Genomic DNA, 461373 nt, shown 5'->3' with positions numbered 1-461373 from the left:
GGTCATGAAGATCATGCTGATGAGCTTTGTCATCATGATGGTGATACGCACGCGGCGCGACATCGTGCGCCTGATCTGGGTGCTGGTGGGCTCGCTCGGCTATTACGGCGTGAAAGGCGGCATTTTCACCATCCGCAGCGGCGGCACGGAGCGGGTCTGGGGCCCGGAAGATACCTTTATTGGGGACAACAATGCATTGGCGCTGGCACTGATCATCACCATCCCCCTCATGTATTATTTGCAGCAAAACACGGACAAACGCTGGGTGCGTCACGGCTTGTCCGCAGCGATGCTGCTGTCGGCGCTGGCCGCGCTGGGCTCGTACTCGCGCGGCGGCCTGCTGGCCATCGCCGCCATGGGCCTGTTCATGTGGCTGAAAAGCGACCGCAAGCTGGTGCTGGGCGCGCTGCTCGGCGCCGTCGCGCCCCTGCTGCTGGCCTTCATGCCCGAACGCTGGGCCGAACGCATGGACACCATCAATACCTACCAGGACGATGAATCGGCCATGGGCCGCCTGAATGCCTGGCGCATGGCATGGAACCTGGCGCGCGACCGCTTTCCCGGCGGCGGCTTCGACGTCTCCGACGCCGGCATCTTTGCCCGCTATGCACCGAATCCCATGGACGTGCACGCGGCGCACAGCATCTACTTCCAGGTGCTGGGCGAACACGGCTTCGTCGGCTTGCTGATTTACCTGGCGCTGGGCATCGCCACCTGGCGCACGGCGGGCGCCATCATCCGCCGCACGCGGGGCCAGCCGGAACTGCGCTGGGCGCACGGCCTGGCCACCATGAGCCAGGCCAGCCTGATCGGCTTTGCCGTGGGCGGGACCTTCCTCAGCCTGCTGTACTTCGACATGCCGTACTACCTGATGGCCGCCCTGATCGCCACGCGCATCATCGTCGAGCGGCAGGCACCAGCCCCGACGGCGCGCCAGGCCCGGGCCAAGGCCAGAGCCGCCATCGCGGAGCAGCCATGAGCGCCACCTTGTCGATTCTGATCTACCACCGCGTGCTGGCGCGGCCCGACCCGCTGTTTCCCGGCGAAGTCGATGCACAGCTGTTCGAGCGCCAGCTGCGCCTGGTGAAACGCTTTTATGCGCCGCTGCCGCTCGCCGAGGCCGTGCAGCGGCTGCAAGATGGCAGCCTGCCCGCGCGCGCCGCCTGCATCACGTTTGACGACGGCTATGCCGACAATGCGCAAGTGGCCTTGCCCTTGCTGCAGCGCCACGGCTTGCACGCCACGTTTTTTATCGCCACGGGCTACCTGGACGGCGGACAGATGTGGAACGACACGGTGATCGAAGCCGTGCGCCAGGCGCCAGGTCCCGTGCTCGACTTGCGCGCACTCGGGCTGGACTGCCTGCCCGTCGCCGATCTGCCGCAGCGGCAAGCGGCCATCGCCACCTTGCTGGGCCAGCTCAAGTACCTGCCATTCGCCCGGCGCCAGCAGTTGGCCATGTTCATCCACCGCCAGGCCGGCGCCACGACCGGAGCGCCAGCCATGCTGAGCACGGCGCAACTGCGTCAATTACAGGCGGCCGGCATGGAACTGGGTGCGCACACGCTGAGCCACCCGATATTGTCCACCTTGCCGGACCACGCCGCGCGGCTCGACATCGCCAACGGCAAGCATCGGCTGGAAGCATTGATACAGGCGCCCGTCACCGTGTTTGCGTATCCGAACGGCAAGGCCGGGCGCGATTACGGCGCATCCCACGTGGCAATGGTCCACAGCCTGGGTTTCAAGGCGGCCGTGGCGACGGACTGGGGCGTGGCGCGCCCCGGCGCGGGGCTGGACTTGCTGCAGCTGCCCCGCTTTACGCCGTGGGATCGAGGACGGCTGGCGTTTCTGTGGCGCTTGCGGCAAAACCGCCGGCAAGCGCACCGAGCGCGCCCGGATGCTGGCTGAGCCACTGTTCCAGCATCAGCAGCAGCCACACCATGGTGCCGTGATAGGCCGGGTGTTCCGCCAGCAAGCGCCCTTGTAAATCGTCGATGAAGGCGGGCCGCACGATGCCGCGCCCGCGCAGTTGCGTCAGGTTATCGAACGCAAACTCGCGCAGCGGCGCATGGCTGTGCAGCCACTGGCCAAAAGGCAAGCCGAAGCCGTGCTTTTTCTTGCGCACGATGGCCGGCGGCAGGATTTCCGCCAGCGCCCGCTTGAAGAAGGGCCGCAGCTGCCTGCCGTCGAGCTTGTCGCGCGGCGCCAGGCGCGCCGCAAACGCCACCATCGCATCGTGCAGGAAGGGAAACGCCGCTTCCACGCCCGCCAGCTCGCACGCCTTGCGCACCTTGAACAGGTCGTTGTCGGCCAGGGTAAAGCGCATGTCCAGCGCCAGCAACTCATTGATCTGGCTCAAACCCTGACCCTGCCGCTCCCAATACGCGCCATTCACGCAGCCGGGCGCCATGCCCGGATCGATGGTATCGATAAAGCCCGCTTCCAGCACCGTGCGATGACCATGGCGCAGCAGCAGGTTGTAGCCGTCGAGGCGGGCCGGCAGCGGCAGGCTCGCCTGCTCGATGTAGCGGCGCGCCTTGTCGCCCAGCCGCCACGGCTTGCCCCTTTGTTGGCGAAAGAGCAGCGGCTCGATGATGGCCTGGCGCAGCATGACGGGCAAGCGTTCATATTGCGACAGCAAGGCCTGGTGCGCATAGCGCTCATTGCCTCCAAACAATTCATCGCCGCCATCGCCACCGAGCAAGCGGGTTACTCCATCCTCGTGCGCCATCTGCGCGCAATAGTAGGCGGGGATGGCCGAGGCATTGCCGAAAGGCTGGTCGAAGATGGCCGCCATGGCGGGAATCGCGGCCAGCACGTCTTCTGGAGTCACGTAGCGCTCGTGGTGGATGCTGCCCGCGTGGCTGGCGGCCAGGCGCGCATACGCCATTTCGTCATAGCCGGGCGCGTCAAAGCCGATGGAATACGTGCGTGCGGGCCGGCCCGTCACCTGCCCCATGATGGCAGCCAGGGTGGAACTGTCGGTGCCGCCGCTGAGAAACGCCCCCGTGCTGGCGCTGTCGTTGCCCAGGCTGCTTTCCACGGCCTGGCGCAGCAGGCGCAGGAATTCCTGCTTGTTGGCGGCAAAGCTGGCTCGCGGGCGTGCAGCGCCTGGCTCCTGGAAGGCCAGCTGCCAGTAGCTGCCCTTGCATTGCCTGCCGCCGCGCACATGCAGGTATTCGCCGGGCAGCAAGCGCTGCTGGCCCAGGTAAGCCGTGCCCGGGCCGGGCACCATGTGGAAATACAGGTAGTGATACAGCGCTTGCGGATCGAGCGCGCCCCGCACGGACGGATGCGCCAGCAAGGCGTCCATCGACGAGGCAAAGAACAGGCCTTGCGCATTGCTTGCATAGCTGAGGGGGTGGATGCCGGCACGGTCCACGGCCAGCAGGGCCGAGCCGGAAAAAGCGTCGAGGATGGCCAAACAGAAAGGCCCGGACAGGCTGGCGCAGGCGGCCACGCCCCGGCTCAGCCACAGGGACGCGAGGCGGCTCGCCACGTCGTCGGCCGAACCATCGAGCACGGGCCGGCCCCAGATGGCCACTTGCAAGCCATCTTGCTGATATACATGGCGACTGCCGTCGATGGCGGCCACGGCCACACCGCCCACTTCGCTCAGGCTGGCGGCGCCGGGCGCGCCATCGAAGCGCGACAGCGGTGCGGCCATGCCCGCCAGCACGGCCAGCGCCGCGCCATCGGCTGGCGCAACACTCTGCGCCGCCAGCCAACCGCACAGGCCGCTCATACGAGCACCTCGGCCGGCAAAGGATGGCCGAGAAAGGCCGTCGGGCTGGCCGTCAAGCCATAGGCGCCCGACTGGAACACCACCACCAGATCGCCCTCCTCGGCGCGCGCCATTTCCATCTGGTCGGCCAGCAAGTCCAGCGGCGTGCACAACGGCCCCACGACGGACGCCACTTCGCGCACCCCGCCCTGCAGCCGGTTGCCGATGGCGACCGGGTAATTCTTGCGGATCAGCTGGCCAAAATTGCCGGAAGCGGCCAGGTGGTGGTGCAAGCCGCCATCCGTGACGAGAAACACTTGCCCATGCGATAGCTTGCGCTCAATCACCTTGCACACATAGATACCGGCCTCGGCCACCAGATAGCGGCCCAGTTCCAGGTTCAGGCGCGCGCCCGGCGCCGCCTGCGCCAGCAGATCGAGCTGCCGCTGCAAGCCTGCGGCCACGGGCGCCAGGTCCAGCGCCTGGTCGCCGGGAAAATACGGTACGCCGAAGCCGCCGCCAATATTCAAGGTGCGCAAGGGCGATGGCGCGCTGTCGGACAGCTGCAGGGCCAGTTGCACGCTCAGCGCTTGCGCTTCCACCAGGGCCGCCGCCGACAGGCTTTGCGAACCAGCATACAGGTGAAAGCCGTGGAAATCCAGGCCCAGCTGGCCGATGCGCCCCAGCAGCGCCGGCACCAGGGCCACATCGACGCCAAACGGCTGCGCGCCACCGCCCATGCGCATGCCCGTGCGGCGCAAGGCGAAGTCGGGATTCACGCGCACGGCCACCCTGGCCGTCACGCCCAGCCGTTCACTGGCCAGCGCCAGCCTTTCCAGCTGCGCGCCCGATTCCACGTTGATCAAGACGCCCGCCGCCACCGCCCGCGCCAGTTCGCCATCGCGCTTGCCCGGCCCCGCAAAACTGATGTGTTCGGCCGCCATGGGCGTATCGAGCGCGGTGGCCAGTTCACCACCCGAAGCCACGTCGATGCCATCGACCAGGCCCGCCAGCCACTGCACCACGGCCGGCATGGGATTGGCCTTCATGGCGTAGTGCAGGTGCACTCCGGCCGGCAAGGCGGCGCGCAGTTCGGCCACGCGGCGCGTGATATGCGCGCGTTCATAGACATAGAACGGCGTGCTGCCCACCCTCTGAGCCAGCCGCTGCAAGGCTACGCCGCCGACCTGCAGCATGTCGTTGTCCACGGCAAACTGCTGGCCCAGGGAAGAGTGCAAAGGCAATTGCGTGCTATTCGAGCGTATCAAATCCTTCATGCCACCTCTCCTGATTGGACCGCATATGCACGCGCCAGTTCCCTGGCCAGCAAGGGACGGTCGATCTTGCCATTCGGATTGCGCGGCAGCACGCCGTCGCGGATCTCTACCCACAGCGGCACCATATAGCTGGGCAAGCGGGCGCGGCAGGCGGCCAGCACCTTGTCGCGTTGCAATTCGACACCGGGCGCGGGTGTGACGAGCAAGGCGATGGCCTGGCCCAGCACGGCATGGGGCAGCCCCAGCGCGACCGCCTCGCCCACCAGCCCGCTTGCATACGCGACTTCCTCGATCTCGGCCGGGCTGACCCGGTAACCGGACGTCTTGATCATGTCATCGCTGCGCCCCACGAAATACAGATAGCCATCCGCATCGCGGCGCACGGTGTCGCCCGACCAGACGGCCAGTTCCGGCAGCACCAGGCCGCTCGCCTGCGGCGGCAGCGGCTTGAAGCGCTCGGCCGTGCGCGCCGCATCGTTCCAGTAGCCAAGCGCCACCAGCGCGCCACGGTGCACGAGTTCGCCCGGCTCATCGGCGTCGCACACGCTGCCGTCGGGGCGCAGCACCAGCACTTCCGCATTCGGGATCGCTTGCCCGATGGAATCGGGGCGCCGCTCCAGCTGTTCCGGCGCCAGATAGGTGGAACGGAACGCTTCCGTCAAGCCATACATCAGGTAGACCTGCGTGCGCGGCAGCGATTCGCGCAGCTTGTCCAGGGTGGAGCGCTGCATCACGCCGCCCGAATTGGTGATGTAGCGCAAAGGCGTGGACAGGGGCCAGCTCAGCTGCGACAGCTGCACCCACAGGGGTGGCACGGCGGCCAGACCCGTGATGGCTTCCTGCTCCACGGCTTCGACGATGTCGCGCAGCAGCAGATAGTTCATCAGCACGGCGCAGGCGCCACTGGCAAACGCCGTCGTCAGCTGGCTCAGGCCATAATCAAAGCTGAGCGGCAGGACGCACAGGATGCGGTCCTGCGGCGTATTGCGCAGGTAGGACGACACGCTGAGCGCGCCGGCCAGCATGTTGCGGTGCGACAGCACCACGCCTTTCGGCCGCCCCGTACTGCCCGAGGTATATAAAATGGCGGCCATGTCCGTGTCGATCACCGTATGCCACAGCAGTGGGAGTGCGGGCGCGGGCGCGGTGGACAGGCCATGCCACGGCAGCACGCGGACCTTGCCCAGCATCGATTCCGCATCGCCTTCGCCCGTCAGCAGCACCGTCTGCAAGTCCGGGCAGGCGGCCAGCGCGGGGCCCAGCTGCGCCAGGCGTTCGCGCGAGGTGACGAGGATGGCCACGTTGCAATCGGCCAGGATATACGCCACCTGGTCCGGCTTGAGCAGCGGATTGACGGGCACGAACACGCCGCCTGCCGCTGCCGCGCCAAACATGGCGCTGACGTTTTCAGGGCGCTTTTCCAGGTACACGGCCACGCGCGCGCCACGCCGCAAGCCCAGGGTCAGCAAGGTGCCAGCCACTTCGCGCACGGATTGTGCCAGCACGCCATAGCTGATTTCTTCGCCCTGCCAGGACAGGGCCGGCGCCTGGGCCGCGCGCTGCGCCGTCTCGAAGATCAGATCGTGTATCAGTGTCGCCATCGTGTCGCCCCCGGGTTGCCATGATTGCCATGCATTCCCCTATGATTCAGACAAACGGCCACAGCGGTCTTGATTTTGATCAATTAACAGTTTCAGCAACACAGCTTGAGCCGGCGCAAGACCGCCGTTGGCCGCTGCGCTCTAATGGACAGCGTTGGCTGCATAGCCGCCTCATCCCTTACCGCCATGGCCCTGTTTCCACAATTTCCAATGCTGCAACGGCTGAGCGCCAGCCTCAATGAGCTGGGCTGGCGCGACAGCGCCTGGCTGGCCGTGGCGCGCTTGCTGGAAAGCGTGCCGGGCGGGCGCTGCGCGCTGCACCGCTACCAGTTCGTCGCGCAGGCCGTGGCGCCCGGTTCGCTGTGCCGCGGGCGCGGCCAGGCCATCACCGTCACGCCCTGCCTGGAAGAAGCGGACTTGCCGCCCGGCCCCGAGCGCCGGCCCGGCGCGCTGCGCGAACGCTACCGGCAAGGCGCGCAATGCCTGCTGGCGCGCAGTTCGCACGACGCTGGCAAAGACACGGGCAAGGCCAGCATGGCTGGCTGGATCTGGCTGCTGCGCCACGGCTGCCAGGAAGACGAGGTGCGCGCCCGCTATGCGCTGGCCTCAAACCAGTCGTCGTGGGACCTGGACGTGTGGGTGCATCCCGCGCAGCGCGGCGGCCTGGTCTTCGCCCGCCTGTGGGAAGAAGCCAACGCCGTGCTGTATGCGCAGGGCGTGCGCTGGTCGTGCAGCCGCATTTCGCGCTTCAACCGCGCCTCGCTGGGCGCCCATGCGCGCCTGGGCACGCACGCGCTGGGCACGGCCACCTTTATCCGCTGCGGGCGCTGGCAATGGATGGCCGCCAGTCTGCCGCCGTATGTCCACCTGTCGCGCCACCCGGACGACATCCCCTGCCTGGCCTTCGATACCAGCCGCCTGCCGCACTACCCTTCCCTGGAGCTGACATGCCGCATCTTGAAGCAGTAAAACGCATCCTCGACACCACGCTGGGCTTGAACGGGCGCGCGCTGGAAGAGCACACGCCGCTCTTGGGCAGCGTGCCGGAACTCGACTCGATGGCCGTGATCGGCGTGATCGCCGCGCTGGAAGACCATTTCGGCATCACTGTCGCCGATGACGACATCCACGCGCGCCACTTCGCCACCGTGGGCACCCTGCACGACTTCGTGTTTGCACAGCTGCGGCCATGAACAGCGCCGCCGTCGACGCGCTGCCGCTGCTGCCCTTTTTCCTGCCCGCCAGCGGCGGCCAGCGCTACTGCCTGCTGCACCTGCCGCCGCCTGGCCGCAGCGCGCGCGGCGGCATTCTCTACGTGCCTCCGTTCGCGGAAGAACTCAATAAAAGCCGCCACGTGGCCGCCGCGCAGGCGCGCGCCTTTGCCGCCCTGGGTTACAGCGTGCTGCAGATCGACCTGTTTGGCTGCGGCGACAGCAGCGGCGACTTTGGCGAAGCGCGCTGGGACATCTGGCACAACGACCTGCACCTGGCTTGCGCGTGGCTGGCGCAGCGCGTCGACGGCCCCTTGAGCGTGTGGGGCTTGCGCCTGGGCGCCCTGCTGGCCCTCGATTTCGCCAGCCGCGCGCCGCTGCCGCTGGCGCGTTTGCTGCTATGGCAGCCGGAAACCGATGGACGGCGCAGCATCGACCGCTTCCTGCGCCTGCGCCTGGCGACCAGCATGCTGGCCGGCGGCACGCAGGAAGCACCGGGCCATGCGCGCGCCGCACTGGCACAGGGTGAATCTGTGGAAGTGGCCGGCTACCTGCTGGCGCCCGAGCTGGCGCTGGCCATCGATGGCGTCAGCGCAGCGGCGCTGCTGCCCTCGGTGCCAATCTACTGGCTCGATTACCAGGCACCGGAGCAAGCCGGCGCACCGTTGCCGCCGCTGGCGAGAACATGGCGCGAACAGGGCGCCGCCGTGCACGTGGCCAGCTTCGGCGACGGCCCGTTCTGGCACAGCGGCGAGCTGCTGGCGTGTCCGCAACTGCTGGCCGCCACGCGAATACTGTGCCGCGACTGGCTCGACGAGGAAAGGACGCCGCCATGAAGCGCGACAGCAATCAGCAGCACCTCGCAGGGCACAGCGTGCGCGAGCTGCCCCTGCGCTTTCGCAGCGCGGCCGAAGACGGTGAAGCGCAGGCGCGCATGGTCGGCATCCTCAGCCTGCCCGCCGCACCGGGCCCGCGCGGCATATTGATCGTCACGGGCGGCCCGCAGTACCGGGGCGGCAGCCATCGCCAGTTCGTCCTGCTGGCCCGCGCCCTGGCCGCGCAAGGCTGGCCCGTGCTGCGTTTCGACTTGCGCGGCATGGGCGACAGCGAGGGTAGCGCGCGCGATTACCGCGCCGCCGGTCCCGACATCGCCGGCGCGCTGGCGCAATTCTTCGACGCCGTGCCGACCTTGCGCGAAGTGGCGCTGTGGGGCTTGTGCGACGGCGCCACGGCGGCCGCCTGCCATGCGCCACGCGATGCGCGCGTCTATGCCCTGATCCTGCTCAATCCGTGGGTACGCAGCAGCGCCGGCCTGGCGCGCGCCACCTTGCGCCATTACTATTTGCCACGCCTGCTGCAAGGCGCGTTCTGGCGCAAGCTGGCCAGCGGCGGCGTACGCATGGGCGCCAGCCTGGCGTCGCTGCGGCAGGTGGTGGCCGCCACGCAGGCGCAGACGCAGGAAGCGCAGGAAGACGATGCGCCCGCGCCGGCCCTGCTGCGGGCGCTGAGGCAATTTCAGGGCAAGGTGCTGCTGATCCTCAGCGGCGACGACCTCGGTGCGCGCGAGTGGCAAACCCTGCTCCATGGCGACGGGGCCTGGCGCGCCGTGGCCGCCCGCGCGCAATGGACACAGGCGCAGATCGACGGCGCCAACCACACCTTCGCCAGCGCCGCCTGGCGCGGCGAAGTCGAACAGCTGTGCATACAGTGGCTGCAGTCATGGTAAGGACAACGCCAAAACGCGTGCTGATGGTCGCCTACCATTTTCCACCGTTCGCTGGCGGCAGCGGCATCCTGCGCACCCTGGGCTTCGCGCGCCATCTGCCCGACTGCGGCTGGCAGCCGCTGGTGCTCAGTCCCGCGCCGCTCGCGTATGCGCAGTGCGGTGATGCGCAACTGGCGCAGCTCGGTGCGCAAGCCACCGTGCGGCGCACCCTGGCGCTGGACGCGGCACGCCATTTCTCCATCGGCGGGCGCTATCCGCGCTGCCTGGCGCTGCCCGACCGCTGGAGCTCCTGGTGGCTGAGCGCCGTGCCGGCCGGCCTGCGCATGATCCGCGAATACCGCCCCGACGCCATCTGGTCGACGTACCCGATCGCCACGGCACACCTGATCGCGCTGACCCTGCAAAAACTCAGCGGCCTGCCGTGGATCGCCGACCAGCGCGACCCCATGCTCGATGACAGCGATCCGCTGGCGCCGTATCCGTCCGAAGTGCGTTTGCACCGCATGCATGCGTGGATAGAACAGCGCATCGCGGCGCGCAGCGCGGCCATCGTCTGCACCACGCCGGGCGCCATCGATGCGCACCGGCATCGCCTGGCGCAGGTGGGGCGCGAGCGCTTCCACCTGATCGAGAACGGCTACGACGAAGACGGCCATGACGGCAACCCTGCGCACACGGGCCACCGCAGCCGCTTCCTGCTGCTGCACAGCGGCGTGATCTACCCGTCCGAGCGCGATCCACAAGCGCTGTTCGAGGCGCTGGCCAAGCTGCGCCACGACGGCGTGCTGCATGCGCACAATTTCCAGCTGGTGCTGCGCGCCACGGGCCACGACGCATGGCTGGCCTGCCTGCTGGCGAAATACGGCATCCTCGATCTGGTGCGCCTGGAACCGCTGCAGCCGCACGGCGCGGCGCTGCAGGAAATGCTGGCCGCCGACGGCTTGCTGCTGCTGCAGGCGGCCAACTGCAATGCACAGATTCCCGCCAAGCTGTATGAATACCTGCGCTGCCGCCGGCCCATCCTGGCGCTGACCGACCTGGCGGGCGACAGCGCGGCCAAGCTGCGCCACTGCGGCATCGACACCATCGGCCAGCTGGCGTCCAGCGCCGACTGCGCGCGCGCGCTGCTGCGCTTCCTGGAACTGGCGCGCCAGGGCCGCGCGCCGCTGGCCAGTCCCACCGCCATCGCCCTGCAATCGCGGCAAGCCCGCAGCAACGCCCTGGCCGACTTGCTGGACCAGGTCAGCCACAGGAGAACAGCATGAAACACCTGATACTTGCCTGCGCCCTGGCCGCCTGCTGCGCCAGCGCCGATGCCGCCGCCTGCCCGCCCTACGTCAAGGGCAGCACGGGCGGCGACTACACGAGCGCGGACGACCGCAAGGGCCTGTCCGTGGTCGAACAATTCCATTTTTCGCGCGCCGTGGAAACACTCACGCAAGGCATGACGGGCAGCCTGGGCGGCGACATCAGCTACACCCTGGAACACTTCCCGAACCACCACCGGGCGCTTGCCTCGATGGCGAAACTGGGCTTGCGCCTGAAAAGCGCGCAACCGGTCGGCGCCCGCTACACGGTCAGCTGCTACTTCGAACGGGCGATCGCCTTCGCGCCGCACGACGTGACGGCGCGCATGGTGTATGGCAGCTACCTGCTGGCCACGGGCCAGGACGCCATGGCGCTGGAACAGCTGGACTCTGCCAGCCGCCTGGCGCCCGAGCAGGCCACCATCCAGTACAACCTGGGCTTGATGTATGTGAAAAAGAAGGAGTACGAGAAGGCCAGCGCGCACGCGCAAAAAGCCTATGCGCTGGGTTTTCCCCTGCCGGGGCTGAAGAACAAGCTGAAGGCGGCGGGCAAGTGGAAAGAACCGCCGCCCGCGCCGATTAGTGAAGATACACAACCGTCAGAACCGATACCCGTCCCGCCTTCAAAGTAAACTGTTAAAAATCCTAGTTTCAATTAAGCCAGTAACATTAATAACGTCTATCAAAATCAATTCCTAAAGAATCAATATCCTCGAAATCAGAAGATGAATCAGAAAGCTCCCGAAAATTATCATTCAACGCATCCATTCGTTGATGTTCCGATATTAAACCTTTTAGATATCGCTGCTCATTCCTCCCCCTGGTTGCAATAATGGCAAGCAGTGTATCTTTATATTTATCTACAGTATGTTCTTTCCCAATAACCTCATTAATTATAAAGTCAACTTTACCACCCAATCTACAAAACAATACGATAACGGGGCGCCACCATGAGGAAGTAAGCAAAGGAAGTATGTCGATACTACGATTATTATGAAGTTCTTTTGCGCTCAAAAATTCCTGATAACGTAAATGTCCAAATCCAAAAGCGCCCTCATCAGTCATTGGAACCAATATGTTACATGGATCAATTAATTCATTCACGGCTTTCCTTATTGCCTCACAACTTACCTTTGGCACTACGGAATCGAGCCCACGGATTGCAAATGTTTCTAATGATTCAACTGAAGCTGATCGTATATTTTGTATATGCAGTTGAAAAGCAATTTGGCGTGCAGTTGTCTCGAGCAAAGAATGATGACTATGAAGTCTTCTTGTTTTTTTGTGTATATCATAATGTCCGAGTAATAGCTTCATTCTTTCCTCGTACATGGCTAGTTCGCCACTCGGCAAAGGAACTTTATTTTCTGCCAACACACACAGAACTGTTGCAAGTAAAGGATTCCGAACTATTTCAGCAACACTATGTACTTTTGCAAGATGTTTGACTACATCACAAGCCATCTCAACATCTTCTTTGAACCATCCATTTACAAAGCTTGAAACCTGTGCGTCATTGAACGGCAAGAGCGTAAGGCCTAAGAAATTCCTAAGTTCTGGATAACTTCCAGTTGATCGAGCAGAAACAATAACTTGGCAATTATTATATTTTACGCATACTTCTTGTATCGCCGAAATAATCCATGGTGATCGCCTTATTACCTCGTCTATCCCATCAAATATAAATACGGCACGCTTTTTAGATTTTATCAGTGGAATTACTTCATTTTCATGAATGGCTGCTCCGCCACCAAAAAACTTCGATATGGCACGCTCCAATTTACTTATCCCAGAAATCTCATCATTATCATAGGATTCATCTCGGTGTAGGATACGTGTTAATGGAATCCAAAGAGTTATCTCGTCGGCTTTATCACTTGATGCCGCAGAGCTAGCATATCGGTGTAAAGTTGTTGATTTTCCTGCACCAGCTTCACCGTATACAGCACAGTGTATGCCCGTTGCAAAAACATCTTTTAGCGGCAAATGAATCCGCTGCCCGGCCGCTACTATTGCAAATTTTTGTGTATCATCCACACCCGCGGCATCGGCAAACAGTTTCTCGGATAGCACCAATTCCACAAGTTCAAAAATTTCTTGACACCTCAAGAAATACAACCTGACCTTTTCTCGCTGTTCGCCACCTACCGCTAATCTATCGGCCCCTTCAGTCACCCATTTTCTATACTCAATTAAAGCACCAGCAACTACGCCACCGTCAATTGTAAAATTAAAGGTTGGCTCCGAAACTTTCGAAGCTGCGGTAATTTCAAGACGGCTAAATAAATCATTAAGCTGTACAACATTTTTCAGAAGTGTTGTTAGCCGAGTGGTTGTAATTGCATTTAGAACAACGCTCTCATCACGCAATGCTTCAATATGTAACTCGGCTGCGGTAATTATTTCGCCTATTTTCTGTATTTTCTCTGAATTTATTTCGGTATTTGCAAACCAATTTGCATGTTGTCCTTCAAGACTATTCCGAACCAAACGTAACTGTAACAATCGAGAATACTCATCATCTGTAAGATCTCGAATTTTTTTTGTTGAAAACACAGCATTAGGACTATTTAACAAAAAAACTGTCTCAACAATATCTGCAGCTTCATCAATAATAAACTTAAGAAGATTTTCAATTTCATCGACAGTTACCCAAATACTTCTCAATAACTCTTGATTCTCCGGAGACTCCCAAATTTTCCAATTTTTCTCAAATTCAGTTTCAATATCAGCAATTGATGGCTCAATTAATTCTCGACCAGTCGCCTTAGTAAATATTTTGAATTTCTCACACAAAGATCCCCATCGAATCCTTGTTATACTTTGCTGAATTTTTTGCGGTGCAAAATTAAGGGCGAAAAACAACTTACTAGTTACTCTGCCAACACTAAAATCAAGATCACAGTAAAAGTCAGATATTTCTTTTTCATTTGCATAATTTAGAGCACTTAACAAATCGGAATTTGATAACCCGGCCAATGCTCCAGACTTAATAACAAACTCATCACCGCAGATAGTATCAGCCAAATGGGGTAACTGCCTTTGAAGCGAATCGACAATTAATGGCCCATCAAGAACTCTCACATTTTTTAATGAGAGAGCTGTTAGTGCTGCAAAGCGTGACTCTAACGCACGCACATCTATTTCAAAAGGAGTAATAAAATACACCTTATTGGGCTTTTGATAAATCCCTGATATCAATGGCACGTTTTCTTCCGAAGCTTGCTGAAGCTGGGTGATAATTTCAGATAAACTTCTACTATCAGAGGCGACAGCATTAGGTCGAGTTTTCTTCACTTGAACTACGGTTAATTCTACACTTCCAAATTCCCCGTCTTTTTTGCAAATGAGATCTTTCCCACGTTCGCTTGCCCCGCCATTATAATTGACTGTATATCCCAAAGAAGTAAACAGCGGCATTAGGATTTTTTTTGTAAAATCTAACTCCGACATATCCTGAATTTTTTTATAAGTAATTCTTTGCGCTGCGCAAGCATTACCGCCCCCTAGGAAAGTATTTTTCAATCACGAATAAAGTCGCGCAAGAATTCCGAAACCATCACTTCGACGCGCCATCAAAATAGGAAATTATTTTTAAATATCAAATAAATGGAATTGATCTAAAAATACCCACATTATTCGATAAGCATTGCATTAAAACCGCATTAATTATGCAGCTACGAAAATTCTTAAAATGAAAACATTTATAAATACTTAACTCTTCACGTAAAAGCAGTGCATTACTCCATCATTGGAAATATTTCCATCCACTAAATAAAATAAGATATTTTTGCGAAATGAAAGATTTTATGCTCAGGAGAAAATATGTGAAATTTAAAAATCACTATACCACTTTCAAATAGCATTCTTGAAAACTTTTTAAAATTTGAAACGACTATGATGTTTTTTCGGTGAGCTTGGAATGTAAACAATTCCCTGCGCCCCTATCTGGCGGATGAATTGAATTGATGTATATTATTTCTGCAGTTAAACCAACTTTAAGTGAAAATTACACTATGCCGCGCGGCCACGCTCCAATGCCCGGTCGGCGAGGCGGCCAGCGCGGCGGCCAGGTCGCGCCGCGACTGCGCCTTGTCGGCGGCCGCGCTGATGTGCACCAGTTCGGCCGGCTGCAGCACGGTGGCGGTCAGCAGCATCACCTCGCCATATGGCGTGTCGAAAGACGGGGGAAGCGTGGCTGTGCCTTGGACCAGCAGCACGCCCACCTGTTCGTTTTCGTCTTCGAGGCCTGCTGGCGCATCCTGCACGTCCAGCACCATCGACACGCTGCCGTGGCGCTGCAGCAGCAAGTCGATGGAACCGTGGTCGGCCACGTTCTGGCTGACTTGATAAATCACGTCGAACAGCCACGTTGCCTGCACGGGAGCGCCGTCGAAGGCGGCCAGCGGCGCTTCGATGCACACTTCCAGCAGGTGGCCGCGCGGCACAAACACATCGTCGTCATCTTCAAACGGGTCGCTCAAGCCGTCGCTGGCGATGATGATGGAATCGGCACGGCGAATCACCCTCCAGGCCTGGCGCAGCGATGGCCAGCGCGGGCCTCCCATGAAGGCGGGATTGAGCAGCGGCGCCAGCACGTCGGCGTCCATGGCGCCCAGGCTGGCATAAAAAGCGTCGCGCGCGGCGCAGGCCGTGGCCAGCATCTGCGCGCCCGCTTCCTTGCCGACGACGGCGTCGTCAGGTTGCGGTACTTGGGGGATATCGTTGTCGGGCATGAGATTGGCCTTTGAATTAGTCGGAGGGAGGAAAATCTTCGTAGGAACGGGGCAGATAACCCCAGATGCGCGCGACCTGGTCCCTCACCTCGAAATCGAAGCCGATGCGTTCCAGTTCCGGCACGATCCATACGCCATGGTCGATGATTTTCTTTGGCAGCAGCATGGCCACGTGTTCTTCCGAGGTCAGGCCGATGTCGAACCATTCCACGCCCATGAACGGGAACGGCGGGTGGTAATCCCATTCCGTGTCCCAGCGCGAGACGTAGCCGGACACGGAACCGTAGCGGTACGACGGCACCCAGTCGGTCCGCCCGCGCATGAAGGCCAGCAGCTCGTTCCACTTGCAGTCGTTGGCGGAACCGGCCAGGTTGCGCCGCGCGATGTGGCCGCGCAGCTTGCGCTTGATGTCGTCGCCGCCGGCGTCGGCCAGCGGCAGGCCCGCCATTACTTCGCCACCGGCTTGACTTTCGACGCGGCCAGCACGGCGCGCGCGCGGGCCGTGTCGATATCGTCGGCCGTGGCCAGCGCCACACCCATGCGGCGGCGGGCGAACGATTCCGGCTTGCCGAACAGGCGCAAGTCCGCGCCCGGCACGCTCAAGGCGTCGGCCACGCCGTCGAAGGCGATGCCTTTCGCTTCCAGCTGACCGTAGATGACGGCCGAGGCGCCGGGCGAACGCAGCGCCACGTTGACGGGCAAACCGAGGATGGCTTTCGCGTGCAGCTCGAATTCGCTCTGCACCTGGCTGGCCATGGTGACCATGCCCGTGTCGTGCGGACGCGGGCTCACTTCCGAGAACCACACCATGTCGCCCTTGACGAACAGCTCCACGCCGAACAGGCCCAGGCCGCCCAGGTTATCCGTCACCTTGCGCGCGATCTCGCGCGAACGCTCGAGGGCCAGCGGAGCCATGCGGGCCGGCTGCCACGATTCCACGTAGTCGCCGTGCACCTGCAAGTGGCCGATCGGCTCGCAAAACTGCGTTTCGATCTGTCCCGACGCGCCGACGGCACGCACCGTCAGCAAGGTGATTTCATAATCGAAGTCGATGAAGCCTTCGACGATCACGCGGCCCGTATCGACCCGGCTGCCGCTGGCCGCATACGCCCACGCCGCGTCCACGTCAGCGGCGCCATCGAGCTTGGACTGGCCCTTGCCCGACGAGGACATCACGGGTTTTACCACGCACGGAAAGCCGATTTCCTGGCATGCCAGCTGCAACTCTTGCAAGCTGCTGGCGAAGCGGTATGGCGAGGTCGCCACGCCCAGCGTTTCGGCCGCCAGCGTGCGGATGCCTTCGCGGTTCATCGTCAGCACGGCCGCGCGCGCGTTCGGGATGCAGGTGATTTGCCCGGCCGCTTCCAGTGCCGCCAGGGTCTCCGTGGCGATGGCTTCGATTTCCGGCACGATCAGATCCGGCTTTTCCAGGTCGATCAGCGCGGCCAGGGCCACGCCGTCGCTCATGTCGATCACGTGCGAGCGGTGCGCCACGGGGTGGCCCGGTGCGTTCGGATAGCGGTCGACGGCGATCACTTCCACGCCCAGGCGCTGCAGCGACATGATCACTTCCTTGCCCAGTTCGCCGGAGCCCAGCAGCATGACTTTGATGGCGGTGGAAGACAGCGGTGTGCCGAAGGTGCGGGGCGCGATGGTGCTGCTGGTGATGGTGCTAGTGGTCATGGCAGGATCTGTGGGCGGGTGGAAAGATGGCTGGGACTATAGCAAATGCCGGCCCTCTTGGACAGGGCGCGCCAACGGTGCAGCCGCTGGCGGCGGCACTTGCCAGCGCAGGCAGTCGATGCAATAATTGAGAATGATTCTCAGTTAACCATCATCCCTCATCGTCCTTGCCGCCATGAACCCTGCCGCACCGCCCGACCTTGCCACCCTGTACCGCGCCCACCACGGCTGGCTGCAGGGCTGGCTGCGGCATAAACTGGGCTGCGGCGCCGATGCGGCCGACGTGGCGCACGACACCTTCATGCGCCTGCTGCAGCGGCGCGAACGGCCGCAGCCCGCCCTGCGCGAACCGCGCGCCTACCTGACGCGCATCGCGCAAGGCCTGGTGATCGACCATTACCGGCGCCGCGACGTGGAATACGCCTACCTGCAGGCGCTGGCCGCCTTGCCCGAACAGACGGCGCCGTCGCCCGAAACGCAGCTGCTGATCATCGACACCCTGGTGCGCCTCGATACGGCGCTCGACGCCCTCAAACCGCGCGCCAGACTAGCCTTTTTGCTGGCCCAGCTGGACGGCTTGACGGGTCCCGCCATCGCCGCCAGGCTCGATGTCTCGCTGGCTACCGTCGAGCGCGACCTGGCCAGCGCCTGGCGCGCCTGCTACCGCGTATATTTCCAATGACCTTACCAGTGACGCCCGCAGCCTTGCCGGATGACCCCGTGGAGCAAGCCATCGCCTGGGCCGTGCGCTTGCAGATGCATGGCGCCACGCCGGATGCGCTGCATTCGCTGCAGCGCTGGCGCGATGCCGACCCCGACCACGAACAGGCGTGGCAGCGTATCGCCAGCATCGGCACTCAATTGTCCGGCCTGGCGCCGGAAGCGAGCCGCGCCACGCTCGACGCCAGCCTGGCGCGCCGCCGCCAGCGCCGCCAGGCCCTGAAAGTACTGGCCGGCATCGGCTTTGCCGGCACGGCCACCTGGTTCGCCATCGACGTGCGCGCCGACTACCGCACGGGCACGGGGCAGCGCCTGGCCGTGCGCCTGCCGGACGGCAGCCTGCTGCACCTGAATGCGGGCACGGCCGTCAGACTGCGCTTTGACGGCGCGCAACGGCTGCTGACCTTGCTGCATGGCGAAATTGCCATTACCACGCAAGCCGATCCGCAGCGCCGGCCGTTTCTCGTCGACACGGGCGAAGCGCGCATGCTGGCGCTGGGCACGCGCTTCACGGTGCGCCGCCTGGCTGGTGCCGACGGCGCCGATGGCACCGATGCCACGCTGACGCGCCTGGCCGTGCAGGAACACGCGGTGCAGCTGCAGGCAGCCGCAAGCGCTGTGCGGCCCGTGCTGGTGCAGGCCGGCGACAGCGTGCTGACGGATGGCGCGCGCATCTGGCGCGAGCCGGCGCATGACGATCCGGCCGCCTGGCTCGATGGCGTGATTGCCGCGCGCGACATGCCCCTGGGCCAGCTGGTGGCCGAACTGGCGCGCCACCGGCATGGTTTGCTGCTGTGCGATGCCGATATCGCCCGCTTGCCCGTTTCCGGCGTCTTCCAGCTGGACGATCCCGAGCGGGCCCTGCGCGTACTGCTGCAGACGCAGCCCATCGTGGCCGTGTACCGCACGCGTTTCTGGGTCACGCTGAAAAAAGCGTAAAAAAGATGAGGGGATCGGGCTGGCCGCACGGCATACAGCTTGATACCACTCAAATGATACCGATATATGACCCAAGCTTATCTCCCCCGCTCCCGCCTGGCCGGCGCCGTCACTGGCGCCCTGCTGCTGCTCGGCACCGCGCCCGTCCTGGCCCAGCACAACCAGCCGCTGGCCGGCAACGCCAGCGCCGTCCATTCCCTGCAGATCGCCGCCGGCCCGCTCGATGCGGCGCTGGAACAGCTGGCGCGCCAGGCGGGCCTGACGCTCACCTACCAAGCGAGCGAGCTGCGCGGCCTGCGCACGGCCGGCCTGACCGGCAACTACAGTGCCGCGGCCGGCCTCGAGGCGCTGCTGGCCGGCAGCGGCCTGGCGGCGCAGCAGCTGGCCCCCAACGATTTCGTCCTGCGCCCGCTGCCCAGGCCGGCGAATGCGGCGGATGGCGCGCAGCAACTGGCCGAAATCACGGTCACGGCTGGCGGTGTACCCGCGCTGGAAACGGAAGGCAGCGGCGCGTATGCGGCGGCATTGGCCGGCACGGCCACGCGTTTTACCCTGTCGCCACGCGAAACGCCGCAATCGCTGACCGTCATCACGCGCCAGCAGATGGATGACCAGGGCGTCCTCAGCCTGGCCGACGTGCTGCAGCAGACGCCGGGCGTGACCGTCTCGCACGACGATTCGGAGCGCTACAACTACTATGCGCGTGGCTTCAGCCTGAACAGTTTCCAGTACGACGGCGTGCCCACCTTCGATTTCAGCACCAATTCGAACGGCCTGGGCATCCGCGACATGGCCATCTACGACCGGGTGGAGGTGGTGCGCGGCGCGAATGGCCTGATGAGCGGCGCCGGCAGTCCGGCCGGCGCCGTCAACCTGGTGCGCAAGAAACCCACGCGCCAGTTCCAGGCGTATGCGCAGGCGGGCATCGGCAGCTGGGACCGCTACCGGGCGGAAGCCGACGTCTCCGGCCCCCTGAATGCGGACGGCTCCGTGCGCGCGCGCCTCGTGGCCGCGCACCAGGATCACGGCTCCTACATCGACTATTACCAGCAGGACAAGAGCGTGGTCTACGGCGTCATCGAGGCCGATCTGACGCCGCGCACGCGCGTGCTGGCCGGCATCGACTACCAGAAAATCGATTCCAAGGGTTCGTCCTTCGGCCAGAATCCCCTGTTCTACACGGATGGCAGCCGCACGCGCTTCGAGCGCGCCTTCAACCCCGCCGCGCGCTGGACGCACGCGGACAGCACCAGCACGCGCCTCTTCGCCGCCGCCGAGCACCTGTTCGACAATGGCTGGCAGGTGAAGGCGGAAGCGAGCCACTGGAAAGGTGATACGGACCAGTTGCAAGCGAACATCATCAGCTGGGGCCCCTATCCGGACCCGGCCACGGGCCTGGCCACGGTGCAGCGGGGCGCAAAAACTTATGGCATCGACAGCAATTCGCTCGATGCCTACGCCACGGGACCGTTCCAGTGGCTGGGCCGCCAGCATGAACTGGTACTGGGCGTCAACGCCAGCCACCGCAAGTCCGACTACGTGGCTTATCGCGGCGGCAATGTGGCAATCGATTACCGTCACTGGAACAACAACGTGCCCCTGCCGTCGAGCATGGCCGTCAGCCAGACGCAACAATACAGCTTCAAGGAATATGCAGCGTATGGCGCGGCGCGCTTCAAGCCGGCCGATGGCTTGTCGCTGATCGTCGGCAGCCGCCTGAACAGCTATGAACGCACGGGCGAGCTGATCTACGGCTCGGGCGACACGGGCCGCGACGACGCGAAGGAAAAACACCGGCTGGTGCCGTATGCGGGCGCCGTCTACGACTTGAACGGCACGTATTCCGCCTACCTCAGCTATGCCAGCATCTTCGAGCCGCAATCGGTCAGCGACGCCAATGCCAGGGCGCTGCCGCCCACCACGGGCAAGTCCTGGGAAAGCGGCATCAAGGGCGAGTTTTTCGAGCGCAAGCTGAACGCCAGCGTGGCTATTTTTCACATCCAGCAAGACAACCTGGCCGATTACGTGGGCACGGACGCCAACGAACGCGAAGTCTACCGGCCCATCGACGGCACCACCACGCGCGGCGTGGAACTGGAAGTGGCCGGCCAATTGCTACCTGGCTGGCAGGTGCAGGCGGGAGCGACGTTCAGCCGCCCGCGCGACAAGGATGGCCAGCGCATCGATACGACGCGCCCCGAACGCAGCTTCAAGCTGGCGACCAGCTACCGCCTGGGCGGCGACTGGCACCGCCTGAGCGTGGGCGGCAATCTCAACTGGCAAGGCCGGACGTATTACCACACGGTCCTGGCAGACGATGTGCCGGCGCGCGCCGACGAAGGCAGCTTTGGCGTGGCGGGACTGATGGCGCGCTACGAGTTCAGCAAGCGGCTCAGCGCCGTGCTGAATATCAATAATGTCTTCGACAAGCGCTATTACAGCGGCTACGGCCTGTACGGCAGCGGCCACTATGGCGATCCGCGCAACGCGCAGCTGACCTTGCGGGCCAGCTTCTAGCCCGCGTACGCCCGCTTGATCTCGTCAATGTCGATTTTCTTCATGCCCATCATGGCTTTCATCACCCGCCCGGCCTTGACGGGATCGGGGTCCGTCAGCAGGCGGATCATGAGGGTGGGCACGATTTGCCAGGACACGCCGAACTGGTCCTTGAGCCAGCCGCATTGCTGCGCTTCCGGCGGCCCGCCCTGAGACAGCTGCTTCCAGTAGTGGTCGACCTCGTCCTGGGTTTCGCAATTGACCTGGAACGAGATCGCCTCGGAAAACTGGAACAAAGGGCCGCCGTTCAAACCCGTAAACGTCTGGCCATCGAGTTCGAACGCCACCGTCAGCACGCTGCCCGGCGCCTGGCCGTGGATTTCCCTGCCTTCCTCGCCATAGCGCAGGATCTGGCCGATCTTCGAATTGGGAAATATTTCCGTATACAACCGGGCCGCCGCCTCGGCGTTGCCGTTGAACCATAAACATGGGGTAATCTTTTGTACGCTGTGCATGATGTCTCCCTGGTCCGGTGTGTGGATTTGCACCTCTAATATAGTCACTATGGCGCCGCCATGGCGCGCAATGTGGCCAAGGCGCAGGCATCAGCCTCCAAAATGTCGATCCTGTAACTGCTGCACCAGGAAATCAATAAACACGCGCAAGCGCGGCGGCAGGTGGCGGCTGGCCGGCCACAGCAGCCAGAATGCCGTATGCGCCTGCGTATGCTCGTCCAGCAGCGAGACCAGTTGCCCGGCCGCCAGCTCGCGCTGCACGGCAAAAGCAGGCAAATAGGCGATGCCCTGCCCCTGCATGGCCAGGAAGACGCGCATTTCCACGCTGTTGCAGACCATGCCGGGCGCCGGCTGGACAGCCTCGTCCGACAGCGGCCACTGTTCCAGGCGGCCCGTGGCGGGAAAACGGTAGTCCAGGCGCGCGTGGCGCAGCAGCGCGGCACCGTCGGCGGGCCAGCCATGGCGCGCCAGATAGGCGGGCGAGGCCACCAGCAGGCGGCGAAACGTGCATAGTTTGCGCCGCATCAAGCTTGAATCGGCCAAGTCGCCCGTGCGTACGGCGGCGTCAAAGCCGTCGCTGACGATATTGACCATGGCGTCGGAGAAATCGAGGTCGAGTTCGATGGCTGGATACGCTTGCATGAAGGCGCCGATGGCCGGCTCGAACAGGCCGCTGTAGCGTGGCAGGCTGATGCGCAGGCGGCCGCTCGGTGCGCCGCCCGACTCGCCCAGCTCGCGCTCTGCCGCTTCCACCTCGGCCAGGATGCGCTTGCAGCGCTGCAGGAATTTTTCCCCTTCCGCCGTCAGCGCCAAATGCCGCGTGCTGCGCTGGAACAGGCGCGCGCCCAGCCGCGCCTCCATGCGCGCCACGCTCTTGCCAACGGCCGACGACGACAATCCCAGCAGCCGGCCCGTGGCCGAAAAACTGCCGCTGTCGGCCACCTGCACGAACATGGCGATGCCACCCAAGCTATCCATTTGCGCTCCATTGAAGACATTTTTGTCCGATATGTTCGTCAGTTTAGCCCATTTTTCTTCAATGCCGGGCGCGCCATACTCGCCGCTTCTTCTTTCCGAGCCGACACCCATGCCCTACTCTTCACTTCTTTCACTCCCCCTGCAAGTGCTGGCCGCCTGCCTGACGGGCTTGCTGATTCCCCTGTGCTTCACGGGCCCGGCCGTGGCACTGCCCGCGCTCGGCGCCGAATTGCACGGCAGCGCCGCCGCGCTGAACTGGGTCATCAATGCGTATATTCTCAGCTATGGCAGCGCCATGATGGTGGCCGGCAGCCTGACGGACGTGCTGGGACGGCGCCGCGTCTGGCTGGCGGGGCTGGCGCTGTTTTGCGTGGCGACCCTGGCCATCGCCCACGCGCCCTCCGTGGCATGGATCGCCGCGCTGCGCTTCGTGCAGGGCCTCGGTGGCGCGGCCGCGTTCGCCGCCGCCATGTCGTCGCTGGCGCCGCTGTTCCACGGCGCGGCGCGCAGCCGCGTGATGAGCGTGCTGGGCACGACGTTCGGCCTGGGCCTGGCCTTCGGTCCGCTGGCGGCCGGCGCCATGCTGGCGCTGGCCCGCTGGCCCGCCATCTTTTACGCCACGGCCGTGCTGGGCGCCATCGGCATGCTGCTGGTATGGGGCAGCGTGCCGGCCGATCCGCCGCGCGGCAGGGGCCGGCTGGACTGGCCTGGCGCCCTCAGCTTCAGCGCCGCGCTGGGCCTGTTGACCCTGGGCATGCTGCTGGTGCCCGAACACGGCTGGCGCAGCGGGGCCGTGCTGCTGCCCGTCGCCGCGTCCATGCTGCTGTTCCTCGCCTTTGGCGCCATCGAACGCCGGACGGCGCAACCCCTGCTCGATTTAACGCTGTTCCGCCAGCGCCGCTTTATCGCCGTGCAAGTGCTGGCCGCCTCGCCCGCCTTCCTGTTCATCGTGCTGATCGTCATGCTGCCGGGGCGCTTCATCGGCATCGATGCTATGTCCGCGCTGGCGGCGGGCCGTTTGATGATCGCCCTGGCCGCGCCGCTGCTGCTCGTGCCCATGCTGGCGGCGCTGCTGTCGCGCTGGATCACGGCCAGCAGCGTGTGTGCAGCGGGATTGCTGCTGGCGGCGGCGGGCCTGGCCTGGCTGGCGCAGGTGCTCGGTGGCGGTGACGCTGGCACATTGGCCGGCCCCCTGCTGCTGATCGGCGTGGGTATCGGCTTGCCGTGGGGCTTGATGGATGGCATGGCCCTGAACGTGGTGGAGACGGAGCGGGCCGGCATGGCGACGGGCATCTTCAATACCGTACGCGTCAGCGCCGATGGCGTGGCGCTGGCCCTGGCGGGCGCCATGCTGGCCGGCCTGATCGGTGCAGCCCTGGCGCAGCAACTGCCGGCAGACCTGCCCGTGATGGCGGCCGCCAGCCGCGCAGCGCTCGGCGATATCGCGCAAGCAACACAACTGCTGGGCGGCCACGAAGCGCTGCTGCGCGCCAGTTATGACGCCGCCTTCCGCCAGCTATTGCTCGGCCTGGCGGGGCTGGCCGTGGCGCTGGCGGCGCTGGTGCCGTATTTGCTCAGGAAGGATGGGACTCAGGCGTCGAGGCCATAAAATACGGCGATGAGGATGGCGATATTGTTGCAGGCGCGCGAGAATGTCGTTGTCGCATAGGCAACAGCCACGCCGGGAGCACGGTAGCGCAGGTAGACAAAGCTGAACATGGCGCCCGAGCCCAGCGCGACGATGGCGTGCAGCAAGCCGCCGCTGATGAAATGCACGATGGCCCACAGGAGGGCGCCGATGACAATGCTCAGCTGGCGGCTGGCGCCCAGGCGCTTGAGGATTTCCAGCGGCAGCAGCTGGCCGAGGAAGGTTTCCAGGATGGGAGAATAGATGACGACCCAGAACACCAGCAGGGGCAGCGACATTTCGTGCTTGAACTTGGCCAGGCCCGTGTGCGCGCCCCAGTAGGCGGGCGGCAACAGCCATTTGGTGAGGAACAGGATGGCAAAGCACAGCATGCAGGTGAGTAAACCCCAGCCCAGTCCGGCAAGGGCCAGCTGCAGCACGGGCGGCGCCGCTTGGTCGTCGTCCGGGCTGGATAGATCGTGGCTGCTGCGCACTTGCATGAGAAGTCCTGGCGGTGATCCAGCTCTCATTGTAGCGCGTAATACGGCGGTTGGCGCGCGGCACATGGCGCGCCGCGCTGCTGCGCTATTGGCCTCAGGCCGCCAGGCGCAAAGGACCGTTGGCCGGCTGGGCCAGTTTGAAAATGCCCACTTCCTGTTCCAGCTGCGCCGCCTGCTGTTGCAGTTCGTGCGCGGCGGCGGCCGCCTGTTCCACCAGGGCCGCGTTTTGCTGGGTGACGCGGTCCATGTCGACGATGGCGCGGTTGACTTGCTCGATGCCGGCGCCCTGCTCCTGCGTGGCGTGGCTGATATCGGCCATGATGCCCGTCACCCTGCCAATGCCGGCCACCACCTCATGCATGGTGGCGCCCGCCTGCTCGACGAGCACCGTGCCCGTACCCACCTTGCTGACGGAATCGTCGATCAGGGTCTTGATTTCGCGCGCGGCGGCGGCGGAACGCTGTGCCAGGCTGCGCACCTCGGTGGCGACGACGGCAAAGCCGCGCCCCTGCTCACCGGCGCGCGCCGCCTCCACGGCCGCGTTCAAGGCCAGGATGTTGGTCTGGAAGGCGATGCTGTCGATCACGCCGATGATGTCGACGATCTTGTTCGACGAGGCATTGATCAGGCCCATGGTATGCACCACTTCGGCTACGGCCTTGCCGCCCTGCTCCGACACCTTCGACGCTTCACGCGCCAAATGATTCGCCTGCTGCGCGTTGTCCGCATTCTGGCGCACGGTGGAGATCAGTTCTTCCATCGACGAGGCCACTTCTTCCAGCGAACCGGCCTGCTGCTCCGTGCGTTGCGACAGGTCGCGGTTGCCCGAAGCGATCTCGGTAGAGGCCGTGGCGATGCTTTCCGTACCGAGGCGCACCTTGCCGACGATGGCAGCCAGGTTATCGCGCATGGTTTTGATGGCGAACAATAAACTGCTGTCGTCGCCATCGCGCGTGTGCACGTCGATGGCCAGTTCACCGAGCGCGATACGGCCGGCAATCGAGGCCGCATACGCGGGTTCGCCGCCCAGCTGGCGCAGCAATCCCCGCGTGATGACGGTGGCGACCGCAATGCAAATGAGCACGCTGAGCGCGGCCAGCACACCGATCCAGCGCAGCGACTGGCCATAGATGGCGCGCGCGGCCACACTGGCTTGCTCCGATTCGCGCTGCACGCTTTTCAGCACCGTGTCGATGTCGGCGACGATCTGGCGCCGCAACGGGCTGCACTCCTCGACGAGGAAGGTGCCGTACTGCTCCATCTGCCCCGTGGCGCGGAACTGGCGCGGACGCTGCAATTCCTGCGCCATGGTTTTCAGGCCCGCGCTGACTTTCTCGAACTGGGCATCGCCGGCAAACTTTGGCGCCAGCCGGGCCAGCGCTTCCAGGTACAGCGCCTTCTGACTGTCGAGGATGGCCAGCTCTTTTTCAGCGGCGGCCTGGTCGTGGAAGATATACGCGTTGCGGGCGGCCATGCCGGTCTGGTCGAGCGCTTCGCGCGCCACGTACAGGGGGTCGAGTTTTTCCAGTTGCACTTTTTCTTGCGCATCCATGGCACCGGAGATGGCGCCGATGCGCAGCAGCGCGAAGGCGGCCAGCACCAGCATGAGTACCACCAGCAGCCCGAAGCCTGCGCTCAGGCGCGCGCCTATCGTCAAACGATTGAATGACATCATTGTTGTTATTGCCCTGTAATAAAGTTGATTTTTGCCGGTTCCGCTAGAACCGGGCGATCTGCTCGCCGTCGTGTTGCCTTTCCCGCATGACGCAGGATGGGTTTCTAACTGGCGTTTTTTGGGCAGTCAGCTTCTAATGTCGGGCAATGCAGGCGTGCGGGAGACACCCCACGCCATACAACAGCACACTGAATTATAAGCGAACAGCGTTATGGATGATTCCACGCGCTCACTTTTAATGCTTTGATGCAAGTCAAGGAGCGTCGATGACGGCCATGGTGATGCGCGAGATGCAGCACAGTTTGCCGTCCTCGTCGACGATGCGGATTTCCCAGACCTGGCTGGTTCGGCCCCGGTGGATCGGCGTGGCGCGCCCCGTCACGTGGCCGCCGCGCACGCCGCGCACGTGGTTGGCGTTGATTTCCTGCCCCACGCTGACATGGCGGCGATTATCCAGGCAGGCATTCGCGGCCATGCTGCCCAGGGTTTCGGCCAGCAAGACGGAAGCGCCGCCATGCAGCAGTTTGAATGGCTGCATGGTGCGGTGGTCGACGGGCATGCTCGCCTCGATCCAGTCGGGGCCGACGGCCGTGAAGACGATGCCCAGGTGGCGCATGGCCGTGCCCTCGCTGGCGGCGTTGAGCGTGGCCAGGTCGAGCGGTGCGTGCCAGATTTCCATGATTACCTTGGATAAGTGTAGAGAAAAAACCATTGTAGGGCAGCCGGCGCGCACGCGCTGCTTCATCCTTCCTTCACCGTGGCACGGGGTGGCACGGACATTAACTGGTTATAATTGCCCCATTCTTAAAAAACGAGGTTGTGTATGAAGTGGGCCTTGCTGGGCATTTTTGTGTTTTCTGTTTTACATATTCATTTTCGTGGCAAGGTACGCCTGCCGTTTCGCCGCCAGATCTTCGATCACTCCTCGTTCATGGCGCCGCTGAACCTGTTCATGCACACCTTTTCCAAGGTGCCGGCCACGCCATATCTTTCCGTCGATCAATTTCCGGAACTGGCGCCGCTGCAGCAGAACTGGCAAATCATCCGCGATGAAGCGCTGCGCATGCAGGAAATGAAAAAGATCAAGGCGGCTGAAAAGAACAATGACGTGGGTTTCAACTCCTTCTTCAAATATGGCTGGAAGCGTTTCTACCTGAAATGGTATGACGCGAATCACCCGTCGGCACAGCAAATGTGTCCGCAAACCTATGCGTTGCTGCAATCGATTCCCTCGATCAAGGCAGCCATGTTCGCGGAACTGCCGCAAGGCGGCAAGCTCAACCCGCACCGCGACCCGTTCGCCGGTTCCCTGCGCTACCACCTGGGCTTGCAGACGCCGAACGACGACCGCTGCTTCATCGACGTCGATGGCGAACGCCACAGCTGGCGCGACGGCCAGGCCGTGATGTTCGATGAAACGTATATCCACTGGGCCCGCAACGATGCCGACAGCGACCGCATCATCCTGTTCTGCGACATCGAACGCCCGATGCGCTACCGCTGGGCGCAAGGCCTGAACCGCTGGCTGGGCCGCACCCTGATGACGGCCGCCGCCTCGCCCAACGAACTGGGCGACCAGGTGGGCGGCGTGAGCAAACTGTTCCAGATTTCCTGGACCATGGGCCAGTACCGCCGCCGCTTCAAGGCGTGGAACAAGACGGCCTACCAGGTCACCCGCGTGGCCCTCGTCGTGGGCGTCATCGCGCTGATCTACTTCATCTAGCAACAGTCCTTGCCTGTTTGATCAAACCGCCTTCGGGCGGTTTTTTTGTCATGCGATGCCACTGACCAGGAAAATTTTAGAAAATGACCGAACGCGACCGCCAGTATGATATCCAGATCGGCGACGATGCATGGATCGAATTCATCAGTCTTGACGGCCGCTATGACCAGGCCACCGACATTGATGCCCTGCTCGATGGGCTATGGCCGCTGATCTGCCGCCTGGAAACGCATTGCGACGCCGGCTGTTGCGGCATGGATGCCTACGATTTCACGCGCGAGGGTGTCGCTACGGCGCTGCTGGAACTCGATTGCGCGCACCTGCATGCGGCCTGCGCAGCGGCCAGGATCGCCGTGGCGGCAACCGCCAGCGATGTATTGCTGAGTAACACGATGAATCACTACGCCGATAAACGCGTGTTCCTGCAATTGCTCGCGCATCTGGACGAGTGCATCACCGCGCAGGATTGCGCAGGGGCTTGACCTTGCCAAGGCGGGAAGGTCCAAGGTAACGGTATTCAAGGAACTCAAGGAGAATCCCGCATGCCAAAAATCACCGTCCTGCCCCATCCCGAGCTGGCCCCCGACGGCGCCGTGTTCGACGCGCCAGAGAAAATGAGTATTTGCGACGCGTTGCAGCGCAATAAAATAGATATAGAACATGCCTGCGGCCAGGTGGGCGCCTGTTCCACCTGCCACGTGGTCGTGCTGCAGGGTTTCGACTCGCTCAATGAACTGGGCGACAATGAAGAAGACATGCTCGACCAGGCCTGGGGCTTGCAGCGCCACTCGCGCCTGTCGTGCCAGGCGCGCCTGGCACAGGAAGACCTGACGGTCGAACTGCCCAGGTACACCCTCAACCACGCCAAGGAATAGTCCCCGGCGCGCTTGCCTGCTTACCTGACCATGCTTACCACATGATCACGCGCTGCTCGGGCGGCAGATACATCGGGTCGCCCGGCTTGATGCCGAACGCTTCGTAAAAGCCGGGCTGGTTTTTCACGGTTCCCTTGGCGCGGAATTCGCCCGGCGAATGCGGGTCGCTCTTGATCTGCGCAATCGCCGCTTCCGGACGCAGTTTGGCGCGCCACTTCTGCGCAAAGCCGATGTACAGCCGCTGTTCGCCCGTCAAACCATCGATGACTGGCGACGGCTTGCCGTGCAAGGAACGCTGATACGCCTTGTAGGTGATCGACAGACCGGAATTGTCGCCGATGTTTTCACCCAGGGTCAGTTCGCCATTGATATGGTAGCCAGGCACGGGGCTGTAGGCGCCGTATTGCTTGACGAGGCCGGCGGCCAGCGCCTTGAAGGCAGTGCGGTCCTCGGCCGTCCACCAGTTGCGCAAACGGCCCTTGGCATCGTACTGGCTGCCGGAATCGTCGAAGGCATGGCTGATTTCATGGCCGAAAGTGATGCCCAGCAAGCCATAATTGACGGCATCTTCCGCTTTCACGTTGAAAAATGGCGGCTGCAAAATCGCGGCCGGGATCGTGATGGCATTCAGGGCCGGGCTGTAGCTGGCGTTGACGGTTTGCGGCGTCATCGACCATTCGTCGCGGTCCACCGGTTTGCCCAGCTTGCCCAGGTTTTGCTGGCGGCTCCAGGCGCGCGCGGCGCGCACGTTGGCGATCAGGTCGTTCGGCCGCGTCTGCATGCTGCTGTAGTCGCGCCATTTGTCCGGGTAGGCGATCTTCGGCTTCAAGGCTGCCAGCTTGAGCTGGGCTTCCTTCTTGGTTTCCGGGCCCATCCAGTCGAGCTGCTCGATGCCATCCTTGAACGAGGCGACGAAATTGTCGAACATGGCCATCACGCGTGGCTTCGTTTCCGGCGGCAGATACATTTGCACGTAGCGCTTGCCGACGGCGTCGCTGATGGCGCCATCCGTGAAGCGCAGCGCCAGTTGCCACTGCGGTTCGCTTTGCGGCACGCCGCGCAGCACCGTGCCGTCGAAGGCGAAGCGCTCCTTGACTGTGGCGCTGTCCAGGTTAGATGCATAGCTTTCGATGATGCGCCAGTTCAGATAGCTCTTCCACGATGCCAGCGGCACGGCGGCCACGGTCTCGGAAAACCCTGTCATGAAGCTGGGCTGGCGCACCACGGCCGACGAGGCTTTCGGCGCCAGGCCGGCGGCGGCAAAATAGGCGTTCCAGTCGAAGGCCGGCGCCAGTGCCGTAAATTTGTCGAAATCGACGCGGTTGTACGATTTGACGGGGTCGCGCATCTGCACGCGCGTCCACTGCACTGCCGCCAAACGCGTTTCGATGTCGAGGATCTGCGCCGCGTGCTCGGCAGCGGCTTTGTCACCGCTCATGGCCAGCATGGTTTCGATATGCTTGAGGTATTTGGCGCGCACGGCTTGCAGCTTGGCGTCGTCCTCCTTCAGGTAGTAATCGCGGTCAGGTAAGCCCAGGCCGGACTGGCTGATGTTGACCGTGTACTGCTCCGGGTCTTGCGCATCGGGCGCCACATAGGCGGAAAACGGCGTGGCGACGCCATTGCCCTGCAGGTAGGCGAACAGCGCCGGCAAGTCTTTCTTGTCCTTCACGGCGGCGACGCGGGTCAGTTCGGCGTGCAGCGGCTTGAAGCCGGCCGCATTGCGCGCCTTGTCATTCATGAAGCTCGTGTACAGGTCGGCGATCTTGTGCGCCTCGCTGCCGGGCTTGCCGGGGTTCTTGACGGTAGCATCGATCAGGCCGCGCAACTGGCCCTGGGCGATTTCGCGCAATTCGATATATGTGCCCCAGACGGATTTGTCGGCCGGGATATCCGTATTGCGGGTCCAGACGCCGTTGACGTAACCGTAGAAATCATCCCGGGGGCTGACCGCAGGGTCCAGGGTTTTCAGGTCGATGCCGGAGACGGGCGCGGTAGCATTGGTGGCTTGGGCGTACAGCGACGGCGACGAAAAGGCGAGCAAGGCGCAGCAGGCCGCGCTGATGAGTGAACGTTTCACGAAGATTCCTTTAATTGTTTTAACTTCATGTTGGAGAACATGCTGTGTCCAGGCATGGAAGGCCGGATTATAGTCGGCCTGCCAGCGGGCAACAATGACAGTTGAACAATTCCAAGGATTAGCGGATCAGCAGATCGAACAGATCCAGGCCTTTTTTATCCTGCTTTTTCAGCAGATCCGCAAGCGAACCCGGCGTTGGCCCGCCATCGCCGGCCGCGTGGTTGAAATAATTAAAATCGAGCTTGATCTTGCCTTCCAGGTCGCTCGCATAATCAGCGGGATATTGCGACTGTTCCAGCTGCGGCAATGTATTGAAATGCCCCAGCACCGACTTGAAGAAATTGGTCATCTTGCCGGTGGTATTGTATTCCTGCATGGCTTGCGCCACGACCTGGATGCGCCAGGCTTCTTCTTCCTGATACGCCTGCGTAAAGGCGGCGCGCCGCTCGTTGATGGTGAATGTGCCGCTGTCATCGTTCGAAATGGTGGACAATTGTTCGCGCGACAAGCCCGCAAACGGATTGGGGCCCTTCCTGTCGACAAACGCCGTCGCTGCAGCAGCCGACTTTGCCGCTGCCGCGTCATTCGGTTGCGGCACCTGTTTGGCGGCCGCCGCCTTGTGTTCGGTGTCCAGCGGATACAGGATGTCGGTGGTATTGTCATTCACCCACGCACCCAGCGTGGCGTGGTCGTAGCCCCGGATGGTGGCGCTGGTAGCCGTCGACGCCGCCGACAAACGCCCGGCCAGGGTCGAGATCACGACCTCGTCGGCCACGGTGCCGACGCTGGCTGGCGCCTGGGTTGTCTGGGCCTTGTCCGATGCTGCCTTGTCAGATGACACCTTGCCGCCTGCCGCGGCAGACAGTGCCCCGGGCTGGATTCCCGCCGTGCTGATATTCACCATCGCCCGCCCCCTGGATCAGTAAATGTTACTATATAAGTAAATATTACTATAGCACAATATATACTCAAGACTGAGCAAGGTAATGGAGCAGCTTGATGCAGGAATGCAGATTCAATATTTTCGGCACGTTGATTGCCGTCCGGGGAAATCCGGGAGCATGGCGCGCATTCTATCTCGGTGCGGAAGGCAAGCGCCGCCCCGCCGATTTCATTATTCCGGACGATATTGAAGCCGATGCGCTGTGCGAATACCTGGCGGACCTGTTCCATGAAGAGGCGACGCCGCGCAATAACACGGCCACGCAAATCAGCTCGCCCGCGTTCCAGGCCTAGGCTACTTCACCGGCTCGAACGTCACCGTCAGCCCGTTGCCCGTGGTCCTGATCTGCGTCGGCACGAATTGCACGCCCGCATAACGCAATTCGTCGGGCTTGAAGGTGTAGATCGGCGTTTCATGCATGAGCTGGTCGGCCACCAGGCTGGCCACCTTGGCAAACTGGCGCTGCTGCGACTCGTCCATGCCCTCGATGCTGACCTTGTCCACGCTCGCTTCGCTCAGGTAAACGGCGTTGCGCCGGGCGTCGAGCACCAGCCGGCCCGACATGGCCAGGCTGCCGCGCCAGCTCTGGCGTATGAACGGCGGCAAGACGCTGGCATCGACGCTGAGGGCGACTCTTTCGCGCTCGGGCTGCAGCGACAACTGCGGATGCGTCAGCTTGACGTCCAGCACGGACAGCACACGCTTGTCGATGGGAAAGCGGCGCTCCAAGCCTTGCTGCATCTTGCTCAGCGACACATTCACGTCGCGCGGGCCGATCAGGGTGGAACACGAGGCCAGCATGGTGCACGCAAAAGCAGCGATGGCGGCGGTTTTCAGCAAGGGACGGATGGCGGTCACATTCATGGATAGTCTCGGTGGAAAGATGGCGCCATCTTACACATGCGCCTGCTTCAACACAAACGGCGCCCGGCTTGCGGCGGGCGCCGTTTTTTTACGTCAACGTCTTATTAATGCACGAACAGGGCGATCAGTATGACGATGGGCAATGGAATGCCCAGAAGCAGCAAGAGGATGGAACGCATGGCAGTCTCCTAAATTGAATGGGGGATTTAAATGGTCACGTGGCGCAGCACGCGCTCATGGTCGCGCTGGCGGCCGCCGAACGTTGCCGCCAGGCTGGCGACGAACGCACCGAGCAGCAAGGCGACGAACATCCACAACGCCGTATGGGCACCGGCCTTGCGGGCCGCGTCGGCCGCCTGCTGTGCTTTCGCCTTGGCATCGGCGGCGGCCTTGGCGGCGCGGGCGTAGACGGCGTCGACCCGCGCTTCCGCTTCAGCCTGCGTCAAGCCCGTGCGGCTGGCCACGACCTGGCCCAGGTAGCTGCGGTCATCGGCGGCCAGGCTGCCCGTGGACAGACCCGTGGCAAAGATCTTGCCGATTTCCACGCGCTGGTCGGCGACCGTACCGCCCGCCGAGCCCGTGCCAGCCGCTGGTGCGGCGCGCAACAGCATGTCCGAGAAATAATCGAGCGGATTGGTGCTGCCCTCGCCCGCCTTGGCGCCAGCCGCTGCGGCCGGGGATACTGCCGCCGCCACGCCGCTGCCCGCATCGATGGCACCGCTGAGCACGGCGCGCGTGCCGCCGGCCAGCACGGCCACGGTGATCAGGGTGGCCACGGCCCAGGCCAGCAAGCCGTGCGCCGTATCGCGGAAATGCACCTCATCCGTGTGGATGGAACTCCATTTCACGCGCAGCCGGCCCGCCATGTAGCCGCCGATGCCGGACGCGGCCAGCTGCATGAAGGCCAGCCAGGCGATGGTCGACACGCCGATGGCCGTCGCATTGAACGACCACGGCGACACGGACGACAGGCCCAGGCCCACGCCGAGGATCAGCAGGATGAAAGACAAGGCGGCGGCCGCGGCGGCGCCCGCCAGCACGGCGCCCCAGGACACGCCAGGATTGTTCAGGTCCGACGCGGACAGTTGTGTAGCTTGCATGGAATTCTCCCTGTTGACTTGATTAAGTTGCTGAGGGAAGCATGCCGCGCCGGCGCCGCCGCGTATGTGCGACGCCATACACAATATTGATTTTTAATACACGCACAGCTGCCTACTTGATGCCGTGATGCCCCATCAGGTCGTACAGGGTGGGCCGGCTCACGCCCAGCAGTTCGGCCGCCTTGGCGATATTGCCGTCGGCCCGCGCCAGTGCGCGCACCATCACCTTGTATTCGGCCGCTTCGCGGGCCTGGCGCAGGTTGATGGCCTCGTCCACGGGCGTCGCCTGGGCGCTGGCGGGCAAACCCAGGTCGTCGGCGGCGATTTGCGGCCCGTCGCTCATGATGACGGCGCGCCTGATGCAGTTTTCCACCTCGCGCACATTGCCGGGCCAGCCATGGCTTTCGATCAGTTGCAGCGCGCCGGCGCTGAAATGCAGGTTGCTGCGTCCTTCGCTGGCGCAGAACTTGTTCTTGAAATGGTGGGCCAGCAAGGCCGCATCGCCGGCCCGCTCGCGCAGCGGCGGAATGCGCAAGACGATTTCGCTGAGCCGGTAAAACAGGTCTTCGCGGAAACGTCCCTGTTCCGCCAGCACCTTCAAATCCTGGTGCGTGGCGCAGACGATGCGCACGTCGACGGCGATCTCGGTGCGCCCGCCCACCCTTTCGATGACCCGTTCCTGCAAGAAGCGCAGCAGTTTCGCCTGCAAGGCCATCGGCATGTCGCCGACCTCGTCGAGAAAGAAAGTGCCGCCGTGGGCCAGCTCGATCTTGCCCAGGGTTTGCCGCGCCGCGCCCGTAAATGCCCCCCGTTCATAGCCGAAGAGCTCGCTTTCCAGCAGGTTTTCGGGAATCGCCGCGCAGTTGATGGCGACGAAACGCTGTGCATGACGACTCGATAGCGCATGCAAGCCCCGCGCAATGAGCTCCTTGCCGCTGCCCGAGTCGCCCAGCAGCATCACGCTGGCTGACGAGGGCGCCACTTTTTCCACGCTGCGGCACAGTTTCAGCATGCCGGGGTCGCGGCTGACGATACCCGCCAAGGGCGAGTCCGCCTGCGTCTGCAGCATGCGGCGGTTTTCCTGCTGCATCGCGTGCAAATAAAACGCGCGGGCGATGACCAGGCCCAGCATGTCGGCGTCAAACGGTTTCTGATGGAAATCATAGGCGCCCAGGGCAATCGCTTTCAAGGCATGCGCGCGTTCCTGGTTGCCCGAGAGGATGATGACTTTCGTGTCCGGCGCCAGCGCGAGGATCTGCTGCAGGGTGGCCAGGCCTTCCGTGGCGCCGTCCGGGTCGGGCGGCAAGCCCAGGTCCATCGTCACCACGGCCGGCTGGTGGCGCCGCACCAGCGCCAGCGCCGTTTCGCGCTCGCCCGCCAGCAAGACGTCATAGCCGTCAAAACTCCAGTGCAGCTGCTTTTGCAGGCCGGGATCGTCTTCGATGACCAGCAATTTCTGTTTGCCCATGGCACTCCTTTGCTAGGCCGCATGCAGCGGCAGGATCACGCGAAACGTCGTGCCCACTTGCGGCTCGCTGCGCACTTCCAGGCTGCCGCCCACTTCGCGCAGGTATTCGCGGCTTTCGAACACGCCGATGCCCATGCCCGCCGTCTTCGTCGTGTCAAACGGCTTGAACAGGCGCTCGCGGATGAATTGCTCGCTCATGCCCTGCCCCGTATCGTCGAGTTCGACCACGGCCGTATGCTGTACGCGCCGCAGCCGCACGTCCACCGTGCCATCACTGGCCGTCGCCTCGATGGCGTTCTGGATCAAATGACCGAGCACTCTTTCCAGGCGCGCGCGGTTGGCCAGCACCGTCAGCTCGCCATCGACGATTTCCAGCCTGGGCGCCGGCGCCAGGCTGGCCTTGGCGGCCACGGCCTGGCGCAGCAAGCCGTCGAGCTGCAGCGGCGCTGGCGCTTCCGGCGCCTCGCCGCGCGCCAGCTTTTGCAGCAAGGTCTTCATTTTCTGCACGGAATGCTCTAACGTACCCAGCATGTCTTCCTGGAAGGCGGGATTGGCGCGGTGCTTTTCCGCATTGCTTAATAGCAAGGACAGCTGGAACACCAGGTTTTTGAGGTCGTGCACGATAAAGGTGGACATGCGGTTGAACGAGTCGAACTGGCGCGCCACCGTCAGGGTATCGAGCGATTCGCGGTGCGCCAGGTAGCTGGCGGCCTGGCTGCCGGCAATTTTCAGCACGTCGCGGATTTCCCAGTTCAGGCCGATACGCGTGCGGGGCCGCGCCAGTGCGACAAAGGCGAACAGCTGGCCATGCAGCATCAGGGGCACCAGCAGCCACACGTCGGGCAGCGCCAGCAGTGCCGGCGGCAACTGCAAACCACCGTACTGGAGCGGGTTTTGCTGGCAGTCGGGCACGTCGATCACCCATAGTCTTGCCTCCAGGAATTGGCACAGGGCGCCGGACGCCGGCTCGCTCCACGTGCTCGGTGGCCAGTTCCAGCTGGCGGCCGGGGCAAACTGCCCCTGCTCGCGCAAGATCCACAGCGCGCCGGCACGGCTTTCCACCAGCTGCGCCATGGCCTGTATCGTGCGTTCGCCCAGGGCCGGTCCATCTTCGGACAAGGCGCGGGTAAATCTCAGCCATTCTTCGCGGTAATCGAAGATGGCATTGTAAAAATGTTTATTGATAGTGACCTTGAGCTTGGCGCGCAAGCTGCCGGAAAACAGCACGCCCGCCAGCAACAGGGCCGCCCCGCCCAGGTAAGCCATCTGCATCAAGGAGCCCCAGGTGCCGCCGAAATAGCGCAAATAATAGGCGCTGGCCGCCATGGCCAGCAGGTAGATGGCCGAACCCAGCAAGGCGGCCGAGCGGTACAGCATCTGGCGCGAGACGGACAGGCCCAGCGCCCAGCCGGGATTGCGCGCCGCCGACACGGCCAGCAGCGGCGCGCACAGGGCGTCGACGATGCCGCGCGCGGCCCAGATGTCGTCGTTGATCGCGCGAAACAGCAAGGCATCGCTGTACAGATAAAAATCGTAGGCAAACAAGCCGCCCACGCCCAGGCAGGCGAACTTGATGCCCCAGCGTTTCAGGGGCGGCGTGTTGCGGTACCACTGTTCCACCAGCAACATGCCCAGCACGGCCAGCAGCAAACGGCTGACGCTGGCGATGATGCGCGCCGGCAAAGGCAACTCCAGCCACGACGAGGCCAGCGCGGACAATGCGGGCGCCAGCGCCGTGAGGACGATGCCCGCCAGCACCAGGCGCAAGCGCGGACGCGACGGTTCGATCAGCAGCAGCAAAAACACCAGCCAGGCCAGGGTGCGCAGCAGTTCCAGCGCATCGCCGGCCAGCGCGATGCGCTGCCCCAGCAGCACCAGCACCACCGTGCCCGTGGCCCAGCCACCCGTCGCCAGGCACGCGACCAGCAAGGCGCGCACATTTTGCCGCGCACGCCAGTTGCTGATGAGCAGCAGTGCCAGCACGAAGAAGGCCAGCGACGCCAGGCCATGGCTGAGCGCCGCCGCGTCGGCCGCCGCCAGCCAGTCTGACTGCGACCGCATCATCGGCTGCCCTTGCCAAACAGCACCACCTGCACCGTATCGAGCAGGATCAGCAAGTCGAGGAACAGGCTGTTATTTTTTACATAATACAAATCATATTGCAGCTTCTTGACGGCATCGTCGACGGAGGCGCCATACTGGTAGCGCACCTGCGCCAGGCCCGTGATACCCGGCTTGATGCTGTGACGGATGTTGTAGTACGGCACCTGCTGCTTGAGTTGCTCGACAAAATAGGCGCGCTCGGGGCGTGGCCCCACAAAACTCATTTCGCCACGAAACACATTGAGCATCTGCGGCAACTCGTCGATGCGCAGCTTGCGAATGACGTTACCCACGCGCGTGATGCGCGCATCGTTGGTCTGCGCCCAGATGGGCTTGCCGTCGCGCTCCGCATCGCAGCGCATGCTGCGAAATTTCAGCACATTGAAGGGCAAGCCGTCGCGCCCCACCCTTTCTTGCTGGTAAAACACGGGGCCGCCGTCTTCCAGGCGGATGCACAGGGCCGTCACCAGCATCACGGGCAGCGCCGCCAGGCAGATGACCCAGCTGGCAGCCAGGTCGAACATCCGCTTCGAGCTAGCGCGGAAAAAACTCTGGTCGAAGCCGCCGCCATAGATCAGATAGCTCGGTTGCAAGGAATCGATGCGGATCTGGCACGCTTCGCGCTCGAAAAACGTGGCCGCATCGATGACCTTGACGCCGCCCAGCGCGCATTCCAGTAGTTGCTTGGCAGGAAACGCGCCATTGCGCCGGTCGCTGACGGAGACAACGATCTCATGCGCGGCATGGCGCTGGGCCATGGCCAGCAGCGACGGTTCGGCCGGCAGCAAGGCCGAGGCCGGCACGCAGCATTGTTCTCCCGCCACATCGATGCAGCCGACGACGGTAAACTGGTGGAAACCGATCTTGCTCGCAGCCAAGTCCATGCACTCGCGCGCCAGCGCCCCGCCACCCACCAGGATCAGCCGGCCTTCCATCAGCGCCGACTGCGCGGATTTGAACACCACCAGGCGCGCCAGCAGCACGCCGATGGCGCCCAGGCCGAAGATCAGCACGCTGCCGCGCCCGAAATGCAGGGATGGGACGAAACGGATCAAGACGCTGAGCACGGCAAAGCCCAGCGCGAACGACGGCAGGATGCGCAATAGCGTGTTGCGGATGTCTTCGCGCGAGCGGTGCTGGTACATACCCAGCGCGCTCATGCTCAGCACGATGACCAGCGCAAAGATCGTCGACGACAGGTAAATCTCGCCCACGCGCAGCACGCGGCTGCCGTCCGCCAGCCACAGCATTGAGGTCAGGGTGGCCGACAGCAGCAGGATCAGGATTTCCAGCAACAGCAATATAAACGCTGTTTTCGAGACATAATGGCTGAAGATGCGGATCATGGAGGCCTCCTGCGGCAAAGGCAGCGCGCCGCGCACAAGGCGGTCTGCCACCGGTCTTGCCATGATGGCGAACTGTTCCGCGAAGACATTGATGCGCCACAAGCTACGGCCCCAGCTATCTTTCGCTTGCATAATTTATCTCAACACATTACCGAATGAGGGGAAATGGCATATAGTATGCTTCCCCTAAAAGAGATGAATGTCATGAAATTTGATGTAGCGATTGTCGGCAGTGGCCTGGCGGGTTTATCGGTTGCACTGCATTTAGCTGAGACGCGCACTGTCGCGATCATTTCCAAACGCGCGCTGCTCGATGGCGCCAGCAACTGGGCGCAGGGCGGGATCGCGGCCGTGCTGGACTCGGGCGACAGCCACCAGCAGCACATCGAAGACACCCTGATCGCCGGCGGCGGCCTGTGCGACGAGAGCGCCACGCGCTACATCGTCGAGCACGGCCGCGAAGCCATCGAGTGGCTGATCGAGCAAGGCGTGCCATTTACGCGCGACGCTACGGCCGAGCTCGGTTTTCATTTGACCCGCGAAGGCGGCCACAGCCAGCGCCGCATCATCCACGCGGCCGACGCCACCGGGCACGCCGTGCAAGTGACCCTGGAAGAAAAGGTGCGCGCCCACCCGAACATCAGCCTGTTCGAACACCATTGCGCCATCGACCTGATCACCTCGGACAAGCTGGGCATGAAGCCGACCCAGCGCAACGCGCAACCGCATTGCCACGGCCTGTACGTGCAAGATGAGCAAACCGGTAAAGTACTGACCTTTGCCGCCGAGCACACCGTGCTGGCCACGGGCGGCGCCGGCAAGGTGTATTTATATACCACCAACCCGGACACGGCCAGCGGCGACGGCATCGCCATGGCCTGGCGCGCCGGCTGCCGCGTGTCGAACATGGAATTCATCCAGTTCCACCCGACTTGCCTGTACCACCCGTATGCCAAGTCCTTCCTGATCACCGAAGCCATCCGTGGCGAAGGTGGCTTGCTGAAACTGCCGCCTGAAGCGGGCGCGGCAGCCGGCACGCGCTTCATGCTGGCCCACGATGAGCGGGCCGAACTGGCGCCGCGCGACGTAGTGGCGCGCGCCATCGACTTCGAGATCAAGAAGCGGGGCCTCGACTACGTGCACCTGGACATCAGCCACAAGCCGGCCGCATTCCTCATCGAGCACTTCCCCACCATCTACGCGCGCTGTCTGGAACTGGGCATCGACATCACCAAGCAGCCTATCCCCATCGTGCCGGCCGCCCACTACACGTGCGGCGGCGTCGTGACGGACTTGGCGGGCCGCGCCGACTTGCCTGGCCTGTATGCGGTGGGCGAAACGGCGTGCACGGGTCTGCATGGCGCGAACCGCCTGGCGAGCAATTCCTTGCTGGAATGCATCGTCATCGGCCGCGCCTGCGCGCAGGACATCGAAAGCAAGGAAAAGCTGGGCACGCCGTACCTGCCCGACTGGGATGAAAGCCGCGTCACCGATGCGGATGAAGAGGTGGTGATTTCCCACAACTGGGACGAGCTGCGCCGCTTCATGTGGAATTACGTGGGCATCGTGCGCACCACCAAGCGCCTGGAACGGGCCCAGCACCGCATTGCCCTCTTGAAGGAAGAAATCGACGAGTACTACCGCAACTTCCGCATCACGCACGACTTGCTGGAACTGCGCAACCTGGTCGACGTGGCCTCGATGATCGTCAACAGCGCCTTGTCCCGCCGCGAAAGCCGCGGCCTGCACTTCAGCCGCGACTATCCGGAAACGTTGCCAAAGGCCATCGCCAGCGTGTTGACGCCACCGCACCGGTAAACTTATTCGTGATCGGGGAGATGCCTCACTGGCATACTCCCCGGCAACTCGTCAGAACACCCTTTTATTTTTGCGTGCCCCATATAGATGGCTGTGGCGGTGGCTGCGTTGGTTGAAACGATGGCAGAGGTTGTAGTGGTTGAATTTCCTGGCGTGGAGCTGGCTTTGCCTGAGGCTGATATCCGTACGAACTATCTGCTTGATTCGGAACAGTTCCAGCCTTCCCGGTGTAGGGATTGACATTGCCCTGTGTGCTGTAGTTATTCGAAATGGTACTGTCAGGTGCCGTTCTTTGGTGCGGCGCCACGTACGTTCCATCTTTCTTCGTATACCCATTTACATGCACTTGGGCATTAGCAATGCTGGTGAAGAGCACCATTGATATCGCTAAGTATTTGATCATTTACTTCTTTCAAGTTCCGGCATAGTGGCGTGTCGTTGCGCCCGCAAAAAAGATTGCCGTTTCCTTGAGGCTATATTTTTTGGTACGATGACTATAGCCCTATTCCAATAGGCAAGAGATAAAGCCTTTCTTTCCACTACAAATAGAGCCAATTGACTGAACTTATGTAGTAAATATGCAACCACTTAGATAAATACCGTCATTCTCAAACTGCTCTAGCGCTGTTGAAATACACTTTATACGTTCAAAGCTCCGGCATCTCAAACTCAATCCCATCTTCCGTGTACGACATCCTGCCAGACGCCCCGGTACATTCCCCCTGCGCCACATCGGCCACATAGCGGCATTCGCTCTCCAGCCCGCCATCCGCGCGCCAGTGCCGCGTCCAGCCCTGACGTTCGCCATCGACATATTCGATCAGCTGCCTCGGCTTGCCATCGGCATACCAGGAACGCAATGCGCCCTCCTCGCGCCCGCCTGCGTTCCACTGTTTGTGCACGATCAATACGCCGGCCCGGCTGAAGCGCTGTTCGCTGCGCAATACAAAGTGGCCGCTGTGTGTGCGCTTGCTGGCGACCTTGCCGTCAGGATAATATTCGACGCTGTCGCCCGCAGGCTTGCCGTCAACGTAGTTGGCAGTGCGCTGCACCTTGCCATCCGGGAAATAGCCGGTGCTGGGGCCAGTCTGGATGCCGTTCACATACAGGCTGCGGCTTTCCACGGTGCCGTCGGGATAAAACAGCAGCAGTTCGCCCTCCGGCTGGCCCTTGACCTGGGTCATGCGCGTGCGCAGCTTGCCATCCTGGTCGAAGGTTTCCACCAGGCCATCGGCGGGGGCGCCGTTGCGGTAGGTGCGCGACTCGATCAGCTTGCCATTCTGGTGGTAGGTCTTTTCTTCCCCGTCCTGCACGCCATTGCGCCACGTGTTGCGCATGGAAACCTTGCCGTCCGGGTGATATAGGGTCTGCACTCCCTCCTGCAAGCTGCGTCCCTCGCGCGCCACCTGCATCTCGACTTGTCCATGCGGGTAATACATGCTGTAGTTGCCCACCAGCTTGCCGCGCAGGTAATCGGGATCGTTGACCTGGCCGATCAGCCGCTTCGGCTCGCCTTCGCGCACGTGATAGATCTCGACTTGCCAGGTGCCCGGCGTCTTGCCTGGCGGCAGCGGCAGGAGCAGCGCATAGCGCGCCTGTTCCTTGATTTCGCCGCGCGTCAGATTGTGATTCAGGTACAGGCGCGCCTTGCCGTCGGCACAGGCTTGCGGCTCGCATCCGCCCAGCTTGCCAACTTCGGGCATGCTGAACGCGCCAGCACCGCCTGGCGCGGGACAGGATTGGATACGCATCAGCAAGGGCGTCTTGTCGCGGATCAAGGGAGCCAATTGCTGCTTCATGGCAACATACTGATCTTCATCCAGGCGTACGGAAACGGCATTCATCAGCACCTGCCTGCCGCCGCAGCCGCTGTCGCTGGCGAGGGTCAGCACATCGCCGTCGGGCGTCGCCTTGATCGCGGTGACTATTTGCCGCTGCTCAATCTCGGCGTGGGCCAGCGCCGGCAACAGCAGCATGGCGCCAAACAAATGTTTCAAAGTGCGCGCCATGCCTGCTCCTTGCGCTGCAGTTCCGGCGCTGGCGGCGCTTCGCCGCAGTCACCCTGTGCCTTGCCGGCAACATACCGGCATTCATTCTTCAGGCTGCCATCCTCGCGCCAGCTGCGGCTCCAGCCGTCGCGCCGGTCGTTCACATAGTCGATGGCTTGCTCGGGCTTGCCGCTTTCGTACCACGAGCGCGACGTGCCCTGCTCGCGCAATTGCGCATCCCAGCGTCGTTCCAGCACCAGCACGCCCTGCGGGCTGTAGCGCTGGATACTCAGCAGCCCACCTTTGTCGCCATACTGCTGGCGGCTTTGCACCTTGCCGTCCGGATAGAACTCCAGCGCTTCACCGACCGGCAGGTCGTTGACCAGCGTCATGCTGGCGCGCACGGCGCCATCGGGATAGTACTCCGCGCTGCTGCCATTGAACTTGCCCTTGCTCACTTGCGTGCGGCCCGCTACTTTTCCATCCGAGAAATACGTGAGCAATTCGCCTTCCATGCGTCCCTCGCGCAGCACAAAACTGGTACTCAGCTTGCCATTCGCGTCAAACGTCTGCACGGGACCATCCACGCGCTTGCCCTCGCGGTACACGCTGGCCTCGCGCAGCTTGCCCGTGGCGTGATATTGCTGGTGCGTGCCTTCCGGCAAGCCGTGACGCCAGTTGCCACGCGATTCCAGGCTGCCATCGGCACGATACAGACTGGTGACGCCATCCTGCCGGCCCTGCCCATCCTGCGCCACCTGTTTCTCGACCTTGCCGTCCGGGTAATACGAGACATAGCCGCCCACCAGTTCCCCGGAGGCATAATCGGCCTTGTTGACGTGGCCGGACAGGCGCAGCTTGTGGCCTGCCACGCTGTAAACGTCCACCTTCCATGTGCCTGGCAGCTTGCCTTTCGGCAAGGGCAACAGCAGCACATTCGGTGCTTTTTCTTGCTCGATGGGGAAGAAACGTTCGTGCAGGTACAGCCGCGCCCGGCCATCGGCGCAGGCCGCTGGCGTGCAGGCGGCGATCTGGCGCACGATGGGCACGCTCACATCGTCCGGGCATTTTTTCAGGGTGACGAGCATCGGCGTCTTGTTGCGAATGTGCCGGGCCAGATCGGCTTTCAGCGCGTCGTACGGCGCCTCGTCCAGGTTCACCGAGCGGGCATCCATGCGTATCTGCTTGCCGCCGCAGGCCGTCGTGCCCGCAATACTGAACACATCACCGCCTTCGCTATCTGGTTCGGCCGCCATGGCTGTCACTACCAGGCGCTGCACGATGTCCGCCTGCGCCATGCCTGGGCACAGCAAGCAGGCGCCCAACACGGCGCATATCGTCTTGATTTTCATGCTATTCCTTTAATTTTCCGCCGTGACGGCCACGCCGCCCGGCACGAAGCTGACCCGGCCATCGCGGTAGCGCACCAGCACCACCACCTCGGCATCCCGCAATTGACCGTGCTGCACGGCCGGCAAGTAGGTCCAGCGCTTGACGCTATCGAGCAGCACCTTGTTGAGCATCGGCTCCATCGGCAACTCGGCCGCCGCATAGGTCAGGCTGCCGTCGGCCGCGATGGTCAGGGTCAGGCGGTTTTCACCCCTTGCGTGCTTTTCGTCCAGCACGCCATACGCAACCGTCGTCATCGTCTCGCGCTGTACACTGCCGACCTGGTCCCGCAAGGGCGGCAAGGCCTTCAGCCTGGTTGCCAGCAGCGCGCCATCGGCCAGCACCTTGTCCCAGCGTTTCTGGTAAGCGCCCGGCTGCGCCAGACGCAGCACCTTGGCGTTCAGATCCATGCGCTGCGTCATGCGCGCGACGCCATTGTCAGCCGGTTGCCCCGGCTCGGCCGGCAAGGCATGCTCCACGGCGTAGCGGTAAGCCGTCAGTTGCGCCAGCGCCACCAGATTGACGGCATCGCCCTCGTCGCCGCCGCGCAGCTGCGCCGCGGCCGCGATGCCGAGCCAGGCCGTGCCATCCGTCGGGTGCGCCCACACGGCTTGCTCGAAGTACTGGCGCGCCGCCTGCGGTTCGTTCAGGCTCAGATGCATGCGGCCCATCGCCGCCGCCACCAGATGGTCGCGCGGGTTCGCTTGCAGCAGGTCAAGATAGGTCGCGACCAGCCCCGGCTCATAGCCGGGCACCCAGCCCAGGCCCTCCAGCAACGAGGCGCGCAGCTGCGCCTGCGTGCGGTCGACGCCGTAGTCGGACGGCTTTTCCTGGCCGGAACGGTACAACAGTTGCAAGCCGCGCGTGACGGCGTCATCGTCGCCCTTGCTGATCGCTTGCGACAGGCTGCGCACGGCCTTGCGCGCATCGGACGGCTGGAAACCGGCCGCCTTGCGCGTGCGCCAGCGAAATACTTCCAGGCCAGCCGCCTGCTCGGCCTGCGCCTGCAAGCTGGCCTTGGCCTTGGCTTCATCGGGCGACGAGGTCCAGGCCGTAAAGCCGATCAGGAACAGCACGATCAGCAGCACCACCACGGCCCAGCCCTTGCCCGTGATGCCGCCGCCAGTGTTGCCCGCCACTGGATTGGCGGCGGGCGCCTGCCCCGGCGCAGTATGATGCGCACCGTGCGCGCCGCGCGGGCTGCGCTGCGGCGGCAACGATTGCTGTTGCAACTGCATCTGCTGCGCCTGCATGGACGCTTGCCCGGCCGCGACGATGACCTTGTCGCGCGCGCAGGCGGCGCAACCCTGGCCGGCAAAATGCTGGTGTTCGGGATTCACGGCGCAAACGACCAGCTTGCCGCCGCTGCGCTGTGCAAAGCCACGCAACAGCTGTGCCCAGTCGGCCGCCGATGGCCGCTGGGGCTTCGGCGACGGCGAAAACGCGCGGTCGAACATGGCGCGCAGCTCGGGCGGCATCAGTGCGTGGCCGCTGGTGGCGTTTGGTGCCAGCTGCTTGTGGCGTTTGACGCCATACGCATAGCAGCCGTCGCGGATGCGCCCGGGAATATCGGTCGCCACTTGCGCATTGCCGGGCCGCCCGCTGTACGGGTGGATGCCGAAGTTCAGTAACTGGAAGATGACGACGGCCAGCGCGAAGCGGTCTTGCGCCATTTCCGTGCCCGCCGGCATGCCCTTGCGCTGGAATTCCGGCGCCAGGTAGTCGGCTGTGAATTGCTCGGCAGGAAAGCGCTCCGCATGGCCCTGGATGCTGAAGCCATCGCAGTCGAGCATGGCGATGTACAGCGAATCGCGGTAAAAGCGCAGGTTCACGGGTTTCAGATCGACCACGTAATGCTGCTGCTGGTGCAGCGCATCGATGACGGCGGCCAGGTTGGCGGCCAGGGTCAGCTTGGGACCGAGCCCCGTGGGCAGGCCGGCCGCGCGCGCTTGCCGCTCCTGCATGATCTGTTCCAGCTCGGCCGTCTGCGCCATGTCCAGCAGAGGCATGACGAAGCCGGCAAAGCCGCCCTGGCCGTCGAACACGGCCGCCTGCGGCCATGCGATCTGCACGTAGCGCTTGCCGTTTTCCACTTGATCGGGCAACTCGGGCGACAATTCCAGCATCGCTTCGAGCTTGCGCCGGTTGGCGGCCCGGTCCAGGTGCGGGTGGTACAGCTTGGCGACCCGCGCAGGCGCGCCGGGCAACAGATACACGCTGCCCGCGCCGCCGCTCTTGACGAGTTTGCCCAGCACCAGCGTACGGACTTTATCCAGCCAGATCTTGCCGCCCGGACTCAGGCCCGGTGTCCCGCCCTGCTTCTGGCTCATGCGCGCAAGGCCAGCAGCAGGGTCTTGTCATCGCCCGTGATCTGGTGCGTGCGCGGGTCGGCCAGGGTGGATGCCAATGCTTCGTTGCCCAGCTCGACGCTGTCGACCGTGCGCAGATAGCCTTGCACGGCATCCATGAACGGCGCGTACAAGGCTGCATTGTTCTTGCTCATGGCAAAGGGCATGCAGCCGTCCGACATCAGCACCACGCCGCGCACGGACTGGGGAATGGGCAACAGGCGCAACTGTTCGCGCCAGCGCTCCCCCGACAGAAAATAGGTTTCGTTGGCGTATTCGCCATTCGCGGGCAGCGAGATCAGCTCCTTACCGTCGGCCAACTGTGCCACACCGAGGCCATCGCCCAGGTGGAAGAAGAAGCCGGCATCTTGCCCCATGACCACGCCCACGACAGTAGAGGCGTAGTCGTCCAGGGTGGCGTTGGCGGCGCGGGCGATGTCGTCCAGCGCGGCGCGGATTTGCGCCAGCGTGCCCGCCAGCGCGCCGTCGTGCAAATCCTGCACCGTGGCGCCCTGCTCCAGCCGTCCGGCCAGCGCCTGCACGGTGTGCGCGGCCACAAACTGCGCGCCCTGTTCGCTGAGCCGGGCCGAACCGGCACCATCGCAGACGATGGCCACCAGCACATCGCCCACGATGGCGTGCGCATGCGCATCCTGGCAAGGGATGGCTTTATCCAGGTGCGCCTTGCCCGTGACGGACGCGCCGAACACGCGCCAGGTATTCTGTACTGCGGCCATGGATCAGGTGCTTACGACGGACCAGCCGTCCGTCGAAGCCAGCTGCGCCTGCGCGCCGGGACGCGACTGCGACACCACCTGCATGCTGGCGCTCAGCCACAGGAACAGTTCGCGGAACTGCAAGCCTTTCAGCTGCTTCACGCCGCGCTCGCCACGGCTGGAAAACTGCCCCAGGGTATCGATATTCGCGTGGTCGCCCACGGCGATGGGGAAGATCGCCACTTTATTCGCCTGCTCGGCCGCGCGCGCCTGTTCGGCGCCATGCTGCCATTGGTCCGTCGGCTCGCCGTCCGACATCAAAAACAGCCATGGCCGCGTGTACGCCACGCCAGCGGCGCGGAAGCGCTGCTTTTCCTGCTCGATTTCGGCCAGCGCCAGTTCCACGGCCGCGCCGGTCGGCGTGGTGCCGTTCGCCTCAAGGCGGGGCGCCGTGAAATCCATGGCGTCGCACCAGTTGCTGGCCACCACCGCTTCATCGTGGGCGCCATATTGAATCACCAGGATGCGCACGCGCTTAGCGGCGATCACGTCGGACTTGAGTTCCTGTTCCAGCAAGGCCAGGCCTTCGTTGAGCAGCGAGACGGGTTCGCCATCCATGCTGCCGGAACAGTCCAGCACCAGCACCAGCGGCGTGCGTTGTTCGGTATTGTCGACCAGGGCGACGTCGGGAATCATTATTGAACTCATGGGCAATCGGAAAATGTGAAATCGGACATAGTGCGAATCTTACATCATGGCCGCATTTTTGCCGCGCGAGTTTCCTACAGAACACTATCCAGGCAGATTTGCGCAAACCATTGCAGCACCGATATCTTTGTACTATCTTGATAGCTGCCCAGGACAGATGACAGCGACCAGACCTTCCTCACAAAGGTGGGGCCGATCGCTGCGCAACACCGCCCTTACCCAGCTCCGCACTTGCACGCCTGCGGCACGCTGATGTCATCAGGAAATGGGGGCAAGCATGGGTACAGCTACCGTAACGGATGTGGGCAAACTGATCGGCGCCCTGTACGACTCGGCCTGCGGCACAGGCGACTGGCCACTGCTTGACAGCGCTGGCCTGAGCGGCCAGCAATGGCAGGAGCTCCTGCCGCATCTGCAACGCGCGCTGTGCCTGCAGCAGCGCCTGCGCGAGGCGCAACTGGCCAGCCACTGCGCGCTGGCGGCGCTCGACGCTATGGGTGCCGCTGTGCTGGTGCTCGATGCCAACCTCGGCCTGCGCTTCGCCACCCCCGCCGGCCACGCCCTGCATGCGGCGCAACTGGAACACACCGCCCCGCCCGCCCTGGTGCGCGCCGTGCGCCTGGTGATCGCCAGCGCCGGTGGCGCGGCGCAATGTCAGTCGCTGCGCCTGGCGCGCAAGCAGCAAGCGCCGCTGGCCCTGACTCTCACCCCGCTTGCCGCTTGCCAGCCCGCCTGTGCGCTGCTGATCGCGCGCGACCCCGCACAAGCGGGCACGTCAGTCCCTGCCTTGCGCCAGCTGTTTGACCTGACGCAAGCCGAAGCGCAGGTCGGCAAGGCGCTGGCGCAAGGGGCCACCATCGAGGAAATCGCCGCCCGAAGCGGCATCAGCGTCAACACCGTCAAGACGCATTTGCACCACACCTATTTAAAGACGGATACACGGCGCCAGGGCGAGCTGATCGCCCTGATCCACGGCGCAACGGCGCACCTGGCCGTACTCGATGCATGAGGCCGTGTCATCCGATCGGATGATGCGCGGTGCAACTTGCCTGCCTACACTGGCAAGACCGGTAGGCCGCACCTTGCCAGTGTGACCACAGCGTGTGCGGACCAGCCGGTTCGGTTTCCCTGGCACCCACATCAACATCGCCGCGCCGGCAGCGGACGGCACCAATTTCAAGGATGGGCTGGAAAATGAAAACATGGATCCTGGCCGGCACCCTGGGCGTCTGCGCCCTGCTGGCAAATGCGCAATCACTACCCGACAGCCAGACCGTCACCATTCCAGGCGGGCGCCTGCACACGATCGAACTGCCGGCCCACAGGCACTTCATGAGTGCGGAAATGTTTGCCCCGTTCCGCGGCGGCTATGAGCTGTCGAATGGCCAGGTGCTCCACCTGCGCAATGCGGGCAGCATCGGCGCCATCATGTATGCGCGCATCGATGAGCAGGACGAACACCGCATCCTCGCCAGCAGCAGCAACAGCTTCGTGGCGCTCGACCGACAACTGGCCATGCGCATCGACTTGCGCGACGATGGTAGCGTGGGTGGCGAAGTGCTGATGCGGGTGCCGGCCGAAAAACTGGCCAGCGGCGCCATCGTGCCAGCCCACGTGCAAAGCATGAGCCTGGCATCGCGCTAAGGCGGCAAGTTGCATTCCACATGGGTGACAGCCATGAGCAAACAGTACTCTGTCCAACAGCAAAACGCGCAGACTCAGGCCACCATCAAGCAGACGGCGGCCTGGTGGCGCGCGCGCCCCTTGCCCGACGCCTTGCGCCAGTGCGCCGCCAGCCATGGCGTGGCGCTGGGCACGGCCCTCATGCTCGACCTGCAGCTGGCCTGGCCCGGCATGCCCGCCGTGTACGGCAAGCTGCTGAGCGCTGACGGCCACTTCATCCACTTCGAGATGGACCTGGACGACGCCCTGCGCCCCTTGCCTGGCAGCGTGGCGTGGAACGACATCAGCGCCGGCTACGACCTGGCCGCACACAAACGCGGCACGGGCGTGGGTTATGGCGTGCTGTGCAAGCAGGTGCTGCAGGAATTGAATCACGGCGCGTCCTAGCGGAACGGCTGCCTTCGCATGCTATGATCGCCGTCCAGTTCATGAGACAAATGGCAACGGCACATGCAGCATCCATCCGGCGGTAAATCCCCATCCATGCTGCGCCGCACCCTGCGCCTGCTGGCCTGGCCCCTGCTGGCCCTGGTCAGCGCCGCCTGCACCAGCACCACGCGCCACCCGGCCAGCGAGCCCACGCCAGTCACCCTGCGCTTTACCTATGACGACGGCAAGCCGATGCGGCATGACGATTACCTGGCCAATGCGCGCCAGCAAACGTATATCAAGCACTGCAGCAAGATCGGCAGCACCACTGTCTGCGACGTCGGCTCGGATCCACTCTTCATGGGCGGCGACGCCCCGCTGGACGCCAACGGCGAAGTGCGCGTCACCCTGCACTCGACCGGTCCCATCGGCAACAATCCGACCAGTCTTTGCATCAAGGGCAAAGGCTACGTCTTTGATTCCGGCGACTGGAGACGCGGTCCCTTCAGCCCAGGCCAGGTGATCGAGATCCGCTACAGGATACGCGAAGTGGAAATGGCGTGCCCCTGGTCGTCGGGCACGCCGCCGTGGTGGGACAAGAATTAGGCTAGCCAGCCGGGGCCGGCTGGCTTGGCGATTTACTGCAGCTCGAACTCTCCAGGATTCAAGCCCAGCTCGCGCGCGATCTTGCTGGCCACGCGCTGCTCGTTGGCATCGAAATTGCCGTCCGACGAAGCGACGGCGATAATCATGCGCACCAGCAAGCGCGACGCCTCCACATTCGACTTCATCTTGCCCAGCGCCTGATACGCCTTGGCTTCGCCGATATCCTTGTCGAACTCCAGCTGGCTGACATAGTCCTGGAAAGCCTTGATCACGTCCGTGGTGGTAAACACCGACAGCGCATCATTGCTTTCAATGAATTTGACCATCTTCTGCTTCTCTTCCGCACTGACGCTGCCGTCGGCCATGGCGATCAAGGCCGAGCCCGCCATCGCGGCATTCAGGAAATCCTTGTTCTTGTACTTCAGGGCTTCCGTTTTCAGTTCACTTGCTTTGGTCTTCAGTTTGGACAGAAAGGAATCGAAACTCATGGTGGTTCTCCTGGTTGGTTCGGATGAGGCAGCGCTACAGGCTACCATTACCACCCAGATGAGGGCGCAGGGGTGGAATGCAAGCAAGGAACTACTATATTGGCAACACCATTGTGGCTATCGCGCCAGTGGCGGCATGGTTCACCCCACAGGCAAAGAGCCGGGGTCAGTCACTTCGTGATCGTAATGCCCCCCATTGAGGGACATTACCCCTGTTGGGTCTGACCCCAGTTTCTGCCTTGGGTGGAAATTCAGCCAACGCCACACTAACGCGCATAAAACACCACAAAAGCTAGATCACGTGATAATTATCTTCTTTGCAGTTGAAAAATAAGTAACTCCATGGCAGCATGGAATGACATTTTCTTTACTGCAAGGTTGTGATGGACAAGCAATTGCTGTTGATTTGCGCACTGACGTTCATCATCCACCTCATCGGCACCCTCGCCTACTCCGTGCGCATCGCCGGCATCCGCACGCGGCGCATCGCCGTATCGCTGGCCCTGTGCAGCATTCTGATGCTGCTGTCGCGCACTTCGAACTCATTCCTGGGACCATTCCTGGCCAAGCGCGTGGAAACGGGCATAGACCAGCACGTCGCCGCCAGCACCTTATTAGTCGACTTCCGCTGGCTGCTATTCTCCGCCAGCCTGGCGACGATACTGGGCGCAATCCTTATCCCCACCTTCCAGCGCGCCTTCTGCCGCGCAGTGGAGCACTTCCAGGTACACAGGTCGGTACCGAAACTGCTGCTGCACGCCGTCCTCAAGGGCAGCTTGTCCTACCTCAAGACCTCCGCCAGCCTGCCCAAGCCCGCCAACGTCACGGGCCTGCGCCAAAAATCGGGCGTCTCCGTCTCCATGACGGCCATGAACATCATCGCCACGGCCCTGTGGACGGTGGGCGCATCGTTGTCCAACTTACACCGCGGCGTTGTACGCAGGAGTGCTCGACCCCAGCGTGCGCGTCACCTCCAGTACCCTGTCCTCGATCATCAACGGCGGCGCCACCATCATGATGGCCGTCTTCATCGGCACGTGGTGTCGGGCATGACGGATGACGTCATCGAGGGCAAGATCGAAGAGTCGCAGTTTAGACGGGCGGTGGTGTGGCTGGTGGGAAGCAGATTGGCGGGAACGCTGATTGCACAGTTTTTACTGGTGCCGTCGGCGGTTGATTGTCGAAGGGGTAATTAAAATTACTTAGAATATATTTTAAAAAAAATATTAAACCAATAAAGAATAGTGACAAATAAAAATTATGAAGAAAATAAAATCAAAAAATTTGGAAAATGGAATTTCACCATTTCTACTACTTAATACAGCAATAGCATCACAAACAATGAGTGAAGAGAAATACCGCAAGCAAGCAGCCACATTTCTTGCCCATGAAACCGATTCAAAATTTGAAGAACGATTCGAGAAACTATTAACAACTAAAAGATTTAAAAATTTAATAACCTCCAACGCATTAACAATAGAAAACTTCGGATCCAATGCTTTCCTTGCAGGACCGTTAACAAACAATAGAATGTGGTCAATATATCTTCACCTAATATCAAAAAATGGAAAAAAGATTTCAGATTTTTCTGAATACAGAGACAAAATAGAAAGAGAAATAATTATTGGAAATTTTTCAAACGCCAATAATTTAATTGAAGAATTTAAAGATATTTTCGGTGAATCAGTTTGGTATGTAAGAACAAAAATGTTAATTCTGATTTCAGAAGAAAAAACAGAAGAACTAGAAGAATTCTGCAATAACAGTAAAGACAGGGCGGGAGAGTCATTGGCAAGGTTCATATTTCATTGCTGCCAATTAATCATAGGGTCTGATGACCCATCATTGCATTTAAAAACTTTAATATCTAGAAGTGCAATAGAGTTTAAAGAGGCAAAATTATTAGAAACTGCTAGTTTTCTTGAACTTGTTTTTACACCTTTTCCCATAAAGGGGAATTACGACTATTCAAATAGTTTAAGTAGACTACAGGGCTTTCCAGTAATTGATCAATACTGTTTCATTTTATCAATATTACGTCTATCACTTGCTGAATTTAAAGCAACGAATATAAAAACAATTCCAAATATTGATGCTATCTTCAAAACATTAAATGACAACATTACTGACCCAACACTTAAGCAAATGTTCAATAACTACTTTGACATTTCTGAAAAAAATACTTGCTCGCTAGGCTTAATATTAATTGATAACTACACCTCTGGGCATTATGATAAAACCATAAAAATTTATTTTGACAATGTCGAGAAAATAAAAAATCCGCTTGCCTACATAAATTTAATCGCAAAAAGTTATGCTTATCTTGGAGAAATACCAGATTTTCCAATATCCAAAGGAATACTTAAAAAAACGATTATACAACTTGCTTTAATTTATAAAATAGATCCCCTTTGGACGCAAGCTGAAGAACAAATAATAACAACAGCGATAAAATACCACTCACTGACTTATGGATCTCATATTCAACTAGCTCTATATAAAGCATTGCCAAACAAATATGAGGAAAACAACCCAAAACTCGCAGCCTATATTTCTATAGCAACTGATCCAAACGTCACACCTTTAACATATACAATGGCGGACAAAAAAAGCAATAAAATGTCATTAAATATGAATGAAAAAATAGAAGACATTCCAAAATATAGAATAATAAAAGAAAAAATAGCAGAATTTGACATCAATACTGATTGTGAATATTTTTTTGAATCTTTTAAAAATTCAACTCCACTCATAAAGGATTACATTGAGCTAATATCAGAAAAATATTTATCCATTGGAAAAGAGGAAGAACTTATTTTACTAGCAGCACCTTTGCTTGTATCAGATCCGAATAGGCACGTATGCTTTCCTCTTTTTAAAATGATCAATATAATTGAGGATAGGTCAATATGTAGCATTAGTGCCGTGATAGTCGCTTTTTTTTATAATCGCTATACATCACCTCATAAAGATTATGTTTTAAACGAATCATTTGAGGGTTTCCTGCATAGTATGAAGATAAAAAAACCGAGTGATTTACTATCAACAATAAAAAAACTTAACGATCTTGAAGTATTGTTTTTCAAAGATATTTGTGTATCAGAAATCATGGATTTTCTTAGCTGCTTCAAAAATACAAGAGAACTACATGCAGAAAGAATAAGAATATTAGATTTACTATTGGAAAAACAGGCTTTGAATTCAGAGACTCGTATGATTGAAGTGGAGGAAATTATTCAAAGAGTTATTGTAGAGGCTGGCGCTAGTGACTTTAATGGATCGAAAATATATGTCGACGGGACAGCTATAAAAAAGAAACATTCTGATGAAATGATTTCACTTTCTACGCTTTATAGACAAGCAAAAGATTCGGGAGAGGAGAGATTTACGATTATCAGTGATGAATTTAATTCTGTAGGTATGGTGCAAGCATATGCATCTGGAAACAAAAATACAACCATCGTAAAGATGTTTAATTTACTTTGCGATGCTTTTAAGTTTGATGAAAAATATGGGCTAGACAAAAATTTAAGTGCGGAAATAAGGCATGGATTTTTCTCCAATTTAATGCACGCTCGACTTGAAGAGAGGAAATTAGTAACAGAAGTAGATGACAATGGAAAATATAAACAAAATTCCTATTGGAGAGAAGCAAACTCTTTAGTAAGAGATGAAATCTGGACAATGATAGAGGCTGATCTACAAAAGTTCACATCGTCATTCAATAAGCTTATTGCAGATGCAGAAGAATGGATGAAAATTGCGATCTCTTCTGACCAACCGAACCGTGCATTTAGTTATGTTTTCCAGAAAACTGAATTTGACCAGCTTAAGAATTTTGTTGACATAACAACTGACCATGAAAAAATTTCGGATTATATTCTTAAAATAATTTGGGTGATAACAGAAGAATCTCTTAAGAAAATACGCGATAGTTTGAATGGCCCCTTCCGAGATAATGTTGATAAACTTTTTGAAAAACTTGAATCAGATATAAAAATAACAAAAAAAACACTTGCATTAAAAGAATTGATGGCGGAAATTGGATATGCTAGAAATGAAATAAAAGAAGATATAACCATTGCTGCGGAATGGTTTAAAAGAACTGAAATAACGGAAGTAAAAGCGGGAACATTAGATAATGTACTTTCCATTGCCATAAGTTCTTTTGAGCAAGTCAAAGGTGGCGCCTTTGCTATTGAGAAAAAGGCACCGTTCAATCTCCCGCTACTATTCATTCAAAGCAATGCAGTAAAGCCATTTATAATTTCAATTATAAACATTCTCGACAACTGTTACCGACATAGTGGGTTAGGACACGCAACCCGCGTTGAGATAAGCGGAATCCCTCATTATAATGGCGCAAAAATAATAATTAAAAATAACTTGAGTCAAGAGAAGTTTAATTTACTTACACCTGACTTTTTATCCGGAATAAAGGAAAAAATACTTAATGCCGACTCCGGAAACTTAATCACAACAGAAGGTGGATCTGGATTAGTCAAAGCGCACAATGCAATTTCATCATTTGGCTCAAGTTCAACAGTGACAATTTCTTTAGATAATTTACAATTTTGCGCGGAGATTACATATGAGCCTTGAAATACTTTTCATTGAAGATAACCCGCACAAAAGACTCAGGACAGCGGAATTTGTTACTTCATTAAATTCAAAAATAAATATAACAGAGGCCTGCTCGTTCACCAGTGGAATTCAAGCTCTCGAAAACAAAAATTTCCCATTAATTTTACTAGACATTAGCTTGCCAACTTATGACAAAATCGCATCGGAGGCTGGAGGACGTTTTCGAACATTGGCAGGAAGAGAGATTGCACGTAAAATAATGCGTGAGAAAATAAATAGCAAAATAATCTTTATAACTCAATATGCCACATTCAGTGATAAAGGTGCATCATATACCTTTGAAGAATTAAAAATTGAACTTTCTAAAGAATGTGGTCCACAGTTTGCGGGAATGGTTTTCTACGATAGCTCGCAATCTGCCTGGAAGGAAACAATAATGAAAGTCATAAAGGCAATGATGGAATGAAAATATTAATTACAGACGACGACCCCAAACGGCGTCAAAGCATTTTTGATCATTTTATCGAAAAGGGAATTTCAATAGCGTCTGATATATATCAAGCAGATTGTACAGATCAAGCAAAAAATCTCCTTGAGAATTTTATTTTTGATGTTCTTATTTTAGACATTGTATTGCCAAAACGAAGTAATGAAAATCCTCAGTATCATCATGGATTAGCATTACTAGGTCAAATAACAAGGTCAAATCATCTTAATAAGCCTGATAGGATAATAGGAATAACGGCTCATCTGGAAGACATTAAGTCATATCAGGATGAGTTTTCAAAATTTTGCCTAATAGTTATCGAAGCAAATAAATCATCTATAGGATGGAAAACTAAAGTTTCCAATGCGCTCACTTATGTATCAGAATCAAAAACAACAAGACACATAAAGAGTGTATCACTTAACGCGATAACGGTACATGGGATTAGAACATTTGGATCTTGGCAAAATAGACTTAAAATTTTAACTCACTCAAATTTATGCGTTATTCCTTTTCATAACTATAGCTATGGATATTTTTCTGCATTTTCTTTTCTCATTCCAATGCTTAGAATGAGAGAAATTGATAAGTTAGAGAGACATTTTCTAAATTTATTTCAAACAAATAAGAATTGTGAATTTATAATTTTTTGCCACAGCTTTGGGACATACTTGGTTGCAAATTCACTAAGAAGAATAATCAAAGAGAATAAAATTCCAATTAAGACCATCGTTATGTGTGGGAGTGTTTTAAAGCGCGATTTTGATTGGAAAATCTTTAGAGACAACGAAATAAAAATCATCAATGATTGCGCTGATAAAGACTATGTCTTATGGCTCAGTGAAGGTCTAATTCTAGGAACTGGAATGGCGGGAAAAACAGGATTTCATGGATTTCAGGATAGTTTTTTTACAAATAGATTTTTCAATGGCGGTCACAGTTCCTATTTTAGCGATCATTTTATGAAAAAATATTGGCTTCCTCTTTTTTTTACAAGTCAAGAAGTAGCTTGTAGTCAAGAAAGAGAGTCATCAGTAATAAAACATGAGATACTCGAAAAAGTAGTATTACTATTTGGAAAAATAAAGCCACTCATCTATATGGCAGCAGTAATTTTACTGGTAATATATTTATCATTGTGGTCAAGTATATTTTAATAATTAGCTAAAATAATAATTAGCTAAAATGAATTGTGTTTCCATATAAAAAGCCGCTGTCTCCCGACAGCGGCTTTTTCATCCCTACCCCAGCAGCAGCACCTTGATCCAAGGCACAGCGCTGAAAATAGATTACCCCACAAACTTCCGCGCATTCCTGAACATGCGCATCCAAGGCGAATCCTCGCCCCATGCTTCAGGGTGATACGACTGTTGCACGCTGCGGAACACGCGCTCCGCGTGCGGCATCAGCACGGTGAAGCGGCCGTCTGGCGTGGTGACGGAGGTGATGCCTTCCGGCGAGCCGTTCGGGTTGTACGGGTACGCTTCGGTGGCGGCACCCTTGTTGTCGACGAAGCGCATGGCTTTGCTGACTTGGGTGATGTCGCCCGTTTGCGAGAAGTCGGCGTAGCCTTCGCCGTGGGCGATAGCGATGCCGGCTTGCGTGCCGGCCATGCCGTTGAAGAAGATCGATGGGGAGTCCATCACTTCGACCATGGCAAAGCGGCCTTCGAATTTCTCCGACTTGTTGCGCGTGAACTTGGGCCAGGCGTGGGCGCCGGGGATGATGGATTTCAAATTGCTCATCATCTGGCAGCCGTTGCAAATACCCAGGCCGAAGCTGTCCGTGCGGTTGAAGAAGCGCGCGAACTGTTCCGCCAGGCTGGCGTTGAACAGGATGGTTTTCGCCCAGCCTTCGCCCGCGCCCAGCACGTCGCCGTACGAGAAGCCACCCACGGCGATGACGCCCTGGAAGTCGTCCAGTTTCACGCGGCCGGCAATCAGGTCGCTCATGTGCACGTCGACAGCCGTAAAACCTGCCTGGTGCATCACGTAGGCCGTTTCGATATGCGAGTTGACGCCCTGCTCGCGCAGGATGGCGACGCGCGGACGCACGCCGGTGGCGATGAATGGCGCGGCGATGTTCTCGTTCTGGTCAAACGTGACGATAGCCTTCATGCCCGGATCTTGCACGTCCAGCAGGCGGTCGTATTCGGCGTCGGCGCAAGCCGGATTGTCGCGCAGGCGGGCGATGCGCCAGCTCGTTTCGCTCCACAGGCGGTGCAGGTCAGCGCGCGGCTGGGTGTAAATCAGCTTGGCGTCGCGCGTGAATTCGATGACGTCGCGGTCGTTCAATTTGCCGATGATATGGCTGCAGGCGCCCAAATTAAACGTGCGCAGCACGTCCATGACGAGCGATTTTTCTTCCGCGCGCACCTGGATGACGGCGCCCAGCTCTTCGCTGAACAAGGCGCGCAGGGTCAGTTCGTTGCGGCGTTCCGCTACCTGGCCCGTCCAGTTCTTGGCGTCGCCCCAGTCGCTGGAATGCTCGCCTTCCATGGTCAGCATGTCCAGGTTGACGGACATGCCCGTGTGGCCGGCGAAGGCCATTTCCGTCAGGGTGGCGTACAGGCCACCGTCCGAACGGTCATGGTAGGCCAGCAGCTTGTCGTCGCTGTTCAATTTCTGGATGGCGGCGAAGAAGCCTTTCAGGTCTTCCGCACTGTCCACGTCCGGCGTTTCATTGCCCAACTGCCCCATGACTTGCGCCAGGGCGGATGCACCCAGGCGGTTTTTGCCGCGACCCAGGTCGATCAGGATCAATGACGTGTCGCCCTTGTCCGTTTTCAGCTGCGGCGTGAGCGACTTGCGCACGTCGGTGACTGGTGCGAACGAGGAAACGATCAGCGACACTGGCGACGTGACGGATTTCGCCGCGCCCGTGCTCTCGTCTTTCCACGTCGTGCGCATCGACAGCGAATCCTTGCCGACGGGGATGCTGATACCCAGCGCGGGGCACAGGTCCATGCCGACGGCTTTGACCGTGTCGTACAGGGCTGCATCCTGGCCAGGCTGGCCGCAGGCCGCCATCCAGTTGGCGGACAGCTTGATGTCGGAAATGTCGGCAATCGCCGCGGCGGCGATGTTGGTGACGGCTTCGCCCACGGCCATGCGGCCCGAGGCGGCGGCGTCGATGACGGCCAGCGGCGTGCGTTCGCCCATGGCCATCGCTTCACCCAGGTAGCCTTCAAAACTCATGGTGGTGACGGCGCAATCGGCCACCGGCACTTGCCATGGCCCCACCATCTGGTCGCGCACGGTCATGCCGCCCACGCTGCGGTCGCCGATGGTGATGAGGAAGGATTTGTCGGCCACGGTCGGCAGCAGCAGCACTTTTTGCGCCACATCCTTCAAGTCCATGCCCGTCAAGTCAATCGCCGGGAAATCGTTGGCCACGTGGACCACGTCGCGCTGCATCTTTGGCGGCTTGCCCAGCAAGACATCCATCGGCATGTCGACCGGCTCGTTGCCCAGTTCCGGGTCGATCAATTTCAGTTGACGCTCTTCGGTGGCCACGCCAACGGCGGCGAACAGACAGCGTTCGCGTTCGCACATGGCTTTGAACAGTGGCAGGCTTTCCGGCGCGATGGCGAGAACGTAGCGTTCCTGCGATTCATTGCTCCAGATTTCCTTCGGCGCCATGCCCGATTCTTCCAGCGGGATCTTGCGCAGGTCGAAAATCGCGCCGCGCTTGGCGTCGTTGGTGATTTCCGGGAAAGCGTTCGACAAGCCGCCCGCACCCACGTCGTGGATCGAGATGATCGGATTGTCTGCGCCCATTTGCCAGCAGGCGTTGATGACTTCCTGGGCGCGGCGTTCCATTTCCGGATTGCCGCGCTGGACGGAATCGAAGTCCAGGTCGGCCGTGTTGCTGCCGGTGGTCATCGACGAGGCGGCGCTGCCGCCCATGCCGATGCGCATGCCCGGGCCACCCAGTTGCACCAGCAGGCTGCCGACGGGGATGTCGTTCTTGTGCGTGTGCTGCGCCGAGATATTGCCGATGCCGCCCGCGATCATGATCGGCTTGTGGTAGCCGAACACCGCATCGCTGTCGACGCCGACGTTCTGTTCATACGTGCGGAAGTAGCCGCCCAATACAGGACGGCCGAATTCGTTCGAGAATGCGGCGCCGCCCAGCGGGCCGTCGATCATGATTTGCAGTGGCGAAGCGATGCGCTCAGGCTTGCCATATTGGTCAGCCTCGGAGCGCGATGCCAGCGGCGCCGTCACGGAAGCGGCCGTTTCCCAGCTGCGCACGGCATCCGGCAGCGACAGGTTCGAGACGGTGAAACCCGTCAAACCGGCTTTTGGCTTGGCGCCGCGGCCCGTCGCGCCTTCGTCGCGGATCTCGCCGCCCGCGCCCGTGGAGGCGCCTGGGAATGGGGAGATGGCCGTCGGGTGGTTGTGCGTTTCCACCTTCATCAGGGTGTGCGTCAGTTCGGTCGACGCCGCGTATTCGTGACTGTCACCGCGCGGGTAGAAGCGCGACACGGTAGCGCCTTCCATGATGGACGAGTTGTCGCTGTAGGCGACGACGGTGCCCTTCGGCTGCAGTTCGTGCGTGTTCTTGATCATGCCGAACAGCGACTTGGGCTGCGCCACGCCGTCGATGGTCCAGTCGGCGTTGAAGATCTTGTGGCGGCAATGTTCGCTGTTCGCCTGCGCGAACATCATCAGTTCCACGTCCGTCGGGTTGCGGCCGGCCTTGGTGAAGGCGGCGTCCAGGTAGTCGATTTCGTCGTCCGACATCGCCAGGCCCAGTTCCGTGTTCGCCGTTTCCAGCGCGCGCTTGCCCTGCCCCAGCAAGTCGATCGATTCGAGCGGACGCGCTTCCAGGGTGCGGAACAAGTCCTTGGCGTCGTCTGCGCTGCGCAGCACGGATTCCGTCATGCGGTCGTGCAGCAGGTCGGCCACAGCGTTCAACTGCGCCTCAGTCAATTTGCCGGCGCCAATGGCGCTGCCCAGGATGCCCGATTTCAGGTTGATGCGGAAAGCGATGCCGCGTTCGACGCGCTTGATGTGCGCCATGCCGCAGTTGTGCGCGATGTCGGTGGCTTTCGAGGCCCACGGCGAGATCGTGCCGAAACGGGGGATGACGAAGAATTCTTCGGCAGCGCCTTCCGTATTGTCAGCCTGGGCCGGCTCGCCGTACGTCAGCAAGGCGCCAAGGCGCGTGCTGTCGTCGTCGGTGAGAGGCGCGCTGGCATCGATGAAATGGACATAGCGTGCTTGTACGGCAACAATCGCAGGCGAGACGACTTGCAGTTGGCTTAACAGACGGTGGCTACGGAAATGGGACAGGGCATTGGAACCCGGCAGTATCAACATGATTGGAAGGTGGTTGATGCAGCGTGGCTGCGGGTTAAAGGTAGGTATGACAATATCTTTCGTACGGCAAATTTCCTTTGCGCGCATTATACCCGTTTTACCCCTGCTTTATGACCGGAACTTATGGCTTTCCGGCCATTTCCGCCCTGAAAACGGCAGTTTTTGCCAACTTGCAACAACCAGCCCGTGCGACCGTCAGGCGATCACATAGCGGTTCTTGCCTTGCCGCTTGGCCAGGTACAGCGCCTCGTCGGCCAGCCGGTAGCTGTGGCCCAGTTCCTTGCCCCGGTCCAGTTCGGCCACGCCCACGCTGATCGACACGAACTGTGTCGCATGGAAAGCCTGGCTGACTGCCTCGACCAGACCGCCGGCAAAGGCGCCCGCTTCTTCGCGGCTGCCCGCATACACGATGCCGAACTCTTCGCCGCCCAGGCGCCCGCACAGATGGCCTTGCGCCTTGTCGGCGATGATGGCGGCCGTGCGCACCAGCACCTCGTCGCCTGCATCGTGCCCCTGCTGGTCGTTGATGATCTTGAAATCGTCAATATCGATCATCAGGAAATGCAGCATGCCGCCATGGGCCGCGCCATGCATCTGCTGGGCGCGCTGCGTGAACATGCGGCGGTTGTTCAAGCCCGTCAGGCTGTCCTGGAAGGCCAGCCGCGTCAATTCCACCTTGGAGTGATAATTACGCAAACGCAATAAACTGAAGCTGACATTCAGCGCCAGGCCGAACAGCACGCTGACGGCGATCATCAATGGCACCCAGGATTGGTCGGGCAAGCCCGCGTTGACGGGGTACAGGCCGTGGCCCACGTTCCACCAGATGCCGGCCACCACGGCAAGGTAGCTGAGGCCGCCATTGAAGATGGAGGCGATGGCCAGGGTCAGGAAGACGCCCACGGGCAAGACCCAGAAGCTGGCGTGCTGGACGGCGTCGGCCATGGTGCGCAGGCCAAAAGTCAGGGCCAGCACGGCGCAGGCGCCGGAAATGGTCAGCACGGGCAAGGTGGTGCAGCGGTAGCGCGCCACCAGGCTGGCCAGCATGCCCAGCAGCGCCAGCACGGCGTGCAGCAGGTTCGGATGATAGGGATCGGGCATCATCAGCCAGGTCAGGCTGTAGGCAATGATGCCCATCACTTGCGTGACGAGGCCGACGCGGTGCAACTCCGCAAAATAGGTATGCTGCTGTTCGCTGTTGCCGCCAAATGCAAGGGGAACGGCAACGCGCCGCAAGGTAGACAGATCAGGAATGCGCATGACGGGTATCGACACCAGAGAGGGATAAAGCGCCCGGTAAAGCCTTGCGCATGCCTGGCCGCGACTTGGCGCGGCATGCAACAAGTGTTGCATTTTTAAAATACTATCATGCTAGTCAAGGAATGGATGGAAAAACAGGCACCGGTGTGTCATGAAATACCACGCCGGACGGCGCCGGGCATCCCTGCCCTCGCGCGGCGCGCCCGATTGCATGCATTTTGCTGGCAGTGTCTCCCGGCTTTGCAGTATGCTGATAAAAAGTAATACTGCCACGCAGATACCTATAAGAAGAGTTCCCGCAAATGACCGAACAGATGAACGAGAGCTGAACCATGCCAGAAACTAGCGACTTATCTGTCCTGATCGTCGACCCGAACCCCAGCATGCGGGGAAATCTGCACAATATGCTGAACCAGGCGGCCATCAGCAAGGTGGAATATGCCGTCAATTCCGGCACGGCCATCCGCTTGCTGATGAAGAAACCGTTCGACATCATCCTGTGCGAATACGATCTTGGTAGTGGCACGGACGGCCAGGATGGCCAGCAATTGCTGGAAGACTTGCGCCACCACAAGCTGATCGGCCTGTGGACGATCTTCATCATGCTGACCTCCGAAGCCATTCACAGCAAGGTGATCAGCGCGGCCGAACTGACCCCGTCCGACTACATATTGAAACCGTTTACCGTCGATGTGCTGAGCGGACGCATCGCGCGCGCCATCGAACGGCGCGCCATTTTCCTGCCTACCTATCAGCTGATCGACAAGGGCGACTTGCGCGAAGCCGTGAAAAGCTGCCGCGCGGCCGAACTGCAGCACCCGCGCCTGGCGGCCGATTTCACCCGCCTGCGCGCCGAGCTGCACATTGCCCTCGATGAATGGAAGGAAGCGGAACAGCTGTACGCCGACATGCTGGCCACGCGCCCCATGGCCTGGGCACACCTGGGACTGGCGCGCACCCTGTTCGAACAGCAGCGCCATGAAGAGGCGCAGGAGGCGCTGCTGCAACTGGTGGAGACTTATCCCCGCTTCATGGCCGCCTACGATTTGCTGGCGCAAAACCATGAAGCCATGGGCCAGCAGATACAGGCGAAGAAAGTCCTCGAAGACGCGGTGGCCATCTCGCCGCACATGGTGGGCCGTCTGCGCCACCTGGGCGGCATCGCCTACGACACGGGCGATATCGGCGCGGCCGAACGGGCCTACAAGCAGGTGGTCACCAAAGCCAAATATTCGGAGTTCCGCGACCCGGAAGACCACGTCAACCTGGTGAAAACGCTGGTCAAGAAAGGCGATGCGCCGCAAGCGAGCGGCGTGCTGCGCGACATGGAGCGCTCTCTGCGGGGCAGCGCCAACGTGGAAGCCTGCCGCGCCATCTCGGCCGCCATGCTGCATGAATTGTCCGGCAACGACATCGCCGCCGCCGCCGAACTGCACCTGGCCGCCGCCGCCCTGGACACGGCGCGCGGCCTGTCGACGCAGCTGAAGGTAGGCCTGGTGCAAAGCTGCCTGAAAAACAACCTGGAGCAGGCCGCCTCCGAGGTCATGATGAAACTCGTCAACGAAGCCGACAGCGACGTGACGATGGAAGAGGCCGTCGACGTGTTTGAAAAAGCGGGCCGGCATGACCTGGCGCAAGGCATGGGCCAGCAGATCACGCACCAGGTACAGGAATTGATGCAGGATGCGGCCAGCAAGTCGGAAAGCGGCGAGCTCAAAGGAGCCGTCTTCGTGCTGCGCCAGGCCCTGCGCAAGACGCCAGGCAACCTGCCCGTGCTGTTCGCCTCCGTCGACGCCATCTTGCGCCAGCTCAACATGCTGGGCTGGGAAGCCCCGCTGGCCGAACAGGCGCAGCACCAGATGCAGGTGATCCGCAAGATCGACCCCAGGCATCCGCAACTGGAATCGCTCAAGCAGCAATACGAAGCGACGCAGCACAAATACGGTATCGCGACCTGATCTGATTGACGATTTTCGTCGTTCCACCTGTTAAGAACCTGCCTGGCGGAATGACGGTTGTTTTTCCGCGTCTCGGCAAGACCAGCTTCATCGACAGTCCCGATGCCATGTGTGAACGTAATGGGGGTGCGTGCGATCTACGCATAGGCGCATTTTCACGAAACCGATTTTCTGTGAAGTCTGCTTCGGCGCGACCACTCCCGGCGACGGCAGCCGGCCGGGAGCATGTAAGTTAGTATCGATTTTCCATCTGCATGCAGGTTTCTTGGGATAATGCCGTTTCCTGGCTTATTTTGAAAGTGCGATAGTGGCTATAACGGATGTATCGACCCTGTTCTTTGGCATGACACTCAACATGTCGATCATGGCCGTGGCGCTCCCCTACTTCATGGGGCGTGTGAACCGTGCCGCGCGGTATGCACAAGCCGGCATCATACTGCAAACGTTGGGGTGGATTTTCCTGCTGTGCTCAAACTCCTTTGAACGGGGCAGCTGGGCCGATCACCTGCTGTCGACGATGGCAATGGGCAGCGTCTCGGGCGGCATGGTATTCAACGCCATGGCCTTTCAATTGTGGTACGGGCGCAAGGCGAGTGCTCGCGCTCCAGCCGCCATCGCCATACTGATGACAGTCGGTTACAGCATCGGTTTTTCCGACTATCCATTCAGGGTAGGCTGGGCGAATGGCCTGCTGGCGTTACAGATTGCAACCATCATAGTTCCCCTGTGCCGTACGCCACAGTTGGCAGTCGGACGCTGGCGCTGGCTATTAATCATCTGCCTGACAGTTCAAATGCTGGTACTTGCCGGCCGCGCCGTGCTGGGCGCGTTCTACACCGCCGAGTTTCCGAATTTTTTTGGACCGTATCTGATCAACCGAGTGTTTGCCTTGTCATCGAACTCGATGATGATGATGTCGGTGGTGGCCATTCTTCTGGCACACCGCGACGAGGCAGCCCGGGAACTGGAACGGCTGGCGACGCTGGACGGTCTGACCGGCGCGTTGAACCGCCGCGCCTGGGTACTGAAGTCCGAGATCGACCTGGCCAGCAGCTTGCGATACAAGCAGCCGCTCGGCGTGTTGATGCTTGACCTGGACTATTTCAAGCAAATCAACGACCAGCACGGCCATGCCGGTGGCGACAGGGCGCTGCAAGTTTTCGTCGCTGGCTTACGGGCCGTCAGCCGTGTCGGCGATCTCTTCTGCCGCTACGGCGGCGAGGAATTCTGTGTGCTCCTCAACCGTGCCGACTTTGCGTCGATCATGGCTTACGACGAACGCCTGCGGCAGTGGCTGGCGCGGCATTCGCTCAAGGAGCTGGGGTTCGAACTCTCTTACAGCGGAGGCATCGCCATGCGCATGCACAATACCGACACCATGGAGAATATGCTTGAACGTGCCGACGTCGCGCTCTACAAAGCCAAGTCGCAGGGGCGTGGCTGCACGCTTGCCAGCTCGGAAATGCTCTGCGCATAAACCGGAAGCTTTGTATGTCTGCACAGTTTGCTGAGCTGCAGTGACGTACGTTGAAAGTTTGCCAGCCGCTCCTGGGGCTTAATCCGCCCTGCGCGCCACCGTCGCCACCACCCGTTCAATCAACGCCGCAATCATCGGCCGGCAAGGCGGCAGCACACACGCCAACCTGGCAGCGGCGCGTGCTGCGTCGAGTGCATGCCCGGCGCGAAGGCAAGCCGCGCAGCTTCGATTAACGCTCGCCCCTGAGCGTGTAGTCACGTAGGTCGGATTAGCGTAGCGTAATCCGACACCATTGTTGGCGCCGTAGCGTCGGATTACGCGGCGTGTCGCCGCTAATCCGACCTACGCTTCACCCGCGCCAACACTACTAAGTAGGTCGTGGGAAATTATTGTGAAGTTATGACGAACAGAACCGGATGCTCTGCAAGGCGCCCGCTGCGACGCAGTGCGAGCACTGCTAGCAGCGGGCAACACCGCAGAGCGCCGGTTATGGAAGTCAGAAATCACAATAATTTATTGGGGGTTACTTAGTTGTATTGCGAATTTCCGACAATGACGGCGTAGACTTGAATGGTGTCAAACTACGCTCAACAAGTGAGGTCGCGGAAGCTCTTGAGAAAATCGGTGCCGACAACCCGGACATGACCGTTTCTGTCGAGGCCACCGATTCCAAATGGTATGAGTCTATCGGCAAGGCCATTTACGGTAGCCACCGGGCGGGGTTTTCAGGTGAGCGATTTCGCGTACTCATCGACGGCAAGCCTCTGGAAGCCTGACCTAAACCGCCTGCTGCCGGCCAGGAGCAGCCATAGCATCTGACTTCGCCAACAAAATTTCTTATATCAAATGTCAACAATATTGTACTCGGCAGTTAATGCGCCAACTTCCTATGGAAGTTTCCTGTTCACGGTGCCACATCTTCTAATCGGGATGGCATTGCTATGGGCAAGCTGGCGCCGGAAGTGCTGGGTTAAAGGTATGAGTGGTCTTGCGGGCCTTATTGTCCAGACTTTTTTCGGAGGAATTTTCTTTTTCGTAACTGCCTATTCCATGACTGAAGGTTGGCTCGATACTTTAACCTGTCGTACTGCGCTTCGAGAAGGCAATGTATCAATAGTGACGGGGACGCTAAAAGTCAATAAAACGTTTAACAAACCTGGTTACGGATATATTGATTTCGATATTGACGGACATTCTTATACTACGCAGACTGAAGGGCCAGGGTGTGACTGTGGGTATATTCAATCGGTTGGGCGACATGTTCTACGCGCTAAGAATACTCAGGTGAAGGCACAATTACTGAATGGAAATATTCTGAGTCTAGAGTCAATTCATTGACCGAACTTCTGCTTTGGGGCCAAAGCAGACGTACACGACGGCCAGGGATAAGATGGCGCAGGTTTTCCTGGCAAGACTAATGCCACGGCTAAAGCAATGCTGCCGATGGCTTCAGCTGCTTACCTTTCAGCACAGTCGGATTACGGACCTACCGGGCCTAATCCGCCCTGCGCGCCACCCTCGCCACCACCAGTTCAATCAACTCCGCAATCAACGGCCGGAACGTGGCTGCATCGCCGCCCTGCCCCAGCATGACGGTGCGCGTGGTCAGGTGCGAGAAGACGGCGTCGAACAAAATCTGCGGCAGGTTGGAAAACGAGGTATCGGGCGCGATGCGGCCTTGGGCGCGCTGCTGCTCCAGCAGGCGCAAGATCAATGCATGCCACACTTGCGGGCCGTGCTCGTACCAGGTCTGGCCCACGGCCGGCACGGCAGCCGCGCCCGTGACGACCAGTCGGTAGAAATCCACGTGGCGGGGGCTGGTGACGACGGCTACCAGTTCATCGAGGATCAGCTGCAAGCCCTGTTCCAGGCCGGCTTGCGAGGTATCGAGCTGGCGCAGGGCGATGATGAAGTCGGCGCACAGATATTCGACCACCGCCACCAGCAGCTCCTGCTTGCTGCCGAAGTAGCGGTAGGCGGTGGCTTTCGAGCCGCCCGCCTCGGCCACGATGGCATCCATGCTGACGCCGTCGTAGCCGGAGGCGAGGAAGAGGTCCGCCGCCGCCACCAACAGCTTGCGGCGCCGCTCCTCGCTTCGGGTACTCGGGGAAGCTGGAACGGTGCGCAACTGGGGCATGAAGCAAACTCTTACTGTGTCTTGGGAAGCGCGTATGCTATCACGTAATCTCCCCGGTCCGGACTCTGGCGGGCGCCGCCCGCCACCACCACGACGTACTGGCGGCCCGACCTTGGCGACACATACGTCATCGGCGTGCCTTGCGAACCGACCGGCATGCGCGCCTTCCACACTTCACGGCCCGTGGCGATATCCATGGCGCGCAGATAGTAATCCTGCGTGCCCGCATAAAACACCAGGCCTGACGCCGTGCTCATGCCGCCGCCCAGGGTCGGCATGCCCAGCGGGATGGGCAGCCTCGCCTTGACGCCATTGACCACCGCATCCTGCACCGTGCCGGCCGGACGCTCCCACACTTTTTTCTTCGTCTTGAGGTCGATGGCGGCAAACACGCCCCAGGGCGGGCTTTGGCAGGGTATGCCCAGCGGCGAATTGAAGGCCTTGTGGTCGATGACGAACGGCGTGCCATCCATCGGATAGGTGCTGCCCACGCCGTGGCCAGCCGTCAGCTTGGCCACGTCCACCGTTTCGCGCGGCACCAGCTTGACCACTTGCGGCATGCGGATGTCGTTGACGAACATATAGCCATTGCTTTCATCGACGGCCGCGCCGCCCCAGTTGAAGCCCCCGTAGTAGCCCGGATAAATCAGCGTTTCGCGGGTGCTGGGCGCCGTGAACTCGCCCTGGTAATTGAGCTTGCGGAAGCTGATGCGGCACGCCAGCTGGTCGAAGAAGGTGGCGCCCCACATGTCGCGCTCCGTCAGCGTATCAGCACCGAGGGCCGGCATGCCGGTGGAGTATGGCTGCGTTTTTGACACCCAGTCGCCGGCCGCGTGCTCCTGCGGCACGGCTTTTTCGATGACTTCGGCGATGGGCTTGCCCGTGCGGCGATCCAGCATGAAGATCTGGCCACGCTTGGTCAGCTGCACCAGCGCGGGGATTTTGCCGCCCTTGCCGTCCGGGACATCGTACAGGGCCGGCTGCGCGGCCACGTCGTAATCCCAGATATCGTGGTGGACGGTTTGATACGTCCAGCGCTCGCGGCCCGTGGCCATGTCGAGGGCGACGATGGCCGACGCATATTTTTCCGTCAGCGGCGGACGCTTGCCGCCCCAGAAGTCGGGCTGCTCATTCCCCGTCGGCAGGTACACCAGGCCCAGTGCATCATCAAAAGCGGGCGCCGACCACATGTTCGGCGTGCTGCGCGTGTAGGTCTGCCCTTCCGGCGGCAGCTTGGTAATGGCCGGATTGCCCAGATCCCAGGCCCACACCAGTTCCCCCGTGTCGGCGCTGTAGGCGCGCACGACGCCCGATGGTTCATCGGTGGAGCGACCGTCAAAGACCCAGCCGCCGAGGATGATCAGGTTGCGCGCCACCGTGGGTGCCGACGTGTAGGCGTAGTACGGCACGTTCATTTTCACTTTGCCCAGGCCGACGGTCAGGTCGACGGAGCCCTTGTCGCCGAAGCCTTCGCACTGCTTGCCCGTCTGCGCGTCGATCTGAATCAGACGCGCATCCATGGTCACTTGCACGATGCGCTTCGCGCAGGCGCCCGCCACCGGCGCGCTGGCCGCCTGCATGCCGTCAAAACGGAACGGATTCGTCACTTTCGCCGGCTCGTAGTAGCCGACGCCGCGGCAGCGGTTCCATGTTTTGATGTTGGCCGGCTTCGGGTCGAAGGTCCAGCGCTGCTTGCCCGTGTCCGCGTCGAGCGCGATCACCTTGCTGGTCGGCGTACACGTATAGATGGTGTCGCCGATCTGCAGCGGCGTATTCTGCGCTTCGGAAGCGCCTTCGGCCACCTCGCCCGTGCGGTAGCTCCACGCCACTTGCAACTGGTCGACATTGGCCTTGTCGATCTGCGTGTACGGCGCGAAGCGCGTGCCCGTCGGCCCATAGCCGTAATGCGCCCAGTTGGCGCTGCCGTCATTGATGGCCGTCACGGCATCCTGCTGCGGCTGCGCGGTGGCATCCAGCACGCCATGCGGCTTGAACATGGCAGCGAAACCGGCTGCCAGCACGACGGCAAACAGCGCGGCGAAACCGCGCGACTGGCCAGCGTGTGCACGACCGGCCAGCCAAGGATGCAGCAAGGCGGCGACCAGGCCGATAACGAGGAACGGTGCCAGGCGCGGCACCATGGGCCAGAAGGCGAAGCCGATTTCCCACACGGCCCACAGCAAGGTGGCCAGCACCAGCACGCCGACAACGCCACTGGCGAAGGGCTTGCGGCGCACATACAGCACGCCGGCCAGGATCAGGCCGAGACCGGCCAGCAGGTAATACCAGGAACCGCCAAGGGTGATGAGTTCGATGCCGCCCGCCGCCAGGGCCAGGCCGGAAAGTCCGAGGAAAATACCAAAAACCGCCAGCGCTATGCGCTTGCCCCTGGAGACCGCCGGGATCGCCGCCGCTCCGTTCTTTGTTGAAGTGTCCATTTTTTATCCATGACGCCTCCCCTGCCCAGGCAAACACGCCGAGGGATGGCTGATTTTTTAAATCTACGTAGTGAAACTGTACTGTACGGTTTCATTTTATGCCGATTTTTGACGCAAGGAAAGAAAAATTGATGTGGGAGCTTGATTTTTGGCGGGGATGAGGGCGTTGGGGGATTGTCGGATTACGCGCTTTCGCGCTAATCCGACCTACCCGACCTACCGGACTTGGCCGGGTTTAATGCGTAGGTTGGATTAGCGCAAAGCGCGTAATCCAACAAACACAGGCGCGCCGGTTGTTACAGCGATGCCATGTCGATCACAAAACGATATCTGACGTCGCTCTTCACTACTCGCTCAAACGCCTCATTGATATCCTGGATGCGGATGATCTCGATATCCGACACAATATTGTGCTTGCCGCAGAAATCCAGCATTTCCTGGGTTTCCTTGATCGAGCCGATCATGGAACCGGACAGGCTGCGGCGCGCGCCGACCAGGCCGAAGGCGTTCACGGGCGGCACGGCGCCGTCGGGGATGCCGACGATGACCATGTTGCCATCGACTTTCAGCAGGTTGATGTACTGGTTCCAGTCGATGGAGGCGCCCACGGTGCAGATGATCAAATCAAACGTGCCGGCCAGCTTTGTAAACGTTTCCGCATCGTTGGTGGCGTAGTAATGGTCCGCGCCCAGGCGCAGGCCGTCTTCGCGCTTCGACAGGGTCTGGCTCAGCACCGTCACTTCGGCGCCCATGGCGTGGGCGATTTTCACACCCATGTGGCCCAGGCCACCCATGCCCAGGATGGCGACTTGCTTGCCAGGGCCGGCCTTCCAGTGGTTCAGCGGCGAATACAGCGTGATGCCGGCGCACAGCAGCGGCGCGGCGGCGTCCAGCGGCAGGTTGTCGGGAATCGACAGCACATAGCCTTCCTTGACGACGATGCTGTCCGAGTAGCCACCCTGCGTGGCCGTCTTGCCATCGGCTTCGACACCGTTGTAGGTCTGAATCAGGCCTGGCATGTACTGTTCCAGGTCCACGTTGCGCGTCTTGCAGGTGGTGCAGGAATCGACGAAGCAGCCCACGCCCACGTGGTCGCCCACCTTGAACTTGCTGACATTGGCGCCGACGGCCGTGACGACGCCGGCGATTTCATGGCCGGGCACCATCGGGAAGGCTGCGCCGCCCCATTCGTCGCGCGCCTGGTGGATGTCGGAATGGCATACGCCACAGTATTTGATAGAGATGGCCACGTCGTCTTCGCGCGGGGCGCGGCGCTCGAACGTGAACGGTTGCAGTGCGGAAGTCGGGCCCAGTGCGGCGTAGCCTTTGGCGATGGTGGTCATGAAAACTCCTGTATCTATATGTGTGTGACGAAGGGGACGCGTGCCTTGCATGCGATTGCACAAGTGTGCCCGAGAAGCCCGCGAGCCGTTACCGCGATCCTGCAAGACCTTTGCACGATCCTCCAAATCTGCGTAAGATCACGCCCTGCCCTTCCCTACCTGACGCATACTGGCCCACATGTCCACCCTGTCCACACAGATCCCCCCGCAAGATGAAATCGCCGCCCTGATCAGCCGCCACGCGCCGCGCAACGGCGACTACGCCACGGCCATCGGCAACCTCACGTTTCACCGCCAGTCTTCGGTCACCGAGTCGCTGTTCCATGCGGCGCGCCCCAGCGTGGCGATCATCGCGCAGGGGGCGAAAGACGTCACCTTGGGCACGGAAACCTTCCATTACAGCCGCATGCAGTATCTGCTGACCTCCGTCGACCTGCCAGTGCAGGTGCGCGTGGCGCAAGCGAGCGAAGAACAGCCGCATTTATGCGTGGTGCTGGGCATCGACATCGCCGACGTGGCGGCGCTGCTCGACAGCGAAAGCACCAGTGGCGCAGCTGGCAGCGCGCAGCAGAAAATCCTGCCCGCCACGCGCGGCATTTCCGTCAGCGACGTCTCGCCCGAGCTGCTCGACGCCATGCTGCGCCTCGTGCGCCTGCTCGACAAACCGGGGGAAATCGCCGCGCTGGCGCCATTGATCCGTCGCGAGCTGACGTACCGCCTGCTCAATGGCCCCGTCGGCGCGCGCCTGCGCCACATGGCGCTGGCCAGCAGCCAGTCGCACCAGGTGGGGCAAGCCATCGACTGGATCAAGCACCATTACGCGCAGCCGCTGCGCATCGAGCACCTGGCCGGCATGGCGAACATGAGCATGTCGTCGCTGCACCACCATTTCAAGGCGATTACGGCGATGACGCCGATGCAGTACCAGAAGCTGCTGCGGCTGCAGGAAGCGCGACGCTTGATGCTGGTCGAGCAGATCGACGCCGGCACGGCCGGCTACCGCGTCGGCTACGCCAGCGAATCGCAGTTCAGCCGCGAATACAGCCGCCAGTTCGGCCGCGCGCCCATGCGCGACGTGGGCCAGGTGCGCGCGCAACTGAGCGGCGCCAATGCCAGTGCTGACAGGGCCTATTCCGGCTTGCCGTAACCGCCGCCGCCCGGCGTTTCGATGACAAAGACGTCGCCTGCTTGCATGTCGGTCTTTCCGATATGCGCCAGATGCTCCACCGTGCCGTCCACCCGCTCGACGTAATTGCGTCCCAGCGCGCCCGGCGCGCCGCCAGCCATGCCGAAAGGCGGATGGATACGGTTGTTAGACAGGATCGCCGCCGTCATCGGTTCAAGAAAGCGCACCCGGCGCACGCCGCCATTGCCGCCGTGCCAGCGCCCCGCCCCGCCGGAGCCGGCGCGGATGCTGTAGCTGTCCAGCCGCACGGGGAAGCGCCATTCCAGAATTTCCGGGTCCGTCAGGCGCGAATTGGTCATGTTCGTCTGCACCACGTCCGTGCCGTCGAAGCCGGGACCGGCACCCGAACCGCCCGATATCGTCTCGTAATACTGGTACTTTTCGCTGCCGAACGTGAAATTGTTCATCGTCCCCTGCGAGGCGGCCATCGCCCCCAGCGCGCCATACAGGGCGTTGGTGATGCAGGTCGAGGTTTCCACATTGCCCGAGACGACGGAGGCCGGGTACTGCGGATTGAGCATCGAGCCGGGCGGGATGATCACGGTCAAAGGCTTCAGGCAGCCCGCGTTCAGGGGGATGTCGTCGTCGACCAGGGTGCGGAACACGTACAGCACGGCCGCCATGCAGACGGCGGATGGCGCGTTGAAATTGTTCGGCAGCTGGCTTGAGGTCCCCGTGAAGTCGATGACGGCGCTGCGTGCCGCCACGTCAACCCTGATCGCCACCTTGATCTGCGCGCCGTTATCCAGCGCCAAAGCGTAGCTGCCATCTTTCAGGGTCGTGATGACCCGGCGCACGGCTTCCTCGGCGTTGTCCTGCACATGGCCCATGTAGGCTTGCACGACCGGCAAACCGAAATGCGCGACCATGTTATGCAGTTCCTCGGCCCCCTTCTGGTTGGCCGCCACCTGGGCGCGCAGGTCGGCCACATTCTGCTGCGGCTTGCGCGCCGGCCAGCTGGCGCCCGCCAGCAGGGCCAGGGTTGCCTCTTCGCGCATCACGCCCGTGGCGCCGTCGACCAGCTTGAAATTGTCGATCAACACGCCCTCTTGCTCGATGCGCGTGGAGTCGGGCGGCATCGAGCCGGGCGTGGTGCCGCCGATGTCCGCATGGTGGCCGCGCGAACCCACGTAGAACAGGATGGCCTCGCCCGCTGCATCGAAGACGGGGGAAATGACCGTCACGTCAGGCAAGTGCGTGCCGCCGTGATAGGGGTCGTTCAGCATGAAGACGTCGCCCGGCCGCATGGCGCCCGCGTTGCGCGTCATGACGGTGCGGATGCTCTCGCCCATGGAACCCAGATGCACGGGCATATGCGGCGCATTCGCGATCAAATGACCTTGTGCGTCAAAGATGGCGCAGCTGAAATCGAGCCGCTCCTTGATGTTGACGGAATGGGCCGTATTTTGCAGGCGCAGGCCCATTTGCTCGGCAATCGACATGAAGAGGTTATTGAAAATTTCCAGCATCACGGGGTCGGCGCCCGTCGCTGTTGGCAAACCCTTGGCGTGCCGCTCGGGCAAGGCGGCGACTCTGCGCAAGATCAAATGGCCGTGCGCCGTCACGTCCGCGCGCCAGCCCGGTTCGATCACGGTGGTGGCGTTGGCATCGCTGACGATGGCCGGGCCATCGATGGCGTCGCCAGGACGCAGGCTGTCTGCCCCATACAGGCCGCTGTCGCGCCAGGCGCCGGCGCAGTACATGGCCACCGTCGCCAATGGCGCCAGCGCGCCGGCGCGCGGCGCATGGACCGGCGTGGCCACTGCCGGCGCATCGGACGCGCCGATGGCTTCCACGGAAATGGCTTCGACGATCAAGGCGCGCGCCGGCATCAAAAAGGAAAAGCGCTTTTTGTACGCCGCTTCGAACTGCGCCTGCATGCCCGTCAGCGTATCGAACAGCACGACGAGGGCCGTATCCGTGCCTTCATAGCGCAAATGCACGCGCGACACCAGCGCGATGCGGTCTAGCTCCACGCCCTGGCGCAGCAAGTCGCCCCGCGCCAGCTCGCCCAGTTGCATAAAATCGGCGGCCAGGTCCACGCCCAATGCCGCCTCGATGGCCTGTTCGCGCATGGCGCTCTGGTCGGCCAGGCCCATGCCGTAGGCCGACATCACGCCCGCCAGGCTGTGGATGAAGACCGTGCGCATGCCCAGCGCGTCGGCCACCAGGCAGGCGTGCTGGCCACCCGCACCGCCAAAGCTGGTGAGCGTGTATTCGGTAACGTCGTGACCGCGCTGCACGGAAATCTGCTTGATGGCGTTGGCCATGTTCCCCACGGCGATGGCGACATAGCCTTCGGCCACCTGTTCCGGCGTCGCGTTCACCGTGCGCGCCAGCGCTGCGAACTGGGCGCGCACGGTGGCCGCGTCCAGCGCTTCATCGGCGTCGGGGCCGAAGACGCGGGGAAAGAAGGCCGGCTGCAGCTTGCCCAGCATGACGTTGCAGTCGGTGACGGCCAGCGGGCCGCCGCGCCGGTAGCTGGCGGGGCCGGGGTTGGCGCCCGCGCTGTCCGGCCCCACCTTGTAGCGGGCGCCGTCGAAGTGCAAGATGGAGCCGCCGCCGGCGGCCACCGTGTGAATGCTCATCATGGGCGCGCGCATGCGCACGCCGGCGATCTGCGTCTCGAACACGCGTTCGAATTCGCCCGCGTAATGCGACACGTCCGTCGAAGTGCCGCCCATGTCGAAGCCGATGACCTTATCGAAACCGGCCAGCGCGCTGGCGCGCACCATGCCGACGATGCCGCCCGCGGGGCCGGACAAGATGCTGTCCTTGCCCTGGAAGGCGCGCGCATCCGTCAAGCCGCCGTTCGACTGCATGAATTGCAGGTGCACGCCGGGCAGCTCCATCGCCAGCTGGTCGACATAGCGGCGCAGAATCGGCGACAGATAGGCGTCGACCACCGTGGTGTCACCGCGCGCCACCAGCTTCATCATGGGGCTGACCTCGTGCGACACGGACACTTGCGTAAAACCGGCTTCGCGCGCCAGCTGCGCCACCCGCGCCTCGTGCGCGTGGTAGCGATAGCCGTGCATCAGCACGACGGCGATGGCGCGCACGCCGCGCGCATAAGCCTGTTCCAGGGCGGCGCATGCGGCTACTTCATCGAGCGGCGTGACCACCTCGCCGTGGGCGCCCAGGCGTTCATCGATTTCGATCACGTCGCCATATAGCAGTTCCGGCAAGATGATCTGGCGCGCGAACAGCTGCGGGCGGTTCTGGTAGGCGATGCGCAAGGCGTCGCGAAAACCGCGCGTGATGGCCAGCACGGTCGGTTCGCCCTTGCGTTCGAGCAGCGCATTGGTCGCCACGGTGGTGCCCATCTTGATGGCGCCCACCCGCTCCACGGGCAGGGGCGCGTCAAGCGCCAGGCCCATCAGCCGGCGCATGCCGGCCAGCGCCGCGTCGCGGTACTGGCCCGGGTTCTCCGACAGCAGTTTATGCGTGGCCAGGCTGCCGTCGGGACGGCGCGCCACGATGTCCGTAAAGGTGCCGCCCCGGTCGATCCAGAATTGCCAATCCATCGTCCTGCCCCCCGTACTTATGTGAGATGGCTATTGTAGCCGCCAAACAGGGGGGCGTTTCAGGCGTGTGCGCCTTGCCTTTCACCCGGTTCGGCCTTATGTTGAAGGCATGCTGACTAACGGAACACGCTCCATGCCCCTGATCGACTCTGCAACACCGCTGTATTCCATCGCCGAACTGCGCGCCATCGAACAAGCGGCCATGCGCGACCTGCCGCAAGGCCTGCTGATGCAGCGCGCGGGCCAGGCCGCCGCCAGTGCCGCCCTGAAGCTGCTGCACGCCCAGGAAGATGGCGGCGACGACGGCCACCGGCGCGTACTGGTGCTGGCCGGCCCCGGCGACAACGGCGGCGATGCGCTGGAAGCGGCCGCGCACCTGGCCGGCAGCGGCACCGAGGTGCTGATATGGCTGGCGCCCGAGGCACAAGCCACCTCGCCCGAGCGCGAACAGGCCCTGAGCCGCGCCCGCAACAGCGCCGCGCGCCTGATGGAAGCGGCAACGTCCACGGCGTCGGCCGCGATGGGCGCCGCGCCCTGGCACCTGGTCATCGACGGTCTGTTCGGCATCGGCGCGTCGCGCCCCTTGGACGGCGAATGCCGCGACATGGCGCAACTGGTCAACAATCTGGCATGCCCCGTGCTGGCACTCGACGTGCCCAGCGGCCTGCACGCGGACACGGGCGCCATCGACGGCGTGGCCATCCGCGCCACACAGACGCTCACCTTCATCGGCGACAAACCGGGCCTGCACACGGCGAATGGCCGCGACTATGCGGGCGAAGTGGAAGTGGCCGCGCTGGCCATCGATCCCTCCCAGCTGCCTGCGGCGAAGGCACAGCTGGGCGGCCTGCACCTGTTCGCCCGCCAGCTGCAGCCACGACGCCAGAACACGCACAAGGGCAGCTATGGCAGCGTGGCCATCATCGGCGGCGCGCACGGCATGGCAGGCGCGCCCATCCTGGCGGCCCGCACGGCCCTGCATGCGGGCGCGGGACGAGTGTATATCGCCTTTCCCGACACGCCGCCCGCGTTTGACAGCGGCCAGCCGGAGCTGATGTGCCGCCGCGCCCAGGACGTGGATTTCTCAGGCCTGCACTTTGCCGCCCTGGTGGCGGGGCCAGGCCTGGGCGACGACGGCGATACGGTGGAGCTGCTGCAGCGCACGTTCGAGAGCGACAGCCCGCTGCTGCTCGACGCCGATGCGCTGAACCTGATGGCGGCCGAGCCGGAACTGCAATCGGCGCTGGCCGTGCGCACGGGCGCGGGCGCGACGATCTTGACGCCACACCCGCTGGAAGCGGCACGCCTGCTCGACATGACGGTGGCCGAGGTGCAAGCCGACCGCCTGGGCGCGGCGCGCCAGCTGGCGGCGCAGCTGGGCGTCATCGTCGTATTGAAAGGGTCGGGCACGGTGATCGCCGCGCAGGATGGCAGCGTGGTGGTCAACAACACGGGCGGCCCCGCGCTGGCGACGGCCGGCACGGGCGACGTGCTGTCCGGCCTGTGCGGCAGCCTGCTGGCGCAGGGCTGGCCCGAATGGGAAGCGGCGCTCGGCGCCGTCTGGCTGCATGGGGCAGCCGCCGATGCGCTGGTGGCGGCAGGCAGCGGCCCCATCGGCCTGACGGCCGGGGAACTGATCCCGGCCATCCGCAAGCTGATCAATGCGTTGTCGGCATAAGCGTATGGCGTGGGTGTGTTGGATTACACTGCGCTAATCCAACCTACACCTCGGAGGTCTGGTAGGTCGGGTAGGTCGGATTAGCGCGCAGCGCGTAATCCGACAAACACCAGCAGCAATCACACCAGCCTGCCCGCCGCAATCGTGATGGTGCGGCCGCAACGGGCCGCAATGGAACTGTCATGCGTGACGAGCACCAGGGTCGAGCCCCGTTCGCGGTTCAGCTCGAACATCAGCTGGATCACGGCCTCGCCCGTGGCGGCGTCCAGGCTGCCCGTCGGCTCGTCGGCGAACAGCAGCGGCGGTTGCGTGACAAAGGCGCGCGCCAGGGCCACGCGCTGCTGCTCGCCGCCGGACAGGTATTTGGGATGGTGCTTCAGGCGGCTACCCAGGTTCACTCTGCCCAGCATGGCTTGCGCCTTTTCCTTTGCGTCCGGGTCGCCGCGCAATTCCAGCGGCAGCATGACGTTTTCCAGCGCCGTCAAGTGCGCCAGCAACTGGAACGACTGGAAGACGAAACCCAGCTTTTCCTTGCGGAAACCGGCGCGGCCGTCTTCGTCGAGGGCGAAGATATCGGTGCCGTCGAGCATGACCTTGCCCTCGCTGGGCGTGTCCAGGCCGGCCAGCAAGCCCAGCAAGGTGGACTTGCCGGAACCGGAGGCGCCGACGATGGCCAACGTCTCGGCCGTTTGCACGGTAAAATCGACTCGATGCAGGATGGTCAGCTCACCATCGGCATCGGGTACGCGCTTGGCCAGCTGGACCACTTCGATGGCCGGCCGGGCATTTTGGCTGTTTTGACTGTTGAGTGCGGCGGGCCGCTGGGCGGCTGCGTCTGATGGGAGAAAACTGGTGGAAGTCGCTTTAGGGAATTCGGGCATGCTGATCTATCTTAAAAAAATTCGTGAACAAATGAGTGTCAAGGACAGCAGCCGCATGCGGCGGCGCACGCTGTCCCTGCTTCCTGCGGCAGCCCTGCTGCTGGTGTCAGGCATGACGAACGCCTATTCTGCACCAAAAACGCTGCTGGTGCTCGGTGATAGTCTCTCGGCCGAATATGGCCTAGCGCGGGGCACGGGCTGGGTGGCGCTGCTGGAACAGCGGCTGGCCGCGCAAAAGAACGACACGCGCATCGTCAACGCCAGCATCAGCGGCGAGACCACCAGCGGCGGCCGCGCGCGCCTGCCCGCCCTGCTGACGAAGCACCAGCCCGACGTCGTGCTGATCGAACTGGGCGCCAACGACGGCTTGCGCGGCTTGCCCGTGGCAGCCGCCGAAGCGAATCTGCGCGCCATGGGTGAGGCCGCCAAAAAATCGGGCGCGCAGGTGGTGCTGGTGGGCATGCGCATGCCACCGAACTATGGCCGCGCCTATGGCGAGCAGTTTTACGGCGTGTACGGCAAGCTGGCGAAGGAATGGAAGGCGCCGCTGGTGCCCTTCATGTTCGAAGGCATCGCCGACCAGCCGCAGCTGTTCCAGGCCGACCGCATGCACCCGAATGCGCAGGCGCATCCGACGATTTTGAAAAATATCTGGCCGCAACTGGCGCCGTTGCTGAAAGCCAAGTAAGCCAGCCAATGTGGCAGACAAAAAAATAGCCGCTCAAAAGCGGCTATTTTTATGGGCTAAAACTAATTACGGTGCTTCTGGCGCTGCGGCGGCCGGGGCGGTGACCGGCTTGACGATCTTCACCTTGGCCTTGGCTTTCAGGTACTCGACGTAATCGAACATTTCCTGTTGTGCCAGGATGCCGCTGATCTGGTCTTTCTCTTGCTGGCGGCGCGCTGCATCCACTTGCGCCGGCTGTTGCACCTTGGCGATGCGGTAGATGCCGTAGCCCAGGGCTGGCAAGTCCACGCCCACATACGCTGGCAGCTTGCTCGTGTCAGCTTTCATGACTTGCGCGATGGCGGCGCGGTTGATGCCGTCGAGCTTGCTGCGCGACACCCATTGTGCGGCGCCGAAACCGGTCGCATCACCGGAAGCCTTCAAGGCGGCCAGCTTGGTTTCGCCGGCTTTCTTCGCCAGCTTTTCCGCTTCTTCCATCGTCACGCGCTGACGGATCATCGCTTCGACTTCAGCCAGCGGACGCTTGCTGGCTGGCTTGAATTCCACTACGCGGCCAGCGATCAGCACGTTCGGTGCAACGGTAACGGCTTCCGTGTTGCGCTTGTCTTTCAGCGAATCGTTCGAGAAGATGGCGGTCAGGAACTTGGCGTTGTTGAACGGCGCCTTGCCCAGTGCTGGCGACGGCGTGCGCGACAGGTTGGCGACGCTTTCCACTTTCAGTTTCAGCTTGTCGGCCACCGGTTTCAGGCTGTCCGATTGGTCATACACAGTCTCGGTAAAGACGGTAGCCATTTCCGAATACTTCTTGGCGGCAAATTGCTTGCGCAAGTCGGCCGTGATTTCGCCACGTACTTCATCGAGTGCCTTGACGTGCTGTGGCTTGAGCGAGGTGACGGTCAGAATGTGGTAGCCGAAATCGGAAGCGACGACATCGCTGATTTCGCCTTGCTTGAGTTTGCTTACCGCGCTCAGCAGTGGTGCCGGCAAGCCATCCTTGCCAATCACGCCCAGGTCGCCGCCCTGTTCGGCGGAGGCCGGGTCTTCCGACTTGGCCTTGGCCACGGCAGCAAAGCTGGCAGGCGTTTTGCGCACGTCAGCCAGGATGGCTTCAGCCTTGGCCTTGGCGGCTGCCTTGTCGGCGGCCGAGGCGTCTTTCTTGACGGCTACGAGGATGTGGCTCGCCTGGCGCGCTTCTGGCGTCGTATAGGCTTTCTGGTTCTTCGCGTAGTAGCCGGTGACGTCGGCTTCGGTGACGTCGACTTGTTCGCCGGCAGCGCTGTCGTCCAGCACGACGTATTCGATTTTGGCTTGTTCCGGAATTTCGAAGAACTTGCTGTTCTTGTCATAGAAAGCCTTGATCATGGCGTCCGTCACTTTGACTTCCGACACGTACTGGGCGATCGGCAGCAGCAGTTCCTGCACTTCACGCTCTTCCGAGGTGATGTCGGACAGGCGCTTGGAGACAGTGCTCGGCGCGAAGGCGGTGCCTTGCACGGCGCCAGCCAGTTGCTGCAGGGCCATATCGCTGCGACGGCGCGCATCGTACATTTGCGGCGTCATGCCTTGCGCGGCCAGCATGGCCTTGTAGCGTTCCAGGTCGAATTTACCGTCCGGCAAGGTCAGGCCTGGGATTTCCAGCACTTCCTTTTGCAGTACGGCATCGCTGATGACCAGGTGGCTGCGGCCCACTTCGGCAGCCACGGCGCGCTCGGCGATCAGGTTGTCGAGGATGCTCTGGCGCGCTTCCGGCGTGTCGAACATTTTCTGGTCGAACTGCTCGCCCATCATCTGGCGGTAGCGGTCGATCTGCTGGCGTTGCGCTTCTTCATATTGCTGCTGCGTAACGACCTGGTCGCCGACCTTGGCGATGGTGTTCGCTTCATCGCCGAAGCTTTGGTAGCCGCTGATACCGACCAGTGCAAAAGACGGGACGATGACCAGCATCAAGAGAAACTGCATCAAGCGTCGATGGGTACGAATAAATTCAAACATGGTCAGCCAATTCGGGATGAGTGGATCACTATAAAAAAAGGCGAACATGCGTTCGCCTTGATTTCTTCGGCGGAATGGACGGGACAGATGTCCACTTCCCCTTTAGATTCAACAACTTGGCGCTGGAACTAAAGCAGGATTCTGACGCCCAAGCCATTATCTCCTGATTCTACAATGCCCATAGCGCTATAGCAAGAGTAAATCAGGGCGCGCGCCCTGCCCTGGCGCCGCGCAGACGGCAAGGCGCCGGGCTCGTGCATTTAACCGGACGCAGCTTAAGGCGGATTTAAACGCAGGTGTTTTTATTCAAAACGGCAGGACGGGATTTTAAAAGCAGGCGCGCCGAGATAATCTGGCGCTGGAAAAGAAAAACCCGCGCTACTTATTCAGCAGCGCGGGCTTCTATATTCTGGCGGAGCGGACGGGACTCGAACCCGCGACCCCCGACGTGACAGGCCGGTATTCTAACCAACTGAACTACCACTCCTTAAGAGCGTATTTTTTTGGCGGAGCGGACGGGACTCGAACCCGCGACCTCCGACGTGACAGGCCGGCATTCTAACCAACTGAACTACCACTCCGAAAAATACACAGTACTACTTTCATTTGCATCCAGGCTTGACGTTCGAAGAACTTCAACCCTGAAATCGCGGCACCCGAAAGCGCCGCCAAATGTTTCCGGTGATTGTCACCTCACCGAAGTCCGTTAGTTTACAGCATCCTTCAAAGCTTTACCAGCTTTAAATTTTGGAACTTTTGCTGCTTCGATCGTGATCGCTTCTTTCGTACGCGGATTGCGGCCGGTACGCTCAGCGCGTTCGCTGACCGAGAAAGTGCCAAAACCAACCAGCGTTACGCTGTCGTTGTTTTTCAAAGTTTCCGTCACGCCGCCGATAACAGCGTCGAGTGCGCGCGCAGCGGCGGCTTTGGAAATGTCAGCTTTTTCAGCAATGTGGTCGATCAATTCAGTCTTGTTCACTAGCATCCCCAATTACAAAGGTATAAAACGATTACCGTATCGTTGCGGCACTTTTGGCACCACAGCTGTCCGGCGAAAAAAATGTGCAGGCGTATTAAACAAGCCACACTGTATATGTGTCAAGCGCTTTGGGGGCGCAATTCACGTTTCAATATAAAACAAGCGCTCTAAAAGCGCTTGTTTGGGGAAAACAGGGGTAAAACGTTAGTGTTTTACCACCTCGCCAGCCGCGTCAGGCTTGGCCGCAGCGGCCGTGACAGCCTCCACTGCAGCGACTTCGACCAAGGGTTCCGGCATGCGCTCGAGGGCGATTTCCAGCACTTTATCGATCCAGCGCACGGGCACGATCTCCAACTTGTTCTTGACGTTGTCCGGAATTTCGGCCAGGTCTTTCACATTCTGCTCTGGAATCAGGACCGTCTTGATGCCGCCGCGATGGGCCGCCAGCAGTTTTTCTTTCAGGCCGCCGATCGGCAACACTTCGCCGCGCAAGGTGATCTCGCCCGTCATCGCCACGTCGGCACGCACGGGGATGCCCGTGTAGACCGATACCATCGCCACCGTCATGGCCGCGCCAGCCGAAGGACCGTCCTTCGGTGTCGCGCCTTCCGGCACGTGGATGTGGATGTCGCTCTTCTCGAACACGTCCGCCTTGATGCCCAAGCGCTGTGCCCGGCTGCGCACCACCGTGCGGGCGGCCTCGATCGACTCTTTCATGACGTCGCCCAAGGTACCGGTGCGGATGATGCCGCCTTTGCCCGGCATCGACACGGCTTCGATGGTCAGCAGATCGCCGCCCACTTCCGTCCATGCCAGACCGACCACCTGGCCTACCTGGTTTTCTTTCTCTGCGACACCGAAATCATAGCGGCGCACACCGAGGAATTTATCCAGGTTCTTCGAGTTGACGATGACTTTCTTGTCGGATTTCTTCAGCAGCAGCATCTTCACTACCTTGCGGCAGATCTTCGACACTTCACGCTCGAGCGAACGCACACCGGCTTCCCGCGTGTAGTAGCGGATGATGTCGCGTAGGGCCGACTCAGCCACCGAGATTTCCTCTTCCTTCAAGCCATTGTTCTTGATCTGCTTCGGCAGCAGATAGCGCTGCGCGATGCTGGTCTTTTCATCTTCCGTGTAACCGGACAGACGGATCACTTCCATGCGGTCAAGCAAGGCTGGCGGAATATTGTACGAGTTCGACGTGGCCACGAACATCACGTCGGACAAGTCGAAATCGACTTCGATGTAATGGTCGGAGAACGTGTGGTTCTGTTCCGGATCGAGCACTTCCAGCAGGGCCGACGAAGGATCGCCACGGAAATCGGCGCCCATCTTGTCGACTTCATCGAGCAGGAACAGAGGATTGCGCACGCCGACTTTCGACAGCGATTGCAGAATCTTGCCCGGCATCGAGCCGATGTAGGTGCGGCGGTGGCCGCGGATCTCGGCTTCGTCGCGCACGCCGCCCAGGGCCATGCGCACGAACTTGCGGTTCGTGGCGCGGGCGATGGACTGGCCCAGCGAGGTCTTGCCGACGCCAGGAGGACCGACGAAGCACAGGATAGGCGCTTTGAGCTTGTCGACGCGCTGTTGCACCGCGAGGTATTCCAGGATGCGTTCCTTGACCTTGTCGAGGCCGTAGTGGTCGCCCTCGAGCACTTTTTCCGCATTCGCCAGGTCGTTATTGACCTTGGATTTCTTTTTCCAAGGCAAGTTGACCAGGGTGTCGATGTAGTTGCGCACGACGGTGGCTTCGGCCGACATCGGCGACATCAGCTTGAGCTTTTTCAGCTCGTTGGTAGCCTTGTCGAGCGCTTCCTTCGGCATTTTGGCCGAAGCGACTTTTTTCTCCAGCTCGTCGAGGTCGGCACCATCTTCGCCCTCGCCCAGCTCTTTCTGAATCGCCTTGACTTGCTCGTTCAGGTAGTACTCGCGCTGCGATTTTTCCATCTGGCGCTTGACGCGACCACGGATGCGTTTTTCCACCTGCAAGATGTCGAGCTCGCCTTCGAGTTGACCCAGCAGGTGTTCGAGGCGCTTGGCCACGCTGAAAATTTCCAGGATGACTTGTTTTTGCTCCAACTTCAGGGGCAAATGCGCAGCCACCGTGTCGGCCAGGCGGCCGGCGTCGTCGATGCCCGACAGGGACGCGAGGATTTCCGGTGGAATCTTTTTGTTCAGTTTGACGTACTGGTCGAACTGCTGCACGATCGCGCGGCGCATGGCTTCGACTTCCGACTCGTCGCCCGGCTCGGACTCGAGCGGCGTCAGGTCGGCGATGAAGTGCGTCGGTGCATCGCTGATGTGGTTGATACGGGCACGCTGCGCGCCTTCGACCAGCACCTTGACGGTGCCATCGGGCAGCTTCAGCATTTGCAGAATATTGGCGACACAGCCAATTTCATAGATATCCGAAGGGGACGGCTCGTCCTTCGCGGCTGCCTTTTGAGCGGCAAGCATGATGCTCTTGCCGTTCTCCATCGCAGCTTCCAGCGCCTTGATCGACTTTGGACGGCCAACGAACAGCGGTATCACCATATGCGGGAAAACGACGACATCCCGCAACGGCAATAACGGCAGTTGAGTTTGCTCAGTTAATTTGGAAGTTGTCATGGCGTACCTTATAGAAAGCGTGTTTACGATGTTGGCGCTCGCTGCCAAAACACAAGACCGGCGAGAATAAATAATTCTGTGAAACAAACATAGAGTCTATTTCGCAAAACACACCCGCATGACTGTAACAAATGCAGTTTTCACAGTAAAAAAGCCACACGCAGCTAAGCGCCGCGAGTGGCTTTACGATTGAAGCCTGCACTCATTGATTTAAATTGTACTGCCATGCATTAAGGAATCAAAACCCTTTTTATGCATTTGTCTCGGCAGTAATCAATTTTCTCCGGAGGCCTTGGCAGTCTCTTGATAAATCAACAAAGGTTTGGCGCCACTGGTGATGGTATTTTCGTCGATGACGACCTTCACCACATTTTGTTCGCTCGGCAGTTCGTACATGACGTCCAGCAAAGCATGTTCCAGGATGGAACGCAGGCCACGGGCACCGGTCTTGCGCGCCAGCGCCTTCTTGGCGATCGCATGCAGGGCGGCCGGACGAATCTCCAGTTCCGCGCCTTCCATCTCGAGCAGCTTCGAATACTGCTTGATCAGCGCATTCTTTGGCTCGACCAGGATCTGGATCAGCGCCTCTTCCGTCAATTCCGCCAGGGTGGCGATGACGGGCAGACGGCCCACCAGTTCCGGGATCAGGCCGAACTTGACCAGATCTTCCGGTTCCGCTTGCAACATCAGTTCGCTGGCCGAGCTTTGCGACTTGCTGCGCACCGTGGCCGAGAAGCCGATGCCGCTCTTTTCGGAACGGTTGGCGATCACTTTCGACAGGCCGTCAAAGGCGCCGCCGCAGATGAACATGATGTTGGTCGTGTCGATCTGCACGAAATCCTGGTTCGGATGCTTGCGGCCGCCTTGTGGCGGCACGGAAGCCATCGTGCCTTCGATGAGTTTCAACAAGGCTTGCTGCACGCCCTCGCCCGACACGTCGCGCGTGATGGACGGATTGTCGGACTTGCGCGAAATCTTGTCGATTTCATCGATGTAGACGATGCCGCGCTGGGCTTTCTCGACGTCATAGTTGCAGCTTTGCAGCAGCTTCTGAATGATGTTTTCCACGTCTTCACCCACGTAACCGGCTTCGGTCAGGGTGGTGGCGTCGGCGATCACGAACGGCACGTTGAGCATGCGCGCCAGGGTCTGTGCCAGCAGGGTCTTGCCCGAGCCGGTAGGACCGACCAGCAAGATGTTGCTCTTGGCCAGTTCGATGTCGTCTTTCTTGCCCAGGTGCTTGAGGCGCTTGTAATGGTTGTACACCGCCACCGACAGGATGCGCTTGGCAGTCTGCTGGCCGATCACGTACTGATCGAGCAAGGCGGCAATTTCTTGCGGCGTCGGCAGGTCGGATTTGGTACCGGTCACCGTCTCGATGCTCGACGTTTCATCACGGATGATGTCGTTGCACAGGTCGATGCACTCGTCGCAAATGAACACGGACGGGCCGGCGATGAGTTTCTTCACCTCGTGCTGGCTTTTGCCGCAGAACGAGCAATACAGTAATTTTTCGCCGCTAGAGGATTTTTTGTCTGACATAAGGCATTTTGGTTGGAACTGCATTAACAATATTGCAAAATCGCAAGCCGGAGTGCGGTAGTTGCCCGCAAAGGCAGCCACCCATGGCGCAAGTCAACAACCTGCACAAGCTCCATGCTACCCGAAATAAAAGCGAAACGCCCGAACGTTTGATCGCCCGGGCGTTAACTTACGTACTTAGCAATACCGGTAGGGGCTCATCAAGCGCGGCTGGTCAACACTTTGTCGATCAAACCATACTCAACGGCCTCGTCGGCGGACATGAAACGGTCGCGGTCGGTGTCCTTGGCGATCTGTTCGATCGACTGGCCCGTGCGCTCGGCCATGATGCCGTTCAAGCGGGTGCGCAGGTAAAGGATTTCCCTTGCCTGGATCTCGATGTCGGACGCCATGCCTTGCGAACCACCGGACGGCTGGTGAATCATGATGCGCGAGTTCGGCAGCGAGAAACGCTTGCCCTTGGCGCCAGCGGCCAGCAGGAAAGCGCCCATCGAAGCGGCCATGCCCGTGCACAGGGTCGAGACGTCCGGCTTGATGAACTGCATGGTGTCGTAAATGGCCATGCCGGCCGAGACCGAACCACCTGGCGAGTTGATGTAGAGCGAGATTTCCTTTTCCGGATTTTCGCTTTCCAGGAACAGCAGCTGGGCGACAACCAGGTTGGCCATCTGATCATTGACCGGGCCGACCATGAAAATCAAGCGCTCCTTCAGCAGGCGCGAGTAAATATCATACGAGCGCTCGCCGCGACCGCTTTGTTCCACCACCATCGGCACCAGGCCGAGCATCTCTGTGTCCAGCGCCGGATTACGGTTCATACCTGTCATTTCATTTCCTTGTGAAGCAGTTAGAGGGTGCTACCAACACCTTGGAACACCAAACAAAACCTACTGCGCGTCGCGATTTGCGGCCTCCGATGCTCACTGTGCATTCGCACAGCTCCGCTTCTCAGCCACAACTCCCATCCGCTCGCTACGGTTTTTGTTTGGTGTCAAAGGCAATAATGGCATCCGGATACCAACTGGTTTACGCTTGTGCGTTGCTTCCCATCAGTTCGTCGAAAGCAACTGCTTTCGTCGTGACTTTCGACAGGCCCAACACGTAAGTGACGACGTTTTCTTCCAATACAAGGGCTTCGATCTCACCCAGACGACGACGGTCGCTGTAGTAGTACTTCAGCACTTCGCGTGGATCTTCGTAGCTTTGGGCGAAATCTTCGATTTGCGCCTTGACTTGCTCAGGCGTCGCCTGCAGGTTGTTGTCGCCTACCAGTTGCGACAGGATCAGGCCCAGGCGTACGCGACGCTCGGCTTTTTCTGCGAACAGCTCTGCTGGGAAAGGCACGTCCTTGACGTTCATGCCGCGCTGCGCCATGTCTTGACGGGTCATTTCGGCCAGGCGCTCGGAATCTTGAGCGATCAGCGTTTTGGGCACGTCCAGCTCAGCAACTTTGATCAGCGCGTCCATGACGGCTTCCTTGTTGCGTGCTTTTACGCGGCCAGCGACTTCACGCTGCAGGTTGACTTTGATGTCTTCGCGCATTTTGGCCAGGTCGCCATCGGCAACGCCCAAGGACTTTGCGAATTCGGCATCGACTTCCGGCAGGTGCGCCCATTCCAGCTTTTGCAGGGTGATGGTGAACGAGGCGGTTTTGCCGGCCACGTCCTTGCCATGGTAGTCCTCAGGGAACGACAATGGGAAAGTCTTGGACTCGCCCACTTTCAGGCCCAGGGTCGCGGCTTCGAATTCTGGCAGCATGCGGCCTTCGCCCAGCACGAAAGCGTAGCCTTCAGCTTTGCCGCCTGGGAATTCAACGCCGTCGATCGAGCCGACGAAGTCGACGGTCACGCGGTCGCCGTTGGCAGCGATCGGCTCACCGCCGTCGCCGTGTTCGCCAGCTTCGCCCTTGGTGTGGAAGTGCACGCGCTGCTTGCGCAGGATATCGATGGTCTTGTCGATTTCGGCTTCCGACACTTCGGCTTGCACGGTTTCGATTTCAACGGCCGTCAGGTCGCCGATGGCGACTTCCGGATACACTTCGAAGGTTGCATCGAAAGCCAGCTGGCCTTCGGCTGCTTCTTCTTTCGGCACGATGTTCGGGAAACCGGCCACGCGCAGATTGTTTTCGTTGGCGGCGTCGTTGAACGCGCGGCCGACTTTATCGTTCAGCACTTCGGATTCAATTTGGTAGCCGTATTGTGCTGCGACCATTTTCAACGGCACTTTGCCCGGACGGAAGCCCGGTGCCTTAGCCGTACGGGCTTGCACTTTCAGGCGCTTCTCAACTTCCGTGCGGACGTCCGTCAGCGGGAAGGAGATCGTGATACGACGTTCGAGTTTGCCCAAGGTTTCGACTGCAGTTGCCATGTAAAAAATCGTCCAAAAAATAAACACTGTTGGTGCGAGAAAAGAAGACCCGACCCCTTGCGCCATCACTGGCGGCAAGACATGGGTCCAGCTTCACTCGCTCGCATATTCATCTGTAAAAGTACTGAAAACAGGACGATGGACCTGGTCTACCCGGCTGAGGGAAAAACCCGCACCAGGCACCAAACAATCCGCCGCTTCCAGTACTGCGACAGGGCTCCGAGCGTCCAGCCTTGCTTCCAAGTAAATGCAAGGCCGGCCATCATTCGGTAAAGCGTGGCATTATAACAAAGGACTTCGGGAAAGTGGCTGGCTTTGCAGCCCGGCCACAGAGGATGCCAGCGGCGGCGAATGAATCGCCACAGCCTGGGTTGCCCTGTCTTTACTCTTGCCCCGGCTTTTCTTACTTCGCCAGAGACAGGCTTTCCAGCCTGCTTCGTTCATTAGTATATGCGAACTGTCGCTCCGTCCGAAACAAAGAAATGCGCTCTTGACGAAGATTTCAGTCAAAAAACCTTTGATTTACCTCAATTTGGCCATTTTTCAGGCAAACCTAAGCCGCCGCTCCGCACTCCAAGTGAATTTAGTGGAGAAAATATCATGAGCGATAGCGCACCCGGCGGTTCCAGCAACGCCAAAGCCAAGCTGCAAATGGTTCTCAGCCGCCTGCTCGACGGCGTAAGCGATGACGACCTGCAAAAAATCCAGACGGAAGTCGATGAAATGGAATTGCGCATGCAGGGAGACGGCCATCACGACCACGACCACCCCACCGCCGCCTGATCCGGCAGTGGCTGCGCTTGCCGTGCGTGCCGCAGCACCGGATGCGGACGTGCTGACCGCCGTGGAAACGGCGCTGGCCAGCCACCGCGCCTTTGGCGACAGCAACTATATCCGCGACCAGCTGGCCGTCGCCTACCGGCGGCGCCTGCACAAGCTCGGTGGCGCCCTGCCCGAGGCGGACAGCCTGGCCACGCTGCTCGATGCGGCGCCACCCGTGCGCCGGCGCCAGTTGCTGGGCGACACGGTGCTGCGCTGCGCCGTGCAACACGCCATGCGCCAGTTGCATCTGGGCGACGAGTACGGATTGCCTTTGCCGCAATGCGCGGCGCTGTTCCAGGAGGCCCACGCGCATCTGCAGGCGGGCTTTCCCGGCGGCCCGCTGGTGGCCCATTTGCCGCCCATGGCGCGCCTGCACGAAGAGGGTAGCGGTAGCCCGCAAAACGAAGACACCTATCTATGGCATGCCTGGCAGCAAGGCACGCCGTATGCGCGCGCCTTCCTTGCCGTGATGGAAGATAACTACGGCGCGCCGCTGTCCACGCCCACGCCGCAGGAACGGGTCCTGCTGCACCGCGGCCTGCGGCTACTGGAAACCCTGCTGCCCCGCCTGACGGCCAGCGCGCTCTCTCATGTGCAATTGATCGCCTTGTTTCCCAAGCTGGGCACGTGGCGCGGCAAGGCCTCCAGCTCGCAATTTCGCGTCAATGGCAGCGTGTTCCTGAACCAGGAACTGATCGGCAACCCCTGGTGGCTGGCCGAACACTTGCTGCACGAATCCCTGCACCAGAAACTGTACGACTTCCGCCACGGCCATAGCCTGCTGGCGCCCGATTATGCGCGCGAGGATGGCGCCAAGGTCTGTTCGCTGTGGAATGCGCCCGATGATGACGGCAATCACTATTGGGATGCCCACCGCGCCCTGGCTGCCTTTCATGTGTATGTCCACCTGGCCTTGCTGTGCCTGCAGGCCGAGCGACAGGAAGCGGCGCTAGCGCCACAGTACGGCCCCATCGGCCAGCACATGAGCGGCAGCCGGCGCGCCATCGACCGCGCCCGCTACCTGGGCGAGCAATTGCAAAGCACTACCTGGCCGGAGCTGGGACTGGCGGGGCGGCACATGACGCACTGGCTGCTGGATGTGCTCGACGCGCTCGACACGCAACGGCGTCCCAGCGGCGCTACCCTGCATCTGCTGCTCGACCTGTACGAGCGCCAGAGCCGCAAGCTCGATACTTATCTGGCGCAACAGCCGCCGCCCCGAAGCGACACGTTGGGCCTGCAGGCGCAGCAAGAGCTGGCGATGACGGAGCAGGCGCTGCACCTGCTGAACAGGCAACTACCAACGTCCACGTGGTCGCAAGAGCAACACTGGCCGCAGGCGCGGCAACACGTGTTGCAGGCACTTTGGCCGCTGACTGAAGATGATAAATTGATGGAAAGAAGGGGCTACCCGCATGCGCAGACGCTGATTACGCAGATGGTGCAACTATCGAGCCGGCAACTGGCCGCGCTCGGCGCACTCGGTTGATGACTGCCTTGGAGCATATCTTGATGGTGCTGCACTTCCGGGCTGGAACAACCCGGATTGGTGCGGATGGGGAGACTCGAACTCCCAAGCCGAAGCACTGGCTTCTAAGACCAGCGTGTCTACCAATTCCACCACATCCGCATTTTGTACTACTTGGTACTACTTGCTTCCCTGATTTTAACAACTCGGGAACGATCTGGCTACCGTGGACTGATAGTGCAAGCCCTCGGCAAAGCAAAGGCGGCATTCTACTGGATTTCCCAGAGGAATGCCGCCTTTTTTTGCTGCGCCTCAGAGAGCGCCACCGGTCAGTGTGGCGGCATCTTTACCCCAAAAGCAAGCACTGGGGTCGTACCCTGAGGGTACGACCCCGGCATTTTCGCCGTTTGGGTGAATTACACAGCTGGCGTACTCGCTTCTCTTGCCGACGGCTCCGGCTTCTTGACCCGGAACCAGGCCGCATACAGAGCCGGCAGGAACAGTAAAGTCAAGGCCGTCGCCAGGATCAGGCCGCCCATGATGGCCACCGCCATCGGGCCCCAGAAGACGGAGCGCGACAAGGGAATCATGGCCAGCGCGGCGGCGGCGGCCGTCAGTACGATGGGGCGGCAGCGGCGCACGGCCGAGTCGATGATGGCATCCCAAGGCGCCGAGCCATCGTTGATGTCTTGCTCGATTTGGTCGACCAGGATCACCGAATTGCGGATGATCATGCCGAACAGCGCGATGATGCCCAGGTTGGCCACAAAACCAAGTGGCCGGCCCAGCGCCAGCAAGGCAAAGGCAGCGCCCGCCACGCCCAGCGGCCCCGTCAGAAACACCAGCAAGGAACGCGAAAAACTGTGCAACTGCAGCATCAGCAAGGTGAAGATGATGAAGATGGCCAGCGGCAGATTGGTCGCAATCGACGCTTCCGCCTCGCCGCTGTCGGCCGCCACGCCTTTCACGGTGATGCGGTAGCCGTCCGGCATCTTGGCCCGCAAAGCGTCGAGCTGCGGCGCCAGCTGCGTCGAGACTGTCGCGCCCTGGATGCCGTCGACCACGTCCGACTGCACGGTAATGGCCCATTCGCGCTTGTCGCGCCAGACCACGCCCGGCTCCCACACGAAATGCACGCGGGCCAGCTGCGAGATGGGCACGGACTTGCCTGTTGCCGTCGGAATATTCGTGTCATTCAGCACGGAAATCGTCGCCCGCTCGGCCAAAGGCTGGCGCACCTGGATATCGATCAGCTTGTTGTCTTCGCGGAACTGCCCGATGACGGTGCCCGAGAGTATCGTATTGGCCGCCTGCATCACGGTTTTCGAGGTGACGCCCAGCGCGCGCATCTTGTCCTGGTCCAGGTCCAGGCGCAGCACTTTCACCGATTCATTCCAGTTGTCATTGACGCCCAGAGTGTTCGGATTGGCGCGCATGATGTCCTTGACCTGGTCGGCGATGGCGCGCACACCCGCCACTTCCGGCCCCGTGACACGGAATTGCACGGGATACGGCACCGGTGGTCCGTTCGGCAACAGCTTTACCCTGCCCCGCACTTCCGGGAAATCCTTCTTGAAGACATCGATGATCTTCTGGCGCAGCTGCTCGCGATCCGCCAGGCTCTTCGGCAGGATCACCACTTGCGACACATTGGTCTGCGGGAAGATCTGGTCCAGCGGCAGGTAGAAACGGGGGCTGCCCGTGCCCACATAGCTGGTGACGCTGTCCACGCCGTCGAGTTTGCCCACAAATGCTTCGAATTTCTTCACTTGCTTTTCATTCGCGGCAAAGGTCGTGCCTTCGGGCGACCACAGTTCCACCATCAGTTCAGGACGGCTGGAATCGGGGAAGAATTGCTTTTCGATAAAACTGAAACCATAGATGCCCAGCGCAAAGATGGCCAGGGTGGCCGCTATCGTCGTCTTGCGCCATTCCACGCACCAGGTGACGGCGCGGCGGAAGCGGCGGAAATTCGGCGTATCGAACAATTCATGGTCGTTATGCGCGTGCGGTTTCACTTTCAGCAAGACGTAGCCGATGTAGGGCGTGAAGACGACGGCCACCACCCAGGAAATGATCAGGGCCAGCGCATTCACGGAGAACAGGGAGAACGTGTATTCGCCGGCGGCCGACTTGGCCAGGCCGATCGGCAAAAAGCCCGCCACCGTAATCAATGTCCCCGTCAGCATGGGCATGGCCGTCGAGGTGTAGGCGAACGTGGCCGCGTCGAAACGCGACATGCCCTCTTCCATCTTGCGCACCATCATTTCGACGGCAATGATGGCGTCATCGACCAGCAAGCCCAGCGCGATGATCAGGGCGCCCAGCGAGATCTTGTGCAAGTCGATGTCGAGCAGGCGCATGAACAGAAAGGTGACGGCCAGCACCAGGGGGATGGTCAGCGCCACCACCAGGCCCGGGCGCACGTCGATGCGCAGCGGTTTTGTATGCAAACCCAGCGCGACAAAGCTGACGGCCAGCACGATCAGAATGGCTTCGACCAGGGTATGCACGAACTCGCCCACCGAAGCGGACACGGCTTCCGGCTGGTTCGACACGCGCTGCAGCTCTATGCCGACCGGCAACTCGCTCTTCATGCGCGTCACCGTCGCTTGCAAGGCCTTGCCCATGTCGATGATGTTGCCGCCCTTTTCCATCGACACGCCCAGGCCGATCACTTCCTTGCCATTGAAACGCATCTTGTCCTTCGGTGGATCGACGAATTCGCGTTTCACGGTGGCAAAGTCGCCGAGGCGGAAGGTGGTGCCGTTGGCGCGCAGCTCCAGGTTTTCCAGGTCCTTGACGGTCAGCATGGCGCCCGTCACGCGCACTTGCAGATTATCCGTCGGCGTCACCAGCACGCCCGTGGCATTGATGCTGTTTTGCGCGGACAATTGCTGCACGATGGCGTCAAAAGGAATGCCCAATTGAGCAAATTTCTTGTGCGAAAAGATGATATTGATCTTTTCATCCTGCACGCCGAACAGTTCCACCTTCGATACCTGCCCCACGGCCAGCAGTTCCTGGCGCACCTTGTCCGCGTAATCCTTCATTTCCGCGTAGGTAAAACCGTCGCCGGACAGGGCAAAGATGGAGCCATACGTGTCGCCGAACTCGTCATTGAAGAACGGGCCCACGACGCCGGCCGGCAAGGTACCCTGGATGTCGCCGATCTTCTTGCGCACCTGATACCAGGCGGCCGCCGTTTCCTTGGGCGGCGCCGATTCGCGCAACTCCAGCAAGATCAAGGTTTCGCCGGGCTTCGAATAGCTGGTGATCTCGTCGATATACGGCGTTTCCTGCAGTTTCTTTTCCAGCTTGTCCGTTACCTGCTCGGCCATCTGCAGCGCCGTGGCACCGGGCCAGTACGCTTGCAAGACCATGGCGCGGAAGGTAAACGGGGGATCTTCATCCTGGCCCAGGCTGGCATAGCTGAGCATGCCGCCGATCAGCAGCACGGCCATCAGGTAGCGCGTCAGCGGGATGTGTTCGAGGGCCCAGCGCGACAGATTGAAGCCGCCCTTCATTTGGCCGCACCCACGCTGACGGGGGCCGCGGCCACATCAGGCTTGCTGGCCAGTTCGGCGCCCAGAATCGAGACTTTCTGCCCGGGCTTGAGCAGGTTGACGCCGGCCGTGACCACCGTCTGGCCCGCTTTCACGCCCGAGGTCAGCAGCAATTCATTGCCCGCCACGCCACCCACCGTCACCGGCACCAGCTTCACGGCGCCGTTTTCCACCACCCAGACGGAGCTTTGCGACTTTTCATTGAACAGCGCCGTCAGCGGCACCTTGATCTGCGGCGTGGCCGTCTGCGAAGCGAACTGCACCACGGCCGTCATGCCCAGGCGCGCTTGCGGCGCGTCCGGGATGCTGACCTTGGCCAGATAGGTGCGCGTGGCGGCATCGGCCACGGGCGACACGACACGTATCTTGCCGGGCAAGCCTTGCTTCGGGTCGGCCCACAGGCGCACCACCACATCCTTGACGCCGCGCAAGGTGTCAACCTTGTCTTCGGGAATGCCGATCACGACTTCCTTCTCGCCGCTCTTGGCCACTTGCACCACGGGAGCACCGGGCGCCACCACCTGCCCCACTTCGGCCTCGATGCGCGTGACGACGCCATCGACGTCGGCCAGCAAGCTGGCATAGCCGGACTGGTTGGCCTGGCCACGATACAGGGCTTGCGCCGCTTCCACGTTCGCCTGCGCCGCCTTGTAGGTGGCATTTTTGCCATCGAGCACGGCCTGGCTGACGAAATTTTTCTCGCGCAAATCCTGGTAGCGCTTCAATTCCGCGCGAGCCAGGTCGCGGCTCGTTTCCGCGCTGACCAGCGACGCCTTGGCCTGGGCCTGCGACAGCTGCAAGTCGACGGGATCGAGCTGCATCAGCACTTGCCCCTTTTTCACGCTGGCGCCCACCTCGACCTGGCGCGCGACGATCTTGCCGCCCACGCGGAAACCCAGCTGCGACACCACGCGGGGCACGACCTCGCCCGCCAGTTCGGCACTCACATCAACATTACTGCTAGACAACACGATCGCGCGCACGGGGCGCACGTCTTCCACTTTGACGGCGGGCTTGGAACAGGCCGCCAGGGTCAGCGCCAGGGCGGCGGCGGCGATCAGCCGCAGGGCGGGCAGCGCGGGTGCACCGGTCTCGCGGCGCAGGGTTTTCAGGGCAAACAAGGTATTTTCCTTTACTATGCGGGCTGTAATATTTTTATGCGGAGAAACTTTTTGCTTGCCGATGGGGATAAGCCAAATTTTTTCGCACGCGATATCCTTAAATTTGTGACAATATCAGCTTGATCATGACAGGGAGTGACTCCCTCTAATGACTTTCTGGTTATTAATTATAATCGTGCGTAAAAGTTTTTAGTGACTTTTGCGTCATTAATCTTGAGCCGTACAACGTCCGCCACACTCCAGCGTTTGGGGAGTGCCGGACAAACGCAAGACTAGAGAAGCGTGTTCATGCCTGTAGACCATTACGAAAATTTTCCTGTTGCATCATTTTTACTGCCGCGCCGCCTGGTGCCCGCCGTCGAAGCCATCTATGCCTTCGCCCGCAGCGCCGACGACCTGGCCGATGAAGGCGACGCTGCGCCGGCCGAACGCCTGGCCGCGCTGCACGCCTACGAAGAGGCGCTGGGCCGTATCGAGCGCCACGAAGGCCATGCGGGCGAGAACGCCGCCATGTTCGAACGCCTGGCCGCCGTCATCGCCAAACACCAGCTGCCGCTGAAGCCGTTTTATGACTTATTGTCGGCCTTCAAGCAGGATGTGCAAACGACGCGCTACGCCAGCTACGACGACGTGCTCGACTACTGCGCCCGCTCCGCCAACCCCGTGGGACTGCTGATGCTGCACCTGTACGGCGCGGCCGATGAACAGAATGTACGCGATTCCGATGCCATATGTTCAGCTTTGCAACTAATTAATTTCCTGCAAGACGTCGCCATCGACCAGCAAAAAGAGCGCATCTACCTGCCGATGGAAGACCTGAGCCGCTTTGCCGTCTCCGCCGCCGCCTTCGAGCGGCCCGAGGCGCACGGCAAGTGGAGCGCCCTGATGCGCTTCGAAGTGGCCCGCACGCGCGCCCTGATGCTGTCCGGCGCGCCCTTGGCCCTGCGCTTGCGCGGGCGCATCGGCTGGGAACTGCGTCTCGTAGTGCAAGGGGGCTTGCGCATCCTCGAAGCCATCGAAGCGGTCAATTACGACGTGTTCCGGCGCCGCCCGAAACTGGAAAAGCGCGACTGGCTGATCATTTTCTGGCGCGCCCTGCGCATGTCGCGCAAAAGCCTGCATCAAGAGACGCAAGTAAAAACGGCTTTTCCCCCGTCGCCCACTCTGTAAGACGATAGAATAGCGGCTTCGATCTGTAACCCTTGCTCTTTTGACTATGTCTCCCGACGAATACTGCCAACAAAAGGCCGCCCAGAGCGGCTCCAGCTTCTACTACAGCTTCCTGTTCCTGCCGGCCGAACGCCGCAAGGCCATCACGGCCCTGTACGCGTTCTGCCGCGAAGTCGATGACACGGTCGATGACTGCACGGACGAAGCCGTGGCACGCACCAAGCTGGTCTGGTGGCGCAAGGAAGTCAAGGCCATGTACGAGGGCAATCCCACGCATCCCGTGATGCGCGCGCTGCAGCCGCACCTGGCCATCTATACACTGGAAGAAAAGCATTTGCAGGCCATCATCGACGGCATGGAAATGGACTTGAACCAGACCCGCTACCTCGATTACCAGGCCATGAGCCGCTATTGCTGGCATGTGGCCAGCGTGGTGGGTATCTTGTCGGCCAGCATCTTCGGCGCGACCCGCCCGGAAACGCTGCTGTACGCGGAAAAACTGGGCCATGCCTTCCAGCTGACCAACATCATCCGCGACGTGGGCGAAGATGCGCGCAAGGGGCGCATCTACCTGCCGATCAGCGAATTGCAGCAGTTCAATGTGACGGCGGCCGACCTGCTGAACGCGCGCCACAGCGAAGCCTTTGAAAACCTCATGCGTTTCCAGGTGGCGCGCGCGCAAAAGGCGTATGACGAAGCGTTCGCCCTGCTGCCGGCGGAAGACCGCCGCGCCCAGCGCCCGGGCCTGATCATGGCCGCCATCTACCGCACGGTGCTCAATGAAGTCGAACGCGACGGTTATCACGTGTTGAAACAGCGCATCTCGCTCACGCCGATCCGCAAACTGTGGCTGGCCTGGAAGACCTGGGTTCGTGGCTGAGAGTAGCGTGAAGCAACGCTACGCCGTCATCGGCGCCGGCTGGGCCGGCTGCGCGGCGGCCATGGAACTGGCGCGCGCCGGCCATTCGGTGAGCGTGTTCGAGGCGGCGCGCACCCTGGGCGGCCGCGCGCGCCGCGTCGAACGGGAAAAGACCGTGCTCGACAACGGCCAGCACATCTTGCTGGGCGCGTACACGGAAACCTTGCGCCTGATCAAGCTCGCGGGCCAAGACCCGGCAGAGCTGATCCTCACCCTGCCCCTGCAGATGCGCTATCCTGCGAACTCCGGTGGCATGGATTTTCTGACGCCGCGCCTGCCCGCGCCGCTGCACCTGGCGTGGGCCCTGCTGCGCGCCAAAGGCTTGCAGCGCGCCGACAAGCTGGCCCTGATGCGCTTTTCCACCGCCATGCGGACGATGGGCTGGCAGTTGTACAACGATTGCTCGGTGACCGAGTTGCTGCAGCGCTTCGACCAGACGGATCGTTTGAACCGGCTGATGTGGCACCCGCTGTGCCTGGCGGCGCTGAATACCCCGCCCGAGCGGGCCTCGGCCCGCGTCTTCCTCAACGTGCTGCGCGACAGCCTGGGGGCGAGCCGCCGGCGCGCCTCCGACATGCTGATCCCGAAAGCGAACCTGAGTGCCCTGTTGCCCGAGGCGGCCGCCCGCTATGTGGAACAGCATGGCGGCGCAGTGCGCACGGGCGCCAAGGTGGCCGCCTTGCACGCCTTGCCCGATGGCCGTTGGAGACTCGATGACGGCGTCGATGACGGGGAAAGCTTTGATGGCGTGATCGTCGCCACCTCATCCGTGCAGGCTGCCAGCCTGCTGCAAGACTTGCACGACGCACGCCTGGCCGACGTCATCAATCGTATGCAGGCGTTCACGCCGGAAGCCATCAGCACCTGCTACCTGCAATACGACGCCAGCGTGCGCCTGGACTTGCCGTTTTACGCGCTCGTCGATGCGCCAGAACAACAGCACTGGGGCCAGTTCGTCTTCGACCGGGGCCAGCTTGACGCCAGCCAGGCGGGCTTGCTGGCCGTCGTCATCAGCGCCTCCGGTCCTGCCGCCGAGCGAGGCCACGCGCCGCTGGCGCAAGCCATCGCGGCGCAACTGGCGCAAGTATTGCAGCGTCCGGAACTGGCGCAGCCAATCTGGACCCAGCTGATCACGGAAAAGCGCGCCACCTTTGCCTGCACGCCCGATTTATTGCGTCCCGACAACGCCAGCGGCATGCCGGGCTTGCTGCTGGCGGGCGACTACACGGCCAATGCTGACCGGAAGCAAGACTATCCTGCCACCATCGAGGCGGCCGTGCGCAGCGGCGTGGCGGCCGCCAGGGGCGTCACCACGGGCAAGGCGTCAAAACAGACTTGACGCTGCATCCTGCCCTGGTGTCGCTCGCCCCCGCGAAATTGCATTCTGTCGCACCGCGCTGGTGCGCCAGGCCGCGCTTGGGTACAGTCTGATCATCGACAACGGCCATGCCACGGGGAATACCATGCACACCACCTTGCACTTGAAAAACAGCTTGAAAGCCCTGGCGCTGCTCGCGTGTGTGGCACTGGCCACCCTGACCATCATTCACGGACAGCAAACGCCACAAGCACCATTGATGCTGAGCCAGGCAAGCATGCTGCTGCCGGCCATGGGCTGAAGCGGCAAAGCGGACGCACAGGAAGAATATGATGAACAAGCAAGATTATCTCGACTCTCTGCGGCGCGCGCTGGCAGGCTTGCCACCGGACCTGGTGGCGAAGACGCTCGATTATTACGAACAGACCTTCATCGAAGGCGCTGCGGCCGGCCGCAGCGAGCATGAGATCGCCGACGACCTGGGCGAGCCGAAAAAAATCGCCCTCACCTTGCGCAGCAGCACGCACCGCCAGGCCTTCGAACAGAAGAAAACCCCCGTCAACCTGCTGCGCCTGCTCGTCTCGCTGGTGGGCCTGGCCATCTTCAACCTGTTCATGGTCGTGCCTGCCGCCGTCTACGCGGCCCTGCTGGCCACCCTGTATGCGGTCGGCCTGAGTTTTTACCTGGCCGGCATCGCCATCACGGCCAGCGGCTTGTCCGGCGCCAACGAACTGGTGCTCGATGGCCCCTTGCGCCACGTCTTCATCCATGACGATGACGGCGGCGAAGGCGGCGAGCGGCGTGAAACGCGCATCACCATCGGCGACACGGGCATCGAAATCGACCACGTGCCCGGCCCCTTGCAGCGTGAACCGGCCGAGTCCCAGGGGCCGGGCGTTTCATCGCGCATGATGGAGCGGGCCGAAGCGCTGGCCGGCGGCGGCATCCGCATCTCCACCGACATGGACCGCGATGCGCGCACCACGCAAACCATCTTCGGCGTGGGCATGCTGCTCGGCGGTATCGCCATCTTCCTGCTCAGTCTGGTGGTCACGCGCTATACCTTGATCGGTATCAAGCGCTACATCGCCATGAATGTCTCCCTGCTCAAAGGTCACTAGAAAGGCTGCCATGAAACGCTTGCTCAAAGTTGGCCTGTCCATGTTCTTGCTGGCCATGGTCCTGATCGCCATGTCGTATGCGGCGCTGCGCGCCAAAGGGATCAGCAATCCCAGCAGCGCTGCCGGCCGCGCCGTGCGCAGCGAAACGCGCCCCATTTCCGCCAACATCAACAGCATCGACCTGGCCGGGCCCATCGACCTGGTGCTGCGCCGCGGCGCCACGCCATCGATGAAGGTCAGCGGCGAACAGCGTCTGCTGTCGAATGTCGACACCACGGCCGATGGCACCACCCTGCATATCGGCCCGAAAGGCATGCTGTTCCACCATCGCCAGCCGCTGCAGGTGGAACTGGTACTGCCATCGCTCACGCGCGTGGAAGTGCACGGCAATGGCGACAGCAAGATCGCGGGATTTTCCGGCGACAGTTTCATCCTGGAATTGACGGGTTCGGGCGACGTCAGCTTCACGGGACGCTACAAGCAGGTACAAGCCACCGTCAACGGCAGTGGCGACCTCGACATCAATGGCGGCAACAGCGACAGCGTGGTGCTGGAAATGGTGGGCTCCGGGCGCATCGCCGCCAGCGGCAACACGAAATTCCTGCGCGCCGACCTGAGCGGCTCAGGCGATATCGATGCCGAGCACCTGGCGGCCGACAAGGCCAGCGTCAGCCTGCAAGGCTCCGGCACGAGCACCGTCTTCGTGCGCGACGCCACCAACCTGACCTTGCGCGGCAGCGGCGACATCCACATCCACGGCAACCCGCGCCAGCGCGATGCGCAGAAAAGCGGGTCAGGCGATATTATCTGGCATTGACTTTCTCTTCCAGCCACGCCACCGCCTGCTCGCCGGCCGCCTTGCCTTGCGCCAGGCAGGCCGTCAGCAGGTAGCCGCCCGTGGGCGCTTCCCAGTCCAGCATTTCACCGGCGACAAACACGCCCGGCATGGCGCGCAGCATGCTGCCGTCGACGCCGCCGAAGTCCACCCCGCCGGCGCTGCTGATGGCTTCATCGATGGGACGCGGGCGCTGCAAGGTGACGGGCAGCAGCTTGATGGCGGCAGCCAGTTTGACTTCGTCGGCAAAGTCGGCCGAGCCCAGGCATTCGCGCAGCAAGCCCGATTTCACGCCTTTTATCCCCAGCCGGCTTTGCAGGTGGCTGGACATGGAGCGGGCGCCACGCGGGCGCGTGACTTCCTCGAACACGCGCTGATGACTGTGGTCAGGCGCCAGGTCGAGCCAGATGGTGGTGCGGCCGTCACGCGCGATCTGCTCGCGCAGCGCGGCCGATAGCGCATAAATCAGGCCGCCTTCGATGCCGCCCGCCGTGATGACGCACTGTCCCTGGCGCTTGACCGTCAAGCCATCGAGGTCATGCGCGGTGATGGCCAGCGTGGCCAGGTGCTCGCCCGCGTAACGCATGCTGAAATGCTCGCTCCAGTCCACGTCGAAGCCGCAATTGGCCGGCGCCAGTGCTGCCACGGCCACGCCCTGCCCTTGCAGCAACGGCACCCAGGCGCCGTCCGATCCCAGGCGCGCCCAGCTGCCGCCACCCAGCGCCAGGATCACGGCGTCAAAGGTGAAACGGCGTTCGCCGTCCGGCGTGGCGAACGCCAGCTGGCCGTCGTGCCAGCCCGTCCAGCGGTGGCGCATGTGAAATTGCACGCCCGCTTCGCGCAAGCGGTGCAGCCAGGCGCGCAGCAAAGGCGCGGCCTTCATATCGGTCGGGAAAACGCGGTTCGAAGAACCGACGAAGGTCTCCACGCCCAGGCCGTGCACCCAGTCGCGCACCTTTTGCGGGCCGAACTGGTCCAGCGCCGGTTTCACCCGGTGCGCTTGCCTGGCGTAGCGCGTGACGAAGGCCTGGTAGCCTTCCGCGTGCGTGATATTCATGCCGCCGCGCCCTGCCAGCAGGAATTTGCGGCCGACAGACGGCATGGCGTCGAACAATTCCACCTGCGCCCCCTGGTCGGCAGCCGCCTGGGCGGCCATCAGGCCGGCGGGGCCGCCGCCGATGACGGCGATGTGAAACGAAGGGGAACTGAAATGGGTCATGGCAAGCTGGAAAGACGGTGAAAACCCCGGCATTTTAGTCGAGATAAGGTCCGGGGATGGCAAGAATGCCGAAAAATGATGCATACTGCGCGGACATGCTGCAGCGATCAGTACTTTGACTTCACCAGACAACGCGACGACAAGAGGAGAAACACATGGGTGCAGGATTCTGGATTTCCCGTTATTTGCTGGCCAGTTCGATCTTATTCATCATCCTGACGGTGGTCGAATACAGCAAGGGCACCACCAGCAACGCCGACATCCTCAGCGCGCTGGCCTGGTCGCTGGTGGCGTCGGCCATCTTCATCGGCTCGAAATACTGGCGCTACAAGAAAGCCATCGCCTGCGCCACGTGCAGCGGGGACAAACCAACAACCAAGTCGTCATAAGAAAATGGCCGCTTCAGCGGCCATTTTCTTGAGTGGACATTTTCAGCCGCCCGTCACGGGCGGGAAGAATGCCACCTCGTCGCCTTGCGCAATCACGGTATCGGCATGGCACATCACCTGGTTATGCGCCATGCGCAGCGCACGCCCCTGCGCCAGCGCATATTCCCAGTTGCCGCCACGGGCGATCAGCAGGGTTCTCACCTCGCCCACCGTCAGCGGCGCAGCCACTTCCAGCACTTCCTGGCCCGTGCCCACCAGCTCGCGCACGCTGGCGAAAAATCGCAGATTGATCTTCATCGATACTTCCTTAGTACAGCAATTCGTTAAACGGGATAAAACGCAGCATGTCGCCGCGCGCAATCGACAGCCCAGGCGGGCAATCGATCAAGCCGTCGCCCCACACGGTGGAGGTCAGCACGCCCGAACTCTGGTTGGCGAACAGTTCCAGCTCGCCGTCGTCATTGATCTTGGCGCGCAAGAACTCGTTGCGCCTGTCCGCCTTCAGGCGCTCAAACGCGGCCGGCAGCTGGTAGCTGCGCGGCGCCAGATTGCCCGCCACGCCTTGCAGGCGCAAAATGAACGGACGCACGAACAGCAGGAAGGTGACAAAGCTGGAGACGGGATTGCCGGGCAAGCCGACAAAGAAGGCCTCCTGCACTTCGCCGAACGCCAGCGGTTTGCCCGGTTTGACGGCGATCTGCCACATGTTCAAGCGCCCTTCCGCTTCCACAGCCGGCTTGATATGGTCTTCCTCGCCCACGGACACGCCACCCGAGGTGATGATCAGATCATTGCCCTGGGCCGCCTGGCGCAGCACGGCTTTTGTCGCTTCCAGGCTGTCGGGCACGATGCCCAGGTCCGTGATCTCGCAACCCAAATTTTCCAGCAGTCCCCGCAGGGTAAACCGGTTCGAGTTGTAGACGGCGCCCGGCGCCAATGGCTGCCCCGGCATGGCCAGCTCGTCGCCCGTGAAAAACACGGCCACGCGCAGCTTGCGCAGCACGGGTACTTGCGCCAGGCCCACCGAGGCGGCCAGGCCCATTTCCTGGCTGCGCAAACGCCTGCCCGCACCGAGGATGACGCCGCCGGCGCGGATATCCTCGCCCTGGCGGCGCACCCATTCGCCCGCATGCGGCACGTGGTTCACCGTCACCACGCCGTCCGCCAAGGTGCACTGCTCCTGCATCACCACGCAATCGGCGCCGTCCGGCAACAGCGCGCCGGTAAAGATGCGCGCCGCCGTGCCCGGCTGCAATGGCTGGCCCACGTGGCCGGCCGCAATGCGCTGCGACACGGGCAAGCTGGCCGCGCCGCTGGCGCAGTCAATCGCGCGCACGCAATAGCCATCCATCTGCGTGTTGTCGCGCTCGGGCACGTTCAAGGTCGACGTCTGCGCCGTGGCCAGCACGCGGCCGTTGGCGCGCATGGTGTCGACCAGCTCGACTTCGGCCACCGGACGCGCCGCGCCCAGCATGAAGGCTTGCGCCTCGGCCACCGACAACATCGGTTTACGGGGTGCAGCCGGATCGCTCATCACAGGCCCGCTCATCACAAGCCCGTGTTGGCGGCGATGTACGCCTTCATTTTCTCGACGTCGGCATCCATCACGACAAACTTTTGCGGCAAGTCTTCGATGTTGTCGAAGCCGGCCGGGCGCTCGGCGTCCACGCCCAGCGCTTCGAGGATGGTTTCGTTGAACTTGGCCGCCAGCGCCGTTTCCAGCACGATCATCGGCACGTTCGGCTCCAGGTGCTCGCGCGCCACCTTGATGCCGTCGGCCGTGTGCGTGTCGATGGTGATGCCATAGTCGTCGGCCACGTCGCGGATGGTATCGAGGCGGTCCTGGTGCGTGGACTTGCCCGACTTGAAGCCGTATTTGGCCACCAGCTTGAACTCGTCACCGTCGCTGCCAGGCTTGCCGGACAAATCAAAGCCGCCGTGCGTTTCCACTTTCGTGAACAGTGCGCGCACGCGCTCGCTGTCGCGGCCCACCAGGTCGTACACGAAGCGCTCGAAGTTCGACGCTTTCGAAATATCCATCGACGGGCTGCTCGTATGATAGGTCTCGGCGGACTTGCGCACGCGGTAGACGCCCGTGCGGAAGAATTCGTCGAGCACGTCGTTTTCATTCGTGGCCGCCACCAGTTTCGAGATCGGCAAGCCCATCATGCGGGCGATATGGCCGGCGCAGATATTGCCAAAGTTGCCAGACGGCACCGTGAACGACACTTTTTGCTCATTGCTGGTGGTCGCCGCCAGATAGCCGCGGAAGTAGTACACGACCTGCGCCACGACGCGCGCCCAGTTGATGGAATTGACGGTGCCGATCTTCTGTTTCGCCTTGAACGGCAAGTCGTTCGACACTGCCTTGACCATATCCTGGCAATCGTCGAACACGCCTTCGACGGCGATGTTAACAATGTTCGGGTCTTGCAGGCTGAACATCTGCGCCGTCTGGAAGGCGCTCATTTTCTTGTGCGGCGACAGCATGAAGACGCGGATGCCCTTCTTGCCGCGCATCGCGTATTCGGCCGCGCTGCCCGTGTCGCCGGACGTGGCGCCAAAGATATTGAGTTCGGCGCCCGTCTTGGCCAGGGTGTATTCGAACAGGTTGCCCAGCAGCTGCATGGCCATGTCCTTGAAGGCCAGGGTCGGGCCGTTCGACAGCGCTTGCAGCATCAGGGTGGTCGATCCGCCCTTGACGAGGTTTTCTTCGAGCACGCGCAGCGGCGTGATGTCGGCCGCGTTTTCGCTGGCGCGAGCGTTCTTGTAGACTGCCTTGGTATAGGTTTTCGCCGTCAATGCCTTCAGGTCCGCGGCCGGGATATCGGTGGCGAACTTCTTCAGGATTTCGAATGCCAGGTCGGCATACGACAATGTGCGCCAGGCGTTGAGCTCGGCACCAGTGACTTGCGGGTAGTGTTCTGGGAGATACAGTCCGCCATCGGGGGCCAGGCCGCCCAGGAGGATGTCGGAGAATTGCTGCAGATTCGATGGCGCTTTATCAGCGCGGGTAGACACGTAGTGCATAAATTTGAAGAGTCCAGTTGAGCTGAGTGCGGTTGATCATGAATGGCAGCGGATATTATAGTGCCAGCCGCTCCCCAAGGCGAATCCGTCGCGTTTGCCCGGGCAGCACCCGGCAGGCGCAGGGCGCGTCTGTTGTCAAACGACACACCTTGTCGCACGGCAACTGTATCATGGCCGCTTTACAGACTAGCCGGGCACGCCAGCCGGCCCACGACGACCATGCCACAGCTCATCGACCATATCGACGCCATCGCACGCCAGCGCCAGCGTGCCGTGTTGTATCTGGAGTTCCACCCAAAAAGCTACGAAGAGTCGCGCCTCTACCGCCATGACGACGATGCCGTGCGCAGCAGCATGCTCGACTGGTTTGACGCGCAGGCGATCGCCTGGCAGCCTTGCGGTCCCTACGCCGAACTGTCGGGCTTTTCGTCGTGGCGCGGCCAGATCTGCTTCGAGCTGCCGTATGACGAAACGCTGCCCGCGTATTGCCAGCTGCGCGATTACCTCGAGCATGCGGACGGCAGCATGCGCCACGCGGGCGTGCGCTTTTACCTGCTCACCCTCGATCTCGCCATGCAGAACGCGGCCCACGACGAACCCGGCTTCTGGGACCGCTGGGCGCAAGATCTGTAGACCCCCTCCGTTTTTCCTCCACTTTTTCAACACAGCAATTAACAGGAATGCCACATGAAGCGTGACGACTTTCTCAAGCAGGACGATGTACGGGGCTTTATCGACTGGCTGGCGGCCGAACTGCCAGCCCGGCCCTTTCAGCTGAAGATGGCGCGCAGCCGCTTCGTGCCGGGCGGCCTGGACGTGCAGGCGACGGGCCTTGAAGCGGTGCTGGGCCACTATATGTGGAGCACGCGCTGGACCGATGCGCAAGGCAAGCCTGTCGTCTCGGGTAACTGGCACGAGACGCGCGCCTCGCTGGCCATGCTGCGCGGCTGGCTGAAAGACGCCATCGCGCGGCAGGATGAAGACCAGGCGCTGGCAGCCTGCCTGGCCATCCTCGAATGGGGCGGCGTGCGCGGCGCCATCGTCTTCCTCAAGCGCCTGCACGCACAAGGCCGCCTGGTCGCCTACTTCACGCGCCTGGCGCCATTGATGTCGCTCGACTCGGACGCTTCGCTCGATGCGCTCGATACGGATAGCGTGGAACGCTTCGACGCGGGCCTGACCAAGATCCACGCCCTGTTTGATGACAGCGGCTCGCCCATCTACGACAGCCGCGTGGGCGCCGCAATGGCCATGCTGTACGCGCAATACCGCAGCCAGGCGGGCAAGAAGCTGGCAAAAAAACGCTGGCTGGCCTTCCCCTCGGGCGCCGCGCGCGGCAAGCAAATCCGTAATCCCAAGGGGATCGACGTCGGCTTTGCCAGCGCACCGCAATTCTTTGGCAAGGCCGTGTCGTGCCAGGACTGGGCGCAATGGCAGGTCAAGCTGGGCTGGATCCTGCGCGCCGTGCTGGAACAGTGCGACTGGTTCAAGGCGGACGGCGCCGACATGGCCGCCCGCTGCCATGCCTTCGAAGCGTGTTTGTTCATGCTGGGGTATGACTTGCGGTGTTTTGCTGCGACACGCGTCCCGGAAGCGGTGGCCATCGCAGCGCCGGTCGAGGAAGACGAAGTGCCGCAATTCGGCTGGGTGCCGACTGGCTGTGCATTCGCCGATACCCTTCCTCGCTATGGAGCATTCCGCGCTGGCCTAAAAAGTGGCGAAAAAGATGATGCCGCCAGCTTTGCCAGTTGGTTGGCCGCACGCTATCAACTCGGAGACAGCACGGCCCGCGCCTATTGTTTCTCTTTGCGCGACGATGAATTCAAGCTATTTGGCCGAGAGCAGGCGGCGCTCGATCTGATTCTGGCAGGCGGAAAGGACGGCTTGTATGCCGCGCAGGGAAGCCGCGAAAGCTATCTGGAAACCGATACCCGCGAACAGGTGTGCCTGGTCGACGCCCTGCTGGTCGGACGCATGGCAGGCATGCGGCCCGCCGACAGCACTGCCTGGCTGCTGGCGCAAGGTCATGCAGGTACGCCAGGTACGGCAGGTTTGATCAGGACCACCGGCGGCCAGGTCGGCCGTCATTTCGGCCTGCTCGACAAGAAAAATCGCCCCACAGCCTTCTACCACGAGTACTTCGGCGATTGCATGCGCGAGCTTTAAGTCAAAAAATCAGGCGCCCGTGCTGGCGCATGCGCCTGATTTGCGCCACACTGGTGTTTGTCGGCCCGCTTCCGGGCCATTCATGGAACCGGCCATGTCGCTGAGTAAAAAACCGTATCTGCAAAGCGCCACGCTGCGCCACGACACCGTCGTCGACCTCGATCACTATCCGTTCACCATCCCCGCCATTCGCGACTTCGTGCACATGGATTTCCACCGCGATGTGACGTTTTTCGTGGGCGAGAATGGCAGCGGCAAGTCGACCATGCTCGAAGCGCTGGCTGTGGGGCTGGGCTTCGGCAAGGATGGCGGCACGCGCAATGTGCGCATCGCCCTGCCATCGGACGAGGAATCGGGTTTGCATGCGCATCTGCGCCTGAGCAAAAGCTACAAGAAGCCCGATGACAGCTATTTTTTGCGCGCCGAAAGCTTTTTCAATGTCGCCACCTACATGGACGACATGCCCGAGTACCTGGGCAGCTACGGCGGCAAGTCGCTGCACGCGCAATCGCACGGCGAAGCGTTCATGGCGACCCTGATCAACAAGCTGCGGGGCAAGGGACTGTATCTGCTGGACGAGCCCGAGGCGGCCCTGTCGCCCAGCCGCCAGATGGCTGCATTATCGGTGATCCACCAGCTGGTGCAGGACGACTCGCAGCTGATCATCGCCACGCATTCGCCCATCCTGCTGGCCTACCCGAACGCGAAAATCCTCAGCTTTACGGGCGGCGGCATCCACGAAGTGGCGTATGAAGACACGGAACACTATGCCGTCACGCGCGATTTTTTGAACAATTACCCGAGAAGGCTGGAGCAGTTGTTTGAGGAGGAGTGAGTTGGTGGCTGCTGCTTTGGTGATGTCGGCTTACTGCCTTGGTGATGTCGGCTTACGCCCTGCGGGCTAAGCCGACCTACGCCGACCGTGGCATAGCGTAGGTCGGATTAGCGCTGCGCGCGTAATCCGACGCCACCGCCAGCGCATCAGCAAGCGGCGTGGTTCACCGTAATCACGTGAACTGCCAGCCCGCCCAGCGAGGTTTCCTTGTACTTGTCCTGCATGTCCGCGCCCGTCTGGCGCATGGTTTCGATGACTTCGTCGAGGCTGACGAAGTGCGTGCCGTCGCCCTTCAGCGCCAGCGAGGCGGCCGTGATGGCTTTCACGGCGCCCATGCCATTGCGCTCGATGCAGGGAATCTGCACCAGGCCGCCGATGGGGTCGCAGGTCATGCCCAGGTGGTGCTCGATGCCGATTTCGGCCGCGTTTTCGATCTGCTCGTTCGTACCGCCCAGGGCCGCCACCAGGCCGGCCGCCGCCATGGCGCAGGCCACGCCGACTTCGCCCTGGCAACCCACTTCGGCGCCCGAGATCGAGGCATTGCGTTTGCACAGCATGCCGATGGCCGCTGCCGTCAGCATGAAGCGGCGCACGCCGCCGACCGGGTCGCTGGGGCGGCAATCCTGCGCGTAGTAGCGCAGCACGGCCGGGATGATGCCGGCGGCGCCGTTGGTCGGGGCAGTGACCACGCGGCCGCCGGCCGCGTTTTCTTCGTTGACGGCCATCGCGTACAGGCTGACAAGATGCACTGCGTCGTGCGGCAAGTCGTTGGCGCGGTTGTCCGACGCCTTCGCCTCCTGCGCCAAGCGCCATAATTTGGCGGCGCGGCGCTTCACGTTCAAGCCGCCCGGCAGGTTGCCCGTCGTTTCCAGTCCATGCGCGATGCAGTCGCGCATGACCTGCCAGATGCGGTCCAGACCTTCATTGAGTTCCATCTCGCTGCGCTTGACGCACTCGTTCGCGCGCAGCATTTCCGGGATCGACAGGCCGCTTTCCACCCCGTGCGCCAGCAACTGCTCCATGGTATCAAAAGGGAAGACGACGCGGGCGCTTGCCGCCGACTCCACCGCCGCTTCCGCCTGTGCCTCGCCTGCCTCGTGGATAAAACCGCCGCCGATCGAGTAATACACCTTGTCGGCCCGGCTGCCATCAAGCAGTTTCAGGGTGAAGCGCATGCCGTTCGGATGCTCGGGCAAGGATTCGCTCTTGTGCCAGATCAGGCCCGTGGCCGCCGTAAACGGCACCACGTGCATGCCCAGCAAGGCGATCTCGCCGGCCGCCTCGATGGCGGCCAGCTTGCTGTCGACCGCATCGGGCGCCACGTCTTGCGGCGTTTCGCCCATCAAGCCCAGAATGACGGCCTTGTCCGTGGCATGGCCCACGCCCGTCAGCGCCAGCGAGCCATACAGGGCCGCCTCAACGCCCACTACCTGGTCCAGCGGACCGTATTCGACCAGAAAACGCCGCGCCGCCACCATCGGCCCCACCGTGTGGGAACTCGACGGCCCGATGCCGATCTTGAACAGGTCAAATACGCTCATATCCATGTAGTGTCTCTTTATATTAGTATGTTTTTATGAATGCTTGTGTGGTACTCAGGCTGCCTTGGCGGCATGGCCCACGTCGACATTGGCCAGCATGTCGGTGACCATTTGCTCGACGCCGATCTGCGCCTTCCAGCCCCAGTCCGCGCTGGCCTTGCAGTCGTCCAGGCTTTGCGGCCAGCTGTCGGCGATGGCCTGGCGGCTGTCCGGCTTGTAGCTGATCTTGAAGTCGGGGATCATGTGCACGATGGCTTTCGCCAGCTGCTCGGGGTTGAACGACACGCCGGCCACATTGTAGGACGAACGGATCTTGATCTGCGACACAGGAGCATCCATCAGTTCGATGGTGGCGCGGATGGCGTCGGGCATGTAAATCATCGGCAAGGTGGTCGTCGCATCGAGGAAGCAATCATAACGCTCGCCGCGCAAGGCCGCATGGAAGATGGCGATCGCGTAATCGGTGGTGCCGCCGCCCGGAGGCGATTTGTAGCTGATGATGCCCGGGTAGCGGATGCTGCGCACGTCCACGCCATACTTGTTGAAGTAGTACTCGCACAGGCGCTCGCCGGCCAGCTTGCTGATGCCGTACATCGACGTCGGGTCCATCACCGTCATTTGCGGGGTGTTTACTTGCGGCGTGTTCGGGCCGAAGGCGGCAATCGACGACGGCCAGAAGATGCGCAGCGGTTTGCCCGCCTCGCCCCGCTCGCGCGCCAGTTCCAGGATATTGAGCAAGCCATCCATGTTCAGGCTCCACGCTTTCAATGGCGCCGCTTCGCCCGTGGCCGACAGCATGGCCGCCAGCTGGTACACCTGGGTGATGCCTTCGTCGGCGATGAGCTTCGCCAGGCCGTCCTTGTCCAGCACATTCAATTGCGCGTAGCGCCTGGCCTGGTACAGATTATTCGTGCCGATGTCGCTGGCGATGACGTTGTCCGCGCCGTGCTGCTGCGCCAGTGCGCCCACCAATTCACTACCGATTTGGCCGTTTGCGCCAATGACTAAGATGCGTTCCATGCTATTTTCCTGAATTCTTGTTAGTTAGTGGTGGTAGTGGTCAGCAAACCGAGTTCCTTGCCTGCCTGCTCGAAGGCGGCCAGCACTTGCACCAGCTGTTCGCGGGTGTGCGCGGCCGACAGCTGCACGCGCACACGCGCCTGGCCCATCGGCACGACCGGGTAGAAGAAGCCCGTCACCAGCACGCCCAGTTCATACAGGCGGGCGGCAAACTTCTGCGCCACGGGGGCGTCAAACAGCATCACGGGCACCACCGGATGCGTGCCAGGCTTGATGGTGAAACCGATGCGCTCGATCTCGCTGCGGAAGAACGCCGTGTTGTCATGCAGCCGGTCACGCAGCTCCGTCGACTTGGCCAGGCGCTCGAGTACCGACAGCGAAGCGCCGGCGATCGATGGCGCCAGGGTGTTCGAGAACAGATAAGGGCGCGATTTCTGGCGCAGCGTGTCGATGACTTCCTTGCGCGCCGACGTGAAGCCGCCCATGGCGCCGCCCAGGGCCTTGCCCAGGGTGCCCGTGATGATATCGATGCGGCCCATCACATTGTGGTGCTCGTGCGTGCCGCGGCCCGTCGCGCCCATGAAGCCGGAAGCGTGGCATTCGTCGATCATCACCAGCGCGCCGTATTGGTCGGCCAGGTCGCAGATCTTGTCGAGTTGCGCTATCGTGCCATCCATCGAGAACACGCCATCCGTGACGATGACTTTATGGCGCTTGCCGGCGGCGACCGCCGCTTGCAGCTGCACTTCCAGGTCTGCCATGTCGTTATGCAGGTAGCGGTAGCGGCCCGCCTTGCACAGGCGGATGCCGTCGATGATGGACGCGTGGTTCAGCGCGTCCGAGATGATGGCGTCGTTTTCATCGAACAGGGGCTCGAACACGCCGCCGTTGGCGTCGAAAGCGGCCGCGTAGAGTATGGTGTCTGCGGTGCCCAGAAAAGCGGAAATCGCCTGTTCCAGTTCCTTGTGCACGGTTTGCGTGCCGCAGATGAAGCGCACGGACGACAGGCCGTAGCCGTATTTTTGCGTAGCGGCAATCGACGCTTCCTGCGTCTGCAGATCGCCGGACAGGCCCAGGTAGTTGTTCGCACACATATTGATCAGGGTACGGCCATCGTCGCACACCACTTCAGCGCCCTGGCGCGAGGCGATCACGCGCTCGGACTTGTACAAGCCCTGTTGGCGCAGTTGATCGAGATTCTGTTGCAGACCGCTGAAAAAGGTGTTCTTCGCTTGCTCGCTCATGATGATCCTTGTGTGTCCCTGTTGTATGCCTGTTGGCTGCATGGGCCGCCGCTTGACCGGCGCGCGCCATATGCTGTACCGTGAAGCGCTGTTTGAAGTCTGCACGTTTCCGTGTTTTTCCTCAAAATCCACTATTTCGAACTGAAATTCAATATAGTGGATATTACCCAAGCCTATTGAACTTTGCAAGCCACCTGCCGATGAAAACCAGCGTTTCGACCAATTCTCCCCCTGAAGTGGGTGCCACCCTGCAACGGCTGCGCCTGGCGCGCGGCCTGACACTCGAGGATTTGTCGCGCATCGCGGGCGTCTCGAAGTCCATGCTGTCGCAAATCGAGCGCGAAAAAGCCAATCCCACCATCGCCATCACCTGGCGCCTTGCCAACGCCCTGGGCGTGCAGATCGGCGAATTGCTGTCCAGCGCGGAAAAAGCCGTGGAAACCATCCGCATCACGGACGCCCACGAAACCCCCACCCTGCCCGGCGACCACGCGGGCTACGTGCTGCGCATCCTGGGGCCGATGGAACTGGCCGGCAAATACGAATGGTATGAAGTGACCCTGGCGCCCGGCGGCGAACTGGCGTCGCAGCCGCACGATCCCGGCACCACCGAGCATTTGACGGTGATCCACGGCAACCTGGAGCTGGAAGTGGGGACGGCGAAGAAAAAGGTCAAGAATGGCGGCACGGCGCGCTATCCGGCCGACCAGCCGCATACGATACGCAATCTGGGCAAGACGGAAGGCAAGGCATTGTTGGTGGTCATCCATAGATAGTTGCTTTTCAGCGGTGTGCAATAAGCTCTTTCGCCCATGCTAAGATTTTGGATTAGACAAGATTTTCACTGTCTTTCATGGAGCCTTAGCAATGACGATTTCCGAAAGCACCACCCTCTTCCACAAAAAAAAGGTCGTCCAGTACGATCCTGATATTGCGCTGCAATCCGGGCAGGATATCGTCTACCGCCTCTCGCTCGAGTATGACGACAAGCGCAAGATGCCGGACCTGATCGCCGGCTTCCTGGAAAAAACCGACAAGAATGCGCTTGAAGCGCTGATCATCGGCATGTGGGGCGACCCGTACGAATCGGGCGCCGACGAAGTGATCGCCGCGCTGGCCAGCCACGCGCCGCAACTGCCCAACTTGCGCGCCCTGTTCATTGGCGACATGACGTACGAGGAATGCGAAATCTCGTGGATCGTGCAAGGCAGTTACAAGCCGCTGCTGGACGCGTTCCCGCAGCTGGAAGAGCTGCGCATCCGCGGCGGCAATGAGCTCGTCATCGAGCCGTTTGCGCACCAGCACCTGCGTCGCTTCACCATCGAAGCGGGCGGCCTCGATCAAAAGATCGCCGAGGCGCTGGCGCAATCGAGCATGCCGCAGCTGGAACACCTGGAACTGTGGCTGGGCACGGACGACTATGGTTTCTCGGGCGACGTGGACCTGTACCGCAAGGTGCTGGCGCAGCTGACCGTGCCGACCCTGCGCTACCTGGGCTTGCGCGACGCGGAAATCGCCGACGACCTGGCCGTCTGGCTGGCCGAGGAACCGCTGGTGGCGCAGCTCGACACCCTCGACCTGTCGCTGGGCACCATCGGCGACCTGGGCGCCGTGGCCATACTCAATCACACGCAACTGGGCAAGTTGAAGCGCCTGGACCTGTCGCACCATTACATCTCGGAAGAAAACCAGGCCAAGCTGAAGGCGCTGCCCTTCGAAGTAGTACTGGACGACCCGCAGGAAGCCGATGAAGACGATGGCGAAAGCTACCGTTATGTCGCCGTCGGCGAATAAAACCTGATGCTTTTGCTAGCCACCGCCGGCAGCAAGCGCGCGCGCCTGATGCAGGCGGCGCGCGCGCAACTGCGCCTGCCGCCCGCGCAGGTGCTGGAATGGCGCGACTGGCTGCGTCAGCCCGCCTTGCTCGATGCAGCCTTGGCGCACCCCGGCCTGTTGAAAATCGAACCGCCCGGCGACGATCCTGCCGCCCACCTGCTGTTGCTGCAGGCAGGCTGCCGGCTGCTGGATCGTCCGCTGGTCGATGCGCCCGCACATGGCGAACTGCTGGCCATGGATGCGTGGTTTGCAGGTTTCAACGCCGCCATGCAGGCACTGGAGACACAACTGGTCGACTTGCCGCAAGCGCACGTGCTCAATGCGCCGGCCGACATCACCCTCATGACGGACAAGCTGGCGTGCCAGCGCCACCTGGCCGCGCACGGCGTGCCCGTACCTGCCTTGCTCGGCCCCGTGCACGGCTACGAGCATCTGCAGTCGCTGCTGCACGAACACCAGCTTGACCGCGTGTACCTGAAACCGCGCTACGGCTCGTCCGCGTCGGGCGTCGTCGCCTACCGCCGGAACAAGGCCGAGCGCCAGCAAGCCACCACCTCGGCCGCCTTGTACCGCACGGAGGGCATAACGCGCCTGATGAACAGCAAGCGCATGGCGCGCTACGAATCCGAACACGACATCGCCGCCCTCGTCGACGCGCTGGCCGCGCAGGAACTATACGCGGAAGCGTGGCTGAACAAGCCGCGCTGCGGCGACAGCCACTACGACCTGCGCGTCGTGACCCTGGCCGGCCGGCCCGCGCACCGGGTGGGGCGCATCGGCAAGCAGATGATGACGAATCTGCACCTCGACAACCGGCGCGGCGACGCAGCCGGCCTTTTGAACGCAGCTGACCTGGCCGCGCTGGAAGCGACCAGCGCCCAGGCCGCGCGCGCCTTCCCCCACAGCCACGTCACGGGCTACGACCTGGTGGTGCGCCAGGGCCAGGCCCATGTGCTGGAGGCGAATGCCTTCGGCGACCTGCTGCCCGGCCTTCTGTGGCAAGGCATCGATACCTACACGGCGCAACTGGCCCATGCATAAAGAAACACCGCCCATCCCCGACATGCACGCCATCGTCGGCAGCCACGACATCGTCTTCATCACGCTCGACACCCTGCGCTACGACGTGGCGCAAGCGCTGTACGAGGCGGGCGAACTGCCCGTGCTGGGACGTTTTTTACCACCGGGCGGCTGGGAACGGCGCCACTCGCCCGCCACGTTCACCTACGCGGCGCACCATGCCTTCTTCGCGGGATTTCTGCCCACGCCGGCCACACCGGGCCGCCACCCGCGCCTGTTCGCCAGCGCTTTTGCGGGCAGCGAAACCACCTCGCCGCACACCTGCACTTTCGAGGAAGCGGACCTGCCCGCCGCACTGGCCGCGCGCGGCTATCGCACCGTCTGCATCGGCGGCGTGGGCTTTTTCAATAAACAGACCGCGCTGGGCACGGTGCTGCCGTCGCTGTTCCAGGAAAGCCACTGGAGCGCCGGCATGGGCGTGGCCAGCCGCCACTCGACGCAAAAACAGGTGACGCTGGCAATCGAACGCCTGGCGGACGGCGACCAGCGCAACTTTTTGTTCATCAACGTGGCCGCCCTGCACACGCCGAACCGCGCCTACCTGCCCGGCTGCCGTGCCGATAACCTTGACAGCCATGCGGCGGCCCTGCGCTATGTGGATGGCGCGCTGGCGCCATTGTTTGCCGCCTGCGCCGCGCGCGCACCCACGTTTGCCATCGTCTGCTCGGATCACGGCAGCGCGTATGGCGAAGACGGCTACCGGGGCCATAGAGTGGCCCATGACAGCGTGTGGAACGTGCCGTACGCGCACTTCTTCATCGCCCCCGATACATCTCCCAAGGAATCCCCACCGTGAACCCATCCGAACAGCCTGGCACCCTGGCGCAGCGCATGCGCCACACGCCCTACCAGGCGTATTCCTATTCGTATCCGCACAAGGCGGCTTACCGCGCCTTGCCGCAGGCAGCGCCGCTGGCGCCCCTGTGGGCGCAGCAAGACCGCTCCGCCCTGTTCGCGTATATCCATATTCCGTTTTGCGAAATGCGCTGCGGCTTTTGCAACCTGTTCGCCATGGCGCGCCCCAGCGCCGACATGGTCGAGCGCTACGTGCAGCAAGTGCTGGTGCAGATGCGCGCCCTGGCCGGCGCGCTGGGCGAACGGCGCTTCGCCCGCTTCGCGCTGGGCGGCGGCACGCCCACCTATTTGTCACCGGCGCAGCTCGATACCCTTCTGTGCGGCGCACGCGACATCCTCGGCATCGACTTGCAAACCACGCCGGCCGGCATCGAGGCGTCGCCCGAAACCATCACGGCAGAACGCCTTGCCGTCTGCCGCGCGCATGGCATCGACCGCGTCAGCCTGGGCATCCAGAGCTTTGCCGCCGGCGAAATGCGCGCGCTGGCCCGTCCCCAGCAAAACGCCACCGTGCATCACGCCATCGGCCTGATACGCGCAGCCGGCTTTCCCACCCTGAACCTGGACCTGATCTACGGCATCGCGGGGCAAACCATCGCCAGCCTGCTGGCGTCCATCGACAGCGCGCTGACGTTTGCGCCCGAGGAGATCTATCTGTATCCGCTGTACGTGCGCGAGCAGACGGGTCTCGGCAAGATCGCGCGTCGCAAAGGCGCCGAGACGCTGAACCCCATCATGCTGGCGCAGGACGGCGACAGCCGCCTGGCCCTGTACGCGGCCGCGCGCGACCATTTGCGCGCCCAAGGCTATGAGCAGGTCTCGATGCGCATGTTCCGCGCCCCGCATGCGCCGGAACAGAACGGGCCCTCGTACTGCTGCCAGAATGACGGCATGCTGGGCCTGGGCGCGGGCGCCCGCTCCTACACGGCCAGCCTGCATTACTCGAGCGAGTATGCGGTGGCGCGCACGGACACCATCAACATCATCGACGGGTATCTGGCACTCGATGAAGCGCGTTTCGCGCAGGCCGAACACGGTTACCAGCTCGATGACGCAGAACAGCGCCGCCGCTACGTGATCCAGTCGCTGCTGACCGAACCGGGCCTGGACCGCGACGCCTACGCGGCGCGCTTCGGCAGCCGCTGCGAAGCAGACTTGCCCCAGCTGGCCGAATTGCACGCGCTGGAATTGGTGGAAGAAAATGGCCCGCTTCTGCGCCTGAACGAGCGGGGCTACAGCTACGCCGACACCATCGGCCCGTGGCTGGCCTCCGATACGGTGCGCGCGCTGATGGCCGAAGGCGGCCAGGCGTGCTGACAGCGCAAGCGCAAACGCTGTCCCTGCTGTACCGCGGCACCCTGGCCAGTTGCAATTACGCCTGCGGCTACTGCCCATTCGCCAAGAAGCGCGACAGCCGTACCGCGCTGGCCCGCGACGCGCGCGAAGTGGCGCGTTTTACGGATTGGGTGGCGGCGCAAGACCGGAACATCAGTATCCTGTTTACGCCCTGGGGCGAAGCGCTGGTGCGGCGCCACTACCGCGCGGCCATGCAAACCCTGGCAGCCTTGCCGCACGTGCGCCAGGTGGCGCTGCAAACGAACCTGTCCGGCCCCTTGGGCTGGCTGGAGAACATGGAAGGGCTGGACAAGATCGGCCTGTGGTGCACCTACCACCCGGACCAGACGACCCTGGCGCGCTTTCTCGCACGCTGCGCGCGCCTGGACGCCATGGGCGTGCGCTATTCCGTCGGCGTCGTGGCGATGAACGAACATCTGGAGGCCATCCGCGCCCTGCGCGCGGCCCTGCCGGCCCACGTCTACCTGTGGCTGAACGCGTATGACCGGCGCGGCCCTGGCTACTACAGCGAACAGGATCTGGCCTGGTTTGATACCGTCGACCCGTGGTTCGCGCAAAACCGCCGCCCATCGCCCTCGCGCAATAAACCGTGCCTGGCGGGCGAAGCGTCGCTGTCCGTCGATGGCGACGGCGAACTGGCGCGCTGCCATTTCGTGCCGGAGCGGCTGGGGAATCTGTACGTGGATACACTGGCGGACCTGCTGCAGGAACGCGCCTGCCCGCGCTTCAAGTGCGACTGCTATATCGGCTATGCGCAGCGCAAGGATTTGCCGTTTCAGGCAGTGTTTGGGGAGGGGGTGCTGGCGAGGATTACGCCGTTAAATGCTGGGGTCAGGAGTAGGTCGGATTAGCGGCGGCACGCCGCGTAATCCGACACATTGTTGGCGCTGGCAGTGTCGGATTACGCACGGCGATGCCGCGCTAATCCGACCTACCGTGTTTTACTGCGCCGCTACCTTGGCCGGCTCAGTCGCTGTCACCGGCGTCATCTTCAGCGAACGGCTGAGGAAGCCCCAGCGGTCGGCCACTTCTTCGATCTGCTTGGTCGTCGGCTTGCCGGCGCCATGGCCCGCCTTGCTGTCGATGCGGATCAGCACGGGTGCCGGGCCGCCTTGCGCTGCCTGGGCGGCGGCGGCGAACTTGAAGCTGTGGGCGGGCACGACGCGGTCGTCATGGTCGGCCGTCGTGATCATGGTGGCCGGATAGCAGCCGCCCGCTTTCAGGTTGTGCAGCGGCGAGTATTTCACCAGCGCCTTGAACTGCTCGGCGTCGTCCGACGAACCATAGTCAGGCACCCAGCCCCAGCCCACGGTGAACTTGTGGAAACGCAACATGTCGAGCACGCCCACTTGCGGGATGGCTGCCGCAAACAGGTCGGGACGCTGCGTCATGGCTGCGCCCACCAGCAGGCCGCCATTGCTGCCGCCGCCGATCGCCAGCTTGGATGGCGATGTGACTTTGTTGTCCACCAGCCATTGCGCCGCGCCGATAAAATCGTCGAACACGTTTTGCTTGTTCAGCTTGGTGCCAGCCTGATGCCAGGCTTCGCCGTATTCACCGCCGCCGCGCAGGTTGGCCATCACGTAGACGCCGCCCATTTCCACCCAAGCCAAGTTGGCCACGGAGAAGCTCGGCGTCAGCGAAATATTGAAGCCGCCATAGCCATACAGATAGGTGGGATTACTACCGTCGAGCTTCATGCCTTTTTTCGAGACGATGAACATCGGCACCTTGGTGCCGTCGCGGCTGGTGAAGAATTGCTGGCGCGTTTCAAAGGCGTTCGGGTCGAAATCGACCTTCGGCTGGCGGTACACGCTGCTCTTGCCCGATTTCATGTCGTAACGGTAGATGGTCGCCGGCGTCGTGAAGCTGGTAAACGAGTAGAACGTTTCCGTGTCGCCACGCTTTCCCGCAAAGCCGCCGGCCGAACCGATGCCCGGCAGCGCCACTTCACGCACCAGCTTGCCTTTCAGGTCGACGATCTTGATTTGCGTTTGCGCATCCTTGAGGTAATCGAGCACCAGCTGGTTGTTGATCAGGTTGACGGCGACCAGGGTTTCCGCCGCTTGCGGCACGATTTCCTTCCAGTCGGCGGGCGCAGGTTTGCGCGTGTCGATGGCGATCACGCGCGATTTTGGCGCCTTGTTATCCGTCTTGAAGAAAAACACGGGGCCGTCGTTGTCGATGAACGAGTAGGACGCGTCAAACGCTTCCAGCAAGCCCACGACCTTGGCGTTCTTCTGGCGCAAATCCTTGTAGAAGACGCGGTTCTTGCGTTCCGTGCCCTGCGTGGCCGTGATGATCAAATAATTGCCGTCGTCGCTGACGGTGCTGCCGCCAAACGCCCATTCCTTCTGGTCGGGACGGTCGAAGACCAGCACGTCGTCGCTTTGCTGCGTGCCGATCTTGTGGAAATACAATTTCTGGAAGTAATTGATATCGGCCAGCTTGGTCGCTTCGTTCGGCGCGTCATAGCGGCTGTAGAAGAAACCGCTGTTGTCCTTGCTCCACGAGGCGCCCGAGAACTTGGCCCACTTGATGTGGTCCGTCAAATCCTTGCCCGATTCGATATCGCGCACTTTCCACTCGTTCCAGTCGGAACCGGAAGCGGACGTGGCATACGCCAGGTACTTGCCGTTCGGGCTGATCGAAGTGCCGGCCAGCGCCACCGTGCCATCCGTGGACAGGGTATTCGGGTCGAGCAGCAGACGCGGCTCGTCCGTCAGTTTTTTCACCGTGTACAGCACGGCCTGGTTCTGCAAGCCATCGTTGCGGCTGTAAAAGTAACGGCCGCCCTGCTTCGTTGGCGTAGAGAAACGCTCATAATTCCACAGCTTGGTCAGGCGCTGCTTGATCGCGGCGCGCTCGGGGATGGTGCCCAGGTACGACTGCGTCAGCTTGTTTTGCGCCGCCACCCAGTCGCCCGTCTCGGCGCTGTTGGCGTCTTCCAGCCAGCGGTAGGGGTCGGCAATGGTGGTGCCGAAATAGCTGTCTTGCTGGTCAACTTTTTTGCTGACCGGATACGTCACGGAGGCGCCATCGCCGGCCGGGCAAGATTGCGCCATGGCATTGCCACCGAAAGCGGCCAGCAAGCTGAATATGAGGGTTGCACTACGTAATTGCATGGGTTGGTGTCTCATTGTTGGATGTCGAAGAAAGCAGGCCGTTCACACTCACGCTGCGGCTGCCCATGTTGACTTTCGCCAAGAGAAATCATAGCGCGGATTGGCACTTTTAAAGCACAGTTATCTGATGAATTTGCCGTCTTTTGTTTGGGCAATTTGCATGAATCACCGTGATAAATCGCGTTTTTGACGAGAATCGGCAAACTGACGGGCAGGCAAGAAACATTATCAAAAGTTAATACGTTTCATCAAGCTGTCATAAATCTTCTTTACTATAGGCAACATGTTCATGGCCCGTCCAGAGGCCGTGCCGCCACATCCTCCTATGCACACTCTCGCCCTCCCTTCCACCACCGCCGCGCCGCCCGGCGCGATGCCATCGAATGTGGCTTACCTGAAGCCACCGTCTGCCCCCATGTCCATCGAAGGAACGGATGCCTTGCACGAGATCCTGGCGGGCCGCAAGCTCAGCGCCCTGTTCCAGCCCATCATCCACATGCACAGCGGCGACATCATCGGCTACGAAGGCTTGATACGGGGGCCTTCCGACAGCCCCCTGCACGCGCCGATGAATCTGTTCAAGGTGGCGCGCGCGCATGACCTGACCCTGGAAGTGGAACACCTGTGCCGGCAAGTGGTGCTCGAACGCTTTGCCGAACTGCAGTTGCCCGGAAAACTGTTCCTCAACGTCAGCCCTGAATGCCTGCTGCTGCGCAATGCCCGCCATGGCGAGACCCTGGAATACATCGAACACATCGGCATCAATCCGGACCGTGTCATCATCGAGCTGACGGAAAACCAGCCCACCTACGATTACGAGCTGATGCGCGAAGCGGTGCTGCATTACCGCAACATGGGTTTCCAGATCGCCATCGACGACCTGGGTGAAGGCTTTTCCAGCCTGCGCCTGTGGTCGGAATTACGCCCGGAATACGTGAAAATCGACATGCATTTCATCCAGGGCATCAATCATGACCCCGTGAAACTGCAGTTCGTGCGCTCGATCCAGGAAATCGCGGAAAAATCGGGCACGCTGGTGATCGCCGAAGGCATCGAGGCGCAAACGGAATTGCTGGTCTTGCGCGACCTGGGCGTGGCGTTTGGACAAGGCTATCACCTGGGCCGGCCCAATGCCGTGCCGGCGCGCGCCCTGCCGGCCGAAGTGGTGCAGGCGCTGGGACGCAACGGCGTGGCCGTGTATCCGCAGCGCAGCAGCCTGGAAAAGAACGGCGCCAGCATTCGCAAGCTGCTGAACAAGGTGGCGGCCGTTTCGCCGCAACTCAATAACAACGAGGTGTACGATATCTTCCTGAAGGAACCGAAGCTGATGATCATCCCCGTCGTCGATGACGGCGTGCCGCTGGGCCTGATCAGCCGCTTCGAGATGATCGACCACTTCGCCCGCCCCTACCAGCGCGAACTGTATGGCAAGAAATCGTGCAGCCTGTTCATGGATGCCACGCCCCTGATCGCCGACCACGAGACGAGCTTGCAGGAACTCAGCTACACCATGGTGCAGTCCGACGCCCACCATCTGTTCAACGGCTTCATCATCACCGAACAGGGCCGCTACCTGGGCATGGGCACGGGACACGACCTGATGCGCGAAATCACGCAGATGCAGATCAATGCGGCCCGCTATGCCAACCCGTTGACACAACTGCCTGGCAACGTGCCCATCAACGAGCATATCGACCGTTTATTACACAGCGGCAGCCGCTTCTGGGTCTGCTATTGCGACCTCGACCATTTCAAGCCCTTCAACGACGTGTACGGCTATCGCAAGGGTGACGACGTGATCCAGCTAACGGGAGAAATCCTCAGCAGCCATTGCGACCCGAACCGCGACTTCATCGGCCACATCGGCGGCGACGATTTCATGATCCTGTTCCAGAGCGAAGACTGGGAAACGCGCTGCCAGGCCATACTGGAGCGCTTTGCCGCCGCCATCCTCGCCTATTACAGCACGGGCGACTGCGAACGGGGCGGCTACATCAGCGAAGACCGGCAAGGCAAGAAAGTGTTCTATTCGCTGATCAGCCTGTCGCTGGGCGTCATCAAGGTCGAGGCGCACCAGTACTACACGCACCATCAGATTGCCACGCAGGCGGCCGAAGCGAAGAAGCAGGCGAAGAAAATCCATGGCAACAGCCTGTTCCTGGACCGGCGGCAAGGCACGGGCGTGGTACGCATGGATGCCTAGCCAGCGTCAATAGCAAGAGAATGAATGGGGATCAAATACGCACGAGGTCGCCAAACGCATTGCTGCTACGCGCATCGGGCACGAACGCCAGGCTGATGCGCGCGCCTTCGCGACGCGCCTGCACGCAGTAGCTGCCCGCGGGCACGTCCACGAACAGGCCGCCACAGGCCGTGTCCGGTTCCAGGCCGCCACCCGTCACATCTTCTCCGGCGCCGATGAAGACGCGGCCCGAGACGACGGCCAGATGCACGCTCGCGTGCGGCTCGGCAAGTTCCGCGTACAACGCGATGTCATATGCGCCGTCGCCACCCACGTTGAAAAACGCCACTTGCCCCGCATTCACGGCCGCCAGTTCCGCACTGGGGATGCTCCACCAGTCGCAGTCATCATCGAGTTTGTGGCGCGCCAGCGCCGGGTCGAACACGCACACGGTGGCCGTGCCGGTCACAATGGTGACGAGCTTGCCTGCCGTCATGCCGCTAGCGGCGCAGGCCCCAGCAGGGGCTGACTCTCCACGTACTGCGCACTGGCTTGCGCCTGCCAAGGGAAATGGCCATCGCGCGACGGCCAGACGATCTGGTACAGCATAAAATCATCGCCCTGATAATACCAGCGCGCATAGCCGACATAGTTGCGGTATTGCTCGACGGGCACGCGCACGAAGGCGCACTGATGACCTTCCAGCAAGGCGTCCGTGGTGGCCGTGAAATCCGTGATGGCGCCGCTGCGCGCGGCGTCCAGCGCCACGTCGAGTATCTGGTGGGCCATGGCGCGCGGCAAGCCCATGATGAGAAATTCAGGCTGGCCGAAACTGTGGCAGGCGCCTATCGTGAAGGCATAGCCGGGACCGACTTCATCAGCACTGATATGCACGCCATGCCAGCCATGCGTGGCGATGTCGTCGATGACTTTTTGCTCGGATGCATCCTCGCCTGCCTGCCTTACCATGCTTCACCTTTCACTGTGCCTGAAACCCGCGCCGCCTTCGCGACATGCTCTTCGGCAATTATCGCATGCAGTGCGCGTCCGTGCGCGCACGCTGCCGGCGCTTCAGTCTGGCGGCGGCAGCGGCGGCTGCGGCGGAAAGCGCCCCTGGTGCCATTGCCGCATGCGCTGCTGCGCCTCTTGCAACTGTGCCGGCTCCAGCCTGGCCGCCGCCGCTTCCCTGGCCTTGGCCGCCCCGCGATCGCCGCCCTCGGCCGCCAGCGCCAGCCACATGTAGCCGCACAGCACATCTTTCTCCACGCCGCGCCCGCTGTTATACATGCCGCCCAGGTTGTACTGGGCCAGCGCATGACCCTGGCCGGCCGCACGCGCATACCATTGCACGGCCAGTCCGTGGTCTTGCGGCACACCATGGCCGTTCGCATACATGACGCCCAAATTGTTTTGCGCGCTGGCATCGCCCTGCTCGGCGGCCGTACGGTACCAGCGCACGGCGCAGACATCGTCGCGTTCCACGCCCTGGCCATTGGCATACATCACGCCCAGGTTGAACTGCGCATTCGACGCGCCCTGGGCCGCCGCCCTGGCATACCAGTCCAGCGCCTGACGCAAGCCGCGGGCGATGCCGCGCCCGCCCGCATACATGCCGCCCAGATTGTATTGCGCCATGCAATGGCCCTGCAGCGCGGCGCGCCGGTACCAGGCCACGGCGCGCGCCTCGTCCTTGTCCACGCCCTGGCCGCGCGCCAGCATCAGGCCCAGGTTGAACTGGGCGTCGGCATCGTCCTGCTCGGCCGCCCGCTGCAGCCAGGCATAGGCGCGCAGCTGGTCGGGCGCCACGCCCAGGCCTTCCGCATACGCCACGCCGAGTTGCCGCTGCGCCACCGCCAAGCCCTGGGCGGCGGCCTGGCGGAACCAGGCCAGCGCCTGCGCATCGCTTTGCGCCACGCCCTGCCCCCGCTTGTAGACGAGTCCCAGGTTCAGCTGCGCCTGCGCATCGCCCTGCAAGGCTGCCTTGCGGAACCAGGCCAGGGCCAGCGCATCGTTCTTTTTCGCGCCCAGCCCCTGGGCATACGCTACACCCAGCATGGATTGCGCGCTGGCCACGCCCTGTTCGGAGGCGCGGTAAAACCACGCCAGGGCCAGCTCGTCGCTCTGCAGCACGCCCCGTCCCTTGCGGTACATCTGCCCCAGGTTTTGCTGGGCCGAGGCATCGCCTTGGGCGGCGGCGCGGCGAAACCACAGTACGGCGTCTTCGTCGCTCTGCGCCACGCCGCGGCCGTGGTAATACAAGGCGCCCAGGTGGTTCTGCGCGAACGCCAGCCCTTGCAGCGCGGCCAGGCGCAGCCAAACAAAGGCGCGTGCATCGTCCTGCGCCACGCCTTCACCCTTCTTGTACATCAAGCCCAGGTTGAACTGGGCATAGGCATTGCCCTGTTCGGCAGCCGTGCGGAACCAGATATACGCCTGGTGGCTATCTCTGGCAGTATGGTGCTTGTCCATGTGCGCCCCCATCCACATTGCGCTTGCCGGCAGCACGCGCAAAACGGCGGCCCAGGGCGGCGAAATCGTGTGTGTTGCCTAAATTTTAAATTCGATGTGGGGGAAGGACTTGAGCAGGCTCAAACGAAATAACAAAATTATATCGTTTTGATGAGCCCGCTTAGAGGCGATGCGAAGATCAGCGGCGTGATGGATGCTTTTGCAGGAATTGCGGCACTTTCGCGGCCGCCAGCTTGTTCAGCGACACCAGCAGGTCGGCGTCGATATCGGCGATCCCATAGCTGCTGCGCAAATGGCGGCCGATATGGATCAGCACTTGCGCCGCCACTTCCGCATCGGACTCGGCCCTGTGGGCGGCGCTCTTGAAGGCGATGCCCAGCTGGCTCGACAGCAAGCCCAGCTTGTAGCTGGACAGGCCGGGAAACACGCGGCGCGACAGTTTCAAGGAACACACGAGCGACTGGTGCGCGGGTGTCAGGTTCAGCCTGGCGCTTTCCGCGCGCAGGAATTTTTCATCGAAGCTGGCATTGTGCGCCGACAAGGCATCGCTGCCGATGAAATCGAGCAACTGCGGCACCACCTCGGCCACGGGCGGCGCCTTGTCCACCATCGCCTGCGTGATGCCCGTCAAGCCCGTGATGAACGAGGGAATGCGCGCATTGCAGTTGATCAGGGTCACATAGCGTTCCGTGATCCGCCCGCCCTCGATGCGCAAGGCCGCCACTTCCGTGATGCGGTCGCCCATGTCGGGTGACAGTCCGGTCGTCTCGAAGTCGATCATGACGATCGGTTTGTCAAACACATTCATGAAGTCAGGCTCTTTCTGCGATGCTACGGTGGGCCAGCTTAGCCGAACTTGCGCACGGCGTCCAGCGCGAGTCCCGCACCGATACTACCGAACAGGTCGCCTTCGACCTTGCGCGCGGCCGGTACCAGGGCCGCGATCTTTTCACGCAGCAAGCGCACGCCGCTCGATCCGCCCGTGAAGAACACGGTGTCGACGGCTTCCGGCGCCACGCCCGCGTCGCGCAGCAGCCGCAGCACGGTTTCTTCCACGGAACCGCACAAATGGCCGATGGCGTCGTTGAATTGCGTGCGTTTGAGCAACAGGCTCTGCGCGGGCGACAAACGCTCCAGCTCCAGCTGCACTTCGGCCGCGTCGGACAGGGCAATCTTGCCCTCTTCGACTTTCATGGCCAGCCAGTGGCCGGCGCGCTCGTCGATCAGCTTTTGCAAGCGCCCCATCTTGTCTTGCTCACGCGCATCGCGGCACACGTCGGCCAGCTGGACCCAGATCTTCTTGGTGTACGCCAGGTTGATCGTGTGCCAGGTCGCCAGGTTGAAATAATAGCTGGACGGCACTTCGCTATTGTTATGCAGCCGGCTGCCATAGCCGAGCAAAGGCATGACCGAAGACAGGCTCAGGTATTTATCGAAATCCGTGCCGCCGATGTGCACGCCGCCCGTGGCGAGGATGTCGTCGCGCCGCTCAGCCTTTTTCGCCCGCGCGGACGACAACCGCACCAGCGAAAAGTCGGAAGTACCGCCGCCGATGTCGGCGATCAGCACCAGCTCTTCGCGGTCGATCTGCGACTCGTAGTCGAAGGCGGCGGCAATCGGCTCGAACTGGAAGGCGACGTCCTTGAAGCCCACGGAACGGGCCACGTCGGCCAGCGTGTCTTGCGCCAGCTGGTCGGCCTGCGCATTGTCGTCGATAAAGAAGACGGGACGGCCAAACACGGCGGACGAGAATTCGCGGCCGGCCGATTGCTCGGCGCGGCGTTTCACTTCACCAATGAATTGTGCCAGCAACATGCGAAATGGCAAGGCGCGGCCGCCCACTTCCGTCTGGCCATCGATGAGACTGGTACCCAGCAAGCTTTTCAGCGAGCGCATCAAACGCCCCTCGTAACCGGCCAGATAACCGGCCAGCGCCGCGCGGCCAAAACTGACTTCCTCGTCTTCCGCATTGAAGAAGACAACGGACGGTAAGGTCGTCTTGCCATCTTCCAGGCCGAGCATGGTGCTCTGCCCGGGACGTGCCCAGCCTACCGTGGAATTTGACGTGCCGAAATCGACGCCGCAAGCATTGGCCATGTCGACCCTTCCCTGAATAAAGGGGCGTTATCTTATCAGAAGGCACGCCATTGCACCAGAAAAATACTTCCGGCACGGCCAAGACAACAAGCTTGCTTTGCATCAAGTAGCGAAGGTGTGCACAAGCTACTCTTGGGATTGACGCCGAGCAACTCGGCAAGCTCCCGGAGACCCATCGTGCCCCATGCCCCCCTGCGCCACCTGCCCGCTGCTTTGCTGACTGCCATCCTCGTTTCTCTCGTCGGCTGCGGCGGCGGGGGCAGTACCGATAGCCAGGCTGGCGCCGGCTGCTCGCTGCACAGCACGGCAGGCTGCGGCGGCAGCCCGCCGCCACCCATCAATCCGCCCGTCACGCCGCCTGTCACTCCACCCGTGATTCCACCCGTCACGCCACCCGAGCCGGCCAGCCTGGCCAGCGCCGTCAACCTGGTGTTTTCCAGCACGGAACTGGCCTCGGCGGGCCTGCCCGGCAGTGAAGTGGCCGTCACGGCCCTCGTCAAGGATGGCGCCAACCTGGCCTTGCCAAACGCAACAATTTCCTTTGCTGCCGATTCCGGCATCCTCGGCAGCGTCGACGCCGTGACAGACAAGAACGGCCAGGCGCGCGCCCTGCTGGGCACCGGTGGCGCCAACAGCAACCGCAGCATCACCGTGACGGCCAATGTGGGCGCGCGCAGCGGCAAGGGCACGGTGGCGGTCACGGGCAGCAGCGTAGAGTTGCTGGGGCCGGCCGCCTTGATGCTGGGCCAGGGCGCCGACCTCACCGTCACCGTGCGCGACTCGGCAAAGCGGCCCGTGGCCGGCGCCGCCATCGCCTACAGCACGGGCGCCGGCAACGGCCTGCGCGTCAAGGATGGCGGCGCGGCGCTCAGCAATGCGCAAGGCCAGCTGCTGCTGCGCCTGACGGCAGGCAGCCTGGGCAAGGATGCCGTCTCCGTCAGCGCGCTGGGCGCTGCCGCCACGCAAGCATATGCCGTGGCCGGCAGCGAACTGCGCCTGAGTCCGGCCGTGGGCCAGGACGCCAGCGGCGCGGACGTGCTGCCGGAAGTGGCGACCCTGGCGTGCCAGCCCATCGACGTGCGCTACGACAAGGCTGGCGTGGCGCAAACGGGCAGCGCCAGCCTGTCGACCTCGCGCGGCAGCCTGTTTGCGGACAGCGCCTGCAGCCAGGCCGTGCCCGCAAGCCTGATCTTTAACAATGGTAACTTGCCGCGCAGCTATGTGCAGTCGGCCAACGCGGGCGTGGCCACCGTCACGGCGGCCGTGGCGGGCGGGCCCTCGGCACAGACGCGGCTGGAATTCGTCGCTCCCCTGAGCGGTGCCAGCAAGCTGGCCGTGCAGGCGGAGCCGGCCGTCCTGCGCGCCAGCACTGCCACATCGGCCGACAGCGCCAGTATCAGCACAATCAGCGCCGTGGTGCGCGATGGCGCGGCGAGCAACCTGGTCAAGAATGCGCCCGTGCTGTTCAGCATCTTGAGCGACCCCAGCGGTGGCTACCTGCGACAGGCGGGACGGGTGCTGACGGGCAGCGACGGCCTGGCGCGCGCCGTGTATGTGGCGGGGCCGGCCGATAGCGGGCGCGACGGCGTGCTGATCCAGGCCCGCATCGAGGGCGCAGCGCAAGCGGCGGCCACGGCCCTCGTGCGCCTGACGGTGGCGCGGCAAGCGCTGTCGATCAAGCTGGGCACGGGCAGCCTGCTGCGCGAGTATTCGACCAGCGTGCTGCAAAAGGACTTTACCGTATTCGTTTCCGACAGCGCAGGCAACGCCGTGTCCGGCGTCGCCATCACGGCTGCCGCCTGGCCCAGCCGCTATGCCAAGGGATATTTTGTGTGGGAGGCGGACAAGCCCGAATTCCCCGACACGGGCGTCTGGCGCCTGGCCCTGCCCCGCTACAGCTGCGCCAATGAAGATGTCTTGCGCAACGGCATTTTTGACGCCGCCTACGACCGCAACGGCAATGGCGTGCTCGATCCGGGCATCCCCCTGACCGTCAGCGCCAGCGGCCTGAGCGACGCGCTGGGCATGGCCACCGTCACCCTCAGTTATCCGCGCAACCATGGTTCCTGGGTGCACGTCGCCCTGACGGTGCGCGGCACGGTCAGCGGCACGGAAGCGAGCGCCACGACGGATTTTCCATTACCCACGCTGGCCAGCGACTTCAGCGTGCGCCGCGTGGATCCGCCAGGACGCATCAGCCCCTATGGCAGCGGCCCCTGCGACAGCCCCGACTGAGGGGCAAGCATACCACTTGCCATTCAATCAAATTATTTGCAACATGGACAAGAAAACAGTCTTGCCACATGGAAATATTTTCGCTATGCTCATTTTTCCCGCCCACGCCGCCACAAGCGGCCGGGCCTGCAGGAATACTTTGAGACAGATTGCTTGCCAGACCAATATGCGAAAAAAGAATACTGTAGCCTGGACACCCGGCACCACCGCCCGCCCCGTACCCGGCGCCGGACGGCGCGTGACCTCGTATGACGTGGCCCTGCTGGCCGGCGTGTCACAATCGGCCGTGTCGCGCTGCTTCAAGCCGGGCGCCAGCATCTCGCCCGCCACCCAGGCCAAGGTCATGCAGGCGGCCATCAGTCTCGACTACATCCCCAACGCGGCCGCGCGCAGCCTGATCACGCGGCGCTCGAACCTGGTGGCCGTCATCATTTCCAACCTGGCCAACCTGTACTATCCGCAAGTGCTGTCCGACCTGAGCCAGCAGATCGCCCGCCAGGGCAAGCGTTTATTATTGTTTACCCTGGAGCGCGAAGCCGATATCGGCAAAGTCTTGAGCGATGTGTGGCAATACCAGGTCGATGGCGCCGTCGTGGCCGCCGGCCTGTCGGACGAGCAAATGCTTGAGTTTGGCCGGCGCGACGTGCCGCTGGTGCTGTTCAACCGCAGCCCCCGCGAGCACGCCGTGCATGCCGTGCTGTGCGATCAGGGGGAAGCGGCGCGCCTGCTCGTGTCGCGCCTGGCCGAGGCGGGTCACCGCCAGTTCGCCGTCATCGACGGCCCCGGCGACTCGGCCGTGGCGCAGGAACGCAAGGCCGGCGTGCTGGACCGGCTGTTCACGCTGGGCTTGCCCGCGCCCATCGTCGTCAGCGGCAACTACGATTACGCCAGCGGCGGACGGGGCCTGCGCAAAGTCATCGACCGCCTGGGCCGCGTGCCGGACGCCGTCATTTGCGGCAACGACATCATGGCCATCGGCTGCCTGGACACGGCGCGCCACCAGATGGGTATCCAGGTGCCGCTGCAAATGTCGGTGGCCGGTTTCGACGCGCTGGAAGCGTCGGGCTGGCTCAGCTACGACATCACCACCCTGCGCCAGCCCGTGCAAAAGATGGCCACCGACGCCGTCGCCATGCTGGGAGAACTAATGGAACGGCGCGGCGGCAATGCCGAACGGCGCCGCTATTGTTCCTATCTGGTGGAGGGGAGCACGGCGAGGCTGAGCAGCGAACCGGCGTATATGGCACAGCGTCTCGGCATGATGGCCGCTGCCTGAAAAACACCCGTGGCGTTGTTGCCGGCCCCTCGCCGTACTTGCGTACTGTCTTCGGGGCGGCGCCTAGCCACAGGCGTTTTTCAGACGTTCAAAGTTCGCACACAAAACCTTGCACATAAAAAACCTCGCATCGCTGCGAGGTTTTTTTTGTTGTGGCTTCGGCTGCTCAACCGAAGATCTTGCCCTTGAGCATATTCAAGCCCTGGCTGACGAGGTCATTGCCTTCTGGCACTTGACCGTTCGGCGTCAGCTTGTCGATCAGCTGGGGCAGCAAGGCTGCCAGGCCGCCCGAGGCCGCGTCCGGTGCGACGCCCGCTTTTTCAGCGATCTGCGTGATCGTGTCGGCACCCAGCGCATCCTTGATCTGTTCGCCGGAGACGGGCGCATTGGCGCCGGTGCCGATCCAGCTGGCCACCTGGTCGCCCAGGCCGCTTTCCTGGAATTTCTGCAGCAGGCCCGGCAAGCCGCCATGCTGGTTGACCAGCTCCATCACGCTGGCCATCAGCCCCGATGACGCTTCCCCATCCGCGCCCTTGTTGCCCAAAGCGCTCATCGCCTGTCCTGCAAGTTGATCTAGCAAACTCATCGTATTCTCCTGAACGCTGTCGATTCATGCCGCGTGACTGCGGCGTCGGGCATGGCGCAGCCTATTCTCCGCCATGGAAATCATTATACTATGAATAATAACAGTGCCATAATTGCAATTTCAAGATGAACACACAGATAGGCTCAATGCCGAGCCGCCCACCTCTATCATATTTAGTTCAGCACAACATGCAAGCGTAAATTGACGCTTCGCAGAAACGTGTAACATTAATTTGCCTGCTTACGGAGGAGTATCAATTTCCGGGTGCTTAGCGGCTGGCATCACGCAATGCTCCTGAAGGTGCGCCCGCCCACAGTCGGCCTGGTCGCTTGTGCGTAGACTGGCCCCACCACCACCACCACCACCACCACCACCACGAGGACGGCCCCATGCCACACGCGCAACACCAGGATGAAGATGGCCAGCCCGGCGACGAAGGCGACTTGTCCGACCTGCTCAGCGAATTGCGCATCCTGCTGCCGGGCGCGCAGATGCTGACGGCCTTCCTCATCATCCTGCCCTTCAACGGCGGCTTCGCGAAGATCGTGCAGGCGGAAAAAGTCGTCTTCCTGCTGACGTTTTTCCTGTCCATGACCAGCCTGGTGCTGCTCAGCGCGCCAGCCATCCAGCACCGCGTGATGCGCCCCTTGCAAGACCGCGAACGCTTCAAGCGCGTGGCCGACCGCATCATGATGTGCGGCGCCTTTTCGCTGGCGTTGGCGTTCATCCTCGGCACCAATCTGGTGATGTCGGAAGTGTTCGGCCACATCGCCGGCATCGTCGCCTGCGTACTGATGGGTGCGCTCATCATTTGCATGTGGTGGTGGCTGCCCCTGCACTTGAAGCACGCCAGGAAAATCTAGTCGGCGAGGCCCGCCTGCTTCAGCAAGGTCACGAGGAAGATCCGCAACAGCGGATGCATTCCGTGTTATCGTTAACAACAAGAGCAAACACGGGTGTGTGCAGTGCAGCAGATTTTAGCCGTCGCCCTGCAGAGCTTGCCCGAATCTTTTACAATGTTGTCCTTGGGCAGTTGTTATAGCCCGAAAATACCGGCCATCCGTCGACTCTGGTGGCGCATTGCCACTTCCGGCCGGGCCACAGCACGCCTCTCCACCCTGTCATTCTTTACCCAACTAACAAGCACATGCACGCCTCCGTAGATCCCCTGATTCCGCGCGTCACTGCGCCTTTTGGCGCTGGCTATGCCGACCTGGCCCTGGCCCTCGGCGGCCTGGCCATCGGCACGGGCGAATTTGCCTCCATGAGCATCCTGCCCGTGGTCGCCGACGACCTGGGCACGACCTTGCCGCAGATGAGCCACATGATCAGCGCCTACGCGCTGGGCGTGGTCGTCGGCGCGCCCCTGATCACGATCTTCCTGGCGCGCATGCCGCGCCGGCTGATGCTGATCTGCCTGATGCTGATGTTCGCGGGCGGCAACTTGCTCAGCGCCATCGCTCCCAATTATGGCTTGCTGGTGGTAGCCCGCTTCGTGGCCGGCATCCCGCATGGCGCCTACTTTGGCGTGGCAGCGCTGGTGGCGGCCGCCCTGGCCGAACCGGACAAACGGGGACAAGCCGTGGCCCGTGTCCTGATGGGCTTGACCGTGGCAAATATCTTCGGCGTGCCGCTGGCCACGTATATCGGCCAGACCCTGGGCTGGCGCTCGGCCTTTTTGCTGGTCGCCGCGCTGGGCTTGCTGACCATGCTGATGGTGCGCATCTTCGTGCCCATGGTGGCCGCCGGCGATTCCAGCCCGCGCCGCGAGCTGGGCGTGTTCCGCCGCCTGCAAGTGTGGCTGACCCTGCTGATGGTGGCGATCGGCTTCGGCGGCATGTTCGCCGTCTACACCTTCATCACGCCCACCTTGCTGGAAATCACGAAAGTGTCGCCCCTGGTCATTTCCATCTTGCTGGCCATCATCGGTGTCGGCATGACCTTGGGTAATCTGATCGGCGGCTGGCTGGCCGACCGCTCGCGCCTGTGGACCATCTTCGGCGTGCTGCTGTGGAACGTGGCCGCGCTGGCCGCGTTTACTTATACCAGCAGCAATGTCTGGCTGACGGCGATCAACCTGTTTGCCATCGGCGCCGGCATCGCCGTCGCCCCGGCCGTGCAGACGCGGCTGATGGACGTGGCCGGCGACGCGCAAACGGTGGCCGCCGCCCTCAACCATTCCGCCTTCAACATCGCCAACGCGCTGGGCGCCTGGGCCGGCGGCATCGCCATCGCGATGGGCATGGGCTTGCGCTCGACCGGCTGGGTGGGCGCCATGCTGGCCTGCGGCGGCATCGTCGTGCTGGGCATTTCCGTGCTGGTGGAAAACCGCAGCCGCAATGTGGGCGGCGCGCAGCCGGCCTGATGCAGGCGCATAGGAATGCTAATTCTATTTGTATCGTTATCATTTCCTATATCATGAATAGGGAGCGGATTTCACAATTCCTGCGTATCCGACCCTTTATATGATGAAGCGTGCAAACCATGAACAAAGCAATCATCGCCAGGTACAAATCTGAAAGCTGTCGTCTGTGAATGCAGCAACCATCTTCATTGACGAAGTCCTCGGGCGGGCGCAGCAAGGCATAACAGAACCATTTATTTGCCGCGGCGACGACGGAGCAATTTACTTTATCAAAGGCAAGGGGGCTGGTCGACGCAGCCAGATTTGTGAGTGGGTCTCGGCGCAACTGGCGACAGAATTTGGCCTTCCCATCGCAGAATATGCATTGGCAGAAGTGGCTGAGGAACTCATTGAGGCGAATGCATTTCCCAACATCAGTCAACTAGGTAGCGGGATAGTCTTTGCCTCGAGAGAACTTCCACATCCTCAAGAGCTGACAGCGATCACACGAGACCTTGTTCCGGATCAACTGGCAAACGATGTTCTGGTTTTCGACTGGTGGCTGCATAACGAAGATCGTCATTTAACCGAGCGTGGCGGCAACCCTAACTTGCTTTGGGACATGCAGAACTCAGAATTGGTCGTGATTGACCATAACCAGGCCTTTGATCGCCACTTTAACCCGAGCAACTTCCTGTAAACGCATGTGTTTGCGAGCAGGTGGAACGTCATTTTTAGCGACCATCTTCAACGCGAGCACTACGCAAGCAAGTTAGAGGCAATTTTGCCAAGATTGGCAGGCATCCGTGCTAACATACCCGACTCTTGGTGGTATGTTGATGATGGCGTACCAGCAGACGTGACGTGGGATGAAATCGAGACCTGCCTGCAGCGTTGCCGCCAAGAAGATTTTTGGAATACCCCATGAAAAAGTTCGCCTGCCAATATGCTCTTTTGCGATTTCGCCCGTTTGTGGAAACCGGAGAGTTCGCCAACGTCGGTATTGCGCTGATCGCGCCCGAAGCGCGCTTCTTCGGCTTCCGTATACTGAAGCGGTATGGCCGTATCACGCAATTCTTTCATCAGCTTGACCGTCAAATCTACTTGGATGGCCGCCAACTTTTTAAAGAAGAGATGGATCGCTTCGCTCTTGAGCTTCGTCGGCTGGCATTGGATGGACGAAAAACGCAGCCCGATATAGTACTCGCAAGAAATCTGTTTGCTGAAGTGGTTCGTCCCCGGGAAGCGATGTTGCAGTTTGCCGATCAACGCGTCGTCCTGGCGGAGGATCCAAAGGCCAAACTTCTGCAGCTATTTGATCATTATGTCGAACGCAACTTTGTAACCAAGGAGTATCAAGAGCGTTTATTGGAAAACAATGTTCGCAAACTCCTCTTCAACGCGCAAGTCGGAGCTCGATATCAACGTGAAAAGGTTGGTACGGAAGATTTCGCCGTAAACTTTCCATTTGTCGACATGGTGGAAGGCAAAGCTGAACGAGTGATCAAACCGCTGTACCTTGCCCAAGGCGATAGCACCAAAATCCTCACACATGGCGGTCAATGGGTCGATAAAGTACGGCGCTTACGCAAACGCAATGCACTGCCGCCAAAAGTACTGTTCCCGGTCACTCAACCGGCAGCCAACACCAAGCCTTATTATGCATTCCAAGAGATCAGGCAAGACTTGCTTGCTGAAAATGTACAGGTAGTAGCTGCAGACGATGAGCGTCAGATTCTCAAGTTCGCTACTGATAGAGGCTGACTATAAGACAGGTATCCTGCTCCTCAAGGGCAAACGCCACCGCCGCCACACAGTGAATGGCCGTGGTATTAAAGAGCGGCAGAGACACACGCAGGCAGCATGGTAATAACGGTGCGCCGGTTACCTTAGTGGTCCATGCAGTTCGCGCCAAAGCATGCACGCCATTGCTTGTAGCCGGCTCCGGCATTGGACACCTCGGTCAGCAGGCGCTCCACCTCATGAAAGCCGAACAGGCTGGCGCAGGTACGCAGCGCAACGTCATCCACATCATCCTCGCAGGCATCGAGAAACAGCTCCGCCAGCAAGCCTTGCAGCGAAGCGTAGCTGCACCACACCTCGTCAACATTCTCCAGGCTGCAGCGCTCGAAGCGGCCGTTGGCGGGATTGAAGTAATCGAGCACCATGCCACATTCCCACAGGGGCACGATGCCGCGCCCGGCAATGGGAGAGGCACGCCATGCGTGTGCCTCCTGGCAACGGTAGTCGAATGGCGAAGCAACGCTGTCACCATCGAGATGGCACAGCATGGCTTCGGTGAGTCCAAGCGCGCGCAGCACCTTGTTGTCAATCATTCGCACTTTACTTAATGTCATGCACATTGGAAGTTTGTCGGCTGTATGCACGCTCGAACGCGGCCAGATTCGCCGCCTGCGCCCACAGGCTGGCGATATAGTGGAATTCATCCTCGAACGGCTGCTCGAAATCGGGTACGTCGATCGCATACTCGCAATTGCGGCTCAGCATCGTCAGCCAGTCGGGATAAGCTAGCACCGGGTACAAGCGGGTAAAGATGGCATCGAGCGAAGATACGCTTTCCCGGCCCGCCAGGTAAGCTGCGCGCAGTTCGACGATGTATTTGCCGGCCAGGAACTGCTCGTCAAGCCGCTGCGCGCCCCGGTAGCGCGCGATGATCACGTCGGCCAGCGGCAGCACCTCGTCGCGGCCACGGGCGCTGGCCAGCAGCACGACCTCGAGGTCGTCACCTTCCTGGTCCAGGCGCAAACGCTCCACGGCCCAGTCCACGCAGCGGTCCGCCGGGCCAAAACCCATGCGCAGCTGAAAAACGGCGTTTTCAAGTTCTGTCAATTGTTCCATATCTTTCCATCCAATGCCGCTGACGGCCATGTCGTCCCCGAGCGTGCTTCAGCATCATCGCGCACCCAGGTTTCAAGCCTTTGTTTCCCGCCTGCCACTGCCACGCAAGGCTGACAGCCAGCGCGGCCACCAACCGTGCAAGCGGCCCTTGTCCACAGCTTCGCGCCAGCAGTCGTCATAGGGGAACAGATCATCGTGCGCTGTCGTGCTACTGACCAGGCATCGCTGCGTCAGCAACTCAATTCTTTGCGCCAGGGTCAGTACCGGAAACAGGCCGTCATCTGCCGTCTCGGCCGCCTGCTCCGCCAGATCATACTTGCCATCCACATTGTAAAATCGCGTATCGTCCACGACATAGTCGCGGCGGAAAGACGTGCGCCATTGCGAATTACTACCCCACCCATGCGACAGGTCGTTGACAGGGCGTCCCTTGCGGCGGTCAGCCCAGTACAGCGTCGATGCGTCGGCGATACCGGGCTTGAAAATTGTCTTGCCAGCGCAGACATCGACGCCACCACGCGCAAACAGCATGTTGCCGAGCATCACGCACGGCCATCGCCAGGCCATGATCGCGGCACGCGCATGCGCAGACCCAGCGGGCTGCAGCCCGACTATCTCGTGATAAAAAGGCGAAAACTCTGCCGGCCGCAGCACCGTCATGCCCAGCGCCTCGACGAAAGCCTCATACTCGGTGAGCGACAGCGGCGGTCCGGCCCAGCCTTCGCCATTGCCATTGCCGCGCCCCTGTTGCAAGGGCAAGACCAGCACCTGGCCTATGCGGCTGAACGCGTGGAGTACCCACAATTCCTCTTTGCTTGCTGGCGGAACAGGATTTCCTTGCCTTTGCGCAAATGAGCGCAGCCAGGCCAGCGCAGGCGGATTCGCGCGCAACCAGGGAAGGAGCAGGTCGGCATACACGCCATCGCCTTCGTAATCGAGCAAGGCATCGTGAAGCGCGCGGGCGCCATCCAGCAAATCACACAGATCCCATTCTTCCTGGATCACGCTGTGGGACGATTGTGGTTGACACGGCATGTATCGTTCACCCTGCCTGCAGCATCTTCTGCAGCACCGCATCGAGCTCATAAAAATCCACAGGCTTGGTCAGATGCAAATCAAAACCCGCGTCGGACGCCATCTGGCGGTCCTTGTCCTGGCCCCAGCCCGTCACGGCGACCAGGATGGCATGTTGGCCGCACGGCTGGGAACGCAGCTGGCGCGCCACGTCATAGCCATTCATGTGCGGCAAGCCGATGTCGAGCAATATCACGCGCGGCATAAAGGCTTGCGCGGCCGCCATGCCGGCCACGCCATCGTAGGCCGTGCGCACGTCGTAGCCGAGGATGTCGAGCGCCAGCGCCAGGCTTTCGGCCGCGTCGACGCTGTCGTCGATGACCAGCACCTTGCCTTCGCGCGTGCCGGCAAGCAGGCGGCGGTTGGCGGGCGCAGGCGCCGGCAAAGGCACGGCCGGCAGCGGCAGGCGCAATGTGAAGGTACTGCCCTGCCCCACGCCATCGCTGTGCGCGCTGATGCTGCCGCCATGCAATTCGGCCAGCCCCCGCACCAGCGACAGACCGATGCCCAGGCCACCCTGGGCCAGCGACAGGGCCGGCGGCAACTGCGAAAACAGGTCGAAGACGGTGTCCAGATGCTCGTGCGCGATGCCGATGCCCGAATCGCGCACGCTGATGCGCACCTCGTGTTCCGTGCATGCCACGTCCAGCCAGATGACGCCGTTGGCGGGCGTGTACTTGACGGCGTTGGTCAGCAGGTTGGCGATCATCTGCGCCAGGCGCGTGGCGTCGGCGTCGAGCCAGATGGGCCGCGGCCATTGCTCCACGTGCACCTTGTGGCCGGACTGCGCCGCCAGCTCGGCGACGCTGTCCAGGGCCGCGTCCACCACGGGCGCCAGTTCCACGCTGGCGCGGCGCAACTCCAGGCGGCCCCGCGTGATGCGCGACACTTCCGTCAAGTCGTCGACCAGGTGCGTCATGTGGCTCACTTGCCGGCCCAGCACGTCCCGTGCCCAGCACAGCTGCGGATCGTCCAGCTGCGCCAGGCGCAGCACTTCCAGCACATTGCGCATCGGCGCCAGCGGGTTGCGCAGCTCGTGCGCCAGGGTGGCCAGGAATTCGTCCTTGCGCCGGTCGGCGGCCGCCAGCTGCTCATTGAGCTCGCCGGCCTCCTTGCGCGCCAGTTGCAGTTGCTGCTCGTATTTGCGCCGGTCGCTGGCGACAAAGACGGCGACCTCGTCATAACGCACGCCCTCGTGCACGCGCCGCACGGCGTTGAACAGCATGGGGATCGATAGCCCCTGGCGCTGGCGCATATCGAGCAGGATTTCCGATACGCTGCCCTGCACCTGCATCAGCGGCAGCCAGTGCGTCTGGTGGAACACGCGCCCGCCGATGGTCAGCAAGTCCTGCAGTTTCTTTTTCCCAAACAATTCCCTGGCGCCATAGCCGAGCCAGCCACAAAAGGTGGCGTTCGCCTGCACGATGGTGCCGTCGGCCGTGCACAGCAGCAAGCCGCAGGCCGCATGCTGGAACAAGGTATTGGCGTCAGGCAAGGAAGGCAGCGTGTCGCGCATTACAGGTGCAAGCCGTCGAGAAAGTGGCGGATGGCGCGGTAGCTGGCATCGGGCGCGCTCATGTGCGGGCAATGGCCCACGTTTTCGACCACGTGCAGGCTGCTGTGCGGCAGCATGTCGCGCAAATACTCGCCCACGGGCGGTGGCGCGATGAAGTCGTCGCTGCATTGCACGATCAGGGCCGGCGTGCGGTTGTGCGGCAAGATGGCACGGTGGTCGGACAAGAAGGTGACTTGCGCGAAATGCCGGGCGATGGCGGGGTCCGTGCGGCAAAAGCTGCTGGCCAGGTCGTCGCCCAGCGCCGGTTGCCCGGGCGCGCCCATGATGGCCGGCGCCATGCTGGCGGACCAGCCCAGGTAATTGCTGTCCATGGCACCGAGCAAGTCGTCGATGTCGGCACGGCTGAAGCCGCCCCGGTAGCCGGACGCCGCGTCATCGATATAGCACGGTGACGGCGCCAGCATGACTTGCGCGGCGAACAAGTCCGGCTCGGCGATGCTGGCCAGCAAGGCGCTCATGGCGCTGACGGAATGGCCCACGCAAATGACGGGGCCGCCGCCGACGGCATGGATGACTTGCCGCAAATCGGCGCCATGTGCATCCAGGCGCGCATAGCGATCGACATCATAGGCGTCCAGGTCGGATGCGCCGCTGCCGACCAGATCGAACAGCACCGTGCGGTAGCGGGGACGAAACAGCGGCTCCAGGTAGCGCCACATGGTCTGGTCGCAGCCAAAGCCATGCATGAACACCATGGTGGTTGCCGCGCCCCCCTGCGGCGCAGCGCTGCATTCGCACACGTGGATATTGTTCCGATCTTCTATGCGCATGCCTTGAGTATTTCTATGTGGAATGTAAATTAACTTCTTGCTAGCATCTTAGCATGCGCAATTTGACCCTAGGCAATACCATCGTCGCTGGACAAATTCTGCGCCACGGCGGATAATGAGAACGATTCCCATTATCAAAATACCAGGCCCGTGCCTGGCGTTCCCTGTGCGCCGCCATGGCGCCTGCTGGCGGCAACAAGCCGGTTTCATGTTGAAGGTTTGTACCGCATGCGCGCTTTCTGGACTGTCATACACCGCTGGGCCGGTCTCGCCATCGCCCTCTTCCTCATCGTTGCAGGCCTCACGGGCGCCGTCACCTCATGGGACCATGAACTCGACGAGTGGCTCAACGCCGACATCATGGACACGCCGGGCCGTGGCCCCCTGCAGCAACCATTTGCGCTGGCGCAAAAGGTCGCCGCCGCCGACCCGCGCGTGGCAGTCAATTACATGACCCTGGGCCTGGAGGAAGGCCATGCGGCCGCCTTCATGGTGCGCCCGCTCACCGATCCGGTGACCAACAAGCCGTTCGTGCTCGACTACAACACCGTCTACATCGACCCCGTCACCGCGCACATCACGGGCACGCGCGATTCGACGGCGATTTCCCTGTCGCGCCGCAGCCTGATGCCGTTCCTGCGCCACTTGCACTACAGCCTGCACGTGCCCGCTTTCTGGGGCACGGACCGCTGGGGCTACTGGCTGATGGGCACGGTCGCCCTGATCTGGCTGCTCGACAGCATGGTGGCGTTGTATCTGACCACGCCACGCCGCCTTCGCCCACGCGCCCCGGACGAGACGCCGCGCCACCGCGACGCCGCCAGCTGGTGGCAGCGCTGGAAACCGTCGTGGGTGGTGCGCTGGGCGGCGGGCGGCTACAAGCTCAATTTCGATTTGCACCGCGCGGGAGGCCTGTGGGTGTGGGCCATCATCATCGTCGTCGCGTTCACCTCGTTCTCGCTGAACCTGTACCGCGAAGTGTTTTATCCCGTCATGTCGCTGGTGTCCACCACCACGCCGGGACCGTACGAAACGCAGACGCCGGCGCCCTACGGCACGTATATTACGCCCGTGATCGGCTTCGAGCAGGCCGTGGATATTGCAAAAAGACAAGCCGTGCAGCGCGGCATCACGGCGCCCATCGGCGGCATTTATTATGGCGGCAATTATTCGTTCTACAACGTCTCCTTCTTCGACCCGGCCGACGAATTCGGCGCGGCCGGCATGGGCCTGTCGAATCTGTACGTCGACGGCATGGACGGCAGCATCATCGGCCAGCACAAGCCATGGGAAGGCACGGCCGCCGACGTCTTCGTGCAACTGCAATTCCCTTTGCACTCGGGCCGCATCCTCGGCTTGCCGGGACGCATCTTGATGTCCCTCATGGGCATCATGGTCGCCATGCTGTCCGTGACAGGCATCGTCATCTGGGAAAGAAAGCGCCGTGCGCGCCGGCTGCAGGCGAAGAGCCATTGAAATTGACCTGAACGCGCGACTTCACAACGCATAGCCGCCATCGCACTTCCACACTTTGCTACCCAATAGCCGGCACATGCCGGCTGTCTGCGCTGCGCGCTTTCCGTGCGCCAGCCCGGCCAATGTCATCAAATGCAGTTTACTTGCATTAGCATTCCGCGCGAGCTATTATTGCAACTCGATTGCATCTATGCCGTCGCGCTGTGCCCGCGTCCAGCGCCAGCACCCCATTCCGCCTTTTTAGAGAGTCCCATGCGCCATCACGTATTCGCAGCTGCCATGCTGTCCACTACCCCGCTCGCTTACGCGGCAGACGACATCACCCTGCAGACCATCAACATCCGCGCAGACAGACCGTCGGGCATTGACAGCGTCGTTGTCGTTGAAAATACGCAAGCCCAGAACAGGACGCTGGGCGGCATGCTCGAACATGTCTCGGGCGTGCAAAGCAGCGCCTTCGGGCCGAATGCCGGCGCACCGGTGATACGCAGCCTGAGCGGCAGCCGCGTGCAGATCCTCGAAGATGGCCAGTCCATCCTCGGCATGAATGCGCTCAGCGGCGACATCAACATCCCGTTCGATCCGCTGTTTGCGCGCAGCGTCAGCGTGAACAAATCGTCCGATAGCGTGCGCTTCGGCGGCAATGCCATCGGCGGCAGCGTCGACGTCGATTCCGGCCTCATTTCCAGGAAGATGGAGGACAAGCCGAAAGACCTGGAACTGGTTCTGCGCAAGGGTTTCAATGATGCCGATGCACAAGGCTTGCGCCTGAATTTCAACGACGGGCAGCGCTTTTCGACGAATCTGCAGCTGTCATTCCAGAAGATCGGGCACTACACAATTCCGGGCAACAGCAAGGCCGGCGTGTGCAACAGCCAGCTGTTCCCTTCGAGCGGCGGCGTGAATACCTTTCTGGCTGACAGTTGCCAGAAAGAAGCGAGAATCCAGCAGGTCTACAACAAGGCATCGCAACCGTTTATCGACCAGTTCATGACGGAAAGTCCGGACTGGGCGGACGGCGATTTTTCCTTCTACACCAATCATCCGACCTCCGTCTGGCAGCGCAAGACCTACGTCAATCCGGCCAACCCCGCATACGTGCCCGGTACGCCAAAGACGGTGCAGAACAAGATCAACAAGGACGTCACCCCCGATTATCACGGCACCCTGGGCAACAGCTATGCCAGCAATTCCCACTTTGCCGTCGGCAGCACCTACTTTTTCGACCGTGGCTACGTGGCCGTCAGCCTCGACACCAAGAATAGCGAATATGGCGTGCCGGGCTTTTCCATGGAGAACAAAGCTTTCGGGGCGAATTATGACGCGGGGCTGCCCGTCGGCGTGGTGATACAGCAGGATAAATATGCGCTGGAAGCCCATCTGCGCGATCCCGTCGCGTACATTGAAAGCGCGCAACTGCGCGTGTCCCGCCTGAACAATGCGTCGGGAGAACGCCTCGGTGCGACCAAGGCGAATGACTACCGGTTCAACACCAATCAGGCCGAGCTGCTGCTGGCGCACCGGCGCGCCGGTCCATTGAGCGGCATGCTAGGCCTGAGCCATCAGTCCAGGGATATCGCCGGCAGCGGCCCGCAGCTCTACCTTCCCGATGCCAGCACGCTCAGCCGCGCGCTGTTCATCAAGGAAAGCCTCGACGTCGACTGGGCCACCTTCGATGCGGGCTTGCGCCATGAAATAGTGGAGCACGACATCCGCCAGAGCGGCTTCAAGACGTCGAGGAATGCGAGCAATTCCAAACTCGAAGACAAATCGTTCAGTCTGAACAGCTATAGCCTGGGGGCCTCGGCCAAGCTGGGCCAGCTTTTCGGTGCAAAGCTGCGCTATGCCTCCTCGGAAAGAGCGCCCGACGTCAATGAGTTGTATGCGAGCAACCGCCACTATTCGATCATGACCCAGGAAGAAGGCAACCAGAACCTGAAGGCCGAGCGCGCCAGGAGTACCGAACTCACCGCCCTGTTCGGCCATCGCGGCTTCAACCTGTCCGCAACCGGCTACGTCATGCAGTACGAGAACTATCTCTACCTTGGCCATTCTGGAGCCCAGATGGCCAATCGCCTGCCATTAAAATACTGGAAGCAGACCGATACGACGGTCAGAGGATTCGAGATCGACGCTACGCAGCTCATTCAGCTGGGCAGCTATGGCAAGGTGAATCTCTCCGCATTTGCCGACCTGGTCAAGAACAAGGCGGACCATCCCGACAAGCTGCGCGCGCACAACGACGGCGCCTACCTGCCCAACATGCCCACCAACCGCTACGGCGCGAATGTGCAGTGGGAAAACCAGGGCTGGAAGGCCAGGGTGTCGAGCACCTGGTACGCCAAGCAGAAGTACCTGGGCAAGAGTGTCAGCGAAGAAGTGCCGCTCGACGGCTACACCATGGTGAATTTCCAGCTGAGCCGCGCACTGCAGGTGCCAAATTCGCCGTTTGCAGGCATCGATGTATTTATTAACGGCAGCAACCTGCTCGATGACGATGCCAGGCCGCACAATTCTCCACTGAAATACATTGCGCCCTTGCCAGGCCGTGGTTTCCAGATCGGCTTGAGCGCCCGGCTTTAAGGCACGTCGTGATACACAAGTCCGGACAGTCGAGCACCTGGCCGAAAAAGCCTTTTACATTCAAACGATGTGCCACGACTGGTCGCTCGGCTGGGGGGATTCCTCGGCCGGAAAAGCGACGGCGAACCCGGCGTCAAGACCATCTGGCTTGGCATGAAAGAGGTCTACGTCGCAGCGGAAACAATGGAGAAATTACGAGACTGGGCCAACGCCAAGAATTATGTATAACGGCGTGGAGTAAACCTGAAATGCGGCCAGTTTACAAGGGCTGCGGTAAGTCATTGATTGTTAAAAGTTTTTCGCAGCTGCGCTTGGCCGGATCGGACTTGTGTATAACTCGGTGCCTTATCAGGGCATCCCATCGTCGGCAGTCTCGAGCAACGAGGAAATGCCAAGCGATTTCAGCCTGTCGCTTTCAATCGCCAGTTGGAGCAGGCCAGCACTGCTTGAATGCACATTCTGGTTTGAAAATGTCGTTTTTAACTCGGCCATGTTTAGACTGAACATTCTTTTTGCCTCGGAACTGCCGATGATGGGATACCGGCAGTAGTCTGGATCATCGATGACAATCAAAAAAGACAGCTCATGGCGCAATACGGTCAAATCGGTGATGATGCCTAGAAAATCCATGCTCGCTTTGTTATCACCTATAAGTGTGATGAGCTGTGAAATATGGGGTTCCGCCAGAATGCTGCCGGAATCTCTTCCGTCACTGCGAAAGCTGAGCTCCTCGACGTTATATAATTCTTCCGCATACTCTCTGAATAGCGCGGCACGAACATCAAAGCCTTGCCTGAGCTGTATGTCAAGATCATCATCCTCGTGCCCATACACTTCGAAGCCGCCGGCCGGCTGGATTTGCCACAGCTCCGGCTTGATCGCCACATTCTTGCCGCGTTGCGCAACGATCGCCTTCCACATTACGCTGTTGGGATCCTTGTAGTCCTTGTAGATCACCAGTGCTTGAACGCTGATTAACGGGAAAGCGTCGCATGGCTTTAACACGGCTTGAAGTGGTGGTTGGCCTCCGTGATATGCCGAACGTAACTTCAATTCCGAGAGGATGTCGTCGGTGATTTCTGCATTTTTTTTGTAACGCTTGAAAAGCTCCCATTCCAGAACGTGCGCCGTAACAAGATTCTGCTGATAGTTTGTTGCCTGAGCATGCACGGCGACGATCTTTCCGTGTTCGTCCAGCAGAATTTCCTTGGTGGCGAATCCCTTCATCTTTGGTCGTTTTACCGAATCGCCGAGGAAGCGCAGATAATCCTTTTGTAATCGACTCAAGCGCAAGGGCTTGATATCCGTGGATGCTAAATGACACAGCTCACTGAACGGATAAAGAAATTTTTTACTCGGTCTGAGAATAATTGCAGGATATTTTTTTCCATACAGCGAAACAAGCTCCCGGCCTGCATAAATTTTTGATATGACGCGCTGCATCCATTCCAGATAAGATGCACTGTTCATTTTAGTATTGGTAACAGCCCTCCTCTTCTGGCGCCGCCGGCTCATCATTGCTCTGATTTTGCCTATTGCTGGCAACATGATCACGGCGACTGCCAGAAAATTGGCAAGCCATCCCAGATCATTCCAGAATTTTATCAATTCGCTGACATAATGTGAGAAGTTTGGCATGGTCGCGCGCTTAGCTAATAATATGACGAGCGATAATAACAGAGATGCCTCTAACATATGCAGCGTTGGCACTAGCGATGAGCGAGATTCCGACCGTGCCCGAACCCATGGCGTTATACCCATCTTTTTCTGATGTTCGCTCATTTGCCGCGAATCGGCATTTTGCGCAGTTTTTTACCTAAAAATTAGGCGAAAATCCGCTGGCCTGACTTGAAATGTTTACCGTGTAGTTATCAGCGCACGCCTTGAAAACAGATGCAGGGAAGCGTCAAGCCATTGATTTTATTGGTGAAGAAAATATGTATAACGATATGGCTTTCAGGCGCGGCGAATAGATGGCAATCCCTGGCAACGCAGCCAGGGATAACGCTCAGGCCCGCGATCCCGGCCCGCTCTTAAACAGCGCTATCCCACGGCGCCGACAAGCGCACGGCGCAGTTGATCAAGCCCACCATCGAATAAGTCTGCGGGAAATTGCCCCACATTTCGCCCGTGACGGGGTGCGTGTCTTCCGACAGCAAGCCCAGGTGGTTGCGCGCCATTAACATCGTCTCGAAGATTTTGCGCGCTTCGTCCTTCCTGCCGATGCGCGCCAGCGCGTCGATGCGCCAGAAGGTGCAGATGTTGAAGGCTGTTTCCGGTTTGCCGAAGTCGTCGGGCGCTTCGTAGCGGCGCATGTAGGGGCCGTCGCACAGCGATGCTTCCAGCGCGTCGACTGTCGCGATAAAACGCGGGTCCATGGGGTCGATGAAGTTGACTTCCGCCATCAGCAGCACGGACGCATCGAGGTCGCGCCCACCCAGGCTTTCCGCGAAGGCCTGGCGCTCTTCGCTCCACGCTTCACGCAGCAGGCGCTCACGGATCAGCACGGCGCGGCTGTTCCAGTGGTCGGCGCGGTCCGGCAAGCCCAGCTTATGCGCGACCTTGGCCAGGCGGTCGCAGGCGGCCCAGCTCATCAGCATGGACGAGGTATGGACGCGCGCCCGCGTGCGCAGCTCCCACATGCCCGCGTCCGGCTCCGCATGCAGGCGGAAGGCCTGGTCGCCCACGGCTTCCAGCGCGGCAAACTCGGCCTTGCCGGCCCGGTGGAACAGCCGGTGGTCGAGGAAAGCCTGCGCCGCGCCTAAAACAATGTTGCCGTACACATCGTGCTGGAAGTGTTCCTGCGCCTGGTTGCCCACGCGCACGGGACCATTGCCCCGGTAGCCGGGCAAGTGGTCCAGCGTCGATTCGGGCAATTGCTCTTCCAGGCCGATGCCGTAAAGGGGCTGGATGTGGCCGCCCTTCGAGCGGGCGACGATATTCGTCAGCCAGCGCAGATACTCTTCCATCGTGCCCACTTCCGACAGGCTGTTCAGGGCGCGCACGACGAAGAAGGCGTCGCGCAGCCAGCAATAGCGGTAATCCCAGTTGCGGCTGCTGCCGGGCGCTTCGGGAATGCTGGTGGTCATGGCGGCGATGATGGCGCCCGTGTCTTCATATAAAGACAGCTTTAACGTGATGGCCGCGCGAATGACCACGTCCTGCCATTCCAGCGGTACGGCCAGGCGGCGCGTGTAGGTGCGCCAATAGTTGATGGTGTCCTTTTCGAAGATGCGCGCCGTCTCGTCGATGCCGCCGGCCAGGGTTTCATCGGGGCCCAGCAGGAAGTTGGCCGTGCCGCCCAGCACGAAATAGGTTTCGCTCAATACATAGTTGAGTGACACATCGGTGTTCAGGCGCAAGGTCTGTTCCGGTCCCACGTAGCGGATGTGGTGGCTGCCCTGCGTGATCTGCGGCGCCAGCCTGCCCCAGTCGTAGCGGGGGCGCAGGCGCACGCGGATGCGCACGGCGTGGTCGAGCGGGCGCACGCGGCGGATCAGCATCAGCGGGCGGAACATGCGGTCGCGGCTGAGGAATCGGGGCGCGAAATCCGTGATTTCCACGCCGCGCCCTTCGGTGTCGTACAGGCGCGTGCGCAGTACGGCCGTGTTCGGCTCGTAGAATTGCTCGCTGCGGGCAAAGTTTTCAATGTCGATGCCCCACACGCTGCCGTTTTCCGTCGCGTCCAGCAGGCCGTTGAAGACGGGATCGCCATCGAAACGGGGCAGGCAGGACCAGACCACTTGCCCGGCCTGGTCGATCAGGGCGCTGAAGGCACAATTGCCCACCACGCCGCAGTTCAGGGACGCTTGCGCGGGCGGCTTGCTGCCAACGGGCGCGCCGCCGGGGGTGTCATAGGATGTCGTCATGGTCTATTCCTTCGAGGTCGGGGATACGGAGGCGGCCAGCAGCGCGGTGCGCAAGGCGCCGGGGCTGGCCAGGCGCAGGGTGGCGGCGCTGGGGCCGAGGCCCACTTTCACGCCCTGCCCGCCAACTTGTTGTACAAAGGCAAAGCCTGCCTCGTCGGTGGTGTCGTCGCCCGCGAACACGGGCCGGCGGCCGGCAAACGGGGTTTCGCGCAGGAAGGCGGCGATGGCGCCGCCCTTGTCGGTGGCGGCCGGCTTGGCTTCCAGGACCATTTTGCCATGCAACAGCAACACCCCCGGGCACGCTTGCACGGCCGCTGTCATTTCCTGTAAGCACAAATGTTCGAGTTCGGGCGCCAGCCGGTAATGCAGGGCCACGGCACCGCGCTTCTGTTCCACCAGCAAGCCGGGTTGGACAGCGGCCAGCGCCTGGGCACGGGCCAGCACGGGAGAGACATCGGGTGTGGCAGCCACATGCAGCGTTCCATCGACGCCGCGCCGCTCCACGCCATGCACACCGGCCACCGGCAGGATCAAGGGCGCCAGCATGGCATCGATCTGCGCCACCGGACGCCCGGAAATGAGGGCCAGCGCCCCGCCATGGCGCTCGGCCAGCAGCGCCAGCGCTTCCACCACGCCCGGCTCCAGGCGCACGCCATCGGGCGTGGGCGCCAAGTCGACCAGGGTGCCGTCGAAGTCGAGGAAGACGGCTGTTCCGGGTGCACTCAACAGTTGCAACAGGGTCGCGCTATCGTCAGGCATCTCCGTCATCAAAGCCCCTTGCGCCGCTTGATGCGGCTGTGGGCGTCGATCTTGGTCATGACCTTGTCGCGCTGGCGCAAGCGGGCCGCGTCCAGCAGCATGCGCCCCGCCCAGCGGTAGACATTGAAATGTTTCACACGTGCCCGCATGCTTTTCATGCGTTCGCGCTGTTCCACGGGCGGCATCACCAGGCCACGATACAGGGCATCGGCGCCCTGCTCGATGTGGTACGGGTTGATGATCAGCGCTTCATGCAGCTCGCGCGCGGCGCCCGTGAATTGCGACAGCACCAGCACGCCCAGCTCGTCGTCGCGCGCGGCGATGAATTCCTTGGCCACCAAATTCATGCCGTCATGCAAGCTTGTGACCATGCACACCTCGGAAGCGCGGAAATAGCGCTGCAAGTCGTCCTGGCCATGATGCTCCGCTTTCAGCAGGATGGGTACATAGCTGCCGCTGCCGAAGCGGCGGTTGATGCGCTCGACCATCTTGCGCACCCTGGCATCAAAACTTTGATATTCATCGAGCGAAGCGCGGCTGGGGGCGGCAATTTGCACGAAAGTGAAATTGCCGACCATGCCGGGCTGCTGTTCCAGCATGCGCTCGACGGCCTGGAAGCGCTCGACGATGCCTTTGGTGTAATCGAGGCGATCGACGCCAATGCCCAGCAAGTGGTCGGGCGCCACGCCCAGTTCGGCGCGGATTTGCGCGCGGCAGGTGGCCACGTCGGGCTGCGCCGGATTATCCTCGGGCCAGGCAATGGAGATAGGGTAATCCTCGACCTGCGTCATCTCGCCGCCGTAGGAAATCGTGGATGCCTCCGGTTCGATGCGGGTTTCCAGGTAGCGATCCACCGTTTCGAGGAAATTCTTGCGGTGAAACGGCGTGTGGAAACCGAGGATGGTGCTGCCCAGCAAGCCGTCGAGAATTTCCTCGCGCCATGGGCAAATGCCGAACGATTCCGAGTTCGGCCAGGGGATATGCCAGAAAGTGATGATGGTCGCCTTCGGCAAGGCTTCACGCACCATGCGGGGCAGCAAGGCAAAGTGGTAATCCTGCACCAGCACGACGGGGTTGTCCGTCTTCGCCTCGGCAATCACGGCGTCGGCGAAGCGGCGGTTGACCTTCACATACTGCTCCCAGTCGGACGAGCGGAACACGGGGCGCACGTGGGCGATATGGCACAGCGGCCACATGCCTTCATTAGCAAAACCATAATAGTAGCCCTGCTCTTCCTCGTCCGTCAGCCACACGCGGCGCAAGGTATAGCTGGGGTTATCGGGCGGCACGGGCACGTGGTCGAGCTTATCGACCGTCTCGCGGTCGGCGGAACCGGCGCCATGCGCGATCCACGTGCCGGAACAGGCCCGCATCACCGCTTCCACGGCCGTCACCAGGCCGCTGGCCGGACGCTGCACGGTAATGCCGGCATCTGTTTTGGTGTGGATATACGGTTCGCGGTTCGACACCACCAGCACCTGGTCGCCCTGCAAGTCCGCTTCCAGCAGCGCGCGCAGCTTGTCCGGCGTCCAGTCGGATGACCAGCCGCTGTCGCCCTGGCGTTCCAGATGGTATTCCTGCAGCAGTTCGCGCAAGTCGCCGATCAGCGGCTGCATTTCCGGCGGCGGCGCGGGCGCGGTGGCGGGCGCCGTGGCGGTGGCCACTGCGCCATTACTTTTCGGCAGCAATTCGCCCCGTAAAATATCCTTGACGGCGGACAGCCAGCCGCGCCAGCTCAGGTGGGCGACGAACACGGTCATCAGGGAAATCAGCACGGCCAGCACGGCCAGGAAGGCAAAAATGAAGCGTTTGGTGTCGGTATTGCGGCGCTCGACAAAGCTCATGTCCTGCACCAGCACCAGGCGGCCCAGCTGGGATGCATCGTGCATGACGGGCGTTTCGCTGAGGTGGACTTGCCCTTGCGGCAATTGCGCCAGGGATTTGTACAAGCCGCCCGTGGGAGGCGTGCTCCAGCAGCCGATGGAGGCCGGGTATTGCGCGGATTGGTACAGCAAGTGGCCCGCATTGTCGCAAAAGCCGATGGCGATCAGGCGTTCGTCGCGCGTGGCGCCCTGGAACAGTTCACCGATGCGCGTGGCATCTTGTGCGGGCAGGTAGTCGGTGAGTGAGGGGCGGAGGGTTCCAGCGAGCAATTCCGCCCGGCTGTCGAGGTCGCGCACATACCAGCGCAAGGTAATATTATCGAGCAGGGGTACCACAATATAAGCAAACAATCCCAGCACCAGGGCCAGCGGCAGGATGAAGCGCAAGGACATTCGGAGTGATCGTACTATCATCGTTTTCCTTTGCAGACATGAACAACCATTGCAAGTATGGCTATATTTCCAATACGGCGGCGCGCGTTTGCTTTGCGTATTGAAACGTCAACGTGGCATGGCGCAGCGCAGCAATTACTTGCAGTATCCACGTTGATGCAAGTCTTATCCGTACGGCAACGCACGCCCCCGTGACGCCATCTGCCCGTAAAATACCCGCTTCCGACATCCATTTCACCAATAACGAAGGAGTTTTCGCCTATGGATCTCAGCACGTTTCACTCGCTGATGGGAGGCCCGCTGCGTTCGGCGCTGACCGTGCTCGTTTCCGCCCTGCTCGTCACCCTGGTCGCCATCGTCGTGCACCGGGCCGGCATCGGTTTGCTGAAAAAACTCGCCAATGGCCACGCGCTGGCCAGCAACGTCGCGCGCGTGGCCTTCCGCGCCAGCCAGCTGTGCCTGATCGTCTTCGGCCTGCGCATGGTGCTGGCCAGCGCGCCCGACGACACGCCGGGCCTGGTCGCCATGTCGCATGTCACCAGCGTGGCGCTGATCATCGCGCTGACCTGGCTGGCCATGCAATGCATCGAGTCGCTTTCCATCACAATTTCCCAGATCAACCCCGTCGACGCGGCCGACAACCTGCGCGCGCGGCGCCGGATCACCCAGGCCCGCGTGCTGACGCGCAGCGCGCACGCCATCGTGGTCCTGCTGGGCCTGTCTTTCGTGCTGCTGACCTTGCCCGGCGCGCGGCAGATCGGCGCCAGCCTGCTCGCTTCGGCCGGCGTGGCGGGCCTGGTGGCCGGTATCGCCGCCCGCCCCGTGCTCGGCAATTTCATTGCAGGGCTGCAAATTGCGTTCTCTCAACCCATCCGCATCGACGACGTGCTGATCGTCAATGGCGAATGGGGCACGGTCGAGGAAATCAAGGGCACCTACGTGGTCGTGCGCGTGTGGGATGAACGGCGTTTGATCGTGCCGCTGCAGTGGTTCATCGAAAATCCGTTCGAGAACTGGACGCATACCTCCTCGGACATCCTGGGCACGGTGTTCCTGTGGCTCGATTTCAGCGTCCCGATCGAACCGCTGCGCGCGGAACTGACGCGCATCTGCGAAGGGGCCAAGCAATGGGATGGGCGCGTCTGCACCGTGCAGGCGACGGATTCGAACGAGCGGGCCGTGCGCGTGCGCTTTCTGATCAGTGCAGTCGATTCCGGCACGGCATTTGAATTACGCTGCCTCGTGCGCGAGCAGATGCTGGCCTTTATCACGAGCAATTATCCGCACAGCCTGCCCCGCTTGCGCTCCACGCACGACCCCATCGAGGTACATGGCATGCAGGCGCAGAACGACAGCGTGTCGCCGTACAAGGCTGAGAATAAGGCGTAAAAAACCCTGCGGCGCGCTGCCCTTGCCCATGCGCCGCTAAAATAAGGCGCATGAGCACCACCGCCTGGTTCATCCTGATCGGCTGCCTGATGCTGGCGCGTGGCCTGGGCGCCGACCGCATCGCGCGCCTGCCCTTGACTTCGGCCATGGCTTACCTGGGCGTGGGCCTGCTGCTGGGGCCCATGTTCCTCGGCCTGTTTGCGTTCGACCTGCTGCAGCAGGCGCCCCTGCTGGCAACCCTGACGGAAATCGCCGTCCTCATCTCCCTGTTTTCCGCCGGTGTCAAGATGCCCGTGCCCTTCAGCCTGGCGCGCTGGCTGCCCTCGCTGCGTCTGGCCTGGCTGTCGATGGCCATTTCCGTGGCCCTGGTGGCCGCCTTTGCGTACCTGGTGCTGGGCTTGCCGCTGGGCGCGGGCGTGCTGCTGGGCGCCATCCTCGCGCCCACCGACCCCGTGCTGGCCACCGACGTGCAGCTGCGCCATGCGGGCGACAGCGAGCAATTGCGCTTCATCCTGACCAGCGAAGCGGGCATGAACGATGGCAGCGGCTTTCCTTTCGTCATGCTGGGACTGGGCTTGCTGGGCCTGCATGAACTGGGGCCGCATGGCGCCACCTGGCTGTGGCGCGATTTGGTCTGGGCCAGCGGCGCCGCCATCGCCCTGGGCGCGGCCGGCGGCGCGCTGCTGGCCTGGCTGGGCTGGCAGGTGCGCGCCAAGGAGCCGAAACACGCGATGCTGGACGACCTGGCGGCGCTGGGTTTGATTGCCCTCGTGTATGGCGTGGCCACCTGGCTGCACGCGTGGGGTTTCCTGGCCGTGTTCTTTGCCGGCGTGGCCTTGCGCCAGACGGAACTGCGACTGGCCGGCGCGCCCAAAGACCGGCAAGGCTTGCTGCAAGCCGAGGCAACCCATGCCGTGTCCGCCATTAAACCGCACGCCAGCGAGGTGCCGCTGACCGTCAGCGGCGAATCGCTCGTCTTCAAGGAGCACCTGGAACGTCTGTCCGAACTGACCCTGGTGCTGTTGCTCGGTGGCACCGTCACGGCGGCGGCCTGGAGCTGGCAGGCCTGGAGCGTGGCGCTGTTCCTGCTGCTGGTGGCGCGCCCGGCCAGCGTGATGCTCGGTTTATTAGCGTCGGGCACCAGCGTGCGCCTGCGCGGCCTGGCCGCGTGGTTCGGCGTGCGCGGCATCGGCTCGCTGTATTACCTCAGCTATGCCATCGCGCATGGCTTGCCGCGCCCCCTGGCGCGCGAACTGGCCGACATCACCGTGGTCGTCGTCATCGTCTCCATCGTCGCGCACGGCCTGACCGTCAAACCCCTGCTGGAACGCTACTGGCGCAAATAACTGGTGCAAATAAGCGCTGGCCGGCCCCTTTGTCATTGCTGCAGAGCAATGATTTGTCAATTGCCCCTATGGCGGGCGAAAATATTGTTAAGATAATTAAAATTGGCAAAAGAGAGAATCAATGAAACGAAGAAGCGTGCTGGGACTCGGCGTCTCACTGGCCCTGCTGCAAACGGGCTGCGCCACCGATCCGGCCCGGTTGGCGTGGGAAACGGAATTTGACGGCTTCATGCGCGATGGCCTGGCCCGCACGGAAACGCCGGGCATGAGCGTGGCGGTGGTGCGCGGCGAGCAAACCATCTTTGCGCGCGGTTATGGCTGGGCCGACATCCAGGCCGGCAAGAAGGCCGATGCCAATACGGTGTTCCATGTCGCCTCCGTCAGCAAGCTCGTCACGGCCACGGCCGTCATGATGCTGCTGGAACAAGGTGCCTTCCAGCTCGACGACAAGGTGGCGGCCTATCTGGACTTCCCGCTCATGCATCCGAAGTTTCCCGACGTGCCCATCACCTTTCGCCATTTGCTCAATCACACCTCGGGCATTTCCGATGCCGTGTACGAAAAGACGACGGCGTTTGCCGTGCAGGGCGACCCGCGCTTACCGCTGCGCGACTTCGTCAAGGGCTATCTGTCGCGCGGCGGCGCCTGGTACGACGCGGATGTGTCGTTTGCCTCCCGGCCCGGCACGGAATGGCGTTACAGCAATGTGGGTATCGCCCTGCTCGGCTATCTGGTAGGCCGGCTTAACCCCGACGGCCTCGACGCCTTTGCGCAGGAGCACCTGTTCGAACCGCTGGGCATGGACAGCACGGCCTGGAACCTGGCCGGCTTGCCGCGGCGCGCCGTCGTGGCCCAGCCGTATGCACACAAGGAGCCGGGCCTGCAAGTGCTGCCGCCCGTCGGCTATCCGGACTGGCCGGCCGGCCTGCTGCGCAGCTCGGCGCATGACTTTGCCCGTTTCCTGGCCATTTTCAGCAATGGCGGCCGGGTCGATGGCCACCGCTATCTGCAAGATGCCACCCTGCAATTGTTTTTTGCCCCGCAAACGGCCCCCGTCGTGCCTGCCGACTCGTCCGTGCGGCAAGCTTTGGTGTGGCTGCTGCGCGATGTCGACGGCAAACCGCTGGCCACGCACAGCGGCGGCGACCCGGGCGCCGCGTCCGTCGTCTGCGTCGACCGCGCCAGCAGGACAGCCGTGCTGGCCTTCGCCAACGTCAGCGCCGACAAGGAGTTTCGTTCATTCCAGAAAGAAGTCGTGCTGCGCCTGCTCGCGCATGGGGGCAGCGGCGTGCCAGTTGTCAGGAAAAGCTAGGCGCCGAACCAGCCGCGCAGCTTGTCGGCGGCGCGCTCCTTGACCTCGGCCGTGATGTAGGTGGCGACCGTGGCGACGGCAGCCGCCAGCACGGCCAGGTCGTCCGCATAGCCGACCACGGGCGTGATGTCGGGAATCGCATCGATGGGCGAAATGAAATAGCCGAGCGCGCCATAGATGGCCGTCTTGGCCCACAGCGGGGTATTCGGCTGCTGCGCCGCGTAGTACAGCCACAGGGCTTTCTCGATGACTTCGCGTCCCGCCGTCTTGGCGAACTTGACGACCTTGTCCCAGAAGCTGTCTTCCGTGTATTTCTTTTCATACTGCTTGTCGGCCTGGGGGGCGTGGTCTTGTTCCAGATTCTTTTTTCTGCCAAACATCTGCTGCTCCTGTCTGCCGCGCACGGCGTTACGAATGCGCACCTTAGCATAACGGCGCGCCGGGTGCGCGGCGTGCAAGGTAAGCTATCGTCATGGAAATATCTGCCACCGCCACGGCCCGCGCCGCCGGCCTGCGCTACACGGGCGACCATCAGAGCGGCATCGCCCGCCTGGGCCAGGCCGGCAAATTCCGCTACCGCGACGCGGATGGCCAGCTCCTGCGCGATGCCGCCACCTTGACGCGCATCAAGGCACTGGCCATTCCGCCGGCCTGGACGCACGTGTGGATCTGCCCGCACGCGAATGGCCACCTGCAGGCGACGGGGCGCGACGCGCGCGGCCGCAAGCAATACCGCTACCATGCGCGCTGGTGCAAGGTGCGCGACGAAGTGAAATATGCGCGCATGCTCAGCTTTGGCCGCGCCCTGCCCGCCATCCGCGCCGCCGTCGCGCGCGGCATGCAGTTGCCCGGTTTGCCCCGTGAAAAAGTGCTGGCCACCATCGTGCATTTGCTGGAATTGACGATGATGCGCATCGGCAACGAAGAATATGCGCGCACGAACAAATCGTTCGGCCTGACGACCCTGCGCACGCGCCACGTGCAAGTCGACGGCAGCGCCGTGGCCTTCCACTTCAAGGGCAAGAGCGGCGTGCGCCACGCTATCCGCCTGAGCGACCGGCGCCTGGCCAGGGTGCTGCAGCGCATGCGCGAGCTGCCGGGACAGGAACTGTTTCAATATGTCGATGAGGATGGTGCGCGCCACGGCGTCGATTCGGGCGACGTCAACGATTACCTGCGCGAGGTGACGGGCGAAGACTACACGGCCAAGGATTTCCGCACCTGGTCCGGTACCTTGCTGGCCGCGCTGGCCCTGCAGGCGTTCGAGCAGGTCGATTCCGATGCGCAAGCGAAGAAAAACATCGTGCAGGCGATCGAATCGGTGGCAAAGAAGCTGGGCAACACGCCGACGATCTGCCGCAAGTGCTATGTGCACCCGGCCGTGCTGGAGGCGTATCTGGATGGCAGTTTGTTGGAAGGCCTGCGCGCGCGGGCGCGGCAGCAATTGCAGGACGATTTACCGGCGCTGGCGCCGGAAGAAGCGGCGGTGCTGGCCTTGCTGCAGCAGCGCTTGCAGGCTGGTGTCAAGCCTGGCGGCCAGGCTGGCAGTGTGCCGACAGTGTGAGGGCATCGCTGCTGCAGACTGGCAAGGCGCCGTGGCCCACGTCGCGCGCCACGGGCGCCGGCGCGGCATCGGTCGTCTGCGCCTCGCCCGTATTCATCCAGGTGGCCGCCAGGGTCGACAAGGTGAACAGGCAGATCACCAGGAACGGCTTGTTCAAATGATTGGGCTTGGCTGGCTTGGACATCGCATACTCCGTCGAAATGGTTGGCTGTTGCAGCATGGACACGATCATCGTGTGTTTCCGCAAGGCATACAATCAGACAGTTTCGACAAGATGGGTAGGACAGCGCTGACATGCTCAGCCGTATGGGCCAGTGTCGGCAGATTTGACACCGGCGCCAGCCTCCTCCAGCCAAGCCCTTGTTTTTACAGCACAATGTGTACGGGAACGCTTCCTGCTTGACCTCTTGCCTGGGCACGCTTGGCGCCAGTCAACGGGGGGAACGATCATGAGCTTTATCAAATGGGCGCTGCTGGCACTGCTGCTGTGCGCCATGTCCGCCGCGCATGCCACCAGCATCGGCTACACGGCAACAGCGCTGGGCGGCACGCAGTGGCGCTACGACTATACCGTCAGCAATACCACGCTGGCCGTGCCCATCGCCGAATTTACCCTGTTCTTCAGCGTGGGGCAGTACGCCAATCTGCACGACATTTCCACGGCACCGGGCTGGGACGTGCTGCTGGTGCAGCCCGACCCCGCCATTCCCGCCAGCGGCTACTTCGATGCGCTGGCACTGGCCGGCGGTGTCAATCCCGGCGCCACGGCCACGGGCTTTTCCGTCACCTTCGATTATCTGGGCGCGGGCAGCCCCGGCGTCCAGCCGTTTTCCATCCTCGACCCCGTTTCCTTCATCGAGCTCGATACGGGCCTCACGCAGGCGGCCGCCGTCGCCCTGCCGTCCACGCCATGGCTGCTGCTGGCCGGCGTGCTGGCCATGGCCTACCTGTGCCGCCGGCAGCTGGCGGGCGCCGCGCTGGCCCCCTTGCTGGCCGTGGGCCTGTGCGCCTGTGGCGGCTCGAATGACCCGACGCAGCCGCCCGCGCCGAAAGTCATGCTGGCCGCCGCAGCGGCTACCAGCTCCACCGCCCAGGCCGCCGGGGACTTCGAAGTGACCTTGCTGGAAAAAGTGGGCGAGCAGCGCGTCAGCCGCACGGTCTGGGACTATACCTATCGCGTGCACATCCGCAACAACAGCAGCGCGGCGGCCAGCAATGTGCAAGCCGTGCTGGCCAGCGCGCCCGCAGGCAGCATCATCCTCGATGGCGAGGTGCTGGCCGGCAACATCGACGCAGGCGCCAGCGTCACGCCCGCTGACACCATCACCCTGCGCATCGAGCGCAGCATCGCCTTCCAGAGCACTGGCCTGACGTGGACCTTCAGCGCCAACGCCAGCTTAGCCCTCGATCCCGTGCGGCCCGCGCAAGTGGTGACGCTGTCGCTGGCCGAGCTGGGCTTTACGGACGGCGCCGACAGCGTCAAGGTCAGCGGCGCCGTCACGGACGTGCTGCTGCAGGACGGCAGCCTGCGCTTTTCCACGCCCGGCGACACGGGCGTGGACCAGCATGCGAAATTTTCCCTCAGCAAGGGCAACAAGGTCACCACCCTGGACCTGCTGATCCAGACGGAACTGCCCACGGCCGTGGAAACCTATGTGGAGCCAGACGACGACGGCAACTTGCCGGCCACCGCGCCCGTGCTGGCCATCACAGGACTGGGGCCGAACAACCGCCTGCAGCCGGGCGCCCTGGCGTTCCGCCTGGTGGGCGCGCCGCCGCTGGCCCTGCAGGACGACAGCGACGGCTTGCTGTCGACCCCGAATGGCCTGGCCATCAGCCTCAAGACCTACTGGACGTTCGATGCGGCCAGCGGCACCTTCAGCATCAGCGCCACGGCGATGCAGCAATTGCTGGCGTCCTTGCCCAACGGCAGCTATGACCTGAACCTCAATGTCGTCTCGCAGGATGGCGAATTCACGGCCAGCTATGCCTTGATCGTCGTCAAGTCATCTACCTCGCTGCAAGGCCAGCTGCGCACACCGGCAGGTGGCAATGCCACTGGGCTGGCCGGCAAGAAGATGTTATTGGCTGGCTACAACAACCACCAGCGCCAGGTAGCCGTGGTTGACGCCACGGGCGCCTTCCACTTCGATGGCGTGCTGCCCGACACTTACCAGCTGACCTTGAACGACCTGGTCCACCCGAACGTGGTCAGCGTCAGCGCCGTCGTCTTCGGCAACAGCAGCACCGTCAGCGTCGGCATCGTGTATCCCTACGCGCCCGGCCTGGCCCAGCGCACCGCCACGGCGCAAAGCTATGTGGCGGGCACGGTCACGCAGGATGGCGCCGCGCCGCCCGCGCGCGCGGTGCCGGCCAGCCCCCGTGCAGGCGACTTCACGCCGCAGGATGACGAAGGCAGCAAGACGTTTACGGCCACGGCGGCCGCGCAAAACCAGACCATCACCTCGCCCGTCGCCTTCACGGTGCCCAAGGGCACGAAAAACGTGGGCGTGAAAATCACCGTCAGCACGGCCGAATACCCCGTCTACACGACGGCGCAAAGCCAGTATAACGATACCTGGTCGTACGCCGTGACGGGGCTGCCAGGGGTCAACCTGGCCGCCACGGGCGCCGTCAACCAGACGCATTACACGCAGGGCAGCATCGTCAGGACGGAATGCGTCGATGTCAGCAAGCAAACCCAGGCTGGCGCTTTGAGCCTGGGCGGCAACGTCAGCGCCACGAATATCGGCGACAGCGCCCTGGCCACCGTGACGACGGTGGAACTGAGTCTCGTGTGCAAGGGTTTGAAGGTGACGCAGGCGAAGTTCAGCTCGCCGAACCAGGCCGCCCGTCCCGTGCTGCAGCCGATCAAGCTGACCGGCAATCTGCCGGGGCCGTATGTATCCGTGTCGCAAGGCGCGGCTACCGGCACGCACACCTTGCCGCTGGAATTGCACTACACGCCGGCGGCGGCGACGATTACGGAAGTCAATATCGGCATCTCGTCCGGCGGCGGCGATCCCGCCTTCAGCACGGAGAATTTATTGTCCCAGGCCAATACCAAGAGCGCGGGCAAGGTGACATTCCCCAGCCTGGTGCTACCCGCCTTTGCCGGCGCAAAACTCGACAAGAAGGCCGTCGTCACCTTGCGCCTGAAGGGCAAAGTCGACAATACGGACGCCAGCTCCGATCCGGCCGAAGGGGGGCAAGTGGAATTCAAGGGCGACACGGCCTACATCCCCCTGTACCTGGCCAACAACGAGGCGGCGCTGGCGGCGCGGCGCTACGGCACGCGCGATGCGGGTGGCGATTCGTGGGCCACGCGCCTGGCCATCGCCTGGCTGGCGGGCAAGGCCTACCGTTTCGACGACATCAGCGGCCAGCATGTGACGCAGACGGCGGCGGGCGATTCCATCCTCGGCCACCGCGGCCACAGCGACGGCCAGCAGATCGATTTGCGCTACGCGGACGGCGCGGGCGGCTACTCGGATGCGCTGGGCGGGCAGAACAATGGCGCCGCCATTCACCAGCTGATCCTCGACGCGAAGGCGGAAGTGGCGGCCAACCCCGCGCAAAAGCCGAAACTGGCGGCCCTGCTGGCGTGGATCGCGGCGAACCGCGCCATGCTGGCCCAGGAAGCGGCGCCGGCCAGCACGCGCGTCATCTACATCGGCCCCAGCTTCGTCAAGCTGGCGCTCGTCGACGGGCGTTTTTCCGCCGCACCGGCCGACAAGATTCCCGGCGCGGGGAGCTGGATCAAGCCGATCAAAGTGCATATCGAAGCGGGACACCTGAGCCACTGGCACATCAGCCTGACGGCCCATCCGTGACGCCGCGACAGATTCAGGCGGGCAAGTCGGACAGTTCCAGCTCCGAAAACCCGGCCCGGCGCCGCGCTTCCAGGTTGAACGGGCCGCGCAAGGTGGGCGCTTCGTAGCGCAGCGCCAGTTCGGCATACGTGGCGCGCAACTCCAGGCCGCGCTGGTCGCACAGGTAGCCATACCAGCGGTTGCCGATTTCCACGTGCCCCACTTCATCGCGCAGGATGATGTCGAGGATGGCGGCGGCGGCCAAATCTCCCGCCTGGGCCAGCTTGGCGCGCAGCGGTGGAATCGCATCGAGGCCCCGCGCTTCCAGGGTGCGCGGCACCAGCGCCATGCGCGCCAGTACGTCGCCGCGCGTCTTGTCGACCATTTCCCACAGGCTGTCGTGGCCGGGGAAATCGCCATACGTGTGGCCCAGCACCTGCAGATGCGCCTGCAGCATGGCAAAGTGCGTCGCTTCTTCCTTGGCCACGCGCAGCCAGTCCGTGTAGTACTCGGTAGGTAAATCCGGAAAGCGCCACAGGGCGTCCAGCGCCAGGTTCATGGCATTGAACTCGATATGCGCGAGCGCATGCACCAGCATGGCGCGCCCTTCCGGCGTGATCATCGAACGCCGCCCCACCAGGCGCGGCGGCACCAGTTCCGGACGCTCGGGCCGGCCCGGCACGGGGCCGGTGGGCGCCAGCGGCGCCTGCGCATCGAGCGAAAGCTGCGCCTCGGCCATGGCCGCCACCATCGCCACCTTGGTGGCCGGGTCCGGTTCGAGCAGGCAGGCGAGCGCATAGGTGCGCAATTCCTGCGGCGCGGTGAAGGTCAGTGGGGATGTTGCGTGCATGGTGCTTCCTTCGTGCGCGTTCTTGAACAAGGGGCGCAGTGTATCAAATAGCCTGCCCCATCAGCCATTCCAGCAGCGCCTGCACGCGCGCCGGCAGTGGCCGGGCGGCATGCACGAGGTAATACGCCTGCGGGCTGGCCAAGGCAAACCCGCCGAACGGCAAGACCAGCTGGCCGCTATCTAACCACGGCTGCACCAGCTGGCGCCGGCCCATGGCCACGCCCGCGTGGTGGATGGCCGCCTGCGCGCACAGGTCGGCGCGGTCGAAACGCAGGCTGCGCGCGGGCAAGTTCACCTCGGGCGCCTGCCCGTCCAGCCACAAGCGCCATTCGGCATCGGGCGCGCAGGCGGGCCAGGCCAGGGTGTCGTGCAGTGCCGTCGCGCCGGACAGGTGTTGCGGCGCATCTTGCAAGCCGTGCTCGCGTGCATATTGCGGGCTGCAGACGGGCGCCAGCCACTCATCCATCAGCTTGCGCGAGGCCAGGCCGGGAAAGTGGCCATCGCCATAGTGCAGCGCCAGGTCGACCTGGCCGGCGCGAAAGTCCACGCTATCATTGCCCACGCGCAAGTCGATCGACATATCCGGATATTGCGCAGCGAAGCTTGCCAGGTGCGGCACCAGCCAGCATTGGGCCACCGAAGGGCGCGCATGCATGCTGACGCTGCCAGTGAGTGCATCGCCGCCGGCCAGCGCCGCCTGCAAGCCATCCCAGCCAATTTGCAGGGCGGCGAAGATGCGTTCGCCATCGGCCGTCAGTTTGACTTGCCGCGTCAGCCGTTCGAACAGGCGCAGGTTCAGACTGCTTTCCAGCCGCGCGATGCGGTGGCTGACGGCGCTGGGCGTGAGCGCCAGTTCCTGCGCGGCCAGCGCGAAACTGGCATGGCGCGCCGCCACGAGAAACGTATGCAGGTTGGCGAACTGGCTGGCCGTCAGCGTACCTGTGAGCGCCACGCCGGCCGGCATCAAACGGCTCCGGCCGCCAGCAGCGCGCGGCCACGCGCCACGTAAGCGGCCATTTCTTGCTCCGGCACCATGCTGCCGCCCGTGCCCCACACCAGGTGCGTGGTGGTATCGAGGTGCTGCTGATATTGCGGCGCGGCCAGCACGTGCTGGATGCCCGCAAAACCGGCCACGGCGGACGGTTCCAGGCGCAAGCCTTGCGTTTGCTCCAGCGTCGCCAGCAAGCGGTACAGTTCTTCATCCGTGACGGTGGCGTAGCCGTCGATCAGCCGCTGCATGGCGCGTCCGACAAAGCCGGACGGGCGGCCCACGGCAAGGCCATCGGCCGCCGTGAGGTTATCGATGCCGATTTCTTGCACGCTGATACCCTCGTGCAAGCCCGTGTGCACGCCCAGCAGCATGCATGGCGAATGCGTCGGCTCGACGAAGACGCAGTGGACGGCATCGCCAAAGGCCAGCTTCAAGCCGAAGGCCACGCCGCCGGGGCCGCCGCCGACGCCGCACGGCAGGTAGACGAACAGCGGGTGCTGCGCATCGACCGCGACGCCGGCAGCGTCAAACTGGGCTTGCAGGCGCTGGCCCGCCACCGCGTAGCCGAGAAACAGATCGTGCGAGTTTTCATCGTCGACGAAGTGGCAAGTCGGATCATTCTCCGCCTGCCTGCGCCCCGCTTCCACGGCCACGCTGTAGTCGGTCGCGTACTCGACGACGGTGACGCCGTGGCTGCGCAATGTATCCTTCTTCCATTGCCGCGCGTCGGCCGACATGTGCACGGTGGCGCGAAAGCCCAGGCGCGCACTCATGATGCCGATCGACAAGCCCAGATTGCCCGTGGAGCCGACGGCGATCGCATACTGGCCAAAGAAGGCGCGCACGGCGTCGCTGGCCAGCAGGCTGTAATCGTCGCCCTGCTTCAGCAAGCCGGCGTCCAGCGCCAGCATTTCCGCATGTTTCAGCACTTCATAGATGCCGCCACGCGCCTTGATCGAGCCGGAAATGGGCAGATGGCTATCCTGCTTGAGCCACAGCTGACCGCTCGTCATGCCCAACGTTGCCTGCATGGCCGGCAGCGGCACGACGGGCGACTCGATGACGCCGCCGCTGGCCTGCGTTTCCGGAAACGCCCTGGCCAGATAGGGCGCGAAGCGGGCCAGGCGCGCGCTGGCCTGCGCCACGTCGTCTGCCGTCAAGCCCACGTCCTTCAAGGCCTCGGCCGCTGGCGCGATGCGGGGATTGAACCAGCTCAAGGGCTGCAAGGCCATCAATTCTGTAATCAGGGGAAATTTTTCGCACAGCGCGGCGATGGCGGGAGTGGGTAGCATGGCAACCTCGTCAAGGAACAAGCCATGATTAGACCGCATCCGGGCGCCGCTGGCAAAGGATGGTTGATCAGGCAATGGATGACGGGAAATCATCTGTCATGATGACCCGCTGCTCCCCTATTTCAATTTAATGTACAGATGCATGGCGGGATTCTTTTCGCTTTGAACTTCTTTGACTTCAACGAAAGGAAGGCGACGCACCAGTTCACTCAATTTCTGGCAGCCGTAGTGGCGCGGGTCGAAGGCTGGATTGTTCTTCAAGATCAGACTGCCGACGCCACTCAAGGAGGCAAAACCATCATCACGCGCTGCGGCGATGATGGCCTTGCGCAGCACTTCCCGCGTATCTGCATCGAGGGAGACAGGCGCCAGCGCCTGTAACGGTTTTTGCTGCTTTTCTGCCAAAGGAAGAGGTGCTACCGGCCGCAAAATCTCCGTATACACAAACTTGTCGCAGGCGGCGACGAAAGCTGGCGGCGTCTTTCTTTCACCAAAACCATACACGGCCAGTCCTGATTCGCGAATCCGTGTTGCAAGGCGCGTGAAATCACTGTCGGACGATACCAGACAAAAGCCGTCCAGCTTTTCTGAGTGCAGCAAATCCATGGCGTCGATGATCAACGATGAATCCGTCGAATTTTTACCCGTCGTATAGCTGAATTGCTGGATCGGCTGAATGGCCATCAAATGCAGGATTTCTTTCCAGCCTTTCAAATTGGGCGTAGTCCAGTCTCCATAGGCACGCTTCACCGATGCGGTACCAAAGGTGGATACCTCCGTCAGCAATTCCTTGATGATCGACGCCTGGGCATTATCCGCATCGATCAAGACGGCCAGTTTGGCATTACTTGTCATAATATTTGGACCTCATCAGCTAAGCGCCGTTTGATTGCAGTTCCCACTATGCCGCCAAATGTTCCGTCAGGCAATACCAGAACCGGCAGCCCTATCCCTGACGATAGCTAAATTCAATTCCTGAATGCACTATCGAGTAAAGAAAAATTTCCACAACATCACAAAAATAAGTTATCTTAAAGGCAAATAAAAGGAGACATTTTTTCTCTTTTCTAGCGAGGCAAAAATGCGCTCCAAGAATGACAAAGTCACTGCTACGAATATGGACATCATCGACTGCGCAAGGCAGGACGATTTGACGGCCCAAAAGGTCGAGGTCGGCATTATCTTCCAGGAAATGCTCGATACCGCCACGGCCGCCGCCTACCTTGCCAGGAACGAGGTGCCGATTGCCACCGCGCTGCGCGTGCTGACGGGGTCACGGCGAAAAAAGAGCGGAGGCGGAAATTGATGGCTTTGTGCCGGATTACCTGGGGAGGCGCTGAATAGTCGACGCCGGGCACACCCGCGCTCCAGATTTTCCAGCCGTTCATTTGCCAATACCAGCGATCTGTCGATGCCATCGGAAAGAGGACTACCCGACGTAGGCCTGTGCAAAAAATGCCGGAGCCAGGATGCCATCGAGAATACCAAATGATCGAAAAGAAACATGCACACATTGTCACAAACATGGCGCTCGCTGCTGCGGCGATACCGGCGGGCGCCTTCCCGCAGCGGCAGCAGGAAGGCGCCAACACCAATTGCCAGCCTTAGAACTTCAGCTGCAGCCCCAGATCAATCGACCTGCCCTCGGCCGGCAAGGCTTGCAGCGCCCCGCCATTCGCTTTCAGCCCCGACAAATACACGCCACCGAGCGGGTCCGCATACGCGCGGTTGAACACGTTGCTCACGCCCGCGCTCAGGCTGGCCATCTTGCTCAATGCCACGCTGCTACGCAGGTTGACGAGCGCGTAGCCGCCCGTTTCCGGTTCGAAGCGGCGCGCATCGACCTTGTCCTTGCGCGCAACGATCTTGGTTTCGATGCGGCTGCTCCAGGCGCCCAACTTGTGCTCGACGGCCAGCAAGGCGTTGAACGGCATCATGCGGTACAGGTCGCCGCCATCGCTGCGCTTGCCCCGCGTGTAAGCCGCATTGCCACTGGCGATCAAGCTGCCCCATTGGCTGCTGCGCGCCAGCGGCAGCTGCCATGCCAGATTCACGCCATACAGCTTGGCGTCGTGGTTGGCAAAGCGCAGCAAGTTGCCATTCGCGCCCATTTTCATGTACGGGTGGAAAGACGCCAGCACGTCGACGTCGATGTAATTGTCGACCTTGCTGTAGTAGGGGTTGACGCGCAGGAACCAGCCCTCCTCGCCGCCGCCATGCCAGTCGGCCGTGAGCGCGGCCGTGTAAGCCGTTTCGGGCTTGAGGTTGATATCGCCCACATAGCCGTTACCATCGCCAAACCAGTTGGTCATGGTCATGGCCATCGAGCCGCGGCCCCACGAGTAGCGCTCGTACAGATTCGGCGAACGCACCTTGCGCGCCAGCGCGAATTCGTAGCTGCTGGCCGTGTCCGGCGTGAAGGTGGTTTGCGCCGAGGCATCGATATTCGTGTCGCGCTGGCTGCGGCTGCGCGCATTGAAGGCCCTGGCGGCCATCACGTCCGGCATGTTCATCATGTTGGTGCCGTACGATTGCACATCGCCCGCATCCATGCGCACGGATTCGCCGCGCACGCCCAGCACGCTCGTCCAGCGCGCATCGTGCCGCGTTTCCAGCTCGCCGAACAGCACGGTGCGGTCGCGCTTGCCATCGTTGATGTTCAAATAGGTGCGCGGCCCCATCATCATGGAACCGGGCACGGCAGGCCAATAGTCGTCGAGGCGGAAACCGTGCCACTCCTGGCCCAGGCGCAACTCGCCCGCAGCCATCGGCAGGCTGGCCATCAGCGCATAGCCCGTGTTGCGTCCATGCGTAATCATCGGCATCGTGCCCGTGCGCTCGGGCGAGAAAAAGCCCATTTCATGGTCCGTCTGTTGCCAGTAGGCGCGCGCATCCAGCACGCCCCAGCCGAACTCGCCTTTATAAGCGAGATTGGCGAACTGGCCGTGGTTGTCCGTCATGTCCATGTACTGGTTCGGAAAACCCTGGTACGGAATGTGCTGCACGCCGGCGCGCAGGGTCAGTTGCTGTCCCTGGCCTTTCGCCGCCAGCACGATGGACTGGTTGATGCTTTCATACATGCTGGCCAGCACCTTGTTGCCGTGACCATCGTCATAGCTGTGGCCGCGCGTATAGGCCCCGCTGTAGCCGATGCTCAAGCTGTCGCTGGCGACCGACGCGTTCACGCTGGTCGCCACGCTGTTGTTGACGCTGCGTCCCGAGACGGCAAAGCTGCCTTGTGTCAGCAGCGCCGCGCCAGGCTGGGCGAACACGGGCGCGTTCGATTGCACTTCGATGGTGCCGGCGATGCTGTCGCCACCCGCGCTGACGGGCGTCACGCCCGCGATCAGGCGGATGCGCTGCACTTGTTGCGGATCGATGTAGGACAGCGGCGCATTCATATGATTGGCGCAGGCGGAGGTCAATTCCATGCCGTCGATGCGAATCTTGATGCGGTCATCGGCAAAGCCATTCACCACAGGCAAGCCGGATACTCCGCCGCCGGCCGCCACGCTGTAGCCGGGCGTGCTGCTGAGCATCAGGGCCGTGTCGGCGGCGGGACGGTAGCCTTCCTTCAGGCCCGTGACGATGACTTTCATCTCGGGCAAAACATCTTCAGTGCGCGATTGGGCCACGGCGGGCATGGCGATGGCGAGGGAAATCAATAACGGTAAATGTTTCATGGTGCTGCTTTCAGATTCTGTAGAGGTAAGACGAACGGACGCAAGCGCGCGGCGCAAGGCAGTTCAGGGAAAGGACAGATCAGAAAGCGGCGGGCGGCCCACGGGGCTGGACGGGCGTCCAGGCGAACAGCGGCGCGGCGGATTGGTAGAACAGCTCGGGCAGCAAGCCCGTGATCAGTTCGCCGGAAGCGAGCACGAGGGAGGTAGGCGGCACCGACAAGGTGTCAGCATGCATGCTGCAGCACGGGCAATCGCCCATGCGCATGCTGCCCTTGGAAGTATCGGGCGTGTCCGTGGAGAGTGTTGCCGGCAGCATATTCATGCCGCCCGCCACCGAACAGATTTCCAGGCTGGGCACGGCCAGGCCGCTGGCGACCGTCAGCGCGCGCGACACCGTAGGGGCGAGCGTGGCCAGGAAGATGGCGATACACGCGATCCACAGGACGATGCCGGCCTTGCTTTTGCTGATGAACATGGCAACATTGTATCAGCGCCGATCACCCGTGGACAGCGCGCAAGTCAAGCCTTACAGATCCAGCTTCATCGACAGCTTGATGGCGCGCGGGGCACCGGATGCCAAACGCGTACCGGCGCCGGCCCAGTAACGCTTGTCGGCAAGGTTTTCCACGTTCAGCTGCCACACGACGGCCTTGTTCATTACCGTGCTGGCATAGCGGGCGCCCGCGCTGAAAAGTGTCACCCCGCCGAGGAAAGCCTGGTTCAGGTCGTTCACGGGACGGGCGCTGTAGTAATACGCGCCGCCGTTGACGGACAAGCCCGAAACGCCATCGAAGGCATAGGCGAGAAAGGCGCTGGCCGTGCGCTTCGACGCGTTTTCCGGCGCCTTGCCATTGTAGTCGGCGTTGATATGGGCAAACTCGGGGGCGAGCAACTGCGCCGACGTCTGCCACGACAACTGGCGCGTCAGCTTGCCTTGCGTCGACAGTTCCAGACCACGGTAGCGCTGTTCACCGTCCGACGTGAACACATTGCTGGCATTCGTGTAATAGCCGGGGCGCGTGATGTCGAACAAGGCGGCGGAGACCAGGCTGCCGCCCGGCGTCAGCCAGCGCGCACCCAGCTCTTGCTGTTGGCTCACGCCAGGTGCCATCTTGACGCCCTGGTTGACGGTGCCCGTCGGGCCCGTCTCACCCTCTTCCAGCCCGCGCGCCGTGGACGCGTAAAACGACAACTGGGGCGTGGCCTTGTAGATCACTGACGCCATCGGCGTCGTCTTGCTGACGTCATAGTGGCTGGCGCCCTGGTCGCTTTGATAGCTGCTGCGGCGTACGCCGATGACGCTTTGCCATTGCGGGCTGAAGACCATGCGGTCAAGCGCGTACAAGCCCGTGTCACGGGTGTCGAGCGCGGCCGTCGTGGGCGAAGCCGGCTTGGGACCGAACACGACACTCGTCACTGGCACGGGGTTGTACAGGTTTTGCGACGCAATCGTGTAATTAATCTGGTAAATAGGATCTTGCGACTTGTCCGTGCGCGAAGCGCCCAGGGTCAGCTCGTGGGCAATAAAACCCGTATGGAAATTGCCGGCCAGTTCAAAGCGCAACAAGTCCGACGCCGTCACGCTGTGCTGGATATTGCCCGTGATACGGCCTGCGCCCGTGGCCAGTGCTGCCGCATTATTCAGGCGGAAGATTGCCAGGCGGCGGTCGCGCGCCGTTTCCGAGTGGCCCGCCTCCACCGTCAGGGCCCAGCCATCCGTGATGGCATAGTCGGCGCGCAATTGCGCGTTTTTCGTTTGCGCTTCGAAAGCCGACCAGTCGGGGCCGATCAACTGGCGCGGATCGACGGCGCGCGGCAGGCTGATCACGCCTTTCACGGCCGTGGGCAAGGCCACGCCCGCCTGCTCCGTCACCTTGCGGCGCTCGTATTCGAGATCTGCCTTCAGCAGCAGTTTATTGCTCACGCGCCAGTCCAGCGCCGTGGAAATGAAGCGGCGGTTGCCGTTGCCGACATGGTCCAGCCAGGAGCCCAGGGTGCCGCCGGCCGCGTTCACGCGCACGCCGAACTCCTGCTGCGCGCCAAAACGACGGCCCACGTCGACATTCGCCATGGCACTGCCACGGTCGTCGAGACTCAGGCCCATGCTGGTGACGGGCTGGCTACCCGCCCGCTTGGTGACGAAGTTGACGACGCCGGCCGGCGAGGTAAAGCCGTAGTACAGGGCCGAGGCGCCCTTCAGCACTTCCACGCGCTCCTTGTTTTCCATGGGCACTTGCGAGAAGTTCATGATGGGCATGGAACCGTTGAGGCGGTAATTCGTGCGATTTTCCACGGCGATGCCGCGTATCACCAATTGATCCCACGTTTCGCCGCCGTTTTGCTGGCGCGTCACGCCCGCCGTATTGCGCACGGCGTCGTACAGGCCCGAGACGGCTTGCTGTTCCAGCAATGCGCGCGTGATCACGTTGACGGTCGATGGCACGTCCATGATGCTGGCACCACGGAAACTGCCCGCCTCCGTGGTGAGCGGCACCAGGCCTTGGGCGCGGGCGCCCGTCACCTGCACGGCTTGCATGACTTTCTCATCGCCAGCCGTCAAGTCGTCCTGGCCACTGCCCCCATTGACGGCGCCGGCCGCGTGGGAAGCGAAGGCCAGCGACAGGGCGGCGGCGACGGGAAGCAAGCGGGTGCGGGGAGAGACGACAGGCATGACATCGGGCTTTCAATGAAAAAATATATACAAATGGAAACTAACGGTTAGCCGCCATGATACCGGTAATGAGAATCATTATCAAGAAAGAGTGAGTTTGTGTGAGTTTTACAGAAGAAACAAGCCGCCTCTGGCGCCTGTTATCACTTGAACACGTTTGGATTTTGCAGACGAGGCCGCAAAGAGGCATACTGACAGTCACGGCGTGCAAGATGTGCCGCCTAACAAGATCAAAAGGTAAGTTCGTGAACACAATCGACAACAAAAGCGTGCAGACGAAAACATTTCGCTGGAAACGCTGGCAGCGCTGGGCCGTTGGCACAGGCTGCGCCCTGGCCGCCTACAGCGCGGCCGGCTTCTGGCTGGTGCCCTACGTCATCAAAAATCAGCTACCCAAATTTGCAGAAAAAGAACTCGCGCGCCAGGCCAGCATCGCCGACGTGCGCTTCAACCCGTTTACCTTGCGCCTGGAAGCGGACCAGATCGCCTTTACCGAAGCGGCCAGCGCGGATGGCACGAGCGGCACGAGCGGCGCGCCGCTGCTGTCCATCGGCGCCCTGGCCGTACAGCTGGAATGGAAATCCATCGTGCGCCGCGCCTGGAGCCTGGCGGAAATCCGCATCACGGCGCCGCAAGCCCAGCTGACGATCACGCCGGATGGCAAGTTCAACCTGGCTGAAGTGCTGGCCACCTGGCAACGCAACCATCCTGAAAAAAGCGAAGGCGGCATGCCGCGCCTCGTCATCGGCCATCTTGCGCTGGAACACGGCAAAGTGGACTGGCATGACCAGAAGGCGGGCTACGCGGACAACTTCACGCCAATCAACTTTACGCTCGACAATATTTCCACCCTGCCCGACGCCAACGGCAGCTACAGCCTCAGCGCCGATGCGGCGCGCGGCGGCAAGCTGCACTGGCGCGGCACGGCCTCGCTCAGCCCCATCCGCGGCGAAGGCGAACTGATACTGAACGACGCCTCCCTGCCCGGTCTGGCCGCGTATTTGAAAGCCTATACGCGCGCCACGGTGACGAGCGGCAAGTTGTCGGCGCGCCTGCCCTACGCCTTTTCCTATGCCGACGGCACGCTGCAAGCGACCGTCAAAGGTGCGGGCCTGGCCTTGCGCGACCTGGCGCTGGTGCAAAGTGGCAAGGGCGCGCCGTTTACCTCGCTGAGCACCCTGGGCATCGCCGGCGTGAACGCCGACCTGGCGCGCCAAAGCGTCACCGTGGATAAAATCAATCTGTACGGCGGCAAGGTGGCCGTGCGCCGCAATGCCAAGGGCGAGATCGACGTGGCGAACCTGATGCTGCCTGGCAACCCGGCACCGGCAGCCTCCGCCGCGCCAGCCAAGCCGGGCAAGTGGAAAGTGGACTTGAAGCAAGTGGCCCTGGCCAACGTGGACGTCTCCGTCATCGATGAAACCGTCTCGCCTGCCCTGCAATTGAGCGCGAAACAGTTGCAACTGCAGCTGCAACTGGGCTTGCAACAGGGGCAGGCGGGAAACAGCATCATTGTCGATGGCGCCAGTTTTGCGCTGGCCGACCTTACCATGCAGCGGGGCGCGCAAACGCCGTTCAAACTGGCCCAATTGGGTTTTACGGATGGCAATATCGACCTGGCCGCGCATACCGTGCACCTGGGCGCCGTGACGGCCAGCGGCGCGCAGATCGACCTGGCGCGCAACCGCCAGGGCGAGTTTGCGATTGCGCAACAGCTACCCGTGTTTGCCTCCGGCAAAGCCAACGCAGGCAAGGAAACGCCGTCCGCGCCCTGGTCCACCAAGGTAGACAAGGTAGAACTGAGCAAGTTCGGCGCCCGTTTCGATGATGCGGGTACTGGCATCAAGGGCATGCTGCAGGATGCGCGGCTCTCCTTGCACAACGTCAGCAACGACATGAAACAGGCGCTGCCGTTCGAACTGGGCGTGGGCTTGCGCGAAGGCGGCTTGCTCACCGCCAATGGCAAGTTCGTGCCGGGCACGGGCGCCGTCGATGCGCAGCTGAATCTGCAACGACTGACCCTGGCGCCCGTGCAACCGTTGCTGGCGCAGCATGTAAAACTGAAGCTGGCAGGCGGCACCCTCTCCGGCAGCGGCCGCCTGACGACGGGCGGCGGCGCGCCGAAAGCGCCCAAGGTCCGTTATGAGGGCGGCGTGGATATCGCCGGCCTGGTGCTCAATGAAACGGATGGCAAGCGTTTTGCCTCGTGGAAAAGCGTGCGCGCCGACAAGCTGACGGCCAGCGTGGGCCCCGATTTTGTCGACATCCCCGAACTGCGCGTGGTGGAACCGAACGCCCAGCTGATCATCGAAAACGACCGCAGCCTCAATGCCCAGCGTTTGCTGGTGAAGGCGCCGGAGCCAGTTGCGGCGCCAGCGACCACGGCGACGCCAACAGCAGCCGACGCCGCCTTCCCCGTGCGCGTGCGCCGCGTGCGCCTGCAAAACGCCAAGCTGGACTTTGCCGACCTGAGCTTGCGGCCCCAGTTCGCCGCCAAGATTTATGAACTCAATGGCGTCATCACGGGTCTGTCGACCAAGCGCGATGCACGCAGCCAGATCGAACTGGACGGCCGCATCGATGAATTCGGCCTGGCCCGCGTGCGTGGTCAACTAAATCCGTTCGCGCCGACCGACAACACGGACTTGAACGTGGTCTTCAAGAACGTCGACATGGTCTCCGCCTCGCCGTACACGATGAAGTTCGCCGGCTACAAGGTGGCTGAAGGCAAGATTTCGCTGGACTTGCAATACAAGGTGCGCAACCGCCAGCTCGACGGCACCAACCAGGTCGTGCTCGACAAACTGACTCTGGGCGAGCGCATCGACAGTCCGGACGCCTTGAAACTGCCTTTGGAACTGGCGCTGGCCATCCTCAAGGATAGCGACGGGCGCATCGACCTCGGTTTGCCCGTGTCGGGCGACATGAACGACCCGCAATTCAGCTATGGCGCCCTGATCTGGAAAGCCGTGGGCAATGTGCTGACAAAAATCGTCACGGCGCCGTTCCGCGCGCTGGGCAACTTGCTGGGCATCAGCGCCGACAAGCTCGAATCCATCGATTTTGACCCGGGCAGCGCCGTACTGCTGCCGCCCGAGCGGGAAAAGCTCAAGCAGGTGGCGCAAATCCTCGCCAAGCGCGAACAGCTGAAGCTGGCCGTGCCGGGCCAGTACAGCGACACGGACGCGGCCGCCCTGCGTGCCCTGGCCGTGCGCCGCGCCGTTGCCGCCAAGGCTGGCATCAAGCTCGAAGCGGGCGAAGAACCGGGACCATTGAACCTGGGCGAACGCAAGATACGGGGCGCCCTGCGCGAGCTGTACGGCGAACGCTTCGGCAAGGCCGAACTGGACAAGCAGAAAAAGGCGGCGGAGTCGGCCGTACCAGCCACAGCAGCGTCGGTCTCGGCCAGCGCCTCCACTGCGGCTGCGGCAAAAATCCCCGTCCTGCAGCGCCTGGGCAAGCTGATCGAAGGCGAACCGCAAGTGGCCGACACGGGCGCCTTCTATAACGGTTTGCGCGAGCAGCTGGAAGCCAAACAACCCCTGCCTGCCGATGCCTTGAATAAACTGGGCGCCCAGCGCAGCGCTGCCATCCTGGCGGCCCTGCAGCAGGACGGCACGCCGGCGGCCAGGGTCAGCGCGGGTGCGCCGGAAAAAACCGAGGCCGCTCCGGGCAAGCTGGTGGGCTTGAAGCTGGGATTGGCAGCGAAATAAGGAAAGGGCTGGTACCATCACACGGCGCCCTATGCAGAGTGACACCAGGGTGACGCGAACGAAACTGCGACGCGCTGGTGTGAATTGCGGCTGATCTCCGGTGGCGCCTCGGCAGTGCATTTCGATCTGCGGGCCAGCCATTTCAAGTGCGCTACGCTAGCCGATCAGATCCTGTTCGGCCTGTTCTTGCCAATGCCTGAGCTAATGTTCTCCGCGGCCACAACCTCCACGAATTGTGCAAGTGCCAGTTCCTTGATTCCCACTCTTTTGCTTGGTGTAAGGATCGGCAGAAAACTCGGCAAGCTGCTGACGGCAATAGCCGACTTAACTTCTGGTCGATCCTATCGCGGTCGTGAAAATCTATCAAAACCACGAAACCCAAGTTGAAGCCGTACCAGGCAATGAATCAGAAAAATTGCTGATATATCTTAACTTGGGTAACGGGTAAAATCAGGGAATGAAAGTTGGCCGCGGCACATCACCATTGGAACCGTCGTCTTGCATGAGGACAGAACGTCCTCCACCAGACCGGAGTGGTTGCTGCCCGGAATACGGTAACCAATCGCCACCGCCGCAACTGGTCAATGCACTATTTTCACATCCGCCTGAAACCAAATCCAATTGCTCGAAATTCAATTCAATCATTGTTGCTCCTGAAATTTTATAAATAACCATATTTATTATGGTCTCTGACGTAAGAGACAGCCAGATATTGCCAGGCATGTCGTTACAAAAATAGCGCCAGCAATCTTTCGGTAAAAATTACTTGGGCACTTCATCCAAAAATACTAATAACACCATTCACATCAAGAGTGACGGTCTGCCTTGCATATAAATTGCCAGGCAGTTAAATTTATCACAATTGCGCGCACTGTCAAGCCAATTCAGAAAAAAACAAATAGTATCAAGGCCTTATCGATTTAAAATCACAGCAACAATGGCCAATATCTTCGCCATGAATGATTTATATCTTCGGTTTTTAACTTTTCACCCACCGCATTCATGCAGGTGACGATATGTTGATAGTGCCTGCGGCCATCTTTTGCGCTTGAAAGGCCGTCCGATGTGAGGACTGTGCCGCACCAGATTGACTTACTTCGCTTTCCCCGGCTCCCTCACCGCCTCATGCGGCAAGGCAAACGCCACCAGGCTATCGCCCATCTTCGTGCCCAGCGAACCGTGGCCGCCGGCCATCACCACCACATACTGCTTGCCCGTCTTGTCGGAGATGTAACTCATCGGCGTGGCCTGGCCGCCGGCCGGCAGGCGAGCTTTCCACACGGTCTTGCCGTTGCGCACGTCGTAGCCGCGGATGGTGTAGTCGAGCGTGCTGCTGAGGAAGGCCACGCCGCCGCCCGTGGTGCTGATGCCGCCCAGGCTGGGTACGCCCAGCGGCAAGGCGATGGGAACGGGGGCGCTGTCGCGCGTAGTGCCGTTCTTGTGCATCCACACTTTTTTCATGGTACGCAAGTCGACGGCGGCGATATAGCCCCAGGGCGGCGCCTGGCAGGGGAAGCCCAGCGGAGAAAGAAAAGGCTTGATTTCCACGGCAAACGGCACGCCCGTTTGCGGTTGCAAACCCATTTCCGATCCCGTGCCACCTTTCGCATTGGCTTGCGCGCGCGGTACCAGGCGTTCCAGGAAGCCCATGTAGTCGGGATTCACCAGCAGCAACTGACGCACGGGATCGACGGCCGCCCCGCCCCATTCGAAGATGCCCAGCGGGCCCGGCGAGATGATGGCGCCCTTGATCTTGCCTTCGGCCACCGTTTGCGGCGTAAACGGCCCTTCGTAGCGGTGCTGGCGGAAGATGATGCGGCAGGCGAGCTGGTCGAATGGCGTCGTGCCCCACATATCCGTTTCGCTGATATGTTTTTCAGGCAGGAAAGTGAGGGCCGAGAACGGTTGCGTGGGCGACAGCTTGTCGCCAGGCGCGGCGTTGGCCGTCGGCACGGGTTTTTCCGGCGCCGGCACGACCAGGCTGCCATCGCGCCGGTCGATCACATAGATGTCGCCCCGCTTGGTGGTGGCCACGACCGATGGAACTTTACCTTTCGGCGTGTCGATGTCGACCAGGGTGGGCTGGCCGCCGATATCCATGTCCCAGATATCGTGGTGCACGGTCTGGTACACCCAGCGTACTTTCCCGGTGACAAGATCAAGCGCGACGATGGCGCTATTGTATTTCTCGCCATGGGGATTGCGGTTGCCGCCCCAGGTATCGGGCGTTTCGTTGCCCATCGGGATGTACACCATGCCCAGTTTTTCATCCACGCTGGACACGCCCCAGGAATTCGGTGAATTGTTGGTGTAGGTTTTTCCCTCGGCAATCGGCGCCGTGTCGTCCGGGTTCGAGGCATCCCAGTTCCACATCAGTTTGCCAGTGACGGGATCGTAGCCGCGGATCACGCCCGACGGTTCTTCCGTGGAAAAATTATCGGTGACGCTGGCGGCCATCACCACCACGTTTTGCGCCACGGCCGGCGGCGAGGTGGGCATCAGAAAGCCCCGCTTCTTCATGCCCATGCCGTGGTACAGGCCGATCACGCCATTGTCGCCGAAGCTTTTGCACGCTGCGCCCGTATCGGCATTGATGGCGATCAGGGTGGCATCCATGGTGGGCGCGAAGATGCGGCGCGGGCACTCCATGCCGGCCGCCTCGGGCGCCGGGTCGTCCTTGGCGCGGCCCGCATTGACGTCCCAGTACGCCACGCCACGGCAAATCATGTGCTGGTAGCTGGACGCATCGCGGTTGATCTTCGGATCGTGGCGCCACAGCTCCTTGCCCGTGTCCGGGTCCAGCGCGATGACGATGCTGTGCGGCGTGCACAGGTACAGCATGCCGTTCACCTTCAGGGGCGTGACTTCGTTGGCGATCTCGTGCGGGTCGTTCGGGCCCTTGAAGTCGCCCGTGTGGTACACCCAAGCCTGTTTCAGCTGCGCAGCGTTGGCCGGCGTGATCTGCGCGGCCGGCGCGTAACGGTCGCCATAGCCGGAGCGGCCATACGCGGCCCAGTCGTTGGGCGCCACGCCCGGTGCGATATCGCCTTGCGGCGCGGCCGCCATGTTCTCGGCCGGCACTTCGCCGTGCAAGGTGGTGTAGTCCTGGAACAGCGAGAACACGCCCACGGCGGCGGTGACCACCACGGCGGCGGCCAGCGCGCTCTTGCCCGCGTCACGCGGTTTCGCTCCGGCGCTCACCGACGGAGCGAGCCGGCGGTCGACGAACGGCAGCAGCAGCCAGACGGCGGCGGCAAACCAGATATCGAGGCGCGGCAGCAATTGCCACCAGTCGAACTTCACTTCGATGACGGACCAGATCAGGGTGGCGAACAGCAGCAGCGCGAGAAACAACTGGGCGCTGCGCCGTCCCTTCCACACCAGCACACCCGTGATGAGCATGCCGATGCCGGCCACGACGTAATACCAGGAGCCGCCAAGGCTGACGAGCCAGGCGCCACCGCCCGCAAGCGCCAGGCCCGGCAAGATGAAGATGACGGCAGTGAGGATAAGCAAGGGTCCAGGCCGGGCAGAGGCAGTCATGATGCTCCTTTACAAGAGTCAGTCGGCGGCAGGCGATTCCACACCGCAGTTGATGGCGATCAAGGAGTGCCATTTTTTCACTAATTGGCCAAGCATGGCACACGCGAGAACGCGCTATTCGCGCAGTGTTGCTTTTCATCACAGGCCATCCCCGCCAGCACGCCTTTCCTCTGTGATTTCAAAAAAAATACAAAATAAATCAAATAAATAACAAATATCTCGAATAAATCAAATTTATATCGTAAAATGAAAATCACAAACTCTGACAACCAAATTTCCCGATTTTCAACCTTCTCGTGGAGCGGCACCCATCATGACCATCGCCAAACGCCTGTATGCATTGATACTCTCCGTCGTCCTGGGACTGGTCGCCCTGGCGGGCTTCAGCATCTATGAAATGGACCGCGTGTACACGGCGGCCAGCTATGCCACCGTCAACACCGTTCCCAGCCTGCTGACACTGAACCACGCTTTCGTGCCCTTCACGCAGATGCGCACGGCCGTCTGGCAGCATCTGGCCGCGAAAGACCCCGCTGCGCGCGACAAGCTCGAAGCGGGCATCAAGGAGGCGCGCGCAGCAGTCGGCCAGGCGCTCGACAAGTACGAAAAGGAAAACCTTTCCGATGAGCAAGACAAAGCGCTGCTGGCCACGGATCGCGCCGTCCTGCTGCGCTACGATGGCGTGCGCGACAAGGTACTGGCCCTGTCGAAGGCGGGCGAGCTCGACGCGGCGCGCGACTTGCTGATGCAGAACCAGCCCATCATCAAGGAACTGGTCGACGCCTTTGCCGCCCACCACGGCTACAACGAAAAGCTGGCCAACATGGGCGCGGCGGAGGGCATCGCCACCGCTGCCAGCGCGCGCTGGATTTCCAGCGGCCTGGCCCTGGCCGTGACGCTGCTGGTGGCCGGCATGGGCCTGCTGCTGGCGCGGCGCATCGCCGCTTCGCTGAAGAACGCCATCGAGGTGGCTCACACCATCGCAGGCGGCGACCTCAGCGTGCAAATCAGCGCCACCTCCAAGGATGAAGTGGGACAACTGATGACAGCCATGGCCGAGATGAGCGAGAGCCTGGTGCGCATCGTCGCCGAAGTGCGCTCCGGCACGGAGACCATCGGCACGGCCTCAAGCGAGATCGCGGCAGGCAACCTGGACCTGTCGGCACGCACGGAACAGCAGGCCGGTTCGCTGGAAGAAACCGCCTCGGCCATGGAAGAACTGACAGCCACCGTGCGGCAGAATTCGGACAATGCCCGCCAGGCCAAGCAAATGGCCGTCAGCGCCTCGGACAAGGCGGTACGCGGCGGCGAGGTGATGGGCGACGTGATACGCACCATGGAAGCGATCGACAGCGCGTCCAACAAGATCGCCGACATCATCAGCGTCATCGACGGCATCGCCTTCCAGACCAACATCCTGGCCCTGAATGCGGCCGTGGAAGCGGCGCGGGCGGGCGAACAAGGACGCGGCTTTGCCGTCGTGGCGACCGAAGTGCGCAACCTGGCGCACCGTTCGGCGGCGGCCGCCAAGGAAATCAAAACACTCATCAGCGACTCCGTGGAGCAGGTGGAACAAGGTGGCAAGCTGGTCCAGCAAGCGGGCGCGGCCATGACGGAAGTGGTCGATACGGTACGCAGCGTCACCGACATCGTCAGCGAGATCTCGGCCGCCAGCGCCGAGCAAAGCACGGGCATCGACGAAATCAACCGCGCCATCACGCAAATGGATGAAGTCACGCAGCAAAATGCGGCGCTGGTCGAAGAAGCGGCGGCGGCATCGCAATCGCTGCAGGAGCAGGCGGGCCACCTGGCCAGCGTGGTCGGCGCCTTCAAGCTGGCGCAGGGCCAGGCCAACGCGGCGCAACACAGCACGCCGGTGCGCCCAGCCCCAGTCCCAGCCGCCAAGCCACCGGCAGCGCGCAAGGCGGCGCCGCTCAAGCTGGTCACCCAGCGCGACCCCGCTCCTGCCCGCAGCACGGCCAGCGCCGGTGCCGGCGGCGACTGGGAAGAATTCTGAACCCGTCGTCATGCAGGCTCACCTGCATCGATCATCCCGGAGCATCGCCATGACATCCGTTGTCAACCACTCTCACTGCATGCAGGCATTGCCATGAACTCCTTCCTCTCGGTCCATCCTTACCTTCGCTGCGACGATGTCTCGCTGATGCGGCCGGTGCTGGCGCTGGCGGGCATGTTGCTGCTGCTGGCCGCCCTGCTCTGGCGCCGCCTCCACTGGCGCCAGAGCAGGATGGCCGCCAGCACGACAGCTGCCGATCTGCATCAGCAGCTGCAGATGCGCAAGGCCACCCAGACGGCCAAAACAGCAGACACGGCAAACACGCCACCGCCGCCCGAGGCGCTGGACACGCCGCCGTTCGAGCTGGCCCGCCTGGACGCCATGTTCGGCTACGACCGGCGCTTGCAAGGCGAGATTCTGGCGCTCTTCGTGGCCGAGACGCGCGACCGCCTGGCCGGCATCGCCCATGCGCTGCGCTGCGAACGCCCGGCCCCGGCACGCGTGCTGGCCCAGGAAATTGTCGACAGCAGCTACGCCATGGGCTTGCTTCCCTTGCACGCACTGGCGCGCCAGGCCGTGCATGCGGGCTTTTCCAATGATATCGGCGCGCTGCGCCGTCTGCATGCGGAGCTGCTGATGGCGCTCGACGTGCTGTCGCAAGCGGTCACGGCTCTGCAAACGGGCGCCGCGCAGGTGCATGACTGCAGCGGTATCGGGAGCCGGCCATGAATGCGCCGCTCGATCTGGCGAGCCTGCTCGGCGGCGCCATCCTGCCCTCGCCCGCCTGGCGGCGCCACTGGCTGGCGACCTTGTTCCAGCAACAGGTGCCGTTCGATGAGCTGGCCGAACAACTGGGCTGCGATCCGGCCCTGACCGGCAAGGTCATCGGCCTGGCGAATGGGGCCGTGCCACCGGGTGCGCGCCAGCATGCGGCAGTCGACGCCGCGATGCTGGCCGCCATCGGCCTGCCCGCCCTGCGCCAGGCGTTCGCCATCCCGGACCGGCCGACGGCCACGTGTGCGCACTTCGACGAGCAGCGATTCTGGTCGCACTCGCAGGCCATGGCCTGTGCCGCGCGCGTGGTGGGCGAAGCGCTGCAACTGGCACCGGCCAAAGAGCTGTACACTTGCGGCTTGCTGGCCAACATCGGCCAACTCGCCTTGGCCGTGCTGCATCCGCAAGCGTATGGAGAACTGCTGAGCCAGCACGGCAGCGCTGCCAGGGCGCTGCTGCTGTGCGAGGAGTCGCGGCGCTTCGGCCACCATCAACTGGCGCTGTCAGCCAGCCTCATGCGGGGCTGGGGCATGCCGGACATCCTGTGCGACGCCGTGCGCTGCCATGCCGCGCCGCCCGGCTTCGGGCAGGCCGGACGCATGACAGAGCTGGCCTGGCTGCTGCAACTGGCCAGCAGTTTCGCCGACCTGATACTGCGCAATGGCGTAGGGCCGCGCGGGCCGGCCACGGCCGCCGCGCGGGTACTGGGTCTGGATGGGAACCACATGGAAACGCTGTTACGCCACAGTCACGCGGAGTGGAGCGAATGGCGCGCCATCCTGGAGCCGCACGCCCACATTGTCCTTGGCCGCACGCGCAGCAGGATCGGGCCCACCGCGCGGCAGGTTTTTAGTGAATTCATCTAATTTGTTGAAATTGATTTTTTGAGCGTGATTGCGTATCATTCCATTTAACTTCATCCTCGATCTTAAAGCCCATCATGCACACTGCAGACGTATGCACTACCCAAAAGGCTGCCGAAATCCTCGGCATCTCGGTCACATCGGTGCAGCAACTGGTCGAGGCAGGCGTTATCGAAGCCTGGAAGACCAAGGGCGGCCACCGGCGCATTCCCCTTGCGGCCGTCGAAGCCTACAAGGGCAATCCCGGCCAGCCAGGCCAGGATCAACGTGCGGCACGCGCCAGCCGCCCCGCAGCATCGGGCCGCCCGCCGTCCATCCTGGTGATCGAAGACAATCCGATCGAACGCGCGCTATATGAAAAGCAGATCGGCTCATGGGGCTTGCAGGCAAGCTTGCGCTTTTGCGAGAACGGCTACCAGGCGCTGATGGAAATCGCCCGCGACCAGCCCGACATCCTGCTGGCCGACATCATCATGGAAGGCATCGACGGCTACGAAGTGATCCGCACCATCCTGGCCGACCCGCTGCTGGCGGACATGCATATCGCCATGCTGTCGAGCCTGACGCCGGAGGAACTGGAAGAACGCGGTGGCGTGCCGCCCGGCGTGGTGTTCTTTGCCAAGCCCGTCAATTACGACGAGCTGCGTGGCTATCTGCGCGCCTGCTGCGCCGGTCATGCACGGCGCAACAGCCTGGCCGCCTAGTCCACCACCGCTTTCCCCGGAGCCCCCATGCAAGCCTACCGCCACATCGATCCAGCCGTGCTGTTCCAGGCCACCGGCCACGACCTGGAGATGTTCCGCGCCCTGTCGCAGACCTACCTCGATACGGCGCCAGCCATGTTTGCACGCGTCGAACAGGCCGTGCGCAGCGGTGCCACGCAGGCCATCGTGCATGGCTGTCATACCTTGCGCGGCACCGTGGCGCTGCTGGGCGCCAGTGCCCTGGTGGCGCGCCTGGCGGCACTGGAGCAGCTGGTGCGCCACCAGGGCGTGGCCGCACCGGACTGGCTGGCGGAAACGGCAGTGCTGGTCGGCGCAGTGGAGCAGGAAGTACACCGCAGCATGCGCGAGTACACGGGCACGCAGGCATGAACCTGCGCCAGGCCGTCTTGCGCCTGGCGCACCGCTATCGCCCGCGCACCACGGCCGCCGTGGTGGGCCTGGTGCTGGTGTGCCTGCTGGCGCTGCGCATCGTCGTTTCCGGCGCACTGCTGTACCGCGAAGCCGTTGATGACTGGAAGCAGGATCTGTCCAACCTGTCGCTGCTGCTGGCGGAAAACACGGCGCAAAGCATGACGGCGGCCCGCCTGGTGCTCGACAGCGTCAGCAACGACATCCAGGCCACCGCCCCTGCGGACGCGCACGCGCTGGCCACCAGCGTCGGCACCCCGGCCATGCACCAGATGCTGCAGCACAAGATCGGCGGCGTGCCGCAAGTGGACGTGGTGTCCATCGTCCGCAGCGATGCCAGCGTGCTGGTCTTCAGCCGCGCCTATCCCGCGCCGCCCATCCGCCTCGGCGAGCGCGATTACTTCGAGTATCACCGGCGCCACCCGGACGGCGGCATGCATGTCAGCGCGCCCGTGCAAAACAAGGGCAATGGCGCCTGGACCTTCTATATCAGCCGGCGCATCAACAGCCCGGACGGCCGCTTCCTGGGCGTGGTGCTGGTGGGCCTGTCGTGCGACTTTTTCAGTAAATTCTTCCAGAACACCAGCATCGGCGAACATACGGCCTTTTCCCTGTACCGCAGCGACTACACGCTGCTGGCCCGCTGGCCGGCCGTGCCCGCCATGATGGGCCAGCGCAACCTGACGGGCAGCACCTACCGCCTGCTGGAACAGGGCAAGACGCATGGCGTGCTGCAGGTGGACTCGCCGCGCGCGGCCGAGCAGGGGCGCAGAGTCGACCGCCTGGCCGGCGTACGGCTGGTGCGCGACTATCCGCTGGCCATCAACGTGACCATCACCGATGAGGTCTACCTGGCGGGCTGGCGGCGCATGCTGCGCACCATGGGCGGCGCGGCCGTGGTCAGTCTGCTCGTGCTGGCCGGGGCCATCGCGCTGATCATGGCCCTGCTGCGGCGCCAGGAGCGCGACGCGGCCATGGCGCTGGCGCTGCAAGCGCGCGCGGAAGCGGCGAATGCCGCCAAGTCGCGCTTCCTGGCCATCATGAGCCACGAGATCCGCACGCCCATGGCCGGTATCGCCGGCATGGCTGAACTGCTGCAGGAAACCGAACTCGAGGCGTCACAGCAGCAATATGCGCAGCGTATCGGCGATGGCGTGCAGCACCTGATGCGCATCCTGAACGACATCCTCGACCTATCCAAGGTGGAGGCAGGCCAGATGAACATCGAACTGCGCGACTTCGACCCGCGCCTGCTGCTCGATGACGTGCTGGCGCTGCACCGTCCGCAAGCCGACCGGAAGAAGCTGCACCTTGTCAGCGAGATCGGCAACAGCGTGCCGCAACGGGTGTGCTCGGACCGCACGCGCATCGCGCAAATCCTCGGCAACCTGCTCAGCAATGCCATCAAGTTTACGCCCTCCGGCAGCGTGACCGTGCGCCTGCACCTGGAAGCGGCCACGCCGGACGGCGCCAGCGCCTGCCTCGTCGCCAGCGTCAACGACCAGGGCATCGGCATGAGCCAGCAGCAGCTGAGCCGCATCTTCGAGCCGTTTTGCCAGGCCGACGACAGCATCAGCGGCGCGTATGGCGGCACGGGACTGGGCCTGAGCATCTGCAAGCAGCTGCTGGCGCTGCTGGGCGGCGAGATTTTCTGCAACAGCGAACCGGGCGCCGGCTCGCGCTTCACCGTACGCATTCCCTGCCAGGTGGCCCAGGCGCCAGGCGCCGCCACGCCAGAACCGCGACCGGAAGCGGAACCGGCGCCCGCTCCAGTTCCCCTGCACGCGCCCGCATCCGGGCCGGGCGCGCGCATCCTGCTGGTCGAGGATACGGCGCTGAATCGCCAACTGGTATGCCTGCAGCTGGCCTCCCGCGGCTACCATATCGACACGGCGGAGAACGGCGCTCTGGGCCTGCAGGCACTGGCCGGGCAGCAGTACGACCTGGTCCTGATGGACTGCATGATGCCCGTCATGGATGGCTACCAGGCTTGCCAGGCCCTGCGTGCCCGCGAAGCGGCCAGCGGTGCGCCGCGCCTGCCCGTCATCGCCCTGACGGCCGGCGTGACCGAGGATGACCGGCAGCGCTGCATGGCGGCCGGCATGGACGACTATCTGTCCAAGCCCTTTACGGCCGCCCAGCTGCGCGCAATGGTAGAGCGCTGGCTGACGCGCTAGTTCCCTGCCGGCGCTGAATACAACACTTCCGCATAAAAATCATTTTATTCGATAAAATCAATTGTATTCGCTATAATTGACAAATCAACGTGCCAGTGACGCCGGACATCCGCGCAGAATGGACAACCTGGCAGACCTTGCGGAGGCAGCATGCGGCAGTACAGATACTGGAAGGCCATGGCCTGGGAGCGCTGCGATACGCGCATCCTGCTGTCGCTCTTCATGGCGGTCCTGCTGGCGGGGCTGTGGAGCATCACCCTGCTGCAATTGCAGCGCGCGCACGACGCCGCCATCACCGATGCCGGGCGCGAGGCGCGCAGCATGGCGCGCGTCTTCGACGAACACGCGATCCGCACGATCGAGGCGGCGGACCAGGCGGTCACCTACCTGCGCGGCCGCTACCAGGCGCTGGGCAACCGCCTCGACATCGTGGCGGACCTGCAGCAAGGCCTCAATCCCGGCCCCCTGTACAACCTGTTTACCATCGTCGACGAACGGGGCGACACGGTACTGTCAAGCCACCCCTTCAAACCGACCAACCTGGCCGACCGCGAACACATCCGGGTACACATGCAACGCGACAGCGGCGAACTGTACATCAGCAAGCCGGTGCTGGGGCGCGTGTCGAAAAAATGGTCGATCCAGATGACGCGCCGCATCAACCATGCCGATGGCCGCTTCAAGGGCGTGGTGGTGGTCTCGATGGACCCGTATTACTTTACCCGCCTGTACGACGAAGTCGACCTGGGCGACAACAGCTCCATCACGCTCGTCGGCAACGATGGCGTGGTGCGCGCGCGCCGGGTCGGCGCCGTCAACAGCATCGGCCAGGATGTCGACGGCAGCAAGGTATTTTCCATGATGCAAAGTAACACGCGCGGCAGCTTCACCGAGCGCAGTCCCGTCGACGGCACCCTGCGCATTTACGCCTTCGAAAAACTGGCCAACTACCCGCTCTACATGCTGGTCGGACTGGACCGCGACACGGTATTGGCCGACTACGTCTTGCGCCGCAACCAGGCCTTGCTGATGGCCGCCGTCACGAGCGTGCTGATCGTGCTGTCGTGGGCGGCGTTGGTGCTGCTGATCGGCCGCCTGGTCGACAGCCGCGCCAGGGCCATCGCCGCCAGCGAGGCCAAGTCACGCTTCCTGTCGAACATGTCGCATGAATTGCGCACGCCCCTCAATGGCATCCTCGGTTTCTCCGAGCTGCTGCTGGAGCAGCTGCGCGAGCCGGAACAGGCCGCCTACGCGCAGACGATACAGGACAGCGGCCGCCAGTTGCTGGCCATGGTCGAGGCGGCGATGGAACTGAGCGCGCTTGAAAACGACCAGGTGCGGCTGGAGTCTGCCGCTGCGCCGCTGGACCAGCTGCTGGCGCTGGCGCTGGCGCCGCACCGGCAGCGCGCGGCGCACAAGGGCCTGCTGCTGGCCGCGCACGTCGCGCCCGCAACACCGCCCAGCATCGATTGCGACCGCGTGCGTCTGGTGCGCGTGCTCGACATCCTGCTCGATAATGCCATCCGCTACACGTCCGCAGGGCGGGTCGATGTCCACGTCATGCTGAGTGACGCGGATCTGCAGATCGAGGTGCGCGATACGGGCATCGGCATCGCGCAGGCGCAGCAAGCCGACATCTTCGACAAATTCTCCCAGGCGGACGACTCGCCGAGCCGCGCCCATGGCGGCGCCGGCATGGGCCTGGCCATCGCCCGCCAACTCGTCACCTTGATGGGCGGCAGCATCGGCGTGACATCCGCGCCGGGCCACGGCGCCGCCTTCCGCCTGCGGCTGCCGCTGGGCGGCACGGCCCGCGCGATGGCGGCGGAAGGCAAATTGACCACACTTTCGCATGCATAGTCATACGCAAAAGTTGTCCTGCGTGCATATCGGGTATAGCATCGCCCCATGAGCTATCACACAGATGCGGCGGCGGTACGCAGACAATGGATCGAATGGCTGTTTTTACTTCTCGGCTTGCTCCTCGTGGCGGCCGCCCTCACCTATGCGCACCTGGCCGAAGCCGCGCGGCACGACGCGGCCGAGCGTGAACGGCTCAGCGTGCTGACGGCACTGCTGGCAAAAAATATCGAAGTCGACCTGGCGGCGACCAACCTGGTGCTCGGCGGCGTGATCCGCGACTATCTTGGCGATGGTGCTGCGGCGGGCTCCGCGCAAGCCCTGCCCCAGCGCCTGGCCGCGCTGGTCGACGCCATGCCGGGCGTGCGCACCATGCTGGTCATCGATGCGAAAGGCAAGCCGATCGCCACCAACATCGCGGAACTGGCCGACCAGGATTTTTCGCGCCGCAGCTACTTCCAGACGGCACGCGACGCCCCCGATGCACGCATGCTGTACATCTCGGCGCCGTTCCATTCCTTCAAGGGCGACCTGGTCATCACGGCGGCGCGCGTGGTGCAGGACCAGCAGGGCCGCTTTGCTGGCGTGGTGCTGGCCACCCTCGATCCCGAATATTTCACGGCCAAGTTCCGCACCGCCATGTATGCCCCCGACGTCTGGGCCGTGGTGCTGCATGGCGACGGGCGGCAATTCCTGAACTATCCCGCCAGGGCCGCAAATGGCGGCAATATGAACGTGCCCGGCAGCTTCCTGCGGCGCTTTCGCGACAGCGGCTATCAGGCTGGCGTCTTGAGCGGCGTCGAGATTGCCGGCGCCGCCGCACCCCGCATCATGGCCATGGCGACCATCGCGCCGCCCGCGCTGCACATGGACCGTGCCATCATCATCGGGCTGAGCCGCGAAGAAGCGGCCATCGCCGCCCCGTTGCGACGCCAGGCGCTGGTTTACGTCGTCTGCTTTGGCACGCTGGCGCTGGCCGGGGCCAGCCTGCTGTTCTGGAGCCAGCGGCGGCGCCGGCAGCAGGCCGCCTGGCAGGCGGAGCAGGAAACGGAGCGCCAGGCCATGCAAGCCGTGTCGGACAGCGAAACGCGCTTTCGCACCTTGATCGAAGATGCGCCCGTGGCCATCGCCATCCTGCGCCACGGCCGCTTCATCTACTCGAATCCGCGCTACCGCAGGCTGCATGGCTACTCGTTCGAAGACGATCTGAACGGCCTGCCATGGTCCGCCATGATTTCCGCGCAATCGCAGGCGGCACTGGCCACCAACGAAGCGCTGATCGAGGCGGACTCGCCCAGCGAACAGGTGTTCGAAGCCATCGGTCTGGGCAAGCAGGGCATTCCCGTGCCCGTCTTCAAGACCACCACGCGCGTGATGCTCAAGGATGGACCGGCCACCTTGATCTTTGCGCAGGATATTTCCGCGCAAAAGCAGGCCGAAGAGGCCATGCTGCTGGCGCGCGATGCGGCCGAGGGGGCCAACCGCAGCAAGGCGGAATTCCTCGCCAACATGAGCCATGAAATCCGCTCGCCGCTGAACGCCATCCTCGGCATGGCATGGCTGCTGGAACGGGGCAACCTTGACAAGGAAGGACACGAGATGACGTGCAAGATCCGCGCCGCCGGCCAGTCCTTGCTGGGCATCATCAACGACGTGCTCGACGTGTCGAAAATCGAGGCGGGCCACATGAGCATCGAACAGGCGCCGTTCCGCCTGGCCGAGGTGATCGAGAAGATCGCCGCCAGCATGGGCGTGGCCGCGCATGACAAGCCGATTGCCGTGCGGATCGGGCCGCTGCCCGATGGCGTGGACCAGGTGCTGGGCGACGCGCTGCGGCTGGAACAGGTGCTGGTCAACCTGACCAGCAATGCCATCAAATTCACGGCGCAGGGCACGGTCGAGCTGTTGAGCGCACTGGAAAGCCGCGACGGCAACGCCGCAGTGCTGCGTTTCAGCGTGCGCGACACGGGCATCGGCATCGCGCCCGAGGTGCAGGAAACGATCTTTTCCGCCTTCTCCCAGGCCGACACGTCCACCACGCGCCGCTTCGGCGGCACGGGCCTGGGCCTGACCATCTGCCGCCAGCTGGTCAGTCTGATGGGCGGCTCACTGCACCTGCAAAGCCGCCAGGGCCAGGGCAGCGAATTCAGCTTCACGGTGCCGCTGCAACTGCTGCCCGCCGGCACCCTGTCCTCGCCCGACATGCAAGCCTTGCTGGCCGATGCCAACGCCGACGCGCGCGAGGCCGTTGCCGCCGTGGCGCAGGACCCGGGTACGCCGGAAGAACGCGTGCTGGCCGGCGTGCGCGTGCTGGTGGTCGATGACAGCGAAATCAACCGCGATGTGGTCAACCATATCCTGTGCGACCAGGGGGCAGTTCCATCGTTCGCCTGCGATGGCAGGCAGGCGCTGGACTGGTTGCTGGCCCACCCCGCCGATGTCGACATCGTGCTGATGGATGTGCAGATGCCTGTCATGGATGGCTTGCAGGCGACGCGCGCCTTGCGCCAGCTGCCGCAGTTTCAGGACTTGCCCGTGGTGGCGCTGACGGCCGGGGCGTTCCAGACACAGCGCACGGCGGCGCTGGAAGCGGGCGTGAACCATTTCATCAGCAAACCGTTCGACGTGCCGCAGACCATCGCCCTGATCGCGCGCGCGCATCGGCGCCATGCGCAAGGTCTGCCAGCCCTGCTGCCGGTCGTGACCGAAGCGGCGATGCGCGTGCCGCCGTGCGGCGCAGCAGCCGTAATCGACCTGCAGCAAGGCATGGCGCAGTGGCTCGATGAAGCGCCCTACCGCCAGCATCTGTCGCGCTTTGGCAGCAATTATTGCAATACGGTGGGCGCCATGCGCGCGCTGCTGGCAGCCGATGCGCGCGACGATGCCGCCGCGCTGGCGCACAAGCTGGCCGGCGTGGCCGGCAGCCTGGCCCTGCCCGCCACCGTGCACGCGGCCCAGCAAGCCGAACAGCTGCTGCACGCCGGCGACGATGCATCGGCCGCGCTCGACGCCCTGGAACAGGCGCTGGCGCGCGCCATCGAGGCCGCCGCCGCATTCACGGCACAGACGCCGCCCGGCCAGCCGGCCATGCCAATGACAAAATGAGCAAGATGAAAACTCGGAGGACGCGATGATCTGCTGCAGGGATTTGCTGCTGAGGGCCTTGATGCTGGCCCTGCTGCTATTCGTCGTGGGCGAATCGCTGTCCTACTGGACGCCGGAACTCAAAAAACTGCTGGTCTGGCGCATTTTCTGACAGCTTAGCCTTCGCGCCCATCCACCCTGACGCGCCACAGATAGGGCGCATACACGCACGCGTACAAGCCAAAGGCCAGCGACCAGCAGGCGCCGGCAGCGAGCAGCAGCGGCATGGCCAGCGCTGCGGGACCGACGGCAGCCAGCAGCCGCGCCAGCGCGCCCAGCTGGATCAGCCAGTACATCGCCGCTTCCGCCCGGCCTCCCTTCAGCGGACGGCCCGTATGGCCCAGGGTGGTGCGCGTCATCATGCCGATGATCAGGCCCGCCATCGAGCCCACCGTCAGCGCGTGAAATGCGGCGCTGGCCGGCAGCAGGCCCAGGCTGGCGGCCGCCAGCAGCGCAAAACCGACGCCTATCCACGCATACGACAGGTGCAAGATCCACAGCAAGGGCACGCTCAGCGTGCGCTGCGGCTGCCAGGCCAGCAGATTGGCCAGCGAGACGCCGGCAGCGCAGAACGCCAGCGGCGCCGTCAGCCAGGCTGGCGCGCCTGCCAGCCAAGCGATGGCGGCGGCCGCCATGCAGGCCACGGCGACCAGCGCCCGCTGCGGGCTGGCCACCGGCGTGCGATTGGGATTGATATCGGGTGCGCCATTGCGCGTAAACATGGGAATGACGCGCGCGCCGATCACCGATTCGATCAGCACGATGATGAAGATGGCCGCCTGCACGGGCACGAATAGGGATAACGTCAGCCAGCCCAGCACGGCCGCGTGGAACAGGCCATTGGCCAGCGCCAGCAAGGCCAGCAGAGCGACCAGGAACAGGTTGCGCGTATTGCCGGAACGGCGCAGCACCTGGTACAGGGGCCAGGCGGCCAGCGGCAGGAACAGCCACTCGACCAGCGCCGGCACCAGCCCGGGACCGCACAGCATGGCGATGCGCCCCGCCAGCCACAGCGCCGCCAGCGCCATCAGCGGGGCACCGTGCGGCGTGGGCAAGCCCGTCCAGTTGCGCCCCGCCGTATACAAAAACCCCACGACGACGGCCAGCGCGAAGCCGAACACCATTTCATGCATATGCCAGCCCAGCCCCACCTGCAGGCCGCCCGTCAGCAAGCCGGCATAACTGGCCAGCCACAGGGGAATGCTGATGGCCGCAAACACGGCCGCCAGCAGATAAAACGGGCGGAAACCCAGCTGCCAGACGGCATGGCGGGCATGCCAGGGCGCGGCGCCTGCCGTCGTGGAAGGTGGGGAAGGTTCGCTGATCGGGGTAATGGCCATGATGGGCTCGCTTTTAAAGATATATTCAATATACTACTTTAAAAGCGCAAGAACAGCCATCGGCAAAAAGGACTAGAGAGATAGCGACAAGTCACCATGGGGTCTGACCCGGCGGGTCAGACCCCGACTCGGGCTACTTGCCCTGGCGGTGCTCGACCGCATACACGGCCGCCTGCACGCGGCTGGTGAGGTTGAGTTTTTTCAGCACGTTCTGCACGTGGATCTTGACCGTGCTTTCGGCCAGGTCGAGGGTGCGGGCGATGCCCTTGTTGCTTTCGCCGCGCGACAGGCAGTCGATGATTTCCTTTTCGCGCGGCGTGAGCTTGTCGAGTTCCGACACGGGTTCCTCGCGCCGCGTGCCCGCCTGCAGCTGCGCCACCAGCTTGCCCGTCATCGCTTCCGCGATGACGACTTCGCCGGCGGCCGCGCGGCGGATGGCGCGCACCAGGTAGTCGGCATCGATATTCTTGATCAGATAACCGCAGGCGCCCGCGCGCAGGGCCGTCGCCAGATCCTCGGCGTCCTCGGAAACGGTGAGCATGACGATGGCCGTGTCGGGACAGTCGTGCTGCATCAGCTGCAGCGCTTCCACGCCCGACATGCCGGCCATGTTCAGGTCCAGCAGTACCACGTCGGGCTGCAGCTGGATGGCGCGCTTGATGCCTTCGACGCCATCGGCCGCCTCGCCCACCACGGAAAAATCGGCATGCCGCTGCAGCAGCGAGCGTATGCCGCTGCGGAACAGCGCGTGGTCGTCCACCAGCATGACGGTGATCGGTTTATCGGGAGTCTCCATTTTTTTGTACTTTCAGATAGTGGCTTAGGCGGCGCGGCGCTGCTCGCGCGACAGGTGCAGTTCGACGGTCGTGCCGCCACCGGGACAGGCGTGCACGTCGAACGTCGCCTCGATGCGCTGCGCGCGCTCGCGCATGATATGGATGCCGACATGGCTGTCGCCCTTTTCCAGCACGGCGGCAGCATCGAAGCCGACGCCATTATCGCTGATCGTCAGCGTAAAGTCCTGATGATCGGCGAGACGCACCTCGACGTGGCTGGCCTGGGCATGCTTGCGGATGTTCGACAGCGCTTCCTGCACGATGAATAGTAACTGCAATTGCTGCTCGCGGGGGAATGGCGCGCCGTCGACATCGGCCAGCAGCTCGGCCTCGATGCCCGTCTGGCGGCGGAATTTCTCGATTGCCGCGCGCAGGGAGCCGATCAGGTCGTCCTCCATCAGGCGGCTGCGGAAGTTGGCCAGCAGTTCGCGCACGTCCTCGTAGCTTTCCTTCACGCCCGCATGCAGGGCCGGCACGATGCCCGCCACTTCATCGAAACGGGCATTGCGCACGGAGTCGTCCAGCATCTGCACCTGCAGGTTGAGGAAATTGAGGCTTTGCGCGATGCTGTCGTGCAGGCCCTGTGCCACCAGGTTGCGCTCCTCGGAAATGGCCATCTCGCGCTCGCGCGCGGCCAGGCGCAGGTTTTCCAGCGCGATGCCCAGCAGCTGGCCCAGGGTTTCCAGCAGCGCCAGCTCGCGCGCGGAAAACACACGCGCATGGCGGAAATGCAGGTTGAAAAAGCCCAGGTGCTGTTCGTGCGCATGGATGTGGAAGACGGAGACGGTGGCAAAGCCCTCGCGGTGGCAGCGCAGCTCGTGCGCCTTGTCGATGCGGCGCATGTCGTGCACCTTCGCCACCTTCATCTCGACGGCCGTGCCGCACAGGCAGTCGCCCACTTTCAGGCAGTGTTCCGACGCCACCAGTTCCTCGGACAGGCCCGTATGTACCACCATGTGCAGGTTGCCCCGCTCCGCATCGAGCACGCGCACGGTGGAGCCGTCGGCCTCGAAATAGTCGACGATGCGCTGCATGAAGCCGCCGCAAATGTCTTCCAGCGGCTGCGGGCGCTGCAGGAAAGCGGCGCTTTCGTACAGCAGCGCCAGTTCGCGGTTGCGGTACTCGAGGGTGGCCGTCTTGCTGCGCACGCCCTCTTCCAGGTTGCCGTACAGCGCCTGCAGGCGGTCGGCCATCTGGTTGAAGCCACTGGCCAGCTGGCCGAATTCGTCATTGCTTTCGACGGCCAGGCGCACGCTGAAATCGCGCTCCTTCATGCGCTGCATGCCCAGGCGCAGCCGCGTGACAGGCTCGATGATGAGCATGAACATCAGGTAAATCATGCTGACCGTGCCGATGACGGCCATGCCGACCAGGATCAGCTGCGAGGCGCGCAGCCAGAAGGTGCGCTGCTCGCTATCGTGCTCGATCAGGCGCACCAATTGATCGACCTGTCCCACGAAGGTATCGGCGTCATGCTCGAACTGGCGCGCGCGCGTGGTGGAATCGGCGGCCAGCGCGGCCGGACGCAAGGCGCCGCGCCAGGCGGCGCCGATACGCTCGAATTCCGACTTGATGGCAGTGCTGGGCGGCAGGAACAAGGGGCGCTGCGGGTCGCCGTGGCCGATCTTGGCCAGGGTCTCGTCGATCAGCAGCACCTGCTGGCGTGCCTGCTCGCCGGCATCGCTGGCCAGCAGCAGGGTCAAACGGTAGGTCTGCATGCGCAATCGCCCCGTTTCATTGATGGCGGCCGAACTGCCTTCGAGCTGCCACGACAGGAACAGGGTGCAGCCGATGGCACTCAGGGCCAGTACCAGCATGAGCAGCAGCGCGCCGACGATCTTGGTCGACAGCTTCTGCCAGGAGGAAAACATCGCCTTGAATTTCATAGTTCCTTTTGCTTTAACAAGCGCACCCCGAGCGCCACGACACCTGGCAAAACCGTAGCGAGCGGCAGTGATTTGTGGCCGAGAAGCGCAACCGTACTCTAGTACGGTGAGCATCGCCGGCCGCAAAGCGCGACGCGCAGTAGGTTTGGCCAGGTGTCCATCCTAGCCGCCCGTCTGTGCCATGAACCGGATAATTTTATCGGGCTGCGTATTGAAATCATGCTGCTGCGGCTTGAGTTCGATGGCGGCGCGGATCGCCGCTTCAATTTCCGCATCGGTGGCCCCGCCGCGCAGCATGGGGCCAAGGGCGAATTTCTCTTCCTGCCCCAGGCACAGGTACAGGGTACCATCGACGGACAGGCGCACGCGGTTGCAGGTGGCGCAAAAATGCTGCGACATCGGCGTGATGAAGCCGATGCTCGAACGGCCATCGGCTGTCGCCATATAGCGTGCCGGCCCGCCACCGAGTTCTTGCGCCTGCGGCACCAGGCCAAAGCGGGCCGCCAGGCGCTCGCGCACGGGGCCCAGCGGCATGTAGCTGGCATTGCGGCCCGTACTACCCATCGGCATGGCTTCGATCAGGCGCAGGATGAACTGCTGCTCGATGCAAAACGCCGCCATGGCCTCGATCTGGCCATCATTGACGCCGCGCATGGCCACCATATTGATCTTGATCGGGTCGAAACCGGCCGCCTTGCCCGCCATCAGGCCATCCAGAATAGGCTGCAGGCTGTCGCGTCCCGTGATCTGCTGCATGCAGGCGCGGTCCAGCGAGTCCAGGCTGACGTTGATGCGGTCCACGCCCGCCGCGCGCAAGGCCACGGCGTGCTTGCCCAACTGGGTGGCGTTGGTCGACAGCGACAAATCGTCCAAACCGGGCAATGCGGTCAGCCGCTGCGCCAGCTCGGGCAGATTGCGCCGCAACAGCGGCTCGCCGCCCGTCAGGCGCACGCGGCGCGTGCCGAGGCGAACGAAGATGCCCAGCAAGCGTTCGATCTCGTCGAACGTCAGCCAGGCCTTCGGCTCCTCGAAACCGCGAAAGCCCTTGGGCATGCAATAACTGCAGCGCAAATCGCAGCGGTCGGTGACGGACAGCCGCACATAATCGATCGAACGGCCAAAACGGTCCTGCAACTTGACGCTACCCATGACGCTACTCCTGATTCTTCCGTGATTGTAAAGGCTGGGGCACGATCTGGCTGTGCCCCAGAAGGCCTAGCGGCCTACGCCTTTCGGGCTATTGCACCAATGGACTGGCTGTGCCTTCGGCGCTGGCACCTTCCAGTTCAATGCCGGCGATGTCGGCGCGCCCCACCAGCAAGTGCAGATACTGGTGCACGGCGCGCTGCCAGGCGGCGCGCGCCAGGCGGTCGGCGATCTGCGCCTGCACCGCCTCGTAGGCGATGGCCTGGCCTTCGACCCGGCGCAGCACTTGCACGATGTGGTAGCCAAAGCGCGTTTCCAGCAAGTGGCCGGCCAGCGCGCCCGCCTCGAGGCGGAACAGCAGCGCGTCGAATTCCGGCACGCTCTGGCCCGGCGACAGCTGGCCCAGATTGCCGCCCAGCGCGCCCGACGGACAGTTCGAATACTGCGCCGCCAGTTCGGCGAAGCGCTCGGGCGCCAGTTTGAGGGCGTCGAGCACGGCTTGCGCCGTCGTGCGCAGCAACTCCAAAGGCGCCTCGGGCGTCACCTGGAACAGGATGTGGCGCGCCTCGACCAGCGCGCCGCTGCGAAACAGCTGCGGGCGCTGCGCATAAAAGGTGCGGCAAGCCGCATCGTCGGCCGGCGGCACGCGCACTTCCTGCTCGAACAGCGCTTCGACCAGGGCATCGTCGCTATCAGCCTGCAAGCCCAGGCGCTGAGCCTCGTCCAGCAGCAGGCGGCGCAGCACCAGTTCATGCACGGCCTGCTTCAGCGGATTGCCCGCCTGCTGGTGGTGCGGCAGTTCCTGCGCGATGTCGGCATCGTCGATATCGATGCCATTGACGGAAATTCCCATGATGATTCTCCTTTCAATGACCGCCTTAGCGGCGGCGCACCAGTTGCCAGGTGCGTCCCAGATATGCGACTGCGCCAAAGCCGCTCCACACGTGCACCAGGCGGGTGAACGGGAAGATGACGAACAGCGACATGCCCATGAACAGATGCAGCTTGAACACCAGCGGCGCATCGACGATGAAGCCGGCCGCGTCGCCGCGGAAGGTGACGATGTGCTGTGCCCAGTTCATCAGCAAGACCATCATGTGGCCATCCATGTGCGACGCCGAGACAAAGATCGACGACAGGCCCAGCAGCAAGGTCAGCAAAATCCACAGCATCACCAGCTTGTCGCCGGCCGTGGTGACGGCGCGCAGCCGGTCATTGGAAAAGCGGCGCACCAGCAGGATCAGCAGGCCGGCAAGGCACAGGCCGCCCATGATGCCGCCAGCGGCCATGGCCACGCCCTGTTTCAGGCTGTGCGTCACGCCCAGCGTATCCCACACCCAGACGGGCGTGAGCAAGCCGGCCGCATGGCCGAACAGCAGGCCGATGATGCCGATGTGGAACAGGATATTGCCCAGGCGCAGGCTGCCACGGTGCAGCAGCTGGCTGGAATCGGACTTCCACGTGTATTGCTCGCGGTCGAAACGGATCAGGCTGCCGAGGAAAAAGATCGCCAGCGCGATGTATGGATAAATGCCATACACAAATTGATGCAAGTAATTACTCATGATGTACTCTCCTCATGCGGGCGCAAGCGGCCAATTAAGCGGCGCGCCGCGGCTGCGGGTGAAAATGCACGGGATGGACGCCGCCCGGGGCTTGACGCAGCAAGGGCTCGACGCCATCCGCACCGGGACCGAAGGTTTCCAGCGCTTCATCCATGTCGCGGATGGGCGGCTCGGCCAGCATTTCGGCCGCCACGGGGCTCAGGCGTTCGAGCACCGTGAAGACGGGCGCATACGGACTGCCGTTGGCCGTCAGCTTGCGGCCGATATGCGCCAGTACGTGGACGGCGTCGCCCAGCAGCGGCGCCGATGCGGCCTCGTCGAGCTGCGCCAAAAATTCCAGGAACAGGGGCACGAAGTCGGGTAAATCGTCGCCCGTCATCTGCAAGCCATGGCGCTTGTATTCCTCCATCAGGTCAACCATGGCCTGGCCCCGGTCGCGCGATTCGCCGTGGATATGTTCGAACAGGTGCAGCGAGTGCGACGGATTGCGGTCGAACGTGGCCACGTACTGCTGCTGCAGGTCGATCAGGCTGCTGCTTTCCAGGTGCGCCAGCAAGGGTAGCAACAGCGCGTGCTGCTCCGGCATGGCCGCCAGCGCCGCATCGAGCTCGGGCAGATGCGCGATCAGCTCGGGCTCGGGATACAGCAGCAGGCGCGAGAGGATTTGATACTGATTCATAGCGTGTGTCATATCGGTTCCTTAAGCGCCAGGCGCCGTTTTGCGCGACTTCGGCATCTGCATGAAGATGGCCGAACCGTGTTTTTTCTTGCCGAACAAGGTCGGTTCGCTGGTGCCGTCCGAGCAGCCATTGCCGAAACTGAAGCCGCACGAACCCTTCTCGTTGAAGCTGTCCTCGGCCATTTCCTTGTGGCTGCTGGGGATGACGAAGCGGTCTTCGTAATTGGCAATCGCCATGATGTGGTACATGTCCTCCACCTGCGCCTTGGTCAGACCCACTTGCTTCAATACGGTCAGGTTCTCCACCTTCTCGACCGTTTTGCTGCGCATGTAGGCACGCATGGCCAGCATGCGGTCCAGCGCCGTGACGATGGGCGGCTGGTCGCCGGCCGTCAGCAAATTGGCCAGGTACTGCACGGGAATGCGCAGGCTTTGCGTATCCGGCAGCATGCCGTTCACGCCCAGCTTGCCCGATTCGGCGGCCGCCTGGATCGGCGACAGCGGTGGCACGTACCACACCATCGGCAAGGTGCGGTATTCGGGATGCAGCGGGAACGCCACTTTCCACTCGACGGCCATCTTGTAGACGGGCGACTTGACGGCCGCTTCCAGCCAAAGATCAGGAATGCCCTGGCGGCGCGCCTCGGCGATGATGGCCGGGTCGTGCGGATCGAGGAACAGATCGAGCTGCGCCTGGTACAGATCCTGCTCTTGCGGCACGGAGGCCGCTGCCTCGATCTTGTCGGCGTCATACAGCAGCACGCCCAGGTAGCGGATGCGGCCCACGCACGTTTCCGAGCACACGGTAGGCTGACCAGCCTCGATGCGCGGGAAGCAGAAGGTGCACTTCTCGGCCTTGCCGGACGACCAATTGTAGTAAATCTTCTTGTACGGGCAACCGGAGATGCACATGCGCCAGCCGCGGCATTTGTCCTGGTCGATCAGCACGATGCCGTCGTCTTCGCGCTTGTACACGGAGCCGGACGGGCAAGACGCCACGCACGTCGGATTGAGGCAATGCTCGCACAGGCGCGGCAGATACATCATGAAGGTGTTTTCGAACGTGCCGTACATCTCCTTCTGCATGTTGTCGAACAGTTTATCCTTGCTGCGCTGAGCAAACTCGCCGCCCAGGTCATCTTCCCAGTTCGGACCCCACTCGATTTTTTCCATCTTCTTCCCCGTCAGCACGGAGATCGGACGGGCCGTCGGCGGCGTCTGCGACAGCGGCGCGCTTTGCAGGTGCTCGTAGTCGTAGGTGAACGGCTCGTAGTACTCGTCAATCGCGGGCAGGTTCGGGTTGGCGAAGATATTGGCCAGGATTTTCAAACGGCTGCCCTGGCGCGGCTCGATCTTGCCAGCGTCCGTGCGGCGCCAGCCGCCGTTCCACTTGTCCTGGTTTTCCCACTGCTTCGGATAGCCGATGCCTGGTTTGGTTTCAACGTTGTTGAACCATGCGTACTCGACGCCGTCGCGGCTGGTCCACACGTTCTTGCAGGTGACGGAACAGGTGTGGCAGCCGATGCACTTGTCCAGGTTCAGCACCATGCCGATTTGCGCTCTGATTTTCATACTATGCTCCTTCTTCCTGCAACGGGCCTTCGAGCCAGTCAACCTTGTTCATCTTGCGCACCAATACGAATTCATCGCGGTTGGAGCCCACCGTGCCGTAGTAATTGAAGCCGTACGCCAGCTGCGCGTAGCCGCCGATCATGTGCGTCGGCTTGGGCACGGCGCGCGTCACCGAGTTATGGATGCCGCCCCGCTTGCCCGTCATCTCCGCGCCAGGCACGTTGATGATCTTTTCCTGCGCGTGGTACATCATCGTCATGCCGGCCGGGATGCGCTGGCTGACGACGGCACGCGCCGTCAGGCTGCCGTTCACGTTGAAGACTTCAATCCAGTCGTTGTCGACGATGCCGGCCGTCTTCGCGTCGGTCTCCGACAGCCACACGTGCGGTCCGCCGCGCGACAGGGTCAGCATGCGCAGGTTGTCCGAATACGTGGAGTGGATGCCCCACTTCTGGTGCGGCGTCAGGAAGTTCAGCGCCAGTTCCTTGTTGCCGTTCGGCCTGGTGCCCAGCAGCGCTTCCGTCGTCTTGGTGTTGATCGCCGGCTTGTACACGCACAGGCCTTCGCCGAAATCGCGCATCCACAGGTGATCCTGGTAAAACTGCTGGCGGCCCGTCAAGGTGCGCCAAGGGATCATTTCATGCACATTCGTGTAGCCGGCCGTGTAGCTGACTTCTTCGCTTTCCAGACCCGACCAGGTGGGCGAGGAAATGATCTTGCGCGGCTGCGCCTGCACATCGCGGAAGCGGATGCTGTCATGCTCGCGCGGCTTGGCCAGATGCGTGTGCTCGCGTCCCGTGATGGACGACAGCGCGGCCCAGGCCTTGACGGCCACGTGGCCATTCGTTTCCGGCGCCAGCGTCAGGATCATTTCCGCCGCGTCGATGGCCGTATCGAGACGCGGCTGGCCCTTCGACACGCCTTCATCGAGCACCGTGCGATTGATGCCGCGCAGGATCTCGACTTCATGGCCCGTTTTCCAGGAAATGCCCTTGCCGCCATTGCCGATGCTTTCCAGCAGCGGCCCGATCGAGGTGAACTTCTTGTACACGTCGCGGTAATTGCGCTCGACCACCGTCATGTTCGGCATGGTCTTGCCTGGAATGGCGTCGCATTCGCCGGCGCGCCAGTCCTTCGGATCGAAAGGCTGACCCAGTTCACCGGGCGTATCGTGCATCAGCGGCGTGAGGATGATGTCTTGCTGGGTGCCCAGCAGCTCGCCGCCGATTTCCGAGAATTTTTCGGCCAGCCCCTTGTAGATCTCCCAATCCGACTTCGATTGCCACAGCGGTTGCACGGCTTCCGACAGCGGGTGGATGAACGGGTGCATGTCCGAGGTGTTCAGATCGTCTTTTTCATACCAGGTGGCCGTCGGCAGCACCACGTCGCCATACAGACACGTGGTCGACATGCGGAAGTCCAGCACCACCAGCAGATCGAGCTTGCCTTCGGCGGCGGGACGCACTTTCACCTGTTTCGGCGTGATGCAGTCATCTTCGTCGCTGAGCAAGCCATTCTGCGTGCCCAGCAGGTATTTCAGGAAGTATTCGTGGCCCTTGCCCGAGCTGCCCAGGATGTTCGAGCGCCAGACAAACATATTGCGCGGGAAGTTGGCCGGATTGTCCGGGTCGTCGCACGAAAACTGCAGCTGGCCGGCCTTGATCTGGTCGAGCGCATATGCGGCCGGTGCCTGCCCCGCCGCCTTGGCGGCCTTGGCCACTTCCAGCGGATTGGTTTGCAGCTGCGGCGCCGATGGCAGCCAGCCCATGCGTTCAGCCTTGGCGTTGTAGTCGAGCAGGGTCAGGTCGCCCGTACCGCCGGCCGCCGATGGCGAGGCGATGTCGCCCGTTTCCAGCTTTTCGTGGCGCCATTGGCTGGTATGCGCATAGAAGAACGAGGTGCCGTTCATCTGACGCATCGGCCGTACCCAGTCCTGGGCGAAGGCCAAAGGCGTCCAGCCCGTTTGCGGACGCAGTTTTTCCTGGCCCACGTAATGGGCCCAGCCGCCACCGGACTGACCGATACAGCCGCACATCATCAGCATGTTGATGATGCCGCGATACGTCATGTCCATGTGGTACCAGTGATTCAGGCCGGCGCCCACGATGACCATGCTCTTGCCGCGTGTCTGGTCCGCGTTTTGCGCGAACTGGCGCGCCACGGTGATGACGTCGGCGCGCTTCACGCCCGTGTGCTTTTCCTGCCACGCGGGGGTGTACGGCACGTCGTCGTCATAGCTTTCCGCCACGTTTTCGCCACCGAGGCCACGGTCGATGCCGTAATTGGCCAGGGTCAGGTCGAACACGGTGGTGACCAACGCGGTGCTGCCGTCGGCCAGACGGATGGTTTTCACCGGCACCTTGCGCAGCAGCATGTCGGACGCATCCTTGCCGCCGAAGTAGGCAAAACCCACTTCCGTGACGGCGTCGCTATCGTTGATCATGGACAGCATCGGCACGATGGGCACGCCGCTGCCGCCGGCCTTCTGTTCCAGGTTCCACTTGCCCGACTCACCCCAGCGGAAGCCGATCGAGCCGGCCGGCGCGGTAATCGCACCCGTGGTTTCGTCGATGACCAGGGTTTTCCATTCCGGGTTATTCGTTTCGTCGAGGTTGTTGTCCAGGTGCGAAGCGCGCAAGAAGTAATCGGGCACCAGGGTGCCGTTATGCTCCTTGAGCAGCACCAGCATGGGGAAGTCCGTGTACTGGCGCGCATATTCGCGGAAATAGTCGGACTGGCCTTCCGAGTGGAATTCCTTCAGGATGACGTGGCCCATGGCCAGTGCCAGCGCGGCATCGGTGCCCTGCTTCGGCGCCAGCCAGATGTCGCCGAACTTCACCATTTCGCCGTAATCGGGCGAGATGGCCACGGTTTTCGTGCCCTTGTAGCGCACTTCCGTGTAGAAGTGGGCGTCCGGCGTGCGCGTCATCGGCACGTTCGAGCCCCACACCATCAGATAGGTCGAGTTGTACCAGTCGGCCGATTCCGGCACGTCCGTCTGTTCGCCCCACACTTGCGGGCTGGCCGGCGGCAAGTCGCAGTACCAGTCATAAAAGCTCAGGGCCACGCCGCCAATCAGCGACAGGTAGCGCGTGCCGGAGGCATAGCTGACCATGGACATGGCGGGAATCGGCGAGAAGCCGACGATGCGGTCCGGACCGTATTTCTTGATCGTCAGCGCATTCGCGGCGGCGATGATTTCATTCGATTCGTCCCACGTGGCGCGCACGAAGCCGCCCAGGCCGCGGATGGATTTGTACTGCTGCGAGCGCACGGGGTCCTGGCTGATCCAGTCCCAGGCGGTGACGGGGTCCATGGTCTTGCGCGCTTCGCGCCACATTTCCATCAGGCGGCCGCGCACCATCGGATATTTCACGCGCTGGGCCGAATACACGTACCAGGAATAGCTGGCGCCGCGCGGGCAGCCGCGCGGCTCGTGGTTGGGCAGGTCGGGCCGCGTGCGCGGGTAATCGGTTTGCTGGGTTTCCCAGGTGATCAGGCCATTCTTGACATACACCTTCCAGCTGCAAGAGCCGGTGCAGTTCACGCCATGCGTGGAGCGCACGATCTTGTCGTGCTGCCAGCGCTGGCGATAGGCGTTTTCCCAGGTGCGGTCTTCATCGACCACGGTGCCATGGCCGTTCGAGAACGGCTCGGCAGGCTTGCTAAAAAATTTAAGACGGTCCAGAAAGTGACTCATGCTACCTCCACATTGCGCCGCAGGAGCGGCGCCAGGTCATAAAAACGCTGCAAGCAGGATGGCTCAAGCGTCGATACAAACAGTCTATCGATGTGCCCTGCCCGGCGGTATTGGCAAGAAGTCGGTTTCGCGCACCAGGAATGCATAGATGGGTAGTCACTATTGCCTATGGGCGCGGCGAGCGTGCTGCGGTATACCTGTCGTCATCGTTCAACACAGAGAAAGAGCACCATGCCGATTACCGATTACGCCAGCCTGCTGCGCAGCGCCCACGACCAGGAGCAGCCGCAACGCCTGCTGTTCACCTTTACCCAGGCACAAGCCCAGCCTGGCGGCCAGGGCAAGTCCCTCACGCCCGTGATGTGCGCCGACAAGCTGCCCGATGAACTGGGCAGCTTCGAGACATTGATGGAGGAGTCGAAACAGATGCAGACGCACTGGGACGTGGTCTTCGTGGCGGGACTGGCGGGCCAGGACGGCCAGCCGCCCGCCGCGCAGGAATGCGAAGCGCCGCTGCGCGCCATGGTGACGGCCATCGAGCAAGGCCGCATCGACGGCCTGTTGGCGTTTGACCGCAGCGGGGATTTGTTACGTTTTAGCTGAGGGAACTTGTCGGATTACGGCCTGCGGCCTCGGCGGCCCCGCCTAATCCGACCTACCTGATGAGGCAACAGCGACGTAGGTCGGATTAGCGTAGCGTAATCCGACACATTGTTGGCGGCACGTTTCGGATTACCTGCCCGCATCCGGCCACGGGCGCTCATGCAAATGGCGCGCCCGTTCAATTGGGCAGACGAGCGGCAAAAACTGCTGCTGGCGCGCCGAATACGCCATCAGGGCGCCGCTGTCGATGTCGAAATACCAGCCATGCAATTTCAACACTCCCTGCTCCACCCGGCGCTTCAGCCAGGGATAGGTCAGCAGGTTGTCCAGCGACTGCAATATGCTGGCCAGCTCGCACGCATGGTGCTGTTCTTCCGACGAGCGGTGCGCCAGCTCGCGCCGCACGCGCTGCGCCACCGGTTCGGCGATGCGCATCCACTGTCCCACGAAGTCCGTTTCCTGCCCTTCCGCGCGCGGCTGCGGTTCCAGCAGCGCGCGGATGCCGCCGCAGCGCGCATGACCGAGCACGATGACCCTGGCCACTTCGAGCTTGCAGACGGCGAACTCGATGGCCGAGCTGACGCCGGGCGGCGCGTCCGGGGTACACGGCGGCACCAGGTTGGCGATATTGCGCACCACGAACATGTCACCCGGGTCGCTGCCCGTCAGCAGCATGGGGTCGACGCGCGAATCGCAGCAGCCGATCAGCAAGGTCGTGGGACGCTGCCCGTCGCGCAGGCTGTCGTACAAGGTCTGCGGCTCGCTGAAGTACTGCTGCTGAAACAGGCTGAAGCCGTTGACGAATTTTTCCAGTTCTTCCATGACATACTCTCATTTCTTCAACGTCTGGCAAGAACGACTTGCCAGACATTCCAACTTTAGCAAGGCATCGGCGCATTCTTGCGCGCATAGCACCACCAGGTGATCGCGATGCAGCTGACATAAAAGCCGATGAAGCACCACAGGGCCGCGTCGGGGCTGCCCGTCAGCGCAATCGAGGTGCCATAGCTTTTCGGGATGAAGAAGGCGCCGTAGGCCGCCACGGCCGACGTGAAGCCCAGGACTGCCGCGCCTTCCTTGTTGGCGTCGACGATGGCTTGCTCCTGCGCCGCCTTGCCCTTGCCGGCGGCCGCGCGCTGGTGCTCCGTCAAGAAGATCACGGGGATCATGCGGAAGGTCGACGCATTGCCGATGCCCGTGCCGGCGAACAGCAGCATGAACATCCAGAAGAAGCCGCTGAAGCTACCGCCTGCACCGGCTTGCGGCATGAAGTACAGCACGCCCAGCACGGCGCCTATCATCAGCAGGAAGGACCACAGGGTGACGCGGGCGCCGCCCAGTTTATCGGAAATCACGCCGCCGGCCACGCGCGCCAGCGCACCGACCAGAGGGCCGAGGAAAGCGTAATCGAGCGGGTTGACATCGGGGAACTGGATCTTGATTAGCAGGGGAAACGCGGCCGAATAACCGATGAAGGAGCCGAAGGTGCCCGTGTACAGCCAGCACATGAGCCAGTTGTGCTTGCGCTTGAAGATCACGGCCTGCTCGGAAAACGAAGCCTTGGCCGAGGCCAGGTCATTCATGCCGAACCAGGCCAGCAAGGTCGACAGCGCGATGAACGGCACCCAGATGAAGCCCGCGTTTTGCAGCCACATGTCCTTGCTCACGCCATTCTTGACCCAGGTCAGCGAATCGCCGCCCCAGGCGCCGAAGACGGCAAACGTGATCACCAGCGGCACGACGAACTGCACCACCGACACGCCCAGATTGCCCAGGCCCGCATTCATGCCCAGCGCGAAGCCCTTGCTCGCCTTCGGATAGAAAAAGCTGATGTTGGCCATCGACGAGGCGAAATTGCCGCCGCCGAAGCCGCACAGCAGGGCCAGAATCAGCATGGTCGGATAGCCCGTATTCACATCCTGCACGGCCAGGCCGATGCCGATGGCGGGAATCAGCAGCGAGCCGGTGGAAATGGCCGTCCAACGGCGGCCGCCGAAAATCGGCACCATGAACGAATAAAAGATGCGCAAGGTGGCGCCGGACAGGCCCGGCAAGGCCGTCAGCCAGAACAGCTGGTTGTTACTGTAGGTGAAACCGATGTTGGGCAGGTTGACCACCACCACGCTCCACACCATCCACACGGCGAACGCCAGCAGCAGCGCGGGAATCGAGATCCACAGATTGCGCGCGGCCGTGGACTTGCCCGTGTTTTGCCAGAAGCTGGGGCTTTCCGGCTCCCAGGTATTGATCATATAGCGGCTCATGCTTTAACTCCTGCAGGTTGAGTAGTTGGTGCCGCACGCAGCGGCTTGAACGAGAAATACATCCAGACGAGGGAAACGCAGACGGTGCCGTACAACAGCATGAAGGCGCTCGAACGCACGCCGGTGAAGTCCACCAGGGCGCCGAACATCACGGGCAGGATGAAGCCACCGAGACCGCCGGCCAGGCCCACCACGCCCGAAACGGCGCCGATGTTGTCGGAAAAATCATCGCCGATAAACTTGAAGACGGACGCCTTGCCCACGGCCATGGCGATGCCGACGATAAACAGCAGCGCGGTGAACCACAGCGGCGACAGGCCGATATGGATGGCCAGCGGCCCCGTGACGGTCTCGATCACCATCTGCGTTTGCGGATACGACAGCAGGAAGAAGCACACCCAGCACACCCACATCACGGCCCAGGTCACTTTCGCCGCACCGTATTTGTCCGAGATCCAGCCGCCAAACGCACGCAGCACGCCGCCCGGCAGCGAGAAGCAGGCCGCCAGCAGCGCAGCGTGCTTCAAATCAAAACCGTATTCGGCCACGTAGTACTTCGTCATCCACAGCGCCAGCGCCACATAGCCGCCAAACACCACCGAGTAGTACTGGCAGTAGCGCCACACGCGGGGGTCTTTCAGCACCTTCATCTGCGCCGAAAAACTTTCGCCCGATGGCGCCAGGTGCGATTTGTCCGTGTACGAAAACAGCCAGAAGATGATGGCCGTGGCCAGCATGGCCACCGCATACACCTTCGGCAGCATTTGCCAGCCGAAGGCGGCGACGATGCCCGGCGCGACGAACTTGGTCAGCGCGGAACCGGAGTTACCAGCGCCGAAGATGCCCATCGCCAGGCCGCGGCGCTCTTTTTCATACCAGCGCGCCACATACGGCGTGCCGACGGAAAACGAGCCGCCCGCCAGGCCCACGAACATGCCCAGCACGAGGAAGTGCCAGTAGGCGGTGGCGTAGGAAATCAGGTAGATCGGCACCACGCTGGCCAGCATCAGCCAAAAGAAGACGCGGCGTCCGCCGTATTTGTCGGTCCAGATGCCCAGCGGCACGCGCACGAGAGAGCCCGTCAGCACGGGCATGGCGGCCAGCAGGCCGAATTGCGTTTCAGTCAAGCCCAGGCTGGTCTTGATGGGGATGCCCAGTACGGCAAACATCATCCAGACTGCAAAGCAGATGGTAAACGCGAAGGTACTGCTGACCAGCACGGAAAACTGCTTGCGCCGCATGCCGGGTTCGACTGCCTTGTTACTACTGTTGTTCTTAGTGCCATCTAGGGTAGCCACGATGTTTCTCCATGAATGCACTGGCCGTCTGGCCAGCCGTCCCGACCAGCTTACGTGGCAGAGGCGAAAGGCACTATCGGCCACAGGGTGATTCTGGAAAGGCAATCTGGATAGCCGTATCGGCAAAAGTGACTAGAAACAGGTACCCGAACCTAGGCTGGATGGCGGGCGTTTTACAAACGCAGGTATTTTTGGCACACTCGGAACCGGCACAACAGGGAGCGGCATGGAGAACAGAACGGAAGCAGATGAAATCGTCACCCGTATGGCCGGGCATGGCGACGTGGCAGCCATGCTGGCCTGCGACGAATATGCGCAGGCGCACCCGGAGCGTGGCGATGCCGTGCGCGCCGCCGTCGGCAAAGGGCACTGCCAGGTGGCCATCGGCAATGGGCAGGTGGCTGGCTATGTGCTCACGCACGACGACTTCTTCGGCTACGGCTTCGTCTCGCTGGTGGTGGTCGCTCCCGGCCAGCAGCGGCGCGGCGTGGGCTTGCGCCTGCTGGCCGCCGCCGAAGCCGCGTGCCAGACTGAGAAGCTGTTCACCTCGACGAACCAGTCCAACGGCGCCGCGCAACGGCTGTTCGCCAGCGCGGGCTTCGTGCGCAGCGGCCAGATCGACCATCTCGACGAGGGCGACCCGGAGCTGGTGTACATGAAATGGTGCCGCTGATTGCGCGTCCTCCCGACGGCGTATGGCGCAGGACGCCAAAGGCGGCTATGCTGGCGCCATCGTCAATCAACGCCCATCACATCACGCATGGATTATCTGAGCCTCAAGCACTTCCACATGGCTTGCGCCGCCGCCAGCGGCTGTCTTTTCCTCTTGCGCGGCGCCTGGATGCTGCGCGCCTCGCCCGCCTTGCAGCAGCGCTGGGTAAAAATCCTGCCGCACCTGATCGACACGGCCCTGCTGGCCAGCGCCATCGCCCTGGCCGTGTGGAGCGGCCAGTCGCCGGGCAGCCAGCCCTGGCTGGCCGCCAAGCTGTGCGCGCTGGTGGCCTACATCGTGCTGGGCACCATCGCACTGAAACTCGGCAAGACGCCGGCCGTGCGCGGCGCCGCCTTCGCGCTCGCCGTGCTGGTCTTCGGTTACATCGTCGCCGTGGCCGTCACCAAACAGGCCTGGCCGCTCTGATGCATCAGAAAATGTAGCGCAGGGTGACGCTGGCATTGCGCGGCGCACCCCAATACGCCTGGTTGTACATGCCAAGCTGGCTGTAGTAATGCTTGTCGAACAGGTTGTTGACGTTTGCCTGCAGCGACAGCTGGCGCGACAGCGCATATTTGGCCATCAGGCTGGCCACGGCATAGCCGCCCTGCGCCACGCGTTCGACACCGTTCGGCCCCGTGGCATCGCGGTAGGCGCCGCTCTGCCAGTTCACGCCGCCGCCCACGGACAAGGCGCGCCAGTCGCCACGCAGCTGATACGTGGAAAACACGCGCGCCAGGGTCTGCGGCACATAGCTGTTCAGGCGCGCGCCCGTGTTGTCCTCAGCCGCCGCGTGCGACACGCTGGCCGATACGTTCCAGCCCTTGGCCAGTTCACCCGAGACGTCCAGTTCCACACCCTTGCTGGTGGTGCCCGAGGCCGCGAAATACGCCTGCGTCAGCGAATTGCCGACAAAATGGCCCGTGTCTTCCTGCGCCAGGCCATCCTGCGCGATGCGGAACACGGCCAGTGCCGCATTGAGTTTGCCGCCAAAATACTCGCCCTTCACGCCCGCTTCCACATTCTTGCCCTGCACGGGATCGAGGTAGCGGCCAAACCGGTCCTGGTAGCCCTGCGGCTTGAAGATCTTGCTGTAGCTGGTGTACAGCGCATGCCGCGCGTCGATATCCCATACCAGCCCCGCATACGGCGTGACGGCATGCTTGGCATAGGCGTAGCTGCCGCCCCAGTCATCGACGTGATCGGCCTTGTAGCGGCTGTAGCGCGCGCCGACGATCAGTTTCAAGGGGTCGGCCAGCGAAAAGCGCGCCGTGCCATAGATGCCGCGCTGCTGCACCGTGTCGAGCAGCTTCCAGCGCGAGAAATTCGGGTTATTCCAGTCCGGTTCCGGCGTCACGCCCTGCCATTGATGGAAATTGCCGTAGTCGACGCTGCCACCGGCGATGCCCGGATTGCTGGAAAACTGCTTGCTGCCCGAGACACCGAACGCCAGGTCGTGCGTGCGCCCCAGCAGTTGCAGCGGCCCCTGGACATAGGCGTCGACGCTGTCCTGGCGCCGCGTGCCCGAGTAAAAGCCGGAGTAACCCGTCACGCCCTGCCCCGTGGCCTTGTCCGGCCAGGTATTGGCGAAGAGCTCGGCCGCCGAATAATCGCCCCAGCCGTGATTCAGCATGGCCGTCAGATTCCAGCCGCTGCCCAGGCTTTGCTCCAGGCGCAAGAAAGCCGTCTGGCTGCTGCTGAACCAGCGGCTCCAGGTGGTGGCCGTGGTGGCCGAGCGGGACAAGGTGGCCCGTTCTCCATCCGCATACCACAGCGGCAAGCCGCCATACATGCCGCCGCGCGGGCGGTTATCCTGGTATTCATAGCCGGCGATCAGCACGCTGCCGGGCGCCAGGTCCGCTTCCACGGTGGCGTAGGCCATGGCCTTCTTGCCGTGGTACAGATCCACATACGATTCGCTGTCCTGATAGCTGGCCACGACACGGCCGCGCACCTTGCCATCCGCAGTCAACGGTGTGGACAGGTCGGCGCTGGCGCGCGCATGGTTCCAGGAACCCAGGCTCAGGGACGCCGCACCGGCCAGCTGCGTCGACGAGGCGCGCTTGCGCACCAGGTTGATGGTGGCCGACGGTTCGCCCGCGCCCGTCAGCAGGCCGGTGGCGCCGCGCACGATCTCGACCCTGTCGTAGGCCGTCATGTCCAGCGTGCTGTCGCCCACGTTGTAGGCATTGTCGACCGTGGTGGGGATACCGTCGTACTGGTAGCTGGCGATGGAAAAGCCGCGTGCAAAAAACGAGGTACGATCACTGTCATAGCGGTTGATGGCGATGCCGGCCGCGTTTTGCAGCACCTCTTCCACCGTTTGCAGATTCTGGTCATCCATCTGCTGGCGCGTGACCACGCTGACGGCTTGCGGCGTCTCGCGCACGGACAAGCCCAGGCGCGTGGCCGAGCGCATGGTCTGCGTCGTATAGGCGCCGCTGCCTTCCGTCGCGCCGTTCGCATCAAAGCTGGCACTGACCTTCATCTCGGGCATGGTCTGGCCGCCATCTGCGGGCGCCACGTCGAGCACATAGCCGCCATTCGCCTGCGGCACGGCACGCAAGCCCGAGCCGGCGACGATGGCGCCCAGCGCTTCAGGCACGCTGTAGCTGCCCGTCAGGCCGGCGCTGCGCTTGCCCGCCAAGGCGGCGGCCTGGTAAGAAAGCATGGTGCCCGTCTGCTGACCGAAGCGCACCAGTACCAGTTCCAGGGTGCCGGCAGGTATCGCTATGGGCATGCGCGCCGCATTGGCGGCCTGCGCGGCAGGAGCCAGGATGGAGGCGCCGCCGGCGGCGAGCAGCCACAGGGCCTGGCTGACGGCCAGCGCCGCCACACTGCGGCGGCATACGGTGGAAGCGGAAGAAGCGTAAATGGGTGTTGTGCTGGGCATGCGGACTGGTTTCCTGAAAGTGAATGAAGGGTTCACTTGCCATGTCACGCGAAAATCAAAAACCCCTCAGTTTTTCAGAAAATAATTATGGATGCTGCCGCCGCGGCACCACGCTCACCCAGAAGCGCGTGCTCTGGCGCACGTCGACGGGCAAGGTGCGCGTCAGCATGTCCAGCACCTGCCCCGTATCGGCCAGCGGGTAGATGCCCGACACGCGCAGATGGGCGATGGCCGGATCGCAAGCCAGGCGACCATGGCGATAGCGCGCCAGTTCACCGATAAAATCGGCCAGCGGCATATCGTGCGCCACCAGCATGCCCGTCGTCCAGGCATCCGCGCCGGCAGGCAAGGCCTCGATTGCCCCCATGCGTTTCGCCGTGAACATCGTTTGCTGGCCGGGGTGCAGCCTTTGCACGGCGCCGGGCGCCAGCCTTGGCATGACGTCGACCGCGCCCGCGAACACGCCCAGGCGCGTGACTTCGCCACCGGCGCGCACGGCAAAGCGCGTCCCCACCGGTTGCAACCGGCCCTGGGCCGTCTGCACAATAAAAGGCCTACCTGCCGGATCGCGCGCCGTGCTGACCATGATCTCGCCCTGTAACAACGTCACCAGGCGCTGGCGCGCGTCATAGCGCACGTCGATGCTGGACGCCGTATTGAGCGCGATGCGCGTGCCGTCTGCCAGCACGATGTGGCGCAATTCACCCGTGCCGGTGCGGTAATCGGCCAGCCAGAAGCGCGCCTGCTCATCGCCGCCCGCCAGCCAGGCACCGCCGCCCACGGCCAGCAGCGCCAGCAGCTTGAGCGACTGCCGGCGCGCGGCATTGGCCTGCGCATGGATCGGTTTGCGCGCCAGGGTGCCATGCGCCAGCGGCGCGGGCAAGGAACGCATGCGCGCCATGCAGCCTTCCACGTGCAGCCAGGCTTGCTCATGTTCCGGGTCGCTGTCGCGCCAGGCGCGCCAGGCCTGCTCCACTTCCAGCGTGGCATCGCCGGCCTGCAGGCGCACCAGCCATTCGACCGCCTGCAGGCTGGCCGCTTCCGGCTTGGAGGCGCCCATCACGGCGCCGGAGGAGAAAAGAAACACTGATGCATGGCTTTCACCAGGTAGCGCTGCACGGTGGCCAGCGAGATATTCAATTCCAGCGCGATGGCCGCCTGCGGCATGCCATCGAGCTGCGACAGCAGAAACGCGCGACGCACGGCCGGCGCCAGGCCATCGAGGCGGCAGTCGATGTCGAACAGGGCTTCGAGCAAAATCGCCTGCGCTTCGGGATCGGGCGCATGCTGCGCCGGCAGGCTGGCCAGGGTGTCCAGGTACGCCGCTTCCAGGTCGCGGCGGCGGTACAGATTGCCCAGCACGCCCTTGGCCACCGTCGTCAGGAAGGCCCGCGGCTCGCGCGCGGCGATGGCCTCGTCGCGATTGAGCAGGCGCATGAAAGTGTCGTGCGCCACGTCGGCCGCGTCAAAGGCGTTACCCAACTTGTGCCTGAGCCAGCCTTGCAGCCACCGATGGTGTTCGTAATACAGGCTACCCACCTCCTGGTGGACGCCGGGTTGGGCAGCCGACACGTCGCAACCTCCCTGGTTCGCAAATAATAATGATTCGCATTCTATATCCAGGCGGTACTGCGGCGCAAGCAGCCGGGCTGAGGACCAGCGCCTACTGCATCGGCAAGGCCGTCACATCGACTGCCGGCGCCTGCCCCGTGGCCGGGCGCGTGAAATTCTGGCCGGTTTTCACGTACTCGGCGAAGAAGCCACCGTTACGCAGATAGAACTTGCCGTTTTCCAGGCCGCCCGCGTAATCCATGCGCTGCGCGTTGGTGGCCGTGGCGTCGCCCGTGTAGCGCCCTGCCGTCACTTCCGACCAGGTGCCCGATGCATTCCTTGCCCACTGGTTGCCGAACTGGACGCGGCGCTCCGTGTGGCCCAGGGTATCGATGAAGTTCTCGAGGAAGGAATGCACGCGCGTCAGATACGTGGAAATCGCCGGCCGCTTCCAGGTGGCGATATAGCGCCACTTGCCCGTCTCGGGCGCGAAGAACCAGGCCGAATAATCGCTGCCGCCCTTGCCGTCGGGCCGCGCGCGCGTGATGAAGCGGTACGTGGTGCCAGCCACCCAATTATATGAAAGGTAGGTTTGCCCACCCGTGCCCTCGCCGCCAAATGCGTTGTCGATGACGCCCTCACCCTTGCTGACCAGGGTGGTCTTCGCGCCATTCTCGGCGTCCCACACGGAAAACAATATCCAGCGCTCGCTCGGTGATTTCACCTGGATGCCCATGTAGCCCTGGCCGAAGCCGTTGGCCATGAAGTAGGAACCGATGGCGTCCTGGCCCACGGGTATCGTCATCTCGTTATAAAAATACTCGGTATTGGCCGGCACCGTATAGCCCATGTGCACGGACGGCCCGCGCCGCGACCAGTAGTAATTGGCCGGGTCGTTGGCATAGTTCAGCGTGGCACCGGCCGTCACCTTCAGCGCCGAAACGTCGCCGAAGGTGGCCTTAGCGCGCGAGATTCCCTGCAGGTCCACCTTCACATAGCCGGCCGCCGGCACGTTCACCGTGCCCACGGCATAGGTCTTGCGGGCCTTGCCGGCCAGTTTGACGTCGAACGGCGTGCCGTTGATCTTCACGCGGATGGTGCTGTTGCCGCCATCGGCCAGGCTGGCGTCAAACGCCACCTGGACGGGACCTGCTTCCGCCACGCGGAAATACGTGCTGGCGACGGTAGCGGGATTGCTCCAGCCGGTCAGGCCATGCTCGCCGATGACGGCGCCCTTGTCTGCACTGGTGATGAAGGCATTGCCGGCCAGTTCCACGCTGGCGGGCGTCGCGCACGCCATGGGTGCGGCCACGCAGGCGGCCACGCAGGTGACCAGTAAAGGCATGGCGGGAAGGACTGCGCAGAACAATGAACTTGTGTGTTTCATCAACGTCTCCTGACATGGAAAAAACCCGCTACGGCGGCAGGCGCGGTAGCGGGTTGTGAAGCCTTAGTACTTGCCGTCGAGGGCGAAGATCGGCTTGCGCGCTTTCCACTGCCCGCCCGTGAAGTCGGGGAAGTCCAGGGTCTGGAAGTTGGCGGCGATCGATTGCTCGGACAACGGCGTGATGGCGCTCCACGTCACGGCGTCGTAGATATCGATCGGCATCGGCGCATTGGCCTTCAATGCTTCGACAAAGGCGTGGATGACGAAGAAGTCCATGCCGCCGTGGCCCGCGCCTTCGGCTTGCGCCGCGTATTTGCGCCAGAGCGGGTGCTCATACTTGTCCTGGTAAGCCTTGAAATCGTCCCACTGGTGCGGCTTGCTGACGCCTTCGATATGAATCGAATTATTCAAGTCCATCCACAGGCCGTCCGTGCCTTGCACGCGGAAGCCCAGCGAATACGGGCGCGGCAGGCTCGTATCGTGCTGCAGGATGATGGTTTCACCGTTCTCGCACGCCAGCGTGGTGGTGACCACGTCGCCCAGCTTGAATTTCACCTTGGCGTTCGCATGTTGCGCGCCGCCCGGCTGCTTGACGATGTAGTCGTGCAAGCCGCGCGCCTTGGTGGCAAAGGCGTTGATGCGCGTAAAACGGTTGCCGCGGTTGATGTTCGTGTACATGGCGCACGGGCCGATGCCGTGGCTTGGATACAGTTCGCCATTGCGCTCGACCGAGTGCTGCGTGCGCCAATGGGCTTCCGACCAGCCCTTTTCGCCGAATTCCACGCCGCCGCCATACGGCTTGGCCGGATTGCCGCTGTTGAATTTGACGGCGCGCAGGTCATGCTGGTAGCCGCCCTGCAGGTGCAGCAGTTCGCCGAACAGGCCTGCGCGCACCATCTGCAGCGCAGCCATCACGTCGCGGCGGTAGCATACGTTTTCCAGCAACATGTATGGCGTACCCGTCTTCAGCTGGGTATTGAGCACATCCCAGTGGTCTTGCAGGGTAATGCCGGCCACCACTTCGCAACCGACTGCGATCTTCGCCTGCATCGCGGCGATCGCCATGGGCGCGTGGAATTCCCACGGCGTGGCGATGATCACGCCATCGAGGCCGCCCGCGTCCAGCATGCGCTGGTAGGCTTTCTGGTCGCGGTCTTCGCCATACGTGCGCGGACGCGGCTTGCCGGCTTTCGCCACCTGGCCCAGCGCGTGTTTCAGCATGATGGGTTCGATATCGCACAGCGCGACCACTTCCACGTCATCGCGGCGCACCAGTTCGGCCAGCAGCACCTGGCCGCGCATGCCCGTGCCGATCAGGCCCAGGCGAACCTTGTCGCGGCCGGTGGCCGTTGCGGCGTTGGCCGCGCCAGGCAGCAAGGCGCTGCCGGCCATGGCACCACCGGCCAGCGCTGCGCTGGCGGACAGGAAATTGCGTCGATTGATTTGTGTCGTCATTGGTCTCTTCTCGCTTCCGTTGGTAAGGATCGTCACCGGCCCGCCGCGCGGCAGGCCGGCTGCAGTTTAATAGGAATATTCAGCCGTAAAGCGCACGGAACGCGGCGCCGTGCGTCCATCGACCTGCAGGTAATTGCGGGAGATGGCGCCATGGTCTTCGCGCGTTTCGGTATAGCGGGTGACGGTCTGGCTGTTGAAGACGTTGAACACGTCCACTTTCAGGCTCAGGCCTTTGACGGCGCTGGGAGTATAGGCCACATTCATGTCCAGCTGGGCTTGCCATGGCAGGCGGCCCTGGCTGCCGCGCGGCGCCGGCTTGCCGTTGCAATAGAAGTAGGAATCGCCGTAATTGCCCTCGAACTTCAGGTTATCGGGCAGCGCGCCGATGCAGTTGCGCGGCGCGCCCGAGATCAGCGACAGGTTGGCGCCCACCATCACGTCCGGGATGACCTGCATGAAGCCGTAGGCCTTGAAAGCGTGGCGGTGGTCGCCCGGCAGATAGCCATACGCGTTGTACATCAGTTCCTTGTGGTCGTCGCTGACCGTCAGGCCCACGTCGCCGCCGCCGATGCTGTCCGTCTGGCCTTCCATATTGCCCTTCAAGCCGGACAAGGTGTAGGTCAGCTTGCCGTACCAGCCGTTCGTGTACGGGTGCTCGACGAACATGTTCAGGGCGCGGTAGGTGCGCGATGGCAGCGGGTTGCCCCACTCTGCCGCCGATATATCCACGCGGCGCAGGCCCTTGCCATCGTCAAAGTCCACCATCAGGCTGTTGTCGCGGCCCGGATTGATGATGGCGCACTGGAAGCCGCTCCAGTTAGCCGTATCGACGCTGTTGCGCGTGGCCCAGGCTTGCAGCGGACGCGCGTCGCAGCTGTCGTCGTTGGTGTCGTTCAGCTTGCGGTACAGGACGCTGGCGCCCACCACCAGCTTCTTGCTCAGGGCGCGTTCGAAGCCCAGCGAGAATTCATCCTGCGACAGCGGTTTCAGGCCAACGGCCGTCACTTCGCGCGCATCGCGGCTCTGGCCATACGCATTGTTGGCCGAATACGGCTTGCTGATCGCATGCAGGCCCGTCGGCGCGCCCGTGACGGGATCGACGCCCGTGTAGGTGAACATCTCGCTGGTGGCCAGGAAGGGGCTGGCCATGTTGCTCGACAAATTCGATGGCACCGGCAGGTGGTAGCGGCCGCCGTTGGCGAAGAATTTCAGGCTGCCGTCGCCCAGGTAATCCCAGGTGGCGCCCAGGCGCGGGGCGATCATGTTGCGCTGCGAAATGAAGGCCACGCCATCGCTGCTGTAGTTGGTGAACTGTTCGCGGCGCAGGCCCAGGTCCAGCAGTACCCGCTCCGTGACCTGATAGTGATCCTGGATGTACTGCGCCGATTGCACGCTGGTCGGACGCGCCAGGTTGGCGTTCAGTTCCTTGCTGACGTAATAGCCCTGCTTGCCGTAGCCGTCGCCCTGGTACGGCGTTTCAAACGCGCCGTTGATCGGCAGATTCGGATTCGGGGCCCGCTGGTAGTTCCAGCGGTAGCCGCCGGCCAGGCTCAGGCCCACCTTCGATTCCACGTCGATGCGGTCGATGCCGCCGCGCAGCGAGTGCTTGCCCAGCTTGTATTCGAGGTCCAGGCGCTTGGCTTTCTGGCGGTCTTCCGACGACGGATCGACCAGGGTCCCCGTCACCGTTTGCGGATTGGTGTACGTCAGGCCAGGCACCTGGGTCGATTCATTCGACGACGTTTGCGCCAGCAGCGGATTGTAGCCATCCGGGGTACGGCGGTGCGAAGTGCGCGACTGCCCCATCATGGCCGTCACCGTCAGGTTATCCGTCAGGTAGCCCGTGTACTTGAAGATGTCGACATTCGCGCCCGGCGCAGCCGACGAGCCGCAGCAGTTGATGGTGGTCTCGCTGCCGCCGCCAGGCACGTTGTTGCGTTTCAAGGTGGCATAGTCGAAGCCATAGCTCTGGCTATCCGTTGTCGTGCGGTCATACAGCTTGGTATATTCAAAGTGATGGTCGTCCGTCAGGTTGTAGTCCAGCTTGGCCATCATGCGGTCAACCTTGCTCTTGCTTTCGCGCCAGCCGTTCGGCAACACCTTGTCCACCAGGTCGTCGCGCGCACCGGCGACGGCGCCGCCGTCCGTGCGCGTCTGTTCCAGCGCCACGAAGGCGAACAGCTTGTTCTGGATCAGCGGCCCGCTGCCGTACAAGCCGACGACCTTGCTGGTGCTGCCGTTATCGCGATTCCAGTACTTCAAGGTGCCATCGGTCTTCGGATTGGCGCCCGTGTTCGGGTAATACCGGTTTTCCGTTGTGCCCTTCAGCGAACGGGGGATGATGGAGACCTTGCCGCCGAATTCGACCTTGTTGCCACCGCTCTTGGTAGTGATGTTGATCACGCCGCCAGTGGAGCGGCCAAATTCCGAACCATAGCCGCCCGACAGCACCTGCAGGTTGGAGATCGCGCCAAACGGCAGCTCCGACGCGCCCACCTGTGTCAGGAGGTTGGTGATGGGGAAGCCATTGACGTAGAACGCGTTTTCCGACTGGCCCGAGCCGCCGATCGACGGCGCATTGCCATACACGCTGTTGGTGCCGCGCGCCACGCCCGGCGTCAGCTGCACGATGGAAGCCACATCATTCCCGACCGGCAGCGCTTTCAATTCCTTGGCCGTGAAGATCACGCCATTGTTCGTGTTCGACACATCGATCGTGTTGCGCGACGCTTTCACCACGACGGTTTGCTCCTGGCCCACGGAACCGGCCACGCTGGCCGGACCGAAGTTCGCTTCCGCACCGGCGCCGATCAGGGCTTCGACTTCCTGCGACGCTTCCACCGAACCGGCACGCAGCACGCGCACCGCATAGCGGCCTGGCGGCATGGAGTTGGCCACATAGCGGCCCGACGTATCGGGCGTCAGGCTGCGCCGCACGCCCGTCGCCAGGTTTTCCAGCACCACGGTGGCGCCGGCCGGTGCGCTCACTTCACCGAAAATGGTACTGGTGGCGTTCGACTGTGCCCAGGCCTGGCCTGGCACGCCGGCCGCCAGTGCGATCACGATCGCGGCGGCGCGGCTGATGTCGCGCAATTTGAGTCGGGTGGTATGCATGCTGTCTCTCCGTCTATATCGAGGGTTATACGCGTCCTCCCCGCTCCGGGGCGGAATCGGGGGGCGCCATTTTTATGGTGGTCGTCGGAAGGTAGCGCCAGACAGCCGCACCTTCCGGGAAATCAGTCCGTATCGGCTGATTTTCGTTTTCTTGGGATTACTTTAAAAAGAAAAATAAGTATCGTCAACAAAAAGAAAGTTATAACGCAAATTTATCGCTCAACCGCGTGAATAAACGCGATTTATCTTTCGCATTAATGACTGACGCGACATATGACTTTCGTTATCGTGGTGTGACAGATACACACGTCGGCAGGGAGGTGAGCGGGAATGGTGAAACGGCCCAAAAATCCGGCGAGAAAAACGCGAAAGCAGGCCTGATGATCTGCTTTCACTTACGTTTATCTTTCGTATTACATATTTCGGAATATTGTCTTTTCTTTTCCATGGCAATACCCCGGCCCGCCACCATGCTGGCTGGCGGGCCGGGGCAAGGTCACGTATTAAAAGAACTTGTAGCTGGCCGAGAGCGCAAACTGGCGGCCGAACAGGTCCTGGCTATGGTTGTAGCCTTCCCAGCCATTCGGGTCGTAGTACGGCCGCTTGTTGAACGCGTTTTTCACGTTCAGGCCCACGTCCAGGTTCTTGACAGGCTTCCAGCTGAAGGCCAGGTTCACCGTGGTGTACGACGGCGCACCCTTGCACTGGCCGGCCGGCAGCGATACCGAGGCGGCGGTGCAGTTCTCCGGCGTGTTGTCCTTGTCCCAGGGACCATACGCCCACCGCGTCTTGCCCGAGTAGTTGACGAACACGCTGCTGACGAAGTTGCGGTAGCTCCAGTCGGCATTCACGGTGGCGCGGTAGCGCGGCGAATCGTAGTAGCCGACGGTATTGCCCTTGATGTCGCTGCCGTCTTCGCTGTCATGGGTATCGCGCTTGCGGATGGTAGCGGCGATGCCGGTGCTCAGCTTGCCCCAGTCACCGAGCGCAAAGCGCGTGCGCGCATCGATGTCCACGCCGTCCATCAGGGTGCGGCCGCGGTTCGAATACGAGTTGATCAAGCCGCCCAGGTTGCCCACCGAGTAGCGCGGCACGCCGCCCGCGCACACGCCGGCATTGGCGGGATTGGCGCACATGGCCGCCACCGCCGCCACGTTGGCCCGGTCCGTATCGGTCAGGTCGTTGCGGATGGCGTTAGGCGTGCCGGCCAGGGTCGGACCGTGCTTGTCCACCAGTTCCGTAAACAGCTCGTTGAAGTCCTGGCGCACGATTTCGTCGCGGCGGTTGATGAACCAGTAATCGATGGAAATGCTCACGTCCTTGGCCGGCTGCAGCACCAGGCCCACGGTGGAAATCTTGGCCTTTTCCGGACGCAGGTTCTGGTTCGGCGGCGTCAGGCCGCCCACCGTCGTCGAGCAATTTGAATTGAGCAGGCTCTTGCCCAGGTCCGCATCCGTCGCCACCTTTGACTTTAGCAAGGCACGCGCCATGGCATTCGTTTCATCGCAGCGCACCGTGTCGCGGATGCCGCCCACCTGCGCAAAGACGCCGCCCGTGCCCGATTCGGCCAGGTTGGGCGCGCGGAAGCCTTCCGAATACGTCCCGCGCAGCATCAGGTCGGGCCGCGCGCGCCAGATCACGCCCAGCTTGGGCGCCAGGTTGGCGGCGAAATGCGGATATTTGTCCAGGCGCGCGGCCGCATTGACTTCCAGGGTGTCGGAAAGCGGCACCACCACTTCGCCAAACACGGCGGCGATGGTGCGCTTGCCATCAAACCAGGAACCGCCCTGCTGCGTGATCAGGCCATTCGCGGCATCGGCGTTGCCGGGCGTGAGAAAGCTCTCGCGCATGATGTTGGTGCCCACGGCGGCGCGCACTTCGCGTTCGCCCAGCTTGAACAGGGTACCTTCGACCTTCGCGTCCCAGGTCATCAGCTTGGTCCAGGATTCGATGGCGAAGGTCGGGTAGGCGGCACGCAGGAGCGCCGCGTTGGCGTCACTGATTTCGCCGAACTTGTAGGCGGGATTGTCCGAGATATACGTGCGGCCGCTGACGGGGTCTTTCGTGAACGGGCCAAACGCCTGCTCGAAGCCCTTGATGTTGATGTTCGCCGTCTGGAACAGGGTCGAATGGCTACCCGCCACGCTGAGCGCCGTTTCAAAATCCCAGCCACCGCCGATGCTGCCGCGCAGGCCGACGAGCGCGCGGTAGTTTTCATCGACATTTTTCTGGCCGAAGTGGCCTTGTGCATCCTGCAGCAGGTAATTCAAGCCGGCCGCGCCGCCCATCTTGGCCTGCATGTCGGCATCGAGCTTGCCCTTCAGGTAGACGTTGTTGGGGCTCAGGAAAGGCGTGGCAAACGTGTTCAGGGTATTGCCCGTATTGCGCGCGAACCAGTTGTTCGTGCTGCCGCTGTTGAAGCTGGACGGGCCATTCTCGCCGCGCATCTTGATGTGGGTGAAAGCGCCTTCCGCGAACGCTTCCATGTCACTTCCCAGTTTCAGCCGGCCGCTCAGGTAAGCCGTGGCGCGCTCCGAGGTAGGACCCGTGTCGAGCTGGTTCGGCAGCGCATTCCACACGCAGCGACTACCCGACGCCTCGGTGATGCTGGTGTTGCAGCCGGGCGCGGCGCGCTGGGTGCGCGCATTGTTCTTCGCCTTGTCGAAGACAAAGAAGGTCCCCGGGTTCATCACGCCCGGCTCGCTGCCGACGCCCACGCGCATGTTCGGGATGAAATTCGGATTATTCGCATAAAAATACGCGGGACGCTTCTTATAAGTGTCGGCCAGGGCGATGCGGTCGCGCTGGTAAACGTTCACGGAACCATAGATGTTGTAGCCGTCGCTGGCCAGGTCGCCCAGACCATACAGCACGCTGGCCTGGCGCTCGCCATAGGCTTTCACGCTGGGCGAAAACTCGCCATTGGCGCGCGCTTCCAGGCCTTGATACGATTTTTTGGTGATCACGTTGATGACGCCGGCCACGGCATCGGAGCCATATACGGCCGAGGCGCCGTCCGTCAAAATTTCCATGCGTTCGATGGCGGCGGCGGGAATGGCGTCGATATTGACGAACATGGTCTGGAAGCCGGCTGGCGCGCCGTAGAAGGACAGGCGGCGGCCATTCAAGAGCACCAGGGTGCCCTGCGCGCCCAGGCCGCGCAAGTTCGCTTGCGAACCGCCATCGGACCCCGTGAACATCGAGCGGAAATCCTGCTGCGCCGGGCGGGCGGCAGGCAGGTTGTCGAGCACTTGCAGCAAGGTGAGCGCGCCCATGTTTTCGATCTGCTTGGCATTGATCACCTGTACCGGCGACGCCGTTTCTGCGTTGATCCGCTTCAGGCTGGACCCCGTCACTTCGACACGCTGCAGTTTTTCCTCCTCCGCTGCCAGCGCTGTCGACGCCAACCCTACCGCCACCATGGCGGCCATCAGTTTTTTCAAGTGCATTCCCATCTCCCTTATTATCAGTGGTTATCAGTGATTTTTTTTCGTCGGCTTGCAAGAGCCCCTCCCCGGTCCGAAGAGGGGCTCTTTTTTAGTGAAATGATTGATTGCTTAGCGCGGCTTGACTGTCGCGCCTTCCGTGCCGGTCAGCACGGCGTTGGCCCAGTTACCGCAGACCTGGGCCGGGTGGGCGCCGCGCGCACCCAGGGTGCGCAAACTGAGCTGGCTCAGGCCGCGCACGTCGATTTCGGGTTTGACCACCCCGGGAGCCGTGACCAGGCCGCTGTCATACAGCAGCCGCTCACCGCTCCAGACCTGGAATTGCAAGCCGCCCGCGCTGCGGCAGCTATCGTCCACGCCCAGGTCGGCGCGCAGCAGATTCCAGTTGCCGGCCAGCTGCAAGTCGATGCGGCTGGCCGGTCCCACGCCGAGGCCCTTGCGGAACCACAGCCCGTTCATGCGCATCTCGACCGCCTTGCCGGCCGGCCGGTCGCGTCCGATATTCTTCGGCAGCACCAGGTCCGACAGATAGCGCTGCACCTCCTCGCCTTCGGCCACGCGGTGCTCGAGCACGCGAAATTCGGACAAGGTGACGGGCGCCACGTCGGTGGCCAGCGCCGCGTCGTACGCGCGCGCCACCTGCGCACTTTGCGCCGCCGTCACCATCGGGTCGGTGGACGCGGCGCCATCGCCTTCCGGATTTTGCGTGCTCATGACGCGGAAGCGCAGCAAGCGCCCGGCCGTAGCGGGGAAGTTGATCGTCTGCGCACCCTGTTCCAGTTTGAGCGTGCCGCGCGCAAGCGCCGCGCCCCACTCGCCGTTGTTGTCGCCGATATAGATTTCATAGTCGCGCACCTGGCCATGCTTCCAGTGCTGGTCGTTACGCGGCGCCAGTTCGATGCCATCGACCAGGCGGCGTTCCGTAAAACCGATCACCCATTCGTGCGGACCGCTTTTCACGGACGGGCTGCGCACGGTGCGGAACCACGTCTCCGGCTTGCCATCGAAGGCGTTTTCCAGCGGATAGCCGCTTTCCTCCGCAGGACGCGCCACCACCTGCATGGCGTCGGCCGGCAAGGCGCGGCCCGGCACGGGGGCGGCGGGGAAGTCGGCGTCGATTCTAGCCACGGCCAGCGCACCGGCGACCCGCAGCAGCAAAGGCTGGCGGATGTCCTGCGCCGCCACTTTCACGTGCAGGGTGCCTTGCCGGTCGGCCGCGTCGAAATACCAGCCTTCGACCGCCATGTCGTAGGCGGCGCGTTCGCCCGCTGCCGCGATCAGCCGTTCGCCGGCGCGCACGGCAGCCGGCGCCTGGCCGGCCAGCATGCGCAGCGCATAGCCGCGGCGCGCTTCCTGGCCCTGGTACTGGCCATCGACGGCGCCGATATCGACCTGCACATCGCCGCCCGCCTGGCGCATGCGGATGACTTGCTGGCTGAAGGCACCGCCCTGGTACTGGCGCGTGTTGCCGTCGTCTTCATACAGGGTGTAGTCGGAATCGCCGTGCGGGTAGATATCGAGGGTCAGCTGATCCTTCGGCTTCTGGCCGTCGTACAGCATTTCCGGATACATGGGCAGGATGGCGCCGGCGCGCACGAACACGGGCAGCTTGTCGAGCGTCACCTGCATATCGAGGTCGCGCCCCTTGGCGTCGGCCGTGGCCTGGCGGCCATCCCAGTAGTCGTACCACGTACCCTGTGGCAGGTGGATGCCCTTGCGCCAGCCGCCGCTGACGGCCTGGCTGCGGTAGACAGGGGCCACCAGCACGTCGCGCCCCAGCAGGAATTGGTATTTATAGGCTTCCGTGTAGGCAGCCGGGTCTTGCGGGTAATCCCACATCAGGCCGCGCACCAGCGGCGCACCCGATTGCTCCGCTTCGCGCACCAGCGTATACATATACGGCGTCAGGCGCATCTTGAGTTTTAAGTAGCGGCGGTTGATGTCACGGTACGGTTGCTCGAACCACCATGGGTGCTTGCGCTCGGCCGCAGCCCAGCCGGACATGCCCATCAAAACTGGCGTAAAGCTTTTCCACTGCAAGTCGCGCAGATAGGTTTCCGGGCTGCCGCCGAAGATGGCGTCGACGTCGCCGGATGCATACGCCTGGCCGGACAGGCCCGAGCCGATCAGGGTCGGGATGTGCCAGCGGATGTAATCCCAGCTGGCGCTCTGGTCGCCCGTCCACGCCACGGCGTAGCGCTGGATGCCGGCCCAGCCCATTACCGTCCACAGGAACGGGCGGCTGTCGGAGTTGTTCAGGATGCCGTCATAGGCGGACTTGTTCGCGTCCATGGCGAACTGATAGCCCTTGCCCGTCCACGCCACGTCCAGCTTTTGCACGCGGCTGCCCGCCTGGCCCACTTCCCAGGCGATCTTGTCGACGCCGTTTTCCGTCCACAGGCCCGTGCGGAAGCCATAGCCGGCCAGGCCCTTCACCGTTTCCGGCAAATTCGTGTAGCCGCAGCCATAGCCGTCGTTGGGTAAAATCCAGCCGCCCGGCATGTCGTGTTCGCGGTACTGGCGCGCCACCGTCTCCACCACGTCGGGCGTCTTGCCCGTCGGGCCATCCGTCCAGCCCTTCGGCACGGAGCCGGGCTTTTTCACATTGTCGCCATCGTTGTAGCAATCGGCGTCGCCGTATTCCAGCGCCCAGCGGGGCAGCATGCGCGCGCGGCCCGTCAAGTCCGTGTAGCGGGCGACGACGTCGCGCAGGTCCTTGCCGACAAAGAAATACGCGTCGAAGCGACCTTCCGCATGCTGCAGCGAGATCTGCTCGTTGTCGCGCAAATCGTAGTGCCCGTCGGACCAGGTATTGCGCAGCATGCCCCATCCGCGTGAACTCATCAAAAATGGCGCGGGGTTCGGCCGGTCGCCCTCTTCCCAGCCGCCCGAATACGACACGGGCACTTGCTTGCCCTTGAATTCGAAGCGGCCATTTTGCTGGCCGCCGCCGAAGTAACGCTCGCCCGGCAGGCTCGATAGCACTTGCACGCCCTGCTTGTCATCGAGCGACAGCGGCTGCACTTCGCGCCACAGCGGCACCGTGTCGCCCTTGCGGTACAGGGTAAAGCGCAAGGGCTTGCGGTCGATACGCAGGCTCAGGGCTTCGGTAGTGATCAGGATATGCTCGGGCTGTTCATTGATCTGATACGCCACCTGCGCGGCCGGCTGTCCCACGACGATGGGCGCGGCCTTGTCGCCCGGCCCCGTCAAGCCCCCCTTGCCGCCCGCCTGAATGCGCAGCACGTCCGCCTGCGGCAGGCTGACACGCAACTGCATGCCCGTGTCGCTGCGCAGATCCCAGCCCAGTGCCTCGCCCTTGGCCACGTCGGCCGCATGCACGGAACTCAAGCTGGTCAGATTGCCGACAGGCGCGGCCTGCACGCCCGGCGCAGCCAAGGTGGCGAGGGCGGCGAGGACACAGGCGACAAGGGCGCGGCGGGGAAGCGGGAGAGGTTTCATCTGGCGGCTTTCAGAAAATCGAAGTGATGGAAATACTTTAAGAAGAAAAATAAATATCGTCAATTAAAAGAAAGATAAAGCGACAATTTATTAATAAAATGCCCAGAATTGGCGCATTTTTCTTACGTTTCACCAAAAAGTCACAAGACATACTTTCGTTATCGTCGTATTTCAGCGACAGGCGGCAGCGCCACTGGGTTTCATGCGGCACTGCAACACGATTGAAAGGGGATAAAACGACATTATTTCGCAAGCCATGCAACTATTTACTTTCGTTTTACTTTCGTATTTGACTTTTCGAAATTTAGTATTTATGCTTTCTCCAACAAACACTTTACTGACACTCCATGACTACCCTTCTTCAGCGTGACATTCAAACCTGGCGCGACATCGGCGGCCTGCACACGGCCGAGGAAATCGCCCACCAGCCGGCCATCTGGCGCGCGCTGGCCGGCATCTTGCGCAAGGAACAAGCCAGCCTGGCCGCCTTCCTCGGCGACGCGCTGTCCAATCCGCAACAACGCGTCATCCTGACGGGCGCCGGCAGCTCGGCCTATGTGGGCGAAATCGTCGTCGACACCTTGAATGCGGCCTGGCCCGCGCAGATCCGCGCCATCGCCACCACGACGTTGCTGACGCACCACGAGCTGTACCTGGAAGCGGACGCACCTACCCTGCTCGTCTCGTTTGCCCGCAGCGGCGACAGCCCGGAAAGCCTGGCGGCCGTGGAACTGCTGCGCCAGGTCGTGCCCGGCGCGCGCTTTTTGAACATCACCTGCAACGCCGATGGCAAGCTGGCGCGCCAGGGCGCCAATGACAGCAATACGTATAACTTGCTGATGCCGGAAGGCAGCTGCGACCGCGGCTTCGCCATGACCAGCAGCTTTAGCAGTATGCTGCTGGCGGCCCTGTCGGTACTGGGCCAGAACACGGATTTGTCCCGCCTGGAGACCCTGGCGCAGCTGGGCGAACAAGCCTTGCGCGACTGGTCGGCGCCCGTGGCGGAGCTGGGCTCGACACCCGTACAGCGCGTGGTCTACCTGGGCAGCGGTCCGCTGGAAGCGCTGGCCAAGGAAGCGGCATTGAAAATCCTGGAATTGACGGGTGGGCGCGTGATGGCGATGGCCAATACCCCGCTGGGTTTCCGTCACGGCCCGAAATCGGCCGTCACCACGGAGTCCCTGGTGATCCTGCTGCGCAGCAGCAAGCCCTTGGCGCGCCAGTACGAAGACGACCTGTTGAAAGAACTGCAGCGCGACAGCGTGGCGCAGCGCTGCCTGACGGTGGGCATCGGCGGCGACTTATCTGCCAACATATCTGCCAACTTAGCGGCCGACGCGCCAGCCTGGCCCGACGCCTGGCTGGCCCCGCTGTGGCTGCTGATGGCGCAGCAATATGCGCTGCACCAGTCCGCGCTGCTGCAACTGCGCCCCGACAATCCATTCGCCGGCGGCATCGTCAACCGTGTCGTGCAGGGCGTCACCATCTATGGCCATGACCAATTCTAATTCCATCCAGGGCTTTCACGGCATCGACATCGGCGGCAGCAAGATCGAGCTGGTGGCGTTCGCCGACCGCGACGGCGCGCTGGCCGAGGTATTCCGCGAACGGGTGGCCACGCCCGGCGACGATTTTAGAGCCTTCGTGCAAGCGATCACCGGCCTGGTGGCGCGCGGCGACGCGGCACTGGGCACGACGGCGCCCGTCGGCATCGGCTTACCCGGCGTGATCGACAGCGCCAGCGGCAGGCAACTGAGCTCCAACGTGCCGGCCCTGAACGGCCGCCTCGTAGCGCAAACGCTGCAGCAAGCCTTGCAGCGCCCTGTCGCCATCGGCAACGATTGCCAGTGCTTCGCCCTGTCGGAAGCGCAAGGCGGCGCGGCCGAGAATGCCGCCAGCATGTTCGGCGCCATTCTCGGCACGGGCGCCGGCGGCGGCTATTGCGTGGGCGGCCAGCTGCTGCGCGGCTTTAACGGCGTAGCCGGCGAATGGGGCCACTGGAGCCTGCCCGCCACCCTGCTGGCGCAGCACGGCCTGGCCGAATACCCCTGCCCATGCGGCAAGACGGGCTGCCTGGAACGCTATGTCTCCGGCCCCGCCATGAGCAAGTTATATGCGTATTTTGGCGGCGAAGGCACAGAACCGTTGGCCACGCTGGCCATTGTCGCCCGCGCCAACATCGGCGACGCCGTGGCCCAGCGCACGGTGGCCGTGCACCTCGACGTGCTGGGCCACGCGCTGGCCGGCCTGGTACTGGCCTACGACCCGCACGTCATCGTGCTCGGTGGCGGCCTGTCCAAGCTGCCGCACCTGTACGACAAGCTGCCGGCCGCCGTGAAGCGCCATCTGTTCCCCGGCGTCCACGTGCCGCCCATTTTGCCGCCCCGCTTTGGCGACGCTGGCGGCGCGCGCGGCGCGGCCCTTTTGATACGACAACATACCAAGGCGTCAACATGATGAAGCAAGTGGAAAACCCGACCTTTACCCTGTCCCCGATCCAGCAAGTGATCAAGGCGCACCGCCGCGGCGAACCCGTGGGCTTGTACGCCGTGTGCTGCAGCCACCCGAGCGTGCTGCGCGCCGCCATGCGCGTGGCCAGCGAGTACGACACCGTGCTGCTGGTCGAAGCGACCTCGAACCAGGTCGACCAGTTCGGCGGCTACACGGGCATGACGCCGGCAGTTTTCCGCGACACCATGCTGGCACTGGCGCGCGAACAGGGTTTCCCCGCCAGCCGCCTGGTGCTGGGCGGCGACCATCTTGGTCCGAACGCCTGGCAGCACCTCGATGCGGCCACCGCCATGGCCCACGCCGAGACCCTGATCGCCGCGTATGCGGCGGCCGGTTTCCATAAGATCCACCTCGATTGCAGCATGCGCTGTGCCGACGATCCACTGCAGCTCGACGATGAAACCGTGGCCGCCCGCTCGGCGCGCCTGTGCCTCGTCGCCGAAGCGGCGGCGGCGGCCGCCGGCTTCGCGCCGCCCGTCTACGTGATCGGCACGGAAGTGCCGATACCGGGCGGTGAAGCATCGCTGGCGCAAGCCGGCGCCGTCACCAGCCCGCAGGCCGCGCGCCGCACGCTGGACGTGCACCGCCGCGCCTTCCTGGACAACGAGCTGCATGGCGCCTGGCGCCGCGTCATCGCCATGGTGGTGCAGCCTGGCGTCGATTTCGACCAGAGCAGCATCCAGCATTACGATGCGGATGCCGCCGCCGAGCTGTCGGCCTTCGTCGCAGAGCAGCCTGGCCTCGTGTTCGAAGCCCATTCCACCGACTACCAGCGCGAATCGGCCCTGCACGCCATGGTGCGCGACCATTTCGCCATCCTGAAAGTGGGGCCGGCCGCCACCTTCGCCCTACGCGAGGCGCTGTACGCGCTGTGCCAGATCGAGCAGGAACTGCTGCCGGCGCACGCCACTTCGCAACTGATGCAGGTACTCGACGATGTGATGCTGGCCAAGCCGAAGCACTGGATCAAGCATTACCTGGGCACGCCGCAAGAACAGCGCTTGATGCGCCGCTACGGTTTGAGCGACCGTTGCCGCTATTACTGGGGCGAGCCGGAAGTGGCGGCCACCGTCGACAAGCTGCTGGCCAACCTGGACGCCCTGACGATTCCGCTGCCGCTGCTGAGCCAGCATTTGCCGGAACAGTACCTGGCCGTGGTGCAGGGCAGCCTGGCAGCCGAGGCGCCGGCCCTGATCGAGCACAAGATCGGCAGCTTGCTGGCGCAATATGCGCGCGCCTGCAACCGCAATACGGCCATCCCCGTCGTTGCCGAAGCGGCAATCTGTTAAGCTCGATATTTTCATTTTTACTGAGCCCGCCACCATGCGAAATACCAGCCAACGCCGTGAATCCATCCTCCACATGCTTACTCAGCAGGGCACGGTGCAAGTGACCGATCTGGTGGAAAAGCTCGGCGTGTCCGCGGTCACCATCCGCAGCGACTTGAATGCGCTGGAAGCGCAAGGCATGGCCACGCGCAGCCACGGCGGCGCGACCCTGACGCGCACGCCGCCGCTTGAACACACGATACGCCAGAAGGATGCCATCAACCACGAGCAAAAGGAGCGCATCGGCGCCTATGCGGCGCGGCTGGTGGAGCCGGGCGATAACATCATCATCGACTCGGGCACCACCACCATCTCGCTGGCGCGCCATTTGCGCGACGCGACCGGCGTGACGGTGGCCACGAATGGCCTCAACATCGCCTGGGAACTGGCGGACGCGCCCGGCGTGGACCTGATCCTGACGGGCGGCCTGCTGCGCAAGCAGTCGCTGTCGATCCAGGGCAGCCAGGCGGAAACCTGTTTGCAGGCGTACAGCTTCGACAAGCTGTTTCTGGGCGTGGATGGCTTCGACCTGCAATTTGGCGTCACCACCCACCACGAAGCGGAAGCAAGCCTGAACCACAAGATGGTGGAACGGGCGAAGAAAATCATCGTCCTCACGGACGCCTCGAAGTTCGGCCGCGTCAGCCTGCACCGCATCGTGCAGCTGGACCGCGTCGATACCGTCATCACCGATGCCAGCATCAGCCAGGAGTACCGCGAAGGGCTGCAAAAGCTGGGCATCGAACTTTTTATAGCGGAATAACACATGCTGAGCGGCAGAATCCTTACCCCATCTGGCTGGATCACGGGCACCATCACCTTTGACCAGCGCATCGTCCAGATACAAGAAGACCCTGCCGCCGACAGCGCGCTGACCATTTTGCCCGGTTTTATCGACCTGCACGTGCACGGCGCGGCCGGCGTCGACATCATGGAAGGCGGCAACGCGGGCGCCAGCGTGGCGCAAGTGCACGCGCGCCACGGCACCACGGCCCTCCTGGGCACCACCCTGACAGCGAAGGAACCGTCGATTTTGCGCGCCCTGCAAGGCCTGGCCGGCGTCATCGCCGAGCGTCCTGCCAACGGCGCGCGCATGCTGGGCGTGCACCTGGAAGGCCCGTTTTTGAATTTGCACCGCCTGGGCGCGCAGCCGCCCGACGTGGTGCAAGCGAGCCTGGCGCTGGTGCAGCGCTTCCACGCCATCGCGCCCATCAAGGTACTCACCATGGCGCCGGAAATCCCCGGCCACCTGGAACTGATCCCGCAACTTGCGGCGATGGGCATCCGCGTGCAGATCGGCCACAGCGCCGGCACGTATGACGAAGGCGTGGCGGCCCTGAAGGCCGGCATCTCCGGTTTTACCCACCTGTACAACGGCATGACGGGCATGACCCATTACGACCCCGGCATGGTGGGCGCGGCGCTGGCGCATGCCGAATACGCGGAAATCATCCCCGACCTGCAGCACGTGGCAAAGGGCGCCCTGCGCGCGGCCCTGCGCGCCATCCCGCGCCTGTACGGCGTGACGGACGCCACCTCGGCCACCGGCATGCCCGATGGCGAATACGGCCTGGGCACGCAGCGCGTCTACAAATGCCTGGGCTGCGTGCGCCTGGCCACGGGCTCCTTGGCCGGCAGCGTGCTGACCATGGACCAGGCGCTGCGCAATTTCGTCGAGCTGGGCCTGGACCTGGCCGACGCCTCGAACCGCTTGTCGCTATACCCGGCCGACTACCTGGGTGAATCCGCACGGGGCCGCCTGGCGCCCGGCGCCTGGGCCGACATCGTCGTCCTCGATCCCCAATTACAGCCAGTGTCCGTCTTCGTCGAAGGCGCGGCCATCGATCTTTCCACCCGCTAGATTCAGTCTCTAGACCCAGCCCCCAACCTCAACCCCGTCCCGGAGTTTTCATGCACGACACGTCACACAAGGCCCCCGTGTGGGCCATGCGCTACCTGCTATTTATTGCCGGCATGGGGGGATTGCTGTACGGCATAGACATCGGCATCATCGCCGGCGCCCTGCCCTACCTGGAATCGACGGCCTCCGTGGCCTGGAAACTGACGGCCCAGCAGCTGAGTTTTATCGTCGCCGCCGTGCTATTGGGTTCAGTCCTGTCTTCGCTGTTCGCCGGCGCCCTGGCCGATATTATCGGCCGGCGCTGGGTGATGTTCCTGGCCGGCGCCCTGTTCAGCGCCAGCATCCCGCTGATCGCCCTGGCCGACGGCTACACGCCGTTGCTGCTGGGCCGCCTGCTGCAAGGCATCAGCGGCGGCTTGATCGGCGTCGTCGTGCCCCTGTACCTGGCCGAATGCCTGCCCGCGCAACAGCGCGGACGCGGTGCGGCCCTGTTCCAGCTGCTGCTGACCATCGGCCTGGTGGCCGCCGCCCTGATCGGCCTGCAGCAAGCGCAGACGGTGGAAACGGCCACGCAGGCAGCGCAAGCCTTGCCGGAAGCGGGCCGCATCGCCGCCATCTTCACGGCCAAGGACCAGGCCTGGCGCAGCATCTTCTGGGTCTGCCTGACGCCGGGCCTGGTGTTTACCATCGGCGCCCTGCTGCTGGCCGAGTCGCCGCGCTGGCTGGCGCAACGGGGCCGCATCGAGCAGGCGCGCCAGTCGCTGCTGCGCACGCGCCTGCCCGCTGCCGCCGAACTGGAACTGCGCGAGATGCAAGACACGCCGGAAAACGCGGCCAAGATCAGCGGCAAGGCCAGGGACCCGCTGCTGAGCCGCCGCTACGTGCTGCCCTTCCTGCTCGCTTGCCTGATCCTCGCCTGCACGCAGGCGACGGGCATCAATTCCATCCTCGCGTATGTCGTCAATATCTTGAACCAGGCGGGCCTGTCGGGCGCCTCGGCCAACATGGCGGATGTGCTGCTGAAAGTACTGAATGCCGTGATGACGGTGGTGGCGGTGCTGCTGGTCGACCGCAAGGGCCGCAAATTCCTGTTGATGCTGGGCACGGGCGGCATCGTCGTCTCGCTGCTGGCGGCCGGGCTGCTGTTCCGCAGCGCCGAAGCGCACCTGGCCGACGTGCGTCCCGCCATCGCTGCCCAGGTACAAGCCGATGGCCTGACCCTGCAGCTCGATGCGCCCACCTTGACGGCGCTGGGCGCGGCGGCCGACGGCACGCCGCAGCAGCTGACCATCGCCTACGCCTACGGCCCGTTCACCAACGTGAAAAGCCTGCGCAGCGACGATCCCGTGCTACGCCAGGTGTCCATCGCGCGCGACGACGCCGTGCAGGCCGACAGCGTGATCGGCGTGTTCTTCCGCAAACTGCACCTGAACCCGTTCGCCGACCCGGCCGCCGGGCGCGAGGCGCCGCTGCGCATCGAGAAGGCCAGCCTGGGCCCCGTGCCCTCGTCCTCGCACGGCTGGCTGGTGGCGATTGCCATCTGCGTGTTCGTTTCCAGCTTTGCCGTGGGGCCGGGCGTGTGCGTGTGGCTGGCCCTGTCCGAACTGATGCCGACGCGCATCCGCTCGAACGGCATGAGCATCGCGCTGCTGGTGAACCAGTTCGTCTCGACGGTGATCGCCGCCATCTTCCTGCCGACCGTGGGCTTGCACGGCTATTCGACCTTGTTCTTCTTCGGCGCCGGCTGCACCGTGCTGTATTTCCTGGCTGCCGCCTTCCTGCTGCCGGAGACGAAGGGTAAAACCCTCGAAGAGATCGAAGCGCACTTTGCAAAGTAAGACAGAGTAACCAACTGTAGCAGTCTCCTTTCCAGCCCCGGCCCAACGTCCGGGGCTGTTTTTTTGCCTGTTGGACAAGTTTACCGGGCTGGCGCGCACGCCACCGTACGGTTTTCCTTCTGGAATCACGGGCGCGTGGGCTAGAATCTGGCTGCGTCGTGCTACTCACGAGGCGGCAATGGCGCCATGACAAAAACCACCAGGAGACACAGTGAGCTTATTTAGAACCAAGAATTTGGATGACATGATCGCCCACAGCAAGAAACCGGGAGGACTGGCCAAGGTGCTGGGGCCGTTCGACCTTGTCCTCATGGGCATAGGCGCCATCGTCGGCACGGGCATTTTCGTGCTCACCGGCACGGGCGCGCTGACGGCCGGCCCCGCCCTGTCGCTGTCGTTCGTCGTGGCCGCCGTCGCCTGCTGCTTCGCCGCCCTGTGCTATGCGGAATTCGCCTCCACCGTGCCGGTGGCCGGCTCCATCTACACCTACAGCTATGCAACTCTGGGCGAGCTGGCCGCCTGGATGATAGGCTGGGACTTGCTGCTCGAATACGGCCTGGCCGCGGCCGCCGTCTCCGTCGGCTGGTCCGGCTACTTCCAGTCGCTGCTGGCGGGCTTTGGCATCGCCCTGCCTGCGGCCCTGTCGGCCGCACCGGGCGCCCTGCCCGGCGTGACCACCTTCATCAACCTGCCGGCCCTGGTCATCATGCTGCTGCTGACGGCCATGCTGGGCTGGGGCGTGCGCGAATCGGCGCGCCTGAACAACATCATGGTGGCCATCAAGGTGGGCGTGGTGCTGCTGTTCATCATCTTCGGTGCGCGCCACGTACAGCCGGCCAATTGGCAGCCCTACATGCCGTTCGGCTACCACGGCATGCTGAGCGCCGCCGCCCTCGTCTTCTTCGCCTTCATCGGCTTTGACGCCGTCACCTCGGCCGCCGAGGAAGTCAAGAAGCCGTCGCGCGATCTGCCGATCGGCATCATCGGCTCGCTGGCCGTGTGCGCCGTGCTGTACGTGGTGGTCTCGGCCATCATGACGGGCATCGTGCCGTACCAGAAATTCCTCGGCGTCGACCATCCCGTCTCGCTGGCCCTGCAATATGCGGGCGAAAACTGGATCGCCGGCTTCGTCGACCTGGGCGCCATCCTGGGCATGACCACCGTGATCCTGGTGATGGCCTTCGGCCAGACGCGCATCATCTTCGCCATGTCGCGCGACGGCTTGCTGCCCAAGCGCCTGTCGACCGTGCATCCGCGCTTCCACACGCCGTTCTTCGCCACCTGGCTGGTGGGTATCGTCTTCGGCCTGATCGCCGCCGTGATCCCGCTCAACATCCTCGCCGAGCTGATCAACATTGGCACCCTGGCCGCCTTCACCATGGTGTCGATTGCCGTGGTGGTGCTGCGCAAGAAGCGCCCGGACCTGCCGCGCGCCTTCCGCTGCCCCGGCGTGCCGTATGTGCCGGCACTGGCCGTGATCCTGTGCGTGGGCCTGATGACTTTCCTCAGCTGGGTCACCTGGGTGGCCTTTACCATCTGGCTGGTGATCGGCCTGGTCATCTACTTCGGCTACGCGCGCCGCCGTTCGCTGCTGCACCCGCAGCAGTAAAAAGTCCCGTGCAGCGACATATCCTGTCGCTGCCGCAGTTAAGATGGCGGTCTCGCAACCACCGCAGGCCGCCATCCATGCAACCTTCCCCCGACCTCATCGCACAACTGGACCAGAGCACGGACCAGCTCAAGCGCGCGCGCCTGCGCAACATGCAGTGGCTGGCCGTCGGCTTGCTGCTGCTCGCCGCGCTGGTGTTTGCCGTGGCCCGCTCGCAGCGCGGCGGCCACCCCGCCTGGGGCTATGTGGAAGCGTTCGCCGAAGCGGCCATGGTGGGCGCGATAGCCGACTGGTTCGCCGTCGTCGCCCTGTTCCGCCACCCGCTGGGCATCCCCTTGTGGCATACGGCCATCATCCCGAACAGCAAGACGGACATCGGCCGCAGCCTGGGCGCCTTCGTGGAAAACCATTTCATTACCGAGCAAGGCATCGCCGAGCGCATCGTACAAGCCGACCCCGCCGCGCGCCTGGGAGCCTGGCTCAGTGACGAGCTCCACGCGCAGCGACTGGGCATGGCCAGCGCCGGCGTGGCGAAACAGCTGCTGGCGATGCTCGACCATGAGAAGCTGGGCCGCCTGCTGCGTGACCAGGCCAGCAACTACCTGGGTCAATTGAACCTGTCGGAGGTGGCGGCCGACTGCCTCGATGCGCTGATCGCCGACGGCAAGCCACAGGAACTGCTGGACTTTATGCTCGACCGCAGCGCCGGCTACCTGGACGACGAAGCACACCACGCCGCCATCTGCGACTTCGTGCTGGGCGCCTTCCAGATCGAGAACGCGCTGGTGAAAAAAGCCGTGAAAGCGTACGAGCCGCGCATGATCGCCTCGCTGCAAAAGTTTGCCGTCGCCGTGCGCGTCGACCCGGCGCACCCGTTGCGCCAGCGCGTCGCCGGCTGGATCGCCGACAGCGCGCTGCACCTGAAGGCCGACCCGCACTGGCAAGAGACGGTGCGCCGCTACCAGCTGCAACTGGTCGCCAGCGATACCGTGCAAGCCATGCTGGGCGACGTCTGGAATAACATCCGCACGCGCCTGCTGGCCGACCTGCACGCGGACGCGCCCGTGCTGGCGCAAGCGCTCGCCAGCCTGGCGCGCAACACGGGCCAGGTGCTGGAGGAGGACAACGCAGCGCGGGCATGGCTGAACGACGCCATCGTCGCCGGCAGCGGGTCGCTGGTGCGCCGCTACCGGGGCGAAGTGGGCGCCTTCATCGCCGCCCGCCTGGACTTGTGGAGCAAGGATGAAATGAGCGAGCGCATCGAACTGGCCATCGGGCGCGACCTGCAATTCATCCGCATCAACGGCACCATCGTGGGCGGCCTGGCCGGCTTGCTGATTTATTCAGTCAGCCAGGCGTTTTAAGCGCCGGTGGCAGGCGCGGGAAGCGTGACGCCCAGCTGCACGGCCGGGCGGGCCGCCACGCGGGCATACCAGGCGCCCACGTGGGGCCAGGCGGAAAAATCAAAGCCGACCAGCTGCGCGATATGCAGCCAGCCAAAGCTGGCGATGTCGGCGATGGAATAATCGTCGCCGGCCAGGTACGGACTGCCGGCCAGGCGGCCCTCCATGGTGGCGAAGGCCGCGTCGCACAGCTGGCGGAAGTGCGCCGTGGCCGTTACGTTTGCGCCCGCGTCGGCGATCTCGAAATGCACGCGCTGGCCCAGCATCGGCCCCATGCTGGCCGCGTGAAATTGCAGCCAGGTGATGGCGGCCCAGCGCTGCTGCGGCTGCGCGGGCAGCAAGCGCCCCGTTTTCTCGGCCAGGTACAGCAGGATGGCGGCCGACTCGAACACGGTGATGCCCGTGTCGTGATCGACCAGCACGGGAATGCGCCCGTGCGGATTGAGGGCCAGGAAGGCGGGCAGCCGGTGTTCGCCCTGTTCGATGCGCACATGGCGCAGCCGGTATGGCAAGCCCAGTTCGGCCAGCGCTATCGTGGCTTTGAAACCGTTCGGCGAGCTGTCGGTGTAGAGTTCCATCATGCTGCCGCCTCCTGGCGCGCGGCCTTGCCAGGCAGGATGGCGATGGCGCACGCCAGGCCCGCTGCCACCAGGCAGGCGGAAACGAGGATGGCGCTGCTGTAGCCTTGTGCCGCCGTTCCGCCGCCGGCCAGCACGGCAATGCTGACGGCCACGCCCACGGCCAGGCCGACGGCCGATCCGACTTCCTGGGTGGTGGTCAGCATGCCGCCCGCCAGGCCATGGTCCGCTTCCGGCACGCCATCGATGCCGGCCACGGTCCAGGCGGGAAACGCCAGGCCATAGCCGATGCCGGCCAGTACGGTGCCTGGCAGGATGGCTACGCCCCACGAGGCGAGCGTGGCCAGCGACGCGCCCAGCATGGCCAGCCCGCCGATGAACAGCAGCATGCCGCCGACGATGACGGGCTTGGTGCCGCAGCGGGCGATCAGCGCCGGTCCGGCCCAGGCGCTGGCCAGGGTAAAGGCGACGGCCATCGGCAGCAAGCCCAGTCCCGTGCGCGTGGCGGAAAACGCCAGCACTTCCTGCATGGCAAGCGCCACCACGACAAAGGTGGGGCCCAGGGCCGTATTGGCCAGCAGGGACACGATATTCGCGCCGCCCGTGGAGCGGCGCCGGAACACGGCCAGCGGCATCAGCGGCGCGGCCACGCGTCCCTCCACCCACACGAACAGCGCCAGCAAGGCCAGTGCCAGCGCGACCAGAGCAAAAGTGAACGGATGCGCCAGTCCCACATGCTCGCTATTGGCAAAGGCAAACACCAGCGTTGCCGCGCCCGACGCCACCAGCAGCGCGCCCCACACGTCGAGGGTGCCGCCAGCCGCAGCAGTATCGGCATCGGGCCGGCCCAGGGGCAAGGCCGGCGACAGGGCCAGCACCAGCAAGCCGACGGGCACATTGATCCACAGCACCCAGCGCCAGCCCAGCAGGTCCGTGATGAAGCCACCGAGGATCAGGCCCGCGACAAAGCCGCTGGCCGCCACGGCCGTCCAGGCACCCAGCGCCCGGTTGCGTCGGGACGGTTCGGGAAACACGGCCAGCAGCAGGGAGAATGCGGCCGGCGAAAACATGGCGGCGCCAAAGCCCTGCAGCGCGCGCGTGGCCACCAGCATGGCCGGGCTATGCGCAAAGCCGCCCAGCAGGGACGCCGCCGTAAACAGGACCACGCCCATGAGAAAGACGCGGCGGCGGCCGAACATGTCGGCCGCGCGCCCGCCCAGCAGCAGGAAGCCGGCAATGGCCACACCATACGCATTGATCACCCATTGCAGGCCGCCGGACGTAAAGCCCAGACTGTGCTGGATTTGCGGCAGGGGAATCATGGTGATGGAAAAATCGAGCAAGGCGACGAATTGCGTGGTGCACAGCAAAACCAGGCAAAGTTGCCTATGTGAAAGTAACATGGAGATCCTATCGATATAGTTTTACTCGACGTCAAAACAACGCCGCATGCCCCTATAATGCGTTTTTTAAGAGTGAAAATGAAACGATGATTTTTCGCTCGCAACTATAGAAAAACTATATCGATGAAGCATCCTTTACCACTCCAGGCCCTGCGCGCCTTTGTCGAAGTGGGCCAGCGCGGCAGCATCAAGGCGGCCGCCGAGGCGCTGCACGTGACGTCGGGCGCCGTCAGCCAGCAAATCCGCCTGTTGGAAGAGCGGGTCGGCATGCCCCTGTTTACCCGCGAACGCCAGGGCTTGCGCCTGACCGAAGCGGGCGCCATGGTCCACCCCACCCTGCTGGGCGCATTCGCGCAGATCGCCAGCGCCAGCCAGGCACTGGAAGACATGGGAGGGCGCCAGACGCTCACCGTCAGCACGGTGGCCACTTTTGCCGCCGCCTGGCTGGTGCCACGGCTGGGCCGCTTCAACCAGCGCCATCCGCATATCGAGGTGCGCGTGGAAGCAACATCCGCACTGGTGGACCTGCGCCGCGACCGGGTCGACGTGGCGCTGCGCCACGGCCTGGGCGAGTATCCGGGCCTGCAGGTGACGCGATTGATGGCGCCCGTGCTGGTGCCCGTCGCCAGCCCCGCCCTGATGGCGGGCCAGCCGCCCATCGCCACGCCAGGCGATTGCCTGCGCTACCCGCTGCTGCACGATACGGACCGCGCCGACTGGCCCTTGTGGCTGGCAGCGCATGGCGCCCAAGACGGCAGTGCCGATGCGGCGCGGGCGCTGCGCGGCTCCGCCTTCGAAGATGATTTTCTGTTGATCCGCGCAGCCGAGGCCGGCCAGGGCCTCGCCCTGGTGCCGCAGCTGTACGCGCAGGAGGAAATCGCCGCCGGGCGCCTGGTGCAAGTACTGGACTTGCCCTGGCCCGCGCGCTTTGCGTATTACCTGGTGGCGCGGCCCGATGCGGCCACACGCCCCGCCGTACAGGCATTCATCGCATGGATCTGCGAGGAGGCGCAGGCCACCGGTGCAGGCGGCTAAAGCGCCCCATCTGCGGCCGCGCACGACACTACGCCGCACACGGTACTGAACAACATCGGCATGCCGGCGCGCCCCGTGGCGATGCAGGTCACGGCCGGTATCACCGCCAATAACAGGGCCAGGCAGGCAATCGTCTTCAGGCGCCGCACGGGTAAGCGGAACACGCCCGCGCCCGGTCCTTGCGGATGGCGTGCACTGGCGGACGGCGGCTGGTCTTTGTACACCGCTTCGCTGCGCCTTGCCGGTATTTTCGTAAGCATGTCCGCCTCCTCCATCCACAGTGATCCGCCTGGCATGTCAGGCCGGCCGCGCCACACGCGTACCGATCTGCATGCACTCCATTTTGCCGCATAAATTTACCAAATACAATAAATAAACCCACAAAGAAAATAATTTTTCCATCAATAGACACGCGACATGATGGAAAACTTGCCCGACCAGACAGTAAAAATGCCTACAACACGCTGCCACTTCCGTCAAGACTTGAATTTACTTGTGCGTAAAAACCAAATAAATCATTAAAATCATAATATTTGTTGAAATCATTTTTATTTGATGTATGATGATACTCAAGGAAATATCAAGGCGATGCAGCAGCGCTCTTTGCTTCGATCGCCCGACATCTCTGCCTTCTTTGTAGGAGACAAGCACATGAACAAAATCCTGGCCTTGCGCCTGCTCAACGCCGCCGACGCCGCCATCATCATCGATGCAGGCTCACGCATCCGCTATGCAAACGACGCCATGTATGCGCTGAGCGGCTATGCCCCGGGCAGCCTGTCGGGCCAGCAGATCGAGGCGCTGCTGCCGGACTCGGTGCGCGAGCAGCATGGCGCACAGATCGGCGCCTATCTGGCCGGCGACAGGAAGTCCACGGTACTCGGGCACAAGCGCCATTTCGCCATCCGTCACCACGATGGCACGATGCTGCCCATCGTGCTCAAGGCCGTGGACCTGGGCAAGCTGGACGACGAAAACTATCTGGGTGCCTTTTTCATCGACCAGCGCCACGAACGCGCCATCGAAGAGCAGAATGCGGCCCGCTGGCAGCAGTTGCAGCACATCGCCCTGAGCGACCCCCTGACCCACCTGCCGAACCGCCGCGCCTTCGAGATCGAAGCCGTGCGTTCGGCCGCGCGGGCCAGCCGCGCGGGCAGTGCGATGACCATCGGCATCGCCGACATCGATTTCTTCAAGAAGGTCAATGACCGGCATGGCCACGCCGCCGGCGACGCCGTGCTGCAAGCCATCGCGGCCGCGCTGCAGTCCCAGGCACGGGCATCCGATGTCGTCGCCCGCGTGGGCGGCGAGGAATTCGGCTTGCTGTTCCCGCATACGGACATGACGATGGCGTACAAGGTGGCCGAACGCATCCGCCTTGCCGTGGCCGCAACGTGCGTCGACTTCGAGCACACGGCCATCACGGCGACGATCAGCATCGGCCTGGCGCCGCTGCCCAACAACGGCGACTGGAAAGCCTGTTTCATGCAAGCCGACGCCGCGCTGTACCAGGCCAAGAGCAATGGCCGCAACCGCACCGAGCAGATTTGAGCACCGGCCGGTCACCCTCGCAGTTTCATGCATCACGCATCACCTGACAGGAGCAAACACATGGAAACCACCACGACACATGCCGCGGCAGCGAGCCAGCCGGCACAAGCGGGCGCCCGGGAATTACTGGTCTTTGGCCTGGGCAATGAGGAATACGCGATCGACATCGGCCTGGTGCAGGAAATCCGCGGCTACGGCGCCGTGACCCATATGGCCAATGCGCCCGCCTTCCTCAAGGGTTTCATAAACCTGCGCGGCAGCATCGTGCCGCTGATTGACCTGCGCATCGCACTGGGCCAGGCCGAGCCCGCGTACGACGCCTCGACCGTGGTGATCATCCTCATCTTCGCGCATGGCGCCACCGGCATCGTGGTCGACCGCGTGGCCGATGTGGTGCCGCTGGCACCGGCACAGATCAAGCCTCCGCCGCAGCTGCATGGCTCGGCGATGGCCGGCCACGTAACGGCCATCGGCAGCCTGGACGAACGCATGCTGATCGTGCTCGACATGAACAGCCTGCTGGCGGGCCTGGGCGTGCAAGCCACGGGCAAACTGGCTGCCTGAGGCGCCATCGCGTCCGCTACCTGACCGCCAACCTCCGGAGACACCATGAGCATCCTGATCGTTGATGACAACGACACCAACCTGAACCTGCTATCGACGCTGGCGCGCAAGGCCAGCAGCATCGAGCCCGTCTGCATGAACGACCCCATCGATGCGTTGACCTGGTGCGAGTCGCATGTGCCGGACCTGGTCCTGCTCGACTACCGGATGCCCAGCCTGTCGGGCAACGAATTTCTCAGCATCTTTCGCAAAATGCGGGGCATGGCCGACATCCCCATCATCATGGTCACCACCGAAAACGACCGCGCCGTGCGCAAGCAGGCTTTTTCGCTCGGTGTCACGGAGTTTCTCACCAAACCCGTCGACACCATCGAATTCAGCCTGCGCGTGCGCAATCTGCTGGCCCTGCGCATGGCGCAAACCTTGCTGGCCGACCGCGCCAAGCTGCTCGAGCATGAAGTGCGCCAGGCCATCGCCAACGTCACGGCGCGCGAGATGGAACTGGTCACGCGCCTGGCGCGGGCGGCCGAATTCCGCGACCCCGAAACGGGCGCCCACATCATGCGCATGGCGCGCTATTCGGCGCTGATCGCCAGGAAACTGGGCATGGATGCGCACTGGCAGGAATTGCTGCTCAAGGCGGCACCCATGCACGACGTGGGCAAGCTGGCCACGCCCGACCATATCCTGCTCAAGCCGGGCCGGCTGGACCCCGAGGAAATGGCCATCATGCGCCAGCATGCGGAAATCGGCGGCAAGATCCTCGCCGGCAGCGATGCCCCACTGATCCAGCTGGCCGAGGAAATCGCCCGCGGCCACCACGAAAAATACGATGGCAGCGGCTATCCGCGCGGCCTGGCGGGCGAACAGATACCGCTGTCGGCGCGCATCGTCGCCGTGGCCGATGTCTTCGACGCGCTCACGTCGGAACGCCCGTACAAGCCGGCCTGGCCCGTGGAACAGGCGCGCCTGTTCCTGCAACAGAACCAAGGCAGCCATTTCTGCCCGGACTGTATCGACGCCTTCCTGGGTGCCTGGGACGAGGTGCTCGATATCCGCAACAGCCTGCCCGACCCCGTCCAGCAGCATGCCCACCCACTGTAAGCGAGGACCCTGCCATGCGCGTGCAACAACTGATCCTGAAAAACCGTGCCGACATCGATACTGCACTGGCGCCCCTGGCCGCCATGCAGCCGCAGCTGGTACTGGTGTTTGGCGCCTGCGCCTACTTTGCCACGCCCGGCTTGAGCGCGGCGCTGCGCCGCCAACTGCCCGGCGCCGTGATCGCCGGCTGTTCCACGGCCGGCGAGATTGCCGGCAAGCGTGTCTACGACGGCAGCTGCGTCATCACCGCCATCAGCTTCGCGCACACGGCGGTGGCGATTGCCGACGCCGTCATCTGCGACATGGCGGACTCGCACGAGGCGGGCCAGCGCCTGGCGCAGGCGCTGCCACAGGACGGGCTGACGGCGGTCTTCATGCTGGGCACGGGCGTGGCCATCAACGGCAGTGCCCTGATTGCCGGCCTGCAGGCGCATCTGCCCCCGGGCGTCACCATCTCGGGCGGGCTGGCCGCCGACGGCGGCGCCTTCCGCCAGACCTGGACCCTGGGTCCGCGCGGCGCGGCCGACAATGCCATCGTCGCCGTCGGCCTGTACGGCGAGCATATCCGCCTCGGCTACGGCAGCCATGCGGGCTGGGAAGCATTCGGCCCCGCGCGCAAGGTGACGCGCTGCGTCGACAACGTGCTGTATGGCCTCGATGGCGCGCGCGCGCTGGACATCTACAAACTGTACCTGGGCGACCATGCGCGCGACCTGCCCGGCTCGGGGCTGCTGTTTCCGTTTGAAATGCTCTCGGCGGCGCATGAAAAAAGCAATGTGTTTCGCACCATCCTCGCCGTCGACGAAGAACAGGGTTCGCTGACCCTGGCCGGCGACATCCTCGCCGACGGCTACCTGAAACTGATGCATTCCAGTACCAACCGGCTGATCGACGGGGCTGAAATGGCCGCGCGCGGCGTAAAACTCCACGCCGATGCGCTGGGCGACCAGCTGGCCCTGCTGGTCAGCTGCGTGGGGCGCAAGCTGGTCATGGGCGACCGGGTCGAGGAAGAGGTTGAGGCGGTGGCCGAGGTGCTGGGCAGCGGCGTCACCTGTATCGCCGGTTTTTACTCGAACGGCGAAATCGGCATCACGCAGCCGCATGGCGCATGCCAGCTGCATAACCAGACGATGACCGTGACTGTGCTGAGCGAAACATGAACCGCACCCTGGCACGCCAATTGAGCCGCGTCTGCGATATCGACTCGGAAAGCGCCTGCATCGCCTTGCTGGAACAGGCCCAGGTATTGGCGGCGCAAGCGGGCACGCCGCCCGAACTGGCCGCTTTCCTGGCCGGCCTGCCGGCCCTGCTGCTGCGCATCGACGGCAGCTACGAACAGGCAGAACGCGACCTGGACTTGCGCTCGCGCAGCCTGGAACTGAGTTCGACAGAACTGAGCATGACCAATGACTTGCTGCGCACGGAACTGGCCAGCCGCAACCGCGTCCTGCAATCGCTGCGCGTGGCGGCCGTGCGCCTGCTCGACAACGACGATTCCGGGCTGCATTTGCCGCAGGAAGGCGATATCGAGGGCCTCTCGGTGCTGCTCGCCGAGCTGATATCGCAGCAGGAATTGCGCCGCATCGAACTGCAGAACCAGCGCTTTGCGATGGACCAGCATGCCATTGTCAGCATCACCGACACGGCCGGCGTCATCATTTACGTCAACGACAAGTTCTGCGCCATCAGCGGGTACACGCGCGAAGAGCTGGTCGGCAAGACGCACCGCCTGATCAATTCGCACACGCATCCTGACGCCTACTTCGCGCAGATGTGGCAAACCATCACCACGGGCCAGGTCTGGCATGGCGAAATCTGCAACCACGCCAAGGATGGCGGGCAATACTGGGTCGACGCCACCATCGTGCCCTTCCTCGACGCCGCCGGCGAACCCTATCAATACATCGCCATCCGCACGGAAATCAGCGACAGCAAACGCATGGCCGAGACCATCGCGAAAAGCGAGCGCGAATACCGCAATGTCGTCAACAGCCTGCATGAAGTGGTCTTCCGCACCGATTTGAACGGCGCCTGGACCTTCCTGAACCCCGCCTGGCACACCATCACCGGCTTCGGCGCCGCCGACAGCCTGGGCAAGCATGTGTTGCAATTTATCGATGCGCGCGACCGCGAGCGCGCCGCCGCCGGCCTGTCCCAGCTGCTGAGTGGCCAGGTGGACAGCATGCGCCATGAAGCGCGCTACGTCACCCGCGACGGCGACGTGCGCTGGGTCGACGTGTGCGCGCGCGCCGAACGCGATGGCCAGGACCGGCTGACCGGCATCACCGGCAGCCTGACCGACATCACGGAGCGGCGCCTGGCGGCACACGAGCTGCGGCACAACCTCAATTTTGTCGACGCGCTGATCGAGACCATTCCTATCCCTTTGTACCTGAAAGATGTACAGGGCCGCTACCTGCGCGCCAACCGCGCCTATTGCGCCTTCTTCCAGCGCGCGCAGGCGGACATCCTGGGCAAGACGGTAGCCGACATCCTGCCGCAGCAGGAGGCGCAGCAAGTGCTGCAGCGCGACCTCGAACTGCTGCAGGAGCGCGGCAACCAGACATATGAAGAGCGGCTGAGCGTCGGCGCGCGCCAGGTCGATGTGCTGTTCAGCAAGGCTACCCTGCTGAAGTCCGATGGCAGCCTGCACGGACTGGTCGGCACCATCGTCGACATTTCCAGCCAAAAGGCGGCTGAACGGGCGCTGCTGCTGGCCAAGGAAGTGGCCGAATCGGCCAGCCGCTCGAAGAGCGAATTCCTGGCCAACATGAGCCACGAAATCCGCACGCCGATGAACGGTATCCTGGGCATGACGGACCTGGTCCTCGACTCCGAACTCGACGTCCACCAGCGCAAATACCTGGAAATCGTCAAGGCTTCGGCCGACGCACTGCTGTGCATTATCAACGACATTCTCGATTTCTCGAAGATCGATGCGGGCATGCTGACCCTGGAAAGCATCCCTTTCAAACTGCGCCAGCTGATGCAGGAAACCATGCGCGCACTCGCCATGCGGGCCCAGGCCAGCGGCCTGGAACTGGTGCTCGACATCGATCCCGCGCTGCCGCACACCTTGCTCGGCGACCCTGGCCGGCTGCGCCAGATCCTCACCAACCTGGCGGGCAACGCCATCAAGTTTACGCCGCGCGGCGAAGTCACCGTCAGTGCCCGGCTGCGCGCCAGCGGCGATGGCATGGCCCAGCTGCAGCTGGGCGTGCGCGACACCGGCATCGGCATCGCTGCCGACATGCAGGAGGCCGTCTTCGACGCCTTCCAGCAGGAGGACGGTTCGACCACGCGGCGCTTCGGCGGCACGGGACTGGGCCTGTCGATCACGCGCCGCCTGGTGGGCATGATGGGCGGCAGCATCAGCCTGTCGAGCGAACTGGGCAAGGGCAGCAGCTTCAGCGTCGACCTGGCCCTGCCCATCGGCGAGCATCAGCCTTGCCTGCCGCCGCCGGGCGCCTCGCTGGCGGCGCGGGCGATCCTGCTGGTCGACGACAATTCCAGCAGCCTGACCATCCTGCGCAAGATCTTCGAGCACAGCGGTGCCAGCGTCACCGCCTGCGAGTCGGGCGAGGCGGCGCTGGAACACTGCCGCAGCGCCCTGCCGGCCGACTGCATCATCATGGACTTTGCCATGCCCGGCATGAATGGCTTCGACACGGCATCGGCGCTGGCCGCCCTGCCCCACTGGAGCCAGGTGCCCATCGTCATGCTATCGTCCGGCGGCAGCCTGGGTGACGCGGCGCGCTGCCGCGAACTGGGCATCGACGGCTATCTGCTCAAGCCGGCCAGCCCCGAGGAATTACTGGCCATCACCATGAGCGTGCTGGGCACTTGCCGCGGCATGCCCTGCGCAACACCCGTGGTGACGCGCCATGCCGTGCGCGAAGGCGCGCCCAGCCTGGACATCCTGCTGGTCGAGGACAACGCCATGAACCGCGAACTGGCCACCGTGCTGCTGTCGAATGCGGGCCACCGGGTCACGCATGCGGAGAACGGCCACGAGGCGCTCGACCGTCATGCCGCCGGCCATTTCGACATGATCCTGATGGATTTGCAGATGCCGGAAATGGGCGGTTTCGAAGCCACCGCGCAGATACGCCAGCGCGAAGCGCAAGGCATGCCGAAGAGCGTCATCATCGCCATGACGGCCAGCGCCTTCGAAGGCGACCGCGAACGCTGCATCGCCGGCGGCATGGACGACTACCTGTCCAAGCCTTTCCGCACCGCCGCCTTCCAGAGCCTGATCGAGCAGCATGTATTGCAAATCAGCAAACTGCCGCTGCCGCCCGCCATGGCGCCGCAAGTGGCAGCGCTGGCCACCGGCAGCGCGCCACGCTTCGACTACGGCGCCGCGCTGGCCAACGCCGACGCCGAGGTGGTCGCCATCATCGGCACCTCCTTCCTGGCCGGCTTGCCGGAGCAGCTGGCCGCCTTGCGCGCAGCCCTGCAGGCGGGCGAGCGGCCCAGCGCGAGCCGGCAGGCACATACCCTGGCCGGCTTGCTGGCCAACTTCCATGCCATCCCCGCCGTCGCCATTGCCGCCGCCATCGAACGCGAAGCGGCACAGGCCCCGCAGGCGGCCTTGCTGGCGCGCCTCGCCGCGCTGGAGGAACAGTTGCGGCTGTTCCTGCAGGAAACAGGCGCGGCCATCCAGGCGACAAGCCAGACGCTGCACGCATCGGGGCAAACTTGATGTAGATCATAATTTTTTGAACAAGCTCTTGCTATCCTGTAAAAAAATGACAGGAGTCCTGAATGAGCAAGACGCAGGCGAGCAATGTGCAGCAAAACCTTGAACATGAGCGCCAGGGCAGCGCCTGGCAAGGCGTGCCGGTGCCCGACTATCCGGAGAGCGCGCCAGAAGGCGCCACCCTGGACCTGCTGTTGAACGCCTGGCTGGGCAAGTTCACGGGCGGCATTTCGCCGGCCGCGCTGGGCAATGCCTATGCCGACTGGCTCAGCCACCTGGCGCTGGCGCCATCGAAACAGCTGACCCTGCTGCAAGAAGCGTGGAAGAAGATCGCTCGCTGGCAACAGTACGCGCTGCAATCGGCGCTGCAGCCGGCGCAGAGCGGCAGCGCCGGTGCGCCGCCGTGCATCACGCCGCTGCCGCAGGACCGGCGTTTCGAGGATCCGGCATGGCAGCGCTGGCCGTACAACCTGGCCTACCAGGGCTTCTTGCTGCAGCAGCAGTGGTGGCACCGCGCCACCACGGGCGTGCGCGGCGTCTCGCCGCACCACGAAGATGTCGTCACGTTCACCGTGCGCCAGTGGCTCGACATGCTGGCGCCGTCGAACTTCATGCTGACCAATCCCGTGGTGCAGCAAACAACCCTGGCGAGCGGCGGCGCCAGCCTGGCGAACGGCGCACAGCACCTGGCCGAAGACTGGCGCCGCGCCGCCATGGGCGCGCATGCGCCCGACCAGCGCAGCTACAAGGCGGGCGAAAACGTGGCCGTCACGCCCGGCAAGGTGGTCTACCGCAATGACCTGATCGAGCTGCTGCAGTACGCGCCGGCGACAGCGAGCGTGCATGCCACGCCGCTGCTGTTCGTGCCGGCCTGGATCATGAAATACTACATACTCGACCTGTCGCCGTCCAATTCGCTGGTGCGCTACCTGGTGGGCCAGGGCCACACGGTGTTCATGATTTCCTGGAAAAACCCGCAGGAAGAAGACCGCGAGCTGTCGCTGGAAGACTACCGCCAGCTGGGCGTGATGGACGCGCTCGACGCCGTTGCCCGCATCACGGGCGCGCCGCAGGTACACGCGGCCGGCTACTGCCTGGGTGGCACCCTGCTGGCGATTGCCGCCGCCAGCATGGCGCGCGACGGCGATACACGCCTGGCCAGCCTCACCATGCTGGCGTCGCAGGTGGACTTCAAGGAACCGGGCGAACTGTCGCTGTTCATCGACGAGAGCCAGGTGAGCTTCCTGGAAGCGGCCATGTGGAAGCAGGGTTATCTCGACACGAAACAGATGGCGGGCGCCTTCCAGCTGCTGCGTTCGAACGACTTGATCTGGTCGCGCCGGCTGCGCCATTACCTGCTCGGCCTCGATGAGCAGGACAGCGACCTGATGGCCTGGAATGCGGACGCCACGCGCATGCCCTGCCGCATGCATTCGGAATACCTGCGCCGTTTGTTCCTGCACAACGACCTGGCCGAAGGCCGCTACCGCACGGCAGGGCGCCACATCGCCCTGCCCGACATCGATGCCCCCATCTTTGCCGTCGGCACCCTGACGGACCACGTGGCGCCATGGCGCTCCGTGTATAAACTGCAGCTGCTGACCGACACGGACGTCACCTTCCTGCTCACCTCGGGCGGCCACAATGCGGGCGTGGTCTCGCCGCCGGGCCAGGCGCGCCGCAGCTACCAGCTAGCCACGCACCGCCACGACGCGCCCTACATCGACGCGGACAGCTGGCAGCGCGACGTGCCGCACCACGACGGTTCGTGGTGGCCCGCCTGGCAAGCCTGGCTGGCAGAGCGCTCGGGCGCGCAGGTGGCGCCGCCGGCCATGGGCCCCGACCTGGGCGACGCGCCAGGCAACTACGTGCTGCAGACTTGACAACCGACTTTCGACAACCGAGGAAAACGCCATGCCCTACACTACCCTGCTGGTCCACGTCGACAATTCCAGCCACTGCGCCCAACGCATCCGCCTGGCCGTGCGCCTGGCCATTGCCGAAGGCGCCCACCTGATCGGCTCGGCCATGAGCGGCCTCTCGCGCTATGCGTATGGCGGCGGCGTCAACGCGCTGCAGTTTGCGCCGGCGCAGATGCAGGCGCTGCGCAGCCAGGCCAGCGAGGCGCTGCACGACTTCGAGCGCATCGCCCGCGAAGAAGGCCTGGGCACCTACGAAACGCGCTTCGTCGACGACGATGCGCAAGGCGCGCTGCTGCTGCAGGCGCGCTATTGCGACTTGCTGATCCTCGGCCAGACGGACGCGCAGGATACGCCCTCGCGCGTCATCGCCGGCACGCCCGAATACCTGATGCTGCATTGCGGCCGGCCCGTGCTGATGGTGCCGCACGCGCCGACCACCGCGCTATCGGATACCGCGCAGCATCCGCTGCTGGCCTGGAACGGCAGCGCCGAAGCGCTGCGCGCCATCACCGATGCGCTGCCGCTGCTGCAACGCGCGCGGCAGGTGACCCTGGCCGTCGTCAATTCGCACGCCCAGCCGGCCGCGCACGGCGAGCAGCCGGGTGCCGACCTGGCCCTGTACCTGGCGCGCCACGGCGTCAACGTCGAAGTGCTGCAGCACGACACGCCGCACGGCCAGGACGTGGGCGCGGCCCTGCTGGCCATGGCGGCGCAGCGCCAGTGCGACCTGATCGTGATGGGCTGCTACGGCCACATGCGCCTGCGCGAAGCGTTGCTGGGCGGCGTCACGCGCACGGTGCTGCAGGACATGACCTTGCCGGTGCTGGTGTCGCACTGACGGCGTCAGGCTGCCGGGGCGCCGAACAGCGCCCCGATGCCCGATGCCGCCGCCATCGACAGGGCGCTCCAGAACACCACGCGCAGCACGCCCCGGCCCACGCGCGCGCCGCCGGCCCTGGCGGCCAGGCCACCCAGCAAGGCGAGCGATAGCAGCGACGCCACGACGATGGCCGGCGCCAGCATGGACAGCGGCGCCAGCAACACCACCAGCAGCGGCAACGCCGCGCCGACGGCAAAGCTGAGCGCCGAGGCCAGCGCCGCCTGCAGCGGGCGTGCGCGCATGCTCTCGGTGATGCCCAGTTCATCGCGCGCATGCGCGCCGATCGCATCGTGCGCCGTCAGCGCCCTGGCCACCTGCGCGGCCAGCGCCGGTTCCAGGCCGCGCGCCACATAAATGTGCGTCAGCTCGTGCAGCTCCCCCTTGGGATCGTCGAGCAGCTCGCCGCCCTCGCGCTCGAGCGCCGCCTGTTCCGTATCGGCCTGCGACTGCACCGAGACATATTCGCCCGTGGCCATCGACATGGCGCCCGCCACCAGGCCGGCCACGCCGGCCACCAGGATGCTGTCGTGCGTGGCGTGCGCCGCCACCACGCCCAGCACCAGGCTGGCCGTCGAGACGATGCCGTCATTGGCGCCCAGCACGGCGGCGCGCAGCCAGCCCACGTTGTCCATCCGGTGAAACTCGCGGTGTCGCAATGGCATATTCTCTCCTTTATGTAGGCATGGGCGCGGCGGCGGGCGCGGGAAAGCGCACCGTCACCACCAGGCCAGCGCCATCGGGCCCGGCGGCCAGCTGCACGCTGGCGCCATGCGTTTCGGCGATGCGCCGCACGATCGACAAGCCCAGGCCACTGCCCGGCTGGTGCGCGCCGGCGGCGCGAAAAAAACGTTCGAACACGCGCTCGCGCAACTGCTCGGCAATACCGGGCCCCGTGTCGCTCACGCGCAGCAGCACGCCATCGGCCTCGCTACGGCAAGCCAGCACCAGCGTACCGCCGGCCGGGGTATAGCGCATGGCGTTGTCCATCAGGTTGCGCGCCAGGATCAGGACGTGATCCAGCTGCAAACGGCATGGTGCCGTGGCCAGGTCGGCCCGCAGCAGCAAATCCTGGCGCTGCGCCTGCGCCATCCAGCCAGGCAGCTGTTCGGCCAGCACGGCGGCCAGGTCCAGCACGGGCAGGTCGGGCGGCGGCTGCGACTGCGGGTCGAGCCGGGACAGGGTCAGCAACTGCCCCACCAGGCGCGTGGCGCGGTCCACGCTCAGCCCCAGGCCCATCACGGATTCCTTGCGCTCGGCATCGCTGCGCGCGCGCTGCAGCACCTGCAAGTTAGTCTTGATGGCCGCCAGCGGCGTGCGCAGTTCATGCGCGGCATCGGCCGTGAAACGCTGCTCCTGCTCGCGCGTCTGGCGCACGCGCAGGAACAGGCGGTTGATGGCCTGCAGCAGCGGCTGCACTTCCAGTGGCGCGCCCGTCACGCTGACACTGGCCAGATCGTCGGGCGTGCGCAGCGCCACTTCATCGGCGCTACGGCGCAAGGCGCGAAACACGCGGTTGATGCTCCACCAGATGGCCAGCGCCGCCAAGGCCGCCATCGGCAAACCGATGGCCAGCAGCTTCAGGGCGAAGCGGCTGCTGATTTCCTGGCGGTGGCTGGCCGGTTCCGCCACCTGGATCTGCAGCCGCGCGTTGTGATTCCAGCTCGTGTAGATGCGCCACAGGCGGCCATCGTTGTCGTGCCAGCTGTAGCCCACATCGGCCGGCGCGGCGAACGCCCGGTCCGGCGCGCCGGCGTTCTTGTACAGCAGGCGCTGCTGCGCATCCCAAACCTGGAACAGCAGATACTGGCGGTGGTTGCGGTTCTGCGCCACCGGCATCACCAGCGATGTGCTCGCGCCATGCTCCTGCACCTCGTGCTCGGCCAGGGAGAGCAGCAAATGGCCCGTCTCGGCCAGCGACTGGTCGAACAGTTCCTGGCTTTCGCGGCCCGCTTCCAGGTACACGATGGCGGCGCTGAAGCCCCACAAGATGAACGTCAGTCCCAGCAGCACGGCCAACAGCGTGCGCCGCAGCGACCATGCGCCCGCGTTGCCCGGGATGGCGGGCATCACGGACAAGCCTGCGTGTCGGGCGTGTCGGGCGTAGCGGGCTTGTCGATGCTGTAGCCGATGGCATGCACGGTGCGGATCAGCGCCTTGCCCAGTTTGCGCCGCAAATGGTGGATATGCACCTGCAGCGCGTTGCTGTCGACTTCCTCGCCCCAGCTGTAGACGCCCTCTTCCAGCTGCACGCGGCTCAGGATGCGCCCGCGCTGCTCGACGAGCATCAGCAGGATGCTGAACTCCTTGCCCGTCACGGGCACCTCCGCGCCGCCCTGGCGCACCTGGCGCGCGGCGACGTCGATGACGATATCGCCGTGCACGAGTTCTTCGTGCGTGCGCCCGGCCGCGCGGCGGCAGGCGCTGCGCATGCGCGCCGCCAGCTCATCAAGGTCGAAGGGTTTGACGATGAAGTCGTCCGCGCCCGCATCCAGACCGGCCACCCGGTCGATGATCTGATCGCGCGCCGTGACGATCAGGATCGCCCCGTCATAGCCGCCGCGGCGCAAGGTCGCCAGCGCCTGCATGCCATCCTCGCCCGGCAGGGCCAGGTCGAGCAACAGACAGCCATAGCGGTGCAGGCGCACGGCCATATGCGCGCTTTCAGCCGACTGTACCCAGTCAACCGCATAGCCGGCCTGCTCCAGCCCCATCTGCGTGGCGCGCCCCAGCTGGGGGTCGTCTTCTGTCAGCAATATGCGCATCGTGGCCTGTCCTGTCTGAATTTCATGCTGGCAGCGTAGGCGCCGGACATTAAGAACTTCTTAACATCTGCTGGCGACCATCGATCCATCGTCCACTTCCGGCTGCCTCCCATGCCCGCTTCCCCCCATCTTAACCGCTGCCAGCCTTGCTGGCCAATACTGGCCCTGCTCGGCTGGCCGCTGCTGTCGGCCGCCGCGCCGCAGCAACTGCTGCTCAGTTCGCAACAAATCAGCCATGCCGGCATCGCCACCACGCCGGCGCTCGCCACGCTGGCCGGCGAAGGGACGCCGGCAGGCAACGACCTGGTCCTGTCGGGCACCGTGGTGGCGCCGCCCGGCTCGGGCGCCGTCGCCAGCGCCGTACTCGACGGCGTGGTGCAACAGGTGCACGTGACGCCGCTGCAGCAGGTGCGCGCCGGCATGCCGCTGCTGACCCTGTACAGCCAGGGCTGGCTGGAGTGGCAGCGCGCCTACCTGGAAAAGGCCAGCGCGGCGCGCCTGGCCCAAGCCAGACTGGCGCGCGACGAAGGACTGTACGGCGACGGTATCATCGCCCGTGCCCGTCTCGATGAGAGCCGCGATGCGGCGCAGCTGGCCACGCTGGCGGCCAGCGAACGCGAACAGGCGCTGCGCAGCGCCGGCCTCGATGGCGTGGCGCTGCGGCGCCTGCGCGAACAACGCACGCTGTCGCCCCTGCTGACGGTGCGCGCCAGCCGCGCCGGCAGCGTGCTGGCCTTGCCGGTCGAGGCGGGGCAGCACGTCGAAGCGGGCGCGCTGCTGGTCCGCATGGCCGCCAGCGGGCCCCTATGGGTGCAGTTGCAGGCGAGCCGGGCGCAACTGCCGCTGCTGCACGTGGGCGACCTGCTGCAGGTGGACGGCTGCGCCAGGCTGCGCGTGACGGCCATCTCTCCCGTCGTCGACGCCGCCACGCAAAGCGCGCAGCTGCGCGCACAGCAAGTGGGCCAGGAGCCATGCCTGAAGGTGAATGCCTTTGTCGAAGCGCGCCTGCTGCGCCCGGCACAAACGCCGGGCGGCGTGGCCGTGCCGGCGGCGGCGCTGGTGCGGCGCATGGGCGAGGCGCGCCAGCAGTACGTCTTTGTCGCCAATGTCAAGGGATTCACGGCAGTGCCCGTGCAAGCGACGCCGGCCGGCAGCGGCATGGCCTGGGTGCGCGGCGCTGTGCTGCCAGGCGACGCGGTGGCCGTGCGCGGCCTGGCGGCGCTGAAAGGCAGCTGGAGCGGCCTGGGGCCCGCCGCGGATGCCCCCGTCCAGGGAGGCAAGTGATGCTGGCCCGTTTGATCGCCCTGTCGCTGTCGCAGCGCCTGATGGTGCTGGTGCTGGCCGCGCTGATGGCGGCGGCCGGCGTGCAGGCGTTCCGCGCGCTGCCCATCGACGCCTTTCCCGATGTCTCGGGTACCCAGGTCAAGCTGATCCTGAAGGCGCCCGGCATGACGCCGGAAGAGGTCGAGGCGCGCATCGTCGCCCCCATCGAGCAGGAATTGCTGGGCATCCCGCGCCAGGCAGTGCTGCGCTCGCAGTCCAAATATGCGATCGCCGACATCACGCTGGACTTCCAGGAAGGCACGGACGTCTTCTGGGCGCGCCAGCAGGTCAGTGAAAGGCTGGCCAGCGTGCTGAAGGACTTGCCCGCCTCCGTCAGCGGCGGCCTGGCGCCCATCACCACACCGCTCGGTGAAATCTTCATGTTCACCATCGAGGGGCCCTTGAGCCTGATGGAAAAGCGCACGCTGCTCGAATGGACCATCCGCCCCCAGCTGCGCAACATCGCCGGCGTGGCTGACGTCAATTCGCTCGGCGGCATGGTGCGCAGCTTCGAGGTGGTGCCCGACCTGGCCGCCCTGGCCGCGCGCGGCCTGTCGCTGGCGCAGCTGCAGCAGGCGCTGGAAGCGAACAACCGCAGCGACGGCGCGGGCCGCCTGGGCAGCGGCGAGGAGGCACTGCTGATCCGCAGCGACGCAGGCATCCGCACGCTGGACGACGTGCGCGCCATCGGCATCGACCGGCGCGGCGGCATGGCCGTGAACGTGGGCCAGGTGGCCACGGTGCGCATCGGCCAGCTGACGCGCTATGGCGCCGTCACCCAGGACGGGCGCGGCGAAGCCGTGCAGGCCCTGGTGCTGGCCATGCGCGGCGCGAATGCGCAGCAAGTGGTGCAGCAAGTGCGCGCGCGCCTCGACGCGCTGGGCCCCAGCCTGCCCAAGGGCACCACCATCAGCACCTTCTACGACCGCGGCAAGCTGGTGGAGCGGGCCGTGGCCAGCGTCACGGGCGCGCTGGCCGAAGCGACCGTGCTGGTGATCGTGCTGCTGTATGTCTTTCTGGGCAACCTGCGCTCGGCGCTGGTGGTCGCCTGCATCCTGCCGCTGGCGGCGCTGGGCACCTTCCTGCTGATGCAGGCATATGGCCTGAGCGCCAACCTGATGTCGCTGGGCGGCCTGGCCATCGCCATCGGCATGCTGGTCGACGCGGCCGTGGTGGTGGTGGAAAACATCGAAGCCCATGGCGCCCACGCCCAGCCGGGCGTGCCGCGCCTGCACCGCATCTACCGGGCCGTGCGCGAAGTAGCGCTGCCCGTCAGCGCAGGCATGCTGGTGATCATGATCGTCTTCCTGCCCCTGCTGACGCTGCAGGGCCTGGAAGGCAAGCTGTTCGCGCCCGTGGCGCTGACCATCCTCTTCGCGCTGGCCGCCTCGCTGCTGCTGTCGCTGACCGTCATTCCCGTGCTCGCCTCGCTGCTGCTGCCCGAAAGCCACGCGGGTACGCCGCGCCTGGTGCAAAAAATGGAAGCGGCCTACCTGGCTCTGCTCGGGCGCGCCCTGCGCCGCGAGCGCCTGATCGGCGGCGTGGCCGTGGCGGCCCTGCTGCTGGCCGCCGGCGTCTTCCTGCAGGTGGGCAAATCGTTCATGCCCACGCTGGACGAAGGCGACATCATCATGCAGATCGAAAAACTGCCGTCCGTCAACCTGCAAGAGTCGGCGCGCCTGGACATGGCCATCCAGCGCCGCATCCTGGAACAAGTGCCCGACGTGCGCCGCATCGTGGCGCGCCTGGGCTCCGATGAACTGGGACTCGATCCCATGGGCCTGAACGAAACGGACTCCTTCCTGGTGCTCAAGCCGCGCGCGCAATGGCACAGCGCGAACAAGGAAACGCTGATCGATGCCCTGCGCGCGGCCACGGCGAGCTTTCCAGGCGTCAACATCAGCTTTACCCAGCCCATCGAGATGCGCACCTCGGAAATGCTGTCCGGCGTGCGCGGCGACGTGGCCGTCAAGATCTACGGCCCTGACAGCAAGACGCTGGGCGCGCTGGCCGCGCGCATCGTGGCCCAGTTGCGCACGCTGGCCGGCAGCGAGGATGTGCTGACGACGCAAAACTCGGGCGTGCAATACCTGCAAGTCGATATCGACCGGGTGGCGGCCGCCCGCCTGGGCCTCTCGGTGGAGCAGATCCAGGGCGATTTGCGCACCCTGATCGAAGGGCGCCAGGCTGGCATCGTCATCGAAGGCGGCAAGCGGCTGCCCCTGCTGCTGCGCGGCGGCGAACAACTGCAGCTGTCGGCCGATCTGTTCGGCCAGCTGCGCCTGCCCATGGCCGATGGCCCCGCCATCGCCCTGAGCCAGGTGGCCAGCCTGCGCACGGTCGACGGCCCCGTCAAGGTGGAGCGCGAAAACGCCTCGCGCCTGGTGGTGGTGCGCGCCAATGTGCGCGGGCGCGACCTGGTCGGCTTCGTCGACGAAGCCAAGGCACTGGTGGCGCGGCAAGTGCCGCTGCCGCCCGGCTACCGCATCGCCTGGGGCGGCCAGTTCGAAAACCAGCAGCGCGCCGCCGCCCGCCTGGCGCTGGTCGTGCCCATCGCGCTGGCGCTGATCTTCCTGCTGCTGTATACGACCTTGCGCAGCATCCGGCAAACCCTGCTAGTGCTGGTCAACATCCCGTTCGCGCTGACGGGCGGCGTGTATGCGCTGGCCCTGACGGGCGAGTACCTGTCCGTGCCCGCCTCGGTGGGCTTCATCGCGCTGATGGGCATCGCCGTGCTCAATGGCCTGGTGATGATCACCTGCTTCAACGACCTGCATGCGCGCGGCGTGCCGGTCGGCGAACTGGTGCTGCAAGGCGCCGTGCGGCGCTTCCGCCCCGTCATGATGACGGCCTGCATCACGGGCCTGGGCCTGGTGCCGCTGTTGCTGGCCACGGGACCCGGCTCGGAAATCCAGAAGCCGCTGGCCATCGTCGTCATCGGCGGCCTGCTCAGCGCCACCGTGCTGACCCTCGTACTGCTGCCCCTGCTGTTCCGCCGCTACGGCGTGGCGCAGCCATCTGTTCCTAGCATTGCCCTCACTGGAGCCCACCATGCAGCACCCTGACCATTCCCCCTGCGACGCCATGCTGACGCTGGCCATGCCCGTAGCCCTCGAAGAGGACGTCCTCGATTTCCTGCTGCTGCACCCGGCCTGGGCGGCCGGTTTTTCGGTGCTCGATGCGCAAGGCATGGGACCGGGCGCCGCCTACCCCTCCAGCCTGGAACAGGTACGGGGCCGGGGACGGCGCAAGCTGGTCCTGGTCGCCGGCGCCGACACCGACTTGCGCCTGCTGGTGCAGGCGCTGGCGGCACAGCTGCCCAAACCCGACATCGCCTACTGGATCAGCCCCGTGCTGTGCCACGGGAGGCTGGCATGAAGGCGCGCGTCCTGGCCCTGCTGTTCCTTGCGGCGGGAGCGCAGGCGGCGCCTGGCGCCCCTACCGCGCTGCCGCCCGAAGCCGAGGTGCGGCGTGTGCTGGCCAGCCTGCCGGCGCTGCGCCAGGGGGTACTCAATACGCAACTGGCCGGCGCGGAACGCGACAAGCTGGCCGCCGGCCCCTATGAATGGACGGTGCGCGCGGGCGCCAGCCGGCGCACCGCCCCCGGCGCAGAACGCTACCTGGAACAGGAAGTGGCGCTGGAGCGGCCCCTGCGCTGGTTCGGCAAGGCCAGCCTGGACCAGGCGCTGGGCGAGCAAGGCCTGGCCGTGGCGCGCGCGCTGCATGGCGACGCCTGGCACGAGGCGGGACGCGCCCTGCTGCGCGACTGGTTCGACGCGCTGCGCGACCTGGCCGGCGTAGCGCGGCTGGACGAGCAGCTGGCCGTGACGCAGCGCTTGCAATCGATTGCCGCGCGCCGCGTGCAGGCCGGCGACGGCGCCGCCCTCGACTTGCTGCAAGCCGACACGGAACAGCGGCGCGTGCTGGCCCTGCTGCAACAGGCACGCCAGCGCAGCGAGCAGTCGCTCACGCTGCTGGCCATCAGCTACCCCGGCTTGCCGCGTCCGCAGGCCGACTCACTACCGCTGCCGTACACCGGCAGCGAGTCGGCAGCCAGCTGGGCCGAGCGCATCGTGCATGACAACCATGAACTGCAGCTGGCCCAGGCGGAAGCGGACCTGTACGCCATGCGCGCCAGCCGGCTGGCCAGCGACGCCATGCCCGACCCGACGCTGGCACTGCGCGCGGCGCGCGAGCGCGACGGCCAGGAGCGGGTGTTCGGCGTCAGCCTGTCGTTTCCCCTGCCCGGCGCCGGACGTACGGCGGACCGGTCGGCGGCGGCCATCAAGGCATCGATGGCGCGCGAACGGGTGGCGCAGACGCAACTGCGCGTCGCCCTGGCGGCCCGGCGTGCCGCCAGCGACAGCGTGCATAGCCACGCAATATGGGAAACATTGCAAGAGGTGCAACAACAAACCATGCGCCAGGCGGAACTGATGCAGCGCGCCTACCAGGCGGGCGAATGCACGCTGGCCGTAGCGCTGGCCGGCAGGCGGCAGGCGCTCGACGCGGCGCTGACGGCGCAGACGGCGCAGATCGACGCGCTGGCGGCCCAGGCGCGCCTGCAACTCGACGCGCACGCCATCTGGTCCATCGACTGATGCGGCGCCAACACGATTCATCCACGCGATTGACCGAGAAGGAAACACCATGAACACCGAGAAATTGACGACGCAAGACTGGCGCTATGCCGCCCCGGCGCGCCTGCTGCACTGGCTGATGGCCGTGCTGATCCCCGCCATGCTGGCCCTGGGCTGGACTATGATGGAGGTCGAGGACGATCCCGGCAGCGAGGTGTATTTCAATCTGCATAAATCGCTGGGCTTGCTGCTCCTGCTGCTGCTCGCCGCGCGCGCCGCCTGGCGCCTGGGCCACGCGCCGGCTAGCCTGCCGCCGTCCGTGGCGCCGTGGCAAGCGCGCCTGTCGCGCCTGGGCCATGGCTTGCTGTACGCGGGCATGCTGCTGGTGCCGGCCACGGGCCTGGCCGGTGCGCTGCTGAGCAAGAGCGGCGTGGCCTTCTTCGGCCTGGCCCTGCCGCGCTGGTTCGCGCCCGACCACGCGCTGGCCGAACAATGCTTCGAACTGCACGAACTGGGCGCCTGGACCCTGGCCGCCCTGATCGTGCTGCACGCCATTGCCGGCCTCAAGCATCTGCTGCTGGACAAGGACGGCGTCTTCCAGCGCATGCGGTAGCGCGCACTGCCCTACAGCCAGCCCTCGCGCTTCAGGCGCCGGTGCAGCCAGTAGCAGCCGCCGATGATGACGACGATCACGGCAGGATAGCTGCCGCGCCACTTCAGTTCCGGCATGAATTCGAAGTTCATGCCGTACAGGCTGAAGACCATGGTCGGCACGGCCAGGATGGCGGCCCAGGCCGCAAGGCGCTTGACCACCTCGTTCTGGCGGATGGAGATTTGCCCCAGCGCCACCTGCATGGCCGAATTGACCAGTTCGCGCATCTGGCCCGCCGTGTGCGTGACGCGTTTGACGTGGTCGAGAATGTCGCGGTAATAGATGCGGTTTTCCTTGGGCACGATGTCGCCATGGAAACGGATCAGCTGGGTGCAGATGTCATGCAGGGGATTGACGGCCGCGTCGAGCTTGAGCAGTTCCGTCTTGAGCTGATAGAAATCCTGCAGCTTGTCTTCGGAGAGACTGGGCTGGAACAATTGCAGCTCATAGTGCTGGAAGCGCGACTGCAAATGGTCGATACAGGGCTGGTACTGGTCGACGATGAAGTCGATGATGGAATAGAGCACGTAGCCAGGGCCACTGGCGAGTTTCTCGGGCACGCTTTCCTTGCGCTCACGCAACTTTGCATAACCGGCCGAGGCGCCATGGCGCACGGTAATGATGAAGCGGGGGCCGAGAAAGACGTGGGTTTCGCCGTAGACGATGGCGTCGCCGTCCAGGGTAGCCGTGTGCATCACCATGAACAGGGTGTCGCCGTACTCTTCCAGCTTGGGTCGCTCGTGCGCCCCCTGCGCATCCTCGACGGCCAGTTCGTGCAAGCCAAACGCCGATTGCAGCGCCTGCATGGCGATGCTGTCTGGACCGGCCAGGCCTATCCACACGAAACAATCGGGGTCGCCGAGGAAGTCGCCCACCTTGTCGATGTCGAAATGGGCGATCTTCCGGCCATCGCGATACGCTTCGCAGTTGACGACGGCGGCGTGGGTACTCAGGTCCATGATAATTTTCGGGCTACGATGTCGGGCCGTCAGTATAGCGGAACGAAACTGTCACTCTGTTAAGTTAAGTAATCCTCAGGAAATTATTGTGAATTTATGACGAACAGAACCGGATGCTCTGCAAGGCGCCCGCAACGAAGCTTAAAACAGGCCGAACAGCGATTTTTTCGGCGCCGTGCAGGCCGCGGTAACGGGCGCCTCGATTTCCTGCTTGGCCGCCGGATCCGTCACGTCGAACAGCATCTGCTTGCACTTGTTTTCACCCAGGAAGTGGAATTCCACCTGATATTTCTTGCCAGCTTCCGGCGTCAGCTGCAACGTCAGCGGGCCGCAGGAACCGGCACGCAAGCCGTGTTCGGCCGGCCAGTCGGCGTAAGCCTGCACCCAGACCGGTGCGCCCGCCGTCAGCGTCTTCTCCACTTTCGGCAGCACGCCCGTCATGCGCCGCGAACGCTCGACCATCTTCGAGATAAACGGCAACAATTTTTCGCGCAAGGTCGTGGCGTCATACACCTTGCCCGCCGGCGTGAAGTCCTTGCACTCTTCCGCGCTGCCACTGGTGCCGTAGTCCACCACCATCTGCTCGCCCGACGATATCAGGCTCAGTTTCGCAACCGTGGGCACGGCGGCCGCTTCCGCGACGACAGGCTGCGCCACCGGGGTTTCCACCGCCTGCTTCGCCACGACTTCGTCACCCGCCCCGGCCGCCCAGGCACTCACGCTGGCGGCAGCCAGCAAGACACTCAATACACCACGCACACTATCTTTACGCACAAGAAATCCAGATTCAAAGTAGGTTTCATCGAAACATTAGTTAATTCAACACAACTAACATTGCCATAAAAGATAATATATTAAATATTTCCATATGGCAATTTTATCTCGTGCGGTTTGCCCGCGCGCGCCACCGCCCACTGCCTGGACGGGCAGGCGCCGTGCTCGACATCGGGGCCGGGACAGGCACCGACTCGGCGTGGCTTGCCAGCCTGGGGCACAAGGTGGTGGCAGTTGAGCCCGTCGTCGCGTTCCGCGAGGCGGGCATGAAGACCCACGCGTCGTCCGATATCGAGTGGCTGGACGATAGCCTGCCCGCGCTTGCCGCGACAGGCGCACGTGAGGCCAGGTTCGACCTGGTTGTACTCGCCGCCGTCTGGATGCATCTTGCAGCGGAAGAAAGAAGCGAGGCGATGGGGAATATCAGCAAGCTGCTCAAACCGGGCGCGTTGCTCGTCATGTCACTCAGGCATGGTCCCGCCCAGGCGAACCGGCGCATCTTTGAGGTCTCGGCCCATGAAACTATCGCCCTTGCGGCACGCCACCATCTCAAGGTCGTTTTGAGTGCGCAGGCGCCGCCCGTTCAGCAGCAGAATCGCCAGGCGGGAGTCAGTTGGTCCTGGCTGGTTTTTTCAGCGATGAGAGATGCCGCAGCAGGCTAGCCCGTCGACATGACCGCATTCAGCGCGCGCCGCAACTCCTTCAGCCGGGGCGGCTTGCCCAGCACGCAGTCGACGTGTTCGGGATAGTCGCTGTCGGCGGCCAGGCGCTGGCCCCAGCCCGTGAGCATGATGATGGGCGTGGCCGGCGAGCACTGGCGCACCGCGCTGGCCACCTTGCGCCCGTCCACGTGGGGCATGCCCAGGTCCGTGATGACCACCGCAAACTGTTCGTGCCGCTCGTATGCGGCCTGGAAGCAGTCGATGCCGGCCTGGCCGCCATCGGCGGACACCACGTCGTGGCCATCGATTTCCAGGATGTCGCGCAGTGACTTGAGCACCATCGGGTCGTCGTCCACCACCAGGATGCGCAGGCGCGGCGGCACGGCGTGGGCCGCGTCGGGCGCGCTCTCCCCCTCGCCTGCCGCGCAGGCGGGGAAATCCAGGCGCACCGCCGTACCCTGTCCCGGCGCCGTGACGATGTCGATGCTGGCGCCATGGCGCTCCATCATGCCGTACACCATGGCCAGGCCCAGGCCCGTGCCCCGCTCGCCCTTGGTGGTAAAAAATGGCTCCAGGCAGCGGCGGCGCGTGTTCTCGTCCATGCCGATGCCCGTGTCGCCCACCTCAATGCGCACCTGCCGCGCCTCTCCCGCTGTGCCGGTGCAGCTGGTGCGCACGCTCAGGGTGCCGCCTTCCGGCATGGCGTCGACGGCGTTGAAGACCAGGTTGGTCAGCGCTTCGCGGATTTCCCCCACGCTGCCGGGCAGCATGGGCAACCCGTCCGCCAGCTGCGTGCGCAGGACGATGACGATGCCGCGCTGCTGCGGCATGTCGCTCCAGCGCGCGCGCGTCAGGTCCAGCACCTGCTGCACCACCAGGTTGGCGTCGATGGGCGACAGCGCCAGCTGCGGTTCGCGCTGGCGGTAGAATTCGCGCATGCGCGCCACGGTGGCGGCCACGTCGTCGATGGCGCGCTCGATCACTTCCAGATAATGCCGGCCCTGCGGACTGAGATTGGTTTCCGTCTCCAGCAAGGACTCGGTGTACAGGGCCACGGGGGAAATGGCATTATTGATGTCGTGCGCGATGCCGCTGGCCATCTGCCCCAGCGCGCGCAGGCGCTCCTGCTGCATCACCGATTGCTGCGTCTGGCGCAAATCGTCATACGCGCACTGCAGCGCGCCGTAGAGCTGTGCCTGGTTGGCGGCCAGCGCCACATGCTCGCTCAGCTGACTGAGGAATTCGCATTCGCCGCTGGTAAAGCTGTGCGCTGCATGGCGCGCCACGATCAGGATGCCGAAGACCGTGTTTTCAGCCAGCAGCGGCGCCATGACGAGGGCGCGCAGCCCCCCTTGCGCCAGCCGCTGCGGAAACGGAAACGCCACCTCGGCGATGTCGGCTTCATACACGAGCTTGCCGCGCACGCAACTCGACAAGCCATTCTCGTCAATAGGGATGTGCGCCTGCTCGCCCATCATGAACGACTGCGCCAGCGCCTCGCTGCGCACGCCCACGCACGTCACCTGCAGCGCGTGCTGCGACGGTTGGTACAGGCAGATGCAGCTGAAATCGATGGGCAGCTGGTCTTCCAGGCTGCGCACCACGACCTGGAAGATGCTGCGCAAGTCCTGCCGCTCGCCGATCGAGCGCGTGATCTGCTGCAGCAGGTTCAGGCGCTCGAGCTGCTCATGTACCTTGCGCTCGGCCAGCTGGCGCTCGGTGATCTGCGTTTCCAGGGCGGCATTCGTGTGCGCCAGCTCGTCGCGCGAGACGGTGGTGCGGCGCAACTTTTCCGTCATGCCGTCGAAGGCGCGCGCCAGTTCGCCGATTTCATTTTTCGTGTACACGCCGAGCGCAAAATCGAGCTTGCCGGCGCCGACGATCAGGGTCCCCTGGCGCAGCTTTTCCAGCGGTCCCGTGACGCTGGTCATGGTGAAGTAGATCAGGCCAGCCACGAGGGCGATGATCATGCCGCCAAACAGCATCACGGCCACGTTGGCCCGCTGCTGCGCATCGAGCACGCCTTGCCGGCTCAATTCGGACAGCCGCATCGCGTCCGAGATCATGCCCTGCACCCTGCCCATGATCTGGCCGGACAGGCGCGACTCCAGCTCGCCCAGCACCTCGCGCCGCTGCGGGTCCTGTCCCAGCTCGCGGTGATTTGCCACAAACAGCTCGAACAACCCGCCCACGCCGGCCAGGTCGCCCTGCAATTGGCGCAGCAGGGCGCGCTCCTCGCCGCTGCTGAAGGCAGGCGTGGCCAGCAAGCCCGTGCCCAGCGATTCGCTGCGCAGCTGCCACTGGGCACGCGTGCGCGCGCCATGGTGCAGCGCATACTCGATCGACAGGTAGCGCAGTGACGTGACCGCTTGCAGGATATCGCCTGCGGCCTTGTTCTTCGCCAGTTCGCGCTGCATCGCCACGGTGGTGGAGAACAGCACGGCGACGATGATGGCCACCAGCAGCACGCAAAACAGTTCGGCCAGCTTGAAGCGCGTTACGATTTTCACGGTGGCTTTCTCAATGAATGACCGTCACGGCCGCAGGCGCCACGGCTTCCAGGCCGTCCAGGTACACGGCATCGAGGAAGTTCGGCATGTCGCCGCGTTCGGCCAGGCGGTTCTTGATGGCCCAGCGCGCCTCGTCTTCCAGCGCCAGCAACAAGCCCTGGTCGAGTACGATGCCAAACCGATAACCGTGCCAGGCCGCCTGCAGGCGCGCCGCCTCGCTGGCCGACACCGTGGTAAACAGGGCGCGCGCGGCGTCGGGTTCGTCGCGGCAAAAGCCCGCGCCGGCCAGCAGCGCGCGCAGCACCTTGCGCATCGTCGCCGGGTGGCTGCGCACAAAGTCGCCCGTACCGGCCACATTGAACAGGCCCGCATATACGTCCTCGCCATAGAAGATGGCCGCCTTGCCCGCGATGGCATGCGTCATGCCCGTCAGGAAGGGTTCCCAGCCGGCCGCCGCGTCGACCTCGCCGCGCGCCAGCGCACCGGCCAGCTGCTCCGGCGCGTAGTTGCGCAAGGTGACCTCAGCGGGCAGCAGCTTCTGGCGGTTCAGGAAAGCGTCCAGCATGAACTGGCCGGAGGTGCCCAGGGTCACGCCGATGCGCTTGCCTTTCAGGCTGGCGGGCGTGGACACGCCGCGGTCCAGGCGTCCCACAATGCCGTGGTCGCGCTCGGCTTCGAAGATGCTGGCGATGATGACGACGGACTGGTTTTTCAGGCTGGCCAGCACCACGGGAATATCGGACACGGTGCCCAGCTCGGCCCTGCCCTGCAGCACGGCTTCCAGCGACGCCTTGCCCGACGAATACGCTTGCAGCCGCGCATCGATGCCCTCGTGCGCGAAATAACCGCGTGCGCGCGCGGCCAGCACGGGGCAGCTGCCCACGTATGCCGCATTCACGGCCAGGCGCAGCACTTCCACCGGGCCGGGCGGCGCAGCGGGACGGGCATTCAAGCGCCAGATGGCTGCGGCGGCCAGCGCCAGCAACAGCGCGCTGGCCGCCAGCCAGAGCGCCCGCCGCACCGGCGCCGCCCCGTTCATGCGCTGCGCTGCGCCGTGGCCGACTCCAGCGCGCTGTTGATGGCCTCGGAAAACGCCTGCACGTCGAGCGGCTTGGTGAGATAGCGGTAATAGCCCGCCGCCAGTCCCTGGCGGATATCGCCCGGCCCGGCCACGGCCGTCAGGGCGATGACGGGAATATGCGCGGTGCGGGCATCGGCGCGCAGCAGCTGCATGACTTGCGTGCCGCTGATGTCGGGCAGGTCGCTGTCCATCAGTATCAGCTGCGGCAAGTGACGGCGCGCCAGCTCCAGGCCCGTTTGCCCGTCGCCGGCCGACAGCAGGTCGAGGTCGGGGCGAAAATGGATCAGGCCCGCCACCAGGGCCAGATTCAGGGGATTGTCTTCCACATACAGCAGCGTCTTGCGGTCAGGCAGCCGTACCGTTTCTGCGGGCCGGGCAATGGTGGACAGGCGCGCACTTTCCTGCTGCGGCTGGCGCGCCGGGCAACTGGCGATATCGAGCCAGAAGGTGCTGCCGCGTCCTGGCGTGCTGGCCACGCCCAGCCTGGCCTGCATGGCTTCGGCCAGGCGCTTGCTGACCACCAGCCCCAGGCCCGTGCCCTCCTCGTCGCGCACATCGCGTCCCAAGCGGTTGAAGGGCTGGAACAGCGCGTCGAGCTGCGCGGCGCTCAGCCCGCCGCCCGTGTCGCGCACGGACAGGCGCAGCTGCCGTGCATCGACGGGCTGGCAATCGACGTGGATTTCGCCCTGTTCCCGGTTGTACTTGACGGCGTTCGACAGCAAGTTGAGCAGTACCTGCTTGAGGCGCGTACGGTCGGCCAGCACATGCAGGCCGACCGCTTCCACGAACGTCAGGGTGATGCCGCGCTTCTTCGCCAGCGGTTCCATCATTTGCCAGCATTCGTGGTAGATGCCGGCCAGGTCGACGGGCTCCATCGACAGCGACATATTGCCCGACTCGATCTTGGCGATATCGAGGATATCGTTGATCAAAGTCAACAGGTGCCGGCCAGCGCCGAAGATGTGCGAGGCAAAGATTTTCTTTTCCTGCGCCGTCGAGGGGATGGAATCGGACATCAGCATCTGCGAAAAGCCCAGGATGGCGTTGAGCGGCGTGCGCAACTCGTGGCTCATGCTGGACAGGAAATTGGTCTTTTCCTGGTTCGCCCGCTCGGCCACTTCGCGCGCCAGCTGCAAATCCTTGTTCATGGCGTCGAGTTCGTCCGTGTGCTGGCGCAGCAGCAGTTCCAGGCGCGCATTGGCGATGCGCAACTGGCGCGTTTCCAGCGCGCGCGCCAGTATCAGCAGGATGCCCGACACCTTGAACGGCTTGACCACATAGTCGAGCGCACCCGCCTGCATGGCCTGCACGGCCGAGGCGATCGTGCCTTCTCCCGTCATGATGATGCAGGCCAGGTCCGGATCGATCTTGCGCGCCGCTTCCACCACGGCGATGCCGTTGATGCCCGGCATCATCAGGTCGACCAGCAGCAGGTCGAACGATTCGACGGCCAGCAGGGCTAGCGCCGCCTCACCCGACGCGAGGCCCGTCGTGTCGTAGGCCTGCCCGCGCAAGGTGTCGCACAGCGCGCGCATGTGCGCCAGCTCGTCATCGACGATGAGGATACGCGGCGGCATTGATGAGCTGTTCATGCATTCTCCTGGCGCCCCACCTGCGCCTCGCGGTGCGGAGGCAGGCCTGCAAGATGCGTTTCGAGCATAACACTTGCAAATTACCAAAAATACACGAATTGTCACGCGCACGGGGCCTAGGCGAGCGCGGGCAGCCCCCGCAGCAGCTTGTCCAGGGTCAGCGGATAGTCGCGCACGCGTACGCCCGTGGCGTTGTAGACGGCATTGGCGATGGCCGCTGCCACGCCGCAGATGCCCAGTTCGCCCACACCCTTGGCTTTCATGGGCGATGACATGGGGTCCGTTTCATCGAGAAAAATGACATCCTGATGCGCAATGTCGGCGTGCACGGGCACTTCGTAGCCGGCCAGGTCGTGGTTGACGAAAAAGCCGCGGCGCTTGTCCACCACGAGTTCTTCCATCAGGGCCGCGCCCACGCCCATGGTCATGGCGCCGATCACCTGGCTGCGCGCCGCTTTCGGGTTCAGGATGCGGCCGGCCGCGCACACGGCCAGCATGCGCCGCACGCGCACTTCACCCGTGTCGCCGTCCACGCCTACCTCGACGAAATGCGCGCCAAACGTCGATTGCTGGAATTTTTTGTCCAGGTCGCCATATTCCATATGGTCTTCGGCGACGATGTCGCCGTTCGCCGCCGCCTGCGCCAATGGCACGCTGCGTTCGCCCTGGCTCACTTGCCCATCGGAAAAACGCGCTTCGTTCTGATCGAAACCCAGCTTGCCGGCGATGGCCTGGCGCAGGCGCACGCAAGCGGCATACACGCCCGCCGTGGAACTGTTGCCGCCCCACTGCCCGCCCGAACCGGCCGAGACGGGAAAATCCGAGTCGCCCAGGCGCACGACGACACGCTTCAGTGTCACGCCCAGCATTTCCGCCGCCGTCTGGGCGATGATGGTATAGCTGCCCGTGCCGATGTCCGTCATATCCGTTTCCACGGTGACGATGCCGTTGCCATCGAGGCGCACGCGGGCGGCGGACTGCATGACGAGGTTGTTGCGGAAGGCAGCCGCCACGCCCATGCCCACCAGCCAGCGGCCGTCGCGCCGCATGCCGGGCCGGCTTCGCCGCTCTTTCCAGCCAAATTCCACGGCGCCCGTGCGCAGGCAGTCGATCAGGCGGCGCTGGGAAAACGGTCTGCTAGGCTTTTCCGGGTCCACTTTCGTGTCGTTCAGGATGCGCAAGACGATAGGGTCCAGGTTCAGCTTTTCCGCCAGCTCGTCCATGGCGATTTCCAGCGCCATCAGGCCCGGTGCCTCGCCCGGCGCGCGCATGGCGTTGCCTTCCGGCAAATCGAGCACGGCCAGGCGCATGGCCGTCATGCGGTTTGGTCCCGCGTACAGCAAGCGCGTCTGCATTACGGCCGTTTCCGGCTGCCCGCCTTTGAGGTCGCCCGACCACGACTCATGGCCGATGGCCGTGATCTTGCCATCGCGCGTGGCGCCGATGCGCAGGCGCTGGATGGTGGCGGGCCGGTGCGTGGTGTTGTTGAACATCAGGGGCCGCGTCAGCGCGACCTTGACGGGGCGCTGCGCCGCGCGCGCGCCCAGGGCCGCCAGCAAGGCTTCCGCGCGCAGGAACAGCTTGCCGCCGAAGCCACCGCCAATGTACGGCGAGACTATGCGCACCTGCTCTTTCGCAATGCCAAGGGTGCGGGCCAGGTCGCCCCGGCCCCAGTCCACCATCTGGTTCGCCGTCCACAGCGTCAATGCATCGCCTTCCCAGGCGGCAATCGAGGCGTGCGGCTCCATCATGGCGTGCGACTGGTCAGGCGTGGTATAGCTGGCGTCGAGGCGCACGGGAGCATTCGCATACGCGCTGGAGAAATTGCCCGTCTTGCTGTCGGGCTTGCCACCCTTCGGCTTGCTCGCCGTACTCTTCACCTTGGCCAAGTCGAAAACGCCCTGCTGCTCGGCATACTTCACGTCGAGCAACTGCGCGGCCGAGCGCGCCTGTTCGAAGGTTTCCGCCACCACCAGCGCGATGGCCTGGTGATAATGTTCAATGTCCGGCCCGCCCAGCAGATTGGCCGTATTCATTTTTCCCTTGCCCAGTTTGCCCGCCGATTGCGCCGTGACCACGGCCAGCACGCCCGGCGCCCGGCGCGCCGCGCTGGTATCAAGCGAGGCGATGCGGCCTTTGGCAATCGCCGCGCCGACCACGTAACCGTAGGCGGCGTGTGGCGCGGCCTTGTTCTGTTCATATGCGTACAGCGCCGTGCCCGTGGTTTTCAGAGGGCCATCGATGCGGTCCGTGGGACGGCCAACGACTTTCAGCTGGTCGATGGGATTGGTGGTCGCAGGTGTCGTAAATTTCATGGCCCTAGCCTTTCTGGTCGGGTGCTTGCGCCAGCACGGCGGTAATCGTGCGCTGCGCCAGGATCAGCTTGAAGGCGTTGTCGGCAGTGGGATGGGCACCGGCCAGCAGGCGCTCGCTCACGGCGGCGGCGCCATTGGGCATCGCCTGCTCGGCGGCAAGCACTCGCCACGGTTGCGGCGCGACGCCGCCCAGGGCCAGCCGGCCCGTGCCGTTGGGCAAGATAATCGCCGCCACGGACACCAGCGCAAACGCGTACGAAGCGCGGTCGCGCACCTTGCGATAGGCGTGCGTGCCGCCGACGGGCGGGGGCAAGGTCACGCTGGTGATCAGTTCGCCCGGCTGCAGCACGGTTTCCAGCTGCGGCGTGTTGCCCGGCAGGCGGTAAAAGTCGGCAATCGGGATGCTGCGCGTGCTCCCGTCGGCCCGCACCGTGTCGATGCTGGCGTCGAGCACGCGCATGGCCACGGCCATGTCGCTGGGGTGCGTGGCGATGCAGGCCTCGCTGCCACCCACAATCGCCAGCGGCCGGCTGAAACCGGCGATGGCGGAACAGCCGCTGCCCGGCACGCGCTTGTTGCAGGCTTGATTGGTGTCATAGAAATACGGACAGCGCGTGCGCTGCAGCAGGTTACCCGCCGTCGTCGCCTTGTTGCGCAGTTGCGCCGAGGCGCCGGCCAGCAAGGCGCGCGACAATACGCCGTAATCGCGGCGCACCGTGGCATGCGCCGCCAGCGCCGTGTTGCGCACCAGGGCGCCGATGCGCAAGCCGCCGTCTGCCGTCGTCTCCACTGTATCGAGCGCGAGGCCATTCACGTCGATCAAATGCGCGGGCGTTTCGATTTCCAGTTTCATCAGATCGAGCAGATTCGTGCCGCCGGCGATGAAGCGCGCGCCCGGCGTGTGCAAGGCGGCGGCCGCCGCTTCGGCCGGCGTAGCCGCCTTCTGGTAGCTGAACACTCTCATGCCGGCCTCCCCGCCACCTCGGAAATCGCCTCGATAATGTTGGAATACGCGCCGCAGCGGCACAGATTGCCGCTCATGCGTTCACGCAATTCTTCCGGCGTCACCGACGGCGGTGCGTTCAAGTCCGCGCTGACGTGGCTGGGGATGCCCTGGCGTATTTCTGCCAGCGCGGCCACCGCCGAGCAGATCTGCCCCGGCGTGCAGTAGCCGCATTGAAAGCCATCATGCGCGATGAAGGCAGCCTGCATCGGGTGCAGTTTATCCGGCGTACCAAGTCCCTCGATGGTGGTGACCCTGGCGCCGTCATGCATCACGGCTAGGGTCAGGCAGGCATTGATGCGCTGGCCGTCGAGCATGATGGTGCAGGCGCCGCACTGGCCGTGGTCGCAGCCTTTTTTTGTGCCCGTCAGCTGCAGCTGTTCGCGCAAGGCGTCGAGCAAGCTGGTGCGCGTGTCGAGTTCCAGGCTGTGGCGCTGGCCGTTGACGTCGAGGTTGACTTTCATCAGGACGGGCGGCGGAGAAGCACTGGCTTGGGTAGCCGTATTCACCGCTTCCGCCGCGCCTGCAACGCCGGGCACGGCCACGGCCGTGGCCGACAGCGCGCCGGCGATCAGCAAACCGCGCCGGCCGGCATTGATGTGATTACACTCTGTCATCTCGCGCTTCCTCCTGGCTGTGGACTGGCTGGGTGGGCGCATGCAGGCCCGAAGCAGCAGTCTGCTGGCAGGAATGTTACGCGTCTGTACGCGAACGTACCTTCAGCCTCAGACTGCGCCGGGTCGTGCCGGCGCCGCCCAGCGCCGCATGGCCCGTGTGGCGCGCGCAATGGTCGAGCGCCTGGCGCAAGGCCGTATCGACATTGCGCAGCGACATGTCGTGCCGCTCGGCCACCTCCTGGCGGGTCAGTTCATCCACGCGCAGCGCTTCGAGCACTTGCTGGTGGCGCCGCGGCAGCAAGGCGACGGCCTGCGCCAGCCGGCGCACATCGGCATGCAGTTCGGCCAGGCGTTCCGGCCCCGCCGCCGTATCGGCCAGGAAATCGACGAGGCCGGCGTTGTCCTCGCAAGCACCTTCGCCCGCATACAGCCAGGCGCGGTTGCGGCGCAGGCTGTCCGTGGCCGCATTGCAGGCCACGCGGAACACATAGGCAACGGGGCTGTGCGCCAGCGCCGCGCCGCCCCATGCCGTCCACGCGCCCAGGCGCAGCCAGGCGTCGTGCAGGCTGTCGCTGGCCAGTTCGGCGCAACCCAGGTGGCGCGTCAGGCGCCGGTGCAAGCCCGCATAATTGCTTTCCAGCACCGCTTGCAGCTGGGCGCCCTGCCCTGGCACTGGAGCGGACAAGGGCGCCACGTCATTGGCCGCCTGCAAACGGGGCCGGATGGCGGGCCGGTACCACTGCATGCCCACCATGCGCAAGGGATCAAACGTACTCGCCAAGCGGGCCATCATGGCGACAACCTGCTGCGCTCTTGCGCCGTCAGCTGGCGCGTCGCCGATTCCGGCAGCGGGCCCAGGCCCAGCACGCGCACGGCGCTGCGCGGGTTGTAGTCGGCCGCCTCGATGCGCGCGCCGTCCTGCGGCATCGCTTGCGCGCTGTCGGGCGGTGCGTCGCTGCCAAAACCCAGCACGCGCACCGTAAACACCGATGGCTGCGCCGAACGGGTAGCGGCGCGTTCGCGCTGCACCACGTCCTGGGCGGCGGCGGTGGCCTGCGTGGCGGCCGCGCTGGCGTTGGTCATGGCGGCCACGTTGACGGACGCCACCGTCGGCATGCCCTTCGCTTCGCCCTTGACCTGGATATTCGCCGCGTTCATCACCGTCAGCGCGGCCAGGTTGACGTTGCCCGAGACGCGAATGCCCGCCTCGCCCGCGTCGATGGTGCCCAGCGGCGCCAGCAAGTCCACGTCGCCGGCCGGCACTTCGGCGATCGGCGCCAGGGTGGCGATGCCGGCGCCCGTGCTCGGCACGTCGGACGACAGGGTCACGTTGCCCCAGTTGTCATACACGCGCTTGGGTGGCGTGTAGACGATGGTCGACTTCGAACCACGGCCCGCGTTGATGTCGCCCGCCGACGACCAGCCGAGGATATCGCCGCCGAACGTGGTCATGATGCGGCTCTGGCCCAGCAGGATGCTGCCGTGCGAGAACAGCTCGATATTGCCGCTGCCCTTGGTGATGACGCCCGAGGTCGACGGCGGCGCTTCGCCTTCGATGCCGAACACCTGCTTGCCGCCCGGCGTCAGCAACTGAATGTCGCCGCCGAAGTTCGTATGCACGTAGCCGCTGCGGGGCGTGCGCTGGGTGGCGTCGTCGCGCGACACGTACACGCCGCGGTACATGGTGATGTCGCCCGCATACGCAATCGCCTTGCCGCTGGCGTCCGTGGCTGGCGCCAGGCCCGCGATGGCGTTGCGGCTGCGCAGGAAGCTGCCATGGCGCGCGCTGTCAGCATCGTTGAACTCGCGCCCGCCCGCCTTCAGTTCCGCGAAATACACGTTACGGGCAAACACGCGCTGCTGCGGCTCGGCCAAGGCGAGATAAAAGGCCTGCGCCTCGGCGGGGGTGCCCTTGAAGCCGTAGCGCTCGACTAGCCAGGTCACCAATTCGGTTTCGTACGATTTCACCACCTTGCCGGCCTGGTCGGCCAGCGGCACGCCCGCCTGCGCCACATTGGCCGGGTCAAGATACGGCTTGACGAAGCGCAGGTAGTCGAGGCCGGCCGCGCCCACACCCGCCTGCATGGCGATGCCGGCGCCCGGACGTTTATCTCCGGAGACGACGGGGCCGAGACTGACGACGCTGCCCTTGTCCTGCATCAGGATATTGCGCCCGGCGCTGATGTCGAGCGTGCCGGGACCGGCGACATTGAAGGAACTGCCCAGGATATCGCGTCCGGCCGACACCACCGACACGTCGAACGCATTGTTGTGCACGAACAGGTTGCTGTAATTCCTGAATATCATGCCGCTCGAGTTCTCGCTGCCGTTGATGCCGTCAAGCAGCGCCGTGCCGCTGCTGACGATATCGCGACCCGCCTTCATCCAGACCGGTTGCGCCCCCTCGTACCAGGTGAGGCCCGCATGTTTGGCATCGTAGAACTCGACCATGCGACCACTATTGACGCCAATCAAATCGCCCTTCACGGCATACATGCGCGCCGCTTGCGTGCCGCTGTTGGCGGGACCGGCCGCGGAATCGGGGCCGAAGGCAAATAGCGGGAAGTTCGAGCGTGTTGACGGCGCGCCCGTGCTGGACACATTGCCGCTCACGGGCGTGGAATCGGCCACGTTCGTGCTCCAGCCCATGAAGGCTGGCTTGAACGGCGTCGCCATGCTGTCGGCGGCCGCACCGGACTGGCTGACGGCGTAGCCGCCCGCATAGATGGAATCGCCGGCCAGCCATGCCAGCTGGGCGTTCGGCGATGGCGCCAGCACCAGCGGATCGGCATAGCTGGTGGCGCTATTCCAGCTGGCAATTGCCTTGCCGTAATACAAGCTGCCATTCGGCGCCGCCACCCGCACGATGGACGGGTAGACAACCGCCAGGTCGGTGGCCGTGCCGACGGCCGCCGTCAGCGGCGTCATGTTGCCGCCGGCGGAGAACAGGTCGAGCGCCGTGCGCGGCGTCCACAGGCTGAACCAGCTGTAGCCGACACCGGTCTCGCCGGCGGCGCTGACGAATGGCGATGCGATGAGCAAAGGCACGCGGCCGGGATCGGCCACGTCCTGCAGCACCTGGTCGCCCAGGGTCGCCACCGTGAAGGTGGCGTCGCCCGGCACCAGGGTCATGCCGCCGTTCGGCGCGGCGCGCGTGGCCGTGAAGGCATCGTAGGCCCGCGTTTCCAGCGGCACGTGCTGGGTCGCCTGCGAGCCGTATTCCAGCGCCACGCTGCCCAGTTGCGTGGCCGACGTTTCCGCGTGGCCGCGCAAATCGACCAGCACGCCATTCATGTGTTTGCCGCCCTGCATGCCGGCCGGGTTCAGGGCGCCGCCCACGCGCAGGTCCAGGTCGCCGCCGCCCGTCAACATCAGGCTGCCGTCGGCCTGCACGCGGCCCGTACCGCCCACGGCCAGCAGCAAGCCCTGCGACCGGGGATTGATGTTGCCGTCAAAACTGCTGCCCGACAGCAGCGTCTGCACGCCCGCGTCGCCGCCCACGTCGGCGCGCACGTTGCCGCCACCCAAGGTGCCAAAGCCCGTAAAGCCCAGCAGCTTGTCGGCATACTTGTTGCCGCTGGCATCGCCAACATAGCTGCCGAAATTGATCCACCACGCCACCGGCTGCGCCTGGCCGCCCGTGGCGACGCCGCCGCTGCCCTGGCGCCACAGCCAGTTGCCCACAGCCGTGCTGTCGTGACCGCTATCAGAACTGACAGGGCGCAAATTGGTCGCGGCACTGCCCGTCATCAGCGAACCCGTCAGGTCGCCCGCCACCTTCAGCAGCAAATTGCCGCCCTGGTCCGGATACCAGGCGCGGTACACGCTGCCGGCATCGCCGTCGACCAGGCCTTCGTGCGCGCCGTCAGGATTGCTCAGCACCTTGCCGTCCGCATTGCGTGGCCGTGCCTGGTTGTACGGGTCGCCGGCTGACGTCGCCACGGACGACATGCCGGCCGTGTACACGCCGTACAGGCTGTCCATGCGCAAATCGCCGCCGCTGACGAGATCCAGGTCGCCCGTACCCGTGCGCAGCACGCTGTGGCGCAGGCTCGACGGCTTGTAATTGTAGCTGGGGCTGGAGGTGCCGCACCAGGTGGGATTTTCCTCGCACATCGTAGGCCAGCCCATGGCCACGGGATCGAGCAGGTCGCCCGCCTTCACGCTCGGGTCAGCGAACTCTTCCGCGCCGGTCTTGGTCCACACGTAGGCCACCTTCAGCACACACATGGTCGGATCGCCAGCACAGAAGTCCACGATATTGGTCTCAAACTGGCTGAGGAATTCATCGGTAATGATTTCACCGGCCACGATACCTTCGATGCCCAGATCCGCAGCGGCCTGGCTCCAGTACTGCACGCCTTTTGGCGGCACCAGCACGCCATATACGCCGTAGTGGTTGTCGGCCAGGCGCAAGGTGCCGTGGGCGGGATGCGCCTGCACGCTGCGCGTATCGGCCGCATCGAGGTCGGCGCCGGCCACCAGGCGCATGCCCCATGCTTGCGAGCCTTCGGCCAGCATGGGCGCAATCGCCCACAGCTTGCCCTGGCTGCCCGCCACGTCCGGACGCAGCGCGATCGATTCCACGCCGGCCATCAGCTTGACGTCGGTGCCGGACGGGATCAGCGACCCCACGGCCAGCGCCAGGTTGCCGTTGAGCGCGAAGACCGAGCGTTCGCCCGCCACGCCAGGCAGCGGCACGCCCTTGGGCCAGGTCATGGCGCCCACTTTCACCGTTTGCTTGAGCACGCTGCCTGCATCGAGGCGCATGCCGGCGTCCAAGGTTTGCGCCGTGGCCAGCAGGCTGCCGGCCGCATGGACGATATTGCCGGCGCTGTCGCGCACGGCGGCCGCCAGCACCGTGCCGGCCGGCAAGGTCACGGCCTGGTCCAGGGTCATGGCCACGGGCAGGCGCGTATTCTCGCTCAGAAGGAAGGCTTTCAGGGGCAGGTCGTAATTGAGCGCGATACCGCCCGGAAACAGCGTGCCATCGGCCACCGTCACACCCTGGCCCGGCACGATAACGTCGCTGCCATTGATATCGCGTCCCGGCAGCAGTATCCAGCCGCTGTCGTCCTTGGTGGCCGGTGGCGGCGCGAAGCCGTCATTGATGCTGCCGTAGATACTCAGGTCGCCGCCGGCGCGCAGCAGCAGGCTGCCCACCTCGCCCGAACCGCGCGCATTTGTTACTTGAAAGCGCGGATTCAGGCTGGCGTAACGCATACCTGACAAGTCCAGGTCGCCCCGCACCACCAGGTCGCCATCGGGCGTCTTGCTGACGATATCGACGCCGGGACGCAGATGCAACGCATCGGCATACGCGGCCGTGGTCAAGCCCGCCAGTTTGCCGTTGCGCAAGTTCGTATTGGCCAGCGCCGCGTCGATGAAGGCCGTGCTGTCCGCATGCTTGCTGTCAAGATAGGCCTGGTTGATCACCTGGTACGGCCGTCCGCTGGCAGACAGGTCCGTGGCGTAGGCCGCGTCGTCGTAGCGCTGCATGGCGTTGACGGCGATGGATTTCGCGCCGCGTATCGTCAAGCCGCCGCCGGCCGCGATGGCAACGTCGCCAAAGGTGGCCGCATCTGCGTCCGTGCGGGCGCCGCCGCTGCCCAGGCGCGGTGCCGTCAATTCCAGCGTGCCGCGCGCGGCGCCGTCATATTCTCCCTTGCCCTTCCCAAGCACGGCCGCCGTGCCGTGGCGCACATCGATCTGCGCACCGCCGGCCAGATCCAAGGTGCCCTCGCCCGCATTCAGTTCCACCGTGGCGCGGTTCGGGCTGTCAATGATCTTGCCATAGCTGTCGACGCGCAAGAGCGTGCCATGCGCATCGAGCACGGCGTTGCCGGTCAAGGTGAGGCCATGCTTGCCGGCCAGGCGGATGCTGCCCACGCGCTCGCCGCTGGCGTCGATCACGCCGGCCACCGTCAGGCGGCCGTTGTCGACGGACACCTGCACTTCGCCTGCCTTGAGTTCATTACCTATCGTCAAGTCGCCCTGTTTCAGCTGGAAGCTGCGTGTGCCCGTCACGCCGCCTTCCGTCAGGCGCGTGTTCAGCGACGCGAACTGGCTGTCCAGCGTGCCGCCCGCGCCCAGCGTTTGCGCGCGCACGTCCACGCTGCCCTTCTTGTATGGCACCACGGTGCCGCCCGCGTCGTAGCTGCCGCTGGCGCCGCCCAGTAACTTGCCCTGCAAGTCCACCATGCCGGCCGCGCCATCGAGCGCCACGGCCTTCAGGCTGCCGGCGCGGTTGTTCTCGGCCGACAGGTCGATCACGCTGCCGCCAGCTGCGCGGATATCGCCGGCGCGGCTGTCCAGGATCACGTCGCCGCCCCAGCTGTATTTATCCACGTCGAAGAAGGTAGACTTGCGGCCCGCCATGTCGATGCGCGCGCCGTCGGCCAGGGTAATGTCGTGCTGCGCATTGACGGTTAGCTTACCGCTAGGCAATACCACTGCCGTCGCCACAGTCACGCTGTCGCCGTTCAAGGCCAGCTGGGCTCCCAGTGCATCGTCATTCTTGACGGGAGCCGCTGGCGCCGCGCCGGCCGGCGCCGCGACCTTCAGCGCGCCACCGGCCGTGTAGCTGTGCGCGGAACCGGCGTCGCCCGTCAGCAGCGGCGTGCTGATAGTGAGGTTGCCGCCACTGTACTGGTAGCCCTTGCCCGTTTCATAGGCGCCCTGCGCCTGGTAGACGGACAGGCTGCCCTTGTGGTTGGCCGTGACCTGGCCCGACGCTTTCAGGTTGACGTTGGCAAAACCCAGCGCCAGGCGGTCGAACGAGGCGACGCCGGCCGGCTGCGTGAAGGGGCCGAAGCCGAAATCGATGCGCTCCGCTTCCAGATTCAGGGTACCGCTGCCCGTGCCGGCGCCATGCGTGATGACATTGCCGGCCGGCGACAGGGCACCGCCCCAGATCAGGTTGGCCGTGCGGATGGTGGCCACCGTGCCGGCCTCGCCCTGGCCATACATGGCCGGCGTGGTCAGCACCAGGCGTTCCAGCGTCGATTTGCCGCTGGTCTTGTCGTAGGTATCGAGCACCACGTCGCCGTAGAAATTGACGCTGTCGGCCGCGCTCAGCATCAGCGCCTGCAGCGCCGGTGCACCCGTGCTGGTGTCGCCGCGCAGCAAACGGTCCAGCACGCCCTGGTTCATGGCCAGGCCGCTCGAACGCGTGCCGCTGGCCTGGGCCGCCGCCAGCGCCTCGCTGCTGCCCATGTTGATGGCCCCCACGGCCAGGCTCAGGTTGCGCGTGCCGTAGCGCGCCGTGTCGTCCAGTTCAAACTGGCCATTGGTCGACAGCAGCAAGGTGCCTTCCGAGTACAGGCTGGCTGTTCCTTTGTCCGTGCAAGTGTCGCCGCACACGCCGATGCTGATGCCGCCGCGCGCCGAACCGCCGACGGGCGCCACGTTCATCAAGCCGTTCGAGGCGGCCAGCATGTGGATGCCCGCGTTGCTCTGGTAAACAAAACCGTCGTTGGCGTCATAGGCCACCTTGCCGCGTCCCACCGTGTTGATGCCCGCGCCGGGCGCGATATCGATCAGGCCGGCCGTCCACTCGATATTCCACGGGTCGCGCGCCAGCAGCAGCACTTCCGGCGCCGACAGGATGGCGCCCGTGCGCAGGTAGATGTTGTGCGCCTGCGCCGTGCCGAAACTGACGTAGTTACCGCCCTGCCCATAGATGACGATGGGCGTGGAACCGACGACGATGCGCGCCGCGCCGATCGCGTTCAGGGTGGAGGCACGCACCGTCACGCCGCCAAAGCCCCGCGTGGCCGCCGCGCCCTCGGACACGATTTCAATATCCTCGGGACCGCCCGGGATCACCGACACAGTGCCGCCAAAGCCGCCCGTGGCGGCGCCGAACTTGCCCGTGCCATCGAACTGGAAGGCGTCGATACCGGCGCCCGGCGCCAGCTGCAGCTTGAGCGTCTTCGCATCGGCTGGCAGCAGCGGACGCGGTATGCCGCGCGTTTGCGCATCGGCCAGGGCGAACGCGGCATAGCCCGTTTCGTTGTACTGGGAGTAGGTGCGCAAGACCTTGGCCGGCGTGAGTATCAGCTGGCTGGCCAGCGGCGCGCGGATGTCCGTGCCGGCAATGGACAGGGTGCCGGGCGCGGCCCAGGAACCGTTGCGCAGCGGCTGCGCCAGCGCCGCGGCGCCGCCCTGCCCGGCCAGGCCGTTCAGCTCCACGCGGAAGGCGCCCGGCAGCAAGGCATACGTCGACGGCATCAAGGTGTAGGTGCCGGCTGGCAAGCCCGGCACGCCGTTGCCTATCGTCACTTGACGGCCCACGGCCGGATCGGCAGCGCCCTTTTCACCGCCCGCCGGCGCCTGCGGCGTCTGCGTTCCCGGCACGATGGCGTAGACGGGATTGGTGGCCAGGCCCGGCAAGGTGAAACCGCCATTCGCCCCCACCTGCGCCAGCGGATGATAACGCGCATCGGTGGAGCCGCCGCGCCCGGAAATGAAACCGGCGCCCGCCAGTTCGCCGCCGCCCGACAGGTCGAGCAGCGCACCGGGCTTGACGGCCACTTCCACGCCCGCGATATCGATGCCGACGCGCATGGCGCCGTTGGCGGCGGTGCCGCCGACGCCGATAAACTCCGTCTTCTTGCCATCGACGTTCCAGTTCTGCCCATCAGCCGTGCCGCCATACGGCATGACCATGCCAGCCGCGCTGACGGAGGTAATGCTGCCAGGCAGCAAATTGATGCTCAGGCTATTCTGGCTCGCAAAGGTGCTCACACCCAGATTGATCAGGCCCAGCGGCGCGCGCACGATGCCGCCCTGTTCGATGTGCGCGCCACCAAACTGCAGCATGCCGAAGGCCGAATACGGCACGGCAGGAATCGTGTCGGTGCTGCGCGCGATGGTCAGGGTGCGCTTGGGATCGTAGCTGGTATTGCCCGGTGTTGCGCCCACGCCCGCACGCACGGCGGCGCCGGCGCCCGTTTCCGGATACAGCTGGGCCGCACTGAGGGTCATGTCGCCTTGCGTGGACAGCACCGTCGTGGGCTGGTTGCCATCCCAGCCCAGCGGCGACAGCAGGAAACGCAGGTCGCCGCGGCTGGTCAAACGCACGTCGTCGGCGACGATGTTCACCAGGCCGCGCACATCGATCAAGCCGCCTTCAAAGCTGATCTGGCTGGCGACCGGCGATGCCCCCGCCGTGCCCGGCGTGACGTAGAAATCGCGCCCGACCGGCTTGACGCTGGCCAGGCGCACGTGCGGCGCCGACACCTTGACCTTCGCGTCGGGCGAACTGCCGGGCGCCAGTGCCGGCGCACCGTACAGCTGGAAGCTTTGCTGCATCTTCAGCGACACGTCGCCATCGAAGGAGGCGGCGCCGAGCAAAGCCAGGTTGGCGAAACCGCCCGCGTCCACCTGCTCCACGGAAAGGCGGCCATGGCCATACTGCAGCACTGTCTCCCCATCCCGCGCACTGGTACCATCGGCCAGGTCGCTGGCGGCCTGCTGCTGCGTCAACCTCAGTTGGCGTCCCTGCAGCACCCTGGCCTGCGCAAGCTCCTTGCGGTATTCGGGCGTGCCCGTGGCCACGGACAGGGTACCGCCCGCCGCGCCCGCGCCGCCCGCCCGGGCCAGCAACTGGCCATCGAGGTACAAGCCATTGTTCGACGCCAGCGCGATGCTGCCGCCCGCGCTGGCCACGTCGATGGCATCGCCATTGACGTCCAGCACGGCGTGCGCGCCGGAAGCGTCGAGCACGGCGCCGTCGCGCACGACGACGAACAGGCTGGCCGCCGACGTACTGCCCTGCGCATGGTCGATTTCACCGCCGATGACGATGCTGCCGCCATCGACCACCTTGCCGTAGCGCCGGCCCTGCACGTCCGTGGCCGTGACGGCGCGCGAGGCCACGTCCAGCACGGCATTCTCGCCTATCCAGATGGAACGGCCATGGCCAGCCGCTTCCACGGCCTCGGACACACTCACGCCGACACCCACGCCGCCGAGGCTGATCTTGCCGCCCCAGGCATTCAGGCGCCCTTCCACCGTCAGCTGGCCCACGCTGGACAGCTTGATGGCCTGGCCCGCATCGACATTCACCACGGCATTCTTGCCCACCAGCAGTTCGGCGCTGGCCATGTCGGCCGCATCGGACTGCACGTCGCCCACCTGCAGGGCCAGGCTGGCGCCCTTGCGCTGCGTCAAGGTGCCCTTGACGGCGTTTTGCGTGACCTGTTCCGGCGTCCACAGGGCCAGTTTTTCATTGTCCACCACGCGCAGCACGGGCATGCGCACGTCGACCTGCGTGCCATCCGCTACCGTCAAGCCCTGCTTGCCGAGCAGGCTGTAGCTGGAAAAACCCTTGTCGAAGAAGTCAGCACCCAGCTGCAGGGTGCCTTTCTGTGCGGTATCTGCCTGGCCGAGCAGGATCTTGTTCGCCTGCAATTCCAGCTTGCCGCCGCCTGCCACACCATGGCCGCGCACTTGCGCGCCTTCGGCCAGCAGCAAATCGGCCTGCGGGCCATAACTGGCCAGGGTCACATTGCCGCCCTTGCCGCCCTGCTGTTTCGCCTGCGACAGGATGGCCGCGCCCGAGCTGACGTCGATCAGGCTGCCGCTGCCGATGCGCACGTCGCCAAACGCGCGCAGGGACACATTGCCGCCGTTCAGGTAAGGCAAGCCGGCGGCGGCCAGCGGATCGCGCAGCACATTGGCCAGCAAGCCGCTGGTGTCCAGCGTCACGCCATCGGCCAGCACCAGCTTGCCTGCGGGTCCGCCCGGATTGACCAAGGTGTCGTTCATCCCCAGCGCGCCGATCTGGTTCAGCACGTTGCCAGCCATGATGCTGCCGCCATGGCTGCGCAGGCTGCTATTGATGGCCACGTCCTTGGCGAACAGGGTGATGTTGCCGCCGTCGGCCACCTGCAGCGCACTGTCGACCGTGATCGATCCTTTCGCGGCGAGGCGGATGGCGCCCAGCTGTTGTTCGTTCAGCAAGCTGGTATCGAGCAGCAGCTTGCCCTGGCGCTCCGGTGCCAGCGCGCCTGCCGCGGCTAGGCCGGCGGCGATGCCGTCCTGCACGCGCGTCAGGCGCACCTCGTCCATGACGGCCGACAGCGCATGCTGCAGCACGCCCGTGCGCTTGTCGAACATCGGCTGATATTGCCCGACGATCAGCTGGCCCCGCTGCGCGGCCGCCAGCTGCGACTGCTGGTAGCCGTCGAGCAGGGCCTGCGGCGCCTGCGTCTGGCGCTCGCCCTGGAAGACCTCGCCAGCAATCGCCCCTTCGAGCACGGCCGACCCGGTGGCGATGACCAGCTTGCCCGCGTCGCGGCCCGCCGTGTAGCCGTTTTCCAGGCGCTGTTGCGCGGCGATCAATGGATTGGCGTAGAACGCGCTGGCATCCTTGCCCCAGCGCGCGTGTTCTTCCTCGTAACCCTTGTACACGCCCGCATACGCCAGGTCGGCCGGCGCGCTGCCCGCCTCATACAGCTTGCCGTCCGCGCCTTTCAGCCAGGTCTGGCGCAGCGCGCCCGTCTGCACGTCCAGGGTGCCGCCCGACAGGTTGATGCCGGAACCGGCCTGCGTGACGACATCCTTGCCGCCGAAGCTGACCGTGCCGCCCTGCGCCATCCACTCGCTGACGGAGTGACCCTGCGTGCCCAGGTAGCCGGCCACTTCCAGCAAGCCGCCCGCCGTGTACCAGCGGTCGCTGTCATAGCCATTCGTGCCCTTCGGTACGAATACCAGCTTGCGGCGGTCGACCCAGATATTGTTGTTGATCAAGGCCTTGCCATCGCGGTTGACGGGCGCATCGCGCTGCTCGTTGCCCTGCACATTGATGTCGACATTGTTCGCCGCCATCGCCACCTTGACGCCGACGGCGCCGGAGACGTCAAGCTGGGCGCCGTCGCGCACGAGGCTGCGGCTGGCCGCATTGACGGCGATCTGACCGCCCGTGGCCAGGGTCAAGGAATCGCCCATGAATTCCACCGTGCCGGCGCTGCCGATCTCGATGCGCGACTGGTCGCGGCGGTCGTTCACGGTAACGATGTTTTCCGTCGACGTCACGACCGGGCCGCGCATGGCGTCGCGCTGGCTGTCGAGCGCCGTCGTCTTGCCGTCGTCCTCGACCAGGATGGCCGTGGTGGCGCCGCGTCCCAAGGTCACGCTGGCATCGCTGCCCAGCGCGTTCAGGTGGATCGTGCCGCGCGTGGCCGTCGTGGTGCTGGCAAGCAGCACGCCGTCCTGGCGCACGTCGCGCCCGGCCAGGGTGATATCGCCTTCGCGCGCCTGGATCAGGCCCGTGTTGACGACCTTGCCCGCCGTGCTGGCGGCCGCGAACTGCGGCGTGACTTCGCTGCCGCGCGTGCTCGACAGCGGGTTGCCGTCCGTGCCCACGCCTTTTTTAATGCTGAAATTGTCGCCGGCGGCCAGCAGGGCCTGGCCCTTGGGCGTATTGATCTCGCCCGCATTGTGGACTTCCTTGCCCAGCAGCATCACATAGCCGCCGCCTTCCGTGCTGCCCTTGGGCGCATTGCTGGCGATGCGCGCACCCGCCTGCACCTGCACCTTGCCAGCCGCATCGGTGAACGTCGTGGCGCCGGCCGTGCCGGGGCTGTAGATGCCATCCTTCTTGAATTGCGCGTCGCCGATGCGCGCCGCAGCCGCCACCAGGCTGCGCGTATCGACCTGGCTCGTGCCCGTAAACACAATGCCGTTGCGGTTGACCAGCAGCAGCGTGCCGTCCGCCTTGATCTGGCCCTGGATCTGGCTGGGACGCGCTTGCGGATCGTTGACACGGTTCAGCACGGCCCAATCCTTCTGCTGCTGGAAGGTCAATGTCGTGTCCTTGCCCACGTTAAACGTTTCCCAGTTCAGGATGGCCTTGTCCGCCGTCTGCTGCACCACCACGGCCGTCTTGCCGTTCGCTACTGTCTGCACGGGTGCCTGGGCATTGATCCAGCCGGCCGTCAGGCTGTTGGTGTCGACCTGCAAGCCGCCTTGCACGAGACCATTCGGCACGCTGGCGCCGCCGGCCGCCGCCTGGCGCGCCTGCGCCTGGGCCGCTTGCTGCGCAGCGATAGCGCGCGCGGCCAGGTTCAGGTTGTTGAGCGAGCGCTGCAACTGCTGGTTCGCCTGCTGTTGCTGACCATCGGGCCGGCTGCCCAGCGGCAGCGGCTGGCCATTCGGCAGGCGGCCCGAGCTGGCAGCCGTATTTTGCACCGCGCCCTTGGCCGCGAACCAGCCGCCGCTGAACGCCTGCTGCGCGCGCGCCGGCGTGGTGAAAGCGCCTGCCATCAGCATGGTGGTCAGTGCGTAAGCGAGCGGCGTGAGCCGCAAGCGGCTGCCCAGCGTGGAGGACCGCTGCGCGCCCGTGTCAATGTTTGGGACTGGGCGCTGGGCAGTGTGAAGCTTGGTCATGGCAATGGTTTCCTGGCTAGAGAGTAGGGAACGGAGCCTGGCGGTGGCGCAGGCGTCCATGCCTCCATGACGTAGCTCGATGCCGGAAGGGATAATGTTTTTGAAAAATATTTTTAAATAAGCCTGCCAAAGGGAAACACGGGATCAGCTGAGCAGCACGATGCCGCCTGGCAAACTGGTCATTTGCGCGCCGTACAGGTCGCGTATCATCGCCAGCGCGCCATCGGTTTGCCCGATGGAAAAACGCATGCGCACCAGGCGCCGGCCCAGCTCGGCATTGCGCAGTACCACCCGGCCGGGCCGGTAGCGGTTGATTTCATCGACCACGTCGGCCAGCGGCTTGCCGACAAACGACAGCGCACCCGTGCGCCATGCACTGGCCTCACCCTTTGGTGCGGCCGTGGCCGCCTGCACGCCCCGCTCGTCGTACACCAGTTGCTGCCCGGCATCGAGGGTCTGGCGCCGCTGCTGCCAGACGACTTCCACGGCGCCCGCCAGGCAGGTGACGCAGACGGCGGCGTCCGTGTGGCGCACATTGAAGCGGGCCGACTGCGCCAGCATGCGCCCCGCCCCCGCCAGCACCGACACGGGCTGGCGCGCGCCGCTGGCGAGGATTTCCGCCTCGCCACCCAGCAGTTCGATCGACTCGGGGGCGCGCACATTGATGCGCGTCTGCGTATTCATTTGCACTGACATCTGCTGCGACAGGGCCACTTGCCGCTGCTCCCCCGTGCCCGTGCGGAAGTCGGCGCTCAGCTCCTGCAGCGACGGCCAGGCGCCCAGCGGCGGGCGCAAGGCCAGCACGGCCACGCCGGCCGCCAGCGCGCCACCGAGGAAAGCACGGCGTCCGGGGCGCGCCGGGAACGCCAGCACGTTTTTCCCCTGCGGCGCAGCGGCGGCGCGGGTCAAGGCGGGGTCGAGCGCCTGCCATACTTGTTGAAGCTCGCGCCAGGCGCGCGCATGGTCGGGGCTGCGCGCGCACCAGGCGCGCAAGGCGTCGGCGTCGGCCCGCGTAAAATCGTCGGCACGCAGCCGCGCCCACCAGGCAGCGGCTTGCTGGCCGATGGCAGTGTCGGTATGTTCTAGAGGGTCGCGTGGATCGCGGTCAGGAGCAGTCATCAGATTCATCAATATTTACGGCGGCCCGACACATCGCTGCGCTGGGCGGCATCGGCGTCGGCCATGCACGTTTTACAGTGTTGCATGGCGGCCTGCAATTCTTTTTTCACCATCGCCACGGAAATGCCGAAGCGTTCGGCAATGTCCGCATTGAGCATGCCGTCGATGCGCGCCGCCGTCAGGATGGCGCGGCGGCGTGGCGACAGGCCGGCCAGCGCCGCGTCGAGCGCCTGCACATCGAGCCGCGCCGAGACGATGCGGGCCGGGTCGCTGATATCGTCGCCGGCCTCGTCGGCCATGTGCATCAGCTCTTCGCGTTCGCGCTCGGTGACGATGATGCGGTCGCGGCGGTAGGCATCGGTGGCGATATTTGCCGCCATGCGCAGCAGATAGGCGTCGGGATTGTGGACGGGCGCGGCGGCGGGGCCGGGCGCCACCATCGCTTCGAGGCGCAGCCAGGTTTCCTGCAGCGCATCGGCCGCATTGTGCTTGCAGCCGACCACCCTTTCGAGGCGCCAGCGCAGCACGGCGTAGCGCGAACTGAGGTGGCGTTTCAGCTTGGTGCGCAGGTCGGGCATGCTCATGGCGCGTTTCTACCCGCTGTCTTGGGGCCGCAATCGACTTCGCTGCCCGGCCCTTGCGGCAGCAGCAGGATGGAGACGGGCTGCGGCATCGACGGCGAGGGTCCCGCGCCCACTCGCATGCCCAGCACCAGGCGCGCGATGGCCGTGTCGCGCGCGCGCAGTCCCGTGCTGTCGAGCAGGTGCACGCGGTCCACCACGCCGGCGCGGTTCAGATACAGCTGCAGCGCCAGGCGGTAGCCGCCGGGACGCGTCTGCGCCGCGCGGCACAACAGTCCCAGCAGCACATGCTGCAGCCGGCTCACATAGGCCGCATGGTCGCTGCCGCCCTGCGTGGCGCCGGGAATATCGGCGGCGGCCACCACGGCGGGCTGCGGCAAGTCGGCAGCAGTTGCGACGACACCGACCGGGGCATACACGATGACGGCTTGCGCGTCGGACAGCCGCGATTGCAGGCCCGTGCCCTCCAGCAAGGCTTGCAGGGCCGCGCCTGCCGCATACGCGCCGCGCACGGCGGCCGACTGGCGCTGCGCATGGCGCTGGTCCATCAGTACGGCGATACCCGTGCGGCGGCTGTACTGGTCGAGCGCATCGCCAAGATTTTGCGCGGCGATATCGAACTGCAGCACCGGGCCTTCGGCCGGTTGCGCCCGCACGGGCCCCACCGCGGTCAGGAAACCCAGCAGTACCAGGTATCCCGCCAGCGCAAGCACATGCACGGATGCCGGGCTGCCTGTCATATCGCTATCGTGTCGCTATCGTGTGAGGGTGGAACTGCGTGGAAACGGGGCCTTGCCAAGTAACAATTCTTGCGTCAACTGCAATAGCCTACACAGCAAACATGACGGCTTCGTGACATGCTTGTCATGCATAAATTTCGCCATGCGGGACGTCGGGCGCGCCGCGTATTTCGGCTACACTGGCTGTCACTTTCCCTTTCAGACGCCTGATGATCGAAAAGAATCTGCCCGAGCTGGTCATGCTGAAGCGCCTCATCGACGAGGGCGGCAGCCACCTGGAAGTGGCCGCGCCCTGCAGCATCGCCATGGATGGGCGCGAGTTTCCCGTGTACACGATTGCCATGGGCAATCCCAGCCCCGACGTTCCCGTGCTGGGCTTTTTCGGCGGCATCCACGGCCTTGAACGCATCGGCACGCAAGTGCTGCTCTCCTTTTTGGAAAGCCTGATCGCGCGCCTGCGCTGGGACGCCACCTTGCACCAGCAGCTGGAAAGCATGCGCCTCGTGTTCATGCCGCTGGTCAATCCGGGCGGCATGTGGCAAGCCACGCGCTGCAATCCGCGCGGCGTGGACCTGATGCGCAACGCGCCGCTGAGCGCACGCGAAAAAGTGCCGTTCATGCTCGGTGGCCAGCGCTACAGCGCCCGCCTGCCCTGGTACCGCGGCGCGCCAGACGCGGCGATGGAGGTGGAAAGCGCCGCCGTGTGCGACCTCGTCGAGCGCGAATTGCTGTCGCGCCAGTTCAGCATCGCCCTCGATTGCCATTCCGGCTTCGGCTTGCGCGACCGTATCTGGTTTCCCCACGCCCACACCAAGGTGCCAATCGAACATCTGGCCGAGATCGGCGCGCTGGAAGAACTGTTCAGCCAAAGCTATCCGAACCACAACTATGTGTTCGAGCCGCAAAGCCGGCAATACCGCACGCATGGCGACCTGTGGGACTATCTGTACCTGAACGGCACCAGCTACAGCGGACGCGTTTTCCTGCCGCTGACCCTGGAGATGGGCTCGTGGCTATGGGTCAAGAAAAACCCGCGCCAGCTGTTCAACCGGGTCAGCATCTTCAATCCCACGGCCGCGCACCGGCTGCAGCGCGTGCTGCGGCGGCATCTGGTGTGGTTCGATTTCCTCATGCGCGCCGCCAGCAGCCACGGCCGCTGGATGCCGGAAGGCTTGCTGCGCAAGGCGCAGCGCCGGCGCGCGCTGGCGCAATGGTATGAGTCATGACGCCGCCCACCTGGATTTTATTGCGCGGCCTGATGCGCGAACAGCGCCACTGGGGCGGCTTTCCTGCCCGGCTGGCGCAATCGCTGCCCGGCGCGGCCATCGTCACGCCCGACTTGCCCGGCAATGGCGAGCGGCACGCCATGGACAGCCCCACGCGGGTGGCCGAGATGGTGGAATTTTGCCGCCAGGATGTATCCGAACGTGGCATCGCGCCGCCCTACCGCCTGCTGGCCCTGTCGCTGGGCGGCATGGTGGCGGTCGAATGGGCGCAGCGCTATCCGCAGGAAGTCGCGTTATGCGTGCTGATCAACACCAGCATGCGGCCGTTCAATCCGTTTTACCGGCGCCTGCGCTGGCAAAACTATGGCGCGCTGCTGCGCCAACTGCTGCTGGGCGACAAAAGTAGCCAGGAAGCGCTGATATTGCGCCTGACGAGCCGCAGGAATGCCCATGGCAATTCCGCGCTGCTGGCCGATTGGTTAAGCTACCAGCAGGAATACCCGGTCAGCCGGCGCAACGCGCTGCGCCAGCTACTGTCGGCCGCCCGCTACCGCGCGCCTGACCGCCGCCCCGCCATGCCCGTGCTGATCCTGGCCGGCGCACGCGACCGCCTGGTCGACCACCGCTGCTCGCAGCAACTGGCGCAGGCATGGGACGCCGCCTGCATGCTCCACCCCGACGCCGGCCACGACTTGCCGCTGGACGATGGCGATTGGGTGGCGGACACGCTGGTGCAATGGCTGGGGAAAATGGCCCCACAGCCAGGCAACATTGCGCCCGCTGCTGACAACAACTGAGCGTTGCGCCTTGTATGACTCATGCATCACGGCTTTTTTCACGCAGGCGCGCCTTCTGCTGGGGGATAGGCGCTCAGCCAAGGATGGCGGCCAGGTCATTGTCTGACCTGGCCGTTTGTCCGATCAGAATGCCTTGCTTACGAGCAGCCAGGCATGCGCCGACGACTGCCGGGACAACAGCGCAGGCACCGCACCCACGCGGGTTGCCACGGAAGCACTCGCGCGCCACAGGTCGGGGCCGACCCAGCTCAGGCCGACACCGGCGCCGGACAAGGTCGCACTGTTCACAGTCACGGCCCAAGGCTGGCGGTTGACCTTGACATAAGCATTGTCGATAAACACCTGCGCCTGCCATGATCCTGACAACAGCCGTCCCAACTCATGGCGTATTTCCGCACTGGCGGCATAGCCGGTGTCGCCTGAAAGCGCACCGATGTCATAAGCACGGACAGTATAAGGGCCGCCAATGGCCATCTTCTCGGCGGAATCCAGATTGCGGTCTGCCCATTGCCCGCTAAAACTGAGATACAGCGAGTCGCGCGGCGTCAGTCCCTGCAAGCGGGCGAGATTGACATTCCACTTCGAGAATGTACCGCTCGAACGCGCGGTCGCGGCATCCGATGCGGCGGCGGCGGCATCGTCAAAACTGGTACGTCCGCTAGTCCAACTCAGCGATCCTGTGCTCATGCCGCCTGCCAGCAGGCTGTCGCGATAATCAGCGTTGATACTGGCTATCCAGTTACTGAGCTGCCGGTCAGTACGGATGCCGGTGAGATCGACGCGATCATGCAGCGTCTTGGCTTCATATTGCAGTTGGGCATAGAGGTTATATTGCCTGGTACGAATCAATGGATGTCTTACCCACAGGCTGCCGACTGCCGCAGTGCCATTCGCATCAAGGGCGCGGGCAGTGCTGCCGAGCTTGTAACGCAGTGCAGAATATGCGGTGCCGATCCGGGTCCCCTGACCGTTGAGCAGCGTGTCATATGCCGCCCGGAGATAATTCATGCCTTCGCCGGTGGTGGTCATGTTGGCGCTCAGTATGTCACCGGCATGGAATGGATTGACAATATTGATATTGCCGCTCAGGCGCGTGCGGCCGATATAGCGGTTACCGTAGTTATCCAGCGACAAGTTAGCCAGCGTCGCCGGAATGTACCGCGTCTCGATATCGATGTCGGACGTACCGGTGGCCGCTCCCGGTTTGAGCACCGCATTCACGCCCACGCCTGGCACGTCCGACAGCAACAGCAAAGCATTGTTGAGTTCGTCATCGACAATTAACTTTCCTGTAGCGAGGGGCTTCAGAAAGGCCTGGAGTAAATCATCGCTCACCTCGCTTTGATTCTTGAGCCGGACGTTGTCATAGTGCGCCTCGACAACCTGGATAATAACGACGCCGTCGGTAATCGACTGCACCGGAATGATGGCCCGTGTAATTGGAAATCCGTGAGCCTGATAGTATGCGGTAATGCGCCCTGCGAGCTCTTCGAGTTGCGCCAGCGTCAGATTTTTACCTTCCTGATCGGCAATCAATGCATGCAGCGTTGCTGTAGCAAATGCAGTATTGCCTGTGATACGCAATTTGCTCACGTGGAACGGCTGCGAAGGCGGCATGCCGACGTCGATTTTCGGCTGCACTTCAAGGATCGGCGCCGTCGGTTGCGCCGCCTTGGGAATTGGTGGTTGCAATTGTTGCAGAATCGATCCGGCGTTGGGAGGCACTTGCTGACCAGCGGCTTGGGCCTCCAGCGACGCAAGCAACAACGCGGCGAACAAGGGTTTCATCAGGAAAGGCTGTTTGGATAGGGTATTCATATAGTCTTCACTCTTTGCTGCTGGTAGCAACGAGCGGCAATTGCATGCCGCCATTTTGAATTTTCAGGAGCGGCGCGGGCGTGCCAAATCCTGTCGCAGTATTGATCAACGGCAGGCCCATCGTTTCTTTCGAGCGCTCATTACTGTCGCTGTTGCTACTGCTGCCGGAGTCAGTCAGCTGCTGCACCACCAAGGTCGTGGACAGGCTCAATACTTGCGATTGCGCCAAGGCTTGCGGCGGCAGCAAGGACGACTGCATTTGCGTCACCGCGCTCTGAACTTGCTGCACCGGCGTGTCGGGCACAACGACAGGCCCTCCCGTGATACTGGCGATTGCCTGTGCTTGTCCGGTAACGATGTAATTGCCGATATCGGCACCACCATAAGTGCTGCTCAGATTGACCGTCTTGCCAACACCAGCGGCGGCGTCGGAAAACTGGCCAATCGACGCCAGTGTGATGTCATCCGAAGCAAACCTGCCTGCCAGCGTCGCATTGGCGGTGCTGACTGTGGCGGCAGTGCTACCGTCGAAAGCTTTATCGGCTGCAGTGATGCCACTGACCGTCAGCGCTGCACGGGCAATGCTCGCCGTCAGGGCGCTCGGTTGCGTCACCACATAGTTGCCGGCATCCAGCCCGGCCAGGGTGTAGCCGCTCACGGTCACCGCCTTGTTGGCACCGGCGTTCTTGTCCGCAAAGCTGCCCACGCCCGCGCCCGTGACCGACACGCTGTCGCTGCCCAGGGCCGCCACGGCGGCCGTGCCACTCAGGGCCGCGCCGGTGGTGGCGTCATAAGTTTTATCGACGGCGGCGATGCCCGATACGGCCAGGCTGGCCTTGTTGATGGTTGCCGTCAAGCCGCCCGGTTGCTCGACCTCATAGTTGCCGGCGTCCAGCCCGGCCAGGGTGTAGCCGCTCACGGTCACCGCCTTGTTGGTACCGGCGTTCTTGTCCGCAAAGCTGCCCACGCCCGCGCCCGTGACCGACACGCTGTCGCTGCCCAGGGCCGCCACTGCAGCCGTGCCGCTCAGGGCCGCGCCGGTGGTGGCGTCATAGGTTTTATCGACGGCGGCAATGCCCGATACGGCCAGGCTGGCCTTGTTGATGGTCGCCGTCAGGCCGCCCGGTTGCTCGACCACGTAGTTGCCGGCGTCCAGCCCGGCCAGGGTGTAGCCGCTCACGGTCACGGCCTTGTTGGCGCCAGCGTTCTTGTCCGCAAAGCTGCCCACACCGGCGCCAATCACCGACACGCTGTCGCTACCCAGTGCCGCCACGGCGGCCGTGCCGCTCAGGGCCGCGCCGGTGGTGGCGTCATAGGTTTTATCGACGGCGGCAATGCCCGATACGGCCAGGCTGGCCTTGTTGATGGTCGCCGTCAAGCCGCCCGGTTGCGTCACCACGTAGTTGCCGGCATCCAGCCCGGCCAAGGTGTAGCCGCTCACGCTCACCGCCTTGTTCACGCCGGCGTTCTTGTCCGCAAAGCTGCCCACGCCTGCCCCCGTTACCGACACGCTGTCGCTGCCCAGGGCCGCCACGGCAGCCGTGCCGCTCAGGGCCACGCCAGTGGTGGCGTCATAGGTTTTATCGACGGCGGCGATACCCGATACGGCCAGGCTGGCCTTGTTGATGGTCGCCGTCAAGCCGCCCGGTTGCTCGACCACGTAGTTGCCGGCATCCAGCCCGGCCAGGGTGTAGCCGCTCACGCTGACCGCCTTGTTGGCGCCGGCGTTCTTGTCCGCAAAGCTGCCCACACCTGCCCCCGTGACCGACACGCTGTCGCTGCCCAGGGCCGCCACGACGGCCGTGCCACTCAGGGCCGCGCCGGTGGTGGCGTCATAAGTTTTATCGACGGCGGCGATGCCCGATACGGCCAGGCTGGCCTTGTTGATGGTTGCCGTCAAGCCGCCCGGTTGCTCGACCTCATAGTTGCCGGCGTCCAGCCCGGCCAGGGTGTAGCCGCTCACGCTGACCGCCTTGTTGGCGCCGGCGTTCTTGTCCGCAAAGCTGCCCACGCCCGCCCCCGTTACCGACACGCTGTCGCTGCCCAGGGCCGCCACGACGGCCGTGCCACTCAGGGCCGCGCCGGTGGTGGCGTCATAAGTTTTATCGACGGCGGCGATGCCCGATACGGCCAGGCTGGCCTTGTTGATGGTCGCCGTCAGGCCGCCCGGTTGCTCGACCACGTAGTTGCCGGCGTCCAGCCCGGCCAGGGTGTAGCCGCTCACGGTCACCGCCTTGTTGGCGCCAGCGTTCTTGTCCGCAAAGCTGCCCACACCGGCGCCAATCACCGACACGCTGTCGCTACCCAGGGCGCTGATGACGGCCGTGCCGCTCAGGGCCGCGCCGGTGGTGGCGTCATAGGTTTTATCGACGGCGGCAATGCCCGATACGGCCAGGCTGGCCTTGTTGATGGTTGCCGTCAAGCCGCCCGGTTGCTCGACCTCATAGTTGCCGGCGTCCAGCCCGGCCAGGGTGTAGCCGCTCACGCTGACCGCCTTGTTGGTACCGGCGTTCTTGTCCGCAAAGCTGCCCACGCCCGCCCCCGTTACCGACACGCTGTCGCTGCCCAGGACGCTGACGACGGCGGTGCCACTCAGGGCCGCGCCGGTGGTGGCGTCATAGGTTTTATCGACGGCGGCAATGCCCGATACGGCCAGGCTGGCCTTGTTGATGGTCGCCGTCAGGCCGCCCGGTTGCTCGACCTCGTAGTTGCCGGCGTCCAGCCCGGCCAGGGTGTAGCCGCTCACGCTGACCGCCTTGTTGGCGCCGGCGTTCTTGTCCGCAAAGCTGCCCACACCGGCGCCAATCACCGACACGCTGTCGCTACCCAGTGCCGCCACGGCGGCCGTGCCACTCAGGGCCGCGCCGGTGGTGGCGTCATAGGTTTTATCGACGGCGGCAATGCCCGATACGGCCAGGCTGGCCTTGTTGATGGTCGCCGTCAAGCCGCTCGGTTGCTCGACCACGTAGTTGCCGGCGTCAAGCCCGGCCAGGGTGTAGCCGCTCACGGTCACCGCCTTGTTGGCGCCGGCGTTCTTGTCCGCAAAGCTGCTCACGCCCGCCCCCGTTACCGACACGCTGTCGCTACCCAGTGCCGCCACGGCGGCCGTGCCACTCAGGGCCGCGCCGGTGGTGGCGTCATAGGTTTTATCGACGGCGGCGATGCCCGATACGGCCAGGCTGGCCTTGTTGATGGTCGCCGTCAGGCCGCTCGGTTGCTCGACCACGTAGTTGCCGGCGTCCAGCCCGGCCAGGGTGTAGCCGCTCACGCTGACCGCCTTGTTGGCGCCGGCGTTCTTGTCCGCAAAGCTGCCCACGCCCGCCCCCGTGACCGACACGCTGTCGCTGCCCAGGGCGCTGACGGCGGCCGTGCCACTCAGGGCCGCGCCGGTGGTGGCGTCATAGGTTTTATCGACGGCGGCAATGCCCGATACGGCCAGGCTGGCCTTGTTGATGGTCGCCGTCAAGCCGCTCGGTTGCTCGACCACGTAGTTGCCGGCGTCAAGCCCGGCCAGGGTGTAGCCGCTCACGGTCACCGCCTTGTTGGCGCCGGCGTTCTTGTCCGCAAAGCTGCCCACGCCCGCCCCCGTTACCGACACGCTGTCGCTGCCCAGTGCCGCCACGGCGGCCGTGCCACTCAGGGCCGCGCCGGTGGTGGCGTCATAGGTTTTATCGACGGCGGCGATGCCCGATACGGCCAGGCTGGCTTTGTTGATGGTCGCCGTCAGGCCGCCCGGTTGCTCGACCACGTAGTTGCCGGCGTCAAGCCCGGCCAGGGTGTAGCCGCTCACGGTCACCGCCTTGTTGGTACCGGCGTTCTTGTCCGTAAAGCTGCCTACGCCCGCGCCCGTGACCGACACGCTGTCGCTGCCCAGGGCGCTGACGGCGGCCGTGCCGCTCAGGGCCGCGCCAGTGGTGGCGTCATAGGTTTTATCGACGGCGGCAATGCCCGATACGGCCAGGCTGGCCTTGTTGATGGTTGCCGTCAAGCCGCCCGGTTGCTCGACCTCATAGTTGCCGGCGTCCAGCCCGGCCAGGGTGTAGCCGCTCACGGTCACCGCCTTGTTGGTACCGGCGTTCTTGTCCGCAAAGCTGCCCACGCCCGCGCCCGTTACCGACACGCTGTCGCTGCCCAGGGCCGCCACGACGGCGGTGCCGCTCAGGGCCGCGCCGGTGGTAGCATCATAGGTTTTATCGACGGCGGCGATGCCCGATACTGCCAGGCTGGCCTTGTTGATGGTCGCCGTCAGGCCGCCCGGTTGCTCGACCTCGTAGTTGCCGGCGTCAAGCCCGGCCAGGGTATAGCCGCTCACGGTCACCGCCTTGTTGGCGCCGGCGTTCTTGTCCGCAAAGCTGCCCACGCCCGCCCCCGTTACCGACACGCTGTCGCTACCCAGTGCCGCCACGGCGGCCGTGCCACTCAGGGCCGCGCCGGTGGTGGCGTCATAGGTTTTATCGACGGCGGCGATGCCCGATACGGCCAGGCTGGCCTTGTTGATGGTCGCCGTCAGGCCGCCCGGTTGCTCGACCACGTAGTTGCCGGCGTCCAGCCCGGCCAGGGTGTAGCCGCTCACGCTGACCGCCTTGTTGGCGCCGGCGTTCTTGTCCGCAAAGCTGCCCACGCCCGCCCCCGTGACCGACACGCTGTCGCTGCCCAGGGCGCTGACGGCGGCCGTGCCGCTCAGGGCCGCGCCGGTGGTGGCGTCATAGGTTTTATCGGCGGCGGCGATGCCCGATACGGCCAGGCTGGCTTTGTTGATGGTCGCCGTCAAGCCGCTCGGTTGCGTCACCACGTAATTGCCGGCGTCGACGCCGGACAGCGTATAGCCGCTCACGGTCACCGCCTTGTTCACGCCGGCGTCCTTATTCGCAAAACTGCCCGTGCCGCTGCCGGCCAGCGACACCGAATCACCGCCGACCAGGCCCGAGTACGCCACGCCCGCCGTGTTGAGCGCGGCCGTGGTAGTGGCGTCGTAAATTTTATCAAGCGCGCTGATGCCGGTCAGCGTGATGCCTTTGGCGGTCACCGTGTAACTGCTGCCAGCGACGCCAATCGCGTTGTAGTTGCTGGCCAGGCCGCCGTTGCTGCTGCTGCCCAGGTTCAGGCCCGTGGTGCTGGCAAGCGCCGCGCCGCTTTGCACGTTCTTGCTGCTTAAATTCGACGCGTCGCCGGCGCCCGTAACACTGAACTGCTGTCCGGCCACGCCGGTCGCCGTCAGCGTGCTGCCCGCCACCGACGTGGCGCCGTCATAGGTTTTGGTGCCCGCCAAGGTCAGATCAGCCTTGTTTATGGTGGCGCTCACGCCGGCCGGCTGCACCAGGTTGTAGTTGCCGGCGTCAAGCCCGCCCAGCGTATAGCCGGTGACGGTAACGGCCTTGCCAACGTCGGCATTGGCGTCGGCAAAGCTGCCGGCACCGGTGCCCGCCACCGACACACTGTCGCTACCCAGCGCGCTAACCGCAGCGGTGCCGCTCAGGGTCGCGCCGGTGCTGGCGTCATAGGTCTTGTTGGCGGCGCTAATGCCCGATACGGCCAGGCTGGCCTTGCTGACGCTGGCCGTCAGGCCGGTCGGCTGGGTGACCACGTAATTGCCGGCGTCGGCACCCGACAGCGTATAGCCGCTCACCGTCACGGTCTTGTTGACACCGACGTTCTTCGTCACAAAACTGCCCGTGCCGCTGCCGGCCAGCGACACCGAGTCACCGCCAACCAGGCCCGAGTACGCCACGTTGGTGGTGTTGAGCGTGGCCGTGGTAGTGGCGTCGTAAATTTTATCGAGCGCGCTGATACCGGTCAGCGTCAGGCCCTTGGCAGTCACCGTGTAACTGCTGCCAGCGACGCCAATCGCGTTGTAGTTGCTGGCCAGGCCGCCATTGCTGCTGCTGCCCAGGCTCAAGCCCGTGGCGCTGGCAAGCGCCGCGCCGCTTTGCACATTCTTGCTGCTTAAATTCGACGCGTCGCCGGCGCCCGTGACGCTGAAGGTCTGTCCGGCCACGCCGGTCGCCGTCAGCGTGCCGCCCGCCACCGACGTGGCGCCATCGTAGGTTTTACTGCCGGACACGATGACATCAGCCTTGTTGATGGTGGCGCTCACGCCGGCCGGCTGCACCAGGTTGTAGTTGCCGGCGTCAAGCCCGCCCAGCGTATAGCCGGTGACGGTAACGGCCTTGCCAACGTCGGCATTGGCGTCGGCAAAGCTGCCGGCACCGGTGCCCGCCACCGACACACTGTCGCTGCCCAGCGCGCTCACGGCGGCCGTGCCGCTCAGGGTGGCGCCGGTGGTGGCGTCATAGGTCTTGTTGGCGGCGCTAATGCCCGACACGGCCAGGCTGGCCTTGCTGACGCTGGCCGTCAGGCCGGTCGGCTGGGTGACCACGTAATTGCCGGCGTCGGCGCCCGACAGCGTATAGCCGCTCACCGTCACGGTCTTGTTGACACCGACGTTCTTCGTCACAAAACTGCCCGTACCGCTGCCTGCCAGCGACACCGAGTCACCGCCGACCAGGCCCGAGTACGCCACGCCCGCCGTGTTGAGCGCGGCCGTGGTGGTGGCGTCGTAAATTTTATCGAGCGCGCTGATGCCGGTCAGCGTGATGCCCTTGGCGGTCACGGTGTAACTGCTGCCGGCCACGCCAATCGCGTTGTAGTTGCTGGCCAGGCCGCCGTTGCTGCTGCTGCCCAGGCTCAGGCCCGTGGCGCTGGCAAGCGCCGCGCCGCTTTGCACGCTCTTGCTGCTCAAGTTCGAGGCGTTACCGGCCCCGGTGACGGTGAAGGTCTGGCCGGCTACGCCGGTCGCCGTCAAGGTGCTGCCCGCCACCGACGTGGCGCCATCGTAGGTTTTACTGCCGGACACGATGACATCAGCCTTGTTGATGGTGGCGCTCACGCCGGCCGGCTGCACCAGGTTGTAGTTGCCGGCGTCAAGCCCGCCCAGCGTATAGCCGGTGACGGTAACGGCCTTGCCAACGTCGGCATTGGCGTCGGCAAAGCTGCCGGCACCGGTGCCCGCCACCGACACACTGTCGCTGCCCAGGGCCGCCACGACGGCCGTGCCGCTCAGGGCCGCGCCGGTGGTGGCGTCATAGGTTTTATTGGCGGCCGCAATGCCCGATACGGCCAGGCTGGCCTTGCTGACGCTGGCCGTCAGGCCGGTCGGCTGGGTGACCACGTAATTGCCGGCGTCGGCACCCGACAGCGTATAGCCGCTCACCGTCACGGTCTTGTTGACACCGACGTTCTTCGTCACAAAACTGCCCGTGCCGATGCCTGCCAGCGACACCGAGTCACCGCCGACCAGGCCCGAGTACGCCACGCCCGCCGTGTTGAGCGCGGCCGTGGTAGTGGCGTCGTAAATTTTATCGAGCGCGCTGATACCGGTCAGCGTCAGGCCCTTGGCAGTCACCGTGTAACTGCTGCCAGCGACGCCAATCGCGTTGTAGTTGCTGGCCAGGCCGCCATTGCTGCTGCCGCCCAGGTTCAGGCCCGTGGTGCTGGCAAGCGCCGCACCGCTTTGCACGTTCTTGCTGCTTAAATTCGAGGCGTCACCGGCCCCGGTGACGCTGAAGGTCTGCCCGGCCACGCCGGTCGCCGTCAAGGTGCTGCCCGCCACCGACGTGGCGCCGTCGTAGGTTTTACTGCCGGCCAGGATGACATCAGCCTTGTTGATGGTGGCGCTCACGCCGGCCGGCTGCACCAGGTTGTAGTTGCCGGCGTCAACGCCAATGAGCGTGTAGCCGGTCACGCTGACCGCCTTGTTGCTGTCGGCATTGGCATCGGCAAAGCTGCCGGCACCGGTACCGGCCACCGACACAATGTCGCTGCCCAGTGCGCTCACGGCGGCCGTGCCACTCAGGGTGGCGCCGGTGGTGGCGTCATAGGTTTTATTGGCGGCCGCAATGCCCGATACGGCCAGGCTGGCCTTGCTGACGCTGGCCGTCAGGCCGGTCGGCTGGGTGACCACGTAATTGCCGGCGTCGGCGCCCGACAGCGTATAGCCGCTCACCGTCACGGTCTTGTTGACACCGACGTTCTTCGTCACAAAACTGCCGGTGCCGATGCCTGCCAGCGACACCGAGTCACCGCCGACCAGGCCCGAGTACGCCACACCCGCAGTGTTGAGCGCGGCCGTGGTGGTGGCGTCGTAAATTTTATCGAGCGCGCTGATGCCGGTCAGCGTGATGCCCTTGGCGGTCACGGTGTAACTGCTGCCGGCCACGCCAATCGCATTGTAGTTGCTGGCCAGGCCGCCGTTGCTGCTGCTGCCCAGGCTCAAGCCCGTGGTGCTGGCAAGTGCCGCGCCGCTTTGCACGTTCTTGCTGCTTAAATTCGAGGCGTCACCGGCCCCGGTGACGGTGAAGGTCTGGCCGGCCACGCCGGTCGCCGACAAGGTGCTGCCAGCCACCGTGGTGGCGCCATCGTAGGTTTTGCTGCCCGCCAAGGTCAGATCAGCTTTGTTGATGGTGGCGGTCAGCCCGCTCGGCTGGGTGACCACGTAGTTGCCAGCATCGATACCGCTCAGCGTATAGCCGGTGACGGTAACTGCCTTGCCAACGTCGGCATTGGCATCGGCAAAGGTGGCGCTACCGGTACCAAGCGTGACGCTGTCGCCGTTGACGATACCGGCGGCGACACTGGCGCTGCCAGAGAGGGTGGCCGAAGTGGTGCCATCATAGGTTTTGCTGTTGGCCGTCAGGCCGGTGAGGTTGATGGTTTTGGCCGTGATCGTGGCGGTCATGCTGTCGAGACCATTGATGAAGTACTTGTCGCCGTTGTAGCTAACGACGGTGGCGCCATCGCTGGCGGTACTGGTGACGGCACCGCTGCCGGTGGCGGTCACGCCGGTGATGGTCACGGTTTTGCCGCTGCCGGCATTCTTGTCGGCAAAGGTACCCTGCGCACTGGCGGTATTGAGCGTCAATCCGGTCGGCATGGTCAACAGGGAAGTCAAAGCTGATACGCTGGTCGTCGCGAGGCCATCATAGATTTTTGAGGCAGCCGAGCCGCTCACATTGATGGCCATATAGGCAGTCAGCTGGCTGGGGTCACTGAGCAGGTAAGCGCTATAGTCCGTCGGCATGCTATAGCTGCTTGGATTGTAATAGATGGAGAGGGTGCTTGCACTATCAGTCAAGTAAACAAAATTTTGACTAGCATCGTCAAAAGTGACCGTGCCTGTACCCGTGGCAGTATTGTCTGCCCTCAGTACAACACTCCCGGCGCCGTTAACCAAGATGAGCCCGCCAATCGTCCCGCCGGTGGGGTCGCCTGGATAAATCACATTATTGGTTAATTTGAAATGAATGTCGCGATAAGCGCTTAGCGTGAGCGTGTTGTTACCGTTTTCCCAATTAATGCCCGCATTGCCATGATCATAGTCCGTCGCCGAGCCAATCGCATCGAGCACGATGATATCGCCATTGCCAGACGTTCCAGTACACGGCGTGCCCGTGCAACTGGCCGAAGATGCGGTGGTCTTGATGGTCACGTTGCCGTTATTGAGCGCATTCGTCAGAACGCGCGTGTCGACATTGATGCCTGCCGAATTGCCCCATATACTGCCATTGCCTATCGTAATATCATCGGGGTCGAGCAACCAGTTGCCTGCCGCGCCATGGGGCGCCGCCGTATTGACCGAAGCGCTGGCGCTGATATTGAGGCGCTTGCCCGACGTTTCCACCTGGCCGCCATTGCCGGCAGTGCTGCCCCCACGCGCCGTGATGCTGCCGTCGAATTGCGTGACCTTGTCGGACCATACCGCGACATTGCCGCCATTGCCGGTGTTGATGGCATCGGCCTTGATCGCTGCGCCCGCCTGAACCGTGGTGGTGTGCGCATTCTGCTCGGGGCCGGCGCCGAGGAAATTGCCGCCGATCAGCGCCGTACCGCCGCCGCCAGCGCCCGACACATCAATCAAACTGCCTGCCGCCAGCGTGACCGCGCCACCGAGCACTTTCACGGTGCCGCCAGTGGCGCCGGCGGCGTCGAGCGTGCCGCTGTTGGTGGCCGTGCCCGCGCTGCCCGCCCCCAGCACAATGGTGCCGCCGACTTGCTCGACACTGCGCGCCTGAATAATACCCGTGTTGTTGACCACGCTGGCCAGAACGGTATCCCTGGCGCCGGCCGACAGCCATACCGCGCCGCCGTCGGCATTGATCAGACCGCCATTTTCAGCCAGATTGTTCAGCGTGCTCTGGTTCACTTGCAGTTGAACCAGGCTATCGCCGGAGAATGACAGCGTGACATCGCTGCCCGCACCCAGCGCCACCGTCCCCGCCCTGGCGTTGATCGTCCCCGAATTACTGACCTGATTGCCGATGAAGGCAACATAACCGCCCTTGCCGGTATTGATGGCACCCTGGTTGATGATGCTGCCGGTGCCGCTGCCCGTGAATCGGCGCGTGGCGCCGCCCAGGCCGGCGTCGCCGGTGTCGAGCGTCGACGCCACCAGGCCACCGACGTTGATCTGCGATCCGGCGCCAAACAGCACGCCATTCGGATTGATCAGATAAACCTGGCCGTTGGCGTTGAGCGCACCGTAGAATTGGGTGGCGCTATTGCCGCCGATGCGGTTGACGGCAATGGCGCTGGCCGAGGGCTGGACAAAATTGACCGTCTCGCCGCTGCTGGTATTGAACGACTGCCAGTTCAGTGACAGGTTCTGGCTCGCTTGCGTCACCGTGGTGGTGGCGCCGTTCTGGTTGATGGTGCCGTTGCCGGCGGTAACCTGGCCGCCGGTCGGCCCCGCCATGGCCGAGTGTGAGGCCGCCAGCAACACGCTGGCGATGAGGCGGCGATTGGCCGACTTTCCCTTGCCCCTGGCGCGTTCGTGGACGGCCACCCAGGTTTGGTGGACATGACTCCAGACGAGTCGATAGATTCTGTTCATGGAAGCATGCATGGTGATTTTCCCTGGTGATAGGCGAACTGCATCAGCAACGGCGGCGCCTGTGTTTGATTTTATTTAACAGTAAATTTATCCAAATGCTCGGCCACCCGGCGATCGAGCTCGGGTTTCCACTGCGGTGGCATCACTTGCTGCAGCAGTTGTTCAATACCTTCGATTTCAGCGATGTCCGCCTGCTTGCTGGTGCTGGCTTTGGCCGCGCGGCTCCACATGTAAATCTTTGCCAGGCTGTCCGGCGTCAGCGCGCCGGTGGCAGGGTCCGGCGCGCTGTTGCCATACAAGATGGCCACCGGCAAATAAGCGGGCGCATACCCGTCGGAGGCCGCGTGCTCGAGCCAGAACAAGGCCAGGGCCAGGTTGGCGGCGCCGCCCTCGCCCTGTCCCAGCATCACGCCGAGGCGATATTGCGCCACAGGAATGCGGTATTCGGCAGCCTGTTGATACCAGTAACGCGCAGCCGCCAGGTCTTGCAGCACATCCTGATCATCTTTGTAATAGTCGGCAAGGCGCAACATGGCCGGCGCCGAGCCAGCCTGCGCCGCTTGCGCACACAGGGCCAGGCCGCGCGCGACATCCTTGTCGACGACCTGGCCACGGATATACAGTTCACCGGCGGAGCAGTTCGCATACGCGATGCCTGATTGCGCCGCCTTCTGATACCACGCCACAGCAGCCTTGCCGTCGGCGGCACGCCCGGTGCCGGCGGCCAGGCAATCGCCGAAAAACTGTTGCGCCGCCGGGGTCTTGCCTTGCGCCGCCTTGCCGAACCAGGCACAGGCTGCGACAGCATCGCGCGGGCGTCCCCAGCCCTCGCGTTCGATCAGTCCCAGGTTAAATTGCGCCAAAGGATTGCCGGTGGCGACGCGCGCATACTCCTTGTACGCCAGCCCATAATCGTGCGCTGTCAAGGCCTTGTTAGCGCGTTTTAACTCGACAGAAAGGTCGCGCGGAGCGGCGCCCGTGTTCAGCGTGACCGCAAACAGCGCGGCAGTGATCATTGCATCAACATTACGCAAAAGCAGCATCCCGGCTAAAGTCGTTATTGGTGGCCTGCTCAGCCACTGCAGCATCTCCAGTGGCGGACGCAGGCGCTGTCCCGGCAGGCAATGAGGCGCTACTGGTGCGCCTCATTGCCGACCAGCACAGCATCAGCATTACTTAGTCTTAGTCGCGGCTCGGATACAGGCCATTTTGCGCCGCGATGTAATACGTCAATGCGATATACGGCGGCCTGATATCAATCAGCGCACCCGTCCCGACGACATTGGTGTTGCCGCTGACGGTCGCAGTGCCGCCCACGGCTCCTGCCATGACTGCGCCGCCTGGCACGCTAGCGGTTCCGGTACTGGAAGGGACCGTTACCGACACATTGCCGCCGCTGATGGCGCCGGCATTGAGCGCGGCATCGGGCGTCCCGCTGGAATAAACGTTAACGAGAGGGCTGGTGCTCTTGCCGAGATAGTTACCCGATGGCGAAGTGGCACCGCCCGAACCACCGACCACGTTCAGTTTCAGGTCCGACACCGTGCCGGTGGCGACGCTGCTGGCGATATTGACCGTGGTGCTCAGCGTAGGCAATACCGTGGAAACGGTCACCGCACTCAGGGCAACCGGAAGCGCGGTCACGGTGAACAAATGCGGCGGCAATTGGGCTGTCGACAGGCTGATGGCATTATTCCCGCCCGTAGCGCCTGCGTTGTAATTGACGCCGTCGGCAGCGATCACGAACTTGCCGCGCAGGTCGGGCAGCTTGAAAGTCGCCGCACTGGCGCCGGCACCATAAGTGTTACCAATCAGGGAGTACAGCGCCGTATATTGATTAATCGGCAGCTCCTGCCCGGCAGCGAGCACAAACTGGCCATTAAAAGAACCGAACGTGAACGGCACGGCCATGACGCAAATACTCGCCAGCACCGGCGTATCGGAGCAGGCGAAACTGGCGGGGCTCCAGGCCGCCGCAAGCACACCAGCGAACAGCGCGACGCTAGAAACACGATTCCTGACGAATGATTTCAACTTGCTCTCCTTGATATGATGTATGGCGCTGGCGATTATTATTTATTTAATAATTATTTACCCGCGATCTATTTGAGAAATCAGTAAATTAACTGCTGCCAATAATAATTTAGAATCCACGGTCATGCATATATATATTTTGCTACTCGTTACATTAAAACATCATTTTCGAGAAGTATGCCTGCAGGAACTTGAAGAATCGCTGCGTATCGGAGCATTATCATGTACTCAATTCATCATCACGCCGGTCGACAACCTGGACCGATAAACACAGCTGGTGACACGCAAGTCCCGGTTCTGGCCCGCTCGCGTCATTTACCTCTATTCTGTTGAAACCCACGAAAACGCGTGAATGTACTTACGGCTTCATTTATAACAACTCGCTGGAACGTGCCCACATGCGCAGGAATGGAACCCTCATTACAACTGGTACCGGCCGCATCAGGGCATTACTGGCAAGGCCCCGATGTCACGACGCAGATCCAGTCCGAATAAGCTCTTGTTTATTGGGGATTACTTATCTGCACCAGCAAATGCTGGAACGCGGGCACGTCGAATCCCGCCCGCCATACCAGCAAGGTGTCGGCTTGCCCAACCGACAGTGTTTTCAGGGTGGCAGGCGCGTCCGACAGCGCCAGCACACTGGCCGGCAACAAGGTCGCGCAGGCGCCGGCCGCCACGCAGGCGATCATGGTGTGATACGAAGTCATTTCCTGCACGCGCCACTGCGTGCTGCCGGCCACGCCCAGCATCTCTTCGGCGATGCTGCGGTAGGTGCAGCCCTGCGGAAACGCCGCCAGCGAGCGCGTGCGCACGTCCACGGCGCGGCGCACCGGCCCTTCGCTGGCCGGCAGCAGCAAACATAATTCCTCGCGCCACACGGATGCCGATGCCAGGCCAAGTTCCTCCAGCGCGGCGGCGCCGCCAAAAGCTGGCGGCAAGGCCACGAAAGCACAGTCGAGTAAACCCGTGCGCACTTGCTCGATCAGGGGGCGCGATGGCCCCGTGCTCAGCGCCAGCAGAGTCGCCGGATACCGGGCGTGATATGCAGCCAGCAGCGCCGGCAAGCGGCTGGCCGCCGTGCTTTCCATGCTGCCGACGCGCAAAGTGCCCCCTTCGCGCCCGCCCGTGACGACATGCCTGGCCTCTTCCGCCAGTGCCAGCAGGCGCTGCGCGTACTCGAGAAAGCGCTCGCCCGCCGCCGTCAGTGCCATGCGTTTATTCGTGCGCACGAACAGTTGCGCGCCCATATCGGCTTCCAGCTGCTGGATGCGCGTGGTGACGCTGGACGGCGCGCGGCCCAGCCGGGCTGCGGCCTGGGTGACGCTCAACTCACTGGCCACGGCACAAAAAATCGTCAATGACTCCATCTCCATCATGTTCTTTCTTTTAGAATGATTATGCTATTATATTCTCATAACAAGAATTGAATGCAGCATCCTCAACTTGATGAAGGAAACATCATGACCACGTCCCAGCACTTCCTCGACCGCCTCGGCTTGCAATTGCCCATCATCCAGGCGCCGATGGCGGGCGTCTCCACGCCACGCCTGGCCGCCGCCGTCTCGAACGCGGGCGGCCTGGGGTCTCTGGGCATTGGCGCCGGCAGCGTGGCGCAGGCGCGCCAGATGATCATGGATACGCGTGCGCTGACGGACAAGCCCTTCAATATCAATGTGTTTTGCCATGCGCCGGCGGTCAGGGATGCGCGGCGCGAAGCGGCCTGGCTGGCGCATCTGGTGCCCCTGTTTGTGGAGCTGGGCGCACCCGTGCCAACGCAGCTCGATGAGATATATCAAAGTTTTCTCGGTGATGAAGCGGCATTCGCCCTGTTGCTGGAGCAGCGCCCCGCCGTCGTCAGCTTTCATTTCGGCTTGCCTGCGACGGAGAAAATCGCCGCCCTGCGCCAGGCCGGCATCTACACCATGGCCACGGCCACCAATCTGCGCGAGGCGGCCCTAATCGAACAGGCGGGGGTCGACGCCATCGTGGCGCAAGGCGTGGAAGCGGGCGGGCATCGCGGTGTCTTCGATCCGCAAGCGCCGGACGAGCGCCACAGCACCAGCGTGCTGCTGCGCCTGCTGGCGGGCCGCACCACGCTACCCCTGATCGCCGCCGGCGGCATCATGGATGGACAAGGTATCCGCGCCGCGCTGGACCTGGGCGCCGTGGCCGCCCAGCTGGGCACGGCGTTCGTGCTGTGCCCGGAATCGTCGGCCAATGCCAGCTACCGCGCCAACCTGAAAAACGAACGGGCGGCATCCACCCGCTTGACCAGCGTCCTCTCCGGCCGCCTGGCGCGCGGCATGGTAAACCGTCTGATCGAGCATGGCGAAGCGCCGGGCAGCCCTCCGCCAGCCGATTACCCCGTCGCCTACGATGCCGCAAAACAATTGAACGCGGCAGCTAGCCAGCACGGCGACAGCGAATTTGCCGCGCAATGGGCCGGCCAGGGCGCGCCGCTGGCGCGGGAAATGGGGGCGGAGGAACTGGTGTTGACTTTGGCCAGGGAAATGGCGGCTTGAAGTCAGCATGCCGGCCAGACAGAGATCTGGCTCGACGCTGCGGCCGCAGTGTACTCAGGTGGCTGCCTTCAATTGCATGCCGGGCGCATCTTCCGGTCGCGAGGAAAATCCCAGTTTTTCGTAGAATATCGACTTGCCTTTGGCGCTGAAAAGCTGAACATCTGCAATGCCAGCGTCGCGACAATCATCAAGAATGGAACTGAGCAAAGCCGCTCCGATTCCCTGATGCTGAAATTCGGGGTGAACAATCATCTCGGTAACAAACGCGTGCAAGCGGCCATCGGAAATGACACGCACAAAACCAACAAGTTGGCCGCCAAAATAAGCGGATCGCGAACACCAGGAGCCGTCAAGTGCATCTTGATAGAACGCGGTCCCGCGTGATACCGGCCCCCAGCCAGTCGTGTCGTACAGTGCCTTGAACGCCTCGGCGCATGGCTGATCGGATGTGTAGCTGATATTCATAGGACAGATTGCATGATGCGGTTTCGCTGGAAGTTGACTCGATTTAAACCAGTGGCGCTGTGACGTGCGTGTCGACCGAGAATATCGGCCCCCGCCATTGTTCATTGTCCAGAACGGCTAACTGATGTCTGCCCGGCCAGGCTGTATTGATGAGTGTTTCCCAAAATTTCCGCGCAGCAGGATTTTCTTCAATGACACAAACCTCCCATTTGGCCGGGAACATCGTCATGAAAAAATCATGCTGATACAGTTCTATCAGGTTTCTGACTATCTGGCGTTCCGTGAACTCGGCGCGTCGAATTTCAATCTTCATGTATTCAGGTTCGCATTCTGGCTATATCACACTGCAATATTGCCGTTCCAGGTTGAAAAGGATAAATTGGTGAATTGTTGGTCTTTCCAACTGTGTTGCATTGTCATTTCCTGGGTATCATTCCCATCGTACCCAGCCACGTTTCAAGCAACGTGGGCCACTGCGTGATTGGAAACTTGGTAGGACGGAGTCCAAACGCGTGCCCTCCCTCGGCGAACAAATGCATCTCCACGGGTACATTTGCATTCTTCAGGGCCGCATAATAAAGAAGAGAAAACTCTACCGGGTCTACCGGATCGTCTTGCGCATGCAGCAGGAAGGTCGGAGGTGTTTGACTGGTCACTTCAATGCTTGGGTTCAACTTTGAAAGGTCATGTTTATAGTTGACCGACATATGGCCAGGATAAACAGACACTGCAAAATCGGGACGACAACTTTCCTCGTCTGCCTTGTCAACCGGCGCATAGATCCGTTGATGATGCGTACTGATTGACGCGACCAGGTGGCCACCTGCAGAAAACCCCAGCACGCCAATCTTCTTCGGGTCAATTTTCCAGTCAACGGCATGATGGCGAACGAGGCCCAACGCTCTCTGTGCATCTTGCAACGCCGTATGCGTCTTGGGAATGACACGGACATTACGGATTTTGTCCCAGTGGGGACCTGATCCGGGGACACGATATTTCAACAGCACGCACGTAACACCAATCGATGTCAGCCAGTCACAAACTTCCGTTCCTTCCAGGTCGATGGCCAGCGCCGAATAGCCTCCGCCGGGAAAAACGATAACGGCAGCGCCCGTGTTCCTTCCCTTTGGCGAGTAAATTGTCATCGTCGGCCGCGTGACGTTTTCCAGTTCCAGCCAGGGCCGTCCTGCGATGAGCCGATCTTCCCGCAACGTCACCTCGTCTTCCGGTCCAGCGGCTGCTTTCGCGTCAGGTATCGCTCCAGGCCAGATCGGCAATTGCTGCTGTCCGCTGGCAGGCTGCCATGCAGCAGCGTGCACATTCGTATAAGCAAGCACCGCAATAATACTGAGAAGATATTTCACAGAATTTCATTCCAGACATGGTGAGCCGACAAAATTTGATGCCGAAATCAGAGTCAGCCATTCTATCTGACTGACTGCTTCTGGCCTATTGTGTTGAAAAACGCGGGTACGTTGAAGTTTAGATAGAAAACCTGTCAGCCTCGACTGGCCAGAACCGCCGCTATTGAACGATCACAGACCGATTGGAGGTCCGAGCCATCCCGAAATTATTGCCGCTCGACATTTTTAACACAATAGCCCCAAAGCGGACGTTCACCAGTCTCCAATCGACCGATTGCCCGCCAGCGTGCAGATGATACGGTTCGAATCCCTGCGGCCCGTTTAGGGGCCTACAGGTACTTTCCCCACAGCTCATTCGAAAAGTTGCCATGCGGGTCGACGCGCTGCTTCAAGGCGCGCAGCTCATCGGCCTCCGGATAGGCCTGGGCGAACTGCTCTTTCGTCGCGTGAAGCTGGTACGGAAGGTAATACCGCCCCCCGAACTTGAGCGCAGTGTCAATCAGCTCACGCGTCCACTCACCCACGCGGCGCTGCGCGCCTTCAAAGGTTCGCTGCTTGTAGTACACCACGAACGAAAACACTTCTTCTTTGGCCCATGGTAGCAACGTCACGGGGTCGGCATCGGAGTGCCGAACCGATACGTTGAGCACCTCCGCAGCGTGTTTGTCGATGACCACTGCCATCGCGCGCGCAAAAGCGACAAAATGTCGCACCGGAATGAAGTACTCCTGCAGCACGTAAGTTGACATCGCGCGGGTCCTCGATTCCAGCTCCGCGACGTCCCGGCTGGCTTCGTGATTGCGCCAAACTACCGCTGGCTTCGCCAAGAGGAGCGGGTGAAGGACTTTGCGGCGCAGCAGATCACCCAACGGGAACTCGGTCATGACAAAGATGACGTTCTGATTCAGTGCATATGACTGGCCGCGCGCGACCAGTCTTGCTGGCTCTGTCAGATTTTTGGTGGTTGTACGCCACGACACGGCCACCGGCGCGTCGAAGGCCGGCGGCAACAGGTCGGCATTGTGGAGGATGCAGTTTTGGCTGCCCTTGACCGAGCGCTCAAAGAATTGAGGGTAGGATTCGAGCGCTACCGTCTCCACGATCCGCTCCATCCTGGTATTTTCAGCCAGGTCGAGTTCGACTTCGGTGATGACGCCCACTGCACCATATCCACCGATGGCAGCACGAAACAGGTCGTAGTTCAGCGTACGGGACGCCTCCGTGATAGCGCCGTCCGCAAGGACGATTTGTAGTGCCCGCACCGAATTGCCCACCGGGCCGTTGCCCACATACCGCCCGTGGCCATTCACCGACACGGTTCCCCCTGCCGTGAAATTGGCATAGCTTTGCATCGTTTTTACAGCAAGGTTGAGCTTGTCGAGAATCTCCTGGAGATCACGCCAGCGCATGCCTGCCTGTATCCGCACGACCCTTGCAGCCGGGTCAAGACTGACCAACTTATTCATGCCACGCATGTCCAGATGCAAGCCGCCCCGGACCGCAACCTGCCCACCCATGCTGTAGCGGCCGCCCCCGACGGCCACTTTGCCGGGCCAGTCCCGCACCTCCCTTGACACTTCCGCAGTCGACGTGGGCGCGACGACGCGGGCAACCTTGATGGTGTACAGGCCGGTCACGTTTGGTATCGGGATATCGGCAGCCGCAGCTACTCGGGGGCCAAGTGTCAACAAGCCTACGCCAGCGAGGGCATGAGCAATGAATTTACGGCGTGGGTATGGCATGCGGCATAATCCAACTTTAATAGTGATTCAGTAATTCTCAAAAGCAATCACTACATCTTATCTTGCTTTACTGAAGTCCAGGTCCGCTCTTGGCCGCTTGCCGTCGTTGATTTCCTGTGTGGCGCGCACGAAATCCATCATCCAGTTCGTTTCCCATGTTTTTCCTTGGTCCTTGGAAAAAGCCTGATCCCAACGGGGATTTTCCCCAGGGGTGGCAGTCCAGGTAAAGCGTACTTTGATTGCCTGGCCATCGAGTAGGTCATCTGCAAAAAATACGCCGATGTGATTGGAGAATTTTCCAACAACAGGGACATCGAGCGTCGTCGGATTGCGTGCATCGAGCCACCAGATCGACCAGCTGTCGGATTTCGTACAGAACGAGCGCAGTGCAAGGGCGCGGAAGCTACCTTCCGGGAAATAGAGAACGTTGTCCTCCAGATTCCCAAAGCCACCCAGCGTCTTGACGGTCGAAGAGAGCCCGTCAAACTCCGTCCATTCCTTGCAATTGGTGAATCTGGAATTGAGCCGGCGATGTTTCACCAGCCAATCGCCGATGATAAAATCAAAATCTCGGGGGGCGTTTTTCTCGGCGGGCAAGTGCATTGATGGTTTCCTGGAATTAATATAGGACGCTGCTCGGCCTGACTCTGCATTGCCGACATGGGCCAGCGCGGCCGTAGAGAATAGCAAATTGCTGGCAAGAAAAATACATAAAATGTCCGCTACTGGCCGCCTGCCGCCAACATCTGCAATCGCCCCGTTACGGCAACCTGTGCCGCAAAGTCGGCTCGATATTGCGCGCATGCAGCCAGCGCACGATGTCTTCCAGCGTGGCGTCCTGCAGCAGCAAGCCCGGCGCAGTGGCGGACGTTGCCACTGGCAATGCGGCGACGACGGGAGCGGGCACGGCGACAGCCAGCCCCGCATGTCCCTGCAATTTCGCCAGCGCCTGCGCGAACTGGGCCGGATTGATGCTGCGCAAACTTTCCAGGAAACCCAGCTGGGCGGCTGGCGGCGGCGGCATGTCCAGGCCCGGTTCGTCGACGAAGGCGGCGCCCATGCTAGGGTGGATGAAGGCGGCCCACTTGCCCGACGGCTGCAAACATGGCGGCAGCGCCACCTGCTCCACATAGTCTGGCGGCGCGGTGGCGAGGATGTCGGTCGAGACAGGTAAAAAGGTCGAGCGCAGCAGCTGCACGAACTGGCGCGCCTGGGCGACGGGCACGGGCGTGGCCAGCGACAGCCACAGCTGGAATGCCGTACCCGAGATGCTGACGGCGGGCGCCGGCAAGTCCAGCTCATGCTGCACGGCATTGGCGATCGTGCACAGCGCGCTCCAGTGCGCTTCGCCGCCGCCCTTGCCGCCAAACTCCAGCACCAGCGCGCGCGTCAGGCCGCTACTGGTCACGAGTTGTACGGCCACCGTCTGCTCGCCCGACAGATGGCGCGCCAGCACGGCCGGCATCAAAGGCTGCGCGCCGCCCTGCGCATCGACGTAGTGCTGCTGTTCCTCGAACAGGTACAGGCGGGTGAGTTCGGAAATCAGTTTATGCATGGGCGGCCTCGTAATGACGTTGAGCAAGACTTGTCAACGTGCCCAGATTATAGCCTCCCTGCCCCAAGCGCACCCTCCCGCCTGGCACCAAACACCAGCCAGCTGGCCACGGCGAACAGGCAGGCGGCTATGCCGCCGTACAGCATCACGGCACCGAATCCCTGTGCCAGCGCCAGCTTCGCCACGCCGGCCGGCAGCGCGCCGGCGCCCTTGCCTGCTGACAAGCCCTCCGCCATGGCGCGCAGCGCAGCCGCATCAATCCCGGCAGGCACATGCTGGCGCAAGGTGGACTGGATGGCTTCGACGAGGATAAAGCCCATCAGCGCGATATTGATGGACAGGCTGATCATGCGCGCGCTGATGTCGATGCCCGACGCCATGCCGGCCCGCTCGCCGGGCACGGCGGCCGTCGTCGTGTTGGTGACGGGCGTGTTGGTCAGCCCCAGGCCCGTGCCCGCCAGCAGGCAGCCGGGCAAGATCGTCAGCCAGCTGGCGGCGTCCGCATGGCTGCCCCACAGCATCAGCAAAAAACCTGCGCCGATGGCCAGCAAGCCGGCGGGAATGACCGCATCGGCCCGGTAGAGCAGCGCCAGCCGCTCGGCCAGCGGCGGCATGAGCAAGGTGGGCAAGGTGTAGGCCAGCAGGGTCAGGCCCGTGCCCAGGCTGCTGTAGCCGAGGCCATGCTGCACGTACAGGGGCAGATAAATCATGAGCGGCCAGAAACTGCAGTTCATGCCCGCCGAACCGAGCAGCGCACCCGAGAAACGGCGGATGCGAAATACACTGAAATCGATCATTGGTTCAGGCTGGCGCCGTTCGATGACGGCAAACGCGGCAAAACCGGCCAGCGCCACGGCCAGGCTGGCCACGGTGCGCGGGTCGGCGAGACCCAGCGCCGGCCCCTGCGTGATGCACCACGCCAGGCTGAACACGGCCAGCGACAAGGTGGCGATGCCGGCCACGTCCAGCTTGCGCCGCTGCGGATCGCGCGATTCCGTCACGCCCAGGCCCGCCAGCAGCAGGGTAACGACGGCCAGCGGCCCGTGCACAAGGAATACCCATTGCCAGCTGGATAGTGCGACGATGGCCGCGCCAATGATGGGGCCGAAGCCCAGGCCCAGGCCAAACACGATGCCCCAGGCGCCAAATGCCCGGCCCCGCGCGGCGCCGGACGGGAATTGCTGCGACAACACGGCCACCTGGCAAATCAGCATGGCGCCGCCGGCCGCACCCTGCAGCGCGCGCGCGGCGATCAGCACGCCAGTGCTGCCGGCCCAGCCGCACACGAGCGAACTGAGGCCGAACAGCGCCAGGCTGGCCAGCAGCAGGCGCTTGCGGCCGTAGCGGTCGGCCAGGGTGCCCTTGGCCATCAGCACGGTGGTGCACGCCAGGGTGTAGGCGTTCATGATCCATTGCAAGTCCTTGAAGTCGCCATGCAGCTCCGTTTCCAGGGTGGGCAAGATGACGGGCACGCTGGAAATTTCCAGGCCGAACATGAGCGAAGCCAGGCACACGGCGGCCAGGGTCAGTACATTTTGTTGCGAAGTAGTCGGTAGCATCGAAGCCTTGATGTCGGTAGTCATGGAGCGCGCGTGGAGACGGCGCACTGCGAGCCGCCATTCTAGAAAGCCTCGACTCATGATGGAAATGATAAAATTTTGTACAATTCATTCATTTTCATCATGAATCACGGGAGCGTCACGCCATGGACTTCGATTCCGCCCTGCTGCGCGCCTTGGTCGCCGTAGCGGACACGGGCGGCTTTACGCGCGCCGCCGAACGGCTGCACCTAAGCCAGTCCGCCATCAGCCACCAGATCCGCCGGCTGGAGGAGCAAGCGGGTACCGCGCTGCTGCTGCGCACCACGCGCAGCCTGCGCCTGACGGAAGATGGCGAGGATTTTCTGCGCCACGCCCGGCAGATCCTGGCCGCGCACGATGCCCTGTCGCGGCGCTTCCAGCGCTCCTCGATTGCCGGCGCCGTGCGCTTTGGCGTGCCGGAAAATTTCATGGGCGCGCGCCTGCCCGCCCTGCTGGCGCAGTTCGCGCACCTGTTTCCCGCCGTGCGCCTGGATGTGACGGTGGGCACCTATCTTGACTTGCAGAAACTGGTCGCCGCCGATGCGCTGGACCTGGCCGTCGTCATGGCCCTGGCCGATGGGCAAGATGACGCGGCCGTGCTGCGCCGCACGCGCTTCGTCTGGGCAGCCGCGCAGGATTTCCGCCACGACGGCGCGCTGCCCCTGCCGCTGGCGTTTTCGCCGGCGCCGTGCATGCACCGGCAAGTGGGCGTCGACGCCCTCGACGGCGCCGGCCTCGACTGGCGCGTGGCGTTCACCTCGCCCAGCCAGCAGGGCTTGCGCGCCGCCGTGCTGGCCGGGCTGGCGATCACGGCCCTGCCGCAGGGCGACCTGGAGCCAGGCATGATCGTCATCGATGGCCAGCATGGCTTGCCTGCCCTGCCCGCCGCTCAGTTCCAGCTCGTCTGGCGCGCCGCTGGCAGCACGGCGGCGGCCGACGCGTTCGGGCAATTGCTGCGCGAGTGGTCAGCCGAGGCGGCGGCATGACAGCACCAGCAGCGAGGGCAGCATGGCGCTGTACAGGGAGATGGGCCGCATGACCGGGCAGACATAGTCGCCACACGAACATGCGTTTACCGTGCGGCGGCGCAGGTCTATAGTGGCATCTTCCCCACCTTTTCAAGGACAGGATCGCCATGAAACTCTTTTACTCGCCGGGCGCCTGCTCGCAGGCACCGCACATCATCCTGCGCGAAACGGGCACGCCGTTCACCCTCGTGAAGGTCGACCTGGGCCAGCACCAGACGCAGGAAGGCGGCAATTACTACGAACTCAATCCGAAAGGCCAGGTGCCGCTGCTGGCCCTCGACGATGGCGGCACCTTGAGCGAAGGCCCCGTCATCGCCCAGTACATCGCCGAACAGGCGGGCAGACAGGATCTGCTGCCGCCAGTGGGCAGCTTTGCCCGCTACAAGGTGCTGGAATGGCAGAACTACATCACGTCCGAGCTGCACAAATCGTTCAGTCCCCTGTTCGATCCCCGCTACGACGCCGCCACCAAGGCCTTGTTCATCGAGCAACTGGGCAAGAAATTCAAATGGGTGGACAGCCGCCTGCAAGGCCAGGCCTACCTGACGGGCGACACCTTCACCGTGGCCGACGCCTATCTGTTCGTCATCACGGGCTGGGCGCCGCGCGTGGGCGTGGATTTGTCGGGCCTGGCCAATGTGCAGGCCTTCCTGGGCAGAATGGCCCAGCGCGACAGCGTCAAGGCTGCCTGGGAAGCGGAAGGATTGACCAAGGCGGCTTGAACGCCGTGGCCCGGTGCACGGCTCAGGTTTTTTCCGCCTTGCCGTGCATCACCATGATGGTTTGCTGCATCAGCGCGCACAGTGTTTCTGTGCCATCGCGCACGGCGAACACTTCGGCCTGCGTGACGATCAGGGTGCGGCCCGGGCGCACCACCTTGCCGCGCGCAATCAGTTTCTCGCCATCGGCGGGCGCCAGCAAATTCATCTTGTATTCCACCGTCAGCACGGACGCGCCGTCCGGCACCATGGTCATGGCCGCGTAACCGGCGGCCGAGTCCGCGATCATGCCCACCACGCCGCCGTGCACGAAGCCGTGCTGCTGCTCGATGCCGCGCCAGTGCGGCACGTGGATTTCCGTGCTGCCATGCGCCACCACGGGCAGGCTGGCCTGGATCAGGGTCATGGCGTTCTGCAGCGCAAAACTGGCTTGGACTTTCTCGGCGAAGTGCGGGGCGGGAAGACGGGACATGGTTTTGCGCTTTCAGGAGACGTGCCGCATGGAAGGGATCATGCGACTGTACCTGCTTATGGCCGGCACCGGCCATCCGCTGTCGTCATTTTCACCAATTGCGATGCACAGACCGCGAAGTGCCCGGTCCACGCCCCGCTGTGCGAAAATGCCCGCCTTCGCCATTGCCGGACTTTACTCATGCCGCACGCTGCCCTCGCCACCCTTGCTACCCTTTCCGAGCGCGACGCGCGCCGCATCGCGCGCCATGCGCCGGCGGCCGACGCCGCCCGCTTTTTGCATCCGGCCCAGCAGGCCTTGCTGCACCGGCGCGGCTGGCTGACGATGCTGGCGCCGCGCAGCGCGGGCGGCGCCGAGCTGCCCCTGCCGCAAGTGGTGCGCCTGGAAGAAGCCGTGGCCGCCGTCGACGGCAGCATGGGCTGGGTGCTGACCCTGTGCGCGGGCGCGGGCTGGTTCGCGGGCTTCCTGGAACCTGAGCTGGCGCAGGCCATTATCGGCACGCCGCGAGTTTGCCTGGGTGGCAGCGGCGCGGCCACCGGTTTTGCCGAGGAAGAAGGCGACGGCTACCGCATCACCGGTAGCTGGGACTATGCCAGCGGCGCGCCCATGGCGACCCACTTTACCCTGAACGCCCGGCTGCAGCGCGATGGCCAGCCCCTGCTCGATGCGCAAGGCCAGCCGCGCATCCGCGCCTTCCTCGTGCCCGCCGCGCTGGTGCAGCTGGTGCCCTCATGGAACAGCCTGGGCATGCGCGCCAGCGCCTCGCACAGTTATCGGATCGACGGCCAGTGGCTTGCCAAGGAACACGGTTTCACCATCGATGCGACCACCGCGACGGCCGGCGGTCCCCTGTACCGCTACCCCTTCTATTCACTGGCCTACGTGACCCTGGCCGCCAACGTGGCCGGCATGGCAGCGCATTTCATGCAACTGGCCGAGGAATGCATGCGCCACCGCCGCCATGCGCGCGCCGGCTTGCCGCTGCTGGACGTGCCGGACGTGGCCGCCATGCTGCAAGACAAGAAAGACAGCTGCGCCGCCGCGCGCGCGCGTTTTTACGCCGTGCTGGACGACAGCTGGGCAACGGTGGCAGGCGGCGCGGTGCTGGACGACAACGCCATGCAAGCCGTGCAAGCCGCTTCGCTGGCCCTGGTGGCCGCCGCGCGCTCAGCCGTCGATGGCTTGTATCCGTACTGCGGCCTGTACGCAGCCCGCGAAGACAGCACCATCAACCGCGTGTGGCGCGATTTTCACACGGCCAGCCAGCATGCATTGCTGCTGCCCTGACAGGCGCATGGCTGAAAAGGCTGCCGGACGCCATGCGGGCCGGATTGCCTGATAATATGGGGGCATTGTTACTTCTCGCTACCCTATCCATGCACGTCAACACGCTCAGCAGCCTGGCTCAACTCCTGGCCAGCGCCGAAACGGAAACCCTGGCATTTCCCACCAGCATCAACACGGCCCTGCTCCTGCAAAAGGAACTGGCCAACCCCGATTGCCACTCGGCCGACATCAGCCGCCTGCTGCTGTGCGAACCGACCTTGTCGGCGCGCGCCGTGGCGCTGGCCAATTCGGCCATGTTCGCGTCCGGCCAGACGCCCGCCATCACCAGCGTGCGCGCCGCCGTCGAGCGGCTGGGCCACCGCAACCTGTATGCGCTGGCGACGGCGGCCGTCATCCGCCAGCTGAACGCGGGCATCCGCGACGAAGCCTTGCGCGCCCGCGCCACCCAACTGTGGGCGCACACCGTGCACGTGGCAGCGCTGGCGCATGCGCTGGCCGGCGCCGTCACGCACACGGATGCCGATACGGCCCTGTTCGCCGGTATCGTGCATGAAGTGGCCGGCTTTTATTTGCTGGCCCAGGCCGACAAGACCCCGGGCCTGTACGCCCACCTGGAAACGCAGATGGCGTCCGCCCTGGAAGTGATCGGCCGTGCCCTGATGCGCCAGCTGGGCGTGCCGTTGCCCGTGGCCGATGCCGTCAACGCCTTGCCCGGCTCGACCATCATGCTGCCGCCCGAGGGCTTGCGCGACACCCTGCTGCTGGCCAAGGCGCTGGCGCCCGTGCCCTCGCCGCTGCCGCAGGCCGGCATCACCGTCAGCGCGCCGCTGCAAGCCTACCTGGACAATGATCCCGTGCTGCAGGTGCTGCGCACGCAGCCGTCGGCCGAAGCGAAGGGTCTGATCGAGGTACTGCTCAGCTGATGGCCGATCTGCTATCATGGCGCAGGCCGGGATGGACCCGGCGCTTTCATTGATGTGCACTGGAAAACTGCCTTGACTACCTCTCTACGCATGCTCGGCCTGGCCGCAGCTTTGACCATGGCGTGCAACGCCAACGCCGACAGCTTCGTTTCCTCGGCCTCCAGCGCCGGCTCCCAGTCGAGCGGCAGCATTTCCGATTCGCTCAACGGTTCGAGCAACAGCTCGTCGCGCGACAACAAGGTGGCCAATGGCCCTTACCGCATCATCGACGTGGCAGCCCTGCCGGGCCGCGACGGCATGACGCGTCTGACCATGCAAGCCGACGCCACGGCAACGCCGCTGGTGCTGGATTTGCCGCAAGCGGCGCTCGACAAGCAGCAGCTGGCGCAGGGCGACGTGGTACATGCGCAAAACCGCGCCTATGGCATCGAATTCTCGCGCAACGACACGCGCGCCGCCTTCTTCCTGGTGCTGGCCGACGACTGGTACGGCGAAATGGCCACGCGTCCCGTCAGCCTTTGATTCCAGGTGTGACCCTGCGCAAACTGGCGCGGCTGCTGGCCGGCTGCGCCGCGCTGGCCGTGGCCGGTGCCGCCCAGGCAGGTACTTCGCTCGCCTCGTCGCGCTTTTGCGACCGCGCGCAGGAACTCACGGCAACCGAGCAGGATCGCCTGTTGCGCTTTGCCGCCGTGGTGCGCGAGGAACTGGCGGCCAGCGAAGGCAGCGTGGCGCTGATCAGCCGCTCCGGCCTGGACCTGGCCCGCTTCGGCATCCGCTATTCGCATGCGGCGCTGGCCTGGCGCCACGACAATGACAATGGCTGGTCCGCGCGCCAGCTGTACTACGCCTGCGACGAAGGCCGCCCGCGCATCTTCGACCAGGGTACGGCCGGTTTCGCCATGGGCACGGCAAACCCATCTCTTGGCTACATCTCTGTCGTGAAACTGCCGGCGGAAAGCGTGCCGCCCCTGCGCCGCGCCCTGCTCGACCCCGTGCGCGTGCAGCAGTTGCTGGCGGGCCGCTACAGTGCCAACGCCTACGCCTTCAGCCTGAAATACCAGAATTGCAATCAGTGGGTGGTGGAATTGCTGGCCTCGGCCTGGGGCGAGCTGGCGGCCGGCGGCGACTTGCGCGCGCGCGCCCAGGACTGGCTGCGCGCCGCGCCTTACAACCCCGCCGCCGTCGACGTGGGTGCGCGCTGGCTGATGCTGGGATCGATCTTCGTGCCGCTGGTGCACATGGACGACCACCCACCCGAGGCCATCGGCACGATGCAACTGGCGGTAAGCCTGCCGGCCAGCCTGGAAGCGTTCGCGCGGCAGCGCCTGCCCGCCAGCGAGCGCGTGGAAATCTGCCACGACGGCAGGCAGGTGGTGGTGCACCGGGGCTGGGAACCCATCGCCGACGGCTGCGTGCCCGGCCCGAACGACCGCGTCATCGCCCTCGACGATACGCCGCACGACAGTCGCTGACGACAGTCCCTAAGCAGCGGCGAGCGCCGCTTCGACCTGATCGAGCAAGTGTGCTGGCGCCAATCCCTGTCCCATCCGGCGGACCACCTCGCCGCACGCCAGCGCCACTTCAGGCGCGGCCAGCAGGCGCGCCAGCTGCCGTTGCATGCGCCCGGCCGACAAACGCCTGGCCAGCAAGACATCGCCCACGCCGAGCCGTTTGATCCTCCAGCCGTTATCGAACTGGTCGTAGGCGAACGGCACAATCAGCTGCGGGATGCCCGCGCGGAAGGCGTCCGCGCTGGTGCCGATGCCGCCGTGGTGCACCACAGCCGCCACGCGCGGCAGCAGCGCCGCAAACGGCACGTGCGCCTGCCACATGACGTTCGGGGGCAAGTGTTGCGGCACCTGCGCCGCATGGGGCGTGAGGAACAGGCCGCGCCGTCCCAGCCGCCGCAACACTGCCAGGGCGATGCTGAAATAGCGCTGCGCGTGCTGGTGCCCGGTACCGGGCGTAAACACGATGGGCGGCTCGCCCTCGCCCAGAAAGCGTTCCAGCTCCGGCGGCAGCGCCGCCGCGCCATGCGGGGCGGAGCCGGGGAAACCGGTTTGCACGAAATGCGCTGGCCAGTCCGCCTGCGGGGCGGCGAACCAGGCGGGAAACAGCCCCAGCGAGGCATCCGGCGCGGCCAGCATGTGCGCAAAAAAATGCGCTTCGGGAGGCAGTCCGTGCTGCGCGCGCGCGCCGTTCAGGCCGGGCAGCAGCACCGGGTCGACCATGCCGCGGTGGAGCAGCCGCCACAGGGCCTGGCGCCATGCCAGCGGCACCCAAGCGGGAATGCGCAGCGAGCCGGCCGCCAGGAAATCATGGCTGCTGCACAGGTTCGATGGCGCCAGATAGGCCGCGACGATGCGCAAGTCCGGGCGCACGGAGCGTGCCAGGGCGGCCATCGGCACGAGGAAGGGGTGGCACAGCACCACGCACTCCTCACCGTCAGGCAAGCCTTGCACCACGTCGCGCACGGCGCCCAGGTGCGGCACGAGGCCGCGCCACACCACGCCCCAGCCCTTGCGTTCATCCCACAGGCCCGGATCGCCCAGCATGGCCTGGCCCTCTTCCTGCGTGCCGAAGGTGCGATACGCCAGCCCTGAGGCCAGCGCCGCCGCTTCCTGCCAGCCTGGCACCAGCAGCAGCACGCGCCGCCCCCGTTGCTGCAAGGCCTGCGCCAGCGCGATAAACGGTTGCATGTCGCCGCCGGTGCCGCTGCTGGCAACGATGACGAGCGGCGCTGGCGTCAGATTGCCATCAGCCATGCCGCCCTCCGTGCCTGGTGTAGGTGTGCAGTGCAAAGTCAGACAAGAACGTAGGGCGCATGGGCATCTTTCCTAGTAGAAACACCCACCAATGGTAAGCGATGAAGGTTAGCATTTCAATCAGTAGTTGACCGAAGCATGACGCCATGCCTGCCTGCGGTCGCTACGCAGGCAGTTGCAACACCATGTCCCACTGGTCGATGCCGGGCCCGAAGCCGTCCGGCGTCACCTTCACGGGCTCGAAGCCGAAGCGTGCATAAAACTGCTGCGTATGCTGGCTGGTATTCATGGTGACCCTGGCCACCTGCGGCATGGCGCGGATGGCGTCCAGGCGCGCCTGCGTCAGCGCGCGGCCCAGTCCCTGGCCCTGCACGTCCTGCGCCACCATGCCCCAGCACAGGCTGGCGACGCTGCCACCCGCCTCCAGCGCATGGCCGCCGCAGGCGACGATGTTCCCGTCGCGTTCGATGACCAGATACGGCTGCGTCGACTCTTCCAGCCAGGCGACAAAGCCGGCGCGCTCGGACGGGTCGAAAAAGCGCGGCGTGTTGCCGTCGAAGAGGGCCAGGCAGGCGTCGCGGTCGCTGGCCGCGTAAGGACGTACTGTTTGCATTTTCTGTACTCAAAAGAACATGAACGCCGATTATAGGCGATGCGCATTCATGCCAGCTGTTCCGGGCTGACGACATGCACGCCCGGCGCGCCGGCCAGCGCCGCTTCCAGCAAGGCGCTGGCGATGCGCGGCGCGGGATTGATGCGCCAGCGGCGCGGCAGCACGGGCCCCAGCACGCGCAGCAGGCGCAAGGCGGCGCCCTCGCCCGCGCGCGCCACGTCGCGCTCGCCGCCAATCAGGCCCGGCCGCACGTGCGTGAGCGAGGCAAAACCCAGCTGCTCCAGGTCGCGTTCCAGCTCGCCCTTGACGCGGTTGTAGAAGATGCGCGAAGCGGCGTTGGCGCCGGCGGCCGAATTGAGCGCATACGTGCGCGTGCCGGCCGCCAGCGCCAGGCGCGCCACGGCCAGCGGATAGTCATGGTCCACGCGCAAGAACGCCTGCCGCGTGCCGGCCACCTTCATGGTCGTGCCCAGGGTGCAGATGACGGCGTGCGCCTGCCACCACGGTGCATCGGCCGGCAATTGATCGAAATCAACGAGAGGCGCATGCAGTTTCGCATGGGGCGGCAAGGCCTTGCGCACGGGCGCCACCACCGTGCTGACGCGCGTGTCGGCGAGCGCCAGGCGCAGCACTTCGCGGCCCACCAGGCCGGTGGCGCCCACAAGCAGTAATTTCATGGCTTTCCAGTTCAAGTTGCTGTCAGCCACCACCATACACGGAACTCAGGACAAGCGCAGCGCCAGTGCCGCCAGGGTCAGCAGCAGCACGGGCACGGTCAGCACGATGCCGACACGGAAATAGTAGCCCCAGGAAATGTGGATGTTCTTGCTGTCGAGCACATGCAGCCACAGCAAGGTGGCCAGGCTGCCGATCGGCGTGATCTTCGGTCCCAGGTCACTGCCGATGACGTTGGCGTAAATCATCGCTTCGCGCACGGCCCCCTGCGCCGTCGTCGGGTCGATGGCCAGCGCGCCCACCAGCACCGTCGGCAGGTTGTTCATCACGGACGACAACAAGGCCGTCAGCACGCCCGTGCCCATGGCCGCACCCCATACGCCGTACTGGGCAAAGTGGTTCAGCATGCCCGTCAGATACGCCGTCAAGCCCGCATTGCGCAAGCCGTACACGACCAGATACATGCCCAATGAAAAGACGACGATATGCCACGGCGCATGGCGGATCACGTGGCGCGTCGAAATCACGTGGCCCTTGCCCGCCACGCCCAGCAGCAGCGCGGCGCCCACGGCGGCGATCAGGCTGATGGGCACGCCCAGGTGTTCCTGCGAGAAAAAGCCCACCAGCAGCAGCGCCAGCACCAGCCAGCCGGCGCGGAAGGTGGCCAAGTCGCGGATGGCGGCGTGCGGACGTTTCAGTTGCGAGGCATCGTAGTCGCGCGGAATATCCTGGCGAAAAAAAAGCAGCAAGACGCCCAGGGTGGCTGCCACGGCGACGACGTTGACGGGCACCATCACGGAAGCGTACTCGGCAAAGCCGATCTTGAAGAAATCGGCCGAGACGATATTCACCAGGTTCGACACCACCAGCGGCAGGCTGGCCGTGTCCGCAATAAAACCGGCCGCCATGACGTAGGCCAGGGTGGCTCTGGTGGAAAACTTCAGCGCCCGCAGCATGGCGATGACGATGGGCGTCAGGATCAGCGCGGCGCCGTCATTGGCGAACACGGCGGACACCAGCGCGCCCAGCAAGACCAGCAGCACGAACAGTTTTCTGCCGCTGCCGCCGCCCCAGCGCGCCACGTGCAGCGCAGCCCATTCGAAAAAGCCTGCCGCGTCGAGCAGCAGGCTGATGATGATCACGGCGATGAAGGTACCGGTGGCGTTCCACACGATATGCCAGACGACGGGGATGTCGCCCCAGTGGATGACGCCGGCCAGCAAGGCGACACCAGCGCCGATGACGGCGCTCCAGCCGATACCCAGGCCGCGCGGCTGCCAGATGACCAGGGTTAATGTGGCGAGAAAGATCAGGAAAGCGATGAGCATGGTGTCAGTTCCGGTCACTGGTGCATTTAATTATTCCATAATACTGGAAATATTGAATTAAGCCAATGCCGTATCAATGCCGCCGCGTCCCTGCGCGCCTGCTATGCGGGAAACTCTCCGCGGGCGTAGCAATCCCACAAGCTGTCGATAAAGGCGCTATCGAATGCGATGGCGTCCCTGGCATCGAGCGCCGTATCCCAATCGCGCTCCGGCCCGAAGATGCTTTCAAAAAATACACCGTCGTTGATCTTGCTTAAAAGATCGCTGTCTCGCATGATTTCTCCTGAATGAAGCCATTGCAGGGGGGAGCAGATCCGCGCTGCTACTCTTCCAGCCCTCCCCCCAGCGCCTTGTACAGGGCCACGGCCGACTTGAACTGGTCGCGCCGCGCGTCGAGCAGGGCTTGCTGCGCCGCATACGACTGGCGCTGCGCGTCGAGCAATTCCAGCCGGCTGTCCTGCCCCGCGTCGTAGCGCAGCTGCGACAGCCGCTGGCGCTGGCGCGCCGCCACCACCACGCGTTCTTGCGCATCGATCTGCTGCGCATACGTGGCGCTACCGGCCAGGCCATCGCGCACTTCGCGAAACGCCGACTGGATCGCTTGCTCGTATTGCAGCACGGCCACATCCTTGCGCAGGCGCGACAGCTGCAATTCCGCGCGCAACTGGCCGCCCTGGAACAACGGCTGCGTCACTTGCGGCGCGAACGACCAGCTGCGCGCGCTGCCACGGAACAAGTCACTAAGTTCCGGGCTGGCCAGGCCCAGCTGCGCCGTCAGCGACAGGCGGGGGAAGAAAGCGGCGCGGGCGGCGCCGATTTCCGCATTCGCCGCCACCAGCGCATATTCGGCCTGCAAGATGTCGGGCCGGCGCGCCAGCAAGTCCGACGGCAGGCCGGGCGGCAGCTGCGTCAGCACGGGCTGGCCATCGAGCGGCCGGCCAGCGGGCAAGTCCGTTGGCAACGGCGCGCCCAGCAGCAATTCCAGGTTGTTGCGCGCCAATAAGCTGGCCCGCTCGCGCGCCTGCACGTCCGCCTCCGCCGTGGCCGCCTGCCCTTCCGCTTGCGCCACGTCCAGCCCGCTGCCCTGCTGCGCGCCGTGCAGGCGCTGCGTCAACAGCAAGGCCTGGCGCCAGTCAAGCAGGGTTTGCCGCGCCAGCGCCAGCTGTTCCTCGGCCAGCCGCTGTTCCAGGTAGGCGTCGGCGACGGCGCCGATCAAGGCCATGTGCGCGGCGCGCTGGCCCTGCTGCGTGGCCAGGTAGCGCGCAAACGCGGCGTCCGACAAGGAACGCAGGCGGCCGAACAGGTCGATCTCGAACGCGCTCATGGCGATGCCGGACGTGAACGTGTTTTGCACCTTGGCATCGGTGCCGCGCTGGCGCACGCCGCCCGCATTCGCGGCTATTGCCGGGTAGCGGCCCGCATCCTGTATCTGGTACTGGGCCCGCACGGCTTCCACGTTGAGGGACGCCACGCGCAAGTCGCGGTTGTTTTCCAGTGCGATATCGACCAGACGCTGCAGGCGCGCATCGAACAGCATCTGGCGCCAGCCCAGGTCGGCCGCAGTGTCGCCCGTGGCTGACGCGGCGACCTCGGCATAGGCAGCTGGGATAGGCGGCGCCGGTTTGACCAGCGGCGGCGTCAATGAACAGGCCGACAAGACCAGCGCGGCCAGGGGCGTGATGAAAATCAAACGCATTACAACTCTCCTTCCACCGCTTTGATGGCGGTGCGATTACTGCGTTTGTTGAAGTACGTGCCCATCTTGTCGACGGTGCCCAGCACCACGACAAAGAACACGGGCACGAAAAACACGGCCAGCACGGTGGCGGTGATCATCCCTCCGAACACGCCCGTGCCGATCGCATGCTGGGTTTCGGCGCTGGCGCCCGTGGCCAGCATCAGCGGCACCACGCCCAGCGCAAACGCCAATGACGTCATCAAAATCGGGCGCAAACGCAACCTGGCCGCTTCCACCGTCGCCTCGACCAGTCCACGCCCTTGCGCCTGCAACTGGCGCGCATACTCGACGATCAAAATCGCGTTCTTCGCCGACAGGCCAATGATGGTGATCATGCCCACCTTGAAGAACACGTCGTTCGGCATGCCGCGCAACATCACGGCCAGCACGGCGCCCAGCAATCCCAGCGGCACCACCAGCATCACGGAGACGGGAATCGACCAGCTTTCATACAGGGCCGCCAGCACGAGGAACACCACCAACATCGACAGCGCCATCAGCATGGGCGCTTGCGACGCCGATTCCTTCTCTTGCAGCGACTGTCCCGTCCACGCCAGCGCGAAGCCGGGTGGCAATTGCTTCACCAGCCGCTCCATTTCCAGCATGGCGTCGCCGCTCGATACGCCCGGCGCCGCGCTGCCCGAAATGCGCGCCGCCGGATAGCCCTGGTAGCGCACCAGCTGCAGCGGCGACTCGCTCCACACGGGGCGCACCAGTTCGCCCAGGGCCACCATGCCGCCCGCGTTATTGCGGATGCGCAGGGCCAGCACGTCGTTCAACTGCATGCGCGACGGCGCTTCGGCCTGGATGATCACCTGCTGCATGCGGCCGGCATTCGGAAAATCGTTGACATAGGTCGAGCCCATGGCCGCCGTCAGCATGTCGGCAATGGCCGTAAACGACACGCCCAGCGCTTCGGCCTTGGTGCGGTCGATATCGAGGCGCACGCTGGCACCGGGCGGCAAGCCGTCCGGATACACGCCCGCCACCTTGCTGCTTTGCGCAGCCAGGCCCAGCAACTGATTCTGCGCCGCCTGCAGGGCGGCGATGCCCTGGTTGGCGCGGTCTTGCAAGCGCATGGAAAAGCCGGACGAGTTGCCCAGTTCATCGATGGCGGGCGGCATCAGGCTCATGATCACGCCCTCCTTCGCCTGCGCCATGGCTTCCTGCGCCAGCGCCACTTCTTCCTGCGCCGTGGCGCCATTGCGCTGTTTCCAGTCCTTCAGCATGGTGAACGCCAGGCCCGCATTCGGCCCCGCGCCGGAAAAACTGAAGCCAAGAATGGACTGATTCACCTCGATGCCGGGCCGCGTGGCCACGTGCTGCTCGTACAACTTGACGACATCGAGCGTGCGCTCCATGGTGGCGTCGGACGGCAGCTGGATCGAGGTAATGAAATAGCCCTGGTCTTCTTCCGGCAAGAAGGCCGACGGCAGCTGCATGAAAGCCACGCCCAGCGCCGCGACGATGGCGCCATACACGACCATCGAGCGGCCCGCGCGTTTCAGCATCGCCACCACACCCTTTTCATAGCGGGCCGTCATGCGGTCAAACTGGCGGTCGAACCACAGGAAAAAGCCCTTCTTGTCATGATCGTGCGGACCAATCGGTTTCAACATGGTGGCGCACAGGGCCGGCGTCAGGGTCAGGGCCAAAAACGCCGAGAACAGAATCGACACGGCCATGGCCAAGGTGAACTGGCGGTAGATGGCGCCCACGGAACCGCTGGCCAGCGCCATCGGGATGAACACGGCCGTCAGCACCAGGGTGATGCCGACCACGGCGCCCGTGATTTCGCGCATGGCTTTTGACGTCGCTTCCTTCGGCGACAAGCCCTCGGTGGCCATCAGGCGCTCGACGGCTTCCACCACCACGATGGCGTCATCGACGATGATGCCGATGGCCAGCACCATGCCGAACATGGTCAGCACGTTGATGGAATAGCCGGCCAGCAGCATCACGGTAAAAGTGCCCATCAGGGCAATCGGCGCGACGATGGCGGGAATCAGGGTGTAGCGTATCTTTTGCAGGAACAGATACATGACGAGGAACACCAGCACCATCGCCTCCAACAGCGTGACGATGACCTTCTCGATCGAGATTTTCACGAACGGCGCCGTATCGAACGGTACCGAATACTTGATCCCGGCCGGCATGGTGTGCGCCAGTTCGGCCATGCGCGCACGCACGGCGGCCGCCGTCTGCACGGCGTTGGCGCCCGGCGACAGCATGATGGCGGCGCCCGACGCGGCTTGCCCGTTTTCGCGGATGCTGAAGTTGAAGCTTTGCGCCCCTAGCGACACTTTCGCCACGTCGCCGATGGTCACTTTCGAGCCATCCGCATTCGCGCGCAGCACGATGGCGGCAAATTCGGCCGGCGTTTGCAACTGGCCCTGCACCGTCAGCGGGATGGTGACGCGCTGGCCTTCCACGGCCGGCGAATCGCCGAGGCGGCCCGGCGCGATCTGCGCATTTTGCTGCGCGATGGCGGCCGTCAGTTCGCCCATGGCGATGTTATACGACACCAGCTTGGCCGGATCGACCCAGATGCGCATGGCCCGCTCGGAACCGAACAGCTGCACCTTGCCCACGCCGGGAATGCGGCGCAGTTCTTCCGTCACGTTGCGCGCCAGGTAGTCGCCCAGCGCCACTTCATCGTGCTGGCCCTTCTCGGAAATCAGGCTGACGATCATCAAAAAACCCGATGATGCCGATTCCACCGTCAAGCCGTTTTGCCGCACCGCTTGCGGCAGGCGCGGCTCGATGGCTTTCAGGCGGTTTTGCACGTCCACCTGCGCCATTTCCGGGTTCGTACCGGGCTGGAAGGTGACGGTGATCGAGGCCGAACCCGAGGTATCGGTGGACGACTCGAAATACAGCAGGTGCTTGACGCCCGACAGTTCGCGTTCGATCAGGCCCACCACGGAATCGTTCATGGTTTGCGGCGTGGCGCCAGGATAGTTGGCGCTGATGCTGACGCTGGGCGGCGCCACGGAAGGAAAACGCGCAATCGGCAATTGCGGTATGGCGATCAGTCCGAACAGGACGATGAAGACCGCCACCACCCACGCAAAGACGGGGCGGTTGATGAAAAATTGAGGCATGTCGTTAGGCTTTCATTGTATTCAAAGTGTGCATCAACGGGCCTTGGCGGCAGCCGCCGTTGCCACCACAGTTGGCTTCCACGGCTGCGGTGCGGCGGTGGCGCCCGGCTGCAAGCGTTCCTGGCCTTCGATGACGACGGTATCGCCCACCTTCAAGCCGCCATTGACCACATACTGATGGTCGATCACGTCGCCCACGGCAATCGGTTTCAGGCTGGCTTTGTGCGTGCCATCGAGCACCCAGGCCTGCGCCTGGCCATCGCTGCTGCGCAGGACGGCTTGCTGCGGCACCAGCACGCCATTGGCTTGCACGGCGCGCGCGATGCGGGCGCGCACGAACATGCCGGGCAAGAGCTGGCGCTGTGGATTGTCGACCAGCACGCGGATGACGGCGTCGCCCGTGCCCGCATCAACACTGATGCCGGAGAACAGGATACGGCCCGTGACGGGATGCGGCTGACCGTCGGCGCCCAAAATGGTCACGGGCAGCTTGTCCGCGCCGCCGTTGCTGTCCGAACCTGAGGCTCGCAGCGCGGCCAGCGCGGCGGCCGGCTGGCGCACGTCGACATACACCTTGTCGATCTGCTGGATGCGCGCCATCGGCGTGGCATCGGCCAGGCCCACCAGCGCGCCTTCCGTCACCAGTTCGGAGCCGATGCGCCCGGCAATCGGCGCCTCGATGCTGGCAAAGGCCAGGTCCAGGCGGCGCCGCGCCAGACTGGCGCGCGCCTGCGCCACGGTGGCCACGGCTTGCTCGCGCTGGGCCACGGCATCGTCATATGCCTGGCGGCTGATGGCGTCCGCTTCCACCAGCGGTTTTAACCTGTCGGCCTGGCTGCTGGCGCGCTTCGCCGTGGCCACCGCGTGCTGCAGCGCGGCGGCGGCCGAATCGACGTCCGCCTGGAACGGCGCGGGGTTGAGCTGGAACAGCTTCTGTCCCGCTTTTACTTCCGCGCCCTGCTCGAACTGGCGGCGCAGCACGATGCCGCCCACCTGCGGGCGGATGTCGGCCGTGCGGAAGGCGGCCACCCTGCCCGGCAATTCATCGCTGAGGACCACGGGCGCCGCTTGCAGCTTGAGCACGGTGACGGCGGCGGGCGGCGCCGCGCCTTCTTCCGGCGCGGGTTGGGAACAGGCGGCAAGGCTGAGCAGTGCCGCGGCGATCAAACTATTTTTTTTGGTGAAGAAGCTCGGATGCATGGTCTTTCTCTATAGCAGATCCCAACCGGCGGTCCGGTCGACAGATACACGCAGCATAAAAGGCCAAGGTGGATGTTTTGTCAAAGAAATGTGGAGATTCGATGGAGGCAGCGAAGAATGCTAGACTCCGTGCATGAACTATCTCCACAGCGCCAGCCAGCCCTCCTTCCTTGCCACCACGCCGCCTTCCGCCCTCGTTCTGATCGCCGAAGATGAACCGCAAATCGCCCGCATCCTGGCCGGCTACCTGGAGCGCGACGGCTACCGCACGGCCTTCGCCCTGGACGGGCAGGAAGCGCTGCAGCAGCATCTGGCGCTGGCGCCGGATCTGCTGCTGCTCGACGTGCAAATGCCCAGAGTCGACGGCTGGGGCGTGCTGACGGAAGTGCGGCGACGCGGCGAAACGCCCGTCATCATGCTCACGGCGCGCGACCAGGATGCCGACAAGCTGGCCGCCCTGCGCGTGGGCGCGGACGACTACATCATCAAGCCCTTCAATCCGGCCGAAGTGGTGGCCCGCGTGGCGGCCGTGCTGCGCCGCTCGCGCGTGCGCCACCACCCTGTGGGCGGCCAGCGCCTGCGCTGCGGCCCCATCGACATCGACCAGGAAACGTATGTGGCCAGCGTGCTGCGCGATGGCGCGCCCGTGCCCTTGAGCCTGACCTTGACGGAATTTCGCCTGCTGGCGCACCTGGCGCGCACGCCGCGCCGCGTCTGCAGCCGCCTGGAATTGCTGGAGTCGTGCATGCCCGAGAGCAATTCGATGGAACGCACGGTGGACAGCCACGTCAGCAAGCTGCGCAAGAAGCTGGAAGAAGCGGGCGTGAAGAACATGCCGGCCAGCCTGCGCGGCGTGGGCTACCGGCTGGAAAGCGACTGATGCGCTTCACGGGCCTGAACCGGCAGATCGTGCTGTCGATGTCCGTGCTGATGGTCAGCAGCATCCTGATCATCTGGATGGGCTCATGGATCTTCTTTGCCGTCGCCTTCAAGATCGACCCCGACATGCTGTCCGAACCGGACGACTGGTCGCCCAGCACCGTCGAATGGCTGTGGATCTTCGCCATCACCATCTTCGGCCTGGGCCTGGCGGCCTTTTTCGCCATCAAGCTGGCCGCGCGCATCTTGAAACCGATCAATTCCGTGATGGACAGCGTGCGCCGCGTGGCGCATGGCGACCTGTCCGCGCGCGCCTTCGCGGGCGACCGCAGCCTGGGCGAGACGGCCATGCTGGTCGATGACTTCAACAGCATGGCCGAGCGCCTGCAGCGGGCGGCCAAGGAAAGCGAAACGTGGAATGCGGCCATCGCGCATGAATTGCGCACGCCCGTGACCATCCTGCGCGGCACCTTGCAAGGCGTCGTCGATGGCGTCTTCAAGCCCGAGGAAGTGCCGTTCTCCAGCCTGCTGGCGCAAGTCGAGGACCTGGGCCGCCTGATCGAGGATTTGCGCACCCTGAGCCTGGCTGACAGCGGCCACATGCAGCTGCGCATGGCGTGGACGGACCTGACCCTGGAAATCGAGGAAGTGCGCCGCCTGCTGGCGCCGGAAATGGAGGCAGCCGGTTTTAGCCTGCAATTGCACCTGTCCGACCATCCCGTCTGCTGCGACGCGGCGCGCATCCGGCAAATCGTGCTGGCCCTGCTCGACAACGCGCGCCGCTATGCGCATCCGGGCCTGCTGCGCGTGCGCACGCGCGTGCAGGCCGGCCAGTATTACCTGAGCGTCGAGGATGCGGGGCCCGGCATTGCCGAGGAACTGGCGCCGCACGTGTTCGAGGCGTTTCGCCGCGGCGACAGCGATGGCGGCGACCTGCATGCGGGCAGCGGCCTGGGTCTGGCCGTGGTCGAAGCCATCGCGCGCGCGCACGGCGGCAGCGCGGCCTGCACGCGCGGCAAGGCGGGCGGCAGCGTGTTTACCATCAAGTGGCCGGTCGAGCATGGGGCGCCGCCGGCCGCCGCCTGACTATATCGCTGGCGCGCGCAGCATGTCGACGAAGGCGCGCAAGACGGCCGGCATCTGCCGCCGGCTCGGGTAGTACAGGAAGTAACGGGACGGCGGCGGCAAACAGCGCTGCAGCACGCACGCCAGATGCCCCGCCGCGAGATCGGCGCGCGCATCGGCCGCGTACACATACGCCAGTCCCGCGCCATCGCGCGCCGCGCGCAGCATCAGTGCATCGTCGTCGAACACCAGCGGGCCATTGACGGCGATGCTGACGGCATCCCCCTCCTGCCCGAACTCCCACGCATACTGGCGCCCGCTGGGAAAACGCCGGCCTATGCAGGCATGCGCCAGCAAGTCGCGCGGCGTGGCTGGCGCGCCATGCGCCGCCAGGTAAGCGGGTGACGCCACCACCACGAACGGTTGCGGCGCGCCTACGGGCACGGCAATCATGTCGGCCGCCACCTGTTCGCCGAAGCGGATGCCAGCATCAAAACCGTCGCGCACGATATCGATCATGCCGTCATCGGTGACCACGTCCACCTGCACGCGCGGATAGCGCGCGACAAAACCGGCCAGCATGGGCGCCAGCAGCAGCCGCGCGGCCGGACGGGGCACGTTCAGGCGCAGCTTACCTGCAGGCACATCCTGCAAGGCGCTCACGTCCAGCAAGGCATCGTCGATTTCGCGCATGGCCGGCGTGAGGCGCGCCAATAGCTGCTGCCCCGCCTCGGTCGGCGTGACGCTGCGCGTAGTGCGGTTCAGCAGGCGCACGCCCAGTCGCTCTTCCAGCGCGCGCAATGCGTGGCTGAGGGCGGAGGCGGACACGCCACGTTCGAGCGCCGCCTGGCGAAAGCTGCGCAGGCGGGCAACGGCGGCAAAGGCCGCCAATTCATTCAGATCAGCCATCATTCATGAGTTTCATTCAGTAATCCATGCAGGATTAACCATCTTATCGCATGCTGTTGCTTCACCCATACTCCTTGCATCTTTTTTTGAAGAGGAGTAAAAAATGGAACACAGAACACTGGGCAGAACACTGGGCAACTCCGGCTTGCGCGTCGCCCCCATTGGCCTGGGCTGCATGGGCATGAGCTTTGCCTACGGCGGCGCAGACGAGGCCACCTCGCTGCGCGTGCTGCACCGCGCCGTGGACATGGGCGTGACCCTGATCGATACAGCGGAAGTCTACGGACCCTACGCCAACGAGGAACTGGTAGGGCGCGGCCTGAAGCAGCTGCGCGGCAAGGTCCACATCGCCACCAAATTCGGCTTCAAGATCTTGCCGCACGGCCAGGGCGTGGAACGCATGGCGGGCGTGGACAGCCGGCCCGAACACATCGTGCAAGCCGTGGAAGCGTCGCTGTCCAGGCTCGGCATCGAATGCATCGACTTGCTGTATCAGCACCGCGTGGACCCCGCCGTGCCGATCGAAGACGTGGTCGGCACCATGGCGGATCTGGTGCAGGCCGGCAAGGTGCGCCACCTGGGGCTGTCGGAAGTGTCGGCCGCCACCCTGCGCCGCGCCCACGCCGTGCATCCGATTGCGGCCGTGCAGTCCGAATACTCGCTGTGGAGCCGCGACGTGGAAGCCGAGGTGCTGCCCGCCTGCCGCGCGCTGGGCATCGGCTTCGTCCCTTACAGCCCGCTGGGCCGGGGATTTTTGACGGGCCAGCTCACCTCCAGCCCCGCACTGGCGCCCGACGACTACCGCCACAGCCTGCCCCGCTTTCAGCCGCAGGCGATGGCGGCCAATGCGGCCCTGGTGGCCGAACTGCGGCGCCTGGCGGCGGCGCGCGGCGCCACGGCGGCCCAGCTGGCCCTGGCCTGGCTGCTGGCGCAAGGCGACGACATCGTGCCGATTCCCGGCGCCCGCAGCCTGGCGCACCTGGAAGAAAATGTCGCCGCCGCGCAGATTAAATTGAGCGACGCCGAGCTGGCCGCCATCGGCGCGGCCATCACGCCCGCCAGCGTGCAGGGCGCGCGCTACCCGCAGCATGAGCTTGCCATGCTTGGCCTGTAGACTACCGTGCATGAGTGCGCTATACCGGTACTTTTTTGTCCAGCGCACTTGAAATGCCTGAATCCGCTATCATTTCCAATCTGAACTATTCACTATGAAAGAGATTGACATGTCCGCACTGCTCGAAACACTGCAATGGCGCTACGCCACCAAGAAGATGGACCCGACGAAAACGGTGCCGCAAGACAAAGTTGAGCGCATCCTGGAAGCCGTGCGCCTGACGGCCAGCTCCAGCGGACTGCATCCGTATGAAGTGTTCGTCGTGACGAATCCGGCCCTGCGCGAGCAGATCAAGCCACACGCGTGGAACCAGTCTCAGGTAACGGATGCCTCGCACCTGCTGGTGTTTGCCGCCTGGGACAATTACACGGTGGAACGCATCAACGCCCGCTTTGACCTGGTCAACACCGTGCGCGGCTTCAAGAATGAAGGCTGGGAAGCGTACCGCCAGCAAATCCTCGCCACGTATCCGCAGCGCGACGCGGAAACCAACTACCAGCACGCGGCGCGCCAGGCGTATATCGGCGTCGGCACGGCCCTGATCGCCGCGGCGCAGGAAAAAGTCGATTCGACGCCGATGGAAGGCTTTGATCCGGCCAAGGTCGATGAAATCCTGAACCTGCGCGAAAAAGGCTTGCGTTCCGTCGTCATGCTGCCGCTCGGTTACCGCGCCGACGAAGGCGACTGGCTGGTGGACCTGAAAAAAGTGCGCCCTGCGCGCGAGCAATTCATCACCGAGCTGGCCTGAGCGTTTTCAGCGCCCCGAGCGTGACTGAAAAGCGGATGCCCTCACCGGCATCCGCTTTTTTTTGCTGTCAGACTGGCTGCGGAAAGCGCACCGTCACTTGCAGTCCCCGTCCCGCCTCGCCGTCGGCCAGCGCGATGTCGGCCTGGTGGTGCTCGGCGATGTGGCGCACGATGGACAGGCCCAGGCCACAGCCCCAGGCGTCGTTGCCGTCGGGACGGAAGAAGCGGTCGAACAGGCGCGCATGGTGCTGGCGCGGCACGCCGGGTCCATTGTCGGACACGCGCAGCAGCGGCCTGCCCTCTTCCAGAGCCGCCTGCAAATCGACCCTGCCGCCCTGCTGCGTGTAGCGCAAGGCGTTATCGATCAGGTTATTCAGCAACACTTGCAAACCGTCGGGATCGGCCTGCACCAGCACCGGGGCCGGAAGCGCTTCCACCACACCCAGGTCGATGGCACGGCTGTCGGCCAGCGCGCTGTGGTCGGCCACGGCCGCTTCCAGCAACTCTCCCAGATCAACCGTTTGCAGCTGGCTGGCCGTCAGCGCCGTTTCATGGCGCGCCAGGCTGAGCAATTGCCGCACCAGGTGCGTGCTGCGGTCCAGCCGTTCGTGCAGCCGCGCCAGCGCCACGCGGCGTTCTTCCTCGCTGCCGGCCCGCTCGGCCACCTGCAGCTGCAGTTTCAATGCCGTCAGCGGCGAGCGCAATTCATGCGCCGCATCGGCGACAAAGGTGCGCTGCGCCGTCAGCGCCACCTCGAATCGCCGCATCAAGCCATTCAGCGCCAGCGCCACGGGCCGCAACTCGGGCGGCATGTCGTCGGCCGCCAGCGGCGTCAGGGCGTCCGGCGAACGGCCCGCCACGGATTCGGCCAGCCGGTGCAGCGGTGCCAGCGCGCGACCCACCACGGCGACGATCAGCAGCGCCAGGATCAGCGCGAACGCCAGCAGCGGCGCGCCGGCGCGCATGGTCATTTGCCAGGCCAGCTGGTCGCGCACGGCCTGCGCCTGCGCCACCTGCACGTAACGGCCGCGCCGCGTCTCGCCATACAGGCGCCAGTCTTCGCCGCGCAACGTGACATCGGCAAAGCCGGCCAGTGCATAGCGCGGCAGTGCCGCTTGGTCAGGCAAGACGGGCAAGGGCTGCCCATCCTCGTCCCACGCCTGCAGCACGAACGCTTCTTCCGGCTCCTGCGCGGCCGGCGCCCCCGTCTGCGGCTCAAACTCGTCGGGCAAGGCCACGGCCAGCTGGCGCAGCTGCAAATCGGCCAGTTCATTGGATTCTTCCAACAGCGAACGGAACAGCGAAATGCCGGCGCCGAGCACGCACAGCAAGGTGGCCGCCAGCAAACCGAGCAGCAACTGGCGGCGGATGGTCAGCAAGATGCTGCCCGCATCTTGTAGCCCACGCCGCGCACGGTCTGGATGCAGTCCGCGCCCAGCTTCTTGCGCAGCTGGTACACGTACACGTCGACAGTATTGCTTTCCACTTCGCTATCCCAGCCGTACAGTTTTTCGCTCAGTTGCCGTTTAGACACCACCTTGCCCGGATGGTCGAGCAAGGCGCGCAGCACGGAAAACTCGCGCGGCGCCAGCTTGACCTGTGCGCCTTCGCAGGTGACGTCGTGGCTGGCCAGGTCCAGGGTCAGCGCGCCATGCTCGATGACGGAGCGCGAACGGCTGACCCGGCGGCGCAGCAGCGCGCGTATGCGCGCCAGCAGCTCGTCGAGGTCGAACGGTTTCACCAGGTAATCGTCGGCGCCGCTGTCGAGCCCCTCGACGCGGGCCCGCGTGCCGTCGCGCGCCGTGATGATCAGCACGGGCAGCTCGGCGCCCCGCGCGCGCGTGGCGCGCAGCACGTCCATGCCCTGCTTGCCGGGCAAGCCCAGGTCCAGCAGCATCAAATCGTAGGCGAAGCCAGCCAGCGCCAGCTCCGCATCGTGGCCATCGCGCACCCAGTCCACGGCATAGCACTCGCCGCGCAAGCCCTCGACCAGGCTTTCCCCGATCATCGGATCGTCTTCCACCAGCAACACGCGCACCCTAGCCCTCACAATCGCACAAAATAGCGACATCTTACCTTGGCTGGCGCAAGCCGGGTGGGCGCTGGCTGCGCTACCGCGGCCATCCGCTCCAGGTGGCAAGGGTTGCCAATGTTCCGGGACGCCTAAGCAGCCTCCTGCGGAGAATTGACGTCAGCCAACGCCGGCGCCGCAGTCAATCTCTTACAGATCCGGGTTGCGGTTCAAGGTCACGTCCCCTTCCGTGGCCGCATGCGAGTCGACAGGCAGCATGGTCACGACGGGCCTGGCGTTGACGTACCAGTCGCTGTCGAACTGGCTGTAGGGATTGGTCTTGCTGATCGCGCCGTCCTGCTGCTGCGTCAGACTGGACTGTGGTTGCTGTGACTGGCGCTCCGGTGTCATCTTCATGTTATCGCCGGCGCCATGGCTGTACACGTCGAGCGGGATTTGATGATCGTAGACGAACGCTTCGGTGGTGCCAGGCACACCCGTCAATACTTGCCAGGCAGGAATTTGGTAATTACTCTGCGGGCTCTGCGGTTTCAGGAACACCAGCACGGTCTTGCCTCGCATCTCTTCCAATTTCACGTTGTAGCTGATGTTAATTTGCGTAACCATCGTTTGCTCCCTGCTGTGGCTCTGCCCGGACTCAAGAAAAACAGCGCCGGACGACGAGTCCGCGATTTCCTCTGGCGCTGGTCATCACTGCAAACGATGCGGCGGCGCTCGCCTGGCACTGGCAGGATCAGGAGCAAGCTGCACAATTGATTTTGGGTAAGTTAATTTCCTAATTGTAATTATATGGGATGGCATGTCTTATAATTCCCTCCAAAAGTAACGCTGACAGGATTGCATTATTCCCGGCGCTATTCAGGCGCGGGGCATGCTTGACTTCTCTGGGCCGATTCATTAACTTGGCAGTAAAAACCGGCGCGCGGTGAGCACCGTATGCCACTGTCACCCACCAACCTGGCCCGCCGGCCTGCCCCACCCCGGCGCCAGTTCCACTGCACGTTTTTACATAGATGGGTCACCAGGCCATGCCGACACACGATCATTCCCAGGCCCATCCGCTGGCCACCGCGCTGGCGCTCTCGCTGGGCGCCGCCGTCGCCCTGGGCCTGTCGCGCTTTTCGTATGGCTTGCTGCTGCCGCCCATGCGCGCCGACCTGGGCTGGTCCTACCTGCTGGCCGGGGCCATGAACACCTTCAATGCGCTCGGCTATTTTCTGGGCGCCCTGGCCACGCCGGCCCTGATGCGCCGCCTGGGCGTGTGGCGACTGCTGATGACCGGCTGCGTGCTGGCCAGCATCTTCATGCTGATGTCGGGCCTGGTCAGCGATACGACCGCCCTGTTCCTGCAGCGCGTGTGTGCGGGCGTGGCCAGCGCCTTCATTTTCATCGCCGGCGGCGTGCTGGCGGCGCGGCTCGGTTCCATGCACAGCCAGCGCGCCGGCTTCTACATCGGCCTGTACTACGGCGGCACGGGCTTCGGCATTGCGCTGTCGGCCCTGCTGGTGCCGGCGGCGCTGGCCGCCGCACAGGAGCATGGCGCCGCGCATGCCTGGCAATGGCCCTGGCTGGCACTGGGCATCGCCTGCCTGCTCGCCACCGCCATCATGGCCCTGCCGGCGAAAGCCATCGGCGAAGCGCCGCGCGCCCTCGACACGCCACGGCGCTTCGCCTGGCGCGATTTCGCCCCCAGCCTGGCCGGCTACTTCATGTTTGGCGTCGGCTATATCGGCTACATGACCTTCGTCATCGCCCTACTCAAGCAGCAAGGCATGCCACCGGCGCGCATCACCGTGTTCTACACCCTGCTGGGCCTGGCGGTCGTGGCGTCGTCGCGCATCTGGGCCCGCATGCTCGACCGCTACAAGGGCGGCGAATCGCTGGCGATATTAAATGGCGTGCTGGGCGTGGTGACCATCCTGCCCGCACTGACCAGCTACGTGCCCGTCGTGTTCCTCTCCGGCCTGGTCTTCGGCGCCGTGTTCCTGTCGGTGGTGGCCTCGACGACGGCCCTGGTGCGGCATAATTTGCCGCAGCAATCGTGGACGGCCGGCATAACCGCCTACACGACGGTGTTCGCGCTGGGCCAGATCGTCGGCCCCATCGCGGTCGGCTGGATCGCGGACGGCCCGGCAGGACTGGAGCGGGGCTTGATCGCCTCGGCCATCGCCCTCTTCATCGGCGCCGCATTGGCCGCGCGGCAAAAGGCGCTGGCGCCGGCCGCATAGTAGACTGCTGGCATGGCCCACCTTCGCAGAAAGATCACGATGAACACCGATGCACGAAAAATCCCGGCAACGATGGATGCCGAAACGCTGGAATTCATCCAGGGCCTGTTTGCCCTGGTGCGCGAAGGCGACACGCAGCAACTGGGCGCCATGCTCGCGCAAGGCGTGCCCGTCAACTTCCGCAACGAAAAAGGCGACAGCCTGATCATGCTGGCCAGCTACCTCGGCCACCTGGAAACGTCGCGCCTGCTGCTCGAAGCGGGCGCCGACGCCAATGTGCCCAACGACCAGGGCCAGACACCGCTGGCCGGCGTGGCCTACAAGGGCTACCTGGAGATCGCCGAACTGCTGCTCAAGCATGGCGCCAAGGTGGAAGGCGCCAGCCCGGACGGCAAGACTCCGTTGATGATGGCCGCCATGTTCAACCGCCTGGCCATCTTCGAGCTGCTGCTGCAACACGGCGCGCGCATCGATGCCGTGGACAGCCGCGGCATGACTGCCGTTTCGCTGGCCAAGTCCATGAATGCACAGGGGACGCTGGCTCGCCTGGTCAGCCTGGGGCAGACGACAGCGTAGTCGATGCAGGTATCGCCGGCGGTTTTGCGACTGCCATTGGAGAGTTCAGGAAACGCTCTGCCCTAACATCGTTTCTCCGCAAGGGGAAGGCAAGCGTCCTGGCGCAACTCGCGCCGCACGCCCTGGCGTACGTCGTCCATGCCGATTTCCTCGCTGCCGCGACGCAGGCAAGCCAACGCCGCGTGGCGCAGCACGTTGATGATGGCGCCGCCGCTCAGTTCAAATTCATCGGCCAGCGCATCGAGCGCACAGTCCGGCGCCAGCCGGCATGGCGGCGCGAAGGCGCCCTGCCATAGCCGCAGGCGCTCGGTGCGGCCCGGCATCGGGAAATGCAGCATCGACTGGAGGCGCCCCGCGCAGGCCTCGTCAATATTGACATTGAGATTACTCGCCAGAATGGCCACGCCGGGAAAATCCTCGATCCGCTGCAACAGGCGGGCCACATCCTCGTTGGCGCCGCGCTTGCCGAACAGTACATCGGCCGCGTCGAAGAACAAGATCCAGTCTTGCTGCCCGGCCTGCTCAAACACGCGCGCCAGGTTTTTCTCCGTTTCGCCGGTGTATGTCGACACCAGCATCGACAGGTCGATGCGGTACACCGGCAAGCCGCTCTGCTTGCCCAGCAGCGCAGCGGTGAGCGACTTGCCGGTGCCGGGCGGGCCATAAAACAGGCTGCGAAAGCCCGGCTTGATGCGCCGTTCCAGCCCCCAGCCGCGCAGCAGCGTGTCGCGGTGTTCGATCCAGGCGCGGATGTCGTCCACCTTGTCCTGCAGCTGCGGCGCCAGCACCAGCTGGTCCCAGTCCAAGGTGGTACTGAGGCGCCGGGCCGGCAAGCCGCCGTCGTAGTCGGGCTGGCAAGACTCGCCGGTGACCAGCAACGACAGCGCCTCGCGTCCCAGTTGCAGCGGATGACCGAGCAGGGTCCGGGGAGCAGCGCCGTCGGCTGGCCATTCGTCCCATGCCAGCAAGCCAAGCCTGCGCAGCGGCGCGCCGGCGCCGAACAGGCGATGCGTGGCCATGCGTGCCGCCAGCCGGTCGCCGGCCAGCAGGAATGACGCGGTCTCGGCGGTCGGCCAGAAGCCCCGCTGGCTGCCGCCCTGCCCGCCGAACTCGCTGAACGGCAAATCCAGGCTGGCGTTGCGAATCAGGAAGCTGTCCAGCGCCTGCGGACGCACATGCGGCGCCAGCGCGAGAATCAGCACCAGCCGCTCCTCGGCACTGAGCCCCCATTTGCGCAACGCCAAGGCATACGGTGCGTGCGCCGGCAAGGTGGGCGGCTCCGGCATGCGAGAAGCGTCGGCGCGCTGGAAATACTGCGCCATCGACGCCGCGATGAGGGCATCCAGCCAGGCCAGCTCGGCCTCCAGCGCCTTGGCGGCCGTGATCTCGATGTCCTCGTCGGCGCCGAGGGACAGCCGGGTCTCACCGCACAGGGCCACGCCGTCCTTCGACATGGCCAGCGTGTTCGTATGCATGAAGCCCGGTGCGGCCGGGACATGCACCTGCGCGCCGTCACTGGCGACGCAGCGTGGCGGCAAGCCGAAAGTGACCGCGGTCATCCAGTTATCTTGTTCCAGCGTATGCTCCACACGGGCGATATACACGTCGCCGTCGAAGCGCCCACCCAGTCCGGCCAGTTCGATGGTCTTGCCCGGTACCGCCAGCGCATTGCCCGGGAAACTCACCGTACCGCGCACGCCGGTGCCCGCGTCCAGCTCGGCATTGAACGCGATGATCGACTCGCCACAGGTGAGCACCAGCCCGCAGCTGTTGTCAGCTTGCACCGGCGCTTCGATGGCGACCTCGGTGCAGCTCAGCACCAGCTGCGAGCGGCCCTGTCCGCGCATCCGCACGCCGTGCTTGACGATGATGCCCTTGAAGACGGTACTGGTGTTCGGGTGGTAGCCCATTGCGACCTCCACCATCACGCCGGGCAGCAGCGTGTCTGCCGTACCGAGCTCGAATCCCACCGTGGACGGATCGCCGTCGGCGAGCACGATGCGTGCCGTGCCCAGGCGATTGAGCTCGCGCGTGACGTGTATGCTTTCGACTGCATAGTCATCCGGCATGGCATGCCCGTTCAGCGTGACCGTCATCGACACCAGGCCGGTCTTGCCACCCAGCGGCCATATGCCTGGGTCTTGCGCTTCACCTGCCATCACAATAACTCCTCGATAAGCGATCAGGAAACCTGCTGTTGCTGCTGGAATGTCAGCACGATGAATTCGGCCGGATGAAGCAAGGCCACGCGTATCGACACGCGCATATAACCGTTCAGGATATCGTCGCCGCTCATGCTGCTGCCCAGACCGATCTGCACGCTGAACGCATCCTGCGCCTTGGCGCCGGCCAGCGCCCCGCTCTGCCACTGCTGGGTCAGGAAGTTGGAGATCATGTTCTGCACCGCCACCCAGGTCGTGGCCACGTTGGGCGCGAAGACATAGGCGAGCATCGCGTTCTTGATCGATTGCTCCAGCATGATCAGCGTGCGGCGCACGTTGATGTAGCGCCAGTCATCGCTGTTGCCATCGAGCGTGCGCGCGCCCCACACCACCAGGCCACGCGTGGGAAGCGTGCGGATCGCGTTGACCGCCCGCCCGTCGAGCGGCATGTTCAAATCCTCCTGGTCGTCATGCGAGATATCCACCATCGGCGAGAGCGCCCCCATGATGCTGGTGTTGGCCGGCGCCATCCACACGCCAGCACTTTCATCCGTCCGCGCGTACACGCCAGCCATGGCGCAGGCCGGCGGCAACTGATTGGCCAGCGTCAGCATGTCTGCCACCACGCGCTGGTACAGGGGACTCACCTGCCGAAGCTGGTCATGACAGCGCGCAATCACCGCCGTGCGGCTTTGCGTGCCGACTGGCAACGGAACGGCGTCGGCCGGCAGCCGATGTTGGATGGCGGCATACAAGGTGTTCATATTGCCTTGCATCTGCGCGGAGGGTTGCGGCTTCATCGCCGCCAGTTCGGCCTTGAGAGCGTCAGCCAGCACCGCCAGCCCTGCGTCTTGCAGGCTGTCGTAGGTGATGCTGCCTTCGTCGACCACATCAAAATTGAGCCACGGATAATAGGCCGCGCCGTAGTGGAGGAAATTGCTGCCGATTTTCTCGCGCAAGCCATCCATCTTGCCGGAAATAACATCACCGTCCGGGTCATAGCTACGCTGCGTGCCGCCGCCATGGATGTCGATCAGCGCCATGCGGCTCTGCATGCTGCCGCAATGCAGGAGCGCCGCCTGCCAGAACTGGTAGCAATCGTCCGCACTAGCGAGCAAGACGCTGTCCGGCGCCACGATCAGCGTCACATCCAGCACTTTTTTCAAGACATCGAACGGTGCTTCCCTGACGCCGGCGGGATCAGGCTCCGGCATAAAATCCGAGGCTTGGATGCCATTCGCCTGGACGCTGGCAAAGGTTCCCACCGATATCACGTAGGCCGGTCCGCCGCCGTTCAAGAAGTACAGCTTCACTCCGTGGTAAAGGAAAAACTGCTGCGCCAATGCGGCGGTGAGGAGCTTCTGGTCGGTGCGGGGGGCCAGCGAAAAACTCGGCACCGGTGGCCCGCCGAAGATACGCACATAGTCCACCAGCGAGCCGATACGGGTGGGAATGCCTGCCTTGGCAACAGCTCCGTCGACAGCCTTCTCGGTGTAGCCGAGAAACACCGGTATCGCCGTGGGCACCTCGACGACCGTATTGGGAAATGCATCCTGCTCGACGATATACACGCCGGGGGTCTTCAATTGCATCATCGCTCCCTGTCCGGTACTGGGCTTGAAGGCTGTCGCGGCGGCCGCAAGCGGAATGTCAACATACGATAAACAACGGCAAGTATCGCCGTGTCAGTGATTTGTGAGCAAGCCAAGTTGGTGCCAAATTGGCGACCAAGCAGGAATTTTAATATGAAATTTTGTTTTTTAATAAATTAAGAAATACTGCTGTCTCCGCAGCTGAAAAAGACCTTGCGCAAAAATAGCGTCGAGGAAATGCCATCGGCGCTTGTTCGCGTTCAACGTACTGCTGCAGGGCGGCGGGCCGCATAAAAAAGCCCTGTAAAAACAGGGCTTTAACTTACTCGGTCATTCCGACATGCAGAGTTTCCGCGGAAAACTCACTCCCACTCGATGCTCAATGAAGTCGCTAAGCCATTGATTTTTTGGTGCTTTCCAAACCATTCAGTTACCGATACCTCTCTAAAATACCCTCACCTGGAAAATCCGTTATTGCCGGTTTGTCGTACACTTGTCCGCAACGGGCATGGCGAAGAAAGTTTAGAAATCAAGGGTAACTGACGGTGCGCTGCGCTTTGCTACTCCTTGGTAAACGGCCTCAATATTATTCCCATCGGGGTCGAGTACGAAGGCAGCGTAATATCCAGGATGGTAGGCCCGCACGCCAGGTGGGCCATTGTCGTGCCCTCCGTGCGCAAACGCAGCGTTGTAGAAGGCATCAACCGTCGCGCGATCTTTCGCTTGAAAAGCTAGATGATGCCGCCCAGTCAACTTGCCCGAAGCTGTCACGCTGTTTGAGGAGGATACGACAAGTTCATCGGCCACGAAATAATCGCTTTCGGTGCTGAAAACCGGTATATCCAACACGGACATGACCGCCTTGTAAAAATTTTCGCTTGCCTTAAGATCGCGTACCACAAGCTGTATGTGGTCAAGCAGGCGGCCGCGATGAAGTCGATTAATTTCCATGATTGTTGCTTCCGTGAAAACGGGAATGTCAGTACTTCGCACCATTCTGAATAAACGGTAAGCGTCGTTTGCCAGCGTTGCAAAATAATTATACCCACATTTTCCCCCGCAGGCGGCGAGGCGGGGTCAGGTTGAGCTAGTCCTGCCCCCGCCGCTCCTTGCCATCAAGAATGGTATCTGACCCCGGGCCCGCTGGCAGACCCTTTGATGCGCATTACTTGGTAAAAGGTGTCATTAAAGACGGTATCTGACCCCGGTCCGCATCGCGGCGACTTTCCATCGCTCTGAAAAATGACAACGACCCTCGGTTTTTCATCTAATAATCAGTCACCAAAGTAGCGTTCCTTCACTCAAACCGCTGTTCGCGCCCCTTATCCTCTCGCTGTTCGCGCTCTTTTTCTCGCTCGATTCGATCTGCAAGTTTTTCAGATATTGATTTTGCCGCTGCAGCGATCTGTACGTTTTTATGTTCCACCAGCACGCCAATCGCAGCGGCTCTAGGTTGCATCGCATCCGCCAAGCTACCTGACCAAATTGAAGGTGATACACGATCAGCAAATGCCTCCAAGACAGCTTCTGGATTGGGGGAAGTCTCCAGCAGCTTGATCGCTGAGTCGGATAACGTAACTGTCTCCATATCTCCGTCGTTAGACCAAACGCCAATACCCGTCGCGGCAGCTGCCCAAACGTCACTATTGTTTCGGGAACTACACCACGCAATTAAAACGTCGACATCGATTTGAGCGAGAGGAGGCTTATCCCAGCTGCAGAGGCTAATAAACATCAATCGTCGATGTTGTTCTTCCTCTGAACCCGCAAAAACGCGATTGAGAAACGCCTCAGACATCAATCCTATGGTGGTCTGGATAGCATTTTCAAAAGCATGGATATGACCATAACTCTCGTCAATAACGGCGAAGATTGTGTCGAGCCAGTGCAGCTTTTCGGTCTCATTGCCATCGAAGCGCAACGCGGCACCTACGACGTTCTCCATGGCATGATCCACACTCCCGCCAAAATCATTGTGATCCCTTTGTAGCCTTTGGATTGCAGCTCGCAGTCCGACCAGTCGCAATTCGGGACCAAGAGTGTCCAATGCGACATCTTTGTCATGCAACTTCATACTCAGCGCATCCAAAACCACATCATCGCCATTCGTTTTAGTCAGGAGTCGCTGTGCGAGATTGAGTACACGGCGCGCGGGCAAATTGGCGTACCCGTCTTGCCAAAAGATTGGCCCGAACATCCCAAGGTAAGTGGCTGGATGATCTAGAAGCACCTCGCAACGGCTTAGGTCAGATTCTTTGAAATCGCGCTGCGGGTGCAAGCCGACCAATACCTGTCGAAGTTCTGGATGTTGTAAGCATTGGTCGAGCAACTCCTGCACTAGAGCAGGATCGACAGCATTAGTCTCCTCGATAAAGCCTACAAGGACAGCAAAATTCTTGCTGGCTTCGGTCTGCCGTTCCAGATGTTCAACGAGTTTTCGCCATCCAGCTCGCAGATCAAGAGCCCCCTTAGCCAACCCCCTCCCAAACGTGGCACGATAGGGCATCCAATCATTGGCAAACAAGTTGGAACCCAATTCCTCAAGTTCATGGGCCGATGTAGCAAAGTCTTCACCCAAGCGCAGTGACTTGGCTTGGAGCCGCCTCTCAGCTTCTTCATAATTATTACCTTCATGACAAAAATCGGTATCCAGCGACCCGTAGCTGCCCTTAGTTAGCACATATGTCATTATTGCCGGCACCAAGTCGTTGGGTTTCAATTCTCTATCCAAGGCGGCGAGCTCTTCTGGTAAGCGATGGAAATTTTCCTTTCCTTGGCGATTGGAATAGTCGAAATTAATCGTTGATCGAACGGCTCTCCAACCCTCGCCAAAAGGTTGGTAAGCGTGCAACTTTCTGGCCGCATCGACGAGTTTTCCCCTCATTGCTTCTTGGCGCCACATCACCCGAAACGCATTCGCCAAAGTCCGCCGTGCGGGCCTCTCAAGATCAGTATCACCACATGTGCCCAATTTCACTGTAACGTCGACGAAGGCACTACGCCACTCCACGAGTTCTTTATGGTTTGGATGAAATCCAAAGTTTCTGGGACGAGCGCCGAATTCGCTCATAACGCTTCCCGTCCACCGCGGCCCACCTAAGGCCGCTGAAAGCATACTAAAACCTAGCGACTTCCGTCCCGCCACTTCTGATGAAAAACACTCGTTTAGGATCGTGATCCGCTGTCCTAGTGAAGCATGTGTGCCAGATAAGTATGCTTGAAAAAAAGTACTGATCTTGGCTCGAACCGCGTCAAAGTTGTTGCTCTCATCTTCATAATCCGCCGCACGGATCAGCAGTCTAAGACAACGGTCAAAGGCTTCTGCTTCGTATGCCAACAATCGCAATAAATTAAGAATCGTAGTCCGCTGCAACTTGTAACGAGGATGCATACCTTTGAAATCAGGCGCAGAAAGTTCTGCTTCTATCCTGTCAAGGAGAGCTTCAGGCGCAACTGGGCTGATATAGTCCAGAATTCGTAGTGACATCTCGTCCAACTCCGATATCTGCCCCAGCATTCCATCAGACTGGAGCCAAGTCTCAACAATCTCCTTTGCTACCGGATGGTCGTGCAACAGACCTAACCTGTGTGCAAATGACATTAGTAATCGTTGATGACCCGGTCTTTCAAAGACTGCCCTGAGTTTATCAACCGGGATACTATCGAGTGCCGATGCCGCCAGTTTGTTCGCAATAGCATGCGGCAAGATGGCTCTCCAATGTCCCCGTTTTTGTACCACATGGCGTTCCGATAGCTTGTTTACGGATCTAAACAACTGGGTACGAGAATGGCCAGAGATCGAGCCAAGTGTGTCCAGCTCCTGGTCACCAACCGCCCCATTTGAGATCGAAAACGAATACACCAGGGACAATATCTCAGCCTGTTCCCGCAACTCGTTGTCCGGCTGATTGCGCTGTTCGAATAAGCGATTGAACAACTGAGTGTCAGAAAGCTGAGCCAAGCTCTCGCCTGCCTCTACCCTCTCGGCGATTGCCAAGGATACTCTCGCGTTCCCATCTGCAAACTCTGCTATACGGCGAGCGTTGTTCTGGCCAATACCCGGGAAGCGGCGGATCAGAAGCTGCTCCGCCATCTCGGGTCCGACTGCTTCAATGTGGATTACCTCGGTTGTCTGAGGCTTGTCATCTCTGATGTCATACTCAACGGTGATAAGTCTCACTTCACCGCCTGCGGCTGATACCCTACTGGCAAGCAAAGAGTGTAATTCTGATGGGCAGTTATCAAGTATCAGAACAGCACGTCGGCGCTCTGCAATAAGCCTGTCCAGCATCGCTGTAGCCGACGGGTCCGGATTCGCACCAGTATCGACATAGACTGCCACTGTCCGATCCAGTGCATTTTTACCAACTGCCTCATCGAACAGTGCCTGCACGATCCTGGTCTTTCCTACGCCGGATAACCCAGTTATGCGAACCGCTTTAGCCGTAGTCCGGATGAGCTCTCTCATCGGTTCGATGGCATTTTCTATACTGAGCTTTTGATGCTTATGCGAAGGCAATGTGACCGACACCCCTGAAGTCGAAATCAGCGTATCGTCGGTGCCTTGAGGTGGATTACTCCAAGCTCCGTATGCTTGCCAACCCGAGTATCCTTGACCTAGCTGCCCCTTTAACCACAGCAAAACCGAAGGATGCTGACGCACCCACTGAACTAGTTTCGAACGGTCGTAAAAGTCAATATGTATATTTGACTTGTTGCGGTCGTCCTTGAAGGCATATCGCATCGCTGAGAGACGATCACTTTTCATCGGAGGAGAGCAATCATCATCCAAACTGACAATGATGTAACTACCACTTTTCGCGGCCTGTTCGCTGATCGCTGACACCAATACGCCGGCAGCAACCATTTCCTTCATGATAGCGGCCTTGGGCATCGAGTGTTTCTTAGCCTGAAGAATCGTATCGGACCGTTCAAGGAACCCCGTATTGAGTTTGTCCTCAGGAACCTGAACACGAATATCAATGCCACCGTCAGGAGCATTGATCGAACCTGACCAACTTACCCACGCAGGACTATGCCCCTTCGCTGCTATTTCAGCCTCGGCGAGCCGAGCTATAAACTCTTCTAACAGTACATCCGACAGCCGGAGTAATTCGTCTTTTTCGATGTCAAAGATTGCCACAACTTCACCTCATTAGAACGATTTGTACAGGCAAAGAGCGGCCCATAATTCAGGCAATGGTACTTGAACGAGTACCCGACGGGGTAGCTGTTGTGAGTTGTTGTAACCAGTAGCGATTCAAAATAAACTAAGCCCGCGATTAGCGGGCTTAGAATGGTTTTAATTCTTTTCAGTTCCAATCACGTCGGACGGGAGATTATTCCCATTCGATCGTCGCCGGCGGCTTGCCCGAGATATCGTAGACGACGCGGTTGATGCCGCGCACTTCATTGATGATGCGGTTCGATACCTTGCCCAGCAGGCTGTGCGGCAGGTGCGCCCAGTGGGCCGTCATGAAGTCCTGCGTCTGCACGGCGCGCAGGGCCACCACGTATTCGTAGGTACGGCCATCGCCCATCACGCCCACCGATTTGACGGGCAGGAATACGGCGAAAGCCTGGCTGGTTGCTTCGTACCAGTTGGTCGGCACGCTGTCCTGATCGAAGCCAGGAACCACTACCGGCTCGTACGGCGTGTTGCGCAGTTCTTCGATGAAGATGGCGTCGGCGCGGCGCAGCAGGTCGGCGTAGTCTTTCTTGACTTCGCCGAGGATGCGCACGCCCAGGCCCGGGCCCGGGAACGGGTGGCGGTAGACCATGTCATGCGGCAAGCCCAGGGCCACGCCCAGTTTGCGCACTTCGTCCTTGAACAGTTCGCGCAAGGGTTCCAGCAACTTGAGCTTCATGGTGTCCGGCAAGCCGCCCACGTTGTGGTGGCTCTTGATGGTCTGGCCTTTCTTGCCCTTGCCGGCCGATTCGATGACGTCCGGGTAAATCGTGCCTTGCGCCAGCCATTTGGCGTTGACCAGCTTGCCCGATTCGACCTGGAAGACTTCGACGAATTCGCGGCCGATGATCTTGCGCTTTTGCTCGGGGTCGGTGACACCAGCCAGGTGGCCCATGAACTGCTCTTCCGCATCGACGCGGATGACTTTCACGCCCAGGTTCTTGGCGAACATGTCCATCACCATCTTGCCTTCGTCCAGGCGCAGCAGGCCGTGGTCGACGAAGACGCAGGTCAGCTGGTCGCCGATGGCACGGTGGATCAGGGCTGCGGCCACGGAGGAATCGACGCCGCCGGACAGGCCCAGGATGACGTCGTCGGTACCGACTTGCGCGCGGATTTTTTCCACCGCTTCGCTGATGTAGTCGGGCATGTTCCAGTCCGACTTGCAGCCGCAGATTTCATGCACGAAACGGGCGATCATGGCCTTGCCCTGCACCGTGTGCGTCACTTCCGGGTGGAATTGCACGCCGTAGAACTGGCGCTCTTCGTCCGCCATGGCGGCGATCGGGCAACTCGGGGTGTTGCCCATCAGCTTGAAGCCTGGCGGCATTTCCAGCACCTTGTCGCCATGGCTCATCCACACTTTCAGCATACCGTGGCCTTCGTCGGTGACGAAGTCGGCAATACCGTTGAGCAACTTGGTGTGGCTGCGGGCGCGCACTTCGGCGTAGCCGAATTCGCGCACCAGGCCGTTTTCCACCTTGCCGCCCAGCTGGGCCGCCATGGTTTGCATGCCGTAGCAGATGCCCAGCACGGGCACGCCCAGCTCGAACACGGCTTGCGGCGCGCGCGGCGAGTCGCCGTCCAGCGTGGAATTGTGGCTGCCCGACAGGATCACGCCGGCGGCGCCATAGTTGCGCACGAATTCGTCGCTGACGTCATACGGGAAGACTTCGGAAAACACGCCGGAATCGCGCACGCGGCGGGCGATCAACTGGGTGACTTGGGAACCGAAATCGAGAATGAGGATTTTAGAGTGCATGGTCGGAGCTTTATTCAGGGTCAATTGCAAAACCGGCGCACTGGGCGCCGGTCTGGACTTTCGTTACCGCTTACTCGGAGCGATAATTTGGCGCTTCTTTCGTGATCTGCACATCATGGACATGCGACTCGCGCATGCCGGCCGAGGTGATTTCCACGAATTCCGCTTTCTCGCGCAGTTCGTCGATGGTGGCGCAACCGCAGTAACCCATCGATTGACGCACGCCGCCCACCAGCTGGAAGATGATCGCCAGCACGCTGCCTTTGTAGGCCACGCGGCCTTCGATACCTTCAGGCACGAACTTGTCGGCCTTCATGGTGGCGTCCTGGAAATAACGGTCAGCCGAACCATCCGACATCGCGCCCAGCGAGCCCATGCCGCGGTACGACTTGTAGCTGCGGCCCTGGTACAGGATCACTTCGCCTGGCGCTTCTTCCGTACCGGCAAACATGGAACCCATCATGACGGTCGAGGCGCCAGCGGCCAGCGCTTTCGAGATATCGCCCGAGAAGCGGATACCGCCGTCGGCGATACATGGCACGCCTGTGCCTTCGAGTGCTTCGGCAACGTTCGAGATGGCCGTGATTTGCGGCACGCCCACACCGGCGACGATACGCGTAGTGCAGATCGAGCCAGGACCGATGCCGACCTTGACCGCATCGGCGCCGTATTCCACCAGTGCCTTGGCGGCGGCGGCGGTAGCGATGTTGCCACCAATTACTTCCACTTGCGGATACTTGGTCTTGATCCAGCGTACGCGATCGAGGATGCCTTGCGAGTGGCCGTGGGCCGTGTCGACCACCAGCACGTCGACGCCAGCAGCGACCAGCAGGTCGATGCGCTCCTCATCCTTGGCACCGACGCCGACGGCAGCGCCGACCAGCAGCTTGCCCTGGCTGTCTTTCGACGCGAACGGGTGGGAAGTCGACTTCTGGATATCCTTGACGGTGATCAGGCCGCGCAGCTCAAACGCGTCGTTGACCACCAGCACGCGCTCGAGGCGGTGCTTGTTCATCAGGCGCTTGGCTTCGGCCGTGTCAGCATCTTCATTGACGACGACGAGTTTTTCGCGCGGGGTCATCTTGGCGGAGGCTTCCGCGTCGAGTTCCTTTTCAAAGCGCAAATCGCGGTTGGTAATGATACCGACCACTTCCTTGCCCTTGACGACAGGGAAACCGCTGATGCCGTATTGTTCCGTCAGCGCGATCACGTCGCGGATTTTCATGTCCGGCGGAATCGTGATCGGATCGCGCAGCACGCCAGCTTCGAAACGTTTTACACGGGCCACTTCACGTGCCTGGTCCTTCGGATTCAAATTCTTGTGGATGATACCGATGCCGCCTTCCTGGGCCATCGCGATCGCCAGACGGGCTTCCGTCACCGTATCCATGGCTGCGGACAGCAAGGGAATATTCAGGGTGATATTGCGGGTCAGGCGAGTTTTGAGGGACGTATCGGCGGGCAGAACGTTGGAGTAGGCTGGGACGAGCAGCACGTCATCGAATGTGAGTGCTTTTTGAAGTAGACGCATAGCATTTCCTATTGGCGCAAAAGCAGATTATACAGAAAAAAGTACCCTCCGTCCTTGCAGCATAGAAAAGATATTTGAAAATGACAAAAAATAGCGCTCGCCGGACGGCGGGCATGCCGCCGCCCTGCCCGCTCAATCCTTCGCTGACTTGCCACTGGCCCTGCGCCGGCGCGCCTCTTTCGGGTCGGCCTGCAAGGGGCGGTACACTTCCACCCGGTCATGCTCGCGCAAGACCGTATCGAGCGGCTTTCTCTTGCCATGGATGCCCACCATATTGATGGCCAGGTCGATGCCAGGGATAGCCTGCAGCAAGCCGCTCTGCGCCACCGCCTGCTCGATGGTGGTGCCTGCAGGCACGCGCAAGGAGCGCAGAAAGGTGTTGTCCGGCAGCGCGTGACAAACCTGCACCGTGATGCCCGCTTCAGCCATACACCGTCTCCGCGCGCTTGCAGAAGGAGTCGACCATGCTGTTGGCGATCATGCCGAAGACGGGGCCGATGATCTGTTCCAATACGCGGCTGGAAAACTCGTAGTGCAGGTCCAGTTCGATTTTGCAGGCATCGTCACGCAGGGCCTTGAAGGTCCACACGCCATCGAGGGTCTTGAAAGGACCGTCCACGAGCTTCATCTTGATGGAAGTCGGCGGCACGTTTTCGTTGGACGTGGTGAAGCTTTGGCGCACGCCGTGGTAATGTATGCCCACGCTGGCGACAACCGTGTTCTCGCCCCGTTCGCGAACCTCGACCGCACCGCACCAGGGCAGGAATTTGGGATAATCCTCCACCGCCGCCACCAGCGCGAACATTTGTTCGGCGCTATAACCGAGAAAAACTGATTTATGTACTACTGCCATTGAAGAACCATTTGCTATGATGTTGGATACATTTGATTTGATCGCGCTTGCGCGAGACAGTAGTTTAACCGACCCGCGCACATTTACCATCTCATGACCATAGCAGACAACAGAAAAGCCTTCCACGACTACTTTATCGAGGATCGCTACGAAGCGGGCATCGTGCTGGAAGGCTGGGAAGTCAAAGCCATCCGCGACGCCCGCGTACAAATCAAGGAAGCCTACGTCGTCGTCCGCGGCGATGAACTCTTCCTGTTCGGCGCGCATATCAGCGCCCTGCCGACCGCCTCCACCCATATCCATCCGGAAGCCGTACGCACGCGCAAGCTGCTGCTGCACCGCACGGAAATGGATAAACTGATCGGCAAGGTGGAACGCTCCGGCTACACGCTGGTGCCGCTCAACCTGCACTACAAGGGCGGCCGCGTGAAATGCGAAATCGGCCTGGCCAAGGGCAAGAAGCAGCACGACAAGCGGGCAGCCGAGCGCGACCGCGATGGCGCGCGCGAAGTGCAGGCGGCAATGAAGTCGCACCGCCGCTGATCCGGCACCGCGCGCAGCGTGCTGCGCCGACACCCTCAAGCCCGGCTATATGCCGGGTTTTATTTTGCCACTATCTGCGGCAAACGGAAAAAAAGCCCGGCGCGGCAGGATTAAAACAGGGAGGGAATGAGATAAGGCGAGAAAAAAAGACTGGCATTAATAAAAATACCATGGGGATAAGCCGAGGTAAATCAGCTTGGCCGAGTTGGCCAACGAAAACGAATCAACAAAGTTCCGGATGCTTGCATGCTGCCTTGTACTACACCTGTACCACTTCACAGGACAAGCATCCGAATGAACGGTTTTTAAACCTTCAGGATTACACCTTCAGCAGATCGCGCGACTTACCCGAATCGGTCCACTCTTTGACCCATTTCGGTTGACGGCCACGGCCAGTCCATTGCTGCGTCGCATCATCCGGATTGCGATAGCGCACAGCGACCGTACCCGTTTTAGCGCGAATCCCTGTACCCACCAGATCTTTTACGGAAACGCCGACGCTCTGGGCAATCGCCAGGATTTGCTCGCGTGCTTTGGACAGATCATCCTGTTCGCGTTTCTTCATTTGCTTCTTGATGTCGTCCTGCAAGGTGCGCAGTTCGGACAGGGATAAGTTCGACAGATCCATGGTATTTCCTTGTATGAGTTGAAAAATATAACTGAACAGTTAAATTCTATCCAATTGTAACGCGACTGAGGTGATTTTTCTGAAGATTTGATTATTTTTTACAATTCTTTTACCAAAAAAACCCGTTTTCCGGGCTGTCAAACGATGCAAGCCTTCAATCACGGCAGCACACATCGGCCATGGACTACCTGCGCGACCCCCTGCTTTGTGCGGCTACGATTCAATCCGGCGCCATCGGCTGTATTTATTTTGCAGCACTTTCTGTTTCATTGCCATTTATAGCAACTATAAATGGCAATTCAAAATATACATGGGTTCGATACTATCGCCAATCGCACATCGCCTGCAAACGCTACCCGCGATCCTGCGCGGCAGATGTTACGTCAATCAAGGAAATAACCGCCGCACGACTGCACATAATGCTGAAAGTGCGCATAGCATAGCATGAAGAAAATATTTTCAACGCCATGCATTCAGCCACCGATACTCCAGCCCTGCTGCCGCCACCTATTCCAGGCCCGCAAATGCAAACTGCCCGCTATACAGCGGGCAGTACTGACAAAACATTGCTACAAGCTTGCTATTCACCCAGCCAGCAAGGTAATCAAGGTATAGTCACGTTGCCTTTCGGCTTCTGCGTTTTCACCACCTGCATCGCCGTGGCGATCAACCCGCTTATATCGCCCAGATTGGCCGGCACGATAATCGAGTTATTCGTTTTCGCCAATTGCGCGAACGCGCCCACATACTGTTCGGCCACTTTCAGATTGACGGCATCTTCACCGCCCGGCTCGCGGATGGCGGCGCCCACCTGGCGCAGCGCCTCGGCACTGGCTTGCGCCAGCGCGACGATGGCCGTAGCCTGGCCTTCGGCGCGATTGATCGATGCCTGCTTTTCGCCTTCCGAGCGGGCAATGTTCGCTTCGCGCTCACCGCTGGCAATATTGATCTGCTCTTGCTTGCGTCCTTCCGAAGCGGCAATCAGTGCGCGCTTTTCGCGCTCGGCCGTAATCTGCGCCTGCATCGCATGCAAAATCTCCTTGGGCGGCGTCAAATCCTTGATTTCATAACGCAATACCTTGACACCCCAATTCGCCGCCGATTCATCGATCGCATTCACGATGGCCGTATTAATATGGTCGCGCTCTTCAAATGTCTTGTCGAGTTCCATTTTACCGATCACCGAACGCAAGGTCGTTTGCGCCAACTGCGTAATGGCGGCAATATAGTTCGACGAGCCATACGAAGCACGCATGGCGTCGGTAATCTGAAAATACAGAATACCATCGACCTGTAATTGCGTATTGTCACGGGTGATGCATACCTGCGGCGGCACGTCGAGAGGAATTTCCTTGAGCACGTGCTTGTAAGCGATGCGGTCGACGAAAGGCACAACGATATTCAGGCCAGGACCCAATACCGCGTGGAACTTGCCCAGGCGCTCCACCACCCAGGCATGCTGCTGCGGCACCACATTGACCGTCTTGAAGACAAATACCAATGCCAGCAATAACAAGATCAGCGACATGCTTCCGATGCTTACTTCCATAATCTACTCTCCAGGTTATCCAACAATCAAACGACTGCCACGCACGGCACGTATGGTGTAATGACCGGCCTGCGTATCGCTGCCGGCAATCAGTTCCACATCCCACAAGGCGCCGCGATACATGACGCGCGCCGCGCCATCAACCCAATGCGCGACCGCCACGCTTTGGCCGATATCCAGGTTCACATTCGGATCCTGTGCCGCATCGCGCCGCCCCGCCCTGCCAAAACGGCTGCGCCGCAATAACAGCGTGGCCGCCACGCCGACGATGGCCGCTGTCGCGGCCTGCCAGCTGCCATTGCCGCCCGCCAGCGCCACCAGTCCTCCGGCAGCGATACCGATGGCGATCATCAGCAAATAAAACGTGCCCGTAAACAGTTCCAGGATCAATACCGCGCCAGCCGCTACAAACCAGCCACCCCATTCAGCCATGATGCCTCCACTCTTGCGATTCCAAAAATAAAAAACCCCGCGGCCTATATAAGCGACGGGGTTTAATGCGCAGTATTGCCTGATATTCTTCTTGCCAAACACCTATATACAAACAGTCTAACGCAATTCCTGATGGCGTCAATAGCCGGGGGCGAATTAGCCGCCGGCCCGGCCTTTATTCCTCGAGCAGGCTGCGCAACATCCACGCCGTCTTTTCATGCACATCGAGGCGCTGCGTGATCAGGTCGGCCGTCGGCTGGTCATTGGCTTTTTCCAGCAGCGGGAACAAGCGGCGCGCCGTGCGCGCGGTCGCTTCCTGCGCCGCCACCAGGTAGCTGACCATGTCCAGCGCCGGCGGCACGCCGTCGATTTCCTTGATCGAGGCCAGCTTGACGAATTCCTTGTAGGTGCCCGGCGCCGGATAGCCGAGGGCGCGGATGCGCTCGGCGATCAGGTCCAGCGCGCCCCACTGCTCCGTGTATTGCGTCATGAACATCAGGTGCAGCGTATTGAACATCGGCCCTTTGACGTTCCAGTGGAAATTGTGCGTCATCAGGTACAGGGTATAGCTGTCGGCCAGCAGGCCGGACAGGCCTTCCGCGATCTTCGCGCGGTCCGCCTCGGAAATACCGATGTCGATCTTTGCTGCTTTGCTCGGTTTCTTGCTTGCCATATGAACTCCCGTCAATGTGTTGGTGGAATCATTTTAGCTGATCTTGCGCCACCTCATCATTCAGGCGCGTGCGCCGGCCGCCATGGGCTTGATGTGAATGAGCCAGACGTAAAAAAACCCGCTGCCGGGTGAGGCAGCGGGTTTTCAGACGGCGGGGAAGACGCTTACGCTTTCAGCGCAGCGAGCTTTTGCCAGGTGTCGATCACCGAGTCCGGATTCAGGGACATCGATTCGATGCCCTGCTCCATCAGCCAGACGGCGAAGTCAGGGTGATCCGAAGGACCCTGGCCGCAGATGCCGATGTACTTGCCGCGCGCCAGGCAAGCCTTGATGGCCAGCGACAGCAGTGCTTTGACGGCGGGATCGCGTTCGTCGAAGTCGGCGGCCAGCAATTCCATGCCGGAATCGCGGTCCAGGCCCAGGGTCAGCTGGGTCAGGTCGTTCGAACCGATCGAGAAGCCGTCGAAATGGTCGAGGAACTGGTCGGCCAGGATGGCGTTCGATGGCACTTCGCACATCATGATGACGCGCAGATCGTTTTCGCCGCGCTTCAAGCCATTTTTCGCCAGCAGGTCGATGACTTTCTCGGCCTGGCCCAGGGTGCGCACGAATGGCACCATGATTTCCACGTTCGTCAGGCCCATGTCATTGCGCACGCGCTTCATCGCTTCGCATTCCATGTTGAACGCTTCGGAGAAGTCGGCCGACAGGTAGCGCGCCGCGCCGCGGAAGCCCAGCATCGGGTTTTCCTCGTCCGGCTCGTAGCGCGAACCGCCGATCAGCTTCTTGTACTCGTTCGACTTGAAGTCGGACAGGCGCACGATGACTTTTTTCGGCCAGAACGCGGCGGCGATGGTGGCGATGCCTTCGGCCAGCTTGTCGATGTAAAACGCTTTTGGCGAAGCGTGGCCACGCGCCACCGATTCCACGGCCTTTTTCAGGTCGGCATCGATGTTCGGGTATTCCAGGATCGCGCGCGGGTGCACACCAATATTGTTATTGATGATGAATTCCAGGCGCGCCAGGCCCACGCCGGCATTCGGCACGGACTGGAAATCGAACGCCAGCTGCGGGTTGCCCACGTTGAGCATGATCTTGGTGTCGAGCTTCGGTAATTCGCCACGCGACACTTCCGACACTTCCGTTTCCAGCAAGCCATCGTAGATCTTGCCCTCGTCGCCTTCGGAGCACACCACGGTGACGAAGGTGCCGTCTTTCAGCACGTCGGTGGCGTTGCCGCAGCCGACGACGGCAGGCACGCCCAGTTCACGCGCAATAATTGCCGCGTGGCAAGTACGACCGCCACGGTTGGTGACGATGGCTGCTGCGCGCTTCATGACCGGTTCCCAGTTCGGGTCCGTCATGTCGGCAACGAGCACGTCGCCTGGCTGCACGCGTTCCATGTCGGCCGGGTCGTGAATCACGCGCACGGGGCCGGCGCCGATCTTCTGGCCGATGGCGCGGCCGGATGTCAATACGGTGCCGGTGCTTTTCAGCTTGAAGCGTTCCTGCACATCGGTCGCCTTTTGCTGCGACTTGACGGTTTCAGGACGCGCTTGCAGGATGTACAGCTTGCCGTCGCGGCCATCCTTGCCCCACTCGATGTCCATCGGACGGCCGTAGTGGTTCTCGATGATGACGGCGTACTTTGCCAGCTCCACCACTTCGCTGTCGTTCAGCGAGTAGCGGTTGCGCATTTCGACGGGCACGTCGACGGTTTTCACGGAACGGCCAGCTTTCGCTTCGTTCGTAAATTCCATTTTCAGCAGTTTCGAGCCGATATTGCGGCGGATCACAGGCGACTTGCCTTTTTCCAGCATCGGTTTGTGCACATAGAATTCGTCGGGATTGACGGCGCCCTGCACCACGGTTTCGCCCAAGCCATAGCTGGAGGTGACGAAGACCACGTCCTTGAAGCCCGATTCCGTGTCGATGGTGAACATCACGCCGGCCGCGCCCAGGTCGGAACGCACCATGCGCTGCACGCCGGCCGACAAGGCCACTTCCGCGTGCGTAAAGCCTTTATGTACGCGATACGAGATGGCACGGTCGTTGTACAGCGAGGCGAATACCTGTTTCATGGCGTCGAGCACGTTGTCGATGCCGACCACGTTCAGGAAGGTTTCTTGCTGACCAGCAAACGACGCATCCGGCAAATCTTCCGCCGTGGCCGAGGAACGCACGGCAAACGACATTTCCGTGTCGGAATCGGCCACCAGCTTGGCGTAGAACTGGTCGATTTCGGCAGCCAGGCGTGGCTGGAATGGCGTTTCCACGATCCATTGACGGATCTCGGCGCCGGCTTGCGCCAGCGAGCGCACGTCATCGATGTTCAGCCCTTCGAGGCGCTGGGCGATGCGTTCGGCCAGCGGCAAGCCGCCGTTGGCGCTATACGACAGGAAATCGCGGAATGCCTGCGCCGTGGTGGCAAAGCCACCGGGCACGCGCACGCCGGCTTCCGCCAGCTGGCTGATCATTTCGCCCAGGGAGGCGTTCTTGCCGCCGACGGATTCGACATCCGTCATGCGCAAATGCTCGAACGAGGCAACATACACCGCGTCCTTGTCTTCCTGCTGTTGCGATACTGCGTTGGTCATAATGACACCCTTACTGATGATAGAAATCTTTACGCGCGGTGCACGGACAGTCTTCTTGTTATTCTTGGCGTCGTGCAGCACAATCATACCGTTGCAGCCATTTTACCTTGTGCGGCGCAAATTGACGACGCACAATCTTGATCGAAAACCCATGACACAAGATCCACGCCCCCCCCTGCCCTCCGCAGCCCGCACCGTCTTCTTCGTTTCCGACGGCACCGGCATCACCGCCGAGACCTTCGGCCACTCGGTGCTGACGCAGTTCGATCTGCGTTTCCGCCAGATCCGTCTGCCCTTCATCGATACCATGGACAAGGCCTACGAGGCGGCGCGCAAGATCAACGAAGCCTTCGTCAGCGATGGCCAGCGCCCGATCATTTTCTCCACCCTGGTGAAGAACGACCTGTCGGCCGTGATCCGCAAGTCCAGCGGCATGCACATGGACCTGATCCAGACCTTTGTCGCCCCGCTGGAGCAGGAACTGGGCGTGATGTCGACCCACACCATCGGGCGCTCGCACAATATCGTCGACAGCGAAGAATACAAAAATCGCATCGAGGCGATCAACTATTCGCTGGCGCACGACGATGGCCAGTCGCACAAGAACCTGTCCTCGGCCGATGTCATTCTGGTGGGTGTTTCGCGCTCTGGCAAGACCCCGACCAGCCTGTACCTGGCCATGCAATACGGTATCAAGGCAGCCAATTATCCGCTGATTCCCGACGATTTCGAGCGCGACAAGCTGCCTTCCGCCCTGCTGGAATTTAAGAATAAAATTTTCGGATTAAGCATTACGCCCGAACGTTTGTCGGAAATACGCAACGAAAGACGCGCTGGAAGCAAGTATGCGGCCATCGAAAATTGCCGTTACGAGGTCAACGAGGCGGAAAAAATGATGAAACGCGAAGGTATCCGCTGGCTCTCCTCGACCACCAAATCGATCGAAGAAATTTCCACCACGATCCTGCAAGAGATCAAGCCGAACCGCCGCGATTACTAGAACGCCCGACAAAACCTACTGCGCGTCGGTATAGGCGGCTTGCGATGCTCACCGTACTAGAAGTACGGTTGCGCTTCTCGGCCACCTCTCCCTTCCGCTCGCTACGGTTTTGTCAGGCGTTCGCATCGCTGGAGTTCGCCTCGCTGGACAGCACCTCCAGCGCCGCCACCAGCCGGTCCAGTTCAGCGGTGGTGGTGGTGACGGCCACCGTGGCGCGCACGACGTCCATGTCGCCGATATTGCGCTGCACGGTAAATACGCCAAAGCGCTGCAGCAAGGCCTGTTGCAGCGCGCGTGGGTCCATGCCATCGACGGCAAACGCCACCAGCGCCGTGCCGCGCAGCGCATCGAGCGGCGACAGCAGGCGTACGCCGGGCAGTTGCGCGGCGCGGCTGACCCAGTAATCCCTCAGCCAGGCCAGGCGTGCCGTCTTGGCTGGCGTGCCGCCCAGGCACTCATGGAAGTCGAGCGCGGCGGGTGCGGCCAGGATGGCGCTGATCGGCGGCATGCCCATGTGCAGACGACAGCGGATATCGTCCAGCGGATAATCGTCGTCGCCGAAATGCGGCTCGATCTTGTGCAGCTGCGCGGTGCGGATATACACAAAGCCCAGCCCCGGTGGAGCACCCAGCCATTTATGTAAATTAAAACCGGCAAAATCGACATCCATCGCCCGCACATCGAGCGCCACCTGCCCCAAGGCATGGGCACTATCGAGCACGACATCGATGCCGTGTTCGCGCGCCAGCGCAATCAAGGCGCGCAGCGGCAACTGCTGGCCATTCGCAGGCGTCACCTGCGACAGCAGCAGCAGTTTCGGCCTGACGGCCTGGCGCATGGCTTGCGCGTAACGGGCGATGATCTCGTCATCGCTGATGGGCAAGCGCAATGTGACTTGCGTGCTGGTGACGCCACGGCGCTGCGCCAGCCAGCGCATGGCCGTGCGCGTGGCCGGATAATCGAGATTACTCCACAACACGGTATCGCCGGGCGCCAGGCCGTGGTATTGCGTGATCAGCACCTGCATGGACTCGGTGCCGCTGCGCGTCAGCAGGATTTCGTGCGGCTCGGCGTGGATCAGCGCGGCGACGCGCTGGCGCAGAATATCCACATGCGTGCGCGTAAACTCGCCGCGCACGAAGGGACTCAGCTGTTCATTCGTGTAGCGCACGGCCTGCTCGAAGGCGGCTTGCACGGGCGCGGCCATGGCGCCGAAATAGCCATGTTCGAGATTGACGATGGCGTCCGGCGGCGCGGGATACAACGCGGCGACCTGGCGCCACCAGGCCTCGTCGCGTGTGGCACCGTCGGCGAGCACAGGGAAAGACATGGCGACCCTGTTCAGGCCTGGCCCTGGCGCAGCTGTTCGAAGAAGCAGACGGCGGCGCAGGCGGCCACGTTCAGCGATTCGATCTGGCCCAGGTGGGGAATGACCACCTGGTGCGTCGCCATCGACAGCAGGTCGTCGGCCACACCCTGCCCTTCATGGCCGAACAGCCAGGCGACGGGCTGGCGCAAGTCGACGTCGTACAATCGCTGGGTGGCGTAGCCGCTGGTGGCGAGCGTCGCCACCTTCGCGCCAGCGACCAGCGCCGCCAGATCGACATTTTCAAAGATGTCGAGCACGAAGTGCGCGCCCATCGCCGCACGCAGCACCTTCGGCGACCAGCAGAAGGCCGTGCCCGCGCTGCAGTACACCTGCGTGATGCCGGCGGCGGCCGCGCTGCGCAGGATGGAGCCGACATTGCCCGGGTCTTGCAGGTTATCGAGCAGCACGGCCGACATGCTCAGGGGCTGCGTGACGGCCCGTTCCGGCGTCTCGATGAGGAACATCACGCCTACGCCGTGTTCGACCTGGCTCACCGCGTGATACAGCGCATCGGGCAAGCCCAGTACGTGCGCACGCTGGCTTTCCAGCTGGCCGACGATCTCCATCACTTCCGGATTGCGCAAGGCGCTTTCGCTGACGATGCACTGCTCCGGCATGCCGCGCAGCTGCAAATACGACTGGCACAGGTGCACGCCGTCGAGCAAGGTGCGGCCGGACTTGCGGCGCGCCTGCGAACTGCCCGCCAGTTTCAGCAGCTCCTTGTATTGCGCATTGTCGCGCGAGGTAATCGTCTTCATGCCACCACCTCCTGCGCGCCAAACAGGGCGATCACGTTGCGCACGGGCGCGAACGAGCGGCGGTGTACGGGCGAAGCGCCGTGCAGGTGCAGGCGCTCCAGGTGCAGCTTGGTGCCATAGCCCTTGTGCTGGTCGAAGCAGTACTCGGGATAGGCCGCGTGCAGGTGCACCAGGGCCGCGTCGCGCGCCGTCTTGGCCAGGATCGAGGCGGCGGAAATCGAATCGACCTTGTCGTCGCCACCGATGATGGCCATGCCGCGTATCGGCATCACGGGGCAGCGGTTGCCGTCGATCAGGGCCAGGGTCGGCACGGTACTCAAGGCCTCGACGGCGCGGCGCATGGCCAGCATCGACGCCTGCAAAATGTTCAGGCGGTCGATTTCCTCTTCGGACGCTTCGGCGATGGCCCAGGCCAGAGCCTTGGCCTTGATCTGCGGCGCCAGCAGGTCGCGTTTGGCTTCAGTGAGCTTTTTCGAGTCACGCAAGCCGTCGATCGGCTGGTGCGGGTCGAGGATCACGGCGGCGGCGAACACGGGGCCGGCCAGCGGACCGCGGCCTGCCTCGTCGACGCCGCAGATGATTTCATCGAGCGAGAATGGCAAGTCGTCAAACAGGCCGGGATAGATATTTTTCACGTTGAATCTTTGGTTGGTAATGCGCTTGAAGCGGTGAGCGGGAGTTACTTGCGGTTGGCGGCGATGACTTGCATGACGGCGTTGGCGCTCTCGCGCGCGCTGTCGCGCAGCAGGCTGTGGTGCATGTCCGTGAAACGCTGCACCAGGCGCAAACGGCCCGGCACGTCGCTCAGCTGCTGCCACATGGCCTCGGCCAGCGCTTCCGGGCTGGCCGCGTTTTGCAGCAGCTCGGGCACCAGGTAGTCGCGCGCCAGGATGTTTGGCAGCCCAATCCAGGGCTGGTAGCCCATGTGGCGCATGATTTCCCACGAGGCGCGCATCATCTTGTAGGCGATGACCATGGGCTTCTTGTACAGCGCCACTTCCAGCGACGCCGTGCCGGACGCCACCAATACCGCATCGGCGGCGCAGATGGCCGTGTGCGAGCCGCCATCGGTGAGCAATATCTCGACGTCCTGCAAGCCAGCTTCCGCAATCAGCTGTAAAAAGTACTGGCGCTGCTTCTCGCCGGCCATGGGCGCGACGAAACGCAAGGAGCGGTCGCGCGCCAGCAGCAGCTTGCAGGCGGCCACGAACGCCACCGTATTGTATTTGAGTTCGCCCATGCGACTGCCCGGCATCAGGGTCACGACATTCGCGTCATCCGGCAAGCCCAGGGTGCGGCGCGCAGCCGCTTCGTCGGGCTGCAGGGGGATCATCTCGGCCAGCGGATGGCCGACATAGGTGACGGGCACGCCAGCCTTGCGGTAGATTTCTTCTTCGAAGGGGAAGATCACCAGCATGTGCGAGACGGCCTTGATGATTTTCTTGATGCGGCCACCGCGCCAGGCCCAGATCTGCGGCCCGATGTAGTGCACGGTGGGGATGCCGCCTTCCTTCAGTTGCTGTTCCAGCCCCAGGTTAAAACCCGGGTAGTCGGCGCCGATGAAGACGGCGGGACGCTCGGCCAGCAACTGGTCGCGCAGCGCGTTCTGGATGCCCTTGATTTCGCGGTAGCGGGGAATGATCTCGAACAGGCCGCGCACGGTCAGCTTGTCGAGCGGCCAGTCGGACACAAAGCCCTGTTTGGCCATGTGCTCGCCACCGATGCCGTGGAAGCGCGCGCCGGGCAGCTGCGGCACCAGGCCGGACAGCAGCCGGCTGGCCAGCAGGTCGCCCGACACCTCGCCAGCGACGATGGCGACGTTGGCGACCGGCAGGCCGCTGGCCTGATCAGCGGACGATGCCACGCGACGCCACGCCCAAAAATTCACGCATGGCGCGAATGTGCTGCGCCACCTCGGGCGACGAGGCCTGCTCTTCTTCGAACAGGGCAGCCTTGGATTCTTCCAGGGTCAGGCCGGAACGGTAGATGAGCTTATACGCGGTGCGGATGCCGTTGATCTGCTCGCGCGTAAAGCCGCGGCGCTTCAAGCCCTCGATATTGACGCCATGCGCCTGCGCCGGATTGCCGTTCAGGAGCACGAACGGCGGCACGTCCTGCGTCAGGCTGGTGCTCATGCCGACAAAGGCGTGCGCGCCGATCTTGCAGAACTGGTGCACATTGGCGAAACCGCTCATGATGACCCAGTCACCGATTTCCACGTGGCCCGCCAGCTGGGCGTTGTTCGAGAAAATCGTGTTGTTGCCCACCAGGCAGTCGTGCGCCAGATGTACATACGCCGAGATCCAGTTGTCATTGCCCAGGCGCGTCACGCCGCCACCTTGCACGGTGCCCGTGTTGAAGGTGCAGAATTCGCGGATGGTATTGCGGTCGCCGATGTCCAGGCGCGTCGCCTCGCCCGCCCATTTTTTATCCTGCGGCTGCGCGCCGATGGAAGAAAACTGGAACAGGTGGTTGTCGCTGCCGATCGTCGTGTGGCCGTCGATGACCACGTGCGGGCCAACTTTGGTGCCGGCACCGATGCGCACGTGCGGACCGATGATGGTGTACGGACCCACCTCGACCGAGCTGTCGAGCTCAGCCTTCGGATCGATGACTGCCGTAGAGTGGATCGCCGCCATCACTGCCCCGCTGGCTGGCTCGCAGACTGGCTCGCATCCTGCGCGCTACGGATGGTGCACATCAATTCCGCTTCCAGCGCCACTTTGCCGTCGACCGAGCCGACTGCCTTGTATTTCCAGATGCCGCGCGAGACGCGCAGAATTTCCACATCCATCTTCAGCTGGTCGCCCGGTTCGACAGGACGCTTGAAGCGCGCATTGTCGATGCCGACAAAGTACACCACCGAATTCTCGTCGGGCTTGACGCCCATCGACAGGAACGACAGCAAGGCCGCCGTTTGCGCCAGCGCTTCGATCATCAGCACGCCGGGCATGACCGGTTTGTGCGGGAAATGGCCCTGGAAGAACTCTTCGTTGACCGTCACGTTCTTGATGGCGGTGATGGTTTTGTTCGCTTCCCAGTCCAGCACGCGGTCAACCAGCAGCAGCGGATAGCGGTGCGGCAGAAGCGATTTGATAGCCAGGATGTCGAGGGTCTTTTTTTCAGTAGTCATTTTTCGTCTTGCGTGGTCAGTGTTTTAATTGTTTTTTCAAGCGTGCGGATCTTCTCGCGCATGCTTGACAGGTTGCGCACGATGGCGGCGCTCTTTTCCCAGTCGGCATTCTTGGCCAGCGGATAAAAACCCGTGTACTGGCCCGCCTCAAGAATCGAACGCGAAACCATGCTGCCCGAGCCGACATGAACGCGGTCGGCGATCGTCAGATGACCGAGCACCATGGCGGCGCCGCCAAAGGTGCAGTACTTGCCGATGATGGCGCTGCCGGCCACGCCGACGCAGCCGGCCATGGCCGTATGCGCGCCGATGTGGCAGTTGTGGCCGATCTGGATCTGGTTGTCGAGCTTGACGCCATCTTCGATGATGGTGTCGGCCAGTGCGCCACGGTCGATGGTGGTATTGGCGCCGATATCGACATCGTCACCGATCACCACCCTGCCCGTCTGCGGAATCTTGATGTACACGCCGCCTTCGTTGGCGAAGCCGAATCCGTCGGTGCCGATCACGGCGCCGGAATGGATGATGCCGCGCTGGCCGATCACGCAACGCGCATGAAAGGTTACGTTGGCGAGCAATTGCGTGCCCGCGCCGATGACGGCGTCGCGCCCCACCACGCAGCCGGGGCCGATGACGCAGCCGGCACCGACGATGGCGCCGGCCTCGATCACCGCGTGCACGCCGACAGAGGCGCTGGCATCGACCTGCGCGCTGGCGTCGACAAAGGCAGCCGGATGGATGCCGACTGGCGCCTTGATCTCATGCAGGGCGGCGAAATACTGCGCCGCGCGCGCGAAATACACATAGGGATTCGGTGTGACGATGCGCGCGCCGGCGTACTCGGCACCGATCAGCGCATCGTCGGCCGGCGTGAGTATCAGCGCCGCAGCGCCGCTCTGGGCGGCCTGCGCGCGAAATTTGCTATTGCTGAGAAAGCTGATGTGCGAAGCGCCGGCGTCGGCCAGCGGCGCGATCCCTGTGACTTCCAGGTTGGGATCGCCCGCCAACTGCCCGCCGAAGCGTTCGACCAATTCACCTAGTCGAGTGCCCATCGATATACCCTTATAAAAACGCCTGACTATGCCTACTGCGCGGCGCGATTTGCGGTCTCCGATGCTCACTGTGCTCCAGCACAGCTCCGCTTCTCAACCACAACTCACATCCGCTCGCTACGGCACTGCCAGGCTTGAAACCGTTTCGATTACTTGTCCAGCGCCTTCAAAACCTTGTCGGTAATGTCGATGCGCGGGCTGGCCCACAGGGCTTCCTGCAGCACGATGTCATATCCTTCGATATGCGCCATCTGCTGGATGATGGTGTTGGCTTTTTCCGCGATGGCACTGCGCTCTTCGTTCGTGCGCTGGCTCAGGTCTTCGCGAAATTCGCGCTGGCGGCGTTGCAGCTCCTTGTCCAGCTCGAAGAACTCGCGCTGGCGCTTGGCGCGCTCGGCCTCGCTCAGGGTGGGCATATCCTTTTCCAGGGCTTCGTTGGCCACCTTGAAGCGGCTGCCCAGTTCCTGCACCGCTTTTTCGCGCGAGCGGAACTCTTCGGCCAGCTTGGCGCTGGCCGCTTTGGCCAGCCTCGATTCGTTATAAATACGTTCGCTGCTGATCCAGGCGATCTTCGACTCCTGAGCCTGCGCCTGCACCGGCAACAGCGAACTCCAGCACAATGCGATCACGGCAAGGGACTTGGGCAGGGTAGCGGATGCGGTGTTCATGATACTCCATGGTCAAAAGGTAAAAGCTGTCGCCCCGATTCAGATGGCCGGTCAGAAACCGGTGCCCATCTGGAACTGGAAGCGCTCCAGGCGGTCCGTCGGCTTGGCGTTCAGCGGCTTGGCATAGCTCAGCTTGAGCGGGCCCACCGGTGAAATCCAGCTGATGCCCAAGCCAGCAGAATAGCGCAATTGCGAGATCCGCATTTTTTCGCCTTCCTGGTAAACCTGGCCGCCGTCAAGGAAACCGAACCAGCGCAGGCTGCGGTCATTGCCCGAACCGGGGAATGGCATCTGCAGTTCGGCGTTACCGATCAGGCGCGAAGCGCCGCCCAGTGCATCGTTGGTGCTCGGTTCGACCGCGCCCAGCGAGGAACTCAGGTAGCCGCGCACCGAACCGATGCCGCCGCCGTAGAAGTTCTTGAAGACCGGGTACACGTGCTTGCCGATGCCGTGGCCGTAATCGATCTCGCCTTTCAGCGCCAGGGTGACCTTGCTGAACAGCGGACGGAAATACTGGTGCTCATAGATGGCACGGAAGTACTTCTGGTCGCCGATCACGTCAGCCTCGAGGTTGACGCGCTGGTAGCGGCCGATCGATGGCGTCAGGGCGCTGTCGCGGCTGTCGCGCTGCCATGCCGCCGTCAACGGGATGGAATTGGTGGTAGCCGAACCGATACCGTCCGACGGGCCGCCATTGTCGACCACGTACTGCTTGAAGCGGATCGGGCTGGTGATATCGGTTTCGATGCGCGAACGCTCGGCGCCGATGCCGAAGAAGACGGTGTCGACTTCCGAGAACGGTACACCGAAACTGACGCGGCCACCGGTCTGCTTGATCTTGTAGCTGCCGATGTTCAGCGCCGGCGGTTCCGTCGTCCGCAGGTACACTTCAAAGCTGCGCGAAATGCCATCGTCCGTAAAGTACGGATTGGTTTGCGAAAACGCGATCGTGCGGCTGTAATGGCTGGTATTGAGTTCAATGCCAACCGTGTTGCCGCTACCGGCGAAGTTGGCCTGCGAAATCGATGCCGACAGGGTGAACTTCTCCGACTGCGAAAAGGCGCCGCCGATCAGGAAGTTACCCGTTGGCTTTTCCACCACCGTCACGTTGACGTCGACCTGGTCGGTCGTGCCCTGCGCTTCCGGCGTGTCGATGGTCACGTCCTTGAAGTAGCCCAGGCGGTCGACACGGTCGCGCGACAGCTTGATCTTGTTGCTGTCGTACCAGGACGATTCGAACTGGCGGAATTCGCGGCGGATGACTTCATCGCGCGTGGTGGTGTTGCCGGCGATATTCATGTGGCGCACGTACACGCGCTTGCCCGGATCGATAAAGAAAGTAAAACCCACTTCATGCTTGTCACGGTTGATTTCCGGATTGGCATTGACGTTGGCAAACGCATAGCCGAACGTGGCCAGGCGGTCCTGGATGCGTTTATTCGTGGCCGTCAGGCGCGCGCCCGAGTAAATCTCGCCTTCGCGCATCAGGTTCAGCGCTTTGAGCTCTTCTTCGCGGCCGAACATCTCGCCTTCGAACTTGGTGCCGGCGATCTTGTACTTTTCACCTTCGGTGATATTGATCGTCAGGTAAATGTCTTTTTTATCGGGCGTGATCGACACTTGCGTGGAGTCGACCTGCATCTCGATATAGCCACGGTCCAGGTAGTAGGACTTGAGCGACTCGATGTCGCCCGTCAGCTTGGTCTTCGAATACTGGTCGGCCTTGGTGTACCAGCTGAACCAGCCGCCCGTGTTCAGGGCCAACTGATCGCGCAATTCCTTGTCCGTGAAGGCCTTGTTGCCGACGATGTTGATCTGCTTGATGCGGGCCACGTCGCCCTCGTCGACGGCGAACACCACGTTGACGCGGTTGCGCTCGATCGGCGTGACGGTGGTGGTGATCTTCACGCCGTACAGGCCATGCGACAGATACTGGCGCTTGAGTTCTTGTTCCGCGCGGTCGACCGAAGCCTTGTCGAAAATCTTCGCTTCGCCGACGCCGATTTCCTTCAAAGCCTTGACCAGCACATCTTTTTCAAATTCCTTGGTGCCCGTAAATTCCACGGCAGCGATGGCCGGGCGCTCCTCGACCAGCACCACCAGCACGTCGCCATCGACTTCCAGGCGCACGTCCTTGAAAAAACCCGTCGCGTACAGGGCCTTGATGGCGGCAATACTCTTCTCGTCGGAGAACGTTTCGCCGACGCGCACCGGCAGATAGCTGAAAACAGTACCCGCTTCAGTACGCTGGATCCCTTCGACCCGGATGTCCTTGACAGTAAATGGCTGGACGGCCAGCGCATGGCCGGCACAGAAGGCCATGACGGCGGCGCCGATCAGGCTGCGACGAAAGGAAGGCAAGGCAAAACGAGCAGAATGTAATTTCATTGGGGTTATTCAATGGGTAAATCAATGGACAACATACACAAAAGATTGCTTGTGCGACTCACGCAATGGCATCAACCACCGCCCTAATTCAGCAATCGCAACACGTCATTAAAGACAGCAAGCGCCATCAAGGTCAACAACAAACCGATCCCCAGGCGCTGGGCAATCTCGCCTACGCGCTCCGGCAAGGGGCGTCCGGTCAAAACTTCCAGCGAATAATACAGCAAATGCCCGCCATCCAGAACAGGAATGGGTAGCAAATTCATCACGCCCAGACTGATACTGATGAAGGCGATGAAGCTCAGGTAGCTTACCAGGCCGGTGCGCGCCGTCTGGCCCGCGTAATCGGCGATGGTAATGGGGCCCGTCACATTCTTCAGCGAGACCTGGCCGGTAACCATTTTACCCAGCATTTTCAGGCTCATGACACTGGTGTCCCAGACCTTGCTGGACGCCTTGCCCACGGCAGAGAACGGTCCGGAGGCCACGTTGATCATATCCGGCACCTGCCCCAGCTTTGCCTGGATCTTACCAACTGTTACAGCTCCCTCTGTCCCCGCACCCGGCACGGCGTCCGGCGTAATGGGCAAGCTCAGGTCCTGGCCCTGGCGCAAGAGTTGCAATTGCAAGGTCCGGCCAGGCGCCTGGCTCAGGGTGGCGATGACGGCCGCCACGTCGTGCACGGGTTGCTCGTCGATGGCCAGGATCTGGTCATTTTTCTGCAGGCCGGCGCGCGCGGCGGCGCCACCGGGCATGACTTCCATCAGGGTAGGCGCGGAACGGGCCAGGGTCAGGCCCAGCTTGCCCAGCACGTCGCCTTCCAGGTCCGTCTCCGTCAGGCTGGCCGTCGGCAAGGTCGCCTCCTGCTGGCCACGGTCGGGACGGCGCACTTCGATGCGCGCCGGCTGCTTGTCGAGGGTGGCCTGGATCAGTTCCCAGCGCAGCTCGGACCAGCTGGCCACGGCCTTGCCGTTGACCGTTTCAACCGTATCGCCGCTGCGCAAGCCGGCCGCGTAGGCGGCCGTTTGCTCTGCCACGGGACCGAGCTTGCTCGACGGCTCTTCGATGCCATGCATGAACAGGCCCGCGTACAGCACGATGGCGACGAGGAAATTGGCCAGCGGGCCGGCGGCCACGATGGCGATGCGGCGCCACACGCTCTGGCGCGTGAATTCACGGCGCAATTCGCTTTCCGGCAAATCGCTGAGGTCTTGCGCGCGGCTGTCGAGCATGCTGACATAGCCGCCCAGCGGCAGCGCGGAAATCGCCCATTCCGTCTGGTCCTTGCCAAACTTGCGCGAATACACTACTTTTCCCATGCCGATCGAGAAGCGCAGCACTTTCACGCCGCACCAGCGCGCCACCAGGTAGTGACCCAGCTCGTGCAAGGTAATCAGTGAACCGAGCGCGACGATAAAGGCCAGCAAGGTAGTAATCAGCGTCATGCAGCCAGCCTCTGGGCGATAAACGCGTGCGCGGCCGCTCTGGCCAGGCGGTCCTGCTCCATCACGGCCTCGATGCTGGAGGCGGCGCCATGCGGTACCGTCTCGATCACGTGCGCGATGACTCTGTCGATCTGGCGGAAGCCGATCTGCTCGTCGAGGAAGGCTTGTACGGCCACTTCATTGGCCGCGTTGAGCAGGGCCGGCGCCGTACCGCCAGCGCGCAAGGCGTCGAACGCCAGCGCCAGACAGGGGAAACGGCGAAAATCGGGACGTTCGAACTGCAGGGTGGCCACTTGCGCCAGGTCCAGCTGTGCTACGCCGGAAGCGATACGCTGCGGGTAGGCCAGCGCATGGGCGATCGGCGTGCGCATGTCCGGGTTGCCCAGTTGGGCCAGCACGGAACCGTCGACATACGACACCATCGAATGGATCACGCTTTGCGGGTGGATCAGCACCTCGATCTGCTCGGCCGGCGCGCCGAACAGCCAGTGCGCCTCGATCACTTCCAGGCCCTTGTTCATCATGGTGGCCGAATCGACGGAAATCTTGCGCCCCATGGCCCAGGTCGGATGCTTGCACGCCTGGTCCGGCGTGACCGTGTCGAGCGTCTCGACGTCGCGCGTGAGGAAAGGGCCGCCGGAAGCCGTCAGCACGATTTTTGCCACGCCCGCGGCGCCAGGCGTGCGGCCATGGGCGTGCGGCATGCACTGGAAGATGGCGTTATGTTCGCTGTCGATGGGCAACAGCACGGCGCCGTTATCGTGCACGGCATCGATGAACAGCTGGCCGGACATGACCAGCGCTTCTTTATTGGCCAGCAATACTTTCTTGCCGGCGCGTGCCGCCGCCAAGGTGGGCGCCAGGCCGGCCGCGCCGACGATGGCCGCCATCACGCCCGTCACTTGCGGCGCGCTGGCGATGGCGCACAGGGCTTCCACGCCATACTCGACTTGCGTATCGACGCCCTGCCCGCGCAGCAAGCGTGTCAGCTCAAGGGCGCCATCCGCCGTGCCGACGACGGCGCGCTGCGGACGGAATTGCAGGCACTGGGCGGCCAGTTCGGCCACGCGGCTGTGCGCGCTCAGCGCATACACGCTGTATTGCTCGGGATGACGCGCGAGCACGTCCAGGGTGGACACGCCGATCGAGCCGGTCGCGCCAAGGATGGTGATGTATTGCATGAGTTTCCTTAAAGCCAGCTGGCCACGAGGGCGGCAAATGGCAGGACCGGGATCAGCGCATCGATACGGTCGAGTACACCGCCATGGCCAGGCAGCAGGTTGCTGCTGTCCTTGATGCCGGCGCGGCGCTTCAATTGGGATTCGAACAGGTCGCCGACGATGCTGGCCGCGACGACCAGCAGCAGCACCAGCAAGGCCACCAGCCAGCCGCGGCGCAATTGCAGCTGCACGGCGAAGGTGTCTTGCAGCACCGGCAACGATGGCGCGGCGACGATGGTGATGGCGGCGATGACGAGCACGGCGATGCCGCCGCCGATGGCGCCTTCCCAGGATTTACCTGGGGAAATGCTGGGCGCCAGCTTGCGCTTGCCGAACGCCTTGCCCGAGAAGTAGGCGCCGATATCGGCGATCCACACCAGGGCCATGACGGACAGCAGGTACAAGGGGCTATGCAGGAACAAGGCGATGATGGCAACGAAGCAGCCGACGATGGTCACCGGGTACACCAGGCTGAGCAAGGTATTGCCCAGGCCTTCGATGGGCGGCAAGCCCGTCGCCAGCGAGGGCACGAAGCGGATCAGCCAGATGGCCACGCACAGGGCGAACCAGAAATTGAGCTGCGCCATGCCGTTGCCGACAAAAAACATATACGCGAAGGCGGCAGTCCAGACGGCAGCAATCAGGAGCGCCTGGCGATTTTTGAAGATGCGGAAGCTTTCCCAGACGGCGGCGCCGAAGAACGCCGTGGCGATCACGGCGAAGGCGGGGAAATAATTCAGATACAGAACCGGCAGCAAGACCGCCAAGAGGACCAGGGCGGTGATTATCCGTGTTTTCAGCATCAGTTTGTCTTTTCAGTTAATTGCGCGCTGGTACGGCCAAAGCGCCGTTCGCGCTGCTGGTAAGACGCGATTGCCGCGTCGAGGCACTCATCATTGAAGTCGGGCCAGAAAGTCTCGGTAAAAAACAGCTCAGTGTACGCCAGTTGCCACAGCAGGAAATTGGAAATGCGCTGCTCGCCGCCCGTGCGGATGAACAGGTCAGGCTCGGGCGCATAGGCCATGGCCAGGTGCGGCGCCAGTTGTTCTTCCGTGTAAGCCTGTCCGGCGCTCTGGCCGTTGGCAGCGGCCTCGAGCGTCATTTTGTTGACTGCCTGCATGATGTCCCAGCGTCCGCCGTAATTGGCGCAGATCGTCACCGTCAGGCGCGTGTTGCGCGCCGTCTTGCGCTCGGCATTGGCAATCAGGGTTTGCAGCTGCTCGTTGAAGCGCGACAGGTCGCCCACCACTTTCAGGCGGATGTCGTTGGCATGCATCTTGACCACTTCGCGTTCCAGCATGGTGACGAACAGGCGCATCAGCATCGACACCTCTTCTTCCGGGCGGCGCCAGTTTTCCGAACTGAAGGCAAACAGGGTCAGATATTCGACACCACGTTCGAGGCAGGTCTCGACGACACCGCGCACGGCGTCAGCGCCCTTGACGTGGCCAGCCACGCGCGGCAGGAAGCGTTTGGTTGCCCAGCGGCCATTGCCATCCATAATGATTGCCACATGGCGCGGCACAGTGCCAACCTCAGGTACTGCCGTTGTCGAACTCGAATAGATCATGAAAACACGAACACCAAAAATAAAAGATAACTATTATGCGCCAAATAGCACTGCCCGGAAAAGCCATGCTTTCCCGGGCAGCGTCAAAAGGGCTGAAAACTAGACCGTCAGCACTTCTTTTTCTTTGTCGACCACCATCTTGTCGATGTCGGCAATAAACTTGTCCGTCAGTTTCTGCACTTCTTCCGACGAACGGCGCTCATCGTCCTCGGAGCAGGCTTTTTCCTTGACCAGTTTCTTCAGCGACTCGTTGGCATCGCGGCGAATGTTACGCACGGCAATCTTCGCGTCTTCCGCTTCGGTCTTGACCAGCTTGACCATTTCCTTGCGGCGCTCTTCCGTCAGCGGCGGCGTCGGGACGCGGATCATGTCGCCCTGCGCCGATGGGTTCAAGCCCAGGTCGGCGTCGCGGATGGCTTTTTCAACGGTCGAGGCCATCTTCTTTTCGTACGGCTGCACACCGATGGTGCGCGCGTCGATCAGGGTCACGTTGGCCACCTGGGTCAGCGCCGTCGGCGAACCGTAGTAATCGACCATCACGTGGTCCAGGATACCCGTATGGGCGCGGCCGGTACGCACTTTGGCCAGATCGGCCCGCAGTGTTTCCAGCGACTTCGTCATGCGTTCCTGGGTGTTCTTTTTAACGTCAGCTAAGGACATACGCCCTCCTATATCTTGATAATAAATGGGTAGTACAATTATTCACTGCAGTGTCAATGTTCGCGCAGTCGCGAGGATTGAAAGCCGCCCAAGACTATCCTGGATGGCTTCCATATCGCTTTAAACGTGCACTAACGTGCCTTCGTCTTCGCCCATGATCACGCGCATGAGGGCGCCTGGCTTGGTGATCGAAAACACTTTGATCGGCAGTTTCTGGTCGCGGCACAGGGCGAATGCGGTGGCATCCATCACTTGCAGGTGCTTGGCGATGGCGTCGTCGAACGTAATCGTGTGGAACAGGGTGGCGTTCGGATCCTTCTTCGGATCGGCCGTGTAGACGCCGTCGACCTTGGTGGCCTTCAGGACGATCTCGGCACTGATCTCGGAACCGCGCAGGGCGGCTGCCGTGTCGGTGGTGAAGAACGGATTGCCCGTACCGGCGGCGAAGACCACCACTTTGCCTTCTTCCAGGTATTGCAGGGCTTTCGGACGCACGTACGGCTCGACGACTTGCTCGATGCCGATGGCCGACATGACGCGTGCAACGATGCCGACGTGGCGCATGGCATCGGCCAGGGCCAGTGCATTCATCACGGTGGCAAGCATGCCCATGTAGTCGGCGGTGGCACGGTCCATGCCTTGCGCGCCAGGTGCGACGCCGCGGAAGATATTGCCGCCGCCAATCACGATTGCCAGTTCCACACCCAATTTCGCCACCTCGGCCACATCGGCCACCATGCGCTCGATCGTGGCGCGGTTGATGCCGTAGGGATCATCGCCCATCAGGGCTTCGCCGGACAACTTGAGGAGGACGCGCTTGTAGGCTGGTTTTGACATGAGCTGGGGCTCCATAAATGAGGTTATTCGAGTATGACATGGCGCAGCGCCTTGCAGCGCCGGATAGGCGCGCGGGGCTGCCCATGCCGCCGCCCGGCACGACAGGTGCGGGCGGGCCAAAAAAACGGGCCTCTCGGCCCGCTTTACTTACGCTCCCTGGGAGGCAGCCATCTGTGCTGCGACTTCTGCTGCGAAGTCGTCTTGCTTCTTCTCGATGCCTTCGCCTACCACGTACATGGCAAAACCTTTGACGCTGGTGTTAGCCGCCTTCAGCATTTGCTCAACCGACAGCTTGTCGTTTTTCACGAAAGCCTGGTTCAGCAGCGATACTTCTTTCAGGAATTTCTGTACGGAACCTTCCAGGCGCTTGGCCAGGATTTCCGGCGATTGTGCTGGCTTGCCTTCGGCGGCCGCTTTGACTGCGTCTTCTTCGGCTTTCAGTTGGGCAACCGAACGCTCTTTTTCGATCAGTTCCGCAGGAACTTCGTTCGACGACAGCGACACTGGCTTCATGGCAGCGATGTGCATGGCCACGTCTTTGCCTACTTGCTCATCGGCGCCGTCGAATTCGACGATTACGCCAATGCGCGCGCCGTGCAGGTACGACGCCAGCTTGTTGCTGGTTTCGAAACGCTGGAAGCGGCGGATGGTCATGTTTTCGCCGATTTTGCCGATCAGGGCAGCGCGCACTTCGTCCAGGGTCTTGCCATCGAGTGGCAGGGCCAGCAGGGCAGCGACGTCAGCCGGGTTGTGTTCTGCTACCAGACGGGCAGCGTTGTTGGCCAGTGCCAGGAAATCGTCGTTTTTCGCAACGAAGTCGGTTTCCGAGTTCACTTCGACCAGGGCGCCTACGCCATTGGCGATGTAGGTTGCCACGACGCCTTCAGCGGTGATGCGTGCCGATGCTTTCGATGCCTTGCCGCCCAGTTTGACGCGCAGGATCTCTTCCGCACGCGCCATGTCGCCTTCGGCTTCGGTCAGTGCTTTTTTGCATTCCATCATTGGTGCGTCGGTTTTGCCGCGCAATTCGCCTACCATCGCTGCTGTAATCGCTGCCATGTGTTTCTCCTGATTCGGTGAGTCGACAGTCGCGGCCGGGCAGATATGCCTCGCCAGCGGTCACTATCGTTTTTTTGTTAAAAAAAAGGGGGAGCTGCTGCCACCCCTTTTCCCTTACTGCTGTGCTTACAAACGGCTATCTTGCGATAGCCTGGCCATTAAGCCTGTTCGTTTACTTCGACGAATTCGTCGCCAGCGGCTGCTTTAACCATTTCAACAACTTCGTTACCGGCAGCTGCACGGCCTTCGATGATTGCATCAGCAACACCGCGAGCGTACAACATGATGGCTTTCGAGGAGTCATCGTTACCTGGGATCACGAAGTTCACGCCTTCTGGGGAGTGGTTGGTATCGACAACGCCGATGACCGGGATACCCAGTTTAGCTGCTTCGGTGATCGCACCTTTGTGGTAGCCGACGTCGACGACGAAGATTGCGTCAGGAATGCCGCCCATGTCCTTGATGCCGCCGATCGATTTTTGCAGCTTGATCATTTCGCGGGAGAACATCAGCGCTTCTTTTTTCGACAGCTTCTCGATCGAACCGTCTTCAACCATGACTTCCATGTCTTTCAGACGCTTGATCGAGGTTTTGATCGTTTTGAAGTTGGTCAGCATGCCGCCCAACCAACGTTGATCAACGAAAGGCACGCCAGCGCGTTGTGCTTCAGCAGCGATGATTTCGCGAGCTTGACGCTTGGTGCCAACCATCAGGATGGTGCCACGGTTTGCAGCCAGTTGACGCACGTGCTTCATTGCGTCCTGGTACATCGCCATGGTTTTTTCCAGGTTGATGATGTGGATCTTGTTGCGATGGCCGAAGATGAACGGTGCCATTTTTGGATTCCAAAAACGGGTTTGGTGACCAAAGTGGACACCGGCTTCCAGCATTTCGCGCATTGTTACGGACATTATTAACTCCAGGGTTGGGTCTGGAATCCGATCAGTCACCATACAGGCACCCTTGTCGACCGGATTCGCGTGTTTATATAAATTAAAGACACTGTTTTACTGCATTGCCCAAAAGAGAATTCAAGCAACCCGGGATTCTACACCGAAATGCCCATTCCATCAAGTCCACGGCGCAAATCGCGCGCGCGGCGACGGCAAGCCTTGCACCACACTGGTGCAAGGCGTATCCGCCATGGCCTTTCCCGCAAAAATCGCCTGCCCGCCATAGGATGGAGGCGGCGGATGCGGGGCGCCTCGTTTATAATTTCGACATATTTGCAGACGTATCCTCCTACGCTGAGGTTCGTCTGTGCTTTTCACCCGAACATCTTGCAGATTGCGAATCACACCATGTCCACCATCCGTATCAATAGCGCCGCCGACATCGAAGGCATGCGCGTTGCCGGCAAGCTCGGCGCCGAAGTACTCGATTACATCACCCCCTTCGTCAAGGTCGGCGTCACGACCGGCGAACTGGACCGCCTGTGCCACGAATACATGGTCAACGTGCAAGGCACCATCCCTGCCCCGCTGAACTACTGCCCGCCAGGCTACACGCCTTACCCGAAGGCCATCTGCACCTCCGTCAACGACGTCATCTGCCACGGCATTCCCGGCGACAAGGTGCTCAAGAGCGGCGACTCCGTCAACCTCGACATCACCGTCATCAAGGATGGCTACCACGGCGACAACAGCCGCATGTTCCTCGTTGGCACGCCCACCATTCTGGCCAAGCGCCTGTCGGAAATCACCTATGAATGCATGTGGCTGGGAATCGACCAGATCAAGCCGGGCGCCCACCTGGGCGATATCGGTCACGCCATCCAGCAACATGCGGAAAAAGCCGGCTACAGCGTGGTGCGCGAATTCTGCGGCCACGGCATCGGCAAGGTCTTCCATGAAGAACCGCAAGTGCTGCATTACGGTAAACCAGGCACCCTGGAACGCCTGGAAGCGGGCATGATCTTCACCGTCGAACCGATGATCAACTCGGGCCGCCGCGAGATCCGCGAAATGAACGATGGCTGGACCATCAAAACCAAGGACCGCAGCCTGTCAGCGCAATGGGAACACACGGTGCTGGTGACGGAAACGGGCTATGAAGTGCTGACCGTCTCGCCCGGCATGCCACCACCGCCTGCCCTGATCCTGAACAAAGCCTGATTCCCCCCCCACGCACCGCCACCCCAGGGCCCAGATGAAAAAGCAGATTCGGGAACAGCTGAAACAGCAACTGAAAGCCGACCGCCAGGTCGTCATTGCGGCCTTCCAGGCCGACGGCAAGCCTGAAAAACTGCTGCGCAGCCTGCGCCACAGCGTCGATGGCGTGCTGGCGCGCGCCTGGCAGGAAGCGGGGCTGCCGCCCGGCACGGCACTGGTGGGCGTGGGTGGCTACGGCCGCGGGGAACTGTTTCCGCATTCCGACGTCGACCTGCTGATCCTGCTGCAACAGGCTCCGGACGCCGCCACGCAGGAAAAACTGGAAGAACTGGTGCAACTGCTGTGGGACCTGGGTCTGGAAATCGGCCACAGTATCCGCACGGTCGATGAATGCATGGTCGAATCGAAGGCCGACATCACCGTACAAACCAGCCTGCTCGAAGCGCGCCTCGTGTGCGGCAACGCGGACCTGTTCGCGCAGCTGCAGCAGCGCTACGCGGCGGCCATGGACCCGCAGGCGTTTTTCCAGGCGAAAACGGCGGAAATGCGCCAGCGCCATGCCAAATACGAAGACACGGCCTTCAGCCTGGAACCGAATTGCAAGGAAAGCCCGGGCGGCCTGCGCGACTTGCAAGTGATTTTGTGGGTGGCCAAGGCGGCCGGCCTGGCCAATTCCTGGCGCACCCTGGCCACGGGCGGCCTGATCACCCTGACGGAAGCGCGCCAGCTGATGGAAAAGGAGCGCGCCTTCAAGGATATCCGCGTGCGCCTGCACCTGCATGCGGGACGGCGCGAAGACCGCCTGGTGTTCGACGTGCAGACGGCGATCGCCGAATCGCTGGGCTTGCAAGCCACGGGCAGCGGGCCGCACATGCGCCGCGCCAGCGAATACCTGATGCAGCGCTATTACTGGGCCGCCAAGACGGTGACCCAGCTCAACACGATTCTGCTGCAAAACATCGAAGCACGGCTGTTTCCGCAAGACGATGTGGCCGTGCCCATCAACGAGCGCTTCAATGAAGTCAACAGCCTGATCGACATCAGCGCCGACGATACGTTCGAACAATACCCGTCGGCCGTACTGGAAATCTTCGTGCTGATGACGCAGCGCCCGGCCCTGAAAGGCATGACCTCGCGCGCCACGCGGGCGCTGTGGCACGCGCGCTTCAAGATCGACGCCGCCTTCCGCCAGGACCCCGCCAACCGCGCCCTGTTCCTGCGCATCATGAAAGCACCCGTGGGCATCATCCATGCGCTGCGGCGCATGAACGAGATGAGCATCCTGGGGCGTTACCTGCCGAATTTCCGCCGCATCGTGGGCCAGATGCAGCACGACCTGTTCCACGTGTACACGGTCGACCAGCACATTTTGATGGTGGTGCGCAACATGCGCCGCTTCACCATGAGCGAACATGCGCACGAATACCCGTTCTGCAGCCAACTGATGGCCGATTTCTCGCAGTCGTGGCTGCTGTATGTGGCGGCCCTGTTCCACGACATTGCCAAGGGCCGCGGCGGCGACCATTCCAAGCTGGGCGTGGCCGACGCCACCCAGTTCTGCCAGGAGCATGGCATGTCGACAGAGGACACGGAACTGGTCGCTTTCTTGGTGGAAAATCATTTGACCATGTCGCAAGTGGCGCAAAAACAGGACCTGTCCGATCCCGACGTCATCGCCGCGTTCGCGAAAGTGGTCAAGGACGAGCGCCACCTGACGGGCCTGTACCTGCTGACGGTGGCCGACATCCGCGGCACCAGCCCGAAAGTGTGGAACGCGTGGAAGGGCAAGCTGCTGGAAGACCTGTACAAGATCACCCTGCGCGTGCTGGGCGGCGAACCGCACACGGCCGACCGCGAACTGAAGAACCGCCAGCAGGAAGCGCTGGCCACCCTGCGCCTGTACGGCTTGCCGCCCGATGCCCACCTGAAACTGTGGCAGCAGCTCGATGTGGCGTATTTCCTGCGCCACGACGCCTCCGACATCGCCTGGCAGACGCGCTCGCTGTATGACAAACTCGACAGCAAGTTGCCAGTGGTAAAATGCCGCCTGGCGCCCATCGGCGAAGGCTTGCAGGTGGCCGTGTACATTCCCGACCAGCCTGACCTGTTCGCGCGCATCTGCAGCTATTTCGACCGCAAGAATTTCAGCATCCTCGACGCGAAGATCCACACGACCAGGAATGGCTATGCGCTCGACACCTTCCTCGTCACGGAGCAGAACTTCGCCAAGAGCTACCGCGACATCATCAGCCTGATCGAGCATGAGCTGGGCGAACTGCTGCAGTCGCAAACGCCGCTGCCGCAGCCGGGCAAGGGACGGTTGTCGCGCCTGTCGCGCACCTTTCCCTTCCAGCCGACGGTGGACTTGCGGCCCGATGAAAAGGGCCAGTACTACCTGCTGTCGGTGGCCGCCAACGACCGCACGGGCCTGCTGTATGCGATCGCCAATGTGCTGACCAAGTACCGCATCAACCTGCACACGGCCAAGATCATGACCCTGGGCGAGCGGGTCGAAGACGTCTTCCTCGTCGACGGCCCCGCGCTCAACAATGCCCGCAACCAGATATTGCTGGAAACCGATTTACTCGATGCGCTGAAGGTGTAAACCTTGCGCGCAGCGCCTACCCTTACTGAAACTGAAACAACATGACCGAAGAATTATTACGCTTGTCCAAACGCATGTCCGAACTGGGCCTGAGCTCGCGCCGCGAAGCCGATGAATGGATCGCGCGCGGCTGGGTCCGCGTAGATGGCAAGGTGGTATCCGAGCTGGGCAGCAAGGTCTATCCCAGCCAGAAAGTCACCGTGGAACGCCAGGCGGCAGCCGAACAGTCGAAACGGGTTACCGTCCTGATCAACAAGCCGATGGGCTATGTCAGCGGCCAGGCCGAAGATGGCTACACGCCCGCCGTGGCCCTGATCAAGGCCGAGAACCGCTGGGCGGAAGACCGCAGCCCGGAACAGTTCCACCCGACCCAGCTGCGCAGCCTGGTGGCCGCCGGGCGCCTGGACATCGATTCCGTCGGCTTGCTGGTCCTGACGCAGGATGGGCGCGTGGCCAAGCAGCTGATCGGCCACGATACCGATATCGACAAGGAATACCTGGTGCGCGTGAGCTACACCAAGGGCGACGTCCTGCCCGACAGCGAGCTGAAAAAGCTCAACCACGGCCTGTGGCTCGACGGCAAGCCGTTGCTGCCGGCCAAGGTGCGCTGGCAAAATGAAGACCAGCTGAGCTTTACCCTGCGCGAAGGCAAGAAACGCCAGATCCGCCGCATGTGCGAAGCCGTGGGACTGAAAGTACTGGGCCTGAAACGCGTGCGCATCGGCAAGGTCAAGCTGGGTGACTTGCCAACGGGCCAGTGGCGTTACCTGAGCGCGGACGAACAGTTTTAGAGTACCGAACATAACCTACTGCGCGTCGCGATTTGCGGCCTCCGATGCTCACTGACTCGGCGTCCCCGTGCATGCGCACAGCTGCGCTTCTCGGCCGCAACTCACTGCCGCTCGCTACGGTTCTGTTAGGCACTCTCAAGCAGCGACGTCAAGGTGCCATGCCAGACTACAACAGGAATATAGTGATATAAAATCAATTATTGTGATTTAGTTAGCAAATATTGCCTTGAACCTATACACTATTCCCCATTAGAAATTACAAGAGATACGCTGTCGTGAACGATCCCATTCCTAATCCCCTGCGCAAAGGCGCGCCCAGCCTGGCCGATGTGGCCGAGCCGATGGAGCCAGGCACCAAGCCGCACCATATGAGCGATCCGTGGGATATCGGCGAAACCCTGTGCAGCCTGGCTGATAACGGCGACGCCATTTCCATCTACCCGACAGGCGGCGAAGACGTCATCCTGGCGCGCATCTTGTCCGTCGACGACGACTTGCCGCAATTCGTGCTGGAACTCAATGAGGGGGCCACCCTGCCCGAAGGCGGCGCCACGTTTGTGTCGTGGGTGCAAAACGCCAAGCTGCAATTTACCATCAATGGCGAATGGGAGGCGTATCCCGAGCGGCCGAACGTCTACCTGACGAACTTCCCCAGCCATTGCCTGGTGCTGGAACGGCGCGAGTCGGCGCGCCTGGAAACGCCGCTGGGCGTGTACTACCTGGCCGCCTTTGTGCTGGAAGGCCGACCGTATGAATTGCAGCTGTATGATTTCTCGGCCGGCGGCATCGGCATGCGTGCCCACCCGCGCGATACGGTCGGCCTGTATGTGGGCCGCAAGCTGTCGCGCGTACGGTTGGAACTGGGGCCGGACAAGGTCATGATCGCCGACCTGGAAATCCGCCTCTCGCGCACCTTCCGCTCCTTCCTGCTGGGCGAGCAAGTGCAAATTGGCTGCCGCTTCCTGAACCTGACCGATGCCATGCAGGATGAGCTGAAGGCGCTGCTGGATCACCTGGGCAGCAGCCGCAAGGTGCGCTAGGTTTGCTTTACGTATAAAAAATGGCCGCCCAGCTCATGCTGCGCGGCCATTTTTTGTTTAACAGCCAAAGTCACGAGGCGCCTGAAAAACGTTCAGGGCAATGCAACGCCGCCATGGACGTTTTCTCAGGCGCCGATCAATCGTCGTCGTTCGGATCCAGGTCGGGGAACATCACTTCCGTGAAGCCGAATTGCGTAAAATCGACGATACGCATCGGATACAGAATGCCATGCAAGTGATCCACTTCATGCTGCACCACGCGGGCATGGAAGCCGTCGCAATCGCGGCTGATGGGTTGGCCGAACTGATCCACGCCTTCATAGTGCAGCTCGCTCCAGCGCGGCACGCTGCCGCGCAAACCTGGCACCGACAGGCAGCCCTCAAAGCCCTCTTCCTTGCGCTCCGTCAACGGTGTCAGCACAGGGTTGATCAGCACGGTTTCCGGCACTTGCGGCGCATCGGGATAGCGCAGATTCTGCTTGAAGCCGTAGATCACCAACTGCAGGTTGACACCGATCTGCGGCGCCGCCAGGCCCGCGCCATTGGCCGCATGCATGGTGTCGAACATGTCGGCGATCAAGGCGTGCAATTCGGGCGTATCGAATTCGCGCACAGGCTCGGCCATGCGCAGCAGACGCGGATCGCCCAACTTCAGAATTTCACGTACCGTCATTTTGTTTCCAGTGTTAATTGTAGTTCTTGCAAGTAAGCGCGGAAGGCAGCGCCCGTTTCCGGATGCTTCAAGCCCATCGCCGTCGTTGCCTTCAGATAACCGAGCTTGGAGCCGCAATCATAACGCTGCCCCTGGTAGCGGTAAGCCAGCACGCGCTCTTCGCGCATCAGGGCGGCGATGCCGTCCGTCAACTGGATTTCGCCGCCGGCACCCGTCCCCAGGTTTTCCAGGTGACCGAAGATGCGGCTAGTCAGCACATAACGGCCCACTACGGCCAAGGTCGACGGTGCCTCTTCGGGCGCAGGTTTTTCCACGATGGCCGACACCAGTTCCAGGTCGGGCTGATAGTTCTTTGCCGACACGATTCCGTACTGCCTGGTTTCCGCGCGCGGCACATCCTGCACCGCCAGCAGCGAGCAATTTTCATACTGGAAGACATCGGCCATCTGTGCCAGCACGGGGCGCACGCCCTCTTCCACATCCATGAAATCGTCGGCCAGCAAGACGGCAAACGGCTCGTCGCCAATCACGGGACGGGCGCACAGCACGGCATGCCCCAGACCCAGCGGCGCCGACTGGCGTATATAAATGCAATTGATGTGCTTGGGAATGACGTTTTGCACCATGTCGAGCAACACGCGTTTGCCGGCCGCTTCCAGTTCCGACTCGAGCTCATAGGCGGTATCGAAATGGTCTTCGATGGCGCGTTTATTGCGGCCCGTGATGAAGATCATTTCCGTGATGCCCGCCGCCACCGCTTCTTCCACTGCGTACTGGATCAGTGGCTTGTCGACGATGGGCAGCATTTCCTTCGGTTGCGCCTTGGTCGCAGGCAAGAAACGGCTGCCCAGGCCGGCGACGGGAAAGACTGCTTTTCTGATTTTTTTCATGGGTCTTCTGTCATATTTTGAACGATTAGTCCTGCGCGAGCAAGGCCAGCAGACCAGCCTCGTCGAGGATGGCCACACCCAGTTCCTGCGCCTTGGCCAGCTTGCTGCCGGCGTCCGAGCCGGCCACGACATAGCCTGTCTTCTTCGACACGGAACCGCTGACCTTGCCACCGGCCGCCTCGATCAGCTCCGCGGCCTCGTCGCGGCTCATATTGGGCAAGGTGCCCGTCAGGACGAAAGTCTTGCCGTCCAGCTTGCCGCCAGCGGCTGACGTTTCAGGTAATTGTGACAGTAATTCATTTCGGAGGGCGTCCAGTTGACCGAGCAGCTTGACATTGTTCTCATCGGCCAGCCATTGCGCCAGCGACTCGGCCACGGCGGCGGGCAAGCCCGCGTGGAAGCTGGCGCCTTGCGCCGCCAGGCTGGCCAGGGTCACGCCCCGTTCCACCAGCTGCTTGCTGCGCGGCTCCGTCAGCTTGGGGATGCCGATGGCCGCCAGCAACGTCGTTTGCTCCAGCTGCGTACGCAGCTTGGCACTGGGCGCATGTTCACCCTGCGGCGTGACGCCAGCGTCCAGCAATGCCTGCAGCGCCTGCTGGTTCTTTTCTTCCGCAAAAAAGTCGGCGATGGACACGGCCACGGTGCCGCCGATGTCGGGCAGCACACGCAGCAAGGCCGCAGGCGCTTTGCGCACATACGCCAAGCTGCCCAGCCACTCGGCCAGCGTCTTGGCCGTCGATTCGCCCACGTGGCGAATACCCAGCGCAAACAGGAAACGCTCGAGCGGCGGCCGCTTGCTTGCTTCTATGCCGGCCAGCAAATTTTCCGCCCATTTGGTGGGAATTTTGCCTTGTTGCACTGTTTCTGGCGTCGAACCATCGCGCTCGTCGGCGCGCACTTTCATTTCCAGCAATTTATCCAGGGTCAGGCTGTACAGGTCGGCCAGCCCATGCACGTATTCCAGTTCGACCAGGGTATCGATATAACGTTCCCCCAGGCCTTCAATATCCATCATGCGCCGCCCGGCAAAGTGACGGAACGCTTCCTTGCGCTGCGCCGAACAGAACAGGCCGCCCGAGCAGCGGGCAATCGCCTCGCCCTCTTCGCGCACCACGTGGGAATCGCAGACGGGACAGCGCTCCAGCATCTTGAACGGCAACGGCGCCGGTTCGGGGCGCTTCTCCAGCACCACGGACAACACTTCCGGGATCACGTCGCCGGCGCGGCGCACGATGACGGTATCGCCCACGCGCACATCCTTGCGCAGCACCTCGTCCTCATTGTGCAAGGTGGCATTCGTCACCGTTACGCCGCCCACGGACACGGGCGCCAGGCGCGCCACGGGCGTCATGGCGCCCGTGCGGCCCACCTGGATATCGATGCCCAGCACCACGGTGAAGGCTTCTTCGGCGGGGAACTTGTGCGCCAGCGCAAAACGCGGCGCGCGCGAGACAAAGCCCAGCTCCTGCTGGTCTTGCGTCGCGTTCACCTTGTAGACCACGCCGTCGATTTCATACGGCAAGGCGGGACGGCGCGCGCCGATATCGGCGTAGTAGGCCAGCAAGCCCTGCGCGCCCGGCACCACACGGCGCTCCTTCGACACGGGTATGCCCAGCGTCTCGTACCAGTCGAGCAAGGCCGAATGCGACACGGGCATGGCGGCGCCATCGAGGGCACCGATGCCATACGCATAGAATCGCAGCTTGCGCTGCGCCGAGATGCGCGAATCGAGCTGGCGCAGGCTGCCGGCGGCCGCATTGCGCGGGTTGGCGAATTCCTTCTGCCCCGCGTCGCGCTGGCGCTGGTTCAGGCGGGCAAAATCGGCCTTGAACATCATGACTTCGCCACGCACGTCGAGCACGGTGGGAATCTTGTCGCCATGCAGGCGCAAGGGAATGCCGGAAATGGTGCGGATATTCGCCGTCACATCTTCGCCCGTGGCGCCATCGCCGCGCGTGGCCGCCTGCACGAACAGGCCATTTTCATAGCGCAGGTTGATGGCCAGGCCATCGAATTTCACTTCGGCAGCGTAGTCGACTTCTGCACCGTCAAGGTCCAGGCCATCACGTACGCGGCGGTCGAAGTTGACGATATCGTCATCGGTGAAACCATTGTTCAGCGACAACATCGGCACCGTGTGCGTGACTTGCTCGAATTGCGGCAGCGGCGCCGCGCCCACGCGCAAGGTGGGCGAATCCGGTGCCCGGAGTTCCGGATGCGCCGTTTCCAGCGCCTGCAGTTCGACAAACAGCTTGTCGTACTCGGCGTCGGGAATGGTGGGATTGTCGAGCACGTGGTAGGCGTGCAGATGCCGATTGAGCTCGGCAGTGAGTGCCAGAACGCGGGCAGCGGCGTCCTGGTTGGTCAGATCAGTCATTATTGCGGGATTCTTCAGCTAAATAAACGCAGGGCGCGGGTGGAACCGGCCGGAATGTCGGCCGCGTCCATTTCCTGGTAAAACTCTTGCACCTGGCCCGCGATCTCGGCCAGCGCCGCATCGGACAGGGCCTGGTTGTAATCATCGACGATAGTGGCGTCGAGGCGGCCCACCAGTGCCTTGGCGCAAGCGACCATGGCGCCGAAGCCGTCGCGCGCGGGCGCTACGCAGGGCACGTCCAGCAACAGGGTCAGGCGGGACGTGGTTTCCTCGGCCAGGGTGACATTCGTCGACAGCGAAAACAGATAGCTGCCGTCGCCGTCCGGCATGACAAAGCGGCCGTCCGGACGCACGTCGAAGCCCTGCTTTTCCAGCGCAAACAGCAAGGTGGAAATGGCCCACGGCGCGCCGTTCGTGTGCAGGTTGACGCCCAGTTGCGCGTCGTGGCCGGCAACAAAGCGGTGCAGGTTGCGCGCTTCGGCCATCACTTCCATCATGTCGGGTACTTCCGGCTCGGCACCGATCTCGTCGGCCACGCCACGCAAGCGCGTGACCAGTTCCGAGTATTCGAGTTCATTCAGGGCCGTGCTGCGGCTGGCCAGCTGCACGCCGCCCTGCATCTTCGTATAGACACCGCCATGCGTGATCGGTTCCCAGTCGCCATTCACGTGCAAGCCGATGAAGTGCACGGGCTTGTTGCCCACCAGGCGCAGGGTTTGCAGCACGGGCAGGATCTTGTCGCCGCGCACGGGCGCTTCCAGCGACAAAGGCAGCAGGCAGTCGATCAGCGGGTCGACCAGGCTGGTCGCCTGTTCGCTGGCGGCGCTGACTTCTTGCACGGGCTCGGCGGCTGGTGCCGCGACCGTCTCGGCAGGGATATCCCCCAGCGACGGTTCCGCGTGCACGGGGGCGTCGGATACGGGCGCGGCTGGCGGCGCGCCGAACGACGGCTCGGCCTTGGCGGCTGGCGCGGCGTCAAAGCGCGGTTCCTGGCGCAGGACGGGTTCCTGGGCGTCGGACACGGGGGCGTCGCCCTCACGCATCAGCACGTCATCGTGATCGGTGGAAAAAGCCCGTTCCACGCTTTTCTTGGCCTTGTATTCCTGCCATTTGTTGTATGAGAAAACACCGACGATAAAGACGCCGCCGGCGCCGAACAAGGTAATTTGTAAGTCTGTCATGCTGCTTGTGCCTCGGTTGCAAAATTTGCGGCGGACTCCATGTCCACCGCCACGATGCGCGATACGCCCTGCTCCTGCATCGTCACACCGATCAATTGATGGGCCATTTCCATCGCAATCTTGTTATGCGAAATGAAAAGGAATTGGGTCTGGTCGGACATGCGCTTGACCATGCGGCAAAAGCGTTCCGTGTTCGAATCGTCCAGCGGTGCATCGACTTCGTCGAGCAGGCAGAACGGCGCCGGATTCAGGCGGAACATGGAAAACACCAATGCGGTCGCGGTCAGCGCCTTCTCTCCACCCGATAACAGGTGGATGGTGGCATTTTTCTTGCCCGGAGGCTGCGCCATGACTTGTACACCGGAATCGAGAATCTCGTCGCCCGTCATGGTCAGCCTGGCCTGCCCCCCGCCAAACAGGATGGGGAACAGCTCGGAAAAGTGGTGGTTGACCTTGTCGAACGTGTCTTGCAGCAAGTCGCGCGTTTCCTTGTCGATCTTGTGGATCGCGTCTTCCAGCGTATTGATCGCTTCCGTCAGATCGGCATTCTGGGCGTCGAGGAAATTCTTGCGCTCGGACGCCTGCGCCAGCTCGTCCAGCGCGGCCAGGTTGACGGCGCCCAGGGACGTGATGGCGTTCGTCAAACGCGTCACTTCGCCCTGCAGGTACGATGGACGCATGTCCGGGTGCAACTTTTCCGTCAAGGCGGCCTCGTCGGCACCCGATTCCAGCAATTGCTGGGCGAATTGCTCCTGGTTCAGGCGCGCGGCCTGTTCCTTGAGCTGCATTTCCATGATCTTGTCGCGCTGCGGCTGCAGGCTGCGCTCCGATTGCGTGCGCGCATCTTCGGACAGACGCAACTGCTGCGTAATTTGATCGAGTTCATGGCGCGCGTCCGCCAGCGCCCGCTCCTGCGTGGTGCGGCGCTCGAGCAGATCCTGCAAGCCGTCGGCCGCCGCACCGCTTTCCAGATTCGCCAGTTCGAGTTCACCGGCCTGCAGGCTGGCCGTTACTTGCTGCGCCTGCGTGCTGGCCGTGGCGATATTGCGGCGCAATTCCTCGATCTTCGCGCGGTGGGCTTTTTCCGCATATTCCGTATCCTTGGCAGCCCGCTCCAGGTCGCGCAAGGCTTCGCGCGCTTCGGCCAGACGCTGTTCCTTCTGCAAGAAGTCCGTATGGCCGTCTTCGTGCGCTTCCTGCAAGTTGCCCAGTTCCATGTCCAACTGTTCGAATTTTTCTTCCGATTCCAGCTTGGTCTGCATCTGCTCCGCTTCCTGCGCGGCGATTTCGGCCAGATCCGCGCCGATCTGCGTGCTGCGCTGGTTGAAGCGCGCTTCGACTTCCGACAATTTGACCACGTCGAGTTGCAGAGTATGCACGGAGGAAGTGAGCTGCTGTATGCGCAGGCGCAACTCGGACAAGTTGCGCGTCAGGGTGGCGACGGCCGCGTCGGCCCGCACGGAACGGGCGCGCGCCTCTTCGGCCAGCAATTGCTGGGCGCGCAACTGCTTGCCGATATTCTCGATTTCCTGCTGACGACCCAGCATGCCTTCCTGCTCCGAATCGGCCGCATAGAAGCGCACGCTGGTGGCCGTGACCACGTGCCCAAGCCGCGTGATGAAATAGCCGCCCGGCGGCAACTTGCCGCGCTCGGCCAGCGCCTCGGCCGCGTCTTCCACGGCATAGGCGTTGTACAGCCAGTCCTGCAGCAAGCCGCGCAAGCCCGGATCATTGAGTTTCAACAAGTTCAGGAACGGCTTCAGGCCTGGCACGTCCGGCATCGGCAGCGGCGCCACGGTGGACGGCGCGTACAGGGCCAGCTTGGCCGGTGGCGCATCGGCAAAGAATGCCTTGGCCCAGTCGATGTTCGACAGTTGCAGGGCCGACGTGCGCTCGCGCAAGATCGATTCCATGGCCGCTTCCCAGCCCGCCTCGATCTGCAGCTTTTGCCACAGGCGCGGCAAGGTGTCGAGCTCGTGCTTTTTCAGCCACGGCTGGACCTTGCCCTGGGTTTGCACCCGTTCCTGCAATTGTTTCAAAGCTGAAAGACGCGCTTCCAGCTGGGCGTTGGCGGCCGTTTCGGCATTCACCTGCGCCTGGGCTTCAGCGCGCTCCTGCTCCAGCTTGGGCTGTTGCTCCAGCGCTTCTTCCAGATAGAAACCCTGCTCTTCCAGCGTCTGCTGCTTTTCTTCCAGCTGCAGTTTCAGGTTTTCCAGGTGGCTGCTGTCAGGCAAACTGAGGCTGTTCTTTTCCTGCTGCAGGCGCTCGCGGCGCGTCAACAGGCTGGCCAGGATGTTCGAGGCGTTGCGCTGGTGCGCCGATTCCAGTTCCAGCTGCTGCTGGGCCTGCATGATGCGCGCGCGCGATTCCGTGCTCTTGTTTTGCGCGGCGCGCCAGGCGGCGTCCAGCTCGGGCAATTGCTCGCCCTTCTGCTCGGCCATCATTTGCGATTGTTCCACCTTGGCGGCCAGTTCTTCGAGGTGGAACTCCGCCTCTTCGATCTGTTCCTGGTATTCGCTGCCCTGGCTGCTCCACTGGTCGCGCTGGGCCGTCAGGGTCGCCAGCTGGGCCTGCAGGCGCGCGCGCGATTCGATGACGAACTTGATCTGCGCTTCCAGGCTGCCGATTTCCGCATTCGTCTGGTACAGATGGCCTTGCGCCGTATGCAAACGGTCGCCCACGGCAAAGTGCGCCTGGCGCATCTGCTCCAGGGTCAGCTCGACATTGCGCAGCTTGGCCGTCTGTTCTTCCAGGTCGGTCTGCGCCTGTTCCACTTCGCGGAAATAGCGCGTCTGCTCGTTCTGCGCCTCGTTCTTGCGCAGCAGCCACAACAGTTTCTGCTTTTCTTCCTGGTCCGCCTGCAAGGCGTGGAAACGCGTGGCCACGGCCGCCTGCGCTTCCAGCTTTTCCAGGTTGGCATTGAGTTCGCGCAAGATATCTTCCACGCGCAGCAAGTTTTCGCGCGTGTCCTGCAAGCGGTTTTCCGTCTCGCGGCGGCGTTCCTTGTATTTCGACACGCCCGCCGCTTCCTCCAGGAAGACGCGCAATTCTTCGGGGCGCGATTCGATGATGCGCGAAATCATGCCCTGGCCGATGATGGCGTAGGCGCGCGGGCCGAGGCCCGTGCCGAGGAAAATATCCTGGATGTCGCGCCGGCGCACGGGCTGGCCATTGATGTAATAGGTGGACGTGCCATCGCGCGTCAGGGTGCGCTTGACGGCGATCTCGGCGTACTGGCCCCACTGGCCGGAAGCTTTGCCATCGTTGTTGTCGAACACCAGTTCCACGGAAGCGCGTCCGGCTGGTTTACGATGCGTGGAGCCGTTGAAAATGACGTCCTGCATCGATTCGCCGCGCAATTCCGACGCTTTCGATTCGCCCAGCACCCAGCGCACGGCATCGATGATGTTCGACTTGCCGCAGCCATTCGGCCCTACCACGCCCACGAGCTGGCCTGGCACCTGGAAATTGGTGGGATCGACGAAAGACTTAAATCCCGACAACTTGATGGAAGAGAGACGCACGTGTTTTAGAGTTCCTGGCCTATGCTGGCGGTTGAGATCGGCGAACCCGGTTCATATTCAGTTCAGATGCACCATGGCGACGGCAGTCTGGCCGCACACCGCAAAAAAAGTGGTTCATCATACCAGTTCCTGATGCTTTTCTGGCCAAAAAACAGCGGCATCAAGTGCCGGCCGGCACCAGCTCAAGGGGCTGGGCGTCCATCCTGCGCCAGTTTCCAGTCTTCACGGGAGAAAACGCGTTCATGGCCGGACAGCACCATGGCCAGTTTTTGCAGCCACTGCTCGGTCGGCATGGGCTCGGCCTTGAAGCTCAGCGCCACCATCAGCACCAGGCTGGCCAGCGCCAGCGCATGGCTGACGGCAAAATTGACGGCGCCGCGGGCATTCCACATGAAGCCCAGCGCCAGCGCCAGGCCCAGCACGCAGCCGCTGACGGCTTCCGACACGCTGTGCGCATGCACGACGATACGCGAAATGGCCACCAGCACGGCAAACGCCACACCGATCAGGACGCCGGCATGGCGCCAGCGCGGTTCGGCCCGCTGCAGCAGCACATACATCAGCACGGGAAACACGGCGCCGGCGCGCATGGCGTGGCCGCTGAAGCCCGTAAAATCGAGCGCGCTGCTGCCCACGCCCCAGCTCATGAAGGCCAGCTTCGACAGCACCACGAGGGCCAGGCCACCGGCGTACCACAGGCTCCAGCTGAGCACCAGGCGCCACTGGCGCGAGACGAGCAGCCACAGGGCAATCGCCACGCCAGCTGGCCCCATCACGGACATGTCGGCCGCAAAAGAAATTCCATTCCACCAAGTCATCGTGCCTGCGCTTATTTCATGATCAGCGTGCACTATGCCACGACTCGGCCCTGTTCCGCGCGGCTTTTGCTGTACTGCAGCAAAGAATTACATTCCATTACAAAATTCCCCTGCCAAAACTATCCACTTGGCAAGTACCAGGCACGCGTCAGATATTCGTCAGGCGCTTGCCCCTGGGCGGCGCAAAGTCGCGGATCGATTCGATCATGCCCACTTCCAGCGCCTGGTCGGCCGTCAGGTGCAGGTCGGAATACGCATGCACCTGCCATTGCTCGTCCGTCAGGTTGACCTGGCCGCGCAGGATGCGCTCGGTACGCATGTCGTCGGCGCGCAAGCCCTCGACGATGATGCTGAGCGCATCAGGGCGCGAACCGGGCGAGGCGGTCGCATGCGACTTGTGCACCATGAAGCGGGCCGTGTCGCTGGCATGGCGATGCCGCCCCGACAGAAACAGGGTGACGGCGATGGACGCCACGGCGCCTGCGTTGTAGGTAATGATGTCAAACGGCAACTTGCTGAGAAAGTTGTACAGACAAATGCCATCGCTGACATAGCCGCCGTTGGACTGGATCAGGATGTGCGCGGCGGTGAGCTTGTCTTCCGTGATGTCGGCCACGGCGTTGAAGACGCGCCGCACCATGTCACTGTTGACGTCGCCCGAGAGGGTAAAGTAACCGTGCTGCTCGGTGTTGTTTTGTGTCTCGTGTTGTGTCCCGCTCTGTGTCGTGTTCATGGCAGCCACCCGCAAGAAAGCCAGGACTTCATCATAGTCCATTCCCACGCGGCCGGGCGCCCTTTTGCAGTGGATCAGCCCCCTGCCCAGCCCCGCAAATCGGGGGTTTTGCGGCAATTTGGCAACGTCTTTACAGATTGACAGAATACGCCTGCTGACATATATTCCTCACACTTGATCGGGAGAGGGCAACCCAGCGTTGCCGCCGAAGGGGCACTACCCAAAAACTCTCAGGCAAAAGGACCGATCAGGCGGACTGAAGCTGTTGCTTTGGCGACATTTTTAGCTCAACTCTGGAGAGCGGCCGCGGCTATTGCCGGCGGCCCACCGAAGGGGCGCACGGGGCAAGCCCCCGTAATCTCTCAGGTACAAAGGACAGGGGGGTCAGTGATCACGATGGAGTGCCGTTTTGGCTCTCGATATTCTGTGTTCTGTTAACTTCCCCCTTTACCTTCGTCCCGAGGAATCCATGACGCTCAAAGCGACCCCACTCAACAACGCCCACCGTGCCCTCGGCGCCCGCATGGTCGATTTCGGCGGCTGGGACATGCCCGTCAACTACGGCTCGCAAATCGAAGAACACAACGCCGTGCGCGGCGACGCCGGCATGTTCGACGTGTCGCATATGTGCGTGGTCGATATCGAAGGCCCGAACGTGCGCGCCTTTTTGCGCGGCTTGCTGGCCAATAACGTCGACAAGCTGCAAGTGTCGGGCAAGGCGCTGTACTCGTGCATGCTGAATGCCGAAGGTACCGTCATCGATGACCTGATCGTCTACTTCTTCAACGAAAACTGGTTCCGCCTCGTCGTCAACGCGGGCACGGCGGAAAAAGACGTGGCCTGGATGCAGCAGCAAAATACAGCCACCAACAGCGGCCTGACGATTACCGAACGCCGCAATGCCAACGAGCCGATGGCCCTGGTGGCCGTGCAAGGCCCGAACGCGCGCGCCAAGGTATGGCAAGTGCTGCCGGAAACGCAAGCCGCTTCCGAAGCCATCAAACCGTTCAACGTCGTCATCATCAAGGACACCGCGTTCGGCGAAGTCATGCTGGCGCGCACCGGCTACACGGGCGAAGACGGTTTTGAAATCGGTGTATCGGCGACCCAGGTGGAAGCGCTGTGGAACGCCCTGATCGCCGCCGGCGTCAAGCCGGCCGGCCTGGGTGCGCGCGACACCCTGCGCCTGGAAGCGGGCATGAACCTGTACGGCCAGGACATGGACGAAAGCGTCAACCCGCTCGACGCGGGCCTGGCATGGACCATCGACCTGGTCAGCGAGCGTGACTTCATCGGCAAGGCCGCCCTGCTGGCCAAAGGCCAGAACGCGCAATTCGTCGGCCTGATCCTGCGCGAAAAAGGCGGCGTGCTGCGCGCCCATCAAAAAGTCATCATCGCCGGCAGCGACGCCACGGGCGAAATCACCAGCGGCACCTTCAGCCCCACCATGCAGGAAGCGATCGCCCTGGCGCGCGTGCCCAACGGCGTAGCTGTAGGCGACAGCGTGCACGTGGAAATCCGCGGCAAGCAACTGGCCGCCTCCGTCGTCAAGCTGCCTTTCGTGCGTAACGGTAAAATCCTGGTTGCGTAAGCGATTAGCGATAGAGAGCCACCGCCCGCAAGACCGAATAAACATAATCAATAACGAACACTTACCATCTGGAGCCACACATGAACATTCCTGCAGACCTGAAGTACACCGCCTCCCACGAATGGGTACGCCTTGAAGGCGACGGCACCGTCACCGTCGGCATCACCGAGTACGCGCAGGACGCCCTGGGCGACATCGTCTTCGTCGAACTGCCAAGCGTGGGCAACACGTATGGCGCCGGCGACGATGCCGCCGTGGTGGAATCGGTCAAGGCCGCGAGCGACATCTACGCGCCGATCGCCGGCGAAGTCGTGGCCGTCAACGACGACGTGGTCAACTCGCCTGAGTCGATCAACGCCGACGCCTACGCCAACTGGCTGTTCAAGATCAAGCCAGCCGACGTGTCGGCCCTGGACGGCTTGCTCGACGCCGCCGCCTATGGCGCCACCACCAGCGCGTAATCGCGTCTGACTCACGGGCCGCGTTTGCGGCCCGTTTGCTTTGGTTGCAATAAATTACAGCAGCGCCCGCGCGCCGCCTCCCGGTTTTTCAGTCTTTTTTGGCCTCTATATCATGACCCGCACCAGCCTGACCCAACTCGAAGCACGCGATGCCTTCATCGCCCGCCACATCGGCCCTTCCGCCACCGAACAGCAAGCCATGCTGGCGACCCTCGGCTATCCATCGCGCGCCGCGCTGATCGATGCCCTGGTACCGGCCAACATCCGCAACAAGGGCGCCCTGCCCTTGGGCGCCTACTCGCAGCCGATGCCGGAACAGGAAGCCTTGTCGCGCCTGAAAGCCATCGCCGGCAAGAACCAGGTGCTCAAATCCCTGATCGGCCAGGGCTACTACAACACGTTCACGCCTGGCGTCGTGTTGCGCAACATCTTTGAAAACCCGGCCTGGTACACGGCGTACACGCCTTACCAGCCGGAGATTTCGCAAGGACGCCTGGAAGCGATTTTGAACTTCCAGCAAGTGATCACGGATTTGACCGGCATGGGCATCTCGAACGCCTCGATGCTGGACGAAGGCACGGCCGCCGCCGAAGCGATGACCCTGATCCAGCGCGTGGGCAAGTCCAAATCGAACGTGCTGTACGTCGCCAATGACGTGCTGCCGCAAACGCTGGAAGTGGTGCAGACGCGCGCCCAGCCGATCGGCATCGAGGTGCGCACGTTTGACCCGGCTGAAATCGAGTCGCTGGACGCCTGCTTCGGCGTGCTGCTGCAATACCCTGGCGTGAACGGTGTCGTGCGCGACTACCGCGCTGGCGTGGAAAAACTGCATGCGAATGGCGCCATGGTCATCGTCGCGGCCGACCTGCTGGCCCTGACCATGCTCACGCCTCCTGGCGAATGGGGCGCCGACGTCGTCGTCGGCAACAGCCAGCGCTTCGGCGTGCCGCTCGGTTTCGGCGGCCCGCACGCGGGCTACCTGTCCACGCGCGATGAATTCAAACGCAATATGTCGGGCCGCCTGGTGGGCGTGACCGTCGATGCGCAAGGCAACAAGGCGTATCGTCTGGCCCTGCAAACGCGCGAACAGCACATCCGCCGCGAAAAAGCCACCTCGAACATCTGCACGGCGCAAGTGCTGCTGGCCGTGATGGCCTCGATGTACGCCGTCTACCACGGCCCTGCCGGCCTGCTGCAGATCGCCCAGCGCGTGCACCGTTTTACGGGCGTGCTGGCCGCCAACCTGAAGACGCTCGGCTATGGCGTCGTCAACGCGAGCTACTTCGACACATTGACCGTCAACGTCGCCGATGCGGCGCAACTGCACGCAACGGCCATGCACCACGGCGTCAACCTGCGCAAGATCGACAGCACCCATGTCGGCGTGTCCTTGGACGAAACCACCACGCGCGACGATATCGCGCTGCTGTGGAAGGTCTTCGCGCACGGCCTGGCCAACGCGCCTGCCGCGCCTGACCTGGACGCCGTTGAAGCGAATGTGAGCAGCGCGCTGCCGGCACAACTGAGCCGGACCAGCGCCTACCTGACCCACCCCGTCTTCAACAGCTACCACTCGGAACACGAAATGCTGCGCTACCTGCGCAGCCTGGCCGACAAGGACCTGGCGCTGGACCGCACCATGATCCCGCTCGGTTCGTGCACCATGAAGCTGAACGCGACAAGCGAAATGATTCCCGTCACCTGGCCGGAATTTTCGAACATCCACCCGTTCGCGCCAGACGCGCAAACGGTGGGCTACCGCGAAATGATCGCGCAGCTGGAAGAAATGCTGTGCGCGCTGACGGGCTACGCCGCCGTCTCGCTGCAGCCGAACGCCGGCTCGCAGGGTGAATACGCGGGTCTGCTGGTGATCAAGGCGTATCACGAGTCGCGCGGCGAAGGCCACCGCAACATCTGCCTGATTCCATCGTCGGCACACGGCACCAACCCCGCATCGGCCAACATGGTCGGCATGCAGGTGGTCGTCACCAGCTGCGACGCCAACGGCAACGTGGATCTGGTCGACCTGAAAGCGAAAGCGGAAAAGCACAGCGCCAACCTGGCTTGCGTGATGGTCACCTACCCGTCCACCCACGGCGTGTTTGAAGAAGGCATCCAGGAACTGTGCGAAATCATCCATTCGCACGGCGGCCAGGTCTACATCGACGGCGCCAACATGAATGCGCTGGTCGGCGTGGCCGCTCCAGGCTCGTTTGGCGGCGACGTATCGCACCTGAACCTGCACAAGACCTTCTGCATCCCGCACGGCGGTGGCGGACCAGGCGTCGGCCCGATCGGCGTGGGCGCCCACCTGGCGAAGTTCCTGCCGAACCAGCGTTCGAGCGGCTACCAGCGCGACGCCGCTGGCATCGGCGCCGTCAGCGCCGCGCCATTCGGCTCGGCCAGCATCTTGCCGATTTCGTGGATGTATATCGCCATGATGGGCGCGGAAGGCTTGACGGCAGCGACCGAGACGGCGATTCTGGCAGCGAACTACATCGCGCGCCGCCTGGCGCCGCACTACCCGGTGCTGTACTCGGGCCACGACGGCCTGGTCGCGCACGAGTGCATCCTGGACCTGCGCCCGATCACGGACGCCACCGGCATCAGCAATGAAGACGTGGCCAAGCGTTTGATGGACTTCGGTTTCCATGCGCCGACCATGAGCTTCCCCGTGCCGGGCACCCTGATGATCGAGCCGACGGAGAGCGAATCGAAAGTGGAAATCGACCGCTTCATCGACGCCATGATCGCCATCCGCGCGGAAATCGCCAAGGTCGCCAGCGGTGAATTCGACCACGACGACAACCCGCTGAAGCATGCGCCGCACACGGCGCAGGTGTTGATGTCGGACAACTGGGAACGCAAGTACAGCCGTGAAGTCGCGGCCTACCCCGTCGCGTCCCTGCGCCAGCGCAAATACTGGCCACCGGTCGGCCGCGCCGACAACGTGTACGGCGACCGCAACCTGTTCTGCGGCTGCGCGCCCATCAGTTCCTACGAAGAAGAGTAAACGCCAGGCGCCCGCTTAGGCGGGCGTGCCAGCGACAGGAAGGCCGGCCAGACGGCCTGCCTTTTTTCATGCCCGCAAGGGTAGGTCGGATTAGGCCCGGAGGGCCGTAATCCGACACCACCACCGGCCTCGCCAACAATGTTGTCGGATTACGCTACGCTAATCCGACCTACGCAACCGGCAACGCCAGCAAGACCGCACCCGGCAGCCCCAGCACGGTGCCCAGTATCGTCAGCAACATGACGTCGCGCCGCTCGCAGCGGGTGCGGTGCGAGCTCCAGGCGGCAAACAGCAGCGCCACGGCTACGCCGCTGAGCGAGATTCCCACTTCTGTCATGCCTTCTCTCCCATCATAGTTTCTTCCTTCATCGTTCTCATCCTTTCATTGATCGAACAAGCTACCTATCGGTAGGTAGTCAGTGTACAATAAAAAAGACGGCGATGTCCATGCCGTGTTTTTTGACATATGAAGGAAGCGCAATGCAGCAGCAAACCACTCTCCACGCCGCCAGTCTTGGGCTGGCGGCTTCCCTGGCCCTGGTGGCCGTGCTCGGTCCGGCCGGCATCGACATGTACCTGGCCTCGATGCCCGCCATGGCGCGCGAACTGCACACCTCGTATGCGAATGTGCAGCTGAGCCTGACCGTTTTCCTGCTGGCCCTGGGCGCTGGGCAGCTGCTGTGCGGGCCCCTGACGGACATGCTGGGCCGGCGCCGTCCGCTGCTGGCCGGCATCGCCGTCTACATCGTGGCGGCCATGTGGGCGGCGCAGGCAGATCAATTGACCACCCTGCTGCTGGCGCGTTTGCTGCAGGGCCTGGGCGCGGCGCTGACCTTGGTGGTGGTGATGAGCATGGTGCGCGACGTGGCCGATGGGGTTAAAGCGGCGCAGCTGTTTGCCCTGTTGATGACCATCGTGGGCCTGGCGCCCGTGCTGGCGCCCGCCGTGGGCGGCTTGCTCGATGCCCATTACGGCTGGCGTGCCGTGATGCTGGCTCTGGCCGCGCTGGGAGCCTTGACCCTGCTCAATAGCGCATTATTCCTGCCGGAAACGCTACCACACGCCCGACGCGTCTCGCCGCGCGGCCTGCACCGCACGTATGCGCGCATCGCGCTGGACCGCGCCTTCCTGCTGCCCGCGCTGGCCCTGTCCGCCACTTTCTTTTTCCTGTTTGCGTATATCGGCGGGGCGTCGCTCGTGTACCAGCGCGATTTCGGTCTGTCCGCCGGCAGTTTCGGCCTGGTGTTCGGTGCCACGGGCGTGGCCGTGCTACTGGGCGCGATGGCCAGCGGCCGCCTGGTGGAAAGGTACGGCGTGGCGCGCCTCTGCGTGGCGGGCAGCGCCGCCATGCTGGGCGGCGCCGTGCTGGCCCTGCTCGGTGCCTGGGCGGGCTTCGGCATCGCCGCCGTCGTGCCCGGCATGTTCGTGTCCCTGTTTGGCCTGGGCATCGCGGAAGCGGCGCTGATGGCCATGGCCATGGGTTCGCAACAGCGTGCGCTCGGTTCCACGGCGGCATTGCTGGGCGCCATCCAGATGACCTTGTCGTCGCTGGCCACGCCGCTGGCGGCCAGCCTGTCCGAATGGGGGCCATTGCCCTGGCTGCTGTTCTTGACCGTGGCCGGCCTGCTGGTATCATGGCTGACCCTGGCCACTGCGCGCGTCCATCCGGCACCCGCCACCAGCCTGGGCGCGCACTGACGCTTCACCCAACCACTACCCTCATATGAAGAAACGCTCGGCCTCGGCCGATAACATCTGCGCCGTTGCCGTCGTGCATTTTTCGGAACATGGCTACGACGCCTCGTCGCTCAGCGACATCGCCGAGCAGGCCGGCATGCGCAAGGCTTCGTTGTATTCCCACTTCGCCGGCAAGGACGCCCTCTTCCTCGACGTGTTTGCCGACGCGCTGGCCGAAGAGCAAGCCTTCATGGATACCTGCTTCACCGACGAAGCGGCACTGGCGGCGCCCGGCGGCCAGCTGGCCGGCGCCCTGTATTGCGACCGCATGGCCCAGCGCTACGGGGATTCGGCCCATCTGCGCTTTTTGCTACGCACGGCCTACCTGCCGCCCGCCACCCTGCGCATCGAAGTCGGCACAGGCTACGAAGCCTTGCTGGCACAGTTGCAGCGGTACTACGTGACCAGCCTGGGCCGATTCGCGCCAGCGTTGCCGGCCGCGCGCATCGACCTGTACGCGCAAGCCTACCTGGGCATCGTCGACAGCCTGCATGTGGAGCTGATCTACGCGGGCGGCGCCGCGCTGCAGCAGCGCCACGCAGCCTTGTGGCACATCCTCTCCGATTCGCTGGCGATGGCGGCGCAATCGGCCGATGCGCTATAGCTTACTGCCACACGCTGAACCGACAACCAGGTCTGACACAGGCCGCCATCGGCTCTGCGAAAGCGCCGCTTTGCCACCTTCAAATGTGGTACGGCTTGCTGGCGGATTTTTCGCATGGGAAGTTACGCTTGCACCTCGAAGCGGTCATTCATGGGCCAGGTCGAATGTTTCGGCGAACTCAGCAAACGGGTCGGCAACTTTGACTGCTTGATCTAGCACCACTCAGCTCAACGGCGTCATATAACGCTACCGTTCCAAGACCTCGCCACCATCATCGCTGCAAACGTCAGGAAACCAGGGCGTACGCATCCATTTCAATGTCTAAATTGTGCTGGGGATATCCTCATCGGACCCGAGCGACAAGCCATAGTTGCTCGTCCTATCCAGCACGACACCCGGCACTAGCTCACACAAGGTCTACGCCCTGAACTTTGGAAGATGCTGCGCAAGAGGGCTTCGCAAGGGTTTATCTAGCATAGTTTTATTCATGCAACACCATTTAAATTTCCCTCCAGAGCCGCAACTGCATAAGGAGTATGGGTCAGTTGCGACTGTTTTCACGGCCTGTTGAGCAGGCAGTGCCTCCGATAGCATCTTCCCTAATGCCGTAAATTCTCTCTGAATTTCTTCCACGCCGCCGTTGACCATCAATTCAAGGTATAGGCGCGCTTTACCATGCCCGAGTTTTGAGGCCTTGGTGAGCAGTGCGCGAGCCTTTTCAATGTTCTTCGCTACATGCACACCTTCGAAATAAGCACGTCCCAAAGAGTCAAGGCAATCTCTGCAATCTTGTTCCGCCCCCTTCTCTAGGAACTCTATTGCGTTCTGAGGTTCCGGCTCGCATGCCTTGCCCTCTGTGTAATATATATACAAACAATAGTATGCACGGGTAACATTATTCTGTGCGGCTAAAAGCCAAAAACGTTCGGCATTTTTGTAGTCCTTCGATTTTAGATACAAATTTACAGCATAGTAATCACAAGCCTCGCCATGACCTGCCTTGGCTGCACTCTCGATTAATACGTTTGCTTCGTCTTTCTTATCCCCATCAATCTTTCCGTCTTGTACGAATTTTGCGTATCTAAAACCAGCCTCAATGTTCGGCTTAAGTTTGTAAGAAGCATAGTAAAAACTCGCCGCCAACTTCCTTAAAAAATCCTGATCAATCTGAAATTCTGTCGTTGCAATGGCATACTTATATGCAAGCTCCCGACGTTCTGCTTCGGCTTCGCACCAAAGACCTGCTTTAAACTTCTTGTTCGCGTCAAGCTCGGTTGCTGCAGAAAAAAGTACATCTTTCCATTCCTGTGTTTCAATGCGTTCCCAAGAATACGAAAAATCTCCTTCATAATCAAAATCCACACGGTAAGTACTTTCAAGTACCCACAGAATAGCTTTGCGGGCCTCCAAGGCATTCTTGAGCAAATCTTCGTTCTCGTCGGCTGGCTCAGTGAGACTCTCATTTTGTACTAAAGCACTGCCTCGGTGCGCGCCTGGATTACACAAGATCCGAAGACGATGGCAACGATCTTTAAATCCAAATGTGATTTTTCCTGCATCGATAAGTTTATTGATTTTCTCAAATAGCGAAAGATTCCCAACTGGAACACTATGCTTCTTTGCTATCAACTCACATACAGCCTCTAGGACATTGCGGTAACAGATCAATGCGTATGAAGGAAGCGCCGTAGTGAATTCGACTGCTTCTTTGTAAGTTTCACCGACTGTCTTTGACACGGAACATGCCAGGTCTAAATCCGTATTAATCACACAACTCTCTCAGCAGGAAAATAATCATGTACATGATAAGGGAAGACAATATTAAAGCTACTTGCCGATTCCAAGCACCTGGCGCAGCGATTCATTGTCTGTTCGCTGGCGACCAAGCAACCACCGCATCGACGCATGCCCTATACCCATGCACATAGCACCAATGGCTTGCAGGTCAACGATCAGCGCCGCCTCTGAATCTCTGCTATCCCCGTCTATGTCGTGTCCATGCGTAGGCATTGACATGAACCGATAGAACACCTCGTACAAGTCTTCCACCCCGGCTTCAGCCGCCTGATTAATGACCTTCTTCGGCGCTGGCAGTTTTTTGAACTGTTCAGACTTCATGAACTCGGCAGTTGCATCCGCACCAGTCTCACGGTCTCGTATCCTCAAGCTACCCCTCTCGAGATTTATCTTCGCTACCCTAGTGAACTCTGTCAGCCCCGCTTGACTTTGGTGAAGCGCATTCTCTTCCGAGATCTCAACCCACAGGAGAAGGATAAGGCCTTCAACTAGAGTGCGACCGAGAACCCCAAGGGCTACCGAGTTGCGTTGCAGGCCGAGAGCCGAGGCTCCGCGGACCAGTTCAGCACAGCGGCCAGCGATCTTCCGAACCTCTACATCCCTAACACACGGCTCACCCTTTCCTTCCACTGTTGCGACTACGACCAACCGCTTCGCATGCTCTGACAGCCCATGTGCATAGTCTTCAACGGTTACGATTTTCGTCATTAGGGTAGTCTGTGGCATTGGTTGCGATAAGGCAAGCATACCTTAGTGGTAAGTTTACGTTAAGCGATCACGCGGCGGCGCATACACGTCGACCGCTGAGGGCATGCAGGTCCGACCGTAGCGGATTGTCGGATACATCTTCGTCCAGATCCGGGGCGTGAGCCGATTCACCAGCGTCCATTGAAGTAAAAAGACTGCGGGTTGTGAAGTAAAAATGCCACATGCCGAAGTAGCTACTGTCAGGTCGCTGGAATCTACGGCAGAAGGGCGGGACTCGCCCCACGAGAGACATACGATTTGCTCCCTATCTGTCGTTCAACGATGGCTTGAACGACTGGTCAGGTGGCCGCATTAAATTGCATGCCAGGAGAATCATCCGGTCGTGAGGAAAATCCAAGTTTTTCGTAGAATTTCGACTTGCCTTTGGCGCTAAAAAGCTGCACATCTTTAATGCCAGCGTCGCGACAAGCGTCAAGAATTGAACTGAGCAAAGTTGCTCCGATTCCTAGATATTGAAATTCGGGGTGAACAATCATCTCGGTGACAAACGCGTGTAAGCGACCGTCCGAAATGACACGCACAAAACCAACAAGTCGACCGCCCAAATAGGCTGATCGCGAACACCAAGAGCCGTTAAGTGAATCTTGATAGAACGCGCTCCCGCGTGATATTGGACCCCAGCCAGTCGTGTCGTACAGTGCCTTAAATGCCTCGGCGCATGGCTGATCCGATGTGTAGTTAATATTCATAGGCTAGATTGCATAGTCAGGCATACGCGTACGCCAGTAGAAAGCCAGTCAGCGGAACGACGGCAAACAGCACAACAACGCCAAGGCATCCTGATCTCGCTCCAGATCTGGACCCTGCAGGAGAAGCGCTACGCTCACGCTCGCGTGGCGTCCTGGCACGTACCCATTTGAGATGACAGGACTGGCAAAAGAATGTGGTTTTGTTGTTGCGCCAGGCGTCGATGGTGCGATCGGTATGGCGTGCAAGCGTGCCGCAACGGGCACATTCGAAATGTGTTTCTTTTGGCAATTTTTTTGAAAAGTACTTGCCGGCAAAGAACATGACAACAAGTCCCGCGATTACTGCCCCAACGATCAATTCCATAGACATGTGTTTTTCTGTATTTGCATCGTGTTCACCATGGCCATTTCCAGCCCATCAGCGTACCCGAGCATAACGGATTGCCAAGCAAGAAGAATCACACATTGTCACAGCAACGCGAATGGCCGCGTCCGGCCAAAACAAAGCCCACACCCACATTACACTTTGGAAACCTAAGATTTCTTCAGTTGACACCCTCGCAGCCCATCCATAAGATGCCCCCATTATTCATTTACGGAGTCCCACGTGGGTACTTGTTCTAGTGACAGTAGCCGATCTTGTATCGGTGATTGCCTCGGCAGCTAAACAGCAAGCAACGCGGAACTCTCTTTCCTCCGTGCCTTGCTGAGCAAGGTGCGGTGTCTCGCGGCCAGTCTGGCCGTGCGCCTCTCCCCCTCTTTCCGATCGCGACCGGCTACTGACCCGGATTGCCCGCCAGCACTATTGTGTCTTGGCGGCACGCAAGTCTTGCCTGCGGCTGCGCCGCCCGTCAACACCTCGCCGTGAAAGGAAGAGCCATGAATCTCTTCACCCGCTTATTCGAATCATTCCTGCGCAAGCGCCATACGGCCGGCCATTTCCGCCGCCGCGCCATGCCGCTGGAAAACAGTACGGCCCGCCCCGTGCCCGACCATCTGGCGCGCCAGTTGCTGGCCGCCGCCCATGAAGAACTCGACAGCGCGCTGAACCGGCTGCACACGCGGGCCGAAGGCTTGCGCGATGCCGAGGCGCAAGTGATCGGCGCACAAACGGGGCCGAATGAAGTCGAGCATGAAAAACCGCTGGCCTGGTACCAGCACCTGTGGCTGTGCTACAAGAATCCGTTCAACCTGCTGCTCACCGTGCTGGCGATTGTTTCCTACCTGACGGAAGACCCGAAGGCCACCATCGTCATCGGCACCATGGTGATTTTGTCGACCCTGCTGCGCTTCGTGCAGGAAGGCCGCTCGAACCGGGCCGCCGAGCGCCTGAAAGCCATGGTCAGCAATACCGCCACCGTGCTGCGCAATGGCCAGCAAATCGAGCTGCCCATCCGCCAGCTGGTGCAGGGAGACATCATCGTGCTGTCGGCCGGCGACATGATCCCCGCCGATTGCCGTTTGCTTTCCGCGAAAGACCTGTTCGTCAGCCAGGCCGCCATGACGGGAGAATCCTTGCCCGTGGAAAAGATGGCAGAACTGGCCGATGCCCATGGTAAAGACCCGATGGAGCTGGCCAATCTGCTGTTCATGGGCACGAATGTGATCTCGGGTGCGGCCACGGCGCTGGTCCTGGCGACCGGCAACCGCACCTATTTCGGCACCATCGCCACGCGCGTGACGGCCACCGAGCGCACGCCGACGGCGTTTGAAGCGGGCGTCAACAGCGTCAGCTGGCTGCTGATCCGCTTCGCCCTCGTGATGGCGCCGCTGGTGTTCCTGATCAATGGCTGGACCAAGGGCGACTGGATGGAAGCGTTCCTGTTTGCCCTGTCCGTGGCCGTGGGCCTGACGCCGGAAATGCTGCCGATGATCGTCACCAGCACCCTGGCCAAGGGCGCCGTGAAACTGTCGAAAAAGAAAGTCGTCGTGAAACGCCTGGATGCGATCCAGAACTTCGGCGCCATGGATGTGCTGTGCACGGACAAGACAGGCACCTTGACGCAGGACAAGATCGTGCTCGAGCGCCATACGGACGTGTTTGGCCAGCCCTCCGATGAAGTGCTGCAATTTGCCTACCTGAACAGCCACTACCAGACGGGCCTGAAAAACCTGCTGGACCGCGCCGTGCTCGACCATGTCGAATTGCAGACGGAAATGCAGCTGGCGCGCGATTACGTCAAGGTCGATGAAATCCCGTTCGATTTCGTGCGCCGCCGCATGTCCGTCGTCGTTTCCGAAAAGAATGACCACCATGAGCTGATCTGCAAGGGCGCCGTCGAGGAAATCCTTGCCGCCTGCAGCCATTTGCGCCTGAATGGCGTGGACGTACCGCTCGACGCCGTCCTGCTGGCGAAAGTGCTGGACACCACGCACGGCCTGAATGCGGAAGGGCTGAGAGTGGTGGCCGTGGCCGTCAAGGAAGTGCCGCCGCATAAAACCGTGTACGGCGTGGCCGATGAAACGGCGCTGACCCTGATCGGCTATGTGGCGTTTCTTGATCCGCCGAAGGAATCGACGGCGCCCGCCCTGCGCGCGCTGGCGGAACACGGCGTCACCGTGAAAGTTTTGACGGGCGACAACCACCTGGTGACGGCGAAGATTTGCCGCGAAGTGGGCCTGGCCGTGCATGGCGTGCTGCAAGGCCCGCAACTGGACGAGATGGACGACGCGACCCTGGCCCGCGCGGCTGAAGAGCATACCGTGTTTGCCAAGCTCAGCCCTCTGCACAAGGAGCGCCTGGTGCGCGCCCTGCGCGGCAATGGCCATATCGTCGGCTTCATGGGCGACGGCATCAACGACGCGCCCGCCCTGCGCGCGGCCGACATAGGCATTTCCGTCGATTCGGCCGTCGATATCGCCAAGGAGGCGGCCGACATCATCTTGCTGGAAAAGAGCCTGATGGTGCTGGAAGAAGGCGTGCTGGAAGGCCGGCGCACCTTCAGCAACATGCTCAAATATATCCGCATGACGGCCAGTTCGAACTTCGGCAACGTGTTTTCCGTGCTGGTGGCCAGCGCCTTCCTGCCGTTTTTACCGATGCTGCCGCTGCACTTGCTGGTGCAAAACCTGTTGTACGACGTGTCGCAGATCGCCATTCCGTTCGACAATGTCGACGCCGAACTGATCCAGAAGCCCCTGAGTTGGAACCCGCGCGACATCGGCCGCTTCATGGTGTTCTTCGGTCCCATCAGCTCGATCTTCGACATCAGCACCTTTATCTTGATGTGGCATGTGTTTGGCGCGAATACGCCTGAGCAGCAAACCCTGTTCCAGTCCGGCTGGTTCGTCGTGGGCTTGCTGACGCAAACCCTGATCGTGCACCTGATCCGCACGCCCAAGCTGCCCTTCATCGACAGCATCGCTTCCGTGCCCCTGCTGGTGGCCACCACCCTCATCATGGCCGTGGGTGTGTTCCTGCCGATGGGACCGCTGGCGACTTACTTCAAGCTGCAAGCCTTGCCACTGGGCTATTTCCCCTGGCTGCTGGGCATTCTCGTCTGCTACACCGTGCTGACGACGTTCATGAAACGCGTGTACCTGCGCAAATTCGGCTGGCAATAGTATGATGAGCCGCTCTTCCACCCACACAAGGCGCGCATGAGCGGCTCTCCCTCATCTTCATCAAAATCGAAACGCACGCAAGCCCTGCTGCTGTCGGCCCTCGTCTTTCCCGGCAGCGGGCATTTCCTATTGAAACGCAAGGCGCGCGGCTGCCTGTTCCTCGTGCCGGCGCTGGTCGCGCTGGTGCTCGTATTGCGCCAGATCATGGCACGTTTGGACCAAGTTATGGCACAGATCGACAGTGGCGCCCTGCCCCTCGACGTGCAGCTGATCGTCGAGAAAGTCGATGCGCTGTCCGCCAATGACGGCCCCGCCATGACGCTGGCCGTGAGCGTGCTGGTGGCCTGCTGGATAGGCAGCCTGATCGATACCTGGTTCCTCAAGCCATGACGGCGGAAGCGCAGGCGCGAAAACTGCGCAAGGAAGCAAAGATGCAGGCGCGCCGCGCGCAGCTGGCGCTCAGCCGCCAGGACGATGGCGGCCCGCTGGCCTGGCGCGGCTGGTTCGATGGTTCCGCCCATCCGAACCCGGGCAAGCTGGGCATAGGCGCCCTGCTGCTGGGGCCGCATGGCGAGCGCATCGAAGTGAGCCAGGCGGCCGGTTATGGCAGCAGCAGCGACGCCGAATATGCGGCCCTGATCGCCGTGCTGCGGGCGGCGCAGGCCGTGCGCCCGCCGCCCGAGCAATTGCTGCTGTTCGGCGACAGCCAGGTGGTGATCAACGATGTGCTGGAAACGACGCCGGTCGGCGCCAAGGGGCTGGAAATGCACAGGGCCACCGTAGTGGCCCTGCTGGAACAATTCAACGATGTGAGCTTGCGCTGGCTGCCGCGCCACAGGAATGGCGAGGCGGACCGGCTGTCGCAGCTGGCGATCGCCGGCTTCACCCCAGAGGCTTAAATACCGGGGTCGTACCCTCAGGGTACGACCCCGGCCGTTACGGGGTAAGCAACTTAAGCGGCGCGGCCGATCCGCAAGCTAGCCTTGGCTTCCTTGCCTGCCGGACGTTTTACACCCTTCAAGCCGCTGACACTGGCCTGCTGTCCATTCAATTTGAACACGCTGACCACTTGCGCCAGGTTGTGCGCCTGGTGCTGCATCGATTCGGCGGCGGCCGCCGACTCTTCCACCAGGGCCGCATTTTGTTGCGTCACGGCATCCATCTGGCCGATGGCGCGGTTGATCTCGTCGATGCCCACGCTTTGCTCGCTGCTGGCCGCCGTGATTTCCGTGATGATGTCGCTCACGCGCTGCACGCTGTCGACGATGTCGTTCATGGTCGAACCGGCCTGCGCCACCAGCATGCTGCCCGCGTTGACTTGCTCCACGGATGCACCGATCAAGGTCTTGATCTCTTTTGCAGCCGAAGCCGAGCGCTGCGCCAGGTTGCGCACTTCCGAGGCCACGACGGCAAAGCCGCGGCCCTGCTCGCCTGCGCGCGCCGCTTCCACGGCCGCATTCAGGGCCAAAATGTTCGTCTGGAAGGCGATGCCATCGATGACACTGATGATGTCGACGATCTTGTTCGACGAGGCATTGATCGATTCCATCGTGCCCACCACTTGCGCCACCACGGCGCCGCCCTTGACGGCCACTTGCGCCGCCGACGCCGCCAACTGGTTCGCCTGGCGCGCATTGTCCGCATTCTGTTTCACGGTGCTGGTCAGCTCTTCCATCGATGACGCCGTCTCTTCCAGCGAACCGGCTTGCTCTTCCGTACGGGAAGACAGGTCCTGGTTGCCGGCGGCAATCTGCGTCGAGGACGTCGCGATGCTGTCCGTGCCGCTGCGCACTTCGCCCACGATATTGAGCAGGCTGGTGTTCATGTCCTTCAGCGCTTGCAGCAATTGCCCCGTTTCATCCTTGGCGCTGGCATCGATCTGCGCCGTCAAGTCGCCATCGGCCACCTTGCGGGCAATCTCCACGGCCGTGCGCAGCGGGCGCACGATGCCCATCGTCAAGACCCAGGCGCACACGACGCCAAAGCCCAGTGCCAGCGCGGCCAGCGCCAGCAGCAGGTTGCGGCTGGTCTTGGCGACGGCATCGATCTCGCGCGCGGTGGCGTCGATGCTGGCGCGCTGGTGTTCCAGCATGTTCATGATGACTTTCTGGTACTTCGTCGAGCCGGGCACGAACACGGCCTGGAAGGCCTTTTCCGCTTCTTCCGTCTGGCCGGCCGCCTTCAGCTTCGAGACTTGCTCACGGGAATCCAGATACACCTTGCGCATTTCGCTGACCTGGCGGAACAGTTCCGTTTCTTGCGGGCCGGAAATCAGGGCTTCGATTTTCTTTTGCAATTCACTCGAAACGACGGACGACTGTTTCGCTTCTTCCGCAAAATACGGTCCCAGCGAGGTGTCGGCGCTGCGCACGATGGCCGTGGTGCGGCGGATGCCGCTGTCGATCTTGCTGTACCAGTCGGAAATATAGCGTTCCTTCGCCAGCGGCTGCTCCATCATGGTGCGCGTGGCGGTGGCCACGTCGTGCAAACGCCAGACGCTGATGCCGGTAATGACCAGGGAAAACAGCAAAATGACGGCAAAACCCAGGCCGAGCCGCACACCAATACTGACGTTTCTTAACAAATTCATGTGAATATCCTGAAAAATCGGAACCAGACTATAAAAAGGAACTGAAAGCTGCGGCTGCAGGGGCAGCCGCAGCTTTCAGCGTGCGCCGAGGCGCAAGGCGGTTTGCGGCGCTGCCGGCTGCTTCAGCGTGCTCGCGCCACTTACCTTGGCCTGCTGGCCATTGAGCTTGAACACGCTGACGACTTGCGCCAGGTTGTGCGCCTGGTGCTGCATCGATTCGGCGGCAGCAGCCGACTCCTCCACCAGCGCCGCGTTTTGCTGCGTCACGGCATCCATCTGGCCGATGGCGCGGTTGATCTCGTCGATGCCCACGCTTTGCTCGCTGCTGGCCGCCGTGATTTCCGTGATGATGTCGCTCACGCGCTGCACGCTGTCGACGATATCGTTCATGGTCGAACCGGCTTGCGCCACCAGCATGCTGCCCGCGTTGACTTGCTCCACGGACGCGCCGATCAGGGTCTTGATCTCTTTCGCCGCCGAAGCCGAGCGCTGCGCCAGGTTGCGCACTTCCGAGGCCACGACGGCAAAGCCACGGCCCTGCTCGCCTGCGCGTGCCGCTTCCACGGCCGCATTCAGAGCCAGGATATTCGTCTGGAAGGCGATTCCATCGATGACGGCAATGATATCGACGATCTTGTTCGACGAGGCATTGATCGATTGCATGGTGCCCACCACTTGCGCCACCACTTCGCCGCCCTTGACGGCCACTTGCGCCGCCGACGCCGCCAATTGATTCGCCTGGCGCGCATTGTCCGCATTCTGTTTCACGGTGCTGGTCAGCTCTTCCATCGACGAGGCTGTTTCTTCCAGCGAACCAGCCTGCTCTTCCGTACGGCTCGACAAATCCTGGTTGCCGGCGGCAATTTGCGTCGAGGATGTCGCGATGCTGTCCGTGCCGCTACGCACTTCGCCGACGATATTGAGCAGGCTGGTGTTCATGTCCTTCAACGCTTGCAGCAATTGCCCAGTTTCATCCTTGGCGCTGGCATCGATCTGCGCCGTCAGGTCGCCATCGGCCACCTTGCGGGCGATCTCCACGGCCGTGCGCAGCGGACGCACGATGCCCATCGTCAACAGCCAGGCGCACACGACGCCAAAAGCCAGCGCCAGCGTCGACAGCAATAACAGCAGGTTGCGGCTGGTGCTGGCGATGTCATCAATCTGGCGCGCGGTGGCGTCGATGGTGGCGCGCTGGTGCTCCAGCAAACCGTAGACCATCTTCTGGTACTTGGCGGCGGCGGGCACGAAGGTTTTTTCAAACACTTCGTTGGCGGCCTCGGACTGGGACTCGCCCTTGAGCTTGTAGACCTGGTCGCGCGAGCCGACATACACTTCGCGCAATTCCAGCAAACTGGCGAACATGGCCTGTTCTTTCGGGTCCTTCAGCAACGCCGCGATCTTCTTTTGCAGGACAGCCGAGCTGGCACTCGACACTTTCGACTCTTCGGCGAAAAAGCCGCTCAGCGAGGTGTCGCTGCTGCGGGCGATGGCGATCGTGCGCCGCACGGCGCTGTCGATGCGCGTATACCAGTCGGAAATATACCGCTCCTTGGCCAGCGGCTCTTCCATCATGGTGCGCGTGGCGCTGGCCACGTCATGCAGGCGCCAGACACTGATGCCGGTGATGATCATGGAAAACAGCAAAATGACGGCAAAGCCCAGTCCCAGACGGACCCCGATGCTGACGTTTCTTAACAAATTCATGTGACTATCCTAATATCCTGAAGAGAGGCCCTGCAGCCAGCGCCTGGAACAGCATGGCGGACGCCGCCAAATCTGTCCCGCCAAGTAAACTGGCGCACGGTTCGGTTGAACCGTGCGCCAGGAAAATGCGCTAGCGTGCTCCCTGCGGAAACGATATGCAATACTTAATGTCAATAGTTTTTGACAATATGCAGGGAAATTCTCTTCACTGCGGCATTACGCCGCCAGTTTCTCGATCAAGCCCATGTCGGCGCTGGACATCAGCTGGTCGATATCGACCAGGATCAGCATGCGCTCGTCGATGGTGCCCAGGCCGATCACATATTCCGTATTGATCGAGCGGCCCATGTCCGGCGCCGGCTTGATCTGTTCCGGCATCAGGGTCGTGACGTCGGAGACGCGGTCGACGACCATGCCGACCACGCGGTTGCCAATATTGAGGATGATGACGACGGTGAACTGGTCATAGCTGGGCGTGCCCAGGTTGAACTTGATGCGCATGTCGACGATCGGCACGATGATGCCGCGCAAGTTGACCACGCCCTTGACGAACTCGGGTGCGTTGGCGATGCGGGTCGGCGTTTCATAGCTGCGGATTTCGCTGACTTTCTGGATGTCGATGCCATACTCTTCCTGGCCCAGGGTAAAGGCCAGGTATTCGGCAGCCTTGGCAACGGTTGCGCCAGTGTCCCTGGAAATGGTGTTCATGATAATCCTTTCGTTAACTCGCCTGGGGCGCAGGCCAGGACACGCTGTACGCGAGCCTGGACGTGACGAGCCATCCACAATGCAATGAATGGCCGCCACTTGTATGTTTTTTGCAAATACTTTCTAGCAATTAGCTTATGTTTCTAATTTCCGTGCGGCAATGTTACCCCATGTAAATTTTACATGCACTAAAAAAGAGCGATCCCCGGGCTGATGCTTTCCCAAAATGCACTTATGTGGCAAATGCGGCACGCCGGGGCGCCACGCTCCCTGCCACCTGTGGCGGCGTTTTATGCCACACTGGCGGCCCCTGCTTTTTACGACCTTGAACCATGGATTCTTTGCTTTCTCAATGGCAACCACGCCTGCTGGCACTGGCCACGGCCGGCCTGGGCGACGACAGCGCCCACGACATCAACCACCTGCAGCGCGTCTGGCGCAACGCCGCCGTCCTGCTGCAAGACCATGCGCAGGCCGACGCCCTCACCGTGATGGCCGCCTGCTATCTGCACGACCTGGTCAACCTGCCGAAAAACCATCCCGAACGCCACCTGGCCTCGCGCCAGGCAGCCGCGCTGGCTTGCCGCCAGCTGGCGGAACTGGATTTTCCGGCAGAAAAACTGGCCGGCGTGGCCCACGCCATCGAAACGCACAGCTTTTCTGCCAATTTGCCGCCGCACACCATCGAAGCGCGCATCGTGCAGGATGCCGACCGCATCGACGCGCTGGGCGCCGTGGGACTGGCGCGCCTGTTCTATACGGCGGCGCGCATGGATAGCGCGCTGGCGCATGGCGCGGACCCGCTGGCGCAGCATCGTGAACTCGACGACAAGGCGTACGCGCTCGACCATATCGTCACCAAGCTCGACAAGCTGCCCGGCAAGATGCAGACGGCGGCGGGCCGCGCGCTGGCCGAACAGCGCCTCGCCGTGCTGACGGATTTTCGCGCCGCCTTTGCCGACGAATGGGGAATGAGCGCATAAGCTTGGTGGCGATAGCCAGCAGCGAGCATGCTGTCTATAATGCAAGCCTCAGCTATCGCGCCGCGCGTCGCCAAAAACCTGTCACGCGCCGGCGCTTTGCCAACGCGCCGAAAGCATGCATGTCCGATAAAACCAGCCACGACAGCCATTCCCCGTCTTCCCCCGCCGCGCCCGCGCGCGCCGGCAACCTCAATTTCATCCTTGTCTGCGTCTTCATCGACATGCTGGGCATTGGCCTGGTGGTGCCCGTGCTACCCATCCTGATCGGCGACTTTGTCAACGGCAAGGAAGCGCAAGCGTTCTGGTACGGCATCATGGCGGCCGTCTTCGGCTTGCTGCAGTTCATCTTCATGCCCATGCTGGGGGCCATCAGCGACCGCGTGGGACGCCGTCCCGTGCTGCTGTACTCGATGGCCGGCATGGGCGTCAATTTCCTCGCCACAGGCTGGGCGCCCAACCTGGCCTGCCTGTTCATCGGCCGCATCATCGGCGGCGTCTCGTCGGCCAGCATGTCGGTCGCGTCCGCGTATGCTTCCGACATTTCCACGCACGACAACCGCGCCAAGAGCTTCGGCAAGATCGGCGCCGCCTTTGGCCTGGGCTTCATTTGCGGCCCCATGCTGGGCGGCCTGCTGGGCGAGATCAATCTGCACCTGCCGTTTTACGTGGCGGCGGGCCTGTCGGCGGCCAATTTCGTCTACGGCTATTTCTGCGTGCCCGAATCGCTGCAGCCCGGCCCCCGCGCGCCATTTACCTGGGCGCGCATCAATCCGTTTGCCGCCCTGCTGAAACTGGTGCGCCGCGTGGACATCCGCGGCCTGGTGCTGGCCTTCGGCCTGATGACGTTTGCGCAAATGATGCTCAACACCACCTGGGTGCTATATACCCATTTCCGCTTCGACTGGACGCCGCGCCAGAACGGCATCGCCCTGTTCTGCGTGGGCCTGTGCGCGGCCGTGGTGCAGGCGGGCTTGCTGGGCATGTTGATCAAGCGTTTTGGCGAAGTGCGCCTGTCCCTGCTGGGCATGGCCTCGGGCGCCCTCACCTATTTGCTGTACGGCCTGGCGACGCAGGGCTGGATGATGTATGCGCTGATCCTGTGCAACCTGCTGGCCTTTGCCGCCGGCCCGGCCCTGCAAGGCATCATCTCGAAATCATCAAACGCCAGCGAACAGGGAGAACTGATGGGCTCCCTGCAGTCGATCAGCAGCCTGGGCATCATCATCATGCCTTTGCTCGGCAGCATGATCCTCGGTGAAGTGAGCCATTTGCCGCCGCAAGACTGGCGCATCGGCAGCACCTTCTATCTGTGCGCCATCATGCAAACCCTGGGCATCCTGGTGGCCTGGCGCTACTTCAAGGCACAGCGCCAGGCCAGACTTGCGGTTTCCACCACAAAGTAGTCGGCAAGATAATATTGCACTTGGGAAATAAATAGGCGAGAATGGGAGAATCAAGCGGGCGTTGCCGACGCCCGCGATTCGATGGCAAGCAAGGATGGGTATGACTGACTTTTATTCCAGCGCCTGGCGCCGAACCGTAGCCCTGCTGGCGCTGGCGCTGCCATCGCTGGCAAGCGCGCAATGCTCGCGCGACATCCAGGTACCCGTCTCGGCCATCGGCGCCAGCGTGGTCGTCAATGGCGCCAGCATCAGTGGCATCTATCCCGACTTGCTGCGCAGCATGGGCGCCAAGCTGGGCTGCAATTTCATCTTCACGGCCGTGCCCCGCGCGCGCCTGGAAGCGATGTTCGAGGCGGGCAAGGCAGACTTGCTGATCCCGGCCAGCAGCACGCTGCGGCGCGACCAGCATGGCCTGTTCATCCCCATGCTGGGCAGCCGCCCCCTGCTGATCTCGCTGCAGGGCGCGCGCGCGTCCATCAACACCATGCAGGAACTCATCGAGCGGCGCGAATTGCGCGTGGCGCTGGTGCGCGGCTATGACTATGGCGCACCGTACCAGGCACTGGCGAAGGAGCTGAGCAGCCAGGGACGCCTGTTCTACGAAGTCGATGCGCTCTCTGTGGCGCGTCTGATGCAAAGCGGCTTCATCGACGCCACCATCATGGCGCCCACCATCCTCGCCGGCGTGGCGCAAAACGATGCGCGCGTGTACGGCCTGGCCGACCGCCTGCGCCTGGAAGCGCTGCCGGAGCTGCCGTGGGGCATGAGCGGCGTCTACCTGTCGCGCAAGTCCCTGACGGCGGAAGACCAGGCCACCCTGCGCGAATTGCTGGACAAGGCGGGCCGCTCGGGCACCGTGATGGACGCCTTCCAGCGCCATCACCGCCAGGAACTGCTCTCGCTGAGCATACGCCCGCGCTAAGGCTTGCATGTCCGGCCTGGTCGTCGCCGTCGTCCTGTTTGCCGCCCTGCTGCACGCCAGCTGGAATGCCATCGTCAAGTCGGGCAAGGATACGTTCCTCACGACCGTGCTGGTGTCCGTCGGCGCGGCCCTGATTTCGCTGGCCGTCTTGCCCTTTGTCAACAGCCCCGCGCCCGCCAGCTGGCCCTGGCTGGCCGCCTCGGCCGTGGCGCAACTGGCGTATTACTCGCTGCTGGCGGCCGCCTACCAGGCGGGCGACATGAGTCATGCCTACCCCTTGATGCGCGGCAGCGCACCGTTGCTCGTGGCGCTGGCCAGCTGGCCGCTGATCGGCGAACGGCTGTCTGCCATGCAGATGGGTGCCGTGACCTGCATCTGCGCGGGCATCCTCGGCCTGTATGTTGCGGCGCGCACGAGCACTATCGGCAAGGCGTCGAACAACACGGGACACGCCACCGCCTTTGCGCTGGCCAATGCCTGCGTCATCGCCAGCTATACCCTGATCGATGGCATCGGCGTGCGCCTGTCCGGCGCGCCGGCCGCCTACACGATGTGGATTTTTGTCTTGAACGGCACGGGACTGCTGCTGTGGACCTTGCTGCGCCGCCGCGCCGGCCTGCTGGCGTATGCGCAAACGCAATGGCATCTGGCCGCCCTGGGCGGTTTCGGCACCCTCGCCTCATATGGCCTGGCCCTGTGGGCCATGACGCAGGCGCCCGTGGCCGCCATCGCGGCCCTGCGCGAGACCTCGATTTTGTTCGCCATCGCCATTGCCGCGCTGTTCCTGCGCGAAAAAATCAGCCCCCGCCGCTACCTGGCCATCGCCCTGATCGCGGCTGGTGCAGTGCTGATGCGCATGGGCTAGCGGGCGTCGAGCGGCGCGATCGGCAACTCGATGGCGCTGGTCGCCCCTGTCGCGTGGTACACGCGCTGCGTCGCCTTTCTGTAATGGCCTGGGTCGGCCAGGAAGATGTTCGGCACGTAGTTTTGCGGGTTGCGGTCGTACAGGGGGAACCAGCTCGACTGCACTTGCACGGCGATGCGGTGGCCGGGCAGGAAGACGTGGTTCGCGTTCGGCAAGGCGAAGCGGTAGCGCTCCACCTTGCCCGGCGTTATCATCGACGGGTGTTCGAAACTCTCACGGTAGCGGCCGCGGAAGATATCCATCGCCACGCCCAATTGATACCCGCCCATGGCCGGCTGCGACGGCACCTCGTCCGGATACACGTCGATCAGTTTTACCACCCAGTCCGCATCCGTACCGCTGGTGGCGGCGAACAGGTTCACCATCGGCGCGCCGGCGATGCGCACGGCCGTCTTCAACGGTTCGGAAACATAGCTGAGCACGTCCGTGCGGTCCGCATAGCCGCGCTGGTCGCTGACCAGCCATGGCTTCCACACGTCGGCGTCATTGAGGCGCACGGGACGCGGTACGAACGGCACGGGTTTCGCGGGATCGGACACGTATTCGTCGAAGGCACCTTCCGCCGCATCCGCAGCGCCCGATGGCGCCACAAAGCCCAACTGGAAGCCATCGTGCAGGTAGATCGGCGTCAGCTTCGTGTCGCAGGTCTCGCAGGCCAGCGGCCACTGTTGCAGGCGCTGCCACTGGTTGGTGCCGCTCTGGTACGACACCACGGGCGCCGTGTTCGCTTCCGGCGCGCCATCCTTCAAGTATTGATTGAGGAATGGCTGCATGACTTTTTCACGGAACTGGCGCGCCGTATCGCCGTCAAACTTCAAGGCGCCCAGGCTGGAGCCGTCATAGTTGACGCCGCTGTGGCGCCACGGGCCGATGGCCAGGTAATTGAGGTTGTTGCGCGTGTCGCGCCCTTCCATGGCCCAGTAGGTAGCGTACGGGCCATAGATATCTTCCTGGTCCCACTGCCCCACCACGTGCATGGTGGGCACGATCAGCGGGCGTTTTGCGAGAATTTTATCGAGCGCCTGCTCCTGCCAGTAACTGTCGTAGGCCGGGTGTTCGAACAGCTTTTTCGTGTAGGTCAGCTTGTCGATGCCGAATTTCTTCGCAAAGTCGCGCGCCGAGCCGATGCGCAGATACGCCTCGTAATCGTCGTAGACGCCCAGGGCCGGCGATTCGCCGCCGCCGCGCACGCTCGTCTGCCCCGCGATGTACGACAGGCTGGGCATGCGGAAGGCGCCGTTATGAAACCAGTCGTCGCCGCGCCAGCCGTCGACCATGGCGCTCATCGGTATGGCCACCTTCAGCGCCGGATGCGGGTCGACCAGGGCCATCAGTACCGTATGTCCCTCATACGAGGAACCCAGCATGCCCACCTTGCCATTCGTTTCCGGCACATTCTTGACGAGCCAGTCGATGGTGTCCCACGCATCGGTGACGTTGTCGACCTTGGTATCGTTGAGCGGGCCGCGCACGGGGCGCGTCATCACGTAATCGCCTTCCGAGCCATGCTTGCCGCGCACGTCCTGGAACACGCGGATGTAGCCATTTTCCACCAGGGTATCGTCGCCGTGCGGCAAGGTGGCCAGCATGCTGGGGCTGGCCGCGCGCTGGGCGCGGCGGGCCGCATTGTAGGGCGTGCGCGTGAGCATGATCGGCGCTTTTTGGGCGCCTTTCGGCACGACGATCACCGTGTACAGCTTGACGCCGTCGCGCATGGGGATCATCACCACACGCTTGACGTAATCATTGACGTCGGGCATCACCAGCCTGGCGCCGATATCGGGCGTCATCGGCGGCGTTTGCGGCGTTTGCAGCAGTCGTGGCGTTTGCGGCGTTTGCGCCAGCACGGGAGCGATGAACAAGGTACTGACAAGCAGGGCCAGGCCACTCAGGCGGATGGGGGATACAACAGGCATACACGTCTCCAAAAGATTCATATTGACAATAGTACTCGCAAAGCAAGGTTGACAGAAATTCAGCAGCCGCTTGCGCGGCAGATAAATCGGCACGCAACTTGACAGAACGCGCACGAACTGCAACCATAACGCCATGAAATTTATCCCGTCACAACACGCCTGCTTGAATTGGTGGTCCCGCTCACTTTCGCGCGGCCACTCTATAGTGATGTGAATTTGATCCACGCCGCCTCGATCGGTGGCGTAACAGGCTCAGCCTGGATCATCCCCGATGCAGGCGGCTCAAAAGGAAACTTGATGAGCTTGCCTAACACCCCCGATACCCCCGACACCGACAACGCCCCGGCAGCACCGCTGTCGGCTGCCGCCATCGCTTCGCAATCCGTGATCCTGACGGGCGACCGCCCGACCGGTCCCTTGCACCTGGGCCACTATGTGGGCAGCCTGCGCGACCGCGTCCGCTACCAGAACAGCTACAAGCAGTTCATCATGCTGGCCGACGCGCAGGCGCTGACGGACAATATGGATGACATCGACAAGGTGCACCGCAACGTCGTCGAAGTGGCGCTCGATTACCTGGCCGTCGGCATCGACCCGACCAAAACCACGGTCTTCATCCAGTCGCAAATCCCGGAACTGGCCGAGCTGACCTTTTACTACCTGAACATCGTCACCGTGGCGCGCCTCGAGCGCAACCCCACCGTCAAGGAAGAAATCCGCTTGCGCGGCTTCGAGCGCGACATTCCAGCGGGCTTTTTGACCTACCCTGCCAGCCAGGCGGCCGACATCACGGCCTTCAAGGCGGGCGTGGTACCCGTGGGCGAAGACCAGATCCCCATGATCGAGCAAACGAATGAAATCGTGCGCCGCTTCAACCGCATGTACAACCGCGAAGTGCTGATGGAATGCAAGGCGCTGGTGCCCGACATCGGCCGCCTGCCCGGCATCGACGGCAAGGCGAAGATGAGCAAGTCGCTGGGCAACACCATCAACCTGGGCGCGACCTCGGCCGAAATCACGGCCGCCGTGAAAAAAGTCTACACGGACCCGCTGCACCTGCGCGTGGAAGACCCGGGCCACCTGGAAGGCAACATCGCGTTTACCTACCTCGATGCGTTCGACCCGGAAAAAGCGGCGCTGGCCGAGATGAAAGCGCATTATGTGCGCGGCGGCCTGGGCGACAGCATCGTCAAGAAACGCCTGGACCTGGTCTTGCAGGAAATGCTGGCGCCGATCCGCGCCCGCCGCGAAGAGTTCGCCAAAGACAAGGGGCAAGTCATCCAGATGCTGAAAGAAGGCACCTTCAAGGCGCGCGAAGTGGCGGCCCGCACGGCCGATGAAGTCAAGTCGGCGCTGGGCCTGAATTACTTCTGATTACCATTTACAAATAGCAAACTGATGCGCCTTGGCGGAGTCGGGTAGAATCCCGTCTCCGCAGGGCCTTTTTTTTGCCTAACCCAACAGCAGAGTCTGGGGTCGGCCCCTGAGTCCGACCCCGGCACTTGTCTTAGGGTCACCATATATTGAAACATATCTAATGACCGACTCCGCTATCGAACAGCTGCTGCAGCAGCATTTTTCCATCGATGCGCTGCAACGCTCGCCCGCGCCCCTGCAGCAGGCGCTGCGCATGCTGGGCGGCTGGCTGGCGGCAGAACGCGACACGGCCTATCCGCACACGCCGTACGCGGAACTGCTGACGCAACTGTCCGACACTTGCCTGCCCGCGCACGGCATGCCCGTGGCGGCATTCCTGCAAGAACTCCACACCACCGTGCTGGCCAATACGGCCCAGCTGAATCACCCGCAATACATCGGCCACATGACGCAGGCCTTGCCCTGGATCAGCGTGCTGGCCGAAGCGTTTACGGCCACCCTGAACCAGAACCAGGTGAAGATCGAGACGGCGTATGTCTCGACCCTGATCGAAAAACAGATCCTCGGCTGGCTGCACCGCCAAGTCTACCAGCAGCCGGACGCCGTCTACACGCAGGCGATGGCCGCCACCAGCGGCGCGCTGGGCAATGTCGTCAATGGCGGCACCATGGGCAACCTGACGGCGCTGGCCGTGGCGCTGGAGCAGCAATTGCCCGGCACGCGCAAGCGGGGCCTGTTTGCCGCCATGCAGGATTCTGGCCATGCAGGGCTGGCCGTGATCGGTTCGGCCCGCAGCCATTATTCCGTGAAAAAGGCGCTGGCCACCCTGGGCCTGGGCGAAAACGCCCTGCACCTGGTGGCCGTCGACCGCGACAACCGCATCGATGTCGCCGCGCTGGAAGCGACGATTGCCGATTTAAAACAGCGCAAGATCAAGGTCGTTGCCATGATCGGCATCGCCGGCACGACGGAAACGGGCGCCATCGATCCGCTGGCCGCCATGGCGGCGATTGCCGCGCGCGAATCCATCTGGTTCCACGTGGACGCGGCCTGGGGCGGCGCGCTCTTGATCGCCGATGAGTACCGCGCGCTGTACGACGGCATCGCCCTGGCCGACTCCGTCGTCATCGACGGACATAAACTGCTGTGGGTGCCGATGGCGCAAAGCATGGTGCTGTTCAAGGACAGCACCAGCCTGAACTTGCTGAAGCACAACGCCAACTACATCTTGCGCGACAACTCCGGCGACCTGGGCCAGACGTCGCTGGAAGGCTCGCGCCGCTTCGATGCCTTGAAACTGTGGACGTCGTTCAAGGTGCTCGGTGTGTCCGGCTACACGACCCTGCTGCAGCAGGCAGCTACCCTGTCCGGCCAGTTGCAGCAGTTACTGGCCGAGCAGCAGGATTTTGAACTCGTCACGCGTTCCGACACCTTCATTCTGACTTACCGCTACGTGCCCGCGCACTTGCGCCAGCGCATGGAAAGCTTGCTGGCCAGCGGCCAGCTCGATGCGGCGACGGAACTGAACCAGCAGCTGAACACCTTGAACGCCAAGCTGCAAAACCGGCAAAAGGCGCAAGGCCACAGCTTTGTCTCGCGCACCGTGCTGGAATCGACGCGCTACCCCGGCCCGACCAACGTCCTGCGCGTGGTCATGACCAATGTCAAGACGCGCCCCCACCACCTGCGCGCCATCCTGGCCGAGCAGCGCGCCATCGGCCAGGCGCTGGTGGCGGAACTGGGCCTGTAAAGAAACACCCACCCATCAGCCCTGACTGGATGCCCGATGCACCGCCTGAGCGCCCTCACCGACCTGTTACGGCATCTGTTGAAATGGCTGCTGCTCGCGAGCATCGTGGCCGCGCTGGCCGGCACGGCCTCGGCCGGCTTCCTGTTCGCCCTCGACTGGGCCACGCGCACGCGCCTGGCGCACGCCTGGCTGATCTGGCTGCTGCCCGTGGCGGGCTTCGCCGTCGGCTGGCTGTATTTGCGCTATGGCAGCAGTGTCGAGGGTGGCGCGAATCTGCTCATCGATGAAATCCACGACCCGAAAAAAATCATCCCCTTGCGCATGGTGCCGCTGGTGCTGGGCGGCACGGTCCTCTCGCATCTGTTCGGCGCCTCGGTCGGGCGCGAAGGCACGGCCGTGCAGATGGGCGGCGCGCTGGCCGACCAGCTGACCCGCATGTTTCGCCTGAACAATGAAGACCGGCGCATCATCCTGATGGCCGGCATCAGCGCCGGCTTTGCCTCCGTCTTCGGCACGCCGCTGGCAGGCGCCCTCTTCGGCCTGGAAGTACTGGCCATCGGCCGCCTGCGCTATGAAGCCATGCTGCCCTGCCTGGCTGCCGCCGTCATCGCCGACCAGGTGGGCCTGTTGTGGGGCGTCCAGCATACGCATTACGCCGTGCCTTTGATCCCCGCCCTTTCCGCCTGGACTTTGTCTGCCATGGTGATCGCCGGCGTGCTGTTCGGCGTGACCGGTAAAGTGTTTGCGCAAGCCACACACGGCTTGAGCGCCTTGATGAAACGCCGGATCAGCTATGCCCCGCTGCGCCCGCTGATAGGCGGCCTCGCCGTCGCGCTGGCCGTGTGGCTGCTGGGCACGGATCGCTACATCGGCCTGGGCATTCCCACCATCGTCGACGCGCTGAAGGAACCACTGCCCGCCTGGGATTTCCTCGGCAAGATGTCGTTTACCATTGTTTCACTCGGCACCGGCTTCAAGGGCGGCGAAGTGACGCCATTGTTCTTCATCGGCGCGACCCTGGGCAATGCGCTGGGGCCGCTGCTGCACCAGCCCGTCGCCTTGCTGGCCGCCATCGGCTTCGTCGCCGTGTTTGCGGGCGCGGCCAACACGCCGATCGCCTCGACCCTGATGGCGATGGAACTGTTCGGCGCGGAGATCGGCATGTACGCGGCCATCGCCTGCGTCGTGGCCTACCTGTTTTCCGGCCACGCAGGCATTTACCGGGCGCAGCGCAGCGGCCACGCCAAACGCCATCCGGCCAAGGATCTCGACACATGACACAGAACATCTACGACGACGCCTTTTCTGTCAGCTACGCCCGGCTTGATCTGGAACAACTGGCCTTGCCACCATCCGCCAGAGTTTACAACCGGACGGCAAGCGGGTGTTTTCCATCGAGTACCCGATCTTCATGGCGCAGCAGCCCCCCCCCTGGCGGAAGAGCGCGAACGGCCGATGCTGCTGGCGGGACGCAGCCTGCGCTAGCCACGGGGGCGCTCGAACAATTTGCCCGCCAGTTCCTCGATATCGCCGCGCATGGCCAGGGTGTTCAGCCACGCCGGCGGAATCGCCTGGGCGCCATAATACGCACCGGCAAGCTGACCGACGATGGCGCCGGTCGTATCGGCATCTTCGCCCAGATTGACGGCGCGTAACACGGCCTCTTCCAGTGAGTCGGTATTGAAGAAGCACCAGAGCGCCGCTTCCAGCGACTCCACGCAATAACCCGTGCCGCGTATCTGCTGCTCCGCTTTGGCGATGAAGTTACCGCTAGCCAGCTCCACCAGCCTGGGTTCGGCAGGCCGGTACGCGATACTCGCGATTAGCTCTTCTTTCGGCGTGCCCGCCAGCGCGCTGCACAGCAAGGCGGCGAACAACTGGCAGCTTTCGACCGCTTCGGGTGCCGCATGGGTGGTGCGGGAACTATCGGCGGCATAGGCCACGGCCGCCTCGGCATCAGGATAAGCAAACAGCACGACCGGGGCCAGGCGCATGAGCGAACCATTGCCCGCCATGTCCGGCGCGTTGGAACCGCTCCAGGGATTGCCCGTTTCCTGGAAACTGGCCAGCGCGCTTCTTACCGTGCCACCGATATCGAAGCAGGTGCCCGTGGAGCTCAGATAGCCCCATTGCCACCAGTTCAGATACCGCACCATCTGGTCCGCCGGATCAAACGCCCCTTTCTGGACCAGGCTTTCGGCCAGGCACAGCGCCATCGAGGTATCGTCCGTCCATTGTCCTGGCTGCAGGCCGAACGGGCCGCCGCCAGTCATCTCCGTCACGGGCGCGAAGCTGCCGCGTGGAGAAAATTCCACGGTCGTGCCGACGGCATCGCCACAGGCCAGCGCCAGCATGGCGCCCAGATAACGGTTGTGCAAAGTTGGCGTATTCATGGTTTCCATTAATTCTTAGCTGGCCACATTGCGCGTAAAGCGCAAGGTGGATGCACCCGCATTCACGTAGGCATATGCTTGCGCGCTGCTGAAGACGAAAAAATCGCCGGTGGCCAGGTGTCTGGTTCCGGCCGCCAGGACCAGCTGCAACTCGCCTTCCAGCACGTAGAGCATTTCGCTGAATCCCGCCGGATCGGCTTGCGCATCATAGCGCTCGCCTGGCGCCAGGGTCCACGACCACAGTTCCACCTGGCGGCTGGCGGGCGCCGCGCCCAGCAGCACGGCCTGGCTGGCCTGCGATGCGCTTTGCCACATCAGCACGCGCAAGCTGTCGTGCGGCTGCTGCGGCGGCTGCACCAGGTCGACAAAGGCTACTTTCAAGGCGGCGGCCACGTGGTCGAGGTTGGCCAGGCTGATGTTGGTGCTGCCCGCCTCGACGCCATTGACCATGCGCCGGCTGAGTCCCGACAGGCGCGCCAGCTCTTCCTGGCTGAGGCCGGCGGCCAGACGCAAGCGCCGCAGATTTGTCGCCAGGTGTGCCAGCACGCCACCGGCCTCGGCTTGACTGCGCAATATATTGCTCCTATGATGATGGGAAATATTTTGCTCATAGCATAGCTCCCCATGAAAACACATGCAAGTCCCCCGCCCGCCCTCGGCCTGCCCGAGCTGGCCCTGATCGCCATTACCTTCATCTGGGGCGGCACTTTTCTCATCGTGCAGCATGCCGTGACGGTCAGCGGCCCGCTGGCCTTTGTTGCTGCCCGCTTCGCCGTGGCCGCCGGCATCGGCGCCCTCGTTTGCCGGGGCCAGCTGCGCCAGTTGACGAAGGCCGAATTGCTCACGGGAATGGCCATCGGCGTGAGCATCTTTGGCGGCTACGCGCTGCAAACCTATGGCTTGATGCATATTACGAGCAGTAAATCGGCCTTCATCACGGCCTTCTACGTGCCCATCGTGCCGCTGGTGCAATGGCTGGTCTTCAAGCAGCGGCCCCGCGCCGCCGTCTGGGCGGCCGTGGTGCTGGCTTTCGCCGGCTTGCTGTTGCTCACGGGAACGGATGGCTTGAGCATGGGCTTGGGCAAAGGCGAGCTGATGACGGCCGTGGGCGCCATCGCGATCGCCCTGGAAATTATTTTGATCAGCCGCGTCTCGCCGCAATTGAACATCCTGCGCGTGACCATCGTGCAACTGGCGACGGCATCCCTGATCGCCCTGCTGCTGATGCCTGTCATGGGCGAAGCGCCGCCAGCCCTGAGCCAAACGTTCATCCTCAGCGTGCTGGCCCTGGGCTGCGCCAGCGCGCTGATTCAATATGTGATGAACTGGGCGCAAAAGCGCATTTCCGCCACCAAGGCCACCTTGATCTATGCGGGCGAGCCTGTCTGGGCGGGCGTCATCGGGCGCATCGCCGGTGAACGCCTGCCCGCGCTGGCCATCGTTGGGGGGATATTGATCATCGTTGCGGGCATCCTCAGCGAGTGGCGGCCGAAGCGCCTGCGTGCCGATGGCAAGGCCATCGCGCCAGCAGATTAAGCCTCGGCCCGCCGCAGCGCCGTATCTCCATGCAGCGCCAGCGGCACGGCCCTGGCCCAGCGGTTCGACGACAGCGAAAACGTCAGCGCGCGCACCTGGTGGTACCAGCCGGCGGGCACGTACAGCATGTCGCCAGGCTCGACGAGGCATTCGATCATGCTGGCCTGGCGCGCCAGCGGAAAACGCTGGAAATCGGGCGCTTCCGGGTCGAAGGGCGAACCGAACAGGATGGCGTTCGCCTCGCTGGGGTACAAGAAGGTGTCGTGGTGCGGCGGCGACAAAAAGATGCGCTTGCGGCCCCACACTTGCGCGAAGATATTGTCGTCGTAATCGCAATGCAAGGGCGTCACCGTTCCGGCCGGCCCGACCCAGAAGCGTGGCGGACCCATCTTGTCGAAATACGTGGGCCAGTGGCACAGGCGGTTCAGCTCGCGCAATTCCAGGTTGCCCAGGTATGGTGGCAGCGCATACTTGCCCTCTGCCACCAGGTCCAGGTATTGCCCCATCGACATATCCTGCATGGCGCGGTCGGCCGCAAACGCCGTGTTGATGTAGTCGCCCACCCGCGCACGCACGGGCACGTGGCTGAACTGCTGGCGCAAGACGTCGGGCGCCAGGGTGGACAAGGGCCAGCGCTGCACCAGCCCGCGCATCAGGAAAGGCAGGCCCAGCGCGGCGCGCGCGCGGAAGGCGGCGGCGTCCAACATGGCCAGGCGCGGCACCTCGGTGATGGTGGGCAAGTCACGCGCCGCCTGCTTGATGGCTTCGCGCATGGCGTCGATCGAGGTGACGCCGCGCACCTGCGCATCCTTGTCTTCGCGCGCCTGCTTGCGCGCCAGTGCCGCTGCGGGCGAACTGCATTCTGCTGGCGGCCTGGGCGGCAAGGCGCGCGGCGCGATGGGGGTGGCCGCAAGCTCGTGCGGCACTTCTTTTTCTACGGACATAAACCTTCTTTGCGATCAGGGCGCCGCGCGGCATGACGCGACAGTGCGCCATTCTAAGCCAGCAAGGCCCGTTCAGCACGCATGACAGATTCCCTACGACGCATCGACACCTGACAAAACCGTCGCGAGCGGAAGGGAGAGGCGGCCGAGAAGCGCAACCGCACTGAGGTGCGGTGAGCATCGCAAGCCGCCTATACCAACGCGCAGCAGGTTTGGTCAGGCGTCCTCAGACAGGCGTCTTGAAGATGGGGTCGACGATGAACTGCTGCGCCTTGATGCGCAAGGTGCGCTCTTCGTCCAGCTCGGCGCGCGTTTCGCCCAGCTCTTCGCGTTCCGCTTCCAGTTCCAGGCGGGCGGCCGCCAGTTCCGTTTCCACGCGCGTCAGGCTTTCCAGCTTCAGCTGGGCCTGGATCAGTTCGGCGCGCGCCGCTTCGGCAGCCTCTTCCAGGCGTGGGATGCCTTCGAGCTTGAATTGCGCCTTGGCCAGATCCATGCGCGCCTGCTCGGCCGCCTCTTCCAGGCGTGGCAAGCCTTCCAGGCGCAGCTGCGCCTTGGCCAGGTCCGTGCGCGCCTGGTTCGCCACTTGCCGCTCGCGTTCGAGTTCCCCGCGCAAGGTTTCCAGTTCACCCGCCTGCAGGTCGAGCAACTCTTGCTGGCGCTCGTTCTCGCTGGCCAGATCCATCAATTCCTGTTGATTGTCGTTCATCTCGGCTTCGTGCGCGCTGTGGCTGGCGCTTAATTCCTGTCCTACATAATCGAGGATGGCTTGCTGCAGCACGGGCGACAGTTCAGCAGCGGCAGCGATCTGGCGTTGCGCACCCGCCTTGCGGCGCAGCAAGAGCTTGCTGATCGTGCCCAGACAGGCGCCGTTGCCCAGCCGTTCGCGCAAGGCGCGCACCGTGATGGCATGTCCTTCACCCGCCATCGCTTCCATTGCCGCATTGATCTGTTCCGCGCTTACTTTTGCCATGTCGTCTGCTCTTGAATGTTGCCCAAGGCAATCTTGCCCAGGGGCACTATCTTATGCCAGCGGCGGCAAAGCGTAAAGTATTTCTCAATAGAGATTGCAATTGCACAACGCGAGCGTGAGAAAACATGCGGCTTCAGCGGATTTACTCTTCGAGCAAACCATTTTCAGTGAGCATATCTTGCACCAGTTCCAGGCGCAGCACGGGATTGTCCTGGCTCAGCAGCAATTGCTTTTGCATGGCGCTCAGGGATAGCAGCTCGCACCAGCGGTTCGCCACCCAGCCGCACTCATCGAGGCGGAAAGGCGGTTGCAGGGGCATTTGCTCAGGCGGGATCTTTTGCTCCTGCAAGGTGCGGATCAGGGCGCCGAGCGCGTCGGCGACGTTCTGCTGCTCTTGCGGAATGGGAATGGTCTTGTCGGGCGGCAAGGTTTCGACCTGCGCCATCCACAAGCCGTGCTTGAGCTGCTCGCTGGACACGATGTGAAAGCGCTGCATGCCCATGCATTTGATTTGCAGCAAGCCCGACAGGGGCGCGGCCCAGTCGATGACGCGCGCCAAGGTGCCCACGGGCGCCAGCGTTTCTTGCTGGCCCGGCTTGCGCACTTCCGCGCCGTCCAGCAGTTGCACCACGCCGAACGGCTGCTCGCCCATGATGCACTTGCGTATCATGTCCAGGTAGCGTACCTCGAAGATCTGCAGGGGCAGATAGCCATCGGGATACAGCACCGTATTGAGCGGGAACAAAGGTATCGAGGTCATAGCCGCATGATGGCACGAATGGCATATCCGTGCTGCGCGCTTGCCTTGTCAGCTTGACTGCGCCGATTACTTGTAAAAGCGCCTTTTCTTGGCCCGCTCGGCCGCCTTCGGCGCCAGCACCTTGATGGCCTTTTTCTGGATGGTGCCGCCGGCGGACGTGCCCGGCACGCGGTGCTCGGCCTCGAAACCGGGTTCCTCATTGCGTTTGAGGGTTTGCCGCGTCAGCGCTTCCACGGCCGACAGCAATTCCACCTCGTCGGCGCAGACGAGGGAAATGGCTTCGCCCGAAGCGCCCGCGCGGCCCGTGCGGCCGATGCGGTGGATATAGTCTTCGGCGACCGTCGGCAAGTCGAAATTGACGACGACGGGCAATTGATCGATGTCCAGGCCACGGGCGGCCACGTCGGTGGCCACCAGCACTTGCACCTCGGCAGATTTGAAACGGGCCAGCGCACGCAGGCGGTTCGGCTGCGTCTTGTCGCCGTGAATCGAATCGGCGCGCACGCCCTGCTCCAGCAAGGTATTCACCAGCAGCTCAACGCCCTTGCGCGTCTTGACGAAGACCAATACCTGGCCCCAGCGCTTTTTCTTCAGCAAGTGCAAAAACAGTTCCGGCTTGCGTTTCTTGTCGCACACGATGACCGACTGTTTCACGGCCTTGACCGTGCTGTTGCGCGCGCTCACTTCCACCGAGACGGGATCCTTCAGCATGGTTTTCGCCATGGCGCGGATGGCGTCCGAGAAGGTGGCCGAGAACAACAGGGTCTGGCGCTGCTTGGGCATTGTCATCAGCAATATATCGAGCTCGCGCTCGAAGCCCAGGTCCAGCATGCGGTCCGCCTCGTCCAGCACCAGGGTTTGCACTTGCTCGAACTTGACGGCGCCCTGCGTCTGCAAGTCCAGCAAGCGGCCCGGCGTGGCCACCAGTACGTCGAGGCCCTTGCGCAGTTTGCTGATCTGCGGCTCGATGGGCACGCCGCCGTAGGCGACAAAGCTGCGCAGCGGCAGGTTGCCGCCATAGCTGCGGAAACTGGCATAGACTTGCTCGGCCAGTTCGCGCGTGGGCACCAGCACCAGCACGCGCACGCACTGCGGCGCCACCACGCCTTCCAGGGCCAGGCGCTGCAGCAGCGGCACGGCAAAGCCGGCCGTCTTGCCCGTGCCCGTCTGGGCGGCGGCCATCAGGTCACGGCCGGCCAGCACGGCAGGAATCGCTTGCGCCTGCACGGGCGTGGGCTTGGCATAGCCGAGCTCATCGAGTTTGCGGACCAGGGGATCGATCAGGCCGAGGGAGGAAAACGTCATGGGGAAGCAATCTTGGCAAAGTAAAAGGTGACGCGCACGGACGGGCCGTGCGCGCAATTGCCGAGATTATAGGCCAGCGGGGATGCCGGCCGGGGTTTCAGCGTTAAAACAAACGCGTCAAAACTTCATTTCCAGGGTCGCGCGCGCCTGCGGCGAACTCGGCGAAATGCTGTTGCGGGCGATCGTGCCGCTGGCATCCGTGTAGATGGTGTCGCTTTCGAAGTCTTGCGCCAGCAAGTTCGACACGGCCAGGCGCAGCTGGTTCTTCGCATCGAATTTCCACAGCGCATAAATATCGAGGTCGCGCCGCGGCGACGTATAGGCGCTCTGGCGCTCGGTGATGCGCACCGGGCCGCCATTGCGGAAATTGAAGCTGCCACCCGTGGTCAGCACGCCATCGGGCGTCTTGTAGTCGAGACCGAAGTTGCCGCTGATGGGGGTTTGCTGGTCGAGCCGGTTGTTTGGCCCCGGTACCTGCTCCACTTGCGACCAGTTGCGGCTGACGCTGGCGCGCAAGTCGATGGCCGGCACGGGCGCGGACAACACGGCGCGCAGCGGGAACTTCGCTTCCAGTTCCAGTGTCTGCGTATTCGCGCGGCCATCGTTGACGGGCGTCGATACCCAACGGTCATTGATGAACAGCAAGCCCTGGCGCGTATAGCCGTCGATGCGGCGGGCCGAGGCGCGCGCGCTGAGCAAGGCGCCCTCGGCCCAGTAATGTTCGTACGAAGCATCGATGCCGAGCGCCAGCTCCGGTTTCAGGTACGGATTACCTTCGCGGTCGGGGTCCGTCTGGCTGTTGTTGGTCGAGGTATTGCGGCGCGGAATCAGGCTCGCCGTGGGCTGCGCCTTGTAGGTGCGCGTCAGGGCCAGGCGCACCTGGTCGCCCTTAGTATCGGGCAACTTCCACAGAGTTTGCAGCAACGGACTCCACACGCTGGTGCGCTGCTGCACTTCGTCGTAGGTATCGCCCGCGCTGCGCGTATCGATGCCTTCCCAGCGCACGCCCGCATACATGGACCAGCGCGGCGTGATTTCCCAGTCATCCTGCACAAACAGGGCCAGGCGCTGGATGGTGGCGTCGAAACCCTCGTCGCTGTTGACGGGCGGGCGCGCGCCGGACACGCCCAGGGCCGCTTCGCGCTGGCGGCGCGTTTCGTCGCGCTGCGTGTGCGCGCCATCCCAGCCCATCGACAGGGCATGGCCCGGCAGCAAGGGCGTGGAATACTTGCCGGTGGAACTGACGCCGTTTTCCGTCGCCTTCACGCCCACCTGGCGCTCCAGCGCCAGGCCGCTGCCGTCGACAAAGCCCTGCTGCAGGCTGTCGGACGTATTGCGGGCGGCCGAGGCGCCGATTTTCAGTTCCAGCCTGGCGCCGCCAGCCAGCTTGTGCATCCACGTCAGGTCGCTGCGGCCGAAGGCATTGTGGTTGCTCGAGCTGCCCGTATTCGTGTCGTAGTCGGGGCGCAAGCCCTGCTCTGTTTGCGCGCGGCTGACATTGCGGTGATTCGAGCGCCCGCCATTGAAAAAGAATTGCGCCGTCAGATTGTCGCCGCCGGCCAGCACCCAGTTCAGGCGCGGCGACAGATTGATGCCTTCCGGACGGCCATCGCCGGTGCCATTCGTGCGGCGCAGCAGGTTTTGCCGGCCGTCAGGCGCATAGCCCAGTTCCAGTCCGGGATTGTCATAGTGATAATCGTAGCGAAACAGCGAGCCGGCCATCGAATACGAGAAATTGCCGTCGCGGTCGGACAGTTGCAGATTGACGCTGGGCGAGAAACTCACGTCGCTGCCCTGTACGCCCAGCTTGAGCTCGCGCTGCGCTGTTTTGACGGCCTTTTTCAGCACTACGTTGATGGTGCCGGCGATCGATTGCGTGCTGTATTCGGCGCTGGCCGCGTGCAGGATCTCGATGCGTTCGATCACGTCGGGCGACAGGGTGTCGAGCGAGAAACCGGCCGGCGCCCGTTCGCCGTTAAGCAATATCTGCGTATAGCCGCTGCCCAGGCCGCGCATGCGGATTTCACCGCCCGAGCGCCCGGCCGCGCCGGACACGGTAATGCCGGGCAAGCGCTTGAGCACGTCGGTGACATTCGTGTCGCCATACTTGAGGATTTCCTCGCTGCCCACGACCATCTTGCTGGCCGTATCGTCGCGGCGCGGATCATAGCCGCTGCCCTTGACTTCGACGCTCTGCATGGCGGGCGCGGCAGGCTTTTCAGCCTTCAGTGGCGCACCGGCGGCCTCAGAGGCGGCGGGCGCTTCGGATTGCTGGGCCTGGGCATTCCAGGCAAGTAAAACGGCGGAACAAAGGACGGTAAGGCGAAGGCAACGGCGTGGCATCATGACCTGGCTAAAAAAGTTGGCTGAATAAAAATGGCTAAATGCTAAAAAACAGGCCGCTATATTGTGCTGCAATTTTTTCCGACTGGCACAGTTTCCTGAAAATATTTCCTATAGCAAATTAAATTCGGCAGCAGGCTGTGATACGCACCCTTGCATACGGCGCATATCATTGCGCGCCACATCGCCGCTATAATGCGTTTTCATCATTGTTCCCATCACCCCGTCAAAGGCTTCCCATCGTGTCTGACCGTCTTGCCGTTTTGCCTCAATATCTGCTTCCAAAAGGAGCGTTGACCAACTTTGCCGGCCGCATCGCTGGTGCCAAAGGCGGCGCCATGACGACGCGTTTGATCCGCTGGTTCGTCGGCCGCTACAACGTCAACATGGATGAGGCGCTGGACCCGGACATCACGCACTACACGAGCTTCAACGACTTTTTCACGCGCGCGCTGCGCCCGGATGCCCGTCCGCTGGCCCAGGCCGACTACGTCTGCCCCGTCGATGGCCGCATCAGCCAGTTCGGCAGCATCGACAAGGACCAGATCTTCCAGGCCAAGGGCCACAACTTCAGCACCACGGCCCTGGTGGGCGGCGATGCGGCCCTGGCGGCCCAGTTCGAACACGGCAGCTTCGCCAATCTGTACCTGAGCCCGCGCGACTACCACCGCATCCACATGCCGTGCGATGGCCGCTTGACGCGCATGATTTATGTCCCTGGTGAATTGTTCTCCGTCAACCCGACGACGGCGCGCGGCATTCCCGGCCTGTTCGCCCGCAACGAGCGCGTCGTCTGCGTGTTCGACACGGCCAATGGCCCCTTCGTCATGACCCTGGTCGGCGCCACCATCGTCGGCAGCATGGCCACCGTCTGGCACGGCGTCGTCAACCCGCCCCGCACGGGCCAGGTGCGCGACTGGAGCTATGCCAACGACAATGTGGTGCTGAAACAGGGCGAAGAGCTGGGCCGCTTCCTGCTCGGTTCCACCGTCGTGATGCTGTTCCCGCAAGGCACAATCAATTTCAATGCCAACTGGCAACCGGCCGGCCCCGTGCAGCTGGGCGAAGTCATGGGCAACGTGTCCATGTAAGCGAGCAGGATGCGCGCCTACACGGGCGCGTCCGTTTGATACATTTCCTCCATCAGGTCGAGAAACGCGCGCGTCTTGGCCGGCATCAGCCGCCGGCCGGGAAACACGGCCCAGCCGGTGACCAGCGGGAAACTCCACTCCGGCAGCACGCGCACCAGTTCCCCCGTCTCCACATAGGTCTTGGCGAAACGGTCCGTGCTGGCCGCGATGCCCACGCCCGTGCAGGCCATGCGCACCAGCAATTCCGGCGAATTGGCCAGCAGCCGCACGGGTAAATCGCGCTCCCACGTCGTCTTGCCACGGATCAAAGTCCAGTGCACGAGGCCATGCACGGCGCGGGGCAAGCTGAGCAAATCGTGGCCATACAGGTCGTCGGGATGCTCGGGCAAGCCGTGCACGCTCGTGTATTGCGGCGAGGCATACAGGGACAGGGTGCTGAAGGCCACGCGGCGCGCGGCCAGGCTGGCGTCGTCGGGCAAGTTGCCCATGCGGATGGCCAGGTCAAAATTTTCTTCCAGCAAATCCACGCGGCGCGCCGACAAGTCCAGCTCCAGCGAAATGGCCGGGTAGCGGCGCACGAACTCGGCCAGCACCTGGCGCATCAGCGCGTCGCCGAAGTCGGCCGGCATGGAAATGCGCAGCAAGCCGCTGGGTCCCGCCTGGCGGTGCTGGGCCAGCGCGCCGGCCGCTTCCGTTTCCTCGACCACCTTGCGCGCATGGTCGAGCAGGCTGGCGCCAAATTCCGTCAGCGCCAGCTTGCGCGTGGTGCGCAGCAACAGCCGTTCACCCAATTTCGCTTCCAGCAGCGAAATGCGGCGCGACAGGGTCGACTTGGGCAAGTCCACGCGCTGGGCGGCACGACTGAAACTGCCGCACTCGACGACGCGCGCGAACAGCAGCAAATCTCCGGGATCGATATCCATACACTACCTTTACGCTCGATTGTTCCATGAGTGGATTAATGTTATCCATTTTAACGGCTTCCGCATCAATTTTGGAATTGCTATAGTTCATCCATCGCAAGACACCTCACAACGGAGAAAACAAGATGAACATCCTGCAAATCAATTCCAGCGCCCGCAGCACCGGTTCCGCCTCGACCCGTTTGGCTGACGCCATCGTTGCCCGCGTGCAAGCCGCCAACCCTGGCGCCACCCTGGCGCGCCGCGACCTGGCTGCCGCACCGCACCCCGTGCTCGACGAGCCGACCCTGCAAGCGCTGTTCACCCCGGCCGACAAACGCACGCCGGAACAAGCGGCCCGCATCGCCCTGGACGACGCGCTGATTGCGCAAGTGCAAGCGGCGGACGTGATCGTCATCGGCGCACCGATGTACAACTTCGGCATCACCGTGCAACTGAAAAGCTGGTTCGACGCGATTGCCCGCGCCAACGTCACCTTCAAGTACACGGAAAACGGCCCCGTGGGCCTGCTGACCGGCAAGAAAGTCTACGTGGGCCTGTCCCGCGGCGGCTTGCACCGCGATAGCGCCAACGATAGCCAAGTGCCTTACCTGAACACCATGTTCGGTTTCCTGGGCCTGACGGACGTGCAATACGTGTATTCGGAAGGCATGGGCATGGGCCCGGAAGCCGTGGCCAAGGCGCAGGCGCAAGCGGACGCCGAGATCAACGCGATCCTGGTGTAAGTCAAAGATTGATGGGCATCAAACCGGGGCGGCGCACGAGCGCCGTTCTTCCCAACTGGAGAACACAATGAGCGATACCACCACCGTCAACAAGCCACGCGGCGTCGAGCGCGTGATCGCCGGCCAGGCCGTCATGGATGGCGCCGGCGTGAAGATCAACCGCGTGCTGACGCAGCAGCTGCAGCGCCGTCTCGACCCGTTTTTGATGCTCGACAACTTTGCCAGCGACAAGCCGAACGACTATATCGCCGGCTTCCCCGAGCATCCGCACCGGGGTTTTGAAACGGTGTCGTACATGATCACGGGCCGCATGCGCCACAAGGACAGCGCGGGCCACGAAGGCTTGCTGACCTCGGGCGGCGTGCAATGGATGACGGCTGGCAGCGGCGTGATCCACTCGGAAATGCCGGAACAGGAAGAAGGCGTGATGGAAGGTTTTCAGCTATGGCTGAACCTGCCTGCGCGCGACAAGATGCGCACGCCGTGGTACCGCGATTTTACCAGCGCCGAGATCCCCCGCTACACGACGGACGACGGCGTGGCCGTGCAAGTGATCGCCGGCGAGAGCCATGGCGTGACGGGCGCCGTGCAGCGCGAGCTGACGGAGCCGCTGTATCTCGACATCGACTTGCCGGCCGGCAGCACTTTCGAGCAGCCCTTGCCGCCAGGCCATAACGCTTTCCTCTACACGTTCCGTGGCGAAGTGCAGGTGGACGGCAAGGGCGTGCCCGCCCTGCGCATGGCCATCTTCGCCAACACGCCGGGCAGCGACGGCGTGCGCATCGAAGCGCCGCAAGGCGGCCGCGTGATTCTCGTCGCCGGCCAACCCTTGAACGAGCCCATCGCGCAGTATGGCCCGTTTGTCATGAATACCCAGGCGGAAGTGTTCCAGGCCGTGCAGGACTTCCGCGAAGGCAAGTTTGGCGAGACGGCGGCGCAGTAACGTTATTTGCTCCAGGAAAAACCTGCAGCGCCTCCGGGCCTGCAGGTTTTTTTTACGTGCCGACTATGTTGTTGCTTTTCAATTACACTGACGGCAACCTCATTCCACAAAGCATTCCATGCCGCCGACGCACACCGAACACGACGCCACCCATTTGCACGCCCACCTGAAGGGCGACGCCCAGCACACCCACTCGTTCGAGGGGCGCAGCCAGAGCATCCTCGCGTGGGCGCTGGGACTGACCCTGTCATTTGCCGGCATCGAGGTGGCGGCCGGCTTCCTGTCCAATTCGCTGGCCCTGATTTCCGATGCGGGCCACATGGTCACGGACGCGGCCGCACTGGGACTGGCCCTGCTGGCGCAACTGATCGCGCGCCGCCCGCCGTCGCCGCGCCACTCGTTCGGCTTCGGCCGCGCCGAGGCGCTGGCCGCCTTCGTCAACGGCCTGGCCATGCTGTGCGTGGTGGGCTGGATCTGCTATGAGGCCGCGCTGCGCTTTTCCGCCCCGCAACCTGTCAAGGGCGGCATGGTCTTCATCGTCGCCTTCATCGGCCTGGCGATCAACGTGGTGGTGGCGTGGGTCTTGTCGAAAGACAAGCAAAGCGTCAACACGCGCGCCGCCCTCGTGCACGTGATGGGCGATTTGCTCGGTTCGGTCGCCGCCATCATCGCCGGCGCCGTGATTTACTTTACGGGCTGGATGCAGATCGACCCGCTGCTGTCGGTGCTGGTGTCCCTGCTGATCCTGAAATCGACTTTCGGGGTATTGAAAGAGTCGTACCACTTCCTGATGGAAGGTGTGCCCCTGCACATCGACTATATCGCCGTGGGCACGGACGTGGAGCAAGTGGACGGCGTGATTGCCGTGCACGATCTGCATGTATGGGACATGTCGCCAGGCCAGCCAGCCCTGATCGGCCACGTGGAAATCGAACACCTCGACCATTGGCCAAAGGTCTTGCGCGCGATCAAGAAGATGCTGTTGGCCAAGCATGGCATCGACCATATTACCTTGCAGCCGGAGACGGCGGCGATGGCGGGGTTGCATCAGGGTGACAAAACCCACTAGCAAGGACCGGGGTCGTACCCTCAGGGTACGACCCCGGCATCTGTCCTTGGGGTGCAAAGACTAGCTACGCCGAGCCTCAAGCACACCACTCACATCCTTGATCACATTCAGCGCCTTCAACAACTGCGCCGTCGAGCTGATCTCGGCCGTAAAGGTCATGCGGGCCTGGCCCTTGGCGCTTTGGGTGTTGACGCCGATGACGTTGATTTTCTCTCGCGAAAAGATTTCGGAGATGTCGCGCAGCAAGCCCTGGCGGTCGCCGGCGAGAATGAAGACGTCGACCGGATATACCGTGTCGTGCACTCCCGTGCTGCCCCACTCCGTGAAGATCACGCGTTCGGGCGCCTTGGCGCGCATTTCCTCGAAATTCTTGCAGGTGGCGCGGTGTATCGACACGCCCTTGCCGCGCGTGACGAAGCCGACGATGCTGTCCGGCGGCGCCGGTTTGCAACACTTGGCCAGCACCGTCATCAAGCCCTCGGTGCCCACCACCAGCACGCCGGACTTGGCGCCCTGCTCCACGCTGGACGCGCGGCTTTTTCCCACCAGCACAGCGTCTTCCGGCACCACCACTTCGCCATTGTCGTGCAGCGCCTGCTCCACGTGGCGCAGGCTGAATTCATCCTTGCCCACCGACAGGAACAGCTCGTCGACTTTGGCAAAGCCCAGCTTTTGCGCCAGCGCTTCCAGATTGACGGCCGTCTTGCCTTCGCGCTGCAGGGATTTTTCCACCAGCGCGCGGCCATGGGCCAGGGTTTCCTGCATGTCGATGGCGTGGAACCAGGCGCGGATCTTCGAGCGCGTGCGCGTGCTGACGGCGTAGCCGGCGCCCAGCCAGTCGCGCGATGGTCCGGCCGTACCCGGCGCGCCCTTGGCCGTGATGATTTCACAGGTCTGGCCATTCTTTAATTGCGTATTCAGGGGCACCATGATGCCATCGACCTTGGCGCCACGGCAGCGGTGGCCCACGTCCGTGTGCAAGTGATAGGCAAAATCGACGGGCGTGGCGCCCACGGGCAATTCCAGCACCCTGGCCTGCGGCGTCATGACGAAGATGCGGTCGTCCAGGGTGGCCGATTTGAGCTTTTCCACCCATTCGCGCTGAATTTCTTCCTGGCCCACGACGGCGTCGGCCACTTCCGTCTTCCACGCCAGCAACTGGCGCAGCCAGGCGATCTTTTCGTCGTATTTCTGGCCGGCAAAATTAGAGCCGCCCTCTTCTTTGTAGCGCCAGTGCGCGGCCACGCCGTATTCGGCAAAGCTGTGCATTTCATTGGTGCGGATTTGCACTTCCAGCGGGCGGCCATCCTCGGCCGTCACCACTGTGTGCAGCGACTGATAGCCATTCGGTTTCGGCCGCGAAATGTAATCGTCGAATTCTTTCGGGATGGGGGTCCAGATATTGTGCACCACGCCCAGCACCGTGTAACAGGTTTTCACGTCGGAAACGATGACGCGGAAGGCGCGCACATCGTACAGGGCCGTGAAATCGAGTTCCTTGCCGCGCATCTTGTTCCAGATGCTGTAAATGTGTTTTGGGCGGCCAAACACTTCCGCCTGAATACCGGCTGCAGCCAGTTCCGTCTGCAGGCGCAGAATCGCCGAAGAAACAAAGCCCTCGCGCATCATGCGCTTTTCTTCCAGCATCTTGGCGATGCGTTTATACGCTTCCGGTTCGATGAAGCGGAACGATAAATCTTCCAGTTCCCACTTCAACTGCCAGATGCCGAGGCGGTTGGCCAGTGGCGCGTACAAATCCAGCGTTTCCTTGCCGTATTCGCGCGTCATTTCGTTGAACAGCTTGAGTTCGGCAAAGTAACGCAAGGTCGTCACGCAAGCGGCCAGGCGCACCAGCACGACACGCATGTCGGAAGCCATCGCCAGCAGCATCTTGCGCAAGGTTTCCACCTGGGCCACGGCTTGCTGCGCCGCATTCTTGCCGCGACCGGCAGCGCTGCCGTGCTGCGCCTGGGTCAGCGCGCGCAAACGGATCAGCTGGCGCACGCCTGTCGCCAGGTCGCACACCTGCTTGCCGAAGCGCGGCTCGATATCGGCCGCCGTATCCGGCTCCAGCAGGGTCAGCTCGAACATCAGGCCGGCAATGCGCGTTTCCGCATCGCTGCGCAGGAAAGCCAGGGTGGTGGCCACGCCGATGGCGAATTCCAGCGCAGAACGGCCGGCAAAGGTCTGCTTGTCGCCATACGCTTCGGTGGCATACGCGAACGCGTCCAGCACGCGCGCGCTGTCCGGCGCACTCAAGCCCTCTACCAGTTGTTCCGAGGTGACGCTATTCGGGGCCGAGATGGAAACCATGTATTGCCTTATAAACTGAAAAACTAAATAACCTAGCGCTCTGCAGCGATGATGACGATTTCAACCAGGCATGCCGGATTGGCCAGCTTCGCCTCTACGGTGGCGCGCGGCGGGGTGTGGCTGGACGCGACCCAGTCATCCCATACTTCATTCATGCCATCGAAGTCTTTCATGTCGGCAATGTAGATCTGGCACGACAGGATGCAGGTCTTGTCGCTGCCCGCTTCCGCCAGCAAACGGTCGACATGGCCGAGCACTTCGCGTGTCTGGCCGACGATATCTTGCGTCGTGTCTTCGGCGATCTGGCCAGCCAGGTAGATGGTGTTGTTGTGTATGGCTACTTCGGAGAGGCGTTTGCCTACGTGCAGTCGTGTAATTTCCATGCTTCTTCTTTCGGTTGTTTCAAAATCTGTACAGCGTTACTGATGATTACTTGCCCAGCAAAAACTTGCGCGCGATGGCAATCTGGTCATCGTGCACGAAGGTGGGCGCATGGCCCACGCCGGCGATTTCCACCAGCTGCGCCTTCGGGCCGCGGCCCAGCATGATCTGCGCCGTCGCGTGCGACAGCAAATCGGACTCCGACCCGCGCACCAGCAAGGTGGGGCAGCGCACGGCATCATACGCGGCCCACAGCATGGCTTCGTCGCTGGCCGCCGATTCCGGCGTGGCCGAACGGAACGGCATGGCCAGGCCCATATCATAGTGGCGGCGCCAGTGGCCATCCTTATCCTGACGCAACACATCCACCGCCAGTTTATGCCATTCCGCGTCCGTGTGCGGGCCGAAGCTGGCGGACACGTCACGCACAAACCTGGCGCCCTGCTCGAAGGTTTCGAAACGCAAGTCCTGGCCAATGTAGTCGCCGATGCGCTGCAAGGCTTCCGGCGCCAGGGTCGGGCCGATATCGTTCAGTACCAGTTTGCTGATCGGGCTGTCCGGCAACGATGCCAGGCCCAGGCCAATCAAGCCGCCCATCGAGGTGCCGAACCAGTCCACCGTCTGGCGCTCGCCATTGGCCAGCACGCGCGCCAGCAGGGTCACCATGTCGCTCACATATTGCGGTACGCGGTAAAACTGGGGATTGGCCAGCCAGCCCGAGCGCCCACGCCCGACCACGTCGGGGCAAATGACGCGGTAATCGCTGGCCATGGCGCGTGCCAGGTTGTCGAAGTCGTCCGCCACGCGCGTCACGCCATGGGCGCAGACGAGCACGTTCGGATTATCGGGCGCACCCCACTCTTTATACGACATGCGGTGCAAGCCCGCCGGCGAGATGCATTGCACTGACTTGATGCTGGCTTCGATCATGCGATTTCCTTATTTGATATAAAAAGAGCACCGCTTTCTGCCTGCCAAGGGATGTCCCGCGCGCGACGCTACGGCAGTGTAGCGCAGCGCGGGCAATGCTCCAAGCGCACGGCTGAAATGCTGCGCCGCAGCACAGCACTGGCACCTTCGCCATGGCGCAATACCCGATATAGCGAAACTGCATATCTGCGGTTATCCACAATTGAGCCGGCCCGGCAATGGGCGGATGATCGCAGCATCAACCCGCAAGAGGAGACCACTCGTGAAAAAACCATTCTATAAAATCCTGTATGTCCAGGTGCTGTTCGCCATCGTGGCAGGCGTGCTGCTGGGGGTGTTCTACCCATCGAACGCCGTCGACATGAAACCGCTGGGCGACGGCTTTATCAAACTGATCAAGATGATCATCGCCCCGGTGATCTTCTGTACCGTGGTCTCCGGCATCGCCGGCATGCAGGACGTCAAGAAGATCGGCCGCGTAGGCGGCAAGGCGCTGCTGTACTTCGAAGTGGTCTCCACCTTCGCGCTGGCCATCGGCTTGCTGGTTGCTAACATCCTCAAACCAGGCGCCGGCTTCAATGCCGATCCGGCCCACCTGGACGCCAAGTCGATCGCGCAATACACGCACGCCGAAGGCATGAGCACCGTCGACTTCGTGATGAACATCATCCCGAAGACCTTCGTCGATGCGTTCGCCAAGGGCGACATCCTGCAAGTGCTGCTGATCGCCATCCTGTTCGGCTTCTCGCTGTCCCTGCTGGGCGAGCGCGGCCGTCCGGTCACCAAGCTGATCGACGACCTGTCGCATGCCATCTTCGGCATGGTCAACATCATCATGAAAGTCGCTCCCGTCGGCGCGTTCGGCGCGATGGCCTTCACCATCGGCAAATACGGCCTGGCTTCGCTGATCCCGCTGGCTAAACTGATGGGTTCGTTCTACCTGACCTGCTTCCTGTTCGTCTTCGTCGTGCTGGGCCTGATCGCCAAGTACACGGGCTTCTCCATCGGCCGCTTCTTGCTGTACATCAAGGAAGAACTGCTGATCGTGCTGGGCACGAGCTCGTCGGAATCGGCACTGCCGGCCCTGATGAAAAAACTCGAGCGCCTGGGCTGCTCGAAACCGGTGGTCGGCCTGGTCGTGCCTACCGGCTACTCGTTCAACCTGGACGGCACCAACATCTACATGACCATGGCAGCCCTGTTCGTGGCACAAGCGACCAACACGGAACTGACCATCTGGCAGGAACTGACCATCCTGGGCGTGGCGATGCTGACCTCGAAAGGTGCGTCCGGCATCACGGGCGCCGGCTTCATCACCCTGGCCGCCACCCTGGCCGTGGTGCCGACGATTCCCGTGGCCGGCATGGCGCTGATCCTGGGCATCGACCGCTTCATGAGCGAATGCCGCGCGCTGACCAATTTTGTCGGCAACGGCGTGGCCACCATCGTCGTGTCGAAATGGGAAAAAGAACTGGACATGGACAAGCTGCACAGCGAGTTGGCCAATCCCACCCACCCGACCGACGACGCCTACGTCGCACCGAGCGTGAATATCGTCAAGTAAGCGGTAAGTCAATATTGAAAAGCCCCGCGGAGCGATCTTCGGGGCTTTTTGCATTGCGCGCAAGTTTGATCGCATCATCAACCAACAGTAAATCATGCATCAATATTTATCATGATGATCAATGAATAAAAAACCATTACAGTGCTGTCACCTGTTCGCCGCCAGGCTCCCGCATAATGACATTGCGTTAATGCAAGCCTGACACCGAACCATCCACTTTTTGAATGGAGTACGCCATGTCCCTCTCGCCCGCCCTCTACGCCACCTGGTCCCCACGCTTGCTGGGTCTGCTGCGCATCATCCTCGGTTTCCTCTTCCTGCAGCACGGCACGGCAAAACTGTTCGGCGCGCCGCATGTGGCCATGTTCGATGGCTTGCAACTGTTGTCCGTGATGGGCGCGGCCGGCGTCATCGAGCTGGTCGGCGGCAGCTTGCTGCTGGTGGGCCTGTTCACGCGCCCCGTCGCCTTCATCCTGTCGGGCCAGATGGCGGCCGCCTATTTCATGGCGCACGCGCCAAACGGTTTCCTGCCGATCCTGAACGGCGGCGAAATGGCCGTGATGTACTGCTTCACCTTCCTGTACTTCGCCGCTGCGGGCGCCGGCGCCTACAGCCTGGATGGCTTGCGCGGCAAGGCGGGCGCATAAAAAAAGGGCGGACATCGCTGTCCGCCCTTTCATTCCATACAACAAGCCATTTATACGGCCGAAACATCCAGCTCGGCACCCGTGGCCGCCTGCACTTGCTCCTTGGTCACGCCCGGCGCCAGTTCCACCAGCTTCAAGCCGTTTTCCGTCACGTCGATGACGCCCAGGTCGCTGATGATGACGTCCACCACGCCCACGCCCGTCAGCGGCAAGTCGCACTGTTTCAGCAATTTATGCGACGTCGTGCCATCCTTGGCCGTGGCCACGTGCTCCATCAGCACGACGACGCGCTTGACGCCGGCGACGAGGTCCATCGCGCCGCCCATGCCCTTGACCATCTTGCCTGGAATCATCCAGTTCGCCAGGTCGCCCTTTTCCGACACTTGCATGGCGCCCAGGATGGCCAAGTTGATCTTGCCACCGCGGATCATGCCAAACGAGTCAGCCGAGCTAAAGTAGGCGGCGCCGGGCAAGGCCGTCACCGTCTGCTTGCCGGCGTTGATCAGGTCGGCATCGACTTCCGCGTCGGTGGGGAACGGGCCGATGCCCAGCAAGCCGTTTTCCGACTGCAAAAACACTTCCATATTGTCCGGCACATAGTTCGCCACCAGGGTCGGCAAGCCAATGCCCAGGTTCACATAAAAGCCATCCTGCAATTCCTTTGCCGCGCGCGCGGCCATTTCGTCACGTGTCCAAGCCATGATCATCTCCCAATCTTGTATTTAGTCGGCGCGCACGGTGCGCTGCTCGATGCGTTTTTCCGGGTTCGCGTTGACCACGATGCGGTGCACGAAGATGCTCGGCGTATGCACCTGATCCGGATCGATTTCGCCCACTTCGACCAGTTTTTCCACTTCGACGATGGTGATCTTGCCGGCCATGGCCACGTTCGGGTTGAAATTGCGCGCCGTCTTGCGGTAAACCAAATTGCCGGCGCGGTCGGCCATGTAGGCTTTCACCAACGATACGTCAGCTACGAGGCTGCGTTCCATCACGTATTGTTCGCCATCGAATTCGCGCAGTTCCTTGCCGTCGGCAACGATGGTGCCCACGCCCGTCTTGGTGAAGAAGGCGGGAATGCCGGCGCCACCGGCGCGCAGTTTCTCTGCCAAGGTGCCTTGCGGCGTGAATTCCAGTTCCAGTTCGCCGGCCAGGTACTGGCGCGCGAATTCCTTGTTTTCGCCCACGTAGGAGGCGATCATTTTCTTGATCTGCCGCGTGGTGAGCAACTGGCCCAGGCCGAAGCCGTCCACGCCGGCGTTGTTGGAAATGGCCGTCAGGCCCGTCACGCCCGAATCGCGCAAGGCGCCGATCAGGGCTTCGGGAATGCCGCACAGGCCGAAGCCACCGACGGCGATGGTCTGGCCATCTTGGACGATACCGGCCAGCGCCGAGGCGGCGTCAGGATAAACTTTATTCATGGGTGTCCCTCTATCTTTTGTTAAGCTTTGGTCTTGAGTCCATGACTCAGGCAGCGACTCAGCATAAAATACGCGAGTGGAAAGTACAATACCGTAGAACTACCGGCGCCGTGCCAGCAATCCCCCTGTGAGAGTGATACGTATCAGATGAACGCCGCGTCAGCCATCGATTATGAAAGCATCTTCCTGCACGCGCCCGTGGGCATGTGCATGTCGGAAAACCGCATCATGCGCAGCTGCAACGAGGCGCTGGCATCCATGTTCGGCTATGCGCGCGCCCAGCTCGACGACCAGTCCTTCGAAGTACTCTACCCCACGCACGACGAATTCCTGCGCACGGGTGACCGCATCATCCCCATCATGAACACCAAGGGCCGCTATTCGGACGAGCGCATCATGCGCCGCAGTAATGGTGAATTGTTCTGGTGCCATGTGACGGGCCACGCCATGCTGCCGGGCCAGCCACTGGGCGCGGGCATCTGGACGTTCGAGGATGTCAGCGAGAAACGTCCCGTGACGGCCCAGTTGACCCCGCGCGAGCGTGAAATCGCCGCGCTGCTGGTGGAAGGCAAGACCAGCAAGGTCATCGCCCGCCAGATCGACCTCAGCCCCCGCACGGTGGAAATGCACCGCGCCAAGCTGATGCGCAAATTCGCCGCCGCGACCTCATCCGAGCTGGTGCACAAGCTGGTGGGACTGCAGCTGCAGCGCTAGGGGCCGCAACTGCCGGTTTCAGCGCGGGGATTAAAACGTGCTCATGCCACCGTCTGCGGAAATGATCGCGCCGTTGATAAAGTGCGAATCCTCGCCCGCCAGCAACAGCAGCAGCCCGTCCAGATCTTCCGGCTTGCCCGGACGCTTGTTCGGCAGCATCTCGATCAGCTTCTTGCCCTGCTCGGTGGCAAAATAATCTTCATTGATCTCGGTGGAAATGTAGCCGGGGCAGATGGCGTTGGTGTTGATGCCATACTTGCCCCACTCCACGGCCATGGCGCGCGTCATGTGCACCATGCCGGCCTTGCTCATGCAATACACGCCGATCTGCGGCAGCACTTGCAAGCCCGCCATCGAGGCGATATTGATGATGCGGTGCTGTTTCTTCGGGTCGCCCTTGGCGCGCGCGATCATGCGCTTGGCCGTTTGCTGGGCCACGAAGAACGAGCCGCGCAGGTTGGTGTCCATCACGAACGAGTAATCTTCGGGCGTGACGTCGACCAGGCGTTGCGTGGTGGAGACACCGGAATTGTTGACGAGAATATCGATGGGCCCCGCTTCCGTTTCCGCATGCGCGATGGCCGACTTGATGCTGGCGAAGTCGGTCACGTCGAGCGACACCACGTGCGCGGCGCCGCCATCGGCTTCGATTTCGGCGCGCAATTCCTTCAGGCGTTCGGTGCGGCGCGACGCCAGCACGACCTGCGCGCCCGCCTGGGCCAGCACTTTCGCAAAGCGCGCGCCGAGGCCGCTCGATGCGCCGGTAATCAGGGCAATCTTGCCCTCGAAATTGACTTCTATGCCCACGAGCTACTCCTGTTTTGTTTTAGATAACACTTTACACCGTGCCACTGGCACAGGGGCAAAATACCCTGCGTCACACTTGAGCAAAGGTAAACGCCATCATTACACAAAATGGCCGGATTTAGATTGCGGCGAGGGGCAATGTCACGCAAAATGGCGCCAAAGTTGCAATCCTCGCCAAAAACAAGCACACTCGTGCTTAAATTTATTCGAAGATTCCTCACCCACCCATTTAGTGACTAACAATCGAGACCATGACACAGCCTAATAACTTAGTTGAACAGTACGGACCGCGCGAGACCATGGAGTATGACGTGGTGATCGTCGGCGGTGGCCCCGCAGGCTTGGCGGCGGCCATCCGCCTGAAGCAGCTGGCCGCTGAAAAGAGCCAGGAAGTGTCCGTCTGCGTGCTGGAAAAAGGCGGCGAACTGGGCGCGCATATCCTGTCCGGCGCCATCATGGACCCGAAAGCGTTGACCGAACTGATACCGAACTGGAAAGAACTGGGCGCGCCCCTGAACACGGCAGTGACGGAAGACCGCATCCTGTTCCTGACGGAAACCAAAGCGTACAAAACGCCGAACTTCGCCGTGCCGGCCTGCTTTGAAAACCATGGCAACTACATCGTCTCGCTGGGCAATGTGGTGCGCTGGATGGGCCAGCAGGCGGAAAACCTGGGTGTGGAAATCTTCCCCGGCTTCCCTGCCGCGGAAATCCTCTACAACGACGACGGCTCCGTGAAAGGCGTGGCGACCGGCAATATGGGCGTCAAGCGCGATGGCGAACCGGGTCCCGACTTCCAGCTGGGCATGGAATTGCACGCCAAGTACACCCTGTTCGCCGAAGGCGCGCGCGGCCACCTGGGCAAGCAATTGATGGCCAAGTACGACTTGAACGCCGGCAAGGATCCGCAATCGTACGGCATCGGCATCAAGGAATTGTGGGAAATCGACCCTGCCCTGCACCAGCCAGGCCTGGTGATCCACTCGACGGGCTGGCCCCTGGACGCGAAGACCTATGGCGGCTCCTTCCTGTACCACCTGGAAAACAACCAGGTGATGGTCGGCTATGTGGTGGGACTGAACTACGAAAACCCGTACCTGTCTCCCTACGAGGAATTCCAGCGCTATAAAACGCATCCGGAAATCCGCAAGTTCTTCGAAGGCGGCAAGCGCATCTCGTACGGCGCGCGCGCGATCACGGCCGGCGGCCTGCAGTCGCTGCCAAAGCTCGTGTTCGCCGGCGGCGCGCTGATCGGCTGCGATGCAGGTTTCCTGAACATGAGCCGCATCAAGGGCAGCCACGCCGCCATCAAGAGCGGCATGCTGGCGGCCGAAGCGGCGTTTGGCGCGCTGGGCGAACAGCGCCAGCACGACGAACTGGCCAGCTATCCGATTGCGTTTGAACAATCCTGGCTGCATGAAGAGCTGCACGTGGCGCGCAACGTCAAGCCTTGGCTGTCGAAAGGCCTGTACCTGGGCAGCGTGATGACGGCCGTCGACCAGCTCCTCTTCCGTGGCAAGGCGCCATGGACCCTGCACCATACGCATGGCGACCACGAATGCCTGAAACCGGCGGCCCAGTCGAAAAAGATCGTGTATCCGAAACCCGATGGCAAGCTGACGTTCGACAAGATGTCGTCCGTCTTCATCTCGAACACCAACCACGCGGAAGACCAGCCGATCCACCTGACGTTGAAGAACGCCAGCGTGCCCGTCGACGTCAACCTGGCCATGTATGCGGGTCCGGAAGCGCGCTACTGTCCCGCCGGCGTGTACGAGTTCGTGAAGAATGACGACGGCGCCGAACGCCTGCAGATCAATGCGCAGAACTGCGTGCACTGCAAGACCTGCGACATCAAGGACCCGACGCAAAACATCGTGTGGGTGACGCCGGAAGGCGGCGGCGGACCGAATTATCCGAATATGTAAGCTACTGATTCCTGGCAAGCAGCGAGGTAGAATGGCGTGGACGTCGCAAGATGTCCACGCCATTTTTTTCAAACTGAACTTTCTGAAGAAGATGTTTCTACAAAGCACTGCCAACCGTTACAATCGAAGGTGGCATACACTCTCCCCTCCTCTCATGCACGCTACCGATCCCGCAACATCGCCGCCGAGCGACGTTCAACAGCCGAGTCAACAGGAAATCGATCACATCGTTCGCCTGTATGAAAGCGGTGAGCAACTCCAGATGGAGGAGGCGACACGCGCCATGGTGGACGCCTGCCCCATGTCGGCGCTGGCCTGGAGCGTGCTGGGCATGGCCTTGCGGCTGCAGGGCAAGGACGCCTTGCCGGCCCTGCAGAAGACGGTGGAACTGGCACCCGACGACGCCGAAGCCCATCTTCACCTGGGCAATGCCCATATGGATGGCGGCCATCCCGACCTGGCCATGCCATATTTCATGCGCGCCCTGGAACTGGCGCCAGCCTTTGCCGAGGCGCTCAGCCGCCTGGGCGACGTGCTGCAAGCGCAAGGGCATCTGAAGGAAGCCGCGGAATGCTATGGCGGCGCGCTGGACATCGATCCCGCGCTGGCCATGGCGCATCGTGGCAAGGGCGATGTCTTGGTGGCGCAGCAACAATTTCAGTTGGCGCAGTCGAGCTATCGCCAGGCGCTGACACTGGAACCGGGCGCAGCCGACATTCATCGCAAGCTGGGCGACGTGCACGTCGCCCTGAACCGGCCGGATGCGGCACTGCAAAGCTATGCGGCAGCGCTGGAAATGGATCCTGAAAACGCCATGGCGCATGGCGGCATGGGCAATGTACTGTTCCGGCTGGATCGCAATGCGCAGGCGGCGGCCAGCTATCGCAACGCCACGGCGTTGCCGACGGCAAACGCGGCACACTACCATGGCCTGGGACGCAGCTTGCATGCGCTCGGCGCAACGGCCGAGGCCGAAAGCGCGTACCGGCAATCGATCGCGCTCGACGCCTCGCTCGCCGCACCCATGCTGCATTACGCCGACCTGTTGCGTGAAACCCGGCGCAAGGAGCCGGCCATCGCCATCTACCAGGCGGCGCTACTGTTGGAACCCAATAATATCGACGCCCTCAACAACCTCGGCATGGCCCTGCAGGAAGACGGCCAACTGGAGGCGGCGCTGGCGTCCTTCCGGCAAGTGGCCCTGCTGGCACCGGACAATCCTGTCACCCACAGCAATATCGCCGCCGCCCTGAACGATATGGGACAGCGCGAAGCCGCGCTGGAAAGCTGCCGGCGCGCCGTGAAGCTGGGGCCAAAATCGACCGCCGCGCATGTCAACCTGGGCACTTGCCTGATGGAGATGGGCCGCCTGAGCGAAGCCGTCAACAGTTTTGAAACCGTGGTCAAACTCGATCCGCATCACCGCAGGGCGTATGTCAATATCAGTGACGCATTGAGCCGCCTGGGCCGTATCGACCAAGCCATCGTGCATTGCCGCAAAGCACTGAAGATCAACCCGGACTGGGATGAATTGCACAGCAACCTGCTGTTCTACCTGACGCATAGCCAGGACATCGACGCGGCCACCCTGTTTGCCGAACACCTGAAGTATGCCGAGCATTTCGAGGCGCCGTTGCGCGCCTCCTGGCCGCAGCATACCAATGTACGTGATCCCGAGCGCACGCTGCGCATCGGTTTTGTTTCAGCCGACCTGCACAACCACCCGGTGGCAAATTTCATCACGCCCATCCTCGAATGCTTGAGTCAATCCCGGCAAGTGGAAATCGTGGCCTACGCCAACAGCTTTCACGACGACCATGTCAGCCGGCACCTGCACGGCCTGTTCGCGGTCTGGCGCCAGGTTGAAAAACTGAGCCATGCGGAGCTGGCGCAACTGGTCACCAGTGACGCGATCGACATCCTGATCGACCTGTCGGGCCATACCGGCTTCAATCGCCTGCCCACTTTTGCGCGCAAGCCGGCACCGCTGCAGCTCAGCTGGATCGGTTACCCAGGCACCACAGGCTTGCAGGCGATGGATTATTTTCTGACGGATCGCTATTTTTCACCGCCCGGTGAGCTTGACAACCAGTTCACCGAGAAGTTGGTGCGCTTGCCTGCTACCGCGCCTTTTCTGCCATCTCCCGAAGCGCCTGCGATCAGCCCGGCACCGGCGATCGAAAATGGCTACATCACTTTTGGCAGCTTCAATCGGGCTGGCAAACTGAGCCGTGGTGTTATCGCCCGTTGGGCCGCATTGTTGCGCATGGTGCCAGAGGCAAAAATGCTGCTCGCGGCTATGCCCAACAAGCAGGCCAGCGACAGGCTGCGTTCGTGGTTTGCCCGCGAGGGCATCGACGCGGACCGGCTGACGTTTCATGGCTACACCAATATGCACGATTACCTGGCATTGCACAGCCAGGTCGACCTCTGCCTCGACACCTACCCGTACACCAGCAGCACCACCTGCTTTCACGCCTTGTGGATGGGTGTGCCCACATTGACCATGGTGGGTTCCACCTTGCCAGGCTACGCCAGTGCCGCCATCCTGTCGGATGCGGGATTGCAGGATTTCATCGCCCACGGAGAAGAAGAGTTCCTCGCCAAAGGAGTGGCGCACGCCAGCGATCCCGGCCGGCTTGCCGGCATTCGCCTGGAAATGCGCGAACGGATGCGCAACGCGGCCAGCGGGCGGCCCGACAAGATTACCCAGGGGCTGGAAGTCGCCCTGCGTCATATGTGGCAACGTTGGTGTGCCAGCGATCAGCCAATTTCGTTCGAGGCAAGCGCCATGGAAGAGCTTGTCAAACCGGCCGACGAGCAAGCTTGAATGAGCCCCCATTATGGACTTGCTGTTTTTACCAGACCAGGTAACGCAATATCACCGAAAGGCGCGGCCCTCTTCAATGACGGCTTTTCAGCATGGCGGGGCCTGGCACGGTGTAACCACTCACGCATCATATCGTGTACAGCACCTTTTTTACAGATAAGCTAAAGCACAGGCTTGCACGGCTGAACACATCGCAAATGGCTTCAACCTGCGGTGCCCGTCAGTTCAACCTGTTTATCAAAAACCAGAAGCCTGCCAGTACAGCGTCTGCTTTAAGCATGATAGCTTTCTGAGTAATCGTTACCAATACAGCCTCCTACTATTTCCCATGCCAGCGACCTATATAGCAACAGTGCGAATCTCTCCGAAAACACGACAAGCAGCAAACAAGCAGTACAAAGCCATCAAAGCTGAAGTGGCGCACTGCCGTAGTGCGCTGGCAACGCGACCGGATGACGCAAACATCTATTTCAACATGGCGAATCTACTGAGGGAAATCGACCAGTTCGATGAAGCAGAAGAAGCTTACCTGCGCGCCATTGAATTGAATCCATTGTCAGCATTGATGTTATTTCGCTACGGTGAGCTTTTGCGAGATACCAAGCGCAGTGCTCAAGCGACTGCCATATACCAGGCCGCAGTATTGCTTGAACCAGATAATGAGAGCATTCATATCAGCCTGGGGATGTTGCTTCAAGCGAATGGGCAGATGGACGAGGCATTGGCGGCTTACCAGAAAATACTGGAGCTTAATCCCCTTAGCGCAGTTGCTTACAACAACATCGGCTCAGTACAGCAAGCACAGGGGCAAACAGAGGCTGCCTTGGAAAACTTCAGAAAAGCAGTGAAAATCGAACCACGTGCGGTCGATGCACATTGCAATATTGGTACTTGCCTGGTAAATTTGGGGCGCTACGAAGAGTCATTAGAGAGTAACTTCCACACCATAGCGCTCAATCCAAACGACTCTCAGGCTCATATCAATATCGGCGCGGTCCTGAACATTCTGGGACGGACCAATGAAGCGATACAACATTGTCGTTTGGCATTGCAAATAAATCCAGGCTGGGAGTATGTACACAGCAATTTATTGTTCTCTTTGAGTCATAGCGGGTCGTTGAGCGCGAAGCAGTTATATTCCGAGCATCGACGTTTCGGCAGACAGTTTGAAACCTCTTTGCGGGCCGATTGGCCAGAGCATGTCAATGATCGTGACCCATTACGGCGATTGCGTGTCGGCTTCGTTTCGGCAGATTTGAACGACCATGCGGTAGCCAGTTTTATTACACCAGTAATGGAACACCTACAACACGCACAAGGCATTGAAATGCTGGTCTATTACAACAGCAAACGGAACGACGAAGTTTCCAGGTACTTGCGCACACTGGTGACTACATGGCACCAAATTTACCATTTATCGCATGCGGAACTGGCACAGCAAATCGTCGACGACAAAATAGATATATTAATCGACCTGTCTGGGCACACAGGTCAGAATCGTTTGCTGACCTTCGCCCGCAAGCCGGCCCCCTTGCAACTGAGTTGGATCGGTTATCCAGGAACAACTGGCCTGGAAGCCATGGATTACTATCTGACGGACCGCTTTGCATCACCGCCAGGGTTGCTTGACGATCAATTCACTGAAAAGTTATTACGCTTGCCTGCGTGCGCCCCCTTCCTGCCGTCGCCCATGGCGCCGCCCGTCAGTCCAATGCCTGCCGTCAACCATGGACATATCACGTTTGGCAGTTTCAACAGGGCCAACAAACTTAGTCGCGAAGTCATTGCACTCTGGTCTACTTTGCTGCGCGCAGTTCCAGATGCCAAAATGCTAATTGCAGGCATGTCAAGCGAGCATGTCGTTAACAAGCTGCGCGACTGGTTTGCAAGTGAAGGCATAGGAGCAGAAAGGCTGAGCTTTTTTACGCGCAGCGACATCGGCGACTACTTGGCGATGCATCGACTTGTAGATGTCTGCCTGGATACTTTCCCCTACCCAGGCGGCACTACTACCTGTCATGCCTTATGGATGGGAGTGCCAACCCTTACCATGACGGGCGCGACCTTAGCCAGTCGGATCGGCGCGACAATACTTGAATACGCCGACCTGACCGACTTCATTGCGGTTGATGCCGAAGATTTCTTGCAAAAAGGGAAGTCAATATCAAAGGATATCGCGCGCCTCATTACATTGCGGGGCACCCTGCGCACGCGCATGAAAAATTCTCCCATAGGCCAGCCAGCACTGATTGCCGCTGGCGTGGATGATGCCCTGCGCACGATCTGGCAACACTGGTGCGCAAACTTACCACGCGTATCATTTGAAGCAAATCCACAGCAAAGCTCGCTCATGGAGCGCGCCATCAGTCTCAAGGCGTTACATGATGTCAATAGCGATGCAGCGCTCGTTCTTGCAATTGAACATCACCAAGCAGGACGTCTTGTCGAAGCCGAAACGCTGTATCTTGCCATTATCCATAGCCACTCAGAGCATGCAATCGCGAACCACAATATGGGCCTGCTGGCCGGACAACTGGGCTTTCACAACGATGCCTTGCCGTATCTGCGTACTGCGTTGACTGCCAGGCCGGATGAAAACCAGTTTTACCTTTCATATGCGCAGGCACTGATGCAAACAGATCAGGTCCAAGCGGCAATAAGTGTTCTCTGCGATGCCATCGAACGAGGCCAGGACAACGCTGACTTGCGGGCTTTGCTGGCGCGCGCCCGCGCCAGCAAAGACTCCACGAGCAGCATGCCTACGCAAAAAGAAACTGATTATATTTTTGAACTATATGATGCTGGCCGCCATACGGAGATCGAACATGCCGCTCAGGCGCTGGTCGAGCAATACCCGGAGTCCAGTATTGCCTGGAGCATTCTGGGTACATCGCTGCAAGTACTAGGCAAAGATGCGCTGCCCTCGCTGCAACGCACTGTGCAACTGGCACCACAAGATGCCCAAGCACAATTCAACCTGGGTAATGCCTGGTTCGGAATCAGTAATTACGACAGTGCCATCCAGTGCTATCTGCGCGCACTCGACCTTGAACCAGCTTTTGCTGAGGCATATATCAACATGGGTAGCGCCCAGCACGCCACGGGAAAGACCGTAGAGGCGGTCCATAGTTTTCGCAGTGCTCTGCTTGTCGAACCGTCCAATGCCCTAGCACATGCAAACCTTGGCAACACGCTGGCCATGATGGGCGAGTCAGAAGGTGCACTGGAAAGTTATCGCAATGCCCTTGCGTTGGTGCCTGATGACGCGCAGTTACACCACGACGTGGGAGATATCCTGCAAACGCTGGGTCGGCATGCAGAAGCCACTGTCAGTTACAGGCAAGCCTCAATATACGCTGGCACAGCAGATGTACAGACATGATTTCGGCGTGCTGGAAGTCCCTTCGAGGACGCAACCGTCAGCAGTCACTGATGACGCGTATTTTTCCTCATCAGATGGAAATTTCAAAAAAAAGCACTTATTTTAAAAAATTTCTTCAAAGAATTTAATTTTCTCGAAGCAACGGTCGTCTTGTACTAGGGAGAGCGCAAAAATGCTGCTCCGCACCGTAACCAAACAACTGGAGTATCTTTCATGCTGAGCCTTCACACCAACGCAGCGGCCCTGTCCGCCCAATCTTCGATCTCGAAAACCCAACAATCCCTGTCGACTTCGATGACGCGCCTGAGCACAGGCTACCGCATCAATTCGGCAATGGATGATGCTGCCGGCCTGCAAATTGCAACCCGCCTGAAAGCACAAACCAGCGGTATGGCCATGGCCATGCGCAACACGCAAAACGCCACCTCGATGATCCAGACCGCCGACGGCGCGCTGGGCGAAACCGTCAACATCCTGGTCCGCATGAAAGACTTGGCCACGCAAGCGGCTGACGGTTCGGCTACGGGCGACGACAAGATTGCAATGCAAGCCGAGTTCGACACTTTGACCGCTGAGCTGAGCAACATCGTAGGCAATACGTCTTTCGGTGGTGCAAAATTAATGACTGCCAAAGCATCCGCTTCCCAGATCAGCCAAGCATCCGCCAGTTCCAATTCGGCGGCCGTAATTTCAGCAACAGATATTACTGATCTTGGCACTGCACAAACCAACTATAACACTGCATTGGGTCTGTCCAACGCGGCACCAACCAATGCAACACTGGCCGCTGACACCAACGCCAAAGCCAACTTGCTGGCAGCAGCAGATGTGAAATCGAAGGCATCGACGGCCGCTGCGGCAGCCGCGCTGAATTACTCAAACGCAGCAAGCCTTTCTTCCGTTGATGGAAAATTCGCAAAAGCACTGAACTTCCAAATTGGTGCGTCGACCACGGAAACCATGGGGCTGGACTTGACCGGCCAGCTGACCGGAATGCACGCTGCCCTGACCAATGCAACGAAAGAATACAATTCGTTCGGTGCAGCAATCGCTGGCGGTGGCGCTGAGTTGACGACCGCAGGCTCGGCATCGGCGACAATCGACAAACTGCAAGCAGCCATCGACGCCGTAGGCACGACCCGTTCGGCACTGGGCGCCGCTGGCAACCGTCTGGACCACGTTGCCACCAACCTGGCCAACGTCAGCACCAACACCGCCGGCGCAACGGGCCGCATCATGGATACCGACTTCGCGACCGAAAGCTCGAACATGACCGCTTCGCAAATGCTGCTGCAAGCTGGTACCGCCATGCTGAAACAAAGCAACAGCATGTCCTCGATGGTCATGTCCCTGCTGCAATAATAGTAAGCGCGTCCTGACCTGGCTCAGGTCAGGCCGACCAGAGCCAACTGCGCAAGCAGTTGGCTTTTTTTTATTCATCCCATGCGGGAGGAGCAGCAATGGCGATAGAGCGTGTGTCCGCAGGCAATCCCCTGCCCCTGATTACCCAGCGCTTCGACGTCAGCCCTGCTACGCCGATGACACCGGGCGTGGTGCAGCCGCTGGTGCCCATCGGGCCCTACATGGCACCCGCGCCCGACGCCGGCACCCTGCCCGCCCAGTTGGCGCAAAAAGGCCAGGATAGCCTGGCATCCCTGATCAAACCGAATGCCGATGGTACGGGCGGCGCCATGCCGCGCGACAGCAGCGCCATGCAGGTCAATCAACTGTTCTTCACGCGCCAGCTGGTCTGGCAGCCGCCCGACGCGGCGCAGCTGGCCGCCTCGTGGCGCGTGATGGTCAAGACGTATGGCGAGCAATACGCCGCCCTGCAGGAACAGGCGCGCGGCCAGCATGTGCCGGGCAACCTGTTCATGGCCGAGCAGCAACCGGCCCTGCTGCGCGAAGGTGCCCGTCCACCGTTGACGGTCGACAGCGAAGCGTGGCGCTTTGCCGTGTATGGCTGGGGCGGCCAGCGCCTGCTGCTGCGCGTACTGGCCAGCGACGAAGACGAAGAGGCAACGCCGAGGCGGCGCGGCAAGGTGGCGCTGCGCGTCGAACTGCTGATTGCCGGCATCGGCCGGGTGGTAATCCAGATGGAACCGTCCGGCGACGGCGTGCTGCTGGAACTGGCGGCCGACGAGGAAGCCGCGCTGCGCCACTTGCGCCTGGCCCTGCCCGAGATTGCCGCCGCCGTGCGGCGCGCGGGCTTGCGCGTGCTGCGCTGCCGCCTGAACCGCCAGTTGCACGCGCAGCGCGTGCATGGCAATTACCCGATGCAGGCGGGCGCCGCCTCGCTGTCGCTGTCCCTGTTCCGCGCCATGGCCGAAGTGGCGCTGCTGCTGACGCAGCCGGAAGCGGAAGTGGCGGCCGATCCCGAAGCGCCTGCGGCACACGCCGCCGAAGCCGAAGAGGAGCCCATCATCGTCTCGAAGGAAGTGGCGGCGCCGCTCGGTTACGACTATGGCGATGAGGAAGAAACGGCGCAAGGCCGCACCGTGCTGCTGCTGGCCGACGGCCAGGAGCACGAGCTGCTGCCGCCCATCGACGAGCAGGATTGATGCGGCAAGATTGATACAACAGAATTGATACAGCATAAAAAAACGGCGCCCGCAGCGCCGTTTTTCATTTTATCCCACCGTGCCGATGATGCTCACTTCGCGGTTTTCCGGGATTTCGTTATACGACAGCACATGCAGGCCCGGCGCGAACAGGCGCGCATAGCGGGCCAGCAGCGGACGGATCTGCGGCAGCACCAGCAGCAGCGGCGGCGTGGCCTGCTGCTTCATCTGCTCGCGCGCCACCGGCATGTTCACCTGCAGTTGCGACAGCAGGTGCGGGTCGATCGGGTAATTATCCAGGGTCACCTTGCCGGACTGGCGCGCCTGGTTCAGCGAACCGAGCAGCATGTTTTCCAGCTCGCCACCAAGGTTAAACGCCTGCATTTCCATCTTCTGGCCAAACAGGCCGCTGACGATCTGGCGCCGCAGCGCGCAGCGCACCTCGGCCGCCAGCAGGATCGGATCCTTGGTAGTTTCCGAACTGTCGAGCAAGGTGGTGGCGATGGGCACGATATCCTTCAGTGACACGTTTTCTGCCAGCAAGACGCGGAACACGCGCAGCATTTGCGTGTGCGTGAGGGCCTTGTCCAGCGCGCCGGCCAGCTTGGGCGACAGGGCCGTCAGGCGCTCCATCATGTTCGAGACGTCTTCGTGGCGGAACAGTTCCGGCAAGTATTCGCGCACCATCTTCGACAAGTGCGTGGCGATCACGCTGGGCGCTTCGATGACCTGGTAGCCCAGGCCCAGCGCATGCGCCTTTTCACCGGGCTCGATCCAGGTGACGGGCATGCCGTAGGCCGGTTCGATGCCGGGAATGCCATCGAGCTGGCCATACACGTTCGGCGACGGGATCGCCATCAGGCGGTCGGCCTGCACTTCCGCCTGCGCCACCACGGTGCCCGACAGCACGATGGCATACTGCGACGGCTTCAGGGCCAGGTCGTCGCGCACGCCGATGTTCGGCAGCAGCAAGCCCATCGATTCGGACAGGCTCTGGCGCACGCCCTTGACGCGCTTGGTCAAGGGTTCGCCTTGTGTTTTATCCACCATGCCCACCAGTTTATAGCCGAGCATCACCATCAGCGGTTGCACGGCAGGCAGTTGCTGCCACTCCATCTCGGCAGGCTTGTCCTCGCGCAAGGCCGCCTCGATGGCCGCCATGTCGGCCGTATCGGGCCCCTTCACGCGCTTGGTCAGGCGCCATGCCACGAAGGCCAGCACGCCGGCAAAGGTCATGAACATGAACCACGGCATGCCCGGAATCAAGGCCAGCGCCACCATCATGCCGGACGCGCTGAAGATCACCGTTGGCGAAGTCAGCACCTGACCCGCCACTTGCTGTTCGAAGTCGCCCGAATCGCTGATACGGGTCACCAGGATGGCGGCCGCGGCCGACAGCAGCAGCGCCGGGATCTGCGCCACCAGGCCATCACCGATGGTCAGCAGTGCGTATTGACGGAAAGCATCGCCGAACGACAGGTCGTGCATCAGCGAGCCGATGGCCACGCCGCCGACCATGTTGATGATCAGGATCAGGATACTGGCGACGGCATCGCCGCGCACGAACTTCGACGCGCCGTCCATGGCGCCATAGAAATCGGCTTCAGCGGCCACGTCCTTGCGGCGCAGCTGGGCTTTTTCCTGGTTGATCAGGCCGGCGTTCAGGTCGGCGTCGATGGCCATCTGCTTGCCCGGCAAGGCATCGAGGGTAAAGCGCGCGGACACTTCGGAAATACGCTCGGCACCCTTGGTGACGACGGCGAAGTTGATGATCATCAAGATCACGAAGACCACGATACCGACGACGAAGTTACCTCCGATCACCACGTTACCGAAGGCCTCGATCACCTTACCGGCCGCGTCCGCGCCCGTATGGCCGTGCAGCAACACCACGCGCGTCGACGCCACGTTCAACGTCAGCCTGAGCATGGTGGTGGCCAGGATCACCGTCGGGAAGACGGAGAAATCGAGCGGTCGCTTGGCCGACACGCTGACCAGGATGACGATCAGAGCCAGCACGATGTTGAAAGTGAACAAGATATCGAGCAGCACCGGCGGCAGCGGCAGGATGATCATTGCCAGGATCACCAGCAGGAACAGCGGCGTGGCGAACTTGTGGCGGCGCATTTCGGCAACCACGCGGTTCAGGAAATTCATGAAGGGACTACCTCGCTCAAATGAGATGGCACGGCCATCTCGGTGGGTAATACGGGCTGGGCAGCACGCTGCCCGGACCGGAATGCTTTCAGTTGCAGTATGTAGTTGAGCACCTGCGACACGGCCTGGTACAACTGCACGGGAATCTGCTGCTGTACCTGGCTGGTGTTGTAGATGGCGCGCGCCAGCGGCGGCAACTCCAGCGTTTCAATATGGTGTTCCTTCGCCACTTGCCGGATATACAGCGCCATCTCGTCGACGCCCTTGGCAACGACAAACGGCGCCTCGGCGCGGTCCTGGTCATACTTCAATGCAACGGCGTAATGCTCGGGGTTGACGATCACCACGTCGGCGTCGGGCACGGTCTTGCGCACGCTGCGCCGGCCGATCTGCTGCTGCAACTGGCGGATGCGCTGGCGCACTTCGGGCCGGCCTTCGCTGCTTTTATGCTCTTCCTTGACGTCCTGCTTGCTCATGCGCTGGTCGCGGGAAAAAAAGAACGCCTGCGCTGGCACGTCGATGATGGCAAACAGGATGAAGACGGAAATGAGGGCCATCAAGCCGTCGAGCATCAGCGCCGAGCCATCGAGCATGGCTTGCTGCAGGGGCCGGTGTTGCAAGTCCACGTACTGCGTCAGGCTGGAACGGCAGACATGCACGATCACCATGCCCAGCACGCCGGCCTTGGCGATGGACAGGCCGAATTCAAAGCCATGCTTGGGCGACACCAGGCGGCCCAGATTCTTGGCCGGGCTCAGGCGCTCCATCTTCGGCATCCAGTTCTTGCCGCTGATGACCCAGCCGCCGGGAATCAAGGAGCCGAGCACGACAAACAGGGGCACGCAAAACAGCGGCACGATCATCTTGATCAGCAAGCCCACCGAGGTGGTAAACGCCATCGACATGGCATTGTCGAGCGCGCCCTTGCTGTCGAGCGGCATGAAAGCCATGGCGAACAGTCCGCGGAAGGTATCCAGATAAGAAGGCAGCAGAAACACGAACAGCTTCATGCTGATCAGGATGCCCAGCGCCGTCGACAGGTCGCGCGAGCGCACCACCTGCCCTTCCTGGCGCGACTTCTTCAGCTTTTGCTGTGACGCCTTTTCGGTCTTGTCGCCGGTGCTGTTATCCGCCATGGGCCACCCGCATCTGTTCGGCGATCATGTCGAGCACGCGATTGGTCATGGCGATGTAGTGCTCGGGAATAAAGCGCACGATCTGCGCCAGCATCAGCAGGCCGAACACGGTGATCATGGAAAAACCCAGCGAAAACAGGTTCAGCGACGGCGCCACGCGGTTCAGGAAGCCGAAGCCCAGTTGCACCACCATGGTGGAAAAGACGATGGGCAAGGCCAGCAGCATGGCGGCGGCGAAGATCCACGCCACGTTGTAGGCCACCGTCTGCAGCAGCAGCGGGGCATAGCCCTGCCCCACGGGCCAGGCCTTGAAACTGGCGCCGATCACGCCCGTCAGCACCAGATGGCCGTCGATGGCAAAAAACACGATCATGCACATGATGGTGAGCAGACCCGTGATCACGTCCGACGAGGTGCCGTTGAGCGGATCGTTCATGACGGCCATGGAAAAACCCACCTGGCTCGACACCAGGTAGCCGAGCACCGACATCACCGACATGGCGAAGTGGAAGGCCAGGCCGAGGACGAAACCGATGACGGCCTGCTCCAGGGTAGCGACGATGGCGTACAGCGAAAACGGATCGATTTTCAACAAGTCCTGCGAGATGCCCGAGGCCTGCATCACGGGCAGCATCAGGATCGCCAGCACCAGCGACAGCAAGATGCGCACGGTGACGGGCACGACGCCGTCGCCGATCACGGGCGAGGAGCTGAGCATGGCCAGGATGCGGCAGAACGGCCACCACACGGCCAGCAGAAACGGCAGCACCTGATTGAAAATCTGATCCATGGGCGCGCGGCGCTATCCGACCAGGGTGGCCGCGCGCTGAAAAATGGACACGCAATAATCCATCAGGTAACCGGCCATCCAGCGTCCGGCCAGGATCAGCGCCAACAGGGTGACCAGCAGGCGCGGCAGGAAACTCATGGTCTGTTCATTGATCGAGGTGGCCGCCTGCACCAGCGCGACCAGCAAGCCCATGAGCAAACCGGGCACGACCAGGATCACCACCAGCAGCATGACGACATGCAACGCTTCGATGATCAGGTCGACGGCGACTTCAGGGGTAAACATCGATCAATAGCCCTGTATGCTGGTAACGAGGGTGTTGACGGTCAGGGTCCAGCCGTCGACCAGCACGAACAGCAGCAGCTTGAACGGCAGCGAAATGACCAGCGGCGAGAGCATCATCATGCCCATCGCCATCAGCACGGACGCCACCACCAGATCGATGATGAGGAACGGAATGAACAGCATGCAGCCGATCTGGAACGCCGTCTTGAGTTCGGACAACACAAACGCCGCCAGCTTGACCGTGAAACTGTGGTCTTGCGGGCGCATGCTCGACGGCTCGCCGGCCAGGTGCGCGATCTGCGCCAGCGCGGCCTTGCTCGTCTGCGCCAGCATGAAGCGCGAAATCGGCACTTCGGCGATCTTCAGCGCTTCCTGCATGCCGATCTGGTCGCGGTCGTAGGGCACGAACGCCTCCTTCCACACCTGGTCGCCGATGGGGCGCATGACGAGCAAGGTGAGAATCAGGGCGATGCCGGTGACGATACGGTTGGGCAAGCCCTGCTGCAGGCCCAGGGCCTGGCGCAACAGGGACAGCACGATGACGAAGCGGGTAAAGCTGGTCATCATCATGACCATCACGGGCAACAGCCCGAGCAGGGTCATGACGACGAGGATCTGCATCTTCACCGACAGGTCGGTCTTCGCGCCCGGCACCACGCCGGACAACAAATCCTGCGCCCCGGCGGCGCTGCAGCACAGCATCAGAAAGGGGACAGCCAGCGCGGCAGCCAGCGCGCCGCGGCGCCGGCTCAAACCGGGTACCGCCAGCTTCATGCTGTCATCAGGTCGAGATTAAGACCGTCGAGGTCAATGACTTTCAGGCCATAGTTCTCGCCGGCCACCACCACTTCGGCACGGCCGATCGGCGTGCCGTTGACCTTGATCACCAGCGGCTCGCCGGCCAGCATGTCGAGTTCAATCACGCTGTCCGGGCCGATGGCCATCAGTTCTTCCAGCGAAATGCGGGCCGAACCCACTTCCAGCGTCAGGGTGACGGGGATCTTGCGCATCATCTGCGGAATGTCGCGCCGCGCGCGGGTGCTGGCCACGTCGGACATGTCGCCCTGGTCGATGATCATGTCATCGCCCAGGTCTTCCAGCAGGGTTTCGCTCTGGTTGGTATCGGTGATATTCATATTATTCGACATCTTCAAATGAGGTTAAACAGAGCTTGCCCTTGTGTTCGGAAACAGCCGCTGTAAATAAACGGGAATCGTCCAGCATGACGTCGGTGCGGCTCAGGCTGACGGGAATCACGTCGCCCACGCGCAGGTCGAACAAGGCGCCCAGCTGCACCTGCTTGCTGACGAGCCGCCCTTCCAGGGTCACTTGCAGACGCGAAGCGAGCGGGCGCACGCTGCCACGCAAGGCTTTCTTCGCCTGCGCGCGCTCGGGCAGTAAGCCGCGCAGCACATCGGCCATCAGGCGCTTGTCCAGCGAGAACCAGAAATGGCCGCTCTGCCCACCCTCGACGTCGCTGAGCGCCACGCTGACGATCCAGCTGCCGCGCGCCGGATGCACGCCTGACTGTACGGCGACCTCGGCACTGGTGTCGATGTCGCTGCTTTTGCCCACGCTTTTCAGATTCTTGTGGATGCGGGTAAACAAGCTGTTCACCAACTGTTGTCCCAGCACCACAGCGAGGCGCTCCTCGGTGGCCGTCACGCGCACCTGCGCCGGATCGGGCAGCACGCCCTTGGCGCCGGCACTACCGTAACGATAGTTCAGCACGCTCAAGAGTATCTGCCGTTCGAGCGTAAAGCCCGTCTGGCCGGCAGGCGTGGAAAAACTCAGCCAGCGATTCACGCTGTCCTCGTTTTCCGCCCGCGACAACGTCACGGCGTCGATCTGGAAATTACCCCAGTAGCGACGGCTCATCGGCTGGCGCAGGGCCGCAGCCAGGTCATCGCGCAGCTGGGCGCCGAATACATGCAGCAAATGGACAGGACGTCCAAGCAGACAGGAATCGAGGACTTGATGGCGCGCAGTTTGATCTGTCTTGGTAATGATTGTCATGTAGTAGTCATGTCGGTATTGCGGTGGCAGAACAAATTATACGGATCGCCTGAAATTAAATACAGCATCATCTTGGCTTTACCCACAGCTGCGCAAGCAAACGATTGCGCATCGTATCGCATGCTAGATGACTACGGTGCTGAACAATACATGAAAAAGCCAAATATTGCCATGCATCAATATTCCTTGAGCCAATCCTCTCTTTACTTTATAGTTGCCGCGAGGTAAGCTTACAGTGACAAAATAGTGATTTGCAGTGCGCCATTCCGCTTACCTGATTCCGGTTTTTATGGCAGTTTTCAGTTCTTCTTATTGCCAGCAGCAGAAACTTTTATCAGATAAATATTAGTTATCATGGCCATGTAAATCATGTCAACGTGGGTTTACTGGGTTTGTTTGAGTCTGCTTGAGCGGATGGTGTGGCAACTGATAAAACTGATGGGCCTTGCGGATCGGGCCGGGCAGGATGGCATTTACAGGCACGACTGCCGGATTGGCAACACCAGTAATTCTGATTGATACGTCACCGCATATTGAAAGTAGAGGGCAAGATGAGCAACGAACTCGCAGGTCTGATCAAGGCCGATCTGGCAGCACTGAGCAATGACGCGCACGCCCTGGGCGCCAGCATCGCGCCCGCCGCCCAGTTTGGCGCGCCGGAAGCATCCGGTTTCTCCTTCGCGCAAAGCATGAAGGACGCCATCGGCAAGGTGAATGGCGATGACCGCATGGCAGCGCAGAAAATGAGCGACGTCGACAGTGGCAAGAGTGACGACATGGTCGGCGCCATGCTGGCCAGCCAGGAAGCGAGCCTGTCCTTCTCCATGTTGATGCAGGTGCGCAACAAGGTCATGGGCGCCGTCGATGAACTCATCAAGCTGCCTCTGTAATCTTCACGCCCTGATCCACGCCCAGCCTCCCAGCGAAAGTTAACCCAA

General features: G+C 62.6%; 351 protein-coding genes, 3 tRNA genes, 4 pseudogenes and 2 riboswitches (1 of these 360 running past the window's edge). Of the genes and pseudogenes, 150 read left to right on the top strand and 208 right to left on the bottom strand.

Annotation, left to right across the window (positions count from 1 at the left end; genetic code table 11):
* Positions 1–979, top strand: partial view of a putative O-glycosylation ligase, exosortase A system-associated gene (locus C8C92_RS14630; RefSeq protein ID WP_116744360.1) — the 3' portion only. Its footprint begins 314 nt before the window's first position; only the last 979 of its 1293 coding nucleotides appear in the window; the start codon falls outside the window, past its left edge; its stop codon occupies positions 977–979.
* Complete coding sequence (locus tag C8C92_RS14625) at positions 976–1911, top strand: polysaccharide deacetylase family protein (RefSeq protein WP_116744359.1); 936 nt, start codon at positions 976–978, stop codon at positions 1909–1911. The genes C8C92_RS14630 and C8C92_RS14625 overlap by 4 nt, the downstream gene beginning before the upstream one ends.
* Here the strand turns inward: C8C92_RS14625 and C8C92_RS14620 are convergent.
* The 3 genes from C8C92_RS14620 to C8C92_RS14610 are packed head-to-tail and all read right to left on the bottom strand — an operon-like array spanning position 1820 to position 6605.
* A complete protein-coding gene (locus C8C92_RS14620) occupies positions 1820–3748 on the bottom strand; it encodes an asparagine synthase-related protein (protein WP_116744358.1) in 1929 nt (642 codons plus the stop codon). The genes C8C92_RS14625 and C8C92_RS14620 overlap by 92 nt on opposite strands.
* A complete protein-coding gene (locus C8C92_RS14615; protein WP_099763866.1) occupies positions 3745–5004 on the bottom strand; it encodes a pyridoxal-dependent decarboxylase, exosortase A system-associated in 1260 nt (419 codons plus the stop codon). Before C8C92_RS14615 ends, C8C92_RS14620 begins: the two co-directional genes overlap by 4 nt.
* The gene (locus C8C92_RS14610) at positions 5001–6605 is read right to left on the bottom strand and encodes an acyl-CoA ligase (AMP-forming), exosortase A system-associated (protein WP_116744357.1); all 1605 of its coding nucleotides are present in this window, start codon (positions 6603–6605) and stop codon (positions 5001–5003) included. Before C8C92_RS14610 ends, C8C92_RS14615 begins: the two co-directional genes overlap by 4 nt.
* A 210-nt stretch (positions 6606–6815) precedes the next feature.
* Here C8C92_RS14610 and C8C92_RS14605 point away from each other — a divergent pair, with 210 nt between their 5' ends.
* The 6 genes from C8C92_RS14605 to C8C92_RS14580 are packed head-to-tail and all read left to right on the top strand — an operon-like array spanning position 6816 to position 11481.
* A complete protein-coding gene (locus C8C92_RS14605; RefSeq protein ID WP_116745967.1) occupies positions 6816–7574 on the top strand; it encodes a hypothetical protein in 759 nt (252 codons plus the stop codon).
* Positions 7553–7798 (top strand): acyl carrier protein, encoded by a 246-nt coding sequence (locus tag C8C92_RS14600; RefSeq protein ID WP_099763868.1) that lies wholly within the window; start codon positions 7553–7555, stop codon positions 7796–7798. Before C8C92_RS14605 ends, C8C92_RS14600 begins: the two co-directional genes overlap by 22 nt.
* Positions 7795–8652, top strand: a complete 858-nt coding sequence (locus C8C92_RS14595) for a hydrolase 2, exosortase A system-associated (protein ID WP_116744356.1) — start codon at positions 7795–7797, stop codon at positions 8650–8652. The genes C8C92_RS14600 and C8C92_RS14595 overlap by 4 nt, the downstream gene beginning before the upstream one ends.
* Complete coding sequence (locus C8C92_RS14590) at positions 8649–9542, top strand: hydrolase 1, exosortase A system-associated (RefSeq protein ID WP_116744355.1); 894 nt, start codon at positions 8649–8651, stop codon at positions 9540–9542. Before C8C92_RS14595 ends, C8C92_RS14590 begins: the two co-directional genes overlap by 4 nt.
* 23 nt (positions 9543–9565) lie before the next feature.
* Positions 9566–10807 carry a glycosyltransferase gene (locus tag C8C92_RS14585; protein WP_165829448.1) on the top strand — a complete coding sequence of 414 codons (1242 nt, stop codon included), beginning with the start codon at positions 9566–9568 and terminating at the stop codon, positions 10805–10807.
* Entirely contained in the window at positions 10804–11481 is a 678-nt protein-coding gene (locus tag C8C92_RS14580; RefSeq protein ID WP_207781006.1) for an ABC transporter permease, read from the top strand. The genes C8C92_RS14585 and C8C92_RS14580 overlap by 4 nt, the downstream gene beginning before the upstream one ends.
* Positions 11482–11518: 37 nt before the next feature.
* Here the strand turns inward: C8C92_RS14580 and C8C92_RS14575 are convergent, their stop codons facing one another.
* The 4 genes from C8C92_RS14575 to purT form a co-directional block, all read right to left on the bottom strand.
* Positions 11519–14374: an NACHT domain-containing protein gene (locus C8C92_RS14575; protein WP_133250757.1), complete on the bottom strand. Its 2856-nt coding sequence runs from the start codon at positions 14372–14374 to the stop codon at positions 11519–11521.
* Positions 14375–14847: 473 nt separating this feature from the next.
* Positions 14848–15585 carry a hypothetical protein gene (locus tag C8C92_RS14570; protein ID WP_116744352.1) on the bottom strand — a complete coding sequence of 246 codons (738 nt, stop codon included), beginning with the start codon at positions 15583–15585 and terminating at the stop codon, positions 14848–14850.
* 16 nt (positions 15586–15601) lie between these two features.
* Positions 15602–16033, bottom strand: coding sequence for a DUF6678 family protein (locus C8C92_RS14565; protein ID WP_116744351.1), 432 nt, complete (start codon positions 16031–16033; stop codon positions 15602–15604).
* Entirely contained in the window at positions 16033–17268 is a 1236-nt protein-coding gene (gene purT, locus C8C92_RS14560; protein WP_116744350.1) for a formate-dependent phosphoribosylglycinamide formyltransferase, read from the bottom strand. Before purT ends, C8C92_RS14565 begins: the two co-directional genes overlap by 1 nt.
* A gap of 175 nt (positions 17269–17443) precedes the next feature.
* Here purT and C8C92_RS14555 point away from each other — a divergent pair, with 175 nt between their 5' ends.
* The 3 genes from C8C92_RS14555 to C8C92_RS14545 all read left to right on the top strand — a co-directional run bounded on the left by C8C92_RS14555 (position 17444) and on the right by C8C92_RS14545 (position 21444).
* Positions 17444–17950 (top strand): sigma-70 family RNA polymerase sigma factor, encoded by a 507-nt coding sequence (locus tag C8C92_RS14555; RefSeq protein WP_099763875.1) that lies wholly within the window; start codon positions 17444–17446, stop codon positions 17948–17950.
* A complete protein-coding gene (locus tag C8C92_RS14550) occupies positions 17947–18927 on the top strand; it encodes a FecR domain-containing protein (protein WP_116744349.1) in 981 nt (326 codons plus the stop codon). Before C8C92_RS14555 ends, C8C92_RS14550 begins: the two co-directional genes overlap by 4 nt.
* A gap of 66 nt (positions 18928–18993) precedes the next feature.
* Entirely contained in the window at positions 18994–21444 is a 2451-nt protein-coding gene (locus C8C92_RS14545) for a TonB-dependent siderophore receptor (RefSeq protein WP_116744348.1), read from the top strand.
* Here C8C92_RS14545 and C8C92_RS14540 read toward each other — a convergent pair.
* Positions 21441–21941, bottom strand: coding sequence for a VOC family protein (locus C8C92_RS14540; RefSeq protein WP_207781085.1), 501 nt, complete (start codon positions 21939–21941; stop codon positions 21441–21443). The genes C8C92_RS14545 and C8C92_RS14540 overlap by 4 nt on opposite strands.
* An 87-nt stretch (positions 21942–22028) precedes the next feature.
* Complete coding sequence (locus C8C92_RS14535) at positions 22029–22916, bottom strand: LysR family transcriptional regulator (RefSeq protein ID WP_116745966.1); 888 nt, start codon at positions 22914–22916, stop codon at positions 22029–22031.
* A 109-nt stretch (positions 22917–23025) separates the two neighbouring features.
* Here C8C92_RS14535 and C8C92_RS14530 point away from each other — a divergent pair, with 109 nt between their 5' ends.
* Positions 23026–24525, top strand: coding sequence for an MFS transporter (locus C8C92_RS14530; protein ID WP_116744346.1), 1500 nt, complete (start codon positions 23026–23028; stop codon positions 24523–24525).
* Here the strand turns inward: C8C92_RS14530 and C8C92_RS14525 are convergent.
* The 3 genes from C8C92_RS14525 to C8C92_RS14515 form a co-directional block, all read right to left on the bottom strand.
* Positions 24507–25043 carry a CPBP family glutamic-type intramembrane protease gene (locus C8C92_RS14525; protein WP_165829447.1) on the bottom strand — a complete coding sequence of 179 codons (537 nt, stop codon included), beginning with the start codon at positions 25041–25043 and terminating at the stop codon, positions 24507–24509. The two genes, C8C92_RS14530 and C8C92_RS14525, sit on opposite strands and share 19 nt — an antisense overlap.
* A 94-nt stretch (positions 25044–25137) precedes the next feature.
* A complete protein-coding gene (locus C8C92_RS14520) occupies positions 25138–26718 on the bottom strand; it encodes a methyl-accepting chemotaxis protein (RefSeq protein ID WP_116744344.1) in 1581 nt (526 codons plus the stop codon).
* A gap of 253 nt (positions 26719–26971) precedes the next feature.
* On the bottom strand, positions 26972–27397 hold the full coding sequence (locus tag C8C92_RS14515; RefSeq protein ID WP_116744343.1) for a hotdog fold thioesterase: 426 nt from the start codon (positions 27395–27397) through the stop codon (positions 26972–26974).
* 144 nt (positions 27398–27541) lie between these two features.
* Here C8C92_RS14515 and lpxO point away from each other — a divergent pair, with 144 nt between their 5' ends.
* From lpxO to fdx, 3 genes are all read left to right on the top strand, one after another.
* Positions 27542–28441 (top strand): lipid A hydroxylase LpxO, encoded by a 900-nt coding sequence (gene lpxO, locus C8C92_RS14510; RefSeq protein ID WP_070259823.1) that lies wholly within the window; start codon positions 27542–27544, stop codon positions 28439–28441.
* 83 nt (positions 28442–28524) lie between these two features.
* Positions 28525–28923, top strand: coding sequence for a DUF6331 family protein (locus tag C8C92_RS14505; RefSeq protein ID WP_116744342.1), 399 nt, complete (start codon positions 28525–28527; stop codon positions 28921–28923).
* 60 nt (positions 28924–28983) lie between these two features.
* On the top strand, positions 28984–29316 hold the full coding sequence (fdx, locus tag C8C92_RS14500; protein WP_116744341.1) for an ISC system 2Fe-2S type ferredoxin: 333 nt from the start codon (positions 28984–28986) through the stop codon (positions 29314–29316).
* 34 nt (positions 29317–29350) lie between these two features.
* Here fdx and C8C92_RS14495 read toward each other — a convergent pair whose 3' ends face one another.
* Both C8C92_RS14495 and C8C92_RS14490 read right to left on the bottom strand, forming a co-directional pair.
* Positions 29351–31396, bottom strand: coding sequence for a M13 family metallopeptidase (locus C8C92_RS14495; RefSeq protein WP_116744340.1), 2046 nt, complete (start codon positions 31394–31396; stop codon positions 29351–29353).
* Between the two features lie 118 nt (positions 31397–31514).
* Positions 31515–32237: a hypothetical protein gene (locus tag C8C92_RS14490; protein WP_133250756.1), complete on the bottom strand. Its 723-nt coding sequence runs from the start codon at positions 32235–32237 to the stop codon at positions 31515–31517.
* Positions 32238–32395: 158 nt separating this feature from the next.
* On the opposite strand from C8C92_RS14490, the gene C8C92_RS14485 reads away from it, so the two are divergent.
* A complete protein-coding gene (locus C8C92_RS14485; RefSeq protein WP_099763888.1) occupies positions 32396–32632 on the top strand; it encodes a hypothetical protein in 237 nt (78 codons plus the stop codon).
* A gap of 1 nt (position 32633) precedes the next feature.
* Here the strand turns inward: C8C92_RS14485 and C8C92_RS14480 are convergent, their stop codons facing one another.
* The 5 genes from C8C92_RS14480 to C8C92_RS14460 all read right to left on the bottom strand — a co-directional run bounded on the left by C8C92_RS14480 (position 32634) and on the right by C8C92_RS14460 (position 39220).
* Positions 32634–33203 (bottom strand): DUF1439 domain-containing protein, encoded by a 570-nt coding sequence (locus tag C8C92_RS14480; protein ID WP_116744338.1) that lies wholly within the window; start codon positions 33201–33203, stop codon positions 32634–32636.
* Between the two features lie 206 nt (positions 33204–33409).
* Positions 33410–34303, bottom strand: coding sequence for a hypothetical protein (locus C8C92_RS14475; RefSeq protein ID WP_116744337.1), 894 nt, complete (start codon positions 34301–34303; stop codon positions 33410–33412).
* 112 nt (positions 34304–34415) lie between these two features.
* Positions 34416–35771, bottom strand: coding sequence for a PEP-CTERM-box response regulator transcription factor (gene prsR / locus C8C92_RS14470; RefSeq protein WP_116744336.1), 1356 nt, complete (start codon positions 35769–35771; stop codon positions 34416–34418).
* 12 nt (positions 35772–35783) lie between these two features.
* Positions 35784–37832 carry an XrtA/PEP-CTERM system histidine kinase PrsK gene (gene prsK, locus C8C92_RS14465; protein ID WP_347708470.1) on the bottom strand — a complete coding sequence of 683 codons (2049 nt, stop codon included), beginning with the start codon at positions 37830–37832 and terminating at the stop codon, positions 35784–35786.
* Complete coding sequence (locus tag C8C92_RS14460) at positions 37832–39220, bottom strand: TIGR03013 family XrtA/PEP-CTERM system glycosyltransferase (RefSeq protein WP_116745965.1); 1389 nt, start codon at positions 39218–39220, stop codon at positions 37832–37834. Before C8C92_RS14460 ends, prsK begins: the two co-directional genes overlap by 1 nt.
* A gap of 204 nt (positions 39221–39424) precedes the next feature.
* On the opposite strand from C8C92_RS14460, the gene nadB reads away from it, so the two are divergent.
* Positions 39425–41038 (top strand): L-aspartate oxidase, encoded by a 1614-nt coding sequence (gene nadB, locus C8C92_RS14455; RefSeq protein ID WP_099763893.1) that lies wholly within the window; start codon positions 39425–39427, stop codon positions 41036–41038.
* Between the two features lie 647 nt (positions 41039–41685).
* Here the strand turns inward: nadB and C8C92_RS14450 are convergent.
* The 5 genes from C8C92_RS14450 to C8C92_RS14430 are packed head-to-tail and all read right to left on the bottom strand — an operon-like array spanning position 41686 to position 48187.
* Complete coding sequence (locus C8C92_RS14450; protein WP_116744334.1) at positions 41686–43047, bottom strand: toxin-antitoxin system YwqK family antitoxin; 1362 nt, start codon at positions 43045–43047, stop codon at positions 41686–41688.
* Complete coding sequence (locus tag C8C92_RS14445; RefSeq protein WP_116744333.1) at positions 43032–44378, bottom strand: toxin-antitoxin system YwqK family antitoxin; 1347 nt, start codon at positions 44376–44378, stop codon at positions 43032–43034. The genes C8C92_RS14450 and C8C92_RS14445 overlap by 16 nt, the downstream gene beginning before the upstream one ends.
* Before the next feature lie 9 nt (positions 44379–44387).
* Positions 44388–46745, bottom strand: coding sequence for a hypothetical protein (locus C8C92_RS14440; protein WP_116744332.1), 2358 nt, complete (start codon positions 46743–46745; stop codon positions 44388–44390).
* On the bottom strand, positions 46742–47500 hold the full coding sequence (locus C8C92_RS14435) for a PP2C family serine/threonine-protein phosphatase (protein ID WP_116744331.1): 759 nt from the start codon (positions 47498–47500) through the stop codon (positions 46742–46744). Before C8C92_RS14435 ends, C8C92_RS14440 begins: the two co-directional genes overlap by 4 nt.
* A 3-nt stretch (positions 47501–47503) precedes the next feature.
* Entirely contained in the window at positions 47504–48187 is a 684-nt protein-coding gene (locus C8C92_RS14430; RefSeq protein WP_099763898.1) for a VWA domain-containing protein, read from the bottom strand.
* A 277-nt stretch (positions 48188–48464) separates the two neighbouring features.
* Between C8C92_RS14430 and C8C92_RS14425 the strand changes: the two genes are divergently transcribed.
* The 4 genes from C8C92_RS14425 (at position 48465) to C8C92_RS14410 (ending at position 50845) form a co-directional block, all read left to right on the top strand.
* A complete protein-coding gene (locus tag C8C92_RS14425; RefSeq protein WP_165829446.1) occupies positions 48465–49196 on the top strand; it encodes a helix-turn-helix transcriptional regulator in 732 nt (243 codons plus the stop codon).
* 185 nt (positions 49197–49381) lie between these two features.
* Positions 49382–49831, top strand: coding sequence for a hypothetical protein (locus C8C92_RS14420; protein WP_116744329.1), 450 nt, complete (start codon positions 49382–49384; stop codon positions 49829–49831).
* Positions 49832–49864: 33 nt separating this feature from the next.
* On the top strand, positions 49865–50257 hold the full coding sequence (locus C8C92_RS14415; protein WP_116744328.1) for a hypothetical protein: 393 nt from the start codon (positions 49865–49867) through the stop codon (positions 50255–50257).
* 63 nt (positions 50258–50320) lie between these two features.
* Positions 50321–50845, top strand: a complete 525-nt coding sequence (locus tag C8C92_RS14410) for a hypothetical protein (protein WP_133250755.1) — start codon at positions 50321–50323, stop codon at positions 50843–50845.
* 32 nt (positions 50846–50877) lie between these two features.
* On the opposite strand, the gene C8C92_RS14405 is transcribed toward C8C92_RS14410, so the two are convergent.
* Complete coding sequence (locus tag C8C92_RS14405; RefSeq protein WP_116744326.1) at positions 50878–51333, bottom strand: tellurite resistance TerB family protein; 456 nt, start codon at positions 51331–51333, stop codon at positions 50878–50880.
* A 383-nt stretch (positions 51334–51716) separates the two neighbouring features.
* On the opposite strand from C8C92_RS14405, the pseudogene C8C92_RS14395 reads away from it, so the two are divergent.
* The 4 genes and pseudogenes from C8C92_RS14395 (at position 51717) to C8C92_RS14385 (ending at position 57561) form a co-directional block, all read left to right on the top strand.
* Positions 51717–52529: pseudogene (locus C8C92_RS14395) on the top strand (lipid II flippase Amj family protein).
* Between the two features lie 64 nt (positions 52530–52593).
* Positions 52594–55935, top strand: a complete 3342-nt coding sequence (locus tag C8C92_RS27235; protein ID WP_133250754.1) for a hypothetical protein — start codon at positions 52594–52596, stop codon at positions 55933–55935.
* Positions 55925–56383, top strand: coding sequence for a response regulator (locus tag C8C92_RS14390; RefSeq protein WP_116744324.1), 459 nt, complete (start codon positions 55925–55927; stop codon positions 56381–56383). The genes C8C92_RS27235 and C8C92_RS14390 overlap by 11 nt, the downstream gene beginning before the upstream one ends.
* Entirely contained in the window at positions 56380–57561 is a 1182-nt protein-coding gene (locus C8C92_RS14385; protein WP_116744323.1) for a response regulator, read from the top strand. The genes C8C92_RS14390 and C8C92_RS14385 overlap by 4 nt, the downstream gene beginning before the upstream one ends.
* Positions 57562–57693: 132 nt before the next feature.
* On the opposite strand, the gene purL is transcribed toward C8C92_RS14385, so the two are convergent.
* Together purL and C8C92_RS14375 are read right to left on the bottom strand one after the other, a co-directional pair.
* The gene (gene purL / locus C8C92_RS14380) at positions 57694–61731 is read right to left on the bottom strand and encodes a phosphoribosylformylglycinamidine synthase (protein WP_116744322.1); all 4038 of its coding nucleotides are present in this window, start codon (positions 61729–61731) and stop codon (positions 57694–57696) included.
* Positions 61732–61926: 195 nt separating this feature from the next.
* Entirely contained in the window at positions 61927–62991 is a 1065-nt protein-coding gene (locus tag C8C92_RS14375) for a GGDEF domain-containing protein (RefSeq protein WP_133250753.1), read from the bottom strand.
* A gap of 332 nt (positions 62992–63323) precedes the next feature.
* Here C8C92_RS14375 and C8C92_RS14370 point away from each other — a divergent pair, with 332 nt between their 5' ends.
* The 3 genes from C8C92_RS14370 (at position 63324) to C8C92_RS14360 (ending at position 67202) form a co-directional block, all read left to right on the top strand.
* Positions 63324–64949, top strand: a complete 1626-nt coding sequence (locus tag C8C92_RS14370; RefSeq protein ID WP_116744320.1) for a response regulator — start codon at positions 63324–63326, stop codon at positions 64947–64949.
* A gap of 355 nt (positions 64950–65304) precedes the next feature.
* A complete protein-coding gene (locus tag C8C92_RS14365) occupies positions 65305–66426 on the top strand; it encodes a GGDEF domain-containing protein (RefSeq protein WP_243420212.1) in 1122 nt (373 codons plus the stop codon).
* 566 nt (positions 66427–66992) lie between these two features.
* On the top strand, positions 66993–67202 hold the full coding sequence (locus C8C92_RS14360; RefSeq protein ID WP_099763910.1) for a hypothetical protein: 210 nt from the start codon (positions 66993–66995) through the stop codon (positions 67200–67202).
* Positions 67203–67921: 719 nt separating this feature from the next.
* Here the strand turns inward: C8C92_RS14360 and C8C92_RS14355 are convergent.
* The 3 genes from C8C92_RS14355 to C8C92_RS14345 all read right to left on the bottom strand — a co-directional run bounded on the left by C8C92_RS14355 (position 67922) and on the right by C8C92_RS14345 (position 72344).
* On the bottom strand, positions 67922–68563 hold the full coding sequence (locus C8C92_RS14355) for a TetR/AcrR family transcriptional regulator (RefSeq protein WP_116744319.1): 642 nt from the start codon (positions 68561–68563) through the stop codon (positions 67922–67924).
* An 11-nt stretch (positions 68564–68574) separates the two neighbouring features.
* Positions 68575–71001: a membrane-bound PQQ-dependent dehydrogenase, glucose/quinate/shikimate family gene (locus C8C92_RS14350; protein ID WP_116744318.1), complete on the bottom strand. Its 2427-nt coding sequence runs from the start codon at positions 70999–71001 to the stop codon at positions 68575–68577.
* Between the two features lie 296 nt (positions 71002–71297).
* The gene (locus C8C92_RS14345) at positions 71298–72344 is read right to left on the bottom strand and encodes an NAD(P)-dependent alcohol dehydrogenase (protein ID WP_116744317.1); all 1047 of its coding nucleotides are present in this window, start codon (positions 72342–72344) and stop codon (positions 71298–71300) included.
* A gap of 178 nt (positions 72345–72522) precedes the next feature.
* Here C8C92_RS14345 and C8C92_RS14340 point away from each other — a divergent pair, with 178 nt between their 5' ends.
* Positions 72523–73491: an AraC family transcriptional regulator gene (locus C8C92_RS14340; protein WP_165829444.1), complete on the top strand. Its 969-nt coding sequence runs from the start codon at positions 72523–72525 to the stop codon at positions 73489–73491.
* On the opposite strand, the gene C8C92_RS14335 is transcribed toward C8C92_RS14340, so the two are convergent.
* Positions 73473–77057, bottom strand: a complete 3585-nt coding sequence (locus C8C92_RS14335) for a hydantoinase B/oxoprolinase family protein (RefSeq protein WP_116744316.1) — start codon at positions 77055–77057, stop codon at positions 73473–73475. The two genes, C8C92_RS14340 and C8C92_RS14335, sit on opposite strands and share 19 nt — an antisense overlap.
* Before the next feature lie 133 nt (positions 77058–77190).
* On the opposite strand from C8C92_RS14335, the gene C8C92_RS14330 reads away from it, so the two are divergent.
* Positions 77191–78735 (top strand): NAD(P)H-hydrate dehydratase, encoded by a 1545-nt coding sequence (locus C8C92_RS14330; protein ID WP_116744315.1) that lies wholly within the window; start codon positions 77191–77193, stop codon positions 78733–78735.
* A 119-nt stretch (positions 78736–78854) separates the two neighbouring features.
* On the opposite strand, the gene C8C92_RS14325 is transcribed toward C8C92_RS14330, so the two are convergent.
* Entirely contained in the window at positions 78855–79502 is a 648-nt protein-coding gene (locus C8C92_RS14325) for an ABC transporter ATP-binding protein (RefSeq protein ID WP_207781084.1), read from the bottom strand.
* Between the two features lie 169 nt (positions 79503–79671).
* Here C8C92_RS14325 and C8C92_RS14320 point away from each other — a divergent pair, with 169 nt between their 5' ends.
* Entirely contained in the window at positions 79672–80304 is a 633-nt protein-coding gene (locus C8C92_RS14320) for an arylesterase (RefSeq protein WP_165829594.1), read from the top strand.
* A 66-nt stretch (positions 80305–80370) separates the two neighbouring features.
* On the opposite strand, the gene C8C92_RS14315 is transcribed toward C8C92_RS14320, so the two are convergent.
* The 8 genes from C8C92_RS14315 to tig all read right to left on the bottom strand — a co-directional run bounded on the left by C8C92_RS14315 (position 80371) and on the right by tig (position 89800).
* The gene (locus tag C8C92_RS14315; RefSeq protein ID WP_165829443.1) at positions 80371–82296 is read right to left on the bottom strand and encodes a SurA N-terminal domain-containing protein; all 1926 of its coding nucleotides are present in this window, start codon (positions 82294–82296) and stop codon (positions 80371–80373) included.
* 410 nt (positions 82297–82706) lie between these two features.
* Positions 82707–82783, bottom strand: a tRNA-Asp gene (locus C8C92_RS14310).
* A 17-nt stretch (positions 82784–82800) separates the two neighbouring features.
* Positions 82801–82877 (bottom strand) — tRNA-Asp (locus C8C92_RS14305).
* A 125-nt stretch (positions 82878–83002) separates the two neighbouring features.
* Positions 83003–83275, bottom strand: a complete 273-nt coding sequence (locus tag C8C92_RS14300) for an HU family DNA-binding protein (RefSeq protein WP_010398442.1) — start codon at positions 83273–83275, stop codon at positions 83003–83005.
* Between the two features lie 204 nt (positions 83276–83479).
* The gene (gene lon, locus C8C92_RS14295; RefSeq protein WP_116744313.1) at positions 83480–85891 is read right to left on the bottom strand and encodes an endopeptidase La; all 2412 of its coding nucleotides are present in this window, start codon (positions 85889–85891) and stop codon (positions 83480–83482) included.
* A gap of 273 nt (positions 85892–86164) precedes the next feature.
* Positions 86165–87433 (bottom strand): ATP-dependent Clp protease ATP-binding subunit ClpX, encoded by a 1269-nt coding sequence (gene clpX, locus C8C92_RS14290; protein WP_010398446.1) that lies wholly within the window; start codon positions 87431–87433, stop codon positions 86165–86167.
* A 200-nt stretch (positions 87434–87633) separates the two neighbouring features.
* On the bottom strand, positions 87634–88260 hold the full coding sequence (gene clpP / locus C8C92_RS14285; RefSeq protein WP_071077480.1) for an ATP-dependent Clp endopeptidase proteolytic subunit ClpP: 627 nt from the start codon (positions 88258–88260) through the stop codon (positions 87634–87636).
* 199 nt (positions 88261–88459) lie between these two features.
* Complete coding sequence (gene tig, locus C8C92_RS14280) at positions 88460–89800, bottom strand: trigger factor (protein WP_099764600.1); 1341 nt, start codon at positions 89798–89800, stop codon at positions 88460–88462.
* A gap of 600 nt (positions 89801–90400) precedes the next feature.
* On the opposite strand from tig, the gene C8C92_RS14275 reads away from it, so the two are divergent.
* The gene (locus C8C92_RS14275; protein ID WP_099763919.1) at positions 90401–90583 is read left to right on the top strand and encodes a hypothetical protein; all 183 of its coding nucleotides are present in this window, start codon (positions 90401–90403) and stop codon (positions 90581–90583) included.
* Between the two features lie 7 nt (positions 90584–90590).
* A complete protein-coding gene (locus C8C92_RS14270; RefSeq protein WP_116744312.1) occupies positions 90591–92111 on the top strand; it encodes a hypothetical protein in 1521 nt (506 codons plus the stop codon).
* Positions 92112–92169: 58 nt separating this feature from the next.
* Here C8C92_RS14270 and C8C92_RS14265 read toward each other — a convergent pair.
* The 3 genes from C8C92_RS14265 to C8C92_RS14255 form a co-directional block, all read right to left on the bottom strand.
* Positions 92170–92252: transfer RNA gene (locus C8C92_RS14265), tRNA-Leu, on the bottom strand.
* Positions 92253–92506: 254 nt separating this feature from the next.
* Positions 92507–95617 (bottom strand): efflux RND transporter permease subunit, encoded by a 3111-nt coding sequence (locus C8C92_RS14260; RefSeq protein WP_116744311.1) that lies wholly within the window; start codon positions 95615–95617, stop codon positions 92507–92509.
* Entirely contained in the window at positions 95614–96777 is a 1164-nt protein-coding gene (locus C8C92_RS14255) for an efflux RND transporter periplasmic adaptor subunit (protein ID WP_116744310.1), read from the bottom strand. The genes C8C92_RS14260 and C8C92_RS14255 overlap by 4 nt, the downstream gene beginning before the upstream one ends.
* A gap of 288 nt (positions 96778–97065) precedes the next feature.
* Between C8C92_RS14255 and hpnC the strand changes: the two genes are divergently transcribed.
* From hpnC to C8C92_RS14225, 6 genes are all read left to right on the top strand, one after another.
* A complete protein-coding gene (hpnC, locus tag C8C92_RS14250) occupies positions 97066–97947 on the top strand; it encodes a squalene synthase HpnC (protein WP_116744309.1) in 882 nt (293 codons plus the stop codon).
* 46 nt (positions 97948–97993) lie between these two features.
* Positions 97994–98827, top strand: a complete 834-nt coding sequence (gene hpnD / locus C8C92_RS14245) for a presqualene diphosphate synthase HpnD (RefSeq protein WP_116744308.1) — start codon at positions 97994–97996, stop codon at positions 98825–98827.
* 7 nt (positions 98828–98834) lie between these two features.
* On the top strand, positions 98835–100205 hold the full coding sequence (gene hpnE, locus C8C92_RS14240) for a hydroxysqualene dehydroxylase HpnE (RefSeq protein ID WP_347708469.1): 1371 nt from the start codon (positions 98835–98837) through the stop codon (positions 100203–100205).
* Between the two features lie 124 nt (positions 100206–100329).
* The gene (locus tag C8C92_RS27475) at positions 100330–100485 is read left to right on the top strand and encodes a hypothetical protein (RefSeq protein WP_165829442.1); all 156 of its coding nucleotides are present in this window, start codon (positions 100330–100332) and stop codon (positions 100483–100485) included.
* Between the two features lie 28 nt (positions 100486–100513).
* Positions 100514–101305 (top strand): DUF1700 domain-containing protein, encoded by a 792-nt coding sequence (locus C8C92_RS14230; protein WP_243420210.1) that lies wholly within the window; start codon positions 100514–100516, stop codon positions 101303–101305.
* 10 nt (positions 101306–101315) lie between these two features.
* Entirely contained in the window at positions 101316–102122 is an 807-nt protein-coding gene (locus C8C92_RS14225; protein WP_116744306.1) for a head GIN domain-containing protein, read from the top strand.
* Here C8C92_RS14225 and C8C92_RS14220 read toward each other — a convergent pair.
* Entirely contained in the window at positions 102109–103359 is a 1251-nt protein-coding gene (locus tag C8C92_RS14220) for a TIGR03862 family flavoprotein (RefSeq protein ID WP_116744305.1), read from the bottom strand. The two genes, C8C92_RS14225 and C8C92_RS14220, sit on opposite strands and share 14 nt — an antisense overlap.
* A 155-nt stretch (positions 103360–103514) precedes the next feature.
* Here C8C92_RS14220 and C8C92_RS14215 point away from each other — a divergent pair, with 155 nt between their 5' ends.
* A complete protein-coding gene (locus C8C92_RS14215) occupies positions 103515–103748 on the top strand; it encodes a hypothetical protein (protein ID WP_099763928.1) in 234 nt (77 codons plus the stop codon).
* A gap of 42 nt (positions 103749–103790) precedes the next feature.
* Here the strand turns inward: C8C92_RS14215 and moaD are convergent, their stop codons facing one another.
* From moaD to thrC, 3 genes are read right to left on the bottom strand one after another with little or no spacing between them, the layout of a single operon-like run.
* Positions 103791–104045 (bottom strand): molybdopterin converting factor subunit 1, encoded by a 255-nt coding sequence (moaD, locus tag C8C92_RS14210; RefSeq protein WP_099763929.1) that lies wholly within the window; start codon positions 104043–104045, stop codon positions 103791–103793.
* A 10-nt stretch (positions 104046–104055) separates the two neighbouring features.
* Positions 104056–105282, bottom strand: a complete 1227-nt coding sequence (gene glp / locus C8C92_RS14205) for a gephyrin-like molybdotransferase Glp (RefSeq protein WP_116744304.1) — start codon at positions 105280–105282, stop codon at positions 104056–104058.
* Positions 105283–105296: 14 nt separating this feature from the next.
* The gene (gene thrC, locus C8C92_RS14200) at positions 105297–106778 is read right to left on the bottom strand and encodes a threonine synthase (RefSeq protein ID WP_116744303.1); all 1482 of its coding nucleotides are present in this window, start codon (positions 106776–106778) and stop codon (positions 105297–105299) included.
* Positions 106779–106997: 219 nt separating this feature from the next.
* Between thrC and C8C92_RS14195 the strand changes: the two genes are divergently transcribed.
* From C8C92_RS14195 to C8C92_RS14185, 3 genes are all read left to right on the top strand, one after another.
* On the top strand, positions 106998–107411 hold the full coding sequence (locus tag C8C92_RS14195; protein WP_071077491.1) for a hypothetical protein: 414 nt from the start codon (positions 106998–107000) through the stop codon (positions 107409–107411).
* A 54-nt stretch (positions 107412–107465) separates the two neighbouring features.
* Positions 107466–108944, top strand: a complete 1479-nt coding sequence (locus tag C8C92_RS14190) for a hypothetical protein (protein WP_116744302.1) — start codon at positions 107466–107468, stop codon at positions 108942–108944.
* 94 nt (positions 108945–109038) lie between these two features.
* Positions 109039–109779, top strand: a complete 741-nt coding sequence (locus C8C92_RS14185; protein WP_165829441.1) for an AAA family ATPase — start codon at positions 109039–109041, stop codon at positions 109777–109779.
* 146 nt (positions 109780–109925) lie between these two features.
* Here the strand turns inward: C8C92_RS14185 and C8C92_RS14180 are convergent, their stop codons facing one another.
* The 3 genes from C8C92_RS14180 to kbl are packed head-to-tail and all read right to left on the bottom strand — an operon-like array spanning position 109926 to position 113584.
* Complete coding sequence (locus C8C92_RS14180) at positions 109926–111326, bottom strand: L-serine ammonia-lyase (protein ID WP_116744300.1); 1401 nt, start codon at positions 111324–111326, stop codon at positions 109926–109928.
* Between the two features lie 48 nt (positions 111327–111374).
* The gene (locus C8C92_RS14175) at positions 111375–112340 is read right to left on the bottom strand and encodes an NAD-dependent epimerase/dehydratase family protein (RefSeq protein ID WP_116744299.1); all 966 of its coding nucleotides are present in this window, start codon (positions 112338–112340) and stop codon (positions 111375–111377) included.
* A 20-nt stretch (positions 112341–112360) separates the two neighbouring features.
* Positions 112361–113584, bottom strand: a complete 1224-nt coding sequence (gene kbl / locus C8C92_RS14170) for a glycine C-acetyltransferase (protein WP_116744298.1) — start codon at positions 113582–113584, stop codon at positions 112361–112363.
* Positions 113585–113784: 200 nt separating this feature from the next.
* On the opposite strand from kbl, the gene C8C92_RS14165 reads away from it, so the two are divergent.
* The 6 genes from C8C92_RS14165 (at position 113785) to C8C92_RS14140 (ending at position 119562) form a co-directional block, all read left to right on the top strand.
* On the top strand, positions 113785–114360 hold the full coding sequence (locus C8C92_RS14165) for an XRE family transcriptional regulator (protein ID WP_034751403.1): 576 nt from the start codon (positions 113785–113787) through the stop codon (positions 114358–114360).
* Between the two features lie 91 nt (positions 114361–114451).
* Positions 114452–115378 carry an STM4015 family protein gene (locus C8C92_RS14160; protein WP_116744297.1) on the top strand — a complete coding sequence of 309 codons (927 nt, stop codon included), beginning with the start codon at positions 114452–114454 and terminating at the stop codon, positions 115376–115378.
* A 6-nt stretch (positions 115379–115384) separates the two neighbouring features.
* Positions 115385–116461, top strand: coding sequence for an STM4014 family protein (locus C8C92_RS14155; RefSeq protein ID WP_116744296.1), 1077 nt, complete (start codon positions 115385–115387; stop codon positions 116459–116461).
* Positions 116454–117296, top strand: a complete 843-nt coding sequence (locus C8C92_RS14150; RefSeq protein ID WP_099763938.1) for an STM4013/SEN3800 family hydrolase — start codon at positions 116454–116456, stop codon at positions 117294–117296. The genes C8C92_RS14155 and C8C92_RS14150 overlap by 8 nt, the downstream gene beginning before the upstream one ends.
* Complete coding sequence (locus tag C8C92_RS14145; protein ID WP_207781005.1) at positions 117293–118672, top strand: STM4012 family radical SAM protein; 1380 nt, start codon at positions 117293–117295, stop codon at positions 118670–118672. The genes C8C92_RS14150 and C8C92_RS14145 overlap by 4 nt, the downstream gene beginning before the upstream one ends.
* Positions 118666–119562, top strand: coding sequence for an STM4011 family radical SAM protein (locus C8C92_RS14140; protein WP_116744295.1), 897 nt, complete (start codon positions 118666–118668; stop codon positions 119560–119562). Before C8C92_RS14145 ends, C8C92_RS14140 begins: the two co-directional genes overlap by 7 nt.
* A gap of 90 nt (positions 119563–119652) precedes the next feature.
* On the opposite strand, the gene C8C92_RS14135 is transcribed toward C8C92_RS14140, so the two are convergent.
* Positions 119653–121836: a prolyl oligopeptidase family serine peptidase gene (locus C8C92_RS14135; protein ID WP_207781004.1), complete on the bottom strand. Its 2184-nt coding sequence runs from the start codon at positions 121834–121836 to the stop codon at positions 119653–119655.
* A gap of 415 nt (positions 121837–122251) precedes the next feature.
* On the opposite strand from C8C92_RS14135, the gene C8C92_RS14130 reads away from it, so the two are divergent.
* Positions 122252–124039 carry a GGDEF domain-containing protein gene (locus C8C92_RS14130; RefSeq protein WP_116744294.1) on the top strand — a complete coding sequence of 596 codons (1788 nt, stop codon included), beginning with the start codon at positions 122252–122254 and terminating at the stop codon, positions 124037–124039.
* A 31-nt stretch (positions 124040–124070) separates the two neighbouring features.
* On the opposite strand, the gene C8C92_RS14125 is transcribed toward C8C92_RS14130, so the two are convergent.
* The 5 genes from C8C92_RS14125 to C8C92_RS14105 form a co-directional block, all read right to left on the bottom strand.
* The gene (locus C8C92_RS14125) at positions 124071–124514 is read right to left on the bottom strand and encodes a DUF6386 family protein (RefSeq protein WP_116744293.1); all 444 of its coding nucleotides are present in this window, start codon (positions 124512–124514) and stop codon (positions 124071–124073) included.
* On the bottom strand, positions 124511–124987 hold the full coding sequence (locus tag C8C92_RS14120) for a DUF4262 domain-containing protein (RefSeq protein WP_116744292.1): 477 nt from the start codon (positions 124985–124987) through the stop codon (positions 124511–124513). The genes C8C92_RS14125 and C8C92_RS14120 overlap by 4 nt, the downstream gene beginning before the upstream one ends.
* Positions 124988–125089: 102 nt before the next feature.
* Positions 125090–126487, bottom strand: coding sequence for an SEL1-like repeat protein (locus tag C8C92_RS27940; RefSeq protein ID WP_116745959.1), 1398 nt, complete (start codon positions 126485–126487; stop codon positions 125090–125092).
* Between the two features lie 178 nt (positions 126488–126665).
* Positions 126666–127295: a 3'-5' exonuclease gene (locus tag C8C92_RS14110; RefSeq protein ID WP_207781003.1), complete on the bottom strand. Its 630-nt coding sequence runs from the start codon at positions 127293–127295 to the stop codon at positions 126666–126668.
* Positions 127296–127333: 38 nt separating this feature from the next.
* On the bottom strand, positions 127334–128584 hold the full coding sequence (locus C8C92_RS14105) for an Hsp70 family protein (RefSeq protein WP_116744291.1): 1251 nt from the start codon (positions 128582–128584) through the stop codon (positions 127334–127336).
* A gap of 177 nt (positions 128585–128761) precedes the next feature.
* Between C8C92_RS14105 and C8C92_RS14100 the strand changes: the two genes are divergently transcribed.
* Together C8C92_RS14100 and C8C92_RS14095 are read left to right on the top strand one after the other, a co-directional pair.
* Positions 128762–130819: an Ig-like domain-containing protein gene (locus C8C92_RS14100; protein ID WP_116744290.1), complete on the top strand. Its 2058-nt coding sequence runs from the start codon at positions 128762–128764 to the stop codon at positions 130817–130819.
* A gap of 166 nt (positions 130820–130985) precedes the next feature.
* Entirely contained in the window at positions 130986–132095 is a 1110-nt protein-coding gene (locus C8C92_RS14095; RefSeq protein ID WP_116744289.1) for a LacI family DNA-binding transcriptional regulator, read from the top strand.
* A 166-nt stretch (positions 132096–132261) separates the two neighbouring features.
* Here C8C92_RS14095 and C8C92_RS14090 read toward each other — a convergent pair whose 3' ends face one another.
* Positions 132262–132681, bottom strand: coding sequence for a YidB family protein (locus C8C92_RS14090; RefSeq protein ID WP_099763949.1), 420 nt, complete (start codon positions 132679–132681; stop codon positions 132262–132264).
* 389 nt (positions 132682–133070) lie between these two features.
* On the opposite strand from C8C92_RS14090, the gene C8C92_RS14085 reads away from it, so the two are divergent.
* From C8C92_RS14085 to C8C92_RS14070, 4 genes and pseudogenes are all read left to right on the top strand, one after another.
* Positions 133071–133544: a DUF6328 family protein gene (locus C8C92_RS14085; protein ID WP_096235274.1), complete on the top strand. Its 474-nt coding sequence runs from the start codon at positions 133071–133073 to the stop codon at positions 133542–133544.
* A gap of 284 nt (positions 133545–133828) precedes the next feature.
* Positions 133829–135046, top strand: a complete 1218-nt coding sequence (locus C8C92_RS14080; protein ID WP_099763951.1) for an MFS transporter — start codon at positions 133829–133831, stop codon at positions 135044–135046.
* A 166-nt stretch (positions 135047–135212) separates the two neighbouring features.
* A pseudogene (locus tag C8C92_RS14075) lies at positions 135213–135953 on the top strand (HipA family kinase).
* Complete coding sequence (locus C8C92_RS14070) at positions 135950–136789, top strand: DUF3037 domain-containing protein (RefSeq protein WP_099763953.1); 840 nt, start codon at positions 135950–135952, stop codon at positions 136787–136789. Before C8C92_RS14075 ends, C8C92_RS14070 begins: the two are co-directional and overlap by 4 nt.
* 125 nt (positions 136790–136914) lie before the next feature.
* Here C8C92_RS14070 and C8C92_RS14065 read toward each other — a convergent pair whose 3' ends face one another.
* The 5 genes from C8C92_RS14065 to C8C92_RS14045 form a co-directional block, all read right to left on the bottom strand.
* Positions 136915–137361 (bottom strand): hypothetical protein, encoded by a 447-nt coding sequence (locus tag C8C92_RS14065; RefSeq protein WP_116744287.1) that lies wholly within the window; start codon positions 137359–137361, stop codon positions 136915–136917.
* Positions 137362–137368: 7 nt separating this feature from the next.
* Positions 137369–137884 (bottom strand): hypothetical protein, encoded by a 516-nt coding sequence (locus C8C92_RS14060; protein WP_116744286.1) that lies wholly within the window; start codon positions 137882–137884, stop codon positions 137369–137371.
* A 72-nt stretch (positions 137885–137956) separates the two neighbouring features.
* Complete coding sequence (locus C8C92_RS14055; protein WP_133250752.1) at positions 137957–138889, bottom strand: hypothetical protein; 933 nt, start codon at positions 138887–138889, stop codon at positions 137957–137959.
* 37 nt (positions 138890–138926) lie between these two features.
* Positions 138927–140474, bottom strand: a complete 1548-nt coding sequence (locus C8C92_RS14050; protein ID WP_116744284.1) for an ATP-binding protein — start codon at positions 140472–140474, stop codon at positions 138927–138929.
* Positions 140474–141304, bottom strand: a complete 831-nt coding sequence (locus tag C8C92_RS14045; RefSeq protein ID WP_116744283.1) for an alpha/beta hydrolase — start codon at positions 141302–141304, stop codon at positions 140474–140476. The genes C8C92_RS14050 and C8C92_RS14045 overlap by 1 nt, the downstream gene beginning before the upstream one ends.
* 228 nt (positions 141305–141532) lie before the next feature.
* On the opposite strand from C8C92_RS14045, the gene C8C92_RS14040 reads away from it, so the two are divergent.
* From C8C92_RS14040 to C8C92_RS14030, 3 genes and pseudogenes are all read left to right on the top strand, one after another.
* On the top strand, positions 141533–142780 hold the full coding sequence (locus C8C92_RS14040) for a PepSY-associated TM helix domain-containing protein (RefSeq protein ID WP_116744282.1): 1248 nt from the start codon (positions 141533–141535) through the stop codon (positions 142778–142780).
* A gap of 279 nt (positions 142781–143059) precedes the next feature.
* The gene (locus C8C92_RS14035; protein ID WP_243420209.1) at positions 143060–145363 is read left to right on the top strand and encodes a TonB-dependent receptor; all 2304 of its coding nucleotides are present in this window, start codon (positions 143060–143062) and stop codon (positions 145361–145363) included.
* A gap of 48 nt (positions 145364–145411) precedes the next feature.
* Positions 145412–145591: pseudogene (locus C8C92_RS14030) on the top strand (IS4 family transposase); the annotation flags it as partial.
* 120 nt (positions 145592–145711) lie between these two features.
* Here C8C92_RS14030 and C8C92_RS14025 read toward each other — a convergent pair.
* The 4 genes from C8C92_RS14025 to C8C92_RS14010 all read right to left on the bottom strand — a co-directional run bounded on the left by C8C92_RS14025 (position 145712) and on the right by C8C92_RS14010 (position 152288).
* Positions 145712–147001 carry a hypothetical protein gene (locus tag C8C92_RS14025; protein ID WP_133250751.1) on the bottom strand — a complete coding sequence of 430 codons (1290 nt, stop codon included), beginning with the start codon at positions 146999–147001 and terminating at the stop codon, positions 145712–145714.
* A 395-nt stretch (positions 147002–147396) separates the two neighbouring features.
* Positions 147397–149232, bottom strand: a complete 1836-nt coding sequence (locus tag C8C92_RS14020; RefSeq protein ID WP_116744279.1) for a glycoside hydrolase family 15 protein — start codon at positions 149230–149232, stop codon at positions 147397–147399.
* A gap of 3 nt (positions 149233–149235) precedes the next feature.
* Positions 149236–150000: a trehalose-phosphatase gene (gene otsB / locus C8C92_RS14015; protein WP_116744278.1), complete on the bottom strand. Its 765-nt coding sequence runs from the start codon at positions 149998–150000 to the stop codon at positions 149236–149238.
* Positions 150000–152288, bottom strand: a complete 2289-nt coding sequence (locus C8C92_RS14010; protein WP_165829440.1) for a trehalose-6-phosphate synthase — start codon at positions 152286–152288, stop codon at positions 150000–150002. Before C8C92_RS14010 ends, otsB begins: the two co-directional genes overlap by 1 nt.
* 240 nt (positions 152289–152528) lie before the next feature.
* On the opposite strand from C8C92_RS14010, the gene C8C92_RS14005 reads away from it, so the two are divergent.
* The 3 genes from C8C92_RS14005 (at position 152529) to C8C92_RS13995 (ending at position 156314) form a co-directional block, all read left to right on the top strand.
* The gene (locus C8C92_RS14005) at positions 152529–153656 is read left to right on the top strand and encodes a mechanosensitive ion channel domain-containing protein (protein ID WP_099763964.1); all 1128 of its coding nucleotides are present in this window, start codon (positions 152529–152531) and stop codon (positions 153654–153656) included.
* Between the two features lie 50 nt (positions 153657–153706).
* The gene (locus C8C92_RS14000) at positions 153707–155002 is read left to right on the top strand and encodes a cation:proton antiporter (protein WP_116744276.1); all 1296 of its coding nucleotides are present in this window, start codon (positions 153707–153709) and stop codon (positions 155000–155002) included.
* A 121-nt stretch (positions 155003–155123) separates the two neighbouring features.
* A complete protein-coding gene (locus tag C8C92_RS13995) occupies positions 155124–156314 on the top strand; it encodes a serine hydrolase domain-containing protein (RefSeq protein WP_099763966.1) in 1191 nt (396 codons plus the stop codon).
* Here C8C92_RS13995 and C8C92_RS13990 read toward each other — a convergent pair.
* Positions 156311–156694 carry a DUF1232 domain-containing protein gene (locus C8C92_RS13990; RefSeq protein WP_099763967.1) on the bottom strand — a complete coding sequence of 128 codons (384 nt, stop codon included), beginning with the start codon at positions 156692–156694 and terminating at the stop codon, positions 156311–156313. The two genes, C8C92_RS13995 and C8C92_RS13990, sit on opposite strands and share 4 nt — an antisense overlap.
* 92 nt (positions 156695–156786) lie before the next feature.
* Between C8C92_RS13990 and C8C92_RS13985 the strand changes: the two genes are divergently transcribed.
* Positions 156787–157878, top strand: a complete 1092-nt coding sequence (locus C8C92_RS13985) for a DNA topoisomerase IB (RefSeq protein WP_116744275.1) — start codon at positions 156787–156789, stop codon at positions 157876–157878.
* Here C8C92_RS13985 and C8C92_RS13980 read toward each other — a convergent pair.
* Positions 157838–158062 carry a hypothetical protein gene (locus tag C8C92_RS13980; protein WP_165829437.1) on the bottom strand — a complete coding sequence of 75 codons (225 nt, stop codon included), beginning with the start codon at positions 158060–158062 and terminating at the stop codon, positions 157838–157840. The two genes, C8C92_RS13985 and C8C92_RS13980, sit on opposite strands and share 41 nt — an antisense overlap.
* Before the next feature lie 265 nt (positions 158063–158327).
* Here C8C92_RS13980 and C8C92_RS13975 point away from each other — a divergent pair, with 265 nt between their 5' ends.
* Positions 158328–161711 (top strand): hypothetical protein, encoded by a 3384-nt coding sequence (locus C8C92_RS13975; protein ID WP_116744273.1) that lies wholly within the window; start codon positions 158328–158330, stop codon positions 161709–161711.
* Positions 161712–161724: 13 nt separating this feature from the next.
* Here the strand turns inward: C8C92_RS13975 and C8C92_RS13970 are convergent, their stop codons facing one another.
* From C8C92_RS13970 to C8C92_RS13955, 4 genes are all read right to left on the bottom strand, one after another.
* The gene (locus C8C92_RS13970) at positions 161725–162540 is read right to left on the bottom strand and encodes a ferritin-like domain-containing protein (protein ID WP_116745957.1); all 816 of its coding nucleotides are present in this window, start codon (positions 162538–162540) and stop codon (positions 161725–161727) included.
* A 43-nt stretch (positions 162541–162583) separates the two neighbouring features.
* The gene (gene dsdC / locus C8C92_RS13965; RefSeq protein WP_116744272.1) at positions 162584–163504 is read right to left on the bottom strand and encodes a DNA-binding transcriptional regulator DsdC; all 921 of its coding nucleotides are present in this window, start codon (positions 163502–163504) and stop codon (positions 162584–162586) included.
* Positions 163504–164823 carry a D-serine ammonia-lyase gene (locus C8C92_RS13960; RefSeq protein WP_116744271.1) on the bottom strand — a complete coding sequence of 440 codons (1320 nt, stop codon included), beginning with the start codon at positions 164821–164823 and terminating at the stop codon, positions 163504–163506. Before C8C92_RS13960 ends, dsdC begins: the two co-directional genes overlap by 1 nt.
* 117 nt (positions 164824–164940) lie before the next feature.
* Positions 164941–165678: an NYN domain-containing protein gene (locus C8C92_RS13955; RefSeq protein WP_099763973.1), complete on the bottom strand. Its 738-nt coding sequence runs from the start codon at positions 165676–165678 to the stop codon at positions 164941–164943.
* A gap of 262 nt (positions 165679–165940) precedes the next feature.
* Between C8C92_RS13955 and C8C92_RS13950 the strand changes: the two genes are divergently transcribed.
* Positions 165941–166129, top strand: coding sequence for a hypothetical protein (locus tag C8C92_RS13950; protein WP_133250749.1), 189 nt, complete (start codon positions 165941–165943; stop codon positions 166127–166129).
* 298 nt (positions 166130–166427) lie between these two features.
* Here the strand turns inward: C8C92_RS13950 and C8C92_RS13945 are convergent, their stop codons facing one another.
* The 3 genes from C8C92_RS13945 to C8C92_RS13935 form a co-directional block, all read right to left on the bottom strand.
* On the bottom strand, positions 166428–168506 hold the full coding sequence (locus C8C92_RS13945; RefSeq protein ID WP_116744270.1) for a TonB-dependent receptor: 2079 nt from the start codon (positions 168504–168506) through the stop codon (positions 166428–166430).
* 79 nt (positions 168507–168585) lie between these two features.
* Positions 168586–168981 carry a DUF2946 domain-containing protein gene (locus C8C92_RS13940; RefSeq protein ID WP_116744269.1) on the bottom strand — a complete coding sequence of 132 codons (396 nt, stop codon included), beginning with the start codon at positions 168979–168981 and terminating at the stop codon, positions 168586–168588.
* 51 nt (positions 168982–169032) lie between these two features.
* Positions 169033–171177 carry a TonB-dependent siderophore receptor gene (locus C8C92_RS13935; protein ID WP_116744268.1) on the bottom strand — a complete coding sequence of 715 codons (2145 nt, stop codon included), beginning with the start codon at positions 171175–171177 and terminating at the stop codon, positions 169033–169035.
* 245 nt (positions 171178–171422) lie between these two features.
* Here C8C92_RS13935 and C8C92_RS13930 point away from each other — a divergent pair, with 245 nt between their 5' ends.
* On the top strand, positions 171423–174890 hold the full coding sequence (locus C8C92_RS13930; RefSeq protein ID WP_243420208.1) for a DUF748 domain-containing protein: 3468 nt from the start codon (positions 171423–171425) through the stop codon (positions 174888–174890).
* Positions 174891–175340: 450 nt separating this feature from the next.
* Here C8C92_RS13930 and C8C92_RS27230 read toward each other — a convergent pair whose 3' ends face one another.
* Both C8C92_RS27230 and C8C92_RS13925 read right to left on the bottom strand, forming a co-directional pair.
* On the bottom strand, positions 175341–175535 hold the full coding sequence (locus tag C8C92_RS27230) for a hypothetical protein (RefSeq protein ID WP_133250748.1): 195 nt from the start codon (positions 175533–175535) through the stop codon (positions 175341–175343).
* Positions 175536–175982: 447 nt separating this feature from the next.
* The gene (locus C8C92_RS13925) at positions 175983–178433 is read right to left on the bottom strand and encodes a membrane-bound PQQ-dependent dehydrogenase, glucose/quinate/shikimate family (RefSeq protein ID WP_116744266.1); all 2451 of its coding nucleotides are present in this window, start codon (positions 178431–178433) and stop codon (positions 175983–175985) included.
* 313 nt (positions 178434–178746) lie between these two features.
* Here C8C92_RS13925 and C8C92_RS13920 point away from each other — a divergent pair, with 313 nt between their 5' ends.
* The 8 genes from C8C92_RS13920 to C8C92_RS13885 all read left to right on the top strand — a co-directional run bounded on the left by C8C92_RS13920 (position 178747) and on the right by C8C92_RS13885 (position 190362).
* Positions 178747–180450, top strand: coding sequence for a methyl-accepting chemotaxis protein (locus tag C8C92_RS13920; RefSeq protein WP_116744265.1), 1704 nt, complete (start codon positions 178747–178749; stop codon positions 180448–180450).
* Between the two features lie 93 nt (positions 180451–180543).
* Positions 180544–181179, top strand: a complete 636-nt coding sequence (locus C8C92_RS13915) for a hypothetical protein (protein ID WP_116744264.1) — start codon at positions 180544–180546, stop codon at positions 181177–181179.
* Positions 181176–182090 (top strand): HDOD domain-containing protein, encoded by a 915-nt coding sequence (locus C8C92_RS13910; RefSeq protein ID WP_116744263.1) that lies wholly within the window; start codon positions 181176–181178, stop codon positions 182088–182090. Before C8C92_RS13915 ends, C8C92_RS13910 begins: the two co-directional genes overlap by 4 nt.
* 74 nt (positions 182091–182164) lie before the next feature.
* Entirely contained in the window at positions 182165–182791 is a 627-nt protein-coding gene (locus C8C92_RS13905) for a response regulator (protein ID WP_071077537.1), read from the top strand.
* Positions 182792–182818: 27 nt separating this feature from the next.
* A complete protein-coding gene (locus C8C92_RS13900) occupies positions 182819–183181 on the top strand; it encodes an Hpt domain-containing protein (protein WP_099763982.1) in 363 nt (120 codons plus the stop codon).
* Entirely contained in the window at positions 183178–185397 is a 2220-nt protein-coding gene (locus C8C92_RS13895; protein WP_116744262.1) for a hybrid sensor histidine kinase/response regulator, read from the top strand. Before C8C92_RS13900 ends, C8C92_RS13895 begins: the two co-directional genes overlap by 4 nt.
* Before the next feature lie 150 nt (positions 185398–185547).
* Entirely contained in the window at positions 185548–187257 is a 1710-nt protein-coding gene (locus C8C92_RS13890; RefSeq protein WP_243420207.1) for an ATP-binding protein, read from the top strand.
* 48 nt (positions 187258–187305) lie between these two features.
* The gene (locus C8C92_RS13885) at positions 187306–190362 is read left to right on the top strand and encodes an ATP-binding protein (protein WP_116744260.1); all 3057 of its coding nucleotides are present in this window, start codon (positions 187306–187308) and stop codon (positions 190360–190362) included.
* A 155-nt stretch (positions 190363–190517) separates the two neighbouring features.
* Here the strand turns inward: C8C92_RS13885 and C8C92_RS13880 are convergent, their stop codons facing one another.
* The 9 genes from C8C92_RS13880 to C8C92_RS13840 all read right to left on the bottom strand — a co-directional run bounded on the left by C8C92_RS13880 (position 190518) and on the right by C8C92_RS13840 (position 203125).
* Positions 190518–191741 (bottom strand): NnrS family protein, encoded by a 1224-nt coding sequence (locus tag C8C92_RS13880; RefSeq protein WP_116744259.1) that lies wholly within the window; start codon positions 191739–191741, stop codon positions 190518–190520.
* A 133-nt stretch (positions 191742–191874) separates the two neighbouring features.
* A complete protein-coding gene (locus C8C92_RS13875) occupies positions 191875–192537 on the bottom strand; it encodes a response regulator (protein ID WP_099763987.1) in 663 nt (220 codons plus the stop codon).
* Positions 192538–192561: 24 nt separating this feature from the next.
* Positions 192562–194463, bottom strand: a complete 1902-nt coding sequence (locus C8C92_RS13870) for a type IV pili methyl-accepting chemotaxis transducer N-terminal domain-containing protein (protein ID WP_116744258.1) — start codon at positions 194461–194463, stop codon at positions 192562–192564.
* A gap of 162 nt (positions 194464–194625) precedes the next feature.
* On the bottom strand, positions 194626–195612 hold the full coding sequence (gene moaA, locus C8C92_RS13865; RefSeq protein ID WP_116744257.1) for a GTP 3',8-cyclase MoaA: 987 nt from the start codon (positions 195610–195612) through the stop codon (positions 194626–194628).
* 88 nt (positions 195613–195700) lie between these two features.
* Positions 195701–196462, bottom strand: a complete 762-nt coding sequence (locus tag C8C92_RS13860) for a peptidylprolyl isomerase (RefSeq protein WP_116744256.1) — start codon at positions 196460–196462, stop codon at positions 195701–195703.
* A 25-nt stretch (positions 196463–196487) separates the two neighbouring features.
* Positions 196488–197174 carry a respiratory nitrate reductase subunit gamma gene (narI, locus tag C8C92_RS13855; protein WP_116744255.1) on the bottom strand — a complete coding sequence of 229 codons (687 nt, stop codon included), beginning with the start codon at positions 197172–197174 and terminating at the stop codon, positions 196488–196490.
* Positions 197175–197208: 34 nt separating this feature from the next.
* On the bottom strand, positions 197209–197865 hold the full coding sequence (gene narJ, locus C8C92_RS13850; protein WP_243420206.1) for a nitrate reductase molybdenum cofactor assembly chaperone: 657 nt from the start codon (positions 197863–197865) through the stop codon (positions 197209–197211).
* 9 nt (positions 197866–197874) lie between these two features.
* Positions 197875–199425, bottom strand: a complete 1551-nt coding sequence (gene narH / locus C8C92_RS13845) for a nitrate reductase subunit beta (protein ID WP_034781611.1) — start codon at positions 199423–199425, stop codon at positions 197875–197877.
* A gap of 1 nt (position 199426) precedes the next feature.
* The gene (locus C8C92_RS13840) at positions 199427–203125 is read right to left on the bottom strand and encodes a nitrate reductase subunit alpha (protein WP_116744253.1); all 3699 of its coding nucleotides are present in this window, start codon (positions 203123–203125) and stop codon (positions 199427–199429) included.
* A gap of 231 nt (positions 203126–203356) precedes the next feature.
* On the opposite strand from C8C92_RS13840, the gene C8C92_RS13835 reads away from it, so the two are divergent.
* The gene (locus tag C8C92_RS13835) at positions 203357–203728 is read left to right on the top strand and encodes a ribonucleotide reductase subunit alpha (protein WP_116744252.1); all 372 of its coding nucleotides are present in this window, start codon (positions 203357–203359) and stop codon (positions 203726–203728) included.
* Positions 203729–203857: 129 nt separating this feature from the next.
* On the opposite strand, the gene C8C92_RS13830 is transcribed toward C8C92_RS13835, so the two are convergent.
* From C8C92_RS13830 to C8C92_RS13820, 3 genes are read right to left on the bottom strand one after another with little or no spacing between them, the layout of a single operon-like run.
* A complete protein-coding gene (locus C8C92_RS13830; RefSeq protein WP_099763996.1) occupies positions 203858–204550 on the bottom strand; it encodes a carbonic anhydrase in 693 nt (230 codons plus the stop codon).
* Positions 204551–204606: 56 nt separating this feature from the next.
* The gene (locus C8C92_RS13825) at positions 204607–205992 is read right to left on the bottom strand and encodes a NarK family nitrate/nitrite MFS transporter (RefSeq protein ID WP_099763997.1); all 1386 of its coding nucleotides are present in this window, start codon (positions 205990–205992) and stop codon (positions 204607–204609) included.
* Positions 205989–207233: a nitrate/nitrite transporter gene (locus tag C8C92_RS13820; protein WP_099763998.1), complete on the bottom strand. Its 1245-nt coding sequence runs from the start codon at positions 207231–207233 to the stop codon at positions 205989–205991. Before C8C92_RS13820 ends, C8C92_RS13825 begins: the two co-directional genes overlap by 4 nt.
* Positions 207234–207516: 283 nt before the next feature.
* On the opposite strand from C8C92_RS13820, the gene C8C92_RS13815 reads away from it, so the two are divergent.
* Together C8C92_RS13815 and C8C92_RS13810 are read left to right on the top strand one after the other, a co-directional pair.
* Entirely contained in the window at positions 207517–207963 is a 447-nt protein-coding gene (locus tag C8C92_RS13815; RefSeq protein ID WP_099763999.1) for a GNAT family N-acetyltransferase, read from the top strand.
* An 87-nt stretch (positions 207964–208050) separates the two neighbouring features.
* Positions 208051–208428: a SirB2 family protein gene (locus C8C92_RS13810; protein WP_116744251.1), complete on the top strand. Its 378-nt coding sequence runs from the start codon at positions 208051–208053 to the stop codon at positions 208426–208428.
* Positions 208429–208432: 4 nt separating this feature from the next.
* Here C8C92_RS13810 and C8C92_RS13805 read toward each other — a convergent pair whose 3' ends face one another.
* The 8 genes from C8C92_RS13805 to C8C92_RS13770 all read right to left on the bottom strand — a co-directional run bounded on the left by C8C92_RS13805 (position 208433) and on the right by C8C92_RS13770 (position 225310).
* Positions 208433–210895, bottom strand: coding sequence for a TonB-dependent receptor (locus C8C92_RS13805; protein ID WP_116744250.1), 2463 nt, complete (start codon positions 210893–210895; stop codon positions 208433–208435).
* Between the two features lie 85 nt (positions 210896–210980).
* On the bottom strand, positions 210981–211982 hold the full coding sequence (locus C8C92_RS13800) for a FecR domain-containing protein (RefSeq protein ID WP_243420205.1): 1002 nt from the start codon (positions 211980–211982) through the stop codon (positions 210981–210983).
* Complete coding sequence (locus tag C8C92_RS13795) at positions 211955–212467, bottom strand: sigma-70 family RNA polymerase sigma factor (protein WP_116744248.1); 513 nt, start codon at positions 212465–212467, stop codon at positions 211955–211957. Before C8C92_RS13795 ends, C8C92_RS13800 begins: the two co-directional genes overlap by 28 nt.
* Positions 212468–212558: 91 nt before the next feature.
* The gene (locus C8C92_RS13790) at positions 212559–213833 is read right to left on the bottom strand and encodes a DUF3472 domain-containing protein (protein ID WP_243420204.1); all 1275 of its coding nucleotides are present in this window, start codon (positions 213831–213833) and stop codon (positions 212559–212561) included.
* 63 nt (positions 213834–213896) lie between these two features.
* Positions 213897–215288, bottom strand: a complete 1392-nt coding sequence (locus C8C92_RS13785; protein WP_207781002.1) for a Gfo/Idh/MocA family oxidoreductase — start codon at positions 215286–215288, stop codon at positions 213897–213899.
* A 66-nt stretch (positions 215289–215354) separates the two neighbouring features.
* Positions 215355–218402, bottom strand: coding sequence for a TonB-dependent receptor (locus C8C92_RS13780; protein ID WP_116744247.1), 3048 nt, complete (start codon positions 218400–218402; stop codon positions 215355–215357).
* A gap of 503 nt (positions 218403–218905) precedes the next feature.
* Positions 218906–221851 carry a TonB-dependent receptor gene (locus C8C92_RS13775; RefSeq protein WP_116744246.1) on the bottom strand — a complete coding sequence of 982 codons (2946 nt, stop codon included), beginning with the start codon at positions 221849–221851 and terminating at the stop codon, positions 218906–218908.
* A 108-nt stretch (positions 221852–221959) separates the two neighbouring features.
* Positions 221960–225310 (bottom strand): TIM-barrel domain-containing protein, encoded by a 3351-nt coding sequence (locus C8C92_RS13770; RefSeq protein ID WP_116744245.1) that lies wholly within the window; start codon positions 225308–225310, stop codon positions 221960–221962.
* A 347-nt stretch (positions 225311–225657) separates the two neighbouring features.
* Here C8C92_RS13770 and C8C92_RS13765 point away from each other — a divergent pair, with 347 nt between their 5' ends.
* The 8 genes from C8C92_RS13765 (at position 225658) to C8C92_RS13730 (ending at position 235821) form a co-directional block, all read left to right on the top strand.
* Entirely contained in the window at positions 225658–226818 is a 1161-nt protein-coding gene (locus C8C92_RS13765; RefSeq protein ID WP_116744244.1) for an SIS domain-containing protein, read from the top strand.
* The gene (locus tag C8C92_RS13760) at positions 226805–227767 is read left to right on the top strand and encodes an ROK family protein (protein WP_207781001.1); all 963 of its coding nucleotides are present in this window, start codon (positions 226805–226807) and stop codon (positions 227765–227767) included. The genes C8C92_RS13765 and C8C92_RS13760 overlap by 14 nt, the downstream gene beginning before the upstream one ends.
* Entirely contained in the window at positions 227767–229110 is a 1344-nt protein-coding gene (locus C8C92_RS13755) for a D-tagatose-bisphosphate aldolase, class II, non-catalytic subunit (protein WP_207781080.1), read from the top strand. The genes C8C92_RS13760 and C8C92_RS13755 overlap by 1 nt, the downstream gene beginning before the upstream one ends.
* A 34-nt stretch (positions 229111–229144) precedes the next feature.
* Complete coding sequence (locus tag C8C92_RS13750) at positions 229145–229912, top strand: DeoR family transcriptional regulator (RefSeq protein WP_116744242.1); 768 nt, start codon at positions 229145–229147, stop codon at positions 229910–229912.
* Between the two features lie 3 nt (positions 229913–229915).
* Positions 229916–231010 carry an N-acetylglucosamine-6-phosphate deacetylase gene (locus tag C8C92_RS13745; protein WP_116744241.1) on the top strand — a complete coding sequence of 365 codons (1095 nt, stop codon included), beginning with the start codon at positions 229916–229918 and terminating at the stop codon, positions 231008–231010.
* A 50-nt stretch (positions 231011–231060) separates the two neighbouring features.
* Positions 231061–232848, top strand: coding sequence for an MFS transporter (locus tag C8C92_RS13740; protein ID WP_116744240.1), 1788 nt, complete (start codon positions 231061–231063; stop codon positions 232846–232848).
* A gap of 211 nt (positions 232849–233059) precedes the next feature.
* Entirely contained in the window at positions 233060–234457 is a 1398-nt protein-coding gene (locus C8C92_RS13735; RefSeq protein WP_099764009.1) for an amino acid permease, read from the top strand.
* Between the two features lie 77 nt (positions 234458–234534).
* Entirely contained in the window at positions 234535–235821 is a 1287-nt protein-coding gene (locus C8C92_RS13730; protein WP_116744239.1) for a DUF445 domain-containing protein, read from the top strand.
* Here C8C92_RS13730 and C8C92_RS13725 read toward each other — a convergent pair.
* Both C8C92_RS13725 and C8C92_RS13720 read right to left on the bottom strand, forming a co-directional pair.
* Entirely contained in the window at positions 235818–236441 is a 624-nt protein-coding gene (locus C8C92_RS13725; protein ID WP_116744238.1) for a glutathione S-transferase family protein, read from the bottom strand. The genes C8C92_RS13730 and C8C92_RS13725 overlap by 4 nt on opposite strands.
* Positions 236438–237841 (bottom strand): MFS transporter, encoded by a 1404-nt coding sequence (locus C8C92_RS13720; RefSeq protein WP_116744237.1) that lies wholly within the window; start codon positions 237839–237841, stop codon positions 236438–236440. The genes C8C92_RS13725 and C8C92_RS13720 overlap by 4 nt, the downstream gene beginning before the upstream one ends.
* A gap of 123 nt (positions 237842–237964) precedes the next feature.
* Here C8C92_RS13720 and C8C92_RS13715 point away from each other — a divergent pair, with 123 nt between their 5' ends.
* Complete coding sequence (locus tag C8C92_RS13715) at positions 237965–238876, top strand: LysR substrate-binding domain-containing protein (protein ID WP_099764013.1); 912 nt, start codon at positions 237965–237967, stop codon at positions 238874–238876.
* On the opposite strand, the gene C8C92_RS13710 is transcribed toward C8C92_RS13715, so the two are convergent.
* Positions 238873–239136 (bottom strand): hypothetical protein, encoded by a 264-nt coding sequence (locus tag C8C92_RS13710; RefSeq protein ID WP_116744236.1) that lies wholly within the window; start codon positions 239134–239136, stop codon positions 238873–238875. The two genes, C8C92_RS13715 and C8C92_RS13710, sit on opposite strands and share 4 nt — an antisense overlap.
* A gap of 391 nt (positions 239137–239527) precedes the next feature.
* Between C8C92_RS13710 and C8C92_RS13705 the strand changes: the two genes are divergently transcribed.
* The 7 genes from C8C92_RS13705 to C8C92_RS13675 all read left to right on the top strand — a co-directional run bounded on the left by C8C92_RS13705 (position 239528) and on the right by C8C92_RS13675 (position 249557).
* Complete coding sequence (locus C8C92_RS13705; protein ID WP_165829435.1) at positions 239528–240427, top strand: sensor domain-containing diguanylate cyclase; 900 nt, start codon at positions 239528–239530, stop codon at positions 240425–240427.
* Between the two features lie 60 nt (positions 240428–240487).
* Positions 240488–240991, top strand: coding sequence for a chemotaxis protein CheW (locus C8C92_RS13700; protein WP_099764017.1), 504 nt, complete (start codon positions 240488–240490; stop codon positions 240989–240991).
* Positions 240992–241036: 45 nt separating this feature from the next.
* The gene (locus C8C92_RS13695; RefSeq protein ID WP_116744234.1) at positions 241037–242095 is read left to right on the top strand and encodes an HD domain-containing phosphohydrolase; all 1059 of its coding nucleotides are present in this window, start codon (positions 241037–241039) and stop codon (positions 242093–242095) included.
* Between the two features lie 14 nt (positions 242096–242109).
* On the top strand, positions 242110–243255 hold the full coding sequence (locus C8C92_RS13690) for an FIST N-terminal domain-containing protein (RefSeq protein ID WP_116744233.1): 1146 nt from the start codon (positions 242110–242112) through the stop codon (positions 243253–243255).
* Positions 243252–246800: a PAS domain S-box protein gene (locus C8C92_RS13685; protein WP_116744232.1), complete on the top strand. Its 3549-nt coding sequence runs from the start codon at positions 243252–243254 to the stop codon at positions 246798–246800. Before C8C92_RS13690 ends, C8C92_RS13685 begins: the two co-directional genes overlap by 4 nt.
* 62 nt (positions 246801–246862) lie before the next feature.
* The gene (locus tag C8C92_RS13680; RefSeq protein WP_207781000.1) at positions 246863–248680 is read left to right on the top strand and encodes an alpha/beta fold hydrolase; all 1818 of its coding nucleotides are present in this window, start codon (positions 246863–246865) and stop codon (positions 248678–248680) included.
* A gap of 31 nt (positions 248681–248711) precedes the next feature.
* Positions 248712–249557 carry a universal stress protein gene (locus C8C92_RS13675; protein WP_116744231.1) on the top strand — a complete coding sequence of 282 codons (846 nt, stop codon included), beginning with the start codon at positions 248712–248714 and terminating at the stop codon, positions 249555–249557.
* 5 nt (positions 249558–249562) lie between these two features.
* On the opposite strand, the gene C8C92_RS13670 is transcribed toward C8C92_RS13675, so the two are convergent.
* From C8C92_RS13670 to C8C92_RS13660, 3 genes are read right to left on the bottom strand one after another with little or no spacing between them, the layout of a single operon-like run.
* Entirely contained in the window at positions 249563–250261 is a 699-nt protein-coding gene (locus C8C92_RS13670) for a VIT family protein (protein WP_071077573.1), read from the bottom strand.
* A 10-nt stretch (positions 250262–250271) separates the two neighbouring features.
* Positions 250272–251666: an ATP-binding protein gene (locus C8C92_RS13665; RefSeq protein WP_243420202.1), complete on the bottom strand. Its 1395-nt coding sequence runs from the start codon at positions 251664–251666 to the stop codon at positions 250272–250274.
* Positions 251666–252361 carry a response regulator gene (locus tag C8C92_RS13660; RefSeq protein ID WP_116744229.1) on the bottom strand — a complete coding sequence of 232 codons (696 nt, stop codon included), beginning with the start codon at positions 252359–252361 and terminating at the stop codon, positions 251666–251668. Before C8C92_RS13660 ends, C8C92_RS13665 begins: the two co-directional genes overlap by 1 nt.
* 111 nt (positions 252362–252472) lie before the next feature.
* On the opposite strand from C8C92_RS13660, the gene C8C92_RS13655 reads away from it, so the two are divergent.
* The 5 genes from C8C92_RS13655 to C8C92_RS13635 are packed head-to-tail and all read left to right on the top strand — an operon-like array spanning position 252473 to position 258877.
* Positions 252473–253645: an efflux RND transporter periplasmic adaptor subunit gene (locus C8C92_RS13655; RefSeq protein WP_243420201.1), complete on the top strand. Its 1173-nt coding sequence runs from the start codon at positions 252473–252475 to the stop codon at positions 253643–253645.
* On the top strand, positions 253645–256749 hold the full coding sequence (locus C8C92_RS13650; protein ID WP_116744228.1) for a CusA/CzcA family heavy metal efflux RND transporter: 3105 nt from the start codon (positions 253645–253647) through the stop codon (positions 256747–256749). The genes C8C92_RS13655 and C8C92_RS13650 overlap by 1 nt, the downstream gene beginning before the upstream one ends.
* Positions 256736–257062 (top strand): DUF3240 family protein, encoded by a 327-nt coding sequence (locus C8C92_RS13645; protein WP_099764025.1) that lies wholly within the window; start codon positions 256736–256738, stop codon positions 257060–257062. The genes C8C92_RS13650 and C8C92_RS13645 overlap by 14 nt, the downstream gene beginning before the upstream one ends.
* On the top strand, positions 257059–258285 hold the full coding sequence (locus C8C92_RS13640; protein ID WP_116744227.1) for a TolC family protein: 1227 nt from the start codon (positions 257059–257061) through the stop codon (positions 258283–258285). Before C8C92_RS13645 ends, C8C92_RS13640 begins: the two co-directional genes overlap by 4 nt.
* Before the next feature lie 49 nt (positions 258286–258334).
* Positions 258335–258877 (top strand): cytochrome b, encoded by a 543-nt coding sequence (locus C8C92_RS13635; RefSeq protein WP_116744226.1) that lies wholly within the window; start codon positions 258335–258337, stop codon positions 258875–258877.
* A gap of 11 nt (positions 258878–258888) precedes the next feature.
* On the opposite strand, the gene C8C92_RS13630 is transcribed toward C8C92_RS13635, so the two are convergent.
* Both C8C92_RS13630 and C8C92_RS13625 read right to left on the bottom strand, forming a co-directional pair.
* Entirely contained in the window at positions 258889–259875 is a 987-nt protein-coding gene (locus C8C92_RS13630; RefSeq protein WP_116744225.1) for a magnesium and cobalt transport protein CorA, read from the bottom strand.
* Positions 259876–260016: 141 nt separating this feature from the next.
* Positions 260017–260649 carry a hypothetical protein gene (locus C8C92_RS13625; protein WP_133250747.1) on the bottom strand — a complete coding sequence of 211 codons (633 nt, stop codon included), beginning with the start codon at positions 260647–260649 and terminating at the stop codon, positions 260017–260019.
* Positions 260650–260759: 110 nt separating this feature from the next.
* On the opposite strand from C8C92_RS13625, the gene C8C92_RS13620 reads away from it, so the two are divergent.
* The gene (locus tag C8C92_RS13620; protein ID WP_279340923.1) at positions 260760–261311 is read left to right on the top strand and encodes a methyltransferase domain-containing protein; all 552 of its coding nucleotides are present in this window, start codon (positions 260760–260762) and stop codon (positions 261309–261311) included.
* On the opposite strand, the gene C8C92_RS13615 is transcribed toward C8C92_RS13620, so the two are convergent.
* From C8C92_RS13615 to C8C92_RS13565, 11 genes are all read right to left on the bottom strand, one after another.
* Positions 261308–263821: an ATP-binding protein gene (locus C8C92_RS13615; protein WP_116744222.1), complete on the bottom strand. Its 2514-nt coding sequence runs from the start codon at positions 263819–263821 to the stop codon at positions 261308–261310. The two genes, C8C92_RS13620 and C8C92_RS13615, sit on opposite strands and share 4 nt — an antisense overlap.
* A gap of 10 nt (positions 263822–263831) precedes the next feature.
* A complete protein-coding gene (locus C8C92_RS13610) occupies positions 263832–264860 on the bottom strand; it encodes an NrtA/SsuA/CpmA family ABC transporter substrate-binding protein (RefSeq protein ID WP_116744221.1) in 1029 nt (342 codons plus the stop codon).
* Positions 264857–266494 (bottom strand): response regulator, encoded by a 1638-nt coding sequence (locus tag C8C92_RS13605; RefSeq protein WP_243420200.1) that lies wholly within the window; start codon positions 266492–266494, stop codon positions 264857–264859. Before C8C92_RS13605 ends, C8C92_RS13610 begins: the two co-directional genes overlap by 4 nt.
* Positions 266495–266610: 116 nt before the next feature.
* On the bottom strand, positions 266611–268809 hold the full coding sequence (gene paoC / locus C8C92_RS13600; RefSeq protein WP_116744219.1) for an aldehyde oxidoreductase molybdenum-binding subunit PaoC: 2199 nt from the start codon (positions 268807–268809) through the stop codon (positions 266611–266613).
* 4 nt (positions 268810–268813) lie between these two features.
* Positions 268814–269773: a xanthine dehydrogenase family protein subunit M gene (locus C8C92_RS13595; RefSeq protein WP_116744218.1), complete on the bottom strand. Its 960-nt coding sequence runs from the start codon at positions 269771–269773 to the stop codon at positions 268814–268816.
* The gene (paoA, locus tag C8C92_RS13590) at positions 269770–270429 is read right to left on the bottom strand and encodes an aldehyde dehydrogenase iron-sulfur subunit PaoA (RefSeq protein ID WP_116744217.1); all 660 of its coding nucleotides are present in this window, start codon (positions 270427–270429) and stop codon (positions 269770–269772) included. Before paoA ends, C8C92_RS13595 begins: the two co-directional genes overlap by 4 nt.
* Before the next feature lie 76 nt (positions 270430–270505).
* On the bottom strand, positions 270506–271222 hold the full coding sequence (locus tag C8C92_RS13585; protein WP_116744216.1) for a sigma-70 family RNA polymerase sigma factor: 717 nt from the start codon (positions 271220–271222) through the stop codon (positions 270506–270508).
* Positions 271219–283824, bottom strand: a complete 12606-nt coding sequence (locus tag C8C92_RS13580; protein WP_116744215.1) for a filamentous haemagglutinin family protein — start codon at positions 283822–283824, stop codon at positions 271219–271221. Before C8C92_RS13580 ends, C8C92_RS13585 begins: the two co-directional genes overlap by 4 nt.
* Positions 283825–283968: 144 nt before the next feature.
* Entirely contained in the window at positions 283969–284943 is a 975-nt protein-coding gene (locus C8C92_RS13575; protein WP_116744214.1) for a FecR domain-containing protein, read from the bottom strand.
* A gap of 8 nt (positions 284944–284951) precedes the next feature.
* Positions 284952–285527, bottom strand: coding sequence for an RNA polymerase sigma factor (locus C8C92_RS13570; RefSeq protein ID WP_116744213.1), 576 nt, complete (start codon positions 285525–285527; stop codon positions 284952–284954).
* Positions 285524–286264: a hypothetical protein gene (locus tag C8C92_RS13565; protein WP_116744212.1), complete on the bottom strand. Its 741-nt coding sequence runs from the start codon at positions 286262–286264 to the stop codon at positions 285524–285526. Before C8C92_RS13565 ends, C8C92_RS13570 begins: the two co-directional genes overlap by 4 nt.
* A 209-nt stretch (positions 286265–286473) precedes the next feature.
* On the opposite strand from C8C92_RS13565, the gene C8C92_RS13560 reads away from it, so the two are divergent.
* Positions 286474–287490, top strand: a complete 1017-nt coding sequence (locus tag C8C92_RS13560; protein WP_116744211.1) for a M14 family zinc carboxypeptidase — start codon at positions 286474–286476, stop codon at positions 287488–287490.
* Positions 287487–288287 (top strand): alpha/beta hydrolase, encoded by an 801-nt coding sequence (locus tag C8C92_RS13555; protein WP_116744210.1) that lies wholly within the window; start codon positions 287487–287489, stop codon positions 288285–288287. Before C8C92_RS13560 ends, C8C92_RS13555 begins: the two co-directional genes overlap by 4 nt.
* Before the next feature lie 123 nt (positions 288288–288410).
* Here the strand turns inward: C8C92_RS13555 and C8C92_RS13550 are convergent, their stop codons facing one another.
* From C8C92_RS13550 to C8C92_RS13530, 5 genes are all read right to left on the bottom strand, one after another.
* Positions 288411–290105, bottom strand: a complete 1695-nt coding sequence (locus C8C92_RS13550; RefSeq protein WP_116744209.1) for a ShlB/FhaC/HecB family hemolysin secretion/activation protein — start codon at positions 290103–290105, stop codon at positions 288411–288413.
* A 7-nt stretch (positions 290106–290112) separates the two neighbouring features.
* On the bottom strand, positions 290113–300990 hold the full coding sequence (locus C8C92_RS13545; protein ID WP_165829431.1) for a YDG domain-containing protein: 10878 nt from the start codon (positions 300988–300990) through the stop codon (positions 290113–290115).
* 71 nt (positions 300991–301061) lie between these two features.
* Positions 301062–302006 (bottom strand): tetratricopeptide repeat protein, encoded by a 945-nt coding sequence (locus C8C92_RS13540; protein ID WP_243420199.1) that lies wholly within the window; start codon positions 302004–302006, stop codon positions 301062–301064.
* Positions 302007–302172: 166 nt separating this feature from the next.
* The gene (locus C8C92_RS13535; protein WP_243420198.1) at positions 302173–303024 is read right to left on the bottom strand and encodes a tail fiber protein; all 852 of its coding nucleotides are present in this window, start codon (positions 303022–303024) and stop codon (positions 302173–302175) included.
* Positions 303025–303527: 503 nt separating this feature from the next.
* A complete protein-coding gene (locus C8C92_RS13530) occupies positions 303528–304400 on the bottom strand; it encodes a LysR family transcriptional regulator (protein WP_099764616.1) in 873 nt (290 codons plus the stop codon).
* A gap of 87 nt (positions 304401–304487) precedes the next feature.
* On the opposite strand from C8C92_RS13530, the gene C8C92_RS13525 reads away from it, so the two are divergent.
* On the top strand, positions 304488–305549 hold the full coding sequence (locus tag C8C92_RS13525) for a nitronate monooxygenase (RefSeq protein WP_116744205.1): 1062 nt from the start codon (positions 304488–304490) through the stop codon (positions 305547–305549).
* A 54-nt stretch (positions 305550–305603) separates the two neighbouring features.
* Here C8C92_RS13525 and C8C92_RS13520 read toward each other — a convergent pair whose 3' ends face one another.
* The 7 genes from C8C92_RS13520 to C8C92_RS13490 form a co-directional block, all read right to left on the bottom strand.
* Positions 305604–306014, bottom strand: coding sequence for a GNAT family N-acetyltransferase (locus tag C8C92_RS13520; RefSeq protein ID WP_116744204.1), 411 nt, complete (start codon positions 306012–306014; stop codon positions 305604–305606).
* A gap of 43 nt (positions 306015–306057) precedes the next feature.
* Positions 306058–306327, bottom strand: a complete 270-nt coding sequence (locus C8C92_RS13515) for a hypothetical protein (protein ID WP_116744203.1) — start codon at positions 306325–306327, stop codon at positions 306058–306060.
* Positions 306328–306430: 103 nt separating this feature from the next.
* Positions 306431–307378, bottom strand: a complete 948-nt coding sequence (locus tag C8C92_RS13510; RefSeq protein ID WP_116744202.1) for an alpha/beta hydrolase — start codon at positions 307376–307378, stop codon at positions 306431–306433.
* Between the two features lie 329 nt (positions 307379–307707).
* Positions 307708–309015 (bottom strand): FAD-binding oxidoreductase, encoded by a 1308-nt coding sequence (locus tag C8C92_RS13505; RefSeq protein WP_243420197.1) that lies wholly within the window; start codon positions 309013–309015, stop codon positions 307708–307710.
* Between the two features lie 162 nt (positions 309016–309177).
* The gene (locus C8C92_RS13500; protein ID WP_207780999.1) at positions 309178–309723 is read right to left on the bottom strand and encodes a DUF1579 domain-containing protein; all 546 of its coding nucleotides are present in this window, start codon (positions 309721–309723) and stop codon (positions 309178–309180) included.
* A gap of 157 nt (positions 309724–309880) precedes the next feature.
* Complete coding sequence (locus tag C8C92_RS13495; protein WP_099764071.1) at positions 309881–310675, bottom strand: hypothetical protein; 795 nt, start codon at positions 310673–310675, stop codon at positions 309881–309883.
* A 47-nt stretch (positions 310676–310722) separates the two neighbouring features.
* On the bottom strand, positions 310723–312258 hold the full coding sequence (locus C8C92_RS13490) for an MFS transporter (protein WP_243420196.1): 1536 nt from the start codon (positions 312256–312258) through the stop codon (positions 310723–310725).
* A gap of 122 nt (positions 312259–312380) precedes the next feature.
* Between C8C92_RS13490 and C8C92_RS13485 the strand changes: the two genes are divergently transcribed.
* Both C8C92_RS13485 and gstA read left to right on the top strand, forming a co-directional pair.
* Positions 312381–313241 (top strand): LysR substrate-binding domain-containing protein, encoded by an 861-nt coding sequence (locus tag C8C92_RS13485; RefSeq protein ID WP_116744200.1) that lies wholly within the window; start codon positions 312381–312383, stop codon positions 313239–313241.
* Positions 313242–313390: 149 nt separating this feature from the next.
* Positions 313391–314005, top strand: a complete 615-nt coding sequence (gene gstA, locus C8C92_RS13480; RefSeq protein ID WP_116744199.1) for a glutathione transferase GstA — start codon at positions 313391–313393, stop codon at positions 314003–314005.
* 22 nt (positions 314006–314027) lie between these two features.
* Here gstA and C8C92_RS13475 read toward each other — a convergent pair whose 3' ends face one another.
* Positions 314028–314474, bottom strand: a complete 447-nt coding sequence (locus tag C8C92_RS13475) for a PaaI family thioesterase (RefSeq protein ID WP_116744198.1) — start codon at positions 314472–314474, stop codon at positions 314028–314030.
* A 180-nt stretch (positions 314475–314654) separates the two neighbouring features.
* On the opposite strand from C8C92_RS13475, the gene C8C92_RS13470 reads away from it, so the two are divergent.
* The 4 genes from C8C92_RS13470 (at position 314655) to C8C92_RS13455 (ending at position 318156) form a co-directional block, all read left to right on the top strand.
* Entirely contained in the window at positions 314655–315761 is a 1107-nt protein-coding gene (locus C8C92_RS13470) for an acyl-CoA dehydrogenase (protein ID WP_099764074.1), read from the top strand.
* A gap of 89 nt (positions 315762–315850) precedes the next feature.
* Positions 315851–316684 carry an HDOD domain-containing protein gene (locus tag C8C92_RS13465; RefSeq protein WP_165829429.1) on the top strand — a complete coding sequence of 278 codons (834 nt, stop codon included), beginning with the start codon at positions 315851–315853 and terminating at the stop codon, positions 316682–316684.
* 90 nt (positions 316685–316774) lie between these two features.
* Positions 316775–317206, top strand: a complete 432-nt coding sequence (locus tag C8C92_RS13460) for a hypothetical protein (RefSeq protein WP_099764075.1) — start codon at positions 316775–316777, stop codon at positions 317204–317206.
* Positions 317207–317214: 8 nt separating this feature from the next.
* Positions 317215–318156, top strand: coding sequence for a DUF2145 domain-containing protein (locus tag C8C92_RS13455; protein WP_099764076.1), 942 nt, complete (start codon positions 317215–317217; stop codon positions 318154–318156).
* A 9-nt stretch (positions 318157–318165) separates the two neighbouring features.
* On the opposite strand, the gene C8C92_RS13450 is transcribed toward C8C92_RS13455, so the two are convergent.
* The 8 genes from C8C92_RS13450 to C8C92_RS13420 form a co-directional block, all read right to left on the bottom strand.
* A complete protein-coding gene (locus C8C92_RS13450; RefSeq protein ID WP_116744196.1) occupies positions 318166–319449 on the bottom strand; it encodes a nucleotide disphospho-sugar-binding domain-containing protein in 1284 nt (427 codons plus the stop codon).
* Between the two features lie 163 nt (positions 319450–319612).
* Positions 319613–320062: a GNAT family N-acetyltransferase gene (locus C8C92_RS13445; protein ID WP_116744195.1), complete on the bottom strand. Its 450-nt coding sequence runs from the start codon at positions 320060–320062 to the stop codon at positions 319613–319615.
* 47 nt (positions 320063–320109) lie between these two features.
* Positions 320110–320739: an NAD-dependent dehydratase gene (locus C8C92_RS13440; protein WP_099764620.1), complete on the bottom strand. Its 630-nt coding sequence runs from the start codon at positions 320737–320739 to the stop codon at positions 320110–320112.
* A 45-nt stretch (positions 320740–320784) separates the two neighbouring features.
* On the bottom strand, positions 320785–322065 hold the full coding sequence (locus C8C92_RS13435; RefSeq protein WP_099764079.1) for an arsenic transporter: 1281 nt from the start codon (positions 322063–322065) through the stop codon (positions 320785–320787).
* A gap of 101 nt (positions 322066–322166) precedes the next feature.
* The gene (locus C8C92_RS27470) at positions 322167–322340 is read right to left on the bottom strand and encodes a hypothetical protein (protein WP_165829427.1); all 174 of its coding nucleotides are present in this window, start codon (positions 322338–322340) and stop codon (positions 322167–322169) included.
* Positions 322341–322387: 47 nt separating this feature from the next.
* The gene (locus C8C92_RS13430; RefSeq protein WP_116744194.1) at positions 322388–323761 is read right to left on the bottom strand and encodes an efflux transporter outer membrane subunit; all 1374 of its coding nucleotides are present in this window, start codon (positions 323759–323761) and stop codon (positions 322388–322390) included.
* On the bottom strand, positions 323761–326907 hold the full coding sequence (locus tag C8C92_RS13425; protein WP_116744193.1) for an efflux RND transporter permease subunit: 3147 nt from the start codon (positions 326905–326907) through the stop codon (positions 323761–323763). The genes C8C92_RS13430 and C8C92_RS13425 overlap by 1 nt, the downstream gene beginning before the upstream one ends.
* Before the next feature lie 33 nt (positions 326908–326940).
* Positions 326941–328107 carry an efflux RND transporter periplasmic adaptor subunit gene (locus tag C8C92_RS13420; RefSeq protein WP_116744192.1) on the bottom strand — a complete coding sequence of 389 codons (1167 nt, stop codon included), beginning with the start codon at positions 328105–328107 and terminating at the stop codon, positions 326941–326943.
* A 133-nt stretch (positions 328108–328240) separates the two neighbouring features.
* Between C8C92_RS13420 and C8C92_RS13415 the strand changes: the two genes are divergently transcribed.
* Both C8C92_RS13415 and C8C92_RS13410 read left to right on the top strand, forming a co-directional pair.
* Positions 328241–328987: a response regulator gene (locus tag C8C92_RS13415; RefSeq protein ID WP_116744191.1), complete on the top strand. Its 747-nt coding sequence runs from the start codon at positions 328241–328243 to the stop codon at positions 328985–328987.
* On the top strand, positions 328987–330072 hold the full coding sequence (locus C8C92_RS13410; protein WP_116744190.1) for an ATP-binding protein: 1086 nt from the start codon (positions 328987–328989) through the stop codon (positions 330070–330072). Before C8C92_RS13415 ends, C8C92_RS13410 begins: the two co-directional genes overlap by 1 nt.
* Here C8C92_RS13410 and C8C92_RS13405 read toward each other — a convergent pair whose 3' ends face one another.
* Complete coding sequence (locus C8C92_RS13405) at positions 330073–330963, bottom strand: LysR family transcriptional regulator (protein ID WP_306595302.1); 891 nt, start codon at positions 330961–330963, stop codon at positions 330073–330075.
* Positions 330964–331063: 100 nt separating this feature from the next.
* Between C8C92_RS13405 and C8C92_RS13400 the strand changes: the two genes are divergently transcribed.
* Together C8C92_RS13400 and C8C92_RS13395 are read left to right on the top strand one after the other, a co-directional pair.
* Positions 331064–332074 (top strand): aldo/keto reductase, encoded by a 1011-nt coding sequence (locus C8C92_RS13400; RefSeq protein WP_116744189.1) that lies wholly within the window; start codon positions 331064–331066, stop codon positions 332072–332074.
* A gap of 109 nt (positions 332075–332183) precedes the next feature.
* Entirely contained in the window at positions 332184–332822 is a 639-nt protein-coding gene (locus tag C8C92_RS13395; protein ID WP_099764086.1) for an NAD(P)H-dependent oxidoreductase, read from the top strand.
* Positions 332823–332889: 67 nt separating this feature from the next.
* Here C8C92_RS13395 and C8C92_RS13390 read toward each other — a convergent pair whose 3' ends face one another.
* The 3 genes from C8C92_RS13390 to C8C92_RS13380 form a co-directional block, all read right to left on the bottom strand.
* Positions 332890–334200 (bottom strand): ATP-binding protein, encoded by a 1311-nt coding sequence (locus C8C92_RS13390; protein ID WP_099764087.1) that lies wholly within the window; start codon positions 334198–334200, stop codon positions 332890–332892.
* Positions 334194–334859, bottom strand: a complete 666-nt coding sequence (locus tag C8C92_RS13385; protein WP_165829425.1) for a response regulator transcription factor — start codon at positions 334857–334859, stop codon at positions 334194–334196. The genes C8C92_RS13390 and C8C92_RS13385 overlap by 7 nt, the downstream gene beginning before the upstream one ends.
* 183 nt (positions 334860–335042) lie before the next feature.
* Positions 335043–335459, bottom strand: a complete 417-nt coding sequence (locus tag C8C92_RS13380; RefSeq protein ID WP_099764089.1) for a hypothetical protein — start codon at positions 335457–335459, stop codon at positions 335043–335045.
* Between the two features lie 422 nt (positions 335460–335881).
* Between C8C92_RS13380 and C8C92_RS13375 the strand changes: the two genes are divergently transcribed.
* Together C8C92_RS13375 and C8C92_RS13370 are read left to right on the top strand one after the other, a co-directional pair.
* Positions 335882–337081, top strand: coding sequence for a YbfB/YjiJ family MFS transporter (locus C8C92_RS13375; RefSeq protein WP_116745951.1), 1200 nt, complete (start codon positions 335882–335884; stop codon positions 337079–337081).
* Between the two features lie 39 nt (positions 337082–337120).
* Positions 337121–337657, top strand: a complete 537-nt coding sequence (locus C8C92_RS13370; protein ID WP_116744188.1) for an ankyrin repeat domain-containing protein — start codon at positions 337121–337123, stop codon at positions 337655–337657.
* Between the two features lie 62 nt (positions 337658–337719).
* Here the strand turns inward: C8C92_RS13370 and C8C92_RS13365 are convergent, their stop codons facing one another.
* The 8 genes from C8C92_RS13365 to C8C92_RS13330 form a co-directional block, all read right to left on the bottom strand.
* Entirely contained in the window at positions 337720–339816 is a 2097-nt protein-coding gene (locus C8C92_RS13365; RefSeq protein ID WP_116744187.1) for an ATP-binding protein, read from the bottom strand.
* Between the two features lie 23 nt (positions 339817–339839).
* On the bottom strand, positions 339840–341411 hold the full coding sequence (locus C8C92_RS13360) for a phage tail sheath C-terminal domain-containing protein (RefSeq protein ID WP_165829423.1): 1572 nt from the start codon (positions 341409–341411) through the stop codon (positions 339840–339842).
* Positions 341412–341933: 522 nt separating this feature from the next.
* Entirely contained in the window at positions 341934–342362 is a 429-nt protein-coding gene (locus C8C92_RS13355) for a VOC family protein (RefSeq protein ID WP_116745950.1), read from the bottom strand.
* 346 nt (positions 342363–342708) lie between these two features.
* Complete coding sequence (locus tag C8C92_RS13350) at positions 342709–346554, bottom strand: hypothetical protein (RefSeq protein ID WP_116744185.1); 3846 nt, start codon at positions 346552–346554, stop codon at positions 342709–342711.
* 196 nt (positions 346555–346750) lie between these two features.
* Positions 346751–348361: a glutamine-hydrolyzing GMP synthase gene (gene guaA / locus C8C92_RS13345; protein ID WP_116744184.1), complete on the bottom strand. Its 1611-nt coding sequence runs from the start codon at positions 348359–348361 to the stop codon at positions 346751–346753.
* Positions 348362–348431: 70 nt separating this feature from the next.
* Entirely contained in the window at positions 348432–349892 is a 1461-nt protein-coding gene (gene guaB, locus C8C92_RS13340) for an IMP dehydrogenase (protein WP_071077665.1), read from the bottom strand.
* A gap of 132 nt (positions 349893–350024) precedes the next feature.
* Positions 350025–350321 carry an RnfH family protein gene (locus C8C92_RS13335; protein WP_099759491.1) on the bottom strand — a complete coding sequence of 99 codons (297 nt, stop codon included), beginning with the start codon at positions 350319–350321 and terminating at the stop codon, positions 350025–350027.
* Entirely contained in the window at positions 350314–350745 is a 432-nt protein-coding gene (locus C8C92_RS13330) for a type II toxin-antitoxin system RatA family toxin (RefSeq protein ID WP_116744183.1), read from the bottom strand. Before C8C92_RS13330 ends, C8C92_RS13335 begins: the two co-directional genes overlap by 8 nt.
* Before the next feature lie 93 nt (positions 350746–350838).
* Here C8C92_RS13330 and smpB point away from each other — a divergent pair, with 93 nt between their 5' ends.
* On the top strand, positions 350839–351288 hold the full coding sequence (gene smpB, locus C8C92_RS13325) for an SsrA-binding protein SmpB (protein WP_034752217.1): 450 nt from the start codon (positions 350839–350841) through the stop codon (positions 351286–351288).
* 319 nt (positions 351289–351607) lie between these two features.
* Here the strand turns inward: smpB and C8C92_RS13320 are convergent, their stop codons facing one another.
* The 5 genes from C8C92_RS13320 to ppsA form a co-directional block, all read right to left on the bottom strand.
* A complete protein-coding gene (locus tag C8C92_RS13320; protein WP_071077739.1) occupies positions 351608–351916 on the bottom strand; it encodes an H-NS histone family protein in 309 nt (102 codons plus the stop codon).
* Between the two features lie 604 nt (positions 351917–352520).
* Entirely contained in the window at positions 352521–353465 is a 945-nt protein-coding gene (locus C8C92_RS13315; protein WP_099759493.1) for a stomatin-like protein, read from the bottom strand.
* Positions 353466–353480: 15 nt separating this feature from the next.
* Complete coding sequence (locus C8C92_RS13310) at positions 353481–353897, bottom strand: NfeD family protein (RefSeq protein WP_099759494.1); 417 nt, start codon at positions 353895–353897, stop codon at positions 353481–353483.
* Between the two features lie 175 nt (positions 353898–354072).
* Complete coding sequence (locus C8C92_RS13305; RefSeq protein ID WP_099759495.1) at positions 354073–354570, bottom strand: Dps family protein; 498 nt, start codon at positions 354568–354570, stop codon at positions 354073–354075.
* 164 nt (positions 354571–354734) lie between these two features.
* Positions 354735–357167 carry a phosphoenolpyruvate synthase gene (gene ppsA, locus C8C92_RS13300; protein ID WP_099764156.1) on the bottom strand — a complete coding sequence of 811 codons (2433 nt, stop codon included), beginning with the start codon at positions 357165–357167 and terminating at the stop codon, positions 354735–354737.
* A 151-nt stretch (positions 357168–357318) separates the two neighbouring features.
* Here ppsA and C8C92_RS13295 point away from each other — a divergent pair, with 151 nt between their 5' ends.
* Positions 357319–358167, top strand: coding sequence for a pyruvate, water dikinase regulatory protein (locus tag C8C92_RS13295; RefSeq protein WP_116744182.1), 849 nt, complete (start codon positions 357319–357321; stop codon positions 358165–358167).
* Positions 358168–358279: 112 nt separating this feature from the next.
* On the opposite strand, the gene C8C92_RS13290 is transcribed toward C8C92_RS13295, so the two are convergent.
* From C8C92_RS13290 to rpsB, 17 genes are all read right to left on the bottom strand, one after another.
* A complete protein-coding gene (locus C8C92_RS13290) occupies positions 358280–359497 on the bottom strand; it encodes an aminotransferase class V-fold PLP-dependent enzyme (protein ID WP_116744181.1) in 1218 nt (405 codons plus the stop codon).
* 11 nt (positions 359498–359508) lie between these two features.
* Complete coding sequence (locus tag C8C92_RS13285) at positions 359509–360294, bottom strand: RNA methyltransferase (protein ID WP_099759499.1); 786 nt, start codon at positions 360292–360294, stop codon at positions 359509–359511.
* Positions 360291–360929, bottom strand: coding sequence for a ribonuclease HII (gene rnhB, locus C8C92_RS13280; RefSeq protein WP_116744180.1), 639 nt, complete (start codon positions 360927–360929; stop codon positions 360291–360293). The genes C8C92_RS13285 and rnhB overlap by 4 nt, the downstream gene beginning before the upstream one ends.
* Positions 360930–360973: 44 nt before the next feature.
* Positions 360974–362158 (bottom strand): lipid-A-disaccharide synthase, encoded by a 1185-nt coding sequence (lpxB, locus tag C8C92_RS13275; RefSeq protein ID WP_116744179.1) that lies wholly within the window; start codon positions 362156–362158, stop codon positions 360974–360976.
* Positions 362142–362933, bottom strand: a complete 792-nt coding sequence (gene lpxA / locus C8C92_RS13270; RefSeq protein ID WP_116744178.1) for an acyl-ACP--UDP-N-acetylglucosamine O-acyltransferase — start codon at positions 362931–362933, stop codon at positions 362142–362144. The genes lpxB and lpxA overlap by 17 nt, the downstream gene beginning before the upstream one ends.
* Positions 362933–363427: a 3-hydroxyacyl-ACP dehydratase FabZ gene (gene fabZ, locus C8C92_RS13265; protein WP_071077748.1), complete on the bottom strand. Its 495-nt coding sequence runs from the start codon at positions 363425–363427 to the stop codon at positions 362933–362935. Before fabZ ends, lpxA begins: the two co-directional genes overlap by 1 nt.
* Positions 363424–364479 carry a UDP-3-O-(3-hydroxymyristoyl)glucosamine N-acyltransferase gene (gene lpxD / locus C8C92_RS13260; RefSeq protein ID WP_116744177.1) on the bottom strand — a complete coding sequence of 352 codons (1056 nt, stop codon included), beginning with the start codon at positions 364477–364479 and terminating at the stop codon, positions 363424–363426. The genes fabZ and lpxD overlap by 4 nt, the downstream gene beginning before the upstream one ends.
* A 149-nt stretch (positions 364480–364628) precedes the next feature.
* Positions 364629–365147: an OmpH family outer membrane protein gene (locus C8C92_RS13255; protein WP_071077751.1), complete on the bottom strand. Its 519-nt coding sequence runs from the start codon at positions 365145–365147 to the stop codon at positions 364629–364631.
* Positions 365148–365198: 51 nt separating this feature from the next.
* Positions 365199–367535: an outer membrane protein assembly factor BamA gene (bamA, locus tag C8C92_RS13250; protein ID WP_116744176.1), complete on the bottom strand. Its 2337-nt coding sequence runs from the start codon at positions 367533–367535 to the stop codon at positions 365199–365201.
* Between the two features lie 83 nt (positions 367536–367618).
* Positions 367619–368980 (bottom strand): RIP metalloprotease RseP, encoded by a 1362-nt coding sequence (gene rseP / locus C8C92_RS13245; protein WP_116744175.1) that lies wholly within the window; start codon positions 368978–368980, stop codon positions 367619–367621.
* Positions 368977–370161, bottom strand: coding sequence for a 1-deoxy-D-xylulose-5-phosphate reductoisomerase (ispC, locus tag C8C92_RS13240; RefSeq protein ID WP_099759505.1), 1185 nt, complete (start codon positions 370159–370161; stop codon positions 368977–368979). Before ispC ends, rseP begins: the two co-directional genes overlap by 4 nt.
* A gap of 8 nt (positions 370162–370169) precedes the next feature.
* On the bottom strand, positions 370170–371003 hold the full coding sequence (locus tag C8C92_RS13235; RefSeq protein ID WP_116744174.1) for a phosphatidate cytidylyltransferase: 834 nt from the start codon (positions 371001–371003) through the stop codon (positions 370170–370172).
* The gene (gene uppS, locus C8C92_RS13230; protein WP_099759507.1) at positions 371003–371770 is read right to left on the bottom strand and encodes a polyprenyl diphosphate synthase; all 768 of its coding nucleotides are present in this window, start codon (positions 371768–371770) and stop codon (positions 371003–371005) included. The genes C8C92_RS13235 and uppS overlap by 1 nt, the downstream gene beginning before the upstream one ends.
* Before the next feature lie 99 nt (positions 371771–371869).
* Entirely contained in the window at positions 371870–372430 is a 561-nt protein-coding gene (frr, locus tag C8C92_RS13225) for a ribosome recycling factor (RefSeq protein ID WP_071077757.1), read from the bottom strand.
* A gap of 120 nt (positions 372431–372550) precedes the next feature.
* A complete protein-coding gene (gene pyrH / locus C8C92_RS13220) occupies positions 372551–373267 on the bottom strand; it encodes a UMP kinase (protein ID WP_071077758.1) in 717 nt (238 codons plus the stop codon).
* A 147-nt stretch (positions 373268–373414) separates the two neighbouring features.
* The gene (gene tsf / locus C8C92_RS13215) at positions 373415–374326 is read right to left on the bottom strand and encodes a translation elongation factor Ts (RefSeq protein ID WP_010397617.1); all 912 of its coding nucleotides are present in this window, start codon (positions 374324–374326) and stop codon (positions 373415–373417) included.
* Between the two features lie 158 nt (positions 374327–374484).
* A complete protein-coding gene (gene rpsB, locus C8C92_RS13210) occupies positions 374485–375237 on the bottom strand; it encodes a 30S ribosomal protein S2 (RefSeq protein WP_071077760.1) in 753 nt (250 codons plus the stop codon).
* Positions 375238–375627: 390 nt separating this feature from the next.
* On the opposite strand from rpsB, the gene map reads away from it, so the two are divergent.
* The 4 genes from map (at position 375628) to C8C92_RS13190 (ending at position 380873) form a co-directional block, all read left to right on the top strand.
* On the top strand, positions 375628–376440 hold the full coding sequence (gene map / locus C8C92_RS13205; protein WP_096238442.1) for a type I methionyl aminopeptidase: 813 nt from the start codon (positions 375628–375630) through the stop codon (positions 376438–376440).
* A gap of 34 nt (positions 376441–376474) precedes the next feature.
* A complete protein-coding gene (locus C8C92_RS13200; RefSeq protein ID WP_099759508.1) occupies positions 376475–379042 on the top strand; it encodes a [protein-PII] uridylyltransferase in 2568 nt (855 codons plus the stop codon).
* Between the two features lie 41 nt (positions 379043–379083).
* The gene (locus C8C92_RS13195; RefSeq protein ID WP_096235107.1) at positions 379084–379833 is read left to right on the top strand and encodes a pseudouridine synthase; all 750 of its coding nucleotides are present in this window, start codon (positions 379084–379086) and stop codon (positions 379831–379833) included.
* 275 nt (positions 379834–380108) lie between these two features.
* Positions 380109–380873, top strand: a complete 765-nt coding sequence (locus C8C92_RS13190; RefSeq protein ID WP_099759509.1) for a PilZ domain-containing protein — start codon at positions 380109–380111, stop codon at positions 380871–380873.
* A 136-nt stretch (positions 380874–381009) separates the two neighbouring features.
* On the opposite strand, the gene def is transcribed toward C8C92_RS13190, so the two are convergent.
* The 7 genes from def to C8C92_RS13155 form a co-directional block, all read right to left on the bottom strand.
* Positions 381010–381546 (bottom strand): peptide deformylase, encoded by a 537-nt coding sequence (gene def, locus C8C92_RS13185; RefSeq protein ID WP_116744173.1) that lies wholly within the window; start codon positions 381544–381546, stop codon positions 381010–381012.
* Positions 381543–382436: a UTP--glucose-1-phosphate uridylyltransferase GalU gene (galU, locus tag C8C92_RS13180; RefSeq protein WP_099759511.1), complete on the bottom strand. Its 894-nt coding sequence runs from the start codon at positions 382434–382436 to the stop codon at positions 381543–381545. The genes def and galU overlap by 4 nt, the downstream gene beginning before the upstream one ends.
* A gap of 25 nt (positions 382437–382461) precedes the next feature.
* A complete protein-coding gene (gene ligA, locus C8C92_RS13175; protein ID WP_116744172.1) occupies positions 382462–384813 on the bottom strand; it encodes an NAD-dependent DNA ligase LigA in 2352 nt (783 codons plus the stop codon).
* Between the two features lie 14 nt (positions 384814–384827).
* Positions 384828–385994 (bottom strand): cell division protein ZipA C-terminal FtsZ-binding domain-containing protein, encoded by a 1167-nt coding sequence (locus tag C8C92_RS13170; protein WP_116744171.1) that lies wholly within the window; start codon positions 385992–385994, stop codon positions 384828–384830.
* Complete coding sequence (gene smc / locus C8C92_RS13165; protein ID WP_116744170.1) at positions 385991–389518, bottom strand: chromosome segregation protein SMC; 3528 nt, start codon at positions 389516–389518, stop codon at positions 385991–385993. The genes C8C92_RS13170 and smc overlap by 4 nt, the downstream gene beginning before the upstream one ends.
* A gap of 182 nt (positions 389519–389700) precedes the next feature.
* Entirely contained in the window at positions 389701–390300 is a 600-nt protein-coding gene (locus C8C92_RS13160) for a phosphatase PAP2 family protein (protein WP_116744169.1), read from the bottom strand.
* 184 nt (positions 390301–390484) lie between these two features.
* On the bottom strand, positions 390485–391069 hold the full coding sequence (locus C8C92_RS13155; protein ID WP_243420195.1) for an ATP-dependent Clp protease proteolytic subunit: 585 nt from the start codon (positions 391067–391069) through the stop codon (positions 390485–390487).
* 169 nt (positions 391070–391238) lie between these two features.
* Positions 391239–391325: riboswitch (glycine riboswitch) on the top strand.
* 27 nt (positions 391326–391352) lie between these two features.
* Positions 391353–391458, top strand: a riboswitch (glycine riboswitch).
* Positions 391459–391538: 80 nt separating this feature from the next.
* Between C8C92_RS13155 and gcvT the strand changes: the two genes are divergently transcribed.
* The 3 genes from gcvT to gcvP all read left to right on the top strand — a co-directional run bounded on the left by gcvT (position 391539) and on the right by gcvP (position 396134).
* On the top strand, positions 391539–392660 hold the full coding sequence (gcvT, locus tag C8C92_RS13150) for a glycine cleavage system aminomethyltransferase GcvT (RefSeq protein ID WP_116744167.1): 1122 nt from the start codon (positions 391539–391541) through the stop codon (positions 392658–392660).
* 80 nt (positions 392661–392740) lie between these two features.
* On the top strand, positions 392741–393121 hold the full coding sequence (gcvH, locus tag C8C92_RS13145; RefSeq protein WP_071077771.1) for a glycine cleavage system protein GcvH: 381 nt from the start codon (positions 392741–392743) through the stop codon (positions 393119–393121).
* A gap of 112 nt (positions 393122–393233) precedes the next feature.
* Positions 393234–396134: an aminomethyl-transferring glycine dehydrogenase gene (gene gcvP, locus C8C92_RS13140; protein ID WP_116744166.1), complete on the top strand. Its 2901-nt coding sequence runs from the start codon at positions 393234–393236 to the stop codon at positions 396132–396134.
* 169 nt (positions 396135–396303) lie between these two features.
* Here the strand turns inward: gcvP and C8C92_RS27465 are convergent, their stop codons facing one another.
* Positions 396304–396471, bottom strand: coding sequence for a hypothetical protein (locus C8C92_RS27465; protein WP_165829421.1), 168 nt, complete (start codon positions 396469–396471; stop codon positions 396304–396306).
* A gap of 143 nt (positions 396472–396614) precedes the next feature.
* Here C8C92_RS27465 and C8C92_RS13135 point away from each other — a divergent pair, with 143 nt between their 5' ends.
* Positions 396615–397832 (top strand): Bcr/CflA family efflux MFS transporter, encoded by a 1218-nt coding sequence (locus C8C92_RS13135; RefSeq protein WP_116744165.1) that lies wholly within the window; start codon positions 396615–396617, stop codon positions 397830–397832.
* A 25-nt stretch (positions 397833–397857) separates the two neighbouring features.
* A complete protein-coding gene (locus tag C8C92_RS13130) occupies positions 397858–398475 on the top strand; it encodes a TetR/AcrR family transcriptional regulator (RefSeq protein WP_116744164.1) in 618 nt (205 codons plus the stop codon).
* Between the two features lie 417 nt (positions 398476–398892).
* Here the strand turns inward: C8C92_RS13130 and C8C92_RS13125 are convergent, their stop codons facing one another.
* From C8C92_RS13125 to C8C92_RS27225, 4 genes are all read right to left on the bottom strand, one after another.
* Positions 398893–400212 (bottom strand): DUF4145 domain-containing protein, encoded by a 1320-nt coding sequence (locus C8C92_RS13125; RefSeq protein ID WP_165829419.1) that lies wholly within the window; start codon positions 400210–400212, stop codon positions 398893–398895.
* Positions 400213–400302: 90 nt separating this feature from the next.
* A complete protein-coding gene (locus tag C8C92_RS13120) occupies positions 400303–400980 on the bottom strand; it encodes a DUF5677 domain-containing protein (protein WP_116744162.1) in 678 nt (225 codons plus the stop codon).
* A gap of 338 nt (positions 400981–401318) precedes the next feature.
* Positions 401319–401729 carry a GNAT family N-acetyltransferase gene (locus C8C92_RS13115; protein WP_116744161.1) on the bottom strand — a complete coding sequence of 137 codons (411 nt, stop codon included), beginning with the start codon at positions 401727–401729 and terminating at the stop codon, positions 401319–401321.
* A 16-nt stretch (positions 401730–401745) separates the two neighbouring features.
* Positions 401746–402099, bottom strand: a complete 354-nt coding sequence (locus tag C8C92_RS27225; RefSeq protein WP_133250745.1) for a hypothetical protein — start codon at positions 402097–402099, stop codon at positions 401746–401748.
* 509 nt (positions 402100–402608) lie between these two features.
* On the opposite strand from C8C92_RS27225, the gene mgtA reads away from it, so the two are divergent.
* Genes mgtA through C8C92_RS13100 form a run of 3 tightly spaced genes read left to right on the top strand, consistent with a single transcriptional unit; the run spans position 402609 to position 406192 of the window.
* Positions 402609–405293, top strand: a complete 2685-nt coding sequence (gene mgtA, locus C8C92_RS13110; protein WP_116744160.1) for a magnesium-translocating P-type ATPase — start codon at positions 402609–402611, stop codon at positions 405291–405293.
* Between the two features lie 36 nt (positions 405294–405329).
* Positions 405330–405683 (top strand): DUF6677 family protein, encoded by a 354-nt coding sequence (locus C8C92_RS13105; RefSeq protein WP_116744159.1) that lies wholly within the window; start codon positions 405330–405332, stop codon positions 405681–405683.
* Positions 405680–406192: a ribonuclease HI family protein gene (locus C8C92_RS13100; protein ID WP_099759524.1), complete on the top strand. Its 513-nt coding sequence runs from the start codon at positions 405680–405682 to the stop codon at positions 406190–406192. The genes C8C92_RS13105 and C8C92_RS13100 overlap by 4 nt, the downstream gene beginning before the upstream one ends.
* Before the next feature lie 53 nt (positions 406193–406245).
* On the opposite strand, the gene C8C92_RS13095 is transcribed toward C8C92_RS13100, so the two are convergent.
* From C8C92_RS13095 to C8C92_RS13085, 3 genes are all read right to left on the bottom strand, one after another.
* A complete protein-coding gene (locus C8C92_RS13095) occupies positions 406246–407883 on the bottom strand; it encodes a methyl-accepting chemotaxis protein (RefSeq protein ID WP_099759525.1) in 1638 nt (545 codons plus the stop codon).
* A gap of 75 nt (positions 407884–407958) precedes the next feature.
* Positions 407959–409587: a methyl-accepting chemotaxis protein gene (locus tag C8C92_RS13090; protein ID WP_116744158.1), complete on the bottom strand. Its 1629-nt coding sequence runs from the start codon at positions 409585–409587 to the stop codon at positions 407959–407961.
* A gap of 216 nt (positions 409588–409803) precedes the next feature.
* The gene (locus tag C8C92_RS13085) at positions 409804–410295 is read right to left on the bottom strand and encodes a chemotaxis protein CheW (protein ID WP_116744157.1); all 492 of its coding nucleotides are present in this window, start codon (positions 410293–410295) and stop codon (positions 409804–409806) included.
* 332 nt (positions 410296–410627) lie between these two features.
* On the opposite strand from C8C92_RS13085, the gene C8C92_RS13080 reads away from it, so the two are divergent.
* The 4 genes from C8C92_RS13080 (at position 410628) to C8C92_RS13065 (ending at position 414468) form a co-directional block, all read left to right on the top strand.
* Positions 410628–411278 (top strand): HD domain-containing protein, encoded by a 651-nt coding sequence (locus tag C8C92_RS13080; RefSeq protein ID WP_116744156.1) that lies wholly within the window; start codon positions 410628–410630, stop codon positions 411276–411278.
* 119 nt (positions 411279–411397) lie between these two features.
* Positions 411398–412681, top strand: coding sequence for a TCR/Tet family MFS transporter (locus C8C92_RS13075; protein WP_116745949.1), 1284 nt, complete (start codon positions 411398–411400; stop codon positions 412679–412681).
* 100 nt (positions 412682–412781) lie between these two features.
* Positions 412782–413603 (top strand): transporter substrate-binding domain-containing protein, encoded by an 822-nt coding sequence (locus tag C8C92_RS13070; RefSeq protein ID WP_116745948.1) that lies wholly within the window; start codon positions 412782–412784, stop codon positions 413601–413603.
* Between the two features lie 7 nt (positions 413604–413610).
* Positions 413611–414468, top strand: coding sequence for a DMT family transporter (locus tag C8C92_RS13065; RefSeq protein ID WP_116744155.1), 858 nt, complete (start codon positions 413611–413613; stop codon positions 414466–414468).
* Here the strand turns inward: C8C92_RS13065 and C8C92_RS13060 are convergent.
* A complete protein-coding gene (locus C8C92_RS13060) occupies positions 414465–416444 on the bottom strand; it encodes a CocE/NonD family hydrolase (RefSeq protein WP_116744154.1) in 1980 nt (659 codons plus the stop codon). The genes C8C92_RS13065 and C8C92_RS13060 overlap by 4 nt on opposite strands.
* A gap of 297 nt (positions 416445–416741) precedes the next feature.
* Between C8C92_RS13060 and trpS the strand changes: the two genes are divergently transcribed.
* From trpS to C8C92_RS13045, 3 genes are all read left to right on the top strand, one after another.
* Entirely contained in the window at positions 416742–417818 is a 1077-nt protein-coding gene (gene trpS / locus C8C92_RS13055; protein ID WP_243420194.1) for a tryptophan--tRNA ligase, read from the top strand.
* A 163-nt stretch (positions 417819–417981) separates the two neighbouring features.
* The gene (locus C8C92_RS13050) at positions 417982–419571 is read left to right on the top strand and encodes a pyridoxal-dependent decarboxylase (protein WP_116744153.1); all 1590 of its coding nucleotides are present in this window, start codon (positions 417982–417984) and stop codon (positions 419569–419571) included.
* Positions 419572–419607: 36 nt separating this feature from the next.
* Complete coding sequence (locus C8C92_RS13045; RefSeq protein ID WP_116744152.1) at positions 419608–420849, top strand: voltage-gated chloride channel family protein; 1242 nt, start codon at positions 419608–419610, stop codon at positions 420847–420849.
* 203 nt (positions 420850–421052) lie between these two features.
* Here C8C92_RS13045 and C8C92_RS13040 read toward each other — a convergent pair whose 3' ends face one another.
* Together C8C92_RS13040 and C8C92_RS13035 are read right to left on the bottom strand one after the other, a co-directional pair.
* Positions 421053–421964 carry an ADP-ribosylglycohydrolase family protein gene (locus C8C92_RS13040; protein ID WP_116744151.1) on the bottom strand — a complete coding sequence of 304 codons (912 nt, stop codon included), beginning with the start codon at positions 421962–421964 and terminating at the stop codon, positions 421053–421055.
* 15 nt (positions 421965–421979) lie between these two features.
* Positions 421980–422537, bottom strand: coding sequence for an XRE family transcriptional regulator (locus C8C92_RS13035; RefSeq protein ID WP_180287765.1), 558 nt, complete (start codon positions 422535–422537; stop codon positions 421980–421982).
* Positions 422538–422588: 51 nt separating this feature from the next.
* Here C8C92_RS13035 and C8C92_RS13030 point away from each other — a divergent pair, with 51 nt between their 5' ends.
* Positions 422589–423500 carry a DMT family transporter gene (locus tag C8C92_RS13030; RefSeq protein ID WP_116744150.1) on the top strand — a complete coding sequence of 304 codons (912 nt, stop codon included), beginning with the start codon at positions 422589–422591 and terminating at the stop codon, positions 423498–423500.
* Here C8C92_RS13030 and C8C92_RS13025 read toward each other — a convergent pair.
* The 5 genes from C8C92_RS13025 to C8C92_RS13005 all read right to left on the bottom strand — a co-directional run bounded on the left by C8C92_RS13025 (position 423497) and on the right by C8C92_RS13005 (position 429678).
* Complete coding sequence (locus tag C8C92_RS13025) at positions 423497–424444, bottom strand: cupin-like domain-containing protein (protein WP_116744149.1); 948 nt, start codon at positions 424442–424444, stop codon at positions 423497–423499. The two genes, C8C92_RS13030 and C8C92_RS13025, sit on opposite strands and share 4 nt — an antisense overlap.
* Before the next feature lie 226 nt (positions 424445–424670).
* A complete protein-coding gene (locus C8C92_RS13020) occupies positions 424671–425414 on the bottom strand; it encodes a DNA-binding protein (protein ID WP_099759536.1) in 744 nt (247 codons plus the stop codon).
* Positions 425415–425556: 142 nt separating this feature from the next.
* Positions 425557–426174 (bottom strand): LON peptidase substrate-binding domain-containing protein, encoded by a 618-nt coding sequence (locus C8C92_RS13015; protein ID WP_099759537.1) that lies wholly within the window; start codon positions 426172–426174, stop codon positions 425557–425559.
* 66 nt (positions 426175–426240) lie between these two features.
* Positions 426241–427479, bottom strand: coding sequence for a DEAD/DEAH box helicase (locus C8C92_RS13010; protein ID WP_116744148.1), 1239 nt, complete (start codon positions 427477–427479; stop codon positions 426241–426243).
* A gap of 117 nt (positions 427480–427596) precedes the next feature.
* On the bottom strand, positions 427597–429678 hold the full coding sequence (locus C8C92_RS13005; protein WP_243420193.1) for a TonB-dependent receptor: 2082 nt from the start codon (positions 429676–429678) through the stop codon (positions 427597–427599).
* Positions 429679–430064: 386 nt separating this feature from the next.
* Here C8C92_RS13005 and asd point away from each other — a divergent pair, with 386 nt between their 5' ends.
* Entirely contained in the window at positions 430065–430913 is an 849-nt protein-coding gene (gene asd / locus C8C92_RS13000) for an archaetidylserine decarboxylase (RefSeq protein WP_116744146.1), read from the top strand.
* Between the two features lie 17 nt (positions 430914–430930).
* Here asd and C8C92_RS12995 read toward each other — a convergent pair whose 3' ends face one another.
* A complete protein-coding gene (locus C8C92_RS12995; protein ID WP_099759541.1) occupies positions 430931–431836 on the bottom strand; it encodes a LysR family transcriptional regulator in 906 nt (301 codons plus the stop codon).
* A 125-nt stretch (positions 431837–431961) separates the two neighbouring features.
* Between C8C92_RS12995 and C8C92_RS12990 the strand changes: the two genes are divergently transcribed.
* The 3 genes from C8C92_RS12990 to C8C92_RS12980 all read left to right on the top strand — a co-directional run bounded on the left by C8C92_RS12990 (position 431962) and on the right by C8C92_RS12980 (position 434573).
* Positions 431962–432561 (top strand): NAD(P)H-dependent oxidoreductase, encoded by a 600-nt coding sequence (locus C8C92_RS12990; RefSeq protein WP_071077794.1) that lies wholly within the window; start codon positions 431962–431964, stop codon positions 432559–432561.
* A 67-nt stretch (positions 432562–432628) separates the two neighbouring features.
* Positions 432629–433504, top strand: coding sequence for a pirin family protein (locus C8C92_RS12985; RefSeq protein ID WP_099759542.1), 876 nt, complete (start codon positions 432629–432631; stop codon positions 433502–433504).
* Positions 433505–433622: 118 nt separating this feature from the next.
* Entirely contained in the window at positions 433623–434573 is a 951-nt protein-coding gene (locus C8C92_RS12980; protein WP_099759543.1) for a cation diffusion facilitator family transporter, read from the top strand.
* Positions 434574–434633: 60 nt separating this feature from the next.
* Here the strand turns inward: C8C92_RS12980 and C8C92_RS12975 are convergent, their stop codons facing one another.
* Genes C8C92_RS12975 through C8C92_RS12965 form a run of 3 tightly spaced genes read right to left on the bottom strand, consistent with a single transcriptional unit; the run spans position 434634 to position 438197 of the window.
* On the bottom strand, positions 434634–436886 hold the full coding sequence (locus C8C92_RS12975) for a bifunctional (p)ppGpp synthetase/guanosine-3',5'-bis(diphosphate) 3'-pyrophosphohydrolase (RefSeq protein ID WP_116744145.1): 2253 nt from the start codon (positions 436884–436886) through the stop codon (positions 434634–434636).
* Between the two features lie 32 nt (positions 436887–436918).
* On the bottom strand, positions 436919–437269 hold the full coding sequence (locus C8C92_RS12970; protein WP_099759545.1) for a RidA family protein: 351 nt from the start codon (positions 437267–437269) through the stop codon (positions 436919–436921).
* A 46-nt stretch (positions 437270–437315) separates the two neighbouring features.
* Complete coding sequence (locus C8C92_RS12965) at positions 437316–438197, bottom strand: alpha/beta hydrolase (protein ID WP_116744144.1); 882 nt, start codon at positions 438195–438197, stop codon at positions 437316–437318.
* 226 nt (positions 438198–438423) lie between these two features.
* Between C8C92_RS12965 and C8C92_RS12960 the strand changes: the two genes are divergently transcribed.
* Positions 438424–439761 (top strand): dicarboxylate/amino acid:cation symporter, encoded by a 1338-nt coding sequence (locus C8C92_RS12960; RefSeq protein ID WP_243420192.1) that lies wholly within the window; start codon positions 438424–438426, stop codon positions 439759–439761.
* Between the two features lie 236 nt (positions 439762–439997).
* Positions 439998–440408, top strand: a complete 411-nt coding sequence (locus C8C92_RS12955; RefSeq protein WP_099764159.1) for a DoxX family protein — start codon at positions 439998–440000, stop codon at positions 440406–440408.
* Between the two features lie 50 nt (positions 440409–440458).
* On the opposite strand, the gene C8C92_RS12950 is transcribed toward C8C92_RS12955, so the two are convergent.
* Complete coding sequence (locus C8C92_RS12950) at positions 440459–441109, bottom strand: CoA transferase subunit B (RefSeq protein ID WP_071077802.1); 651 nt, start codon at positions 441107–441109, stop codon at positions 440459–440461.
* Positions 441110–441130: 21 nt separating this feature from the next.
* Positions 441131–441829 (bottom strand): CoA transferase subunit A, encoded by a 699-nt coding sequence (locus tag C8C92_RS12945; protein ID WP_116744142.1) that lies wholly within the window; start codon positions 441827–441829, stop codon positions 441131–441133.
* A 147-nt stretch (positions 441830–441976) separates the two neighbouring features.
* Here C8C92_RS12945 and C8C92_RS12940 point away from each other — a divergent pair, with 147 nt between their 5' ends.
* Complete coding sequence (locus tag C8C92_RS12940) at positions 441977–442543, top strand: LuxR C-terminal-related transcriptional regulator (RefSeq protein ID WP_099759549.1); 567 nt, start codon at positions 441977–441979, stop codon at positions 442541–442543.
* Between the two features lie 30 nt (positions 442544–442573).
* Here the strand turns inward: C8C92_RS12940 and C8C92_RS12935 are convergent, their stop codons facing one another.
* Positions 442574–443350, bottom strand: coding sequence for an SDR family oxidoreductase (locus C8C92_RS12935; RefSeq protein WP_034752351.1), 777 nt, complete (start codon positions 443348–443350; stop codon positions 442574–442576).
* Positions 443351–443601: 251 nt separating this feature from the next.
* Here C8C92_RS12935 and C8C92_RS12930 point away from each other — a divergent pair, with 251 nt between their 5' ends.
* The 6 genes and pseudogenes from C8C92_RS12930 to C8C92_RS12910 all read left to right on the top strand — a co-directional run bounded on the left by C8C92_RS12930 (position 443602) and on the right by C8C92_RS12910 (position 454051).
* Complete coding sequence (locus C8C92_RS12930) at positions 443602–445278, top strand: electron transfer flavoprotein-ubiquinone oxidoreductase (protein ID WP_207780998.1); 1677 nt, start codon at positions 443602–443604, stop codon at positions 445276–445278.
* A 262-nt stretch (positions 445279–445540) separates the two neighbouring features.
* The gene (locus tag C8C92_RS12925) at positions 445541–448108 is read left to right on the top strand and encodes a tetratricopeptide repeat protein (RefSeq protein ID WP_165829417.1); all 2568 of its coding nucleotides are present in this window, start codon (positions 445541–445543) and stop codon (positions 448106–448108) included.
* 328 nt (positions 448109–448436) lie between these two features.
* Positions 448437–451490 (top strand): tetratricopeptide repeat protein, encoded by a 3054-nt coding sequence (locus C8C92_RS12920; protein ID WP_116744139.1) that lies wholly within the window; start codon positions 448437–448439, stop codon positions 451488–451490.
* A 213-nt stretch (positions 451491–451703) separates the two neighbouring features.
* Positions 451704–452135: pseudogene (locus C8C92_RS27750) on the top strand (Lateral flagellin); the annotation flags it as partial.
* Positions 452112–452852 carry a flagellin gene (locus C8C92_RS28050; RefSeq protein ID WP_347708481.1) on the top strand — a complete coding sequence of 247 codons (741 nt, stop codon included), beginning with the start codon at positions 452112–452114 and terminating at the stop codon, positions 452850–452852. The pseudogene C8C92_RS27750 and the gene C8C92_RS28050, both read left to right, overlap by 24 nt.
* Before the next feature lie 98 nt (positions 452853–452950).
* On the top strand, positions 452951–454051 hold the full coding sequence (locus C8C92_RS12910) for a hypothetical protein (protein WP_180287769.1): 1101 nt from the start codon (positions 452951–452953) through the stop codon (positions 454049–454051).
* A 69-nt stretch (positions 454052–454120) separates the two neighbouring features.
* Here the strand turns inward: C8C92_RS12910 and C8C92_RS12905 are convergent, their stop codons facing one another.
* The 7 genes from C8C92_RS12905 to C8C92_RS12875 are packed head-to-tail and all read right to left on the bottom strand — an operon-like array spanning position 454121 to position 460435.
* On the bottom strand, positions 454121–456208 hold the full coding sequence (locus C8C92_RS12905) for a flagellar biosynthesis protein FlhA (RefSeq protein WP_099759555.1): 2088 nt from the start codon (positions 456206–456208) through the stop codon (positions 454121–454123).
* A complete protein-coding gene (locus tag C8C92_RS12900) occupies positions 456205–457344 on the bottom strand; it encodes a flagellar type III secretion system protein FlhB (RefSeq protein ID WP_099759556.1) in 1140 nt (379 codons plus the stop codon). The genes C8C92_RS12905 and C8C92_RS12900 overlap by 4 nt, the downstream gene beginning before the upstream one ends.
* Positions 457334–458134 (bottom strand): flagellar biosynthetic protein FliR, encoded by an 801-nt coding sequence (locus C8C92_RS12895; RefSeq protein ID WP_116744137.1) that lies wholly within the window; start codon positions 458132–458134, stop codon positions 457334–457336. Before C8C92_RS12895 ends, C8C92_RS12900 begins: the two co-directional genes overlap by 11 nt.
* Positions 458135–458146: 12 nt before the next feature.
* Complete coding sequence (locus tag C8C92_RS12890) at positions 458147–458419, bottom strand: flagellar biosynthetic protein FliQ (RefSeq protein WP_034757874.1); 273 nt, start codon at positions 458417–458419, stop codon at positions 458147–458149.
* Between the two features lie 3 nt (positions 458420–458422).
* On the bottom strand, positions 458423–459193 hold the full coding sequence (gene fliP, locus C8C92_RS12885; RefSeq protein ID WP_099759558.1) for a flagellar type III secretion system pore protein FliP: 771 nt from the start codon (positions 459191–459193) through the stop codon (positions 458423–458425).
* The gene (locus C8C92_RS12880) at positions 459190–459555 is read right to left on the bottom strand and encodes a FliM/FliN family flagellar motor switch protein (RefSeq protein WP_099759559.1); all 366 of its coding nucleotides are present in this window, start codon (positions 459553–459555) and stop codon (positions 459190–459192) included. The genes fliP and C8C92_RS12880 overlap by 4 nt, the downstream gene beginning before the upstream one ends.
* A 1-nt stretch (position 459556) precedes the next feature.
* On the bottom strand, positions 459557–460435 hold the full coding sequence (locus C8C92_RS12875; RefSeq protein ID WP_165829415.1) for a FliM/FliN family flagellar motor switch protein: 879 nt from the start codon (positions 460433–460435) through the stop codon (positions 459557–459559).
* A gap of 551 nt (positions 460436–460986) precedes the next feature.
* Here C8C92_RS12875 and C8C92_RS12865 point away from each other — a divergent pair.
* Positions 460987–461325, top strand: coding sequence for a flagellar hook-basal body complex protein FliE (locus C8C92_RS12865; RefSeq protein WP_099759562.1), 339 nt, complete (start codon positions 460987–460989; stop codon positions 461323–461325).
* The last annotated feature ends 48 nt before the right edge of the window (positions 461326–461373 follow it).

Source organism: Janthinobacterium sp. 78, from assembly GCF_003096775.1.
GTDB classification, from domain to species: Bacteria; Pseudomonadota; Gammaproteobacteria; order Burkholderiales; family Burkholderiaceae_D; genus Janthinobacterium; species Janthinobacterium tructae.
Note: the sequence above shows the minus strand (reverse complement) of the source record. Positions and strands in the feature narration are given on the sequence as shown.

Coding starts and splice junctions, on each gene's coding strand:
- gcvT (WP_116744167.1), top strand. CDS start 391,539: ATGACGCTCAAAGCGACCCCACTCAACAACGCCCACCGTGCCCTCGGC.
- moaD (WP_099763929.1), bottom strand. CDS start 104,045: ATGAAGATCAATCTGCGATTTTTCGCCAGCGTGCGCGAGCTGGTGGGC.
- prsK (WP_347708470.1), bottom strand. CDS start 37,832: ATGCGGTCGCAGTCAGACTGGCTGGCGGCGGCCGACGCGGCGGCGCTC.
- C8C92_RS27940 (WP_116745959.1), bottom strand. CDS start 126,487: ATGGACAAGCACCATACTGCCAGAGATAGCCACCAGGCGTATATCTGG.
- C8C92_RS14625 (WP_116744359.1), top strand. CDS start 976: ATGAGCGCCACCTTGTCGATTCTGATCTACCACCGCGTGCTGGCGCGG.
- C8C92_RS13635 (WP_116744226.1), top strand. CDS start 258,335: ATGAACACCGAGAAATTGACGACGCAAGACTGGCGCTATGCCGCCCCG.
- C8C92_RS13065 (WP_116744155.1), top strand. CDS start 413,611: ATGTCCGGCCTGGTCGTCGCCGTCGTCCTGTTTGCCGCCCTGCTGCAC.
- C8C92_RS14335 (WP_116744316.1), bottom strand. CDS start 77,057: ATGGATTGGCAATTCTGGATCGACCGGGGCGGCACCTTTACGGACATC.
- C8C92_RS13755 (WP_207781080.1), top strand. CDS start 227,767: ATGAAGCAAGTGGAAAACCCGACCTTTACCCTGTCCCCGATCCAGCAA.
- C8C92_RS14190 (WP_116744302.1), top strand. CDS start 107,466: ATGAAGCGTGACGACTTTCTCAAGCAGGACGATGTACGGGGCTTTATC.
- lpxO (WP_070259823.1), top strand. CDS start 27,542: ATGAAGTGGGCCTTGCTGGGCATTTTTGTGTTTTCTGTTTTACATATT.
- C8C92_RS14450 (WP_116744334.1), bottom strand. CDS start 43,047: ATGGCGCGCACTTTGAAACATTTGTTTGGCGCCATGCTGCTGTTGCCG.
- C8C92_RS13085 (WP_116744157.1), bottom strand. CDS start 410,295: ATGAACACCATTTCCAGGGACACTGGCGCAACCGTTGCCAAGGCTGCC.
- C8C92_RS13725 (WP_116744238.1), bottom strand. CDS start 236,441: ATGATGGAACTCTACACCGACAGCTCGCCGAACGGTTTCAAAGCCACG.
- C8C92_RS13680 (WP_207781000.1), top strand. CDS start 246,863: ATGAGCAAGACGCAGGCGAGCAATGTGCAGCAAAACCTTGAACATGAG.
- C8C92_RS12865 (WP_099759562.1), top strand. CDS start 460,987: ATGAGCAACGAACTCGCAGGTCTGATCAAGGCCGATCTGGCAGCACTG.
- C8C92_RS14005 (WP_099763964.1), top strand. CDS start 152,529: ATGGATCTCAGCACGTTTCACTCGCTGATGGGAGGCCCGCTGCGTTCG.
- C8C92_RS14085 (WP_096235274.1), top strand. CDS start 133,071: ATGCCACACGCGCAACACCAGGATGAAGATGGCCAGCCCGGCGACGAA.
- C8C92_RS14345 (WP_116744317.1), bottom strand. CDS start 72,344: ATGACCACCATCGCCAAAGGCTACGCCGCACTGGGCCCGACTTCCGCA.
- C8C92_RS12925 (WP_165829417.1), top strand. CDS start 445,541: ATGGAGGAGGCGACACGCGCCATGGTGGACGCCTGCCCCATGTCGGCG.
- C8C92_RS14520 (WP_116744344.1), bottom strand. CDS start 26,718: ATGATGTCATTCAATCGTTTGACGATAGGCGCGCGCCTGAGCGCAGGC.
- paoA (WP_116744217.1), bottom strand. CDS start 270,429: ATGACAGAGTGTAATCACATCAATGCCGGCCGGCGCGGTTTGCTGATC.
- C8C92_RS13425 (WP_116744193.1), bottom strand. CDS start 326,907: ATGCCTCAATTTTTCATCAACCGCCCCGTCTTTGCGTGGGTGGTGGCG.
- C8C92_RS14565 (WP_116744351.1), bottom strand. CDS start 16,033: ATGGCGGGCCTGCCGCTGGCCGACGCCGGCGGCGACGACATCAAGCGC.
- C8C92_RS14060 (WP_116744286.1), bottom strand. CDS start 137,884: ATGGAACAATTGACAGAACTTGAAAACGCCGTTTTTCAGCTGCGCATG.
- C8C92_RS13315 (WP_099759493.1), bottom strand. CDS start 353,465: ATGGAAGTAAGCATCGGAAGCATGTCGCTGATCTTGTTATTGCTGGCA.
- C8C92_RS14610 (WP_116744357.1), bottom strand. CDS start 6,605: ATGGCGACACTGATACACGATCTGATCTTCGAGACGGCGCAGCGCGCG.
- C8C92_RS14430 (WP_099763898.1), bottom strand. CDS start 48,187: ATGAGTTCAATAATGATTCCCGACGTCGCCCTGGTCGACAATACCGAA.
- C8C92_RS13330 (WP_116744183.1), bottom strand. CDS start 350,745: ATGGCAGTAGTACATAAATCAGTTTTTCTCGGTTATAGCGCCGAACAA.
- C8C92_RS13440 (WP_099764620.1), bottom strand. CDS start 320,739: ATGAAATTACTGCTTGTGGGCGCCACCGGCCTGGTGGGCCGCGAAGTG.
- C8C92_RS13860 (WP_116744256.1), bottom strand. CDS start 196,462: ATGGGAATTTCCGTCAATGGCATCGATATCGACGATGCCGACATCGCG.
- C8C92_RS13525 (WP_116744205.1), top strand. CDS start 304,488: ATGACCACGTCCCAGCACTTCCTCGACCGCCTCGGCTTGCAATTGCCC.
- rpsB (WP_071077760.1), bottom strand. CDS start 375,237: ATGTCCGTAACAATGCGCGAAATGCTGGAAGCCGGTGTCCACTTTGGT.
- fabZ (WP_071077748.1), bottom strand. CDS start 363,427: ATGACTACTGAAAAAAAGACCCTCGACATCCTGGCTATCAAATCGCTT.
- C8C92_RS13695 (WP_116744234.1), top strand. CDS start 241,037: ATGAGCATCCTGATCGTTGATGACAACGACACCAACCTGAACCTGCTA.
- C8C92_RS14260 (WP_116744311.1), bottom strand. CDS start 95,617: ATGAAGGGCGGCTTCAATCTGTCGCGCTGGGCCCTCGAACACATCCCG.
- C8C92_RS14320 (WP_165829594.1), top strand. CDS start 79,672: ATGCGGCGGCGCACGCTGTCCCTGCTTCCTGCGGCAGCCCTGCTGCTG.
- C8C92_RS27230 (WP_133250748.1), bottom strand. CDS start 175,535: ATGATTGAATTGAATTTCGAGCAATTGGATTTGGTTTCAGGCGGATGT.
- C8C92_RS14480 (WP_116744338.1), bottom strand. CDS start 33,203: ATGAATGTGACCGCCATCCGTCCCTTGCTGAAAACCGCCGCCATCGCT.
- C8C92_RS13160 (WP_116744169.1), bottom strand. CDS start 390,300: ATGTCCGTGATGGGGCCAGCTGGCGTGGCGATTGCCCTGTGGCTGCTC.
- C8C92_RS13675 (WP_116744231.1), top strand. CDS start 248,712: ATGCCCTACACTACCCTGCTGGTCCACGTCGACAATTCCAGCCACTGC.
- C8C92_RS13520 (WP_116744204.1), bottom strand. CDS start 306,014: ATGAATATCAGCTACACATCCGATCAGCCATGCGCCGAGGCGTTCAAG.
- C8C92_RS14340 (WP_165829444.1), top strand. CDS start 72,523: ATGTCCACCCTGTCCACACAGATCCCCCCGCAAGATGAAATCGCCGCC.
- moaA (WP_116744257.1), bottom strand. CDS start 195,612: ATGGGTAGCGTCAAGTTGCAGGACCGTTTTGGCCGTTCGATCGATTAT.
- narH (WP_034781611.1), bottom strand. CDS start 199,425: ATGAAAATCAGAGCGCAAATCGGCATGGTGCTGAACCTGGACAAGTGC.
- C8C92_RS13135 (WP_116744165.1), top strand. CDS start 396,615: ATGCAGCAGCAAACCACTCTCCACGCCGCCAGTCTTGGGCTGGCGGCT.
- fliP (WP_099759558.1), bottom strand. CDS start 459,193: ATGAAGCTGGCGGTACCCGGTTTGAGCCGGCGCCGCGGCGCGCTGGCT.
- C8C92_RS13830 (WP_099763996.1), bottom strand. CDS start 204,550: ATGGAAGAACTGGAAAAATTCGTCAACGGCTTCAGCCTGTTTCAGCAG.
- thrC (WP_116744303.1), bottom strand. CDS start 106,778: ATGCACTACGTGTCTACCCGCGCTGATAAAGCGCCATCGAATCTGCAG.
- C8C92_RS13105 (WP_116744159.1), top strand. CDS start 405,330: ATGAGCGGCTCTCCCTCATCTTCATCAAAATCGAAACGCACGCAAGCC.
- C8C92_RS14135 (WP_207781004.1), bottom strand. CDS start 121,836: ATGCAATTACGTAGTGCAACCCTCATATTCAGCTTGCTGGCCGCTTTC.
- C8C92_RS13745 (WP_116744241.1), top strand. CDS start 229,916: ATGCTGAGCGGCAGAATCCTTACCCCATCTGGCTGGATCACGGGCACC.
- C8C92_RS13460 (WP_099764075.1), top strand. CDS start 316,775: ATGCTCGGCCTGGCCGCAGCTTTGACCATGGCGTGCAACGCCAACGCC.
- rseP (WP_116744175.1), bottom strand. CDS start 368,980: ATGACGCTGATTACTACCTTGCTGGCCTTTATCGTCGCGCTCGGTTCA.
- C8C92_RS14595 (WP_116744356.1), top strand. CDS start 7,795: ATGAACAGCGCCGCCGTCGACGCGCTGCCGCTGCTGCCCTTTTTCCTG.
- gcvP (WP_116744166.1), top strand. CDS start 393,234: ATGACCCGCACCAGCCTGACCCAACTCGAAGCACGCGATGCCTTCATC.
- C8C92_RS14615 (WP_099763866.1), bottom strand. CDS start 5,004: ATGAAGGATTTGATACGCTCGAATAGCACGCAATTGCCTTTGCACTCT.
- otsB (WP_116744278.1), bottom strand. CDS start 150,000: ATGACGGAGATGCCTGACGATAGCGCGACCCTGTTGCAACTGTTGAGT.
- C8C92_RS13950 (WP_133250749.1), top strand. CDS start 165,941: ATGGACATCATCGACTGCGCAAGGCAGGACGATTTGACGGCCCAAAAG.
- hpnC (WP_116744309.1), top strand. CDS start 97,066: ATGCCTGTAGACCATTACGAAAATTTTCCTGTTGCATCATTTTTACTG.
- C8C92_RS13075 (WP_116745949.1), top strand. CDS start 411,398: ATGTCCGATAAAACCAGCCACGACAGCCATTCCCCGTCTTCCCCCGCC.
- C8C92_RS13910 (WP_116744263.1), top strand. CDS start 181,176: ATGAATGCGCCGCTCGATCTGGCGAGCCTGCTCGGCGGCGCCATCCTG.
- paoC (WP_116744219.1), bottom strand. CDS start 268,809: ATGAAATTTACGACACCTGCGACCACCAATCCCATCGACCAGCTGAAA.
- C8C92_RS14080 (WP_099763951.1), top strand. CDS start 133,829: ATGCACGCCTCCGTAGATCCCCTGATTCCGCGCGTCACTGCGCCTTTT.
- C8C92_RS13605 (WP_243420200.1), bottom strand. CDS start 266,494: ATGAACAGCTCATCAATGCCGCCGCGTATCCTCATCGTCGATGACGAG.
- C8C92_RS14405 (WP_116744326.1), bottom strand. CDS start 51,333: ATGAGTTTCGATTCCTTTCTGTCCAAACTGAAGACCAAAGCAAGTGAA.
- C8C92_RS13320 (WP_071077739.1), bottom strand. CDS start 351,916: ATGGATCTGTCGAACTTATCCCTGTCCGAACTGCGCACCTTGCAGGAC.
- C8C92_RS13775 (WP_116744246.1), bottom strand. CDS start 221,851: ATGCACTTGAAAAAACTGATGGCCGCCATGGTGGCGGTAGGGTTGGCG.
- C8C92_RS13550 (WP_116744209.1), bottom strand. CDS start 290,105: ATGAATACCCTATCCAAACAGCCTTTCCTGATGAAACCCTTGTTCGCC.
- clpP (WP_071077480.1), bottom strand. CDS start 88,260: ATGACAGGTATGAACCGTAATCCGGCGCTGGACACAGAGATGCTCGGC.
- tsf (WP_010397617.1), bottom strand. CDS start 374,326: ATGGCAGCGATTACAGCAGCGATGGTAGGCGAATTGCGCGGCAAAACC.
- C8C92_RS13895 (WP_116744262.1), top strand. CDS start 183,178: ATGAACCTGCGCCAGGCCGTCTTGCGCCTGGCGCACCGCTATCGCCCG.
- C8C92_RS13045 (WP_116744152.1), top strand. CDS start 419,608: ATGCACCGCCTGAGCGCCCTCACCGACCTGTTACGGCATCTGTTGAAA.
- C8C92_RS14420 (WP_116744329.1), top strand. CDS start 49,382: ATGAAAACATGGATCCTGGCCGGCACCCTGGGCGTCTGCGCCCTGCTG.
- C8C92_RS12900 (WP_099759556.1), bottom strand. CDS start 457,344: ATGGCGGATAACAGCACCGGCGACAAGACCGAAAAGGCGTCACAGCAA.
- C8C92_RS14150 (WP_099763938.1), top strand. CDS start 116,454: ATGCATAAAGAAACACCGCCCATCCCCGACATGCACGCCATCGTCGGC.
- C8C92_RS13100 (WP_099759524.1), top strand. CDS start 405,680: ATGACGGCGGAAGCGCAGGCGCGAAAACTGCGCAAGGAAGCAAAGATG.
- C8C92_RS13500 (WP_207780999.1), bottom strand. CDS start 309,723: ATGCACTTGCCCGCCGAGAAAAACGCCCCCCGAGATTTTGATTTTATC.
- C8C92_RS13740 (WP_116744240.1), top strand. CDS start 231,061: ATGCACGACACGTCACACAAGGCCCCCGTGTGGGCCATGCGCTACCTG.
- C8C92_RS14605 (WP_116745967.1), top strand. CDS start 6,816: ATGCTGCAACGGCTGAGCGCCAGCCTCAATGAGCTGGGCTGGCGCGAC.
- C8C92_RS13070 (WP_116745948.1), top strand. CDS start 412,782: ATGACTGACTTTTATTCCAGCGCCTGGCGCCGAACCGTAGCCCTGCTG.
- C8C92_RS13720 (WP_116744237.1), bottom strand. CDS start 237,841: ATGTTACTTTCACATAGGCAACTTTGCCTGGTTTTGCTGTGCACCACG.
- C8C92_RS14385 (WP_116744323.1), top strand. CDS start 56,380: ATGAAAATATTAATTACAGACGACGACCCCAAACGGCGTCAAAGCATT.
- C8C92_RS14570 (WP_116744352.1), bottom strand. CDS start 15,585: ATGCCCGACAACGATATCCCCCAAGTACCGCAACCTGACGACGCCGTC.
- C8C92_RS13790 (WP_243420204.1), bottom strand. CDS start 213,833: ATGAAACACACAAGTTCATTGTTCTGCGCAGTCCTTCCCGCCATGCCT.
- C8C92_RS13020 (WP_099759536.1), bottom strand. CDS start 425,414: ATGGCAAAAGTAAGCGCGGAACAGATCAATGCGGCAATGGAAGCGATG.
- C8C92_RS13715 (WP_099764013.1), top strand. CDS start 237,965: ATGAAGCATCCTTTACCACTCCAGGCCCTGCGCGCCTTTGTCGAAGTG.
- C8C92_RS14505 (WP_116744342.1), top strand. CDS start 28,525: ATGACCGAACGCGACCGCCAGTATGATATCCAGATCGGCGACGATGCA.
- C8C92_RS14180 (WP_116744300.1), bottom strand. CDS start 111,326: ATGGATATGAGCGTATTTGACCTGTTCAAGATCGGCATCGGGCCGTCG.
- C8C92_RS13305 (WP_099759495.1), bottom strand. CDS start 354,570: ATGGCAAGCAAGAAACCGAGCAAAGCAGCAAAGATCGACATCGGTATT.
- C8C92_RS14095 (WP_116744289.1), top strand. CDS start 130,986: ATGCGAAAAAAGAATACTGTAGCCTGGACACCCGGCACCACCGCCCGC.
- C8C92_RS13335 (WP_099759491.1), bottom strand. CDS start 350,321: ATGGCTGAAGCGGGCATCACGGTGCAGGTTTGTCACGCGCTGCCGGAC.
- ispC (WP_099759505.1), bottom strand. CDS start 370,161: ATGCAATACATCACCATCCTTGGCGCGACCGGCTCGATCGGCGTGTCC.
- C8C92_RS13570 (WP_116744213.1), bottom strand. CDS start 285,527: ATGAGCATGCCCGACCTGCGCACCAAGCTGAAACGCCACCTCAGTTCG.
- C8C92_RS14130 (WP_116744294.1), top strand. CDS start 122,252: ATGTCCATCGAAGGAACGGATGCCTTGCACGAGATCCTGGCGGGCCGC.
- C8C92_RS13580 (WP_116744215.1), bottom strand. CDS start 283,824: ATGACCAAGCTTCACACTGCCCAGCGCCCAGTCCCAAACATTGACACG.
- C8C92_RS14050 (WP_116744284.1), bottom strand. CDS start 140,474: ATGCGCGACACGCTGCCTTCCTTGCCTGACGCCAATACCTTGTTCCAG.
- C8C92_RS13005 (WP_243420193.1), bottom strand. CDS start 429,678: ATGCAGAGCGTCGAAGTCAAGGGCAGCGGCTATGATCCGCGCCGCGAC.
- C8C92_RS14065 (WP_116744287.1), bottom strand. CDS start 137,361: ATGATTGACAACAAGGTGCTGCGCGCGCTTGGACTCACCGAAGCCATG.
- C8C92_RS13420 (WP_116744192.1), bottom strand. CDS start 328,107: ATGCATCCGAGCTTCTTCACCAAAAAAAATAGTTTGATCGCCGCGGCA.
- uppS (WP_099759507.1), bottom strand. CDS start 371,770: ATGATCTATTCGAGTTCGACAACGGCAGTACCTGAGGTTGGCACTGTG.
- C8C92_RS14365 (WP_243420212.1), top strand. CDS start 65,305: ATGTCGATCATGGCCGTGGCGCTCCCCTACTTCATGGGGCGTGTGAAC.
- C8C92_RS14215 (WP_099763928.1), top strand. CDS start 103,515: ATGGGTGCAGGATTCTGGATTTCCCGTTATTTGCTGGCCAGTTCGATC.
- C8C92_RS12940 (WP_099759549.1), top strand. CDS start 441,977: ATGAACGCCGCGTCAGCCATCGATTATGAAAGCATCTTCCTGCACGCG.
- dsdC (WP_116744272.1), bottom strand. CDS start 163,504: ATGCCGGCCGGCGTGGCGCTCACAGGTACGCTGACGGCCAGCCAGTTC.
- C8C92_RS13015 (WP_099759537.1), bottom strand. CDS start 426,174: ATGACCTCGATACCTTTGTTCCCGCTCAATACGGTGCTGTATCCCGAT.
- C8C92_RS13805 (WP_116744250.1), bottom strand. CDS start 210,895: ATGCCCAGCACAACACCCATTTACGCTTCTTCCGCTTCCACCGTATGC.
- C8C92_RS13295 (WP_116744182.1), top strand. CDS start 357,319: ATGACACAAGATCCACGCCCCCCCCTGCCCTCCGCAGCCCGCACCGTC.
- C8C92_RS13955 (WP_099763973.1), bottom strand. CDS start 165,678: ATGACAAGTAATGCCAAACTGGCCGTCTTGATCGATGCGGATAATGCC.
- C8C92_RS14045 (WP_116744283.1), bottom strand. CDS start 141,304: ATGCGCATAGAAGATCGGAACAATATCCACGTGTGCGAATGCAGCGCT.
- C8C92_RS14195 (WP_071077491.1), top strand. CDS start 106,998: ATGCCACAGCTCATCGACCATATCGACGCCATCGCACGCCAGCGCCAG.
- C8C92_RS13730 (WP_116744239.1), top strand. CDS start 234,535: ATGCAACCTTCCCCCGACCTCATCGCACAACTGGACCAGAGCACGGAC.
- C8C92_RS13650 (WP_116744228.1), top strand. CDS start 253,645: ATGCTGGCCCGTTTGATCGCCCTGTCGCTGTCGCAGCGCCTGATGGTG.
- C8C92_RS12920 (WP_116744139.1), top strand. CDS start 448,437: ATGCCAGCGACCTATATAGCAACAGTGCGAATCTCTCCGAAAACACGA.
- C8C92_RS13395 (WP_099764086.1), top strand. CDS start 332,184: ATGTCCGCACTGCTCGAAACACTGCAATGGCGCTACGCCACCAAGAAG.
- C8C92_RS13920 (WP_116744265.1), top strand. CDS start 178,747: ATGACCATCGCCAAACGCCTGTATGCATTGATACTCTCCGTCGTCCTG.
- C8C92_RS13890 (WP_243420207.1), top strand. CDS start 185,548: ATGCGGCAGTACAGATACTGGAAGGCCATGGCCTGGGAGCGCTGCGAT.
- C8C92_RS14185 (WP_165829441.1), top strand. CDS start 109,039: ATGTCGCTGAGTAAAAAACCGTATCTGCAAAGCGCCACGCTGCGCCAC.
- C8C92_RS13960 (WP_116744271.1), bottom strand. CDS start 164,823: ATGCTACCCACTCCCGCCATCGCCGCGCTGTGCGAAAAATTTCCCCTG.
- C8C92_RS14230 (WP_243420210.1), top strand. CDS start 100,514: ATGATGAACAAGCAAGATTATCTCGACTCTCTGCGGCGCGCGCTGGCA.
- C8C92_RS13760 (WP_207781001.1), top strand. CDS start 226,805: ATGACCAATTCTAATTCCATCCAGGGCTTTCACGGCATCGACATCGGC.
- clpX (WP_010398446.1), bottom strand. CDS start 87,433: ATGTCAGACAAAAAATCCTCTAGCGGCGAAAAATTACTGTATTGCTCG.
- C8C92_RS13935 (WP_116744268.1), bottom strand. CDS start 171,177: ATGCCTGTCGTCTCTCCCCGCACCCGCTTGCTTCCCGTCGCCGCCGCC.
- C8C92_RS13025 (WP_116744149.1), bottom strand. CDS start 424,444: ATGTCCGTAGAAAAAGAAGTGCCGCACGAGCTTGCGGCCACCCCCATC.
- C8C92_RS14225 (WP_116744306.1), top strand. CDS start 101,316: ATGAAACGCTTGCTCAAAGTTGGCCTGTCCATGTTCTTGCTGGCCATG.
- C8C92_RS13700 (WP_099764017.1), top strand. CDS start 240,488: ATGGAAACCACCACGACACATGCCGCGGCAGCGAGCCAGCCGGCACAA.
- C8C92_RS13610 (WP_116744221.1), bottom strand. CDS start 264,860: ATGAACGGGGCGGCGCCGGTGCGGCGGGCGCTCTGGCTGGCGGCCAGC.
- C8C92_RS13655 (WP_243420201.1), top strand. CDS start 252,473: ATGCCCGCTTCCCCCCATCTTAACCGCTGCCAGCCTTGCTGGCCAATA.
- C8C92_RS12980 (WP_099759543.1), top strand. CDS start 433,623: ATGCCGCCGACGCACACCGAACACGACGCCACCCATTTGCACGCCCAC.
- C8C92_RS13915 (WP_116744264.1), top strand. CDS start 180,544: ATGAACTCCTTCCTCTCGGTCCATCCTTACCTTCGCTGCGACGATGTC.
- C8C92_RS12945 (WP_116744142.1), bottom strand. CDS start 441,829: ATGAATAAAGTTTATCCTGACGCCGCCTCGGCGCTGGCCGGTATCGTC.
- C8C92_RS12985 (WP_099759542.1), top strand. CDS start 432,629: ATGAGCGATACCACCACCGTCAACAAGCCACGCGGCGTCGAGCGCGTG.
- C8C92_RS14590 (WP_116744355.1), top strand. CDS start 8,649: ATGAAGCGCGACAGCAATCAGCAGCACCTCGCAGGGCACAGCGTGCGC.
- narI (WP_116744255.1), bottom strand. CDS start 197,174: ATGAGTAATTACTTGCATCAATTTGTGTATGGCATTTATCCATACATC.
- C8C92_RS13530 (WP_099764616.1), bottom strand. CDS start 304,400: ATGGAGATGGAGTCATTGACGATTTTTTGTGCCGTGGCCAGTGAGTTG.
- purL (WP_116744322.1), bottom strand. CDS start 61,731: ATGTTGATACTGCCGGGTTCCAATGCCCTGTCCCATTTCCGTAGCCAC.
- C8C92_RS13360 (WP_165829423.1), bottom strand. CDS start 341,411: ATGCAATTGAAGACCCCCGGCGTGTATATCGTCGAGCAGGATGCATTT.
- C8C92_RS13660 (WP_116744229.1), bottom strand. CDS start 252,361: ATGCGCATATTGCTGACAGAAGACGACCCCCAGCTGGGGCGCGCCACG.
- map (WP_096238442.1), top strand. CDS start 375,628: ATGTCCACCATCCGTATCAATAGCGCCGCCGACATCGAAGGCATGCGC.
- C8C92_RS14525 (WP_165829447.1), bottom strand. CDS start 25,043: ATGCAAGTGCGCAGCAGCCACGATCTATCCAGCCCGGACGACGACCAA.
- C8C92_RS14485 (WP_099763888.1), top strand. CDS start 32,396: ATGCAGGAATGCAGATTCAATATTTTCGGCACGTTGATTGCCGTCCGG.
- C8C92_RS14105 (WP_116744291.1), bottom strand. CDS start 128,584: ATGGCCAATGCTTGCGGCGTCGATTTCGGCACGTCAAATTCCACGGTA.
- C8C92_RS13475 (WP_116744198.1), bottom strand. CDS start 314,474: ATGTCCCGTCTTCCCGCCCCGCACTTCGCCGAGAAAGTCCAAGCCAGT.
- C8C92_RS13825 (WP_099763997.1), bottom strand. CDS start 205,992: ATGAGCCGCTATATGATCAATACCTGGGAGCCGGAAAGCCCCAGCTTC.
- C8C92_RS13645 (WP_099764025.1), top strand. CDS start 256,736: ATGCAGCACCCTGACCATTCCCCCTGCGACGCCATGCTGACGCTGGCC.
- narJ (WP_243420206.1), bottom strand. CDS start 197,865: ATGACACACGCTATGAATCAGTATCAAATCCTCTCGCGCCTGCTGCTG.
- galU (WP_099759511.1), bottom strand. CDS start 382,436: ATGAAAAAAATCAGAAAAGCAGTCTTTCCCGTCGCCGGCCTGGGCAGC.
- C8C92_RS14410 (WP_133250755.1), top strand. CDS start 50,321: ATGCAGCATCCATCCGGCGGTAAATCCCCATCCATGCTGCGCCGCACC.
- C8C92_RS13750 (WP_116744242.1), top strand. CDS start 229,145: ATGCGAAATACCAGCCAACGCCGTGAATCCATCCTCCACATGCTTACT.
- C8C92_RS14070 (WP_099763953.1), top strand. CDS start 135,950: ATGAAAAAGTTCGCCTGCCAATATGCTCTTTTGCGATTTCGCCCGTTT.
- C8C92_RS13560 (WP_116744211.1), top strand. CDS start 286,474: ATGATCGAAAAGAATCTGCCCGAGCTGGTCATGCTGAAGCGCCTCATC.
- C8C92_RS13060 (WP_116744154.1), bottom strand. CDS start 416,444: ATGCCTGTTGTATCCCCCATCCGCCTGAGTGGCCTGGCCCTGCTTGTC.
- C8C92_RS14120 (WP_116744292.1), bottom strand. CDS start 124,987: ATGGTAAGGCAGGCAGGCGAGGATGCATCCGAGCAAAAAGTCATCGAC.
- C8C92_RS14025 (WP_133250751.1), bottom strand. CDS start 147,001: ATGCCAAACTTCTCACATTATGTCAGCGAATTGATAAAATTCTGGAAT.
- C8C92_RS13375 (WP_116745951.1), top strand. CDS start 335,882: ATGCCGACACACGATCATTCCCAGGCCCATCCGCTGGCCACCGCGCTG.
- glp (WP_116744304.1), bottom strand. CDS start 105,282: ATGAGCGATCCGGCTGCACCCCGTAAACCGATGTTGTCGGTGGCCGAG.
- C8C92_RS13170 (WP_116744171.1), bottom strand. CDS start 385,994: ATGACAGACTTACAAATTACCTTGTTCGGCGCCGGCGGCGTCTTTATC.
- C8C92_RS28050 (WP_347708481.1), top strand. CDS start 452,112: ATGACTGCCAAAGCATCCGCTTCCCAGATCAGCCAAGCATCCGCCAGT.
- C8C92_RS13130 (WP_116744164.1), top strand. CDS start 397,858: ATGAAGAAACGCTCGGCCTCGGCCGATAACATCTGCGCCGTTGCCGTC.
- C8C92_RS14000 (WP_116744276.1), top strand. CDS start 153,707: ATGAGCACCACCGCCTGGTTCATCCTGATCGGCTGCCTGATGCTGGCG.
- C8C92_RS13040 (WP_116744151.1), bottom strand. CDS start 421,964: ATGAATACGCCAACTTTGCACAACCGTTATCTGGGCGCCATGCTGGCG.
- mgtA (WP_116744160.1), top strand. CDS start 402,609: ATGAATCTCTTCACCCGCTTATTCGAATCATTCCTGCGCAAGCGCCAT.
- C8C92_RS13310 (WP_099759494.1), bottom strand. CDS start 353,897: ATGGCTGAATGGGGTGGCTGGTTTGTAGCGGCTGGCGCGGTATTGATC.
- C8C92_RS13255 (WP_071077751.1), bottom strand. CDS start 365,147: ATGAACACCGCATCCGCTACCCTGCCCAAGTCCCTTGCCGTGATCGCA.
- C8C92_RS13585 (WP_116744216.1), bottom strand. CDS start 271,222: ATGATGGCCCGCTTGGCGAGTACGTTTGATCCCTTGCGCATGGTGGGC.
- C8C92_RS13120 (WP_116744162.1), bottom strand. CDS start 400,980: ATGACGAAAATCGTAACCGTTGAAGACTATGCACATGGGCTGTCAGAG.
- C8C92_RS13485 (WP_116744200.1), top strand. CDS start 312,381: ATGGACTTCGATTCCGCCCTGCTGCGCGCCTTGGTCGCCGTAGCGGAC.
- C8C92_RS13355 (WP_116745950.1), bottom strand. CDS start 342,362: ATGGAAATTAATCGACTTCATCGCGGCCGCCTGCTTGACCACATACAG.
- nadB (WP_099763893.1), top strand. CDS start 39,425: ATGAAATTTGATGTAGCGATTGTCGGCAGTGGCCTGGCGGGTTTATCG.
- C8C92_RS14355 (WP_116744319.1), bottom strand. CDS start 68,563: ATGCCCCAGTTGCGCACCGTTCCAGCTTCCCCGAGTACCCGAAGCGAG.
- C8C92_RS13290 (WP_116744181.1), bottom strand. CDS start 359,497: ATGTCTTTCCCTGTGCTCGCCGACGGTGCCACACGCGACGAGGCCTGG.
- C8C92_RS14445 (WP_116744333.1), bottom strand. CDS start 44,378: ATGAAAATCAAGACGATATGCGCCGTGTTGGGCGCCTGCTTGCTGTGC.
- C8C92_RS13925 (WP_116744266.1), bottom strand. CDS start 178,433: ATGACTGCCTCTGCCCGGCCTGGACCCTTGCTTATCCTCACTGCCGTC.
- C8C92_RS12910 (WP_180287769.1), top strand. CDS start 452,951: ATGGCGATAGAGCGTGTGTCCGCAGGCAATCCCCTGCCCCTGATTACC.
- C8C92_RS14350 (WP_116744318.1), bottom strand. CDS start 71,001: ATGGACACTTCAACAAAGAACGGAGCGGCGGCGATCCCGGCGGTCTCC.
- C8C92_RS13540 (WP_243420199.1), bottom strand. CDS start 302,006: ATGATCACTGCCGCGCTGTTTGCGGTCACGCTGAACACGGGCGCCGCT.
- C8C92_RS13985 (WP_116744275.1), top strand. CDS start 156,787: ATGGAAATATCTGCCACCGCCACGGCCCGCGCCGCCGGCCTGCGCTAC.
- C8C92_RS12975 (WP_116744145.1), bottom strand. CDS start 436,886: ATGGTTTCCATCTCGGCCCCGAATAGCGTCACCTCGGAACAACTGGTA.
- C8C92_RS13900 (WP_099763982.1), top strand. CDS start 182,819: ATGCAAGCCTACCGCCACATCGATCCAGCCGTGCTGTTCCAGGCCACC.
- C8C92_RS12955 (WP_099764159.1), top strand. CDS start 439,998: ATGTCCCTCTCGCCCGCCCTCTACGCCACCTGGTCCCCACGCTTGCTG.
- C8C92_RS13080 (WP_116744156.1), top strand. CDS start 410,628: ATGGATTCTTTGCTTTCTCAATGGCAACCACGCCTGCTGGCACTGGCC.
- hpnD (WP_116744308.1), top strand. CDS start 97,994: ATGTCTCCCGACGAATACTGCCAACAAAAGGCCGCCCAGAGCGGCTCC.
- C8C92_RS12875 (WP_165829415.1), bottom strand. CDS start 460,435: ATGACAATCATTACCAAGACAGATCAAACTGCGCGCCATCAAGTCCTC.
- C8C92_RS14375 (WP_133250753.1), bottom strand. CDS start 62,991: ATGCGCATTCCTGATCTGTCTACCTTGCGGCGCGTTGCCGTTCCCCTT.
- C8C92_RS13235 (WP_116744174.1), bottom strand. CDS start 371,003: ATGCTGAAAACACGGATAATCACCGCCCTGGTCCTCTTGGCGGTCTTG.
- C8C92_RS13090 (WP_116744158.1), bottom strand. CDS start 409,587: ATGAATTTGTTAAGAAACGTCAGCATCGGGGTCCGTCTGGGACTGGGC.
- C8C92_RS13885 (WP_116744260.1), top strand. CDS start 187,306: ATGAGCTATCACACAGATGCGGCGGCGGTACGCAGACAATGGATCGAA.
- C8C92_RS14600 (WP_099763868.1), top strand. CDS start 7,553: ATGCCGCATCTTGAAGCAGTAAAACGCATCCTCGACACCACGCTGGGC.
- gcvH (WP_071077771.1), top strand. CDS start 392,741: ATGAACATTCCTGCAGACCTGAAGTACACCGCCTCCCACGAATGGGTA.
- C8C92_RS13870 (WP_116744258.1), bottom strand. CDS start 194,463: ATGAAATTCAAGGCGATGTTTTCCTCCTGGCAGAAGCTGTCGACCAAG.
- ppsA (WP_099764156.1), bottom strand. CDS start 357,167: ATGACCAACGCAGTATCGCAACAGCAGGAAGACAAGGACGCGGTGTAT.
- C8C92_RS13490 (WP_243420196.1), bottom strand. CDS start 312,258: ATGACTACCGACATCAAGGCTTCGATGCTACCGACTACTTCGCAACAA.
- C8C92_RS13710 (WP_116744236.1), bottom strand. CDS start 239,136: ATGCTTACGAAAATACCGGCAAGGCGCAGCGAAGCGGTGTACAAAGAC.
- C8C92_RS13405 (WP_306595302.1), bottom strand. CDS start 330,963: ATGATGGCTGATCTGAATGAATTGGCGGCCTTTGCCGCCGTTGCCCGC.
- C8C92_RS12930 (WP_207780998.1), top strand. CDS start 443,602: ATGACACAGCCTAATAACTTAGTTGAACAGTACGGACCGCGCGAGACC.
- C8C92_RS14160 (WP_116744297.1), top strand. CDS start 114,452: ATGACGATTTCCGAAAGCACCACCCTCTTCCACAAAAAAAAGGTCGTC.
- C8C92_RS13945 (WP_116744270.1), bottom strand. CDS start 168,506: ATGAAACATTTACCGTTATTGATTTCCCTCGCCATCGCCATGCCCGCC.
- C8C92_RS13495 (WP_099764071.1), bottom strand. CDS start 310,675: ATGCATAAACTGATTTCCGAACTCACCCGCCTGTACCTGTTCGAGGAA.
- C8C92_RS14440 (WP_116744332.1), bottom strand. CDS start 46,745: ATGAGCCAGAAGCAGGGCGGGACACCGGGCCTGAGTCCGGGCGGCAAG.
- C8C92_RS13095 (WP_099759525.1), bottom strand. CDS start 407,883: ATGAATTTGTTAAGAAACGTCAGTATTGGTGTGCGGCTCGGCCTGGGT.
- C8C92_RS14545 (WP_116744348.1), top strand. CDS start 18,994: ATGACCCAAGCTTATCTCCCCCGCTCCCGCCTGGCCGGCGCCGTCACT.
- C8C92_RS14580 (WP_207781006.1), top strand. CDS start 10,804: ATGAAACACCTGATACTTGCCTGCGCCCTGGCCGCCTGCTGCGCCAGC.
- C8C92_RS13975 (WP_116744273.1), top strand. CDS start 158,328: ATGAGCTTTATCAAATGGGCGCTGCTGGCACTGCTGCTGTGCGCCATG.
- fdx (WP_116744341.1), top strand. CDS start 28,984: ATGCCAAAAATCACCGTCCTGCCCCATCCCGAGCTGGCCCCCGACGGC.
- C8C92_RS13905 (WP_071077537.1), top strand. CDS start 182,165: ATGCACACTGCAGACGTATGCACTACCCAAAAGGCTGCCGAAATCCTC.
- smpB (WP_034752217.1), top strand. CDS start 350,839: ATGACCATAGCAGACAACAGAAAAGCCTTCCACGACTACTTTATCGAG.
- C8C92_RS13595 (WP_116744218.1), bottom strand. CDS start 269,773: ATGAGAGTGTTCAGCTACCAGAAGGCGGCTACGCCGGCCGAAGCGGCG.
- C8C92_RS14415 (WP_116744328.1), top strand. CDS start 49,865: ATGAGCAAACAGTACTCTGTCCAACAGCAAAACGCGCAGACTCAGGCC.
- C8C92_RS13415 (WP_116744191.1), top strand. CDS start 328,241: ATGAACTATCTCCACAGCGCCAGCCAGCCCTCCTTCCTTGCCACCACG.
- C8C92_RS13970 (WP_116745957.1), bottom strand. CDS start 162,540: ATGCACGCAACATCCCCACTGACCTTCACCGCGCCGCAGGAATTGCGC.
- C8C92_RS13875 (WP_099763987.1), bottom strand. CDS start 192,537: ATGGAGACTCCCGATAAACCGATCACCGTCATGCTGGTGGACGACCAC.
- C8C92_RS12995 (WP_099759541.1), bottom strand. CDS start 431,836: ATGGATATCGATCCCGGAGATTTGCTGCTGTTCGCGCGCGTCGTCGAG.
- C8C92_RS13810 (WP_116744251.1), top strand. CDS start 208,051: ATGGATTATCTGAGCCTCAAGCACTTCCACATGGCTTGCGCCGCCGCC.
- C8C92_RS13835 (WP_116744252.1), top strand. CDS start 203,357: ATGCCGATTACCGATTACGCCAGCCTGCTGCGCAGCGCCCACGACCAG.
- C8C92_RS13365 (WP_116744187.1), bottom strand. CDS start 339,816: ATGGCAGGTGAAGCGCAAGACCCAGGCATATGGCCGCTGGGTGGCAAG.
- C8C92_RS13400 (WP_116744189.1), top strand. CDS start 331,064: ATGGAACACAGAACACTGGGCAGAACACTGGGCAACTCCGGCTTGCGC.
- C8C92_RS13435 (WP_099764079.1), bottom strand. CDS start 322,065: ATGCTCATCGCTTTCCTGATCTTTCTCGCCACATTAACCCTGGTCATC.
- C8C92_RS13155 (WP_243420195.1), bottom strand. CDS start 391,069: ATGAACACGACACAGAGCGGGACACAACACGAGACACAAAACAACACC.
- C8C92_RS14155 (WP_116744296.1), top strand. CDS start 115,385: ATGCTTTTGCTAGCCACCGCCGGCAGCAAGCGCGCGCGCCTGATGCAG.
- C8C92_RS14035 (WP_243420209.1), top strand. CDS start 143,060: ATGCTGTCCACTACCCCGCTCGCTTACGCGGCAGACGACATCACCCTG.
- C8C92_RS13050 (WP_116744153.1), top strand. CDS start 417,982: ATGACCGACTCCGCTATCGAACAGCTGCTGCAGCAGCATTTTTCCATC.
- C8C92_RS14110 (WP_207781003.1), bottom strand. CDS start 127,295: ATGAATGTGTTTGACAAACCGATCGTCATGATCGACTTCGAGACGACC.
- C8C92_RS14090 (WP_099763949.1), bottom strand. CDS start 132,681: ATGAGTTTGCTAGATCAACTTGCAGGACAGGCGATGAGCGCTTTGGGC.
- prsR (WP_116744336.1), bottom strand. CDS start 35,771: ATGGGCAAACAGAAATTGCTGGTCATCGAAGACGATCCCGGCCTGCAA.
- C8C92_RS13200 (WP_099759508.1), top strand. CDS start 376,475: ATGAAAAAGCAGATTCGGGAACAGCTGAAACAGCAACTGAAAGCCGAC.
- trpS (WP_243420194.1), top strand. CDS start 416,742: ATGAGCTTGCCTAACACCCCCGATACCCCCGACACCGACAACGCCCCG.
- C8C92_RS13545 (WP_165829431.1), bottom strand. CDS start 300,990: ATGAACAGAATCTATCGACTCGTCTGGAGTCATGTCCACCAAACCTGG.
- C8C92_RS14315 (WP_165829443.1), bottom strand. CDS start 82,296: ATGTTTGAATTTATTCGTACCCATCGACGCTTGATGCAGTTTCTCTTG.
- C8C92_RS12970 (WP_099759545.1), bottom strand. CDS start 437,269: ATGGAAATTACACGACTGCACGTAGGCAAACGCCTCTCCGAAGTAGCC.
- def (WP_116744173.1), bottom strand. CDS start 381,546: ATGACGGTACGTGAAATTCTGAAGTTGGGCGATCCGCGTCTGCTGCGC.
- C8C92_RS12960 (WP_243420192.1), top strand. CDS start 438,424: ATGATCGCAGCATCAACCCGCAAGAGGAGACCACTCGTGAAAAAACCA.
- pyrH (WP_071077758.1), bottom strand. CDS start 373,267: ATGTCAAAACCAGCCTACAAGCGCGTCCTCCTCAAGTTGTCCGGCGAA.
- C8C92_RS13820 (WP_099763998.1), bottom strand. CDS start 207,233: ATGCGGCGCAAGCAGTTTTCCGTGCTGGTCAGCAGTACCTTCGCGTTT.
- gstA (WP_116744199.1), top strand. CDS start 313,391: ATGAAACTCTTTTACTCGCCGGGCGCCTGCTCGCAGGCACCGCACATC.
- C8C92_RS27470 (WP_165829427.1), bottom strand. CDS start 322,340: ATGCGAGACAGCGATCTTTTAAGCAAGATCAACGACGGTGTATTTTTT.
- C8C92_RS13465 (WP_165829429.1), top strand. CDS start 315,851: ATGCACGTCAACACGCTCAGCAGCCTGGCTCAACTCCTGGCCAGCGCC.
- guaA (WP_116744184.1), bottom strand. CDS start 348,361: ATGCACTCTAAAATCCTCATTCTCGATTTCGGTTCCCAAGTCACCCAG.
- C8C92_RS13115 (WP_116744161.1), bottom strand. CDS start 401,729: ATGAATATTAACTACACATCGGATCAGCCATGCGCCGAGGCATTTAAG.
- C8C92_RS13575 (WP_116744214.1), bottom strand. CDS start 284,943: ATGACTGCTCCTGACCGCGATCCACGCGACCCTCTAGAACATACCGAC.
- C8C92_RS13430 (WP_116744194.1), bottom strand. CDS start 323,761: ATGCGTTTGATTTTCATCACGCCCCTGGCCGCGCTGGTCTTGTCGGCC.
- C8C92_RS13285 (WP_099759499.1), bottom strand. CDS start 360,294: ATGAAGACGATTACCTCGCGCGACAATGCGCAATACAAGGAGCTGCTG.
- C8C92_RS12990 (WP_071077794.1), top strand. CDS start 431,962: ATGAACATCCTGCAAATCAATTCCAGCGCCCGCAGCACCGGTTCCGCC.
- C8C92_RS13785 (WP_207781002.1), bottom strand. CDS start 215,288: ATGACGACACAAATCAATCGACGCAATTTCCTGTCCGCCAGCGCAGCG.
- C8C92_RS13990 (WP_099763967.1), bottom strand. CDS start 156,694: ATGTTTGGCAGAAAAAAGAATCTGGAACAAGACCACGCCCCCCAGGCC.
- C8C92_RS13380 (WP_099764089.1), bottom strand. CDS start 335,459: ATGGTTACGCAAATTAACATCAGCTACAACGTGAAATTGGAAGAGATG.
- C8C92_RS13980 (WP_165829437.1), bottom strand. CDS start 158,062: ATGTCCAAGCCAGCCAAGCCCAATCATTTGAACAAGCCGTTCCTGGTG.
- C8C92_RS14460 (WP_116745965.1), bottom strand. CDS start 39,220: ATGATCCGCATCTTCAGCCATTATGTCTCGAAAACAGCGTTTATATTG.
- tig (WP_099764600.1), bottom strand. CDS start 89,800: ATGGCAACTGCAGTCGAAACCTTGGGCAAACTCGAACGTCGTATCACG.
- C8C92_RS13705 (WP_165829435.1), top strand. CDS start 239,528: ATGAACAAAATCCTGGCCTTGCGCCTGCTCAACGCCGCCGACGCCGCC.
- C8C92_RS14220 (WP_116744305.1), bottom strand. CDS start 103,359: ATGACCCATTTCAGTTCCCCTTCGTTTCACATCGCCGTCATCGGCGGC.
- guaB (WP_071077665.1), bottom strand. CDS start 349,892: ATGCGTCTACTTCAAAAAGCACTCACATTCGATGACGTGCTGCTCGTC.
- C8C92_RS12965 (WP_116744144.1), bottom strand. CDS start 438,197: ATGATCGAAGCCAGCATCAAGTCAGTGCAATGCATCTCGCCGGCGGGC.
- C8C92_RS12890 (WP_034757874.1), bottom strand. CDS start 458,419: ATGTTTACCCCTGAAGTCGCCGTCGACCTGATCATCGAAGCGTTGCAT.
- C8C92_RS13450 (WP_116744196.1), bottom strand. CDS start 319,449: ATGGCTGATGGCAATCTGACGCCAGCGCCGCTCGTCATCGTTGCCAGC.
- C8C92_RS13030 (WP_116744150.1), top strand. CDS start 422,589: ATGAAAACACATGCAAGTCCCCCGCCCGCCCTCGGCCTGCCCGAGCTG.
- C8C92_RS14530 (WP_116744346.1), top strand. CDS start 23,026: ATGCCCTACTCTTCACTTCTTTCACTCCCCCTGCAAGTGCTGGCCGCC.
- C8C92_RS14125 (WP_116744293.1), bottom strand. CDS start 124,514: ATGACGGCAGGCAAGCTCGTCACCATTGTGACCGGCACGGCCACCGTG.
- C8C92_RS12950 (WP_071077802.1), bottom strand. CDS start 441,109: ATGGCTTGGACACGTGACGAAATGGCCGCGCGCGCGGCAAAGGAATTG.
- C8C92_RS14020 (WP_116744279.1), bottom strand. CDS start 149,232: ATGACGACATCCTATGACACCCCCGGCGGCGCGCCCGTTGGCAGCAAG.
- C8C92_RS13765 (WP_116744244.1), top strand. CDS start 225,658: ATGACTACCCTTCTTCAGCGTGACATTCAAACCTGGCGCGACATCGGC.
- C8C92_RS13780 (WP_116744247.1), bottom strand. CDS start 218,402: ATGCATACCACCCGACTCAAATTGCGCGACATCAGCCGCGCCGCCGCG.
- C8C92_RS14550 (WP_116744349.1), top strand. CDS start 17,947: ATGACCTTACCAGTGACGCCCGCAGCCTTGCCGGATGACCCCGTGGAG.
- C8C92_RS13770 (WP_116744245.1), bottom strand. CDS start 225,310: ATGAAACCTCTCCCGCTTCCCCGCCGCGCCCTTGTCGCCTGTGTCCTC.
- C8C92_RS13470 (WP_099764074.1), top strand. CDS start 314,655: ATGCCGCACGCTGCCCTCGCCACCCTTGCTACCCTTTCCGAGCGCGAC.
- C8C92_RS14390 (WP_116744324.1), top strand. CDS start 55,925: ATGAGCCTTGAAATACTTTTCATTGAAGATAACCCGCACAAAAGACTC.
- C8C92_RS13880 (WP_116744259.1), bottom strand. CDS start 191,741: ATGGCCATTACCCCGATCAGCGAACCTTCCCCACCTTCCACGACGGCA.
- C8C92_RS13410 (WP_116744190.1), top strand. CDS start 328,987: ATGCGCTTCACGGGCCTGAACCGGCAGATCGTGCTGTCGATGTCCGTG.
- C8C92_RS13555 (WP_116744210.1), top strand. CDS start 287,487: ATGACGCCGCCCACCTGGATTTTATTGCGCGGCCTGATGCGCGAACAG.
- C8C92_RS13665 (WP_243420202.1), bottom strand. CDS start 251,666: ATGCCCGCCATCCCGGGCAACGCGGGCGCATGGTCGCTGCGGCGCACG.
- C8C92_RS14175 (WP_116744299.1), bottom strand. CDS start 112,340: ATGGAACGCATCTTAGTCATTGGCGCAAACGGCCAAATCGGTAGTGAA.
- lon (WP_116744313.1), bottom strand. CDS start 85,891: ATGACAACTTCCAAATTAACTGAGCAAACTCAACTGCCGTTATTGCCG.
- C8C92_RS13940 (WP_116744269.1), bottom strand. CDS start 168,981: ATGTTCATCAGCAAAAGCAAGGCCGGCATCGTCCTGTGGATCGCGTGT.
- purT (WP_116744350.1), bottom strand. CDS start 17,268: ATGACCACTAGCACCATCACCAGCAGCACCATCGCGCCCCGCACCTTC.
- C8C92_RS14425 (WP_165829446.1), top strand. CDS start 48,465: ATGGGTACAGCTACCGTAACGGATGTGGGCAAACTGATCGGCGCCCTG.
- C8C92_RS14515 (WP_116744343.1), bottom strand. CDS start 27,397: ATGGAAATCTGGCACGCACCGCTCGACCTGGCCACGCTCAACGCCGCC.
- C8C92_RS13445 (WP_116744195.1), bottom strand. CDS start 320,062: ATGCAAACAGTACGTCCTTACGCGGCCAGCGACCGCGACGCCTGCCTG.
- C8C92_RS14535 (WP_116745966.1), bottom strand. CDS start 22,916: ATGGATAGCTTGGGTGGCATCGCCATGTTCGTGCAGGTGGCCGACAGC.
- kbl (WP_116744298.1), bottom strand. CDS start 113,584: ATGAGCGAGCAAGCGAAGAACACCTTTTTCAGCGGTCTGCAACAGAAT.
- C8C92_RS27475 (WP_165829442.1), top strand. CDS start 100,330: ATGCACACCACCTTGCACTTGAAAAACAGCTTGAAAGCCCTGGCGCTG.
- C8C92_RS13010 (WP_116744148.1), bottom strand. CDS start 427,479: ATGACGTTTTCCTCCCTCGGCCTGATCGATCCCCTGGTCCGCAAACTC.
- C8C92_RS13670 (WP_071077573.1), bottom strand. CDS start 250,261: ATGCCATTGCGACACCGCGAGTTTCACCGGATGGACAACGTGGGCTGG.
- C8C92_RS13195 (WP_096235107.1), top strand. CDS start 379,084: ATGACCGAAGAATTATTACGCTTGTCCAAACGCATGTCCGAACTGGGC.
- C8C92_RS13370 (WP_116744188.1), top strand. CDS start 337,121: ATGAACACCGATGCACGAAAAATCCCGGCAACGATGGATGCCGAAACG.
- C8C92_RS14010 (WP_165829440.1), bottom strand. CDS start 152,288: ATGATAGTACGATCACTCCGAATGTCCTTGCGCTTCATCCTGCCGCTG.
- C8C92_RS27225 (WP_133250745.1), bottom strand. CDS start 402,099: ATGTCTATGGAATTGATCGTTGGGGCAGTAATCGCGGGACTTGTTGTC.
- C8C92_RS14620 (WP_116744358.1), bottom strand. CDS start 3,748: ATGAGCGGCCTGTGCGGTTGGCTGGCGGCGCAGAGTGTTGCGCCAGCC.
- C8C92_RS13565 (WP_116744212.1), bottom strand. CDS start 286,264: ATGACAGGCAGCCCGGCATCCGTGCATGTGCTTGCGCTGGCGGGATAC.
- C8C92_RS14165 (WP_034751403.1), top strand. CDS start 113,785: ATGAAAACCAGCGTTTCGACCAATTCTCCCCCTGAAGTGGGTGCCACC.
- C8C92_RS27465 (WP_165829421.1), bottom strand. CDS start 396,471: ATGACAGAAGTGGGAATCTCGCTCAGCGGCGTAGCCGTGGCGCTGCTG.
- C8C92_RS13640 (WP_116744227.1), top strand. CDS start 257,059: ATGAAGGCGCGCGTCCTGGCCCTGCTGTTCCTTGCGGCGGGAGCGCAG.
- C8C92_RS12880 (WP_099759559.1), bottom strand. CDS start 459,555: ATGAATATCACCGATACCAACCAGAGCGAAACCCTGCTGGAAGACCTG.
- C8C92_RS14475 (WP_116744337.1), bottom strand. CDS start 34,303: ATGCAAGCTACACAACTGTCCGCGTCGGACCTGAACAATCCTGGCGTG.
- lpxA (WP_116744178.1), bottom strand. CDS start 362,933: ATGGCGGCGATCCACTCTACGGCAGTCATCGATCCGAAGGCTGAGCTC.
- C8C92_RS14330 (WP_116744315.1), top strand. CDS start 77,191: ATGCCCCTGATCGACTCTGCAACACCGCTGTATTCCATCGCCGAACTG.
- frr (WP_071077757.1), bottom strand. CDS start 372,430: ATGTCCTTAGCTGACGTTAAAAAGAACACCCAGGAACGCATGACGAAG.
- C8C92_RS13995 (WP_099763966.1), top strand. CDS start 155,124: ATGAAACGAAGAAGCGTGCTGGGACTCGGCGTCTCACTGGCCCTGCTG.
- bamA (WP_116744176.1), bottom strand. CDS start 367,535: ATGAAATTACATTCTGCTCGTTTTGCCTTGCCTTCCTTTCGTCGCAGC.
- C8C92_RS13690 (WP_116744233.1), top strand. CDS start 242,110: ATGCGCGTGCAACAACTGATCCTGAAAAACCGTGCCGACATCGATACT.
- C8C92_RS13515 (WP_116744203.1), bottom strand. CDS start 306,327: ATGAAGATTGAAATTCGACGCGCCGAGTTCACGGAACGCCAGATAGTC.
- lpxD (WP_116744177.1), bottom strand. CDS start 364,479: ATGGGCACTCGACTAGGTGAATTGGTCGAACGCTTCGGCGGGCAGTTG.
- C8C92_RS12905 (WP_099759555.1), bottom strand. CDS start 456,208: ATGAATTTCCTGAACCGCGTGGTTGCCGAAATGCGCCGCCACAAGTTC.
- C8C92_RS13630 (WP_116744225.1), bottom strand. CDS start 259,875: ATGGACCTGAGTACCCACGCCGCCGTCGTCAACTGCGAAGCGTATCGC.
- C8C92_RS14370 (WP_116744320.1), top strand. CDS start 63,324: ATGCCAGAAACTAGCGACTTATCTGTCCTGATCGTCGACCCGAACCCC.
- C8C92_RS27235 (WP_133250754.1), top strand. CDS start 52,594: ATGAAGAAAATAAAATCAAAAAATTTGGAAAATGGAATTTCACCATTT.
- C8C92_RS14435 (WP_116744331.1), bottom strand. CDS start 47,500: ATGGCCGCAGTACAGAATACCTGGCGCGTGTTCGGCGCGTCCGTCACG.
- C8C92_RS14555 (WP_099763875.1), top strand. CDS start 17,444: ATGAACCCTGCCGCACCGCCCGACCTTGCCACCCTGTACCGCGCCCAC.
- C8C92_RS13685 (WP_116744232.1), top strand. CDS start 243,252: ATGAACCGCACCCTGGCACGCCAATTGAGCCGCGTCTGCGATATCGAC.
- ligA (WP_116744172.1), bottom strand. CDS start 384,813: ATGACTGATCTGACCAACCAGGACGCCGCTGCCCGCGTTCTGGCACTC.
- C8C92_RS13840 (WP_116744253.1), bottom strand. CDS start 203,125: ATGAGTCACTTTCTGGACCGTCTTAAATTTTTTAGCAAGCCTGCCGAG.
- C8C92_RS12895 (WP_116744137.1), bottom strand. CDS start 458,134: ATGGATCAGATTTTCAATCAGGTGCTGCCGTTTCTGCTGGCCGTGTGG.
- C8C92_RS14585 (WP_165829448.1), top strand. CDS start 9,566: ATGGTCGCCTACCATTTTCCACCGTTCGCTGGCGGCAGCGGCATCCTG.
- C8C92_RS14275 (WP_099763919.1), top strand. CDS start 90,401: ATGAGCGATAGCGCACCCGGCGGTTCCAGCAACGCCAAAGCCAAGCTG.
- C8C92_RS14040 (WP_116744282.1), top strand. CDS start 141,533: ATGCGCGCTTTCTGGACTGTCATACACCGCTGGGCCGGTCTCGCCATC.
- C8C92_RS13815 (WP_099763999.1), top strand. CDS start 207,517: ATGGAGAACAGAACGGAAGCAGATGAAATCGTCACCCGTATGGCCGGG.